The following is a 457,718-nucleotide window of genomic DNA, read 5'->3' on the forward strand; positions in this document are numbered from 1 at the left end:
GAAGACCACCTGTTGGGTGGTCCGGGTTCAGGCCCCACACCCTTGGTGCGGGGCCTGACCTGTTTAACCGGTCCCTCCCTGCGCTGCGTCGTGAGGGGGGTCCCGTTTCGGGAGTCCCGGAGCCCGAAGCAGCTCCGGGAGCGTGTGGGATATTTCCCACCAAGACCGTGGCCAGTACGGGCGGACCGGGAGAACTGCAGGCCGACAGGCAACGGAGTACGTAGGCTGAAGGTATGTCATCTTCCTTGTTTTCCCATGCACCAGACCCCGAGCCGGAGCAGGCCACGGCCGCCGTCGCCGATATCGTCGAAAGCTGCGTTGTTCCCCGTGAAACGGAGGAGGCATTCAGCGGATTTCACGAGTACCTGCACCTGTGGTGGCCGGAAGAGTTCAGCACGTTCGGCGAGGGGATGCATCCGGAGTTCGAGGGCGGCTCCCTGACGGAAACCAGCCTCGACGAGGAGACCGCACTGTGGGCCACTGTCCAGGAAATCAGGCCGGGGGAACTGCTGGCCTTGGACTGGTTCCTGGGACACAGCCCAACCACCGCCACCAGTGTTGAACTGAAGTTCGAACCGCAGCAAGAAGGCACGCTGGTGACGGTGCTGCACTCGGGGTTGGGCCGGCTTCCCGATGGAGAAGAGGTCCGTGAGCGGCTCGCGGGGCAGTGGCGCAACGTAGTGCAACGTTACGCCCGGTTCATGGGCGCCCGGTAGCCTTCTGATATGACCACTGATGTTCTGCATGACCTTACGCTTGCCATCCCCGGCGCTTCCGTAGCGACCGATCCTGCAACCCTGGCAGCGTATGCCAAGGACCACGGTCCGGTGCAGGACCTCATCGATCCACTCGCGGTGGTTTGGGCGGAAAGCGTGGCTGACGTGCAGAACATCCTGCGCTGGGCGTCGCGCACGAACACAGCTGTTGTGCCGCGCGGAGCCGGTACCGGGGTCTCAGGCGGAGCCCACGCCACCAGGAACTGCATTGTCCTCAGCCTCGAGAGGATGAACCGGATCCTGGACATTCGGCCGGGCGACGAGCTCGCCGTCGTCGAACCCGGGGTCATCAATGCGGACCTCAATGAGGCCGTCAAAACGCATGGGCTGATGTACGCACCGGATCCGGCCAGCTACCGGATCTCCACGATAGGCGGCAACGTCGCCACGAACGCCGGTGGCCTGCGCTGCGCGAAGTACGGCGTAACGCGGGACTCCGTCCTGGCACTGGACGTAGTACTGGCAGACGGCACACTGATCCGCACCGGGCATGAGACCTTCAAAGGCGTGGCGGGCTATGACCTGACGGGCCTGTTCACGGGATCGGAAGGCACACTCGGTGTCGTCGTCGGGATCACCGTCCGGCTCCGCTACCTGCCCCGCGACGTGCGGACCGTCGCAGCTTTCTTCCCGGACTTCCGGACGGCTGCGGCCGGTGTGCTCGCCGTCGGCGCGGCACGGGTCCAGCCCGCAATCATGGAACTGCTCGACGGCGCCACGATGGCAGCGCTCGACGGCGCCCACGGCTCGGACCTAGGGACCCGTGGAGGGGCGCTGCTGCTGATCCAGACCGACGGGTTCGGCGCCGAAGCCGAAGCTGACGCGGTACGGAACGTCCTGTCCGGACTCGGCGGAACGGTAAGCTCCGCAGGTTCGGCCGAAGCCGAGCGGCTGGTGGAACTGCGCAGGCACAGCCGCGGGGACGACGTCGACCATGAACTGCGGGTAGGGGAAGACGTGGCCGTGCCTCGCTCCCAGCTGGTGCACTACGTTGCCGAGCTCGAGCGGATGGCCCTTAGCCATGGGGTCCGGCTCAAGGTTGTTGCCCACGCGGGTGACGGCAACCTGCACCCGACATTCTGGGTTAACACCGCGGAAGGCGCTGACGGAGCCGCCCGCCTGGCTGCTGCCCTGGACGAATCCATCACAGTTGCCCTGGGGCTTGGCGGAACCATCACCGGCGAACACGGTGTCGGCCAGTTCAAGCTGCGCTGGCTCGCGCAGGAGCAGCAAGCCGAGGTGCTGGAACTTCAGCGCCGGGTCAAAGCAGTCTTTGACCCGGCCGGAATCCTGAACCCGGGCAAGGCCATCCCCGGCACCTAGCGGCCGGTCTGGCACTGCCGGCCTGGCCTGGTCCCGGCCGGACCAGGAACCGGCTGGACCAGAAACCTAGGCCACCCGCATCCAGACAGTCCGGTTGGGGCGGAGCCGGTTGTGTTCCATGGCGCCCGGGGAGCTTTGGTGCAGGATTTCGAACTCCGGCAGCTCCACGGCTTCGGTGCCCATGTTCATCACCACCAGCACCCCGTTGTTCACGAAGGCCACAACACCCTCGGCGTCGTGCTCCGGCCACCAGGACAGTGAGCCATGGCCCAGGCCGAGTTCCTGGCGCAGCTTCAGGGCCGTTTTGTACATGTGCAGCGTGGAGTCCGGGTTACGTTCCTGGATATCCCGGGAGTGGGTGCCCCAGAGCCCTGGCTGCGGCAGCCAGCTCTTGCCGGTGCTGCTGAAGCCGTACGACGGCGCATCCGCCACCCAGGGCAGCGGCACCCGGGACCCGTCCCGGCCCACGCGGACGCCGTCGGTCCGGTGGAACGTCGGGTCCTGCCGGTAGGAGTGCGGAATCATGGTGTGGTCCGGCAGGCCCAGTTCCTCACCCTGATAGAGGTAGACCCCGCCGGGCAGGCCGAGCATCAGCAGTGTCGCAGCACGGGCCCGGGCCAGTCCGAGCACGTGGTCCGGCTGTGCGTCGCTGGGGCCGATCCCGTCGCCGCTGCGCAGCTGATGCCCCTGCAGGCCGAAGCGGGAGACGTGGCGGACGACGTCGTGGTTGGACAGTACCCACGTGGTGGGGGCACCGACCTTGTCGAAGGCGTTCAGCGAGGTTTCGATCGTGTGCCGCAGATCGGCGGCGTCCCAGGGGTGGTGGAGGTAGGCAAAGTTGAAGGCCTGATGCATCTCGTCCGAACGAACCCAGTCAGTGAGCCGGTCCAGCGGATCGATGGTGGCTTCAGCGCACAGGACGCGGTCGCCGTCGTACTCATCCAGGATCTTGCGCCAGGAACGGAAGATGTCGTGGATCCCCGCCTGGCCGAACATGGGGGCCTCGTGGCCGGGGAAACCGTCAATGGAGGCGCCGTCGGCCCGGCCGCCCCAGTCCGGCAGGCCGGACTTCTTGATCAGGGCGTGGGCGACGTCGACGCGGAAGCCACCGACACCGCGGTCGAGCCAGAAGCGCAGGATGCGCTCGAACTCGTCCTTCACTGCAGGGTTGTCCCAGTTGAAGTCGGGCTGGGTGGAGTCGAAGAGGTGAAGGTACCACTGGCCCGGAGTGCCGTCAGGGTTGGTGACCCTGGTCCAGGCCGGTCCGCCGAAGTGGGACTGCCAGTTGTTCGGCGGGTTTTCGCCGTGCTCACCGGTGCCGTCGCGGAAGATGAACATGTCCCGGGCGGGGGAGTTCTCCGGCGCGGCGAGGGCAGCCTGGAACAGGGCATGCTGGTCGGAACAGTGGTTGGGGACCAGGTCCACGATTACCCGGATGCCGTGCTTCGCGGCGGTGGCAGTGAGGGCGTCAAAATCTTCCAAAGTGCCGAAGATGGGGTCTACGGAACAGTAGTCCGCGACGTCGTAGCCGGCATCTTTCTGCGGCGACTTGTAAAACGGGGAGAGCCAGATCGCGTCGATGTCCAGTTCGGCCAGGGCGGGGATTTCTGCCGTGATGCCGGGCAGGTCGCCAATGCCGTCGCCGCGGAGGTCGCGGAAGGAGCGGGGATAAATCTGGTAAATCACCGAGGAGCGCCACCATTGACGGTCACGTTCAGCGGAAGCCTCGTGGACCGGCACCAGCTGGAGCTCGGTTGAAGGCCTTGAGGTTTCGCGGAGGGCATTGTCCATGGACGGAATCATCCTTTTCACGCTGGTCCGGCTGCTTACGTATTGGTTAACGCCGGCTTCCCGGCACATGTGCCGATGTGTGGTGGTGATTGTTCCCACAGCTGCACGACCGGTTCGCGCAGCTAGGCGCCAAAGCCTGACATCGCACATGGAAAGGGCCGCTGACTTGGGGAAGGACCCTCACAGGCCCAGCCTAGCCGCAATTGCACAGGATAGACTGGCGGCGATCGCCGGAACAGCTGCGGCTGTTCGCCGGCCAGGTACCTAAGAACCAGTGCCCCAGGGGGAGAAGCATGCCAGAGAACCGCAACGACGACGCCGGCCAGCCGGCCGGCGAGCCCAACGGCTTCGCAGCGCCGGGACAGCCGCATGGCGAATCGACGCCGGAAGAGCCGACGGCAGCCGACTGGGCCGGTTCCACCGGACCGGCCCAGCCGACCGACGACAAACCTGTGGCCGGCAACACACCTGCGTCCGCTGACACTCCGCCCAGCGGTGGTGCACCCACCCAGCCGCTCTATGGCGAATACAGCGGGGGCCAAAACAGCGAAGGCCAGTACGGCGGAGGCCAGTACGGCCAGCAGGCTGCTCCGCACGAGCAGCAGTACGGGCAGGGGCAGCAGCAGCCTTATGGCCAGCAGCCGGATCCGGGCCAGCCGGTTCAGGGACAGCCAGCCCCCTACGGCCAGCAGCAGTACGGGCAGCAGCAGGCGCCCTACGGTCAGCAGCAGCCTTACGGGACACCCAACTACGGCTATCCCGGCACCTACCAGGCTCCGGCGCAGAAGCCCGGAAAGGTCATGGGGATTGTCGGCCTGGTCCTGTCCTGCCTGTTCTTCATCCCGTACGCCTCAGTGGCGGGCCTGATCCTAAGCATCATAGGCCTGGTCCAGTCCAGGAAAGCCAAAGAAAGCAACGGCCCTGCCCTGGCCGGCATCATCATCGGAGCCGTCGTGCTGGCAATCACCGTGATTGCCACCATTTTCCTCTTCGCGTTCGCCGCCGGCGCCGTGTTCGACGTGGTGGAAGTCTGCCAGGAATACGGGCCGGGAACCCATTTCGTCGACGGTATGACCTACGAGTGCGGGGTTAATTCCACAGGGTTTGAACAGTCCCTGTAATTTCGCGGAAAACCAGCGGCATATTCGTTGCTGGAAACCAGCAAAGGCCGGGCCCTCGGGCCCGGCCTTTCGCATGCCCAGGGAGTCTCGCGTGCCGGAGACTTTCGCACACCGGGGACGGGCTAGGGCTGCCCCGGTGATCCGCCGCCCTCCAGGATGCGCATGGTCTTGGTATCCGGGTTGAGCAGGATCGCGGCTTCATCCCGGCGGTGCCGCAGCTCCGTGTCCAGGTAGGACTGCACCGCTTCGGCGAGGCCCACGTTCCGGTTCTCTTTTTCGGAGAGGTACCAGCGGTGTTCCAGGACCTCGTGGACCACCTCTGCCTGCTCCAGTTTGCTGCCGAGCTCACGCGGCACGGACTTGACGATAGGTTCGAAGACCTGGGTCACCCAGAGGTGGGCGCTGAGCTCTTCATCCAGGTCAGGATGGTTGTCGGCACGGTAGGAGTCCAGATCGTTCAGGAGCCGGCGGGCCTGGTTCTCCTGGGCATCGAGCCCGGTGAGGCGGAGCAGGCGGCGCTGGTGGTGGCCGGCGTCGACCACCTTGGGCTGCAGCTGCACCTGCGAGCCATCCGGAGTGGTGCGGATGGTGAGTTCGTCGACGTCGAACCCCAACTCGTTCAGGCGGCGGATCCGGGCATTGACGCGCCAGCGTTCGCCGAGTTCGAAGGACTCCTGCTCGGTGAGCTCTGCCCACAGGTTCCGGTAGCTTTCCATGATGCGTTCGCTGGTGGCGAGCGGATCAACGCTTTCCTCGATCAGGCCGCCCTCGGCCAGGTCCATGAGCTCGCCGGCAATGTTCACCCGGGCAATCTCAAGGTCGTACTCGCGCTGCCCGGGGGAGAGCTCCGGGTAAAGCTCCCCCGTTTCGGCGTCGACCAGGTAAGCGGCGAACGCTCCGGCATCACGGCGGAACAGCGTGTTGGAGAGCGAAACGTCACCCCAGTAGAAGCCTGCGAGATGCAGGCGGACCAGCAGCAGTGCCTGGGCGTCGATCAGCCGGGTCAATGTCACCGCTCGCAGCGTTTGTGAAAACACGGCACGGTAGGGCAGGGAGAACCGAAGGTGCCGGGTCACCAGCACGGGAGCGAGTTCCTCCCCGTCCTTGTCCGTGCGGCCGGTAATCACGGCCACGGGAGCAACACACGGGATATTGAGCCGCCGCAGCTTGCGGAGCATCTCGTACTCCCGCAGGGCCACCCGTTCGCTGGTCTCCTTGATCGCGATGAGGGAATCGCCAAGTTTGGCGAACCGTACAACGTGCCTGGAAATGCCGCGGGGGAGCGCCGCGAGGTTCTCTTTGGGCCACTCCTCCAGCGGGATGGACCAGGGGAGATCCAGCAGCGCCGGGTCCATGGAAGCAGCGGTGATATGGAGGGAACCCAGCGGAGCCTGGGACTCATCGGTCTGGTCCCGCGGGGGAGTTCCGGGCTGCTCTCGGTCCGTGGGTTCATCGCGCTGGTTGGCGCGCGCAGCTTCAGTCATGGGCGGCATGCCTTCTGTGGGCTCTGTACTAAACCGGCGGTTTGTTAAACCGGTGCGGTGGCCTTCTCCCAGCAGTCTAGTTCAGGGAAAAGGCCACCGCACTTGTACGGAACCGCCGGGCCTAGGCCTCGTCTGCGAGCCGCTCTCCCGTGCTGGTGTCGAACAGGTGCACGTGGCCCGGCTTCGGCCGGACAAACAGTGTGTCGCCCTTGGCCGGCGGCTTCCGGGCATCCACCCGGGCCGTGATCTCGTGTTCCTGGCCGTCCAGGAACGTGTGGCCGTACACGAAGGCATCCGCCCCGAGTTCCTCAACCACGTCAACTTCCACCTTCAGGCCCTCGCCTTCAGCGGCGATGTCCATGTCTTCGGGCCGCACTCCGAAGGTGACGGTGTTGCCTGCTGCGGCGTCGAGGATGCTCCGCGGAACCGGATAGACCGTGCCGCCGAAGCTGACACCGCCCTCGGTGACCGGCAGCTCGAGCAGATTCATGGCGGGTGAGCCCATAAAACCGGCGACGAACACATTCAGCGGCTTGTCATAGAGGTTGCGCGGGGTATCAACCTGCTGCAGGATCCCGTCCTTGAGGACCGCAACCCGGTCGCCCATGGTCATGGCTTCCACCTGGTCGTGGGTGACGTAGACCGTGGTGACGCCGAGGCGGCGGGTCAGGGACGCAATCTGGGTGCGGGTCTGGACGCGCAGCTTGGCGTCCAGGTTGGAAAGGGGCTCATCCATCAGGAACACCTGCGGATTGCGCACGATGGCCCGTCCCATCGCCACCCGCTGGCGCTGCCCGCCGGAGAGTGCCTTGGGCTTGCGGTCCAGGTAGTCCTCGAGGTCCAGCAGCTTTGCTGCCTCGCGGACGCGGTCAAGCCGTTCTTCCTTGGGGACGCCGGCGATCTTCAGGGCGAAGCCCATGTTGTCCGCGACGGACATGTGCGGATACAGCGCATAGTTCTGGAAAACCATGGCGATGTCGCGGTCTTTGGGAGGAACGTCGGTGACGTCACGGTCACCGATGAGAATGCGCCCGGAATCGACGTCTTCCAAGCCTGCCAGCATGCGCAGGGAGGTGGACTTGCCGCAGCCCGAGGGGCCGACGAGCACCAGGAATTCGCCGTCGGCGATTTCCAGGCTGAGGTTGTCGACTGCGGGGCGGTCAGTGCCCGGATACAGCCTTGTAGCGTGGTCGAACGTTACCGTTGCCATGGTGTTTCCCTTCACGGGCAGGTACGTGCCCGACGATCCGTTGTGAATGGGTGGATATGTATTTTTGAAGCAGCGTGATGGACGCCGTGTGGCGTCCATCACGCTTAGTATGCCACGCCTGTAAAGAGGGCAGAAGGAAACGAGGTGGCCGGGAGGTTAATTTTCGACGGCGGCGCGGCGCAGCTGCAGCAGGTGCTCCAGCACCTCGGCGAAATCCGCGGTCGAGTCCACCCGGAAACCGGCGGCGGTGGCACCCGGTCCCACCTTGATTCCCACGTCACCGCGCTGCAGTGCAGCGAACCCGTGTTCGTCCGTGACGTCGTCGCCGGCGAACAGCACGGCCTCCGCACCGGTCAGCTCACGCAGCGCGCGGATGCCTTCGCCCTTATTGGAGTGCACCACTGATGCCTCGAGCACCCGCTTGCCGTCCGTCACCTGTACGCCGTCGAGCTCGCCCAGCCGGATGCGGGCGGCATCAACCGCCGCGGAGGCGACGTCGTCGGGGGCTCCCCGGGTATGCAGGACGACGCCGGCAGGTTTGTCCTCTAGCCGGCACCCCGGCGAAGCGTCCACCACGGACGCAACGGCCTGCCGGGCACGGGCCAGCAGTTCCGCCTGCTCCGGCGTGAGCTGCAGCGGCTGCGCGTTGGGCCCGGTCCAGGTCTCAGCTCCATGGCTGCCGACCAGCAGTGTTTCCGGCTCGGGGCTGGCAGCGTGGCGCAGGCTTGCCAGTGCCCGCCCGGAAATCAGGGCGGTTGAGGTGTGCGGCATACCCGCCAGTGCGCGGAGCGCGGCGGCTGCTGCCGGCAGCGGCCGGGCATCTTCGGCGCGTTCAACGAGCGGTGCCAGGGTGCCGTCGAAGTCCACGGCGACCAGCAGCTCGTCAGCTGTGGCCAGAGTGGCCAGGGCGGTGCGGAGCTCCATGGGGATCATCGCTGCTCACCTTCCATCCGCAGGGCGCTGAGGAAGTTCTGGGACCAGCGCTCGACGTCGTTCTGCAGGACCTGCCGCCGCATCAGGCGCATCCGGCGCTGGGCCTCGCGGGGCTGCATGCTGATCGCGTTGACGATCGCGTCTTTCAGCCGGTCAATGTCGTGCGGGTTGACCAGCACGGCTTGCCGCAGCTGATCTGCGGCACCGGCGAACTCGCTGAGCACCAGGGCACCGGTGTTCTCAGTGCGGGCCGCCACGTATTCCTTGGCGACCAGGTTCATGCCGTCCCGCAGGGCGGTCACCAGCATGACGTCCGAAGCCAGGTAGAGGGCAACCATTTCCTCCACCGGGTAGGAGTGGTGCAGGTAGCGGATGGCTGTGTTGCTCATCGTGTCGTACGTGCCGTTGATCCGGCCCACGGTGCCTTCGACCTCTTCGCGCAGCAGCCGGTACTGTTCCACGCGCTCGCGGCTGGGGCTGGCGACCTGGATCAGGGCCGCGTCCTCCACGCTGATCCGGCCGTCTTCCAGGAGCTCGCCGTAGGCCTTCAACCGGTGGCTGATGCCCTTGGTGTAGTCCAGGCGGTCCACGCCGAGCAGGATGACTTCGGGATTGCCGAGCTCGCGGCGGATCTGCTTGGAGCGCTCGATGACGTCCTCGCGCTTGGCGAGTTCGGTGATCTGGTGAACATCGATGGAGATCGGGAAGGCCTCGGCACGCGAAACGTAGCTGGAGCCGTCCTCGCCGGTGACGTGCACCTGCTGCTGGCGGACCGAATGCCCGGCGAACCGGCGGACGCAGCGCAGGAAGTTCGCGGTGTCGCTGGGACGCTGGAAACCGATCAGGTCCGCGCCGAGCAGGCCGGCGATGATGTCCTTGCGCCAGGGCAGCTGGGCGAAAATCTCCAGCGGAGGAAACGGAATGTGGTTGAAGAACCCGATCTTCAGGTCCGGCCGGAGGCTGCGCAGCAGCTGCGGCACCAGCTGCAGCTGGTAGTCCTGCACCCAGACAGTGGCACCCTCGGCGGCGACCTCGGCGGCGGCTTCAGCGAAGCGGCGGTTCACCGTGCGGTAGGAATCCCACCAGGTCCGGTGGAACTCCGGCGGGGCGATGACGTCGTGGTAGAGCGGCCAGAGCGTGGCGTTGGAGAAACCCTCGTAGTACAGCTCCACCTCGGAGGCGCTCAGCGGCACCGGACGCAGGTGCATGTTGCCGTGGTCGAAGGGTTCCAGGGATTCGTCCGGCGCTCCATGCCAGCCAACCCACGCGCCGTCGGCCTTTGCCATCACCGGAGCCAGGGCCGTGACCAGCCCGCCGGGGGAGCGGCGCCAGGAGTCTCCGTTGCCGTCTGATACCCGGTCTACGGGCAGCCGGTTGGAGACCACAATGAAGTCGTAATCGCCGTACCCGTCCGTTGAAATCTCTGTTTTCGATTCCGCGGCAACAGCGTTCACTTTTTGCACTCCTAAGTCGACTTGTCTCTTTGCCACTCTATCCAACCGGGGAAACTTTGTACCGCCCCGAAACGTTGTCGATGGGGTGCGGGGATATCGTTGTCCCTGAAGCACTGTGTTGCCCGATGCCGCCGTGAGGGCGGCCGCTTGAGAGACATGAGGAAATATGAGTGACCGGAACCCCAAGCCGACCAAGGCTGACCGTCAAGCTGCAGCGCGCGAAAAGGCCCGTGCCCTGCGTGAGGCGCAGCTGAAGAAGGAACGCCGCAACAAGCTCCTGACACGCTGGGGCATTGTGGTCGGGATCGTCGCGGTCCTCGTGATCATCGCCGTCGTCGTCATCAACAGCGTCCGCGGCGGCATCCCGGATGCAGGTCCGGCACCTGCCAACGGCAACATTAACGGCGGCATTACCCTCACCTCGTCCTCCACATTGGAACCGACGGAGCCGCTGGAAGTGGACGTCAATAACCTGCCCGAGGCAACGACCACCAACGCCGCCGGCGAAACCGTTCCCGCCGGCGTCGAAGCAGCAGCGCCGGGCGAACCCGTCCAGATCGTGGAGTACGTGGACGTCAACTGTGTGCACTGCGCTGACTTCGCCTCCACTTACGGGTCCCAGATCGAATCCTGGCTCGACGCCGGCGAGGTCACGTACGAATACCGCACGGTTGCCTTCCTGGACCGCGGTTCACCCACGAACTACTCCTCGCGCGGCGCCAATGCCGCTGCCTGCGTGGCTGATTCCAGCCCCGAGTCCTACTGGGGCTTTATGAAGGCGATCTTCGCGCAGTACCCGAACGGCGAAATCGACAACGCTGCGATGGTCGATATGGCCGAGGCTGCCGGTGCCACGGACGTCCAGGACTGCATCAGCAATGATGGTTTCCGCACCTACGTGAAGTACGCAGACTCCATGGCCCGCGCGGCCGAGGTAAGCGGCACCCCGACCGTCTACATCAACGGTTCCGAGGGCGACCTGAACACCTTCGTCGAGACGGTCCAGGCCGCGATCGACGCCAATAAGGCAGAGGCCGCTGCCTAGTACCACCTGATTGCCGGGGTGCCCTCCGGAACGGAACAGTGAGTGGTTTCGTTCCGGAGGCTGCTCTGGGCTAATCTTGTCTAGCGCTGTTTAGTCGGTTGGTTGTTGACCGGCGACGACGGCGCGGGGCCGGTTTTCCGGCCATGCCTCCTTAGCTCAGTTGGCCAGAGCACCTGTCTTGTAAACAGGGGGTCGCCGGTTCGAATCCGGCAGGGGGCTCCACTGCTTTTCCAAACCCCTCCTGTTAGGCGTTACGCCCGAACAGGAGGGTTTTTTCATGGGTGCTGCCGGGCGGCGGGCCGGTGTTCGGCGACACGCGTTCCCACTCTATGTAGCCTCCTGTGCCCAGTGGGGTCACACCAGTCACTCCAGTGCACAAACAGTGGGAACCCGTGCGGCAGGCAGCTGGCGAACTGCGACTGCCGTGGCAGCAGTCAGGATGAGCGCCGTGATGCCGCAGAGGATCAGGGCAACTTCCGGTGAGTGCTGATCAATGAGGGCACCGGCAACTGAAGCTGACACCGCTGCGCCTAGGTTCACTGAGGTATTAATCCAGCTCGATGCCTCGGTGCGGGCTGCCGGGGCGGTCACGCTGTCCGCGGCTAAATACCCGGTGATGAGTGATGGGGCCAGGAAAAGGCCGGCTGCTATCAGGACAGCAACCATGGCGGGAGTCGAACTGACGAGGGCCAGGAGGATGGTGCCAAGGGACAGGAGGAAGCATAGGGTGATCAGACGGCTCCGCAGGGACGAGCGCCACTTATGCCTTCCGTAGAGAAGCCCTCCGGCAGCGCTTCCGGCGGCGAAGGCCGAGAGGAGCCAGCCGGCGAGAGCTACCGAGTTCTCCCTGTCGGCGTACGCCGGGACGGCGACTTCGATGGTGCCGAGCACAACGCCGACACCAAGGATCAGAAGCAGGATGGGCAGGAAACCCAGCTGGCGCAGAGGTTTGTCCTGAGGCGGCAGCCGATGAGGGGTCCCGCGCTGCTTTCCAGAGACCGCCCCTGAAGTCATCCCGAATGTTCCGGTTACCACTGCGGCTGCAGATATCACCAGGCCGGCCAGCGGAGAGCTGGCAGCGATGACTGCTGCGACCACCACGGGGCCGGTGGTGAACGTTAGTTCCTCTGCAACCGCGTCCACGCTGTAGGCCCGGGTACGCACCGGCCCGGGTGGTGTCACCGAGGCCCAGAGCACCCGCATGGAAGCTCCAAGGGGCGGAGTGCTAACTCCACAAGCTGCTGCCGCCACAGCCAGGGGAAACACGGACTCCACCCCAAGGGACAGCAGATAGGCCATCAGGCACAGGCTCCCCGCATGGACCAGCGCCAGCAGGTTCAGGACCCGCCGCTGCCCCCAGCGGTCAACGAATCGGGCGCGCCAGGGGGAAGCAACCACATTGGCAAACCCGAATACTCCGGTGAGTAATCCGGCGATGGCAAACGAACCGGTGGCATCCTGGACCGCCAGGAGGAGCGCCAGCCCGACCATAGCCAGCGATAATCTGCCGATAAGGGCGGGAAGGAAAACTCTGACTGCTCCCGGTGTCCGCAGGACCTGCAGGTAGGTAACGCGCTCAGCCACAGTTCAGGCCTCCCTTCATGCTCAGGACGGAAAACCGGTTGCCGGGACGGGCGGTGGATATTGGTGAAGAGACCGGCCATTTGGGTCCAGGCGGACGTTGGCGGGCACAGGGATGCGTACAGAGCAGGTTCATGGAGAGAGTGGTTTTCTGCGAGGGGCACCTTGAATGAAAGTTCAAAATGCCGGATCCGACGGTGGCTTGGAAGGGCCGGGGCACGAAACAGAAGCCGCCCGGGCCGGTGTAGCGAAGTGCTGCGCGGGCGAGACACAGTCCGTCAGATAAAGAAGGGCATAACCACACGCAGAGAGTATCAGAGGCTCCACGTGAGTTCGTCGCCGGGGTGCCAGTGGCAAAGCAGACATCACAGACATCACCGCAGTGCAGACATCACCGCAGTGCAGACATCACGACAGCCGGAGAAAGTTGCGGATGCGGCGCACCTATCTCTCGATAGTCGATCTAAACTGATTGTCAATCGAGAAGGGAAGGCCCTCATGGGAAAGCTGACCATCGTTGTGCTGCGCATCCTGATGGCGGGTGTGCTGGCAGGAACACTGTTCGCCCAGGCCGTTATGGTGCCGCTGCTGGGAACTGACCTCGGCGAAGCCGGACCAGGCATCGCCGCCATCCGTGTGCCGGTGCTCGCTGTGGTGCTGCTGGGGATCATCAGCTTCCAGGTCACGCTCGTCTGTGTCTGGCGGCTGCTGACCATGGTGCGGCGGGGGACAGTGTTCTCCGCCGAAGCCTTCCGCTGGGTGGACACCATCATCGGTGCCGTCGCTGCTGCTGCGGTCCTGACCGTCATTCTTGGTTTCCTCCTGGCCCCCGGGGAAGCCGTGGCCCCCGGAGTGGTCCTGCTGCTTGGCGGGACCGCGGTGACGATCGCCGGCGTCGCACTGGTCGTTGTGGTGATGCGCGCGCTGCTGGCCCAGGCAACGGCCACCGACGCCGCGGCCAGGGACCTGCGCAGCCAGCTCGACGAGGTGATCTGATGCCGATCATCGTGGACATCGATGTGATGCTTGCCCGCCGCAAAATGCCGGTCGGAGTCCTCGCCGAACGGATCGGGATCACGCCAGCCAATCTCGCGGTGCTCAAAAACGGGCGGGCCAAAGCCGTCCGGTTCACCACCCTGGCCGCGCTGTGCGAGGTGCTGGACTGCCAGCCCGGGGATCTGCTCCGCTGGGTCCCGGACGACTGCGGGGATGCCGCTTCCCGCGGTGAAGCGCGCCCGCAGACCGCGGCATTCAGCTTCGATCCGCAAGCGGCCCGCGACCGGGCTTAGGCCCGCCGGGTCACCCGGCTGCGGACTGCCGCCCCGGCACAGACCACAATCACCACCGCTCCGATCCCGTTTGCCAGCGTAAACGCTTCACCGAGCAGGAGCGCCGCCCACGCCAGGGTGAGGAACGGCTGCACCAGCTGGATCTGGGAAATCGCGGAAATGGGCCCAATCCCCAATCCCCGGTACCAGGCGAAGAAGCCCAGGAACATACTGATGACGGCCAGGTATCCGAATGCCAGCCACGCGGCGGGCGAAGCATCAGGGAATCCGGCGGACAGCCCCATGCCGGTGGGAATCAGCATGGCCGGAAGCGCCAGTACCAGCGCCCAGCAGATGGTCTGCCACGCGCCGAGTTCCCTGGCCAGCAGGCCGCCCTCGGCATAGCCAAAAGCTGCCAGCACGACGGCGCCGAGCAGGAGGAGGTCTCCCGCGCCCAGCCCGCTGAAACCTCCCGCATCGAGCAGGACAAATCCCACCGCAGCGCTGGCACCGGCCAGCGAGGCCACCCAGAAGCGCGCGGAGGGGCGTTCGCCGGCGCGCAAAACGGCGGCCACCGCGGTGGCTGCGGGAAGCAAACCAATCACCACCGCCCCGTGGGAGGCAGGAACGGTCTGCAGCGCGAAGGAGGTCAGCAGCGGAAAGCCCGCCACCACCCCGGTGGCCACAATAGCCAGGCGCCACCACTGGGATGTGTTGGGCCGGGGCGCGCGGGCAGCCAGCAGCACGGCCGCCGCGAGGAGCGCTGCTATGACCGCGCGTCCGCCGCCGACGAGCAGCGGATCCAGGTCCTCCACCGCAACACGGGTAAACGGCAGGGTGAAGGAGAAGGCCAGCACTCCCAGGAAACCAAACAGCGGTCCTTGGGGAATACCGGCGCGGCCGCCGGGCCGTGCCTTGCGGTCGGATAACGGTGGCGAAAAAAGAGGAGTAGCGCTATTGTTGGTCTTCACTATTTAGAGTAGCAATGTGGGAGACGGGGTGAAATCCCACACGACGATCTGAAGGCGGTCAGCCAGTGGAACTGGAAGCAGCGCCGGCGTCCCCGACGGGCCTGGAAACCGACCTGCGCCGGTTCACCGCTTCCCACCCCGCGGGAAGCCGGCTGCCCACTACGCGTGAGCTGGTTGCCCGATATTCCGCGAGTCCGGTGACGGTGCAGCGGGTGATCCGCGGACTGGCGTCCGAGGGCCTGGTGGAAACCCGGCCGGGCGCCGGGAACTTCGTGGCCCGCCGCACCGCCGTGCGGCACGCCGATTTCGCCTGGCAGACGACGGCGCTGGGCCCGGCACGCACGCCGCCCAACCCCGTCGGGGCAACCCTTCAGGCGACGCCCGAAGGCAGTATTGCCCTGCACAGCGGTTATCCGATGGAGGATCTGCTGCCGGCCAGGCTTGTCCGCTCAGCCATGGGGCGCGCGGCCCGGGGCGGGGTGGCGGTGGAACGGGCTGATCCAGCAGGCCTGCCCGGGCTCCGGCGCTGGTTTGCCGGCGAGCTGACCCGGTCCCGGGTCGATGCCGCCCCGGTCAGCGCCGAGGATGTGCTCATCACGCCGGGGGGCCAGAGCGCCCTTGCCTCGGTCTTCCGTGCACTGGCGGGCCCGGGCGACGCCGTCGTGATGGAATCACCCACCTACTGGGGCGCCATAGCCGCCGCCCGCCAGGCGGGGCTGCGGATCATTCCGGTCGCTCGGGGTTCCAGGGCGCCGCTGGCCAGCGACCTGGAGGAAGCGCTGGCCACCAGCGGGGCCCGGATCTTCTACGCCCAGCCGCATTTCGCCAACCCCACCGGGACGCTGTGGACTGCGGAAGACCGTGCCGCCGTCATGAACCTCATGCGTGCCCGTGGAACCTATCTGGTCGAAGACGACTGGGCCCGTGACTTCTGCATCGATGCCGATCCAGCCCCGCTGGCTGCGGACGACCCGGACGGGCATGTGGTTTATATCCGTTCGCTGACCAAGAGCGTTTCGCCTGCTGTCCGGATTGCGGCGCTGGTGGCGAGGGGGCCGGCGCGGGCCCGGCTGCAGACCGACCGTACGGTGGATGACCTGTACGTCAGTGGACTGCTCCAGGCCACCGCCGTCGACGTGCTGACTTCGACCGGCTGGGACAGCCACCGTTCCCGGCTGAGGACAGAACTGCGGACCCGGCGCGACGAACTGGCCCGGCAGATTGGCATGCACCTCGGGGCAGACGCCCTCACTCTGCTGCCCAAAGGCGGACTCAACCTCTGGGTCCAGCTTCCCGACGGTACGAACAGTGCGGCGCTCGCTGCCAGGGCCCGCTCGGCGGGCGTCCTGGTCGCGCCGGGTACGGACTGGTTTCCCACGGAATCGGCAGGTTCCTTCCTCCGCCTGAACTATGCCGGTGCCCACCCGCACCAGTTCGGCCCGGCGCTGCGGACGATTGCCTCGGTGTTCGACGCCGGCACTTCGCCAGCCGCTGCCGCAGCTATGCCGTAGTCAGGGTTTTGGCCAAAGCCGCGTGGGCGGTGTGGGCCGCGGTGAAGGCCGCTGCCGCAGCCGGCTCCAGGGCTTGGCCACCTGTTCAGCCTTCACCAATAGTCTCCGCACAGCGTCGAAAAGCTAGCCGGCACCCCGCTGGCTCTCGCGTTCAGCGCTGTCGAGAATTGCCGCCACCCCCGCGTTGAACGCCAGGAGGGAGTCCAGGTTCCCCAGGCCGGAGTGGTGCTTCTCGAGCAGGGGGTAACCGGACAGCCGGGCAAAAACGCCCGGGCTCAACCACGGGTCGTGGCCGCCGGAATCCGGCAGCCGCTGGACCTCCGCCGAGATCCCGGTGCCGAGCGCCAGCGTATAGCTCTCCAGCGCGGCGTAGTAATGCACCACCCGGTCATCCGGCAGCCCGGCGTCAGTGAGGCACTGCAGGACAAACTCGATGGCCTGCAGCTCCCCGGGGCCGTAAGTGTCCGTGGCAAAGGACTCGCTGCCCAGCGCCGGGTGTTCCATAAACGCGTTCAGGAGTTCGCGGCCGTAGACCTCCAGCCGGGTCCGCCAGGGCGCGCCGGTTCCCGCAGTGGCCAGCGTGCGCTGCAGGGACAGTGCAAACAGCCGGTCCAGTGCCGCCCGCACAATGGCGTCCCGGTTTTTGAAGTGCCGGTAGACCGCGGTGGCATCCGCGTCGAGTTCCTGCCCCAGCCGGCGGACGGTCAGGCGCTCGCCGGGTTCCTGCCGGGCCAGGCGCAGGACGGCGTCAACGATGGTTCCGGGGTCCAGCCGGTTGCGGCGGTCCGGTGGAGGGGCAGTTTGTGCCATCTTTTCTGCCGCCTTCCAACGGATCCGGGTTTATCCCCAAGGTACATGATCCAAGGGGGCTGCAGCCTGCGTCAATGTAGATGTCATCATTGATGTCAACACTGTTGACCAAATGTGATCCGCGCCATATCGTGGCTGGCAGGACTCGATATTTGCAACGAAAGGACACCTTGGTGCACGCGGAGACTCTCCTTGAGAACGGCTGGGTATACAGCGGCAACGATGCCGCCCCCGTCCAAGCCAGCCTGGCCATAGCCGGCGGACGCATTCTCGCCGTCGGCACCGGGGACGTCATTGACGTCACCGTGGGACCAGAGACGCAGCGCGTCGACCTGCGGGGGCAGCTGGTGGTCCCCGGATTTCAGGACGGCCACATCCACCCCGTTTTCGCCGGGATCGAGATGCTGCAGTGTGACCTGACGGGAGTTGAATCGGCGGATGAAGCTCTGGCAGTCATCGGACGGTACGCGGAGGAGAACCCGGACGAGCCGTGGATCCTTGGCGCGGGCTGGTCCATGGACCTTTTCCCGGGCGGAACACCGCTGCGGCAGCAGCTCGACGCTGTGGTCCCCGGCCGCCCGGTCTTCCTCCAGAACCGGGACCACCACGGGGCCTGGGCCAACACAGCCGCCTTCGAGGCCGCCGGGATCACCGCCGATACCCCCGATCCGGACGGCGGCCGCTTCGAACGCGAGGCCGACGGCACTCCGGCAGGAACCGTCCATGAGGGAGCGGTGGACCTGTTTAACCACGTCAAGCCCGCGGTGCCTTACGAACTCGCGTACAAAGGCCTGCTGGCCGCGCAGCAGCTCCTGCTGGCACAGGGCATCACCGCTTGGCAGGATGCCTGGGTGCCCATCCCCGAGGGCGAACATGCCGACAACCTCAAGGTCTACATGGACGCCGCCAAGGCAGGGGATTTGCTGGTGCGGGTCACCGCCTGCCAGTGGTGGGACCGGACAGCCGGGTTCGGCCAGCTCGAGGAGATTCTGGAGCGCCGCGATTCGGTCGCCGCTGTCTTCGACCCAAGCCGGCTCAACGCGAATTCGGTCAAGGTCATGGTGGACGGCGTCGCCGAAAACTACACGGCGGCCATGCATCACGTTTATCTGGACCACCACGGGCACCACACGGAGAACCGCGGCATTGAGTTCTTTGACCCGGCCGAGATGAAGGAATTCGTCACCGCGATCGACGCCGCCGGCATGCAGGTCCATTTCCACGCGCTTGGCGACCGGGCCGTTACCGATGCGCTGGACGCTGTGGAGGCGGCCCGGGAGGCTAACGGGCCCAACGACAACCGGCACCATTTGGCCCATCTGCAGGTGGTCCGGTCTGAGGACATCCAGCGTTTTGCGCCGCTGAACGCAGCGGCGAACGCCCAGGCACTGTGGGCCTGCCACGAGGAGCAGATGGACACGCTCACACTGCCGTTCCTGGAGCCAGGCGCCGAGGACCGGCACTATCCGTTCGGTGAGCTTGCAGCCGAAGGCGCCCGCCTGGTGGCGGGCAGCGACTGGCCGGTTTCCACCGCGGATCCCGTGGCCGCCATCCACGTGGCCGTCAACCGGGCAGCTCCGGAATCCGGTCTGCCGCCGCTCGGCCCGGAGTCCCAGAAGCTCAGCCTCAAGCAGATCCTCGATGCGTATACCCAGGGCTCCGCCTGGATTAACCACCTGGATGGACAGACGGGCACCCTGGAGCCGGGGAAGCTGGCGGACCTGGCCGTTCTGGACAGCAATCTTTTCGAGCTGGAAGCCGGGGACCTGCACCGTGCGGCCGTCACCCAGACCTGGATCGGCGGGGAATGCGTGTACCAGCGCCCCGCCGCGGAATCCGCCGCAAACCGTGACGCCGGGGTGCTGCAATGAAGGCAGTGGCGGGCGGTTACCGCAGGAACCGGGCCCGTTACGCCGCGGCCGGAGCCGCCGTCGTCGTCGCCGGTGTTGTCCTCAGCGGCTGTTCCGCGGGCAGCCAGGGCGCGGATGCGAATCCGGACGGGGAGAAGTTCACGCTGAGCGCCTCCAGCCCGGAGCCTGGCACGGAGATAGAGAACGTCAACTGGGGCATGTACGCGGAGCCCTTCTCCCTTGATTACGCCTATGCCTTCGATTACCCGGACAACACCGTGCTCTCGAACGTCTGTGAGTCATTGTTCCGCTGGAACGCTGACCTCACGACCTCCCCGGGGCTGGCGACCGGCTTCGAGAATCCGGATCCGCTGACGTGGGTCTACACCATCCGGGAGGGGGTGAAGTTTCACGACGGCACGGAGATGACAGCCGCAGACGTTGTGGCCTCGATGCTGCGCCACGTATCCCCTGAGGTGGGATCCTTCTGGGCTTCCTCCTACCAGAACGTGGAATCGATCGAACAGACCGGCGACTACGAGGTCACCGTGACGATGCTCCAGCCGGACTACCTGTTCAACGCCTCGCTGGTGGGCGCTCCCGGGGTGGTGGCATCGGCCAAAACACTGGAGGAAGCGGGCCCGGACTACGGCAACTCCAGCACGGGCGTGAACTGCACCGGTCCCTTCCAGTTCGAGAGCTGGGAACCGGGGGAGAGCATCACGCTTGGCCGGTTCGAGGACTACTGGGATCAGGACCTGGCAGCGAAAGCCGGGCAGATCACCTTCCGGATGCTTCCGGACGCCAACGCCCGGACTAATGCGTTCCAGACCGGCGAGCTCGACGGCGGGTTCATGATCCCCTCCAACGCCATCGACATCCTGCGCGCCAATAAAGACGCCGGCGACCTGTACTTCGGCACCGACAGCTCCGTCCAGAGCATGGTCTTCACTGACCTTGAAGGCACGTTCAAGGACGTAAGGGTCCGCCAGGCACTGATGATGGCCATCAACCGTCCCGCCCTGATCGACGCCGCGGAACAGGGCTACGCCACCGAGACCGATGCCCTGACCACACGCAATGTCTGGAATGAAGCTTCGACGGAGGTCGTCGATGAGGCGTTCGGCGCGCTGCCGTCCATGCCGTACGACCTGGAGGAGGCCCGCCGGCTGGTCAAGGAGGCCGGAGCCGAGGGCAGCAAATTCGTCTTCGCGACCGCCTCGCTCAACGCCGCGATGGACATTTCCGTCCGGGCCATCGCATCGGCGGCTAAGGAGATTGGCCTGGACCCCGAGATCCAGACCATGTCCAACGACAAGTACACGACCCTGTTCTCCGACCCGGAGGCCCGGGTGGGCGTGGACCTGCTGATTACCTCCTGGTACCTCTCCGCCAATGAACCGCTGGAAATGTACAGCGTCCTGAGGACAGGGGACTTCAGCAACTACGGCGGCTGGTCCAACCCGGAGTTCGACGGCCTGGTCAACTCCGCCTTCGCGGTCCAGGATCCCGACGAACGGGCACGGATCACCGCAGAGGCGGCCCGGCTCGCCGCGGAAGAAGTCGTCTGGGGTCCGCTCTACGAAACCGTCACCACCATGTGGCTGGGCAACCGCATCACCGGTGCGGACCCGTCCATCAACTACATGTACTTCCCGTGGGCAGCCAAGATAGGGGGTCGCTGAGATGACCACTGCAGTTCAGGCACCATCCGTTGCAGACGCTCCGGGGCCAGCCCCCGCACACAAGGCCAAGGGCCGGGCCAGCAGACCCCTTATCTACATCCTGCAGAAGCTCCTGGTCCTCGCCGTCACGCTGTTCGTAGCCTCGCTGGCCGTGTTCTTCTCCCGCTTCCTGGTCCCGGGCGATCCGGCGCGCTTCCTGCTCAGGGGCCGCAGCCCCAACCCCGATGCCCTGGCGGAGATCACCCGCCAGTACGGATTGGATAAACCCGCGTGGGAACAGTACCTGAACTGGCTAGGCGGTATCTTCCAGGGCGACTGGGGACGCTCCCTGACCTACCGCCAGGACGTCTCTGAAGTCCTCCTGAGCCGGCTGCCCACCACGCTGCAGCTGGTTGCGCTGGCGGCCGTGTTTATTACTGTGCTCGGGCTGCTGGCCGGAATTGTGGCCAGCCTGAACAAGGGTTTTGGAGACCGGTTTATCCTCATCACTCTGACCGCCGCCGGTGCCGTACCGCCGTTCGTGGCAGCCATCGCCCTGGTCGCCCTGTTCTCCGTCGGCCTGGGCTGGTTCCCGTCCTTCGGGAGCGGCGACGCCGGCTGGGACCGGATATGGCATCTAACCTTGCCCGCGCTGGCGCTGGGGATCACCTATATCGCCATGGTGGCAAGGGTGACCCGCTCCTCCATGAATGAGCAGCTGGTCCGCGAGCATGTGGAAGTGGCTACGAGCCGTGGCCTCAGCCGCGGGGCAGTCGTGGGACGGCACGTGCTGCGCAATGCCCTGGGTCCCATCCTGACCGTCAGCGGTGTGCTGGTGGCCGGCCTGCTGGTCTCCAGCGCCATCATTGAGCGGACCTTCGGACTCGCGGGAATCGGTCAGCTGCTGGTGCAGTCGATTGACCGTCTGGACTTCTCCGTTGTCCAGGCGATCGTGATGGTTGTTGTGGCCGCCTTTGTCCTGGTCAACACCCTGGTGGACCTCATTCAGCCCCTTATTGATCCGCGTATCGCGGCCGGAACGGAGACCCGATGACTCTGACGCTCCGCCTGCCACAGCAGGCCGGCCTAAGCCGCTATGGGCAATACCTCTCACCCCTGGGCTGGGCCGCGGCGGTTTTCGCCGCCCTGGTGGTTCTCCTGGCGGTATTCGCTCCCGTCCTGGCACCCTATGACCCGGACTACGTCGACCTGAACAACGTGCTCGCTGGTCCGGGAGCCGGGCACCTGCTCGGCACCGACGCGCTGGGCCGTGACCTTCTGAGCCGTCTCATGCACGGCGGCCGGACTTCCCTGCTGGGACCGGCAATCGTGATGGTGGCCTCCACCGTCCTGGGCCTGCTCCTGGGACTGGCCGCCGGCTGGTCCCGGGGATGGGTGGGCAAGCTGCTCAGCCGGGTCTTCGACCTGCTTTTTGCCTTCCCTGCGCTGCTGCTGGCCATGCTGGCAATTGCCCTGTTCGGCAAGGGACTCACCGCACCGATCATCGCGATGACCATCGCCTATATTCCCTACGTGGCACGCCTGACCCAGTCGCTGGTGACCGCCGAACGCAGCCGGCCCTATGTCCAGGCATACCAGGTGCTCGGGTTCCGGACACCGTGGGTGGTCCTGGGCCGGGTCCTGCCCAACCTCATCCCCACCGTGGGCGCCCAATCCACTCTCAACTTCGGCTACGTGCTGGCTGACCTTGCAGCACTTTCCTTCATCGGGCTGGGAATCCAGCCTCCCACCAGTGACTGGGGCGCCATGATCGAGGAGTCCCGGGGCGCACTGTTGGGCGGACACCTGCTGCCGGCCTTCTGGCCAGCCCTGGTGATCGTCCTGGTGGTAGTGGCCGTAAACATCATCGGCGAGGAACTTTCAGATCGAATCGGAGGAAAACTCGCATGAGCAGGCTTTTGGAGATCCAGGATCTCACCCTCGGCTTCCCGGACAAGGCACCGCTGCTGGAGCGTGTCTCGCTTCATGTGGACGACGGCGAGGCCGTCGCTCTGGTGGGAGAGTCCGGATCCGGTAAATCTTTGACGATCAGGGCAGCGCTGGGACTCCTCCCGGAGCGCGCACAGGTATCCGGCACGGTCTCCGTCCGCGGGCTGGACACCCTGACCGCCGGGAGGCAGCGCCTGATGGACCTGCGCCGCAAAGATGCGTCCATGATCTTCCAGGACCCCCGGGCCGGAATCAACCCGGTCCGCACCGTGGGGGACTTCCTGGGGGAGACGCTGCGGTTTCAGGGGCTCTCGCGCGCTGAGGCAGCGCAGCGGTCGGTCGCCGCGCTCGAACAGGTGGGGCTGCGCCGCGCCAAAGAGCTCACCGGCCAGCACCCGCACCAGCTCTCCGGAGGCATGCTCCAGCGCGTGATGATCGCCGCCGCGCTGCTGAACTCTCCGAAACTGCTGCTCTGCGACGAACCCACCACGGCACTGGACGTGACGACTCAGGCCGGCATCGTGAGCCTGCTGCGCGAACAGCAGCAGGCCCGGGGCATGGGCATGCTTTTTATCACCCACGACCTGAACCTTGCTGCCAGCCTCTGCGAACGCGTCTACGTGCTGCGGAACGGCCGGGTCGTGGAGCAGGGCGCCACCCGGGAAGTCTTCCTGGCCCCGCAGGAGGACTACACCCGCCAGCTGGTCAACGCTACGCCGGTCATCGACCTGGACAAGGTCCCTGCACCGGGCGCTGCGAGCGGCGTCCAGCCCCTGCTTGCGGCCAAAGGCCTGTGCAAACGCTACGAAGTGGCACGCGGAGAAATCCTCACTGCGCTGGACGGTGCCGCTTTCAGCCTGCCGGAAGGCGGTTCCCTCGGCGTCGTCGGAGAGTCGGGATCCGGGAAGTCCACGCTCGCCCGGCTGGTCGTGGCGCTGGAAACGGCCACGGAGGGTGAACTCACGCTCGGCGGGAACCGCAGGCCGCAGCGCCGGCTGGCGGCCGCGGAACGGAAAGTCCTCGCCAAGGATGTCCAGATCGTCTTCCAGGACCCGTACCTTTCGCTGGATCCACGCATCCCGGTAGGCAAGGCCGTAGCGGATGTCTTCCGCCTGCACCAGCATCAGGGGCGCCAAGAGGCCCTGGCCAGTGCGCGGGAACTCTTGGGACGGGTGGGGATCGCCGAAGAACGCTGTGACGCCTTGCCCCGCGCGCTCTCCGGCGGCCAGCGACAGCGTGTTGCCCTTGCCAAAGCGCTCGCCGCACGTCCCCGGCTGCTGGTCCTGGATGAGGCTACCAGCGCCCTGGATGTTTCGGTCCAGGCCCAGGTGCTCGATCTGGTGGAGGAACTCCGCGACCAGTTCGGCTTGACCATTCTGTTCGTCACCCACGACCTGGCAGTTGTTTCCAGGCTCTGCGACAACGTCCTGGTGATGCACCAGGGCCGGATTGTGGAACAGGGGCCAACCGCCCGCATTCTTGAGGATCCCGGCGAAGAGTACACCCGGAACCTCATTGGCTCGCGCCCCCGCCCGCTGTGGGAAGAGCCGGCAACGGCCTGATCCATCCAGGACCAGGCGCTGAGCCACAAACGGCGGCAGCCTTTGCCGCCGAATCATCCGGGCGCGGTTCCCGCCGCACCCCGAAACAGGAGAACACCCGTGAATACCACCGTTTTCGAACGGAACGTCCCCCGGCCCGCCGTCGTCGCCAAGTCGCTGGAAGGTGCCGTGCACCGGCCGTTCTGGATCGATGGACTTCAGGAGAACGCGCCCAGCCACCCCCGGCTTGAGGGCAGCACCCACGCCGACCTGGTGATTGTGGGCGGAGGGTACACCGGGCTCTGGACGGCGCTGCGTGCCAAGGAACGGAATCCGGAGCGCACCGTGATCCTGCTCGAGGCCGAACGGGTGGCGTGGGCGGCTTCCGGCCGCAACGGCGGATTCTGTGAAGCCAGCCTGACCCACGGGTATGAGAACGGGCTGAACCGCTGGCCGGAGGAACTCAGCACGCTGGAACGCCTGGGCCTGGAGAACCTGGACCGCATGCAGGAGGCGGTGCAGAAATACGGCATGGACTGCGACTGGGAACGCACCGGATCACTCAGCGTGGCTGTTGAACCGCACCAGGTGCCCTGGCTCCAGGAGGACGGATCGGAAGGCGGCGTTTTCCTGGACCAGGAGGCCGTCCGGGCCGAAGTGAACTCGCCAACCTATTTGGCGGGGCGCTGGTACAAGGATTCCGTGGCCATGGTCCATCCCTACAAACTGGGGCTGGAACTGGCCAGGACGGTTGCCGGCCTCGGCGTCGAAATCCACGAGAAAACCCGGGTCACGGAGCTGAAGGAGCACGACGGCGGCGTCACCGTAGTGACTGAACACGGCGACGTGCGGGCGGGCCAGGTGGTGCTGGGAACCAACGCCTATCCGTCGCTGCTGAAGCGCAACAAGCTGATGACCGTTGCCGTCTACGACTATGCGCTGATGACGGAGCCACTCACCCCCGTGCAGCTCGAGGCAATCGGCTGGAGCAACCGGCAGGGACTCGCAGACCTGGCGAACCAGTTCCATTACTACCGGCTCAGCAAGGACAACCGGATCCTGTTCGGCGGCTACGACGCCCTTCACTTCGCAGGCGGACGGGTGAACCCCCGGCACGAGGACCGCCCGGAGACCTGGGAAAAACTCGCGTCCCACTTCTTCACCACGTTCCCGCAGCTGGAAGGGCTGAAATTCAGTCACAAGTGGGCAGGTCCCATCGATTCCAGCACACAGTTCTGTGCCTTCTTCGGCACCGCGCGCAAGGGGAAGGTCGCCTATGCCTCCGGCTTCACCGGGCTGGGCGTCGGGGCTACCGCATTTGCCGCCGACGTCCTCCTGGACCTGTTGTCCGGCCAGGATACCGAGCGCACCCGGGTGGAGATGGTGCGGAAGCGTCCGCTGCCGTTCCCGCCCGAACCGCTGGCCTCGGTGGGAATCAACCTCACCAGGTGGTCGATGGACCGGGCCGACCACAATGACGGCAAGCGGAACATCATCCTCAAGACGCTCGACGCCGTGGGGCTGGGCTTTGACTCGTAGGCAAACCAGCGTCGTCTGCGTGGCTGCGGCGGGCAATCCTGCCGCAGCCACCGGCTGGGAACAGCTAATCTGTTGCACATGCGGAATGAACTACATGGGGGAGCGGCGAACGCCGCCGCAGGACTGATCGAAGCAATCCGGGGCATGGAGGCGGCCGGAATACCGCATCCGAAGGTTTATGTCATGACGGTGCTGCAGGCAGCAAAAACGCTGCTGGCAGCCGGTGATACGGAGCAGGGGACAGCCCTGTGCGAGCGGGCCTGGGAGTTCACCGAAGCGGTGCCCGCCCTGAATCACGACCGCGAAGTGGCCGTCCACGTGTATGACGCAGGGTGGGACCACCGCCGTCCTCGGGACCTGTTCTACCTGACCGGGGCGTTTTTCCTGGCGCTCGAGGAATTCGGTCCGGCCAGCGGCTGGGTGCCGCACCTGATGCGGGAACTTCACGGGTATGTCCAGGACCAGGGCGGCTGGCGCGGTTTCGGTTCCCTCCGGGATCCCGGACTGGCTGCACAGGTGAGCCAGGTCGCCGAAGCCGGCCTGCGCGGGTTCCTGCCCGGAACAGCTCCGGAGGAACGCCTGCAGCGAAGCGAGATTGCCGGCTATGCGACCGCCCTGATGTTTTCTGCCGGCGATGAGCGGTGGCAGACTGCCCTGCAGGAATGGTTCTCCGGCCCGGTCAGCGTTTTCGAACCGAGCACCGCCCTGTTCAGCTTCCTCCTTGACCAGCAGGCCTATGGCCCGGCGCGTGACGTGGCGGAGCGTGCACTGCAGGCCGTAGAAGCCAACCCGGCGTCAACTGACGCGCAGCGGGCCGGCGCGGTCCTGGATGCCGCTTTCGGCATTGCCATGGCGCCCGACGACGCCGGGCTGGCGCGGCTGCCGGAACTGGAGGATCGGGCCGGTTCCCTGGCCGGCGGCGTCTTCAACGACCAGGAGGCGCTCCTGCTGCAGGGCAAGCTCTCCCGCTACGTCAACCGGCGAATGGCCGGGGGCGACGCCACGCACCCGGCTCAACAAGCCATGTTCGACCGGCTGCGCTTCACTCCCGCCGCCGCCGGCAGCGACGCCGGGCACTAGGACTGGAGGGGCAGCCCCGGCCTACTCACCCGGGCGGCCCGCGCCGGCGGCGTTTCGTGCCGCCAGAATGTGGGTGCGCATCACAGCCTCGGCCCATTCGCCGTCGCGCGCCCGGGCGGCAGCCACCAGCTCCGCATGGTGGAGCATGCTGCGCCGCAGCGCCTCGGGGCTGTACTTGCCGAACGTATGGGCGACGACGGCGGGGCGCATCAATGTCTGCAGGGCGATGGCGAAATGCCGGTTGCCGCAGCGGTCAACGAAGATGCCGTGGAACTCGTTGTTCAGGGCTCCCAGCGCCGCGAGGTCACCGGCAGCGGCTGCAGCTTCCATGCGTGAATTCAGCTCCGCCAGGTGCTCGACGTCGTCGTCGGTCAACCGGGGAACGGCCAGCAGGGCGGCGTGCGGTTCAAAGCCGGCGCGGACGTCGTAGAGGCCGGCTACGTCCTCAGGCGTGAAGGACACCACCTGCGCGCCCTTGTTGCGGCTGATCTCCACGATCCCTTCCGCCGCGAGCCGGTTCAGCGCCTCCCGGACCGGAGTGCGGCTGACGCCCAGCCGGGCAGCAAGTGCAGCTTCGCGCAGCCGTGCCCCCGGGGCGATGTCCCCGGAGGTAATCAGGGTGCGCAGCCGGGCGTAGGCACTGTCATCCGACGGCTCCATGGTTGCGGGGGAGGGCTCCATGCCCACTACGTTATCCCTTGCCAGCGGCTGAACCGGCGGCGGCAGGCCAGCTGGCAGCGGCCAGTTCCGCGCGGGTGCCGCCACGGGAAACGAACGACGCCGAGGCGCGCCCCGTGAGTGCCGCAATCTGCTCCGAGGCCAGCATGTACGCCGGCAGGTCGATTCCGGTCTTGATGCCAAGCCCGTCGCAGAGATGCACCAGGTCTTCGAACGGGGCGTTGCCCAGGACCGCCGGATCTCCGGGGAACCACAGGTCCCCGCCGAGCCCCGCGAAGGACCCTTCAAGCCAGTCCACGCCGGCCTGCAGCGCTGCCAGCGCATTCGCCGGAGCGAAGCCGTTGCGGTTGTGCAGATGCACCCCCACCTCCAGGTCTGGATAACCGCTTCGGACCTCCGCAACGCCGTCGTAGATTTCCCCCGGTTCCTCCTGCCCGGACGTGCCGCCCAGATACACCCCGGCAGATCCGGCGGCTGCCGCCGCCTCCAGGACCCGGCGCCGCTCGGCTGCGGGCACCGGGCCGCGGGCAGGGGCAAAAAAGGCGCACGCCACGGCGGTTACCAGCCGCAGGCCGGAGGCTTCCGCGAGGTCGCCGATCCTGGCCAGATCCAAGAGCGCCTCGTCGACCGTGAGGTTCTGGTTGCGCCGGCTGACTTCCTCGTCAGCGGAAACCACCACCACCAGTTCATCCAGCCCGCAGTCGACAGCCCGTTCCGCGCCACGGAAGTTGGGGGCCAAACCCCGGTAGCGGACTCCGGGCACCCGCGGTACTGCTGCCATCACCTCCGCGGCATCGGCCAGCTGCGGAAGCACCTTGGGATGCGCGAAGGACACGGCCTCAATTTCGCGGACGCCGGCATCGATCAGGAGCTGGACCAGCTCCAGCTTCCGCGCGGTGGGCAACGGCTCCGGGACGGACTGCAGCCCGTCCCGGAGCCCCACCTCCACCAGCCGGACCGAGGCCGGAAGCCCGGGCAGACTCATGCGACGCCCCGCGCACGGAGGTCCTGCAGCGCCGGCGCATCCACGCCGATCCGCGCCAGCACCTCTGCGGTGTGGGCGCCAAGTTCAGGACCCGGCCAGCGCACGCTCCCGCCGGTGCGGCTCAGGCGGGGGAAAACGTTCTGCATCGACACCGGACCGAGGACCGGATGCTGCACTTCCGTGATCGACTCCCTGGCCTGGAACTGCGGGTCCGTGAACATGTCCACCGGCCGGAAGATTTTTCCGGACGGCACCCCGTGCTCTTCCAGCCGGGCCTCGAGCACCTTCGCGTCCAGGCCGGAGGTGAAGGCAGCGATGAGGTCGTCGAGTTCCGCCTGGCGCTCGCCGCGGGCTCCGTGGGTTGCATAGCGCGGATCGGACGCGAGCTCGGGAGCATCCATGGCCTTGGCCAGCCGGGCGAAAACCGTATCCTGGTTGGCTGCAATCAGCAGCCACTGTCCGTCCCTGGTGGGGTAGACGTTGCTGGGCGCCACGTTGGGAAGGACCGCGCCGGTGCGTTCGCGCTGGTATCCGGTGAGCTGCCATTCGGGGACCAGGGATTCCATTACCCCCAGCACAGCTTCGTATATGGCGGAGTCCACCACCTGGCCCTGCCCGCTGGAGCGGCGTTCCTGCAGGGCCGCCAGGGCTCCGATGGCCGCGAACAGCGCCGCCAGGGTGTCGCCGATGGAAATACCCACCCGGGACGGCGGACTGGCGGGATCGCCGACGACGTAGCGGAGTCCGCCCATCGCTTCGCCGATCGCTCCGTATCCGGCGCGCTGCGAATAGGGTCCGTCCTGACCGAAGCCGGAAACCCGCACCATCACCAGTCCGGGATTGTCCCGGCGCAGATCCTCGAAGCCCAGCCCCCAGCGTTCCATGGTTCCGGGGCGGAAATTCTCCACCACAATGTCGGCCTCCCGGATCAGCTGGCGCGCCAGTTCCTGGCCCTCGGGTTCCCGCAGGTTCAGGGTGACGGAGCGCTTGTTGCGCCCCACGACGGACCACCAGAGCGAGACTCCCTGCGGCAGCTGCCGCCCCCACTGGCGAAGCGGGTCTCCGTGTGCTGGGTCCTCGATCTTCACGACGTCGGCCCCCAGATCGCCAAGGAGCTGCCCGCAAAAGGGCCCGGCCAGCAGCTGGCCCATCTCCACGACCCGCACTCCCTCCAGCGGACCGGTTGCCTGTCCGGCAGGTGTCATGGCTGCTCCTCCCTGAGCTGTGCGCCTGGCTGTACCTCGTTATTAGCATTCTGCATACAACTTGGCAGGCTCATCCGGCACTGTCAAGGGATCGGAAGGGTCGATAACGCGTGGTTGTATGCAATCTCTTGACACGCTGCCGCTGCACACCTAGCCTGATGCCACGAATGTGACGCAGGCAACATATACGGCGAAAGCGCCGGCCCTGAGGCCGGTCAGGACGCTGATCAAGAACGGCGCATTCCCGGCACGGATCCTTCCGCTGCCCGGCGCGCAGGCGCAGGGCAGCACCACCCCAAGGAGAACTGATGGCGTTTCGGTTAGGCGTGGATGTCGGCGGCACATTCACGGACATTCTGCTGGTCAACGAGGACACCGGCCAGACCCACCGGTATAAGACATCGTCCACACCCGAGGATCAATCGGTCGGCGTGCTGCACGGGATCGCCCAGGTCTGTGCCGCAGCCGGCATCGAGCCGGCCGAGGTGAGCGAGGTGCTGCACGGAACCACGGTGGCCACCAACGCCATCCTGGAACAGAAAGGGGCGCGGGTTGGGCTCGTGACGACCAGGGGCTTCCGCCAGGTCCTCCAGATAGCCCGGTCCTTCGTGCCCGGCGGCCTGGCCGGCTGGATCATCTGGCCCAAACCGGAACCGCTGGCGGACCTGGAAGACACCGTGGAAGTGACCGAACGGGTCTCCACGACCGGGGCGGTGCTGACCCCGCTGGACGAGGAAGACGTCCGCAGGCAGCTGGCCAAGCTGCGGACCAACGGAGTGGAAGCGCTGAGCATCTGCCTCATCAACGCCTACGCCAACGGTGCCCACGAAGCCCGGATCGCTGAGATCGCAGCGGAGGAGCTGCCCGGTATTCCAGTCTCCTGCTCCTCCGTGGTGCTCCCGGAGCTCAGGGAATATGAACGGGCGATCACGACGGTTGCCAACGCCTACGTACAGGGCCAGGTTTCCGGTTACGTCCGCAAGCTCGACGCCCAGCTGACCGGTGCCGGTATGGACGCCCAGCTCTCCATCCTGCGCAGCGACGGCGGCCTCGTCTCCGGTGCGGTCGCCGCAGACAACCCGGTTTCGCTGCTGCTCTCCGGCCCGGCCGGCGGCGTTACGGGAGCCGCCTGGGCCGCCGAACAGGCAGGCTTCACTGACTTCCTGACCTTCGATATGGGCGGAACCTCCACGGACGTGGCCCTGGTCCAGAACCTCCAGCCCCGGATCGGACGCGAAACGACAGTGGGGCACCTGACCGTCCGTGCCACGTCCGTGGATGTCCGGACGGTTGGCGCCGGCGGCGGATCCATCGCCCATGTTCCGCCGCTGACCCAGGCCCTGCGTGTGGGGCCGCAGTCCGCCGGTGCGGTCCCCGGACCGGCGTCGTACGGCCGCGGAGGCACCGACCCCACTGTCACCGATGCCAACGTGGTCCTGGGGTACCTGCCCTCCCAGCTCGCCGGCGGTGAAATTGGTCTTGACGCTGAAGCTGCCACTGCCGCAGTGAAGACTATTGCGGACGCGACGGGGCTGAACGACGTCGAACGGGCCGCCGCCGGGATCGTGGACATCGTCAACGAGAACATGTTCGGCGCGCTGAAGCTGGTATCCACCCAACAGGGATTCGATCCGCGCGACTTTGCCCTGGTGGCCTTCGGCGGCGCCGGGCCCCTGCACGCCAACGCCCTGGGGAAACTGACCGGGGCGTGGCCGGTCATCATCCCGCCCTCGCCCGGCGTGCTCTCCGCCTATGGAGACGCCACCACCAGCCTCCGCAATGAAGCGGCCCGCACACTGGTGCGGCCGTTCGGTGACTTCACGGACACCGAACTGGCCGGGCTGCTGGACGAACTTGCTTCCACCGCCCGGGACACCCTGCTGGCCGCAGGCCTGGGGGAGCAGGAGCTTACGGTCAGCTACTCAGCAGACGTCCGCTACCACGGCCAGGGTTTCGAAATCCCGGTGCCGCTGGACTACGCCGCGTTTGCTGCCGGCGACGGCGGCGGGTTCACCGGGCTGCGGGCCGCCTTCGACAAGGAACACGAGCGGCTCTTCTCCTTCCTGCTGGACAACGAACACGAACTGGTGACGGTCCGGTCGACTGTCAACGGCCCGCACCCCGAGGTCACCTCGATCACCCTGGAGACGGGAGGAACGGACCCTTCCGCCGCCGAACGGACCCGGACCAGCATCTTCGTGGACGGAGCCACGGTTGATGCGGGCGTATACGACCGGGACCTCCTGCTCGCCGGAAACGTGGTGCACGGGCCGGCCGTCATCGCCGAGATGGACTCCACCACCCTTGTCCTGCCCGGACATACCGCCACCGTGCACCCGCACGGCAGCCTGCTCATCCGCCCTGCCGCAGACCCGAAGGAGTAGCCCCATGGCCCAGCTAGTGGAGACCGCCACCGAGCCGCTGCGCTCGGTGGACGTCGACGTCGTCACCCTCGACCTGATCGAAAACGCGCTGCGAAGCGCCCGCTATGAAATGGACGAAACCCTGTTCCGCACCGCGCTGAGCCCGGGCATCCGGGAACAGCACGACGAGTTCCCGCTGATCGCCGACCCCGAGGGAAAAATGATCGTGGGGCAGTTCGGGCTCTCCATCCCGGACTTCCTGGCGAACTTCCACGGGACCATCGAAGAGGGCGACGTCCTGATGACCTCCGACCCGTATTCCTGCGGTGCGGCGATCAGCCATGCCAACGACTGGCTGGTGGTGATGCCGATCTTCTACGAGGGGCGGATCGTGGGCTGGGCCTCGCAGTTCGGCCACATGACCGACGTCGGCGGCAAAACCCCCGCCTCAATGCCCACCGACGCGCGCACCATCTTCGAGGAAGGCGTGGTGATCCCGCCGTTCAAGCTCTACCGCCGCGGGGAACGCGACGATACCTCGCTGGGCATCATCCTGAACCAGGTCCGCAAGCCGGACTGGAACCGGGCGGATCTCAACGGACTGGTCGCTGCGTGCAGCACCGCCTCCCGCCGGGTCCAGGAAATGTGCGCACGCTTCGGTGTGGACACCTACACCTCGGCGCTGAATGCCCTGCTGGACCGTAACTACCGGGCCATGAAAACGCTGCTGTCCATGGTGTTCGAGGAAGGCAAACCGCTCTCCTTCACCGACTTCATCGACGACGACGGCCGCGGTTTCGGCCCGTACGAGTTGAAGATGACCATCACCCGCACCGGGGACAAGGTGCTGATCGACCTCACCGGCAGCAGCCCGCAGGCGCAGGGGCCGATCAACTACTACATCAACGAAAACCTGATCCGGATGTTCTTCGGGATCTACATGATCACCGTGGCGGACCCGCAGATCCTCTGGAATGACGGGTTCTACCCGCTGGTCGACGTCGAGATACCGGAAGATACCTTCTGGAAACCGCGTTACCCGGCGGCGCTGAACGGGCGCAACCACGGGATCGGGCGGCTGTTCGATCTCTTCGGCGGGCTGCTGGGCCAGGCCAACCCGGACCTGCTCAACGGTGCCGGATTCTCCTCTTCGCCGCACTTTATGTACTCGGGGAACTACAGCTCCGGGGACCGTAAAGGGGAGTGGTTCCAGCTCTACTCGATCGGCTTCGGCGGGATTCCGGGACGGCCGGTGGGTGACGGTCCGGACGGCCACTCGCTGTGGCCCTCCTTCACGAACATCCCGTGCGAATACCTGGAGTCCTACTATCCGCTGGTGATCGAGAGATGGGAGACCATCGCGGACACCGGCGGTGCGGGCCTGCACCGCGGCGGCAACGGCGTCGACGTCGCGTACCGCTTCCTGGAACCGGGAACCATCGCCATCCACGACGACCGCTGGCTCACCTACCCCTGGGGCGTGCGCGGCGGGGAACCGGGCGCCCGCGGGAAGAAGTGGATCGAGAAGGCGGACGGCACCACCGTTGTCCTGCCCTCCAAGGTCCACGACGTGGCGGTGGCTCCCGGTGACGTCCTGCATTTTGTGACCTGGGGAGGCGGAGGCTGGGGCGATCCGCTGGAGCGGGATCCCGGACTCGTCTGCAAGGAGGTCCGCCGCGGCCTGGTCACGGCGCAGGGCGCGCTTGGGTACGGCGTGGAATGTTCAGCGGACGGGGTGCTCGACGCCGCTGCCACCGCGGAACTTCGGGACCGGCTGCGGGCGGGCAGGGAAGAGCCGCTGCCGTTGTTCAACCGCGGCGGGGAGATGGCGGACCTGCTGGCCAACGCACTGGCCGAGACGGGGCTGCCGGCCCCGGCCCCGCCGGTGGCGCTGCTTTGAGGACGTTCGACGCGGGATTCGACGGCACCCTGGCGCCGGGCATCCGGCCCGCCGTGGTGTCCGTGGATCTGATGCGCGCCTACTTCGATCCGCAGAGCCCGCTGTGCCTGCCGGACAAGGAGTTCCTGGACGCCGCCGCCGAGGTGCTGGGCTCGGCGCGCGGCAACGGGGTGCCGGTTCTGCACACCCGGGTCCGCTTCGGGCCCGGCGGGGCGGACGGCGGCGTCTTTATCCGCAAGGTCCCGGCCCTGCGGCTGCTGATCGGAGAAACGGAGCTGGGCCAGCTGATGCCCGAAGTCTCACCCGTGGAGGGGGAGACGGTGCTGGTGAAGCAGTTCGCCAGCGCCTTCTTCGGCACAGACCTGGCCCAGCTCCTGCATACCCGGGGCGTGGACACCCTGGTGATCGTTGGCACTAGCACCAGCGGCTGCATCCGGGCCACGGCCGTGGACGCGATGCAGCATGGATTTATCCCGATCGTGGTGGGCAACGCGGTGGGGGACCGGGACGCAGCGGTGCACGGCGGCTCACTCTATGACCTGCAGGCAAAGTACGCGGAGATCTGGGACAGCGCCGACGTGCTGGAGTACTTCCGAGGGGACCTGGCCCGGCCCTAGCCCCACCACGGCTGCTTGGCCGCGTCGTACGTGCCGTCATTGGCGGCCAGGTTCAGCCACTGGTTGACGTACTCCTGGAAAACCGTGTCCCCGAGCGGAAGCAGATAGGCCTTCTGGGAGAAGTTGAACGGGTGGTCCGGATCCACTGCGCAGAGTTCCGGGTATTCGTTGGCCACCCACTTCACCTCGGCTGCGTCGGTGGTCATCACGTCCGCCCGGCCGGCGACGATCTCGTCGAAGATGGTGTTGTTATCTTCGAAACGGATGATCTCACCGTTGGGATAGTGCTTGTCCGCGAAGATCTCATTGGTGCCGCCGATCGGGGTGATCGACCGGACCCCCGGCGCATTGATCTCTTCCACGGTGTCGTAGAGCTCTTCCTTGCCGCACAGGGTGATGGGGGTTTTCCCGTCGTCGAGGACGGGATCGCTGAAGAAGGCCTGCTCGGCCCGGGCCAGGGAAATGGACACCCCGCCCACCCCAATGTCGCAGCCGGCGAGGAAGTCCGGCATCAGGTCCTTCCACGAGGTCTGCACGTACTCGACCTCCACCTCCAGCCGGGATGCCAGGTCCTGGACCATGGCGATGTCGATTCCGGAGAACCCGCCGGTCTCCGGGTCCTTGTAGGTGAAGGGCCGGTAGTCGCCAGTGGTGCAGACCGTCAGGGTGCCTCGGGACTCGATGAGGTCCAGCCGCGATTCCGCCGGGGCGCCTGCATCAGCGCTTTCATTGGCGGTTTCGCCGGCAGTGGATGCCGTGCAGCCGGTGGCAAGCAGGGCCGTCACGGCGGTCAGGGCGAGAACGGACAACAGGGATTTAGATGGCACAGCTGAAACTCCTAGGCGGTGGGGGTGCGGAGTGCTTCTCCGTTCCCTCAGTCCTAACAGCCGCAGTTGACGGCGTCTGCCCTAGTCAGAGGGCAGTGGCGGCGTGATGCTGAAACGTTACCAGCGGGAGGTTCTGTCGGCTGGACCTCTACCGGCGGGGAGGTTTTCCGGCGGAGCGCCGGGCCTAGTGCCGTACCGCGAGGGACGTGCCGAAGCCCAGCAGTGCCACGCCGGTCAGCCGGTCGGTCAGCTTTACCGACCGCGGGCTTTGGAGGGATTTGCGCGCCAAATGGGCCGCAGTGAGAATCAGTCCAAACCACACCACACTGAGCAGGACATGGATTCCCGCCAAAACCAGACCCATCAGCAGGGGAGAGACGCCCTCGGGGATGAACTGCGGAATCATGGCGATGTAGAAGACGCCGACCTTGGGATTGAGCAGGTTCGTCCCCAGGCCTTTGGCCCAAGCCGTCACCAGCCGTTCGCCGCTGGCCGGAAGCACACCATCGACTTCCACCGGTGCCTGGCGCCGCCGGAACGACTTCCACAGCAGTGACCCGCCGAGCCAAAGCATGTAGGCGGCCCCCGCGAGTTTCAAGGCCGTATAGGCAGTTTCCGACGCCGTCAGGAGCGCCGAGATCCCCACGGCGGCCGCGGCACCCCACAGAAAGGCGCCGGTGTTGATGCCCAGACCGGTCGCGACGGCGTGCCGCGGGCCTTGGCTGATCGCCGAGCGGAGCACCATGGCTGAGTCCAGCCCCGGCATGATCGTCAGAAGCACGGCAACGGCAGTGAAACCCAGCAGGGCCTGTTCGATGGTCACGCGGGAATTCTATCGGCACGCCGGCTTTTGGGCACCGCGGATCACCTGCGCCTCGCTGGCAGGCGCGGCCATGGCAAGCTGGAGGGGTGCAACCCAGCGATACCGTCCAGCCAATCATCCTGCGCGTCGACAAGGAGGATCCGGCCGCCCACTGCGACGCGGTGGCGGCGGCCGCCACCGCCGGTGTGCTGGCATATGCGAACCGGACCGGGGACGAGGCCTGGGGCGACTGGGTAACCGGCCGTTTCACGAAAACCGTACGGCGTGCGGGACCCAAGCCCTTCGCCAAGCTCAGCGCCCAGGCTCCCTCCGGCGTCGTGCAGATCGGCACAGCGGAGGCAGCCGCGTTTGAGCCGCAGCGTTATGAGGAGATGCCGCGGGCACTGCGCGCTCTGCAGGTATCCGGAACACACCTGCCGGACACGGAACCGGCAGCGGCTGTCCCGGGAACGCCGGTGATCATCCTGAACCGGGATCTGTCCATGTCCACCGGAAAAGCCGCCGCGCAGGCTGCGCACGCACTGCTGGCGTGGTTCCTGGAACTGGACGCCGGCCAACAGCAGGCATGGGCAGCCCGCCCCGGGGCGGCAGCACAGGAGGTCCCGAAGCGCAGCTTCCAGGCCCTGTACAGGAAACCGGGGGCCGGGCCGCTGATTGTCGACGCCGGCCTGACCGAAATCGATCCGGGCACTCCCACGGCGTTCGTGGCCGCGCCCGGCCGCTAGCCGTCCTGGGGGACGGCGCCGCTGGCGGGGAAGTCCGCTTCTGCTGCCTGGAGGATCAGCTGCTCGTCACCGAGGACGTCCACCGGCCGCTTCCCCTTGAGTGACCTGTTGGGCCGGCAAAACCACAGCACCAGCTCCTCATCCGTCCAACCGGCCAGCCTGCCCTGCCGGACAATCTCCTTGACCACCGGCAACATGCGGGCGCTGGCTTCATCGAACTGGAATCCCGGGTACAGGAACGTCCCGCGGTCCGCCACGGCCAGCACCCGGGCCTTGCCGGTGAGCTGCTTGGCCCGGAGGTTCTCCGGTGCACCGAACCGCAGCCGGTCAGCGAGTTCGCTGATCGTGTAGAGGCCGAATTCCCGGCCAATAGACCGCCACCGGTCATCCGCGGGGAGCTGGCGTCCTCCGCGGGGACGGGGTTTTTTCGGTCCCTGTGCAGTCATGGGGGCTACCGTACGCGCCCTGCCCCGGAGAGGGCAGACCCGGAGCGGAGATCACCCCCATCCGGGATCGTCTTTGTCTGTAGACGCGTGGCATAAACTGAGGGGCACCAGCCTCCGGAGACCAGGTAAGGAAGTCCCTCATGCCCAAGGTGATTGACCGCGATCAGCGCCGCCAGGACATTCTCGATGTCACCTGGAACCTCATCGTCAAGGGCGGGCTGGAAGCAGCCACCATGCGGGAAATTGCCAAGGAGGCAGGCTTCGCCAACGGAGCCCTCAAGCGGTATTTCGACAGCAAAGACGTGATTGTGGAGGCCACCTACCAGCGGGCCCTGAAGATCATGGAGTCCCATGTGGCTGCGGCGCTCGGCGACAAGACCGGGCTGGACGCGCTGCGGCAGTTCACGCTGGCAGCCATGCCCCTGGATGAGGAGCGGATCACCGCCGGCCGGGTTCTGCTGGCGTTCTGGGAACTGTCCCTGTCGAAGGAAGCGCTGTTCGAGGTGTACCAGGCGCACCTGATGCGGTGGCGGAATTCCCTGCGTGAGTACATCCGCCAGGGCCGCGAGGACGGCGACATTGTGTCCCCCGAATCCGACGAACAGCTGGTTGACGAACTGGTCCTGCTCAACGCTGGGGCAAACATCATGAGCCTTGTGGGGCCGGACTTTTCCACGGTTGAACTGCAGCACCGGCACCTTGATTCCTTCTTTGACCGCATTACGCGGTCCCCGGCCGCCTAGCCTGCCAAGGCCCTTACAGCCCGCCTTTCACCCCTGCTGAGGGCGGTTTTCTGCTGCCCGTTTTGCCCCTGCCAGCACCCGAAAAACAGTGCTTGATTTTCTAGTCAACAACTGTAGACTTACCCCACAACGAGTCGCAAAGTGATCCACAGCACACGGACACTGCGGCCGTGGGGCCCCGTTCGGACAATGGACCATGCGGGCTGGTCGACGGGCCGGCGTGCAGGCGTCACTCCACTGGCAATGAGAGAAGAACGCATGAAAAAGGCAACGACAGCAGCACTCCTGACTGTCTCAGCACTCGCGCTGTCCGCTTGCTCCAGCGGTGGCGACAACAACGGCAATGCCGAAGCGGCTGGCGGCAACGTACCCCTGAATATCGGCGAGTTCGCCGACGTCACTTCCTGGGACCCGTCCCTCGCCGACATCGGCTTCGACGGCCCGTACCTGTCCGCTGTCTATGATCCCCTGCTGGGCGTGGACACGGACGGAAACCCCACCCCCGCCCTCGCCACTGAATGGGAGGTCTCCGAGGATTTCCTGACCGTCACAATGGAGCTGCGCACGGATGCGGTCTTCAGCGACGGGGAGCCCTTCAACGCAGACGCTGCAGTGGCGAGCCTTGAATACCTCAAAGTAGGTGCGCGCTCCCAGGAGGCATACCTCTCGGTTGATTCGTTCGAAGCCGTCGATGAAGACACCATCGAAATCAACCTCGCCGAGCGGGATGACACCCTGCTGTACTTCATGGGACTTGGCCGCAGCTACATGATGTCTCCCAAAGCCATTGAATCCGGCACACTTGCCGAGGCACCCGTCGGATCCGGCCCCTACACCATGGCATCGTCCAGTGTCGCCGGCGCCGAATACCACTTCGACAAGGTGGCCGATCACTGGGCTGCCGATCAGTTCAAGTTCGAACCGCTGGCGATTTATCCGATCCAGGATGCCACGGCACGCAATAACGCCATGCTTTCCGGGCAGGTTAATCTCAACTACGCCGACCAAGCCGCCCTCGACCAGGCAGAAGCGAACAGCTGGAACGTTGCCAAGAAGGTTTCCGGATGGGTGGGCCTGCAGTTCACTGACCGGGCCGGGGACTCCTTTGAGCCGCTGGGTGACGAGCGGGTCCGCCAGGCCCTGAACTTCGCATTCAACGGCGCTGAAATCCTCGGCACCCTTGGCAGTGGAGCCGGCGAGCCGACCAACCAGGTCTTCCCGTTCGGTATGCCCGGCCACGTCGCGGAGATCGATGAGCAGTACGCCGTGAACCTGGACAAGGCCAAAAAACTGCTGGCCGACGCCGGCTACGCGGACGGCTTCGACATCACCATGCCGATGTCGCAGGTCTTCCAGGTCTGGCAGCCCTCGGTCGATCAGGTCTTCGGCGAGCTGGGTATCAAGGTGACGTGGGAAGACATGCAGTACATGGACTACCAGACCAAGGCCGCCACCTACCCGATGTTCGTCTCCTTCCTGTCGATGGATTCCCACCCCGTGGCCAACGTCCTTCGCCAGATCTCCACCCCGCAGTGGTACAACCCGAACCCGCAGATGGACCAGTTCCCCGAGGTTCAGGCCCAGGTGGAGAAGGTCCTGACGGCGGCGCCGGCGGATCAGCTGGCAGAGGTCGAGACACTCAACCGGCTGGTGACAGACAAGGCCTGGTTCTCGGTCTTCTACCAGGCGAACAACAGCTATGTCAGTGCGGAAAACATTGAGGTGACCCCGGTTACCGGAATGATGTTCCCGACGCTGCGCCAGATCAGCGTCAAGGGCTAGAACCCCTTGGTGGCGGGAGGGCCGCTGCGGCCGCCCTCCCGCCACCGTACTTTGAAGGACACTACATGCTCAGATTTACACTCAAGCGGCTTGCCTCGGGCATCATTCTGCTCGTGGTGGTGGCTACCGGAACCTTCTTCCTGGCCCACCTCGCCATCGGGGACCCGACGGCCGGACTGCTCGGCAACTCGGCCACCCCCGCCCAGCAGGCCGCACTGGCCGAGAAGATCGGCATCGACCGCCCGGTGCTGGTGCAGTTCGCCGACTGGGCCCGGCACGCCGTCGTCGGAGACTTCGGCGACTCCTGGCGCAACTTCCAGCCGGTGACGGCCCAGATCGCCACGAAACTGCCGGTGACCCTGTCCGTAGTTGCCGCCGCGATTCTGCTTTCAGCAGTTTTCGGCGGCCTGCTGGGGGTCCTGGCGGGACTCAACCCCGGAACCATCATCGACAAGCTGGTCAAAGCGGCGGCAGTTGTCCTGTTCGCCCTGCCCGGTTTCTGGGTCAGCCTGGTGCTGGTGATCTGGTTCGGAGTGAACCTGAAGTGGTTCCCCGCAGTCGGCTACGTCCAGCCCACGATGTCAGTCGAGGGGTGGCTGCGGTCGATCACGCTGCCCGCGGTGTCCCTGGCCCTCGGTGCGGTCGTGATGATTGCGGAGCAGCTGCGCAACGCCTTTATCTCAGTCAACGGGCAGGACTTCGTCCGGACGCTGCGCAGCCGGGGGCTCTCCCAGGCACGCGTGGTGGTCCACCTGCTGCGCAACGCGGCGCCGGCGTCGATCACCATCCTGGCCCTGATGTTTGTTGCGCTGCTCAGCGGAGCCATCGTCGTGGAGCAGGTCTTTGCCCTGCCCGGCATCGGTGCCATGACCAATGGTTCCTCCCAGAACGGCGACATTCCCATCCTGCTTGGCATCACCGTTATCTCCGTGGCCTTCGTGGTGATCGTCAACTTCCTGCTCGACGTTGTCCTCGGCTGGATCAACCCGAAAGCGCGCGTGAAATGACAGCTCCCATCGTTAACCCGCTGGACGCCCGCGGACCCCGCCGGGGCTCCCTGTTTGCCCGGTTTATCCGCCGTCCGTCGGGCGCGGCCTCTGCCGCCGTCTTCGCCGTCATCGTCCTGGTCGCGGTTTTTGCCCCCTGGCTGGCACCGCATGATCCCAACTTCGTAGACCTGTCGATCGCCAAGGCGCCGCCGGGTCCGGAACACTGGCTGGGCGGTGACGCCAACGGCCGTGACATTCTCAGCCGGCTGATTTACGGTGCCCGGCTCACGCTCATCGGAGCCGCGATCTCAATCCTGGTCTCCCTGGGCATCGGCGTTCCGGCCGGACTGGCTGCGGGCTACTTCGGCGGGACCTTCGACCGGATTGCCACCTGGATCAGTGACGCGCTGCAGGCAGTGCCCGGCATGATCATCCTGCTCATCGTCGCCGCCGCCACCCGGAACGACTTCAACCTCATCATGGTCACGGTGGGCGTATTTATGGCGCCGGGCTATTTCCGGCTCACCAGATCCACCACGATGACGGTCCGGAACGAGCCGTATATCGACGCCGCACTGGTTGCCGGGCTGTCCAATGGCCGGATCATTGCCCGGCACGTGGTCCAGGCCGTGTATGCACCGATCATCATCCAGACGGCCCTGACGGCCGGGATGGCTATGGGGATGCAGGCCGGCCTGCAGTTCCTGGGCATTGGGGGAGCCAAGGACCCGGGCTGGGGCGCCATGATGAACGAGGGCTTCCGCGTGATGCTGACTGACCCGCTGCTGCTGCTTTGGCCCTCACTCGCCCTGGGCATTTCCATTGCCGCGCTGGCGGTCATGGGCTCGACCCTTGGCGACGTCGTCAGTGTGCGCACTCCGGTGGCAAAGCGCGTCCGGCGTCCGCGCCGAAGCAACGCACCCGCTGCGGAAGCAGCGCCGTCGCCGGCGTCGGCCGCAGCCGCAGTGTCCCTGGAGAACCTCAGGGTGACCTACCCGGGTGCGGAAACCGACATCGAAGTAGTCCACGGGATTTCCGTGCAGGTAGCGCCCGGGGAGGTCCTCGGTATTGTCGGGGAATCCGGTTCCGGAAAGTCCCAGACGGTCTTCTCCATCCTGGACCTGCTGCCGGCCGGCGGCGCCGCCACGATGGACGCACTGTGGATCGGCGGACAGGAAATCAGTTCCAAGAGCCGCAAGGAACGGCACAGGCTGCTGGGCGGTGTGCTGGGCTATATTCCCCAGGAACCAATGACCAATCTGGACCCGTCCTACACCATTGGCTATCAGCTGATGGAACCGCTGCGCACCGTGCACAAGCTCAGCCGCGCGGACGCCCGGCAGCGGGCGGTGCTGATGCTGGAAAAGGTCGGCATCGCGGATCCTGCGCGGGTTATGCGGTCCTACCCCCACCAGCTCTCCGGCGGTATGGCCCAGCGGGTCCTGATCGCGGGCGCCATTGCGGCCAAGCCATCGGTGCTTGTGGCGGACGAGCCGACGACGGCGTTGGACGTCACCGTCCAGGCCGAAGTGCTGGAACTGCTGCGTGAGCTGCAGCAGGAGTACGGGATGGCCCTGATCATCGTCACGCACAACTTTGGGGTTGTTGCGGACATCTGCGACCGCGTTGTGGTGATGAAAGACGGCCGGATCGTGGAAGCGGGAGACGTTTCGACAATCTTCAGTGCCCCGGAAAGCGACTACACCCGCGAACTCATCTCCGCCTCCCTGGACGATGCGGCCACCCGCAGCGAGCTTGATGACGACTACCGCCTGACGGATCCGGCAACCAGGCTGGATCCGGACGGCACCCCTGACCAGCGAAAGGCGGCACGCGCATGACCCCGAAGCCCGAACCAGCGGCGGACCCAGCCGGCCCGCTGCTGTCCGTCGACAACCTGTCGATCGACTATTCCCTGTCCGGGCACAGAAGCTTCCGGGCGCTGGATAACGTTTCACTGGAGATCAAGCCCGGTGAATGCCTTGGCCTGGTGGGTGAATCCGGGTCCGGCAAATCCACACTGGGCAAGGCGATCCTGGGGTTGGTCCCGGTCACGGACGGCCGGATCTCCTTCGACGGACGCGATATCACGCACCTTCGGAGGCCGGAACGGCGCAAGCTGTCCTCAAGCATCCAGGTGGTGTTCCAGGACCCGTATGGTTCCCTTGACCCGGGCATGACGATCGGTCAGATCCTGGCTGAGCCGCTCACGAGTTCCGGGTTGGAGCGCCGCGGCGCGGAAGCCGCGGTGAAGGAGATGCTGGACCGGGTCAAACTGCCCGCCGGCGTGGTCGACCGGTATCCGCGCGAGTTTTCCGGTGGACAGCGCCAGCGCATTGCGATCGCGCGCGCACTGGTCCGGAAACCGCGCCTGATTATTTGTGATGAACCGGTCAGCGCGCTGGACCTGACCACCCAGGCGTCCATACTTGACCTGTTCATCGAACTGCAGCGCGATACCGGTGTCTCCTACCTGTTCATCACCCATGACCTCGGTGTCGTGCGCCGCGTCTGTCACCGGGTCGCGGTGATGTACCGGGGCAAGCTGGTTGAGACCGGCACCGGACACCAGGTCACCACGGATCCGCAGCACCCGTACACACGGCGGCTGCTGATGGCCTCGCCCATCGCCAACCCGGAGGCCCAGCGCCGACGCCGGCAGGAGTGGCTGGCGCTCCGGAAGGAGCCGGAGGCGCTGGCTGTGGCCGGAAACTGAAGGCCAGCGGTCAGCGGGCTGAAAAGCACCGGGAACTTCAGGTTCCCGGTGCTTTTCGGTTTAACGTCCGCTAAAACAACCCGTCCGCTAAGCCAAACGTCCGCTAAGCCAAACGTCCGCTCAGACCATCGTCCGCTGGGGCGGCGGCGGGTCCTGCCCGGGGCGGCCTACCCGGAGACGGAGCTCCGCAGGAGGGGACGAACCCACAGGAACGCCAGCAGAGCCGCGCAGGCAACGGCGCCGGCAATCATCGCACCCATGGCCGCCGCCGTCGCACCGCTGAGCGCGGCAAGCGGCGCTATGACCGGACCCACCACAAAGGATGCCGTCCCAAAGAGCGCAGCGGCCGTACCGGCCCGCTCGCGGTGGCGGTCCATCGCCAGTGTGGTCGTATTCGGCGAAACCATGCCACTGGTCATGAGGTAGCCGGCAAGGAATATCAGCAGGAGACCCGGAGGCGCGGCGAGCACCGCGCCGGTGAACAGGGCGGCGGCCGCCAGCAGGGTGAGCCCGTACCCCAGCAGGTACATTCTGGCCGGACCGAGCCGCGCCACCAGGAACCTGCTGATCTGCGCGCCGGCCATGCTGGACAGCGCATTTGCGCCAAACACGAAGCTGAACAGCTGTGGAGTCAGCCCGAATTCGTTCTGCAGCACAAAGCTGGACATCGACAGGTAGGTGAAGAAGCCGACGCCGCCAGCGGCCGATGTCACAAGCAGCAGGACAAACAACCGGTCATGGAACAGCAGGCCGAACTGCCGCACGGTCACCCGGATCCCTTCGGTGGTGCGCCGGTGTGCGGGGTGTGTCTCCTGCAGCGAGACGGCAGCCAGGAGAAGAATGAGGGCGCCGATCAGCGCCAGGATCCCGAACATTCCGCGCCAGTCCATCACCCGGGCCAGCTGGCCGCCGAGGACGGGAGCGATGATCGGGGCGGAGGAGCCGACGAGGGCGAGCAACGACAGCATCCGGGACAGCTCAATGCCGCTGAACAGGTCACGGGCCACAGCCAGGGCGATGACGACGCCGGCGGCCCCGGCGAGGCCCTGCAGGAACCGGGCCAGCAGGAGCAGCTCGATGGTTGGTGCAAAGGCGCAGGCCAGCGAGAAGACGGCAAACAGCGCGATCCCCGCCAGAAGTGGACGCCGGCGCCCCAACCGGTCACTCAGCGGTCCGGCGATGAGCTGGCCGGCACCCAGCCCGATCATGCATACGGACATGGTGGTTTGGGCCAGGGTGTCGGTCGTCTGCAGTGACTCAGCCAGATGGGGCAGCGCCGGCATGTACAGGTCCATGGAGAGCGGGCCGAAAGCCTCAAGGGTGCCCAGGACCAGGACGATTCGGCGTTTGCTCATGCCATGGGCAGGGGCAGTAGTGATGGAAGGGGAAGACATGGGTTCCTGTTTCTGACGGCCTGGCCGAGGACCCGGACGGGCGGCGGAAGGGGGAGGCTAGGCGGACGGGCCGAGGCGCAGGGTCCGGCAAAGCCAGCTCTCCCGCGCCTCCTGCGCCGCGCGGGACACTCTCGCTGCCGGGGATGAGCCGGAGAAACCGTGATAAGCACCGGACCAGACGTGCAGCTCGGCCGTGCCGCCGGCTGCCCAGAGCCGGGTGGCGTACGCCGTCGCTTCGTCGCGGAAGACCTCAGCTGCTCCGACGTCGATAAACGCCGGCGGCAGGCCCGTCAGGTCCTTCGCCCGCGCCGCGGCGCTGTACGGATGCACGTCCGCAGTGCCCCGCGCCTGGCCGAGAACGGCGGTCCAGGCAGCTTCGTTGTTGCCGCGGTCCCAGATGCCCACCCCGCTGTACTGCCGGCTGGAGACTGTTTCGTTGCGGTCGTCGAGCATTGGGGTGTTCAGCAGCTGCCCGGCCAGCCGCGGACCGCCCCGGTCACGGGCCATCAGCGCCACCGAGGCACTGAGCCCGCCGCCCGCGCTTGCACCCGAGACAATAATCCGTTCCGGATCGACTCCCAGTCCGGGGGCGTGGGCAGCCAGCCAGGCCAACGCCGCGTAGCAGTCCTCAGCCGCGGCCGGGCCGGGATGCTCCGGCGCCAGCCGGTATTCCACCGCCACGCCGACAACACCGTGCCGGTGGGCCAGGTCAATGAGTTCGCCGGTGCCGAAGAACCTGGTGCCCAGCACCATCCCGCCGCCATGAATACCCAGGACCGCCGGTGCCGGCCCGCTTCGGGCGGCCGCCGGACGGATGACTGTCACCTCAACGTCCGGCGCCCCGGCCGGTCCGGGTATCAGCAGGTCCGTCCCGGTCACGGGCAGGGAACCAATCTGCTCTGCCAGCGGTGGGATCAGACCGGCGACGTGCCGGCGGCTGGGGAGGATGGTGTCTGCCCGCAGGGGATAGGGCTCGAACAGGGATTGGAAGGCAGCCAGACCGGCCACCAGCTCCGGATCGTACGGGACCGGGGTTGTAGACACTGCTGCCTCCTTGAAAAGTGGGCCGGTTATCCAGGTCCGCTATTCGGGCTGGGGAAAGAGGAGCCGCTGGAGCCAGGAATCGCGGGAAGCCAGTGCGGCCCGGGTCAGTTCACTCTCCGGCGCGTAGATATCGAAGCCGTGGAATCCGCCTGACCAGACATGCAGCTCAGCTTCCCCTCCGGTGGCCCAGATGCGGGTGGCGTATTCGACGTCCTCGTCGCGGAAGGGTTCTGCGGAGCCGACTTCGATGAATGCCGGGGGCAGTCCGGCCAGATTGGCGGCGCGGGTGGGGGCGGCATAAGCGGGTGCCTCGGGGCTGAACGCCAGGTCCGGGCCGAGGACGCACTCCCAGGCGAGCAGGTTGGCTTCCCGCGTCCAGGTTCCCAATCCGGCGTACTGCCGGCTTGAGATGCTGGTGTTGGTGTTATCGATCATGGGGCAGAGCAGCAGCTGGCCGGCGATGGCCGGGCCGCGGCGGTCGCGGGCCATCAGAGTCAATGCTGCCGAGAACCCGCCGCCGGCGCTGCCGCCCATCACAACGATCCGGTCCGGGTCGATGCCGAGTTCCGCCGCGTTTTCGGACATCCAGACGAGTCCGGCATAGCAGTCTTCGACGCCGGCAGGGTAGGGGTCCTCCGGGGCCAGGCGGTATTCAACGTTGACTGCGACCACACCGTGCTTCTCCACGAGCTCCACGAGGCGGCCGGTCTCCCAGTCCCGGTGTCCTACGACCATTCCGCCGCCATGGATGTTGAACAGGCCGGGAACAGCCTGCCCGCCGGGTGCTGGAGTGCTGGGGCGCAGGACCGTGATCTCGAGGTCGGGAGCACCGGAGGGGCCCGGGATGATGCGTTCAATGGCTTCGACCGGGCGGCTGCCGATGACTTCTGCGGGACTGGGGAACATTCCCTGGCTGCTGCCGCGGGATGCTGCGATGGTTTCCCTGGACATGGGCGGCTGCGGGCTGGCAGCCATGGCTTGGATAACCGGTGCGAGTTCGGGTGCGAACGGGACCGGGGTGATTCCAACGGCAGGGGCCTGCGGCATCGGATCTTGCCTTTCTCTACGTCTTTGTCTTTTCGGAGGACGGCTGGCAGTGGGCGGTGGTGGCTCAGGTGAGCAGCTGGCCGCCGTCGACAGGCAGGCTGATCCCGGTGATGTGCCCGGCGCCGGCCAGGAAGAGGACAGCGGCAGCGACGTCGGAGGTGGATGCCAGTGCGTTTAGGGGGATCCGGGATTCCCAGGCGCGGCGCGCCTCGGATCCTTCCGGCAGGCCGGCGCTCAGCATCGGAGTGAGGACCGGGCCCGGAGCCACCGCATTGACCCGGATGCCGTGGGCGGCCAGTTCGATTGCCGCCCAGCGGGTCAGCGAATCCACGGCGGCCTTGCTGGACTCATATCCGCCCATGCCGGGTGTTGGCTGGCGGGCGCCGATGGAGGAAATGTTGACGATGCTGCCCTGCCGTCCCGCGGCTATCATCTGCCGGGCGACCGTCTGCGTCACCAGGTAGGTTCCCAGGACGTTGACCCGCAGAATCGACTCGTAGTCCGTGACACTGAGTTCAGTCAGGGCCCCGTGGACCGACAGCAGGCCGGCGTTGTTGACGAGGACATCGAAGCCGCCGCAGGCACGGGCCGCTTCATCGAGCGCGGCCGGGGCAGAAACGGTATCCGTGATGTCGACGGCGAGGGCGGTGCCGCCGAGGGACCGCGCCGCTTCGGCGGCTGCATCCCCATCCCGGTCGGCAATGACAACATGGTCGCCCAGGGCAGCGAAGGCTTCGGAAACCGTGCGGCCGATGCCGCCTGCCCCGCCTGTCACGAGGATATTTCGGGCCTTGCTCATCTGTGTCTGTTCCCCCTTCAGCGCGGCCGCGTGCAGCGCATGGGGTTTAGAGTATACGCATGTAGACGGAAAAACCAGCACCTTCAAACGCCCGGCTGGAACTCTGGACATCATGAGTCTACGAACGTAGACTCCTGCCACGGCCGCGCCCGTTTCCGGGCCTTCAGAACCAGGCGGCACCGCATTAACGAAAGGTCTAGGACCCGTGACATCTGCAATCCACCCGGCCGCACGGACGGCCACCCCGGAAGCCATCGTGGACATCGCCATCGGCTTTATGGGAGCGAAACAGCTCTTCGCCGCCAGCCGCATTGGTCTCTTCACCGCAATTGCCGACGGCGCATCAACGGTCGAGGAACTCGCCAGCACAACAGGCGTGCCTCACCGCCAGGTACGCGTCCTGGCCGACAGCATGGCTGCGCAGGGCCTGCTCGGGCGCGCCGGGGGCCGCTACAGCCTGACCCCCGACGCCGCCGCCTACCTCACCGGCGGACACGCCGAGCTGGACCTCGCACCGTTCCTCACGTTCCTGGGTTCCACCAGCTACGACCAGTGGCGGGGCTACGACAAGACTGTTGACACGGATGCCGCCGGAACCCTGGAACTCAACGAGGCCGGCTGGGCTGACTTCATGCATGGTGTGATGACCTACAACGCCCTGCACGCACAGATGCTGGCGCGCCACTTCGACTTCACCGGGTTTGGATCGGCCCTCGATCTGGGCGGCCTGAGCCCGGACTTCGCCATCAAGGCGATGCAGGCCAACCCCGACCTCAAGACCCGCTTTGTGGTGGCACCGGACTTCGCCGACGGTGTCCGCCAGGCAGTCGAAGCAGCCGGCCTGAGCGGACGTGCCGTTGTTGAAGGCGCAGAGACCGAGGACGCCCAGCCCGGCGGCGCGCATGACCTCGTGATGGTCAACCATGTTGCCCACCGCTTCGGTGCCGTGGAGAACGCGCGCATCCTGGCAAATGCACGGGCGGCGGCCGCCCCCGGCGCAACCCTGCTGATGCTCGATTTCTACCTTGACGATGACCCGGTCCAGCGCCGTATCGATGCGCTGCACGCCGGGGAGTACTACAACATCGACGGCACCGTGGTGTATCCCGAATCGGTGGTCCGGGAATGGCTGGAAGCGGCCGGCTGGGCCTTCCGGGAGATGATTTCCCTTCCCGGCAGCCCCCGGGTGATTGTGGCTGATGCAGTTTGATGCCGGCGGATGTTCTCAGCGAAAGGCCAGGCTGTGACTGCTGATTCTCCCGTGGCTTCCTTGCCCTGCCGGGTGCTTACCCCGGAAAACGGAGCCGGCGGGGTTCCGGTGCTGCTGTTGCACACCTTTACCTCCAACGGTGCGGAGGACTGGCCGGATGCCGGGCTTCCGGCGGCGCTGACCGCTGCCGGCCGGCCGGTCTATATCCCGGACCTGCCCGGACACGGCGCAAGCGCGCGGCCCGGGACGGCGGACTCGGTCAGCACCAGCAACCAGACAGCGGCCCTGGCAGCTGTGATCGCCGGTATGCCGGGCGACAGTGTGGACATTGTGGGCTATTCGCTGGGCGCACGGCTCGCGTGGAGCCTGGCCCGGATCAGCCCGCGGCGCGTGGGGCACCTGGTGCTCGGCGGCCTCAGCCCGTTCGAGCCTTTCGGGGCCCTGGACATGGGCAGCCTGACGGCACTGGTCCGTGATGGTGCCGCGCCGCAGGATCCCCTGACCGCGATGATCGGCGGGATGATCACTGCGCCGGGACGCGACCCCGAATCGCTGCTGGCCGTGATCGAAGGGCTTCGGGCCGAGCCGTTCCAGCCGGACGCCTGGGCTCCGGATGCCCCCGTGCTGTTCGTTCGGGGCAGCGGGGATCAGGTCGCTGCGGGTATGGAAACTCTGGCTGAGGCAGTCGAGGGTGCCCGCATGCTGACCGTGCCCGGCGACCATCTGCAGGTGCTCCACGGCAGCGCGTTCCAGCAGGCGGCGCTGGACTTCATCAACAGCTGATGTCCGTTCGCCGGACCGTTCCCTTTTTCAGGGGCGCGGTTCGGCGAACGTCAGCGCCCGCCGTGGATTGTCGACCATAAAAGCCCGCAGGACGGCGTCGTCGATGCCCAGGGCGCCGAGCGCCGGAAGGAAATGCTCGGAGATGTAGCTGTACCCGTGGCCCCCGTAGCGCTTGAGCTGGATCTTGGTGCAGACGTCCTGACCGAGCACGATCTGCCCGGCATATCCATCCTCGACGAGCGCCGCGATGCCCTGCCCCACCTTGTAGTCGGTGGTCGGCCACAGTGTGCCCCAGGGACTTCCGGTGGTTCCGAGGAAATCGAACTCCGCGAACACGCCCCGGCTCAGGAGCCGCCGCGCAAACGGCAGATCTTCCCCCAGAGCTCCGCTGTGGCCCATCACGACCTGGGAGAGGTCAGCTCCTTCGTCTTCCAGGATGTCCAGGACCTGGAATTTCTCTTCCCCGAAACCTCCGAAATGGAAGGTGATGGGTGCGCCCGTCAGCCGGCTGGCCCGCCCGCTGGCCCTGATGCTCTTGAGTTCATTGGGGGAGAGCGGGTTGCCTTCCACTCCCACCTCGCCGATGATTCCTGCCCTGATGCCCGTGCCGCCGGCCCCGCACACGATGTCCCGCACGATGACTTCGGCGAGGTCCTCGACGCTGCGGGAATCCATGTCCACCGGGTGGAAGGCTTCCGTGTACCAGCCCGCACCCATCACGATGTGCAGGCCGCTGGCGAGCGAAACCCGCAGCAGGGATCTGGGGTCCCGGCCCAGGCCGAGGTTGGACACCTCCACCATGCTCCCGCCACCGGCGTACTTGAACGCCAGGATTTCCGCCAGCATCTCATCGAAGTCGCCCAGGAGGTCATTGTCGTTGTTGACGGCGCCCCGCCGGGTTTCAGCAAGGTTGGCCAGGGTCAGGGGCCGCGCTGCCCCGGCGGAGTCTTCGCCGGGGCGCAGGGCATGCCCCGGCCGGCGGATATTGAGGAAGATGTGTTCATGCATCAGCGTTTCGCCCAGGACAGCGGGATCGACCGGACCGGCGACGGTCAGGGCCCTGCCGGCCAGGTTCGGAATGCTCAGGTCATGGAGGCTCATGCCGGCTCCTGGGAAGTGAAGGTAAGGAACCGCTGCGGGTTCCCGGTGGTCAGAAGCCGCAGCTCCGCCTCGCCGGCACCGAGCCCGGCAAGGTAGCCCGTGAACTGCTCCAGGAGAAAGCCGTACCCGTTGCCGCCATACGCCTTAAGTCCGGTTTTGCGTGAGATGGAATGGGATACCAGCAGGCGTTCGGCATACCCGCGGCGGGCCAGTTCAAGGATGGCGGCAGCTACGTCGTGGTCCGCGGTCCGGGTCTGGACCGAGGGGATCCTGCCCAGCTCGTCAAACTGAAGGCAGACACCGTAGGCAAGAACCTGCTCGGCGTCGTTGACGTCCAATGCCAACCCTCCGCAGCGGCCGAGGCCAATGCGCCACGGAGCCACGCCCTCAGCGACCAGGAGCTTGAGTGCGGCGTTCCGCTTCGCGGGATCCGCCGACCGGTCCAGGACCAGAGGTGCGCCGGTCTCACAGGCTGCGGCAGCCGCGGCGAGGAGGAGAACCCGTTCCTCAGGCACGGCAGGATCCAGCGGACCCAGCGGCCCGATCAGTCCTGCCTGTACGCCGTCAACGCCGTCGCTGAGCTCCCTGATGATTTCCGCGGCCAGGCTCCCGGCACTGCGGCCGTGGATTTCCGGGCTCCAATCCGGATGGTGCCAGCCGGCGGCCATCACGATGTTCACGCCGGTGCTTCGGGACAGCTGCGCGAGCGCAGAGGCGTTCCGCCGGTGGGAGCGGGTGGTGGCGTCCACGATGCTGCGGCCCCCCGCCCTGGTGAAACCAAGCAGCTCAGCTTCCGCCACCCCCATGTCGCCGAGGGACTCGTTGTCCCGGTTCGCGGCCCCAAGCGCGGCGGCGCCGAGCATGTCGATGCTCAGCGGGGTCTCGTAGAACCTGCGGTCCGCCGCGGCAACAGGCTGCCGCCGGCCGGCAGCCTGCCAGCCGGCGGGAGTGTCCGACGGCGGTGCGAAGCAGGCGGCGAGGTGTTCGCGGACCAGCGTCTGGCCGAGCGTCCCGGGCTCCACCGGACCCAGGACGGTGACGGCCGAACCGCTGTGGATTAGCGCCACGGGCTACCAGTTACGCGCGGGATCGAAGGCTGCCGGGTGGGATGTCCGGCTGAGCAGCCGCCCGTGGGCACCAAAGGTGAAATGCACCGGCTGGCTGCCGTCCTGGCGAAGCCCGAACAGGCTGCCGTGGGAGCGGAGGGCCGCGGCGTCCCGGTGGTCCGCCACCGTGACTGCCGCACACGGCACCACTTTCTCCCGCCATGCGAAGACGAAGATGCCTGGGCGCAGCTGATAGGTGGTTTGCTGATCGGTGTCCGCTAGGCCGCGCTCCGGCCCGGACAGGCACTGCCAGGTGTACCAGTGCGGGCTCAGATAGAGATGTTCGTAGGCATGTTCAGTGCTGTACTCCCACAGGACGCGGCCTCCGACCAGAGCCGTGGAAGGAGCCGGTTCGGTGCCTTCCACCTCAGCGCCGTCGATGGTTCCGGCGATGAACTGCTGGCCCACGGCCGTTTGGGCCGGGGAGGCTGTGCCGATGGTCGAGATGACGGAGAGAGCGCGGCCGCTGTCCAGATCCAGGAAGAGCGAAACCGCTTCCTCGGGCGACGAGACATGCTGGAACTGTGCGTAAAAGAGCCCCGGGGCAACCTCGAAGGCCTCATAGGGATCTTCGCCGTCCTGCACGGCATGCCCGGGAGGCTGGAAGCTCCAGGCGACGGACTCCGCGCCGAATTTGTGCGCGATCCGTGTTCCGTCGGCCATGGTCAGGTTGATCCAGCGTCCGGCGAGGGTACCGGACAGCGGCGCCTTGTTCGCATCGAATCCCGGGGCCAGGCCGTCCAGAGGCGGCCAGGTCGAGGTATCTGCGGGGTTCTGGGTTGTTGTCATGTTGAAGATCTCCTTAGTGCCGGGCTAGAGCCAGCTGCCGTCTGCCTGTACTTTGTTCCGGTCAACCCACAGGTGCTGAACGGCCTCACGGAGGGCGCTGCCGTGCCGGTGGTAGAGCTCGAGTGCGGCCAGATTGTCTTCCAGCTGTTCGCGGCGGCTTACCCCGAACAGCACATTGGCAACGGCGGGGTTGGCGAGGCAAAAAGCGAGCGCCAGCTGCGGGGCCGAGGTGTTGAAGCTGCCGGCTATCTCCGCCAGCTCTGCTGCTGCCTCCCGGATTTCGCCGCGGATACCACCCGGGTCGGCGCCGATCTTCCGCTGGGGATGCAGCTTTCCGGCCAGAATCCCGCCTTCAAGGATGTCCGAGGCCTGCATAGCGAAGCTGCCGGAGTCGAAGAGCTCCTGGTAAAAGGGCCCCTCGGCCATCGTTCGGCGGACCACGCTGTATTTGAGCTGCGCGAAGCAGGGCGCCGGCAGGCCTTCCGCGCGGGCGAAGTCAATCGCCTGGTGGAGGTCGGCGGCAATCCAGTTGTTGACCCCCCAGGCGTCGAACCGGCCGGCCCGGACCTGCTCGGCAACCTCGGTGACAATGGCCCGGACATCTGGCCGTTCCATGTAGTCGCCGACGACGACGAGGTCCGCCTTGTCAACGCCGACCCGGTCCAGCGACTCGTTGAGCTGGGCCGCAAACCCCGCGGTCGGGTATTCCCAGAGCCAGAGCTTGCCGCAGAGCAGGTAGTCCTCCCGGGCAATGCCGGCTTCCCGGATGGCCTTACCGAAGATCAGATCAGTTGTGGACTGTTCGGCGTGCGGACCCATGTTGTAGTGGGCAACGTCGAAGAAATTGACGCCTGCGTCCACGGAACGCTTCAGGAGGCCGACGGCGTCGTCAAACTCCATCCGGTCCCAGGTATTCCAGGAGCCCAGGCCATAGACCGGGACCAGCGGACCATCCGCTCCAAGTTTTCTTTGGGGCATTTTCGTTTCTGCGGACAAGACAGTTCCTCCTTGGACTACCGGTGAATTTTGAGTCTACGGCCGTATACTAAAAATGCGCAACGGTTTGATCCGGCTCTCCGGCCGCGGACTCCCGGTCATAGACAATGCGGCCGTCGACCACGGTCAGGTCAACCCGGACCCCGGGAAGGTCGCCGGGGGAGACTTCCAGCGGGTTATGCTCCAGGACGCAGAGGTCTGCGGCCTTGCCGGGCTCCAGGGTGCCCTTCCAGGCCTCGGCTTTGTCCTGCCAGGCCGCATGGGAGGTGTAGGACCGCAGGAGTCCGGTCATCAGTTCCCGGTTCCCCATTCCGTGGCCGGTTCCGACCCATTCCCCGGCCGCGGCGATTCCCTGCCGCCAGTCAGGGGACAGGACGGGTGCGTCCGAACTCAGGCAGAGTTTCGCCGGCCCGCCCATGGCGGACAGGATGGGCCAGGCGGAGGCAGCAATCTGGTCGGATAGAACTCCGGCCAGCATGGGGGCGGTGGCCACGGCGATGCCGGGCTGGATGTTGATGCCCATGCCGAGCGAGCCCAGCCGTGCCAGTGCCGCCCCGCTGATCAGGTCTCCGTGGATGACATAGTGCCTGGCTGCCCGGGCGCTTTCCAGGCCGGCGGATTCGACCGCTTCCAGGAAGGTTTCAATGGACCGGTCACCAGTGGCGTGCACACCGATCTGGTGACCGGCGGCGTGGGCACTGAGGATCATCCGGCGAAGATTGCCCTCCCGGGCAGCGGTGTCGGTTCCATCGACCAGGAGATCCCCGGAGGACCCGTCCGGATAGCAGTGGTGCGTCCAGGCGTTGTGCATCGGAGGAATTCCGTCCGCAAAAATCTTGACCCCGGCGAGATGCAGCCATTTCTGGTCCCCCTCGTAGGGCCGGAAGCCGCGAAGTCCGCGCTCGAATGACTCAATGTCGCTTGCTCCGTCCAGCTCGCCGAAGAGGTTCAGGACCGTGACCCGTGCGGTCAGATCGCCGGCGTCGGCCAGTTCCCGGTAGGCGTCGAGGACGCCGCTGCCGAAGCAGCCGGTGGGTCCGTTGTCCTCGCCGGGGCCGAGCCCTGGTTCGGTGTAGCTGGTGATACCCAGGGAGGCCAGCAGCCTGCCGGTGCGCAGGATGGCATTCCGGCGGTCTTCGCCGGTTTCGAGCCTGGCGGCCGGACTCTGGAAGCCGGCCCCGCCGATGATGGTGTCCGGCCAGAGGGCACCGAGCCAGGCCCCGTGCAGGTGCGAATCGTTAATGCCCGGGATAACGGCCCTCCCGTTCAGTTCAATGACCTGGGTATTGTTCCCCGCAAAGCGCATCGCGTCCTGGCTGGAGCCGACGAAGACGATCTCGTTGGCGCTCACGGCTATGGCTTCGGCTTCGGAATTCCTGCCGTCCATCGTGATGACGGATCCACCGCGAAGGATGAGGTCCGCAGGGATTCCGGGTCCGGCCGGGGTCTGGCCCATTTTTGCCTCCAAGGCACTGGTGATTTCAGTCAACGTATGTAGACTAACTTCAAATTACGTGACCCACGCCATACCTTGGAGGAAAAAGGACCATGTCGCTTCCCGCAACAACCCGTGCTGCCGTCCTGACGGCTCACGGTTCCGCCTTGGCGGTTCAGGACATTCCGCTGCCGGACAAACTGGAACCAGGCGCCGCGCTGGTTGAAATTACGTGCACCACGCTGTGCGGCACGGACGTCCATCTTTGGGCCGGGGGAATGACTTTTCCAGGCATGCTGCCCATGGTCCTGGGACACGAGATGGTCGGAACCATCGTGGCTGTGGGTGACGGCGCAGCGGATACCCTGGGTCGTCCATTGTCCGCCGGCGACCGCATTGGCTGGTCGGAGTCCACCTGCGGGAACTGCTTTGGCTGCACGGTACTGCGCGAGCCGGTTGCCTGCAGCGACCGCGGTTATGGCTTTCGCCAGCGGGCAGATACCTGGCCGTACGCCACCGGCGGCCTGCTTGAGCACTGCTATGTCACGCCCGGCGCGGCCAAGCTTCTCCTGCCCGACGACGTCAAGGACACCTGGGCGGCGATGGCCGGCTGCGCCGCCAAGACGGTGCTGCGGGCCTTTGACCGGGTCGGCGGGATCCGGCCGGCCTCAACGGTAGTGGTGCAGGGTGCCGGAGCACTCGGCATCTTCGCCACCGCAGTCGCCCGGATCGCCGGGGCGGGAAAGGTCATCACCGTTGGGGCCCCCGATGAGCGGCTGAGGATGGCCGGGCAGTTTGGAGCCGACGCCACCGTAAGTGTTTCCCTCGGCTCTGACGGTTGTGTCCAGGAAGTCCTGCGGCTGACGGACGGGAAGGGAGCAGACCATGTCTTCGACTTCGCCGGCGCACCCTCCGTGGGCAAGGAAGCCATCGCCATGGCAGCCCAGCGCGGCACGGTTGCGGTGGTGGGCAGCACCGGACCGACCGACAACGAGGTGCCCCTGGGCATGGTGATGGGGAAGGAACTGAGCGTGGTTGGTTCGCTGAACGGCGATATTTCCGACTACTACCGGGCCATCCAGTTCTTCTCCACCTTCGCCGGCCGTATGCCCTGGGACGAGCTTTTCAGCGAACCGGTGGGCCTGCAGGGCGCCTCGGCAGCCCTGGCAGCTATGTCGGAGCTCAATCAGATCAAGGCCGTCGTCGATCCGCGGCTGCCCTAGCGAGTGAGGAAACAACAATGACCATTTCATCTTCAACAACCCTCCTGCCAAAACGCCGGATCGGCACGAAGGGGCCGATGGCCTCAGTGCTTTCACTGGGCTCCTGGCACATTTACGACCGCATGGATTTTTCCGATTCGGTCGCCATGGTCCGCGAAGCCGCAGACCACGGCCTGAACATGTTCGACGTCGGTGTCTACGGCTTTCCGGGACACCAGCCGCCGGTCTTTACCGACGTCCTCTTTTCAGCCATCATCCGGGCGGCAGGTGTGGAGCGGGACCAGTACCTGCTCTCCTCCAAGCTTTGGCTGGAGGGATACCCGGAGCAGAGCCTGCGGGCGCAGCTGGAGAATGCCCTGTTCCGTGCCGGCACGGACCATGCGGACATCGCTGTGCTGGGGGACCTGCGGAAGGAAGGCATTGACCTGCGCCGGCTGGTCCTGGATCTCGCGGAGCTTGAGGAATCCGGCCTGCTGGGGTGCTGGGGGGTTAACAACTGGTCCGCCGGCAACATCCAGGCGCTTTTGGACATCGCTGCGGAGGAAGGTGTCAGTGGTCCCCAGATGGCGCAGCTGAAGTACAGTCTTTCTCGCCGTTCCATCGCCGATGGCGAACCGTTTGCGGCGCTCTTCCGGCAGGGCCTGACCATGCAGGCTTCCGATGTGATGGAGGGCGGCATCCTGGCGGGCAAGCTGAACCCGGGGCGGGAAGTCGGCAGGGACCCGGGCAGCATCCGGGATCGGATTATTGACAGCTTTCCCGGCATCAAGGAGCTCAGCGGTGACCTCGGCACCACCCCGGCCCAGCTGTGCATCGCCTTCACCCTGACCCACCCCGCCAACGCCACCACCCTGTTCGGTGCGAGCAGCGTTGAACAGCTGCGCTCCAACCTTGCCGCAGTAGAGCTGGTGGAGCGGGTAGGTTCAGATGAACTGCGCCGCCTCGCCGAACCGTTCTGGGCAGACAAAGGCGTGGTTTCGCCCGACGGTCCCTGACCCGGCCGGCGAAACCCGAACCGTTGAGGAATGCAAAGGGGAAGACACATGGTTTCACAGCAGGCTGATCTGTTATTGGTCAACGGCGTCATCGACACCCTTGACGCCCGCATGCCACGGACACATGCCCTGGCTGTCAGTGAGGGCAAGGTCCTGGCGGCAGGGGAGGAGGCCCTGGGCTCCCGGGGGCCCTCCACGGCGGTGCTGGACCTGGCAGGCGGATATGTGATGCCGGGTCTCCTGGATGTGCACAACCATCACCTGCTGGCCGGCCAGATGGACCTTTTCGAGCTTGATGTTCCTCCGACACTGGATCTGGAGTCACTGCTGGCTGCCGTTGCGGAGTACGCGGCCGGTTTGGGTCCGGACGAGTGGCTGCTCGGCGGCAGCTGGGGTGCTGGGCTGATGCAGGCCATCAGCACTCCCGAGGCCCTTGCCCGGTTTGATGCGGCAACGGGCGGACGTCCGGCGCTGCTGAAGGATGACAGCAAACACAACCGGTGGGCCAACTCGCCGGCACTGAAGCTGGCCGGAATTGATGCCCACACCCCGGACCCGGACGGCGGGCAGATCCTGCGCAGCGCGGACGGACGGGCCACCGGGGTGCTGGTCGAAGCCGCCGGCGTTCTCGCGGAAAAGACGCTGGCGCGGCTGCAGCCCGTCTCCACCGGGGACCTGGCCCGGGCTGCGGCCCGCGGCATTGAGATCCTGCATTCCTACGGCATCACCGGATTCCAGGACGCGGCCACCTCCCTGCAGCTGATGCAGGCGCTCAAGGAACTTGATGACGCCGGCACCCTGCAGGCCTGGGTGGTGACGTCCATGCAGGCGAATGATTTCATTTTCGGAACAGAACCCCTGGGCGAGGGGATCATTGCTCACCGCGGGGAACTGCGCAGCCTCCACCACCGGCCGGATTTCATCAAGATCTTCCTTGACGGTGTTCCGCCGGCCGGAACGGCTGCCTTCATTGAGCCCTACCTGCCGTCCGCTGGTTTCCCCGCCTGCCACTGCGGGGAAACCACACTCGACGCGGACGCCCTTGAAGTCTGGCTGCTGGGAACCGCTGCGCGCGGCATATCAGCGAAAATCCACTGCACCGGAGATGCCTCCGTGCGGTTGGTACTGGATACCGTCGCGAAGGTCCGGGCCGCGGGCTGGGACAAACCGAAGTACCACATCGCCCATGGCCAGTTCGTGCATCCGGAGGATATCGCCCGCTTTGCCGAGCTCAACGTCACGGCCGATATCTCGCCGTCGTTGTGGTTCCCCGGGGTGATTTCCGAAGCCATCGCCACAGTGCTGCCAGCCGAACGGGCTTCGCGGATGCAGCCCAACCGTTCGCTGCTGGACGCCGGCGCCCGGATCGCCGGCGGATCCGACTGGCCGGTGAGCGTTTCCCCGAACGTCTGGGAGGGTGTCTACGGGCTGGTCACCCGGCAGAATCCCCTGGGCGGGTTCCCCGGTGCCTTGTGGCCCGAACAGGCGATCACGCTCGAAGAAGCCATCCGTGTCTACACCACAGCCTGCGCCGAGGCGATGGGGATCGAGGATGTGGCCGGATCACTGGCGCCGGGTAAATCGGCCGACTTCGTCCTGCTGTCCGCGGACCCGCATTCCATCCCCATCGACGAGGTCCGGAACATCACCGCGCAGCAAACCTGGTTCGCCGGCAGCCTCGTCTTCGACGCGGCAGCAAAGACAGCGAGGCAGCCCGCCTGAGAACCGGCCCGCCTGAGAACCGGCCGCGCGGGGTTTCCGGCCGCGGCTGGTTCAGGAATGGACGGGAGCAGCGCCCAGCACCCGCGCCCGGCGGGCATGGGCTTCAAGATCGGCTGCTGCCGGGGCGGGCAGGTCGATGATCCCGCGCAGCGATCCGCGCAGGCTGCGGTAGGCGCCGTCGACCTCCGACGGCGAAGCCGCGCCGTCGAGGATAAGGTTCAGGGCCGTCCGGGCGGTCGCGAGCCTGCTCCGTTCCTGGTCTGTCAGCTTGGACTGGCCGCAGCGGCGGGCATAGTTCTCCGCCGTCCGCAGCGCTACCTCGAAGCGGTCCACGGCCAGGTGCAGGCGGGCCGGATCGGAACCGCGCTCGGCTTCGCGGATACCCTGCATGGCCACGAGGACCTCCCGGATCACCGGATCGGAGTAGTCGGTCATCACCGGATAATCGATCAGCAGGGCAACATCGGTTTCGTACCGGGACCAGGCCACCAGTGAGGCATCCCGCCGGCGGCAGGCCGCGTCCCAGGAACCGGTCCGGGCCTGGGCCTCAACGCGGGTTCTGCGCCGGCGCCCGAGGGCCTTGGACGTTTTTTGGGCCGCAATCACCAGCCCGGTGAGCGCACCGATCCCCAGCGGGGGCACAGCAAACGCGAGGGCGAACGTATAGGCCGGTGGCACGGCGCCCCAGATGGCCCAGGCTGCGAAACTGATCAGCGCATAGACCCCGAGGACCACCATCCCCGCCGTAAACGCGAAAAGAACCAGCGCAGCGGCAGCCACTTTCCGGGCAATTCTCTTCAGCATCCCCACAGGATAGCGGCCCAAGCTGGATCACGGCAGGGAGTTTCCTCTACTGGCGGGGAGGATGGCGGCGAGGATACTGTTCCGTCCCGGAAGTTTCGGGGATTCCAGAAAAGGACACGCCGCGATTTGTGCCAAGATTGCGGATTTCCACAGCGAACCTTGAGCAGCGCGTAGCTATGGTCAGGTGCATGGGGACATATAACGTACTTTCACGGAAGACCCGGACAGTGGACTCTCTCGTTTCACCGTCCGGGATGGTCACCTCCGGAAGCCGGTGGCTGCCGGCCTGCGAACCGCAGCCGCGGCCGGTGCTGCCGCCGCTTGAACCGGGACAGGTGTACATCACCCGGCGCGGCACCGCGTACCACCCCGGCTGGTGCCAGGTGGTGCAGCGGACCTGGGAATTCAACAAGCCCGCCCTGCAGATCTGCGCCGGCAGGGACGTCGGCGGCCGGCGGCTGTGCAGGTCCTGCGAGGGAGACTCGAGGCAGCCCTGAACCAGGGGGGCAGGCGGCGCGGGGCTCAGAGAGTTTCCGGGCGGGTCGCGTTGAGTGCGCGGATGAGCGCGGCGGCGTCGTAAGGGCCGCGGTGCCGGACGCCGTTCACGAAGAACGTAGGGGTCGAATGCAGGTCCATGGCCTCTGCATCCAGGGCATCGTCCCGCACCCGGTTTACGACGTCGGCTGACCGCAGATCCGACTCGAACCGGTCCGGATCCAGCCCAAGGTTCTCCGCCAGGGACAGCAGGTCCGCCGGCTCCAGATGGTCCTGGTCCTCGAAGAGCCCGGACGCAAAGGGTCCGAAGCGGCCCTGCAGGGAGGCGGCTTCCGCCGCCTCCGCGGCCTGCACGGCATGGGGATGGACCCTGGTGAGGGGCAGATGCCGCCACACCCAGCGAAGCTCCCCGCCGAAGTGCTCGCGGACCTCATCAACGACGCCGGTGGCCCGGCTGCAGAACGGGCACTCGAAGTCTCCGTACTCCACCAGGGTCAGGGGAGCATCGGGATTGCCGAAAACGTGATCCCGGCCGGGGTCCACCGGCCTGGCCAGGTGCTTGCCAACCGGCTCGAGCGGGGCCCTCGCCTCCAGCACCTTGAAGATCACCGTGCCCAGCCCAAAGGCCAGCACCGACCCGGTCAGTACGCCGACGCGTGCCTCGTTCTGGGCGGCGTCATCGTTGATGGCCAGGCTGATGATGAACAGCGAGATGGTGAACCCGATGCCGGACAGGGCGGCGCCGCCGGCGATCCGGCCCAGCGTCAGGCCGGGCCCGAACTCGCCCAGCCCCAGCCGCCGGAGCAGTGCGGATACACCGAAGATGCCGGTGAACTTGCCCAGGGCCAGGCCGACTGCCACACCCCACGTGAGCGGGGATCTGGCTGCCGCTGACAGGGTGGCGCCGTCGAGCTCCACTCCGGCGTTGGCCAGCGCGAACAGCGGCAGGATCAGGTAGGAAACCCAGGGACTGAGTGCGCTCTGGAGCCGCTCGTTGATGGAAATGGATTCCCGCAGGCTGCCGGCCGCTGCCCGCGCGTACTCCGAGTTGGGCGATTGCCGGAACGTCTGCGCCAGTTCCAGCGCCCGCTCTACCTCGTGCCGGCGCGGAGCGAAAACGGGAACAAAGAGGGCGACGGCGACTCCCGCCAGGGTGGGGTGGACCCCGGCGTAATAGAACGCCAGCCACGTCGCGGCCGCGAGCACGGCGTAGGCGGCACCCCGGCCGCGCGGCAGGTACCGGGAGGCAGCCACCGCGGCCAGCCCGGCGAACCCCGCCAGGAGCGGCATAAGCTGCAGATGATCGGTGTAGACCAGGGCAATAATGCTCAGCGCAGCGACGTCATCCACCACGGCGAGGGTCAGCAGGAAGATCCGCAGCCGTCCGGGAAACCTTGGTCCCACGATTGCCAGCGCTCCGAGCAGGAAGGCGGTGTCCGTGGAGATCACAACACCCCAGGCATGGGCGTATTCCGTCCGCCCGGCAATCAGCAGGAAAACCAGGGCGGGCAGGGCGATTCCCGCTGCCGCGCCGGCCACCGGCACAACGGCACGGGAGCGGTTGGTCAGCTCCCCGAGGGCAAACTCGCGCCGCACTTCCAGGCCGACGGTAAAGAAAAAGACTGCCATCAGGAGGTCATTAACCACCTCCTGCAAGGTCAGCTCCAGGTCCCAGCTGCCGATCCGCAGCTCGACCGTGGTTTCCCAGAACTCTGCGTAACTGAGGGACACGGCGGAATTGGCCCAGAGCAGTGCCAGCACGGTAAAGAGCAGGAGCAGGGACGCAGCCCGTTTTTCCTGGCCCAAGGCACCCAAGCGGCTGAGCAGCCCGGAAGCGCCTTGGCTGCTTGGCATGGGCTTGGTCCTTCCTCCGGGCCGGATCCTGCGTCAGAGACTAGCGCTCACGCCGGAGGCGTTCCATCTCCCTGCGGTCTTTCTTGGTCGGGCGCCCGGTGCCGCGGTCCCGCTGCGGCAGGCCAAGAGCCGGGGCCGGGGGACGCTCCGGGGTGTGGTCGGTGAAGCAGTGGGAGGCGGCTTCGGCACCAACACGCTTGGAGATGAGGGCCCGGACCTCCAGGATCCGTTCGAACCCGGGCTGCCGGACGCGGATGCTGTCCCCGGGCTGCACCGGCTGCGCCGCTTTCGCCGCGTGGCCATTGAGTTTGACATGCCCGGCACGGCACGCGGCGGTGGCCGCGGAACGGGTTTTGTAGGCACGGATGGCCCAAAGCCAGGCGTCGATCCGCACGCTTTTCGGGGTGCTCGTTGGAATGCTCATGATGGTCCCGAGTTTAGTCCGGGCGCGGCGTCCGGACTCCGAGCAGCCGGGCCGCGTCCTTCTGGGCCTGTACTGCCTCCGGGGAGAGGATCATGCCGTCCACAGCAGCCGAGGGAACCTGATGGTGCTGCGCTTCGATCAGCCGGCGGAGCTCCGCGGGGGTGTAGGGATTGGGGGTGCCGGCATGCGCCATGGCATGGCAGTTGGGGCACAGGGGAACGAGGTCGGTTGCCGGATCCAGTTCGTAGTCCTCCAGCACCAGCTGCGGCGGCACAACGTGATGGACCTGCATAAGGTCCCCACCCTCACGGCCAAAAACGGCAGCAAAATCGAAGCCGCAGGCCGAACACGCCGGACCATGGTGGACCAGGCAGATCCGGACAGCGTCGGGGTCGTTCTCGTAGCGGCTCGCCAGGGACCAGCGCAGTGCCTGCTGGGGCAGTGTTCCCGGCACAGGGGAGATGGCCGGCCCTGGCACGCCGGCCACCTGCCGGGCCCACGCGGCGCGCAGCGCACTCCCGGCGCCGCGGTCCAGCACGGTGACGCCGCCGTCGTTGCCGAAGTCCGCCGTGGTCAAGCCGGGTACCAGCTCGGCCAGGGGCACCTGTTCTCCGAGCGGCAGCAGCAGGTCAATATCAACGTCAGCGACGGTGAAGAGGGTGCCTTCGTCCGGGTCTGCGAGCTGGTAGGGGTAGGAGACGACGACGCCGTGGCCCGCCACTGCGGCTATGTCACCGGGGAGCACGAACCAGGCGTCAGAGCCGGGTTCAACGCCGGGGGTCCCCGAAATGTCCCAGACAGCCCGGAAAAAACCGGCATCCTCCGCGCCACCTGCTGCCTCGGAATAGTCCGGCTGCCAGGCTTCCGGCCATACTGGATCCCAGCCCAGCAGAACAGCGGTCACCGGCAGTTCCGGTAAGAGTGTGGTCTCAAGGGTGTCTCAGCGACGTCTCAACGCGGCTGGTAGGTGAGACAGTCGGCGAGTTCAGCCCCCGGGCCGACGCGCACATCATGCGCATCGCACATCAGATGGTCGTTGAAACGGCATTCACCCCGCTGGCAGGCACCGACGGTCGCAAGGACCTTAGGAAGCCCGCCGGTGGCGGAAGTGTCGATGAACGTCGCGCAGCTGGCGTGTTCCGGAGCGCCGCCGACGGTAATCGCATATGCCGTGCAGCCGTCGTGGTTGAAGTCGCAGTTGTGGACAGAGCAGTCGGAAACGGGTGCAACGTGGTCAGTCATGGTTCCTCCTGTGCGGGTTGCCGGAGTGCTTCTTGCCTGAAGTCCGAACGTACCACCGTTGGCAGCGAATAATTAGCACGAATTTTCGGGCCCTAATTCAGGCCGGACCCCGGTGAATTACCGGCGCAGGAGCGACACCGTGGCCAGCACCACCATGACGGTGAGCACCAGGCGCAGCAGGAACGAGGCTTCCGGGAAACCGGGCCGCAGCATGGCTGGCAGCCGTCCGTTACGGGCCGGCCAGGAGCGGGCGTCGCAGCGGATCACCGTGATGGTAAAGATGATGGCACCGCCAACCCCGCAGACTGTGGTCAGCATGCCCACCAGCTGGCTTTCGGCTGTGAACCCGCCGGAGACCAGCACGCCCACGGCCAAGCCGAGGGCACTTCCCCGGCCCACGAAGTCCAGGTAGCGGCCCATGGCCGGGAGGAAGACTCCCAGGAACCGGCGGGCTGCGGGACCGCGCAGCAGTTCAGCGGCGGCCCTGGAACGCAGCGGCCGCACGGCGGCCAGGTCGGCGAGGGTGTCCGCGTCCCGGACCGCGGATTCCAGGCCCGCCAGGGCCCGGCTGACCAGTGCCTCCTGCCCGGGAACCAGATCGGGGCGTTTGAGCAGTGCCGCCAGAGACTCGGCGGCCTGGCGGCGCTGCACGGGGCCGGGCCGTGACTGCCGTGACTGCTCAACCCGGCGGAGCCAGCCGCTGCTGTCCGTTCTCCGCAGAATCAGCCGCGGATCGGCCACCGAGCGGACCACCTGCCGGGCATAGGAGGCGGCGTCCTGCCGGCCGGCGGGATCCCCGCTGCGCAGTTCCGCGGCGCGTGCCGAGACCAGTTCAAGGTAGCGGTCCTGCAGTGCCGGCAGCCCCGTGTTGTCCCAGCAGGCCCTGGCTACCGTGAACACGCCAAAAACGGCGGACACCAGTGCCGTTGCCTGGGCAACCGTCCAAAAATCCAGGCCTTCGAATAACGCCGGCACCCTGCCCCCAAGCTCGTAGTACGTTCGCTGGAAATCTTGCCACAGCGGCGCATTTGGACCCGCCCCGGCGGCTGGGTATAACCGGTATATGACCTTTGTGCAGCAGGACCACACCACGGCGGAGCTGGTCCGGGAGGCAGCGGCACAGGGGCTGGAACTCGACGCCGGGCAGCTGGCCGTGCTGCCGGCGCTCGCGCGCGCGGCGGAGGCCGCGCGCCAGCAGGCGGTGGGAGCGGCAGGCGGCGGTTCGGTGTATCTGTGGGGTCCGCCGGGACGCGGAAAGACCTGGCTCCTGGACACATTTTTCCGGTCGGTGCCGATCCGGCAGAAACGCCGCCTGCACTTCCACGATTTCTTCCGCGAACTCCACGCCCGTACCTTCGCGGGGTACGGCACGAAGGGTTTCCGCCAGCAATCGGCCTTCGCCGACGGCCTGGATTCGCTCCTGGGGGATGCCCGGCTGCTCTGCTTCGACGAGTTCCATGTGAACGGGCCGGCAGACGCTGCTTTTGTCACCCGTTTCCTGGAGCAGGTCCTGGACCGCGGGATCGTCCTGGTGGCAACCTCCAACTACGCACCCCAGGAACTGCTCCCGGACCCGATGTTCCACCACCTCTTCGAACCCGGCATCGAGCTCATCCGCAGCAATCTGCACGTGGCCGCCCTGGATGGCTCGGTGGACTACCGTTCGCTTCCCGGCGCTCGCCGGCTCCGGTCCGGGTTCGCAGCCGGATACCACCTGCGCCACACCGGGGCGGGCCTGCTGGCAGCTGCCGGCCTGCGCCCTCCGGCACCGGAGGAATCCCGGGTCCTGAAACCCGGGAGCGTACCCCTCACCGCGGACCGGGCCGCCAACGGTGAGATCTGGTTCCGGTTCGCCGAGCTGTGCGAGTCCCGGTCCGCGGCCTCCGACTATCTTGCGCTCGCCGGTGAATACCGGCACTGGGTCATATCCGAGGTCCCCGGAACGGCAGGCCCGGGCCCGAACGCCTGGCAGCGTTTCGGCAACCTGGTGGACGTTCTGTATGACTCCGGCTGCCGCCTCGATGTGATCGGCTTCAGTGACTACGACGGCGCGTTCCCCGGCCTGGCCCACGAGGTTGACCTGGCGCGCGTCCGCAGCCGCTTTGGCATGCTGGCAGTCCTGGAGTAGCTCCCGCCGCCACCTGCCGCTAGGTGCGGACCAGTTCCTGCGGCTCCTGGCTGCCTGCCTTCCGTGACCGGCGGTGGCGCAGGTGCTGGACGCCGGAAACGAGCAGGGCACCGGCAAGGACCAGGTAGAGCGTGACGGTGATCGGGCTGCCGACCAGGATCCCCAGATTCCCTTCCGAGACTGCCAGTGCCCGGCGGAGTTCGGTTTCGGCCATGGGTCCGAGGATGACGGCGATCAGGACCGGTGCCAGCGGGATGCTGTACCGGCGCATCAAGAACCCCAGCAGTCCGATGGCGATCAGCAGCCATAGGTCCAGGACCGAGGAACTGACGGCGTACACACCAAGCATGGAAAACACCGTGATGCCGGCATACAGGTAGTGCCGGGGAATGTTCAGCAGCTTCGCCCACACCGAGGCGAACGGCAGATTGATGATCAGCAGGATCACCAGGCCGATGAACAGGGAGGCCAGCAGGGCCCACACCAGGTCCCCGCTGCGGTCGAAAAGCAGCGGCCCGGGCTGCATACCGTATTGCTGGAAGGCAGCCAGCATGATGGCAGCGGTGGCCGACGTCGGCAGGCCGAGCGCCAGCAGTGCGCCCATGGCGGTTCCCGCCGTCGCATTCGCGGCTGCCTCGGGTGCTGCGAGGCCCTTGATCGAGCCGGTGGTGCCGAACTCCGGGTCCTTCCGGCGGGCAGCGAGTTTCTTTTCGGTGCCGTAGGCCAGGAAGGTGGGAACTTCGGCGCCGCCGGCGGGAATCAGGCCAAAGGGCGCACCGAACGCTGTGCCGCGCAGCCAGGCCGGCAGGGCCCGGCGGATATCCCGCAGATTGATGCGCGCCTTGCCGCTGGTTTTGATCTGCGTCGCTGCCGGATCCCGGTGGATGCGGGAGGCCACATGGAATACTTCGCCGAGGGCCAGGAGTCCAACGGTGATCACGATGATGGAGATACCGTCGAACAGCTGCGGCAGGTCCAGCGTGAAGCGTGCTGTGCCGGACGGGCCGTCAATGCCCACCAGGGCCAGGGCCAGGCCGATGCCCAGCGCCGCGAGGCCGCGGACCACGGATTCAGAGACGACGGCGGAGATGGCGAGGAAGGCGAAGACCGCCAGCGCGAAATACTCCGCCGGACCGAAGACGGTGGCCAGCTTGACCAGTGTGGGCGCGAAGAAGACCACCAATGTGGTGGCTATGAGCCCGCCGATGAAGGCCCCGATCGCCGCCGTCGCCAGTGCCTTGGCAGCGTGGCCGTTTTTTGCCATCCGGTGGCCCTCGAACGTTGAGGCAATGGCCGAGGAGTTGCCGGGAGTGTTGAGCAGGATTCCTGCCGTTGAGTCGCCGAAGAGCCCGCCGAAGTAAATTCCGGCAAACATAATGAATGCCGCCGTCGGCTCCAGCGAGAAGGTCACGGGCAGCAGCAGCGCAACGGCCATGGCGGAGCCCAGTCCGGGCAGGACCCCGACGGCGGTGCCGAGGATAGCGCCGATCAGGACCCAGAGCAGGTTGATTGGTGTCAGGGCGGCTCCGAAGCCGTCCAGGAGAAGGGATAGCTGGTCCATCAGAGAAGTCCTCCCAGGAAACCGGCGGGCAGGTTCAGCCCGAGGCCGGCGTTAAAGGCGAGTTGGATGGCGGAGGCAAACAGCAGGGACACACCGGCGTCGAAACCGGGGCGCTTGCTGCCCAGCGCCCGGCAGATGATCCAGAAGAGGAACGCGGCGCTGAGGATCCAGCCCAGGATGTTCAGGGCGGCGGTGAACACCACTACACCACCCACCACCATTCCCACGGTCTTCCAGTCCGAATAGGTCCGCCAGGATTCCGGTGAGCCCGCCTTGGCCCTCTCTTCGGGGAGCCTGGCCAGGTCCCGGAGCATGTCCGGGGAGAAGTTGCCGCGTCCGTGGTGCTTCCGGGTATCGGGAATGCTCCGGGAGCGCAGGACCTGGATGGTCAGAGCAGTGGCCACGCCGTAGAGCAGTACACACACAAGCACCGGGAAGAACTGCGGCCCCGGAGCCGCGGTGCCCTGGACATTCATGCTGACGGTGCCCACGGTGAGGAACACGGCAAGCGCATAGAGCACGACGGCGGCGAGCAGCTCGCCGCGTCCGGTGCCGAACGAGGGTTTACCCTCCGGCCGCCCGGTGTTTCCGCGTTCGTCCGCGGCAGGTTTGCTTCCGGTGATGCTCATAGTCCAAGGTCCTTTACGATCCCGCGTGCGGTGGAGACTTCCTCGGCGATGAAGGTTTCGAACTCCTCACCGGTGGCAAAACTGTCGGTCCAGCTGTTGCGTGCCAGAGTGTCCTGCCAGTCCTCCGACTCCCGCATCTGCGTGATGATGGCGACGAACTCCTCCCGTGCAGCGTCGGAGATGCCCGGCGCGGCAACCACGCCCCGCCAGTTGGACATGGCGACATCCACACCCTGTTCCCTGAAGGTGGGGACGTCCACACCGTCAAGGCGTTCGTCGGAAGAGATGGCCAGGGCGCGCAGGGCGCCGGCTTCAATCTGGTCCGCTACCTCGTTGTAGCCGGACATACCTGCCGCCGTCGTGTGCGAAAGCAGGGAAGTCAGTGCCTCGCCGCCGCCGGAGTACGCCACATAGTTCACAAGTTTCGGGTCCAGGCCAACCTCTTTGGCCAGCAGACCGCTGAGCAGATGGTCGATGGACCCGAGGGAGCCGCCGCCGATCGAGGTGCCGCCGGGGTTCTGGATCCAGGCGGCCAGGAAATCGTCCAGGGTCTGGAACTCGCTGTCGGCCGGCACCACCAGGGCCGCGTAGTCGTCGGCCAGCCTGGCGATGGGGACCACATCCGCCATGGATTCCGGGTTGTCCGCAAGCTCGATCGCGCCGACCATCACGCCGCCGGTGACCAGCAGCGCATCTTCCCGCCCGGGGGTCTGGACGAACTGGCTCAGGCCGATGGTGCCGCCGGCGCCGGGGACGTTGACCACCTGGGGGTTGTTGACGATGCCGTTGCCGCGCAGGGCCTGCTGGGATTCCCGGGCAAAACCATCCCAGCCGCCTCCGGGGGCGGCGGGGGCGATCAGTGTGAGCTTGCTGCGCGCGGTGGCTGTCCCTCCTGAGGAAGCAGCGTTGACGAACGCGAGCACCGTGACCAGGACTGCAATCAGGGTGAATGCGCCGGAGCGGAAGGTTAGCTTCATGGTTCCTGTTCCAAATACCGTTGTTGTTTCCGGGCCGCCGTCGCCGTTTCCCGGCAGCTTGTACACAATGAAGTACCTGTATATACCGTGATCCAGGTCACTGCAAACTTGCCAACACCCCCTAGCCATATGGGTCACGGGCTGTTATGGAGCGGTGTTCAGTGGATGAAAATTGACGGCCGGACAACCTATGGATTTTTTTGCGGTAGCTTGTATACAGTCGAATACAAAGTCGCGAGAAAGAGTGAACATGGCACAGGAACATCTGGTGGACGCGGACGTTGTGGTTGTTGGCGGGGGTAACGCAGGCTTTTCCGCAGCCCACGCCGCCGCACAGCGTGGCAGGTCAGTCCTGCTGCTGGAGAAGGGCACCCCGGAGCTGTCCGGGGGAAACAGCTTTTACACCGCTGGGGCCACCAGGATCGTCCATGGCGGACTGGGGGACCTGCAGGGACTGATTGAGGACGACGAGCGCCACCCGGTGACCGAGGTGCCCGCCTACACTGCGGAGAACTACGCCTCGGACCTGGCCAAGGTCACAGAGGGACGGAACGACCCAGCCATGACCGAGGTGCTGATCGGCGAAAGCCAGTCGACGCTCCGCTGGCTGCAGGGGCTGGGGCTCAGGTACCGCCTGATGTACGAACGCCAGGCCTACGAGCGCCCGGACGGAAGCTACCTCTTCTGGGGCGGTCTGCATGTCGGAAACGTCGGCGGCGGGGAGGGCATGATGGCCGACCATGCCCGGGTCGCCGCCGAACTGGGCGTCGACGTCCGCTACGGGCATGCTGCCACCGAACTGCTCGTGGAGGAGGGCGCCGTCGTGGGCGTACGTGCCGAGACCCCGGACGGGATCCGCACCTTCTCCGCCCGGTCTGTCATCCTGACCGCAGGGGGCTTCGAATCGGATCCAGCCAAACGGCGCGAGTTCCTGGGCGAGGGCTGGGAAAACGCCAAGGTCCGGGGCACCCCCTGCAACACCGGGGAGATGATCATGGCGGCGCTGGACATCGGGGCGGCCCGGGGCGGGGATTGGAACACCTGCCACAGCGTTCAGTGGGACGCGTTCACCGCGCTCAACGAATCCAACCGGGAACTGACCAACCGGCTGACCCGGCAGAGCTATCCGCTGGGCATCATCGTCAACCGCGACGGCGAACGCTTCCTCGACGAGGGCGCCGACTTCCGCAACTACACGTACGCCAAATACGGCCGTGAAATCCTGCGGCAGCCCGGTTCCGTCGCCTACCAGATCTTCGACGCCGGGCTCCGCCCGCTGCTGCGGCCGGAGGAATATGACATGCCCGGAGTTTCGGTCGAATCAGCCCAGACCATCCCGGAGCTGGCCGCCAAAATCGGCATCGACCCGGAAGCCCTGGACAAGACGGTGACGGAGTTCAACAACTCCATAGACCGTTCGGTGCCGCTGGATCCGAATGTACTGGACGGACGTTCGGCACGCACCGAGCCGGCCAAGAGCAACTGGGCCAGTCCGCTGGAAACAGGTCCGTACTATGCCTTCGGCGTCACCTGCGGGATTACCTTCACTTTCGGGGGAGTCAAGGGGGACACCCATGGGCGGGTGCTTGATGCAGCCGGCAACCATATCCCCGGGTTGTATGCGGCCGGGGAAATGCTCGGGGGCCTGTTCAGCGTGAACTACCCCGGCGGCTCCGGGCTGGCAGCCGGCTGCGTCTTCGGCCGCCGGGCAGGGATGCTCGCGTAAAGTTGCCGTGGAACGAAGACACTTCCACCAACGGCTCTCTTGCAAGGAAATCCAGTGGCGCAACCGGCATCCTCCCGTATGGACGGCGAGTCGATCTTCCTGACCCTGCGGACGGAAATTCTCTCCGGCGTGCATCAGCCCGGAACCCCCATGCGCGAAGTGACGCTGGCTGAACGGTTTGGCGTCTCCCGAACCCCGGTCCGGGAGGCGCTCTCCCGCCTGCAGCAGGAACGCCTGCTGGAGCGGGTTGCGCGCGGACTGCATGTGCCCAAAGTGGACCCGCAGCAGGTGATCCAGGTTTATGACATGCGGATTCTGCTGGAGGAGGAAGCTGCCGGCCAAGCAGCCCGGGCGCGGCAGTTCACGGACCAGATGCGGCTTGAAGCGCTCCTCGAAAGGGACCGCGGCCTGAGCAGCCCTGATGACCAGACCCGGATTAACACGAATCTGGAGTTTCATGCGGCCGTTTGGGCCTGTGCCCACAATCCCGTGCTCCAGGACCTGCTGGAACGGCTCTCAACACATCTGATCCACACGCCACGGTCCACCCTGTCGATCGGGCAGCGATGGGAAGACGCATTGGAAGAACACGCCGGGCTCGTGGCAGCGATCGACAGGCAGGACGCCGAGGCGGCCAGGCAGATTGCCCGGGCCCATATGGAGACTGCCCGCACGCTAAGGCTGCAGCTTCTCCGCGAAGGGGCGCTGCAGGAACAGCGGCGCAGCTATCAGCCCTAACGGCACCACGGAGTCAGCGCAGCTGATCCAGTTTGGTTTCGGACTTTTCCACGGCCCGCCGCGCGGACCGGGCTTCCCGGCGGGCGGAATCGCGGGACCGCTCCAGGGTTCCCCGCTGCCGGTCGACAGCCGTGACCCGGTGTTCAAGCTCGCGGATGCGTTCCCGGAGTTCGTCGATCTCATCCGTCAGCCGGTCACGGGCAGCGGTCTGTTCTTCCAGGTCCGCCAGGATGGCAGTGAGCCGGGATTCTGCCTGGCCGGCTGAGTCCCGCGCCGCTGCCAGCTCCTGTTCGGCGGCGTCCCGGGCCTTGGCCCGGTCAGCCTTCTGCTGACGGGCTGGTTGGCCGTCCCCGGCTTCGGCCGGTTCCGCCGGCCCGCGGGGCTGCCGTTTTTTACTGTTGCCCGCAGCCACCAGCGGGGAGGCCGTATCCGGGTCCGCCACCGCGCCGTCGAGGTCCACCGGTTCCCAGCCGTTGGCTTCCAAGCTGCGGACCAGTCTCCCGGTGGCCAGCGCCTCGGCTGCTTCCGCATCGGTCATCGCGGCCCACAGCGTCTGCTCCAGCTCAGCGGCCACCGCCGGGCTGACCGGGTTCCCTGCTTCCCTGGCCAGATCCTGCGCCTCGCGGACCAGGGTGCGGAGCATCCGGTGCCGTTCGGCATTGAGCCGGCGCAGTTCCTCACGGTCAAGGTCCTGCTGGGCCTCCCGCAGTGAAGCACCTAGGCCCAGGACATCCGCGATGGCACGGTCCCGCTTCCTGACCAGCAGGTTTGCCAGCCAAGCAGCGGCCGATGGTTTCGGCAGGCCCTTCAGCCGTTGGCCCAGGTCCTTGTCCCCGCCGCGGGCAGCCTCCGCCGAGGCAGCGTTGCGGGCCGCAGTGAATCCGGCGGGCAGCAGGCCATAGAGCCCGGTCACGGTCTCTGCCGCACCGTTTCCGGAAGAACTCCTGGCTGCGCTCATGCCGGATAAGGGCCGAACCGGCCGATGGCCACGAAGACGTTCACCAGGCCCAGGATGGCCGGCAGTGCGACCCGGTGACGTTCGCCGCGGCGCAGGTGGACAGCGACGGCCAAGGCCATCATGACTGCCAGGGCGGATGCCGCGATCGGTGTGAGGACAGGCGCAACATCGGTGGCGGCCGGGAGCAGGAGACCTACGGCTCCGAGAATTTCAGCGACGCCGATGAGCTTGACTGCCCAGGCCGGAAAATCGGCGGGCCAGCGCAGCACCCGGACGAGCTTCGGATACGGCTGGACCAGGCGCATCACCCCCAGGCCAAAGTAGAGCAGCGCCATAACGATCTCTGCCACCCATAGAAACACCAGCATCGATGATCCTTCATCCCCCCTGAGTTGCCGGAAGCCCGGCACCGCCATCCTATCCAGCCGGGCTGACGTGCGTAACACTTTCCGCTCCGTTCACCCGGCGTCCATTTGGGATGGGGACACTCGGCCTGTCTACCTCCCCAGCCGGGCACGCCGAGGCGCCGCGCCGGGCTCCAGCGAAAGGCCACACAACGTGTTACCCCAAAGAAAAGCGAGCACCCGGGCTGCAGGATCATCCCGCCACCGCTCCCAGCGATTAGCCGCACGCGCTGCGGGTGCCGCGCTCCTGGCGTCAGTGCTCGGCCTCGGATCCGTCCTGCCGGCCCACTCGGCGCTGCCCCTGCGCTTCGACGTCCAGCCGGGCTCGGACGTGCTGATCAGCGAAGTGGCCAACGGCGGCGCCGGCGCAAACTCCCAGGCCAACCGGGCCGCGGCCAGGAACTTCATTGAGATCACCAACTACGGCAGCGGCCCGATGGACATCTCCGGCTGGAAGATCTTCCGCTGCGGGCAGACCGGCGGCGGTTACGGTCCGCAGGCCGTGGTCCCGGAGGGCACCGTGCTCTCGCCCGGGGACCAGTTCACCGCTGCCAGGGACACCTCCGGGTACGCCGCCGACGCCTTCTACGACACCAGCCTGCACGACTTCGGATTCGGCGCCTTCCTGGAGGACGCCAGCGGCCAGCGCGTGGACGCCGTGGGTTTTTACCACCCCGACGTCGCCACCGACTGCGAACTGGACGGAAAGTGGCTGCAGCGTTCCCTGCAGCACCGCCTCGACGAGTCCCATCAGCGGGTTTCAAACACCGGCGACCTGGAGCAGGACTGGGTCATCGCCACCCGTACCGTGGACGCTCCGAACGCCACGTCCTCCACGGTCAAAAGTGCCGGCAACGGCCTGCGCGTCACGGAGCTGACCAACAGCGGCTCCGCCTCCACTTCTGACCAGTACGTCGAGGTCACCAACCTTGGCGGCACACCCGTGGATATGTCCGGCTACCAGCTATTCCGCTGCGGCGAGAACGGTACGCAGTACCTGCAGATCGGCGCAGTGGCATCCGGGTCCGTTGTCCAGCCCGGGGCGAGCTTCCTCTTTGCGCATGCAGCCGGCGCCTACCGGGACCAGGCGGACGCCACGTATTCCACCGGCATGCACTGGCGGGACTTCGGCGTGATGCTGCTGACCGCCGACGACGAGATCGTGGACGGTGTGGGTGCCTACGACAACCGCAACAGCTCCTGCACCACTGGTGCGCCGTTGGAGCAGAAACTGAATGCCTTCGACAACGAGGTCTACCACCGGGTCTCTGACACCGGAAACAACGCCGTGGACTTTGCCGTCACCACCACGCGGACGCCGGGAACGCATGATTCCGGTGCCGTGCTGGAGACGGCCTCGGCCTCGGCGTACACCGATGTGGCGTTCAGTGAACTGACGGCCGCAGGTCCGCAGGGCGGCAACGACGAATTCGTTGAGATTGCCAACTACGGTTCAGCTCCGGTCAACCTCTCGGGTTTCTCCGCCTACCGCTGCTACGGCACCGGCCAGCCGGGCCTCGGGGCTGAGGCACAGGTGGCGGATCTCGGCGACGTGGTGCTGCACCCGGGCCAGACCTACCTGATGGCACCCGCCAGCGCCCCGGCGGAGCTGCGCGCAGCGGCCCAGGCAACCTACGCCACCGGCTTGAACCAGGCCGAGGGCTACGGCATGTACCTCACCGATCCCGGCGGGGCACGGGTCGACGCCGTCGCCGTCTACGATCTGGGGGTTAACGCCTCCACCCCGTGCCGCCAGGGCGAGGAAGTGCGCAACTACACAAAATTTGAGGAAGGGGAGAGCGTTACCCGCACCCGGCACACCGGGGACAACGAAAACGACTACGCCATGGCTGCCCGAACGCCGGGTGTCCTGCAGGACGCCGTATACGTCGACCCCGCCCTTCCGCTGCCGGGCGAACTGGATCCTGTTTCCCTGCCCGCGAACTCTGTCCCAGGCACCCCCGCGGTTTCAGGCGGTGAGGGAAACAGCCTGGCCGCTGACGTCAGCGTCTTGGACGCCGACGGGGGCCTGCTGGACGTCAGCACCCGGGTGGCTCCGGTCCTCGGCACTGATAAAGCGGTGGTCCGTGCGGGCATCAGCAGCCTTCCCGTTCCGCTCTCCCTCCAGATCGACGGCGAACAGATCGTTCCCGACGCCCGTGGGCTGGAAACCCCCGGCACGGCAACGGGTTTCCCGTTCCAGCGCTTCGAAATCCCAGTGGACGACGCCGCGGCGGAGTTCGTGTGGAGCGGCACCACGGAGCCGCGTAACGAAATTCAGCTGCTCGCCTGGACGGGCACGGCATGGGAGACCCTGGACGCAGCCGTTCCGAGCGCCGACGGGAACATCACCCTGAGCGCCCCGCTGCCGGCTGCGGCCCTGGCCGCCGGAACGGCGGACGTCCTGGTGATCGACGGTCCCCGGACCAACGGGGGCCTCCTCGATGAAGGCGGGGTCACCGACCAGGCCTTCGCCGACCCGAGCCAGTATGACTTCGCCGTGAACCACATGACCGACACCCAGTTCTACTCCGAGGGCTTCCGCGACGTTTTCCGCCGGATGACCAGCTGGGTGGTAGCCAACGCCGATGCCCGCAAGATCGAGTACAACTCGCTCACCGGGGACATCATCGAAAACTGGATCAACGGCAACAACTCCGCCGAACGCGCCAACCGCGAGTTCCAGTCCGCCCAGGACATCATGGGCCTGCTCAACGATGCCAACGTGCCCAACGGTGTGCTGCCGGGAAACCACGACAATATGTGGGGGCACAACAACGACAAGTACAACGAGTACTTCCCGGTCAGTATGTATGAGGGCAAGGACTGGTACGGCGAGGCCTGGGCGGCGGGAGACAACTCTGCCCACACCGACTACTTCTCAGCCGGCGGCGTCGACTTCCTGGTGATCAATCTGCCCTACCGTTCTTCGGACGAGCAGATGGCCTGGGCCGCGCAGCAGGCAGCAGCCCATCCGGACCGCAACGTCATCCTGGCCACGCACGCCTACATCCACACCAGCGCTGTCCGGGACAACGTGGACCTTCGGTATACAGCTACCGGAGAGGAACTCTGGAATACCGTGGTTGCCCCCAACGACAACGTGTTCCTGGTGCTCGGCGGCCACTTCCACGGCACCGTGACCAACTACGCCGATCCGGTGACCGGCGGGCAGGTGGATGCCACCGACCTTGCGAACCAGACCTACGCGATCTCGAACGTTGGTGCCACAGGTCGCACGGTCGTGGAGATGCTGGCCGACTACCAGGGGTACCGCTCAACCCTGCTCCAGGACCCGGCCGCCACCCGCAGCGACCTCCTGGACCGGGACACCGGTTTCCAGCGCCTGCTGCAGTTCGACCTCGACGCCGGGCTGATGGCCGTCAACGCGTACTCACCGACGCTGGATTCCTTCGAGGCCTGGAAGTATGACGAACCTGCCTTCCGGGGGGATGCCGCCCGCTACGACGCTTCGGACGACGAGTTCGTGGCTGCCGTGTCGCTGCTGCGCAGCACCACCCTTTCCACCGGAACCTGGGCGCTCACGGGTGCCGGGTCCGTGCTGGAAACAGTGCAGGTCGAATCCGGCAAGCAGCACTCGGTAAGGTTTGAGCCTGCCGCGGCGGACCGCCTGTGGTTTGCTGAGGCTGCCGACACGAGCGGCAACATGGTCCGCTCAGTTCCCCGGGTGCTGACGGGAACGGGAGATGCCGGTCAGGAACCGGATCCCACGCCAACCCCGGATCCCACGCCGACCCCGGATCCCACGCCGACCCCGGATCCCACCAGGGATCCGGAACCCACGCCGGCCCCGACCGCTCCCACGGTTCCGGGTCCCACCGGACCGGGAGCGGGAGTGATCCTGCCCGGCGCCGCTGTACCCCAGCCGGCGCCGAGCCAGCGCAGCTATCCTGCGTGGCCTGCCGGTACGCTTCTTCCCACCCTCTTGGCACCGGCGGGCGGGGACAGCGGCGAAGAAACCGGGACCGAGGACGAATCTGCCGGGGAGCCCGAGGAGGAGGCACCCGCAGGGACGCCTTCCGCAGCGCCCCGGGACCCGTCCAACGCGGACTCTCGTGCCGGCAGTTTGCGGGCCGGTGAGGCCCAGGCTGATGAGGAGCGGGCCGAGAGTTCCGGCGGGCTGAACCTCGGTGCCCTGGCCCTTGGTGCGGCAGCGGTCGTCCTGCTCGCCGGGGCGGGGCTCCTCATCGCCCGGCGGAGAGGATTCCCCTCCGGACTGTAGCCACCGCGTTGCGGCGGATCTTAACCCGCAGCGTGACTGAACCCGCGGTGTGAACGATCAGCTGCGGCGCCGCCTGGCTTGGCGGGGCCGCAGCTCATCGTGTGCGGGCAGGCAGGAGACCCGCCGGCGAACAACAGCAGGGGCAGCAGCAGGGAAAAGCAGACGGGCGCCGTGGAAAACCCCTGCCTAGAAACCGACGACGTCGTGGGGCACGTAATGCTCCTCCAGCAGCTCCAGGTCCTCGGCGGTGAGTTCCAGGTCCAGGGCACCGGCGTCGTCCTCCAAATGCGTCACGCTGGTGGCGCCGAGGAGCGGCGCGGAAACCACCGGATGGGCCAGCACCCAAGCAAGGGCCACCTGCGCCCGCGAAACGCCGTGGGTCTCGGCGACCTGGCCAACGGCGTCGCAGATCCTGCGGTCGGTGGCTTCCTGCGTCCCGTACAGCGCGTCTCCCAGCGTGTCCTGCACCCGCCGCCGGCTTACCTCGTCCCAGGCCCGCGCCAGCCGCCCCCGGGCCAGCGGGGAGTACGCCAGGACACCGATGCCTTGGTTCAGGCAGAGCGGGTACATTTCCCGTTCCTCTTCGCGGTATATCAGGTTGTAGTGGTCCTGCATGGTGATAAACGGCGCCCAGCCGTTTTCCCGCTGCAGGCAGAGGGCGCGGGCGAACTGCCAGGCATACATGCTGGACGCGCCAAGGTACCGGACTTTCCCGTCCCGGACCAGCTGGTCGAGGGCTGCAAGGGTTTCTTCCAAAGGGGTGGACGTGTCCCAGCGGTGCACCTGGTAGAGGTCGATGTAGTCGGTGCCGAGCCGCCGCAGGCTCTCCTCCACCTGCCACAGGATGTGTTTGCGGGAAAGACCCCAGCCATTGGGGCCGGGGCTCATTTCCCCGTGCACCTTCGAAGCGATCACCACCTCCTCACGGCGGGTGTATTCGCCCAGGGCCTGTCCCAGGATCCGTTCGCTGTCCCCATTGGAGTAGACATTGGCGGTGTCGAAAAAGTTGATGCCCAGCTCGGCGGCCCGGCGGATCAGCAGCCGGGCCTCCTCCTCCCGGAGCGTCCAGCCGTGCGGGCCGCGGTGGGGGTCACCAAAGCTGAGGCATCCGAGGCCGACCGCGGAGATGGATACCCCGGAATGGCCGAGTTTGACGTAGCGCATGGAGTTCATGGACCTTGCCTCCAGGAAGCCTTGGACAGCAGGTGCACCGGCGCCTGCATCGGTACTGCCGATGCTACGGGGACGGCACCGCCGGGTACAGGGTGGACGGCGGGATGCGCCCGACCCCGGGCCGGAGGGCAGGGCAGCGCGGAGGGCTGCCAGCCGGGTATCCCGCAGACCTATACTGAGCCATGGCTTTCCCCGACCTCCCCGCCGCGTACGGGCAGCGGCAGGACGATCCAGCGCCTGCCGCAGGCCTCCGGCGGAGCGGGCCCCGCCTTCGTCCGGCTGGGAGCGTACCGGCCAGGGAACTGCTGCTGGAATACCTGCAGCAACAGCTGGCGGAACTGCTCCGGGAACAGGAACGGGTGCAGGCAGGGGAAGCCGACGCCATTCACAAAATGCGGGTCAGTACCCGCAGGCTGCGGTCCGCCCTGGCCAGCTACCGCAAGCTTCTGACACCTGAACCGGCCCGCTTTCTCCGCACGGAACTGAAGTGGCTGGCCCAGGTGCTGGGGGCGGCCCGCGACGCGCAGGTGATGCGCCGCAGGCTGCAGGACCTGCTGGCTTCCCAGCCGCCGGAGCTTGTCCTGGGCCCCGTCTCGGCTCGGATCGATGAAGAACTGTTGGCAGACTACAACGCGGCGCTGCAGGTCATCGGCAGTGAACTGGCAGGGGAACGCTACCACCGGACGGTCCAAGGACTCAGCGGCCTCGTCGCAGAGCCGGCCTGGGCAGCCGATGCTGCCGGCCGGGACCGCTTTGCCGCGGATCGGATGATCCGCAGGGACCGTGCGCGCCTGCGTTCACGGGTCCGGCTTGCCCGGCGGGAACAGGACCCGGAAGCGCGCGCGGAGATTCTGCACGAAGCACGCAAGGACGCGAAGCGGCTGCGGTATGCGGCGGAAACCTGGAAACCGGCCGGCGGACAAGCCGCAGAGACGATGGTGGAGGCAGCCGAGGGGCTGCAGAAAATCCTGGGCGAGCACCAGGACAGTGTGGTGGCCCGTGCGCTGCTGCGCCGCCTGGGCAGCACCGCAGGTGCCGGCGAAAGCGGCTTCACCTACGGCCGGCTGCACGCCCTTGAGGAAGACCGGGGAGGTGCCGCCGAAAAGCAGTTCCGCCGCCTCTGGAAGGTCTTTCCCAGCGTGCCCTGAATCCACCCGGCCAGGCCGGGAGACGCACAGGCTCTGGACGGCGCGGGCCGGACGGACTTAACCTGCAGGGAGCGGGCACTGGTTCCTCCGGCAAGGATCGGGCGGCGGAGCGCAGCCGCTGACGGAGGGATCCAATGGAATCTCCTTGGGCGCCCCTGCGGAACCGGATGTTCTTCATCCTTTGGGTGGCCCAGCTGGGGTCCAACATCGGCACCTGGATGCAGACGGTCGGGGCCCAGTGGTACTTGGTGGAAACCGGAGCCAACCCTGCCCTGATCTCCCTGGTGCAGACGGCGTCGCTGGCACCGACCCTGCTGCTCGGACTGATCGCCGGTGTCCTGGCAGACGCGTTCAACCGCAGGCGGCTGATCCTGGGGAGCAACCTGTTCGCAGCCGGGGCCGGCATCCTCCTGACGGTCATCGCCGCCGTTGGCCTCCTCACGCCTGACGCCCTGCTGCTCTACACGTTTCTGATCGGGTGCGGAGTCGCACTCAGCGCACCGGCGTGGCAGGCAGTCACCCCGGCGCTGGTGCCGTGGGAACAGATCCGCTCCGCCGCCGCGCTGGGCTCGGTGGCCCAAAATGCGGCCCGCGCCATCGGCCCCGCAGTTGGCGGCCTGCTGGTCTCCCTGGCCGGACCCGCCTTCGTCTTTGGGATCAACGCAGTGTCCTTCCTGGGCACGGCGCTCGCGGTCTTTATCTGGCGCTCGGCTCCGGGCACTCCGGAAGACCGGGAGCGTGTGGGTGAGGCGCTGGCCGCGGGGATCCGGTACATCCGGGCTGCACCCCGGATCCGGAGGATACTGCTCCGCTGCGTAATGTTTATGGTCCCCGCCAGCGCCCTGTACGCGCTGCTGCCGGTGGCGGTCAACGGTCACCTTCAGCTGGGGTCGAGCGGCTACGGCCTGCTCCTGGCCGCGCTGGGAACCGGTGCGATCCTGGGCGTGGTTTTCCTATCCCGGACCCGGAAACTCCTTCATGACAATGCCTTGCTCGGGCTTTCCGCCGGCGTTTTCGCTGCCGGTGTGTTTGCTGCCGGCTATCTGCCGGTGCTGCCGCTGGCCATCCTGCTGGTCCTGTCCGGTGCGGCGTGGATCAATACGTTCTCCACCCTGAACAGCGCCATGCAGCTGACCCTGCCCGAATGGGTCAGGGCCCGGGGCCTCTCCGTATACCTGATGGTGCTCACCGGCACCCAGGCAGTGGGCTCCCTGCTGTGGGGCTCGCTGGCCACCGCCTACGGTTACGCTCCCGTGCTGGCAGCGTCCGCCGTCGTGCTTATTCTGGTGGGGCTCAGCATCCTGGTGCTTCCCCTGCTGCCGCGCACCGGGAAACTGGACCGCAGTGTCCCGGAGCCGGAGCTGGAGCTGGAAGTGGAAACCGAACCCGAGCCCGACGAAGGTCCGGTGACCATCCTGGTGGCCTATGAACTGGACCCGGACGCTGTGCCGGACTTCCTGGAGGCCATGCAGGAAGTCAGGCTCTCCCGGATGCGGACCGGAGCCACCGTGTGGGAACTGGTGCATTCGGTCACCGATGCCCGGGAATTCCGCGAGATTTACGACGTCCCCACCTGGCGGGAGTACATGCGGCAGGAGCACAGCCGGCTCACCGGAGAGGACCGGACCAACATCCAGCGCGCCGCGTCGATGGCGGTGGAGGAACCACGCACCCGGTGGTTCCTCCCCGCCTCGGCCTAGGCCTGCGCTGCCAGCGCTTCGCGGACCCGCGGAGCGACTTCGGTGCCGTACAGCTCGATGGTTTTCATCAGCTTTTCGTGAGGGAGGGTACCCAGGCTGTACTTGAGGTCGAACCGGGAAAGCTCCAGCGTCCGGACCGTGCGCACAATCTTCGCGGCAACGGTTTCCGGGGAACCGATGAACAGGGCGCCGTCGGGACCCGCCGTGGCCTCATACTCCGGACGCGTCACCGGTGGCCAGCCGCGCTCGCGGCCGATCCGGTTCTGCATCCTGGCGTAATGCGGCCAGGCTTCTTCCAGGGCCTGCTCATCCGTCTCGGCGATGTAGCCGGGGGAGTGGGCACCGATAGGCAGCGCGGGCTTGCCGAACTCCTTCAGCGCCCGCTTGTAGAGCGACACAAACGGCGTGAAGCGCGCCGGTTCCCCGCCGATGATGGCCAGCATCAGGGGCAGCCCGTAATGCGCGGCCCGCACGACCGACTGGGGTGTACCGCCGACGGCGATCCAGGCCGGGATGGAACCGCCCTCCGTGGGCGGGTAGACCAGCTGGTTTTCCAGCGGCGGGCGGGTGGAACCCTGCCAGGTCACCGGTTCCTCGCGGAGCAGCCGGGTGAAGAGTTCCAGTTTCTCCTCAAACAGGACCTCATAGTCCGCCAGCTCGAAGCCGAACAGGGGGAAAGATTCCGTGAAGGACCCGCGGCCGAGGATGACCTCGGCCCGGCCGTTCGACACTGCATCCACGGTCGCGAACCGCTCAAAGACCCGAATCGGATCATCGGAGGAGAGCACCGTAACGGCGGAACCCAGCCGGATCCGGCTGGTCTGCCCGGCGATTGCCGCCAGCACCGTTTCCGGTGAGGAGACGGCGAAATCGTCACGGTGGTGCTCACCGATTCCGATGAAATCGATTCCCACCGAATCGGCCAGGACGGCCTCCGCCACCACGTTGCGGATTACCTGCGCCATGGGAAGCTTGTCCCCGGCGGCGTCGAAGGTCACGTCCCCGAAAGTATCCAGTCCAAGTTCAATGTGCTGTGCCACTCACTCCACCAACCCGTCGTCGTATGCTTATGCATCTATTATTGCGGACAACCCTTGCGGCACCTGACCTATTCCCGGCGGCGGCTCTCCGGACCGCGCACGCGGGCGGCCGGCCGGCACCGGACCCGCCGCAGCCTGCCGTACTGGTGCCGGGCGGCCTGCGGATAGACTGGGAAACGGCCCGGAGCCGGAGCTCCGTGCGGGGGCAAAAGGATTGATCCACCAACCGAGGACTAGTTGAGGAACTTTGCGAGACTTTAGTGCACGCCTGGCCACTGCCGAGGAGATAGCGGACTGGGACAGCCACGTACAGGCGAATCCCAACGGCGGCAACGTCCTGCAATCCGCAGCCTACGCCGAGGTTAAATCGCACCACGGCTGGAATCCAGTTTATTTGGTCATCACCTGCCCGGACTACACCTCCTACAATCTGGCGATCGAAAAGAAGGTTCCCGTCCTGGGCAGCCTCTGGTACCTCATTAAGGGCCCCGACGCCGCCGCGGCAGAGGACGTGCCGGCCATGGCCGAGGCAGTGGCCGACTTCATCAAGCGGACCGGGCGCAGGGTCTTTGCCCTCAAGGTGGAGCCCGATGTGGTGGACGGCGAGGACGTGCAGAAGCTCTTCACCGGTGCGGGCCTGGTCAAGACCTTCAACCTCCAGCCCAACGATTCCACCGCCCTGCTGGATACCACTCCGGACACGGAACAGATCCTCAAGAACATCTCCTCCCGCGCGCGCAATGCCGTCCGCCGGGCCATCCGTGAAGGTGCCGATGTGCGCCGGGTGGAGCCCACCGAGGAAAACATGCAGGCGATGTACAAACTCATGAGCCACATCGAGGACCGGTCCTCCGCGCGGATGCGGTCCTATGAGTATTACCGCCGCTTCTGGTCCAACTTCGTGGCCGCGGGCCAGGGCCGCTTCTACTTCGCCTTCGAAGACGGAGAGCCGAGCGTGGGTGCCTTCGTGATTGCCTACGGGAAAAAGGGCACCTACAAGGACGGCGGATCCAAACCCCGGCGCAAGCAGTACGGAGATTCCCACCTGGTGCAGTGGACCGCGCTGACCGAACTCAAGGAGGACTTCGGGATCGAGGAATACGATTTCTGCGGGACTCCGCCGAGCAGTGAATTGAAGAACAAAGAACATCCCCACCACGGCCTGGGACTGTTCAAGACCAGTTTCTCCAAGACCGTCACCGACTTCGCCGGCTGTTATGACCTGGTCCTGGATCCGCTCCGATACCGGATCTGGAACACCATTGGCGAGCGTGTGACGCGCCAGGTCTACTGGCGCCGTCACCACCAGCCGTTCTACTAAACCGCACGCACGAAGGGACCCTTGGGGTGGACACCGTGGATAACGACGACGACCGCCGCAAGCCTGCCTCCAACCCGGAGCCTGTGGCGGGCCTGATTCCGGTCATCAAGGTCCCGGAACGCACAGGCAAGGAGTCCGGGCGCCGGCCCGGGACTGCGCCGGGCGTCCGCCGGGAACGGCCGGAGGAAACCGCTCCGCTTTCCGTGCCGGGGACAGGCGGGCTCCGGAGCACCAAACCCAAGCCGCCGCCGGCCACCACCTCAGTTCCCCGGCTGGCGAAGGCTGCTGCGCGGAAGTCCGCCCTCTCGCAGGCTGCCGGGGCACCAGCCGGTCCGCGGCCCGGAGTACCGGCCCGGCCCGGCAAGCCGCGTGCCCGCAAAACCACTCCGCGCCAGCACAGCCAGAGCGCAGCGCAGCGCGCTGACTCCTCGTCGGCCGCAGCGCGCAGGATGCTGCGCCGGCTGGTCCAGGGCGAGACTCCTCCGACCCAGGCCATGTCGATCGTCGAACGCCTGGCCGGCAGCCCCTACGCGAACCCGCGGGTGCGTTCGGGCGGGCCGGATGCCAGCGCCCGGAAGACACTGGACCTGGCGCTGAGCATGGCGGAAACGATGTTCCGCTACGGTGCGGGTGCCCTTGAGGTGGAGACAGCGATGATTGCTGTCACCGCCGCCTACGGCCTGGACAACATCGAGGTGGACATCACCAACCAGTCCGTCCTGCTTAATTACTCGCCCAAGGACCAGACCCCCATCACGGTGATGCGGGTTGTGCGCTCCTGGACGAACAACTACGCCGGACTCGCCCTGGTCCACCGGCTGGTCACTGACATTGTGGACGGCAACGTGTCCCGCGCCGAAGCCGCGCAGCAGCTGAACACCATAGTTCACCAGCCGAAACCCTTCCCTCGGTGGGCGGTAACGTTCTCCGCCGGACTGTTCGCCGCGGCCATTGTGGCCTTCATCGGCAGCGGGCCGCTGGGCTCCGCCGTGGCATTCTTCAGCACCATCCTGGTCAGTCTGCTGCAGCGGCTGCTGGGCCGCTGGCGCGTGCCGGACTTCTTCACCACGGCTGCCAGCGGATTCCTGGTCACGGCCCTGGCCATGCTGTTCTGGGCGCTGGACGCCACCGATTCCCTGGAGCTGGATATCGCGCCGGGAATTGTGGTGGCCGGCGGTATCCTGCTGCTGCTGCCGACCGGCCGTCTCGTGTCGGCGGTGCAGGATGCGATCAACGGGTTCCCGGTCACAGCAGCCGGGCGTTTCCTGTCCGCTTTCCTGACCTTCGGCGCCATCGTCGCGGGAATCGCCGTCGCCCTGGTGGTGGGGGCGTTGATGGGTATGCCCCGCCTGGAAGTCACCGAAGTTGCATCATCGCCGTACCCCTTCGCGGTGACGGTGCTGCTGCTGGCCGTGGCCCTGGCCACGATCAGCGTCACGGAGCAGTCCCCGGTGAACCTGGTGCTGCCCACGGTGCTCATTGGCCTGGGCGGGTTCCTGGTCGGGAGTCTCTCCGAGGCCGTCGGTGTGGGGCCCAGGCTGACCCCGGCGATTGCTGCCATCGTGATTGGCATGGCCGCGCGCATCGTGGCACTGCGAATGGGTGCCCCGCAGCTGGTGATCGCGGTGCCCGCGGTTCTCTTCCTCTTCCCCGGGCTGAGCATTTTCCGTTCCATGTACGGATTGAGCATCGGACTGGATGATGTGTCGGCCGGCGTTATCGGTCTCTTCAACGCGCTGACCGTGATCCTGGCGATCGCGGGAGGGGTGGTCTTCGGCGACAACCTGGCCCGTCCCCTGACCCGGAACCTGAACGGAAACGACAGGCGCAACCGCCGCCGCTGACCCGGGACTTACGTCCCGGGCCGCCGGTCCGGTGCAGACGCCGGTCCGGCGCTACAGGACCTTTCCGGCCGGGGTCTTCTTTTCGGCCTGGAAAGCGTCCTCGGTTCGTCCCGCCGCCCAGTAACCGGACAGGGACACCTGGCTTCGTTCGAGTCCATGCCGGGTGAAGAATATTTCCCGTAGGACCTTCATCGACTCACGCTCACCGTGTGCGAAGACCTGAACCCTGCCGGCACGCCAGGCCAAAGCGTCGACGGCGTCCGCGAGCGGCGTGCCGGGTGCGGCGTCACCCCGGTGCACCCACGTCACAGTCACGCCGGACGGGGCCGTCAGCGGCAGCTCATCGGCAGGACCGCGCACCTCGATCAGCGCGTGCCCGGTCGCGTCGGCATCCAGTGCCTCCAGTGCTGCTGCCGTGGCGGGCAGGGCTGACTCGTCGGCGGCGAACAGGTACCAATCGGCGTCGGGATCGGGGGAGAAGGCGCCGCCGGGGCCGCCAAAGGTGAGCAGGTCCCCGGGCTGGGCCGATTCAGCCCACGGACCGGCGATGCCCTCGGCGCCGTGCACCACAAAATCCATCGCCAGTTCGCGTTTTACGGTGTCGACCCAGCGCACGGTGTAGGTCCGGGAGACCGGCCAGTTTTCCCGCTCGGTCTGCTCCCGGAGGGCTTCCAGGCTTAGGGAGCCGTCCAGCGGACGGCCATCCGGCCCGAACCAGATTTTGCAGTAAGCGTCGGTGCGTCCGTTCGGTACGAAGGAATCGAAGCCGTCGCCGCCGGCCACGATGCGCACCATGTGCGGGGAAAGCTGCTCACGGCGCAGCACCTCCATGGTGTGGACCGGGCGCGGACGCCTCACCGGGGCCTCGACACGGGTGGCAGGGACATCAGGCATAGCGGGTGTTCTCCTTGGTGGGTTTGCCTCTACCGTACCCCGGGCAGCCGCCAGTCCACCGGGGCTGCGCCCTGGGCCAGTAACATCTCGTTCGCGCGGCTGAAGGGCCGGGAGCCGAAGAACCCCCGGGCTGCCGAAAGCGGGCTGGGGTGAGCCGATTCAATCCGCGGGACACCCTCAAGCAGGGGAGTCAGGGCCTGTGCCTGCCGGCCCCACAGGATGGCGACCAGGGGAAGACGGGTGCCGTCAGGCCGGCGCCGGGCGGCTAGCGCGCGCACCGCGAGGTCGGTGACGGCTTCCCAGCCGAGTCCCCGGTGTGAGTTGGCCGCACCGGCCTCAACCGTCAGTGCCCGGTTGAGCAGCAGCACGCCCTGGTCCGTCCAGGCGCTGAGGTCTCCGTGCGGTGCAGGAGGGATGCCCAGGTCTGCGGCGAGCTCCTTGTAGATGTTCGCCAGGGACCGCGGCAGCGGCCGCACCCCGGGATCGACGGAGAAGGAGAGGCCTACGGCGTGCCCCGGGGTGGGGTACGGATCCTGGCCGGTGATGAGGACCCTGACCTCGGCCATCGGGCGATGGAAGGCACGCAGAATGTTGCCCGGGGCGGGCAGGATGTGGGCTCCCGCGAGGCGCTGCTGTTCCAATGTGCCGCCGAGGGCGTACAGCCGGGACGCCTCAGGCTCCAGTGCCCGGGCCCAGTCCGCGGCCATCACGTCAGTTAGCGGTGTGCCGCTGGTGAACGGGATGGCTGTCTCTGCGGAGTCTGCCCGGCTCGGTCCGGGCTCCCCGCGCCGGCCAGCGGGCTCGGGATCGTAGGAAAAAAGGGCCGGTTCATCGCTGCTGATCACCCTCCCAGTCTTGGCTATTCATGGAAAAGATCCCAGCCGGTGCCGGAGCCAGCTAAATGACAACCCTGTTATTCCGGTTTACGATTGCTGCAGGAAGCAGACTCTTTTCCCTGGACCCCGCGCCATGCGGCCGTGTCCAGGGAACGGAACGGGAAACGGGGACAACGCAGTGGCAGGATCAGCCGACACCGGGGAATTTACGCTGGACGGTGCCATCGACCCTGACAGTCCCCTGAGCGAACGCGAGCAGCAGATGCTCTCTCTGGAGCGGTCCTGGTGGAAGTATGCCGGCGCCAAGGAACAGGCCATCCGGGACCTGTTTGGGTTGTCTGCGACCAGCTATTACCAGATCCTCAACGCACTGATCGATACCGAGGCAGCACTCGCCCACGATCCCATGCTGGTAAAACGGCTGCGTAGACTACGTACTACACGCCAGCGCGCGAGGACCGCCCGCCGTATCGGTACGGACGCCTAGGCCGAGCCACAGACCAAGGACAACAACACAACCATGAGCCAATATCCCAGGGACGAGTTCGATAAGGTCCCGGAGACCTCGACGCGGCAAGGTGTCCACCGTGAACGCCTTATTCCTGCACGCTCCAGCGGCGTTGGACTGATCATCACCGTTGGTGTCCTTGCTCTCCTCGTCGGACTGGCTGCCTACTTCGTGCTGCCCCGGCTGGGGATCGGCGCTGAGGGAAATGCCACCCCTGCCGCGTCCGACACACCTGCCGCGGAGCAGAGCGAATCCCCGTCCGGTTCCCCCAGCGATTCGCCGTCTCCCAGCCCGTCTTCGTCAGCACCGTCCGCCTCGCCGTCAGCGACTCCGTCGCCGACCCCCTCGGAACTGGCCGCCGACCGGACGCAGCCGGTGGTCGTCCTCAACGCCAGCGGTATTTCCGGTCTGGGAGCCGGTATCTCTGCCCGGATCGGTGCGGACGGCTGGGTCACCGCGCAGGTCGGGAACTGGGCGGGAACACCGCTGCAGACGTCGATCATCTTCTACAACGGCGAAGCACAGCGGGCCAACGCGGAGGAACTGTCCGCACTCCTCGGAATCCCCACGCTGAGCGAATCACCCGAGTTCACCAACGTCACCGTCGTGGCGGGACCGGGCTTCCAGTAGGCCGCACAGCCGCTGCCCGGCCATAAGTAAAATCTCGATAACTATCCTCCCGGCCCATGTGTGAAGTTCACGCGTGTGGCTAAAGTAAGGGCCAGCCGCCCGGAAACAGAGACCTGGCCCACGTCGGCCAGGCTCGATCGGGCGGCTGTTCCGGTGGATCATTGGCCGCCGGAACGGAGCCGAAAAAGGGGAGAGAAGCATGGCGCAGGGGATCGTCAAATGGTTCAACGGGGAAAAGGGCTACGGATTCATTACCGTTGACGAGGCCCAGACCGACGTTTTTGTTCACTGGTCAGCGATCCAGTCCGCAGGTTACCGGACGCTGGAAGAGGGTCAGCGGGTGGAATTTGAAATCGGTGAGGGACAGAAGGGTCCGCAGGCTGAAGACGTCAGGACTGTGTAGTCCGATTTCCGGGTGAGATCCCGGTTCAACAGCAGCGCCGGCAGCCGAAAATCGGCCGCCGGCGCTGTTTTGCTGTCTGGTCTGGGCTGTGAGGGCTGCGGGATTATTCGCGCAGCGGTACTCCGCGGGCATCGGTGCGGAACGTCTGTGCGCCTGCCAGGATCATGATGCCTTCCACAAAGCCCCACACCGCGCCGATACCCCAGGTGAACACCGTCACCAGGATCTGGACCACACCAATCGTGGTGTACCCGAGATAGAACCGGTGGACGCCGAAGCCGCCGAGGAAGATCCCCAGCAGTCCGGCGGCCAGCCGGGACTTCGGCGGATCAACCGCGTAGTAGTAACCGGGAGGGTACTGCCCCTGCGGTCCCTGCTGGTAGTACCCGCCGGGCTGACCCTGCGGGTAGGAGGCCTGTGGGTGGGGTGCCTGCGGGAACGGCGGCTGCCCCTGGGCGCCGTAGCCGGGCTGTGCCTGCTGGTTCCAGCCGGCGGGCGGACCCTTCTGCGGGTCCGGTGCACCGTACTCCCCGGGTGCACGGCCGTAGGGCGGTGGGGGAGGAGCAGCACTCGCGCCGTGCGGGGACGGCGCAGGCGATGCGCCGGTGCCATCTCCCCCTTCCTCTGAAGGGCGGTGATTCGGCGGCTGGTTCATGGACATGATCCGTCCTCACGGGGTTCGGGGAAGACCTGCCGGCTTGCGCGGGCGGGCGGGCTCCGGGGAGCTGCTGCAGAACCAATCTACGCCGCCCGGAGGCCAATCGGGTGCGGCGTCAGGCAGAATGTCCGCGCGTGTTCGCCGCGGGATGGGATTAACACTGAAACCCGGGTCACAAGCCTCCGTGACTGCTTGCACTCAAAGGGCGGGAGTGCTAATTATTGACTTAGCACTCTTACGGGTTGACTGCTAAGTCGCCGGTGTTGAGTGAACCAGCAAGCCACTGGGGTGAGGGGCCGGGACGCACGTAAAGAGATCGTGCGCTTCGCCCCGTCCGTCGCGGGCACCTCAGCCAGGAATGCAACATCCAAGCATGACTGTTCCGGAAGGACGATAGCCGTTATGGCCAAGATCATTGCATTTGACGAAGAGGCACGCCGCGGCCTCGAGCGAGGCCTGAACACCCTCGCCGACGCCGTGAAGGTCACCCTCGGCCCGCGTGGCCGCAACGTCGTACTCGAAAAGAAGTGGGGTGCCCCCACGATCACCAACGACGGCGTTTCCATCGCCAAGGAGATCGAGCTGGACGATCCCTACGAGAAGATCGGCGCCGAGCTGGTCAAGGAAGTTGCCAAGAAGACGGACGACGTCGCAGGCGACGGCACCACCACGGCTACCGTCCTTGCCCAGGCCCTCGTGAAGGAAGGCCTGCGCAACGTTGCTGCCGGCGCCGACCCGCTCGGCCTCAAGCGCGGCATCGAAAAGGCAGTCGCAGCCGTTACGGCTGAACTGCTTGCTTCGGCCAAGGAGATCGAAACCAAGGAGCAGATCGCTGCCACGGCTTCCATCTCCGCCGGCGACCAGCAGATCGGCGACCTGATCGCCGAGGCACTGGACAAGGTTGGCAAGGAAGGCGTCATCACCGTCGAAGAATCCAACACCTTCGGCCTGGAGCTTGAGCTCACCGAGGGCATGCGCTTCGACAAGGGCTACATCTCCGGTTACTTCGTCACCGACGCTGAGCGCCAGGAAGCTGTCCTCGAGGACCCGTACATCCTGATCGTCAACTCCAAGATCTCCAACGTCAAGGACCTCGTTGCCGTCCTCGAAAAGGTCATGCAGTCCGGCAAGCCGCTGCTGATCATTGCCGAAGACGTTGAGGGCGAAGCCCTGGCCACCCTGGTTGTCAACAAGATCCGCGGCACCTTCAAGTCCGTTGCCGTCAAGGCTCCGGGCTTCGGTGACCGCCGCAAGGCACAGCTGGCCGACATCGCCATCCTCACCGGTGGCCAGGTCATCGCCGAGGAAGTTGGCCTCAAGCTCGAGAACGCCACGCTGGACCTGCTGGGCAAGGCACGCAAGGTTGTTGTCACCAAGGACGAGACCACCATCGTTGAGGGTGCCGGCGACGCCGACGAAATCGCAGGCCGCGTCAACCAGATCCGTGCCGAGATCGAGAACTCCGATTCCGACTACGACCGCGAGAAGCTGCAGGAGCGCCTGGCCAAGCTGGCCGGCGGCGTTGCAGTCATCAAGGCCGGTGCGGCAACCGAGGTTGAGCTCAAGGAACGCAAGCACCGCATCGAGGACGCTGTGCGCAACGCCAAGGCAGCAGTCGAGGAAGGCATCGTTGCCGGCGGCGGCGTTGCACTGATCCAGGCTGGCCAGAAGGCATTCGCCAACCTGAAGCTCGAAGGCGACGAAGCAACCGGCGCCAACATCGTCAAGGTTGCCATCGACGCTCCGCTGAAGCAGATCGCCTTCAACGCCGGCCTCGAGCCGGGCGTTGTCGCTGACAAGGTCCGCGGCCTTCCCGAAGGTTTCGGCCTGAACGCGGCCACCGGCGAGTACGAAGACCTGCTGGCAGCCGGCGTCAACGACCCGGTCAAGGTAACCCGCTCTGCACTGCAGAACGCGGCTTCCATTGCCGGCCTGTTCCTGACCACCGAAGCCGTTGTAGCCGATAAGCCTGAGAAGGCTGCTCCGGCTATGGGCGGCGGCGACGAAATGGGCGGCATGGGCGGTATGGGCGGCTTCTAGTCCCCACCCCCGCCGGCGAGAGCCGGTGAGCGTCACAAAACGCCGAGAGGGCGCGGTACCCCGTTGGGTACCGCGCCCTTTCGTGTTTGCTAAACAGCCCCTCTGCGGGCCGCTCAGCGCATAAAGAGCGCGGTGTTGGCGGCCTCCGTGTCCGCGTACTGGGCCGAGGCGTACGCCAGTGCCTGGTTGATGCTGGCCAGGGACTCCTCCACCCTTGCCTGCGTCGCACGCCAATCGCTGATCAGCAGTTGGAAGTTTGCCGATGCCTGCCCCTGCCAGGATTCACCCAGTGACTGGAGCCCGGCCTGCATAATGTTGACGTCCGCCTGCAAACGATCGATGGTGCCGCGTACCTCAGCACTCTTGGCCGCCAGGATGTCACTGTCTACGTAAAAACCCGCCATGGAACCCCTCCAGTCCTTTTGGTCCGCCGGGTGCGGTCCTGCCCAGATCCTAGGCCGGGGAGCCCGGCAGCGGAGGCTGCGCGCAGGGCTGTGGATCAGCCGCCGGTATGGGAGCTGTGGAACAGGGTGTGGAGGAGCGAACCTCACGGCCCGGCACGGACTACTGCTGGTGCGGGGGTTCTTCCCCTGCTGCCGGGTTTCGGTTCGCCGAGGCGCCGGGGTCCGGGCTGCGGGGCGCGTCGATGTTCCGGTCAGCGGTGTCTTCCCCGGCGCCGGGCGCGCTGCCCACCTGGCTGTCCGCCGATGTCCCGCCCGTGCCGCCGTCGTCTTCATGGTCCGGAATGTTGTCCGGCGGCTGGTAGGGGAGCCGGATGGACATGGTGGCGCCGCCGCCCTCCGTCTCCGTCAGCCGTACGGTGCCATCGTGCTGGGCCACCAGAGCTGCAACGATGGCCAGGCCGAGTCCGGTCCCGCCCGTTTCCCGGTAACGCGAAGAATCCGCCCGGTAGAAACGCTCGAAAACCCTCGCGGCGTCTTCGTCGGAAATACCCGGACCGTGGTCGCGGACTTCCAGCACGGCGTCCATGCGGTCATGGATCACCGGGGCGACGCCGACGGCCACTTCGATGGGTGAGCCTGCCGGTGTGTAGCGCAGGGCGTTGGTCATCAGATTGGCCACAACCTGCCGGAGCCGGGCTTCATCGCCCATGGTGGGTGCGCTTCGCGGGGAGCTGCCACCCAGCCCGACAACCGTGATCTCCCGGTCCGGCGCACTGGCCCTGGCATCGAGGGCGGCGTCATTGCCCAGGATCATGAGGTCCACGGGACGGTATTCCAGCGGACGCTGTTCATCGACCCGGGCCAGCGTCAGGAGGTCCTCGACGAGCTGGCCCATCCGCTTCGCCTCACTCTCGATCCGGCCCATTGCCGCCTCCACATCCTCGGGTTTCTGCAGCGCCCCGTGCCGGTAGAGCTCGGAGAAACCGCGGATGGTGACGAGGGGGGTGCGGAGTTCATGGGATGCGTCCTGGACGAAGCGGCGCATCTTCTGTTCGGACTGGGTCCGGGCGGCGAAGGCGGTTTCGATGTGCGCCAGCATGGCGTTCAGGGAACGTGAGAGCCGGCCGATCTCAGTGGCGGGATTGCCTACCTCGACGCGCCGGGACAGGTCTCCGGCAGCGATGGCTGCAGCTGTTTTCTCCACCTGGCTGAGGGGGCGGAACTGGCGGGTGACAGCCCAATAGGCAATGCCGGTGGCACCAAGAGTGCCAAGGAGCCCGACGGAGAAGACCAGCGAGGCTGCTTCATCCACCGTCTCGGCCACCGAGTCCAGCGGGACGGCAACGGCCACCGAGCCCGGGAAATTGGCAATGTGGAAGACCTGTACACGCCAGCCTTTGCTGCCTGGGGCGGTGCCGGGGACGTCGAAGCCGCGGCCATTGATCTCGTCAACGGTTCCCGAGTCGATGGTGCCGAGCATTGGGGTGTCGAAGTTGTCCTCGGAATGGGTCTCCGGGCCGTGCTCGCCGTCCTCGTTGAGGTAGAGGCCGTAGAAACGGAAGAGCGAGGTGTCAGCGGCCGGTCCGCCGGAAATGAGGTAGCGGGAGATCGCGGTGGCGTTGTCCTGGATGTCGGCGTCCAGGCGGGTGACGAGGATCTGCCGCAGCACGTAGATGGTGGCCAAGCCTGTGATGGTCACCGTTACGACCATCAGCACGGCCATGATGGCCACCAGCTGTGATCGCAGGGAGGCCGATTTCCAGCGCCGGGTCAACGTTTTAGCGCTTCTCCGTCGTGCGCAGCAGGTAGCCGACGCCGCGCTTGGTCTGGATCAGCGCCGGAGCGTCCGGGCTGCGGTCGATCTTGCGGCGCAGATAGGAGATGTAGGACTCCACGATCGAGGCGTCGCCGTTGAAGTCGTATTCCCACACGTGGTCGAGGATCTGCGCCTTTGAGAGGACGCGGTTGGGATTCAGCATCAGGTAACGCAGCAGCTTGAACTCGGTGGGGGAGAGGTCGATCGTGACACCGCCGCGGCGTACCTCGTGCGCATCGTCGTCGAGCTCCAGATCCTCCACCCGGATCACCGCGTCATCGTCGTCCAGCGGCTGGGTCCGCCGGAGCACCGCCCGGATCCGGGCGACTACCTCGTCGAGGCTGAAGGGCTTGGTCACGTAGTCGTCGCCGCCGACCGTGAGGCCGGTGACCTTGTCCTCCGTGTCATCCCGCGCGGTCAGAAAAACGACCGGGAAGTGGCGTCCGGCAGCACGCAGCCGGCGCGTCAGGGTGAAACCGTCCATGTCAGGCAGCATCACGTCGAGGACGGCCAGGTCCGGGCTGTGCTCATCAACCGCGGCGAGGGCTTCCCTGCCGTTTCCGGCCGCGACGACGTCGAAGCCTGCGAAACGCAGCGACGTTGAGAGCAGCTCGCGGATGTTCGGCTCATCATCGACAACAAGGAGGCGTGCTTCGGGTGCAGACGATTTGTTCACCCGCCTAGTTTCTTACATTTAGCTGGACGTTGTCTGTAGACCAGCTCTAAGGGAGCTGGAAACATCCAATGTGACCGCTGGGGCAGCCGGGCGCCGTCCCGCGGGTACAGGACCAGTGGGGGGGCAGCTGGGGGGGGGGGGGGGGGGGGGGGGGGGGGCGCATCTCCGGAAGGGGGTGGGACTGCCAAGCACCCCAAGTGCGAGCACCCTAAGTGCGAGCACCCCAAGTGCGAGCACCCTAGGTGCCTGCGGGGTGAAGCGCGGCAAGGGGCTGAACGGCGGCCCACGGTGGAACGGCTATGGGCCGGACCCGCTCCCGGAATGGAGGCGGTCGCTTCTAATCTAGACCGGTTTCCCGATGTCCGCCGCGTCCTGGATGGAATACGCGTAACCTTGCTCCGCGAGGAACCGCTGCCGCTTGGCCGCGAAGTCCTGGTCCAGGGTGTCGCGTGCGACGACGGTATAGAAGTGCGCTGCCCGGCCGTCGGCCTTGGGGCGCAGCAGGCGTCCCAGCCGCTGTGCTTCCTCCTGGCGTGAGCCGAAGGACCCGGAGACCTGGATGGCCACGGAGGCTTCGGGCAGGTCGATGGAGAAGTTCGCGACTTTGGAAACCACCAGGGTTTTGAGTTCGCCTTCCCGGAAGGCCGCGAACAGCCGCTGCCGTTCCTTGACCGGAGTCTCGCCCTTGATTACCGGGGCATCGAGCCGTTCGGCGAGTTCATCGAGCTGATCGATGTACTGCCCGATCACCAGGATCTGGTCCCCTTCGTGGCGGTGGACCAGCTGTTCAACCACCTTGGACTTGGTTTCCGAGGTCGAACAAAGCCGGTACTTGTCGCCGTCCTCCGCCATGGCGTAGGCAACCCGCTCGTCCCGGGGCAGGTCTACCCGCACCTCGATGCAGTCGGCGGGTGCAATGTAGCCCTGCGCTTCGATATCCTTCCACGGCGCGTCGTAGCGCTTGGGCCCGATGAGGGAGAAGACCTCGCCCTCGCGTCCGTCCTCGCGCACCAGAGTGGCGGTCAGGCCGAGGCGGCGGCGGGCCTGCAGATCTGCGGTCATCCGGAAAATGGGAGCCGGCAGCAGATGGACCTCGTCATAGATGATCAGGCCCCAGTCGTTGGCGTCCAGCAGCTCCAGGTGCGGGTACAGCCCGCCGCGCTTGAGCGTCAGCACCTGGTACGTGGCGATCGTGACGGGCCGGACTTCCTTGACCGCGCCGGAATACTCACCGATCTCGTCTTCGGTCAGGGATGTCCGCTTGAGCAGCTCGTCCTTCCACTGCCGTGCGGAGACGGTGTTCGTGACCAGGATGAGGGTGGTGGTGGAGCTGGTGGCCATGGCCGCAGCCCCCACCAGGGTTTTCCCGGCCCCGCAGGGCAGGACCACGACGCCGGAGCCGCCGGCCCAGAAGTTCTCCGTGGCCAGCTTCTGGTACGGCCGCAGCGCCCAGCCGTCCTCGTTGAGCAGGATGGGGTGGGGTGTTCCGTCAACGTAGCCGGCGAAGTCCTCAGCGGGCCAGCCAAGCTTGAGCAGCAGCTGCTTCAGCTGGCCACGCATGGCCGACTGCACCACCACGGTTTCACCGTCGATCCGCGGCCCGAGCAGCGGCTGGATCTTCTTGGCGTGCAGCACTTCTTCCAGCACGGGGTAGTCGTTGGTCCGCAGCACCAGTCCGTGCTGCGGGTCCTTCTCCAGGCGCAGGCGGCCGTACCGGGACATCGTGTCCTCGATGTCGATCAGCAGCGAGTGCGGTACCGGGAAGCGGGAGTAGGTCAGCAGCGTGTTCAGCACCTGCTCCGCATCCAGCCCCGCGGCCCGGGCGTTCCACAGGCCCAGCGGTGTCAGCCGGTAGCTGTGGATGTGTTCCGGGGCCCGTTCCAGCTCCGCGAAAGCGGCGATCGCATGGCGCGCTTCCTGGGCTTGTTCGTGGTCCACTTCCAGCAGGATGGTCTTATCACTCTGGACAATCAAAGGTCCGTCAACCATGTGCCGGGCTGCCCTCCACTATTTCCACGTCCATTATCCGATGTATTGACACTACGCGCTCAACGTCGCGCCGCGGATCGAAGACCCGTACCCGGCCCTCGCCCACTGAGAGGGGAACAAAGATCTCCTGCCGCTCATTCCCCTGGCTGTCCACCACGCCCATACGGACTGAACTCTTGGTCCGGATGGCCGTGCGCAGGGTTTCCAGTCCCACAAGCGGCATCGACTCGTCGTGTTTCGGGGCGCCGGCGGGACCGCGGCCGCGCAGGGCGGCGAGCTGCGCGTCGATGTCGGAGCCGCTCAGTTCCCACTGGTTCACCCGGGTGCGGGACGACGACGGCGCCGGCACCGGCGGGCGGGCATGCGAGCCGTTCGCTTCGCGCGCCCGGCCCTCCATCACCGGGGCGTAGCCCAGGTCCCGGATCGCTAAAGCCAGTTCCTGGGGCGTCGCTGCTGAGGAGATCACCGTCGGTGCAAGCCGGGTCAGTCCGAGGGACGCGGAGCGCGGATCGGCCATCAGGGCGTTCAGCCCGGTTTCGTCATCACTGCGCAGGTAGCTCCACGCCGCCCCGATGCGCAGGCGTCCGTGCCGGGCGGCGGTATCTTCCACCAGGTACCGCAGCGGCTGGGGAATTTCCGTGGCGGAATAATGGGCCAGGAACTCCAGGATGGACGCCGCATCCATCTCTGCGTCCAGTGCCCGCCGAATGGAATCGGCAGAGAACCGGTAGATCGCCGCCGGCCCCTGGCCCTCGGGGGTGGAGATCAGCGCCAGCTGACGGGCTACTGACGGCTCCAGGTAGCCGGGTGCAACAGCGGTGAGGTCAGCCTGCAGCAGGAAGGAGCTGAGCGGTTCCGGCAGGGCTTCGCGCAGCCGGCTGGTGGCCCGCTCGAAATCCGACGCAGCAACTGCCTCACCGAGTTCGGTCAGGGCTCCGGAACCGATCAGCCCGAGCTGGGCGGCTTCCTTCAGGATCCCGGGAACCAGGCGGGCGAACCGCCGCTGCAGCCGCGGCTGGTGCCAGGTGAGGGCGCTGAGCAGATCTTCGACGTCGAAGGCACCGGAGTGCGCTTCCTGGCTGTCGCCGCCGTCCGCGGTGAGCACCGCGAGCATTTCCAGTGTCCGACGCCGCACCAGCGGCGCGTCGGGGCGGGAGAGTTCTCCGGCGAGGGCATTCAGGGATCCTCCGCCGGGCAGCGGTCCGCCCACGAGCGAAGGCGCCCGTTCCGCTTCCAGCCAGGACTCCACCAGACGGCGCCACTGCTGTTCCCGGTCCAGTGTCAGCCAGTCATTCTCGGCCGTTCCCCACCGGGCGGTGGCTGCGTCGAGGACCAGGAGCCCGGAGAGCGCCGCCAGCTCCAGCAGCCAGGCGGTGGCCCCGATGTCCAGCCGCAGGGCTTCCGAGACCCGGCGGACCTCCCGAACCCCGACCCCGCCGGACCGCAGGGTGCCAACCGGAGAAGTGCTGGCCAGGGCCAGCAGCTCGGTGACCAGGCGGAGGGTTTCCGCTACAGCGCCAAACGCTGCATTGTCCCGCAGCGTGTGCGGCACGGGCCGGGGTGTGGGCGCCACGGGTTCCAGCTGGAAATCCGAGACGATTACGTGTCCGCGCGATGCCTGGCCGACCGGCCGGGGAAGTTCAACGTGCAGTGCGTCCAGGGGAACCAGCAGGCCGTGCGCCACGAGCCATTCCACCGGTGTGGGGGAGGGGTTGTCCAGGACGGCCCGGCTGATCGCGGCCTTCTTGGGGATCGTCCCGACCGGGGAGTACTTGAAGCGCCGGAGCAGGTCTTCGGTCTGCGGCGGAGCGTCAGCGATCAGAGCTTCCCAGCCGGCCGGGTCGGAGACCAGATGATGCAGGGAGTGGGCGGCAGTTGCCGGAGTATCGGCCTTCTCCAGGGGGAGTCCGCGCTCGCGCAGCCCCTCGACGATCCCCACCAGGCGCTGGCCAAACTCCGGCTGCTGGGCCGCCAGGGTGGAATAAGGCCGCCCGAGTCCGGCCGGATAAGCACCCAGCGCGTCCCCCAGAACGGAGACGGGCAGATAAAAGCGGCGTCCGGCGTCGGCCTTTGGGGCGCCCGGATGCGGGGTGGCCCGGCGCAGGAGGGCGAGGCTGTGCAGATAGCTCAGGATCGAGTCCAGGGCCTTGATGGTGGAACCGGCGATGGAGGCCTTGAGCCAGGACGCCGTGGTGCTCAGGTGGGAATCTTCGTTGGTGGTCAGATCCAGTGCTTCCAGGACCTGCAGCTGCGGAGCGGTGAGTTTTTCCAGGGCACGTTGTACGCTGATGCGCGTTGACGCACGGGCCGCCAGGGCCTGGAAATCCGGTACCGGAGGCAGGGCCAGATCCGGCCGGGCGGTCAGGAGCTCACGCAGCTGTTCGTCACTGCGCGCTGCAAGGTCTTCAGCCAAGGCTCGGATCGCGGACATCGTCCAATACGTTACCCGAGTGGGACCAAAAACAAACGGGTTAGCCGCGCCGCCGGTGCACGATTGAGTCAATTACCAGCCCGGCCATCAGGAGAAACGCGACGGGCAGGGCGTAGAAAGCTCCGGCAGCGAACCCGGGCCAGATCTCCGCTCCTCGAAGCGCTTCGAGGAGGAGGAGGCCCAGGCTGGCGACGCCGGCCACGGCCAGGACAGCGGCTACAACAGTCAAAACCAGCCGCAGCGGGGACCGGTGGGACCGGGGCGGGGTGTCCGCGCCGGCATCAGTGTTTCCAGGCGCGGAATCGGCGGTGCGGCCGGTTGATTTCCCGGAATCGGGCGTGCGGGGTTCCATGGTCTTAAACGCTAGCAGCTAAAATTCCACGCCCACAAAGCTGTGTCCGGGGGCAGAAACCGGGGCAGGGGATATTCTAAAGGGAACAGACTTCACCGTAGTATCTCTGGAGGTGCCCGGCCATTACCGGCGGGGTACAGCAGGTTGCCGCAGGCGGGCCTGTGCAGTAATCGGGACGTGCCGTATTAATGTAACCAGTACCGGTGCGGCACGGAGGCACCCCAGATGCAGTACGGCAAGCAGTAACAACGTGCGGGCGAGCGCGCCGCACCCATTACACAAGAACGAGGTAAGCGAAGTGCCCATCGGCAAGGTCAAGTGGTTCGACACTGGCAAAGGATTCGGTTTCCTGGCCACTGACGACGGCCAGGAAGTTTTCCTGCACGCCTCAGCGCTTCCCTCCGGTGTGACCGAGGTGAAGCCCGGCACACGCATGGAATTTGGCGTGGCAGACGGCCGCCGCGGCCCGCAGGCGCTCTCCGCCCGGATCCTGGAGGCGCCGCCGTCGGTGGTTAAGGCCACCCGCAAGCCTGCGGATGACATGGCAGTGATTACGGAAGACCTGATTAAACTGCTGGATGGTATTTCCAATGGCCTGCGCCGCGGCAGGTACCCGGAGAAGAAGCACGCAACGAAGGTCGCCGCGGTTCTGCGGGCCGTAGCCGACGACCTTGACGCCTAGGGGCAGAACCTCCGAGTGAACACCAACGATACGAGCGCTCCAGAAGAACAGCCCGCCAAGTCCACTGTCCGGAAGGCACCCCGCCGTCCGACGAAGCCGGATGCCGTGCTGGCTGCCGCCATCGAAACGGCACGGGCCGGCCTGCTCGAGGTTGTTCCCGAAGCCCAGATCGGCGACCATATTGGTGCCGTGCCGGAAGCTGACCGGCTGGTAACCCACCGGTTCCAGGCGAACCGTCCCGGCTACCGTGGTTGGCAGTGGTACGCCACTCTGGCCCGCGTTCCCCGCGGGAAGGTGGCCACTGTCTGTGAGGTGGGGCTGCTGCCCTCGGCAGACTCAGTGCTGGCACCGGAATGGGTTCCCTGGTCCGAACGGATCAGGCCCGAGGACGTCGCCGCTGAGGCCGCCCAGGCCGCAGCTGAGGCTGCCGCCGCCCAGGCCACTGCGGACGCAGCCGCTGAACGTGAGCAGAAAACGGCAGACGGGGAACCTGAACAGGCTGCCGAACCCCAGGCTTCAGTGATGGAGGACGAATAACCGGTGAGTGTTTGGAACACGGTTCATCATCCCGATAGGGAGGAGTGAACCCATATGTTCCGTTCGCTTCGCATCTTCAACTACCGCATCTGGTTCCTGGGGGCACTGGTCTCCAATATTGGTACCTGGATGCAGCGCACTGCCCAGGACTGGCTGGTCTACGACATCCTGACCAATCAGGATGCGGCAGCCATGGGCATTGTGATGGCCCTGCAGCTCGGCCCCCAGCTGCTGCTGGCGCCGTGGGCCGGACTCATTGCGGATACCTACGACCGCCGCAGGGTCCTCCTGATCACACAGGTGGCCATGGCCGCCCTCGGAGCGGGGCTTGGCCTGCTGGTGCTTTCCGGCCATGCACATCTCTGGCATGTCTACGCGTTCGCGCTGGCTCTCGGGATTGTTTCCGCCATCGACGCCCCGGCACGCCAGAGCTTCGTCTCCGAAGTGGTCAGCGAAGAGAACCTGCCCAACGCCGTCGCGCTTAACAGTGCCTCCTTTAACGGTGCGCGGATGATCGGTCCGGCCGTGGCCGGCCTGCTGACCGTTGCGGTTGGTCCCGGCTGGGTGTTCCTGATCAACACCGTGACATTCGCTGCCATGGTCCTGGCGCTGCTGAAAATGCGGTCCGGAGAACTGCGGATCCTGCCCAAGGCTCCGGCCGGGAAGGGACGGATCCGTGCCGGACTGAAATATGTGCGGTACCGGCCGGACCTGATCATGGTCTTGGTGGCCATTTTCATTGTGGGGACCTTCGGGTTGAACTTCGCCGTGTACATCGCAGCGATGGCCCGCACCGAGTTCGGACAGGACGCCGGGATCTTTGGACTGCTCAACTCGATCATGGCCATTGGTTCGGTCGCCGGAGCACTGCTGTCCGCACGCAGGGACAAACCAAGGCTTCGGTTTATCTTCGGGGCCGCCGGCGCGTTTGGCCTCTCCTGTGCCGTGGCAGCAGTCTCGCCAACGCTGTGGATCTTCGCGCTTTCCCTCATCCCCACCGGGCTTTTTGCCCTCACCCTGATGACCAGCGCGAACGCGTACGTGCAGACGACGACGGCGCCGGTGATGCGCGGACGGGTCATGGCCCTGTACTTCGCCATCTTTATGGGCGGCACCCCGCTGGGCGCCCCAATTGTCGGCTGGGTTTCCAATTCCTTCGGGCCGCGGTGGAGCCTGGGGGTCGCCGCGGCATCCGGACTGATCACCGCCGTGATCGGCCTGGTCTGGGCCTGGCGGTCCCACCACCTGCGGCTGCACTATGACCGCACGGTGCGCCGCCGGCTGGTGGTCACGAGCCGGGAAACAGAACAGGACCCCAAAGCGCAGTAGCGCGTGGGGTCCTGTCCCGGGACGTGACCGGTCGGTTCTGCCCGGTGCTTAGCCTGTTTTGAGGCCTAGGAGTGCTCGATCACGTAGTCGATGCAGTTCAGCAGGGCGCTGACATCATCCGGCTCGATCGCCACAAACGTGGCAATGCGCAGCTGGTTGCGGCCGAGCTTGCGGTACGGCTCAACATCAACGACGCCGTTGGCGCGCAGCGTCTTGGCGATTGCCGCGGCGTCGATCGAATCATCAAAGTCGATCGTGGCGATGACATTGGACCGGTCCTGAGGCCGGGTTACGAACGGGGACGCTACCGGCGAGGCCTCGGCCCAGGAGTAGATCCGGCCCGCTGAATCCGCCGTGCGGCCCGCGGCAAAGGACAGACCACCATTTGCATTGAGCCACTGGACCTGGTCATTGAGGGTCACCAGGGTGGCCAGCGCCGGCGTGTTGTACGTCTGGTTGAGACGAGAATTATCGATCGCCGTCTGCAGGTTCAGGAAATCGGGAATCCAGCGGCCGGAGGCATTGATCCGGCCAGCGCGCTCAACCGCGGCGGGGGAGAACATCCCAAGCCACAGGCCGCCGTCGGAGGCAAAGTTCTTCTGCGGCGCGAAGTAATAGACATCCGACTCGGCGAGGTCCACGTCGAGGCCGCCCGCAGCGGAGGTGGCATCAATCAGGACGAGGGAACCGTCATCGGCGCCGGCAACGCGGCGCACCGGTGCGGCAACGCCGGTGGAGGTCTCATTCTGGGGCCAGGCATAGACATCCACGCCGGCTTCGGCGCGGGCTTCGGGCCGGGTCCCCGGCTCCGCCTTGATGATGCTGGATTCGGCCAGGAAGGGAGCCTTGTTGGTGGCGGCGGCGAACTTGGAGCCGAATTCACCGAAGGACAGGTGCTGCGCCTTGTTCTCCACCAGGCCGAAAGAGGCGATGTCCCAGAACGCTGTTGAACCACCCACGCCCAGGACTACTTCATATCCTTCAGGCGCGGAGAACAGGTTGCTGAGCCCTTCGCGGATGGAGCCAACCAGGTTCCGGACCGGTGCCTGGCGGTGGGAGGTACCCAGGAGCTTGGCGCCGGCCGAGGACAGTGCCTCGATCTGCTGGGGGCGCACCTTGGAAGGACCAGCACCGAAACGCCCGTCCTTGGGAAGAAGTTCTGCGGGGATCGTAAGCGTGGCGGTTTCGCCCATTTTTGTTTGCTCCAAGCGGATTGGCAGGGTGCTGTAGATACTTCTCTATTCTGCACCTCCGCCCCCTGCCGCCGGTATTTATGAACGGGAGTTGGCATCGGGCCGTGAAAGTGGATAATTGCCCCCGAATTGGTGGCATGGGCTAACGTGGAAACGAACCTGCGGCGCAGTCTGTGCCACCTTGGTTTTCAACCCTTTCTTCCGCACGAATTCTAGGAGCGGCTGGTCATGACGGACCTCATCGACACAACTGAGATGTATCTTCGAACCATCCTTGAGCTCGAAGAGGAGAACATCGTGGCCCTGCGCGCCCGGATTGCCGAGCGCCTGCGCCATTCCGGCCCCACAGTCTCGCAGACCATCGGGCGGATGGAACGGGACGGGCTGGTTGTGGTGTCGGGAACCCGGCAGCTGGAACTGACCGAACTGGGCCGCCGGCGCGCCACGGAGGTAATGCGCAAACACCGCCTTGCCGAGCGGCTGCTGGCTGACGTGATTGGGCTGGACTGGGCGTACGTCCACGATGAAGCGTGCCGCTGGGAGCATGTGATGAGTGAGCGCGTCGAGCGCCGGCTCTATGACCTGCTGGGGCAGCCCACGGAGTCGCCGTACGGCAACCCCATCCCGGGCCTGGAAGCGCTGGGTGGAACCACCGCCCTGGCCCCGGCCGCCGGCTACACGGACCTGGTCTCCGCAGTCAGTGCAGCCACCCCCGGGGCGCAGATGAACCTGCTGCGTCTCGCCGAACCGATCCAGGTTGACCCGGAGCTGCTGGCACAGCTGGATGAGGCCGGGCTGCGGCCCGGTGCCACGATCACCGCCGAGGTGGTCGGAGGCTACATTTCCGTCCGTGTTCCCGGGATTGAAGGTGCGCTGGAGCTGCCCACCGAAGTCGCGGCGCACGTTTTTGTCACCGGACCGGCCTAGCCGGTCCACTGCCGCCGGAACCCGCAGCCATTCACCGGCAGCGGCCAGCGCCGGCTGCGCCGGCGCCTGGCCGTCGGTAACGGAATGGTATCTTTTAGCATTTTTCCCCTATAGTGACATCTGACTACAGCAACAACACCGTTCACCGGTCCGACAGCCTAACCCTGCCACTGGACCGCAGGTGCAACCGTTCGCAGGCAGGGGCGGAGGACCCATCAACCGGCAGTGGCAGCACTGCCTTGGGGTGAAGCCTCCGAGCAGCGCAGGAGTATCCGCACAGCAGATACCCCTGTGCGTCGTGGGCCGAGTTCTCTACTCGAATCCGACAGCTAACTTCGCAGGCTTTGTAGAGAGGGAACCACTTGTCGAAGCACACTGCTTCGGGCAGGCGCAGGGCCGAAACCTCGGCCGCTCCACTGCGTCAACGCGCTGCCGCCGGGTCCACGGGCCGGCGCCGCGCTGAACCTGTCCGCCGCCCGCTGGGGGGATCAGCCCAGAAATTTGCCATCACCGCTGCCGCCTCCGGGCTGGTGCTGACCGTTGCGCTTCCGACGACCGCGGCGGCCGTGGATCCTCTGCCGGCACAGGAGCCCGCCGCGGCTCCGGCCCCGGTTTCGGCTGATCCCAACGCCACCGTGGAGTTTGACCGGGCCGCACTGACCAGCAAGTTCGATCCGGATGCGAAACTGCAGGGACTCACTGTCGCCGGCACGGACGTCACGCCGGGAGCCGCGCAGGGCACTCTCGCCACTCCGCTGGACTCCGAACTGGTGCAGACCTCTTCCTTCGGGTACCGGGTCAGCCCGATCACCGGAGCAGCAGGCGAGCTGCACACCGGGCAGGACTTCGCCGCGGCCTGCGGCACGGAAGTCAGCGCCGCCGCCAGCGGCAAGGTCAAGTCTGCCGGCTGGCATGCCTACGGCGGAGGGAACCGTGTGGTGGTGGACCACGGCAACGGTGTGGAAACCACCTACAACCACCTGTCGGCCATCAGCGTCTCTGTGGGCGACGAAGTCCAGCGCGGGGACCTGGTGGGAGCCAGCGGCACCACGGGCGCCTCCACGGGCTGTCACCTGCATTTTGAGGTACTCGTAAACGGCACGCCTGTCGACCCTCTCGGCTGGTTGTGACCGCTCCAACACCCTTTCGTGACCTGAGCGTGACATTTCCTTGATGTTGTTATATTCTCGTCACCGTGCCTGATTGGCCAAAGATCAGGCACTCTCAAACAGATCGCCGAGCTCTGCCACCGTTTGAGATCCGTTCGCAAAATCGCATGGCAGAGGCGGGGGAACCAATTTCGGGTTTCGCAAGAAGCCCTAGGGGTTAAGTTGCCGGACTTAGCGGTCCAGCAACCGGGTGACTCCCATCCGAATCCGACAGCTCACCTCGTAGGCATTGGGAGAGGCAAAAACTGTGTCATCAATCAATTCCGGCCGCCATCGTGCTGCCTCGGTTCAATCCAGCCCGCTTACGGCTTTCTCCAAGGCCGTAACCGCCAACGCAGGTACCGTCGGCCGCCAGGCCGCCGTCGTCGTCGCAGCTTCCGGCCTTGTTCTGGCCGCTGGCCTGCCGGCACAGGCCGCACCGGTTTCCACCGACCGCCAGGCCCTTGAATCAACTCCCCTCAACGTTGTGACCTCCAACGGGACCGTGACGGTCTCCGAGCAGGCACCCTTCGACCTTCCGGTAGCTCCCCTTGCGGGATCGCTCTCCGGGGCCGAAACCCGCGCACAGATTGCAGCAGCCGAGCTTGCCGCGGCAGAAGAAGCCGCTGCTGCTGTTGCCGCCCAGCAGGAGGCATACGCCGCCCAGCAGGCCGCAGCCGCACCGGCACCGGCCGCTTCCGGCGTCACCACCGCCTCCTCCGCACCGGCAGCAGCTGCTCCCGAAGTCAGCGCCAGCGGCGTTGCTGCAGGCCTGGTTGCCTCCGCTTACTCACAGATCGGCGTGGCGCAGGACTGCACCGCAATGGTCGAAAAGGCCCTGCGCTCCGTCGGCAAGTCCGTTGGTGACCTCGCCCCGAGCCAGTTCTACGCCTTCGGCTCCGTAGTTGGCACCCCGCAGGCCGGAGACCTGGTTATCACCGGTGGGCACGTCGCGATCTACGTCGGCAACGGCCAGGTCATCAGCGGTGGCCTCAACGGCATGAACACCGGCCTCCACTCCCTGTCCGACCTTCCCGGCGCAAGCTTCGTCCGCGTCAGCTGACGCTGCCAGATAAACGGAGCACACCGTCATGACCTCGACAACTGAGCGCGCCCGTCACCGTGCGCCCGTCCAGCGCACCAGCTCGCTGACTGCACTGGCCGACGCCGTCACTTCCAATGCGGGAACGGTGGGCCGCCAGGCCGCCGTTATCGCCGCCGCCTCCGGGCTGGTGCTGAGCACCGGCGTCGCCGCAAATGCTGCGGCACCGGAACTGTCCCGCGATGTGCAGACCAGCAAGCTGGATCTGTCCTCCATTCCGCTGCAGGTTCCCGCAGATGCCGTAGGCCCTGAGCTCAAGTTCGCTCCGGTCCCGGGCGTTATTGTGGCCGAAGCGCCTGTAGCCGAGACCGTGACCGTGCAGTCGCAGGAAATCAACACCCCTGCAGCCGATGCTCCGGCCCAGGCGGCAACGGCCCAGGCAGCGGCCGCTCCGGCGGCTTCCGCTGCCCCGGCTGCCTCCTCCGGGACCGCCGCCACCATCGCAGCAGCTGCCTACGCCCAGCTCGGCGTGATGCAGGACTGCACCATGCTCGCGACAAACGCGCTGGCAGCAGCTGGGATCAACTTCCACGGATGGCCGGCGGGTTACCTCTCCCTCGGCCGCACCCTGAGTGCCGCTGAAGCAATTCCCGGCGACCTGATCTACTACGCAGACGGCGGCATGGGCATGGCCCACATTGCTGTCTACGTGGGCAACGGACAGGCCGTCCACGGTGGCTTCTTCGGCAACCAGACGGTTGTTGCTCCGGCCGAGCTTGGCTCCGGCGGCGTATACATCCGCGTAGGCGGCTAGCAGCAAACCCAGAACCTGACACAGTTCGCCAAAGGACCCTCCCCTGTGGGAGGGTCCTTTGTTGTTTCCTGCTGCTTCCGGCACACAGGGGTGCAGCGCATCCGGAGTTTCGCGGCCGATAAATAGCGGGAATCCCCGGTCCCGGCTTACCCTTGCAATGAAGATTCGAAGTACCGCAGTGTGCCGGTGAACTTTTTCTCTCGCCGGGCCCGCGGGCAGGCGAAGAGGAACGTGCATGCGAACGCTGGTTCTGAATGCGGGCTACGAACCGCTGGCAGTTGTCACCTTCCGGCGCGCGCTGGTCCTGGTGTTGACCGGGAAAGCGAGCGTGCTGGCCGAGAGCGGCGTGCCGGTGGTCAGCCCGGCCGATGTTTTTGGACGGCCCTCGGTCATCCTGCTAAACCGCTACGTCAACATTCCCTACCGTGCGGAGACCGTTGCCACCCGCAGGGGGGTCCTGCGGCGCGACGGTCATTCCTGCGCCTACTGCGGCAAACAGGCATCGACCGTGGACCACGTAGTGGCCAAATCCCGGGGTGGTGAAGACAGCTGGGAGAACCTGGTCGCGTGCTGCCTGCGCTGCAACAACAACAAGGGGGACAAAACATTGAACCAGCTCGGCTGGAAGCTGCGGTTTACGCCACGGCCGCCGATCGGTGCCCGCTGGCAGATCCGTGAACTCGAACAGCCGGCGGCGCAATGGAGTCCTTTCCTCGGCGATACGGCTGCCTGATGGCGCCTGCCGCCGCCCAGCCACCCGCCTTCAACGCCATCATCCTTGCCGGCGGGAGGTCCTCGCGGCTGGGTGGAGTGCCCAAGGCCGAACTCCGGATTGACGGACAAACCCTGCTCGAACGCACGCTGGGCACTGTCCGCCAGGCCCGCAGCGTCGCCATCGCCGGGCCCGCACAGCTGGAAGCTGCCCTGCACGCCGTACCCCCGCACTGCTTCTTTGTCCGCGAGGAGCCGGCCTTCGCGGGTCCCGCTGCCGCCGTCGGGGCTGCCGTGACCGCCCTCTACGGCACCGATACCGCCGGGAGCGCTGAGCCTGTCCCCGGTGCCGGCGATCCGGCGCCGCCCTGGACCCTGGTGCTGGCATGCGACATGCCCGACGCCGGCGGCGCTGTCCGGGCGCTTCTTGCCGAGGCCGCCGGTGAAGCAGGCCAGTCCATCATGGCGAAGGACAGCAGCGGTTCACTGCAGCCCCTGGCAGCCCTGTACCGGACCGGCGACTTGCGCACTGCCGTGGGCGGACAGCCCGGCAGCCTGGAGAATCTATCAATGTTCCGCCTCCTTGCTAGGGTGCAGTGGAGAGTGGTTGCCGTGCCGGAGGGAAGCACCGCTGATGTGGACACCTGGGCTGATGCCGGAAAGTGGGGGATCAGGCCGGGCAACCGCACTGCCTGAGACCCTGCCGGTTCCGCAGCGACGCCCAGGAACAAAAGGAGCCATGATGGGAAGCCAGCAGGAAACGCTTGAGGCCTGGACGCAGCAGCTGCTGCGGTCCCTGGAGCTTGAGGGAACAGCAGTCGACATTGACGCCGTCCTGGACCTCGCGGCGGCAGCAGCCCATAACGTTGTCCGTCCAGCGGCGCCGCTGACGACGTTCATCGCGGGCCTCGCCGCCGGCCTGGCCGCGGGCAGCGGACAAGCCGACGAGAACCTCGCCATGCGCGCGGCTATCCGCGCGGCCCAACGGGAATGCGACGCCGCCGCTCCGGAGGCAGGCAAGTGAACGGGCCGGTGCCGGTAATCCTTCCGCTGCAGCCCAACACCTCCTGGGACCAGGCCCGCAAAGCGGCCTACGCAGCGGCCCGTCCGCTGCCGTTTGAGACCGTCCCGCTCGCGGAGGCACTGGGGCTGACCCTGGCGGTGGATGCCCCCGCTCTCCAGCCGGTTCCGCACTATGCCTCCTCGGCCATGGACGGCTGGGCCGTGGCCGGCCCGCCGCCCTGGAAAATCGTCAGCTCCGAGGAACCCGAGCACGAACGCTGGCAGATCCACAAAGAGTCGGGCCGCCGGCCGCTGCAGCCCGGCGAAGCGGTACCCATCCTTACCGGCGGACTGGTTCCTGCGGGAGGAGAAGCCGTCCTGCGTTCAGAACACGGCCAGCTGAGCACGGAGGAACCCGCAACACTGGTTCCGGGGCCCTCGGCCCGGAGCGACGAGCCACGCCCGGGAGAGCACATCCGGCCGGCAGGAGAAGAAGCAGCAGCGGGGGAGACCGTCATTCCTGCCGGGACAGTCCTGAACCCGGCGCATATTGCCTTGGCCGCTGTCTGCGGTCACGACACCCTGCCAGTGCTGCGTGCTCCGCGCGTGTCCCTGCTGCTGACCGGTGATGAAGTGATCGAAGCCGGGCTGCCGGACTCGGGCCAGGTCCGGGACACTTTCGGGCCGCAGATGCCGCAGCTGATCGGCATGCTGGGAGGCCGGGTCGACGCCGTTTGCCGCCTCGCCGACCGGCTGGACGACGTTATTGCCGCGCTCAGCACCGACGCCGTCGACGAAGCATCGCTGGCCATGTCCTCCGGGGACGTGCTGGTGACCACCGGCGGCACGGGGACCTCCGCTGCAGACCATCTGCGGCGTGCGCTCAGCGAAGTTGATGCTGAACTGCTGATCGACGGGATCGCGATGCGTCCCGGCCATCCCACCCTGCTGGCCCGCCTGCCGGACGGACGGTTCGTTGTGGCGCTGCCCGGGAACCCCCTCGCTGCCATGATGGCAGTGTTCACCGTGCTGCAGCCGCTGCTGGCCGGGCTGCGGGGTGAGGAGTTCCCCAGGGAGCGCCACGTCCTGGCCGGCGTCGACATCGATCCGCTGCCCGGCCGGACCCGGCTGGTTCCGAGCCGGATCCAGGACGGACGCTCCGTGCCGTCGCAGTATTACCGTTCCGGGATGCTCCGCGGCCTGGCGGACGCCGACGCCGTAATGGTGATCCCCGAAGCCGGCTGCACCGCGGATGAGACAGTTACCGCGCTTCCCCTGCCATGGCAGGTGCGGCAGGCTCCAGCCGGATAATCACCGACTTGGAGGTGGGGGTGCCGCTGACATCGGCGACGGAGTCCAGCGGCACCAGCACGTTCGCCTCCGGGTAGTAGGCGGCAGCACAGCCGACGGGCGTGCTGTAGGCGACGGCCCGGAAACCCTCTGCCCTGCGCTCCACGCCGTCCTCGTACTCCGAGACCATGTCGACCAGGTCTCCGTCCTGAAGGCCGGCCGCAGCCAGGTCCTCGGCGTTGACGAACACAACGCGGCGCCCGCCGTAGATGCCGCGGTAACGGTCGTCCTTGGCGTAGATCGTGGTGTTGTACTGGTCATGTGCACGCAGTGTCTGCAGGATGAGCCTGCCTTCGGGAACCTTCGGGTACTGCAGCTCATTTGCCGTGAAACGGGCCTTACCGGTGGCCGTGGCGAACTTGCGGCCGTCCCGCGGGCCGTTGGGGAGCACGAATCCTCCGCCGCCGCGCTTGAGCTTGCCTTCGAATCCTTCAAAGCCCGGGATCACGTTTTCGATGTGGCGGCGGATCACCGAGTAGTCAGCCCGGGCGGCGATCCAGTCCAGCTTCGGGGCGTTCGAGCGGAACGGAGCCCGGGTCCCGGTGAAAAGCCGCTCGGAGAGCTCGCACACGATGGCGACCTCCGACCGTACCTGCGGCCCGGGCGGGTCCAGCCTGCCCTGGGAGGCGTGGACCGCGCTCATGGAGTCCTCCACGGTGACCCGCTGGTCGCCGCCGGCCTGGGCATCCCTGTCCGTGCGGCCAAGTGCCGGCAGGATCAGCGCCCGCCGCCCGTGAACCAGGTGTGACTTGTTCAGCTTCGTCGATACCTGCACGGTCAGTGCGGTGTTGCGCAGGGCCTCTTCCGTGACGTCGGAGTCCGGCGTGGCCCGGATGAAGTTCCCGCCCATGGCCATAAATACGCGGACCTTGGAATCCCGCATGGCGCGGATCGCGTTGACGGTGTCAAAACCGTGCCTGCGCGGGGACGCAAAGCCGAACTCGCCGTCAAGCCGGTCATGGAAGGCCTCGGGCATCCGCTCGAAGATGCCCATGGTCCGGTCACCCTGGACATTGGAGTGGCCACGGACCGGGCAGACACCGGCCCCGGGACGTCCCATGTTGCCCTGAAGCAGCAGGACGTTGACGACGTCGCGGAGCATGGGCACGGAGTGCTTGTGCTGGGTCAGGCCCATGGCCCAGCAGACCACGGTGGACTTCGCGGCAATCATGCGCGCTCCGGCCGACTCGATCTGGGTACGGGTCAGGCCGCTGGCCTTGCAGATTTCTTCCCAGGACACATGGCGGATGGCCGCAAGGTACCCGTCCAGTCCGTCGGTGTAGGAGTTGATGAACTGGTGGTCGAAGACGTTGCCGTGCTCTTCCTCCTGCTCCAGCAGGTACTTGCCCAGGCCCTGGAACAGTGCCTGGTCCCCACCGAGGCGGATCTGCAGGAAGTCGTCAGCGAGCTGGGTGCCGCCGCCGAACCTGGTGCCCAGGAGGCCCGATGCCTTCTGCGGGTTGTCGAACCGGAGCAGCCCGGCCTCGGGCAGCGGGTTCACCGCGATGATGGTGGCCCCGTTCTTCTTCGCGCGTTCCAGGGCCGTGAGCATCCGCGGATGGTTTGTGCCGGGATTCTGTCCGGCCACGATGATGAGTTCCGAGCTCTGGACGTCGTCCAGGCTGACGGTGCCCTTGCCGATGCCCAGGGTCTCGGTGAGGGCCGAACCGGAGGACTCGTGGCACATGTTGGAGCAGTCCGGCAGGTTGTTGGTGCCGATTCCCCGGACCATCAGCTGGTAGAGGAACGCTGCCTCGTTGGAGGTGCGCCCGGAGGTGTAGAACACGGCCTGGTCGGGAGAGTCCATGGCCGCGAGCTCTTCGACGATGATGTCGTAGGCATCGTCCCAGGTGACCGGGCGGTAATGCGCAGCGCCGGCGTCGAGCAGCATGGGGTGGGTGAGACGGCCCTGCTGGCCCAGCCAGTAGTCGTCCTTCGCCAGCATGTCCGCTACCGAATGCCGGGCGAAGAACTCCGGCGGAACCCGGCGCTTGGTGGCTTCCTCCGCGACGGCCTTGGCGCCGTTTTCACAGAATTCCGCGGCATGCCGCTTGTCTCCCTCAGGCCAGGCGCACCCGGGGCAGTCAAAGCCCTTCTTCTGGTTAACCTGCAGCAGCGTCTGTGCACTGCGCAGCGGCCCCATCTGGTCGAAGGAGAGGCGGAGGGAATTGATGACGGCCGGCAGACCGACAGCATGGGTTTTCGGTTCACCGATCCGCAGCTGGGATTCGTCGATTCCATCTTTCGGAGCCTTGCTTGGCACAGCCACCACGTCCTTGTGTAGGAAATCACCTAGTCTGTTGCTAGGGCCAGTCTAGGACTTATCAAGGAGCTATGGCATGGGACGGGTTTCACGGCGTGGCCGCGTCACGCGCTTCCGCACGGATGGCACGATCAGCCGGCGCGATGACGTATTAGCAGGTGAGGAACCACTGGAGATCCGTTTCGAGGGACGGTCCTTCACAGTGACCATGCGGACCCCCGGCGACGATTTCGACCTGGTGGCAGGTTTCCTGGTCTCTGAGGGAGTCATCTGGGAGGCCGGGCAGCTCATCAGCCTGCGCTACTGCGCCGGGGTGGACGAGGAAGGGCAGCAGACGTTCAACGTCGTCGACGTCCAGCTGCGCCCCGGGACCCCGCTTCCGGACACCGGCATGGAACGGCACGTCTACACATCGAGTTCCTGCGGCATCTGCGGAACGGCGTCCATTGAGGCAGTCCGCAAGTCTTCGCATTTCGACGTCGCCAACGACGGCGTCCGGGTTCCGCTCGAGGTGCTGGCCTCGTTGCCGGACAAGCTCCGTGACCACCAGGCACTCTTTGAGAAGACCGGCGGCGTGCATGCCGCGGGATTGTTCAGCGCCGAAGGCGAGCTGCTGTGCCTGCGGGAAGATGTCGGCCGGCACAATGCGGTGGACAAAGTGGTGGGGTGGGCGCTGCGCGCGGGACTTCTGCCGCTGCGTGGGACCGTGCTTCAGGTATCGGGCAGGGCGTCTTTTGAACTTGTTCAAAAAGCGCAGCTGGCGGGTATTCCCGTCCTCGCAGCCGTCTCGGCGCCCTCTGCACTGTCCGTGGACCTGGCCCGGGATGCCGGGATGACACTCGTGGGCTTCAGTCGCGGGACATCCTTGAACTGCTACGCCTTCCCGGAGCGCATTGAGGCGAAGTCTTCAGTGACCGCCGGCGCCGGGGCGGACGCCTAGCCGCTGGGCAGCAGTACTTCTACGCAGGTGCCCTCGCCCACGGCGGACTTCAGCGTGATCCGCCCGCCGTGCTGGTGGATCATGTCCTGGACGATTGCCAGGCCCAGCCCGGTGCCGGGGATAGCCGCAGCCGTCGCGTTGGAAGCCCGGAAGAACCGGCTGAACAGCTTGGGCTGGTCCTCCGCCGGAATACCGATGCCCGTATCCTGGACCCGGACACGCACCATTGCCGGTGCACCGTCCGTGCCCGGAACCAGGTCCGCAAGCAGCCGGACCGAGCCGTTGACCGGGGTGAATTTCACCGCGTTGGAGGCCAGGTTCGTGAAGACCCGTTCCAGCTGTTCCCTGTCCCCGTCCAGCCGAAGCCCTTCGTCCTCACAAGCCAGCGAGAGGTCGATGCTGCGGCTCGCTGCAGCAGGTGTCAGAGAAGCGATGACCTGTTCCAGCAGATCCTGCAGGACAATTTCCTCCACGTCCAGCCGGACTTCTTCGGCGTCGCTGCGCGAGATGGTGAGCAGATCACCGATGAGGTGGTTGAGCCGGTTGGCGTTACGGCCCACGATTTCCAGCATCTGTGCGGTCTCGGGGGAGATCCCGCCGCCGGAGCCATCCAGGATCAGATCCAGGTAACCGGTGATCGAGGTCAGCGGGGTCCGGAGCTCGTGGTTGATAGTTGCCACGAAGTCCGTTTTCTCCCGGTCAAGCTCCCGCTGCCGGGTCAGGACGGTCCGCTGCGCAGTAATCAGGTGCCCCTGGACCAAACCGTGGGCCAGGTTGCCGCTGACGTGCTGGATCAGAGCGAGCTCGGTGGGCGTCCAGATGCGGGCCGCGTTCTCTCCCGCCAGCCAGATAATGCCGAAGGGACGGTCACCGTGGCCCAGCGGAACGATCACGGACGTGCGCAGCCCCGCAGCCAGGGGTGCCGGATGGAGAATGGGATGGGTGTCACACTCCGGGTCACGGTGGTCCCGCGCTGCAAGCATTTTGCCGCTGTCCCACAAAAGATCGGCAACGGCGGCTGCCTGCTCGGGATCCGGAGCAGGAATGGAGGCTTCCGCACCCGGACGGCTCCAGGTGTTCTTCAGCTCCGGCACCCGCTCATCCGGGAAAATGGTCAGCAGAACGTGGTCCGCCCCAAAGGCATCGCCCAGGCCGGAGACCACAGCCTCAGCCATGATGTCCGGGTCGTTCGTGGCGCGCACTGCAGCCGAGATCACCCGTGTTTTTCCGCGCAGGAGGTTGTTGGCTTCCCGGCGCCGGCGCAGGGCCAGCGACTCCGCACGGATCAGGGCGGCCCGATACGCGAGTTCATTGCCCGTGAGGGGGCTGAGCACAAAATCGGTGATCCCGCGCCGGACCATGTCCTCGACGTCGAGCAGTTCACCGGGCGTGATCAGGATGACCGGGGGCCCGGACCCCTCGGCAGACGGAAGCAGCCACCTGCGTAGATCCGGTCCGGCGGCTTCCACGGCTGCGGTGTCAACGACGGCGAGGACGGGAAACGTGGAATCCGGCCCGCTGCCGGCGGACACCGGACGCAGCTGAGCCAGCGAGAGTGCTTCCTCAACCGCCGCCCGAAGGCCGGAGTCACTGACCGCCACCAGCGCCGGGAGGTCATCGCTGCGGCTGTCCGTGAAGGAGCCCTGGGAGGTCGGCGCCGTAGGCATAGGTGCCTTTCGTTCTGTGTGTCCGGCCGGTTGCGGACCGTTTGCAGTGTATCCCAGCAGAAGCCCGGTTTCCCGTGGTAGTGGACACAGATGACGCGCGTGTCTGCGCCTGGGAATTCGCCGCTGGACCAGGCCGTTATGCCCCGCAGTGGATGGACTGCGCCAGCGCCTAAGCTGGAGGGTGCCGTTACGTAAGGAAACCGTCATATGAGTATGGAAGGCGCGGCCTGGAGTTCCCTCTACAAGATCTCCACCGCCAAAGGATCAGACAACAAGATTTCCCGGGAAACGCTGAAACGGATCCTCGCGTTCGCGTCTCCCTACCGGCGGCAGCTCATCGGGTTCCTGCTGCTCTCCACCGGCGGGGCGTTCCTGGCCGTCGCAACGCCGGTCCTGGCCGGCGAAGTAGTTAATGCGATTGTCGCGGGAACGGCCGTGGACAGGGTGCTGTGGCTGGCGGGCCTGATCGCCGTGGTGGCCGTTGCTGACGCCGGCGTTTCACTGGCCACCCGGTGGTTCTCCTCCCGGATCGGCGAGCAGGTGATCCTGGACCTGCGGACCGCCGTCTTCGACCACGTGCAGCGGATGCCGATCGCCTTTTTCACCCGCACCCGCACCGGTGCGCTGGTCAGCCGGCTGAATAACGATGTGATTGGCGCGCAGCAGGCGTTCAGCGGCACCCTCTCCGGGGTGGTCAGCAACGTTGTGGCGCTGGTGCTGACCCTGATCGTGATGCTCACGACCTCCTGGCAGGTGACGGTGCTGGCGATGCTCCTGCTGCCTGTTTTCCTCATTCCGGCACGCCGGATGGGCGGCAGGCTGGCTGCGCTCCGCCGGGAAGCGGCAAACCACAACGCCTCCATGGGGTCCCAGATGACCGAGCGGTTCTCCGCTCCGGGAGCCACCCTGGTGAAGCTGTTCGGCCGGCCGGACCAGGAATCCACCGAGTTCGCAGTGCGCGCCGCCCGGGTGCGGGACATCGGCGTGAAGACAGCGATGATGCAGTCCATTTTCGTGACGGCACTGACCCTGGTCTCTGCCCTCGCGCTGGCCCTGGTCTATGGGCTGGGCGGCTACCTGGCCATGACCGGGACGCTGAATGCGGGCGACGTCGTGACCCTGGCGCTGCTGCTGACCCGTCTGTACGCCCCGTTGACCTCGCTGGCCAATGCCCGGGTGGAGATCATGAGCGCGGTTGTCAGCTTTGAGCGGGTCTTTGAAATCCTCGACCTCAAGCCGCTGATCCGAGAGAAGGAACAGCCGGCCCCGGTGCCGGCCGGGCCGCTGGGTGTGGAGTTCAGCGAGGTGAGCTTTGCCTACCCGACGGCGGACAAGGTTTCCCTCGCATCCCTGGAGGACGTGGCGGTCCTGGACACCCGGGGCGGGGAAGATGTGCTGCACGGAGTCTCATTCCGGGTGGAACCCGGCCAGACGGTTGCCCTGGTGGGCAGTTCCGGAGCCGGGAAGTCGACGATTGCCCAGCTGCTCTCCCGGCTTTACGACGTCGACGCCGGTGCCGTCACGTTCTCCGGGACGGACGTCCGGGACCTCAGCTTCGCGGGCATGCGTTCCGCCCTGGGCATGGTCACGCAGGACGGGCACCTTTTCCACGAGAGCATCCGCTCCAACCTGCTGCTCGCCAATCCGGAGGCCAGCGAACAGGACATCTGGGATGCCCTCCGCCGGGCGCGGCTTGAGCCGCTCATCCGGTCGCTTCCGGATGGGCTGGAAACCATGGTGGGGGAGCGCGGATACCGCCTCTCAGGCGGAGAACGCCAGCGTATGACCATTGCCCGCCTGCTTCTGGCCCAGCCGCGCATCGTGGTCCTCGATGAAGCGACTGCTGCGCTGGATTCCACGTCGGAGGCGGCCGTCCAGGCCGCCCTGACCGAAGCGCTTCAGGGGCGTACCGCCGTCGTTATTGCGCACCGGCTCTCCACGATCCGCAACGCGGACCGGATCCTGGTGATCGAGGACGGACGCATCGCCGAACAGGGCACACACACGCAGCTGCTGGCGCAGGACGGCCGGTATGCGGAGCTGTACCGGACCCAGTTCGCGGAGTCTGACACTACCGCCGACGCCGGTGGCGGCGTTCCGGGTACCGGTACCTCGTCAAATGCCTCGTCAGGGGCCACGGCCTAAGAGCGGCCGGAGCCTCCGGGGACTTCTGCCCGGGGATTCTGGAAGTCCCCGGGCAGAGGCTGGCCGCTGGCTATTTGCATGATTCGCATAGATTTTTTATAAATATTTGTAGCGTCGGACCAATAGGTGATTCACCTTGCCGCGGTGGTCTCTGACCCGGGCCCAGGGCCCGGGCGGCCCGGCCGGCAGTTCCGGCGTGGTCGGAGTTTGTCTGCGCGCTCCTGAAGTGAGCGCCCTTTCGAACACGGAGTGACTACATGCCTTCTACCGATATCCGCAATACCAGCAACAAGCGCAATGTCCGTAAGACCGCTGCAGCCGCCCTCGCCGTCGTCGGTGCAGCGGGGCTGTCCCTTGCCGCCGCTGCTCAGCTGAACCTCGGCACCGGGAGCCTTGGCGCCGGGACGACCGTCGTCGCCAGCTGCCAGGATGAGGGGACTCCGATCGGCGTCAACTTCGAGAGCAGCTTCGTTCCGGGGGCAGATGCCGGCTATCAGGCCTCCAGCCTGAACCTTTCCTCCATCTCGCCGGGATGCGAAGGCCTCAAGTACAAGGTCACGCTGTCCGATGCCGACGGTGCCACGCTCGGCGCAGAGGCAACCGGGACCGTCTCCGGTTCCTCTGTCACGGTTCCGCTCAGCGGTGTGCCGGCCAATGAGGTCTCCAACGTTGCGGTTGTCATCCACTCCTAACCGCAGTGTTAAGGCCGGGCCTGCCTCCGGTCGCCGGACGGCCGCCGGCGTGCCCCGAGCACGCCGGCTCCGGTCATTTGCCACCGGCGCCGTCCTGGTGGCCTTCATCGCCGGCCTGGCCTACTTTCTTTGGCCGTCCTCGCTCGGCGGGTGCAGCACCTTGACGATCGTCTCGGGGCAGTCCATGGAGCCCACCTACTCCACCGGCGACCTCGTGTGGTCCCGCTGTGGAGAGCCTTCCGTCGGTGACGTCGTTGTGTACAGCCCGGCGGACACAGGCGGTGCACAGGTGATCCACCGGATTGTCGGCGGGGACAGTGGGGCAGGGTGGACCCTGCAGGGGGACAACAATGACTTCCTCGACCCGTGGAACCCGGACAATTCACAAATCGCCGGTATCGCCACGGTGCACATCCCGCAGCTGGGGAGCATCCTTTACAGCTTGGGGAACCCATACATCTGGGGATCGCTGATCATTCTTGCCGCAGCATTCTTTCTGTGGCCAGGTCCAGGCCCAGGCCCAGGCCCACGCACTGAGCCGCTGCCCGCGCAAAAGGAAGGAGTTCTGTACTGAACCGTCACGGGTACCTGCGTGCGGCGTCACGCCGCGGACCGCTGGCTGCGGCGGCGCTCCTCGCCGCTCTCGTGATATTGATGGTTTTCGCCGTGCATCCGGGGGCAGCCGCACAGCTGCCCCTCCTCCAGGGGAATGTCACGAGCGCCTCTGTCGCCGAGCGGTGTACTCCCGCTGTCACCGTAACCAACGGCACGGCCGCTGCTGGGAAGGCATCCACCGTGACGGTGGCCGGCCTGGGCGCTGCATGTGAAGGCCGTGAGCTCGATCTGACACTGTTCGACAAGAACGGCGCCGCTGTGGCTGCCGGTAACACCACGCTGGCGGCGGATTCCAGCGGCACGGCAACGGTGGCGGTGTCCACCTATACCCCCGCCGATGTCGCCGGTGCAGCTCTCACCATCGGCACCTGGGGTATCCCCGGAATCTGGACGTACGTGCCGCCTGCTGCTGCCCCCATGGTGAGCTGCACTGTCCTGAACGATCCGACAGGCACCAAAACCTGCGAAGTGACGGACGTGCGGGTCGATGCCTGGGGCTATCCCGAACTCAACTCCTATAACTTCTACGCCACCATCAAGAGCCCGTCAGAGTCCGAGGACACCGAATGGCAGCTCGCGCTCAACCTCGCGGATTCCGGCTTCAAGGTGAACGCCAACCTTGCAGACAGCAATAACGGCGTCACATTGGCTCCCGGCTGGTCCTGCTCAGATTTGCCGATGCTGGAGCTGCGTGGCCAGGAGGACGTGAGCACAAAGTACGTGGGGGGCGGTAAGACCGTGACGGTTTGGATGCAGGGCAAGGCCGCCCCCGGCCCCACTTCCGGCGGGAGTCTGTTCAACTGCTCCTGAGGCGCCGACCGGGCCGCCCGGACAGACCGAACCCGGCCGGAGTCCGGAAACAAAAAAGTGCCCCCGGCCGGAATCGAACCGACGACCTGCCCTTTAGGAGAGGGCCGCTCTATCCTACTGAGCTACGGAGGCGTGGCTGCCGTTGGCTGGCAGCGATAAACAGCTTACCTGTTTTCATCCGCGGGTGCCGTTCAGGCCGCGGCGCGTCCGGAGGGCAGCCGCAGTGGCAGCAGGGGCGGGGGTTCGTGGCCGGGCCTAGCTCCGGGACTGCTCTTCCAGAGCGTGCAAATGCTTGGTGTAGGCCTCGCGCATGCCGGTGAGGAAGCCATGAATTGCCTGCAGCTCGGGCTCGGTGTACCTGTCCATGACCTCGCTGGCCAGTGCGCCGAGCGGGCCGAAGTAGGCTCCCGCGAGCTGACGGGCCAGCGCTTCGAAATGCAGCGTGACCTTCCGCCGGTCCTGTTCGGAACGGGACCGGTGGATGTGGCCGATGCGCTCCAGCCGGTCAATCACCGCCGTCGTCGCGCCGGTGGAGGTTCCCAGCAGGCTGCTCAGCCGGCCCGCGGTCAGCGGTTCGCCGCGGGTTTCCGCCTCCATGATGAGGGTCAGGGCGCGCATATCGGTGGAGTTCAGCCCATGGCTGTGCGCGAAAGCGTCCGCCACCTGCTGGCCGTCCAGGCCAAGGCCCCGTACGGCGTTGACGATCTCCCGCCTCAACTCGTTTCTGTCCACGGTCCCCATAGTAGCTTCACCTTGAAGTATCTCTATTTGAGAGATACTTTGTTCTCTAGTTACTTTTTCCAAGCCCCACAGGAGACAGCAGATGCACGCAGGGATAGTTCGCTCGGCCAGGGCAGCGTGGGTCACGCTGCTGATTGGCCTCGCGGTGATAGTGGGGCTCTTCTCGCTCCCCGTGCAGGAAAACGAGGCTTCCACCGTAGGCGGCCTCAGTGATAAGTACCAGACCACCCAGGTGCAGGAACTGCTGGAGGAATTCCCCGACGCCCAGCAGTCGACCGCCCTGATCGTGGTATCCCGCACCGACGGCACCGCCATGAACGACGCCGACCGCGCGGCTCTCGCGGACATCAGCGCCGCAGCTGCACAGGCCGGGGTATCGACGCCGCCGGCACAGGTTCCGCCGATCGTTTCGGACAACGGGCTGGTGGCGCTGGTACCGGTCACGCTCCAGGCAGCGAGCGACGACGGCGACGCCGTGGGCGCCGAAGTGGAAAGCCTGCGCGAAGCGATTTCCGCAGCGGCTCCCGATGGTCTTAGCGCGGAGCTGACCGGCGGAGCGGCCTTCACCGCCGACCTCGCCGGAGTCTTCTCCGGAGCCAACTTCACCCTGCTGACCGTGACGGCCGCCGTAGTGGCACTGCTGCTCCTGATCACCTACCGCTCGCCGTGGCTCTGGATGGTGCCGCTGGTGATCGTGGCAGCCGTGGAGCAGCTCGCGCTGCGGATGGTGGACTTCCTGGCCCCGGTGTCCGGAATCGAGGTGGACCCCTCCGCCGTCGGCATCACCAGTGTGCTGGTGTTCGGTGCGGCAACCAACTATGCGCTGCTGCTGATTGCCCGCTACCGCGAAGAACTGCGTGTGTATGAGAGCGTCTTTGAAGCCATGGGTGTGGCCCTGCGCCGCACCCGCGAGGCCATCATTGCCTCCGGCGGCACCGTCATCCTGGCCCTGCTGACCCTGCTCTTCACGGACACCCTGAGCTACCGCGGACTCGGCTTCTCCGCGGCCGTCGGAATCGTGTTCGCCATCCTGAGCGCACTGTTCCTGCTGCCGGTGGCCCTGGTGCTGCTGGGCAGGAAGCTCTTCTGGCCCTTCGTCCCGAAGGTCGGCGACGCTGCCCGCGAGGGCAAGTTCTGGGGCCGCCTGGGCGAAGCGACGGCCCGCCGGCCGAAGACCATCGCCGGGATCGCCGTCGTCGTCCTGCTGGTGATGGCCTCCGGCCTCTTCAGCGCCAAGATCGGTCTGAGCGAGAACGAGCAGTTCACTGAAAAGCCGCAGGCTGTCACGGCGGCCGAAACCCTGGCCACCGGGTTCCCCGCCGGCTCCACCTCGCCGGTGACCGTGCTGGTGAATTCGGACAGCGCTGACGCGGCTGCCGCGGAACTCGGCGGACTGGACGGCGTTGAAACCGCCACGGTGGCCTCGGAACACAACGGCCTGACCCGGATCGACCTGGTGAGCAGCTACGAAGCCGGCAGTGCGGAGGCCAACGCCTTCATTGAGGAGCTGCGTACCGATCTGGGCGAGCATCCGGAATATGAGGGAATTGTCGGCGGCGAGGCGGCTGAGCGGGTTGATCAGCTGGCGGCCAACACCCACGACATCATCCTGGTGGTCTCCCTGGTGATCGTCCTGGTCTTCCTGGTGCTGCTGATCCTGCTGCGCTCCCTGGTTGCCCCGGTGCTGCTGGTGGCGTCGGTGCTGCTGACCTTCTTCGCCTCCACCGGCGTGAGCTGGCTGCTGTTCGTGAACGTCCTCGGGTTCCCCGCCCTGGACACCCTGACGCTGCTCTACAGCTTCCTGTTCCTGGTCGCACTCGGCGTTGATTACAACATCTTCCTGGTCACCCGTGCCCGGGAGAACGCAGCCACGCTGGGCACCCGGAAGGGCATGCTCGCGGCGCTGCGGTCCACCGGCGGCGTGATCACCAGCGCCGGCATCCTGCTGGCCGCCGTGTTCGCCGTCCTTGGTGTCCTGCCGCTGGTCACCCTGACCCAGGTGGGCGTCACCGTGGCGATCGGTGTCCTGCTGGACACCCTGGTGGTGCGGACCGTCGTGGTGCCGGCCCTAGCCTTTGTCCTGGGTGACAAGTTTTGGTGGCCGGGCCGTCCGGGAGCTGAAAACCGCAACCACGGACGCCACGAGGCTCAGCCCGAGCAGGACCCAGCGGGCGACCGTGAGCACGCTGGCCAGTCCGGCATCACCGGCTGACAGCTCGGCGGCGCCAAGGACATTGTCAATGGCGACGTTCTCCCAGAGATCCACGATCGCGAAGAGGATCGGCGCGGTCCACAGCACCCAGCGCAGTGCCTTGCGCTGGGTGTTGAGGCCGATGATGAGCAGCCAGGCGAAGCCGAAAATCAGGGGAAACAGCGTCCCCGCCGTTTTATGGACATAGCTGAGCTGGCCGAGGGCATCAGCGTCCAGGGCCGAGCGCAGCGCCGCCAAATGATCCATCCCGTACCCGCCGATCAGCGAGTCAGGCATGGCCAGGCCTCCTGACAGCTGGGTCATCTGATCCAGCACCAGCAGGTGGTAGTACCAGAACATAAACAGTGCGGTCGCCGCTGCGGCAATCAGGAGCAGATTGGCGTTGTTCTTGGCCTGCTGCGGCGTCCGTTGCGTGGTTTCGTTGGCGGAGGGCTGTGTGGCGGCAGGGTTGACGGCGTTATCGCCGTGCTTAGCTGCGCGCTGTGCCGGAGTTTTTCCCATAACAACAGTATGGCGGAGAGTCGATACTGCCTCCCCGGCCCCTTGCGGAGCCGGATAGGGTTGGCAGCATGAGCGCGCCTGCCACAGAATCTGACTTTGTCCTGGCCGCCGGCCTCGTCCGCGAGGCCGGTGAACTGGCCTACCGGATGCGGCAGGAAGGGGTAACCGGCACGCAGAAAACCTCTGTGTCCGATGTCGTCACGGCGGCGGACCACGCTGCCGAAAAACTCGTCGTGGACACGCTGCGCCGGCTGCGTCCCGAGGACGGGATCATCGGTGAGGAAGGCGCCAGCCATGCAGGCACCTCCGGCCGGACCTGGGTTATTGATCCGGTGGACGGCACCTATAACTTCCTGTCCGGGTCCACCTACTGGTGCTCCGCGCTTGCCCTTCGCGCCGACACTGCCGAGTTACCCGACCCTGCTCCGGACGTGCTGCTGGGCGCCATTTACCAGCCGCAGGAGGACAAGCTGTGGCTTGGCGGGCCGGGCCGGGCTGCCACCTTGAATGGAGAGCCGCTGCCCGCGCTCACCGACGCCGGACTGGGGCGGCTCAGCGCCGGCACGTATCTGCACCCCACCTGGCTGCAGCGCGGGGAAGTCGCCGGCCCCTGGATTCAGGCGGCGAAGGAAGCGGCCACGATCAGGATGCTCGGCTCCGGTTCCTGCGATCTTGGCTCGGTGGCAACCGGGGCGCTGGGGGCCTGGTTCCAGCACAGCTGCCCGGAGTGGGACTGGCTGCCCGGCAAGGCCATCGTCGAAGCTGCCGGGGGCGCCACCGCCATTCAGGAGGTCCACGGTTTCCGCTGGCACATTGCCGGTCCGGCGACCGCTGTTCGGGAAATCCAGCAGCTTCTGGCCGGGAACTAGGCGCCCGTACCGGGCGCATTCGCGCACCCGGAGCGCTCTCCGGGAAAATGTCCGGGGCAGCACCTAGACTTAAACGCACCATGGACTATCTCTTTGATCCGTACTTCTCCACGCCCGGCAAGTCCAAGACCGCCCCTGGGGCCGCCAAGGAGGACACCGCCCACGGCGGCGGCGCCGCCGTTCCCGAAGCCGTCACGCCTGAACCGCCGGCCCACGGCGGCCACGGCACCACCCACGCTGGGCGGTCTCCGCGCGTCGACGATGCGCGGGCAGCGGACCTGCTGCGCGGCCTGAACCCGCAGCAGGAGGAAGCGGTCAAGCACGCCGGTTCGCCGCTGCTGATCGTGGCCGGCGCCGGCTCCGGCAAGACCCGGGTACTCAGCCACCGCATTGCCTACCTGATGGCGACCGGCCGGTCCAACCCCGGACAGATCCTGGCCATCACGTTCACCAACAAGGCCGCCGCAGAGATGCGCGAACGCATCGAGTCCCTGGTGGGCGGCGTCGCGAAAACCATGTGGATCTCCACCTTCCACTCCTCCTGCGTGCGGACCCTGCGCCGCGAGGCAAAAGCCGTGGGGATGAACTCCAACTTCTCCATCTACGACTCCGCGGACACTCTGCGGCTGATCACCCTGGTGGCGAAGGGGCTGGACCTGGATCCCAAGCGGTTTGCGCCCAAGGCCATCGCGAACAAGATCTCCGGACTCAAGAATGAACTGATCGATGACGAGTCCTACGCCTCGAGCGCCAACTACTCGGATCCCTTCGAACAGGCAGTCGCCCAGGTCTACACCGGCTACACCCAGCGCATGCGCCAGGCCAACGCCATGGACTTCGACGACCTCATTGCCCAGACCGTCTATATGTTCCGGGCCTTCCCCGGCGTAGCTGAGTATTACCGGCGCCGCTTCCGCCACATCCTGGTCGACGAGTACCAGGACACCAACCATGCCCAGTACGCCCTGGTGCGCGAACTCGTTGGCGTGCCGGGGGAGGGGCAGCTGGATATTCCGCCGGCCGAACTCACCGTGGTGGGCGATTCCGATCAGTCCATCTATGCCTTCCGCGGCGCGGACGTGCGCAACATTGTGGATTTCGAGAAGGACTACCCCTCCGCCCGTACCATCCTGCTGGAGCAGAACTACCGCTCCACCCAGACCATCCTCACCGCCGCCAACGCGGTGATCTCCCGCAACCCGAACCGGCCGGAGAAAAAGCTCTGGACCGCGGAGGGCGACGGCGCCAAGATTGTTGGCTACGTCGGTGAGAATGAACACGAAGAAGCCAGGTTCATCGCGGAGGAGATCGACCGGCTGCAGGACGAGGAGAACCTGCGTCCGGGCGACGTTGCCATCTTCTACCGCACCAATGCCCAGTCCCGTTCGCTCGAAGATGTGCTGGTGCGGGTAGGCCTGCCGTACAAGGTTGTCGGCGGCACCCGGTTCTACGAACGCAAGGAAATCAAGGACGCGCTGGCCTACCTGCGGGTGCTGGCGAACCAGGACGACGTCGTGAACCTGCGCCGCATCCTCAACGAACCCAAGCGCGGGATCGGCGACCGCGCCGAGTACTCCGTGGCCGCCCTCGCTGAACGCGAGCGGATCAGCTTTATGGAAGCGCTGCGCCGGGCCGAAGAAGCGCCCGGCCTGGCCACCCGCTCGCTGAACTCCGTCAACGGCTTCGTCAAGCTGATCGACGACCTCGCTGAAGTAGCATCCGGCTCCGGTGCCTCCGCGGCCCTGGAAGCCGTGCTGGAACAAACCGGCTACCTCGCCCAGCTGCGCTCCAGCGCCGATCCGCAGGACGAGTCCCGGGTGGAAAATCTCGCGGAACTCGTCGCCGTGGTCCGGGAATTTGAACGCGACAACCCCGAAGGAACCCTGTCCGAATTCCTGGAACAGGTGTCCCTGGTGGCCGATGCCGACCAGATTCCGGACGCCCCGGAAGGATCCGCGGAGGAGGTCGCCGCTGCGGTGGAAGAGTCCCGGCGCCAGGGCGTTGTCACCCTGATGACGCTGCATACCGCCAAGGGGCTGGAGTTCCCGGTGGTGTTCCTGACCGGCATGGAGCAGGGCATCTTCCCGCACCAGCGCTCCGCCACCGACCCGGCCGAGCTGGCCGAGGAACGCCGCCTGGCGTACGTCGGGCTCACCCGGGCCCGCGAACGGCTCTACGTGACCCGCTCGGAAGTGCGCAGCATGTGGGGGCAGAGCCAGTACAACCCGGCCAGCCAGTTCCTGGGCGAGGTTCCCCCGGAGCTGATCGAGTGGAAGCGCGAAGGCATGGAACGGCCGGCCTGGGGCGGCGGAGGCAGTATCACCTCCAGCCGTTACAGCGGTTCGCACTGGGGTGCCGGGGCGCCGTCCTCCATGGGAGGCGGTACCGGCGGCAACATTTCAGCCGCACCGGTGGCTAAGGCAATGGGCCGTGTGCAGCCGCAGAAGGAAGTTATCTCCGTGGTGGTGGGGGATAATGTCAACCACACTTCGTTCGGCCACGGCACTGTGCTCTCGGTGGAAGGAACCGGGGATAAAACGGTGGCGAAGGTGAAGTTCGACGTCGGCGAAAAGCGCCTGCTGCTGCGCTATGCGCCGCTCACCAAGGAAGGGTGACGGGCCCTTTTGGCCATCTGCCGCCATAGCGGAAGGACGCCTTTTTCTACAAACCATAGAACTGTGCGCTTCATCACTAAAGCGGTACTCTGTGAGGGGCCTCCGGCGCCAAGGGACTAAAGTTCCTTTGGAGCAGCCCGGCTTCACGCATCTGCTCCCCGATCAGCTGATCGACTGTAAACCTACTTCGACGTAGAAGGACACTAGCCCGTGGACCTGTTTGAATATCAGGCGCGCGATCTGTTTGAGGCGCACGGTGTACCCGTGCTTGCCGGAATCGTGGCGCACACTCCTGAAGAAGCCAAAGCTGCTGCCGAGAAGATCGGCGGCGTTGTAGTCGTTAAGGCTCAGGTTAAGGTCGGAGGCCGCGGCAAGGCCGGCGGCGTCAAGGTAGCCAAGACCGCTGACGAAGCCTTCGAGCACGCCAGCAACATCCTCGGAATGGACATCAAGGGCCACACCGTCAACAAGGTGATGATTGCCCAGGGTGCCGACATCGCCGAGGAATACTACTTCTCGGTCCTGCTGGACCGCGCAAACCGCAACTACCTGGCCATGTGCTCGGTTGAAGGCGGCATGGAGATCGAGCAGCTGGCAGTGGAGCGTCCCGACGCCCTGGCCCGCGTCGCTGTGGACCCGGCCGTCGGCATCGACCAGGCCAAGGCCGAAGAAATCGTCGACGCAGCAGGCTTCGCACCGGAACTCCGCGAAGGCGTCATCAACGCGATCATCAAGCTCTGGGACGTCTTCGTCAAGGAAGACGCCACCCTGGTTGAGGTCAACCCGCTGGTCAAGACCGGCGCCGGCGACATCGTCGCCCTGGACGGCAAGGTCTCCCTGGACGAGAACGCCGACTTCCGCCAGCCCGGCCATGCCGAGCTCGAGGACAAGGACGCCGCGGACCCGCTGGAAGCCAAGGCCAAGGAAAACGACCTTAACTACGTCAAGCTGGACGGCGAAGTGGGCATCATCGGCAACGGTGCAGGCCTGGTTATGTCCACCCTGGATGTTGTGGCCTACGCCGGCGAAAAGCACGGCAACGTCAAGCCCGCCAACTTCCTGGACATCGGCGGCGGCGCCTCGGCTTCCGTGATGGCAGCCGGACTGGACGTCATCCTGAACGATTCGCAGGTCAAGTCCGTGTTCGTGAACGTCTTCGGTGGCATCACCGCCTGTGACGCCGTGGCCAACGGCATCGTCAAGGCGCTGGAGATCCTCGGCGACGAGGCCAACAAGCCGCTGGTTGTCCGCCTGGACGGCAACAACGTCGAAGAAGGCCGCCGCATCCTGGCCGAGGCCAACCACCCGCTGGTTACCCTCGCCACCACCATGGACAACGGCGCCGACAAGGCTGCCGAGCTCGCCAACGCAGCTCGCTGACCGAGCCGACCCCCAGAAAGAGAATTCACATATGTCTATCTACTTGAACAAGGACTCCAAGGTCATCGTTCAGGGCATCACCGGCGGCGAAGGCACCAAGCACACCGCCCTGATGCTCAAGGCCGGAACCCAGGTTGTCGGTGGCGTGAACGCCCGCAAGGCCGGCACGACCGTGACCCACGGCGACGTCGAACTGCCCGTTTTCGGCACTGTTGCCGAAGCCATCGACAAGACCGAAGCCGATGTTTCGATCGTCTTCGTTCCGCCGGCCTTCACCAAGGACGCGGTGATTGAAGCCATCGACGCCGGCATCGGCCTCGTTGTGGTCATCACCGAAGGTGTTCCGGTCCAGGACTCCGCCGAATTCTGGGCACACGCCCAGTCCAAGGTGGACGCCGACGGCAACCAGGTGACCCGCATCATCGGCCCGAACTGCCCCGGCATCATCACCCCCGGCGAAGCCCTGGTGGGCATCACCCCCGCCAACATCACCGGCAAGGGCCCGATCGGCCTCGTCTCCAAGTCAGGCACCCTGACCTACCAGATGATGTACGAACTCCGGGACCTCGGCTTCTCCACTGCCATCGGCATTGGCGGAGACCCGGTCATCGGCACCACGCACATCGATGCCCTCGCGGCGTTTGAAGCTGACCCCGAGACCAAGGCGATCGTGATGATCGGCGAAATCGGCGGCGACGCAGAAGAGCGTGCCGCAGAGTTCATCAAGGCCAACGTCACCAAGCCGGTTGTTGGCTACGTCGCAGGCTTTACGGCTCCCGAAGGCAAGACCATGGGCCACGCCGGCGCCATTGTCTCCGGTTCCGCTGGAACCGCCCAGGCCAAGAAGGAAGCCCTCGAGGCTGCTGGCGTGAAGGTCGGCAAGACCCCGTCTGAGACCGCTGACCTGCTGCGCGAGGTTTTCGCAGCTCTGTAGGCTCCCTCAAGCACAACCCCCGTGTCCGGATAACTCCGGTGCACGGGGGTTTTGTGCGTCTCACTGTACGAAAGAACACCATGCACCGAACTCCCACCGTCTCCTCCGTACCTGCGGCCGGTCACCGGAATGCGCTCCGCCGGGCAACCTGGATTGCCACCCTGGGCGGCTTCCTCTTCGGCTATGACACCGGGGTGATCAATGGTGCCCTGCCGTACATGCAGGACGATCTCGGTCTGACCCCATTCACCGAAGGCCTGATCACCTCCAGCCTGCTGTTCGGCGCAGCCTTCGGCGCGCTGGGCGCCGGACAGCTCGCCGACCGGCTCGGCCGGAGGCGGCTGCTGATCATCCTGGCCGGGGTTTTCCTGCTGGGAGCGGTGGGCACCGCTGCGGCTCCCGGTGTGGGGCTGATGGTCCTGGCCCGTGTGGTCCTCGGCCTGGCCGTGGGTGGCGCCTCCGCCGTCGTCCCGATGTTCCTGGCGGAGCTGGCGCCGGCAGCGCGCCGCGGCCAGGTGGTGACCCGGGACCAGCTGATGATCGTCAGCGGGCAGCTGGCGGCGTTCGTCTGTAACGCCGTCATCGGCAACCTCTGGGGCGAGGAAGGCAACGTCTGGCGCTGGATGCTGCTGGTTGCGACCCTGCCGGCCATCGCACTGTGGGTCGGGATGAACTTCGTGCCGGAAAGCCCCCGCTGGCTCGGTTCCAAGGGCCGTTATGCGCAGATGCTTACCGAGCTGCAGCGGATCCGCAGCGCCGAAGACGCGCAGGCGGAGTATGAGGAGGCCAAGGCACTGGCGGGCGGCCTGCCTACACGCACCGGCCGCTTGAAGGATTTCGCTGAACCCTGGCTGTTGCGGGTCCTGCTAATCGGGATGGGACTCTCCATCGTTCAGCAGATCACCGGCGTCAACGCGATTATCTACTACGGCACGCAGATCCTGGCCGATGCCGGCTTCGGCACCGAAGCTGCGCTGACCGCCAACATTGCCAACGGTGTGGTCTCCGTCGGTGCGGCCCTCCTTGGCATCTGGCTGCTCGGCAAGGTGGGGCGCCGGCCCATGCTGCTGACCGGTCTCATCGGCACCTCCAGCACGCTCGCCATCATCGGCGTCGCATCGATCCTGCTGCCGGAGGGCCCGGTCCGCGGTTTCACCGTTCTGTCCATGACCGTGCTGTTCCTGGCATTCCAGCAGGGTGCCGTTTCCCCGGTGACCTGGCTGATGCTCTCCGAGATTTTCCCGCTGCGGGTCAGGGGGCTGGGCGTGGGGATCTCGGTGTTTGTGCAGTGGATGGCGAATTTTGCCGTCGGCTTCTCCTTCCCCATGCTGATGTCGGCGCTGGGGATCTCCAGCACGTTCTTCATCTTTGTTGGCTTGGGCCTTTGTGCGGCGCTTTTTGTGAAGCGGTACCTGCCGGAGACCCGCGGGCTTTCACTGGAGGAAGTCGAGCTTCAGCTGCGTAAGGCCTAGCCCCGAGGAGCATTGGCTGCTGATTTCCAGCAGCTGCCGGTACTCGTTGGCCGAGTACCGCACAGTGCTTCCGGCATAGGCACCGAGGAAGGTGAAGTCCGTTTCCGGCGGGGCGCCGGGGCCGGGGATCAGCGCCGAGAGCATTTCGGCTCCGGCTGCCCTGAGTGCCTGCTGGGCCTGGTCTCGGGCGCGTTCCGGAGCAGGAGGGGCCGGTCCGCTGAACTCCGTCGTGAGTTTGTGCCGGCTGGGACCGGTCCCCTCAGCCGGGCAGGGAACGGCGCGGGGGACCGGAGTAGCGGCGTACTGCGTTCCATCCAGGTACGTCCACCCCGGGTCCCCAAGACTCTCCAGCAGGGCCTTCGCCAGCTCCTGCTGTCCCCGGCCGACTTCTGTTGCTGAAAGCTCGGCGCCGCCGGCTGGGGGACCGGCGGCGGGGGCGGCAGGCGGCGGGATTCCGCCCGATCCTGCTGCCAGCACGATCCCGGCGGCAAGTACACACAGGGAACGCGGATCCAGCCTTCTCATCTGCGGCATTCTGCAGGGGTGAAGGCGTTGTGTCGAGGGTAGGGGGTTACACCGGCCGGACGCAGGGCCGAACCCGGCTCCAGTTACGCCGGCAGAGCGTCCTGGGCAGTCGTTCCTTCGGAACCAGCCGGACGGATGTCCCCTTGCAGTGCCTCAGCATTTTTCACCTATACGTCCTTGCCAGCGCTCCGGTGTCCGGCCGTAAAGTCCGGCATCTCACCGGGGGAGCGGTGGCGTTGTTTCGAATGTCATCCCCATCAGCAACGCTAAGCCGGATTCTGGAATCTGCACATGGGGAGAACTACCCATGTGATTCGTGTGGCTTCTTGCACGTATGCAATTTTGCAGTTGTGAAAAATTCCTCCGGATGACAAAGTAGTTCGGTGAGTCAACAACTTTCCCTCCGTGATCGTAAACGCGCCGAAACCTGGGCGGCGCTGCATGCAGCTGCCGCACGCCGGGCGATCAAGGACGGATTGGAATGTGTGAATGTTGACGTGGTGGCGGAGGAAGCAGGCGTCTCAACGCGCACGTTCTTCAACTACTTCGCCTGCAAGGAAGACGCCGTCCTTGGTCTCCAGGAACCAACGGTGGAACAGGCCGCCCTCGGCAGCTTCGATATTGAAGGGGACCTGCTCACGGAAGTGAGCCGGCTCATGCTGGCGGTACTGCGCACCATGCAAGGCGGCGATGACTCCAATGAACTGCGCAGCCAGATTTACCAGGTCTATCCGCACCTGCGGCACCGGCGGTATCAGTACATTCTCAAGGTCGAGCAGCTGGTCCTTGATACCGTTCGCGCCCAGCTGGCGGAGTCGCGCCGGTGGAACGAACAGGCGCCGGACTCCGCGTGGCAGGGGCACAGCGTCGACGACGTCGCCTTCACCATCGTTCTCGCCGCCAGTACCCGCATGCGCCACGTCATGCAGAAAACCTGGTCCAATCCCACCCACACTCTTCAGTTCGAGGCCCTCGAGGAGGGCCTTGAACTTCTTCGACACGTTTTCAAGGAAATCCTATGACGCGAACAGCTGCAGCCGCAGCCCCCAAGAACACGGGTAAACAACCCAGCCTCGTGCTCGTTTTCACCGCACTGGTTCTGGCCATGCTCCTCTCGGCTCTGAACCAGACCATCCTGGGCACCGCGCTTCCGACGATTGTCGGCGAGCTCAACGGGGCGAACCTCATGCTCTGGGTGATTACCGCCTTCATCCTGGCCTCCACCGTGATGATGCCCATCTACGGCAAGCTGGGCGACCTGATCGGCCGCAAATACCTGCTGGTGGCTGCGATCCTGATCTTCCTGGCTGGTTCCGTGGTCGGCGCCCTGTCTCCGGACATGACCTGGCTGATCGTCGCCCGGGTCATCCAGGGCCTCGGCGCCGGCGGCCTGATGATCCTCTCCCAGGCGATCATTGCCGACGTCGTTCCGGCGCGCGAGCGCGGCAAGTACATGGGCTGGATGGGCGGAGTATTCGCTTTTTCCTCGGTGGTGGGGCCGCTGATCGGCGGCTGGCTGACCGAGGGGCCGGGCTGGCGCTGGGCGTTCTGGTTCAATATCCCGGTGGGCATCCTGGCCCTGCTTGGCGCCTTGTTCTTCCTCAAGCCGCGGGCCGTCAGGTCCCGTCCCCGGATCGATCTCTGGGGCATGGTGTTTATTGCCCTCGCCACGACCGGCCTGGTGCTGGTCAGCAGCTGGGGCGGCAGCACCTATGCCTGGAACGATCCGATCATCCTCGGCCTGATTGCCGGCACAGTGATTGCCTCCGTGATCTTTGTGATGGTGGAGCGCCGCACCGCGGAGCCGATCATCCCGATGGAGCTCTTCCACGACCGCAACTTCAACCTCGCCACGGCCTCCGGCCTGCTCACCTCCGTCGCCATGTTCGGGGCCATCGGCTACCTCCCGACCTACCTCCAGATGGCTACCGGCGCCAGCGCCACGGAAGCCGGAATGCTGATGATCCCCATGATGGGAGCACTGCTCTTCACCTCTGTGCTCTCCGGCTCCCTGGTCTCCAAGACCGGCCGCTATAAATGGATGCCGATTACCGGCTCCGCCATCATGGTGGTGGCACTGTTCCTGATGGGCACCATCAGCGCTGATTCCCCGGTCTGGCAGCTGTGCGCCTACATCGGCATCCTGGGCCTGGGCCTTGGCCTGAACATGCAGATCCTGGTCCTGGTGGTGCAGAACTCGTTCCCGCTGCGGCAGGTGGGTACCGCCACGGCCGCGAACAACTACTTCCGCCAGATCGGCGCAACCCTCGGCTCTGCCGTGGTGGGCAGCCTGTTCGCCCACCGCCTGACGGACCTGCTGGGCGAGCGGCTTCCTGCCGACGCCGCATCCGCGACCGGGGGCGGGAACTCGCTGACGCCCAAACTGGTCCACGATCTGCCGGAGGCGGTCCAGGACATCATTATCAGGTCCTACAACGAGGCACTGATCCCGCTGTTCCTGTTTATGGTGCCGCTTGCAGTCGTAGCCACAATCCTGTGCCTGTTCATCAAGGAGAAGGCACTGGCCACCAGGCTGGAGCCCGAGGTGATGCCGGAGGCGATTGGTGAAGGCAACGTCCTGATCAGCACCGAGGACGAAGGCAACGGCCCCAGCACCACGGAACTGCGCCAGGTCGGGACAGCTTCCGCCGGGCCCAAAGCGTAGAACCTGATTTCAGCAGCAGGTCCTGTCAGGCGGCTCCGGTCCCAAACAGCAGTCCGAGCGCATAGGTCACGGCGGCAGCGCCAAGGCCGATGGCCAGCTGGCGCAGCCCGCGGCGCACGGGAGACGCGCCGGAGAGCAAACCAACCACGCTGCCGGTCACCAGCAATGCCAGACCGACAAGGGCGCAGGACAGCGCAACGGCGGCCAGTCCTTCCATACCGAAGATGTAGGGCAGCACCGGAATGATTGCGCCTGAGGAAAAGAAGCAAAAGCTCGAGAGTGCGGCGCCAAGGCCGGTCCCCACAGTCTCATGCTCTTCGCCTGACTCCTCCTGCTTTTCCGGCTGCAGCGACAAGGATGGATCGCAATCGCAGCTGTACAGACCCAGGCGTTCCGCAGCACGGTGTTCCGCCGCCTCCTGGGACATGCCCCGGGCGCGGTACACCAGGACGAGTTCGTTGGCATCGATGTCCAGTGACTTGGCCGCGGCAAGGGTGATTTGGGTTGGCCGGGAAGCTTCAAGCAGTTCCCGCTGCGAACGCACCGAGACATATTCGCCCGCGCCCATCGACAGCGCACCCGCCAGCAGTCCGGCAAATCCACTGAAAAGCACGAAGGTGCTGGAAACTCCGGTGGCACCGATCGCCATCACGAGCGCAAGGTTGGACACCAGTCCGTCATTGGCCCCGAAAACGGCGGCCCGGAAGTTTCCGGAGAGACGGATGCGTCCGCGCGTCGCCAGCCCCCGGACCACTTCCTCATGGATCTGCTCATCAGCGGCCATGGCACTGGTGGCACTGGGCTCGCTGCTGTACGGCGAGCGGCCCTCGGCCCGCTGGGCCAGGGCCAGGACAAAGACGGAGCCGAAGCGGCGGGCCAGGAGCCCCAGGACCCGGTTGCGCAGGGAGGGCCGGACAGGTTTGTCCGCCTCCGGGCCGAGGAGTTTGCGCCAGTGCTCTTCGTGGCGGCCTTCGGCCTCGGCCAGGGCGAGCAGGATCTCCCGTTCCTCCCCGTCACGGCGTTCTGCGAGATAGCGGTAGGTAGCCGCCTCAGCCTGTTCATCGGCGAGGTACTGCCGCCAGCGGCGGCGGTCGGCGGGGCTGGGCCGGGGTTGGCCAGGGGGCAAAGGCCCTGGCACCGGTGGGGTAGTCACTTACGCTCCTGGTCATGGCCGGAGCGGCAGGGGGCTCCGGCCAGCTGTTGGGATACTGGCCGAAGGTCTCGCTCGCCGGGCGCGCTGCACCGCGGTGGACTGCCGGGCTGCTGCTGCAGCCAGTATGTCGACAGGCCTCGGAATCACTGCCAGTTTCAGTACGGCCTGAGCCGTCACTAAAATTGGAATAAGACCGGAGCTACTCCCCTTCAAATTCCCAGTGTAGCGGAGAACCTCCACGCGATTCCCGAGGAGGGCGAACGAACGTTGAGGCGTCTACCTGCCACCCGCGTGCCTGAGCCTGGCCCTGCAACCGATAGAGTCAATGCCGTGAGTAAAGCTGCCAAAGCACTCTTCGACCACCGCCCCTGGACGCGCCACTACGCCGAGGGCGTGCCGGCGGACCTCTCGCTGCCCGAGGGCTCCCTCGTGGACATGGTTGAGGCCTCAGTCAGCCGCTACGGGTCCAAGCCGGCCCTCCAGTTCTTCGGTGCCACCACGTCCTACCGGGACCTGGGCGAACAGATCCGCCGCGCGGCCGCCGGCCTCAAACGGCTCGGCGTCCGGCAAGGGGACCGGGTTGCCCTGGTGCTGCCCAACTCCCCGCAGCACGTCGTCGCGTTTTACGCTGTGCTTCGCCTGGGCGCGGTGGTGGTGGAACACAATCCCCTCTACACCGACCGGGAACTGCGCCACCAGTTTGAGGATCACGGCGCCACCGTGGCGATCGCCTGGGACAAGGCCGTGGACCGGATCCAGTCGCTTCCCGCGGATATCCCGGTCCGCACAATCGTGTCCGTTGACCTGATCAGCGCGATGCCGACGGTGGCCCAGCTGGCGCTGAAGCTCCCTCTGCCGGCCGCCCGCAAAAGCCGGAAGGCCCTCGCGGCGGAGAAAAAGCCGCGCAGCGCCGGACGCCGGGTCCTGACCTGGAAGAAGCTGCTGGAGCACAGGCCGCTGCCGCGGCGGTACCCCAAGCCCAAGGCCGAGGATCTCGCCGCGATCCAGTACACGTCCGGAACGACGGCGGATCCCAAGGGTGCCATGCTCACCCACGGAAACCTGATGGCTAACGCCGCCCAGGGGCGGGCCTGGATTCCCGGGGTGCGCCCCGGCAAGGAGACCGTCTACGGCGTCCTGCCGATGTTCCATGCTTACGGCCTGACCCTCAGCCTCACCTTCGCCATGAGCATTGGTGCGCGCCTGGTCCTGTTCCCGAAGTTCGACGTCGACCTGGTCCTGAAAGCTGCCCGCAAGACTCCGCCCACCTTCCTGCCGGCGGTCCCGCCGATCTATGACCGGATAGTGGCTGGCGCGGAGAAATCCGGAGTCTCCCTGAAGGGAGTCCGCTTCGCCATTTCGGGTGCCATGAACCTTCCGGCGGCAACGGTCGAAGCGTGGGAGAACGCGACCGGCGGATACCTGATCGAGGGGTATGGCCTGACGGAAACCTCGCCTGTGGCGCTGGGCAACCCCATGGGTCCGAGCCGCAAACCCGGAACTGTGGGAGTGCCGTTCCCGCTCACCGACATCAAAGTGGTCGATCCTGAGGATCCCACCAAGGAGCGGCAGCGGGGAGAGACAGGGGAGCTGCTGATCCGCGGCCCCCAGGTGTTCCAGGGCTATTGGAATAAGCCGGCGGAAACCCGGGCGGCGCTGCTCGACGGCGGCTGGTTCCGGACCGGAGATATCGTCTCGGTTGACGACGACGATTTTGTCACCATCCGGGACCGCATCAAGGAACTGATTATCACGGGCGGATTCAACGTCTCCCCCTCAGAGGTGGAGGAAGCGCTGAAGCGTCACCCCGCCGTTGCAGAAGCAGCGGTGGTGGGCCTCACCCGCACGGGCGGCGGCGAGGAAGTGGTTGCCGCCGTCGTAGCGAAGCCGGATGCTGTCTTTGACCCTGACGAGCTGCGGTCCTTCGTGCGCAACGAACTGGCCGCCTACAAGGTCCCTCGCCGGATCGTGCAGATTCCGGACCTGCCCCGCTCACTGATCGGCAAGGTCCTCCGGCGCCACGTGCGCGAATCGCTGCAGGGCACAGACCCAGATAAGAAGCCCGACAAGGACACCGGCCCTGAGGCCGGATCCGCATCCTAGAACCGGCACCGCAAAACCCGCCTACAAACCCAATGGGGGAAACACACACGATGGACAGCCAGCCTGATTCCGGGCCCAACCTAACCCAGCCGCGCCGCTACTGGGAGGACGGTCTGGGTCATGCCGCGCTGCGGTCAGCCCAGGTGCTGCTGGTGCTGATCCTGGTCAGCCTCGGCGTGTTCGCCCTGACCCGGCTGAGCCTGGTTGTTATTCCCGTGCTGCTGGCCCTGATCCTCGCTGCGGCCATCGCTCCGTTCGTGAACTGGCTGCGGCGCAAGGGCTGGCCCGGGGCACTGGCAACCGGAGTGTCCTTCCTGCTCCTGCTGGGCGTCTTCGGCGGGCTGATCACGGGAATCGTCTTCGCCATCCGCAGCGAATGGTCCACCCTGGTGGACCAGGCAGCTGCCGGCTTCAACCAGCTCTACGAACTCATCCAGAACGGCCCGTTCACCATCGATGCCTCAGCGATCGAGGACGCCCGGGACGCCGTCCTGGACTTCGCAACCTCCAGCGCGGCAGGCAGCGGAGCCATCGCCGGCCTGAGCGCCGCCGGCTCTTTCGCTACAGGGTTTCTGCTGATGGCTGTGGTCCTCTTCTACTTCCTCAAGGACGGGGACCGGATCTGGGCCTTTATGCTGCGCTGGTTCCGCGGCGAACGGCTGGAAAAGGCCAGACTGTCCGGTGCCAGGACCATGGAGGTGCTCGGCAGCTATGTGCGGGGAACCGCGATTGTCGCGGCCGTGGACGCGGTCTGCATTGGTGCTGCACTGTTCATCCTGGGCGTGCCGCTGGCACTGCCGCTCTCCGTGATCGTTTTTGTTGGTTCCTTCATTCCGCTGGTCGGCGCGACGGCAGCCGGAATCCTGGCGGCGCTCATTGCGCTGGTCGCCAACGGTCCGGTTGTGGCACTGATCGTGGTCGTAGTGATTATTGCCGTCAACCAGCTTGAGGGGAACTTCCTCCAGCCGGTGGTGATGGGCAAGACCCTCAGCATTCACGCCCTGGTCATCCTGCTTGCGCTGACTGCCGGTACCATTCTGGCCGGCATCATCGGCGCGATCCTTTCCGTCCCGATCGCCGCCGTCACCTGGGCTGTCATCAAGGTCTGGACCGGGGAGGACACCGGCGATCCCGCCGAACCCGCCGAGGTGGCTGAGACAGCCGACGCCGACGCTTCCCAGTAGAAAAAAGCACCGGGCCCGGACGGGCAGGGGATGATCCGTCCGGACCCGATGCAGCCAGGGGGCCGGGCAGCCGGCGTTTGCTGTAGGGAAACGATTGTTTACCCGTACGCTAGTTGTGTCTGACAGGGATCGTCAAAAGCTGTGAAACACAGCAGCGAACCTGCGACTTGTCCACTGCGCGGGCGACATCTTGGTTACCGGAAATTCTTCCGCGGAGTAGTCCCGGGTATGCTCGCGGAACGGTGAGGAAAGGAGCCCCCAGCCAATGAAGGCACTCTCCGTCGAGCCCAGCAACGCTCCGCTGGCGATCGGATCCCGGATCCGCACGGCACGCCAGGCCCGCCACCTCACCATCGAGCAGGTAGCCGATTCCACCGGCTTGACCAAGGGATTCCTTAGCCGGGTGGAGCGCGACCTCACTTCTCCCTCCGTCGCCTCGCTGGTGACCCTGTGCCAGGTCCTCTCCATCTCGATCGGCGACCTTTTTGTCCCGCCCGAAACCACGCTGGTCCGCTGGCCCGAGGCACCCGGGATCAACCTCGGCGGCGACGGCATCAACGAACGGCTGGTCACACCGCGCACCGAACACCGGGTTCAGGTCATCCGCTCCGAGATAGTGCCCGGCGGTTCGGGGGAGTCGGACCTGTACTCCGTGGACTGCGACGTCGAAGTGCTGCATGTGGCCGAGGGGCGACTGGACCTGGTTTTCACCACCGAAACCATGGCCCTGTCCGCCGGGGACACCGTCACGTTCCCGGGGAAGGAACCGCATTCCTGGCGGAACCCGGATGACAGTTCCCCCGCCGTCGTCATCTGGACACTGGTGAGCCCCGGCACCGCCTAGCCCTCTTCCCTTTCGGCTTTCCGAACGCGCACAGTGGGGCGCATGCACCAGGACCGAGAGCTGACCGAGCGCCGTATCGCCCGCTTCCTGGCCCAGCGCCTGACCCCGTGGATCTGGGCCTCGCCCGTTCCCCTCCAGGCCGAGGCCTGGGTGTGCCCTGGGGAACCCGTTCCGTTCACGACGGCGGCGGCCCAGGAATACCGTCCGTTTCCGCCGGGGAGCCCCTGGGGCCAGCCCTGGCAGACCATCTGGCTCCGGCTCAGCGGCACCGTCCCCGAGGCCCCTCCCGGCTTCGCTGCGGAGGCCGTTATTGATCTGGGATTCAGCACAGACATGCCTGGGTTCCAGGCGGAAGGACTTGTCTACACCGCTGACGGGACCGTGCTCAAGGCGCTGGAATCCACCAATATGGCAGTTGGGCTGCCATTCCCGGCCGGCAGTCCGCTGCAGCTTTACGTGGAGGCCTCCGCGATGCCCAATGTGATCGGGGATTTCAGCTTTCTGCCCACGCCGCTGGGGGATCCGGGGACGGCAGGAACCGAACCGCTGTATGTGTTCCGCCGGGCAGATACGGCGCTCCTGGACGAACAGGTGTGGAACCTGGCGCAGGATTTCACCGTGCTGTGGGGTCTGATGCATGAGCTGCCGCTGGACTCACCCCGCCGGGCCAACCTGCTCCGGGCCATGGAACGCGCAGCCGCTGCCGTTTCCGTCGACGACGTTCCGGGCACTGCGGCCCGGGCCCGGGCGGAGCTGGCCCCGGCGCTCGGCGCACCGGCCGCCGCCAGTGCCCACCTGGTCCACGCCGTCGGCCACGCGCACATCGACAGCGCCTGGCTGTGGCCGGTTCGGGAGACCCGGCGCAAGGTGGCCCGGACCTTCGCCAATGTGCTGGCCCTGATGGACCAGGACCCGGACTTTGTGTTTGCTGCGTCCTCGGCCCAGCAGTACGCCTGGCTGAAGGAAGACCATCCACGGCTTTTTGCCCGGGTAGCCGAACGGGTGGCCGAGGGCCGCTTTGTGCCTGCGGGCGGGATGTGGGTGGAAACGGACACCAATCTCCCGTCGGGGGAATCGCTGGTCCGCCAGTTCACCTTCGGCAAGCGTTTCTTCCTGGAGAACTTCGGCGTCGAGCCGCTTGACGTCTGGCTGCCGGATTCCTTCGGCTACTCCGGGGCGCTGCCGCAGATCGTGCGGGCGGCGGGGTCGAGGTGGTTCCTGACCCAGAAACTCAGCTGGAACGAGTCCGATGTGATGCCGCACCATACCTTCCTCTGGGAAGGGATCGACGGAACCCGGGTGTTCACGCATTTCCCGCCGGTGGATACCTACAACTCCGCTCTGACCGGGCAGGAGCTGGCCCGCGCAGAGCGGCAGTTCCGGGAGAAGGGCGCCACCAACCTGTCCCTGGTGCCCTTCGGCTGGGGCGACGGCGGCGGCGGACCAACCCGCGAAATGCTGGCTGCCGCCCGGCGCACCGCGTCATTGGAAGGATCGCCCCGGGTCCAGCTCTCCAGCCCACAGCGTTTCTTCGAGGCCGCGGAACAGGATTACGCCGCGCCGCCGGTCTGGTCCGGGGAGATGTACCTGCAGTTCCACCGCGGCACCTACACCTCGCAGGCGCGCACCAAACGGGGCAACCGGCGCAGCGAGTCGCTGCTGCATGAGGCGGAGCTGTGGGCGGCCGCCGCTGCCGTCCAGCGGGGAGAGCCCTACCCCTATGCGGAGCTCGAGGCTGCCTGGCACACCGTGCTGCTGGGCCAGTTCCATGACATCCTGCCCGGGTCTTCCATCGCCTGGGTCTACCAGGATGCCGAGCGGGCCTACGCCGAGGTGGCCGGCGTCCTGGAGCCGATGATCAGCAGGTCCCAGCAGGTGCTGGCCGGAGCGGGAAACGCCACCCTGGTCTTCAACGCCGCACCCGTGCCGCTGGAAGGGACCGCTCCACTGGCTGCCGCGGTGCCCGTATCAGGGCCGGGATCGGGTACGGAGAACGCGGGCCTGAGCGAAACCGGCGGCGGCTGGGAACTGTCCTCGCCGTACCTGAAACTGCTGGTGGCTCCCTCCGGTCTGATGACGTCGCTGCGCGGTCCCAGCGGGCGCGAGATGCTGGTGCCGGGCCAGCCCGCGAACCTGTTCCAGCTTTTCCGGGACACCCCCAGCCAATGGGACGCCTGGGACGTTGATGCCGCCGACCGGTCAGGCGTTCTGGCACTGGATCAGGCTGCCTCCGTGCACGCCGAAGGGAACCGCCTCCTGATCCGCCATGAATTCGGGTCTTCCACGATCCAGGAGAGCGTGTCCCTGAGCCCGGACGGACGGGCGGTGGACCTGGAGGTGCGCGTGGACTGGCAGGAACGGCAGAAACTGCTCAAGCTGGGTTTTCCGGCAGCGGTGCTGGCCGACCGGGCTGCATCGGAGATCCAGTTCGGCCACCTCCAGCGCCCTACCCACAGCAATACCTCCTGGGACCACGCCCGCTTCGAAACCCCGGCACACCGCTGGGTGCATGCGGGGGAAAACGGGATCGGCCTGGCCCTGGCCAACGATTCAACCTACGGCTACGACATCACCCGGATAGGGGACCGCGACGCCGGCACGGGCACGCTGCTGCGGGCCTCCCTGCTGCGGGCACCGCTTTTTCCGGATCCGGGGGCGGACCGCGGGGAGCATGTCCTGCGGTTCGCCCTGCGGCCGGACGCCACAGTGGCGGACGCGGTTGCCGAGGGCTACCGGCTGAACCTGCCGCTGCGGACGGTTTCCGGCGCAGACCCTGCGGGTGTTCCCGCACCGGCCGTGCTCACGCCGTCGAGCGTGCTGGTGGAGACGGTGAAACTGGCCGATGACCGCAGCGGCGACGTGATCCTGCGTCTGTACGAATCACTGGGCGGACACGCGGAGCTATCCTTGACGCCCGGCTTTACCGTCCAGCGGGCAGTGCTGACCGATCTATTGGAACGGCCGGCTGTCCCCTCCCTGGATCTGACGGCTGAAGGCGGCAGCTACCCGCTGCATTTCAGGCCGTTTGAAGTGAAGACCGTTCGCCTGCACCGGTGAGCCGCTCCAGATGACCGGGAGTGGCTAGAGGTACTGTGCGACGGTATTTCCGAAGTCCCGCCCGAGTCCTTTTGCTTCACCGACGGCGCTGATGCCCACCGAAATCGCAATGGGAGGAAGCATATCGTGCAAGGGGGTGACAGCCAGGCCGGACCCCTGTCCAAGCTGATGTCCTGCCGTTGTGCCGGCGGGAACAATAGTAATACATTCACCTAGACGAATCATGGTCAACATGGTGCGGTAATCGTCCACAATATGAAAACGGACAATGCCGTATGCATCGATAATACGGGTTGTGAGTGCCGCATGGTGGGTGAGGACCGGATTATCGAAGAGAACAAAGCGGTAGCCTGCCAGGAATTCTGTAAGCCGAACATGACTGGCCTCCGGCAGATATGTTCCCTCAGGGTGAATCAGAACCATTTCCTCGGTCCCGATGAATTGAGTTGTGAATGGGTATTCCGGTTCCGCTGAATAAAAGAGCGCAAGATGTAACTGATTAAGGTCGAGCAAATCGATGATTGTGGTAGCGGGACGGACCGTCACTTTGAGATCGTCTATTTGGAAGCGTGTCCTCGCCGCTCGGACCACGGCTTGTACGGAACGTTCGGGCAGCCAGCTGTCGACCCCAATGAGTACTTTGCTGGGATGCTGCACAACTTCGGCGAAACTCCTTGGATGCAGCATGGCCCCGGAATTAAGGACTTTTGAGGCATCTGCAAGGTCCCGCACTAACTGAGCTGCGTAGGGAAGGAAATATGTTCCCTGCCGGGTGAGGATGGTCCCCGTCCAATCGCGTTCCAGTAGCGGGAACCCGAGATTATCTTCCAGCCGTCTTAGGCGCTGGCTCATCGCCGGCTGAGTGAGATAAAGGCTGGCGGCCGCTTTTGAGATGCTCCTGTGCTTGGCTACAGCCAAGAACGACCGGATGGTCTCGATGTCCATTCATGCCCTTCCACACACGCCAGCGGCCGGTTCACGAACGAGTCATCAGTCTCTGCCGCGAACCGGCCGGTGTTCCGACAAAGGTCTCACACTTGAGGTTACAACGTGGGATTCAGCTCGGCACCGGCGAATTTCGCGAGGCGGTTGGGTGCCGTTTCTCGCAGGAAAACGGAGGCGACGGCGCACAGCAAGAGCCCTCCGAGCGCGAGATACAGCGAGTATTCGATGCCATAGTTCTGGGCCAGGAATCCCGCCACCGAGGGTGCTACACCACCACCGAAGATTTCTCCGACTCCCATCACCGTTCCGGCTGCCACGGCCATCAGAGTGGCCGGCACGGACTCCACGGTGATAGTGCTGGAAATCAGAGCCAGGCATCCGTTTGCGCCGAATGCAACGAAGAACAAAAGGAGGAAGAGGGCAGGGACATTTGGACCTTGGAAAATGAAGAGGAGCAGCATGATCATGGCCAAGGATAGGGCAGCAACAACCACCGGTTTCCGGCCGAATCGATCAGAAAGTCCTGGAATTGCCAGTTGGCCGGCGAACGCGCCGAAACCGATACCGGAAGCGATGATGCCCATCTGGGTGGTTCCGATGTTGTGGAAGTCCGTGAGGTAACTGGGGACCATGGCGCTGAGGACAAAGATGCACGTCATGGCGCCGCAGAGGGCCAGAATGGCTAGACGAATGTTGTGGTACCGGAACACATCCAGCCAACGGACCCGTTCTGTGGTGACTACAGCCGACTCGAAAGCTGGCAGGTCCCGTGGCTCACGAATGGTGCGGAGCAGGAAGAATGCGATCACCAGTCCGGGAATGATCATTATGCCGAAGACCCAGTGCCAGCTGGGTAACACCAGCAGCAGCTGCGTGGCGATGATGGGCCCTAAGCCGACGCCGAACAAGGCGAAGGTGCTTTGTTGCATTCCCATGTTCAGTCCTCTGCGGTGCGGGCGCGAGGCTTCAGCGGTCGAGGCGACTGCCGTCGGGCTAAAAGCACCCTCTGTAATCCCCATAATTACCCGGATGATGATCAGGCTCATCAATCCACCTGACAGGCCGGTCAAAAGGGAACACAGGGAAAACGCGATGATTGAACCAACCAGCACCCTTCGGCGGCCAAGTTTGTCAGAGAGACCACCCATGACCAGGGCGGAGACCCCCCACGCCAGTCCCAGGGCGCCGATAATGTTTCCCAGATCTTGGTAGTTCAGCCCCAGATCCTTCATCATCGAGGGAAAGAGCGGGCTGATGATCCAGCGGTCAAGGCCGACCAGACCGAAACCCAGGGACAGCAGCAGGACCGTGCGCCGCTCGTAGCCGACGTCGTATTGTTTCTGGCTCACGCTGCGTTCTCCTCATCGGAAGAGCCGATCTCGCAGGCAAGCTCCTCTGCAGTCAGGACACGACCGAAGAAAGTCGCGATGCTGCGCTCCGTGGCTTGTTGCGCTTCTTCGGAGAGGGCCCCGGTTGCATCGCTGACGAAGGCAACTTTGTAATCCCGCATGTAGGCGCTGCGAGCTGTTGACTCGCAGCAGACTTCGGTGAGCGTACCGATAATTATGACGGTATCTACCTGGTGCAGTCCCCGGATTGTCTTGAGGAGCGTGTCCAAAGGAGTGTTGTGGAAAGCATCATAGCGATGCTTCTGGATGATGACATCGCCGTCGTGCGGACGCAGGGCATCGATGACTCTGACGCCATCGGTTCCCTTGCGCATCCCACGGTCCAGAAGTGTTGGATTATATGCGCTTTCCAAAGGGGAAACATTAAACTCGTCGAAGAGGACGTGTTCGGTGTAAATGATCGGAATTTCAGCAGATCTGCAGGCTTGGATAACCACATTCATCTGGGGAACCTTTTGCCTGGCCATCGCCACTTCCATGGGGCGGCCCTCTAGGACAAAGTCATTTTGCATATCTATTACCAGCAGGGCAGTCTTGCTGGAATTGAGGCGCCAAGGTGCCGCCATGGATTAGCTCCTTTGAACACGGTACATATCTGGGATAGAGCGATGCTGATCTGGTCAGCTGAACGTTCTAGAGCCTAGTTCTGAATCGTGTGATCCCAGTCATAGGAGTTTGTTATGGCCCGTCCCCGGACTGAGGGCTGAAGGCGGCAGCTACCCGCTGCATTTCAGGCCGTTTGAAGTGAAGACCGTTCGCCTGCACCGGTGAGCCGCTCCAGATAGCCAACCGCGCCATTAATGTCGGTGCCGGAGGAACGGTACCCGATGTAACCGTCGGGCCGGATGACGATGATTTCCGGACGGCGGACCGATAGGCCAAGCCGCTCAAATGCCAAACCGCTGGTGTCCTGGATAATCCCCGGGCCCCCGGGCATAAGTCGGCTGCCCACGACCAGGCGCTGCACGCTCAGCAGGCCGCCCAGGGCGGACAAGGCGGAATGCAGCTGCTGCGGCGTGTCCTCCGGCCAGCCCGGACCCGTGAGCAGGACATGGAAACCGGGGGCTGCGACCAGGTCCTGGAGCCGGCGTTCGTGGTCCTGGTAATGCACGACCGCGTCCGGAAGCCGGTCGCCGGGCCGCGGGCCGGACGAGAGGAGGGCAGGAAGCCGGTTGGGTCCGGTTTCCGACACGCTGCTGCCGCGGTAGTGGATGCCCAGCTGGGACATCGTGCGGAAGGCACGGCTGCGCAGGCGTTCGCTGGCCGCGACGACAGGTGCCAACGCGGGAAGGAGCTTGGTCCGGGGCAGTTTCTTCAAGGCATTGCGGCTGGTGGCCAGCTTGAAGAGCCCGTCGGTGAAGGCCACGATACCGCGGGCAACCGGACGGCGCTCCGCCGCGTAGCTGTCGATCAATTCTTCCGACGCCAGGCCACGGGCGCCGAGGGCCAGCTTCCAGCCCAGGTTCAGGGAATCCTGGATGCCGGTATTCATGCCCTGTCCGCCCACGGGGGAGTGCACATGAGCCGCGTCGCCGGCCAGGAAGACGGACCCCCACTGGAAGTACTCGGCCATCTGGTGGGACAGCTTGAAGCTGCTGATCCACTTCGGGTCCCGCAGGGTGAGGGCTCCGCCGGAGAACCGGTCGGCGGTTTCCTGCAGCGTCTCCAAGGTGGTGCGGCGGTCGTCGCCGCGGTCCTTGAGGCTGATCATCCGCCAGCTGGCGGGGTGCCCGAGCGGGAAGAGCACCATAAAGCCATCCTCTGTGGGGTAGGCATGCACGGCAGCGGGTTCGGCTCCGTCGATCTCCAGGTCCGCCAGCACAAAGGTGTCCGTGTACCCGGAGCCGCGGAAGTCCATCCCGGCGCGGCGCCGCACTGTGCTGTCCACGCCGTCGGCCCCCACAACGTACCGGGCCCGGATGCGGTCGATGCCACGGTCCTGGCGCTGCACGCGGGCTTCCATTCCGGCGAACGGGTCCTCGGGGTCAAGCTGTTCGAGGTCCAGGAGCTCCGCGCCGCGTTCCACGCGCACTCCGCGGCTGGCCAGGTAGGAGGAGAGGATGCGTTCGGTATCCGCCTGCGGGAGGAAGAGCAGCTGCTGGTGGGCGGAATCTTCGATACCGGTGTCGAAAAGTCCGATCGAGACTGTTTCGTCGCGGGGCAGGTGGAGATGGAGTTGGTGGGCAGGATTGCCGCTGCGCGCCATGGCGTCGCTGATGCCGAAGGGGCGCAGTGCTTCGAGGGTGCGTGGCTGCACGGCCAGGGCCCGGGACTGGGGGGAAGGCGCCTGCCTGCGGTCGATGATCCGGAAGCTGGTGCCGTAGCCGGAGAGCTGGGCGGCCAGGGCCAGCCCAGTCGGTCCCGCACCCACTATCAGGACGTCGACGTCGTAGTTCATTCCATCATTGTTCGCAAAGCTCACCCGGTCCGCCATAGACACAGCCTAGTCTTGACGCCAAGCGGTCTTCCACTTTAGCGTGGCGATAAACATTTGATGCCTATTGGATAACTTTTGAGGGCTGGCCGGATAGCATCTAAGCAGATGCCACCACGGCACCTTCAGAATCAAACAGGAGTGATACTCAGTGGAAAAGAACCAGCCGCGCATCAACGTCAACGGCAAGGTGGGCCCGATCGACGCAGCGCAGATTCCGCGCTACGCAGGGGCAGCCACCTACGCCCGCCTTCCGCGGCTGGACCAGGTAGAGCATGCCGATGTCGCCGTGGTCGGCGTTCCCTTCGACACGGGAGTCTCCTACCGCCCCGGTGCCCGGTTCGGCGGCAACCACATCCGCGAAGCCTCCCGCCTGCTGCGCCCCTACAACCCGGCGCAGGACACCTCTCCGTTCGAGAACCTGCAGGTCGCGGACGCCGGTGACCTTGCCGTGAACCCGTTCAACATCAACGAGGCCATCGAAACGATCCAGGCCGGCGCGCTGGAGCTGACCGAAGGCGGCACCAAGCTGGTGACCCTCGGCGGCGACCACACCATTGCGCTGCCGCTGCTGCGTGCCGCTGCCGAGCGGGCCGGGGAACCGGTCGCCATGCTGCACTTCGATGCGCACCTGGATACCTGGGACACCTACTTCGGTGCCGAGTACACCCACGGCACCCCGTTCCGCCGGGCGGTGGAGGAAGGGATCCTGGACACCGAGGCCATCTCCCACGTCGGCACCCGCGGGCCGCTCTACGGCAAGAAGGACCTGGAAGACGATAAGCGCTTCGGCTTCGGCATCGTGACCTCCTCTGACGTCTTCCGCCAGGGTGTGGATGAAGTCGTGGCCAAGCTGCGGGACCGGATCGGCAACCGGCCGCTCTACATCTCGGTGGATATCGATGTGCTGGACCCGGCCCACGCTCCGGGCACCGGAACCCCGGAGGCCGGCGGCATCACCAGCCGGGAACTGCTGGAAATCCTGCGCGGCATGCGCGGCATGAACCTCGTGGGGGCGGACGTGGTGGAAGTTGCGCCGGCCTACGACCACGCGGACATCACCGCTGTGGCCGCGTCCCACGTCGCGTATGACCTGATCACCCTGATGGGGCTCTCCGCATGAGCCAGGTGGCGCCCGGTGCCGCGGTACGCAACGGTGGAGACCTCGTCGTCGAAACCCTGGAAGCGCTGGGCGCCACCACGGTCTTCGGCATCCCGGGCCAGCATGCGCTCGGGCTGTTTGATGCCTTGTCCCGTTCCTCCCTGGAGTTTGTTTCCTCCCGGGTGGAAAACAATGCCGCCTTCGCCGCTGACGGGTTTTCCCGGGCCACCGGCGAAGTCGGCGTCCTCTTCCTTTCCACCGGGCCGGGGGCACTGACGTCGCTGGCCGGGCTGCAGGAGGCCTACGCGACCGGCGTGCCCATGGTTGTGGTGGCGAGCCAGATCCCGATCGAGGGACTCGGCGCCCGCCGCCGCGGCATGCTCCACCAGCTGGATGACCAGAAGGCCTCCGCCGCAAATGTCACCAAGAGCCAGCGCCTGATCCAGCACGCTTCCGGCATCCCCTCGGCCATCCAGGACGCCTGGACGGAAGCGATCTCCTCACCCATGGGACCCGTATGGGTGGAGGTGCCGCAGAACGTGCTGCTCGCGCCCATCGTGGTGCCGGCCGTGGAGGACGCCCTGGCCGAACCGTTCGACAATCCACCGCGCCGCGAACTGGTCACCGAAGCGGTGAAGTGGCTCAGCACGGCCCGCCGCCCGGCGATCATTGCCGGCGGCGGCACCCGCCGCGGCCGCGGCGAGGCACATCTGCTCTCCCTCGCGGAGAAACTCCGGGCACCGGTCATCTGCACCCCCGGCGGCAAGGGCGCCTTCCCTTGGAACCATCCGCTCTCGCTGCAGTCCTGGGTGGAGGACCGGTGGGCCACCGAGCTGCTGGAAGACGCCGACGTCCTGCTGGTCATCGGGTCTTCCCTCGGGGAAGTCACGTCCAACTACTTCACCTTCGCGCCGCGCGGGCGGATCATCCAGATTGACGCCGAACCCCGGGTGCTGGAATCCAATGGTCCGGCCCTGGGCATCCGGGCCGACGCCGGCCAGGCGCTCGCCGCCCTCGACGCCGCGCTCCCGGCCCCGGCCCAGGCGCCGGACTGGCATGGACAGGCGCCTGAAGAGCTGACCGCTGACACACTGGCGCGCATCGCGGCCCGCCTCGATGCCCAGGATCTCAGCCACGAGCGCACGTTTATGGCGGACATCCGGGCGGCCGTGCCTGCCGGCATGCAGACCTTCTGGGACATGACAATCGCCGCCTACTGGGCCTGGAGCTGCTGGGACTCGAAGTCCGGCGGCTTCCACTCCGCCCAGGGAGCCGGCGGCCTGGGCTTCGGCTATCCGGGGGCGATCGGCGCGGCCGTTGGCCTTGGTGAACGGGTGCTCGCTGTTTCCGGTGACGGCTCAGCCATGTACTCCATCGCCGAACTGGCGACCGCGCGGCAGCATAATGCCCCGGTTACCTGGCTGATTGTGGACGACGGCGGCTACGGCGTGCTGCGTGAATATATGGTGGATGCGTTCGGTAAGGCCACGGCCACGGAACTGGCCGGCCCCGACTTTGTCCAGCTGGCCGAGTCCTTTGGGATTCCTGCCCGCCGTGCGGAACCGGGGAACGTCCGTCAGGTGCTGGAGGAATCCTTCGCGCAGGAAGGGCCGAACGTCGTCGTGGTGGAAACCCTGCTGCGGCTGTTCGCACCAACGCACCTGGCTCCGTAGGTTTTCGGAGACCTCTCAGCCAGCTGCGATAAAGTTGACTCAGGCAACTACTTGGGAGGTCTGCGGTGAACCAAAACCCGGCTAGGCGGCGCTCAACTGCCCGGAAAGGGCTCCAAGCGTGGAATTCCTGATCCTGCTGGTGGGCCTGCTCTTTGGAACCGTGCTGGTGGTGGGCATCGGTGAGCGGATCCGGCTGCCCTACCCGGTGCTGATGCTCATCTTCTCGGCCCTGTTCGCCTTCCTGCCGGTGCTGCCGGAGATTCACATCGACCCGGAACTGATCCTGCCCCTGTTCCTGCCGCCGCTGCTGTATGCGGCCGCACAGCGCAGCTCCTGGTCCGTGTTCCGGCTCCGCTGGCGCTCGCTCGTGCTGCTGGCCGTGGCACTGGTCGCCGTGACCGTGATCGTAGTGGCAGGTATCTCCTGGGCGCTGGTGCCCGCCATCGGCCTGCCCGCAGCGATTGCCCTGGGCGCCATCGTGGCCCCGCCCGATCCGGTGGCTGTCGAGGCCGTTGCCGGCAAGGTCAACATGCCCCGCCGCCTGGTGACAGTACTGCAGACCGAGGGGCTGTTCAACGACGCGATCGCGATTGTGATTTTCCAGGCCGCCGTGGCGGCTGCTGTCAGCGGCGGGGAAGTCGGCTGGAGCATCATTCCCAGCTTCCTCATCGGCGCGGCCGGTGCCGTGGTGCTGGGCCTGGCGATGGGCTGGCTCGTGGGGGCGCTCAACCGGTTTGTACCGAATCTCGTGGCCCGCTCTGCCGTGACCCTGGTGGCGCCCTACGCCGTCTACATCCTGGCCGAGGAAGTGCACTTTTCCGGGGTTGTCGCCGTCGTCGTCACCGCCCTGGAACTTGGCCGCCGGGCCAGGCCGCAGGACTCCCAGGAGCGCCTGACCCGCACGGCCTTCTGGGACGTGGTGGAGCTGCTGACCACCGGGGTGGCCTTTGGCCTGGTGGGGATCGAAATGCGCTACGTCATTGAGGATGAAGGCAGCGAAATCTTCAGCTTCATTCCCGGCGTCGCTGCGGTCTGCGCCGCCGTGGTGCTGGTGCGTTTCCTGTGGATGTTCGGAATCTACCGGTTCGGTGGAACGGAAAAGCGCAGCAGCGTGCCTGGATCGCTCAAGGAAGTCCTGGTCCTGACCTGGTGCGGCATGCGGGGCCTGGCCACGCTGGCGCTCGCGCTGGCCCTGCCCGCCACCAACCTCGCCGGCGAGGAGCTGCCGGGCCGGAACTTCATGATCGTGGCGGCCGGGGCCGTACTGCTGGTCACGCTGGTGCTGCCGGGCCTGACCCTGCCGTGGCTGATGCGCAAACTGAAGCTTCCCAGCGACCACAAGGCGATTGAGCGGCAGGAGCATGAGCTGGCCCGCCGCGCGGAACGCACTGCCCTGGAGACCATGAGGCGCTCGACGGCGGCGGATAAGCTGCCGCCCGAACGCCGTGCCGCGCTGGCCCGGCGGATGTCTTCGCTGCACTCCATCCTGGGCGCGGATTCCGAGGACGACCCGCAGAAAATGCTGCAGCTGAAAGCCACCCTGGAAGTGATGGACGCCGTCCAGCGCGAAGCTCTCGCCGCGGCGCGTAAGGAAGTGCTGGCCGCCCGCCGGCAGACCGGTGTGGATCCCGAAGCCGTGGACCGCGTCCTGCGGCGACTGGACCTGCGGACCGTCACCCTGGACCACGGCCCCCGCTAAGCCGCCCTGGTCCTGCCCGCCGCCTGCCCGCTGCCGCTATTGCATGGTGAAGCGGCGGGCCACCAGATCGCCCAGCGGCCTGGCCCGGAAAAGGGCTGCCAGAGCGGCATTGCGGGCCCGCATGACCTGCCGGGGAAGCGGCCGTCCCAGGGCCATATTCAGCCGGGCCTGTGCCGACGCAATCACGGCGGCGCGCCGGCGCCGGCGGTCGAAGCCCGCCAGCTGCGCGTCGATGTCCCCACCGCGGACCCCGGCGGCCAGGACTGGCGCGAGCTCTGCGGCGTCGATCCAGCCCAGAGTCAGGCCCTGCCCACCGATCGGGCTGACCTCATGGGCGGCATCGCCGGCCAGGACCGTGCGGCCATGGACCAGCCGTCGAGGCAGAGCCGTGCGGACGGAAAACGCGCTCAGCATCGAGTTCCCGGCCGCGCTTAGCTGCTGGCCGGTGCGTTCCCGGACGATCCTGGCCAGCAGCTTGGCATCGGCGTCCGTCAGCAGGGTGCGGGTATGCGCGACCCAGCGCCGGGTACCTGCGGGCAGGGGGAAGGACTCCACAATTCCTTCCGGCTCCAGATACAGCACACCAGTTGGTCCGTCGCCGGTGTTGTCGGGAAAGTCGCCCATCAGATAGTGGTCCCGCAGGGTCCGTTCGGTGACGGCGGCACCCAGCATGCTGCGTACGGGGGAGCGGGCGCCGTCCGCCGCCACCGCAAACGCTGCATGGACGGCAAAACCCGGCTCCTCGCCGTCCTCCCCATTCCCGCTGCTGCCCGGGCCGCTGCCCCCGCTGCCCGCGCCGCTGCCGGTGCCGGCGAGGAGGACGGAGGAGCCGGTATCCACCAGGGCCGTTACGGTCCGTCCGCGCTGCAGCGCGGTGGGATCCAGGGAATGCAGGCGCTCTTCGAGGATCGTTTCGGTGCGCTCCTGCGGCAGGGCCAGCACATAGGGGTAGGCGGTGGAAGTACGGGTGAACCGGATCGAAACCAGGCCCCGGTCCCGGGTGCGGGCGGCACCCTGGCGGATCTGGACGCCTTCCGCAGTGAGCTGTCCGGTCACTCCGGTGCCTTCCAGGGCCGCCAGCCCGGGCGGATGAATTCCGATGGCCCGGGAATGGCTGCTGCGTTCGGTCCGCCGCTCCAGGACCGTGACCCGCACACCCTCCTGCACCAGAAGGATTGCCAGGGCCAGGCCCACCGGGCCGCCCCCGACGATGGCGACGTCAACCCTGAGGACCTGCCCGGATTTACCAGCCTCCGCGCCGCTCATCGGCCGGCCCGGTACAGGAGCAGGTTCTGCCACGGCCGCTGCCGCCGGGTTTCCCACCCCGCAGGCACCGCGGCCGCCAACTCGGCGGCCGTGTAACTGCGCCGGATCGAGGTCAGGCCGTCAGCCCGGATGTAGGAGCCGTGGAAGAAGGGCAGGGTGCCGGCGGAGAACAGGCCGTACGCCCACGGATTCCGTTCGATGTCGCTGTGCAGCACCAGGCCGCGGGCCAGCGCCTGCGAATCTGTCAGCAGGCCCCGGAAAGCCTCCGCATCCAGGTGATGCAGCACATGGTTGGAGAGCACAACGTCGAACTGCTGCCCCTCGGCGACCAGCTGCGAGCTGAACGCGGCGCGGAACGTCAGCCCAGGAACGGTTGGGCGGGACGCGGCGTAGGCATGGGCCCGTGGATCCGGATCAATTCCGGTGACCTCCACGGCGAGGCCGTCCTGCCGCGTCCAGCGCGCCAGCGCGCGGGCCAGGTCCCCGCCGCCGGAACCGATATCCAGGACCCTGCCGCCGCCTTGACTGGAAAGGACCGGACGCACGTACCGGCGGTAGTTCCGCCGCCACCCGGAGACGACGGCGTTGATCAGCGGGAACTGCGCATACGTGCGTTCCAGCCGGACCGGATCACAGTCCGGCCGGTCCATTTCCTCCACTGCCTCCACCGCCCGGCGGCTCAGGTCCGGCGGGAAAAACGGCGGCGCACCGGCGGCCAACAGCGGCACGGGCCTAGCCCACGGCCGCCGGGACCGGCTCAGCAGCCGCCGCGTCCTGCTGCCCAGCGGCGGGCGCGGTCCCGGGGATCCGGGTGAAGAGCCCGGTTTCCACCGTCAGGCCGGGACCGAAAGCCATGGAGCAGATGCGCTCGTTGCCTCCGGTGAAGGGCTGTTCCAGGATGTGCTTGAGCACGAACATCACCGTCGCCGAGCTCATGTTGCCGTAGTTCCGCAGGGTCTCCCGGGCCGGTACCAGCTGCTCCGGGGTGAGCTCCAGTTTGGCTTCCACCTTGTCCAGAATGCTGCGCCCGCCTGGATGGATGGCCCAGTGGCCGATTTCGTTGTAGTCCAGCCCCGCCAGGGAAGGGTCCCGGGCGAGCAGCGGTTCCAGCGCGCCGACAATATGGTCGTCGATAATGTGGGGCACATACGTGCCCAGGACCATCTCGAAGCCGTAGTCGCCGATGTTCCACGCCATCGATTCCTCCCCGACCGGGGTGAGGACGGTTTCGAAATGGTCCAGGACGATCGCGGGGCTCTCGCCGGGCAGGTCCCGGGCCGTAATCACGGCCGCAGCGGCGCCGTCGGCAAACAGCGAGGAACCCATGATGCTGTCCGGATCATTGGAGGAGCGCACGTGCAGTGAGCACAGCTCGGCACTGACCACCAGGACGACGGCGTCCGGATCGGCGTCGCAGAAGGACTTGGCAGCGCGCATGGCCGGGAAAGCGGCATAGCAGCCCATAAAACCGAGGTGATAGCGCTGCACCGACGGATTCAGGCCCAGGGCACGGACCAGTTTGTAATCGGGTCCGGGGTTATAGAATCCCGTGCAGGAAACGGTCACCACATGGGTCACATCCGACGGAGCTATGCCCGGGCAGTTCTCCACCGCCCTGCGCCCGGCTTCAATAAACAGCTTGGTGGCTTCGACGGCGAAGATGTCATTGCGGGTCTTGGTACTGGGGATCAGCAGCAGCCCAGTCGCCGGATCATAGAACTGTGGATCCTCGACTGCAGAGTTGAGGGTCAGCTCTTCCAGGGCCGTCCGCCGGGTATCGATGGCTGCTGAGTTGAAGCAGGTGTTCACCAGGCGGGTGCCGAGCCGGGTCAGGCCTGGCTGCGCAGCGAAGACATCACGGACCTGGTCCTGGATGAGGACAGTCGGAGGGACAGCAGTTTCGAGGGATCTGAGCGTAACTGGCATCCTCCATTCTGAGGGGAAGGTGCAGCAGGACACAATGGTCTGGTCCGCCCGGTTCCGGAGGGACCCGCAGGAGCCGCCCCGAAGTGGGACGTGTGCATTTGTGCAGATGCACCTTGCGGTTTTGGCAGTTGAGCAGCTTCAGTGCAGGCACCATACTCTTCCTTACTCCGCCCGGCGGGCCTGTGGCCGGCGGCGGCCGAACGGCCGAGTGTCAATGTGGACACCAAAGGAGAATGTGGATGAGCACTAATATTCCCAAGCAGCGCGGCGGTGCCAAGGCACCGATCCCGGAGGGTCTTCGCAAAGTCGTGGTGGCATCCATGGCCGGGACGGTCGTGGAATGGTACGAATTTTTCCTCTATGCAGCGGCGTCGACCCTGGTCTTCGCCCATCTGTTCTTCCCCAATGCGGACACCGAGCTCGACGGCATCATCGCCGCCTTCGTGACTTACGCCGTCGGCTTCGTGGCGCGGCCGATCGGCGGCATCGTTTTTGGTCACTTTGGCGACAAGTTCGGCCGCAAAAAACTCCTGCAGCTGAGCATCATCCTGGTGGGCATCTCCACCTTCCTGATGGGCTGCCTGCCCGGCTTCGACCAGATCGGCTACTGGGCACCGGCCATGCTGGTGGCGCTGCGGTTCATCCAGGGGTTTGCCGTCGGCGGCGAATGGGGCGGCGCGGTCCTGCTGGTGGCCGAACACAGTCCGGACAAATCCCGTGGTTTCTGGGCCAGCTGGCCGCAGTCCGCGGTGCCGATGGGGAATCTGCTCGCGACCGGGGTTCTGTTCCTGCTCTCATCCACGCTGTCCAACGAGGCATTCCTCGGCTGGGGCTGGCGGGTGGCGTTCTGGCTCTCCGCCGTGATTGTGCTGGTGGGCTACTACATCCGGACCAAGGTTTCGGATGCGCCGATCTTCCTGGAAGCGCAGAAGGAAGTGGAAACCGAAGCCAAGGGCTACGGAGTCCTGGAAGTCTTCCGCCGCTACCCGCGTGGCGTCTTCACCGCCATGGGCCTGCGCTTCGCCGAGAACATCCTCTACTACCTGGTGGTGACGTTCTCCATCACCTATCTGAAGACCGTCGTTGAGACGGACACCTCACGCATCCTGCTCCTGCTGCTGGTCGCGCACTTCATCCATTTCTGTGCGGTGCCGCTGGCCGGGCGGATGTCCGATTCCCTGGGCCGCCGTCCGGTTTACCTGGCAGGCGCGGTGCTCGGTGCCACCTGGGGGTTCTTCGCCTTCCCGATGATGGATACCGGGGATGACCTGGTGATCCTTGCGGCGGTGACGATCGGCCTGCTGTTCCACGCCCTGATGTACGCCGGGCAGCCGGCGATCATGGCGGAAATGTTCCCCACCCGGATGCGGTACTCCGGTGTGTCACTTGGGTACCAGGTCACCTCGATTGTGGCCGGGTCGCTGGCCCCGATCATCGCCACGTCCCTGCTGGCCCGCTATGACTCGTCCGTGCCCGTGGCGCTGTACCTGCTGGGAGCCTGCATTGTGACGGCGATTTCGGTGCTGGTGCTGCGGGAGACCAACGGGATTTCGCTGCACGACGTCGATGCCGCGGACGCCCAGGGAACCGCCGACCTGCTGGCCGCAGCCAAGTCCAGCGGCAAAATTCGCACGCAGGAGACTGCCGGTAATTAACTCAACGGGCATTCAGGCCGCCGCCCGTCAGGACGCCAGAAGGTCCTGCCGGGCAGCGGCCTCCGCCTGGATCGCGGCGACCACGGCCTGGACCCGGGCGGAGCGCAGGGCTTCGGGCCGGGCCACCGCCCAGATGGGGAGCCGGCGTTCAAAACCGGCGGGCAGCACCGGAACAAAACCGTCCCGGCCGGCCACCATGAAGTTCGGCAGGAGCCCAACGCCGGCATCCAGGCGGACCGCCTCCACCTGGGCGAAAATGCTGGTGGCCTGGAAACTGGTGCGCGGGACGGGCAGGCCGGTGGACCGGTGCCCAAGCTCCTCCACCAGCAGCGCGGACTCCACATAGGAAACGAAGCAGTGGCTGGCCAGGTCCTCCGGAACCTGCGGCGTTCCATGCCGTTCCAGATAACCCGGCCCGGCATAAAGCCGCAGCACATAGTGGCCCAGCAGGATGGTCTGGGCGGTGCGGACATCGGTGTTCCCCACCACGACTTCCAAATCCACGCCCGAACGGTTTTGGCTGACCTTGCGGGTGGCGGAGAACATTTCCACGCTGATCTTCGGGTGCCTCGCCTGCAGCCCCACCAGCGCCGGTGTCACGATTTCCGCACCGAATCCGTCCACGGTGCTGATCCGCACCACACCAGCCAGGGGATCCGCGTCCCGGGCCAGGACACACTGCAGGCTCCCCAGGCTCTCCTCGATGGCTTCAGCGGCCCGCACCGCCTCCACGCCGAGGCTGGTCAGTTCCCAGCCCCGGGGCGTGCGGGACAGAGTGCGGCCGCCGAGCTGTTTTTCCAAGGCAATGATGCGCCGGGAAATAGTGGTGTGTGTGGTTCCGAGGGTTTCGGCGACGGCGTTGAAGCGGCCCAGCCGGGCCACGGTCAGCAGGATCAGCAGGTCATCCGGGCTGGGCAGACGGCGTTCGGCGTCCATGGCCGGTCACCTCCTCCGGATCTGGGACACGGCCATCCGATCTTCCGGCCCGCACCGCGGCCCAGCCTGATGGACCGCCGCGCTGCTGTGCACGGATGCACATGGTGTCTGTGGATTCTGGTCTTGAACGCACCCTAACAGGGTGCAAGTCTGGTTCCGCGGGGACGCGCAGCACAATCCAAGCAGCAGCACTCTAAGCAAAGGAGCTTAGCCATGGCGGAAGTCGGATGGATCGGACTGGGAAACATGGGCGCGCCCATGGCTGCGAACCTGGTCAAGGCCGGGCACAACGTGCGGGGTTTCGACCTCAGCCCCCGGGCGGTGGCCACTGCGGAAGCGGCCGGGGTGCAGGCTGTCGGCAGCATCGCCGAAGCCGTGACCGGTGCGGATGTGGTCTTCACGATGCTGCCCAAGGGTGAGCATTCCCGTGCCGTGTACCTGGAACCGGACGGGATCCTTGCCAACGCCGGAACGGACACGCTGCTCATCGACTCCTCGACCATCGACGTCGAATCCGCGCAGGCCCTGCACGATGCTGCCGCGGCTGGCGGATTCCGGTTTGTGGATGCTCCGGTGTCCGGCGGGATGAGCGGTGCCCAAGCCGGCACCCTGACCTTTATGGTCGGCGGCCGGGATGACGCCGCCGCGGAGGCCGCGGTGTTCATCGAACCAATGGCCGGCAACGTGATTCCCACCGGTGGCCCCACCACCGGGCAGGCCGCGAAAATCTGCAACAACCTGATGCTGTTCATCAACCTGGCTGCCACCGCAGAGGGGGCCGTGCTGGCCGAGCGGCTCGGCCTGGATAAACAGGTCTTTTGGGATATCGCGTCGGTGTCCTCCGGCGACAGCTGGGCGCTGCGCACCTGGTACCCGGTGCCCGGTGTGGTGGAGACCGCGGCGTCGAACAACAATTTTGAACCGACGTTCACCGCCGAACTGGCCAACAAGGACATCAACCTTGCCCTCGCCGCGGCCCGGGACACGGGCACCCCGCTGGAGATCGGCGAACACGTACAGCAGCTCTTCGGCCGGCTCATTGACGCCGGCCAGTCCGGCAAGGACTGCTCCATGATCGTCAAACTGGTGGACGGCTCGCTCGCCGGGACACCGGACCAGATTCCCGCGCCGTAGCGGCGCCCAACTGAATCGAGACCCCATGCAGCGCATCCCGCACGTCATCAACGGCAAGCAGGTTTCCGAGGCCGAACGCTACGGGCCGGTGTTCAACCCGGCCACCGGTGTCCAGGAGAAGGAAGTGGCCCTGGCCTCGGCGGCCCGGGTGGAGGAAGCCATCCAGGCGGCCCGCGAAGCCCTGCCCGGCTGGCGGGCCACGTCCCTGGCCCGCCGCACCGGCATCTTCTTCAAGGTCCGTGAACTGCTCACCGCACGGAAGGCCGAACTGGCCGCCATCCTTACCAGCGAACACGGCAAGGTCCTCTCCGATGCGGAAGGCGAGATCACCCGAGGGCTGGAGAACATCGAGTTCGCTTCTGCCCTGGCGCTGACGCTGAAGGGTGAGCGCGCGGAGCAGGTGGCCGCCGGCGTCGATGTTCATTCCATCCGGCAGCCGGTGGGTGTGGTCGCCTGCATCACCCCGTTCAATTTTCCGGCCATGGTGCCGCTGTGGATGATCGGCAGTGCCCTGGCCTGCGGCAATACTGTGCTGCTGAAGCCGAGCGAAAAGGACCCGTCCGCTGCGGTGTTCATCGCCGAGCTGTTTGCTGAGGCCGGGCTGCCCGCCGGGGTGTTGAATGTGGTGCACGGGGATAAGGAAGCCGTGGACGTGCTGCTGGATCACCCGGAGGTGAAAGCGGTGAGCTTTGTCGGTTCGACGCCGGTGGCGCGGAGCATCTACCGCCGGGCTGCGGAACACGGCAAGCGGGTCCAGGCTCTGGGCGGAGCGAAGAACCACATGGTGGTCCTGCCCGACGCCGACCTGGACATGGCAGCCGACGCCGCCGTCTCCGCAGCGTACGGCTCCGCGGGGGAGCGGTGCATGGCTGTGAGCGTCCTGGTGGCGGTGGGGTCAATTGCCGATGACCTGGTGGAGGCTGTGCGCTCGCGGATGGTGGAGCTGCAGATCGGACCCGGGACCGATCCGGCGTCACAGATGGGCCCGCTGATTACCGCGGAGCACCGGGAGAAGGTGGCCTCCTATGTGGCCGGCGCCGCGGAGGAAGGAGCCACCGTGGTGGTGGACGGCCGGGAAGCGTCCTTCGACGGAGACGGCTTCTTCCTGGGCGTGAGCCTGCTGGACCACGTCAAACCGGGTATGAAGGCCTATGACGACGAGATTTTTGGTCCGGTGCTCTCCGTGGTCCGGGTCCCCACCTATGCGGACGCCGTGCAGCTGGTGAATGAGAACCAGTACGGCAACGGCACCGCGATCTTCACGCGCGACGGCGGTGCCGCCCGGGCATTCGAGTTCGACGTCGAAGCGGGCATGGTGGGGGTTAACGTGCCGATTCCGGTGCCGGTGGGATCCTTCTCCTTTGGCGGCTGGAAGGATTCGCTGTTCGGGGACACCCACATGTACGGGCCTGATTCCATCCGTTTCTATACGCGCGGAAAGGTGGTAACCACTCGCTGGCCGGACCCGGCGACGTCGGAAATCGACCTCGGCTTCCCGCAGGTGCTGTAGGCAAGGCCCGCGTCAGGTTCCGCGGGGCTGCGGCAGCTGCCGGCCAAGGGCCCGCTGCCGCAGGAGGAGCAGCGCGAGCACGGCCTGGACCGCCGCCCCCCAACCCAGCAGCACGAGGGCGCCGGCGGTGCCGGAAGCCACTCCGGCCGGCGGGAACACCAGCAACCCGGCGGCGAGGGCGGCGTGTGCCGCGGCCGCCGCCAGCAGGGCAGCAGCCCGCTGCCGGAAGCTGTGCGGTACGGGCGCGGCGCCCAGCACAGCGGCGGTGAACAGGCAGCCGGTTCCGGCCAGATACCCGGTAACCAGCCAGTGCACCGGCATGGATTCCTGCATGGCCGTCAACAGGCCGGTGTGGAACATCGTCCACATCCCGGCGACCACCAGCACCGTGGCGGTGCCGGGATGGGAGAGGAACCGGGCGGGCCCGCTGGCCAGGACCCGGCCCAGCCGCCGCGCCGGAAACACGTCCAGGGTCCGCAGCGCCAGCGCCGCGGGCCGGGACGTCACCAGCAGGAGCGGTCCCACCATGCCGGCCAGCACATGGGAGAAGGCCAGCGCAGTGAAGTCCCGGTGGGCCCAGCCGGCCAGGGGTTCCAGGAGGGGCACCAAGATGGCCAGGACACCGGCGATGAAGCACACCAGCCGCCAGGCCGGCCAGCGGCCGGATTTCGCCGAGGCCAGCCCGGCCCAGTAGGCGGCAACCGCGGCGACTGCGGGAATCAGGAACAGGGATTCCGCTGCAAACGCGCCGTGGTTATGCATCGGGGGTCAGGAAACGCGCGGTGGGTGACGGCGTCATACGTGCGAACTTAGCACCGCTGCCGCCGGCCATGTACCCCGTGCCGGTAACCCATGGGTCCCGCACAGGATTGCGCTGTTGACACCTGCCGGCGGATGGCAAGGATGGAAAACATGTGGACGGGGAGCCTGGAATTCGATCTGCTGCTGGATGACATCCACTCGCTCAAAGAAAAACGTTCGGTGGTCCGCCCGCTGGTCGCGGAACTGCACCGCCGGTTTGCCGTGTCTGCCGCCGAGTCCGGGCATCTGGACCTGCACCGCCGTGCCGCCGTCGGTATTGCGGTGGTCGCCGCTGACCGGGCGCACGTGGTGGAAGTCCTGGACGCTGCTGAGCGGCTGGTGGCCGGCCGTCCCGAAGTCCAGCTCCTGAGCACCCGCCGCCGTATCCTGGCGGGCGACGACGACTAGGTCACCGCACCCAGTGGGCAGCCGCACAGACCCGCCTGGCAACCGCCCTCGCGGGTATATGCTGTCCGGACGACAGTAAATAATGATCTGAGAAAAGAGCTTTTCCATGCTTTTTGAGAACCAAACAGCACTTGTCACCGCCGCCGGAGCCGGTATTGGCCGGGCCATCGCCCTGCGCCTGGCCGCCGAAGGCGCCTCGGTCGTCGTCTCCGACGTCAACGATGAGGCCGGAGCTGAAACCGTTTCGCTGATTGAAGCCGCCAACGGCCGTGCCGTCTACAAGCACGCCAACGTGGCCGATGCCGACGAAGTCAACGCGCTGGTCCCGTTCGCGGTCGAGTCTTTCGGGCGGCTGGACCTGGCAGTGAACAATGCGGGGGTTGGGGCCATGCCCAAGCCCGTGCAGGACATCACCGCTGCTGACTGGGACCGCACCATCAACGTGACCCTGCGGGGCACCTTCCTGGCTCTGCAGTCCCAGGTCGCCCACTTCGTGGAGCAGGGGAGCGGGTCAATCGTGAACATCGCTTCCCTGGCCGGCATCAGCGCCACCCCCAACCTGACCCCGTACGGTGCAGCCAAGCACGGCGTGGTGTCCCTGACCCGCAGCGTGGCCAAGGAAAACGCTGAACTGGGGATCCGCATCAACGCGGTGGCACCGGGCGCCATCGAAACCGCTGCGCTGGCGTCGCTGCCGGCCGAAGCGAAGGCCGGCTACGCCGCAGAAATCCCCATGAAGCGCCTGGGCCAGCCGGAAGATATTGCCAACGCCACCGCTTTCCTGCTCTCCGACCAGGCCGCCTTTATTACCGGCGTCGTGCTGCGGGTTGATGGCGGAACCGAAGCCTAACCATGGCCGCAGCGGATCAGAATGCTGTGCTGATTGAAGTCCTGAACGGGCTTCTGGCGCAATGGACGGCGCCCGGGTTCACCACCGCAGTGGCCGCCCGTGAGGGGGTGGACCTGGATCCGGCGGCGCTGACCCTGCTGTCCATCCTGAACAATGCGGGCGCCCAGCGGCCGTCGGCGCTGAGCGAGCGGATGGTCACCGGAGCGTCCAACATCTCCAAGATCACCGCCCGCCTCGAACAGGCCGGGCTGGTCCACCGCACCCAGGACCCGCTGGATTCGCGGGCCTCGCTGATCGCCTTGACCGAGGAAGGACAGCAGGCCGGAAAGGCCCTGCGGCGTTCGGGGAGCTCACTCGTTGACCAGCTCCTGGACGGCTGGGATACCCAGGACCGCAGCGACCTGGTGCGGCTGCTGGTCCGGTTCGAGGCCGAAACCCAACGGGTGGCCGCAGACCTGCGGGAACCGCCCGGCCCGGAACCCCGGGGTCTGTAACCGGCTCCGCTCCGGCCGGCGGTTTCCGCCGGCCGGAGCATCAGCCAGGGCCTAATAGGCCTTGACCCGCTGCTCCACGACCAGGTGGATCAGGGCAAACGTCTTGTCCTCATCAATCGCCTTCAGCGCCGCTTGGAGCGCGGCCGGCACATCGGCGTCGTGCTCCACCTTCACGCCAAAGCCGCCGAAGGCCTGCGCCATCAGCGCGAACTCCGGGTTCTTCAGCTGCGTGCCGGACACCCGGTCCGGGTAGTGGCGTTCCTGGTGCGTGCGTATGGTGCCGTACTCCTGGTTATCCATCACGATCACCAGGGGAGTGGCGCCATACTGCGCGGCCGTGGCCAGCTCCTGTCCATTCATCAGGAACTCGCCGTCACCGGCGATCGTCACGACGCGGCGGCCCGGAGCTGCCAGCGAGGCGGCGATGGCGGAGGGCACCGAGTATCCCATGGACCCGTTGCGGGCGCTCAGCATGGACGCGTAGCGCCGGGTGGGGAAGTAGCGGTGCGCCCAGTTGGTATGCTCGCCGGCGCCGAGGGTGATCACGGCGTCCTCCGGCAGCGTCGGCACCAGATGCGCCATCAGCGTGTCCATCCGGGCCTGCCCGCTGGCCGGCTCAGCCGGCGGCAGTGCGGCGAACTTCTCCTGTTCCTGCCGCATCCGTGAGGTCCAGGCCTTCCACTCTTCCTTGACCGGCAGGTCCATCAGCACCAGGTCCCGGATAAACACGTCCGGCTTCGCGACGATCTGGTAGGAGACCGGGCCGGAACGGCCGCGCATGGAGGGGTCGATGGTGACCAGGAAGTTCTTCTTGTCCCAGTCCTGCCGCACCACAAAACCGTCGGTGATCACGTCACCGGGAACGGTGCCCACAAAAACCAGGAGGTCGGTTTCCTCCAGCAGGTCGTAGGTCGGTTTGGGCCGGCCGTAGCCGATCGGGCCCACGTAGGACGGGGAATCGAAGGAAATGGTTCCTTCGCAGCGCCATTCGGCCGCGGCGGGAAGGTGGTGCTCTTCCAGCCAGCGGGTCAGGGTATCCGCGCCCTCCTGGGTCCAGTCGTTGCCGCCGGTGACGAACAGCGGCTTGTCCGCTTCCTTCAGCGCAGTCTGCAGCGCCTTCCAGTCCGTGACGGTCATACCGCCTGGCGCCACCGGAATCGGCGGGTGCAGCGTGGCGTTGATTTCCTTCCGGATCACATCTTCCGGGAGGCCGACGACGACGGGGCCCGGGCGGCCGCTCATGGCGGCGAAGAACGCTTCGGCCACGATTTCGGACGCGCGTTCGGGATGGTCCAGCACCATCACACGCTTGGCTCCGGTATCAAACCAGGCCTTGATATCGAATTCCTGGAACGCTTCACGGTCCCGGTGCTCGAAGGGGATCAGTCCGACGAAGAGCACCATCGGAGTGGAGTCCTGCCACGCCGTGTGCAGCCCAACATGTGCGTTCGCGGCCCCCGGTCCACGGGTGACCATGGCGATTCCGGGCAGCTGGTTCATTTTTCCGTCCGCCTCGGCCATGTAGGCGGCTCCGCCCTCATGGCGGCAGACAACGGTTTCGACCTGGCTTTCATGCAGTCCGTCCAGGACATCGAGGAAGCTCTCACCAGGAACCACGTACGTGCGCTTCACACCGTGCGCAATGAGGGAATCGACAATGACATGGCCGGCGGTCTTCACCTCCGCCCGTGCTGCAGCGGGGGCTGGTACCGGGGCAATCTGAGTCATCTTCGACCTTTCTCCATTGAAACGTGTCTACTCCGTCCCGGCACCGCGGCGCGGCCGGTCGGCGCATCCCTATGTTCTACCCCATGGCCGGCCCGGTTCCGCAGATCGTGAGCCAATGTGTCAATGACCTCCCAATAATCTGGATTCGTCTTCTCCCGGGTTTGGCCGCATCCGGCGCTGATGAGGAACAATTGGGCGGGTGAGTCTCACCGCCGCCCCGCAGCCAGCATCCCAACAGCCCGATCCGGCCTCTCCGGTGCCCATCCGCACCGAGACGGCCGAGCAGCTCCATGCGCAGATCGCCCTCGAACTCGGCGTCGCGCCGTGGCAGGTGCGGGCCGCCGTCGAACTCCTGGACAGCGGGTCAACCGTTCCCTTTATTGCCCGCTACCGCAAGGAAGTGACCGGCACCCTGGACGACGCGCAGCTCCGTGAACTCGATGAGCGGCTCCGGTACCTGCGCGAACTGGCCGAACGCCGCCGGGCCATCCTTGAAGCCATCGATGCGCAGGGCAAGCTCACTGCGCAGCTGCGCGCGGCGGTCGAGGCCGCGGACACCAAATCGCGGCTTGAGGACATCTACCTGCCGTACAAAACCAAGCGCCGCACCAAGGCGCAGATTGCCAGGGAAGCCGGGCTGGAACCGCTGGCCGAGGCCCTGCTGGCTAACCCCGCCCTGGACCCGGAGACCGAAGCCGGCCGGTTCCTGGGTGAAGCCGTCCCCGATGCCGCGGAAGCGCTCGCCGGCGCCCGCGCCATTCTCGTCGAACGCGCCGGCCAGGACGCCGACCTGCTGACCGTGGCCCGGGAAAAGCTGTGGAAGCAGGGACGGTTCCGGTCCTCAGTCCGTCCGGGCAAGGAAACCGAGGGGCAGAAGTACGCCGACTACTTCGACTATTCCCAGGCGCCCTCGGGGATGCCGTCGCACCGGGTGCTGGCCCTGCTGCGCGCGGAGAAGGAAGGCATTCTGGAACTGGGGCTGGCCGAGGCGGACCCGGCCGACACCGAAGCCCTGGCTGCTGCCCGGCAGCGGTTTGAGAACTCGGTGGCCGCGCGCCTCGGAGTGGCGGCCAAGGGCGGTGCCGCGGACGCGTGGCTGCGCCAGACCGTGCAGCTGGCCTGGCGCCGGATCCAGGCAAAGCTCTCCATCGACCTGCGGGTGCGGCTGTTCCAGGATGCCGAAGCGGAGGCCGTACGGGTCTTCGCGGCCAATCTCCGGGACGTCCTGCTCGCCGCGCCGGCCGGCAACCGTGCCACCCTGGGGCTGGACCCGGGCCTGCGGACCGGGGTTAAGGTCGCCGTGGTGGACGGCACCGGCCAGGTGGTTGCCACGGACACGGTTTATCCGCATGCCCCCGCCCGCAAATGGGATGACGCCCTGGTCCAGCTGGCGAACCTGGTGAAAAAGCACGGGGTGGAGCTGGTGGCAGTAGGTAACGGCACCGCGTCCCGGGAAACCGACAAACTGGCGGGTGAACTGATGCGGCTGGTGCCGGAGGCGAACCTGCAGAAACTGGTGGTTTCCGAGGCCGGGGCCTCCGTCTACTCCGCGTCCGCGCTGGCTTCGGCGGAACTGCCGGGCATGGACGTCTCCCTGCGCGGCGCCGTCTCCATCGCCAGGCGGCTGCAGGACCCACTCGCCGAACTCGTGAAAATCGATCCCAAGTCCATTGGCGTCGGCCAGTACCAGCACGACGTCACGGCGGCGAAGCTGGACCGGTCGCTGGATGCGGTGGTCGAGGACTGTGTCAACGCTGTCGGCGTGGACGTCAACACCGCCTCTCCGGCGCTGCTGAGCCGGGTGGCCGGCGTCGGGCCGCTGCTCAGCGAGAACATTGTGGCGCACCGCAATGCCAACGGACCCTTCGCCCGGCGGGCGGACCTGATGAAGGTTCCCCGTCTGGGCGCGAAAGCCTTTGAACAGTGCGCGGGCTTCCTGCGGATCACCGGCGGAACGGAGCCCCTGGATGCCTCCAGCGTGCACCCGGAGTCCTATAAGATCGCGCGCCGGATCCTGGCCGAGGCGAAGGCGGAGATGAGTCCTGCCGGAGCGGAGCTGGCGGGACTGGATCCCTCCGCGTTCGTTGACGAGTCCACCGGGCTGCCGACGGTCCTGGACATCATGTCCGAGCTGCGCAAGCCCGGCCGTGATCCGCGTCCGGCCTTCAAAACAGCCACGTTCTCCGACGGCATCGAAAAGATCGCCGACCTGCGGCCGGGCATGGTGCTCGACGGCGTTGTCACCAATGTGGCCGCCTTCGGTGCGTTCGTGGATATCGGCGTCCACCAGGACGGGCTCGTCCATATCTCCGCGATGTCCGCCTCCTTCGTCTCCGACCCGCACGACGTGGTGAAGTCCGGGCAGGTCGTCAAGGTCAAGGTCATGGAGGCAGACCCGGAGCGGCACCGGATATCCCTCAGCCTGCGGCTCGACGACGACGCTCCGGCCGCCGGCTCCGGCAACGGATCCGGCAGCAGCTCCGGCAACGGCAGAGGAAACGGCGCTAACGACCGCCGCGGGCCCAAGCCGCCGGCCCGGAATACCCAAACCAAGGGGAACAGCCAGGCCGGCCGGGCTCGGCAAGGCATTAAGCCGAAGGATGCCAAGGCCGGAGCAGCCGCCCGGAAGGGGCCGGCTGCTCCCGCTCCGGATGGAGCGATGGCCGAGGCGCTGCGCCGCGCGGGGTTGGTCTAGGGGCCTTTTGTCCTGCCGGGGTCAGTCGTCTTCAGCTTCTTTAGCGTCGGCTGCGTCCGGTTCGTTGAGGGCGTCTTCCGGGCGCCGGCCGTTCTGCCCGGATCCGCCGAGATAGGCAGCGGGAACAGTTCCGGCTGCATGGGTGCCCTGCTCCTCGCGGATGTTCTCGGCGTTGTGCGTGGGTTCGGTGGTCATTGCGGTCCTTTCGAAGGGGGAGGGGCTAGCGGGCGGCCAGTTGGCCCAGCAGGCTGTCGTCGAAGTGCTCCAGCAGGTCCCGGGGACCGGCAAACACCTCTTTGGCGCCGGCGTCGCGCAGTTCCGCCTCGCTGGTGCCGCCGCAGGTCAGGGCCACGGTGGGGATGCCCAATTTCGCGGCGGACTTGATGTCCCACACGGAATCGCCCACGAAAACGGCGTCCTCGGCCGCCATTCCGGCCGCGTCCAGGGCTGCCTGCAGGATGTCCGGCGCCGGTTTGCTCTCGGCGGCGTCGGAGGAACTGGTGGCTTTGGTGATGGCATCATCGGCGTCGATCGCTGTACGCAGGGCGTCGAGGTCCGGTGCCGAAGCGGAGGAAGCCAGGACGACGGCGAGCCCCCGGCCGGACGTCGCGCGCAGCAGGTCCGCGGCGCCGTCGAACGCCCGGAGCGAGGGCCAGAAGGTGGAGAAGACCGCCCCGTGCGAGGCATCAATCTCTTCTTCCTGCTCCGGGTCAATACCTTCGGCAAGGTGGCCGATGAGTTTGTCCCCGCCCATGCCGATCGCCCGGTGGATGTCTGCCATCGGAATGTCATAGTCCAAGCGGCGGAAAGCCTGCCACCAGGCCACGGTGTGGAGGTAGTTGGAATCGACCAGGGTGCCGTCGACGTCGAAAAGCACGCCTCGAATCTCAGTCATGCAGGTCCCCTCTGTTTCGGTGCTGTGGGTTCCTTGAGTCTAGCGAGGCCGCCGAAGCCGTGCCCGGTGGGCCGAGGAAAGCGGCCAGCTCGGCCTCGAGCAGACTGGTATTGCGCAGCTCGCACTCCCAGACCACCAAGGATGTCCAGCCGGCGGCGGCCAGTGCCTGCAGTGCCGCGGCATCCCGGGCGACGGTCCGTGCGCGCTTAGCCGCCCAGAACTCCCGGTTGGTGGCCGGTGCGCGGTTTCCGGCCCGGCAGGAATGTGTGTGCCAGAAGCAGCCGTTGACAAAAATGACCTTCCGGCGGCCGGCAAAAACCAGGTCCGGCTTGCCGGGAAGGCTGCCGCCGCGGGCAGCCCCGTGGAGCCGGAACCGGTAACCGGTCCGGTGCAGCATCCGCCTGATCAGCAGCTCCGGTTTGGTGTTCTTGGCCCGGATGCGGGACATGTTCCGGCTGCGCTGCTCCGGAGTGACCGTATCTGCCATGCCGCCAGTCTAGGACCTGCAACGGGTTGCCTGCCGGGGGCCGCGTGAATGCCGGAAGTCCTAGCCATGGTGCAGCAGGCAGGCTTATGTTGGCTGTGGTGACGCCGGTGAGAGGACAGGGGTTCAATGGCCCACATCAGGATTATGGCGACCGGCGGGACCATTGCGTCCCGCACGGGTAAGGACGGCGCAACCTCAGCCGAGCGGGCCGAGGAAGTTGCGGCAGGGCTCTCCGGACGGCACGGCTACTCGGTGCAGGACCTCACCAACGTCAACAGTTTCCAGTTGCGGTTCTCCGATGTCCGGGCAATCGCTGAGGCCGTCCATGACGCCGTGGCAGATGAAGGCGTGGACGGCGTTGTCATCACGCACGGTACTGACACCATGGAGGAGACAGCCTTCCTGCTGGATCTGGTTCATGAGTCGCCCAAACCGGTTGTTTTCACCGGTGCGCAGCGAACTGCGGACAGTGCGGCTGCGGACGGCCCGGCCAATCTTGAGGAAGCCGTCGCCGCGGCGGCAGCGAGCCAGCTGCGCGGAGCAGGCGTCCTGATCTCCTTCGCCGGGCAGGTCCTGGCAGCCCGCGGAACCCGCAAAACACACACCATGGCGGCCAACCCGTTCTCCGGCGGTGTTCCGGTGGGCCACTTCATTGCCGGCACACTCCACGTCACGGCGATCCCCGTCCGTCCAGCCGCACTGCCGCTGCCCGGTGAGGACTTCGACAACGCCCAGGTGGAGATCATCCACTGTGCCTTGGGGACGACTCCGGATCTGTTCACCTACGCTGTCAGGTCCGGGGCCAACGCCATCGTGCTGGCGGGCACGGGAACAGGGAACGCCGGTGCGGGTTTCGCTGAAGCCGTCCAGGACGCGGTGCGCGGCGGCTGCCCGGTGATCCTGTGCTCCCGGGTTCAGTCCGGGCCGGTGGTCCCCGTCTATGGTGCCGGCGGCGGAGTGGACCTGGTCCGTGCCGGAGCCATTCCCGGGGGAGATCTTGGCCCGGCTCAGGCACGGATGCTTGCAGCCCTGCTGACCTCGTTGCCGGCCACTCAGGATGAGATTCTGCAGGCGCTCACCTCCGGGACGTCCCGCAGCGGCTGAGCCCCGGTGCCAAGGTATCGATCAGGCAACTTCACGGGCAGTTCCCCAACAGGGGGTCCAAAAACTCATCAGTCGGCTTACGATTAATGGCACTGAAGGTACCCCTTACAAGGAGGTAAGTGATGTCGGGCTACTTTAAGCTGGTTGACGCCCACGACGGCGCATTCCGGATCAAGCTCATTTCCGGCGACGGTGCGCTCATGGCTGTTTCGGCCATGTTCCCGACCAAGGCAGCAGCCGCGGCCGGAATCGAGCAGCTGCGCGAAATCGCGGGGACTGGCCCCGTGGTGGACCACAGCAAGGACGCCGACGTGGTAGCGGACGCCAGCAGAAATCCCGGCCGGGCCAAGGCTTCCTAGCGCCAACGCCGCATCCTAGGAGCAGGGCCTTCTGCCCCCGGAACCGTTGCAGGAACCGGGAGCAGGAGGCCTTTGCTATGCCTGGTCCTCGTCGCCCTCGGCGGCCTCCTGGGAATGCTCGCGGCTGGAGTCCGGCTGGGTGGCCTGGTCGCCTTCCGCAGGGCTTTCGTTGTGGCTGCGGTCTTCATCATGCGGAGTGGTGCTCATGAGTACCTCCCGTGGGGTTGGTCCGTGCCTGGGTTGCAGCCGGCCGGTGCCGGCTCGTTCGCGGAACGGCCCTTGTTGTCCCAGTTTAGGAAGCACGGCTGCCCGTGGACAGGGGCTCAGGACAGCAGCTTACGTCCCTGGAAGGGTCTAGGCAGGAGCAAGCCGCGGCCGGTAGCGTGTGCCGGATGCAGCCAATTGACGCAGATGTCATTGTGGTCGGCGCCGGCCTTTCCGGGCTGGCAGCGACCGCTGAACTTATCGACGCCGGGCGCTCCGTCATCCTGGTGGAACAGGAAAGCGAACAGAGCCTGGGTGGCCAGGCCTGGTGGTCCTTCGGCGGATTGTTCTTCGTGGATTCACCCGAACAGCGCCGCCTCCGGGTCAAGGACTCGGTGGAGCTGGCTTGGCAGGACTGGCTGGGAACAGCAGGGTTTGACCGGGAGGAAGACTACTGGCCACGCCGCTGGGCAGAAGCCTACGTAAACTTTGCCGCCGGCGAGAAACGCTCCTGGCTGCACCAGATGGGGCATCGCTCCTTTCCGGTGGTTGGCTGGGCTGAACGCGGCGGCTACGGTGCCACCGGTCCGGGAAACTCGGTCCCGCGGTTCCACATCACCTGGGGCACCGGACCCGGGATCACCGCACCGTTTGAAGCCAAGCTCCGCGACGGAATGGACCGCGGCCTGGTGCGCCTGGCCTGCAACCACCGGATGGAGGCGCTCGTGACCAGCGGCGGAGCGGTCACCGGGGTGCGCGGCACCATCCTGGAACGGACGACGACGCCGCGCGGCCGCCCAGCCGTGCGCGGCGCGGAGGGGGAATTCGAATTCTCGGCCGGCGCCGTCGTCGTCACCAGCGGAGGCATCGGCGGCGACCACAGCCTGGTCCGCTCTGCCTGGCCGAAGCGACTGGGCACACCGCCGGAACGGATGCTCAGCGGAGTCCCCGGACACGTGGACGGCCGCGGCCTGAAAGCGGCGCAGGCCGCCGGCGGCCGGATTATCAACCCTGACCGCATGTGGCACTACGTTGAGGGCGTCCGTAACTGGGACCCGGTCTGGCCCAATCACGGGATCCGGATCCTTCCGGGCCCCTCCTCACTGTGGGTGGACGCTGCCGGCAACCGGCTGCCGGGCCCGCTGTTCCCCGGGTTCGATACGCTCGGGACGCTGGAGCACCTGCGTGGCACCGGATATGACTACAGCTGGTTCATTCTCAATAAGGCGATTATCCGGAAGGAATTTGCCCTCTCCGGATCTGAACAGAATCCGGACCTGACCGGGAAGTCCGTCCGGGACGTGCTCGGCCGGGCAAGCGCCGGGGTGCCCGGACCGGTGCAGAAGTTCCTGGATCATGGGGAGGACTTCCTCACCGCGGGCACTGTGGAAGAGCTGGTGGCAGCCATGAACTCGCTCGCCAAGTCCTCCACGGAGGGTAACGCGCCAGTGATTTCCGCTGAGTCGGTGCTGGAGCAGCTGCAGGCCAGGGACCGGGAGATGGCGAACCGGTTTACCAAGGACGCCCAAATCACGGCCATCCGCGGTGCCCGCTCCTATCTGGGGGACCGGCTGATCCGCACCGCTGTACCGCGGCCGATCCTGGAACCTAAGGACGGCCCGCTGATCGCCGTCCGGCTTTCCGTGCTGACCCGTAAGACGCTGGGCGGACTGGAGACGGATCTCGACTCCCGGGTGCTCAGCAGCGATGGTTCCCCGGTTCCGGGGCTATTCGCTGCGGGGGAGGCGACCGGGTTCGGAGGCGGTGGGATGCACGGTTACCGGTCGCTGGAAGGCACGTTCCTGGGCGGATGCCTTTTCAGCGGACGCGCCGCCGGCCGGGCAGCCGCCCACTGAAACGGGGTTAAACGACACCGGGGCCGGTACCGAAATTCGGTACCGGCCCCGGTGTGCCCAGGCTAGGCGCCCGGGTTGAAGTTCTTGTACTGGCGGTAGGCCTTGGCGGCTTTGAAGTAGTCCGTGGACGGCTTCAGCCACAGCAGGACAACTGCCGTCACGGGGAGCAGGACACCGAGACCGGTGGTGAGAGCCATCAATCCACCGGCAGCCAGACCGGTGAGGTTGAACAGGGACAAGGCGGCGAACACGGTCGCCACAATCCGAGCCCAGTTGTGGCCCTTACGGATAAACAGGGCGACGAGCACCGAGATGGCCACACTGATAACGGCGAAGAACAGCGTAGTTACCACGGTGGCGGCAATCAGGGCGTCCAGCTGGTCCGCGGAGATGCCGGCAGCAGTCATCGATTCCTGGTAGCCGGTGGAGTTCAGCCAGGCCATGCCGACCGGGATGCTGATGACGCTCAGGACGGCGGCTGCGATCAGCAGCCAGAAACCCAGATCAACCTGCTGCGGCCGGACCGGAGCCGGCGGTGCAGCCGGAGCCTGGTTGCTCGAGTAGGCGTTGTAGCTGTAGTTATTTGCCGGAGGCACTTGCTCGGACATGGTTCCCCTCAGAGTGTCTGCGATGCGGGTACGTGCCGGCGGTTGCAGGGGCCGCCGACGCATGACGAAAGCCAGCTTAGTGAACTATGGTCACTTTGACCTCCCCTGCAAGGCGGATATTCCGGTCTTTTTTTGAGCCGGCTGGGCAGCTTTCGGCCATCCGCCTGCCTCGTACGGACTATGCCAGGGTCCGAAGGGCAGGTCAGCTCTCCAGCTCGGTCAGTTCAACTCGGTGGCAGCCACCACCGGGAAGGTGGGGGTCGTGGATCCGCCGGCCGGCTCCACCGTCAGGGCTACTGCCCCGGCCCGTTCCAGGTCCCCTTCCAGCCAGATGCGGACTTCTCCGCCGGAAAAGTGCACGTCCGGGATCGGGGTGCCATCCTCGAGCAGCCACAGCTGGTATTCGCGGCCCTCACCGGGTGCTGGCAGGTCGCCGGCGATGAACAGGGCGGTGTCCTGCTCTTCGGAAAGGACCAGTGCGGCGGGCTGACCGCTGACATCGATGGGCCGGACGCTGACATCGGCGGCAGACAACAGCCGGTTCTCCCGGCTCTGTTCCTGGGCAGCGGATTGCTCCTGCGCCCGCTGTTCCGATTGCACACCCAGATTCCATCCGGTCAGGGCGATCACGGGGACGAGGACAGCCGCGGCTGCGACGGACAGCAGGCGCCGCCGTCGCTGCCGCCGGTCTGCCAGCGAGACAACAGTTCCGGAACCAGTCCGGCCTGGCTCCTCTTCTTGGTTGGATGGCGGCTCCTGCCGGGTTCCGTGAACGGCAGCGAGCACTGAAGCGCGCAAGGCCGGGGGCGGGTCTTGGGCCGTTTCGGCAGCCAGCTGCGTAACAGCGTCCTGGTAACCGGCGGTTTCTGCCTGGCACGCGGGACAATCGGCGAGATGCTGCTCGAACTCTGCCCGTTCTGCTGGTTCCAGCGCATCTACGGCGTACAGGGGTGCAAGTTCGTGCGGCGTGTCTGCGGGGTGCTGCTGCTGGTTGTTCACGGCTGTCCCCCCAAAGCTGACCTAAGGTTCTTCAACCCGTCGCGAATCCGGGCTTTCGCGGTCCCCACCGGAATTTCCAGGTGCAGCGCGACCTCCTGGTAGGTGCATCCCTTGTAATAGGCCAGGGCGACGGCTTCACGCTGAAGCGGAGTGAGTGTGCCAAGACCGGCACGCACCTCTTGGACGTCCATTGTCTGCTCCACCTCCTGCCACGTGTGGTCTGACGGCGATGCCGTCCGTCGATTCTCGTACAACTGTTCCCGGTCCCGTTCACGCGCAACTTGGCGGACCCGGTCCACGGCCCGCCGGTGTGCCATGGTGCATAACCATCCCAGCACTGTTCCACGTGAGGGGATGAAACGCGCCGCCTGTTCCCAGGCCATCAGGTAGACCTCCTGGACCACTTCGGCCGCGAGCTCCGGCGAGCGCGTGACCCGCACTGCCAATCCGTACACCTTGGACGACGTGGCATCGTAGAGCGCAGCAAAAGCGGCTTCGTCGCCCTGTTCACTGCGCCGGACCAAATCCGCGAGGTCGTTCCCCAGCGTATCGGAGGGTGAACCGTGTGGTTCCCCCTGTCCTGTCACCGGGTCAGTCATGCGCTCCCACTGCTTATCCCTTCGGCATTTCCACCCCGCACCGGATCACTGGCCGGGCGGCTGTGCTGTGAACTCTGCCATATTCCTGCTGCTCTCACAGTCACTATTCGCCACCGGCGGTGCTGTGGATGGGAGTGACCCGGAATCTTTTTCTGCTGCCCACCCATCCGCAGGACGTTCGCCTCCGAACTGTGGTTGTACACACACCGATGTGCACCCGCCACAACGAAGGAAACCGATCATGAATACGAAGATGCGACTGCTCGCCGTTCCCACGTTGGCCCTGGGTGCCCTGGCACTCTCTGCAGCGCCGGGGATGGCCCACGGGCCGGACTCCTGGTCCGGACAGGCCACCCTCAATACCATGAACAACTCGGGCACCAGCGGCCAGGCCATGGTCGAGGTCCACGGCACCGAAGCAAAAGTCACCGTGAATGTCGCCGGTGCGGCCGAGACGTTTATGGATGGGCCCTTCCCCCATGCCCAGCACATCCACATCGCTGCCCAGGGAGTCTGCCCCGGCCCTGATGCGGACACGGATGGCGACGGCGTCGTCAACACCACCGAAGGCCACCCGTTTTACGGGCACATCGGCACCTCCCTCACCACGGAGGGTGACACCAGCGCGGATTCCGGATTGGCTGTGGAACGGTTCCCTGGCGGTTCCGCCTACTCCTATGAGCGGACGTTCGAGCTGAATCCCGAGACAGCCGCGTCCCTCGAAAGCGGTAAAGCGGTGATCGTGGTCCACGGTGTGGATCCCACGTTGATGCCTGAAGCTGCGGCGGCGAAGATGTCCGACCTGGATCCGTCGCTGCCGGCGGCAGCCACCCTGCCGGCTGCCTGCGGCACGGTCAGCACCTCGCAGATGGGGGCGATGCCCAGCGGCGGGGCCGACACTGGGGCAGAGGTCGGAACCGGAAGCAATGCTGCCACCGGCATGAGTATTGCTGCTGCAGGCGTGGGCGTTGGCGGACTGGCCCTCACCGGCCTGCTGGTGGCCCGCCGCCGGGCCCGCGGCTGAAACGTCGTTGGCTGATTTCGGCTGATCTGAGGCCCAGGTTCCCATGACGGCATCCCAGCACGGTCGCCGCGCAGGTCTGATCACCTGTGCGGCGGCCGCCCTCCTGCTCCTGGTCGGTGGGTGCTCCGGTGCCGGCGACGGCGCCGGCAGCGCCCCGCCACCTTCGGCAGTTTCGAGCCAGGCTGCCCCGCAGCTGCCCGCTCCCGCTGCCACCGGGACCGGAGAAGTCCCTCCGGTGTCGGCACCGGTGTCCCTGACCATTCCGTCAACCGGGACCAGCAGCGAGTTGCTGCGCCTTGGGCTCCGCGGGGACGGAACCCTGGAGGTCCCGCCGGACGGACCCGGGGCTCCAGCGGGCTGGTACACCGGATCTCCGGCCCCTGGGCAGCTGGGACCGGCTGTCCTGCTGGGGCATGTCAACGCCACCGACGGCGGGCCGGGTGTCTTCGCGGACCTGAGGTCCCTGAAGCAGGGGGATCTGATCGAGATTGCCCGGGAAGACGGGTCCAGCGGGACCTTCGTTGTCGACCGCGGGGAACAATACGGAAAGGATTCCTTCCCCACCCTCGAGGTCTACGGCAACACCAACGCGGCAGAACTGCGGCTCATCACCTGCGACGGGTACGATCCGGCGACGGGCAACTTCGACGACAACTACGTTGTTTTCGCTACGCTGCAGGGCTAGGAAACGTCCAGGCGATGCCGCAGGCCCAGGCGGACCGAGGACCATTCGCCCTCCAGGATCGAGAAAACGACGACGTCGCGGCGGGAACCGTCAACCCACAGTTCGTTGCTGCGCAGCACCCCGTCCTGCTTGGCGCCCAGCCGTGCAATGGCCGCCCGTGAGGCGTGGTTATGCCAATGCGTGCGGAACTCCACGGCAATGCAGTTCAGGTCCTCGAACGCGCGGGTCAGCAGCAGATATTTGGCTTCGGCGTTCACCGCGGTCCGCTGGGCACCCGCCGCCAGCCAGGTGGATCCGATTTCCACCCGCCGGTGTTCGGCCTTGATGTTCATGTAGGTGGTCATGCCGCACACCAGTCCGGTATCCAGCCGGCGGATCGCCCAGGGTGCCATGCTCCCGGCCACCTGCTGGGCGAGCCGGGAATCCACCTCCGCCACCATGCCCTCGGGCGTGGGGATGCGGGTGTACCAAAGGTTCCACAACTCTCCGTCCTTCACGGCATCGATGAGTTCCGGCACATGTTCACGGCTCAGCGGTTCCAGCCGGACTGTGCTGCCTTGCAAGGGGACGGGGGTGGAGTAATCCTGGCGGCAAGCGGTCATAGGCCCATCCTAGGGCGGGAATAACCGGCTGCCCCGCAGGGTTCCCCAAGTAGATGCAATAACATCTACAGTTTGGAATCTAAGAAAGGGGCCGTCATGGCCGAACGCAGGATCGTAGCTCTCTCAGCCGGATTGGGTACACCTTCCTCAAGCCGCATGCTGGCTGACCAACTGAGCACCGCAGCCCGGCAGAGCCTGCAGGATTCGGGGCACCAGGCTTCCGTGACCACCTACGAGCTGCGCGAGTATGCCGTTGAGATAGCCAACGCCATGGTGTCCGGTTTCGCCCCGCCCAACCTGGAAGCGCTCATCAACGAGGTGATCGACGCCGATGCGCTGATCGCGGTGACTCCGGTGTTTACCGCGTCGATGAGCGGCCTCTTCAAGTCCTTCTTTGACGTGATCGACAAGGACGCCCTGGACGGCAAGCCCGTGATGGTGGGTGCCACTGGCGGCAGTGCCCGGCATTCCATGGTCCTGGACTTCGCCCTGCGGCCAATGTTCAGCTACCTGCGCGCCCGCATCACACCCACCGCCGTCTTCGCCGCGCCGGAAGACTGGGGCGCCGGAACCGATGGGTCGGGCAGCCTGGACAGCCGGGTCCGGCGTGCCGGCTCCGAGCTCGTCGCGCTGCTCGGCGACGCACCTGCACCGGCACCCCGGCAGGACCCGAACGAATCGCTGCCCTTCGAGCAGCTGCTCGCCCAGATCCAGGCGCGCCCGGTGTAGGTGAACTGGCCCGGGAGAGGGTTCCGCTAGGCGCCGGAGCGTTCCACCAGCGCAAGCACGCGCGCCGGGCTGGCCGTCCCGCCCACGATTTTCAGGGGCGACACGAGAATCAGGGCACCTGTCGGAGGCAGCTGCACCAGGTTCTGGAGGAGCGTCACCCCGTACTTGTTGTTGCCCAGCAGGTAGTAGTGCACCGGGAACGGGGGATCGAACGCACCGGCGTTTCCGGCGTCGATTCCCACCGTTTCCACACCGAGTCCGGCGATCGGAGTTTCCTCCGCCAGCCACTTCGCGCAGGCTGCGGAGAGCCCCGGGGTGTGGGAGCCGGCGTCGTCAGTATTAAGGAACGCGTCCGGGTCATCGAAGAACTTGTCCCAGCCCGTGCGCAGCAGCAGCCAGCCGCCGTCCGGCAGCGCCCCGTGCTGGGCCTCCCAGGCCTGGATGTGCTCCACCTCGACCAGGAAATCCGGATCTGCTGCCGCTTCGGCGCTGAAGTCCAGGACGACGGCGGGACCTACCAGCCGCTGGACCGGGATCTGTGAGACGTCGTCCCCGTCGCGGCCGGTGACCCAGTGCGACGGCGCATCCACGTGCGTGCCGATGTGCTCACCGGTGTGGATGTTGTTGTGTTTCCAGAATGGTCCGGGCTCGTTGAACGCGCTGACCTCTTCCAGCTGAAAGTCGATCAGGTTCACGAACGGGGCCGGGAGCTTCAGGGTGGGAATCCCGGCGCTCAGCGGTGCGGTGAGGTCGATGATTTCCAGTGACCCGCCGTCGAGCGCGGCGAGCAGGGCCGGGAGGACACCGGGTTCGGTGCTGTGGAGACTCATGGGTGCTGGTCCTGTCCAGGGTGGAGGATCGTTTGCCTGAGGATACCGTTCGGGCGCTGCGGGGAAGGTAAAGCGAAGTCACACGAGCCGGTTATGACGGCGGTCCGTTGGAGGGTCCTGCCCGCGGGGTCCTAGAGTTCTTGCTGGAACAGCAATGAAGAACCAGGGCAGGAGCCGCACCGGATGGAGACCATGGATATCGCCGCGCTGGTAGGCCGCACCTTGGCACAGCTGGGGGTAGGACACGCCTTCGGCGTGGTGGGCAGCGGGAACTTCCATGTCACGAATGCCCTGAGGGACCACGGTGTGCCGTTTACAGCGGCCCGGCATGAGGGTGGAGCCGCCACGATGGCGGACGCCTATTCCCGTATGTCGGGGCAGGTCAGTGTGCTCACCACCCACCAGGGCTGCGGACTCAGCAACGCCGCGACCGGCATCGGCGAAGCCGCGAAGTCCCGTACCCCGATGATCGTGCTGACCGCGGACACGGCCGGCGCTGCCGTCCGCTCCAATTTCCGGATCGACCAGGATGCCTTCGCCCGCAGTCTCGGTGCCGTCCCGGAGCGGGTGCACTCGGCGCAAAGCGCCCTGGCGGACACCGTCCGCGCCTTCCGTACGGCGCTCAACGAACGCCGCACCGTTGTCCTCAGCCTGCCGCTCGATGTGCAGGCCCAGCCTGCCCCGGAGGGCGTGCCGGAGTTTATCCCGCCGGTGGCCCCGGCGGGACGTATCCGCCCGGATTCCATCCTGGTCCGCGGGATGGCCGACGTGCTGGCCCACGCGCAGCGCCCGGTCTTCGTCGCCGGCCGGGGCGCGCGGCAGGCAGGCGCCGAAATCGCGGCGCTCGCCGCCCAGTCCGGAGCGCTGCTGGCCACCTCCGCCGTCGCCAACGGACTCTTCAACGGCGAGGAGTTCAACCTGGGCATCGCCGGAGGATTCTCGACGCCGGAAACCGCCGCGCTGATCAGCGGCGCCGACCTGATTGTGGGCTGGGGCTGCACCCTGAACATGTGGACCATGCGGCACGGGTCCCTGATCAATCCGGAAGCCGCCGTCGTCCAGGTGGACATCGACGGCGCCGCGCTGGGCGCCAACCGGGAAGTCCACCTGGGCGTCACCGGCGACTGCGCTGCAACGGCCGAAGACGTCCTGGCCGAACTGCAGGCCACCGTGCCGGAAGCCGCGGAGAAGTACCGGACGCGCGCTACGGCGGCGCGGATTGCGGCCGGTTCACGCTGGCGCGACGTCCCCGTCCAGGATCTCTCCACCGCCACACAAATTGATCCGCGGGTGCTGAGCCTGGAACTCGATGCCCTGCTCCCGGCGGAGCGGCTGGTGTCGGTGGACTCCGGTAACTTCATGGGTTACCCCTCCACCCATCTTGAGGTGCCGGATGAGTTTGGCTTCTGTTTCACCCAGGCGTTCCAGTCCGTGGGGCTGGGGCTGGCTACGGCGGTCGGGGCGGCCCTGGCGCGCCCCGACCGCCTGCCCGTGCTGGGCACCGGCGACGGCGGTTTCCTGATGGGAATAGCCGAACTGGAAACTGCCGTCCGGCTGCGCCTGCCGTTGGTCGCCATTGTTTACAACGACGCCGCGTACGGCGCCGAGGTGCACCATTTCGGTGCGGGGGAGGCGCCGGCGGACCTGGGCACGGTGACTTTCCCGGATACCGACATTGCGGCGATCGCCCGCGGCTACGGTGCCTCCGGAGTTACGGTCCGCAGCCGGGAGGATCTGACTGCGGTCGAGGCGTGGCTGGCCGGCCCCCGGGACGCGCCGCTGGTGATCGACGCGAAGATTGCGTCCGACGGCGGTGCCTGGTGGCTGGCGGAGGCCTTTAAGGGCCATTAGCCGTTCAGCCCACGGTGCGCACCACGGCCTCGACAACGTCCGGCACCTTGGAGCGCACGGCTGCAGCGGTGGGTTCGTCCGCGATTGCGGCGGCGGCATCCTGGGCCTCGCAGCGGGCGCGGTACGCCCGCACCTCGGCGTCGCGGCGGGCCTGGTCCCAGCCCAGCGCTTCGGCGGCCAGATCGGCAATCTCCTCGACGGCGTCCAGGCCGTGGTTCGGGGCCTCCCAGGTGAGGCGGGTGCGCACGTCGAACAGATCTTCCAGATGCAGGGCGCCCTCATGGGTGCAGCCATGCATGATCTCCGCACGCAGATAGGCCGGGGCACCCTGCAGCGGGGTGGCCAGCTCGGGCCGCTCGTCCACGAGTTCGGTGATCTCGGAGATGGCCGAGCCGTAGCGGTCCAGCATTCGAATCACCTGCTGTTCGGTCCAGCCGTACTTCGCACCCAGTGAGGCGGCCTGGCGGGTCAGCGGCAGATAGCCGTCGGCACCGAGCAGCGGGGTCTTGGCCGTGACGGAGGGAAGCTCCTTGGCGCGCGCGCCCAGGGCCAGGTCCACTGCGTCCTCGGCCATGACCCGGTAGGTGGTGAGCTTGCCGCCGGCGATCGCGACCAGACCAGGCAGGACCTCGGTGACGGTGTGCTCGCGGGAGATCTTGGTGGACTGTTCGTCGCCCTTAGTGCCCGGCTGCAGCAGCGGTCGCAGGCCGGCATACGTGCCAATCACATCGTCGCGGGTCAGCGGCTTGTCCAGCACCACATTGGCGTGCTCGATGACGTAGTCGATGTCCGCGCTCGTGGCCACCGGCGTCGACAGTTCCTGGTGGTACGGAGTGTCGGTGGTGCCGATAATCCAGTAGCGCTCCCACGGAATCACAAACAGCACAGACTTCTCGGTCTGCAGGATCAGACCTGATTCCCCGGAGATCCGCTCGCGCGGCACAATGATGTGGATGCCCTTGGACGCAAGTACCTTCAGTCCGCCGTCGGCGCCGGCCAGGTCCTGGGTTTTTTCGGTCCAGACGCCGGTCGCGGTGATCACGGTCTTGGCACGGATGGTGCGGTCGCGGCCGGTCTCCAGGTCGCGGACGACGGCGCCGGACACCCGGCCGGAGGCATCCTGCGGGAAGGAGATTGCCTTGGCACGGGTGATCGCCTTGGCGCCCAGACGCGCGGCGGTGCGTACCAGGGTCAGGACCAGGCGGGCGTCGTCAACCTTGCCGTCCCAGTACTTGATGGCACCGACCATAGTGCCTTCCTTGATATCGGGAAAGGCCTCTTTGACACCCTTCATACCAAGGTGACGCTGGATAGGCATGGTGGCGTGCTTGGCGCCGACGTGCGCCAGGGTGTCGTAGAGGCCGATGCCGGCGGCGACGTAGGGGCGTTCCCAGCCGCGGTGGGTGATGGGGTAAAGGAAAGGCACGGGCTTGACCAGGTGCGGGGCCAGCGAATCGAGCAGCAGCTCACGCTCGCGCAGCGCCTCCGCTACCAGCTTGAAGTCCAGCTGCTGCAGGTAGCGCAGTCCGCCGTGGACCAGCTTGGAAGACCACTGGGAGGTGCCGCCGGCCCAGTCCTGGGCTTCGATGATGGCGGTGCGCAGGCCGCGGGAGACGGCATCCAGGGCGATGCCGGCGCCCGTCACCCCGCCTCCAACGACGAGGACATCGAGTTCGGGACCGTCGGCGAGCTCGTCCAGGACGGCGTCGCGGTTCCCGGTGGAGGGCAGTCGGGTTGTCATGTGGCGGCCTTTCGCTTGCGGGCCGGACCTGTGGGCCCGGAGTCTTCGTCGAACATTAGGCCCCAGCTGGGAGTACGATCAACGTAGATGAACGGACGTGCACAGTCGAGGGAGAAGCCATGCACGAAGATTCTGATCTGTACCGGGCAGCAGAGCTTTACTACATCCAGGGCGCCACGATGGAGGCGGTCGCGGAACGGTTCAACGTCTCCCGCTCCACCGTCTCGCGGATGCTGCAGGCAGCGCGGGAGCGGGGCATCGTCCGGATCACCCTCTCGGCGCCGGTGGACACCCGCAGCGAGCTGGTGCGAAGTCTGCTGAAGTCCTTTGGCGTGACCGCCTATCTGGCTGCGGCACCGGCTACGGCGTCCAACGCCAAACGGCTTGAGGCCGCTGCCCGGCACGCAGCGGTGCTGATCCACGACTGGTTCACCGACGGGATGACCATGGCGGTGGCCTGGGGCACGACGACGTCGGCTGTCGCGGCTGCGCTCCAGCCGAAGCTGACCCGGGACGCGACCGTGGTGCAGATGAACGGGGCGGTGAGCGCCCGGTCGGCACAGCTGAACGCCTCGCCCGGACTGTTGCCGCGGATGGCGGCCTCCTTTGACGCCGCGCTGATCCAGTTTCCCGCACCTGCCTTTTTCGACGACGAACGGACGAGGGAGCTGATGTGGCAGGAATCCACGGTGCGGCGGGTGCTGGCGGTGCGGGCCGAGGCGGATCTGGCGGTGTTCAGCGTGGGCGCATTCCAAGGGCCCTCGCCCTCGGAGGTGTACAGCGGCGGCTACCTCACGGAGGACGCGTTCCGCGAGTTCGCCACGCATCGGGTGGTGGGCGATGTGTGTACGGTGTTCCTGCGCGAGGACGGCAGCTATGCGGACATCGGCCTGAACCGCCGAGCGTCCGGGCCCACCCCGCAGGAGCTGAAGCAAATTCCCCGCCGGCTCTGCGTAGTCTCGGGAGATCACAAGGTGCCGGGACTGCTCGCAGCGCTGCGGGCCGGCGTGATCACGGACCTGGTGCTCGACGACGGCACGGCCCGCACGCTGACGCGTCACCTGTCCCGGGGCATTAGTCCCGCAGCTCCTCCCGGAGGGGCTTGAGCCCTGCTGGTACCTCAGCGCCGGTGACAGGTATGAAGCTACAGGTGAACTCGCCGCGGTAACCGAAGAGGAAGCCGAACAGGGGGTTCCGCACCTGCAGCTGGATCGTGTAGACCTGCCGCTCGTCGTCGTAGGCTTCGTAAAGGTCCGCTGATCCGGTGAGGAACCGGGGAACGGTGAACTGGACCGGCCCCTCGTAGAAGCGCAGCGCGGTGGAGCGCAGATGCAGCGAACCGTCTTCCCGGACGGCAAGCTGCAGGTCCGTGGCCAGGTGCTGGTGGCTGCCGAGGTAGTCCACCACGGTGCCGCGGGTTTCACTGAAGACCATGGTCGCGTCGAAACGGCGCGGTTTGCCCGGGCGCACCTCCAGGGTGCGGGTAAAGGTGACGGTGGGCCGCCCGACCCCGTCTGTGTAGGGATAGTTCTCGATGGTGAAGGGCACGTCCGTGCCGCGTTCGGGGAAGAGGATGTTCCGGTACGCACCAAACTTCAGGAACGGCACCGTCCACCAGGCACCGCGCCGCACCTCAGCGAACACACCGCTGCCCACGCAGGCGTACCCGGCCGCCGGATCCATTCCGAAGCGCCGCTGCAGCATCGGGTGCAGCCGGTCGAAGTCGGCTTCCAGGGCCCGGGCGAACATGGACCGGGCCGCAGCGGAACCGCCGTCCGGAATCATGCCGGTTCCGCCAAGGACGCAAGAGCTGACGGCGCCTGGCCAGCGCTTCGCTCGGGTGGCCGGCGCAGGCAGCGGGCTGCCCGAGGAATACTCCGATGCCGGGGTGCCAGGCCTGCAGCGGCGGCAGCGGTCAGGGCGGCCAGCACGGTTGCCGGCGTCGGCTTCCGAAACACCAGCGTGATGCCCGCGGCCACCGCGCCCAGGCGGACGCCGCCGTCGAGCAGCCAGCGGTTCCGGGTGCGCCGCGGATCCAGCCCTTCTTCGGCCCACAGCCGCAGCCGGTCGAAGCTCCACGCCGTGGCCCAGCCCAGTCCCGGGCGGATGAGCGGCTTATCCAGCCAGCTGCCCAGCCGGCCCCAGCCCGGCGCAAAGTCATAGCCCGTGATGAACCGGGTGCCGCCGTCGGCGCCGGAAAGGTAACGCCAGTAACCGGCGCCCGGACCAATCGGCGACAGCGGATCCTTCGTACTGAACTTCAGGACCGAGGTGGCGGCACCGCCTGCCCCGGTCCGGCCGCCGAGGGAAACTCCGGTCCCGTGAATGGTGCGGAACGGAAGCCGGAATTCGTAGCGGAACTCCTGCGGCGGTCCGTCCGCGACGGGCACGATGGAACTGAACCGAAGGTCCCACCGGGAGTGGAGATCGACCTGCTGCGTCAGCGTCCAGACGGTGTCCAGCGGCGCACGGACAGGTATCTCCACGTAGATCTGCTTCCCCATAGGGGGGAGCCTACCGGGGCCGGGCTGCTTTTAGAGGACGGGGTTTTTAAAGTCCAGGTGTGTCTGCGTCCATCGTGCCGCGGGGTTCACTCCAGCCGAGGTTGCCGGCCATCCGCTGCAGCACGCCGACCAGGGCGTCGTATTCCTCCTCGGACACTTCGGAGGTCAGCTGCTCCCGGATGCGTTCGACGGCGCCGCGCAGATTTTCCAGGCTGCGCGACCCCAGATCGGTCAGAGCATACTCACCGTCCTGCACCGCGACCCAGCCGCTCTCGGCAAGCTCGTCGATCAGTTCCTTGGAGGTGCCTGCCTCAACCGGCGGGAAGAAGGGACGGAGCTGGTCCGAGAGTTCCTTTTCCGTGGCAGGCCCGTTGGTGAGCATGTTCATCATCTGCCACTGCCGGCGGGTGACGCCGTGTTCCTCGAAGCTCGCACCGTACTGTTCGTCGACCAGCTGATCCACCAGTTTGAGCCAAAAGCCTATGGGACGTTCCTGGGTAGCCATCCCCCCACTGTACAAACCGAACCGGATGCTGGGAATGGCCGGAGCCTCCGGGCGCTGGGGGTTACTGCAGCAGCGAGTGAATGTCCTCGGCGGTCAGCGCGGAACTGAAGACGGCGTCGTCGTCCATGACCGAGGAGAACAGGGCGGCTTTCTGTTCTTTGAGCGCCATGACCTTTTCCTCGATGGTCCCGCGGGCCACCATCCGGTAGACCATCACGGAGCGGGTCTGCCCAATCCGGTGGGTGCGGTCCACGGCCTGCGCTTCCGTGGCCGGGTTCCACCAGGGGTCCAGCAGGAAAACGTAGTCGGCCTCGGTCAGGTTCAGGCCAAAGCCGCCGGCCTTGAGGCTGATCAGGAAGACCGGAGCTTCGCCGTCCTTGAACCCGGAAATCACGTCGGCCCGGTTCCGGGTGGACCCGTCCAGGTACGCGTAGGGGATGCCGGCGGCTTCGAGCCGCTGGGCCGCGAGTTTGAGGAAGGACGTGAACTGGCTGAAAACCAGGGCGCGGTGCCCCTCCGCCGTCACGTCTTCCAGCTGCTCCAGCAGCGCGTCGAGTTTGGCGGAGGGAACCCCCTGGTTCTCCGCGTTCACCAGTGAAGCATCGAGGCTCAGCATACGCAGCAGCGTCAGGGAGCGGAACACGATCATCCGGTTCCGGTCCATGTCCTGGAGCAGGCCCATCAGCTTCTGGCGTTCGCGCTGCAGGTGCGTTTCGTAGATTTTCCGGTGCTTGGGGCTCAGCTCCACTTCCAGGACCTGCTCCTGCTTGGCCGGCAGGTCGGAAGCCACGGCTTCCTTGGTGCGGCGCAGCATCAGCGGTTTGATCCGGCGCCGGAGCCGGCCCAGCAGTTCCATGTCCTGGGACTTTTCGATCCGGCGCTGGTACTCGTCGGCGAATTTCCTGGCGGATGGGAACAGTCCCGGTGCCACGATGGCGAACATGGACCACAGTTCCATGAGGTTGTTTTCCATCGGGGTGCCGGTGATCGCGAGCTTGAACGGTGCGGGAAGGTCCCGGGCGCACTGGTTGGCCCGGGTGGTGCGGTTCTTCACGAACTGCGCCTCATCCAGGATCAGCCCGTCCCAGTCCTGTGCCCGGTAGGCGGCGAAGTCGAGCCGGAAGATGGCGTAGGACGTCACGACGATGTCTGCGCCCTCAATCAGGTGGCCCAGTTTCCGGCGCGACTTGGTGCTGGTATCCGTCACCGCCACGGCCTTCAAACCCGGGGTGAAGCGGGCCGCTTCGGAGATCCAGTTCGGGACCACCGACGTCGGGGCGACGACGAGGAAGGGACGGCGCGGAGGAGCCGGCTCGGCGGCAGCCTGGCGTTCCTGTGCCTGGTTCTCCCGGGCACGGGCGATCAGGGCGAGGGTCTGCAGCGTCTTGCCCAAGCCCATGTCATCTGCCAGGACACCGCCCAGCCCGTGATCCCAGAGGAAGGCGAGCCAGTTATAGCCCTGCACCTGGTACGGGCGCAGCTCGGCGTTCAGACCCGCCGGGAGCGGGACCGGCGCCACGGAATCGAGCTCCAACAGGCCGCTGACCGAGGACTTCCAGGCGGCGGCCTGTTCAGTCTCTTCCGCCAGCTCCTCGAGCTCCGCCCAGAGACCGGCCTGGTACCGGCTGATCGACAGGGCCCCGGTGTCCCATTCCTGCAGGGACTGTGCCTCTTCGATCAGGGCATAAAGCTGCTCGAACTCCGGCCGGTCCAGTGACAGGTAGGTGTTATCCACCAGTTTGATTTTGGTTTTTCCCTTGGCGATGGCTTTGAAAACGTCTGCGAAGGCCACCTGCCTGCCGTCCACGGTGATCATCACCGCAAGGTCGAACCAGTCCCGGCGCTCGGTCTCCACAGTGGTGATCTTCAGCTTCGGCGCTGAGGTCAGTTCGCGGTAGTCGGGCCGCTCGCCCAGGATGTCCACCCGGATGCCGTCGGTTTTCTGCAGCTTCGGAAGGGTGTATTCGCTGAATTCAGCGGTGTCGATCTCCTGCAGCACGGTGTTCCGCGGGGCAGCGCCGAGCACCCGGGTGGCGGTGGCCAGCAGCTCGGCTTCGGCACTGACGTCCCGGGCCGCCGGTCCGTTGCCGGCCGGGTGCGCCTCCATGGCAATCCGGTGGGCATTGGTGCCCTGCCGGTACTCGTATTCCCAAGCCAGAGCGAGGTGATCGTCCGGCTGGAAGGCGGCCGTGAGGACGAGCAGCGGAGGTTCGACCTCCGGGAACTGCACCGATTCGTCGCTGCTGGTCACCGGCAGCACCTGGCGGAGTTTGGGATAGAACTTTTCCAGGAACAGGGCTGTGTCGGCCTGGGGGATGGTCACCGGCGCGTTGCCGGCCAGCAGCGCGCGGTCCTGTTCGGTCAGGGCCCGCGGGCTCGGGGCCAGCAGGATCGTGCCGTTGGCTGAGCGGACGTACAGGCCGTGGCTTCCAATAATCCCGGCCGTGTCCAGCGGATAGTGCTGGGCATCGATTTCCAGGCTGGGGAGCAGCTGCAGCGGGGCCGATTCCCCGGCGGCGGTGGCGCGCACATCAAGGGCCAGGATCGCCTCGGAGCCCAGCTGCACCGTGATGTCCTTCTTGGTGCCCACGAATTCCACGCCCAGGCGCTGTGCTTCTTCCAGCAGCTGCCAGAGCAGGGGATTGGCGAAGTCGTCCAGATAGAGCCACGAATCGTTCTGGCCGAAGTAGGTTACGCCGTTGGACCGGTGCAGGGCCGGGAACTGGGAAAACCAGCGGTGCTGCTCCGGGTCGAGTTTCAGCCCGTACGTCTGATAGGCCAGGTTGGTCCAGGCCAGGTTGTTTTTGACCCAGGCGCCCCGGGCATTGCGCACCACGGGCCGGACTCCCAGCCGCCAGGCCGGTGCCCGGGTGCCGCGCCGCGAAGGCGGCGGACCCCAGACACCGCTGGCGCCGCCGTCGCGCCGGCGCAGTTCGAACTGCAGGCCCAGGGGAGTGTTGCGCCGCGGCTCGCTGCTTGCCGTGCCTTCGAGCAGATGCTGGAGTGTCTCCTGCCAGGCCGGAACCGCGGGAGCCGCCGGGGGGCTGCGCAGTTCCTGCCGGCTGATCAGGTGTTCGGTGTTGCTCTGCAGCGCTGCTGCGGCGACGTGCTTGCAGTCATAACCCACCGGGCAGCTGCAGTGATTGTCCGCCAGACGGAAGTCACCCTGCCGTTTGGGTTCCAGCACCAGCATGGTGCGGTAGGGCGCATCGGCATGGCCGCGCACCCGGGCACGCAGCACGTTGCCGGGTGCATCCCAGTCCAGGGATTCGACGGCGCCGCCCTTGGCATAGCTTTGCCCCCGCTGGAAAGCGGTGCCGCCGACCACGCGGATGATGTCGGTGACATCGACGAGGGGCATGGTCGCAGGCATGAAATTATCGTCTCACGCAGCGCCGACGCCGCTTCACGAAGACCCAACACCGCAGGTCAGAGAGGTGTGCGTGTCACCGTTTAGCCTTCCGCGACCGGGACAGGTACCATCGCCTGTAACGCGGATCACAATGGCGTGATTCGCGTGCAAGCTATTGAACAAGTTATTGAGTGCAGGCGGAGCGGACGAACTCGTACACCCCGGCAGTAAATTCCCGCGGCGGTTCCAGCCGCACCTGTCCGCGGTAGGGTCCGGCACTGATCTCCAGCGGCAGGCGTGTGCCGACCTTGTCCTCGGCCAATGCATGGGCATCGCAGCGCATGGGAACAATGTTCAGCTCCAGTACCGACGGCGCGTCGCTGCCGGAAATGACCACCTGCCGCGGCCACGGTTCCCCGGGAGCCTCGGTGATCAGGGTGGTGGTGCCGATTGCCTCCAGGGTCAGGGTTCCGTCCCCGCCGGCTGGGCTGACAGCTATCGAGACAGCTGCGCTCCGGCCGTCTTCGGCGACGCTGAGGTCAGCGGGCAAGGCAAGGACCGCCACTGAGTCCACCGACTGCTGCAGGCAGTCCTGGCCGTGGACCCCCGCCAAGGAGGAGTAAGGGTCGGGGGCCGGCAGGGTGTGGGTGCTGCCGTCACTGAGGGTGAGCCGCACTGTGGCTGCGGTATCGCCGGAGCTGTCCTTCCCGTCGCCGCAGACTGCTGCCGGCAGCGCGGCCGGCAGGGCAACCCTGCCGCCTGGCCGCACCGTGGTCCCGTCGCCGTCCGCGGACAGCCAGTGTGCCGGAGTGGTGTACCAGGGGGAGTGCAGGGCGGCGGAAGCGATTTCCAGGTCTTCAATCGTGTTGTTCGTGATGACCAGGTTGACGCTGCGCTCGCCGATGCTGAGCCGGCTTACGGTGAGGCTGGCACTGATTTCCGGAGCCTGCGCCTCCGGTGCAGGAGCCGCATCCTGCCGCAGGAGTGCCGGAAGGGTCTGCAGCAGGACTCCCAGGGCGACAGCGAAAATGATCGCTGCGAATACCCGGGTGACCACGGCGTCGTTGAGCCGGTTCGCGGCACGCGCCGCTGCGAGCGACGCGGCCATGGCTGCGGCGGCGAAGCTGAGCGTCAGCGTCCAGTCAATCGACAAACCCTCCAGATGGGCTGCGAAACCGGAGGCCGAGTTGATGCAGATGATGACCAGCGAGGTGCCGACGGCCCGGGACATCGGCACCCGCAGCAGCAGGGTCAGCGCGGGGATGATCAGGAAACCGCCGCCGACACCCAGCAGTCCGGTCAGGAAGCCGACTGAGAGGCCCACCGGAATGCCGCGGAGCAGCAGTGCGCTCCAGCTCCGGCGTTCCGTGGAGGTGCCGCTGGCGGTGGCGGCTGAGCCCGCGAGCATGCGGATTCCCGCGAGGATCATGACGCCGGCGAAGATGAGCATCAGCCAGTCCCCGTCCAGCAGGGAGCCAGCAGCAGCTCCGGCCCAGGAAGCGGGGATGCCGGCCAGGCCGATGATCAGGACCAGCGGCCAGCTGACGTCCCTGCGGAGGCGGGGAAGAGCTCCGGCAGCGGAGGCCAGGCCGACGACGATGAGCGACGTCGGCACGGCGTCTTCCGGGCTGAGTCCGACGACGTAGACCAGGGCCGGAACCGCGATGATCGCGCCGCCGGCTCCCACCAGGCCCACCACTGCACCAACCACCAGGCCGGCGGCCAGTCCGATCAGCACCATCTCCATGGGGAAACATTCCCAGAACCGCGGCGTGCGGAGAAGATGCGCGGCCAAATATACCCCCGGGGGTGTTTTGCATACCCCCATGGGTATATGGGACGGTGGAGCTTCCCCCATTTTGACTCCGAAAGGATCCACCATGACCGCCCATGACCCAGCGGCCGTAACCTCCATCGACGCCCGGACGCTCCGCGCCTGGCTGCAGGACCCTGACGACCTGATCGTCATTGACGTCCGGTTCGCCGCCGAGTTTGAAACCCTCCATATCCGCGGCTCCTACAACGTTCCCCTGCCGCTGCTGGCCGAACACACGGACGACGTCGCGGAGCGGCTCGGCAAGCGGGTTGTGCTCGTCTGCCAGTCGGGAACGCGAGCTGAACAGGCCCGCGTCCGGCTCGGCTCGGCGGGCATCAGCTCTGCCCATGTCCTGACCGGCGGTGTACCGGCCTTCGCTGCCGCCGGCGGCGACGTTGTCCGCGGCAGACAGCGCTGGGACCTCGAACGGCAGGTCCGGCTGGTAGCGGGATCCGCCGTCGTACTGGGCCTGGCCGGTGGCCGCCTGGTCTCACCTAAACTGCGGGTGCTCGCGGGCGGTATCGGTGCCGGCCTCACTTTCTCCGCTGCCACCAACTCCTGCGCTATGGGTGCGGCGCTGGCCAAGATGCCGTGGAACAAGGCCGGCACTGAGCCGACCCGTGAGTCCGCCATTCAGTCACTGCCCAATCAGGGCGGACCTGCAGCCTCATGACGCCCACCCTGGTGCTGGTGCTCAGCCTGTCGCTGCTGATCGGACTTTCGCTTGGCCTGCTGGGCGGCGGTGGTTCGATCCTTACGGTGCCGATCCTGGTCTACGTGGCCGGGTTTGGTGCCAAGGAAGCCATCGCGTCCTCACTGTTCGTGGTGGGCGTGACCTCCGCTGTCAGCGTGATCGGCCATGCCCGCAGCGGCCGCGTGCGCTGGAAGACCGGACTGATCTTCGGTGCCGCAGGCATGGCCGGAGCGTTTGCCGGCGGCCTCCTGGGCAGCCGGATCCCTTCCGTGGTGCTGATGATCGCGTTCGCGCTCATGATGATCGCGACCTCGATCGCGATGCTCCGCGGCCGGCGCAAGACCGGCCCGGATAAGGCCTACTCCGACCTGCCGATCCTGCGCATCCTTGCTGACGGTGCCGTCGTCGGCCTGGTAACCGGCCTGGTTGGCGCCGGCGGCGGCTTCCTGGTGGTGCCTGCCCTGGCCCTGCTGGGCGGCATGCCGATGGCGATGGCTGTGGGCACCTCGCTGGTGGTGATCGCGATGAAGTCCTTCGCCGGGCTGGCCGGATACCTGACCACCGTGCAGATGGACTGGGGCACGACCCTGGCCGTCACAGCCATGGCCATTGTCGGTTCCCTCATCGGAGCCCGGCTGGTCGGCAGGATTCCGGAAGCCGCCCTGCGGAAGGCCTTTGGCTGGTTCGTTTTGGCCATGGGAGCGTTCGTCCTGGTCCAGGAGATCCTGGGCATCTAACCCTCGAACCACAAAAACCCCGGCCCGCTGAACGCGGACCGGGGTTTTTCTGGCTGTGGCGTTCCCGCTACGAAGCGTGCGCGGCAGCCCAGGCGGGGTAGGCACCCTCGAGTTCGACGACGTCGTACCCGGCGTTGCGCAGGGCGTTGCCGACGATGGAGCTGCGCATGCCGCTGGCACAGTACGCCACGATTTTCCCTTCCGTGGGCAGCTGCTCCAGGTTCCAGAGGGCGCGTCCGCCGTGCAGCTGGTGTGAGCCGGGGATGTTGCCGGCCGCGTACTCGGTCCGGGCGCGGACATCCAGGATCATTGCTGCGTCGAACGAATCCAGCTCCGTAGCGGAGACAGTGGCGGGAGCGGCCTGGGGGAGTCCTTCCAGGCTGGTAACGAAGCCGGCGACGTCGTCAATTCCCACCCGGACCAAGGCATCGCGGACCTGCTGGGCCTGCCCCTGGTCCGCCGCGAGCAGGAGCAGCGGCCGGGTATCCCCGGAATCCGGGTTCACGGCCCAGGCGCCGAAACTGGCAGTCTTACCGCCCGCCGGAATGTGCAGGGCGCCGGGAACGGTGCCCGAGTGAACCTCCGGGACGCTGCGGGTGTCCACGAAGGTGGCGGAGCGGGATTCAAGACGGGCAGCGGCGTCCGCGGCCGTGAGTTCGGCGAGCGGTTCGCGCGGGCCGAGCACTGCCGGGCCCTGCCGGTTCTGGTGCTTCATCCGGGCGAAGTAGGCGTGGGCCTCGGGCTGGCCGTCCAGGAGTTCGTTGATGAAGCCCTGCTCGTCATTTGCTGCGAGGTAGGGGCCCCACCAGGCATAGAGCCGCTCGTAGCCCACGGTGGAGGAGGGGATGGCGCCCAGTGCCTTGCCGCAGGCGCTGCCCGCGCCGTGGCCGGGGTGGACCTGCACGTAGTCCGGCAGGGTCAGGAACTTGTCCCGCAGGCTGGCGAACATCTGCTTGGCGCCCTCGAAGCGGGTGTCGACGCCGCCGGCGGCTTCGTCCAGGAGGTCCGGCCGGCCCAGGTCGCCGGCGAAGACGAAGTCGCCGGAGAGCAGGTACCCGGCCTGATCGGTGAACGCGCCGTCGGTCACCAGATAGGAGAGGTGCTCCGGGGTGTGCCCCGGGGTGTGCAGCGCCTTGATGGTGAGATTGCCGATCCTGATGGCATCGCCGTCGAACAGGCGCTCGCCGTCAAAGCCGTACTGCCAGTCGGTTCCGCCTTCACCGGAGACGTAGATCTGCGCGCCGGTGGCCGCAGCCAGTTCACGCGTGCCGGAGAGGTAGTCGGCGTGGATGTGGGTTTCCGTGACGGCGGTGATTTTCATGCCGTTTGCGGCTGCGAGAGAAAGGTAAGGGGCGATGTCCCGCCGGGGGTCAACGACGATCGCCTCGCCGCGGCGCTGGCAGCCGATGAAGTAGCTCGCCTGGGCCAGGTCCGCGTCATAGATGCGTTCGATAAGCATGGGATGTCCTCCGTGGGGGTTGGGGATGTCCCTCCACGGTAATACCCCCTGGGGTATAGAATCAAATACCCCAGGGGGTACCCTCATGCTTCAGCTGGACCGCAGCCCTACCGCAGCGGATCGAAAGGCCGGATGGCGGCCGGAGTGGAGCCCGTGACAATCTGCTCCGCGAGGAGCTTGCCGGTGGCGGGTCCCAGTACTATTCCCCACATGCCGTGGCCTCCGGCCACGTAAACACCCGGTGCCTTGGTGGCGCCGATCAGCGGCAGCCCGTCCGGGGTGACCGGGCGCGGTCCCACCCAGATGTCCTGCAGCTCAGTAAGGTCCATGTTCTGGAACAGCGGGCGCACCGAAGCGAGGATGGCGTCGATCCGGCCGGTTTGCAGCGGCTCGTCCGGGCCGCGGAATTCCATGGTCCCGGCGATGCGCAGCCTGCCCTGGTAAGGGGTGCAGGCAACGCGGCGGGCCGGGAAGTAGATGGGGAATTCCGCCGGCTGATCCGTGGCCACGCTGAAGGAATAACCGCGGCCGGCCTGCACCAGGGTCTTCACGCCCAGCGGGCGGGCGAGCTTGGGCAGCCACGCTCCGGTGGCGAGGACAACGACGTCGGCCGCAATGGGTTCCTGTGCATAGGTTTCGACGGCGATGCCGGAGGGTCCGTGGCGCAGCGACTGCACCTCGGAGCCGGTGATGATGCGTCCGCCGCGTTCCCGGACCGCTTCGGCGAGGGCTTCGACAAAGGGGCCCGGTTCCAGGAACCGCTGGCCCTCCATGGCGAACACCGATTCCACGTTGGCGGAAAGCTGCGGAACCTTCAGCTGGGCATCCTCGAGCCGCTCCAGCGGAACCTGCTGCCCGGCGGCCTCCACATGGTGGATTTCCTCGACGAACGGCACCGACTGGGCTTCCTTCTCGAAGCCGATGATGAACGGACCCTTGCGGGTCTGCGCCTGGACGCCGGCGCCGGTGAGCTCGTCAAAGCACTCCAGGGCCATCTGGTCGATCGGTGTCAGTGCCGCCATCGCCTTGGCCCAGGCGCCCGGGGTGGCGTGAGCGGCGAAGCGCAGCAGGAAGGACCACAGCTGCGGATCCAGCCGGGCGGGAATGTGCAGCGGGGCTGCGGGGTCCAGCAGTGCCTTCGCCCCGTAGCTCCACAGGGACGGGTCGGAGAGCGGCATCGCCATGCCCGGGGTCAGCCAGCCGGCGTTGCCCCAGGATGCACCGGCGCCCACTCCGGAACGGTCCAGGACCGTGACCTGGACGCCCTGTTCCTGGAGGTGCCAGGCGGTGGAAAGCCCCACCATTCCCGCTCCTACGACGACGGCGGTGCGCGGGGCTGTGGCACGGGGATACATGGCGGCTCCTTTTGGATTGGTCTCAGTGATTGAGTTAAGCGCAATCGTCGAATAATCCACATCACAATGGCAATGGTTTTGCAGAAGATTCTCTGTAGGCTCGCGTGCATGACAAATGATTCGACTGCGGCAGAGTTTTCCAGCGCTGGACCGAAGGATCGGCGGGAGCTGGACGCGCTGGACCGAAGGATTCTCGAACTCCTCCAGGCGGATGCCCGGATGCCGAACAATGCCATCGCGGCCGCCGTCGGGATTGCGCCTTCCACCTGCCACGGGCGGATTCGCACCCTGCAGGAAAACGGTGTGATCCGCGGTTTTCATGCGGACGTGGATCCGGCGGCGACCGGCAGGGGACTGCAGGCAATGATTGCCATTCGGCTTCATGCCCACGCCCGGTCCAATCTGGCGACCTTCAAGGACTATCTGGCGCAACTGCCGGGTGTGGAGAGCATTTTCTTTGTGACCGGGGACCGGGATTTCCTGATTCATGTGGCGTTGTCCGATTCGGAAGCCCTGCGGGATCTGGTGGCCCACAACATCAGTGTTCATTCGGAGGTTGCCGGAACCAATACCAGCGTGATCTTCGAGTACGTCTCCGTGCGGCAGCCTGCGGGCTGAGGTCTTTCCCTGTGCTATCTTGGACCTGATAAATCTGATTTATTACTGGCTCAGCCACAACCAAATCAGATGTAATGGAGCGTCTGAGGAGTTTTGCCATGCCGTTGGCGGACAAGCCGTATACCCCACTGGTGGTTATGGGAGTGCAGGGTTGTGGCAAGTCCACAGCGGGCCAGGCTGTTGCCGCCCGCCTGGGACTGCCCTTCCTGGATGGAGATGACCTTCATTCGGTCAGCAACAAACAGAAAATGGCCTCCGGGCATCCCCTCACCGACGCCGACCGCGAACCGTGGCTGCGCGCCATCGGCCGTGAGCTGGCAGCCGGACTGCAGCGGGGAACCGCCACGGTGATCGCCTGCTCCTCCCTGAAGCGCCAGTACCGCGACCTGATCCGCTCCTACGCACCGGAAACCCAGTTCATCCACCTGGATGGATCCCGGGAACTGATCGCGGAGCGGCTTACCCAGCGGGACCACGAATACATGCCCCCCACGCTGCTGGATTCCCAGTTTGCGACCCTTGAACCCCTCGGTGAGGACGAAGCCGGTATCCGGCTGGACATCTCGCTGAGCCTTGACGAAATCGCGGCCGCCGCAGCGGAAGCCTTCGACCCCGCCGGGCGCTGAGCCCGGTTTACTCTCTCCACCCTGATAGGACAACGATGACCGATCTTGAGCTCAACTGGACGCTGGGTACTCCCGGCCTCCTGTTGGTCGCCGTGGCAGCCATTGCGCTGCTGCTGGTGCTGATTATGAAGTTCCGCATCCATGCGTTCCTGGCACTGATCACGGTCTCCGTGCTCACCGCCATCGCTACCGGCGTTGGGGCTGCCGACCTGGTCCCGACGCTGCTGAGCGGCTTCTCCTCCACCCTGGGCAGCGTCGCGCTGCTGGTCGGTCTCGGCGCCATGCTGGGCCGCATGCTGGAAGTTTCCGGCGGTGCCGAGGTTCTGACCAACGCCCTGATTAACAAATTCGGCCAGAAGCGGGCCTCGCTGGCCCTCTCCGTGGCCTCGCTGCTGTTCGGCTTCCCGATCTTCTTCGACGCAGGCCTTGTGGTTATGCTGCCGATCATCTTCACCGTTGCCCGCCGGATGGGCGGCTCCCTGCTGACCTACGCCTTCCCCGCCGCGGCCGCATTCTCCGTGATGCATATCTTTGTTCCGCCGCACCCGGGTCCGGTGGCCGCCACCGGCCTCCTGGGCGCCGACGTCGGACTGGTCCTGATCTTCGGCCTGCTCGTCGCGATCCCCACCTGGTACCTGACCGGCTACCTCTTCGGCCACTTCCTGGGCCGCAAGTTCAACATCCCGGTTCCGACCATCCTGGACGCTCCGAAGGGTTCCGCCGAGTCGGAGTTCCGCTCCAGCCCCAGCCTGGGCACCATCATCACCCTGCTGGTCCTGCCGTTCATCCTGATCTTCCTGAACACCGGCCTGAACATGGCTGCTGCAGCAGAGCTCGTATCCCTCGAGGACGGCTGGGTGCAGGTGCTTCGTACGCTCGGTGAAACCCCGATCGCCCTGCTGATCACCGTTTTCCTGGCCATGTGGCTGCTGGGCCGCCGCCAGGGCAAAAAGGGCACCCTCATTGAGACTGTCGTGGACAGCGCCCTCGGCCCGGTATGTTCCATCATCCTCATCACCGGTGCCGGCGGAATGTTCGGTGGCGTCCTGCGTGCCAGCGGTATCGGCAACGCCATCGCCGACTCGCTCGACGCAATCGGCCTGCCGGTCATCGTTGCCGGCTTCGTCATCGCTGCCATCGTCCGGATGGCCCAGGGTTCGGCTACTGTCGCCCTGACCACTGCGGCCGCCCTGGTGCAGCCCGTTGTCCTGGACAACCCGGACTTCAACGCCGTGCAGACCGTCGCGATCGTCCTGGCCCTGGCTGCCGGCTCGGTGTTCGCTGGCCACGTGAACGACTCCGGCTTCTGGCTGGTGAGCCGCTTCTTCCAGATGGACACCAAGACCACGCTGAAGACGTGGACCGTAGGTCAGGCGCTGATCGGCGCCGTCGGCTTCATCCTGGCCCTTGCGATCTACCTGGTCGCATCGAGCGTTTAGCAATGTAGTACGGCCGGGGGCGGCAGCAGCTGCCTCCGGCCGCTTTGGCACCACCGCCCTTTTGGGGCTGGCGGTGCAGGAAAGGAATGCAGCACATGGCTGAGAACATGTTCGATATTTCCGGGCGGATCGCCCTGGTCACCGGCTCGAGCCGGGGGATCGGCAACGCAATTGCCCGCGGCCTCGCCCGCGCCGGCGCGGTTGTGGTCCTCAACGGCCTCGACGCCGAGCGGCTGGAAAACGCCCGCGCGGCAATGGCAGCCGAGTTCGGTGAAGACAGAATCCTCGCCCGCCAGTTCGACGTCACCGATGCGCAAGCAGCGGCCGACGGCGTGGCCTGGGTGGAGCGGGAAGTTGGTCCGCTGTCGATCCTGGTCAACAACGCCGGCGTGCAGCACCGCGTGCCGATGCTGGACCTCGACGTCGCCGATTGGGAGCGCGTGATGCGCACCAATCTGACCAGCGCGTTCCTGGTGGGCCGGGAAGCAGCCCGGCACATGATTCCGCGCGGCGCCGGGAAGATCATCAACATTGCTTCGGTGCAGACCGACCTGGCACGTCCCACCATTGCCCCGTACACCGCCTCCAAGGGTGGAATCCGGAACCTCACCCGTGCGATGACCGCAGAGTGGGCAGGTGAAGGCCTGCAGATCAACGCAATCGCTCCGGGGTACATCCACACGGAAATGACCCAGAACCTGGTCGATGACGAGGCGTTCAACTCGTGGATCCTGGGACGCACGCCGGCTCATCGGTGGGGGACCGTGGAGGACATTGTTGGTCCGGCAATCTGGCTGGCCTCGGATGCTTCCAACTTCATCAACGGTCAGGTCGTCTTTATTGACGGCGGCATGACCACAGTGGTCTGAAAGGCGTAATCATGATTCCGGAAACTGTTCTTGGCGTCGTCGCCCATGGCGCGGGTGACCTGCGGGTCGAGCCGGTTGCTCTGGCTGCCCCGGCGGCCGACGAGGCCGTGGTCGAGGTGGCTTACGGCGGCGTCTGCGGGTCCGACCTGCACTACTGGCAGCACGGCGCCGCGGGTGAGTCCATCCTGAAGGCTCCGATGCTCCTCGGCCACGAGGTGGTGGGCCGGGTGGCCCAGGCTGCGTCCGATGGAACCGGCCCGGCTGTAGGGACCGCCGTGGCCGTGCATCCGGCGACCCCGGGTCCCGGCGACGGCACACGCTATCCCGAGGACCGGCCGAACCTTTCGCCCGGGTGCACCTACCTCGGCAGCGCAGCGCGGTTCCCCCACACCGAAGGTGCCTTTGCCCGGTACGTCAATCTGCCGACGCGGATGCTCCGTGTGCTTCCGGCCGAGCTGCCGATGCGCCGTGCGGCCCTGGTGGAGCCCGCTGCCGTTGCCTGGCACGCTGTTTCCCGGGCCGGCGATGTGCGCGGCAAGCGGGTGCTGGTTATCGGCTCCGGGCCCATTGGTGCGCTGATCACGGCAGTGCTGAAGGCCCGCGGCGCCGATGAGATCATCACGACCGACATGCACGAACAGCCCCTGGCCACCGCCCGTAAAGTGGGTGCGGACCGCTCCATTCTCGCAACGGATGCCGAAGCTATCGCCGCCGTGGATGCGGACATCTGCTTCGAGTCCTCCGGCAGTTACCGCGGCCTGATGTCCGCCGTCCAGGGGGCTACCCGTGGCGGCCGGGTGGTCATGGTTGGGCTGCTGCCGTCCGGCGAGCAGCCGGCGCTGATCTCCTTGGCCATCACCCGGGAGCTGGAACTGGTTGGCTCCTTCCGCTTCAACGATGAGATCGACGAGGTGATTGCTGCCCTGGCGGACGGGACCCTGCAGATCGATCCCGTCATCACACACGAATTCGCCGCAGACGATGCCCTGGAAGCATTCGGGGTAGCCCGGGACGCATCCGTGAGCAGCAAGGTTCTGCTGCGGTTCGGCGAGGCGGAGTAGCTTCGGCGTCGTCCTTGGAACAGGCGCACCTGGCCAATGGCTGGGTGCGCCTGTTTCTGTTTGTGCTGTGCCGTGCTGCGCGGGGCTCAGTTGCCATCATTGAGACCGGATCCTACGAAGTCATTGAGAGGTTTCCCGTCCGATTCGACAGGCAACCGCGTTGGTCAGATGAATCACGAACCCGGTCAAACCAGGACTGGGAGAAGCGGCGCGGTTCTCAGCGGAAGCGCTGTCCTAGTCCAACGGCGCTCCAGGCAGGGGCGGTGCGGTGGAGAGGTACGTGTGGCCGGTGGGTGTGACGGTCCGGACTGTGCGGCGTTGGCCCTGGGCGGCTGCTGTCCCAGCGGTCCAGCCGGGTGCTTCTTTGGCGTGGTTGCAGGCTTCACAGAGTCCTTGTCCGTTGGTGTAGTTGGTTGGTCCGCCGGCGGAGTGGGGGCGGATGTGGTCGATATGCCGGATGGGTGCATCGCACCACGGCGTGCGGCAGGTTCGGTCCCGGGTGCGGATAAGGCGGGCCAATCCCGGCGGGAAGTACCGGGCGCGGGAATCCATGGCGATCAGTTCACCGGTGGCGGAGTCCAGATAGAGCCGGCGCAGGGTCACACGGACTAGATCGGAGGCATGTTCGCGGGCGTGGCCGCGGATCTGTTCCCGAAGCGGAACCTCGGGTGGGTGCAGGTCCGGGTTGTTTCCATTGATTGGTGTTCCGGGTCGGCCGGACTGGCCGGGTTGGCCGGGCTGGCCGGGTTGGCCGGGCTGGCCGGGTTGGCCGGGCGAGCTGGGTTGTTCGGATGCGGTGTGGTGTTGGGGCGGGCTATGCCGAGGATGCGGGATACGTTCTTCGGGCGGGATTTTCTCGGCTTCCGGGTCCGGATCCAGCCCGTGAAGGGCGTCGGTGATGAGGTCCCTGGCCCATTGGCCGGGAACGGTCCCGTAACCGGGGAAGTACCCCGACTCGTCCTGCGGTGGTGTCGATAATTTCTCGTCTCTCGTGGCCAGGACTGACTCGGAAGCAGCCGATGCGGCTGATTCCGGAACGGTCGCTGCTTCCGGAACGGGCGCTGCTTCCGGAACGGGCGCTGGGGCCGGATCGGGCGGCAGAGCCGAAGCATGTTCAGGAGCTCGGAAGATCTGGTGTTCGGACACTGGGTCACCGGTTCCGCCGGGAACTGCCATCTCGGACCAGAAGCCGTTGGTGAAGCATGTCTGGTCGAAGAGTGTCCGGTCGGTCATTACGAGCTGGACCTCGACCGGAACCTGGGCTGCGGTGGCCTGCCCGGTGATTCGCTCGACGAGGGTGTCGGCCATGATCTGGCCCCGGCCTCGTTCGTCCCCGGAGGAGCGCAAGCTATCAGCGGTCCGGGACAGGGCGGTGAACACGGCTACGCCCTGGGCGACGGGCAGCAGCCCGGTCAGATAGGACATGGTGTCCGGTGCCGGGCGGCAGGACACGTATCTGTCTGCGACGGCTCTGGCGTGCCGGCGCACCTGCGAGGCGGGATCGATGGCCTGGGTGAGGGACCGGATCCTGGCTATGAGTTTGCGGTCTCCGACCCCTTCTAATGCGGCCGGGTTCCCGCAGATCAGGGCATCGATCCGGCGGCGGTCTTCCACCTCGAGGCAGGCGGTTTCCCGGACCAGGAGGGTGGCGCGCCATTCGCTGAGGAGCCCGGTGGATAAGGCACGGAGAGTGTGGGGCATCTCGTGAACAAGGGCCTTGCCAAGGCCGAGGTGCCGGCCCCCACGGTGGGGTGAGTCCCTCCGGGCCAACGCGATCTGCGCTCCAACACCGCGCCCAAGCTGGGCGGCGGGCAGCCCGGCCCTGGCCTGGGCCAGCCGCTGAGAGGCATCAAACGCAGCCGCTGTGCGTGCCTGCGCTGCCGCTGCCGCAGACTTCAACTCTTCCAAGACCCGAGTCAGGTCAATTAGATCGGAATCGTTCAGAAGAACAGCGTCCGAGTCACTATCCTCCAAACGGCCAATCCATTCACGGACTTCGACGACTCGGGCGTGGCCTGCACGTTTGAGGGACGGGTGGGTGGCTTTCTGGTCAGAGAACGGATTCGCATCTGCGTGTTCCGAGAGAACGTCCGTGGATTCAGGGAGAACACCCTTCGACTCAGGGAGAAATGGACGGATCGCCGGCATATGGCGTTTCGGGCGTGGCATGGGCATCTCGGAACCCGCCCAATGAGTTCCGCCGCGTAGTGCCGCTTCCATCTCCAACATGGTCAAAGACTAGAAATCAGTAGCCGACCCCGGGACAGTGGAGGGTCCAACTGTGGATAAGAATTCTTGCCTCCGGTGGGGACCGGCACCTGTGGAGGAGAAGAATCGGGGCCGCGTTGCCGGCTACTGCTTCGGTGTTGCCAGGCTCCGCCGCCGCCCGCTCCGCCCCGGTCGGCTCCGCTCCGCCGTCGCCCGTTCCGCCCCGGTCGGCTCCGCGCCTCCGCCCCGGTCGGCTCCGGCTCCGCCCCGGTCGGCTCCGCGCCTCCGCTCCGGTCGGCTCCGGCTCCGCGCCCGCCGCTGCCACGGTCGCTGTTTGTCCCTCTCCGCGCCGCCCGCTCCGCTCCGCCGTCGCCCGTTCCGCCCGCGCCGCTCTGCGCCGCCCGCTCCCGCGCCGCTCTGCGCCGCCCGCCGCGCCTCCGCTCCGCGCCCGCGCCGCGCCCGCTCCCGCGCCCGCGCCGCCCGCCGCGCCGCCCGCCGCGCCTCCGCCCCGCTCCGCGCCTCCGCTCCGCGCCCGCCTCCGCCCGCTCCCGCGTCTCCCGCTCCGTACCGCCGCCCCCGCCACGGCCAACACGACTACTACCCTTCCAAAACCTTCGGCTGCGTGAAGATCCTCGGTTCGTCTTTCCAGACGCCCCCAACTTCAGACTCTGTCCGCCGCATGATTTTGTTCATCGCGTCGCGGGCTGCTTCCGGCCGACCCGCCTGGATGGCGTTGGCGACGTCGACATGCCACTGCAGTGCCTCTTCGTGCGGATGGGTGGGCATAAGTCCGTAGTCGGTCCGTCCGCGAAGGACCTCGGCGATCATCGACTGCATCTGGCTGAACATTTCGTTGCCCGAGGCGGCCAGAACCAGTGCGTGGTAATGGATGTCCAGCTCCAGGAACTGCTGCAGATCCCCGGCACGGCCCACGGCACGCATCTTCGCGGCAACCGCCATCAGCTCGGCGGCCATGTCTTCCGGCGCGTGCTGCGCCGCGAGCTCAGCGGCAGCAGGCTCGACGGCGGAACGCAGCTCGGTCAGGGACCTCAACTGGGCGCCCTTACCTGACTTGGCTGCGAGCCGCCACCGCACAATATAAGGATCGAAGACGTTCCAGGACGTTTCCGGAAGCACCCGGATCCCCACCCGCTTAACCGTTTCCACCAGGCCAAGGGACTGCAGCACACGGACCGCCTCCCGGGCAACGGAACGGGAAACGTTCAGCTCCGACTCCAGCTGTTCGGAGAGCATGGTGTCGCCGGGGGCGAGCTCACAGGAGACAATTCTCCGCCCGAGCGATTCGATCACCAGGCTGTGCAGGCGCGAACTCATGGGAGTCTTCGGGTAGCAGTCACCCAGTCATCATATGCAACACTGACCGCGTCAGTTCTGCGGTTTGACCACGGGAAACATTCCGCCGGGCTCTTCGCCCTCCTCGTAGTGGCTGGCTGCCGGACCCACGATCAGCTGGTCCGGTGCGTGCGCCACGCTCAGGTCCTTGTTCGGGTAGTCCACTCCGTGCAGGACAAAACGCATCGCCTCAAGCCGGGCACGCTTCTTGTCGTTGGATTTCACCACCGTCCACGGCGCATCGCCCGTGTCCGTGTAGAAGAACATGGCTTCCTTGGCCTCGGTATAGTCATCCCATTTGTCCAGGCTGGCCAGGTCGGTGGGGGAGAGCTTCCACTGTTTGACCGGATCCGTTTCACGCGCCGCAAACCTCGCCAGCTGTTCGGCCCGCCCCACCGAGAACCACAGCTTGCGCAGCAGGACACCGGAGTTCACCAGCATCCGTTCCAGCTCGGGCACTTCGCGCATGAACTCCAGATACTGGGCCGGGGTGCAGTAATTCATGACGCGCTCGACGCCGGCACGGTTGTACCAGGAACGGTCCATCATCACGATCTCCCCGCCGCTGGGAAGCCGGGAGACGTACCGCTGGAAGTACCATTGCGTGCGTTCCTGATCGGTCGGCTTTTCCAATGCCACAACTCGGGCGCCACGAGGATTCAGATGTTCGTTGAAGCGCTTGATCGCGCCGCCTTTTCCGGCGGCATCGCGGCCTTCGAAGATGATCAGCATCTTCTGCCCGGTTTCCTTGACCCACAGCTGCATCTTCAGCAGCTCGATCTGCAGCTGGCGCTTCTGCAGGTTATAGGAACGGCGGGAGAGCTTCTTGTCATACGGATAGTTGTGCGTCCAGGCGGCGTCGTCGCCCTTTTCCGGCCTAACCGCCGTCGTGGAGTCCAGCTCCTCCAGCTCATCGAGCTCCGCAGCATAGTCCTCCGCAACCGACATCCGTGGGTCTGCACCGTCGGATGCGGCAGACCGTTTCCCTTCGGGATTCGCCTGCTTGGGGCCGGTGGGGATGGTGTTCTTGCCGGTGGCCATGGGTTCTCCTCGTGAGGGGTTGCACCACCGAATTTACGCGGCCGTACGGGCCAGCGAAAGGGCGCGCCGTGAGCCTCCCCGGCTTTCCGGTGAAGGACGCCGATAATTGATGCCAAATGAAATACCTGCGCTCCACTCTGCTGTCCTTGTCCGTCCTTTCGTTCCTCCTCTTCGGAACCGCCTGCGTCCCCCAGGAATCCGGGCCCGCAGCCGCCGCGCCACCCACGCAGCAGGCCCAGGCCGGAACCGCACTAGAGCAGCTTGCCGGGATCACCATCAAGGGACGGGCACCGAAAACCGGTTACGACCGGGAAGAATTTGGGCCGGCCTGGGCCGACGTCGACCGCAACGGCTGCGACACCCGCAACGACATCCTGGCCCGGGACCTGGTGAACCTGGCCTTCCGGGAGGGCACCAAGGACTGCGTGATTACCTCCGGCACCTTCCTTGACCCGTACACCGGAACCTCCATCAGCTTCGTCCGCGGCAACACCACCAGCACAGCGGTGCAGATTGATCATGTGGTGGCGCTGTCCGACGCGTGGCAGAAGGGTGCCCAGCAGCTGAGCGCGGACCAACGCCGCCAGCTCGCCAATGATCCGCTGAACCTCCTCGCCGCCGATGGCCCCGCCAACGGGGCAAAGTCAGACTCCGACGCCGCCACCTGGCTGCCGCCGAACAAGGGCTTCCGCTGCGAATACGTCGCGCGGCAGACCGCGGTGAAGGCGGAGTACGGGCTCTGGATGACCCAGGCTGAGCACGATGCGATCGCCACGGTCCTCTCCGGCTGCCCGGATGAGCCGGTTCCGGCCCGGGAAGGAACAGCCGCCCGGGCGGCGGGCGGCCCAGCCAGCGGTACAACCGGAGGGACTGCGACGCCGGTCTATGCGAATTGCTCGGCTGTCAAGGCTGCGGGTGCCGCACCGATCCGTCCCGGCGATCCGGGCTGGGATCCAAAGTTCGACGGCGACGGCGACGGAGTCGGCTGCACCTCCTAGCCATAGGGTCGGCTAGGCATGGGGTGGGCCAGGGCGAGTCTTGGAACCGGGGAAAAAGACCCGTCGGATGCGGACCGTACCTGTCCTGAACTGCGTCGTCCGCTGCTGTGCATGCTCATAGCCTTAGTCCCAGATGCGGCGCTGGTTCCCGATGCAGCGTTGTTCCAGGTGCAGCGCTGATTCCAGGCCCAGCACTTGGCACGATGCGGGAGACGGAACTTGGCGGCGAGAACCGGCAGGGCAAGGAGAGGGAAGCACATGGGGCTGATGGAGATTGAGCTGGCAAAACTGGACTACCGGGAACGAGTGGCCGAGGCAGCGCGCGCAAACACAGCCCGGGCAAACAGAGAGCGCCGCCGGAGAGCCGGGCGGACAATCGGGCGAAGCGTGGAACAGAGAGTCGGGCGGAGCGTGGAACAGAGAGTCGGGCGGAGCGTGGAACAGAGAGTCGAGAACAGCCGGAGCGGCGGCCTAGCTAACCAGGTTGCCGGCCACGGGGATCGCCGGACTGCTGGCGTGGGCAAGGGTGCCGGACCAGAGCCGGAACAGGATGCCTCACAGGCAGTCCACAGCCATCGGGAAGCCAAGATTGATTCCCCGGTGCTCTCCATCCGGCTGGGAAGATTCCGTTACCGGCTGTGGTTCACCCGGTACGTTGCCGTCTAGGACTGCTGACTGCGCCGCAGGCCTTACCCGGCGTCCATACGTTCCAGAACAAACACCGGGATTTCCCGGTCCGTTTTCGCCTGGTAATCGGCGTACGGCGGATAGGCCTCGACGGCACGTTCCCACCACAGGGCCTTCTCCTCACCGGTGACTTCGCGGGCCTGCATGTCCCACTTCTGCGGGCCGTCCTGCAGCTCCACATGCGGATGGGCCTTGACGTTGAAGTACCAGACCGGATGCCGGGGAGCGCCTCCGAGCGAGGCAACCACCGCATAAACGCCGTCGTGCTCCACGCGCATCAGCGGGGTCTTGCGCAGCTTGCCGGTCCTGGCGCCCTTGGTGGTCAGCAGGATGACGGGGCGTCCATTGAGCGTGGTGCCGCGGGTGCCGCCGGAGGACTCAATTTCCTCGGCCTGCTTCGCTGACCAGTTGCTGGGACTTGGGACATATTCACCGGTGAGGGGCATGCCACCAGTGAACACCTCAGCGGCAGGACCTGGCCACCCCCCTGAACCCGGCAATGCGCCGCCGCCCGGCCCGGGCACGGATAGCCCAGGCACCGGCCAGCTTAAAGTCCCGGCGGTTCAAAGACCCACGGATGCAGCGGCAGCTGGGCAGGGTCAAACGCAGCCAAGGCCTCCGGCAGGGTACCCGGCAGGCCCAGCGAACCGAGGATCATCGCCGTCGCCTCCTGGGCTGAGATGCCCAGCTCCGCCAAACCGCCCAGCGTCACGGCGCCGTCGCGCTTGGCCAGCCGCTTGCCGGAAGGCCCCAGCACCAGCTGGACATGGACGTAGTCCACCGGAGGCAGCCCCAGCAGCGACGCGAGGTACGCCTGCCGGGGGGTGGAGGACAAGAGGTCGTCACCGCGGACCACCTGGTTGATGCCCTGGGCTGCATCGTCGACGACGACGGCAAGGTTGTAGGGCGGGACGCCGTCGTTGCGCAGCAGCACCAGGTCATCAACCATGCCGGTGTACTCGCCGTGCAGGACATCGTGGACGGTGTACTCGGTGACCTCGGACCGAAGCCGGAGGGCCGGCGGACGTTCGCGCCGGCGTCGTTCACGTTCCTGCTCCGACAGGTTGCGGCAGGTCCCCGGATAGGATCCGGGCGGGGAGTGCGGGGCACGGGGTGCGTCGGAGATCTCGCTGCGTGTGCAGAAGCACTCGTAGACCCTGCCCTCTTCCTGCAGCCGTTGAATCGCTTCGAGGTAGACCGTAGTGCGGTCAGACTGGCGGAGGATCCCGGCGTCCCAGTCCAGCCCGACGGCGGCCAGGTCACGCAGCTGCGCAGCTTCCGCCCCGGCACGGGCCTGGTCCAGATCCTCCACCCGGAGGAAGAAGTCCCGGCCGGTGCTGCGGGCGAATAGCCAGGCCAGCAGGGCGGTCCGGAGGTTGCCGACGTGCAGCTCACCTGAGGGGCTGGGAGCAAAACGTCCTGCCCCGGCCGTGGAAACACTGGCGGGGGCGGCGGGAATCTCAAGGGGCACGTCTTCCAGCCTACAAACCCGGTTGCCCGGATGCCGCACCGGAGGACTAGGCTGGGCCACCACGCACCCCAGACGCCAGGAGTCCACGATGCCTGATTACGGCCGCGACCTGCTGTTCGGAGCCTTCATCACGCCGTCGGCCTCCCCGCCGCAGCGCGCTGTGGAGCTGGCGCAAACCGCTGAAACAGCTGGACTGGACCTGGCCGCGTTCCAGGACCACCCGTACCAGCCGCGGTTCCTGGACACCTGGACGCTGCTCTCCTACGTGGCTGCGCGGACCACCAGGATCCGCCTGGCCACCGATGTGTTGAACCTGCCGCTGCGGCAGCCGGCCGTCGTCGCCCGGAGCGCGGCCAGCCTCGATCTGCTCAGCGGTGGCCGCTTCGAGCTCGGACTCGGCGCCGGAGCCTTCTGGGACGCGATTGCGGCCGCCGGCGGAGACCGGCTCAGCCCGGGTGAGGCGGTCACCGGATTGGAAGAGGCCATCCGGATTATCCGCGGGATCTGGGATGTCTCCGCGGGCACCCCGCTGCGGGTGGAGGGCAGCATCCACAGGGTCGACGGCGCCAAACGCGGTCCGGCACCGGCGCACGGCGTCGGCACCTGGCTCGGTGCCTACAAACCACGCATGCTCCGGCTCACCGGAGAACTGGCAGACGGCTGGTTCGCCTCACTGGGCTACCTGCCGGGAGGACCGGGGGAGCTGGCCGGACTGAACGCACGGATCGACGACGCCGCTGCCGGTGCCGGGCGCAGCCCGTCCGCTGTCCGTCGGCTGCTGAATATCAGCGGGTCTGTCACCTCCGCCGGGCTGCTGGCGGAACTGGCACTGGACTACGGGATCTCGGGCTTCATCCTGGCCAGCGACGATGCCACCGACCTGGCCCGCTTCGGGGCTGAGGTGGCTCCGGCCGTGCGGGACATCGTGGCGGAGGCACGGGACGCCGTTGATCTACCGCATGCCCCCGGAGCCTGAAGTTCGCAAGGCCCTTCCCTGCCGGGGGCTGCGGCTCCTACTGTGGGGCCATGACATCGGAGTTGTTGCTGCCCGCCCTGAACGCCGCCCGGAAGGGCCTGGCTGAAGGCGGTATTCCCATTGGGTCGGCTCTGTACGTTGAAGGCGCGATTGTGGCGACGGGGCGCAACCGCAGACAGCAGCTCGGCAGCGTGATCCGGCACGCGGAAATGGACTGTCTGGAGCAGGCCGGCCGGCTGCCCGCCGGTTCCTACCGGCGGGCCACTCTGGTCACCACACTTTCGCCCTGTGACATGTGCGCGGGTGCGGTGCTGCTCTACGGAATTCCCCGCGTGATTATCGGTGAAAACCGGAACTACACGGGTGCGGAGGACCTGCTGCGGAGCAGGGGAGTGCAGCTTGAGATCCTGGACGATGAAGCCTGCGCCCTGCTCGTGGAGGAATTCATGACCGAATACCCGTCACTGTGGAATGAGGACATCGGCGCGAGCTGAAGCCCCTGTGCGCGGCTCCAACCGGCTTAAGCCTTCGCCCGCACCTCGGCTGCCAGTCCGGCAACCGGCCCGTTCCACGGAGCCCCATGGCCGGGCAGAACCCAGTCGACCTGCTGCAGGCCGGTGACGCGCGCGAGCACTTCCAGTGCCTGTGCCGGATCGTCGGTGAACGGGGCCGGCTGCGGACCACGCTGTCCGGTCAGGACATGGCGGGTGGTCAGGGCGTCGCCGACAAAGAGCGCACCGGCGGCCGGCACATACACGGCCACGCTCCCGGGCGAATGCCCCGGCAGGCCAATGATCTGCGGGGAGCCGGGCAGGTCCAGCACGTCGCCGTCCTCCACGGGAACGACGTCGGTCAGGTATTTGGTGCGCCAGCCGCCCTTCCGGATGGAGTAGGCAAGGAAACCCAGGGTCGGCCCCAGCCGCATCCGGCCCGCGGACGCTTTGGGCTTCTCCCCGCCCTTGGCCCGGGCGGCGTCCGCGCTGTGCACGTAGACGGGAATGCCTGACGTGAGGCGCAGCCGCTCGGCAAACCCGAGGTGGTCGGTGTCCCCATGGGTCAGCACGATTCCGCGCACGTCGGAGAGGGGACGCCCGACGGCGGCGAGCTCGCGCTGCAGGTCCCGCCAGTGCCCGGCGAGTCCGGCGTCGATGACGGTGATGCCCTCATCGGTGAGGACGAGATAGGCGGCAACGATGTCGTTGCCGATCCGGTGCAGGTGCGGTCCAAGCTTCACTGTTTCCTCCTTCACCGGCCAGGGCGTGTCCCGGCGATATAGCTACGGTAATTAGCTATGATGGCTAATGTCAATAGCTTACGTTTCCGGGTCAGGAGTTTGGTATGCCCACACCGCAGCGCACATCGCTCGCAGAAATCGTGGCCGCGGGCCGTGAAGTCCTGGAGTCAGGCGGCCCCGGCCGGGTGACCATGCAGGCGGTCGCTGAGCGCGTGGGGGTCCGGCCGCCGTCGCTCTACAAGCGGGTGCGGGACCGGGAAGCGCTGCTGACGCTGATCGCCGCGGCCACGCTGCAGGAACTTCAGGAACGGCTCGCAGCGCAGGACTCTCTGGCCGGGATGGCCTATGCCTACCGGAATTTCGCCCATGAACGGCCGGAGGGTTTCCGGCTGCTCAGTACCCGCAGCGCTTCGGCCGAGGACCTGGCCCGGGCCAGCGCGCCGGTTCTGGCGGCCGCGCGGGCCGCCGTCGGCGAGGCGGATGCCCTGGAAGCCGCACGGTTTATGACTGCCTGGCTGACCGGCTTCATTTCCATGGAACTCGCCGGCGCCTTCCGGCTGGGCGGAGACCTGGACCGGGCCTTCGCCTACGGCATCGACCGGGTGAACGCTGCGCTCGCGGGCTAAGCCTGTGGCCGGCTCCCTTCCCCTTCCCTGGTGCCGGTCAACCAAAACTGCCGGCCCAGGCTAGCGGAGGTCGTCCAGCTCCTGGAACAGGGTCAGCTGCAGCCCGGCTGGACCGTTGAGCCGGGAGTTCAGCGACCGCCAGGGCGTCTCGCGGGGTTCGGCAACCAGCTCCGCACCGCCGTCCACCGCCTGCCGGGTCGCGGCGGCGGCGTCGTCCACCTCGAAGGCGACACGCAGCTTGAGGCTGGGGCGGCCATCGGCCTCGACGCGGTCGATCATCCGGACCTGGGCCGGATTGGACAGCTCCAGTGTGGCGCGGCCGGCGTCCAGGATAGTCACCCGGGCATCGTCTTCGCCCTGGTAGGCCTCCTGTTCGGGCAGGCCGAGGACATCACGGTAGAAGGTGAGGGCGGCGTCGTAATCTTCTGCTTCGACCACCAGCCGCAGCTGGCGGACGGGATTAGGGGTCTCCATGCCAGCACCAACCCCGCGCGCGGCCGCCGCATTCCCTGGCCCTGAAAACCCAGCGCTGCTCCCTGCAAGACACGACGCTGCTCCTGACAAAAAACGACGACGGCGGCAGCTGCCTTTCCTCGAAAAGGCAGCTGCCGCCGTCGTACTGTTGGGACGCCTGGGCGGGTCAGCCGGCCGGCGCGGCTTCGGGACCGCGGGGAATCAGCGGCTTCTCCGCGCGTGCCTTGATCTGCTGCACCACCCAGCTGTTGCCGTCCGGGTCCTCGAAACCGAACATCGTTCCACCGTCGCGCTCGTCGAGGACCATGATTCCGCCGGCCTCAACCCCGCGGGAGAGAAGTTCCTCCCGCGCCGCCGCGGCATCGGAAACCACCAGCTGCAGGCCCTTGAGGGAGCCCGGCTCCATCTCCGCCTGTCCGGGAAGGTTGCCGATCACGATCGAGCAGCCGGAACCCCGCGGCGTCAGCTGGGCGAACTGCATCTGCTCAGTGACGGTGTGGTGATCGAGCTTAAAACCCACCCGGTCGGCGTAGAAAGCGATGCTGCGGTCCAGGTCGCGGACCGGGAGCACGACGACTTCCAGAGTCCAGTCCATGGTTCCTCCACACGTTGTCTCCGGCAGGGTGTCAGGCGGTGGCGAAGGCCAGCAGCTGCTCGAGCTTGTCGTAGCCGGCGGCCATTCCGGATTCCATGCCTGAGGAGACGAAGTTATCCCGGGTTTCCACCGAGGGATAGAGCGAATGGCCGATAAGCCTGGAACGTCCGTCCGGCAGGTCCTCGAAGTGCATGTAGTCCAGGCTCGCCTCGTCCGGATAACCCTCATACTCGAAGGTCTGCAGAATGAACTCGTCCGGGCGGACACTGTGGAAAACGCCGCGGAAAGCGAATTCGCCCTCGCCGTCGGTCTGTACAAATCGGTAGCTGCCGCCCGAGGTCGGTTCGAACCCGTCGATCCGGGTCTCCAGTGCGTCGGGTCCAATCCACTGACGGTAGGATTCCGGATCCACATGGGCGCGGAACACCTCCCGTGCGGGGTAGTCGAACTCGCGGACGTAATCGATATACGGAACGCCGTCCGGAACCGTGACTTCCAGTGCGTTGGTCATGATGCCTCCTGCGGGGTCTTTTCGCTGAGCGTGCCCAGCAGTTCTTCGAGCCGGTCGTAGCCTTCGCCGAGGCCCTCCTCCATGCCGGAGGCAGCCATTCCGTCGCGCGCTTCCATGCTGGGGTAGACGGCGTGCGCGGTGAGCCGGGTCCTGCCGTCACCCAGGTCCTCGAACGTCTGGGATTCGATGCTGACGACGTCGGGGTAGCCGGAGAACTCGAAGGTCTGGATCGCGAACTCGTTCTCCCGGACGGTGTGGAAGATGCCGGAGAAATCGTACGGAACGCCATCGGGTCCGGTGTGGGTGTACTTGTAGGAGCCGCCGGTGGTGAAATCGTAATGGTCGATTTCCATCTTCAGGCCCCTCGGCCCCAGCCACTGAACGATCAGCTCCGGATCCCGGTGCGCCTGGAACACCGCAGCGACCGGGAAATCGAGCTCGCGGGAGAAATTGATAAAAGGAACGCCCTCGGGGACGGAGACTTGCAGTGCGTTGGTCATGATGGATCCTTTGCCTGCGGGCCGCTGCGCGCGGCCTGTTCGAAGAGCACGGCGTCCAGGCTGCGGAACTGCTCCTCGCGGACCAGCCGATACCGGTCGATCCACGCAGTGAGCGCCTCCAGCCGTGCGGGGTTCAGGTGCACGGGCCGGCGCTGGGCGTCACGGGTTCGGGTGACTAGCTGCGCCTGCTCGAGGACCTGGATGTGCTTCGAGACCGCCTGCTTGCTGATCGCGAAGGGTTCCGCCAGTTCGTTGACCGTTGCCGGGCCCCGGGAGAGCCTGGCGATGATGCGGCGGCGGGCCGGATCGGCAAGGGCCAGGAAGGCCTTGTCGAGGAGGGCGTCGTCACGGGTTTCGTTCATGTGTGGGCCAACGTTTCGTGTGCTGTAACCAAAAAAGTGTGCTGCAAACCAATAAAACTGTGCTGCAACCGAAAAACTATGCTGCCAACCGGCAAGCGTATTCAAGGTTGCGGTTTATCAACCAAATCATTGATTACGAACCAAAGTACCCCCGGTGCGGGATGCCGGCAAGGGGGGAAGCAGGAGTTTTTTGACGTTTCCTAGCCGCTGCCGCGAACCACCAATTCGGGGGCCAGCCGCACGCTGTCCACAACACTTCCGTCCATCATCCCGCGGAGTGCCAGCAGTCCTTGCCGGCCTATCTCATGCATGGGGGAGCGGACCGTGGTGAGATTGACGCCGCCGGCCAGAGGGGTGTCATTAAAGCCCCCGACTGCGACGTCGCCGGGGACATTAAGGCCAGCTTCACGCAGCACGCCGATAGCCCCGATTGCCGCGAAGTCGTTGACCGCGAAGATGGCCTCGGGGGCGCCGCCGGCGGCCAGGATCCGGGCGGCGGCCTCCTGTCCGGAGTGTGCGTCGAACCCGCCGTGGATGAGCCACTGTTCAGGTACGGTGTGCCCGGCATCAGCGAGCACATCCAGGAACCCGGCGCTGCGGTCGCGCGAGGTCGAGGTTGTCGGGGTGCCCGCGATGAGACCGAAACTGGTTCGGCCTGCCGCAAGGAAATGTTCGGCCATCAGCCGTCCGCCGGCATAGTCGTCGCACGTGACGCTGACGTGCCCCGCGGACGTCCGGCTGACCAGCACCAGCGGAATACCCCGGGTACGCAGTTCATCCAGGTAAGGCTCCTGGAGGTGCGCATCTCCGAAGATCAGTCCGTCAGCACGCCGGTTCAGCAGGCGTTCTGCCTTCACCCGCTGAGCGGAGGCGTCATCCAGGGAGTTGGCCACCAATGCCAGCAGGCCGTGTTCGGTTGCCGCCTCGTCAATGCCTTCGTAAATGGTGGCCAGGACAAAGTCCTGCAGCCGGGGAACTATCACTCCGACAGTGTCGGAGCGCGAGGTCCGCAGAGATGCGGCATGCGGATTCCGGCTGTAGCCAAGATCCTTGGACAGGGCAAGGATCCGCTCAGTGGTGGCCGGTGCAGCCCACTTGGAATTTGCTCCGGCCGGGTCGTTGAGGACACGGGACACGGTGGAGACGTTGAGGCCGAGTTCCTTCGCCAGGTACTTCAGGGTGACTTGTCCGGGGGCGCCCATGTTTCCGTTTCATGTCAGATGCGGACTGAATGTAAAAAATGCGTGAACGTGTTGCGCTTCACACTCCTAGGCCCATAGTATCGCTTCCAACGCTTACACAAACGTTTGCGGCAAACGTTTGGTAACGGATGCAACAGGAACTTGAGGAGTAACCGGGCAGTGGCTCAGATTCATGTACTAGGAACCGGCGGCACCATTGCCTCCCGGGCACAGGGTGCCGGCGGAGCAGTGGCGTCCGACGGTGCGGAGTCGCTGACCTCGGCTCTGGAGAGCCGGCACACCCTCGTCTCCCGCGACATCCTCACCACGGGGAGCTACCGTCTGGCCCTTGCCGACCTCCGCCTCATCGCTGAGACTGTTCGGGAGGTCCTGGACCGGGATGAGGTGGATGGCGTGGTCGTCACGCACGGAACCGACACCATGGAGGAGACCGCCTTCCTGCTGGACCTGGTCCACGATTCGGCGAAGCCCGTGGTGTTTACCGGTGCGCAGCAGACCGCAGACAGTTCCTGCCCCGATGGGCCGGGTAACCTGGCCGAAGCTATTGCCGCCGCTGCGGAACCCGGGCTGCGGGGCGCAGGGGTGATGATCTCCTTCGCCGGTGAAATCCGCTCCGCCCGCGGTGCGCGCAAATCCCACACCACAGCCGCGAGCGCCTTCGCCGGCGGGACGCAGGTGGCGCACCTGGCCGGAGACGACGTCGTAGTTTCCGCCCTGCCAGCCCGCCGTGCTCCGCTGGCCATGCCGGAAGCCCGGTTCGACGCGGTCCGGGCCGACATCATTACGGCCTATGCCGGAGCCACACCGGAACTGCTCCTCCACGCGGCGCGGGACGGGGCGCACGCCCTGATCCTGGCTGGAACCGGCATCGGCAACGCCGGACCCGGTTTCGCTGAGGCCGTCGCGGAGGTGAGCGCGGCCGGAGTGCCGGTGGTCCTCAGCAGCCGCACTCCATGGGGTCCGGTGGTTCCGACCTATGGAAACGGCGGCGGCAAGGACCTGGTCCGCGCCGGCGCCATCCCGTCCCGGGACCTCAATCCCTTCCAAGCCCGCATCCTGGCCGCCCTGCTGCTGGCCGGGAACACCGATCCGGCGAGCTTCGCCGTACGGTTCTCCGCATACACCTAGCCCATCTGATCGAACTACCGCCGCCACGCAACCAGGAGGAAACACATGTCCAAGAAAATCTATGTTTCAGTCGGAATCGACGTTGACGCCGTTGGCGGCTGGCTCGGCTCCTACGGCGGAGAAGACTCCCCGGGCGACATTTCCCGCGGCATCTTCGCCGGCGAAGTGGGCGTACCCCGCCTGCTCAAATTGGCGCAGGACCGGGAAATGCCGGTGACCTGGTTCTGGCCGGGCCACTCGATCGAGACGTTCCCGGAGCAGTTCGACGCGACCGTCGCCGCCGGCCACGAAGTCGGCGTGCACGGCTACAGCCACGAGAACCCCATCGCCATGACCCGCGCGCAGGAAACCGAAGTTCTGGATTACTGCATCGACCTGTTTACCGAACGCACGGGCAAAAAGCCCGTGGGCTACGTGGCGCCGTGGTGGGAGTTCTCCAACGTCACCAACGAAATCCTGCTCGAGCGTGGATTCCTCTACGACCATTCCCTGATGCACAACGACTTCACGCCGTACTACGTCCGCGTCGGCGACTCCTGGACCAAGATCAACTACGACGCCGCTTCCGCGCGCGAATGGATGAAGCCGCTGGTCCGCGGCGAAGAAACCGACCTGATCGAGATCCCCGCCAACTGGTACCTGGATGACCTGCCGCCCATGATGTTCATCAAGGGCAGCGCCAACAGCCACGGCTTCGTCTCGCCGCGGGACATCGAGCAGATGTGGAAGGACCAGTTCGACTGGGTCTACCGGGAAATGGAATACGGCGTCTTCCCGCTGACCATCCACCCCGACGTATCCGGCCGTCCGCAGAACCTGCTGATGCTCGAGCGCCTGTTCGACCACATCGCCGGGCACGACGGCGTTGAGTTCGCCACCATGGAAACCATCGCCCGCGACTTCGCCGAACGCCACCCCCGCAGCGCCGGCTGACCCAGCGCGCTCCCGGCGCACCCCGGATACTCCCACTCCACCCTTTTAGAAGGACCCCAACATGAGTACTACTGCCGCGCCCAAAAAGCGCCCGCCCACCACTGCCGTTGCCCCCTGGGATGTGCAGATCACCCCCAAGATTGTCCGCAAGGTCTCCCTGGTCTGCTTCATCGCCTGGGTGGTCTCGGTCTACGACTTCACCCTCTTCGGCACCCTGCTGCCGGTCATCGCCGAGGACTTCGGCTGGACCGCTGCCCAGTCCACTGCGGTGAACACCATCGCCCATGTCGGCATCTTCATCGTGGCGCTGGCCGTCGGAACGATCATTGACCGGCTGGGCCGCAAAAACGCCTTGATCGTGCTGATGCTCGGCGGCGCTGCCGCGGCCGGATTCACCGGTATGGCGGCCGGCGCGGTCAGCCTGATCATCATCCGTTCCTTCTCCGGATTCTCCATGTCCGAGGAAGTCGTCAACGCCGTCTATCTGAACGAGATCTACAAGAACGTCAAGAACCGCGGCCTGATGTACTCGATCGTCCAGGGCGGCTGGCCCGTCGGGGCACTGCTGTCGGCTGGGCTCTCCGCCCTGCTGCTGCCGGTCATCGGCTGGCGCTGGAGCTTTGCGGTGGCCGCAGTGATGGCACTGGGCGTCGCCTGGATGGCCTCCCGGCTGCCGGAATCACCCACGTTCGCCGCCATCAAGGAAGTCCAGCGACGCCAGGCGGACGGCGACGTCGAGGGTGCAAAGGCACTCGCAGCCCAGCACGATCTCGAAGAAGGCAGCCAGCACAAGACCGGTTTCAAGGATGTCTTCACCCCGGAGCTGCGCCGCCACACCACCCTGCTGTCCCTTGCCTGGCTGTTCAACTGGGCTGCCATCCAGGTGTTCTCCGTCCTCGGCACCACGGTGCTGGTGGAGGCTAAGGGCGTTTCGTTCGAGAACGCGCTGCTGATCCTGGTCCTGGCGAACGCCGTCGGTTTTGCCGGCTACGTTTTCCACGGCTGGCTCGGTGACCGCATCGGCCGGCAGAAGACCGTCATCATCGGCTGGTTCGGCGGCGGCGCCGCGAGCCTGGTCATGCTGCTGGGGCCGAGCAGCGAAGTCTTCATCATCGTGCTGTACGCGCTGACCCTGTTTTTCCTTAGCGGCCCCTACGCCGCACTGCTCTACTACATGGGTGAGTCCTACCCGGCGCACGTGCGCGGCATGGGCACCAACGTGGCGCACGTCATGGCACCGCTCGGCGGCATCGCGGGATCCGGGCTGCTCAGCCTGATGCTGTTCATGGGCATGGAAATGCAGTGGGCAGCCATCCTCACCGGCACCGGCGGCCTGATCATTTCCGCGCTGTGCATGCTCGGCACCCGCAAGGTTGTGCAGGAGAGCACCAAGACCCCCAAGGAGGCGGCAGCATGAGGCGCGACGACGGGCTCGAAGGAAAAGCCGCCGTCATCTCCGGCGGCGCCAGCGGGATCGGACAGGCGCTGGCAGTGGCCTACGCCCGCGCCGGCGCGCACTCAGTGATCGGCTACCTGCCCAACGACCCGCACGACGCCGGTGAAACGGTGGCCCTGGTCGAAGCCGAGGGTGCCCGCTGCGTGCCGGTGCCCGTTGATGTCCGCCGGTATGAGGACACCGAGGCGCTGGCCCAGGCCGCCCTCGACAGCTTCGGCAGGCTGGACATTGCCGTCGCCGCGGCAGGCATCCTGCGCCGTGCCTCGCTGGCGGAGATGACCGATGAAGCATGGGATGGCATGATGTCCGTCGATCTTTCCGGTGTGATGCGCACCTTCCGCTCCTGCGCGGCCCGGATGGAGCACGACGGCGCCATGGTAGCCACCTCGTCGATTGCGGGCGGTGTCTACGGCTGGGAAGAACACAGCCACTACGCCGCGGCGAAGGCGGGCCTGCTGGGCATGTGCCGTTCCCTCGCCGTCGAACTGGCACCCCGCGGCATCCGCGTGAACGCTGTCATCCCGGGCCTGATCGAAAGCCCGCAGTCCCTCGACGGGGTCAACTCCCTGGGGAAGTCCGGCCTTGAAGCCGCGGGCAGCATCATCCCGCGCGGCCGGGTGGGTACCGTGGACGAAGCCGCACGCGTCATCCGCTTTCTGACCAGTGACGACTCTGCGTACGTCACCGGACAGCAGATCATTGTCGACGGGGGCCTGACCGTCCGCTGGCCCAGCTGACCGCTCCACCGCCACAGCGAAACGAAAGAAACCATGACACAGCAGCTCAGCGGACAAACCGCAGTCATCACCGGTGCCGGCAGCGGAATCGGAGCCGCCATCGCCCGGCTTTATGCACAGGAGGGTGCCAACCTGGCGCTCCTGGACCTGGACGAGGCGCAATGCCGGGAAACAGCCGCGGCCTGTATCGAGCTGGGTGCGGAAGCGACTGCCCGGAGGACCGATGTTGCCGACAGCGACGACGTCAAAGCAGCCATGGACGCAGCTGCCCAGGACTTCGGCGGGATCGACATCCTGGTCAGCTCGGCGGGCATCCTGGATGAGCGGCCGTTCCTGGAGCTCAGCCCGGAAGCGTTCGACCTGACCATCAACGTTGACCTGCGCGGCGTTTTCCTGGCGGCCCGCTGGGCGGCCCCGCACATGGTGGCAGGAGCACGCGGCGGGCGGATCATCAACATCTCCTCCCAGCTTGGAATCAAAGGGGGAACCGGCCTGGCACACTACTGCGCCGCGAAGGCCGGAGTGATTGGCCTGACCAAGGCCCTGGCGCTGGAACTGGCGCCGCACTCGATCCTGGTCAACGCAATCGCCCCGGGCCCGGTCTTCACGCCGCTGATCGACGGGCTGTCAGAGGAATGGAAGGCAGCGAAGCAGGCGGAACTGCCGGTGGGACGGTTCGGCACGGCGGAAGAGATTGCTCCGACGGCACTGCTGCTGGCCTCCTCTCCGGGCGGTAACCTCTATACCGGCCAGACCCTGGGCCCCAACAGCGGCGACGTGATGCCGTAGGAGGTCTTCGATGTGTGGAGCGTGTCCCGGCGGTGCTTCCGTCTCCCGGATTTCCGCCTACGCGGCGCTGGCGGGAATTAAGCAGGAAGTGGCCGGCCTCCTCCAAAGAGCTGCCGGCCCGCGCTTGACCATTCGGGCGTTTGGCAACGGCTGGACCGTCCGGGACCGGCTGGGCCGTCAACGCGTGCTGCCAGGTCTGGAGGAGGTTGCCGCCGCAGTAGCTGCCGGGCCGCTGGACTGGGCAGCGGTATCTGCGCTCACCGGGCAGACGATCACGGGAAGAGCTCCGCGGCTCACCTGCGAGGCGGCCACGGAACTGGGACGCGTTGCCGCACGACCGCTTGCGGGGCCGGCGACGTCGGCGGGGTCGGCAGGTCAGGGACAGCCGGTGCCTCTCACCGCCGGTGGATTTACGGCCGCCTTGCTGATCCGGGCGGCCAACGCCCGTGCAGAAACCGACGACTCTGCCGGGACGGTTGCCTAGCACTTTGAGGTGGCCAGATCGACCGCCCCCAGGGACACACCCAATCGGATCGTTACGCAGGACACACCTTTCCTCCACAGCTGCTGCTAGCGTGTTGGCCGATGCGTTCGCATCCACGTCTGCACCTATTCCTGGGGGAATCCATGTTTGTTCTGCCTCTTCAACGCCCTGTGCCCATTAACCGTGCGGCACGTCCTGCCCGTCCCCGGGCAGTCACTGTCACTGTCGGTGCGATGGTGCTTGCCGTCGTCACTCTTTCCGGTTGCGGGGGAAGTTCAGAGCCAGCGGCTGCAGGGACACCGGCTCCCTCCACAACGAGCGCCTCGCCTTCTCCAACGCAGACGCCGCTCGCGAACCAGGCCTGCAAAACAGCCAGTGCCACTCAGACGCAGACCGCGAAGGCCAGTCCGAGTGCAAGCCAGAGCAGCAGCTCCAGCGCGAAGGCATCCTCGAAGACCTCACCCTCCGCCACGGAAACTTCGCCGTCTGCGACGCCGACCTCCGGAAGCACGGTCTACGTCTGCACGGAGAATGAGAACGGCAGGCTTGTCTGGCTGGACAAGGACAGCTCGGAGAAGCTGGTTGCCGCGCGTCAGGCCGAAGCGGACAAGAAGGCCGCCGAGGACGCAGCGGCAGCGGCCGAGGCCCAGCGGCTCGCTGATGAAGCCGCGGCAGCCCAGGCAGCTGAGACCCAGCGGCTTGCCGATGAAGCTGCGGCGGCAGCCGCAGCAGCCGCAGCGGCCGAGGCACAGCGCCTCGCTGAGGAACAGGCTCGCCAGCAGTACGTAGCTCCCGCGCCGCCCGCGCCGGCTCCTGCGCCCGCCAACGTCTACTATGCGAACTGCTCGGCTGCCAGAGCAGCCGGAGCGGCCCCGGTCTACATCGGCAGCCCCGGTTACGGCAAGCACCTGGACCGTGACGGCGACGGAATCGGCTGCGAATAATCGGCCAAAGCTCCAGGCCCTGAAAAGGCGCCCTGGTTCCACCCACGGGTGGGTACCGGGGCGCCTTTCCTGTTGACAGCTACCTCTCAGCCCGCACCCGGCGACGCGGAGGGGGAACAGGCGTACCGTGTTTCTTCCGGCCGAGCCGCCAGGCGGGGCCCTCGGCAGCAGGAGGGGACGGACCATGAGCTCAATGGATCACAGACACGGGGCCACGCCTGCCCGCCACGGGACGGGTCTCCACTGGCCAAGTTTTGCCCTGGGCATCGTTTTTATGCTGCTGGTCCTGGCACAGGGGGAGGACAACGGCGCCCCCGGGTTTGTCGGGATGGCCGGCCTGATCCTGTTGGTCACGGGCCTGTACTCCGCGGCCACCGGGCGGAAGTCCTGGCTCCGGCTGACCACCCGGGCCGCAGCGTTTATTGTGGCCGCCGCCGGGGCAGTGTTGATGCTGGTGGCCCTGGGACTGCGGCTGGCCGATTTGTGACGCGCCCGGCTGCAGGATGGTCCTTGGCGGCCGTTACGCTGGGCGGATGCTCACCGATGAACGAATTGATCCGCCGGACGCCGGCGACGAACGCGACACCCTGAACGGATTCCTGGATTTTCTGCGGGCCAGCGCCGTCTACAAGGCCCAAGGGCTCAGCGACGCCGACGCCGCCCGGCAGGTGCTGCCTTCGCTCACCACGGTCTCCGGTCTGCTCCGGCACCTGGCCGACGTCGAGCGGTCCTGGTTCCGCGAACGGATGGACGGACAGGCCGGCGTTCCCACCCGCTGGAGCGATGCTGATCCCGACGGCGAATTCCGGGTGACCGAAAACGACAGCTTGGCCGAGATCATCGCCGACTACGAGGCAGCATGCGCCGAATCGCGTGAGGTGGCCGCCCGGTACCAGCTCGAGGACCTGGGCAAGGCAGAGGGTATGACCCATAACCTGCGCTGGGTCCTGGTCCACATGGTCGAGGAAACCGGGCGGCACTGCGGGCACCTGGACGTCGTCCGCGAACTGCTGGACGGAACAACGGGGGAGTAACAGCGGGGGAGCAGGGGCCTAGCCGGAAACCGGCAGCCAGAGAACGGCAATAATCCCCACGGCGCCCAGGATAACGACGGCGAGGGACAGGGCCAGCGCCGCCTCGGTATTCGGCTGGCCGGCTTCACCTGAAATGCCGGTGGACGCCTGCCCGTAGCGGCGCTTTTGCGTGAGCTGAATGCCCGCGGCGGTGACCAGGGTGACGGCGACGAGGACTCCGGCAAACCAACCGTGCTGCGGCATCCAGCGCAGGAAGATGGCCCCGGCAACCACCAGGGCCAGGGCCGTGCGGCCCCAGGCCAGCGCCGTCCGCTCAGGCTGCAGGCCCGGATCCTGGTGCACGGACTGCGGTGCAGCCATCTAGGCCGGCCGCAGGACGACGAACACCACCAGGACAGCAGCGGTGATCCCGCCGCCAATGGCGAGGAGCGGGGCGAGCAGCGGCAGCGGCAGCGGGGTCTTATTCCGCATCGCCCGTTCCACGCCCAGCCAGCGGAAGAACGCCCCGCCGCCGATGGCCATGGCAAGGAGCAGCAGCAGCAGGGCCACGGCTTTCCGGATCTCGGGAACGAACAGATCCGCGGTGAAGGCCTCCACCGCAATCCCTCCGGCCAGGAGGGCCAGCGAGGTGCGGATCCAGGCCAGGAAGGTGCGCTCATTGGCCAGCGTGAACCGGGGATCGGGTTCCTCTCCACCCCGGAGCAACCGCGCAGAAAGTCGACCGCGCCCAGCGGGTGAACTTAGCGTTTTGGGGGACGGCACGTCAGCCTTCCTTCGAACTTTCGGGAAACACTCTCCTTTGGATGGTAACGCCGAGCGGTTCCAGGGACCGTACCGCGGTGTCCCCGTGACGCGAGTGAACCCCGGCCCGCGGGAAAACGAAATCTTAACCACGCGGGTGCCCGGGATCGCCGGGCACCCCGCGGTTTCTGGAGGACCCCGGGGTTACCGGGACGCGAGGAGGCCGGACTGGGCTCCAGCCTCAGCAGCGGCTTCGGCCCAGCTCTTCGGGCCGTTGGTGAAGGCGCCGCGGTAGGCAGCGGCCGGATGCCGGTCGTTGAGCAGCGGTGCGCCGAAGAGCTTCTGCCGCAGCGGGCCTTCCGCATATTCGGACTGCGCCAGTCCGCGTTCGCGCAGCACCGGCAGGACCTTGTCCGCGAACTCCTCGAAGGAACCGGGAATCACCCAGTTCATCACGTTGATCCCGTCGACACCGGCTGCCTGCCAGATGCCCAGGGCGTCCGCGATCTGTTCCGGGGTGCCAACAATCCGGCTGGCGCGGGTCTGTCGGCTGGCAATATCGCCAACCACCGGAACCCGGTCGGTGATCGACTTGGTGATCCACTCCACGAAACCCTTGCTGGTGTTGGAGTCCACCTCGGACAGCGGGGTATCGGCCGGGTAGACGCGGCCGCTCTTGTCCACGATCGCCGCGTGTGCCGCGTAGCCGTCCACGCTGGCATAGCGGTCGTACTCCTCGGCCTTTTCGATGGCTTCGGCTTCGGTGTCCCCGATGACGAAGGACAGACCCTGGAAGAACTTGATATCGCTGCCGCGCCGCCCGAATTCCTCAGCCAGCCGGCGGGTGTCCGCGATCTGCGCCGCCACGGTATCCGGCGTCGGGGCGCCCAGAAACACGGCTTCGGCGTTGCGGGCGGCAAACGCCCGGCCGGACGCGGAGGAACCGGCCTGGAACAGCAGTGGGGTCCGCTGCGGGGACGGTGAGGGCAGGTGCGGGCCCTCCACCCGGTAGCGCGGGCCCTGGTGATAGATCTTGTGGACCTTGCCTGTATCGGAGAACCGCCCGCCCACCTTGTCCTTGAGCAGCGCGCCGTCGTCCCAGGAACCTTCCCAGAGCTTGTACGCAACGTCGACGTATTCCTGCGCCCACCGGTACCGCTCCGTGTGGTCCACCAGCTGCGGCAGGCCGAAGTTCCGTGACCCGTTGTCCCCGATCCCGGTCACGACGTTCCAGGCGATCCGGCCCTGCGAAATATGGTCCAGTGTGGAGACCTGGCGGGCGAAGTTGAACGGGTGGTTCTGCATCACGTTGGACGTGAGTGCCAGTCCCAGATGCCGGGTCTTCACGGCCAGCGCTCCGAGCAGGACCGTGGGGTCGTTGCTGGGAATCTGCAGGCCCTCGCGCAGGTACACATCGAAGTCCGCGTCGGCGTCGCCGTAGAGGCCGTGGACGTCGGCGAAGAACATGGCGTCGAACTTCGCGGCTTCCAGCGTCTGCGCCAGATTGATCCACGTGTCGACGTCGTTGAACTCGTCCTGGCGGGCATCCGGCCGGCGCCACTGCCCATGGTGGATGTGGGAGGCGGTGTTCATTACGAAGGCGTTAAAGTGCAGCGGCGTGCTCATGCGAAATCCTTTGTCTGCGGCCGGAATCGGCGGGTCTGCTGCCGGCTGGGTCCCGCGCCGGTACGGCACGGCTGGCGTCCCCCGATGCTGGCAGGGACGCCGCCAAATCCGGGAGCTGCATGACGCGGTGCACCGGCGGAAGGCGCTTTGGGTCGAAACATTGCGTCCTTTCCGCAACGCAGTGAAGCGCTGGGTCACATCCTTGGCGGCCCGCGGGGGACTGGGCTGAACTGTCCCCAGTTCGTCCCGCCGGAGCACCGGCCTATCCAAGGAGTAACCCATGGCTTCCACTTCCCACCGCGCCTGGCTGGCCGCCGGGTCCGCCACCGCTGCCGCCCTGCTCCTGGCAGGCTGCGGCTCCGCGGGCGCCGCCGAATCCGGCACCGGTGAGCGGGTCGACGGCGGCACCATCCGCTACGCGCACCTGCAGGAAACGCCGTGCATCTACGGCGGCTGGGTGCAGCAGGCCTACCTGTCCCGGCAGGTGCTTGATTCCCTGGTCTCGCAGACCGAAGACGGCAGCATCGTGCCCTGGCTCGCCGAGGAATGGAGCGTCAGCGAGGACAAGCTGATCTGGACGTTCCAGCTCAAGGACGGAGTTCAGTTCACCGACGGCACCCCCGTGGACGCAGCCGCCGTCGCCGCCAACTTCGATTACTGGGTGGCCGGCGGCAACGGCACCGTGGCCGCGTACATCGGCAACTACTATGAATCGGCGTCGGCCGTTGATGCCGGGACGCTCGAGGTGCGGCTCTCCGCCCCCTACGCGCCGCTGCTCTCCGCGCTGAGCCAGGGCTACTTCGGAATCCAGTCCGCCACCGCCCTGGCCGAACGCAGTGAGCAGGAAAACTGCGAAGCCCCCATCGGCTCCGGGCCGTTCACCGTGGGGGAGTGGAAACGCGGTGAGTCCGTAACCTTCCACAAAAACCCCGGCTACGACTCTGCCCCGGCAAATGCGCAGCATCAGGGCCCGGCGTACGTTGACAGCATCGTGTGGTCCTTCATCCAGGACAACACCTCGCGCTTCGGCTCCCTGGCCGGCGGCGAAACCGACGCGATCGGCGAGGTGCCCACCGTGGATTTCGAAACCGCCAAGGCCGCCTTCGGGGTGCAGCAGTACATCACTCCGGGCCGTCCCGTGACGCTGTCGCTGAACACCGTGCAGGGGCCGTTTACTGACAAGGCCGTCCGCCAGGCGTTCGCTTACAGTGCCGACCGGCGCGCCGTCGTCGACTCCGCCTTCCTGGGCGTGGTGCCCTTCGAAGGCAACGGCACGGTCAGCCAGAGCACCCCCGGCTACAACGCCGACGTGGTGGATGACTACCCCTTCGACCAGGACAAGGCCAATGCCCTGCTCGACGGCGCGGGCTGGCAGGAACGGAACGCCGAGGGTGTGCGGGTCAAGGACGGGCAGGAACTGCAGGTCGACATTGTGTTCGGCCTGAACTCGATCGTTACCCCGGAGGGCGCTACGGCCCTGCAGAACCTGCAGGAACAGGTCAAACCGGTGGGCTTCAAAGTCAACCTGGTGCCGGCCACGCAGGCAGAACTCTTCGGCGGCACCTACTCGGGGCCGGAAAGCTACGACGCGCAGCTGGGCTACTGGACCAGCCCGACGGCGGGGATCCTGCACATCAACTTCCGGCAGAACCTGCCCGACAGCCCGAACTACTCCAACACCACGTTCTACAACAGTCCGGAAATCGAGGACCTGATCCTGCAGGCCAACTCCGCGGACACCACGGAGGAAGCCAACGCGCTCTACGCGCAGTCCCAGCAGCGGCTCAGCGACGAGGCCGTGGCGGTGGGCCTCTACACGCAGACCGCCTCGATTGCCACGGCGCCGAACCTGCAGGGCGTCTGGCTGGAGGCCTCGCAGGGTGAACCGGTCTTCTCCGACGCGTACTTCACCAAATGAGCATCCTCGGCACGGGCACGGGCACGGGCACGGGCACGGGCACAGGCACCGCCGCGCCTGGGGCCCCAGCAGCCCCGGCAGCTCCGGCAGCTCCGGCAGCCTCGCCGGCGGCAGCGGCCGCAGCGGACCGGCGTACGCTGGCTCGGCTCCCGCTCATGCCGCGGCGGCCGCGCTCCCTGGCCGGCCCCGGCAGGGCCCTGCGCCGGCTGCTTGGGGCCGTGGGGGTGCTTTGGGCCGCGGCGTCCTTCACCTTCCTGATCCAGGCACTGCTGCCGGGTGACCGGGCCACGCTGCTGCTGAACCAGCTCACCGGTCAGATCCAGGAACGCACGGCCGACGAACTGGCACCGATCAACGCGAAATACGGGTTCGATGACCCGCTGATCCTCCAGTACCTGGACTTCCTCAAGGGACTGCTCACCGGGGACCTGGGCGTCTCTTATCAGCTGCACAAGCCGGTCACCGAGGTGATCCTGGACCAGGTGGGGCCCACCATCGTGCTGACTTTCGCGTCGCTGCTGGTCGCGTGGGTGCTGGCGCTGGTGATGATCGTCGGAACGGCCCGGCGCAGCCGGTTCCTGTCCTCGGTGGCTTCCGGACTGGAAGCAGTGGCCGCGGGCCTGCCGCAGTACTGGCTCGGGGTCATCCTGCTGGTGGTCCTGGCCCTGAACCTGGGGCTCTTCCCGGTGGTCGGCGGCACCGGGCTGATCGGCCTGGTTCTCCCTGCCCTCACGCTCGGTATTCCGCTGGCCGGCTTCCTGGGGCAGGTCACCCGGACTGAGTTCGAGAAATCGCTGGACCAGCCGTTTGTGCTCTCGGCCCGGATGCGCGGCATGGGGGATACCGGGGTCCGGCTGCGCCACGCGCTGCGCCACTCGGTGCTGCCCGGGGTCACGCTCTCCGGCTGGGCGCTGGGCGCCCTGTTCTCCGGTGCAGTGATCGCGGAGAACATCTTCACCCGTCCGGGCCTGGGCAAAGTCCTGGTTACCGCGGTGAACTCCCGGGACCTGCCGGTGGTCTGCGGGATCGTCATCCTGATCGCCGGCATCTATGTGCTGGCCAACCTGCTGGTGGACATCGCCTACACCCTGATCGATCCGAGGTTGAAGAACTCATGACAATAACAACCCTTCCCCGCCGGCAGGGCCGGCAGGGCCGGCAGATAAGCCTGAAGATTCCGCCCGGCCCTGCGCTCGCCGCCGCCGTCCTGCTCTTCTTCATCGTGGCCGCCATCCTCCCGCAGCTGCTGGCTCCCGCCGATCCGTTTGCGATCGATCTGAACGCCGTGCTGCAGCCGCCAAGCTGGCAGCACCCGTTCGGCACGGACCAGTCCGGCCGCGACCTCTACACCCGGGTGGTGCACGGCACGCGGGAATCCCTGCTGATCGGGCTGGGCGCCACCGCCCTGGCGATGGCTGTCGCCGTTGTGCTGGGCGTGAGTTCGGGACTGGGCGGCCGGGTCCTGGACGGGCTGATCAGCCGCGGCCTGGAAGTGCTGTTCGCGTTCCCCGTGCTGCTGCTGGCCATGCTGTTCGTGACTGTTTACGGTCCCAGCGTCACCACCCAGGTGATCGCCGTGGGGCTGGGCACCGCTCCGGGATATGCCCGGATGATCAGGGGCCAGGTCCTGGCCGTCCGGACCTCGGGGTATGTGGAGGCCGCGCACGCCCTGGGCCACTCCCGCTGGGAAGTGCTGCGCCGCCACGTGTTCCCGAACGCGATGCGGCCGCTGGTCGCGGTGGTGACCCTCGGCGTCGGGCAGTCCATTGTCTGGGCATCCGGGCTGGCGTTCCTGGGGCTGGGGGTGGCGCCGCCGTCGCCGGAGTGGGGTGCCCTGCTGGACGCCGGCCGGATGTTCATCACCCGCGCCTGGTGGCTGGAGGTGATGCCCGGCCTGGCCATCGTTGCCGTGGCACTGGCCGCCACCTCGCTCGGAAACCACCTGCAGAAAAAACTCGAAGGAGCATCCGCATGAGCACCCTAGTTGCCGAGCAGTCCGCTGCCGCCGTGACCGTGGAGCCGCCCGCCCCGCTGCTGGACGTCCGCGGACTCAACGTGTCCTTTTCCACCGGTTCCCGCCGGTCGGAGCGGGTGCACCACGTGGTCAAGGACGTGTCCCTGACGCTGCAGCCCGGGCAGTGCCTGGCGATCGTGGGTGAATCAGGGTCCGGAAAATCCGTGACCGCCCGGACCCTCGCCGGGCTGCCCGGCGGCGCCGCGCGGGTCGAGGCGGAGCGGCTCACGGTGGCCGGGCACGACGCCGGTACGCTGTCCGAGCGTGCCTGGCGGCAGATCCGGGGTAGGGACCTGGGCTTCATCCTGCAGGATGCCCTGGTGTCCCTGGACCCGCTGCGGCCGGTGGGCCGGGAGATTGAGGAGGCGCTGCGGCTGCACGGCTGGGGCAACCGGCGGACCCGGGCGGCGAAGGCCGTGGAGCTCCTGGCAAGCGTGGGCGTTCCGCAGCCGGAACTCCGCGCCCGGCAGCGCCCGGACGAGCTCTCCGGCGGGCTGCGCCAGCGGGCGCTGATTGCTTCGGCGATCGCGCTGGACCCCCGGCTGGTTATTGCCGATGAGCCCACCACGGCGCTGGACGTCACGGTGCAGGCCCAGGTCCTGGCGCTGTTGGGCGAAATGAAGGACCGCGGGACCGGGATTATCCTGATCAGCCATGACCTCTCCGTCGTGGCGACGCTGGCGGACCACGTTGCCGTGATGCAGGGTGGGGCGATCGTGGAACAGGGACCCGTGGCGCAGGTGCTCTACGAGCCGCGGCACGCGTACACCAGGGCCCTGCTCGCGGCGATCCCCTCCGAACACACCAGGGGAACGCCGCTGGCACCGGCGGCACGCGAACGGACGACGGCGGCAGCGGGCCGGCGGGTGCGGCCGGGCCGGGGAGCGGGGACAGAGGCGCCCGGTGAGGCGGCTGCGCCCGGGCCCGTGCTCTCCGCCCGGAACCTGCGCAAGGCCTACCGGGGACCGGACGGGGTGCTGCGCGCCGTCGTCGACGATGTCTCCTTTGAGCTGGCCCGCGGGGAAACCCTCGGGATTGTGGGGGAATCGGGGTCCGGCAAGTCGACGACCGCCCGCATGGCACTGGCGCTGCTGGAACCCGACGCCGGTGAGGTGCTGCTGAACGGCGAGGCCTGGACCGGGCTGGGCACGGCGGCCCGGCGGCCGCGCCGCCGGTTGGTTACAGCGGTGTACCAGGACCCGCTGAGCTCCTTCGATCCGCGCTGGAACGCCGAGCGGATCCTGCTCGATGCCCTCTCACCGGTTGACTTCCCGTCGCCTGCGGACCGCCTGGCACGGGCCGCCGAACTGGCGGCCCAGGCCGGGCTCCAGCGCGAGCACCTGGCCAAGCATCCGCTGCAGCTCTCCGGCGGGCAGCGCCAGCGCCTGGCCATCGCGCGGGCACTGGCCCCGGAGCCCGACGTCGTCGTCCTGGATGAAGCCGTGTCCGCGCTGGACGTTTCGGTTCAGGCGCAGGTGCTGGATCTGCTCACCGACCTGCAGGCAGAACTGGGGCTGAGCTACCTGTTCATCTCGCACGATCTGGGGGTGATCCACCACATGAGCGATCACGTGCTGGTGATGAAGGACGGGCGGGCGGTGGAGAGCGGGCCCGCCGAGGAGATCTTCGCTAACCCGCGGGAGGCGTATACCCAGGAGCTGCTCGCCTCGCTGCCGTCGCTGGGACTGGGCCGGGGCGCCGAAACTGCGGTTGGAGCAGCGGGTGCCGGAACTGCCGCTGGAACGGCTGCTGTTGCCGCTAAGGACGGTGTGCTGTGAATGCTGTGAATGCGGTGACTTCCGGCGTGAGCGGTACAGCGACCGAGGCCGTGACCGACGCCTGGCTGCTGGCCGCGTTCGGGCCGGTCTTTGACCGGATCCGGGACGGTGCGCTGGACCGTGAAGCCGGGCGGCAGCTGCCGCATGAGGAGCTCGGCTGGCTGCGCGACGCCGGTTTCGGGAAGCTGCGGCTGCCGGTGGAAGACGGCGGATACGGCGCCAGCGTGGAGCAGCTGGTGCTGCTGCTGATCCGGCTGGGGGCGGCGGACTCCAACCTGGTGCAGGCTCTGCGCGGACATATCGGGTTCACGGAGTCCGTCCTGGCCCGGCCGGACGACGCGTACCGGAAGTTCTGGCTGGCGGAGCTCGCCACGGGAGCCCTGGTGGGCAACGCCGAAAGCGAGCAGACCGGCAGCTTCGCTGAACAAGCCACCCGCGTGCGCCGGACCGCTGCCGGAGAGCTGGTCCTCGACGGCACCAAGTTCTACACCACCGGGTCCATGTTCGCCGACTGGATCCTGGTCAGCACCGGCCTGGAACTGGGCGGGCTCGGCACGGTGCTGGTCCGGGCCGACGCCCCGGGTGTGGAGATCCGGGACGACTGGGACGGGTTTGGCCAGCGGCTGACAGGCTCCGGCACCACCGTTTTCAAGGAGGTGCCGGTCGATGACCGGTTCCTGCTGGAACGCACCAGCGAACCAACGGTGCTGCACGCCGTTTATCAGCTGGTGCACCTTGCCGCGCTCGCCGGGATCGGTGCAGCCGCTCTGGAGGAAATCACCGGTTTTGTCCGCGGCCGGAAACGGAACCTGTTTAATCCATCCGTTCCGGCGGCGCAGGACCCGGTTGCGCTGCAGGTAGTGGGCGAAACTTTCGGAACGGCGCGCACGGTGGAAGCAACAGTGCTGGCTGCGGCGCGGTCGGTGGATGCGGCTTATGCCGCCGGAGCGGACAACGCCGCGGAGATTGCCGCCGCCGATGCCCACGTGTTCGGCGTACAGTCGAGCGTGATCAGCCTGGTGCTGGGTCTGGTGTCCCGGATTTTCGAGGTCGGCGGTGCCTCGGCGACGTCAACCAGCCGGCAGCTGGACCGTCTCTGGCGCAACGCCCGGACCATCTCCTCGCACAACCCGGCGCTCTACCGGCAGCAGTTCGTGGGCGGTTATGTTCTTCACGGGACCCCGCCGGGGCAGGCCCTGCTGCAGCTGCTGACGGAGGGCTGAACGGCTCCCCAGCCTCAGCCAGGGAGTCGTTCCAAGGCCCGGCCATCGAACCTACTGGTCCCGGCCATGTGGACCTGACGGCCCTCCACGGAGGGAGGACCTAGTTGGGATTCTCTGCAGCAAACCTCAACCTCCTTCCAGTAGAGCACCACCACACGCGGAGGGAACCCCGCACCCCGAATTTCTTTGGCTCGGAGCCTCCAGCCAGCATCACCGCAGGTCAGCGTCCCAACAAAGGGAGAAAGACGTGATAGACACGAACCATGGCAACCACAGCATTTAAAGAGAACCCTGTCCGTACCTCCGGTGAGCTTCCCGCCGTCGGCACCTCCGCTCCGGCCTTCGAACTGGTCGGCACCGACCTCGCCGCCGTGACCCTGTCCGGGTTCGCCGGCCGCCGCGTGGTCCTGAACATCTTCCCGAGCGTGGACACCGGTGTGTGCGCGCAGAGCGTCCGCCGCTTCAACGAAGTGGCCGCCGGGCTGGAGAACACCGCCGTGGTGTGTGTTTCCAAGGATCTTCCCTTCGCGCTCGGCCGCTTCTGCGGTGCAGAGGGCATCGAGAACGTGGTGGCGGCGTCCGCCTTCCGCAGCAGCTTCGGCGAAGACTTTGGACTCACCCAGGCTGACGGTCCGCTGGCCGGCCTGCTGGCCCGCGCCGTCGTCGTCCTGGATGCCGAGGGCACCGTGCTGTACACGCAGCTGATTCCGGAGATCACCACCGAACCGGATTACGACGACGTCGTCGCGGCTCTCGCATAGTCTTCAGTACGCGTTTGAGGCCCGTTCCGCCGTAGCGGGACGGGCCTCGTTCTTTTGGGAAAAGCCGCAGGTCAGGGGCCTAGAATGGACCCGGGGCCACCGGCAGGACGGCCGTGCCCCGCACTTTTTGCACGCAGGTCTCAATGCTTGGGGGAACAGATGAATAAGGAACAGGGCCAACCTGGGCTCGGCGGCGACCAGGGACCGAACGAGGCAGAGCAGCCTGAAGCGGTCCGGGAAGCTGGGGGAGCAACACCGGGCGGGCCGGTGCCGGCTGAGCCAGCCGCAGGAGAATCGGCCGGCCGGGCAGCCGGGTTTGAGGACGCCGGTACCGGGCCGAGGGCGGACGACAGCTCGCGGCTCGCACCGCCCAGCGGATTCGCTTCGCCGGGCGGGTCCTTTGCGGCTCCCAGCGCTGGTCCGGCAGGCTCTGACGGCGCTCCGGACCGCAAACCGGGCAACACTCCGGGCAACCACGCCGATGCCCGCGCCCAGAATCCGGGTGGATCCGGCGGTCCGTACGTTGTTGCCGGGTACCCGGCGTCTGCCCGCCCTTTGACCTCTTACGACCGGCCCAGCGGAAATCCCTACGCCGGGATTCCGGCAGCCGGCAACACCCCGCCCGGTGGTTCCGCACCACTGCCGCACTACCCGCCGGCGGGCGCTCCCGCCGGGTCAGCTGGCCAGCCGGGAGCCGGAGGTGCCGGAGCCGGACTTTCTGCGGGTGAAGTTCCCGGGGGCGTCGGCCCGGGTGCTGCTGATCCAGGCCCGGCTGATCCAAGCTCCGCCGATCCGGCTGCCGGCGCGCCGGAATACGTCAGACCGACCTATGGCATGCCGGAGCAGCCCCCGCAGCAGTACACAATGCCGGGCCAGGCCCCCCAGCAATATTCCTCGCCGGGCCAGGCCCCGCAGCAGTACGCGATGCCGGGCCAGGGGACGCCGGGAGGTTACGGTTCCGGACCCGGATACCCGGGCTACCCCGGATCCCAGGGCCCGGGCTACCCCGGATACCAGGGCTACCCGGGAGCCCAGCCGGCCCGGACACCGGGGAAGGCGTTGGGTATCGCTGCGCTGAGCGTCGCCGGCGCAGGGCTGATCATTTCCTGGCTGCCGTTCTTCAACGTGTTTACCTTCGTGCTTGGCGTAGTGGCCCTGGGCCTGGGTATCCCGGCGCTGATCAAGGGTTTCCGTGCCCGCAATGTGGCCCGGGTGCTCTCCATCGTTGCCCTGGCCGTCGCTGTGCTGTCGATGATCATTGCCGGCAGCGTCACTGCCCTCATCGTGGATTCGTTCCGGCAGTCGAGTATGGGCCAGTATGACGCCGAGTCGGATCCGCAGCCTGCCCGGCCGCTGCCGAACGCTTCCGGATCGCCGGATGCGCTCGCATCCCCGGACGAGTACACCTTCGAAATCAGCGACTCGTTCATGGCAAAGGTACTCTCCGCGCCGGCGGTTTCGGCGGGCGACGAGGTCCAGGTGGGCGACTACACCGTCACCCTGGAATCAGTGGACGGCAATGCGTCCGCCGAGGTGCAGGAGCGGGACCCTTCCGCGGGTGCACCGGACCACAACTACGTGATGTTTGAGTTCAACACGGTCTACAACGGCGACGGTGAAGGACGGCTGTGGCTGGACCTCGCCCCCGAGTTCATCGGTGCGGACAACCGCTCCTACAGCGTGCTGGACTGCTCCATGGATCTCGGAGTGAACGCCTTCGACCAGCCGAACCTCAAAAAGGGAGACACCCGCACCTACGAGTTCTGCATGGACCTCCCCGACGAGGCGATCGGCGAGGACAGCAGGATCAGCCTGCGGATGATCCTCGCCGACAACAACGAACCGGTGTACTGGCGCCTGCCATAACCCCGAGACTCCGATGAATCTGCAGCAACCGTAGAACCGCAAAACCTGCGAAATCCGCCAACACAGTGACGACGCCGGCACCCGACTGGGTGCCGGCGTCGTCCGTTTTTGGGTGCCCGGAGTCCGTCCTGACGGGTCTTCGGCCCCGACCTCAGGCTGGCTGCGCCTCAGTAGCGGGGAAGGCTCTGCCGGCCGGGACGCGCATTAGGCTTACCGGTCGAGCTGGGCCTGGATTTCTTCCCATGAGAGCTCCGCCGCGCCGCGGTTCCAGGGCAGGTAGGAAAGTGCCTTGCCCATGGCGCAGGTGTTGGACAGCGAGGAGAAAACCAGACCGCCGCTGATTCCTCCGGCCAGGACCCGGAACTTCGGGGAAGCGGTGCGTCCGGCCAGCAGACCGATGCCCACCAGGCTGCCGGCTACGAACCGGACCTGGCGTTCCATATCCCAGACCTGCTTTCCGCGCACCACGGTGCCGCCGGCCTTTTCGAAGTCTGCGACGCTGCCGGAGAGCACCGAGCCACCCTGCAGGCCAGCCGCGGCAAGGCGGCCGTGAGCCTGTTTGGCCCGCACGCCGGACTGGCACAGGATCACGGTGTCCTCACCCAGCCGTGCGGCCAGCTCGGCCGTGTGCGCGGACAGCAGCGGCAGCGGAATGTTGTGCGAGCCGGGGATGTGCGCGGATTCGAATTCGGCGGGATTCCGGACGTCGATCAGCATCAGGGCAGGGTTCGCCTGGACCAGGGATGCGAGTGTCCGCGGGTCGATCGATGTTGGGCCGGTGGGGGTGGCGGTGGTGTCTGTAGGGGTGGCAGCGGCAGTGGTGGTGCTCATGCGGGTTCCTTCGGTAGTGGTGGCCGGAGCGAAGTCACCACCGTAGGACCCGAATCTGGGAGATGTCCCGGGATATTACGCAGTGTGGCCTTGGATGGCCCACGAAAGCGTCAAGTAAGCTCGCCGCCATGGGGAATCACACAGACTCGGACGACTACCGGCTCTACGCGCGGCCACAGGATGGTCAGGCTCAGGACTCGGCGCAAATTGTCGACGACGGCGGTCCAGCCCCGTCTGCGGGACGGGCCGGCGGGGCCAGGACCGGCGGGGGCAGAGGGGACAGCGCCGCCGGTGCTGACGGGGATGGCGGGGACGGGGACAGGACCGCCGCGAACATTGCGGCCGCCCGCCGGTCATCCGGTGGGAGCGGCAGCGGGAACGGTACTTCCGGCCGGCAGGCTGACTCTGCGCGGGCTGACGGGTTCGTCTGGGCTGAAGACACGGGGGATCCGACCGGCGCCGACGGTGTGCAGCGTCCGGAGGCTCCCGGTGGTTTCGCTGCATCCGATGGATTCCGCCGGTTCAACCCCTACCTCTGCGCGGCGTGGGCGCTGGTAGCCATAATGCTGGCAGCTGGCCTGTCCTGGCTGACGGGAGCCCTCGAGCCGCCCACATATGTCTCGGTTGACCCGTCCACGGGTCAGGGGATGGAGGGCAGACCGGGCGTCATCGCTTCCAACCTGTACAGCATGGGTCCCTTTGTGCTGTTGTTCGGTCTCTTGGGTGCGCTGACGCTGCTCACCGTGCAGGCTGCGGCGTTCCGGCGGAGGTACGGGCGCTAGCCGGGCTCAGTGCCCTGTTCGACTTAAGGCACGACGCGTCTGATATCCCCGTATTCCTCCGGATTGGGGCTTCCCTGCGTTTGGTAACCCGTTTTGCTCCGGTTTGGGATATCCCTCCGTTTGGTAACTCGTTTTGCTCCGGATTGGGGCTTGCTTCCCGTTTGGTGGCCCCGTTTTGCTCCGGTTTGGGATTTCCCTCCGTTTGGTGGCCCCGTTTTGCTCCGGATTGGGGCTTCCCTCCCATTTGGTAGCCCCATTTGCCTCCGGTTTGGGATATCCCTGCCGGTTTGGGATTTCCCTCCCCTGCGCAGAGGCAGGGAAATCCCAAACCGGTCGATTTCACCCCGAACGGAGGGTTTTGACCCCGTCCTTCACTGCCCCGCCCTGGCTGCACAGCCCCCGGTACGGCTGGGGCCTGTGTTAACCCAGCCGTGTTTGTCACCTCAAAGGACCCGGGCTGTGAGTGGAGAGGGATGCGCGCGGTTTCCCTGTGCCTGTTGAAGGGGTTGCCTGGTGTGACCTCAGGGGTAACTCCTGTAACGAAGAGTGGGAAACTGCGGCGCGTCTGAGGTTCTGGGCGACCTGAGTGCCCGGCTTCTGGGCTGGTTGGAGTCTGGGTGGCCCGGGTTCGGGGGCTGTAGGTGCTGCTGCCAACCGGGGTGGCCCAAGCAGCCGGCAGCACGGGGAGGCCCGGGCCCTCGGCAGTATGGGGTGGGTGGCCTAATCGGCCGGCAGCACGGGGAGCGGTCATCTGGCCCACTCTCTCGCCAGCTCGGGGCGGACTTGCCCCAGCCCTCGGCAGATCGGGGCGGCCTGGTCCAAGCAGCCGGCAGCGCAGGGTGGCTGGCCCGAACCGTCGGTTGGCCCACCTCCTCGCCAGCACGGGGAGCGGTCATCTGGCCAACCCCATCGGCAGCACGCTGTCGGCTGGCCCGAACCGTAGGCAGCACGGGCCGGTCCGCCCAGGCCCGAGACAGCCCGGGACGCCTGGCCGTCTCGGGCCGCAAAATACCGCTGGCCGCCGCGTTCGGGCCTCCAGGGCGGGGGAGGGGCGCCCGGGAGGCCAAAGTGTTCGTGCACGGTTGGCCTGGCCGCCCGTGCCTGTTCACCACTGATTAACCTTCGCTGGATGAACTCGGAGAGCCCCCAACCGAGCACGACCCAGAGGTTCCATGAATACCGAGCTCTCCTCTAATCCGCAGGCTCCTGCAGACGTTCCGCCCGCAGTCGGCGGATTGTTCAATTTCCGTGACGCAGCAGCAGGAACCGGAACTCCGGGACTGCGCCGGGGACTGCTCTTCCGGTCCGGAGCCCTGAACGATCTTGACGCCGCCGGTCTCGCTGAACTGACGGCAGCACGGATCGCCACGGTGGTGGACCTGCGCGAGCCGGTGGAGGTTGCCTCGGCTCCGGATAATGTCCCGGCGGGTACACGGGTGCTGAACGTTCCGCTCTACCGCGGAAGCATCCCAGTCTCCGAACCGATCGAGGCCGTCTACCAACATCTGCTGCAGGACTGTGCCCGGGCTCTGACCAGCGCCGTTGGCGACGTGATCCGGAACCTTGACGGCGGAGTTCTGGTTCACTGTGCTGCAGGGAAAGACCGCACCGGGCTGGTCATTGCACTGGTGCTGGAAGCCGCCGGGGCCTCCCGCAGTGCCATTGTGGAGGACTACTCGCGCACCGAAGCCGCCCTTCCGCAGTCTTTCCGTCAGGCTGTGCTGGCCCGGCTTGGCGGCCGGATCGTCGAATCCGCCGAAATGGCCACCGCTGTCCGCCTGCACCTGGCCAGCCCGCCCGAGGTTATGGACGGCGCACTGCAGATCCTGGCGGGGGAGTCTTTCGAAGGTGAGACCGGTGCCGCTGCCTACCTGCTGCGGCATGGTCTGGACCGGGGAGTGCTGGACCGGGCCCGCGTGCTGCTGCACGGCACCGGAATCCCCGCGGCATGAACGGGCCCGGGTACACCCTGATCCATCTCACGGACACTCATCTGCATCAGCCGGGTGAGCTGCTGTTTGGTGCCCTGGACACGTGGGAACGCACCGCCGAGGCCCTGCGCAGTGCGGCCCGCTACCGGCCCGACGCCGTCGTCATTACCGGTGATATCGCCGATTCCGGCGGCGATATCTACGCTGCCGCCTCTGGACTTTTCGCCCGGGCCGGACGGGAGCTGGACTGCCCGGTCATCGTGCTGCCCGGCAACCATGACCTTCCCGGCACCCGGGCGTGGGCGGCCGAAGCGTTCACGGGTTCGCGCACCGACACTGGCCCCGGCCCGGGTAACGACGTCCATTTCGTCGGGGGACTGCGCCTCATCACGTTGGATTCGGACGACTCAGGCCAGCCCGCAGGCCGGCTAACGGGAGAGCAGCTCCACTGGCTGGACACCGTGCTGGCTGAGCCTGCCCCCGACGGCACCGTGCTGGCCCTGCATCATCCGCCCGTTGATTCGCTGCTGCCCCAGCTGGCCGGCCGCGGCCTGGCCCGGCCTGCAGAACTTGCCGGCGTGCTGGCCGGCACGGACGTGCGCGCCATCCTGTGCGGTCACTATCACCATGCGGTGTCCGGCCGGTTGGGCGCGGTGCCGGTTTGGGCCGGCCCGGCGGTGTCCTACAGCCAGGATCTTTTCGCGCCGCCGGAGACGGTGCAGGGCCTGGACAGCAGCTGGCTCTCCGTCATCCGGCTGGGCGAAAAGAACAGCTTCAGCGCCGTGCCGGTGCCGCTGCGGCCCGCCGGAACCCGGTGGGCTACGGGGACCTTGCGGCCCACCGGCGCCGTGGTGTTCACCAAGACCGCTGTGCCCCTCAAGGCCGCAGCGAACCCCAGTACTGCACCGAACCCCAAGACCGCCACGCCACCCGGGGCCGTTCCCGCCACGGGCACCCGTTCCACCCGTCCCATCCCGGTGCCCGCACGGACCCCGGGCCACCCTCACCCGCAGCAGCCGTTGCTGCCGGTTTCCCAAGGAGAACCCATTGCTGCACCGCTCTAAGTACCCCGCCCTCGCCGCCGTCTCAGTTGCATCACTGGCGTCGCTTGCCCTCCTGACCGCCTGCAGCGGCAGTGCCGACGGCGCCGAAAACTCCCCGGCAGCCGCATCTTCCAGCGCTCCGGCCGGCGCCACCGGCACCCTCACGGTGTACACCTCGGAGCCGCAGGCCAAGATCGATGAACTGGTCGCCGCCTATAACGAGGTCAATCCGGAGGTCAGCGTTGAGGTCTTCCGCGCCGGCACCGGCGAGCTGAAGACCCGGATCGCGACCGAGAAGGAGACCGGCGGCATCCAGGCCGACGTGATCCTCGCCGCCGACGTCCCCACGTTCGAGGCGTACGCCGCTGAGGGCGACCTGCAGGTTCTGGACATCGACAACGCCGGTGAACTGAGCCCTGACCTTATTGACGAACTTGTCGATGCCGAGGGCTACTACGTGGGCACCCGCATCATTCCCACCGTCATCGCGTACAACACCACGCTGGTGGACAACGCCCCCGAATCCTGGGCCGAACTGACCAACGAGGAATACAAGGGCATGATCGCCATGCCGAACCCGGACGTCTCCGGTGCCGCTGCCTTCAACACCACCGTCTGGCTCGAGACCCCGGCCCTGGGCGAGAACTGGCTGAAGAACCTGATCAGCAACGAACCGACCGTGCTGGAAAGCAACGGCCCGGTGGGCCAGGCCGTGGCCGCCGGCACCTCGGGCATCGGGATCGTGGTGGACTACGTGGCCCGCGAACTGGCCGCGAAGGGCTCGCCCATCAGCCTGAACTACCCGACCGACGGCGTTCCCTACGTCTCCCAGCCGGCCGGCGTCTTCACCGACTCGAAGAACCCGGACGCCGCCAACGAGTTCGTGGAATTCCTGGTCTCGAAGGAAGGCCAGGAACTGGCGGTGGCGCAGTCCTACCTCCCGGTCCGCGACGACGCCGGTGTCCCCGAGGGCGCTCCCTCCCTCGCCGACCTTGAGCTGCTGAACCCGGACCTCGCGGTGATTGCCGAGAAGCAGGCAAGCGCCGTCGCGAAGTTCAATGACCTTCTCAAGTAATTCCGTTTCCTTGGCGGCGGGGCAGCTCAGCCCGGCCGCCCTGGGAACTGCAGGCCGGGTCCGGGGCAACGGGCCCCGGGGCGACGGACTGCACTGGCTCCGGCTGGCGGTCTGGGCCGTGCTGGCCCTGCTGGTGCTCCTGCCGCTCGGCGTCATTGTGTTCCGCGGGGCCCAGCCGTCCAACGCCGATGTGCTCACGGACCCCGATGTCCTGGCTGCAGCGTGGAACTCCGTTTCCTCCGCCGCCGGATCAGCGGCGCTGGCCACCGCGTTCGGTGCGCTGCTCGCCGTCGTCCTGGACCGGACCGATCTGCCGGGCCGGACCGTGCTGCGCTGGATCTTCCTGCTGCCGTTCCTCATTCCGCCGTTCATTGGGGCGATGTCCTGGATGGCGCTGCTCTCTCCGTCCGGCACCGTGAACCAGGCCCTGATGGCGCTGACCGGATCCGCGCGTCCGGTGCTGGATATCTACGGCGGCGGCGGTGTGGTGTTCCTGCTCGCCGTGCACTCCTATCCGCTGGCCTACCTGGTCATCAGTGCAGCGCTGCGCAGGGTCCCGGGCAGCCTGGAGGAAGCGGCCCGGATCAGCGGTGCCGGCGGGCTGCGCACGTTCTGCCAGGTGACCCTGCCGCTGGTACGCCCGGCCGTGGTGGCAGCATTTGTGCTTACGCTCGTCGCCAACCTCTCCGACTTCGGCATTCCCGCGCTGATCGGCCTGCCCGAGCGGTACACCACACTCACCACCCTGGTGTACCGCTACCTCGCCTCCGGCACCGTCACCAATCCGCTGCCCGCCGTGGCCGCGATCGGCGTGGTGCTGCTGATCCTGGGCCTGGCCGCCGTGCTGCTGCAGCGCCGGCTGCCCGGGGGCAGCGAACTGGGCGGCGCCGGAGCAGCTGCGCTGCCGCTGCAGCTGGGCTCCGCCCGCTGGGCGGTGACGGCCCTGCTCTGGTGCACCGCCGCCGTCGTCTGCGTCCTGCCGCTGCTGGCGCTGACCGAGCAGGCACTGCTGCCCGCTCCCGGCGTGCCGCTGACCTGGGAGAACCTGACCCTGGCAAACATCGCCCGGGCCGTAACCAGCGGCGGAGCGCTCACCGGCATCGCCAACTCGGTGCTGCTTGCCCTCGGCGCAGCGGTGGCCTGCGGCGTGCTGGGACTCGGTGTTGGTGCGCTCCTGACCCGGACCAAACACCGCTCCAACGCCGCACTGGACGTCACCGCCATGCTGCCGCAGGCACTGCCGGGCCTGGTCCTGGCCGTCGCCTGGCTGCTGATTGCCCCGGCGCTGGGCATCTTCAACACACCCTGGGTGATCCTCGGCGCCTACGTCATGGCGTTCCTGGCCCTGGTGGTCCAATCCGTGCGGGCACCGCTGGAATCCGTGCCGGTGTCCCTGGACGAGGCCGCACGGATCTCCGGTGCCGGCCCGCTGCGGGCACTGGGCGACGTCGCGCTGCGGCTGAGCGTACCCGCGGCGGTGAGCGGCGCCGTCGTCGTCGCCTTGACCGCCGTGCGCGAACTGACCATTTCCATCCTCCTGGTGGCGCCCGGCTCCCAGACGCTGGGTGTGGTCATCTTCAACCTCCAGCAGGCCGGGGACTATAACTCGGCTTCCGCCCTGGCGCTGCTGGTCACGATCGTCGGCGTCGCGGGGCTCTCCGCGACCGCCGCCCTGGGTGCCCGCCGCACAGCGCGCACCCGCTTCCGGAAGGGAAAGTAAATGTCTTCGATCAGTCTTCAGGGCCTGCGCCACGTCTACGCCAACGGCCATGTTGGCCTCTCGGACGTGGACCTGGACGTGCACGACGGCGAGTTCCTGGCCTTGCTGGGTCCGTCGGGTTCCGGCAAAACCACGCTGCTGCGCAGCATTGCCGGGTTTGTTCAGCCGGAGGGCGGCACCCTGTGCCTCGGCGGCCAGCCGGTGGCGGGGCCGGGTGCCTGGGTGCCGCCGGAGAAGCGGAACCTGGGCATGGTCTTCCAAGACCATGCGATCTGGCCGCACTGGTCCGTGGCCCGGAACGTGGGGTATCCGCTGCGCCTGGCGGGTGTGCCGCGCAAAGCTGCGGAGGCCCGGGTTCGCAGTGTGCTGGGGCTGGTCGGGTTGGAAGGGCTGGGGGAGCGGGCACCGGCTGCCCTTTCCGGCGGGCAGCGCCAGCGCGTGGCCCTGGCGAGGGCGATCGTCGGCGCTCCGCAGGCCCTGCTCCTGGACGAAGCGCTGTCCTCCCTGGATGAACCGCTGCGGGCCAGGTTGCGTCTGGACCTGAAGGCGCTGACGAGTGAGCAGGGACTGACGTCGGTCCACGTCACGCACGACCGCGCGGAGGCCCTGGCCCTGGCGGACCGGGTGGCGGTGCTGTGGGCTGGGCGGATTGAGCAGGTCGGTACTCCGGAGGAGCTGGTGCGGACACCGGCGTCGGCGTTTGTGGCGTCCTTTGTCAGCGATGCCGTGCTGCTGGACGGGACCTGGGCGGAGGGCCGGCTTGAAGTTGCGGAGGGCATCAGCATTCCCGGCGAACGGCTCGAAGCCGGACCGTGTGTGGGCACGGGCGGTCTGGGACACAGTGCGCTGGCGGTTACCGCCGCGGTGTCCCCGCTGGACCTGGTGCTGCACCCGATGCCCCCTACCCTCGTCGGCGGTTCCGGCTGGGATACCGGCCGGGCACGGACCGGTGTGGTGACCTCCGCGCTCTACGGGCCGCACGGGTTCGATGTGTCCGTGGACTGGCAGGGCAGGACGCTGCGGGCGCATGTCACCGGATGGGTGCCCAAACCGGGGGACCGGGTGCTGCCGGAGGTGCTCCGGGCCCATGTTTTCGCGGCGGATGCGTCGGGTTCCGCGGGTTCCGCGGCGGGGGAGGCTGCGGCTGGCCGCCGGACGCTGGTGACGGCGTGAGAGACGACGCCGTGAGTGATGCCGTAACGCCGCCGGAACGGCTGGTCCTGGTGCGGCACGGCGAAACGGACTGGAACCAGGAGCGCCGGCTGCAGGGCCGAACCGATAACCCGTTGAACGGTGTGGGCCGCGCCCAGGCATGCAAGGCCGGACGGCTGTTGGCCGCTGAGCCGTGGCACGTGGTGGTTTCTTCGCCGCTGCTGCGTGCCGTGCAGACGGCTCACCTCATTGCCGACGCGGCCGGACTGCAGCCGGCCGGCACCATCCCGGAGCTGATCGAGCGGGACTACGGACCGGCCGAAGGGCTGCACCTGAACGGGCTGACCGAACCACAGCTCACATCTGCACTTGGTATCGGCGAACCGGAGCAAGCGGTGGCAGATCGCGGTCTCGCCGCTCTGCGCGGGCTGGCCGCACAGTATCCCGGCCAGCGGATCATCGCCGTGGCGCACGGCACCCTGATCAGGCTCACCCTCTCGGAACTTACCGGCCAGCGGTATCCCCGTGTGCTGAACGGCGAGGTGATGGAGGTTCCGCTGGCTGCACTGCTCGACTCTTCTCCGGTGTGAGGATCCATCCCGCCGCCGGGGTGCCGGGTCGATCGGGCTGCCGGCACGGTCCTTCCAGGCCGCCGGGCGGCCTGATTTCGGGCTCGCGGGGTGCCGGGTCGAACGGGCTGCCGGCGGCTGGCTGAACGCGGGGTCAAGTAGGCTCACCGCCATGGGGAATTCAACGCCTGGCTCCAACGAGGAGTACCAGCTGCACACACGATCAACAGTCCGGCGATGGTTCAACCCTTATCTCTGTGCTGCATGGGTATTGGTAGCAGTTCTGCTGGTGGCCGGCCTCGTCTGGTTGACCGGCAGCCTCGAGCCGCGGCGTTATGCCTCCTACCTCTATGAAGCGTCCAGTGACCAGGGGAGCGGCCGTCCCAGAGGACCTTTTGCGCTGAACCTGTCCAGCTTGGGCCCCATTCCGCTGCTGCTTGGAGTCATGGGCGCCTTCACGCTGCTCACCGTCCAGGCTGCTGGCTTCCGGCGGGCGCGCGGACACTAGTCGTACGCAGTGCCTTTTCTCCCTGAAGGTGTGGCGAGTCGTGAGCGTCTGAGAGGAGGGCCGGACTGAAACGGGTGGCAGCTGCCGTGTCCTGACTATTTCCGCCGTTGCGGGAATCCCAGCCGTTGGATGGCACCGTTTTCCTCCGGTTTGGGACGTCCCTGCATTCTGTAGCGCCGTTCTCCTCCGGTTTGGGATTTCCCTCCGAATTGGGGGCTTCCCTCCTGTTTAGTAGCCCCGTTTTCCTCCGGTTTGGGATTTCCCTCCGTTTGGTAACCCGTTTTGCTCCGGATTGGGGCTTCCCTCCCGTTTGGTAGCCCCGATTTCCTCCGGTTTGGGATATCACTGCCATTTTGGGATTTCCCTCCCCTGCGCAGTGGCAGGGAAATCCCATAACGGTCGATTTCACCCAGAACGGAGGGTTTTGACCGCATCCGCCGCTGTCCCGGCCTGGCTGCCCAGCCCCCGAACTGGCAGGGGCCTTGTGTTGTTCTGACGGCTGCAATCCCGGCCCCGGCCACCCCGACCGATGTTCCTTTAGCCCTCACCACGGCATTTAGCGCCATATTTCACTCAACTCCGCCAGCGTCGCTGTAGGATTGTAGACAAGTTCTCCGCACCCAGCGGACACCAACAACGGCCCGGACTCAGCGCCCGGTGCCCCGAGCGGAATGTGGTTCCCGATGGCGATATTTGATCCCCTGGAGCGCGAGTCAACGCCGTCGATCATCGCCGGGAAACTGCGCACCGCCATCGGCCGGGGCCAGATCGCCCCGGGTAGCCAGCTGGTCGAAACGGAACTGGCCAAGGAGCTGGGTGTGAGCCGCGGCCCGTTGCGGGAGGCCATGCAGCGCCTTACCCAGGAGGGCCTGCTGATCAGCATCCGGAACCGCGGGCTGTTCGTCATCACCATGACCGACGCGGAGGTGCGGGACATGTACGTGGCGCGCACCGCCGTCGAGCGGGCTGCCTCCGAACTCATCCTTCAGCGTGGCGGCAAAGACGTTGCGGCCCGGCTGCTGCAGACAGTGCAGTCCATGAAGCAGGCTGCGGACAGGGGCGACCTGGACGCGATGTCCGAAGCCGACATGGAGTACCACTCCACACTGGTCGCTGCCGCGGCAAGTCCCCGCCTCACACGCATGCACAACACCCTGCTCACCGAGACCCGGATGTGCCTCACCGCGCTGGAACGCCGGTATCCGGATCCGCACGCCCGGGTGGGGGAGCACCAGGCCATTGCCGAAGCACTGGCGGCGGGGGATCCGGACCTCGTCGGCCGGCTCCTGATCACCCACATGGACGACGCCCTGGACCGGCTCACCAGCGGCGGAACTCCGGAAGCCGCGACGGCATAGACACTGGTTGGTCCGGCCCCGGCCGTCAGCCGGAGACGTCGATCCAGAAGCGGATTTCTCCCTCCTGGTTGATGCCGTCGGCGATGCCCCCGCTGCGCTCAACCACAAGGATCGAGGCGGCATTACCGGGCTCGACAGTGAGCAGCACCCGATCGATTCCCTGGGCTTTGGCCTTGGCCAGCCCTTGCCGCAGCATTGCAGTGGCATGCCCCTGCCGCTGCCAGGGGTAGACGACGTGGTAACCGATATGCCCGCCGCCTTCGTCCTCCGTCAGCTGATGGCGCAGGACCAGTGAGCCGAGGTAGAAAGCTCCGGAGGTAAACCAGAACACCTCGGAGGGGACACCCCACCGGTCTTTGATCCCGACGCGGTCGGCAACAAAACCGTCGAAGTCCTGACTGGCTGCTGACAGCCAGGAGGTGTCCGAGCGGCGGTGGATCATGTCGGCTTGCTCGCCCACCAGGTATGACGTCCGCACATCGACCGACGGTACCGACAGCCCTGGTGCGTCTTCGAGATGAATCATGGACTTCAAGCTAGCAGCCGAATCCGGGCCGGGTTCAGCCTGCAGTGCTCAGCCAGCCGGGTTCGGCGGGATGTGTCGGGGCCACGTGCCGCAGACACATCAGCGCATAAGCCCGCGACGCCGCGAGCAGCTCGGCGATACTGACCGACTCGTTGACCTGGTGTGCCTGATCGTTGAGCCCGCCCGGGCCCATCACGATCACCGGGATACCGAACTCCCGGTTGATGAACCCGCCATCGCAGGCCGCAGTCCAGCCACTCACGGCACTGGCCACGCCGACGTCGGCCAGCGCGGTCACGGCGTTCGCTACCAGAGGGTCCGACGCCGGTGTCCGGAACCCGGGCATGTCCATGGTCACGGCGGCCTCCACCGAGATCCCGTCGGCATCGATGCCGGCTTCACGGATCCGGGTCAGCAGAGTCTCGAGGATTCGCTGGGGGTCCTCATCTGGCATCAGCCGCCGGTCCAGCGACACCGTGCACTCCGAGGCCACCATGGAAATGCCGGTACCGCCGCGGATAAGCCCGATGTTCCAGGTGCCGGAACCCAGCAGCGGATCGGCATCGGCCTGCAGACGGGCGTGGTCCGCACGGACCAGATCCAGGACCTTCGCCGCAGCGTCGATGGCGTTGCGGCCGTCCGCCGGCCGGCCGGAGTGCGCCGACTTCCCGGTGACTTTCAGCTCGAGGTAACTGTCCCCGCGGCAGGCGATAACCGTCTCCAGATCGGTGGGCTCGGCAACCACGCAGGCGGAATACGGAAAGGCTGGGGTAGCCGAGGTGAGCGGGGAATCCGGGGAAGCTGCCATCGCAGCAGCCTTGACCGCGGCGGTGTAGGCACGGATCCCGATGCCCAGATCCTCCTCATCCACCGTGCAGGCCAGGGCGGCGGTGCCCGGCAGCTCGACGCCGGCGACCTTCAGCGCCTGAAACGCGATCAGCACCGCAGCCAGTCCGCCCTTCATATCCGTGGAACCCCGGCCAAAAAGCCGCCCGTCCCGGACAAAGGGCTCGAACGGCGGACGGTCCCAGCCGGAGCCGGCGGGCACGACGTCGGAGTGCCCCAGGAAGAGCAGGCCCGGCTGGGTTCCGCTCTTTTGGGTTCCATCGGGGTGCTTCTGCCCGGGCAGGACGGCGGTGAAATTCGGCCGGCCCGGAGCCACCAGGTCCGTGGAGACCTCCAGACCGGCGCCGCGGCAGAAGTTCGCCAGGACCTCGACGGTGGCTTCCTCGGTCCCGCCGGGATTCTCCCCGCCCGCGGCGACCAGTGCGGAGGTCAGCTCGATGAGGTCCGCCTCGCGGATCAGGCCCAGGACCTTCTCCTCGAGGACCCTGTCCTCCACCTCTTGGCTGGCTGTCATCCGTGACTGCCCCTCTACCGGTGACTGCCCCGCGAGCGGTGACGGTGACTGCCCCGACAGATCAGGCTGGGCAGTCACGGCGCTCCGCCGTCGCGCATTCCGCCGCCGCCCAGCCCAGCCTCACCCAGCGACGCCAGCTCCCGGTCCATCGCCCGGCGGAGCCGGATAATGCCTTCCTCCGCCCGCTCCGGAGTGGTGGAGGCGAAGCAGAGCCGCAGGGCGTCGTCGAACTTTCCGCTCGCCGACAGCGCCGGCCCGGGGATGAAAGCGACGCCCTCGGCAAGAGCAGTCTCGAACAGTTTCTGCGTGGAGATCTGGGCGTCCTCGCCCTGCAGGGTGAGCCAGAGAAAGAAGCCGCCCTCCGGATCGGTAGTGGTGATCCGGTTGCCGAGGTGGCGGTGCAGGTTCTCCTGCATGGCGTCCTTGCGGCGCTTGTACTCCACGCGCAGCCCGGCGAGGTGGTTGTCCAGGCCGCCGCGGCGGATGAACTCGGCCACCACGTGCTGGGCTGGGACGTTGGTGCAGGTGTCCATGGCCTGCTTGGCGTTGATGACCAGCTGGCGGACCGCGGGATCGGTATCCACCCAGCCCACGCGCAGGCCCGGGGCCAGGATCTTGGAGAAGGTGCGGACGGAGAAGAGCAGCGGGTCGCCGGGGCTCAGCGCCTGCAGCGACGGCAGATCCTCGCCCTGGAAACGCAGCAGCCCGTACGGATCGTCGTCGATGATGACGGCGTTCCACTCGTGCGCGAGCTCGAGCAGCCGCTGCCGGCGCGGCAGGGACAGGGTCACGCCGGAAGGGTTCTGGAAGTTGGGAATGGTGTAGATGGCTTTGGGAGTGCGGCCGGCGGCGGCCACGAGCTCCGGCAGTGCCTCCACGATCAGGCCGTCCTGGTCCACGGGAACTTCCAGCAGCTCGGCGCCGTAGCTCAGGGCGGTGGCGCTGCCGTTGGTGTAGGTGGGGCTTTCCACGATCACGAGGTCGCCGGGGTTGATGAAGATCTTGCAGGCCAGGTCCAGGCCCTGCATGCCGCCGGCGGTGATGGTGATCCGTTCGGGGTCCACAGGATCCGAGGTGCCGGCCAGGTAATCCACCAGGGCGTTGAGCAGTACCGGTTCGCCCTCGGTGGCGCCGTAGGTCAGGGAGCTGTGGTCCAGGACCTGCGCGTTGATGTCGCGGAATTCCTCCAGCGGCACCGCCTCATCCGCGGGTGAGCCCATGGCGAAGCGGACAATGTCATGGGTCTGCGAGGCCAGCAGCGAGGTGCTGGAATCGATCACGGAACCGACCAGTCCCGCGGCGCGGTCCGCCAGCGGCAGGGCGGGCCGGGCGCTGGTGGCCCGGGCGTCGCCGGCCCGGGCGCTGGTGGTGGAGGAAGCGGCAAAGGAGTTCAGGGTCATGGGCTAGCTGCCTTTCTGGAGCAGTTCCCGCGGGAAGCTGGTGAGGGGTTCCACGCCGTCGGAGCTGACGCGGATTGATTCGGAGAGTTCGTAGCCGTAGTTATCCATCCACATACCGCCGATCAGATGGAAGGTCATGTTTTCCGCCAGGACGGTCTCGTCCTCGGAGCGGAGCGAGATGGTGCGTTCGCCCCAGTCCGGCGGGTAGCCGATGCCGATCGAATAGCCGATCCGGGACGGCTTTTCCAGGCCGTATTTGGCCAGCGTCCGGTTCCAGGTCCGGGCGAGCTCGTGCACAGGGACGCCGGGCTGGACTTCGGTGAGGACGGCGTCCAGTCCGTCGGCGACGGCGTCGGCCAGTTTTGCGAGCCGGTCCGACGGCGGCCCCAGCACCACGGTGCGGGCCAGCGGCGCGTGATAGCGGTGGTAGGCACCGGCGAGTTCCACCACCACGGCCTGTCCGGCCTCGAACCTCTCCTCGCTCCAGGTCAGGTGCGGGGTGTCCGCCGCCTCGCCGGTGGGCAGCATCGGCACGATCGCGGGGTAGTCCCCGCCGGTGCCGTCCACCCCGGCAATCTGTGCCGAGCTGATGGCGGCAGCGGCGTCGCACTGGCGGACGCCGACGGCGATGCTCTCGACGGCCGCTTCCATGGCACCGTTGCAGATCCGGGCGGCCTTGCGTATCAGCTCAAGCTCGGCAGGGGACTTGACCGCGCGGACCCAGTTCACCAGTTCGAAGCAGTCCACCAGCGTCCATTCCGGCACGGCGTTGACCAGGGAACGGTAGGCCTTGGGGGAGAAGAAGTGCGAGTCCATTTCCAGGCCCACGCAGCCCGCGGCCGCCGGGGCGATCAGGTGGCGCTCGCGGAGGGCGAAGGCTACCCAGTCAAAGGGGTGCAGGTGCGGGCGGTGCACATACCGCTCCGGGTAGCCCACAATGTTCTCCGGCGGCAGCCAGCTGGTGCGGGTCGCGCCGCCGGCGTCCATTTCGCGGGTGAACAGCAGCATGGGCCCGTCCGCGGGCACGAAGAGCACCTGCGGTGTGTAGAAGGACCAGGCGTTGTATCCGGTGAGGTAGTAGAGATTGGCCGGGTCGGTCACCAGCAGGGCGGAAAGCCCCTGCCGCGCCATCCGCGCGCGGACCCCGGCGAGCCGGGCATCGTATTCCTCTTGGCTGAACAGCAAGCGGGCACCTCCACATAGTTGTTGGTTTGACCTCGACGACGGTGGCGAGGCTGGAGCTGAGTCGGACCTTAGAGACTTAGAAAACTGAGTATGCGCTTATCTGCTGCTCACGTAGCCGCGCTGCTTGTCCACCACATTGGCCAAGTCCCCGCCGGCTGTCCAGCGTTCCAGGTTGTCCTGGAACTGCCGGGCGAGCGCGTCGCGCCAGCCGACGACGTCGCCGCACATGTGAGCGGACAGGTGGACGTTCTCAAGGCCCCAGAAGGGATGGGACACCGGCAGCGGCTCTTCGCGGAACACGTCCAGCGACGCGGCGGCGATCTGCCCCCGGCGCAGCGCCTGGAGCAGTGCGTCTTCGTCCACCAGGGCACCGCGGCCGACGTTAATAAGGTGCGCGCTGGGCTGCATGGCGGCCAGGACGACGTCGTCCACCAGATCGCGGGTCTGTTCGGTGAGCGGGGCGGCCAGGACCACGTGGTCTGCCCAGCCCGCGTGCTCGGCGAGATCCGAGCTGGCCACGACCGTGCCGAAGTCCGGATCCTGCTCCCGCGGGGTCCGTCCCACACCGCGCACCTCCAGGCCCACGGCCCGCAGGAGCCGGGCCGTGGCACGGCCGATTCCGCCGGTGCCGACCACCAGCGCCCGCGATCCTGCGGTGCGGGTCAGCTCGCGGTGCTTCCAGACCGAGTCCTGCTGCAGCCGCTTGCTCAGGTGCAGCTGCTTGTTGTGCGCCAGGATTGAGGCCAGCACGAACTCGGCGATCGGCTGGTCGAACGTGCCGTGCGCGTTGGTGACCACTACATCGGAGGACCGCAGCTCCTCGAACAGCATGGCGTCCACCCCGGCCGCGGCCACATGCACCCACTTCAGCGCGTCGGCGTGTGGCCAGGCGTCGCGGAGCGCGGAGGAGAAGAAGTCCCAGAGGAACAGGATGTCGGCGCCAGCAACGGCCCGGGGAAGGCCCCCGGCGTCGGTCACGGTCACGTCCGCCAAGGCCTCGAGGGCGTCCAGATTGAAGGGAAGGGCCACGCCCTGGGCGGAAAGTAGAACCACCCGCGGTCTGCTCACAGTGTTACTCACGCCACAACCGTATCCCTATTGCAGGATTGTTGACAATAGACAGATGTGACCTGCATCATAACGGCATGACTTCCCTCAGCCCCGCCCTCAAGCAAGCAACCCCGGTGATCGTGGACCATGCCCTTGGCAGCTGGATCCATGGGACCGATGGCAAGGCCTACCTGGACTTCACCACGGGAATCGGCGTCACCAGCACCGGGCACTGCCACCCGAAGGTGGTGGCCGCCGCCCGCGAGCAGGTCGGCAAGATCATCCACGCGCAGTACACCACCGTGATGCACAAACCGCTGCTCGAGCTGACCGAGAAACTCGGCGAGGTCCTCCCCGCCGGCCTGGACTCCGTCTTCTACGCCAACTCAGGCTCCGAAGCCGTGGAAGCCGCGGTCCGGCTGGCCCGCATGGCCACCGGCCGGCCCAACATCGTGGTCTTCCAGGGCGGGTTCCACGGCCGCACCGTTGCTGCCGCCTCCCTGACGACGGCGGGCACCAAGTTCTCCGCCGGCTTCGCCCCGCTGATGGCCGGCGTCCACATGTCCGCCTTCCCCTACGCCTACCGCTACGGCTGGGAAGAAGACGTGGCCGTGGAATTTGCGCTGCAGGAACTCGACTACCTGATGCAGACCCGCACCGATCCGAAGGACACCGCGGCGTTCCTCATCGAGCCCGCGCTCGGCGATGGCGGCTACCTGCCCACCCCGCCCGCGTTTATGGAGGGACTGCGGGAGCGGGCGGACAAATTCGGCATCCAGCTGATCTTCGACGAGGTCCAGGCCGGGGTGGGCCGCACCGGAAAGTTCTGGGGCCACCAGTACTCCAGTGCCACGCCCGACATTCTCATCACGGCCAAGGGCATCGCCTCCGGCTTCCCGATTTCCGCCATCGCCGCGTCCACCGAGACCATGTCCAAGGCCTGGCCCGGTTCGCAGGGCGGAACCTACGGCGGCAACGCCGTGTCCGCTGCCGCCGGCGTCGCCACCCTGGAAGTGGTGCAGGAGGAAGGCCTGGTGGAAAACTCGCGGGTCCGCGGCGAACAGCTGCAGGCCGGGCTGCGGGAGATTCAGGAACGTTTCCCGGTCATCGGTGACGTCCGCGGGCGCGGGCTGATGCAGGGGATCGAGTTCACCGCCGACGACGGCGCCCCGGACGCCGCGACCGCCGCCGCGGTGCAGCAGGCCACCACGGACCAGGGCCTGCTGACGCTGACCTGCGGCCCGGCCGGCAACGTGGTCCGGCTGATCCCGGCGCTGGTGGTCACCGCCGAGGAAATCGGCCTGGGCTTGGAACGCTTCGAAGCCGCTGTCGCAGCCGTGGTTGGTGCTGTTCCGGCCGCTGCCACGACTGCAACCACGGCCGCAACCACGGCAGCAACCACGGAGCGCCGATGACAAAAACCGGCATCGCAGCCCCGTCCGCAGCTCCGGCTGGCGGACCAGACAGCGGGGGGCTGCTGGCGGCGCTGGCCTCGGCAGGCGTCCCGGTCGATTCGTCACCTCGGCGGCTGGCCGAGTACTCCTACGACGCGTCCAACTACCGGGTCCCGCCGCTGGCCGTGGTGTTCCCGCGGTCGGTGGACGACGTCGTCGCGGTCCTGGCCGTGTGCCGGGAGACTGGCACGCCGCTGGTTCCCCGGGGCGGCGGCACCTCCATGGCCGGCAACGCCATCGGGCCCGGGGTTGTCCTGGACTTTTCCCGGCACCTGAACCGCATCCACGCCATCGACGAGGCCGCGGGCACCGTCGCCGTGGACCCCGGCGTGGTGCTGGCGGTCCTATCCCTCGAGGTGGAGCAGGCCACCGGCAACCGCTTCACGTTCGCGCCCGATCCGTCGTCGAAGAACCGCGCCACCGTGGGCGGAGCGCTGGGCAACGACGCCTGCGGCAACCACTCCGTGCGCTACGGCCGCACCTCGGACCATGTGGCGGAGATCGACGTCGTTACGGCCGACGGCGCCCGGCTCACCGCCACTGCCGCTGGACTGCAGGCGACCGACCCGGCGGACAGTTTTTCTGAACGGCGTGCTGCGGCGCTGGCCGCGGGACTGCGGGAACTGGCGCACGCCAACCTGGCGGACTTCCGGGTGGAACTCGGCCGGATCCAGCGCCAGGTATCCGGTTATCACCTGGCCAACCTGCTGCCGGAACACGGCTTCAACGTGGCCCGGGCGCTGGTGGGTTCCGAGGGGACCTGCGCGGTGATTGTCGGCGCGCGGATGAAGCTGGTGCCCAAACCGGCCAGCGCACTGCTGGTCTGCCTCGGCTACGCGGACGTGGTGGAGGCCGCCCGGGACATTGAAACCATCCTGGAATTTTCCCCGGCGGCGGTGGAGGGGATCGACGAAGCCATTGTGGACACGATGCGCTTCCGCCGCGGTGCCGGTTCGGTGACCGGCCTGCCCGCGGGCAAGGCCTGGCTGTATGTGGACCTCGACGGCGACGATCCCGCCTCCGTGCAGGCCGCGGCGGACCGGCTGCTGGCCAGGCTGCAGGAAAACGGCCGGCTGATCGAGGGCCGGCCGGTGCCCGACGCCGTGGAGCGGGCCTCGCTCTGGCGTGTCCGGGAAGACGGCGCCGGGCTGTCCTCCCGGCTGTCCACCGGCGGTGAGTCCTGGCCCGGGTGGGAGGATTCCGCCGTCGCACCGGAAAAACTTGCCGATTACCTGGCCGACTTCCGAAACCTGCTGGATCAGTACGGGCTGCAGGGCGTGATGTACGGGCACTTCGGGGCCGGCTGTATGCACATCCGGATCACCTACGATCTGCGCACCGCGGCCGGACGGGACGTGTTCCGGGCGTTCTCCGCCGACGCCGCCCGGCTGGTCGTGCAGCACGGCGGCTCGCTCTCCGGAGAACACGGCGACGGGCGGGCCCGGTCCGCACTGCTGCCGCTGATGTACTCGCCGCGCCTGCTTACGGCCTTCGCTGCCTACCGCCGGCTGTGGGACCCGGCCGGGATCCTGAATCCCGGATCGCTGACCGATCCGGATCCGATCGACGCGCACCTGGCGCTGGGCGGGGTGCCCGCACGGGAATGGCGCACCAGCTTCGACCTGCGCCCGCTGCATTCCGGGGGTGGGTCGAGTGTGGAGACTGATGATCCTGCTGCCGGGGCCAGTGGTGCTGCCGCAAGCGGCGGGGGAAACAATATTGATCCGTTTGTCCATGCGGTGCAGAGCTGTATCGGCGTGGGCCGCTGCCGCACCGATGCCGGCGGCGTGATGTGCCCCAGTTACCGGGCCACCCGGGATGAGAAGGATTCCACCCGGGGCCGGGCTCGCGTGCTGCAGGACATGGTCCGCGGCGCCCGCACTGTGCAGGAGGGCTGGAAATCCGAGGAGGTCCGCGAGGCCCTGGACCTTTGCCTGTCCTGCAAGGCCTGCTCCAGTGACTGTCCCACCGGTGTGGACATGGCGACGTACAAGTCGGAGTTCTTTGACCACTATTACCGTGGCCGGCTCCGTCCGCTCTCGCACTTCTCGCTCGGCTGGCTGCCGCGCTGGCTGAAACTCACGGGCCGGGTGGCACCGCTGGTCAACGCCGTACTCGCGACGCCGCTGGGCAAGCTCGCCGCGAAGCTGGGCGGACTCACCACCGAACGCTCCCTGCCCCGGTTCGCCGGAGCGGGGGAGTGGCGGGCTGGGGTCGCGGCTGCCGGGGTGGAGATGCCCCGGCGGGCCGGTGGACGAGCCCGGAGCCGGGCTGGCGGACGGGCTGGTCGGCCGGCAGATGCCGGTGCAGCACCCGGCCAGACGACCCCGAACCTTGGCGACGGCATCGTCCTCTTCGTGGACACCTTCACCCGCGGTTTCCGCCCCGAGGTCGCCGGTGCCGCGGCCCGTGTGCTGGCCGGCGCGGGGGAACGGACGGAATGCTCCGCGGACGCCTGCTGCGGCCTGACCTGGATCTCCACCGGCCAGCTCGACACAGCCAAGAAGCTCCTGGCCAACGCCGCGCAGGTGCTGGATGACGGCACCGACCGGCCCATCGTCGTCGTCGAGCCCAGCTGTGCCGCCGCGCTCCGGAAGGACCTGCCGGAGCTGGTCCCCACCGACCAGGCCCGCCGGGTCGCCGCCCGGGTCCGCAGCTTCGCAGCGCACGTGGGAGAGCTGTCCGCGGCTGGCTGGACGCCGTCGCCCGCGCAGCCCCTCCCGGAACAGGTGGTGCTGCAGACGCACTGCCACGAATACTCCGTTTTTGGTGCCGGAAGGCAGAAAACCGCGCTGGCCGCCGTCGGGGTTCCCACCGTGGTGGACGCGACCGGCTGCTGCGGCGTTGCCGGGAACTTCGGCTTCGAAAAGGAGCACTTCGACGTGAGCATGCAGGTGGCCGAGCAGGCCCTCGCCCCGGCGATGCGGGACACCGGCGCGGACACCGTAATCCTCACCGACGGCTTCTCCTGCGCCATGCAGGTCAACCAGCTCGACGCCGCTCGGCCCGCAACCCATCTGGCCCAGCTCCTCGATCCGGGGCCAGCCACAGACAGAACTTCCACAGACAGAGAAAGAGAAACCGCATGACAACCCAAACCAACACCCGCACCTCGCAGCAGGCCCTCGACGCGATCGCCAAGGTTTCCACCGGCCTGTTCATCGACGGGCAGTGGGCCGACGCCGCCTCCGGTGCCCGGTTCGACGTCGTGAATCCCGCTACTGAGGAGGTCATCGCCACGGTGGCCGACGGCGGTCCGGAGGACGCCCAGCGTGCGATCGAAACTGCCGGCCGGGTGCAGAAGGAATGGGCTGCCACCGCTCCCCGGGAGCGCAGCGAGATCCTGCGCCGCGCCTATGACCTGATCATGGCCCGGCAGGACGAGCTGGCGCTGATCATGACCACCGAAATGGGCAAGCCGCTCGCCGAAGCCAAGGGGGAAGTGGCGTACGCGGCCGAGTTCTTCCGCTGGTTCTCCGAGGAAGCTGTGCGCATCGGCGGGGACCTCACCACCACCGGCGACGGCAAGAACCGGATCCTGGTCTCGAAGGAACCCGTGGGACCGTGTGTGCTGGTCACGCCGTGGAACTTCCCGCTGGCCATGGGCACCCGCAAGATCGGCCCGGCCATCGCTGCCGGCTGCACCATGGTGTTCAAACCTGCCAACCTGACTCCGCTGTCCTCGCTGGCGCTGGTGGACATCCTGGTCGAGGCCGGGCTGCCCGCCGGGGTGCTGAACGTGGTGCCCACGTCAAAGGCCTCCGCGGTGGTGTCGCCGTGGATGTCCAGCGGGATCGCCCGGAAGGTCAGTTTCACCGGGTCCACCGGCGTTGGGGTCCGGCTGCTGGAGCAGGCAGCGCAGCATGTGATGCGCTCCTCGATGGAGCTGGGCGGGAACGCGCCTTTCATCGTGTTCGAGGACGCAGATCTGGACCGCGCGGTGGACGGTGCCGTGGCCGCGAAGATGCGCAACATGGGCGAGGCCTGCACCGCGGCCAACCGGATGTTTGTGCAGCGGCCAGTGGCGGATGAGTTCGCCCGCCGGCTCGCCGCCCGCCTGAGCGCACTATCGGTGGGCAACGGCGCGGAGCCGGGCACCGACGTCGGGCCCCTGGTGGAGGAGAAGGCACTCACCAAGGTGCAGGAACTGGTGGACGACGCCGTCGCCAAGGGCGCCGAAGTGGTCTGCGGCGGGTCGCGGCCGGAGGGGCCCGGCTACTTCTACACCCCGACGGTCCTCTCCGGAGTCAGCCCCGACTCGGACCTGATGAGCGAGGAAATTTTCGGGCCGGTGGCGCCCGTGGTCCCGTTCGACACCGAGGAGGAAGTCACCCGGCTGGCCAACGACACCCCGTGGGGGCTGGTCGGCTACCTGTTCACGCAGGACGTGGACCGCGGGTTCCGGATGGGCGATGCGCTGGAGGTCGGCATGGTGGGGCTCAACACCGGGATCGTCTCCAATCCGGCGGCACCGTTCGGCGGGATCAAGGCCTCCGGCCTGGGCCGTGAAGGCGGGCGCGTGGGGATCGAGGAGTTCCTTGAGACCAAGTACCTGGCCGTACCCCGGTAAGCCCGGCTGCCCGGGCTGCTGTTGCGGGACTGATTTTGAGCGTGATGGGGAGCGGCACACCGGCCGGATTCCCGAACTTGGCACCACCCTTGCTAGCCAAACCACTCACTAAAGGACAAACCCATGACCACCAGTTCACAGCCCACGCAAGGCAGGCACCCGGAACCGCAGGCGGTGCCGGGCTCCGAGCCCAGCACCGCTGAAGGTAAACGTTCGCTCCATCGGTCCATCCTGGGCGCGGCGCTTGGCAACGCCGTCGAGTGGTTCGACTACGGCGTCTACGGCTACCTGACCATTTATATGGCGGTGAACTTCTTCGGTTCCACGGAGGGCGACGGCGGCCTGGGGGTCACGCTGACACTCGCCACCCTGGCGCTGTCCTTCCTGGTCCGGCCGCTGGGCGGGCTGATCCTCGGCCCGCTGGGGGACAAGGTGGGCCGGCAGAAGGTCATGGTGCTCACCGTGACCATGATGACGCTGGCCACCGGCGCGATCGGGCTGCTGCCGACGCTGGAGACCGTGGGCCTGCTGGCTCCGGTGCTGCTGCTGATCTGCCGCCTGGTGCAGGGTTTCTCCGCCGGCGGTGAGTACGGCGGGGCTGCAGTGTACATGGCGGAGTCTGCGCCGGATAAGCGCCGCGGGTTCTTCGGCTCCTTCCTGGAGTTCGGCACCACGGTGGGCTTCATCATGGCCGCGATTGTCTGCACCACGCTGATCGCGCTTGTGGGGGACTCGGGCATGGAGGCCGGCTGGTGGCGGCTGCCGTTCCTGCTGACCATCCCGCTGGGCCTGACCGCCCTCTGGATCCGGACCCGGCTGACCGAGGCTGCTGTCTACACTGAGGCGTCGGAGCACGAGGAAACCACCAAGTCGCCGCTGCGGACCGTGCTGCGGAACAACTGGCGGCAGCTGCTGATTGTGGCCGGGTTTGTGGTGCTGCTGAATGTGGCGTTCTACCTGATCCTCGGCTACATGCCGACCTACCTGAGCGGGCAGCTGGGGCACAGTACCGCGCAGGGCAACTGGATGCTGGTGGCGGTGATGGCGTTGATGCTGGTGGCGATTCCGCCGGTGGGTGCGTTGTCGGACCGGATTGGCCGCAAGCCGCTGCTGCTCGCGGCCGCTGTCGGGTACACGGTGTTGTCCGTGCCGGCGATTGCGCTGCTGGGCATGGAGAACCTGGTGCTGCAGTTCATCGGCCTGGGTGTGCTGGGCTTCCTGCTGGTGATCCTGGTGTCTTCGGTGTCCTCCACGCTTCCGGCACTGTTCCCGACCGCGGTCCGTTATACGGGCTTCGCTATCGCCTACAACTTCTCCACCGCGTTCTTCGCCGGTCCGTCGCAGACCATCGCTAACCAGCTGATCGAAACCACCGGCAACCAGCTGGTCCCCGGCTGGTACATGGCGATTGCCGGCGTCATCGGCCTGATCAGCATCCTCTGCATGCGGGAAACCGCCCAGGCCACGCTGCGCGGCGAGGAGCTTCCCGGCGTTCCGGAGTCTGTGGGGCTGCCGAAGCGCGAGTACGTGGAGCTGAACCGGGCGGATGCTGAGGAGCGGCGGGTTTCGGCCTAGGGGGGTTAGGCGGAAGTCGAGGTACGTGATCCTGCGCATCGCCAGCCACGACAGGTAACCCACGGTTGCCCCGCCTGAGCCACTGAGACGGGCAGGGCACCGATGGTCGCAGGTTGATCCACGACAACCAGGACCTTCCCATGGCCGGCGAGCTTGGAGAGGACGTCCCTGATCATGGTTTCCTCCTGCGGGAGGGCCTTGTCGTAGAGCTTCTTCCCGGCCCGGTTCAGCACTACCGTTTGATGGCGAGTCTTGCCGACGTCCAGGCCAAGGGAAACGCGATACTCTCTTACTCCAAGACATGGTTGCCCCCGGTAGCTCGTGCCGAGACTGACGTGTCTGCTGGTCAGGGCGTCAGGAAGTCGCATCCACGTTACTGAGGACCCAACGTCTTGCCCCCGTTAGCGGTCAACCCGCCGCTAAGCCGGTTCCCGTCGCAACACCGCCAGATCATGGATGACTGGGGCAAAAACCATGCCGGAACCGACCGGCCAACACACCCATACCTTGCATCAGGAACGGGCTACGAAAAAGGTAACGGGGGATTGCCGGCGAACATGGTCGGCCTTTGCCGTAGCTGCCACGCCTACGAGTCCAGAATCGAAGACAAAAGTCGGGGAATTCCCAGCGGAATGATGTGGTTGAGATCCGATCCGGCGACGGGGAGCGGATGCACGCGGTCGAAGCTGACCTGTTGCCATCGGAGCGGAGGGGCCTTACAAGGCGACATCGTGACCCCATGTCGGCCCGGGGTTCTTTGCCAGCTCGCCGACTCACTGTTGGCCGGCGTCCGACGCAACCTCGATGTCCTAGCCTGGACCCCGGACCGATCTTTGATCCTCTGACGCCCTGCAGGCGTTGGAATCTTGGTCGGCCCCACTACATTGGGCGAGACAGGCAGTGCCGGCCCCAACGCTCACTGGGGGTTTTATGCGGTGCGCCTATGGCGCGCCCGACAGCCCGGAATCGACTGCGATTGATAGGCTGTGTCAGATCCAAATGACTAATCGACCCCAAGGAACCACTCTATGACCGGCCAGACCTACCGCATGGGCGAGTTGTTCAGTGGCCCTGGTGGCATGGCACTCGGTGCCCGACTCGCTGCCCAAGCCGTCCCAGGCATTGAGCTCCAGCACGCGTGGGCTAACGACTACGATTTGGATACCTGTAAGACCTACCGGCGAAACGTCCTCGTGCCGGAGTATGGCGACGACGCCAAAGTCGTTGAGTCTTCGGCAGACCTCCCAGTGGCAGGCGGGGGCGTCGTCCACCAGAATGTTCACCAGCTCGATATTGACGGGCTCGGTGAGGTCGACGGGTTTGCCTTTGGATTCCCTTGCAACGACTACAGTCTGGTCGGCGAATGGAAAGGCCTGAGCGGCGAGTACGGCCCGCTGTACACGTATGGAGTGCGGGTCCTCGCATCAAAGCAACCCAAGTGGTTCGTTGCAGAGAATGTGTCTGGACTCCGTGGCGCGAACGAGGGTAACGCCTTCAAGCAGATTCTTGAACATCTTCAGGCACCCGACGACGGTCCGCGCTACCGTATCGTCCCCCATCTATATTCATTCGATGAGTACGGAGTTCCGCAACGGCGGCAACGCATCGTCATCGTTGGAATTCGCGAAGATCTTGATGTGGAGTTCCGAGTACCCTCGCCTGAGATTTACAACGGCGTCGACGTTACCGCGAAGTCTGCCCTTACTATCCCGCCGATTGCGTTGGATGCCCCCAACCATGAGTTCGCGCGTCAATCCAAGCAGGTTGCCGAGCGTCTTAGTTACTTGGAGCCGGGCGAGAATGCGTTCTCCCCTCGAGCTCTCCAAGTGATGCCTGAGCGGCTCCACATCAACACGCGCACGACAATTAGTACGACCTACAAACGGTTGGAGCCGGACAAGCCTTCGTACACGGTGACGGGTGCCGGTGGCGGCGGATCGTACGTGTACCACTGGACACTCAACCGTGCCTTGACCAACCGCGAGAAGGCGCGTCTCCAATCCTTCCCTGACGACTTCGTCTTCGAGGGTCTCAAAGACAGTGTGCGCAAGCAGATTGGTATGGCAGTTCCGGTAAAGGGTGCTGAAGCAATCTTCACCGCACTCTTCAAGTCTTTCGCTGGGATTCCGTATCCATCAATCGAGCCGAATATCGAGGTTGCAAAAGTTCTTTCGATGGGACCGATGACCGCGGCCTAGTCGAAACGTCGGTGTCATCTCGTATATGAGGCGGCCGAACAGCCAGGGGGGGCGAAATGGAGTCAGAGCTAATAACGCCGAGCGTAAACCTGCTCGAATCCATGCGTTCAGTTGGCTACTCGACTGAGGCCGCTGTAGCTGATCTCATCGACAACTGCATCACCGCAGAAGCGCGTCACATCGTCGTCGACGCCGACGTCGTTCATGGTAACTTTCTGGCAGTCCTCGACGACGGTCGTGGCATGACCGCGGAGGTGGCCCGCGAAGCACTAAGGCTAGCCGGCTCGCCCGGTGATCGCGAAGAAACGGATCTCGGGCGTTTCGGCCTCGGGCTCAAGACCGCTTCGCTGTCGCAGGCACGGTGCCTTACGGTCGTTACGAAATGTGCCGGCATGGTTACGGCATTACGATGGGACATCGACTTCGTTCGCGATTCGGGTCAGTGGCTCCTCATTGTGCTGGATGAAAGAGACCTTGCTGATCTCCCGCTCTGGGAGGACTTCGACGCGCAGCCAGCCGGAACTCTTGTGGTGTGGAACGAACTGGACCTATTACTCGGTGACACGAGTGAACCTGGAGTCTTTCTAGCGGAGCGCCTGAGTGGCGTCCGCTCCCATCTCGCCCTCGTCTTCCATCGGTTCCTATCCGACAGACGTAAACGGCTCAGCATTATGGTCAATGGAATCGCTCTCAGGCCAATCGACCCGTTTCTATCGGACAACCCGAAGACCCAACGAACCAACCCCGAGACTATTCAAATCGGAAGCTCCGCGGTGCGTGTTGAAGCCTTTACCATGCCACATCCGTCGGGTCTTAGCGCAAAGGAAAAGCTGCGATCAGACTTCGGTGACGGCATGCGGGAAGCCCAGGGGTTCTACGTCTATCGAAACCGCCGACTCATTTCGCACGGGCATTGGTATGGCCTGGCACGAATGAACGAGTTGTCGAAGCAGACCCGCGTTCAGGTAGACGTCCCAACGTCGCTCGATGCACTTTGGCAACTCGACATCAAGAAGTCTCGGGCTGAGCCCCCACAGTCGTTCAAGTTGCGACTCCGACAACTCATTGAGCCGATCCTCAACCGGGGGCATAGAGTCCATACCTTTCGAGGGAGGCGAGCGAACACTGAGGTCGAGCACGTCTGGACGAAACTGAAGACACGCGACGGCTTCGGCTATGAGGTGAACCTCGAAAGTCCGCTCGTAGAGTCCGTCCTGTCTCGACTTCAGGCCGACGACGCCGAACGGGTAGTCGGCCTGCTGCAGACCATCGCGAGCACCTTCCCGGTCATGGACGCCTATGTCGAGGTGGCCACAAATGTCCCCTCAGTCACCAAGAAGCCCGAGCGTGAGGCCATCATCGCGAGTCTTCGGGACATCCGACGATCAGAGCTGTTCAGCACGGACCCCGATATTGCCGTGACGCAACTCGCCGGTGTCGAGCCATTCAACAGCCTCGACGACCTGAGCACCCTCATCAATCTCGTCTGGAAGGACGCCGATGTCGCTGAATAACCGTCAAACCGATTTCAAGGGGTACCTCAAGGAGCAGTTATTCAATAGGGTCCGTCCGCTGACATTCGATGAACTGGAGTTGAAAGCTTCAGGGTTCGCCTCCTTGCTGTTCGAAGATCTCAGCGCGATCGAGATCGGCGAAGTCCTCCAGGAGTTGACCTTGGAGAACGCCGTCGAGATGGCCCTAGGTGACTCAATCGTCGACCCGAAGACCTTCAAAACCTGGATAGCCCAGCGCCGGGATGAAGTCGAGACACCGCGTTGGAACGCTTACAAGAAACTGCTTATCAGCCGCGACTGGGAGGCGAACGTCATCAACACGCTCGACTCGCAGACCGACGACGTAGTCGAACTGCTGGGCGATCCGACGCAGGGCGACGGTACATGGCCCCGACGCGGCCTTCTTATGGGTGAGGTGCAGTCCGGAAAGACCGCGACCTACCTCGGCATCCTCAACAAGGCGCTCGACTACGGCTACCGCGTTATCGTCGTCATCGGCGGACACACCGAGAGCTTGCGGCAGCAGACACAGACGAGATTCGACACCGACCTGCTTGGGATTGACTCCGAAACGTGGGAAGACGGCATCAGCAACGCCGCCATCCGGTATGTCGGCGTCGGTGAGACTTCCGGTCTCCGCGCCCACTTGATGACGACGGTTCGACACGACTTCTCCAAGTCAAAGCGCGGTTCCAGCATCACCTGGGTTGACGGCGGACTCCCGACGGTATTCATCACCAAGAAGACCCCCTCACTCCTGGAAAACATTCGGACCTATATCAAGAGCCAGGCGCCAGGCGGCCGGCTGGACATCCCCCTCATCGTCGTGGACGACGAATCCGACTGGGGAAGCCCGAACACGCGCGACAAGGCAGACCCGACGAGCGTCAACAAGGCCATCCGCGCACTCCTAGACGTCTCGACACGGAGTTCGTACCTGGCAATTACGGCCACCCCATTTGCCAACATCTTCATCGATGACAGGGCAGCGTTCGAGTTCGTCGAGAAGCCGAGGCATGGAGAGCCGGTAGCCGACGGGCCCGGGACCGTGCTCAACGACCTGTTCCCGAGCGACTACATCCGGGTCATGTTCCCGCCGACCACGTACCGCGGAATCGGGACGTACTTCCCTGAAGGCGGCCACACGGCGATAAATACAGAGGTCAACGACTGTCTCGCAATCATTCCGATCAAGCACAAGAATCACCACCCCGTCACCGCGCTCCCCGCGTCGATGGAGACCGCCATGACCGAGTTCCTTCTGGGGACGGCCGTGCGCCGCATCCGCGACCAGAGGGTCAAGGCCGCGTCGATGCTCATCAACGTTTCTAGGTTCAAGAGCGTGGAGCGCGAGGTTTCGAAACTGGCAGAAGAGTTTGTCCGGCGGACAGTCGACCTGATCCTCGGCGAGTTTGCCCGGCAGGCCACGGCCAGAAGCGTCGGAGCCAAGACGATCGAGGACGTGTGGAATGTGCGATTCGCCAACGTGACTGACGTTGCGTGGGATCAAGTGGCGGAGAAACTTGTCGAAATCGCCCCGGAGTTCAGGATAGACCTCATCAACGGGGACACCGCGAAGGAGCGCGCGACGCGCCGGAAACTCATGACCGTCGCCGAGCGGGAAGCCGACGACCTCGTTCCGAAGATCGTGGTCGGCGGCGACATCCTCTCGCGCGGTCTCACCCTTGACGGCCTCCAGGTGAGTTATTTCGTCCGGGAACCCCGCACCATGGACACGCTCATGCAGATGGGGCGCTGGTTCGGTTACCGCCCCCACTTCGATGACCTCGTGCGCATCTGGATGCCGGAGGGGACCCGCGCGGATTTTGAACATTCCGCCGAAGTCACCGACGAACTGCGAGAAACGCTCATCGATATGAGGGCCCGTGAGCTTACGCCGAGGGACTTCGGGTTGCGGGTGCTAACCCATCCCGACAGTGTCGATATTGTCGCGGCTAACAAGGGACGCGACACCCAGTTCGTCGAGATTGGACCGACCGTCTGGCAGGACAAACTCGCGGAGTCCTACGACCTCACCGGCGACCCCGATGTTGACCAGACCAATCAAGCAGCCGTCGAAGAACTGATCGCCCGGCTCGGCATTACCGAATCGGTGAAAACTAACAAGGAGTTCGATTCCTGGCAGAACGTTCCCCTCGACGCAGTGCAGGAATTTTTCCGAGCCTTTCAGGGCGACCGCCGTAGCCAGTGGTTCGGTCGGGGCGCCGACGGGACACTATCAATCACGGATGCCTTCAAAATTGCGCCCGGAAGCGACTGCTGGAGTGTCGTGCTGGTGAATAGCGGCGAAGGAGAGCCTCATCAGTTCGGCAAGGACTTCGAAGTCAAAATGAGCGTCCGAAACAAGATGGGGCGTAGCCGCTTGGACGGGCACATCCGGGTCGACCGTCGGCGCGTATCCTCCGCTGGCGACCTCATCGGTTCGCTCCTCAAATCGGAGCGAGAAGCGATGGAGGCACAGCCGCGCATCACGAGGGACGGGCGACAAATGTCATCGCAGGCGTGGACACTCTCTTGGATCAGCCACCCGATCCTGATGATCTACGCCGTCACTGCGGAAAAACCGACGGCCCCTGAGGACTCCTCCGATCTCGCGCAGGTTGAAACAGGTCTGACGCGGATCGCGGTGGCGATTGCATTCCCTAAGATGACCCAGGAAGAGATCGAGGACGCGACGCGCGACTCGAAGACCTACCAAGTCAACCAGGTCTACTGGCGTGCCTACAACGGCTTCGTTGAAGACCAAGGTGACGACGAAGTCGACGAGGACGATCTCTTATGAAGACGCCTCTCATGGAGCCGATCTTCGAGCAGGTGCTCGCTGCTGCGAGCGGTCGCATGATCGTCATCAGCCAGGCACCTTTCCTGTTCGCTGCGGTCAATGACAATGGCCGGGCCGCCCTATTCGTCCGCGTCTCGCTCACCCCGTCACAGGTCGTCAGCGACGGCCAGGGTTTCTCAGTGAAGACCACACGTAGCGGAAACAACGACTATGTCCAGATCACGGCCGCTGACCGGGGCCTACCACCCCTATTTCTGAAACTGGTCGAGTACGTCCTCGATCGAGTGTCCGCGTCGACGTCGGTCGAGGAGGGCGCCGAGGTGCTGATCCGCTCGATCGAGGAGTATCGGCGCTTCGTCGGTCAGCGGCGCGGTCGCCTTTCTGAAGCCCTAGTGCGCGGCACCTTCGCGGAACTTCTGTTCCTGCGGGCAATCATCACCGCGGGCATGAGCGTCGAGAATGCCGTGACGGCCTGGCGGGGGCCCTGGGCCAAGGCGGGACTAGGCGTGCATGACTTTACGTTCGCCAATGGGCGGGGGATCGAGGTGAAGTCGACTCACCAGCCGCCCGACACAATACGCGTGTCGTCCCCAAGCCAACTCGTACCCTCAGGTCAACCGCTCGATCTCCTCGTGCTGCCAGTAGAAGAAGCGCCGGATGGCTCCGCCGCGGCGATTCCTTTCCGCGCGTACGTGCAAGAAACCGGCGAAGTCGTCGCGGCTTCAGGCCCGGGTGCCGCGGACAAGTGGGATAAAGCATTGGAAGCTTTAGCTCTTGACCTCTCCGACGAGTGGTACGACAAGTACCGTTTCCTTCCCGGTGAATGGCGACGGTTTGAAGTGAAGCAGGGATTCCCGCACCTCGACATCCCATCCCTTCCCGCCGGGATGATCGATGTCCACTACTCCCTCGAGCTGCTGAGGCTGACTCCCTTCGCGGCCCCGTTCAGCGAACTTCTCAGGGAGATGGAATTGCCGTGAGCATCGAAGTCGATGACCTTCGCAACGAGATTAAGGTCGAGGCCGTCGCCGGCGACGGTGCCTTCCAGATCGAGGCGTTCGCCGCGGTATTCGCCCGAAGGCTGGAAGATGCGGAAGCCACCGCGAACCTCAATGTCGAGCCCCTTCGCTGCAACGGACCGCGAAGGAAGCGTCTCGAACTGCTTGGATACGCAGAGAGTCCAATCGAGCAGTCCCTCGTAATTCTTGCCGGACGGTACTTCGGCAGGGACGCGGCGCTCACCATGACCGATGCCAAGGACGCTATCGGACGCGCGACCGGATTCATCGAGGCCGCGGTCGACGGCTGGCTGACCACGAACCTGGAGATGTCGTCGCGCGAATGGGAGTACGCCGATTACTTCTCGAAGCAGATCGCTAGCGACAAGATCGCCAGGATCCGGGTCATCCTCATCACCGATGGCGTGATGAGTGATCGGATTCGCACGATTGAGAGTGGCACTGTAGCTGGCCTGAAGACAACCTACGAGATCTGGGACCAGCGGCGAATCGTGGACGCCGCTCTTCCCGAGCGAGGCAGCGAAGACATCCATGTTGACTTCACGAAGTGGCTGTCCGATGGCCTTCCCTGCCTGGTCGCGCCCAGCAGCGACGAGGCTACCCGGACCTACCTTGCGGTCATCCCGGCGCGGGTCCTTGCGGACGTTTTCGAAGAATATGGCAGCCTGCTCCTGGAATCGAATGTCCGAACTTTCTTGAGCGCACGGGGCCAGGTGAACCGCGGCATCCAGAGCACCCTGGCGCAGGAGCCAGCACGATTCTTGTCGTACAACAACGGGCTGACAACGACAGCGACGGAGGTGGAACTCGGTCGCTCGCCGGATGGGACGACGATCCGCAGCCTCGACCGCTGGCAGATCGTGAACGGCGGCCAAACGACCGCCTCGATCGCACACTTCCTGCGAAACAACAAGAACAAAGACATCGATGAGGTTTCTATCCAGATGAAACTCGTCACGGTCAGCGAATCCGACTCGGCAACAGTGGTGCAGGCAGTCGCTAAGTACGCGAACAGCCAGAACAGGGTTAGCGCAGCCGACCTATTCTCCACGCATGAGTTCCACATCCGCATGGAACAAATCAGCCGGCGCCTCAAGGCACCAGCCAGAGAGGGGCAGCAGTACCAGAGCGGTTGGTTCTATGAACGCGCGCGAGGGCAGTGGGAGAACGCACGTACTGCGCGCGGATCGGCTAGCGAACAGGCGAAATTCGAGTTGGAGTACCCGAAACCGCAGCGGATCACGAAGACCGACTGGGCGAAGTACGATTACTGCTGGAATCAGCATCCTGAGCTCGTCAGCAAGGGTGCCCAGTCAGTCTTCGCCGACTATGCGACGAAGGTCGATGCGCAGTGGACCAAGGACGGTGGCAAGGGTGCGGATGTTTATGGAGACGGCTACTTCTGCACAAGCATCGGCAAGGCGATCATGTACGAGACACTACGTTCCGCGGTGCTCAAGCAGGACTGGTACAGGGCGGCTCCGGGCTATCTTGCGAACATAGTTGCTTATGCAATCTCTCGCTTCGCCTTACAGATCGGAGTCCAGTTTGGCGGGGCCAGATATGATTTCGGCCGAGTATGGCACCGCCAGGCAATCAGCGACTCAACACTTGCGGCGCTCATCGAGATCGCGTACGCGGCCCAGCAACACCTCACCGATCCGAATCGCCTCCAGGCGAACGTGACCCAGTGGGCGAAGCAGCAGGCGTGTTGGGAAGGATTCAAGAAGGTCGGCATTCGACTCGAAGGTGGCGTGGGGAACGACCTAGTCACCGCCGACGAAGCACGGGGGCAAGCCATCGACGACCGCAAGCAACGCGCGATGGACACTGGCTTGGAGGCCGTCCAGCGGGTCCTCTCTGTTAAGGCGGACGTGTGGGAGACGGTGTACAGCTCAACGACCCAGGTGCCGATCTCTCCCACTGAAAAGAGCCTTGTGCAGATGTTCGGCCTGCGGAGCGGCAAGGTGCCCTCAGATCGTCAGGCAGCAGTCCTCTTGCGGCTACTGCATCGCATGGCCGAGAACGGGGTCTTCAGTCGTGACGCATACTAACGGCTTGTAGCTCTCAGATATGCCATTGAGGCGGTGGTCATCGTTTAGGGTGTACCGGACAAACCGAGTTGCGCTGGCAGAAGCCCGTCATAGTCATTCACTATCGTCATTCCCACTGTCGTCCTGGACTACCGTTAGTCTCTGGTGTCGAGGGCGGCCAGTACCTGTCTGGTCTCGTCCTGGTGATTGGCATTTCCAGGCTAGTAATTTTATTCGAGTTTGCAGGATTGAGCATGGGGCAGGGGGCCGACTATGAAACGGTTTGCACTCATGGGGACACTCTGAGCTGTGCGGAGGGCTCCGCTTGCCCCGAATGGACACAACTGATAAAGGGGTCCTTGTTGCGACCTAGAAATTCCCCGTCCCACCCTGCGCTATGCCTCATATCAGCTGGGCCTCGGACAACGCATACGGCCCAGAACCGGGATCGGAACTGGAGATTGTTATCCCGTTCGGTGACGGACGTCTGTAATTAGCACGGGAATGGACTGAGCTGGGAATCCTTGCACTATTTGAGGAGCTCGCCCGGTCTGGGGCACAAAGGGTGCCCGCAAGGCCCGAACTGCAGGAACCGCCGTGCATTTCGGGAGGGTACCCAGACGGGCTGCAACGCCTAGAGCAGCTTGTTGTCTGGGGTGACGCCGGGGTCACGCGGCAGGAGTGACTGCAGGGCGGACAACAGACGCTGGGCGTTGACAGGTGAACTCAGCAAGTAACCTGTCTTAACCAGCGCCTCGTACTCGTCCTTCGACACCAATACCGCGGACCCTCGCTCGGAAACGCTCTCCACCTTGGACCGTTCAAGGTTGACCCGCTCTATGAGGAACTCAAGGTCCCGCGGTGCTGCGGTAACCGTGATGGCCACGCGTGCTTCTTTCTAGGCAGAAAAACTGTGCCTTCACCCCGCTGGATACTTTTGTTGCCCCGCTACCGTAACTGGAGACTACGCCCGGAACCCAGTTCAAGCACCGAGAGTGCCGAGCACCCTGGAGGGTCAGAGGCGCAAACTGGGATAGGTTGGGAGCAAAATGTCCCTCCGCGAGTTCGAAGACGTATCTCCACTCGCTCTGTCAGGCCATGTGGATGAGTTGGCGGGAATGGAAGCGTGTTCAGCAGGCATTTCTCCTGGGGCTGGGTTTGCTCGTTTGGCGTCCTGTTCATCGCCGAAGGTTTTCAAAGGTCACATCCGCGAACCTTGAAGCACACATCGTAATGTCGGTTATGGTGGGGATGTTCAACGAGGCGAGTTCGCCCCCAGCCCTCAATCGGCGATTCGTTGCAACGAAGCATTCGGCAAGCGCCATCAGCGCAACTGTGCCATCCCACTGTGGCGGCCGTCGGTTAGCTTCCCACGCTGAAGCAGCACCAACCCACGTAACTTTGTCTGGTGTAACGAGCTGAATACGAGCATATTCGAGCCCACACTTGCATCCATCAGGTTGTCAGACGACCGCAATCGGAGCGTTGCCGGAATTGTGCGAACTCCTTCCAACCCTGATGACCTTGCCGTCCTGAGAGACCTCGTGCAGTCTGCCACGGTGCCAATGTAACCACTGCGTCATGGAAACTAACATTCATGACGAAACTTCAATGGCTGCGTCAGCCGACGACATCGCGTGGCTTATCGCAGCCCTGCTGAACGAGCGTTCCGTGATTCTCCGAGTTGCATGGGCTACAAAGCTACGGATCGCGCATTATCAGCGTCAGCAGCCGAACCTTCTTCAAAAGGGTCGCCCGTTTTAACGATTCTCTCCTGGGGGCTGAGAGGTTTTGGGGTCTCTTCGTCCACCCGAAAGGTTTCCGGTTGTTCAACGTACTTAGGACCAGTGAGCAGCTTATTGAAGCCTGAGAAGTCCGGCCCCTGGCCGCCTATATTGACCCGGCGGGTGCGGAACGTCTGCGCGAGAGTAATCTTTTCAGCGACATCCACAGCCACCACGGTTATCTTGATTCGTTTGAAACCCCCGAGAGGTTCACCAGTGTCGGGATCTTTGATCCCGACACTGCTGGTGTCAAGAATGTTGAAGTACATGCCCTTGCGTACCCCATGTGAGGACCCTCGGTTTAGGATGACCTCACGGTCACTGATGACTTCAGCAACCTTTCCGGTAATCGGATCGTCTTCCTTGCTCATCGTTCAGTTCCTTCCGCAAGTTCCTTAAATCTCCGTTGAGCTGCCTGGCGTTTCTGAACCACTCTGTCAACGACCCCGGGTGATATCGCGTCCCAGTCATCGACCGATCTCGCGAATCGCTCGTCCTGTTGGACCATGGCTTGCTGGGCAGCGATGAGGCGAAAGCTAGCCTCGACATCCTTGACCGACGGCACGGCGGTCGTCACTTCATTCTGTGCACGCTCAAACTCACTCTTCATATCAAGCAGCAGTTCGACGGCCGTGTCGGCGGTCTTAGAATAATTCACAGCCTTGGGCTCGGGTGCAAAGAGCAAACCGATGCCGGCACCCGCTAGCGTGGAGCCCACCCCGAATAGCCAGGAAGGCCATGAGCATAGCTGCTCGAGCCATCCCAAGAGAGCGATGGCGGCTACGAGACCTATGCCCCATACGAATTTTGCCCCAAATGGAATTCTGCTCTTTTTGAAGTAGATCCCAGGTTTATCATCCGAGGTTCCCGATTCCGCCATCTGCGTATCATCTCATATACGAATATCTATCCCTGGCTCTCGCACTGTCACGTACTCGGACAGCATGGTTACGTCTGGGGCATCGCTGACCGCGTCTAACAAAATCTGGCCGCTCACTCTCTGTGGGCACGGCCTGATTTACGGCAGCAGGAACCTTCGATGGTTATCGTCAACATCCTGCGCCCAGAAAGCCTACATGGTCTGCCAGCGGAGATCCGTCGGTGGGCATCGTAGAGCGGGTAGGTGGTTAGCACCGTGGGGCGCTTCGGATTCAGACTCGACCCCGGGCAAACGTTGGATAGGACCCCATGCCCGCCACCAGGTCCGAAGCCTGTCAACTGCATCTATCCGATCAATCTTTTGTCGCGGCGTTGGGCCGCTGACTTTCGCCAAGGACGCCGAAAGCTCACTAACAGCTTTAGAAACCGCCTCGATTCTAAGGCGCGCACCCACTGGAATTTCTTCGATGGATTGATTCACGGCTAGCTCGACTAATGCTACTCGTTTAGAAAACAACTCCAAATTCGCCGCATCCCAGTGCGCCGGAGTGCTGTCCAATGCGTCCAGGAGTTCGTCTGTTGCTATCCAAGCAATGGACCGTACTGCAGTGGACATGTCTTCTGCCACACGGCGCGCACTGAAGTTTGCTGGGAGGAACGTGCTCAGAGGATTCACCGTAAAAGAGATTAGTGATAGATGCCAAACTGGATACGTCCGCGACAGTGCACTTGCACTTACCGAGATAACAGGAGGGCTGGCAATGGGTGTGTATATCTCGAAGTGAGTAACGTCTGGGAGTAGGACGTGACCAGCAACCAGAGCTTGAAGGCAGGGATTGATTTGATGGACCTTGACCGACTCAAATGTGGTCGTCGCAACTTTGGCATTGAAGTCACTCTTGATAACTTTCAGTCCATTCGTTCCAAATAATGCTTCAACCCGGCGCCATGATGCAAGGCGGCCTACATCGTTAGGTTTAGGTCCCCCGAGCCCAGGAATGATACTCAAAGCGTTGTAGCAGGCGATTGCCGCTCCGCTTCCCCTGTCGAAGGCATCGACACGAATGGTCGCTTCAAAGACATCTTCGAAAGAAACAGAACCGCCTTCTGTAGTGAACGAATCATTCATACCATCCCACACGAGACCTTCGTGCGCCTCACCATTTCTTACGTCGGTTAGGAGAGCTCTTGTTGCGAACCAAGATATCCAACCTTCATCCGAGATCAAGACATCGCGCAGCTGCGAGAGCATCGGTGGCGGTTTCCACTCTCCAGTTCCGAGGCAATGGTAGATCCATCCATACTGGCGGGCCGGTCCCTCAACCAGTCTCTTGTAGGCCTCAGCGACACGGAGGGCCGTCATCTCCCGGCCGTGGGCACGTGAAGTGATGTCTGCGATGGCCAGGTTCACCCTTGCTCGACCTTGGCGCAGTGCTGGGTCTCTCGCCTTGATGTGCTGCAACGCTGCGTCTCGCACCTCACTATCCGCCGCGGTCAGCCGCCGGAAAAGGGCGTCTAGAGCGCAGTAAGCGGCGATCTCATCCTCAGCGCTTTGGATCATTCCGACCATGTATATCATTACGAGCGGATCGGTTACAGGTGGCATTCCAAGGGACGCCATGTGAATTACTAGCTTTTTGGTCAGTTCAGCATTGTTCAAATAGTACGCAGAGAACACCCGTGAAGGACTGAATTCTCCGTCTTGGTTTCGGCAGTCATCGGAACCTACTCCGAAGGTGCGTGCCAGAGGTTCCCCGGAAGTGGCCTGCAGGTCCTGCGACAGCCAATTCACCCCAGGCAAAAGTCAAATAATCCGGAAATTCTGGTACGGGGTGTCGTTCATCAATGCTGGCCGCCAGCGTACGGAGAAACCGGTCAACTGTTAGTGCTAGAAGCTGAGCGCAAGATTTATCGAAATACTCGAATGGGCGCAACGCATAGAGAACAGATATTATTCTCGCGCGGGCCTCGACCAAATCCACCATCCAGATGCGTATCGCAGCGAAATCGTCGACCCCTTGGGGGTAGCTTCGTACCAGATCTTGAAAATCAGAAACAATTTGCGTAAGGTTGCGTCTATATCTGTTCCAAGTTTTCTCGCGCACAGGCAATGTATGGCAGTCCCGGAAATTAAGGGGGACCCGCATTGTATCTCGAAGTATCTCGCTCAGTGTCCGACGAGCGGACTCGGGCAGGTTCTTGGCTAGAACCACATCTGTGAGCACGCTCTTCCTTTTGCAGTAAACGATATGCGGACACACCAGGGTACACGTTGATTCATCGCATGTTGCCAATGTCCGCTCGACTTGGGTGCCTGTTTGGCAGAGTCGCGAGAGCGTAGAGCTGAAGATCGTAAGGACATTAACCTGGAGGCTTCCCCACCTATCGGTGCTGAGCTCGGAAAGTGGCCCTCGGCAGACCAGCAAACCATGCGTTTGAACGTTTGGTTTGTATCTTAGGACCATGACAGTGGAACAAATTCTCCTATCATTCGTATCGATACTTACGGGAGCCTTCGCCCTGGGGGGAACCTGGCTGGGGTCTCGTCTTGGGAGAACGAACGAGCACAAGCAATGGTTGCGGAACCAAAGGCAGGCTGCCTACTCCGAGATGATGGGAGCGTTTGAGACTCTCTACTTAGAGACAGGGAAGCCAACAATTGACAGCAGATCCCTCCAAGAGAACCTGTTCGATCTAGCGGTAAAGCAGGGCCGGATCTCCATAATCGGCCGGGCCGAGATTACCGAGATGAGCGAGCAGCTAGTTGATGAGACGTGGGTCATGGTTCAGGCGGCGCGAGACGTTGGCCCTGATGCAGACGCACGGTACGTCCTCCGAGACAAAGCTAAAGGTACCGCTCGTGAGCTGGTAGCCGCTCTTCGCAACGACATAAAAACTGCCTAAGTAACGCTTGTGTCTCAAGGGTTCTAACAACTTCTTCCTAGACCGAGACGTAGGGGTCGCGGCGGCTGTCAGCACACCACAGAAGAGATTCGCCAATTCTTTGCCAATGACGTCGGCTTGGACAAAGCAAAAGGCCGCGGTCCCCCTTGATCAACAAGGGAACCGGGGCCTTCTCATTTGGCGGTAACAGTGGGATTTGAGCCCCTCGTACTTTCCTGGTGGAGTTGCCACACCACCAGGCGGCCCCTTTTTCCATCGAGCGGAATATCGCCGTCCTTCCTGTTATTTGGATGTCTGGAGTCTTGTATCCCTGAGATATATCTGTAGCATCTCTGTCATGCAGGTCACACAATGACGCCCGCCGACAACGTCCTCCCGCTGCCCACGGGCTCCGAGCCGGGCAGCCCCGCGGCCGGCAGCACCAAGGACACCACCCCGTCCCAGCCCGAACGGATCCGCAGCATGATCCGGAGGCAGATCATCCGCGCCGAACTACGGCCGGGGCAGATCTTCACCGAGCCGGACCTCGCCCGCGAATACGGCGTCTCCAAGACGCCAGTCCGCGAGGCATTGCAGATGCTCACCGTCGAAGGCCTGGTTAACGTCCTGCCGCGCAAGGGCTACATGGTGCGCAGCCTCAGCTTCCATGATGTTCGCGAAGTCATGGACCTGCGCCTGATCCTTGAACCCCCGCTGGCCGCCGCGGCAGCCCGCAACGTCACCGCTGACCTGGTCACGGACCTGCGCAGGCTTGTCGAAGACCAGTTCCGCGACGGCAACACCCTCGAAGACCGGCTCGCCGCCGCGCGCGACTTCCATGTGACCTGCTCCCAGGCCTCCCGCAACACCAGGGCCGCAGCGGTGGACCGCAGCCTGACCGACGAAGTCATGCGGTTCTACCACCTCATGCCGACCGCCCGCGACCACTTCGCCTCCGCCGAAGAACAAGCCGCCCACGAAGCCATCTTCGACGCCGTCGCCACCGGCAACGCCGAAGCCGCGCAGGAACTCATGCACAACCACCTGCTCGAATCCAACGCCGCCATGATCCGCACCTTCTACAACGCCGGACCGCTCTAACGGCTCCAAAACAGCACACCGACCCGAAAGGCAACGCAATGAAGCGTCCACTCAAAACCCTCGGTACCGCCACGCTGCTCACCTCCGCCCTGTTCCTAGCCGGCTGCGGCGGCGAAGGAACAGTAAACGACGGCGCCGCCGGGGGAGAGGGGCCGGTCAAGGTCGGCATCTCCCAGCTCATGGACATCGACGCCCTCAACGCCACCCGCGAAGGCTTCATCAAGGGCATGACCGAAAACGGCTACGTCGAAGGCGAGGACATCGAGTACGACTACCAGAACGCGCAGGGCGACCAGGCCACCGCCACCCAGATCGCCGCTGGCTTCGCGACGTCGGACTACGACCTCGTCTTCGCCATCGCGACCCCGGCCGCCCAGACCGTGGCCCAGGCGGTCGGCAACATTCCCGTGGTGTTCTCCGCCGTCACCGAACCCGTGGAAGCCGGCATCGTGGAGTCCTGGGACGCCCCCGGCGCCAACGTCACCGGCACCAGCAACCTCGGCCCGGTGGAGGAGCAGATCGGGCTGATCAAGGAACTTGCCCCCGACGCCAAGACCATCGGCGTCGTCTACTCCTCCGGCGAGGTCAACTCCCAGGTGCAGGTGGACCTGGCCCGCGAGGCGGCGAAGAAGCTCGGCATGGAACTCAAGGAAGCCTCCGTCGCGAGCACCGCCGAGGTCCAGCAGGCCGCCCAGTCCCTCGACGTCGACGCGTTCTACGTCCCCACCGACTCGCACGTGGTCTCCGCGATCGACAGCGTGGTGGAAGCCGCCGAAACCCAGCAGGTGCCACTCGTCGTCGGCGACAGCGCCACGGTGAAAGCCGGCGGGGCCGCCACCTACGGCCTGGACTACGAACAGCTCGGCTACCAGACCGCGCTGATGGCGATCAAGATCCTCGAGGGCGAAGACCCCGCCACCATGCCGGTGGAAAAGCAGACCGAATCGCTGCTGGTGATCAGCAAGGGCGCCGCGGAACGGATGGGCGTCACCATCCCGCAGGAACTGCTCGACACCGCCGACACGGTTATTGAATAAACGCAGCTTGAAGACCCCACAGCACCAACCAGGAAAGCAGTTATGAAGCGCCGAATTCCCCAGTACTCCGAACTCCGCGAACTTGTGCAGTTCAAAGCCTTCGATCCCGACCGGCGGCGCGCCCGGCTGGCCAAGGCCAACACCGTCTGGGACCTGCGGGACATCGCTAAACGGCGGATCCCGACGGCGGCCTTCGAGTATGTGGACGGCGGCAGCTTTTTCGAGCACTCGCTGCGGCGGAACCGGGCGGCGTTCGACGACGTCGAATTCAACCCCCGCGTCCTCCGCGACGTCTCCGCGGTGGACCTGCGCGCCAAGATCGCCGGCGTGGACGCGGCCCTGCCGGTGGGCATCGCGCCCACCGGCCTGACCCGGCTGATGCACTCCGAGGGCGAGGTGGCCGGCGCGCAGGCCGCCGGCGCGTTCGGTATTCCGTTCTCCCTCTCCACCATGGGCACGGTGTCCATCGAGGAGGTCGCCCGGGAAGCGCCCGACGCCGATAAATGGTTCCAGCTGTACCTCTGGAAGGATCGTCCCCGGTCCCTGGACCTGATCCGCCGGGCGGCCGACGCCGGTTTCGGTGCGCTGATCGTCACGGTCGACACCCCGGTCTCCGGCGCCCGGCACCGCGATACCCGCAACGGGATGACCCTGCCGCCCACCCTGACCGCGAAAACCATCCTCGACGCCTCCTACCGGCCGGAATGGTGGTTCAACTTCCTGACCACGAAACCGCTGGGCTTCGCGAACTTCGAGGCGGACCGGATGTCCGTGGCGGAGAGCGTGAACACCATGTTCGACCCGTCGCTGAACCTGGACGACCTGGCCTGGCTGCGGGAGAACTGGTCCGGCAAACTAATCGTGAAGGGCATCCAATCCGCGGCCGACGCCGTCGACGTCCTGGCCCGCGGCGCGGACACCCTGGTGGTCTCGAACCACGGCGGCCGGCAGCTGGACCGCGCTCCGGTGCCGCTGAAGGTCCTGCCCGAAATCCGTGCGACGGTGGGTCCGGAGGCGGAGATCATCCTGGACTCCGGGATCATGTCCGGCGGGGACATCGTCGCGGCCATCGCTGCCGGGGCGGATTTCACTCTGATCGGCCGGGTCTACCTGTACGGGATGATGGCCGGCGGCAGGCAGGGCGTCGAGCGTGCGCTGGAGATCCTGCGCACCGAGATGACCCTCGTGATGCAGTTGATCGGGGTTACCAGCCTGTCGGAGCTGGAACCGGCGCTTTTGCGTCGTAGCGCTCACGACTAACTTCAACATTTGCTAGTTTTGGGCGTCAGTGGTGGCAGGGCCTGGATTTGGGTCTGTGCCAACAATGTCACCATATGGGGAATGTCAATGAAGGGTCTCATGGAATTTTCTACGGCAGGGCTGCAGGCATTTGGTTTCTCACGGCCAGTATCATTTGAAAAGGTCCAGCGATCCCAGGTCTTAGGGTCTTTCGGTTCCGCAGATTTCGGAGGAATTTACGCCGTAAGTATGCCACATGCGCTTTTGGTCGACTCAAGTGAAGTTGTATACATCGGCAAGGGGTCCCTTGGGCGCCCGAGCGCTCGAGGCAAGCGGCGAGGAGCTTGGCACCGGATTCGACAATATCGAAATTCCGTGTATCGGAACGGGGCTAGTCATGAGGGTGGCAAAGACTTAAGGGAAATGTCCAACAAGTCCCGTTTGTTAATTCAAAGCATAGAGGTGACCGAAGGCCATGTTGGCTGTATGGAATATTCTTTGGTGCAGGAGTTTGTCGACATATATGGGAGGCTGCCCTTAGCTAACCTGTCTTTTCCTCCACGGCTACTTGGCTGCTGCGAGAATCTGGGGCAGGCTTCGAACCATCGAGTTAGACCCTCCTATCCATCCTAGATACGTACACCGGATGCCATGGGTTGCCCGTTGAATTGGAGAATCCTTTTAGGCTTAGGGCTCCATACCGCTGGGAGCCTGGAATCCTGATAGAAGTACTTTGGACGCATATCCTCGTTACTCTAGAAAAACGTGAAGGATCAAGCCGTGTTCGGCACTCCCTTCGCCCCCCTCCATCATGGGCAAAAATCCATCGAGGGGGAGCTGACTCCGGAGCATTTACGGGGAAAGTAAATCGAAGTGCCGTCACCTGGTTTCCCAGTAAAGGCATGAAATCGAGGGTCCCTCGTGCTGCGGTCAGTCGAAGTGAGGCCGGTGGTAGCAGGGTGGGTGCAGCGGTCACCCTGGAGCGCCGACGGATTCCCAGCGCCCTTTTAGGCCATGACTTTAATTGGAGTCTGGTCGTACTGATCCGGCGCTGAGTACGACCCAGGTGAAGTTGGATGGACGGAAACTCAACCGGTGGTGGTGCACGTCGAAGCGCTAACGCATGACAACGCGCCGCCGACAGTTGTTTGCATGGGGGACAAACGGATTAACTGGACACGAGACGAGATTATCCTGGCCTGTGACCTGGTGTGGGCAAATGACTGGCGGGCTTTGGACGCTACACGAGCAGAGGTGGTTGAGCTGGCTCACGTACTGAGGCTAAGCCCGTTGCACTCGTTAGAGGGCCGCCCACCCACGTTCAGAAACCCCGCAGGTGTCGGCCGCAAAACTTCGGATATTGCAACGCGGCATCCTGATTACAAAGGCAAGCCGACCAATGGCAACCGACTCGATTTGGAAGTCCTACAGGACTTCTTAGCACGTCCAGCGGAAATGCATCAGGTTGCGGTCAACATCAGGAGTCTCATAAACAATGGAGTGCTGGATCATTCGGACCTGAGTACGTTTGAGACACTTCTTGAAGATGAAATTGAGGCGCCGGAGGGAAGGTTGCTCCGGAGCTGGGTGGTAAAGAGGGAGCGAGATCGGAAGCTCCGCCAGCGAAAGATCCAGCAGGTGAAACAGCGGGGAGATGCGGTCACTTGCAGCGTGTGTTCATTCGACTTTTTGGAGACTTATGGAGAGCGAGGACGTGATTACATCGAGGTACATCATGTGATCCCCCTTCATATCAGTGGACAGACGATCACACGACTAGATGACCTTGGCCTGCTCTGCTCAAACTGCCATCGCATGATTCACAGAGGTGTATGGCTCACTCCCGAGCAACTGAAGAATCTTCGCGGCAAACCGACAGAATTGGCTGTTTTTTAGCCCCGCCCCAGCCACCCCGGGAACCGCAGCGTCGGACCCCCTTCGTTAGCCCGAATTGCAGCGGACCCCGCGAGTTAGCACCTCACCCCACCCGCCCCAAACTCGACGCCCGCGGCATCAGCACCGGAGGCAGCAGCACGGATTCGACCTCGCGGCCGGCAATCCGGGCCAGCAGCAGGTTCAGGCTGAGCCGGCCCATCTGGTCCAGATCGGAGCGGACAGAGGCCAGGGGCACCGGGAGGTCGGCAGCCAGGTCAATGTCGTTGTAGCCCACCAGAGCAATGTCCGAGCCGACGGTGCGGCCGGCGTCGCGCAGGGAGCCCATCACGCCGATCGCGGTGAGGTCATCCACGGCGAACACTGCGGTGAGCCGCGGCTGGGCGGCAGCCAGAATGACCCCGGCCCGGCGCCCGGCAGCCACCCCGAACCCGGACGCCACCACAGCACTGTCCGGCACCGGAAAACCGGCCGCGGCGTACACCTCGCGGAACCCCGCGCTCCGATCGCGGCCGGTGCTGGCCAGCGGATCCGCGGAAGCGATCCCGGCGACCCGGTGCCCCTGCGCCAGCAGGTGACGCGCGGCCAACCGGCCGCCCTCGACGTCGTCAGTGCTGACGGAAACATGTCCGGGACGGGTGCGCATGGCCAGCACATACGGAAAACCGTTGGCCGCCAGGTCGTCGGCCAGCGTATCGTCCCGGCGCGCGTCGGCCAGGATCACGCCGTCGATCCGCCGGGCCAGCAGGGCATCGAGCCGGTCCCGGCGCACCTGTGCGTCATCCAGGCCGTTGGACACCACCGCGCCGTACCCGTGGGCCGCGGCAGCCGCATCAATGCCGCCGTACATCGTGGCCAGCACAATGTCCGTCAGCCGGGGGACCAGCACCCCGATCAGCCGGGAGCTGCCCGTACGCAGCGTGGCAGCCGCACTGTCCCGCCGGTAGCCCAGGGACCGTGCCGCTTCCCGTACCCGGGCCACGGTGGCGGAACTGATCCGGACCGGCTGGTCCACAAGTGACCTTGACGCCGTGGACGGATGTACCCCGGCCAGGCGGGCAACATCCTCCAGGGTGGCAGGGCGCGGCGGAACATGGCTGTCAGCGCTGATGGGTGGACCCTGCCTTCCAAACGAATACCGCGCGGCCGGGAGAGATTGCTGCGTCGGGCAAGTGTAAGCCACAACCCGCGGGAACGAACGAATTTAATCGAGTCGAATTGCGGAATTTACATTCATTGGCGATATCGAAAAATATTCCTTCCAATTCGGTCCCACCCCTAGACGGGCCTCGATCCGGCGTGTGAAAGTGGTCCCCAAGCCCGATCTGGAGCGCCACAAGGGAAACCTGGCGACCGATGGGCTTTCTTTAGACGAGGTTGTGCAATCGATTGCATTTAGAGGAGAGACGAGTGCCGGAAACCCTTACCGCCGCGGCCGGAACCACCGGCTGGCTGGACACGGCGCTGGCCGAACTGGCCGCGTTCGCCAGCCCCGGCCGCCCGGGCTGGACCCGCGAGGTGTTCAGCACCCCGTACCGCGAATCCCGCCGCTGGGTCCGCGACCAGATGCGGCTGGCCGGGCTGGAAGTGCACCAGGACGCCGCCGGGAACCTGATCGGCCGGCTGCCCGGAATCCTGCCCTCCATTCCGCCGCTGGTCACCGGTTCCCACACCGACACGGTGGACGGCGGCGGCCGGTTCGACGGCGTCGTCGGGGTCCTGGGCGCGCTGGCGGCCGTGCGGCTGCTGCGTGAATCCGGCACCCGGCTGGCCCGGGACCTGCTGGTGGTCGACTTCCTGGGCGAGGAATCCAATCCCTTCGGCCTCAGCTGCCTGGGCAGCCGCGCGCTGGCCGGTGAGCTCACGCGGGAGGATCTGGCCCGCACCGACTACCAGGGCCGCAACCTCGCCGTCGCCTACACGGACTTCGGCCTGGACCCGTCCGCACTGCTGTCCGGGGCGGCCTGGACCGGCGCCAGGCGCCCGCACGCCTACGTGGAACTGCACGTCGAACAGGGACCGGTGCTCGAAGCCCGCGGCATTCCGGTGGGAATCGTCACCGCCATCACCGGGATCGAACGGCTGGTGGCCAGCTTCACCGGCACCCCGGACCACGCCGGCACCCGCCCGATGGATGACCGCCGCGACGCCATGGTGGCCGCCGCGGAAGCCGTGCTGGCTATCCGGGCCGAGGGCTGCGGCGCCCCGGAGCACGGCGTCGCCACGGTCACCCGGTTGGAGAACGCCTCCGCCTCACCGAACGTTGTCCCCGCCCTGGTCCGCCTGTACGGCGAGGTCCGCAGCGTGGACGAGACCTGGCTGCAGGGAACCCGCCGCCGGCTGGCCGAGGAGATCGCTGCCAAGGCTGCGGAGCACGACGTCGAGGTGGAGCTGGGCTGGTCCACGGACAACACGGTGGTCCGGGCCGCCACCGGCGTGCAGGACCTGGCCGCGGCGGCGGCCGATGCCGCCGGCGTTCCCTGGCTGCCGATTCCCAGCGGTGCCACGCACGACGCCGTGCACATGGCTTCGCTGGCCCCGATGGGCATGATCTTCATTCCCTCCGTCAACGGCAAAAGCCACTGCCCGGAGGAATTCACCGCCACCGAACACATCACCACAGGGGTGCAGGTCCTGGCGGACACCCTCCTGCGGCTCGATTCGCATTCCTTCTCTGCCCGCCCCCACTCCACCCGAAGGAACCATCCATGATGCTTTCCCCGCCCCGTGACGGCAGCTCCACCGACATTGCGCAGGTGGCGAACATTCCCATCCTGTGGGTCTTCGCGCTGGCCGTGTTCGCCGTCGTCATCATCCAGAGCGTGATCTACATGCGGGCCGCCACGAAAGCCGGGCCCGCCGCGGAGATCTCCCCGGCCGAGCTGAAGACCTCCTTCCGCGCCGGTGCCGTAGCCGCCATCGGCCCATCGCTGGCCGTGGTCCTGGTCAGCATTGCCCTGCTCTCCCTCTTCGGCACGCCCGCCGTGCTGATCCGGATCGGGCTGGTGGGCTCTGCCGCCACCGAAACCGCCTCAGCGTCCATCGCCGCCGGCACCATGGACGCCGTCCTGGGCGGCGACGGCTACACCCAGACCGTGTACGCCGTCGCGTTCACCGCCATGAGCCTCTCCGGTGCCATGTGGATGGTCTGCTGCCTGATCTTCACCCCGCTGCTCAAGCGCGGGGACAGCAAGCTGCGGGACGTGAACCCGGCCCTGATGGCCATCATTCCCACCGCCGCCCTGCTGGGCGCGTTCGCCAGCCTGGGCGCCGCGGAGCTGCCCAAGAGCGGGGTGCATGTGCTGACCGTGGTGGTCTCCGCCGCCGTGATGGGCATGTGCCTGTTCCTGGCCAAGAAGCTCCAGGCGCCCTGGCTGCGCGAATGGGGCCTGGGGATTTCCATTGTCCTGGGCCTGGTCATCGCCTACATTGCCCACACTTCCGGCACAGCAGCCTAAGCCCCGAACCCAGGAGACCCTGATGTCAACAACTGCACTCGACGCCGGCGCCCAAGCCTCCCTCAAGGAGTTCGACCGGACCACCTCGCGGTGGGGTCAGCTCACCATGCTCGCCGCCCTGCTGCTGTCCCTGGCCGGCCCCTTCTACCTGCTCTTCTTCGCCGACCTCGGCGTCACCGGCACCATGGTGTGGACCGCGGCCCTGGCCGTCGGTGCCGCGTTCTTTGTGCTCTGGTTCGTGGAGCCGATTACCTACTACCCGGTGCTGGGCCCGGCCGCCATGTACCAGGCCTTTATGATCGGCAACATCGCCAACAAGCTGCTGCCCTCCGCCATGGTGGCGCAGGCGACCATCGGCGCGAAGCCTGGCACCAAAAAGGCCGACTTCTCCGCCCTGATGGCCATCTGCGGCGCCGCCATGGTCCACGTGGTCTCCATGCTGGTGTTTGTGGGCCTGCTGGGCACCTGGCTGCTGACCCTCATCCCGGTCGAAGTGATGGACGTGGCCCGGCTCTACATCTTCCCGTCCATCATCGGTGCCGTCCTGGTGCAGCTGGTGGTCTCGGCCAAGCAGCCGCGGGTCACGATCATCGCCGTCGGCGTGGCCATGCTGGTGGTTTTTGTCCTGGTGCCGATGTTCCCGGCGATCGCCAAGCTCGCCACCGGGATTACCGTGGTGGCGACGGCGGCCCTCGCCTGGTTCGCCCGCAACCGTACGGCCACTGACCAGACGGCCGAGCTGGTCAACTAGAAGCTCCACCCGGATTTCCCTGCTTTTCCCGCACCACCTGTTTCCCGCACTACCTGTTTCCCGCATGACGAAAGGTTCACCCATGACTGTCACCACTGAAGGCACCACCGGCAGCGCCGCCGGTTTCCTTGCCGCCGCTTTCCTCACTGACCTCGGCTACACGGCCGACGACCAGCAGAAGCTGCACGACACCTACCGCTACCTGCACACCCATCCCGAACTCTCCATGCAGGAACACGACACCGCGGCCTACCTGCTGGCCCGGCTGCAGGAGCTGGGACTGGAGGCCTTTCCCTGCGGCGGGACCGGCGTCGTCGGCGTCCTGCGCAACGGCGACGGGCCGGTGGTGGGCTTCCGCGCGGACACCGACGGCCTGCCGATCGGCGAGAACACCGGGCTGGACTACGCCAGCACCGCCACTGGCACCCTGGAGGACGGCACCGCCGTGCCGGTGATGCACGGCTGCGGGCACGACACCCACATGGCCGTGGCCCTGTCCACCGCCGAGCTGCTGGCCCGCGGCGCCGACCGCTGGGCCGGCACCGTGGTGTTCATTTTCCAGCCCGGTGAGGAAACCGCGGCCGGTGCCCGGGCCATGGTCGCCGACGGGCTCTGGGACAAGGCGCCCCGCCCCGAAGTCATTTACGGGCAGCACGTCTGGCCCGGGGTGGCCGGGGAACTGGAAATCAGCAGCGGCACCGCCATGGCCATGGCCGACTCCTGGCGGATCACCGTGCTGGGCCGGCAGGCGCACGGCTCGCAGCCGGAGAAGTCGATCGACCCGATTGTGCTCGGCGCCCACATGGTGGTGCGGATCCAGACCATCCTCTCCCGCGAGGTGCCGGCCCGGGACTCCGCCGTTATTACGGTGGGCACCTTCCACGGCGGCCTGAAGGAGAACATCATCCCCGGCAGCGCCGAGTTCACGGTCAACGTGCGCACCTTCGAACCTGAGGTGCGGGAGCACGTGCTGGGTGCGCTGCGCCGGATTATCGCCGCCGAGGCCGCTGCCTCCGGCGCCCCGGAACCGCTGATCGAGGAGATCTCCAGCTTCCCGCGCTGCTACAACGATCCGGAGACCACCGCCGGGCTGCTTCCCGGCCTGCGCGCGGCCCTGGGCGAGGAGAACGTGAAGGAGGTTCCGCCGGTGATGGGCAGCGAGGACTTCGGTCTGCTGGCCGACGCAATCGGAGTGCCCTCGGTGTACTGGATGTTCGGCTCCACTAAACGCGAAAGGGTCGACGCCGGCGAGCTGGTTGCCGGGAACCACTCACCGGAGTTCGCTCCCGAACTCGAGCCCACGCTGGGCACCGGGCTGGCTGCCGCGCTGGCGGCCCTGACCGGCCGGCTGGGTACGGGAACGCAGGCCTGAGCATGGCGAATTCCGGGGCAGCAGCGGGCGGCGCGTCGCGGGCGACAGGGCAGGCGGCGGTCGGGCAGGCGCAGGCCGGAAGCCAGCCCGCGCCGTCGCCGGCCGGGAGCCAGCCCGCGCCGTCGTCGTCCACCGCCGAGATCCAGGCGATGTCCGCCGCCGCACTGTCCTCCGCCCTGCGCTCCCGCGCCATCTCGGCGCGGGAGGCGCTGGCCGCGCACCTGGCACAGATCGAGGCGGTGAATCCGCAGATCAATGCGGTTATCACCCTGGATCCGGAGGGCGCACTGGCGCTTGCCGCGGCCGCCGACCAGCGGGCCGCGGCGGCCGGACGGCAGGGGGAGGAGCTGCCGTTGCTGCACGGGCTGCCGATGACGCACAAGGACACCCACAACACCAAGGGCCTGCGCACCACGCAGGGGTCGGTGCTGTTTCAGGACTTTGTGCCAGACGCCGACGATTTGATCATTGCCCGGCTGAAGGCCGCCGGGGTTGTGACCACGGGCAAGAGCAACGTGCCGGAGTTCGCCGCCGGGTCGCACACCTTCAACGAGGTCTTCGGCACCACCACCAACCCGTACGCCCCGGACCGCAGCGCGGGCGGGAGCAGCGGTGGCGCGGCGGCCGCTCTGGCGGCCCGGATCCAGCCGATCAGCGACGGCAGTGACATGGGCGGGTCACTGCGGATTCCGGCGTCGTTCTGCAACGTGGTGGGCTTCCGGCCCTCCGCCGGAACGGTGCCGGCCTGGCCGGCGAAGGACCTGTGGAGCTGGCTGGGCCGCAGCGGACCGATGGCCCGCGAGGTGGCGGACATCGCGCTGATGCTGCAGGCCATCGCCGGGCCGGTGCCCGGATCCTTGACGGGTTCCGGCGGCAGGCTTGGTTTCCGGGCGGGGTATCCGTCGATCGGCCCGGAGGTGTTCGCTCAGCCGCTGGAGCGGGACCTGACCGGGCTGCGCGTGGCCTGGACCCCGGACTTCGGGCTGGGGATTCCGGTGGAGAAGGAAGTGCTGCGCGTCCTGGAAGCCCAGCTGGCGGTCTTCGCGGAGCTGGGCGCGGACGTCACCCAGGCCTGTCCGGACCTCCGGGACGCGGACCTGGTGTTCCGGAACACGCGGGCGCTGGAATTCGTGCAGAACCTCGGCGATCTGGTCCGGGAGCATCCGGAGTCGATCAAGCCCGAGGTCCGCTGGAATGTGGAGCAGGGCTGGGCGCTGACCGGGCAGGACGTTGCCGATACGGCAGTCGCCCGCACCCGGCTGGAGCTGAAAGTGCAGGAGTTCTTCACCGGATACGATGTGCTGCTGGCCCCGGCCGCGCAGGTGCTGCCCTTCGATGCCGCGCAGCGTTACCCAGCCAGCATCAACGGCGAGGAACTCCCTACCTATCTGGACTGGATGCGGTCGGCCTGCCTTATTTCCGCGACCGGGCTGCCGGCGCTGTCCATGCCGGCCGGGTTCAGCGCATCAGGGCTGCCGGTGGGACTGCAGATGGTGATGAATCACGGCGAGGATTTTGCGCTGCTGCAGGTGGCGCACGCGTTCGAGCAGGCCACCGGGTATGCGCGCCGGGTTCCGGACCTGGCGCAGTTGTAGCCTGACCCCAGCCCCCGACCCACCCCGTGACGCGAAAGGGCCGCCCGGATCACCACCGGGCGGCCCTTTCCGCTGTTAGATCAGGTGTCAGTCCGGATTAGCCGAACAGTTCCTTCTCCAGCGCATCAATCTCCGCCGTCATGGACGCCTTCAGCGCAGCCTTCTCCGCGTCGGGCAGCCAGCAGGCGTCAGCGCCGGCCAGCGCCGATTTCCGCAGCCAGGCGCGGTCCAGACCGAGATCGTCGACGGCGATCCGGTACTCGTTGGCCAGGTTGGTGGGGAACATCCCCGGATCGTCCGAGGCGAGGATGACGTTCAAGCCGGCGTCGACCATGGCCTTGATCGAGGCGCGCCGCCACGGCCGCCAGGACCGGCGGGAGGTGGTGAAGATGCCGGTGAACGGGGTCTGGTCCTCGCGCACCCGGGCGATCACGGCGTCGTCCTCCATCACGAAGTAACCGTGGTCGATCCGGTCGCAGCCCAGCAGGTCCAGGCAGGTGATCGTATTGATGGCCACCGGAGCATGCTCCGAGGAGTGCGCGGTGCGCTTCAGCCCGCCCTTGCCGGCCAGCTGGTACGCAGCTTCGAACCGCTCGGGCGGACCGGCCGTTTCCAGGTTGTCCAGACCGATGCCCACCACGTACTCGTGCGGAGCGTTCAGGATCTGCTGGACGCGGCGCACGGCGTAGGCGCCGTCCTTGCTGCGGTCGATGCCGACGATCAGCCGGCCGCTCATCCCGAAGTCGCGCTCCGCCATCCGGATGCCCTCCGCATACGCTTCCACGCATCCGGCGTAGCCGAGCTCGGTGAGGTTCGGCGGAACGTCGTCGATGAACAATTCCAGGTGGCGGGTATTGCTGGTGCGGTGCGCGGCCTCGAACGCCTCATACGTGATGCGTGTGAGGTCAGCAGCTTCGGTCAGGGACTGCATGACCCAGTCGGAGGCCTGGAACAGTGAGTACCGGTCGCCGTCGGGGTCCAGGGAGTAGTCCTCCACAATCGGAATCCGGGCATTCTCGTACGGGGTGAAGTCCCGCATCACGGAAGAGATGTTCGCGAAGATCGTCTCCGGATCCTCCGGCAGCTCCAGGCCCGCCTTGGCGGCCAGCTCGGCGAAGGTGGTGGCCCGGACCGTGCCGATGAGGTGGCAGTGCAGATCGGTCTTCGGCAGCCGGGCAGCGAACTGCTGCAGGGCCGACGTTTCCGGGGTGGCCTCAGGCTGGACTGCCTCCGGCGGGAGGGGAGCGGTGATGGTCATGCGTCCTGACTTTCGGTGCGGGTTCAGTGCGGGTTAATGCGTTCAGTACGGGTTGGTGCGTTTGGTGCGGTCAATGCAGGCGAACAGGGTGCGGGCCGTTTCCGGCCCGCACCGGGGGAATTGCTGGGACCGGGAAAATCCCGGACCGGAGTTACTTGGAGGAGGCCTCACGGGCAAAGCGGTCTACCCAGGAGTCGTAGTTCGCCACGATGGTGGGGAAGTCCAGGGTGGAGAAGCCGGCCGCGATCGGGTCATTGGCAATATCGCCGACGACGGCGGTCAGGGAATCCGGAACGGTCGCGTCCGGGTTCACAGGCAGGTCGCCGACCAGCTCAGCGGAAGCGGTCTGGGCTTCAGCGGAGAGCAGGTAGTCGATGAATTCGTGGGCGGCGTCGACGTTCTCGGCGCCGGACGGGATCAGCACCCGGTTGGTGGCCATGTAGCGGCCGGTATCGGTGGCGGTCCAGGCGATCGGCTCGCCGGATTCGATCAGATCGGTGGCGAAACCGTTCAGGGTGGGGGAGGCAACGATCTCGCCCTGCACCAGCAGGTTGGTGATTTCGGTGGAGGAGGAGACGAACTTCAGGATGTTCGGAGCCCAGCCGCCGATCTTCCCCAGGGCGGCATCGATGTCGTACGGGTCGGAGCCGTAGGTGGCGGCCGCTGCGGTCACCGAGAGCTGGCCGCCGGTGGTGGAGATGTCCGGGAAGGCCAGCCGGCCGGCGTACAAGTCGTCACCGTAGAGGTCCCAGCTGGCGGCTTCCTCGGCGCTCACGTCGCCGGTGCGGTACATCACGCCGTTGAGCTGGTAGCTGTAGGACGGACCGGAGAAGTCATCCGAGATAGCGAAGTCCGCGATGTTGTCCAGGTTCGGGACCTTCGCCGCGTCGACGGCCTGGAACAGGCCCTTTTCCTCGCCCATGGCGGCGTAGAAATCGGACATCAGCATCACGTCGATGCCGGCATCACCGCCGGCGAGGTCCAGGGAGGAGAGCCGGTCCGCGTTGGAGCCGGTTTCGATCTCCACGTTGATGCCGGTCTTCGCTTCGAAGGGCTTCACCACGGCTTCCTCAAACGCTTCCACACCGAACGGGAAAGCGCTCAGGACCAGGGTCTTGGACTCCCCGGCAGCGTCGCTGGAAGCGCCGCAGCCGGACAGGACGAGGGCGGCGGTGACGGCCACCGAGGCGGCAGCAGCGAGCTTGGCTGCGCGGTTGCGGGGGAGTGACATGGTGTTTCGTTTCCTTTCGGTGGTACCCGGCGCGGGTGCGCCGCGTAGGTTCAGGGCAAGCGGAAATCTGGCAAATCTCTGGAAAAACCGGGACGACGACGGCGGCAGGTGCCGCCGTCGCGGTGAGTCACCGTCCCGCTAGGCGGCGGGCGACGGAGCGGTTGAAGAAGCAGTAACGGGGGAGGGGACGACGTCGTCGGGCAGGGACACGATGTCCCCGGCAGCCGCCGAAATGGTGACCGGGTCACCCGGGCGCAGCGCCGGAAGCGACGCGCTCTGCGAGTTGCGGTGCACTGCCACCTTCAGATCGTTGCCGCCGGCAGCGGCGGTGACAATTTCGTCGGTGCCGCGGTAGGCCACCGAGGTGACGACGGCGTCCAGCAGCACACCGCCGTCGGCCGCCGGCTGATCCGGAGCCACCAGGCGCAGGTGTTCGGGCCGGACAGTGACCAGGCCGCGGGCGGGCAGTTCCAGGAAGTTTTCGTAACCGAGGAAGTCGGCAACGAACCGGTTGCCGGGCCGGGTGAAGATCTCGGACGGGGAACCGGTCTGCTCGATCTTCCCGGCGCGCATCAGCACCATGGAGTCGGACATTTCCAGCGCTTCGTCCTGGTCGTGGGTGACCAGCACAACGGTCAGCCCGGTCTCGGACTGGATCCGGCGGATCTCGGCGCGCATCTGCACCCGCAGCCGGGCGTCGAGGTTGGAAAGGGGCTCATCGAGGAGCAGCAGCCGGGGCCGGATGGCGATCGCGCGCGCCAGCGCCACACGCTGCTGCTGGCCGCCGGAAAGGGCCTTGGGCTTGCGCTCGGCCAGGTGTCCCAGGCCCACCATGTCCAGGCATTCGGCGATCCGGGCCTTGCGCTCCGCGGCAGGCACCTTGCGCAGCTTCAGGCCGTAGCCGACGTTGTCCGCGATGGTCAGGTGCGGGAAGAGGGCGTAGGACTGGAAGACCATGCCCAGGTTCCGCTTCTCCGGCGGAAGCTTCGTGGCGTCCGAGCCGCCGATGATGATCTGCCCGGCAGTGGGCTGCAGGTAGCCGGCCAGCATGCGCAGGCTGGTGGTTTTGCCACAGCCGCTGGGACCGAGCAGGGTGGTCAGCTTCCCCTCCTCGATCTGCAGGTTGATGGAATCCACGGCCAGCGAACCGCCGTAGTTCTGGCTCACGTTCACGAATTCTGCTGCGGGCGTGCTCACGAGTTGATACCTCCGAAGATTTTGGCGAAGCCCACGGTCCGCTCGGCGATGATGGCGATGATTACCGTGCCGGCCATGATCAGCGTGGACATGGCGGCGATCATGGGGTCGTAGGACTGCTGGACGTAATCCAGCATGGTGATCGGGAAGGTGCTGAAATCCCGGCTTTGCAGCAGCAGGGATAGCGGGACGTTGTTGAACGAAGTGATAAAGCTCAGCAGCGCGGCGGAAATCAGGCCCGGCCGCATCAGCGGCAGCGTGACCGTCCGGAACGTGTGCAGCGGTGTGGCACCCAGGCCGCGGGCGGCGTCTTCAATGCTGAGGTCGCTGAGCACCAGCGTGGAGCCGGTGACCCTGACGGTGTAAGGCATCAGGATGACCACATGGCCGATCAGCAGCACCCAGAAGGTATCCGCGCGCAGGGTGATGACCAGCTGCTGGTACAGCGCCAGCCCGATCACCAGCTCCGGCACGATCAGCGGAGAGGCAAAGAAGGTCTGGATGGCGGACTTGCCGGCCAGCTTGCTGCGCGCAATGGCCAGGGCCACCGGAACGCCAAGCAGCAGCGCCAGGACGGTGGACACCACGGCCAGCAGCAGCGAGGAGGTCAGGGACTCCATAAACGGACCGTAGGAGAGGGCCTTTTCGAACCACTGCAGCGAGAATCCGGTGGGCGGGAACGCCAGCGTGCGTCCAGCGGTGAAGGACGTCATCACCACGAACAGGATCGGAACGATCATCACGACGTAGCCGATGACGGCAAGGGCTAGCAGGACGGGACGGGTTTTCATGCTGCGGGTTTTCATACGGTGGGTTTTCAATCGACCCTGCCCTTTCGCGAGCCGAGCACAGCGGAGAGTCCGGAGACCAGGAACACCAGCACCGTCATAATCAGCGCGGTGGCCGAGGCCGCCTGCCAGTCAACGGTCACCGAGGAGTAGGTGAAGAGCTGGGTGGAGAGCACCCGCTGGCCGGTTCCGCCGAGCAGGTATGGCGTGGTGTAGGCGGTGGCCGCACCCGCGAACACCAGTGTGGCGGCGACGACGATGCCGGGCAGGGACAGCGGAACGACAATGCTCCACAGCGTGCGGGTACGGGTGGCACCCAGGCCGCGGGCGGCGTCGTCCAGGTTGCGGTCCACCTGCGCGATGGCCGAGTAAATGGTGATGATCGCCAGCGGCAGGAACAGCTGCAGCATGCCCAGGATCACGGCCAGCGGCGTGTAGAGCAGCTGCGGGCCGCGTTCGCTGAGGCCCAGGGCGACAATCAGCTGGCCGACGGCGCCGTTGCTGCCCAGGATGACCAGCCAGCCGAAGGTGCGGACCACGTTGCTCAGCAGCAGCGGGAAGATCGCCAGGGCCAGCCAGACGCCGGCGAACCGGGAGTTGGAGCGGGCCAGCAGGAACGCGATCGGGAAGCCCAGGACGATGCACAGGCCGGTGACGGTCAGCCCGTAGAGCAGGGTCCGGCCGATGATCGCCAGGTCATACGGGTCGCCGAGCATCTGCCAGAGCCGGCTGAGGACCTCGGCCGGGCCGGAGCCGGGCGGGCTGAAGATCATGATCAGCGCGGGGATGGCGAATCCCAGCACCAGCACAACGGCTCCCGGCGCAATCAGGAGCTTGGGTCTGCGCAGCATACGGCGTTATCCCCGAATCAATATGGGCGGACCGGTTCGGCCAGGCAGACGAATCGATCAAACGGACAAACGATCAAAACGGTTATCAACCGCGTGAATGAAACCGGTTGTGGAACCGATTGCACCTTACCCTAGTAGGATCGTGTTTCCGGTTTGTTAACCGGCTTCACATGCGGCACACGCCACCCACCCGGCGGTAGAGTTACGCGCTAGGGAAATAGGGGGAACCATGGCAACACTGGACGACGTCGCCGCGCTGGCAGGCGTGTCCAAGGCGACCGCTTCCCGCGCCCTGGGCCGGCCGGAACTGGTGGCCCGCGAGACCATCGAACGGGTCCGGGCCGCTTCCGACTCCCTTGGCTTCCAGCCCAGCCGCATCGCCCGCGCCCTGGCCCGGGGCCGCACCGGGCTGCTGGCCCTGGTGGTCCCGAGCCTGCAGAACACCTTCTTCGCTCCGATCATCGAGGGCGCGCAGGCAGCGGCGGAGGAATCCGGCAACCACCTCACCATCGCCGTCAGCGGTTTGGCCTCCCCGGCAGACCAGCGCGGCATCGACCGGCTCGCCGGGCAGGTGGACGGGCTGATCCTCAACGCCTCCCAGGCCAGCCAGGACATGGTGCGCCACGCCGAGTCCCTGGCCCCCACCGTGCTGATCGAGCGCGAAGTTCCCGGCATGCCCTCCGTCGTGGCAGACACTGCGGAAGCGTTCGGCCGGCTGGCCGGGGAACTCGCGGACCGCGGCCACACCCGGATCGCCTACGTCGGCGGGCCCGGGGGTTCCTGGCCGGACAGCATGCGCACCCGTGCCATCACGCAGGCGCTGGCCGGCAGAGCGGAGCTGACCGTGCTGGGTCCGCTGCCGCCGCTCGCGGAAAGCGGCATCCGGCTGGTCGACGACGTCCTTGCCTCCGGAGCCACCGCCGTCCTGGTATATGCCTCCCCGATCGCCCTGGGCCTCATGTATGCCCTGCGGCTGCGCGGATTCGCCGTGCCGCAGGACCTGGTGGTCAGCGGTGATTCCCGGATCGCCCGTGCCCTGGGCTCCGCCGGCGTCCCCTCCGTGGACGTGGACGGCATCCAGATCGGCCGGCAGGCTGTGGAGATGCTGCTGCACCTGCTGGAGCAGCGCGGTCTGCAGGACCGCGGGCTTGAGGTTCCCGGGCTGGCGAGCCCGGAGCAGCGCCGGCTTGCGGTGCCGATTCACTGGTCCTAGTTTCCGGGGCGCCCGCACACCCAATCACGCCCCAAAACCCCGCCGCCGGGCAACCTCGGTTGACCGGTTCGGGACCCACTCATACCGTCCTTCCTGCACCCGCCGATCAGCATGAGGGATCGGAGGGAGCCGCGGTGGGAACACCCAAGCTGGGGGAAGGCCAATGCCTGTCAGAAGCCGAGGTGCCCCCGCCGTGCATCACCCGCACAGGTCACACTGCGGAGTCCGAGCGGTAGCCGCCGCGCCCAGGGGGTGAACGCGGCCCGTATGAGGGAACCACCATGCAGCGAAAAAGCAGAGTCAGCACTCCACCCTTGCATCGCATCCAAACCAGCCGCATCCCCCGACGACGAAACCCCAGACATCGAATACTCACCAAGGGGATCGCCGTTTTGGCGGGAACCCTGCTCGCCACCACAAGTTTCCTGCCGCCGGCCGGTGCTGTCGGACTTCCGGATTCGGAGTCCGCGGCGGAGGACCAAGCTGCGGCGGCCCAGATTCCCGCCGATGCCCCGGCCCCGGCCCAGGACCAGCCGTGGCTGGACCCCAGCCTGCCGCCGGAGGAACGCGCGGACCTTCTGATCGCGGTGATGACGCTGGAGCAGAAAGTCACGCTGCTGATCCAAAGCGGCGGGCCCGGGCTGCCGGAACTGGGCATCCCGCCGATCCGCAGCAAGGACGGCTGCTGCGGGCTGGCGCTGGAATCGACCCCGACGACGGCGCTTCCGGTCGGTGTCGGACTGGCCTCCACCTTTAATCCCAAGCTGGCCCAGGCCTACGGGCACGTCTCCGGCGAAGAGGCCCGGACCACCGGCTACAACGCGATTGCCGGGCCGACCATGGACCTGGTCCGCACCCCGTATAACGGGCGGATGTGGGAAGACCTGGGGGAGGATCCGCTGCTGAGCGGGGACACCGCCACCAACCAGGTGATCGGTGAACAGGATGCCCAGGTGTCCGCCCTGGTGAAGCACTACAACCTGAACAACTTCGAAACCCGGCGCGGCCACGTGGACGTGCAGGTGGACGAACGCACCCTGCAGGAGACCTACACCCGGCCCTGGGCCAGCGTGATCCAGGACGGCAACGCCGGAGCGGTGATGTGCTCCTTTAATAAGGTCAACGGCGAATATGCCTGCGGCAATGACACCCTGCTGAACCAGGTCCTCAAGAGCCAGCTCGGCTTCCAGGGCTTCGTCTCCTCCGACTTCAACGCCGCCCACAGCTTCGCCGACTACGCCGCCGGGCTGGACGTATCCGGCCCGGGCGACGAATTCTCCGGCGACAACCTGCTGCAGGCGGTCCTGGACGGGACCGTACCGGAGGACCGGATTACCGACGCCGCCCGCCGGGTCGCGCTGACCATGTTCCAGTTCGGAATCGTGGACAACCCGCCGCCGGGATCCTTCGAGAACCCGCAGCCGGCCGAACCGCCCATTCCGGACACGATGCTGGACCAGCATGCCGGGGTCGCCGAGCAGGTCGCCGCACAGGCGGCGGTGCTGCTGAAGAACGACGGCGCCCTGCCGCTGGATGACGCGGTGCCGAGCGTCGGGCTGATCGGCGCGGACGTCGACTGGTACATCGACGGCGGCGGCAGCGGTGCCATTCCCAACCCGGCCCGGCTGACCACCATCCTGGACGGCATCACCGCCCGGGCAGGCGGCACCGTGACGACAGCAGCCGGGACAGATCCGGTGTCCCTGGCGGACACGATTCCGGGCCCTCCGCCGGTTCCCAGCGGAGTGCTCACCAACGTCAACGCCGAATACCGGCTGGGGCTGAACAACTTCGAAGGCGAGCCGGAATTGGCCCGCACCGAGGAACAGGTCAACCTGCGGACCGGCATCTCCAACGACACCATCAACACCTCCCAGGTCCCCGGCATCGGCCCGGTCCTGGCCTCCCAGCCGATCTCCGCGCGCTGGACCGGCTCGATCGTGGCCCCGGCCACGGCGCCGTACACCTTCTCGCTGACCAACCTGGGTGCCGCGCAGCTGTTCCTGGATGACCAGCAGGTCATCACCAACCCGGCGCCGACCCTGACCACCCAGGAAATCACGGTGGACCTCACTGCGGGCCAAACCCTGGCCGTGCGCATCGACTACACCACCGATGCGCCCAACCAGTTCAACGGCGGCCTGAACGACCAGCCCGGAGCGATGATCCGTTTCGGCTGGACTCCGCAGGAGGACGTGGTTGCTCCGGCCTTCGCCGAGGCGGTGGAGCTGGCCGCCAGCTCCAGCGTCGCCGTCGTGGTGGCCCGGGACTACACCGGTGAGGCCGCGGACCGCGGTTCGCTGACCCTGCCGCAGGACCAGGATCGGCTGATCAGCGCCGTCGCCGCCGTGAACCCGAACACCATTGTGGTGCTCGCGACCAGCGGCCCGGTGACCATGCCGTGGATCGACCAGGTGCCGGCGGTGCTGGAAACCTGGTACCCGGGCCAGAGCCAGGGCATTACGGTGGCAGGGCTGCTGTTCGGAGACATCAACCCCTCCGGCAAACTCCCCGTGACCTTCCCGGTCAGCGACGAGCAGGCCGTCACGGTCGGCCCGCCGAACCCGTTCGATCTGATCTCGATCGTGGATCCGGTGGTGCCTTACACCGAAGGGGTGTTCGTGGGCTACAAGGCGTATCTGGCCCAGGGGGCGGTGCCGCTGTTCCCCTTCGGCCACGGCCTGTCCTACACCGAGTTCGACTACGGCCGGCTGGACACCGGCCGCCGGGTGGATCCCGACGCCGAGGAGCCGAAGGCCTCCGTCTCGCTGAAGGTCCGGAACACCGGGCAGACCACGGGCCGGGAAACGGTGCAGGTGTACGTGGGCACCCTGCCCACCGAGGTGCCGACACCGCCCAAGCAGCTCGCCGGGTACGGCAGCATCACCCTCGCGCCGGGGGAGCGGGGCCGGCTGGAGATCCAGCTCGATCCGCGCTCGCTGCAGTACTGGGACGTGGAAACTGACGGCTGGGTCACTCCCACCGGCAGGGTCCCGATCTACGTTGGCAGTTCCGTCGAGGACATCCGGCTGGAAGGCTACATCACCATCGGCTGCGACCGGCCGGGCCATGGCAAGCACGAACACAGCCACGGCCATGGGCACGGCAAGGGCCACGGTGAACGGGCTGACTGGGACCGCGGACACTGGGGCCACCAGGGTAACCGGGGGCACCAGGCCAACTGGGGACGGGGCGACGACGGCGGACGCCAGCACTGGGCCTCCTACCGGGGCAACTCCCGCCGCTAGGGGCTATGACCAGCTAGCAGCTGCCAGTTGGTCATAGCCGCCGGCTGGCAGCACGAAAGGAGGGACCCGGCGTCACATCGATGGCGCCGGGTCCCTCCCTTCAGTGCGAGGAAGTCAGCGGGAGGAGAAGGCAGCGTCGAAGGCAGCCTGCGGCGGATCGAGGGCCAGGGACCGCACGAACGCCAGGGCCTCCGGCGCTCCCACCAGGCGGTCCATGCCGGCGTCCTCCCATTCCACGGACACCGGCCCCTCGTAGCCGATGCTGTTGAGCATCCGGAACGCGTCCTCCCAGGGCACGTCGCCGTGACCGGTGGAGACGAAGTCCCAGCCGCGCCGCGGGTCGGCCCAGGGCAGGTGGGAGCCGAGCCGGCCGTTGCGCCCGTTGCCCATGCGCTTCTTCGTGTCCTTGCAGTCCACGTGGTAAATCCGGTCCTGGAAGTCCCAGAGGAAGCTGACCGGATCCAGGTCCTGCCAGACGAAGTGGCTGGGATCCCAGTTCAGCCCGAACGCCGGCCGGTGGCCGATCGCTTCCAGGGCCCGCTGGGTGGTCCAGTAGTCGTAGGCGATTTCGCTGGGATGGACCTCATGCGCGAACCGCACGCCCACCTCGTCGAAGACATCCAGGATGGGGTTCCAGCGGTCGGCGAAGTCCTGGTAGCCGGCGTCGATGGCCGCCGCGGACACCGGCGGGAACATCGCCACGTATTTCCAGATGGAGGAACCGGTGAACCCGATGACCGTCTTCACGTCCAGGGCCGCGGCCAGCCGGGCGGTGTGCTTCATTTCCTCCGCGGCCCGCTGCCGGACCCCTTCGGGTTCACCGTCGCCCCAGACCCGGTCCGGGAGGATGTCCCGGTGGCGCTGGTCGATCGGATCGTCGCAGACGGCCTGGCCTTTGAGGTGGTTGGAAATCGCGTACACGCTGAGGTTGTACTTTTCCAGGATCGCCAACCGGCCCTGGAGGTAGGACTCGTCATCCCAGCGCCAGGGATCCAGATGGTCTCCCCAGCAGGCGATTTCCAGGCCGTCGTAGCCCCAGCCGGACGCGAGCCGGGCCACTTCCTCCAGGGGCAGGTCGGCCCACTGGCCGGTGAACAGGGTGACTGGGCGGGACATAAGAACTCCTTGCGTAAGCGGGAAGGGGCTACTGCACCGGGGTCCAGACGCTGGACTTGCCGGAACTGCGGGAAACGGCGTCGAGCACCTGCTGGACCTGGAACCCGTCAGCGAACGACGGCGCGGGCTGGGTTCCAGCGGCAATGGCCTCCACGAAGTCCTTGGCCTGGTGGACAAAACCGTGCTCATAGCCCAGGGAATGGCCGGCCGGCCACCACGCGGAGACATACGGATGCACGGGTTCGGTGACCATGATCCGCGTGAAGCCCTGCCTCGCGGGCGGGGCGGTGTAGTCGTAGAAGTCCAGGAAATTCAGGTCCTCCAGGTCAAAGCTCACGGCGCCCAGGCTGCCCGAGACCTCCAGCCGCAGGGAATTCTTGCGGCCGGTGGCCATCCGGCTGGCCTCGAAGGAGCCGAGCACGCCGTCTCCGAAGCGGCCGCTGAAGTAGGCGGCATCATCCACCGTGACCGGTCCGCGCTCGCCGGTGCCTGCGGCCGCGCCCAGGCCCGTGCTTCCGGGAACGGCGGCGCCGGCCGGCAGCGGGCGGGTAGCCACCAGGGTTTCGAGGGTTCCACTGACTTCGGTGAGCTGCTGGCCGGTCACGTACTGGGCCAGGTCCACGGCGTGGGCGCCAAGGTCACCGAGGACACCGGAGCCGGCCTGCTCCCGGTCCAGCCGCCAGGTCAGCGGCGCCTCGGCGTCCACCAGCCAGTCCTGCAGATAAGCGGCCCGCACCTGCCGTACGGTGCCGATGGCGCCGGCTGCCACCAGGTCCCGGGCGTGTGCTGCGGCCGGGAGCCGGCGGTAAGTGAACCCCACCATCGCCCGGGTGCCGTGGGCAGCTGCCCGGGCGGCGGCGTCGGCCATTTCCTGCGCTTCCTGGACCGTGTTGGCCAGCGGTTTCTCACACAGCACGTGCTTGCCCGCCTGCAGTGCGGCGATGGCGATCTGCGCGTGGGAGGCGCCCGGCGTGACGATGTCGACGACGTCGATGTCCTCCCGCTGCACGGCTTCCTCCCAGTCCGTGGAGGTTTGCTCCCAGCCCCATTTCCGGGCGGAGGCTTCCGTGCGGGCGGCATCCCTGCCCACCAGCAGCGTCATCCGGGGCTGGCGCGGGAGATCGAAGAACCTTCCAGCAACCCGCCACGCCTGGGAATGGGCTGCGCCCATAAATCCGTGGCCTATCAGCGCCACCCGCAGTGGCTTTTCGACGTCCATCTTTTCTCCTTGCTTCCGCGGACTTCCCGCTGTTGTTCTCCGGGGGCGTGGGTTGGGCCGGGAGGGCGCCCCGGGTCAGGGCGCCCTCCCGGCCGGGACCTACGACTCGAACGCGGTGGGAAGGTACTTCTCCACGTTCTCGCTGGTGACCACGGGTGCGTTCAGGACAATCCGGTTGGGGACCTCGATCTCCACCAGATCACTCATGGCCTTGTCCTGAACCACCAGCCGGGCCAGCCGGATGCCGTCCGCGGCCTGGGTGGAGGGATAGATGATCGTTGCCTTGAGCACGCCGTCGCCGGCCTGGATTTCCCGCATCGCGTTGGCGGAGCCTGCCCCGCCGACCATGATGAACTCGTCCCGCCCGGCGGCGTCAATGGCGGCCAGGACACCGATGCCCTGATCGTCGTCGTGGTTCCAGAGCGCATCAATCTCCGGGGCGGCCGCGAGCAATTGTGAAGTAGCAGCCTCCCCGCCCTGGACAGTGAAGTCGGCTGCGACCCGGTTGGTGACCTCCAGTCCGCAGCCCTCCAGCGCGTCCTTGAACCCGGCGCTGCGGTCCTGGGTGAGTGGCAGCGAGTCGATGCCGGCGATTTCCGCCACCACGGCGTCGGGCTGGTCGCCCAGCTGCTCGCAGATATACGTTCCGGCGCTGACACCCATGCCGTAGTTGTCGCCGAGGACGGTGGCGCGCGCGGCGAAGGGGCTGGAGAACTCCCGGTCCACGTTGATCACCGGAATGCCGGCTTCCATAGCCCGGGTGGCGACGTCGGTCAGTGCGGCGCCGTCGGTGGGCAGCAGGACAATGGCGTCCACGCCCTCGTTGATGAACTGCTCCACCTGGCTGATCTGGAGATTGGCGTCGTTGGTGCCCTCCGCCACCCGCAGTTCAACGTCCGGGAGCTTCTCCGCTTCGGCGAGGGCCGCGGAGTTGATGGCTCCGAGCCAGCCGTGGTCGGCAGCCGGACCGGAGAAACCGATAACAACGGTGTCGCCCTCGGCCTGGTTGCCTTCCACTGAATTGTTGGTCGGGTCGCTGCTGGTCTCTTCGCCGCTGGAACATCCGGTGAGGACGAGCCCGCCGACGGCGATGAACACCGCGGTGGTTACGAGCTGCCTCCGGCCCGACATGCGTGCTGCCTGCATGGTTTTCTCCTCCGTTGATGGGGTCTTGCACGTCCAGAAGAGGCAAGCAGGCACTGTTCCGCACCCCGCACCTCATCGTGATGGCCGTCACACTAACAGAAGTCCGCCGAAAAAACTGCAAGATACTACTGGTCATCGACATAAGTGTGTATGCTCCCTTCCATGTCGACGGCCAGCGCTGCCCCAACACCCGTAAAGCCGCTGCTTGTTGTGCGGAATCTCAGCAAGAGCTTCGCTGGAGTCCGGGCGCTGCAGGGGGTTGATCTGGAGGTGCTCCCGGGGGAGGTGCACTGCGTGCTGGGCCAGAACGGCGCCGGAAAGTCCACGCTGATCAAAGCGCTTTCCGGTGTGCACCAGCCCGACGGCGGGGAGATCCGCTGGGAGGGCGAGCCCGTGGACCTGGCCTCGCCCACGGCGGCGCTGGACCTGGGGATTGCCACCATGTACCAGGAGCTGGACGTGGTGGGCGGGCTGAACGTTACGGAGAACATCTTCCTGGGCCACGAAAATGCCCGCGGGGGAGTGCTGCGGGTCAGGGATGCCCGGCAGGAGACCCGCACCCTGCTGCAGCGGCTGGGCCACCAGGAGCTTTCGCCGGGCACGGAAGTGGGCAGCCTCTCCGCCGCCGGCAAGCAGATTGTCAGCCTGGCCCGGGCGCTGTCCCGCAATGCCCGCCTGATCATCATGGACGAGCCAAGCGCCATCCTGGACTCCGGGGAAGTCTCGAACCTGTTCCGGGTGATCCGACAGCTCACCGCCCAAGGCATCGCGATCGTCTACATTTCGCACCGGCTGGAGGAGATTGACCAGATCGGCAGCCGGATCACCGTGATCAAGGACGGCCGCAGCACCGCCTCCTCGCTGCCGGTGAAATCAGTGTCCCGCGGTGACCTGGTCCGGCTGATGACCGGACGCGAAACCACCAACGTGTATCCGCCCCGGGAACCGGTGCCGGCTGAGGCGCCGGTGCTGCTCCAGGTACAGGATCTGGGCCTGTCCGGGTCTTTCCAGGACATCAGCTTTTCCGTCCGGGCCGGGGAGATTCTGGGCCTGGCCGGACTGGTGGGGTCGGGCCGCTCGGAAATCCTGGAAACCATCTACGGTGCCCGCAAAGCCAGCACCGGCAGCGTATCGGTCCAGGGCAGGCAGCTGCGGCCAGGCTCAGTGCGGGCCGCCACCAACGCGGGCATGGGATTGTCCCCGGAAGAACGGAAAAGCCAGGGCCTGCTCCTGGAAGAACCGATCTACAAGAACGCCACGCTCTCCACCTTCGCCCGGTTTGCCCGCCGCGGGCTGCTGAACGAACGGGCCGAGAAACAGGCGGCCCGGGAACAGGCCACGGCCCTTCATCTGACGCCGGCGGATCCGGACCGCCCGGCCAGGACCCTCTCGGGCGGCAACCAGCAAAAGGTGCTGCTGGCCCGCTGGCTGATCCACGGGACCCGGATCCTGCTGCTGGACGAGCCCACCCGCGGCGTGGACGTGGGCGCCAAAGCCGAAATCTACTCACTGATCCGCAAACTCGCAGCTGAAGGCGTGGCCATCGTGGTGGTCTCCAGCGAGATTGAGGAGGTCATCGGCCTGGCCGACCGGGTGCTGGTCCTCGACGCCGGCCGGAGCCTGGCACTGAGAGACGCCGCCGACATTGATGAGCACGGTGTGCTCGACCTCGTCCTGAAAGGAAACGCCTCGTGAGCGAGAACAACACAACAACGCTGGAACCGCCTCCCAGCGGGGAGGACGCACCGGCGGAGGCCAGCCGCGGGGGATGGCGCCGGATACTGGGTGGGTCGGGCGCCCGGAGCCTGGGCCTGGTCATCGCGCTGGCCCTGCTGGTGGCGGTTGGTGCGGCCACCAGCGGCTCCCAATTCATGAGCGTCAACAACATGCTGACCATCCTGAGCTACGGCTCCATCCTTGGGGTCATCTGCATCGGCATGACCTTTGTGATCACCGCCGGCGGCATCGACCTCTCGGTCGGCTCGGTCATGGGACTGACCACGGTGGTGGCGACCCTGACCTCCGTCCAGCTGGCTGCGGAGAACAGCAGCTGGCTGCTGATGGTCGTAGTGGCCCTCGCCGTCGGCGCCCTGGCAGGACTGGTCAACGGCACCATCATCGCCTACGGCAACGTCGTGGCTTTTATCGCCACCCTGGCCATGCTGGTCGCCGCGCGGGGCCTCGCGGAACTGATCTCCGGCCGGAGGACGCAGATTGTCACCGAACGGGACTTCCTGGCGGTGCTGCGCTCCAATGTGCTGGGTGTTCCGCTGCTGATCTGGATCTTCGCGGTTGTGGCCGCCATCGGCTGGTTCCTGCTCAACCGCACCACCTTCGGCCGCCGGACGGTGGCGATCGGCGGGAACCTGGAAGCCGCCCGGCTCGCAGGCATCAAGGTCAAACGGCACATCGTCTGGCTGTATATCCTCTCCGGCCTCACTGCCGGCATTGCCGGAATCATGATGATGGCGCGCACCACCGCAGGCACCTCAACACACGGCCTCTACTACGAACTCGACGCCATCGCCGCGGTGGTGGTGGGCGGCACGCTGCTGGTCGGCGGCCGGGGAACCATCGTGGGCACGGTCCTGGGGGTGCTGCTCTTCAGCACCCTCACCAATGTGTTTACCCAGAACAACCTGGACACCTCGGTGCAGGCCGTCACCAAGGGGGCGATCATTGTGCTGGCCGTGCTGCTGCAGCAAAAGTTCGCGGTCCGGGGAACCCGGCGCAAGGGCGCGCTATGACACTCCGGCGGACACGGTGCGGCCGTTGGCGGCGGAGTTCCGCCGATCCCTATGCTTCAATTGCCCAGTGGTCGATCTAAGGAAGAACACGCCCTCCTCCGGCGTCAGCGAACTGTTCCAGCTGCTGCGTGACGGCCAGCCCCGCACCCGCAGTGAACTGGCCGAGCTGGTGGGAGCGGCCCGGTCCACCATCGCGCTGCGCGTTGATTCGCTGATCGATCTGGGACTGGTAGCTCCGGTGGAGGACGCCGCCTCAACCGGCGGACGCCCGTCAGCCCAGATTGCGATGCAGGCCGGCAAACTGGTGGTCCTGGGCGTCGACGTCGGCGCGTCCCACCTGCGGGTGGGGGTGGCTGATCTTTCCGGCACCGCCCTCGCGGACGCCACCCGCGGGCTGCTGGTCAGCGAAGGCCCGGAAACTGTCCTGGACACGGTGGTGGAACTGGGCAGCGCCCTGCTCCAGCAGCTGGGGCGTTCCGGCCGTGATCTCCTGGCTGTCGGCGTCGGGCTGCCCGGACCCGTGGAATACAGTACGGGCCGGCCGATCAATCCGCCCATCATGCCCGGCTGGCACGGTTTTGACGTTGCCGCCTATCTGGGGGACCACTTCGGTGTGCCGGTACTGGTGGACAACGATGTGAACGTGATGTCGATGGGGGAGCGGGAGGCCGCCTGGCCCGACGTCGAGAACCTGATTTTCGTCAAAGTCGCCACCGGCATCGGCGCGGGAATCATCTGCAACGGCGCACTGCTCCGCGGCGCGGACGGGGTGGCCGGGGACATTGGCCATATCCGGGTGCCCAACGGAGCCGATCTGCTGTGCCGGTGCGGGAACTTCGGCTGCTTGGAAGCGCTCGCATCCGGGCCGGCGGTGGCACGGAAACTGCGGGACGCGGGCCTGCCCGCGGAGGACGGCCCGGACGTCGTCGCGCTGGTGGCCCAGGGCGAACGGGAGGCAGTGCACGCCGTCCGGCAGGCCGGGCGCGACGTCGGTGCGGTCCTGTCCGCGTGCCTGAGCATGATGAACCCGTCAGTGATCGTCATCGGCGGCTCGATGGCACTCACCGGAGAGCACTTTATTGCCGGGGTGCGGGAGGTCATTTACTCCCGGACTATGCCCCTGGCCACGCAGCACCTGCAGATTGTGCAGTCCGCCTCCGGGCTCGACGCCGGGATGCTGGGCGCCAGCATGCTCGCCATCCACCACGCGCTCTCGCCGCAGAGCATCGACGGGATGCTGGCCGCGCGGGTCTGAGCAGCCTGGCCCTGTGGGACTGGAGCGCCTGACGGCGTAACGGATGCACGGATCGGCGCCGGAATCACCTAGCCTGAGCGCATGCCCAAACCTGTCCTCACCATCCTTGCCGGGTCCCGCCCGGTCACCGGACTTGAGCAGATCGAAGCGCTCGCAGACGTCCGCCTGGTCTCCGGTTCCGCGGAGCTCGCCGCAGCGCTGTCCGGCACCGAAATCCTGTACCTGTGGGACTACTTTGCCGACGGACTGCGGGAGAACTGGTCCCGTGCGGACTCGCTGAAGTGGATCCATGTTCCGGCCGCCGGCGTGGACAGGCTGCTCTTCCCGGAACTGGCTGCCTCGGAGGTCACCGTGACCAACGCCCGCGGTATTTTCGATGCGGCGATGGCCGAGTACGCCCTCGCCGGCATCCTCCACTTCGCCAAGAACTTCCCGCAGGCTTCCCGAAACCAGCGGGACCGCCGCTGGCAGTACTTTCCCACCGCCAATCTGGCCGGCAGCCGGGCCTTGATCGCCGGCACGGGCAGCATCGGGCGGACCACCGCACGGCTGCTGCGCGCCGTCGGAATCGAAGCCGACGGGCTGGGCCGGACCGCCCGGGCCGGGGATGCCGACTTCGCGGCGATCCACGCCAGCCCGGACTTTGCCTCCGTGGCCGGGAACTACGACTTCGTGGTCCTCGCCGCGCCGCTCACCCCGGACACCCGGCAGATGCTGAACCGGGAGGTGCTTATGGCCATGCGTCCGACGGCGGTGCTCGTGAACATGGGCCGCGGCGAACTGGCGGACCAGGAGGCCCTGACACGGGCGCTGGAGGCCAAGGACATCGCCGGGGCGGTGCTGGACGTGACCGATCCCGAACCACTGCCCGCCTCGGACCCGCTCTGGGGCCTGGACAACGTGCTGATCACCCCGCACCTCTCCGGCGATTCCCAAACCCATCTGCCCGCCCTCGCCGCCCAGTTCGAAGCCAACCTCACCGCGTACCTCCAGGGCCGCGCTCCGGCGAACGTGGTGGATAAGGGCCTGGGCTTCGTGGCCTCGGGGGCTTAGGGCCCAGCCCGCCCAGCCCGCTCAGTCCAGGCCAGCCCGTCCAGGCCAGCCCGTCCAGCCAGCCCAGCCAGCCCAGGCCCTCCGCCCGTCGCCTAATACGCCAGCCGCGGCGTCCGGGGCGGTTCGGTGCGGCGGCTGTGGGCCCCGCTGGTCCCGAGCCCTCCAGCCCCGAGCCCGGTGCCTTCGAAGCCGGTCGCTTCGAAAGCCGCAGCCAGCCGGAGCAGCGCCGTATCGTCCCAGCCCCGCCCGGCGAAGGTGAGCCCTGCCGGCATCCCGGTGTCCGCCATTGTTCCCATCGGCACGGTGACGGTGGGGATGCCCAGATGCCGGGGCACCAGGTTGCCGTTGGCGACCCAGACGCCGTTGCGCCAGGCCAGATCCGCTGAGCCGGGATTAACGTCAGCATCGGCCGGTCCTACATCGGCCATTGCCGGGAACACCACCGCGTCCAGGCCCAGGCCGTCCATCCACTCCTCGAGATCGATCCGGCGTGTCTCTTCCAACCCGCGCACCCCGTCAGCGAGGTGCGGAATCTCGGTAAAGGTGTTCACCGGGTGACTCCGCACCTGCTCCGGATATTCGGCGATGTCATCGTCGAACCCGGTGTACCGGTCCGGCAACGCGCCCTCCGGATGCGGGAAAATCCTGGTGCCGTCGACGTCGGCCAGCCGGTTCAGCGCCGGGTCACCGTTGGCGGCCAGGAAGTCGTCCCAGGCCCAGGCCGAGAGGTCCACGATCTCGCTGCGCAGGAACTCCGGGCTCACCAGGCCGCGCGTGGCGAGGACCGGTGCACCGGGGCGGTCGCCCTCGTAGTTGGTCACCACCGGAAAATCCACCTCTATGACTTCGGCGCCCGCGGCCTCCAGATCCCGCCGGGCGGCGTTCCACAGCTCCAGGACCGAATCCCGGGTCTGGATGCGCTGCCCCGTGGGCCCGCCGATGCCGGCTGCCCTGCCTCCGGCGGCTGCGGTGCCTGCGTCCGGATCGGCATTGATGTACATTTTCGGCACCCCGAACCGCCGGCCCGCCAGGACGCCGCGCGCGGCGCTGGGTCCGGGCTCGGCCAGGTCGAGGTACGACGCCGGCCGCACCTCGGAGGCTGCCGGCACCTTCACCCACGGCTGGGCCCGCCAGAAATCGCCGCGCGTCTCGGCGTCGTCCGCGACGATCACGTCGAGGACCTCCAGCAGGTCCGCCATGGTGCGGGTATGCGGAACCACAACGTCCATGGTTGGCACCAGCGGCCAGTTTCCGCGCACCGAGATCACACCGCGGGACGGGGTGTAGGCGCACAGCGCGTTGCAGGACGCCGGTGCCCGGCCCGAGGACCAGGTCTCTTCACCGAGGCCGAACGCCGCGAAGCTGGCCGCCGTCGCCGTCCCGGACCCGTTGGAGGAGCCGGATGCGAACGCGGAGGTGAGGAAGTCGGCGCTGTACGGGCTTTCCGCCCGGCCATAGACTCCGCGCTGCATCCCGCCGTTGGCCATCGGCGGCATGTTGGTCAGCCCGATCAGCACCGCCCCGGCGTCGCGCAGCCGTTCGATGGTGAAGGCGTCCTGCCCGGCCACCAGGTCGGCGAACGCCGGGGAACCGGCGGCCACGGTGAGCCCGCGCACCTTGAAGCTGTTCTTGGCGGTGTACGGGATGCCGTCCAGCGGCCCGAGCACGGCACCGCGGGCACGGCGCTCGTCCGCGGCCCGGGCTTCGGCCAGCGCGTCCGGGTTGGACACAACGACGGAGTTCAGCCGCGGTCCCTGCCGGTCGTAGGCCTCGATCCGGGCCAGGTACGCCTGGAGAAGTTCCTCGCTGGTCGCCTTGCCTGACTCCAGCGCCTCCCGGAGATCGGCGACGCCCGCTTCAACGACGTCGAACATTATGCTCCCGCCGCGGATTCTTTTATGGCTTCAGCATCGGTTTCGCGGGGCGCCGGCTGCTGCTGGGTGATGCAGTGGATGCCGCCGCCGAAGGCAAAGATGTCCCGTGCATCCACCAGTTCGATGACGCGGCCGGGGTAGGCGCGGCCCAGGATGTCAGCTGCTGCGGCATCGTTCGCGTCGCCGAAGGCACAGAGCACCACCACGCCGTTGCCAACATAGTGGTTGATGTAGGACCAGTCCACGAAGCCGTCCCCGGCGTCGAGCACGGTGGGCGCCGGGACGTCGATGATCTGCAGTTTCCGGCCGCGGGCGTCCACGGCGTCTTCCAGGACGGCGCGGAGCTGCTGCATCACCTCACGGTCGGGATGCCGGGCGTCGTCCTGCCGGTGCAGCAGCACCGTGCCGGGGCCGGCGAAGGACGCCACGATGTCCACGTGCCCGCGGGTGCCAAACTCGTCGTAGTCCCGGGTGAGTCCGCGCGGCAGCCAGATCGCTTTGGAGGTGCCCAGCCGGGCATGGATCTCCGCTTCCACCTCGTCCCGGCTTCTGCCGGGGTTGCGTCCCGGATCGAGCTGGACTGTCTCGGTGAGCAGGACGGTGCCTTCGCCGTCGACGTGGAACCCGCCGCCTTCATTAACCAGCGTGCTGGAGGCTGCCGGAACGCCGGCTTCCGCTGCCACGAAGCTGCCCAGGTGCTGGTCCTTGTCCCAGGCGGCCCACTCCTGCGCTCCCCACCCGTTGAACACCCAGTTCACGGCGGCAACGCTGCCGTCTGCGGCATGTGTGAAGGTGGGGCCGGAATCCCGCAGCCAGGCGTCGTCCAGCTCAACGGACACCAGATTGATCCCGTCGCCGAGGAAGTCCTTGGCCGCGCTCAGATCCCCGGGATTCACCAGCATGGTGACCGGCTCGTAGCGGGCAATGGTGCGGGCGACGGCGGACCAGGCAGTGCGGGCACGGTCCAGGGTGCTGCTGCCGGCCTCACCGAACGTGTCATTGGGCGTGGGGAAGGCCATCCAGGTTTTGCTGTGGGGAGCCCATTCTGCGGGCATGGCCGGGGGTGTGAATGACATGGTGCGGGGGTTCCTTCGGTTGGTTAGCTCAGGGTAGCGGCAGCGTTGTCGAAGACCGTTTCGCCTCCGGTAACGGTCAGTAATACGGTGTTGGCCAGCAGGCTCTCTGGCTCGGCAGTGAGCGGGTCGGTGGCCAGGACGGTGAAATCAGCCAGCTGTCCGGGGATGATCCGGCCCAGGCTGTCCTCGGCGCGGCAGGAGTAAGCGGCGTCGCGGGTGGCATGGCAGATGGCGTCGGCCAGCTCCAGCGCGTACTGCGGCAGGTTGGCCGGCAGCCCGGGATCCAGTGCCGACTTCCGGGTCGCCGCCACATACAGGTTGGGCAGCGCCTGGTACGGGGCCGTGGGCGCGTCCGTGCTGATCGCCAGCCTGGCACCCGCGCCGGTGAATTCGGTCCAGGGATAAGCCCGCCCCACCCGCTGGTCGCCGACCACCGCCTGCCAGTTCTCCTGGATCGCCGGGTCCGCATGGACCGGCTGGACGGAAGCGACGACGCCGAGGTCCGCCAGCCGCTGCACATTGGCTTCAGTGACGGTTTCCAGGTGCTCGATCCGGTGCCGGCGCGCACTGTGGCCGGGCTGCGCGGGCCCGTTCACCCGCACGGCCTCTTCCAGGGCATCCAGGGCGATGTCGGAGGCTTCGTCGCCGATGGCGTGCAGGGCAACCTGCAGACCGGCGGCGTCGGCGGCAACCACCACGGGGTAGAGCGAATCCCGGTCCCAGATCGGTTCGGCGCTGCTTCCGTCGGCGTAGGGCTCTTTCATTGACGCGGTGCAGCTGTCGATCACACCGTCGATGATGATCTTGATCCCGCACAGCTGCAGCCACTGACCCGTTCCGGCTTCGGCGAGTTCGGCGGCCAGCTCGGCCACCTGGGCCACCTGCGCCAGGTTCGCTTCGGTGTTCTCCCTGCGGTGGATCAGCCAGTGGCACTTGACCCGCAGCGGGAGTGTTCCGCCATGGCGGGCAAGCGCGCGCCGGAAGGCGGCAACGTCGTCGTCCTGCACTGCCATGTCCACCGCTCCGGTGACGCCGGCGGCAGCGTAATGCCGGAAGACCGATTCGAGCCAGGCATCACGGTCTTCATCGCGGGCAGCGTTCGCCAGCGCCGGCCAGACGATCTGCACCGCCGCCGTCTCATACAGCAGGCCGTCTGCGGCCCCGGATGCGTCCCGGCCGATCCGCCCGCCGAGGGGATCCGGGGTGCTGTCCCCGATGCCGAGCTCGGCCAGTGCCGCACTGTTGACCCAGACCGAGTGCAGGTCATTGGCGCCAAGATAGACCGGCCGGTCCGGGACGGCAGCATCGAGCAGCTGGCGGGTGGGTTCGGCGCCGTCCAGGGCGCTGTACAGCCAGCCGCTGCCGAGCACGCGCGGCGCATCCGGAGTGTCGCGGACCGCCTGGCGCAGGCGTTCCTGCAGGTCGGCAAGGCTCACGGCGTCGCGCAGCTGCACTTTGCCCAGTGCCTGGCCGGTCATCAGCAGGTGGGTGTGTGCGTCGATGACCCCCGGCAGCACGAAGGCTCCGCCGAGGTCCACCGTGGCCGCGCCGGCACCGGCCGCAGCCGCCGCGGAGGCGGCGTCTCCGACATAGCTGAACCGGCCGCCGTCGACCACAAAGGCCTCGGCGCGGGAGGGATCCGCGGGCGCGGCGGCGGTGAAGACGCTGCAGTTGGTGTAGAGCATGCGCATCAGGACACCGCCGCTGCGGGCTGAGCCGGAACCGTTGCCGCGGCCTTTTCGGCCCGCACCGAGAAGCGCGAAATCAGCAGGAAAGGAATCAGCAGGAGGAGGGTCATCACGGCCAGGACCACACCGAGGACCTGGTAGCCGGCGGATGTGGCGATCACGGTGCCGAGGAACGGTGCGAACGAGGAGCCGATCAGGTAGACACCAAGAGCCGGAGCGGACCACTTGCCGGTGGCGTCCAGGGCCGCTGCGATCGCGATGATGTAGACGAAGGCGATCAGGTACAGGGTGTTCCACGCAATGATGACGGCCATGTAAAGGCCGGAATCCTCCACCATGCCGGAGACGAACTTCATGCCGGCCCCGGCGATGAGGACAACGGCCAGCGGAATGGTGCGGCCGAGCCGGCGTCCGGCCAGTCCCACCAGCGCGGAGCCGAGCAGGCCGCCCAGGGTGGAGAGGCTGAGTACCAGGCCCATTCCGGTTTCGTCGAGTCCGGCCTGGTCAGCGCCCATGGTGGCGGCAACCGCCCAGAGCGAATCCTCGCTGAGTGCCCAGAGCGCGAAGCAGGCGAGCAGGCCGAAGCCGGCGATCGTGGCCGTGCGCGAGGATGTGCCCGGGGCCGCATTGGAGGTGGTGACCGGGGTGGCGGCTGCAGCCTCCAGGGCTCCGGCGGCGGCGGTGGGCTCCGCCGTCGGGCGGTCAGGAAGCCAGCCCGTGACCAGCAGGGCCGCCAGGGCGAGCCCGGCAAGCAGCCCGAACGCACTGCCCATGCCGGCGCCCAGAACGGGAATCACAAAAAGCACCACGGAAACGATGGCACGGTTGGCGAAGCCGGAGATGCCCGACGCGCGGTCCGGGTTGCGCAGCGCGCCCAGGGCGGCACCGCCGGAGGACACCGCCCCGCCGGCGCCCAGGCCGCCGAGGATAATGCCGGCAATCACTGCCGGCTCGGACGGGATGAACGCGGCCGCGCCAAACCCCGCCGCGGTCAGGGCCAGCCCGGTGCGGGCAATGAGGTAGCGGCCGGAGGCAGCGGCCCAGCGGGAGGTCAGCAGGCAGGAGAGCGCACAGGCGAGCAGCGACGCGGTCATCAGCGTTCCGGCCGCCGTGGCGGTTAAGCCCAGATCCCCGGTGAGGGCGACGACCATGATCGGCACCAGGTTGGCGGTCATAAAGCCGACGACGCTGATGCCGAACACTGAAACAGCGCGTTTAGCCGTGAGCGGTACTCGTCCCTCAGCGGTAATGGGCGGGGCCATGGGGTCTCCCTCAGTGAGTGCGGTGAACAGTAAGTGAATGGGTTTCATTTACTCTCCGGCACCCGGCCCGTCTGCGCAATAGAAAACGAAAGGCTTTCAGTTAAGTTTGTGTAAACTCCTGTGCCCGGAGGCCGTCGATGAGGACCTCCAGTCCCAGTTCGAATGCCGCTTCGGCCCGGCCCTCAACCGTGTGCGGTGCCTCCAGTGCCCGCTCCAGTGCGGGAAAGGCGCCGGCGGGAGGGGCCCAGACGACGGCGGGGGCGGTGAGCTCCAGCGCCGATCCGAGCACCAGGTTATCGATCAGGAACAGTGCGGAAACGATGCGCTGCGGCGGCAGCCCGGCCTGTTCCAGGGCAAGCGCCATGGATTCGTACGCGCCCAGCGCGCCGGTGTCCTGGACCGTCTGGGCCAGGATCAGCGGAACCAGCCGCGGATGAGCGGCGATGCAGGCCCGGTAGGCACGCACCACCGTGCGCAGCGCCTCATCCCACGGCAGGTCAGTGACCGGATTGCTCAACCGTCCGGCGAACACCTGGGCGCGGATCAGCTCGATGATGTGTTCGCGGTTCTGGATGTGGTTGTAGAGCGAAGACTGGCTGACCTCCAGCCGACGCGCGATCCGGGGAAAACTGAAGTTCCCGGTTTCGTCGATCATGTCCAATGCTGCGGTGACGATGGCCTCGGCCGACAGCAGCGGCGAGCGGGGGCGGGGCATGCAGGACACTCCTTGATTGGTGGTGTTCAACAATCTACCTACTGCCCGGGCAATAGAGGGGACCGGGCTATCGGCGGGCGGGGGCCTGGGGGTGGGGCCGGCGGGGCCGGGCTGGACCGGGGAGCGGCAGAGTTGGCCGGCAACCGGCCACCCTGGGTTTTGCGGCTGGTGTTCCGCGGAAACGGCCAGGCTATCCCGTTGCTTTGTGGACTACGGCTAGGCTCCGGGCATGGACTGGGGAGATTTCTGGGATCAAGCGGCGGTGTGGGCCATCACCTGGATACCGGTGCTCGGTCCGCTGGGCATCCTGACGACGGCGGTGGTCGCCTACATTGCTTATCGGCAGAAGCTCGAAGCGGACCGCCGGGCGCAGTGGTGGGTCCGGACCCAGTGGGCACTGGAGGCATCACTCAGCGCCAACCCGCGGCGCTCGCTTGCCGGACTCGCTGTGCTGAATGACCTGAAAACCAGTTCCCTGGCCACCCGCGAGGATCGGGCTCTGTTTCGGCTGATTGCGCTGACGGTGCAGGACGAGATGCTGGGGGAGGAAGCAGTCCGGGGGCTCCTCCCGGTGCCGGACACCGGTGCAGAGACGGAGCCGAGCGCTGAATCGGGCGCTGGGCCGGGCACTGAGCCGAGTGCTGGGGCGGGCACTGAGCCGGGCATTGGCCGGGGCGTTGAATCGGATTCTGGCCAAGACGCTGAGAAAGGTGCTCCGGCGGGGCGGGGGATGGTGTGGGGTGCCGGTGCGCCGGAGACATCTGGTGAGCCGGCAAGCGTTTCCCGGCCGCTGAAGATGCGGATTCTTGAACAGGTCCGCGAACTGATGGCGCCGGACCCCCGCGACCTGATCGGGCGGTGAAGTCAGGCACTTCTGCGCAAAGATCTTTTCGTAGAAGGAGCTGGCCAACGGCAGAGGGTGATTCGAAGGAGTAAGCCGTTGGCGTGGGCGCTGGGAATACCTGGACGGGCCATCCGCTCTCCGCCGAGAGGTGCTGGGCGTCCCTGGTGCGCAGCACTGGCGGCCTGATTCCGCTCCTGCCCGCCTTATCTGCGCACCGGAGTTCCCTTCTGCCTCACCTCCACCAGTTCACCGCCATGCCAGTCTCCGGAACTCCTTGCCGCGCCCCTCGGGCGCTCCTACCGTTGAAGGACCCTGAAAAATCGACCCCGCCGCTGGGACGGGCCAGAATCCGGGACCTGACACCCTGCGGCGCCCGGACCCTGCGAGGCGATCATGGGAACTCAGCCAAACGACCCGATGTACAACTATGGCCAGGCGTACCCGCCGCAGGGGCCTCCCTCCAACCAGGGCCGCGGCATGGCGCTCGCCGGGCTGATTTTGGGAATCGTGGGGCTGGTCCTGTGTTGGGTGCCGTTCCTCAACGTGATGGCCCTGATCATCGCGCTGGTGGGGCTGGGACTCTCGATCGCAGCACTGGTCATCGCCACGCGGCGGCGGACGTCCGCGAAGGGCCTGTCCATCGCCGGAACCGTCGTCTCCGGGCTGGCGGTGATTGCGTCCATCGTTGCTATTGCCCTGCTGTCAGCGTTCTTCACGGCATTCAATAACTCGATGGACAACGTTGTCCCCTACGGCGGCGGCCAGACAACCAGCTCTGCATCGGCTGGCTCGGGGTCGGCCACAGCCGTGCCGGAAGCCAGTCTCCTGCCCATTGGAACCGCGGCAGAGATCGGGGACTATTCCGTGACGGTCTCCAGCGTCCAGCTTGATGCCACTGACGAGGTCCTGAGCTTCAATCCGGTCAATCAGGCGCCGTCCGGACAATATGTCCTGATCACATTGAATGTGGTTTACAACGGTGCCGCAGAAGGAGACCCCTGGCTGGAATTGAGCACCAACTTTGTCGGATCGGACAACCGTCAGTACGACGAGTCCTCCTGCGCCGCGCTCCTGGAGCAGGGTGGAGCATCCGTGCCGACGCTGGAAAACGGCGGGCAGGCCGACTATCAGGTGTGCATGGATGTGCCGGCAGCAGCTGTTCCCGGCGAACGCGTGCTGGTTGAAGAGACCCTGGCCTTCGACGGGCCAAGCGAGGCCAGCTGGAAGACCCAGTAGCCGGCAGCGGGCACCTTTCTGGGGTGGCCCTCCGTGCGCTGGTGAAGTGAACCAGTGAAGTGAACCAGTGAAGTGAACCAGCGAAAAAGTAGATGCATTTGCATAAAGTTTGGCTTCTCCCTAAGCTTTGATAAGGCAGGAACCGGCCCTTGCCCATCACGCAGATGGCCGGCAGCTAAGCGGGAGGAGCAGGATGAGCCACGTCCGGAACAACCAGGCCCAGCCTCATCAGACAGAGCCTGATCAGACAGAACCTGAGCAGGCACAGCCAGCCCAGGCACACTCAAACTTGGCAGAAATGAGCCAGGCACCGGCAGGCCAGCCGCAGACCATCGGTGTCCTTGGCGCCGGCCGGGTGGGAACCGCCGTCGCGCGCCAGGCACTCAAAGCGGGCTACGAGGTGAAGATCGCCACTTCCAAGCCCGCCACGGAAAATGCCCTGCTGGTGGAAATCATCACCCCGGGTGCTGCCGCCGTGGATGTGGCTGAAGCTGTACAGGCAGACCTTGTGGTGGTTGCCGTTCCGCTGCACCGCTACCGCACGCTGTCGCCGGAGGCCCTGGCCGGGAAAACCGTGATCGACGCGATGAACTACTGGGCTCCGATCGATGGCACGATCACCGATTTCGAGGACGGCGTGCGCGGCAGCAGCGAAGTCGTCCAGGAATTCCTCGCCGATTCCAATGTGGTCAAGACCCTCAACCACATTGGCTATCACGACCTGGAGGCCGACGGCGCCGAGTCAGGTACGCCGGGCCGGCGCGCGCTGGCGGTGGCCGGGGACGATCCGGAAGCGCGGACACGCGTGGCGGAGTTCCTGGACAGGCTTGGGTACGACGCCGTCGATGCCGGTCCGCTGGCGGCCGGCCGTATGTTCCAGCCCGGCACCGCGGTTTTCAACGGTCCGCACACTGCGGCCGCGGTCCGGGGCTTGCTGAACGAGTTCCATAGCAACGCGCCAGGCAACGCACTGGACAACGCGCCAGGCAACACACTGGACAACGCACCGGCCGCCGCGGCGGCCTAACCCTCCCCCGCAGCCGCCTCAACCCCGCAGCCGCCTCACCCCCCTCACGCAGGCATTACAGGAGACACCATGGAAATCGGCGCCTACAGCTTCGGCGACACCCAACTGAACCCGGATGGGACGCCACGGCCTACGGGCGAAGCGATCCGCAACCTCTTCGACGCCATCGTCCTCGCTGACCAGGCCGGCTTGGACTACTTCGGCATCGGCGAACACCACACCGTGAGCATGCCCGCCTCCTCACCCGGGGCACTGATCGCCGCCGCTGCGGCCGCCACCCGCCGGATCAAGCTCGGCAGTGCCGCCAGCATTATCGGCACGGACGATCCGGTACGGGTTTTCCAGCAGTTCACGACGGCGGACGCGGTCTCCGGCGGCGGCCGGATCGAAATCACGGCAGGCCGGGGATCCTCGGTGGAGACTTTCCCGCTGTTCGGCTTCGAGCTGAACGACTACGACGAACTGTTCTCGCAGAAACTGGACCTGCTGCTGACGCTCAACAACAGCAAGACCGAGAACATCACCTGGAGCGGGACCGTCCGGCCCGCCCTGTCCGACTTCGCCGTCGTACCCCGTCCTGTCCTTGGCCGGCTGCCCATCTGGCTAGCCACCGGCGGCAGCGCGCCGTCGTCGGCCCGCGCCGGAAGGATGGGGCTGCCCGTCTCCTACGGCATCATCGGCGGCGCACCGCACCGGTTCGCTCCGCTGGCCCAGCTGTACCGCCAGTCCGCGGCCCAGGCAGGCCATACCGGCGAGAACATCAAGGTTTCCGTTGCCGCCATGGGACTGATCGCACCGACCAAGAAGGAAGCCCTGGAGCGGTTCTACCCGGGCTGGTACAACCTCAACGTCGAAATGGGCCGTCTGCGCGGTTGGCCGGCACCGGAAAAGCGGGACTACCTGGCCCAGGCTGAAGCCCCAGGCGCCTACTACATCGGCGATCCGGACGAGGTCGCCGAACGCATCGTCCACCTCCACGGCTACATGAGCCATATGCGCCACTTCCTGCAGATGGACCTCGGCGGTACCCCGCACGAGCACTTCCTCGAATCGGTCAACCTGCTGGCCACCGAGGTGAAGCCCCGCGTCGAGCGGCTGCTGGCCAAGGAGCGTTAGGGCGGAACCGGTAGGGCCCGGCAGAACCGGCAGGGCCGCAGCGGCAGGCCGCAGCCTGCAGCTGCGGGGAGGAAACACGGGACGGCCGATCGGGCGTCGGAAGGGCCCTCACCGGGCGCGGTCCTGTCCGTTTGCCGGGACGACCGCGTAACCTGAGCAAACCCGCGGAGACAGCCCTCCGCTCCGGCCGGCCAGGGATGGCACCATGTCTGATACCGCAAATGACGGCGTCCTTGCGCAGAACCGTGTCCGGACCCTGGCGGCCCTCACCCTGCCGGCCATCCTGATCGGTGTGGTTTCTGCACTGATCCTCTTTGGGCTGGACGAAGCGGCCGCCCTGCTGCAGCACCTGCTCTGGGACGACCTCCCCGGAGCCGTCGGTGTGAATCCAGACAGCGGCTGGTGGATCTTCGGCATTCTGACGCTCACGGGGGCCGCCGTCGGGCTGATCACCCGGTTTGTGCCCGGCCATGGCGGACCGGACTCCGCGGAATCCGAGCTGGCGGAATCTGCGCTGCCCATCGGTGTTATTCCCAGCCTGGCCGCGGCGGCGGTCCTCGGGCTGGCCGGCGGGGTCAGCCTCGGTCCGGAGAATCCGATCATCGCCATCAATGCCGCCGTGCTCACCGTCCTGGTCGGCCGCTTTTTTCCGCGGGTGCCGGGCAAGCTGATCGTGGGTATGACGATTGCCGGCACGGTGGGCGCCCTCTTTGGCACGCCCGTGGCCGCAGCGCTGCTGTTCACCGGCATTGTTGGATCAACGGCCGGGGCCGGCGCGCTTTTCGACAAGCTCTTCCTTCCCCTGGTGGCTGCCGGTGCAGGCGCAGTAGTCATGAACCTCCTCGGGGGCACGCTCCTGGACATCAGTGTTCCGGCCGCAGACAGCGTCAACGGGTGGGACATCCTCGCGGCCATGATCATTGCGCCGCTGGCCGCGGGCTTCGGACTGCTGGGGGTCTTCGCCTTCCGCTGGGCGCACCGGGTGTTCCACCGGCTTTCGAATCCGGTCCTTTTCACTACTCTCGGCGGTGCGCTGCTGGGCCTGCTCGGTGTGATCGGCGGACCCATCACGCTGTTCAAGGGCGCTGAGGAATCCGGCGAACTTCTCGCCACCCCGGGGCAGCCCTTCGGGACGCTCCTGCTGCTGGCGGTCATTAAGCTGTGTGCGCTGGTGATTGCCGCGGCAGCAGGGTTCCGCGGCGGCCGGATCTTTCCCTCAGTCTTTATCGGCGTCGCCTTCGGGCTGGCCGCCGGGGCCCTGGTTCCCGACGTCCCGGTCAGTGTTGTGGTTTCAGCCGCAGTGCTGGGACTGGTGCTCGCCGTCGCCCGTGACGGCTGGATGGCCCTGTTTATCGCCGTCGTGATCACCGGTGATGTGGCGGTCACCGCACTGCTGTGCCTGGCCGTCCTGCCGGCCTGGCTGGTGGTGACGAACGCTCCGCACATGCTGGCGGCCGACGACGGCGGCGGCCACGGCCACGGCCACGGCGGCGGGTCCGGCAGCCCGGCCGGCGGCCCGGAGCCGCGGCCCGGCACGGGTTGACGCGGTGTTCGGAATCCCCGGCGGCTAACCTATTGGCCGGGCTCTGCCAGGTTCAGCCGGTACGACGCCGGATCGGCCAGCAGCGGGGCGAAGGCGAGTTCCGCTGCCCCCACCAGCAGCAGGTCAGCTCCCAGGGCAGCCCGGCGGATCTCCACCGTCCGGCCCAGTCCGCCGATGGCACCCTGGGCGACGACGGTCCGCAGCCGCTCCGGATCAAACGTCCACAGCGCGCCCAGGAAACCGCCGAGCAGGATGGTCCGGGGATTAAAGATGTTCACCAGATTCACGACCGCCTCGCCCAGCAGGTCCAGCTGACGGCCGGCAGTTTGCCGGAACCCCGGGGAGTTCTGGGTTCGCATGGCGGCTTCCAGCTCGTCCAGGTCTGCGGACTTCAGGCCGAGCGCCTTGAGCAGGCCTGGAAGGTTGACCTCGGTTTCCAGGCAGCCGCGGCGCCCGCAGTGGCAGGGCAGTCCGTCGGTGCGGACCAGGGTATGGCCGAGTTCCCCGGCATATCCATCCGCCCCGCTCAGCGGAACACCGCCCACCACGGCACCTCCGCCGATGCCGCTGGCGCTTCCGTTCAGGTACACCACGTTCTTCTGCGCTACGCCCGCGCCAAAGGTGCTCTCGGCCAGGGCGCCCAGCGCGGCGTCATTTCCGGCGCGGGCAGGCAGGCCCAGGGCTGTGCCGAGCGCGGCGGCCAGAGGTTCGTTTTCCCAGCCCAGATGCGGGGCGAGACGGACCGACCCGTCGGAGCTGTCCACCAGTCCCGGGACGGCAGCGCCGACACCAATCACCCGGTCCATTGCTGCGAGGGCCGGGGCCATGCCGCCCACGGCTGCCCGCGCAATCTCCACCGTCTCCGGGACACTCGGACAGGCGGCGGTGCAACGAACCTTCCGATGCACCTTGCCGCCCAACCCCACCAGACCGACAGTGACGGCGTCGACGTCGGGGTGGACGGCCAGGACAGCGACGCTCTCGTTGGGATGCACCCGGGGGCTTGGACGTCCGGCCCGGCCGGCAGCGGCCGGTTCGGTTTCGTAGGCCAGTCCGAGCCGCGCCAGCTCGGCGGTGAGGGCGCCGACCGTTGAACGGTTGAAACCGGTGAGCCGGGTGAGGTCGGCGCGGGAAAGCGGTCCGCGGTGATGCAGCAGTGTCAGGACACGGGAGAGGTTCTGCACCCGGATGCCTTCACTGCCCGGCTTGGTCGGCATGCGCTGGATCCTTCGAGCAAGTGGCAGGGATGTTCGATTGTTGCATGGAACAACAATCGAACGGGGTCAGTGAAGCGAATGGCCGGCCGCTCTAGAGGCCGGGCGCGCTAATGGGAGAACCATTGACACCCCGATCGACCGTGGATATGTTGTGTCGCACAACATATCCGTTCAAGGCCCGATCCAGGAGCAGTGCACATGCCAAAGACGCCAACACCTGCCGACCGTTTCACCTTCGGACTCTGGACGGTGGGGTGGACCGGGAACGATCCGTTTGGCACCCCCACAAGGACTGACCTTGATCCGGTCGAGGCGGTGCAGAAGCTCGCCGATCTGGGAGCCTACGGTGTCACCTTCCATGACGACGACCTCATTCCGTTCGGCTCCTCGAACCAGGACCGCGGGCTGATCCTGAAGCGGTTCAACAGCGTGATCCAGGAGACCGGGCTGAAGGTTCCCATGATCACCACGAACCTCTTCAGCCATCCGGTGTTCAAGGACGGCGGTTTCACCTCCAACGACCGTTCCGTGCGCCGCTTCGCGCTGCGCAAGGTGCTGCGCAACCTGGACCTTGCCGCGGAACTGGGGGCCGAAACCTTCGTGATGTGGGGAGGCAGGGAAGGCGCGGAGTACGACGGTTCCAAGGACTTCGCAGCAGCTTTCGACCGGATGAAGGAAGGCGTGGACACTGCCGCCGGCTATATCAAGGACCAGGGCTACAAGCTCCGCATCGCGCTCGAGCCCAAGCCCAATGAACCGCGGGGGGACATCTTCCTGCCCACGGTTGGGCACGCACTGGCCTTCATTGCCGAACTCGAGCACGGGGACATCGTGGGCCTGAACCCGGAGACCGGGCATGAGCAGATGGCCGGGCTGAACTACACCCACGGCCTGGCGCAGGCGCTGTGGGCCGGCAAGCTCTTCCACATCGACCTCAACGGGCAGAAGTCCATCAAGTACGACCAGGACCTGGTTTTCGGCCACGGGGACCTGACCAGCGCCTTCTTCACCGTGGACCTGCTGGAGAATGGCTTCCCGGGCGGCGGGCCGGTTTACGACGGTCCCCGGCACTTTGACTACAAGCCATCCCGCACCGAGGGATACGACGGCGTCTGGGACTCGGCAGCCGCGAACATGTCCATGTATCTTCTGCTCAAGGAACGGGCCCAGGCTTTCCGCGCAGATCCCGAAGTCCGTGCAGCCCTGGAGGCCTCCGGCGTTTATGAGCTGGGCCTGCCCACCCTGGCAGCCGGGGAAACGGCTGCCGCGCTGATCGCGGACCGTGCGTCGTTCGAGGAGTTCGACGCCGATGCCGCGGCCCAGCGCTCCTTCGCCTTTGTCCGGCTGAACCAGCTGGCGCTGGAACATCTGCTCGGCGCCCGCTGAGCTGGGCGCGCAGCTCCGGCGGGGTAATTTCTGGCGAAGCCGCGGTATCTGCGCACCCAGCGCCTGCGGGAGGGCAGGCTATGGCCCCGCGGCCACCAGCGGGCATACTCTTCCAGCTATGACCCAGGATCCCGTTGAGTCCAATCCCCGGAACTACAGTGTGGTCTTCGAAAACAACCGTGTGCGGGTCCTTGAGTACCGGGATGCACCCGGGACGAAAACAACGATCCACCGCCACCCCGACAGCGTGATGATCACCGCCAGCGCCTTTCGCCGCAGACTGACTACCCCGCAGCGCGAAATGGACGTGCAGCTGCCGGCCGGTGCAGCGCAATGGCTGCCGGCGCAGGAACACATCGGGGAGAACACCGGAGACACGGAGACCCACGTGTTCTTCGTTGAGCTCAAGGAACCGCCGCCCTCGGCTGCACCTGGAGCACCGGGCCTAGGACCCAGATAGCCGGAAACCTGGCCCTAGGCCTGCCCGGCTTCGGCGGTGCTGTCCTCCCCGGCGCTCAGGCGCCGGTGGCCGCGCCGGTTGCCGCGGCGGTAGGCCGGCGTCGTCGCAAGGACCAGGACCATGGCCACTGCACAGCCGATGATCACGCCGGCCATGGAGAGGGCGCTGCCGCCGAAGACCCCGACCAGCGGGCTGATCAGCCCGGCCAGGCCAACCTGCAGGCAGCCCAGCAGAGCGGCCGCCGTTCCGGCCATCCGTCCGTAGCCGTCCAGCGCCAGCGAGGTGGCGTTGGCGAAAATGAAACCCTGCATCCCCAGCACCAGCCACAGCCCGGCCACCAGCCCAAACACGCCGCCAACCCCGGTGATGATGATGACCGGCAGTGCCAGCGCTAGGACCAGGAGGATCGGCGCTGCGATCCGCAGGATGCCCGACGACGACGCGCGGCTCAGCAGCGAGGCGTTGATCTGGGAGGAAATCACCATGGCGACGCCGTTGACGGCGAAGATCAGCGCGAACTGGCCGGGGGTGAGGCCGTACTCTTCCTGCATCACGAAGGGGGAACCCACCACGTAGCTCATGATGACGCCCATCGCGAGGCCGGGAATGACCGCATAGGCCAGGAACCGGCGGTCGCGCAGCAGGATCCGGTAGCCGCCGGGCTCGCCGGTTTTCGGGCTGCCCTTCTTGGCGCGGCTGAGGCGGCGTTCCGGCGGCAGGGTTTCCGGCATCCAGCGCCAGACGATGATAACGAGGATGACGCCGATCAGCGCCAGGGCGTAGAACACGGCCCGCCAGGCCCAGATGCCGGCAACCGCCTGGCCGAGGGTGGGCGCCAGCAGGGGAGCCAGCCCGATCATCAGCATCAGCCGGGAGAGGAGCTTGGCTGCGTCCGAACCGGTGAACCGGTCGCGGATGACGGCGATTGCCACCACCGACGCGGCGGCGTTGAAGAAGCCCTGCAGCACCCGCAGGCCGATCAGCAGGCCGATGTTGGGAGCAATTGCGCACAGCAGGGACGTCACAATGTGCATGGAAATGCCGATGAGCAGCGGCAGCCGGCGTCCGAACCGGTCTGACAGCGGACCGATCACCAGCTGTCCAACGGCGGTGCCCAGCAGGGTGCCGGAGAGCGTGAACTGGGCCGCCGTCGTCGTCGTCGCCAGATCAGCGGCGACCTCCGGCAGCGCCGGAAGGTACATGTCCGTGGTGACAGCGGGCAGCGCGGCGAGGGCGCCGAGCATCAGGATGTACTTCAGGCTCCGGGAACGGGAGGTGGCTCGCTTCGGGGAAGAACTGGTCACCGGGGAAGGCTCCTAGAGAGGGGGTTGGGGCACAGGGGCCTCAGCGCTCGAACTGCAGCCTGGGCTCGGGCAGGACTGTCTCGTCTGCCCGGAGGATCAGCTGTAATTATAGGTACCCGGACCGCGGCCTGTCCCAGTGATGTTCCCCACCTGCCTGCCGCCGGGTTGGGGGAGGCTGGCGTTGACCGGTCCAGGCGCCCGACCCACACTTGAGGGATATTCTTTTCCGCCCGTGTACGTTCCCCGCAGCAGCCACAGATCTGAGGCGATACCCATGGAAAAACGGATCCTGGACTACACCGAATGGCAGGACACCGCCGACACCCTGCACCTCTTCCTGCAGATGGCGGGCAAGGTCAAGATCGAGCGCTCCGACAAGCGGCCGGGCTGGGCGCACGTCCGGATGCCGCTGACCATCGATGGGATCGGCACCGGCATCATCCCCGGCGACGCGAGCAGTTTTGAGATCTACTTCAACCTGCGCCAGCACCACGTGGATGTGCAGAACACCAACGGCAGCAAGTCCCGGATTCCCCTGCAGGACGGGCTCAGCGTCGCGGACTTCTACGCCCAGCTGATGGGGGCCCTGGACTACATCGGTGCGCCGACCCGGATCAACACCACACCGCAGGAGTTCCACGACAACACACCGTTTGACCAGGACACCAAACACCATTCGTGGGACCGGCAGGCCGTGGCCCTTTACCTGGACCACCTGCACTTTGCCTACCGCTGCCTCTCCCGCTTCCTCGCTCCGTTCCGCGGCAAGGTCTTCACCCCGCAGTACTGGTTTGGCACCATGGACCTCTCCGGGTCCGTTTTCGCCGGGCAGGCAGCTCCGTACAGCGGCACGGATGTGATCGGAGTGAACTGTTTCGACGAGAAATTCGTGGAGTACGGGTTCTGGCCCGGTGACGTGGCAATGAGCAAACCGGCGTTCTACGGAATGCCGTACCCGTTTATGGCCGGCATCGACAGCTATGCGACCCTGCTGAAACCGGACAAAGCCGTGTTCCAGCCGCAGATGAATGAGTTCATCCTGACCCTGGAGGACGCCTTCGCCGCACCCGATCCGGAGCAGGCCGTCGTCGACATGTGCCGGAGCAGTTTCGAGATCGTCCAGCGGATTGACCGGTGGGACGGCCTCGACTGGATTACCGAGCCGATGACCTACCCCGCGGCGTCATCGCCGGGCTAGCCGGGAGTATTTCCTCCGCCCGGACGCGGCAGCGCAGCCAGGTACGCCAGCGCCGCAGCGAGCCCGGCCTCAAACGCTTCATCCGACCTGCGCTCCAGCGATTCCCCGCAGCCGTCCAGAGCCCGGTGCAGCACCGGCTGTGTCTCCGGTGCGGTCCGCCAGGCGACCGCAGGCCCGGCGGTGTCCACGGAGGAACCAAGGCAGAAAATGTCCAGCACGGAGATGCCGAGAACAACCTGTGCATCGTCGAAACCCGCGCCGGCGAGTACCGAGGCCAGGCGCTCGTAGACCTCCAGCGTCGGGGCATCGGTCACCGCCTCGCCAACCAGCAGCGGCACAGCCTTGGCATGTTCGCTCAGGACCCGGCGGTAATTCCGGGTCCAGGCGGCTGCCTGTTCCTGCCACGTCCCGGGCCCCGGCGGGAAGTCCGCGGAGGCCAGTGCCTGGGCACCGATGATGGAGCGCATGCCGTTGATGATCTGCGGCCGGCCCTGCACATGGTGGTAAAGCGAGGAAGGGCTCACCCCCAGCCGGTGGGCGAGCTGGGGGATCGTAAAATCCCCCAGCTCATCGACCAGTGCCAGGGCACCGCCGTGGATCTTCTCCGAGGAGAGCAGTGGGGTGCGGGGCCTGGCCATGTCTCTCCTCGGATCGGATGGTTATTTAGTCGAACACAATGACGCTGCGGGCACGTTCCCCGCGGCGCATGGCGTCAAACGCCTCGTTGACGTCGTCCAGCTTAATCCTGTCAGAGATCAGCCGGTCGACCGGGAGTTTGCCGGCCAGGTACAGCTCCGCCAGGCGGGGGAAGTCCCGGCCAGGCACAGTGGAGCCGTAGTTCGAGCCGATCAGCGACTTCCCGGTCTCCGCCAGTGCCAGCGCGTCGATCGATACCGGGGCGTCCTGCGGGGGCAGGCCCACCAGGACAGCCTTGCCGCCTGCAGTGATGAGCCCGGGGAGGGATTCGATGGTTTCCACCCGCCCGATCGCCTCGAAAGCGAAGTCCGCGCCGGTGCCGGTGATTTCCTGGACCCGGGCGGCGAGGTCCTCGCCCGGCTGCAGCGTGTGGGTGGCACCGAATTCGCGGGCGGCGGCCAGCTTCTCTTCGCTCAGGTCCACGGCGATGATCGGGTTCGCGCCCACCAGGTTCAGCGCCATGATGATGGACAGGCCCACACCGCCGGTGCCCACGACGACGGCGGACTGCCCCGCCTGGACGCCGGCGTCGTTCACGACCGAGCCATAGCCTGTGGCGATGGAGCAGCCGATCAGGCTGGCGACGTCGAACGGTACCTCGGCGGGGACCTTGATCGCTGCGGATTCGGGCACCACGGTGTATTCGCTCATCGAGCCGACGGAGAGATACGGGAACAGCTGCGCGCCGTCCTCACTCAGTGCGGTGGTGCCGTCCGGCAGCAGGCACTCCTCGGAGCGGCTGCCCGTGCAGACGAAAGAGCGGCCCGAAAGGCACGCGGTGCAGCGCCGGCACGGGTAGAACCAGGACAGGATTACGTGATCGCCCACGGCAACGTCCTCGACACCTTCGCCGATGGCTTCCACGGTGCCCGCACCCTCGTGGCCCATCACGGTGGGGGAGGGCAGCTGCCAATCGCCGTCGAGCACGTGGCGGTCGGAGCCGCAGACACCGGAGGCGCCGAGGCGGACCAGGACCGTTCCCGGACCGGGCGGGGCTACCTCAATGGTGCGGATGTCCAGGCCCGTGGAGGTGCCGTCGTGGATGGCGGCGCGGGCTTTGCGGGGTGCGGGGTTCATGCGGGATCCTTTACTGCGGTTTTTGCTGCGGTGGTGGCTTGGGAAGCAGATGCCTCCGGTACGTCCCGGAAACCGCCCATGTTCCGCCACTTATAGGCCAGCGAAGCGAGCAGGTAGTAGACGGCGCCGGCGAGCAGAGCCGCAGGCAGGGACGCGGTGGTGTAGCTGAAGACCGGAAGGGTCTCCAGCGTGACCGGGTTGTAGATGCTGAGGTAGAACGCGGCACCGGCGGCGACGGCGGCCAGGCCGGCCCAGTTCAGCCCGCCGGAGAAGTGGTAGCGGCTCGCGGCGCCGGGCTTGAAGATGTCCGGCAGGTTGATGTGCTGCCGGCGCAGGATGAAGTAGTCGGCGATGATCGCCCCGCACATGGCGGAGAGGAACGCGCCGCTGATGGTCACGAAGACCATGAACTGGTCGTACATAAAGCCGGGGAAGAAGGCCAGGATCGCCGGAAGGACGAAGAACCCGGCGCAGAGCAGCGGCCACGGAGCTTTGGCCAGCAGGCTGCCGCTGGCCTGGCGGAGCGCCAGCACGGTTGAGTAGACGATTGACGAGGTGCTGGTGATGTTCGCGAAGGCGATGAACAGCAGAATCGCCGCGCCCAGGATCGGCCCGCCGAAGGGCAGCATCCACACCGTCGGATCGGAGTCGCCTAGGGTCAGGGCGGCGCCCATCCCCACGGCCTGGGCAATGATCGTGGCGACGAACAGGCCGCCGAAGGCCGGCCAGAGAGCGGCTTTGGGCGACTTGGTCAGCCGTGCCAGGGAGCCCATGACCGGGTACCAGGAAACCCCCACGCCGGCGTTGAATTCCACGGCCAGCATGAAGTTCAGCCGGTCGTCCTCGAAGGGTGCCAGGGGTGAGGCGGTCAGCAGCGAGTCCCAGGAGGTGTTCAGGATCAGGAAGACCATTAGGCCCGCCGTGATGACCACCAGACCGGGGGCGATGAACTTATTGAACCGGCCGATCATGACCGGACCGCGGGAGAGGATCCACCAGGCGGCGGCGATCGCGAGAAGCGCCACAACCGTGACCATGACCGATTCCGGACCGAAGTCCGTGCCGAACGCTTCGTTGGAGACCTGCGTGACCGCCCGGCCCACCATGATGGAAAGCAGCGAGGACCAGCCCATCTCGGTCACCAGGATGACGGTGAACACCAGGATGCCCACGCCAACCAGCCCGAACACGGGCCGCAGCATGGTGTACTGCTCGCCGCCGTGGCGCTGGCTCGACACGACGGAGGCCAGCACCATAAAGGACAGGCCGATCGCGTTGCCGATGACCATCGCGGCCAGGCCTTGCTGGAAACCGACCAGCAGCGCCGTGGAACCACCGACCAGGAAGGCCCAGGTGGCGATGGCCAGCGAGACGTTCACCCAGGTGAACTCGGCCCCGCTCCAGATGCGTTCGCCCTTGAGGAGGGGGAAAGACCCAAGGGAAGCACTTCGGGATTCAGCGGGCGCAGCCGTGCGCTTGCCGCCGCTCACAGCACCATCACCAGCAGTCCGACGAGGCAGAGCGCGACGGCGGTGCCCACGTAGGCGGCAAGTTCGCGGGTGGTCAGGGCCCGGCGGGACGGGTCCTGATGTTCATCTTCAGCTATTGTGCGCAGGCGGTCGGCCAGCTCGTCACCGCGCGTCGTTCTCGGGTCCACATGTCTCCTCAGTTCTGAAAAACCAATAACCGAATCACATTCGGTTTGGAGATCATGCTTATGCCTATCATGTGAAGAGTCAACGGTTTTTGTGATTGTGACCACCACATGACGTGGCGGCGCATCCGCTGGACAGGAGTGGAAATGGTCCGCATAGCAGTGCTGCAGGCAGGCGCGGAGTTGAATGACCCGGCCGCGAACCTGGCGCTGATCAGGCGCTTTACGAACCAGGCGGCGGAGGCCGGGGCGCACCTGATTCTGACGCCGGAACTCTTTGCCACCGGTTATGCCCCCGCCCGGGCCCGCCAGTCCGACGGAGCCGCGATCCGGACGGAGCTGGCGCGGGTCGCACGCGGGGCGGGCATCGGCGTCGTCGCTTCCACCGTGGAGGACGACGGCGGCACCGGGTACATTTCCGCCTCGCTGTTCGATGGCTCCGGCACGGAACTGCTCCGTTACCGCAAGGCCCACCTGTTCGGGGACGAGGAACGCGGTTCCTTCGCTCCGGGCGATGGCGTGCCGCAGGTGGCGGAGTTCCAGGGCCTGCGGATTGCCCTGGGAATCTGTTACGACATCGAGTTTCCGGAGTATGCCCGCTCCGCTGCCCGGGCGGGTGCTGACCTGCTGTGCATTCCCACCGCCGTGCCGGCCACCGGCGACGTCGGGGGGACGCAGCCGCTGCTCACGTACAACGCGGAACGGATCTCCACACTGCTGGTTCCGGCCCGCGCGCTGGAGAACGGCGTCTACATCGCCTACGCCAACCACACTGCACCGGACTTCACCGGCGCCAGCGTGATCGCCTCGCCGTACGGCACGCTGCTGGCAGCCGCCGGTGCGGAGGAGGACCTTCTGTTCGCCGACATCGAGGCCGGCGAGGTGCAGCGGGCCCGGGAAATCAACACCTACGAACACGATGCCCGGCCGGGGCTCTACCGGTAGAGCTGGTGCCGGGGCCGGGGCTGGCTGGAGCTAGGGCCGGGAGGTGGCTGGGGCTGGGGCCGAGCCTGCGGAAACTGGGCCGGGGGCGGAGCCGGGGCTTGGGAAGCCGGTGCACGGTTGGAGCCCGGGCCACGGTTGGAGCCTGAACTGGAGCCGTGGGCGGAGCCCAGATCGATAGCTGGGCCGGGGTGGAGCTGGAGCCGGGCCCGAAACTGGGCCGGCAGCCGGAGCCGTGGCCGGAGACCAGATCGAAAGCTGGGCCCGATCCGGCCGAAGCCGGTGCCCGGTCGGAGCTGGGGCCGGGCCCCGGTTGGAGGTGGAGCTGCAGCTGGAGCCGTGGGCGGAGCCCAGATCGAAAGCTGGGCCGGGTTGGAACTGGAACCGTGTCGCTGCGCCGGGACCCCGAGCTAGAGCAGGGCGGCCCGGAACCGGAGCCCTGTCGCCCCGTCGGGACCCGGGGCTGGGCGGTCGCTGTCCGGGCCGGAAGCGGAACCGTCTCGCGGCGTCGGGGGGTCCGGGGTCAGGGCGCGGGTGGCGTGATGGCCGTTTCTAGGGCTGTTGCTCCGATTTGGGAAAAACCCGCCGGGTTGTGATTGAGTTCCCTCCGCTTTGGGATAAACCTGCCGGTTTGTGATTGATTTCGCTCCGCTTCGGGAAAATCCTGCCGAATCGTGACGTGATTTCGCTCCGATTTGGGAAAATCCCGCCGGTTGGGGAAATCCCTCCGCTGCGCCGGGGAAGGGAATTCTCAAACTGGTCGATTTCACCCAATACGGAGGGTTTCGGCAGGGCTGGCCAGGCCCGAATCCCGCAGTTAGCTCCGAAGCCGAACCCCCGAAATCCCGAAGCCTGGAATCTAGACCCCCGGGGCCCGGAATCTGAATCTGGCCCTCCGGGGCCCGGAGCCCGAACCCCCGAAATCCCGAAGCCTGGAATCTAGACCCCCGGGGCCCGGAATCTGGCCCTCCGGGGCCCGGAGCCCGAACCCCCGAAATCCCGAAGCCTGGAATCTAGACCCCCGGGGCCTGGAATCTAGACCCCCGGGGCCCGGAATCTGGCCCTCCGGGGCCCGGAGCTCGAAGCCCGGCGGGCGAGGCAGCAGCCGTGCAGGAAGGCGCCGAGTTGAGCCCTCACGGCCCATCCTGACATACTGTTGGCAAACCCCCGAGGGAAGGCTCCACACCCAGATGCAACCCCGTACCCTGTTCCGCGCCCTGGCTTTCGCGGAGGCCGTAACCTGGACACTGCTGATCGCGGCGATGGTGATGAAGTACGGCTTCGGGCAGGACGCCCTGATGGGCCCGGCCGGCGGCACCCACGGCTTTATCTTCCTGTCCTATGCTGCCAGCACCGTCTTTGTCGGCGTGAATCAGAAGTGGAAGTTCGGCACGATCGTGCTGGGCCTCGTCACCGCCGTCATTCCCTACGCCACCATTCCGTTCGAGAAGTCCATGGACAAGCAGGGCAAGCTCGACGGCGGCTGGCGCCTGGCTCCCGGCGGCGACCAGCCCGCCGGCTTCGTGGAGCAGGTGCAGGCCTTCACCCTCCGCCGCCCGGTGGTCTCTGTGGTGGGTGTGCTGATCGCGATCGTGGCAGTCTTCTCCGTACTGCTCTACCTGGGCCCGCCCGTCGACTTCAGCTAAGTTCCACGCGGGTGCATCCTCCAACATGGTTCTCGGCCCGGACTAGTCCCGCCGACGCCTCGGATGAACGGTTCCGGGACTGGAGCCGGATCATCGGCCATGCCTTCGGCACACAGCAGGCGCTGCCGTTGAAGGACCCGGAAGGATTCTACGGGCACTTCCGCCACGCCAGCCTTGGTTCCTACGCATTGTCCACGGTGGTTTCCGGGCCGGAGGAAGTGTTCCACTCCGCCGGCAACGCGCCGGAAAGCGAACCGTACTTCCATCTCAACTTTCTCGCTGTGGGCAGCGGCGGGCGGGTACGGCAGGGCGGAACACAAAGCGCCCTCGAGCCTGGCTCATTCGTGCTGACGGATGCCAACCAGGACTACTCCTTCCGGTTCGAAGGCCCCATGAAGCTGGTGGTTTTGCATCTGCCTCCGGCCCGGCTCAGGTCTGCCCTTACCGATCCCGGCCAGGCAACCGCCGTCGCCGCCGCGGGGGATACCCCGGAATCGGCCCCGCTGCGCGCACTGCTGGACAGCCTGGCCGCCTCCCCAGCCGGAGGAAACGCCTCAACACAGTTCCTCGCCGGCGCCGCCGTGGACACAGCCCTGGCCGGGCTGATCCGGGTCCTGGGAACAGAAACAGCAGCAGAAACAACGCGCGAAGCCCACGTGAGCCGCATTAAGGCGCACATTGAGGGCAACCTGTCCGACCCTGCGATGACCCCGTCCTCCGTCGCCAAGGCCGTCCACCTGTCCCTCCGGCAGCTCCACAGCGTCTTTGCACCGGAGGGAACCACCGTGGCCAAATACGTCCTGCAGCGCCGGCTGGACCAGGCTGTGCTGCTCCTGGGTGAGCCGCGGCTGCGCAACGTCAGCATCAGGGACATTGGCACCCGGGTGGGATTCGTGGACGCCTCCCACTTCGGCCGGGCCTTCCGCCGCCAATTCGACACGGCTCCCGGTTCCTTCCGCGCCGGCCAGGAGCCCCTGACCCCGGACCCCGGCACAAACCGCACTTAGGGGCCAGACGGACCGCACTGAATGCACACCGGGATGAGCCGCCGGTCACTAGGATTTCAGCAGGATCGATGCCGGAGCTGTTACCGGGCCTGGACCGGACTGGATTGGAACAGCCGGCGTCGATGCCTGCCCCCAACACCGGGGGATAAGGACCGGAAAGAGAATGGCTTATGAAAAACGGCTTCAGCACCCCCTCCATCTCCGCGGCGCGGACGGCCATCGACGCCGGTGAAACGTCAGCGGAGGAGTATGCGGACAAGGTCCTCTCAGTCATCGCCGGCGCCAACCGCGGCGCGCTGGTAGCGGTCCGGGATGCGGCCGCTCCGCTGGCCGTCCAGCCGGACCATGAGCCCGGTCCGCTGCAGGGCATTCCGATTGTCGTCAAAGACAACATCCACGTGGCGCACCTGCCCAATACCGCGTGCACGCCTGCCCTGGCTGGATTTGTTCCCGACGCCGATGCCCCGGTTGCCGCGCGCCTGCGGTCCGCGGGAGCCGGCCTTGTTGCCAAAGCCGGCATGCATGAACTCTCGCTGGGTGTGACCGGCATCGGGCACGGATTCGGTACGGTGCGCAATGCGGTTGATCCCGCTTTGATGGCGGGCGGCAGCAGCTCGGGCGTCGCCGTCGCGGTGGCACTGGGCGCCCCCGCCGGCCTCGGGACCGACACCGGTGGCTCGGTCCGGATTCCTGCCTCACTGAACGGTGTGGTGGGCTTCCGCCCCAGCACCGGCCGCTATCCCAGCGGTGGCATCACCCCGCTCTCGGACACCCGCGACACCCCGGGGCCCATCACCCACAGCGTGGCCGATGCTGCCTTCCTGGATGCTGTTCTGAGCGGTACGGCTCTGCCCGGAACCGAAACGGAACCGCAGCCGGACGCCGCCGCGCTGGTCCTCGGCATTCCGGCGGACCTGGGGCCATTGGACCCCCGCACTGAAGCTGCCTTTGAGCTCGCCGTCCAGGTCCTGGAGACTGCCGGGGCCCGGCTGGTTGCCATCCCCTCCGGACAGCGCGTAGGTGCGGAGGCAACCTTCGGCGGCACTATCCTGATTCCGGAAATCCACCGGCTGCTCACCGCGTACCTGGAACAGTATCGGCCCGGCCTTTCCCTGGCGGAACTGGCAGCGCAGATCCAGAACCCGCTGGTGCGCGGACTGATGCAGGACCATGTGGTTCCCGAACCCGGCGCTGAGGCCCTGGCAGCACGGCTGGATATGCTGGCGGAAGTCTCGGTCCTGCGGGCGCGGGAGGCGGAACTGTTCCGGGAACACCGGCTGGATGCGGTCATTTTCCCCACCACCCCGGCACCGGCAGCTCCGATTGACCCCGCCGAGAGGGTGGAGATTGGCGGCACCATGGTGTCCAGCTTCGACACCTACACCCGGTTCACCGCCTACGGCACCTTCCTGGGCAACCCCGGACTGACGATTCCCATTCCGGTCGGAGCCGGCAAGCTGCCGGTGGGCCTGGGACTCGACGGTCTCCCCGGAGCGGATGCTCAGCTGCTCGCCGTCGGTGCCGCCGTTGAACGGCTTTTCCAGGCCTAGGCCACCGGGCCGGTGCGGGCGCCGGCGCTGTCCGGCACCCTAGGGGTGCCGGACGCCGTCGCCGGCCAGGATGGCCCGGTATCCCTCACGGAAGGTCGGGTAGCTGAACTCGAATCCGGTGCTGCGGAGCCGGGCATTGGAAAGCCGCCGGTTGCCGCCGCGGCTGGCCCGGCGTTCCCCGTGGTCTTCCGGTGCGGGACCCAGCGGTACGTGCAGTTCCCCGGCCAGGAATTCCAGCACTTCCGCCAGTTCCACAGGCTGGTTGTCCACACCGAGGTACAGCGGTGCCGGATCGGAAACCGCCGTTGTCAGGTGCACGATCGCGGCCGCGGCGTCGTCGCGGTGGATCCGGTTGGTGAGCTGTCCCTGTCCCGGATCTGTGGTTCCGCTCCGCACCTGGTCGATCAGCCGGGTCCGGCCCGGTCCATAGATGCCGGCCAGCCGGAGCACGATGGCATCGGGACGGCGGGAATGCAGCAGTTCCTCCGCTTCGCGGATCACTGCCCCGGTTACCGACGCCGGCGCGGTGGGGGAGTCCTCGTGCAGCCAGCCGCCGCCGGCGTCCCCGTACACAGCGGTGGAGGAGACGAACAGGATGCGCCCCGGCCGCACGCCGTCGCGCTCCAGGGCATCAAGCACATTCGCCGTGCCGTCCACATAGGCTGCCCGGTAGGCCGCTTCGGTGCGTTCACCCGCGGCCACAGCGATGACGACGACGCCGGTGTCCGCCGGAACGAGGGGGAGGGCGCCGGACAGATCGGCAGCCTGGGCATGGAGAGGAGCGGGGATCTTTTCCGGGGAACGGCGCCAGCCCAGCACGGGCATGCCGGCCGCGGCGAACCGCAGGCCGGCTTCCGTACCAAGGTCGCCGCAGCCGGCAATCAGGACAGTCATAGTCCCAGTCTGCCAGCCCGCCGCGGTCCGCATTCAGTCTGGTGACGTCCGCACCCGGCTGCCCGACGTCCGAACGGCGAGGGGAAGGTCCGGCAGCTTAGTCCCGCCCCCGGACGAGCCCGGCAGCCCAAGCCCGCCCCCGGAATAGTCCGGCAACCCAGGCCCCCTAACCCGGACTAACCCGAACTAACCCGGCAGGGAAGCCAGGACCTGCCGGGCCACGTCCACACTCGACTGTGGGTTCTGGCCGGAAATGAGGTTTCCGTCCGTCACGACGAAGCTCTCCCAGGCCGGGCCCGCCTCCACGATGGCGCCCTTGTTCCGCAGGGCGTCGGCAACAAACCACGGCGTGTTGTCTCCCGTGCCGCCGCCCAGCTCCTCCTCATTGGTGAACACCGCCAGCCGGCGGCCGGAGAACGCGAACCCGCCTTCGGTGGTTTCGGCGCTGAGCAGCGCCGCAGGCCCATGGCAGAACGGTGCGATCAGCAAACCGGCGTCGTTGGCCGCAATCAGGATCCGGCCCATGTCCCAGTCGGTGGCCAGATCCGCCATGGGGCCGTGGCCGCCCGGGATCACGACGGCGTCGTACTCCAGGGGAACCACATCGGCCAGCGGCAGCGGCGCGTCCAGTTCCGGACGCAGCTCCTCCAAGTAAGCCCGCAGCCTCTCAGCCTTTTCTTCGCCTCCGGCCTGCTCCGGTACCAGGCTGACCTGGTCAACCGTGGGTGCCTTGCCGCCGGGCGTGGCGAAGGTGATCCGGTGGCCGGCTTCGAGCAGGGTGCGGTGGGCTTCCACGAGTTCCTCGGCCCAGAACCCGGTGGGGTGTTTCGAGCCGTCCTTCATGGTCAGCGAATCGGCGGCGGAAACAATCATCAGGATGTTGTTCATGGGTAATCCTTCCGGGGGCGTGCGTGTGTGGGAGTGGGGGATGTGGAGGTGGGGGATCAGCGATGGGGTCTCAGGAATCGTCGCGGGAGGCGATCCTAAGCGGCGGCGGCGTCGATCTCCGCGAAGGTCCCGGCATCCAGGGTCAGGTTGCCGGCACCCAGGTTCTCCTCCAGATGGGCTACGGAACCGGTGCCGGGGATCGGCATCATCACCGGCGAACGCTGCAGCAGCCACGCCAGGGCAACCTGGGATGTGGTGGCACCCAGCTTCTTCGCAGCGGCATCAAGGACGCCGCCTGGCTGGGCGAGTTCCCCCGCGGAAATCGGTGCCCACGGGATAAATCCAATGCCGTTGGCCGTCGCGTAGTCAAGGACGTCCTCAGAGGAACGGTCGGTGAGGTTGTAGCGGTTCTGCACGGTGGAGACGGTGAAGTATTTCTCCGCCGTCTTCAGCTGCTCCACACTGACCTGGGAGAGGCCCAGGGCCTTCACCTTGCCCTCCTGCTGGAGGTCCCGCAGCACCGCGAACTGTTCCTCGGCGTCGACAGTGGGATCGATGCGGTGCAGCTGGAACAGATCCAGGGAATCCACCTTGAGCCTGCGCAGGCTCAGCTCCGCCTGCTGGCGGAGGTATTCGGGGCGGCCCAGGGGAATCCACTCATCCGGCCCGGTGCGCACAAACCCGGCCTTCGTGGCGATCCGCACCCCGTCAGGGTAGGGATAGAGGGCTTCGGCAATGATCTCTTCGCTGATGTTCGGGCCGTACGAATCAGCCGTGTCAATGAAGTCAACGCCCAGTTCGACGGCGCGGCGGACCACCTCGACGGCGGTTCCGCGGCTTTCCGGCTCACCCCAGACACCGGGGCCGACGATGCGCATGGCTCCGAATCCAAGCCTGCGGACGGTGCCGAGGTCCTTGAGATCGAGGGTGGCCGGCAGGAGTTGTTCGGTCATTTCGGCTGGTTCAGTCTGCTCAGTCATACCCGGCGCAACCAAATGATCAGCAGGCTTATTCCTGACCGGTGCTGCGAATCCCCTTTTGCGGACCGAACCTGACCGCAGACCGCTTGGAGGGCGCCGCAGCCGGGCCTACGATCGCTCGCATGGACTGGAAAATCGAACTTGTACCCGTGCCGGTGTCCGACGTCGACGCCGCCAAGAACTTCTACGTCAACCAGGTGGGCTTCGCTGACGACTTCGACCAGCGGGTGAATGACAACCTGCGGTTCGTCCAGCTGACGCCTCCCGGGTCTGCCTGCTCCGTGGTGATTGGGGAAGGCACAACCGACATGGTGCCGGGCAGCCAGCGCATCCAGATCGTGGTGCCCAGCGCGGCTGACGCCCGCCAGCAGCTGCTGAACGCGGGCGTCGAAACCAGCGAAGTCACACCGCTGGACTGGGGTACCTTCGTGTACTTCAGCGATCCGGACGGCAACCAGTGGTCGCTGCAGGAGCTGCCGGCAGTCAGCAGCTAGGAGCGGCCGGCGGTCACCAGCTAGGAGCGGCCGGCGGTCACCAGCTAGAGACTGCCGGGCCCGGGTTCGCCCGCGTCCCGTCTCATCAGCAGCCGCGGGCCGGCGCCTTCGACGGACAGGACATCCCTGGAGTTGTAGAGCGAGCAGGATGTGAGGGACAGGCAGCCGCAGCCAATGCAGCCGTCGAGTTGATCGCGCAGCCGCAGCATGCCCTCGATCCGGTCCTCCAGGACCTGGCGCCACCCGGCGGAGAGCCGTGCCCAGTCCTGGCGGGTAGGCGCACGGTCCGGCGGCAGAGTGTCCAGTGCGGTGCGGATATCCCGCAGCGGAATGCCGAGCTGGGACGAAACCCTGATGAAGGCGACCCGGCGGAGTGTGTGGCGCGCGTAGCGGCGTTGGTTCCCCGCGGTGCGCCGGCTGCTGATCAGGCCTTCAGCCTCGTAATAATGGAGGGCGGAAACGGCCACACCGCTCCGGGAGGAGAGCTGGGCAGGGGTCAGTTCCTGGACGGCTGGAGGCACAGATCCGCCGGGCTGGCGTGTCCGCACGGGATCCGGCATGTGTCCTGCCTCTCAATCGTTTGACCTCGAGCTTACTTGAGGTTGTTGGCTGGAGTTGCTGTCCCCACCGGCGGCGCGTCACGTTTCATGCCGCTGGGCCCCCGGGCTGAACCCCCTTGGGGACCATCCCGCTGATACACCCGCAACTCTCTGAACCACCTCTCTGAATTACCCCACTGAATTACCCCACTGAAACACCCGCACTCAAGGAGCTCCGTGCCCGAGCCAGCCAACACCTCCATACCGCCGCAGCCGCCGCCCGCGGCGCCCGCCGCCGAACCGGCCATTACCCAGCCGGGCAGCACCCCGGCCGAGACCCAGCCGGTAAGCACCCAGTGGGGGAGCACCCCGGCCAACAACTCCACAGAAACCCCCACCACGGCAGCAGGCAGCCGGCCACCCGCGGGAGTTTTCTCGCGCACCTACCGGACGACGTCGGTAGGACTGTTTTCGCTGGCCTTCCTGTTCGCGTTCGAGGCCCTGGCCGTGGCGACCGTGATGCCGGTGGTGGCCCGGGACCTGGACGGACTGGCCATCTACGCGCTGGCGTTCGGTGCGCCGATGGCGCTGTCAGTGGTGTCCATTGGCCTGGGCGGAGGCTGGAGCGATGCGCGCGGTCCGGCCCCCGCGCTCCGCCTGGGCGTGCTGCTCTTCGCCGCCGGGCTGGTGGTCGCCGCCCTTGCTCCGACGATGGGAGTGCTGCTTCTGGGGCGCGGGCTGCAGGGCTTCGGCTCGGGGCTGGCCGGAGTGGCGATGTACGTGGTGGTGGCGCGGGCTTTTCCTGCCGCGCTGCGGCCGCAGGCCTTCACCATCCTGACCAGCGGCTGGGTACTGCCGGGCATTATCGGACCGGTTTTGGCCGGGCTGATTAACGCTGCCCTGGGCTGGCGCTGGGTGTTCGGCCTGGCGCCGGTCCTCGCCGTGCTGGCCTACCTCGCACTGGAACCGGTGCTGCGACGGATCGGTTCGAACGGGAGCTGGCGGACAAGCCCCGCCAAGCTCCTCTGGTCCCTCGCTGCGGCCGGCGGAATCCTGGGCCTGGGGAGCATCGGCAGCCTGGGTGCTGACGGTCCGGGGCCGGCGGGCTGGATCCTGCTGCTCGCCGCTGTCTCCACTGCGGCCGTGCTGACCGGCGGGCCGCGGCTGCTTCCACGCGGCACCTGGACCGTGCGGCGCGGACTTCCCGCGGTGATTGCCTCCCGCGGGTTCGTCGGGGCGGCCTTCGTTGGGGCCGAAACCTACCTGCCGCTGGCCCTGGTTGAGCAGCGCGGCTTCAGCCCCACCCAGGCCGGAGCGCTGCTGAGCGTTTCAGCGCTGAGCTGGTTTGCCGGCTCCTGGCTGGCCGCTAACCTGCGGATGCTCAGCAGCAAGGTGCTGCGGGCCCGGCTGGGTGCGCTGCTGCTGGCCGCCGGGGTGGCGCCGGTCCTGGCCGCCGTCCATCCCCAGCTGCCTGTCAGTATTGTGGTGGCCGGTTGGGCGGTCGCCGGGCTGGGCATCGGAATGGGGTTTTCCACGCTCTCCGTGCTGCTGCTGGACTTCTCCCGCACCGGTGAGGAGGGCGTCAACTCCTCGGCCCTGCAGATCAATGACAACCTGGTGCAGTCGCTTTGGCTGGCCGTCAGCGGCATCGGATTCTCGGCCCTGCTGGCCGTATCCCACGTTCACGCGTTTACGGCGGTGTTCTGCGGTGCCCTGGGGCTGGCCCTCGCAGCGGTCGCCGCTACCGGAAGGCTCCAGCCACCGCCTGGCCGTTGAGCAGGTCCGGGGAAAGCCCGGAACCGGCGCCGTCGGCCAGCAGGATGGTCACGTCGGGGTGCAGCTGGAGGATGGACGCGGGAACCTGCTCCGTCACCGGTCCCTGCAGTGCTGCGGCCAGGGCTTCGGCCTTGGCCGCACCGCTGGCCAGCAGTACCAGCGAACGCGCCGCACGGATGGTCCCCAGCCCCTGGGTCAGTGCCTGGGTGGGAACATCCTCCAAAGAGGAGAAGAACCGGGCGTTGGCCTGGCGGGTGCTCTCATCGAGCTGGACAACCCGGGTGCGGGAGTCCAAGGGCGAGCCGGGTTCGTTGAAGGCGAGATGCCCGTTGTTTCCGATCCCCAGGATCTGCACGTCCACTCCGCCGGCGGCGGAAATCGCGGCCTCGTAGTCAGCGGCAGCCTGCTCCGGATCGGCAGCCGATCCATCCGGCACTGCCACCTGGCCGGCGTCGAGCCCCAGGGGCTCAACGACCTCCCGGCGGACCACTTCCGCATAGCTTTCGGGATGTCCCGGCGGCAGGCCCAGGTACTCGTCCAGGGCGAAGGCGCGCAGCGGCGGAAGTTCGTCCCGGCGCTGGGCCAGTGCCCGGTACAGGGACAGGGGAGAGGACCCGGTTGCCACTCCCAGCACCGGAACGGCCCCCTGAAGGTGCGCTTTCCGAAGCCGGGACAGCACGGCGTCGGCAGCTGCCCCGCCCAGTTCGTCCAGGGTGGCAGCCAGATGAATCCGCAGGGTCACGCCGTTCTCTCCTTCTCCAGAATGCCATTGTTGAGGGCACCGTTGTTCAGGATACCCAGCGCACGGGCCAGCTCAGGATCGGCCGGGCTCCAGCCGGCAATATCCAGCAGCGCGGCAGCGTTGGCGCCGAAGATTTTCTGCACGTCCACGGGCGGCATACCCATCTCCCAGCAGATCCTCAGTTGGTCCACCAGGTACCGCCGCGCGTAGCCGCGGGGGAACCAGGAGGAATCCGTGCCGAAAATGATCCGGTCCGGGCCATGGGTTTCGTAGAACCGCCGGAAGACGTCCTCCAGCGTCAGCTTCTGCGCCATAAACCGCACCCACTGGTTGGAACCGGAAGTGTCCACCAGGACGTTCGGGCAGGCCCACATCAGGAACAACACCTGCTGGACGTGCTGGATTCCGAAGTGGGGAATCACAAAAGTCACATCGGGATGCCGTTTGGCCACCGTTTCCAGCCAGGCCGGCTCGATCATGGCGTTGTGCGCTATTCCGCCGGCAGATCCGCAGTGGCCGAAGTGGATGAGGACCGGCACCTGGTGCTTGGCGGCGACCCGCCACACCGGATCGGCCCCCGGATCATCGATGCGGGCGGACATCAGCGGAGCGAACAGCTTCAGTCCGCGCAGCCCGTGTTCCGTGCCCGCCCGGTCGAAATCTGCTGCAGCGCCGGGCCCAAAGGGGTCAGCCATGGCGGCCATGCCCAGGAAACGCCCGTTACCCCGGGCGGTCAGCCGGCCCATCGCCTCATCGCCGCCGGCGGTGACGAAGGCTGCGTACTCAACGTGGTGATGGTCCAGCTCGTCCTGCCAGCGGTCTGCCTCCGCTTCCCAGCCCTGATCCGCCTCATCCGGTTCCGGATCGGCGAAGTCCCAGCTGCGCCGCCACGCGGCGGACATTCCGGCCACTTTGGCGGCCCGCCGGGCTGCTGCCGGGGAGGCGGCTTCACACGCGAACTGCCCGCCGGACAAGGCACGGGTCAGCGGGTCCTGGGGCATCCGGAAATGCAGGTGAAAGTCGACAATGGAGATGCCCTGGACAACGGGACGGTTCCCGATCCTGGAAACGTGCATAACTACCTTCCTAGAGCGGCAAAGCCTCGGCCAGCTGCACTGCGGAACGGTGTTCCGGTGCGGTGGCAACGAGTTCGGTGGCGTAGCGGACAGCGGTCCCGAGTGCATCCACAGGGGCCGCACCCCGTGCCAGGCAGGTCAGGAACGCGGCGTTGAAACCGTCCCCGGCTCCGGTGCTGTCCACGGGCTCCACCGGCTGGGCCGGTGAATGGCTCCATTCCCCGCTGGGCAGGGCGAGTCCGGCACCGTCCGGCCCGAGTTTCGCCACCACCAGGGTGCCGGTGGCGGCGGCCAGGTCCAGGGCCGCTGCCCGCGGGTCCTCGATTCCCGTCAGCCCGGTGAGTTCGTCCGAGTTGGGCAGGAACACGTCCACGCTGTGCAGCACCCCGCGGACCTCGGCCTGGACGTCAGGGGTCCAGCCCTCGGTGGGCCAGCCGGTGTCCAGCACCGTCAGCGCTCCGGCTGCACGGGCGCGGGTGAACAGGCCTTCCAACGCGGCGCCGCGGAGCTTGGGCAGCAGGAAGTAGCCGGCGAGCACCACGCAGCGGGCCGCCACGGCCTCCTCCGGAACATCGCCGGCGCCGAGCACCGACATGGCGCCGAGGGAGGAGATGAACGCCCGGTCCCGTCCGGGTGCCTCGACGGCGACAGTCACACCGCTGGGCAGCTGCGGATCCGTGACCAGCAGCGCCCGCAGGTGCGGCAGATCCAGCTCGGACCGGACCAGGGCGGTGGAGGCATCATTGCCGACCCGGCTGACCAGCGTGGTCGGCTGGCCCAGCCCGGCGCACCGCAGGGCGAGGTTTCCGGCGGAACCTCCCAGCCGGATACGGATGTCCGGCACCAGCGCTTCCGTGCCGGGCTCCGGCAGGGCCGTGACGCCGGAAACCATGATGTCCAGGTTGGTATTGCCGACGACCGTCAAATCGTCCCGGACTGCGCTCACGCCGTGCCCGCCAACTGCCGGGCACGGTCCAGCAGAAGCGCCCGGGCGGCGTCCAGCCCGGTGCGCAGCTCCGCGAACCGGGTGGCCAGCTCCTGCGCGGCCGCCAGCGCGCCGTCGGCCGTCACCTCGACGGCCTTGGTTCCCGGACTGCCTGCCTGAGTGCGGTCCAGGACACGTTCCGGCTCCCGGCCGGCAGCGAGCGTCAGGTCTGCCAGCTCGGCACGGATCCCGGCGGCAGCCAGCGCCGCCAGGACCTGTTCCCGGGTCCAGGAGGTCGGGTCGCCGGTCTTGAAGAGGCGGCCGACGACGTCGTGCGCGCCGCGCCAGGGCACGCCGGCTACCGCCAGGGCCTCCGCGACCGACGTCGTCGTGGCACCGGAGCGGACAATCTCCGCCAGCTCCGGCAGCCGCTGGACCTCGAACTCGGTGAGCAGGCCGTCGAGCATCCGCACGAACCGCACCACCCGGTCTCCGGCACGCCACAGATGCTTCTGCACATCGGTGGTCGCGTTGTTGGAGTCCTCGTACCAGCCTGAGTTGATATTGGCGTAGGTCGCGGACATGTCCGCGGCGGCGGCACCGGCCATGGAGACCATATGCTCCAGGACCACCGGGTTCTTCTTCTGCGGCATGATCGAGGAGCCCTGGGTGTAGGCGTCGGGGGTGCGTACCCAGCCGAATGTCATCCATTCCAGCAGGACGCGGGAGAACCGGGCGCCGGTGGCACAGATCCGGGCCTGCGCCGCGGCCAGGCGCATAAAGTGCTCGGCGCCGGCCACGGCTTCGTAGCTGGAGGTAAAGGCAGAGTCGAAACCGAGCAGTTCCCGCAGCGTCTCCGGGTTGATCGGCACATCGGTTCCGGCGAACGCCGCGGAGCCCAGCGGGGAGACATTCAGTTCCGCGTAGATGTCCAGGAGTTCGCGCCCCTGGCTGAGCAGCGCTTCGGAGAGGCCGCTGAGGACGTGGCCGATGGTGGTGGGCTGGGCGGGCCGCCGGTGGGTGAAACCGATGATCAGCTTGTCTGCATGTTCCTTCGCCAGGGCAGCGGCGTCGGCGGCTGCCTGGACCACCAGATCAGCCTGGTCCAGCAGCTGGCGCCGGAGCACCATCCGGAACGCACCGGCGTCGAGGTCGTTGCGGCTGCGGGCCAGCTGGACGTCCAGCTCCGAGGTGGAAATGCCGCAGGCCGCGGCCAGCTGCTGTTCCATGAAGTAGTACGGGTCCTCCACGGAACCGTCAAAGACATACTCCTGCTTGCCGTCGCTGATCCGCTCCCAGAGCGTGAGCAGTCCCTTTTCCAGCCGGGCGGAGCGTTCGCGCGGGAGGATGCCTTCGTCGTCGAGCATCCAGACGTGGGCCAGGGACGCCTCCACCATGGGCGGGTAGATGAAGGACGCGGCTTCCTCGAAGGCATCCCGCAGGTGGTTGTCCCAGTACACGGACAGTTCGGGCCGGTCCTGAAGGGCGGGGCGGGGGATGGCGGTCATAACTATTTCACCGGCTTCAAATCGGGGTTTACGGTTGCTGGTCGGGTGTCGGGAAGCGGCAGCGGGACTGCCGCGGAAGGGATGGGGCCCACCAGCGGTGTTTCCACAGTGAGACGACGGCGGCGGCGCAGCATCGCGGCGATGCCGCCGCTGCCGGGGTTCTCGAGGCGCTGGGAAATGATCAGCACTATCAGGATCAGCCCCATCTGCAGGGTGCCGTAGGCCGCGGCGGTGCCGAACTCGTTGGAGTAGATCCGGTTGTAGATCTCCACGGACAGGGGTGCGAAGCGGGCGGGGTAAACAACCACTGAAGCCACGTATTCACCGAAGCCCTGGATGAACGCCATCAGCGCGCCGGCCAGGATGCCGCGGTACATCAGCGGAACGGTCACGGTGCGCAGCACGCGCCACGGTCCGGCGCCCAGGTTCCGGGCCGCTTCCTCGACGGACGGATCGATCTGGGCCAGGGCAGCGTTGGCTGACCGGAAGACCAGCGGCAGGAACCGGACAAAATAGGCCACGGGAAGGATCCACAGCGAACCGATCAGCACCTGGCCCAGGTTGAACGGCGTGGGGCTGGCGAACGCGGTGACCAGGTTGACGCCCACCACGGTGCCGGGCAGGGCCCACGGAATCATGACCATCACGTCCAGCAGTCCCTTGCCGGGGCCTTTCCACCGGGTGACGACCCAGGAGGCGAGCACGCCGACGACGGTGCAGGCAATCATGGCGATGAACGCCATCTGGGAGCTGACCAGGATCGGGCGGAGGGTTGAGGGGTCGGTGAAGATGCGGGCGAAGTTTCCCAGCGTGTACTGGTTCGGGAGGATCTGCACCGTCCAGGAACCGTCCACGGTGAAGGCCAGCAGCACAATCACGGCGGCGGGCGCCATGAGGATCAGCACCAGCAGAGTGGAGCCGAGGCCGGCGCCGAGCCGGGGGAGCGTGCCGTGGATGACTTTGACGGCCTGCGGGGTGCCCTTCGAGGCGCTGCGGTGCACGCGCCGGTTCTGGTACCAGCGCATGGCAAGCAGGAAGAGGATGGAGACGATGGAGAGCACTGTGGACTGGGCCGCCGCCAGCTCGTACGCGCCGGAGGTCCGCGAGGCGACGATCTGCATGGTCAGGGTCTGCACGTTGTAGAACTGCGGGGCGGTGAAGGAGGCCATGGAGACCATAAAGGTCAGCAGCGCGCCGGAGACCAGGGCCGGGGTCAGCATGGGAAGCAGCACGGTGCGCCACATGGTGAACCGGCTGGCGCCGAGGTTCAGGGCTGCTTCTTCCATCGACGCATCGGATCCGGCGAGGCCGGAGGAGACGGCCAGATAGAAGTACGGGTACATGGTCATGGTGTGGACCAGCAGCACGCCGATGACGCCGTTCGCGGAGACCGCACCGGGATCTGCACCGAAGTACTGGGCCAGGAACCGGGGGAGGATGCCGCTTTCCGCGTACAGGAAATAGAAGGACACCGCGCCGATCAGCGGCGGCAGGGCCATGGGCAGCATCGCAAAGAGCCGCAGCACGTTCCGGCCGGGGAAATCGAAGCGGGTCAGGAGCACTGCCAGCGCGGTGCCGATGACGCCGGTGGTGATCACCGAGATAACGGAGATGCCGACGGACAGGCCCAGGGCCCGGCCGGAGTTCCCGCCGAAGAAACCGCTGTAGTTGTCCAGGCCGCCGTCAACACTGGTGCGGGCCGTGGCGAACATTGGAATAACGATGTACATCAGCAGGATCAGGACCAGCGGAATGGCCAGCCAGTAGATGAACCGGTCGGAGGACGTGGTTCCGCTGCGCATCCGCAGCTTCTGCGCGAGGCCGGTCACGGTGCCACCAGCCAGACCCGGTCCGGGTGCGGTGCCAGGACCACCGGGTCGCCGGGCTGGACCCGGTCCTCGGAATCCGGCACAGAGACCACCAGGTTGTTGCCGTTCCAGTCCACTTCATACACGTTGACCGCGCCGGTGAACTCCGCGGTGCGGACCGTGCCCTTCAGCTCACCGGCACTGTTGGAGGCGGCCGCGGTGCCGGCGTCCCGGAGTACGGCAAAGGACTCCGGCCGCAGGCTGACTGCTGCCGTGTCCCCGCGGGAAACATCAGCCGACGGAGTGCCGGAAACGCGGGGTGCGCGCAGGACGGTGCCGTCCTCCAGCTGAACCTGGACGCTGTCTCCACCGGCTTCCAAAATTGTGCAGGCCAGGACGTTGGAGCGGCCGATGAAACGGGCCACGAAGGAGGTAGCCGGGCGGTGGTAGACCTCCCGGGGCGGTGCCACCTGGTGCAGCCGCCCGGATTCAAGGATCGCCACGCGGTCGCTCATGGCCATGGCCTCTGCCTGGTCGTGGGTGACGTAAATGCTGGTGATGCCCGCGGCTTTCTGGGTGCCGCGGATTTCGGCACGGGTCTCTTCGCGGAGTTTGGCGTCCAGGTTGGAGAGCGGCTCATCGAGCAGCAGCACCGAGGGCTGGATCACCAGGGCGCGGGCCAGGGCGACGCGCTGCTGCTGGCCGCCGGAGAGCATGTCGATCCGCCGGTCGGCGTATCCGTTCAGGCCAACCTGCTCCAGGGCGCGGTCCACGCGCTTGGTTTTTTCGGCACGCGAGGTGCGCCGCACGGAGAGTCCATAGCCGACGTTGGCGCGCACGCTCATGTGCGGGAACAGTGCGTAGTTCTGGAACACCATGCCGGTGTCACGGCGGTTCGGTGCCATGTTCGTGACGTCCTTGTCATCGAACAGGATGCGCCCGCGGGTGGGCTGGATGAAGCCGGCAACCATGCGCAAAGTCGTGGATTTACCGCATCCGGACGGGCCCAGGAGGGTGAAGAACTCGCCGTCTTCAATGGTGAGGTCGAGGTCCGCGACCGATGGGGCTGCGCCCGGATAGCGCTTTTCGATTGATTCGAGAAGGACTCGTGTCATGGCTGCTCTCCGCAGAGGTAGGGGATGAATAGAGAGGGGAGGGCGGGCGGCGTTTCGCCGCCCGCCCCGGGAGGCGTCTTAGCCCTTGCCCTTGATGTTCTCGGCCCAGTAGCCGATCCATTCGGTTTCGTTCGTGCCGATCCGGTCCCAGTCGACGTCCATTTCCTTCAGGTCGAGCTCGGCCAGCCAGGCGGGCTGCTCGGTCATCGCGATGGAGGGGATCTGGTAGTACGTCTCGGACAGTTCCTTCTGGGTTTCTTCGCTCAGCAGGAATTCCAGGAACGCGTCAGCCGCGTCGGAGGACGGGCCGTTCTTGATTTTGGCGACGCCGTCAACCAGCATCGGTGCGCCGGACTCCGGGACCACCGGGGTGTAGGGGGCGTTCTGGCCGTCGATCTGCAGCATGACATCCTGCAGGTTCCACGCGCTGGCGGCGGCTTCCTGCCGGGTGACGCGCAGGTACAGGTCCGTCGGGTTCGCGGCGTAGACCTTGGTGTTGGCGTCCAGCTGTCGCAGCCACTCGTAGCCGGCTTCCGGGGAGCCGGACTCGTCGTACTTGCGATCGATCATGGCCGAGTAGATGCTGCGCATGGTGCCGGAGGCCTCCACATCGCGGATGGCGATCTTGTCTGCCATTTCCGGTGCAATCAGGTCGTCCCAGTCGGTGGGTGCCTGGTCGGCGGTGAGCATGTCGTGGTTGTAGAAGATCACCTCGGCCAGCTGCATTTCACCCACCCAGAGTCCGGCCGGATCGCGGAGGTCTTCCGGCACGGCGTCGACGACGGCGTCGGGGGCCGGTGCCAGGATGTCGTCTCCGGCGGCCTGCTTCATCTGCTGGCCGGTGCCGCCCCACCAGATGTCACCCTGCGGGTTGGCCTTCTCTGCGCGGATACGTTCCAGTGCTTCCTGCGCGCCGAGGGTCAGGATTTCGACCTTGCCGGCGTACTCCGGGTTCGCTGCCTCGAAGTCGGCTACGACTGCTTCGGCCAATCCCTTGTCACGGGCGGTGTAGATGGTGAGGGTTCCGCCTTCGGAACCTTCAGCGCCGCCCGACGGCGATTCGTCCAGTCCACAGGACGAGAGCGCAAGCGCCAGGGCGAGTCCGCCGGCAACGGTGACGAGCGGGCCGCGGATTTTGCGGTTCAGAGCCATGTACTTCTCCTTGGTTGTGTAGTGCTGGTGGGTTGTGTAGTGCTGGTGCGGTGGAAAACGGGTGGGATCACCCGGCGGGGGTGATCAGGCTGGCGGGGTCCTCCAGGACGCGGGCGACGGCGCCGAAAAGGACGGCTTCGACGCCCAGGGAAGCGAAGGTGACCTCCGGTGCGGCCGGCGCTGCGGACCGGATCCGGTCCGCCAGCCCGGTGCGGGCGGCCTCGTCCAGGCCGATGGCATCACCGGAGAACAGGACCAGTGCCGGGTTCAGGACGCACGCGCAGACGACGGCGGCCCAGGCCCAGGCATCCAGCACCTCGGTCAGCAGTGCGGCGGCGGCGGGTTCGCTGCAGAGCCGGGGGATCACGTTGGCCTCGCTGACATCCAGGCCGGCGGTCCGTGCTGCGGCGGCAATGGCCGGGGTGCTCCAGCGTTCCTCGAAGCTGCCGCGGTTTCCGTGAGGCAGCGGTGTGAGGCCGATGGGGAGGAATCCGACTTCGCCCGCGGAGCGGGTGGAGCCGTGCAGCAGGCGGCCGCCGCTGAGGATGGTGGCGCCGATTCCCTCCGCGATGTGGATCAGGACCAGATCATCGACGCCGGCCGCGGCTCCGGCGCTGCGCTCGCCGAGGGCGATGAGGTTTACGTCGTTCTCCACGGTGACCGGCAGTCCGGTCCGCCGGGCCAGGGCCTGGGCCAGCTGGGGATCTCCGGCGGCTGCGAAGGCGGGGGCCAGGCTCACGGTGCCGTCTGCGGCGACCACACCGGGCAGCGCGAGGATCAGCCGCGAGGGACGGTGGCCGGTAGGTTCACCGAGACCGGCTACGGCTACGGCAGTGGCGCTGACCGGATCTGCCGGATCGAAGGGGGCGTCCTGGGTGGCCAGCACCCGGGCGTCGAGGTCAATGAGGCTGGCCCGGATGCGGCCGCCGCTGACTTCGGCCACGATCAGCGCGATGGCCGTGCGGTCGAGTTCGACCAGCGTGCGGCGCCGTCCGCCGGTTGATTCCCGGTGTCCGACCTCGTGGAGGTAGCCCATGCCCTGGAGTTCCTGGACGATGCCGGTGACGGTGGAAGGGCTGTAGCCGGTCACGGCCGCGAGGTCCGTCCGGGAGATCGGGCCGCTGCTGAGCAGGGCTCCCATCACGGATTCCACCCGGATCCGGCGCAGTTCGCTGCGTCCGGTGGGCGCACTGTTCTGAGCTGCACTGCTCTGGGCTGCGCCGTACTGAGCAGCACTGCTCTGTGAGGTGGATGACATTCTTACTTTATACGGTGAAGAAAGTAAGAATGCAAGGAAAAGTTTTTGCCGGGCGGTCAGGTGTGGGTGCGGGAGGGGCCGTTATGGCAGGGCCGGTCCGCGCTGATCCGCGCTGATCCACGGTGATTCACGGTGATACGGCGGCGGCGACGGGCGGTCCTGATCCAGGCCGGTCCCGGGTTCACGCCGGGTTCATGCCTGGAACAGGCGGGGAAACGGCGGAAGGGAGGAGCCGGGCGGCCCCTCCCTTCGGAATAATCCTGCTTCGGTGCGGTTGGCTACCGCGTAGCTTCGGCCAGGTACTCCAGGATGTGTCGGTAGGACTGTCCGGTGGCCTTGCTCATGCCGATCTCGCAGGTACGGTTCAGGGACGCGTAGCCGTCGAACGTGCGGGCGTTGATCTCAGCGGCCTGAGTGTCCGTCGCGGAGGCGGTGAGTTCCGGATGCAGCAGGCCGCGGTCGCCGGCGAAGGCGCAGCAGCCCCAGCTCGGCGGCACAAAGACCTCGGTGCTGACCGCCGAGGCGATCACATGAAGGGCATCGTTGGCGCCCAGCTGGGTGGATGAGCAGGTCGGATGCAGCGCCAGGGAGCCCAGCTTCACCGTAACCTCCAGCCGGGGCAGCACCGTTTCACTGACAAAGTCCACCGCATCAACGAACCGCAGCCCGGGGTAGACGGGGCTGGATCCGGCCAGCCGCTTCATCGTCTCCAGGCCTTCGGTGCAGGACGCAGCGTCACAGACCACGGGCAGCTCCCCGCCGCCGCTGGCCACCCACAGGTTCGCCAGAACCTTCTCCGTCATGGCTTCGTAGCCGGCGGTGAATCCCTTGGACTTCCACGGCGTTCCGCAGCACAGGTCGCCGATCCCGTTGGGCACCCGGACGCCCACCCCGGCGCGTTCGCACAGTTCCAGGAACGCGGTGCTGGCACCTTCGCCGCCCTCGGCGGGGCCGAACATGGTGCCGATGCAGGCCGGGAAGAACACGGCGACCGGATCCGGGTCCTCCCGCGGGGTGCGGCGGGTGCCGCCGGCCGGCAGCACTGTTTCATAGGACTGGACATTGTCCGCGCCCAACAGTGCCCGTCCCACCGTGGTTGCCAGCTTGGGCAGGGGCGCCGGCACAGCCTTGGCCAGGCTCAGGGCCTTGCCGCCCAGGGTGGTCACGGTTCCCCAGTGCCCGGCGGCGGTTTTCCAGCCGGCCCCGGCCACCGGATTGGCGTTTTCGGCGCGCAGCCTGCGGACCAGGTCCCCGGTGTTGATCAAAACCGGACACGCCGTGACACACATACCGTCAGCGGCACAGGTCTGCACGCCGTCGTAGTCGTAGTCGATGCGCAGCTCTGCAGCCAGGGCGGCGTCCCCGCGGGCCTCGGCCGCCGCGATTTCCCGCCGCAGCACAATCCGCTGGCGGGGTGTGGTGGTCAGGTCCTTGCTGGGGCAGACCGGCTCGCAGTAGCCGCATTCGACGCAGCGGTCCACTTCCTCCTCGACGGTGGGTGCGACCTTCAGGTTCTCGATGTAGGCGCGGGGATCGTCGTTGATGAGGACACCGGGGTTGAGCAGGTTCCGTGGATCGATCAGGGCCTTGACCTCGCACATGATCCCGTAGAGTTCGTCGCCGTACTGGCGGCGGACATAGGGCGCCATGATCCGGCCGGTGCCGTGTTCGGCCTTCAGCGAGCCGCCTTCACCCAGCACCAGGTCCACCATCTCCTCGGTGAACGCCTCATAGCGGGCCAGTTCTGCCGGGTCGGAGAAGTTCTCATTGAGCATGAAGTGGATGTTGCCGTCCTTGGCATGCCCAAAGATCACCGAGTCCCGGTAGTGGTGCTCGGTGAAGAGCCGGGCCAGTTCGCCGCAGGTGCGGGCCAGTGACGGCACGGGAACCACAATGTCTTCCAGCAGGGCGTTGGTGCCGGAGGGACGGGCACCGGCGACCGTGGTGTAGAGGCCCTTGCGCAGGTGCCACATCGCTGCCCGGTCCGCCGCCTTGGACGTCATGGCAAACGGAGCGGCCAGGTGCAGGGAATCGAAAAGCGGGTGGGAGGCTTCGCGTTTGGCGTCCAGTTCCTCCGCAGTGGCTGCCTGATGTTCCACCAGCAGGGCCGCGTGCGCCTGGACGTCCAGGTTCCGCAGTTCCTGGGGAGCATCGGCCGCGAGCTGCGCCACCCGCAGGGACGTGGCGTCCATCAGTTCGATCGTGGCCAGCCCGGAAGCGGTGAGTTCCGGCAGTGCGGTGGCCGCGGCGTCCAGGGTGTCGAAGAACATCAGGCCGGTGGCGACCTTCGGCAGTGCGGGGATGGTGCGGAACGTTGCCTGCGCCACGAACCCCAGGGTGCCCTCGCTGCCGATCATCAGGTGGGCCAGGATGTCCACCGGGCTCTCGAAGTCCAGGAAGGAATTGAGTCCGTAGCCCATGGTGTTTTTCATGGAGAACAGCCGGGTGATGGTGGCAACCGAGTGCGGGTTGGCGACGATCCGTCCGCGGAGCCGCAGCAGGCCGTCGAACAGCTCCGGCTCCAGGGCGCGCAGCCGCTGCTCGGCGTCCGGTGCCGCGGTGTCCAGTATGGTTCCGCCGGCGAGGACCAGCACCATGGACTCCAGCGTCCGGTAGGTATTGAACTCCGTGCCGCAGGCCATGCCGGAGGAGTTGTTGGCGACCACGCCGCCAATCGTGCAGGCGATCTCGCTGGCCGGGTCCGGCCCGAGCTTGCGGCCGAACGCCGCGAGGCGGGAATTGACTGCCCGCACCGTGGCGCCGGGTGCCACCCGGACCCGGGTGCCGCCGTCGAGCACCTCGATTTCCCGGAAGTGGTGCCGGGTGTCAATGAGCAGGCTGTCACTCAGTGCCTGGCCGGAGAGGGAGGTTCCGCCGGACCGGAAGGTGGCGGGGATGCCGAGCTCCCGGCTGCGCCGCAGCAGGTCAGCCACCTCAGCGGTGTTCGTGGGTGTGGCCACTGCCTGGGGGATCAGCAGATAGTGGGAAGCATCATGCGCCATTTTGCGGCGGTCGATTTCCCTGGTGCTGATTCCCTCGCTGCCAAGGGCACTGATTGCTGGGGCTGAAGATTCTGCTGTGACTGACATACGATCCTGATCCGAGACATCGACGGGGCTTTGGCCCCGGTTCAAATCTAGGCCCGGGACCCGCCTTCAGTGAAATGGTCAGGCCACACGGGAGGCGCAGCCTGCAGATACTGCAGCACGGCCAGGACCCGCCGGTGGTCCCCGGCCGCTGGATGGAGGTTCAGCTTGCCGAATATTGAGGTGATGTTCTTCTCCACTGCTCCGGCGGAGAGGAACAGTTCAGCACAGATACCGGCATTTGTCCGTCCCTGGGCCATGAGCGCCAGCACCTCGCGTTCGCGCGGGGTCAGGGATTCCAGCCCCGCGTGGCGTCCGGCGCCCATCAGCTGCCGCACCACCTCCGGGTCAAGCACCGTTTCGCCCGCACGGATGCGTTCCAAAGCCTGGAGGAAATCAGCGACATCCGCCACCCGGTCCTTGAGCAGATAGCCGGTTCCGCGGGGCTGGCCGGCGAAAAGCTGGGCGGCGTAGCGGGTTTCAACATACTGGGAGAGCAGCAGGACGCCGATCTCCGGGCGGGTGTCCCGCAGCTGCAGGGCAGCGCGGATCCCTTCATGGGTATGGGTTGGCGGCATCCGGTTGTCCAGGATGACGACGTCGGGCTCGACGGTTTCCAGCGCTCTGAACAGTTCTTCGGCGTCGCCGGCGGCCGCGAGCACCTGGTGCCCGCGGCCGTCCAGCAGTTCGACCAGCCCGGCGCGGAGCAGGGCGGAGTCCTCCGCGATGACGATCTTCATTCAAGTAGCTTGCCCCACCGGTGCGGCACTTCCGAAACCGGTCAGGACACAGTTCAGGAAAGCGGCAGGAAGACCGTCACCACGGTTGGCCCTCCGGCCGGAGAGGAAATCCGCATCGTGCCGTCCACCGTCCGGACCCGTTCCGCCAGACCTGCCAAGCCTGTTCCGGCCCCGGTTCCTGTGCCTTCACGTCCCGCGCCTGCTGCGCCTGCTGCGCCACCGGTGCCGTCGTCCTTGACGCTGAGCACCATGTCAGCTCCCTCCTCGACCACCAGGATACTGACGCGTGAGCCCCCTGAGTGCTTGACGGCGTTGGTCACCAGTTCGGCTACCACGTAGTAGGCAATGGCTTCCACCGCGGGCGACGGACGAACCTGCAGCCGGTAGGAAAGGTCAACGGGCAGCGGGGCTGTGGCAGCCAGCGATTCCAGCGCGGTGTCCAGACCGTCGTTGAGCACGGCCGGTCGGATGCCGCGGGCGAGGCCGCGCAGGTCTTCCAAGGCTTCCTTGGCCGTGCCGTGGGCGCTGTCCAGCAGATGCTGCAGTTCCGCGGATACTTCGGTGCCGGCCGCCCGGTCCCTGGCGTCGCCGAGCTTCATGGCGATGGCGACCAGCTGCGCCTGGGTCCCGTCATGCAGGTCCCGTTCAATCCGGGCCAGCCTGGCGTCAGCGGTAGTCACGGAGCTGCTCCGGCTGGCTTCCAGATCCCGGACACGGTACTGGCCGCCGGTGGGGCCCAGCAGCGCCGCGGCGAGCGATGCCTGCAGGCGGGCCATACCGTTGTTGAGCGCTGGCCAGAGCAGGAAGGTGAAGAGGACACCTACCGCGAAGTAGGCGGCCTGCCACCAGAAACTGTCAGCGAAGACCCCCGGGAGGATCTGGCTGCCACGGTGCCAGGTTCCGTCGGCCGCCTGCTGCGGGGGCAGCCAGCGGGACCAGAACCAATGCGTCATGCTGCCCAACCCGGCGACCAGGAAACTGATGCTCAGGCAGGCCGCGGTCACCGACGTTACGAAGCTGACGCCCATATGGGCCAAGGCCCTCCAGCCCGCCGTGTCACTGAGTCCGGAGCGGAGGAAGCCGAAGAATCCCGGCCGCGGGGTGAACGGCGGGGGTGCGTCGATCGGACGGCCAAGCAGCGTTGCCGCGAGGGACCGGTTGATGGTTCCCCAGTACCGGGCGGCCGCCACCATGGCCGCCGGGACGATCAGGCCCACAAAAGTGACCAGGAATGAGGCTCCCAGCGATACGGTGCTTACGGCGTAGGCCAGCGCGAAGGGCGCCAGCAGCAGCGACAGGCCGTGGTAGCCGAACGCCCGCCACGTACTGCTGCGGAAAAACGCCGGGCGGCGTCCTGCTGCCGGCCGGGGTGCCTGGGCACGCTGGGAATGCGGAGCACGCTCGGAATGCGGAATGTGCCGCGGGTGCCGCGGGTGCGGGGTGTGCTGAGGGTTCTGCATTGGCCCAGTATTTTCGGACTCAGTGTTCCCGGACTCAGCTTTTTCGATGGGCTGGGTCTGCTGGGTGGTGTGCGTGAACTGGGTGGCTTGAGCGACCTGGACGGACTGAGTGTACTGAGCGGCCTGCGTGTCCTGCGCGGACTGCTTGTCCTGGCCGGATTGTGTGTACTGAGCGGGCTGCGCCGGGTGGGCGGCGGCAGGCACACCGGACGAGGCGCCGGGATCGGAGGCTTGGGTGGGTGTCATGGTTCCATCATTCTCCGCGCTCAAGGCCGTTGACTATGGGGTTTTCCCCCGACCTGGCCGGGGGAGTGCCCTCGGGGCCGGGCACGTGCGCTCAGGCCGGGGACTGCGTTTTTTCGGACCGGGCGGTTGGGGAGGGCGCCGCCTGGTGGGACGGGATCTGGGCGTAGAACCATTCGATATGGCCGCGGAGCAGGCGGGCAGCGAGGGCACCGTCACCCGCCTCGACGGCGTCGTAAATCCCGTGGTGCTGTTCACGCAGCACAGCCAGGATGGCGGGCCAGTCTTCGAAATTGTCCATCGCCTCCTTGACGTAGCCGCGGATGGCGCCGCTGAGGGAATCCATCATGGTTTCGATTACGGCGTTGCCGGCCAGCGAGCTGAGCTCCACGTGGAACCGCGCATCAAGGGTGTGGAAGGCATCCCGGTCCAGGTCGGGGCGGTCCATGGCCTCCAGCAGTCCGTGGGCCCGGCCCAGGGCCGCCGCCGTTTCGTCGGTGCGCGGTGCGTTAGCGGCAGCCTCGGCAGCCCAGGTTTCCAGCAGCACGCGGGTCTGCACAATGTCCGCCACCGGCAGCCGGCTGCTGGCCATATGCAGGCGCAGCGCCGAGGACAGCCCGGCGGACGGTTCGGAGACTATGATGGCGCCGGACTTCGGGCCGGAACCGGAGGAGGAGCGCAGCACGCCCATGGCGTCCAGGATCCGGATGCCTTCCCGGACAGAAGCGCGGGAGATGCCGTAGGTTTCCGCCAGGGAGCGCTCGCCGGGGAGCTGATCGCCGAGCTTGATCTCGCCGGACCGCAGGCCCGCTTCGATGTTCTCCAGCAGGAGGTCATAGCTGCGGCGCGGCGGCAGGGGCGCGGAATCCGTAAGAGTCACTGCAACATCCTTACACGGCAGGCTGGGGGATTCCCCGGCGTCCGCAACAAAAGGCGTTCCGCGTCCGTCATGCAGAAAAGGCCGGCTGCCGGCACGCTCAAAACACCGCCGCCGCCCACCGTAAGTCCGGCGTCGTTCCACCTGTAAGTTCCACCTGGAAACGGGAAAAGCACTCCAAAAAAACGGAGCGGCAGGGCCTGTATTCCCCCCAAGGAACACACCCCCTGCCGCTCCGGCCCAGCGCCGGTGGCGCCGGGAGAACGGGACCGGCCGCTACGGGAGCATCCAGCCAAGGATCGGCGTGGACTGCAGGTAAACCAGCGTGCAGAGGATCAGCAGCAGGGCCACGCTCCAGCCGACCACCTTGCGCAGCAGGACGGATTCCTGCCCGTCCAGCTTCACAGCGGTCACCGCGATGGCCAGGTTCTGCGGGCTGATCAGCTTGCCAACGACGCCGCCGGTGGTGTTGGCGGCCACCAGCAGGTTCGGGTCGATGCCCGCTTCGAGGCCAGCGGTCTGCTGCAGGCGGGCGAAGAGCGCGTTGGCCGAGGTGTCGGAGCCGGTCACGGCTGTGCCGATCCAGCCCAGGACAGGGGAGAGGAACGCGAAGAAAGCTCCGGTTCCGGCCAGCCAGGTGCCGATGGCCACGGTCTGGCCGGAGAAGTTCATAACGTAGGCCAGGGAGAGGACGGAGAGGATGGTCAGGCCGGCCCAGCGCATGTTCCACATGGTGCGGCCGATCTCCGCCACACCGTTGCCCACGCTCATGCGGTAACGGCCGCCGTCGTCGAACTTGGAGTAGACCAAGGAAACAATCAGGCCAGTGATCAGCAGCAGCGTGCCCGGGGTGGAGAGCCAGTTGAACGTGTAGATGGTGGAGGAAACGGCGTTTCCGGCCTCGTCCACCAGGCGCTCGTGCAGGATCGGCCAGGGAATCTTGATATCGGTGGAGGCCAGGAAGGCCGGGATATCCACACCCAGCTTCCAGAGCTTCGCGATGCCGAAGATCACGATGACCAGGAAATACGGGAACAGCGCCAGCCAGGTGCGGGACGGCGTCAGGGAGTCCTCGTCGCGCACGGCGGTGGCGGTGGAACCGCTGCCGGTGCCCGGGCGGTCAGCGCCGGCGGCGACGAGGGCGGTGAGGCCCATGCGCTCACGGGCGGCGTCGAGGCCGCGGGGCTGCCAGAAACGCAGGAAGACGACGGCGGCACCCAGGCCGGCGAGGGCGGCAACAATGTCCGTCAGTTCGTAGGAGAAGAAGGTGGAGCACAGGACCTGTGCCACGGAGAAGGCAACGCCGGTGACGACGGCGGCGGGCCAGGTGTCCTTGACGCCCTTGAACCCGTCGAGGATGAACACCAGGATCAGCGGCACAATAACGGCCAGCAGGGGGGCCTGGCGTCCCACGACGGCACCGATGTGGTCAGCGTCCAGGCCGGTGAGGTTGGCGGCCGTGGTGATCGGAATGGCCATTGCCCCAAAGGCGACCGGTGCGGTGTTCGCCACCAGCACGGCGGCTGCTGCCTTCATGGGCTTCAGGCCCAGGGCAACCAGCATGGTGGCCGTAATGGCCACCGGAGCGCCGAATCCGGCGAGGGCTTCGAGCAGCCCGCCGAAGCAGAACGCCACGAGGATCGCCTGAATGCGGACGTCCCCGCCGCCGATCACGTCGAAGACGCGGCGCAGGTCCTCGAACCGGCCGCTGACCACGGTGATCTGGTACAGCCAGATCGCCATAATCACGATCCAGACCACCGGGAAGGCACCGAAGACCGCGCCCTGGGTGGCGGAGAGCAGGGCCAGGCCAGCCGGCATCTTGAATGCCCAGATGGCGACGGCGATGGCCACCACCAGGGAAAGCGCACCCGCAACGTGGGCCTTCACCTTCACGAACGCCAGGAGGATGAAGAACGTGAGCAGGGGTACGAGAGCCACGATGGCTGACGCGGCGACGCTGCCGGACACCGGATCGGTGCTGGCGGTGAAGTGATCCACAGGGGACCTCCGGAAAGAGAAGAACTGGCGGGGGGAAGTTGGTCAGACCACAATGGTCAGGCCATGGAAGTCTAGCGCACCATTGACAAGCGTGTGATCATGGCCACCAGCCGCAGGCCCCCTTGGTGTGTTGCGAATAACGTGCCTAGTATTGGTCTGACCACATCGGCCCCGGGGATAAACCCGCTGAGAGGCAGCCATGAGAATTGCACTATTCGCCACCTGCATCGTGGATGCGATGTATCCACGGACAGCACGTGCCACGGTATCCATCCTGGAGCGGCTGGGACACGAGGTCGTGTTCCCGTCCGGCCAGGCCTGCTGCGGCCAGATGCACGTGAACTCGGGGTACTTCCCTGAAGCGGTCCCCGTAGTCCGCAACCACGTCGAGGCATTCGACCCCGCCGGCTACGACGTCGCCGTCGCGCCGTCAGGTTCCTGCGTTGGTTCGGTCAAGCACCAGCACCCGATGATCGCCCGGTCCTGCGGCGACACCGTGCTGGAGGCCCAGGCCGAAGCCGTCGGCGCCAAGACCTACGAACTCTCGGAACTCCTGACCGACGTCCTGGGCATCACCAACGCCGCAGAACAGCTGGGCTCCTGGTTCCCGCACAAGGTCACCTACCACCCCAGCTGCCACGGCATGCGCCTGCTGCGGCTGGGCGACCGGCAGCTGAACCTGCTCTCCTCCGTGGGCGGGATCGAAATGGCGGATCTGCCGGAAGCCGACCAGTGCTGCGGCTTCGGCGGAACCTTCTCGATGAAGAACGCGGATGTTTCCTCCGCCATGCTGGCGGACAAAACCGCCAACATCACCTCCACCGGCGCCTCGCTGTGTTCCGGCGGGGACGCCTCCTGCCTGCTGCACATCGGCGGCGGACTCTCCCGCGAAGGCGCCAGCGCCACCACCCTGCACTTCGCCGAAATCCTGGCCAGCACCAAGGAAAACCCGGTCTCCGTCACCGGAGAGATCCTCGTCAGCGGAAAGGCCGGGCGATGAGCACCTACCTGGGCATGCCCACCCTGCCGGTCTTCGGGCGCGGCAACCTCAACGCCGTCGAATCCTTCCCATCTGCAGCCAAGCGGGAACTGGGCAACGCCCAGCTCCGCGCCAACCTCGGGCACGCTACCCACACCATCCGCGACAAGCGGCTGCGCGTGGTCGGCGAGCTGCCCGACTGGGAAGACCTGCGCAATTCAGGCAGCGCCGTGAAGGAATCCGTCATGGCCCGGCTGCCGGAACTGCTGGAGCAGTTCGAAGCCAACTTCACCGCCCGAGGTGGCATCATCCACTGGGCCCGCGACGCCGACGAAGCCAACGAAATTGTCCGCGACCTGATCCGCGCCGAAGGCGTGGACGAGGTGGTGAAGGTCAAGTCCATGGCCACCCAGGAAATCGGCTTGAATGAGTACCTCGAAGAGGAGGGCATCGCCGCCTACGAGACCGACCTCGCCGAGCTGATTGTCCAGCTGGACCATGACAAGCCCAGCCATATCCTGGTTCCGGCCATCCACAAAAACCGGACCCAGGTCCGCGAGATCTTCCTGCGCGAAATGCCCGGCGTGGATCCGGAGCTCACCGATGACCCGGCCAAACTGGCCGAGGCCGCCCGCTCCCACCTGCGCCGCAAGTTCCTCTCCGCCAAGGTCGCCGTCTCCGGTGCCAACTTCGCGATCGCCGACGCCGGGACCCTCGCCGTCGTCGAATCCGAAGGCAACGGCCGCATGTGCCTGACCCTTCCCGAAACCCTGATCACCGTGATGGGCGTGGAAAAGCTGCTGCCGACCTGGCAGGACCTCGAAGTCTTTATGCAGCTGCTCCCGCGCTCTTCCACCGGCGAGCGGATGAACCCCTACACCTCACTGTGGACCGGCGTCACCGAAGGCGACGGCCCGCAGAACGTGCACCTGGTGCTGCTGGACAACGGCCGCAGCGCCGCCCTGGCGGACGAAATGGGCCGCTCCGCCCTGCACTGCATCCGCTGCAGCGCCTGCATGAACGTCTGCCCGGTGTACGAGCGCACCGGCGGCCACGCCTACGGTTCCACCTACCCGGGACCGATCGGTGCGATTCTCTCACCGATGATGACCGGCATTAAGTCGGAGGAAAACAGCTCGCTGCCGTACGCGTCCTCGCTGTGCGGTGCCTGCTACGACGCCTGCCCCGTGAAGATCAACATCCCGGAAATCCTGGTGCACCTGCGCGCCGAGGACGTGGACTCCAAGCGCGGCACCAAAAAGCTGCCCACCCAGATGGATTTGATGATGAAGGGCGCCTCCTGGGCGTTCTCCCGCGGCCGGAACCTGGGCCTGCTGGAGAAGGGCCTGCCGCTCGGGCGGCTGGCCGCCGGACGGAAGAAGAAAATCACCAAGCTGCCCGGCATCGCCGCCGGCTGGACGCAGAGCCGGGACATCCCCGCACCGCCCGCGCAGTCCTTCCGGGACTGGTGGGCCAAGGAACATCAGGCGGCGCCGGAACACCAGGGCGGCGCGGCAACGCAGGGGGAGACGAAGGCATGAGCGCACGCGAAGAGATCCTGGGCCGGCTGCGGGACGCGCTGCGCGATTCACCGGAGGTCCCGGAGATTCCCCGGGACTACCGCAGCGCCGTTGAGGTCCCGGAAACTGAGCGGATCGCCATGCTCGTGGACAGGCTCGAGGACTACAAGGCCGGAGTCACGGTGCTGGACGAAGCCGGGATCGGCACCCGGATCGCGGAACTGCTCGACGCCGCAGCCAGCTATGTGGTGCCCGAGGGTATAGACGGCGCCTGGCTGGCGGCTGCCGACGCCGCCGTCCCTGGCCGGCGCCGGACCGACTCGAGCACAGCGCCGCTGAGCGTCGCCGAACTGGACGCAACAGCCGCCGTCGTTACCGGCAGTGCCGTCTCCGTCGCCGAAACCGGCACGATCATCCTGGACGGCAGCCCCAACCAGGGCCGCCGCGCAATTTCCCTGGTCCCTGACCACCACATCTGCGTGGTCCGGGCCGCGGACATCACGACCATCCTGCCCGAGGGGCTGCGCCGGCTGGACGGGACCCGGCCACTGACCTGGATCAGCGGTCCGAGTGCCACCAGCGACATCGAACTCGAACGCGTCGAGGGAGTGCATGGTCCGCGGACGCTGGACGTGATTATCGTCCGGAGCTAGCCGGAGCTAGCCGGAGCTGGCCGGAGCTAGCCGGAGCTAGCCGGAGCTAGCCGGAGCTAGCCGGAGCTGGCCGGAGCTTAGGCTCCGGTGTACCCGGTGCGCCAGCCTCCCTTGTAGTCCTTGCGCACTGTCTCGGAGTAGGGAATTGGGCTGACCACGGCCCGGACCTCGAGCTGCTGATGCGGTTCCACGGTGGTTTTCGCCGTGCCGCCGCCGGGCTCGCCCCAGACCACGCGCAGTTCGGTGCCCTCGGGGACGTCCGGATCAACCGTGGCCAGGGACAGGCCGCGCCGTTCATTGGCGGAGTAGCCGGTGAACATGGACAGGCCCACGGTGTTGCCGCCGGCGTCGACCACCGCGTCGTAGTTCGAGGAGCCGTAGTTGGCCAGCGGCAGGTCGAAATATTTGTACGGCGTTCCGCTGGTGTCCAGCTGCGAGGTGAGGATCCGGCCCAGGTCTTCCTCGTTCCAGGCCAGGGTGACCTTGCGGCGCTGCGCCGCGGGATCCATGGCTTCCAGCGCCTCGCGGCCGATGAAGTCGTGGTCGAATTTCACGAAAGAGCCGTAGCCCAGCTCCCACGGCGTCAGGTAGTAGTCCTCGATGTTTGCCGAAACGAAGCTGCCTGCGACGGCGTTTGTTGCCTCGTAGCTGTCCGCGCCGAGCCATTCGCGGTACGGACGCAGCCGCTCATCGGTGTAGATGGCGGGCAGCGGCGAAGGGATCCAGCCTGACTCCAGGGTGTTGGAGGGGTAGGCCCGGGACCCGACGGCGGCCATGCCAAACTCCGTGCCCGCCGCCAGGATGGCATCCCGCACCTTGTCGTAGGAGCCGTAGTCTCCCCAGATTTCCAGGCCCGGTGCGCCGGCCATACCGTGCCGCAGTGTGCGCACGCGTTCCCCGGCGATGGTCATGGTGTCCATATTGAAGAACTTCAGCTGTTCCAGCGTGCCGCCGTTGAGGCTCTCGATGATGATCTGCCAGGCGTTGGGGCCCTGGATCTGGAACCGCCAGTAGCGCCGGCTGACCGGCTGCCCCATGGGACGCGACGGCGACCGCCGGTCCACCTCGATCTCCAGGTCATAACCGCCGGTCTCGGCGTTGAACAGCAGCCAGTTGGCCGCCGGTGCCCGCCCGACGTACACGTATTCGTCCTGTTCCTGGTGGAAGAGGATGCCGTCGCCGATCACATGGCCGGACGGCGTCGTCGGGACGTACTGCTTGGCTTTGTTGACCGGAAAGTTCGCAACGCTGTTCACCGCGGTGTCCGAGATGAGCTTCAGGGCGTCGGGGCCCTTGATGAAGACGTTGTCCATGTGATGGGACTGGTCAAAAAGGACGGCGGTCTCCCGCCAGGCCCGCTGTTCGCTGCGCCAGTTGGTGAATTCCGGAGCGACGACCGGATAGATATACGCCCCGATCTGCGAATTGCGGAGCAGATCGACCGTTCGCTGGGACGCATCCAGGACTTCCTGCAGATTCTTTGGTGCCACGATGAACCTCTGTTTCTGTCGGACGTTTCTTCTGTCGGACGGGGAGCCGGGCAAAGCCGGTGCGCCGACCATATATCTATGTCCATAGGCATGTCGAGGGTCCGGGTCCTCGGTTAAGGGCCCCTAGTCAATATCTATCTTGGTAGATAGTGTGTGTGATGCAGAACACATACTAAGCCGCGGCTCTGCCGCGACGAAACGAGGAGACACCCATGAGGAAACTGGTTGCAGCAGCGGCAACGGCGGCGCTGCTTGGCCTGACGGCATGCGGATCGGGGTCGCTGTCGTCCTCAGAGGAGACGACGGCGCCGGCTTCGGCAGCGGCGGCGGAAGGGCTGACGGCCATCGAGGTGGGGGTGATTCCCATCATCGACGTTGCACCGATTTACCTGGGCGTCGAAGAAGGGCTCTTCGAAGCGGAGGGCCTGGACGTCACCCTCACTTTGGCCCAGGGCGGGGCCGCCATTGTGCCGGCAGTGACTTCCGGTCAGATGGACTTCGGCTTCTCCAACATCACGTCCATGATCGTAGGACGTTCCAAGGGCCTGCCGGTCCAGATGGTCGCACCGGGCGGCAGCTCCACCGGCGATCCCGATGCGGACTTTGCCGCCGTGATGACCAAACCGGACAGCGGCATTGAAACCACCAAGGATCTTGAAGGCAAGAAGATCGGCGTTAACACGCTGAACAATATTTCCGACTCCACCATCTCAGAGGCAGTGAAGCAGGCCGGAGGGGATTACGAGAGCATCGAGTTCGTCGAGATTCCGTTCCCGGACTTGTCTGCCCAGCTGGCTGCCGGGACCGTGGACGCGATTGCCGCCGTCGAACCCTTTGTGACCATTGCCAAGGCAGACGGCGCGGTTCCGGTGTTCTCCAACTATGCGGAACCGGTGGATGATCTGACGGTGGCGGTCTACTTCGCCTCGGACCAGTACGTCCAGGAGAACCCTGAAACCGTGGAGAAGTTTGTCCGCGCGATCAAGGCCTCGCAGGAATTCGCCGAGCAGAACCCGGACAAGGTCCGTGCCGTACTGCCCAGCTACACCTCCCTGAAGCCCGAGATCATCGAGCAGCTGACCCTGCCCAGGTACAGCACCGAGGTGAACAGCGCCTCCGTCGAGGAGGTTGCCCGGATCTCGCTGGACCGCGGGCTGGTCGAGGAGATTCCGGATATGAAAGCACTGCTTCCGGCGTACTAAACCGGCAAGTGCTGAACCAACCCGGGTGGGGCCTGCTCGGTCCGGGTTGGTTCGGGGACGTTCCGTGGGTCCGGGATTTGCGGGAGCCTAGTGCTCCTGGAAATCCCGGACCCATTCCGCTGTGGCCCGCAGTCCGCCGAACGTGTAGAAGTGCAGCTGGACCGTGCCGTGGCGGCCGGGATCGTGGGCTGCCGCGAGGTCCCGGAGAAAGCGGTCCGGGCCGGCCGTGCCGAGGAGATTCGTCAGCGAGAACCCGTACTTCTGTGCGATCCCTGCTGAGGAGCTGACTCCGAACCGGCGGGCGTAGCCGAGCAGCCGCTTGATGCCCGCCGGTCCGGGGACGCCAATCCGGACCGGGATAGCGACCCCGCGCCCGCGCAGTTCTTCCAGCCAGGCCAGGACCGGCGCGGTGTCGAAGCCGAACTGGGTAATGATGGACGCTTCGAGACCCTGCTCCTGGAGGGCATCGGCTTTGGCCAGCAGGGCAGTCCAAAGGGTCCCGCCGCTGATGTCCGGATGCCCCTCCGGGTATCCGGCGATGCTGATGTGCCGGGCACCGTACGCCGCGGGCAGCCCGGAACGGATGAGGGCGAGCGAGTCTTCATAGGGCCCCATCGGTTCCGACGGGTCACCGCCCACCACGAACAGGTCCTCCACGGCACCGGCATCGGCCAGGGTGCCGAGGAACTTCTCAAGTTCAGCGGTGGACCCCAGCCTGCGGGCGGAGATGTGCGGCACCGGCACCAGTCCTGCGGATTTCACGGCCGACGCCGCCGCCAAGCGCATCGGCAGGTCTTCGTTGCCCAGGAAGGTTACGTTCACGCGGGTTCCTGCAGGCAGCACATCCTGCGCCGCCTGTAGCGCCTCAACATCCTTGCCGGTCATTTCGAGGGAAAAACCGGACAGCAGGCTGCCGCCTTCGGGCGTGTGTGGGCTCATGCCTGCCACCCTAGCCAGCCTGGCCGGGGGTGTCCACGAACGGTGTCCATGAAACAGTGTCCAGGAAACGTGGCCCTGAATGGCCGTGAACGGTGGCCGCCTGCCGTGTCCACGTCCCGTGCCCACGAAACGGCATCCAGGTAAACCCGGCGAGCAGCCGCCGTCCGCCGGCCCGGGCGGTGGACTCGCCCCGCTAAAAGCGCGAGGAGCTGCCCGATCCGCTGAAGCTCCCGCCGCCGGCACCGTAGCCGCTGGAGGCGCCGGAGGAACTCGACGCGGCACTGCGGGCACTGTCGATGCTGCTGTTGCCGGAATGGACACCGGCGCTGAACGCGCTGACCGTCCAGATGTAGTCCGGGTAGGCAGTATCCAGGATGCTGGGCCGGTATCCGTCCCGGTAGGTGCGGCGGTGGTTCCGGGTTTCCTCCAGCGCCTTGCGCATCAGGTCGCGTTCCGCCTGATCCTTGGCTGCCAGGGCGATCACGGTCTCCGAATGGTCCTTGAGCAGTCCGGCCAGTTCCCCGCCAATGTCCCGGAGCAGGTCCAGGGCAGCTTCCGGCGTGGTGGTGCCGTCCGCGAGGCCAGCGGCCGCCGCCTGGATCCGCTGCCGGCACCCGGTCCGGAAGGCGAGCAGTGCTGAGGCAGTGGCAGAGTCCTTTCCGGTTTTGCCGGCTTCAAAAACGCCCTCGAGTTTGTCCAGTTCGGCCTGCAGGGGTGCTGCCTGCCGGTCCCATGCGGCCGGCCAGCCGGGTGCCAGGTTAAGCAGCGTGTTGGTGTCCGCGATGACGTCGTCAATGCCGTCCAGCGCGGCGGCCAGTTCAGCGAATTCCTCGATGGGCTTCGTGCTGCGCCGCCGCCGGAGGTCCTTGTCCGTGAATATCCGGACCTGGTTTCCCAGTTCTGTCGCGCGGTTGTACCGCGTCCGGAAGGTCCGGTGCTCTTCCAGCACCTTCGCACCGTAGGAGGAACCTTCGGGAATGGTCCGGGCATTGAGTTCCGTGGCGTCCAGGTCCAGGCTGACGCTGGCATAGGAGCGTTCCGCGGCCGCGATCAGCTCCCGGTTCTTCCGCAGCCGGCTCCGGCGCACCAGGATCACTGCGATCCAGACGCCGGCGGCGGCAGCCAGGACCAGCACGCCCAGGAAGATCACCGCAGGATTGAGGTACCAGGGCCGGTTGATGAGTTTCGCAGCCTCTGCGACGGCGGCAATGGTTCCATCGGTCCACTGCGCGTCGACGAAGTAGCTGGCTGCCTCATCGCGGATGTCCTGGGCGTACTCCCGGTCCAGGTTCCGGTCTTCGCCGAAGTAGGTGCCGATCCAGCGCCCCTCCGGATCCAGGGTGAAGATGAACATACCGTCGGCCCATTTCTGGCCGTCGGGGCTGATCCATTCGGGATGTTCAGCGCGGGCGAAGCGGAGCGTCTCCGCATTCGTGACCGTATCGCCGTCGGAATACTCGGCACCCGGGTCGCCGCGGTAGGTGTAAACAGCCACGGTGGTGGGTTCACGGAACTTGATGTCCGCCAGCGCCGGAAGCAGCGTGTTCTGGTCGAGCACGCCAGCGGTGTCTTCGACGATGATCTCTTCCGGCCCGACGGCGGCTGCCGGCAGGGCGGGCAGCGCCACCCCTAAGAACACGGTTATGAGAAGCAGTAGAACACGGCGCATATTTCGGATCCCCTGGGGTGGTCGGCGGCTACGAAGCCGGAGCTGGCGGGACGGTCGGATGTTGGGCGGCTTCCTCCACGCCTGTGTCCGCGGCGAACACATCCGTGAGGAACTTCTGCGTCTCTTCGAGCACCTCGAAGGCTTCGGGCCGCGGGAACTGGAACTGCGCTTCATGCGGCAGGGCAGGGGAGTGCCCGGCGGGCCAGAACCTGCGGGTCACGGGAACACCCAGGGCTTCCAAACGGTCGGCGAACGGCTCGGACTGCTGAGCGGTGAGGCCATCGCCGTTGCCGCCGCAGATGAACGCCGGCGGGAAACCTGATGTGGCAGCGGTGAGGACGGACATCTGTTTGGCTGCTTCTGTCTCGGCGAAGCGCCGGGCTCCGGTGTAGCTCCACAGCGCTGTCCGGAACCCCCAGCCCAGAATCCCGGTCAGCCCGGACAGCGCAGCGAGGTCATAGACACCGCAGTTCAGCACCACACCGCGGAGCCGTTCCGGCGGGAGGGAGGGTGTCAGCCCCAGCGCTGCAGCGTACGCCGGCGACGTCACCGCCGCCGCGAACTGGGCCGCGAGCTGGGCGCCGGCTGAGTCTCCGGCCAGGACTATCCGGCCGGCGTCGAGGCCGTACCGGTCGGCGTTGTGCTGCAGGTACCGCAGGGCCGCACTGAGCTGGTGCAGCGCTCCCGGATACCGGGTGCCCGGTGCCACGGAGTAATCGACGCCGACGGCGGCAAACCCCTGCGCTGCCAGCATCCGCAGGTACGGCGCAACGTCCCGGCGCGAGCCCGAGATCCAGGCACCGCCGTGAATCCAGAAGACCACGGGCACCGGCCCGGAGCGTTCCGGCGGGAGATAGATATCCAGGCGCCGGGTGCCGCCGTCGTCCTGGTATTTCAGTCCTCGGTGTCCGGTGACCTCCGGTGCCTCAAGGGTCATCCGGGCTGCGAGCTGCCGTGCGCCGCGGTAAAAAACACCGCGGATGAGCAGAGCCGCAGGCCAGGGGCTGGCAACGCAGGCCATGCCAAGGCCTGCGGCTCCGGCCGCGGCACAGGCGGCAATCATGGTTGTCCGCACTCTGCGGCCGGGGGAGGGAGGCACGTCCTCAGCCTAGTGGAGCAGGGCCCGGGCCTTCGGTTGCCGTAGAAATGTGTCGTGAATCATATACAATCCTGTTTTAGCCGTTATGGAGCGGACCAGCGTTTCCCCGGAAAGTGGTGCAGTTAGGTGCTCGAGAAGCAGACCATTGAAAAGATTGCCGATGAACTGGTGGCGGCGGGCGCTAACCGCATCCCGGTTCAGCGGCTGACATCCCGGTACCCGGAGATGACGGTGGAGGACTCCTACGCCGTGCAGAACGTGTGGAGCCAGCGGATGCAGGACAGCGGGCGGAAGCTGGTGGGCCGCAAGATCGGCCTGACGTCCAAGGCGATGCAGGCCGCTACCGGAATCACCGAGCCGGACTACGGGGTCATCTTCGACAATATGGTGCTGGAGAACGGCTGCACCGTGCAGTGGGATGCGTATACCCACCCGCGGATCGAGGTGGAGCTCGCGTTTGTGCTGGGCAAGCCGCTCTCGGGCCCGAACTGCAGCATCTTCGACGTCCTGGACGCCACCGAATATGTGGTTCCCGCCCTGGAAATCCTGGACTCCCGCATCGAGATGGAAGGCCGCACCATTGTGGACACCATCTCCGACAACGCGGCCATGGGCGCCATGGTGGTGGGCGGGCGCCCGGTCAAGGTGTCCGACGTCGACCTCCGCTGGGTCGCGGCGCTGCTGTACAAGAACCAGACCATTGAGGAAACCGGTGTCGCGGCCGGAGTCCTGAACCATCCGGCCGCCGGGGTCTACTGGCTGGCCAACAAGCTGGCCGCCCATGGCACCACGCTGGGCGCCGGCGAAATTATCCTGGCGGGATCCTTCACCCGGCCCATGTGGGTGCACAAGGGAGATACTGTCCACGCAGACTACGGACAGCTGGGATCAGTGACATGCCGTTTCGAGTAGACCCGCACACACCGTTCAAAGCCGATCTGGTCCCTGGCAACCGTGCCCGGGTGGGGATGTGGGCGTGCACCGGTAATCCGCTGGTCACCGAGATCTGCGCCGGTTCCGGCCTGGACTGGCTGCTGATCGACGGCGAGCACAGCATCAACAGCCTGGAATCGATCAGCGTGCAGCTGCAGGTGGCAGCCGGGTATCCGATCCAGCCCGTGGTCCGGCTGCCGGTCAATGACCAGGTGCTGATCAAGCAGTACCTCGACCTCGGCGCGCAGAACCTGCTGGTCCCCATGGTGGACACTGCGGAGCAGGCTGCTGCCGCGGTTGCCGCCGTCCGCTACCCGCCGCACGGTATCCGCGGGGTGGGCAGTGCACTGGCCCGGGCCTCGCGCTGGAACCGGATCGACAACTACCTGGGGCGGGCCGGCGAAACGGTGACCCTGCTGGTGCAGGTCGAAACCGCAGCGGCCGCGGCCAACATGGCGGAGATCGCCGCAACGGATGGAGTGGACGGGGTTTTCATCGGCCCGTCGGACCTGGCGGCGTCGATGGGTCACCTCGGCCAGCAGGATCATCCCGAGGTGGTTGCCGCCGTCGAGCAGTGCATCCGCACGGCCAAGGAGCTGGGGGTTCCGGTAGGCGTCAACGCATTCGCTGAGGCCACCGCGCGGCGTTACCTGGAAGCCGGTGTGGACTTCATCCTGGTGGGCGCGGACGTTGCTCTGCTGGCCCGCGCGTCTGAGGCGCTCGCGGCCAGGTATCTGCCGCAGGCGGCTGCCGAAGAAGAGCGCGCCAGCTACTAAGCCAAGCCGCTGGATGATCCCCGGCCTAGCTGGGGATCATCCAGCTCAGCACGGGCGTGGACTGCAGGAAGACGATCACGCACAGGGCCAGCAGGAGGGCGACACTCCAGCCAAAGACCTTGCGGAACAGGACGGATTCCTGCCCGCTCATATTCACTGCGGCTGCGGCGATGGCGAGGTTCTGCGGCGAAATCAGCTTGCCCATCACACCTCCGCCGGTGTTGGCAGCAACCATCAGCTTGGGATCCAGCCCTGCTGCCTGGCCTGCGGTCTCCTGCAGCTTGGCGAACAGGGCGTTTGCGGAGGTGTCGGATCCGGTGACGGCCGTTCCGATCCACCCGAGCACCGGGGAAAGGAACGCGAAGAACGCTCCCGTTGCTGCCAGCCAGGTGCCGATGGAGATGGTCTGGCCCGAAAAGTTCATCACGTACGCCAGCGCCAGGACGCCCAGGATGGTCAGCGTGGCGGACTTCATCCGCTTGGCAGTGAGCCACATTTCCTGCATGGTGCCGCCCATGGTCAGGGGATAGCGGCCGTGGTCGTCAAACCGCGAGTAGACCAGCGCCACAATCAGCCCGCTGATGAGCAGCAGGGTGCCGGGGCTGACCAGCCACTCGAAGCTGTAGATCGTGGAGGACTGGGTCTGGCCGTTGGCATCCAGCAGGGCCTCATGCAGCCAGGGCCAGGGAATCTCGATGGTGGTTTTGGCGAGGGCTTCGGGGATGTCCACACCGAGGGTCCAGAGGTTGGCGATGCCGAAGATGACGATCACCAGGACGTAGGGGAACAGGGCCATCCAACCGCGCGACGGCGTGAGCCGGTCCGCGGACTGGCCGTCCAGTCCGCCGGTGCCGGCGGTCTTCCCGGTTTCCCGGTCCGCGGCGTGTCCGGCTGCGTGCGCTCCGCGCTGGCCGCCGACATAGTCCGGCGGCCCCGCGGACTCCCGGCTGCCGGGCCCTCCGCTGCCGGGTGCTCCGGTTTGTCCTGGACTGCCGACCTGGCCTGGACTGCCGGGCTGTCCTGGATTGCCGCGCTGTCCTGAACTGTCGGGCGCTGCCGACTGGCCGCCGTCGTGCCCGGAAGCGTGGTTCGGGGAGTACCCTTCCTGCCCGGTCCCGCCGCTTCCCTTGGCGCCCGCGGGCGTCCAGCCGGCGGCGCGGGCTGCTTCCAGCTCGCCGTGCATCCGGTCCGAAGCCTGCGTGCCGCCGCGCGGCTGCCAGAACCGCAGGAATGCCACGGCAGCAGCCATCGCGACCAGGGACGCGACGATGTCTGTGAGCTCGTAGGAGAAGTAGTTGGAGCACAGGAACTGGAAAATGGAGAAGACGACGCCGGTGAACAGGGCTACCGGCCAGCACTCCCTCAACCCGCGCCTGCCGTCGAGGATAAACAGCAGGATCAGGGGAACGACGAAGGCCAGGAGCGGGGTCTGCCGTCCGACGACGGCGCCGATTTCATCGCCGGTGTAGCTGGTGAGGTTCGCCGCCGTCGTGATGGGGATGGCCAGTGCGCCGAACGCGACGGGAGCCGTGTTGGCGACCAGCACGGCTGTTGCGGCGCGGATCGGGGCGATGCCGATGGCCAGCAGCATGGTGACAGTGATCGCGACAGGAGCGCCGAATCCGGCCAGGGCCTCCAGCAGGCCGCCGAAACAGAAGGCCACCAGGAGGGCCTGGATGCGGAGATCTCCGCCTCCGACGGTGTCGAACACCCGGCGGAGATCCTCGAACCGTCCGCTGCGCACCGTGACCTGGTAGAGCCAGACCGCCATCACAATGATCCACACGACGGGGAACAGACCGAAGGCAGCGCCCTGGGTTGCGGAAAGCAGCGCCAGCCCGACTGGCATGCCAAAGCCCAGGACAGCGATGACCAGGGCTGCCACGAGTGCGCAGGCACCGGCTATGTAGGCTTTGGTTTTCGCGAAGGCCAGCAGCAGGAAGAACACCAGCAGCGGGACCAGGGCCAGAAGTGCGGAGAGGGTAATGCTCCCGCCGACTGGGTCTGTTGTTGGGGTAAAGCTCTCCATAAAACCCTCCATGCCGGTTCCAGCGAGAGGCTGTGCCGAAGACCAGCGAAGGGCTGGTTTTGGCGGGCCGGTGCCTGACCGTGGGAGTGGGTGGGAAAAGCGGTATCTTCAGTCTTTACAGGGTAAGCCGAACGGCCCCCACGGTGGATCCCTGCACGGGATTTGCGGGTGTGGACGGGCTGGAACGTTTTGGGTTAGGCCGGGTGGGGCGTTCTTACCAGCCTTTGGCCAGATAGATGTCCAGGTAGGTGCCGCGGTCGACGTCGAGGTCCTCGCGGCGTTCCAGGCCCGCGGCCAGAGCTGTCCGCTGGGAGCCGAGGTTGTCCACGGAGGTGTAAGCGACGACGGGCAGCCCTGGAAGAAGTTCTTCGGACAGACGCACAGCCTCCAGGGCACCTTCCGTTGCCAACCCCTGACCCCAGTATTCAGGGGAGTATCGGTAGTACAGGTTCAGGGCCGGCCTGCCGCGGATGATCCGGTGGGAGACTCCCGTGAAGCCGATGAGGGTCTGGGGATCGTCCGGGTCGACGACGGTCCAGACTCCGAATCCGTGGCGGTACCAGTGCTGCCGGATCTCGTGAAACGTCCGTGCGGATGAGGCCCGCGTGATGTCCGTGCGGATGAGGCCCGCGTGATGGTTGACGGGGCGGGGTGGTGGACGTTGGTCCGGGGATCGGTATGGAGGTCGATTGCTGCGCTTTCGTCCCTGGCGAGCGGCCGGCGCAGCAGCAGGCGATCTGTACTGACTGGCGACCAGTCTCTGGCATTCTGCTCCAGCATGGGACCACTCTATCCATGTCCTCTTCTAAGATGTCCTCATTTGAACAGAACGAAATTCTGGGGAGGGAGGGGGGGGGGGGGCAGCTTTGGCGGCGGGTGGCTGGCTTGGCACGCTTGCCGTGCCCTGTAGTGTCGTGCCCTTCGTCAAGCTGTGACCCGGGCGATGGCGTGGTCTCCGGGGACCCAACCCCACTCGCTTGAGTCTCTTGCCTGAACCCCTTGTCTGGGTCCTTCGCCTGACTCCTTCGCCTGAGTCCTTCGCCTGACGCCTTCGCCTGACTCCTTCGCCTGACTCCTTCGCCTGGCTCCCTTGCCTGAGCCCCTTCCTGGGCTTCCCGCCTGAGCGTCTCGTCTGAACCTCTCGCCTAGAACGGCGGCGGATCTGCGGACGCCTCCGGGCGGGAAAGAGTATCGCCCCACAGAGCGCTGATTGGTCGCGGAGGGTAGCTGCCCGTCCGAGGTTCGTCTGGTGTGAGCGGGAAGCCGGAGCCGGGCGGACCGTTCAGTTCGAGTAAGGGTTGGGTGGTGTAGCTTCGTCCGGAAGGGGAGGTCCAGCCGAGTGTGCCGGGCTCGGGCTGGCGAGCTCTCCAGTAGCCGAGGGTCTTGAACCGGTGGTGCTTGGGGCAGAGATGTTCCAGGTTTGAGTGTTCGGTGGGACCACCCCGGGACCAGGGCCTGGTGTGGTCGATCTCAGAACGGGTGACGTTCACAGCGCAGCCGGGGAACCGGCAGGTCCCGTCCCTGGCTTGGAGCCAGCGTTTCAGGCCGGCGGGGATCCGCCGTCTCCTTCCCACGGCTAGGATTTCGCCGGAAGCCGGATCCTGCAGCAGCGGTGTCCAGCTCAGGGCCTGCAGGATCATGGTCCGTCCGGCTTCAGCGCTGATCGGTCCGTATCCGTTCAGCTCTGCGGGTGCCTGGTCCACACCTGCGAGGGTGTCAGCATTGATCAGCACCATCACCTCTGTCTTTATGTGTGTCCGGGACGGGGGCCGCTGGCGGGAACGGGACTGTTCTGTCCGGTTGGCATCCCTTTTCGCACGGGGAGATGGCTCCGGAACCGCGTCACTGCGTGCAGGTTCTGTGCCGCGGGGCCGCGGGGAGTTACCCGCCTGTGGACCGCCGTCGAGCAGGACCGAGGCCAGAGTATCGGAGCGCAACTGGTCTATGGTCCGGGGGTCGCCGGCGGTCTTCCCTGCGCGCGCTGCGCCGGACAGCGCCGTGAAGATGGCCTGGCCCTGCTCCGCTGCCAGGAACGCGGTCAAACAGGACATCCCGTCCGGCAGCGCCTCGAAACATACCCTCCGTTTCTCCACCGCATCCCGGTGCCGGGCCGGAACCGTCTGCGGGAAAAGGGATTCCCGCAGACGGCGGGCCTTCTTACCGAAACCTGCCGCCGTCCGGCCTTCCGCCGAGCTGAGCAGATCTGCCTCGAACCGCTGCCTCACACTGCCGCGGGGCGGATCCATGCCGGCCGGACTGCCGTCTGTCATCACCCCGGTATGCCCGGAACCCGGGTCATCCGGGCTCAGCAGATTCCGGTCCAATAAAGCCGACTGCGTGTCCCCTTCGGCGCCGGACTCGGTTCCACCGGGAGGCTGACGGTCATCGCTGGATCCTCCGTCCTCATCGGTGCCCGCGCCAGTGACTACAAGGAAAGAGGAGTCTGAGCCTGATCCCGTTCTCAAACCTGTGTCCTGATCGGGGACGTCGGGCAGGTGCTGGGTCTCGTCAAGGATGATCCGTGCGTGCTGGTACGCGATCCGTCCCTCCGCCAGCCGGGCCAGGGTCTGGGGATGCTCCCGGTTCAACCGGGACGACTCGCTGACCAAACGCATCGCACTCATGTGCGGCAGGTTCAACGCGGCACCTGCCTCGGCGGCCGCGAGGGACAGCGCCAAGGACGGATCTTCCCGACCGGCGGCCCGGGCTATGTCACGGGCGAAGAGCTCCTCCAACCTGGCAGCGACTCTGGCCTGCTGGGCCTGCGCCCAGCAAATCAATACTCCGAACCGCTCCAGGGCACCAACCGTCTCTGCAAAGCCGAGGGCTTCCACCGACCGGAGCGATAACCGCCCATCAAAACCTTCCGGAACCCCCGCCGCCGAGGAAACCGCCGCCTGCGGATCAGCGCAAAACACCGCAGCCTTGGAACTGTCTAATGCCCCGGAGACATCCTCGTTTTCCCGGCTCGACGGCCGGGAATACGGTGTGCTTGGCGAGCTGTTCATACCCCAACACTTTCAGCTGCCACCGACAATCCAGGCCCAAAGAAGGCCCTTTTTTGCCCCTGCCATTACTGGTATTCCAGCCACAAATACTCGTCTTTCGTGAGATGTCTTTGGGAACAGAAAGGAAGCGCCGCAGGCGGCGCTTCCGGTTAAACTGCCACCGGATTCCGCTGGTCGCCGGCAAAATGCGCGACGGCGGTTGGCCCGGTGATGGGCAGCCTCGCCCGCACGCTCTCGCTGCAGCCGATAACACCACTTCGGCGCACGTGCATGAACGTGCCGTCCGGCTGTCCGGTCCCCGGCTGCACGATCGGCTGCCGTCGTCCCACGGGCCCCGGCCCCGTCCACCGCCCGACTATCTGTCCGGCCGCTCCGCACGTCCGCCCGCCTGCGCCCCGCCGCGTTGCCCTGCCGGTCCGCACGTCCGCCCGCCTGCGCCCCGCCGCTCTGCTCGGCTGCGCCCGCCGCCGCTCCGCCCGGCCGCGCGCCGCCGCTCCGCCCGGCCGCCCGGCCGCGCGCCGCCGCTCCGCCCGGCCGCGCGCCCCGCCCCACCGGCCCAGACCCGGCCCAGACCCGGCCCCGCCCCACCGGCCCAGACCCGGCCCAGGCCCCACCGGCCCAGACCCTGGCCCGGCCCCGACCTACACCCCCACGGCCCGGCGGTCCCGGTGATGCCGGACGGATCCTAGAACGGCCACAGTCGCGGAGATCAGCGCCGAAACCGTAAATCCGAGCCACAACCCCACGTTCAGCAGGGCAGCACCAGCAACCGCACCCATCAGAATGAGCGAGATAGCCAAAACCCGCCTGGCCCAAAAGTGGCCGTTTCCGCCGGCCAAACGGGAATCCGATGCTAAGCCGGTGATGGTGGACGTGACGACAACCGTGGAGATCTCCGCGACTTTGAGGTGCCTGGCCGTCGCGGCCTGGATCCCCATCGCGGCTGCCATGGACGACGTCGTGACGCTGCCAAGAACGTCAACCGTCTGCACATCAACCAGCGCCGTAAACACGGCCAGCAGCGCGATCCAGCCGGCCACAACCCCCAGTGATACGGACACCTGCGCGGACCAACCCTCGGCTCCGCGCCGCAGGACCCGGCCCGCCAGGGCCGCACCGAGCATAAAACACACCAAAGCCAGCGCCGGCCGAAGTGTTGGGAGGTCTGCCCCGCCGGCAAACGCCATCCCCAGAAGCAGCACGTTGCCGGTCATGTTCCCGGTAAAGACCTGATCCAGCCCCAGATAGCCCAAGGCATCAATCACGCCCGTGGAAAACGTCGACGCCAGCATCAACCAAAGATGGAAACGTTCCGTGGGTACGGCATTAAGGCGTCGCATGCGGATTCCCTCCGTCGGCATGGTGGCCCAATGTATCTGAGGCAGGCCCGATGAAGGGGAAGGGGACCAGGATTTGGGACGCGCCGGCCCCGATGCGTGAAAGGCGCTCCACCGCCCGTTTTCGCTCCTGCGGATGGCGCCCGCCGCTGCCCCGTTCCCTCGCTGCCGGGCCCGCCCTATAGTGCCTTAAGGGGAACCCTCCAAGGATGAGCGAGGCTCACAGTCATGGCCAACATCACCACCAGACCAGTCACTAAACTCGGAATCGTCGGAGCAGGAAGTGTGGGGACCGCGTTGGCCTACGCCGCCCTCATCCGGGAGGCCGCCCGGGAAATCGTCATTTACGACATCGATGCCGTGCGGGCGGAAGCCGAAGCGCTGGACCTCTCCCACGGCACCCAATTCACCGGCGCCAACACGGTCACCGGCGGCGGGCAGATTGAGGCGATGGCCGGAGCCGACGTCATAGTGATCACGGCTGGTGCGCGGCAGAAGCCCGGCCAAACCCGGCTGGACCTGGCAGCAGCCAATGTCCGGATCATGGAATCGCTGATGCCACTGCTAATGGAACAGGCGCCCGAAGCCGTCTATATCCTGGTGACGAATCCCTGCGACGTCCTGACCGTGGCCGCCCAGAAAATCACCGGCCTGCCGTCAAACCGGATCTTCTCCTCCGGAACCGTGCTGGACACCTCCCGCCTCCGCCTGCTGGTGGCCCGGTCCGCGCACGTCCTGATGACCAGCGTGCACGCAACGATCATCGGCGAACATGGTGACAGCGAATTTCCGGTCTGGTCCAGTGCGACCATTGGGCCCGTGCCCATCCGCGAGTGGCAGATCAGCGGCCGCCAGGTCTTCACCGACGAGCTGCTGGCAGCCATCACTGACGACGTCGTGAACGCGGCTTACAAGGTCATCGAAGGCAAAGGTGCCACGAACTACGCGATCGGGCTCGCCGGCGTGAGGATCGTGGAGGCCGTCTTCCAGGCCCAAAACGCAGTCCTTCCGGTCTCGGCGCTCCTGCGGGGACAGCACGGCATCTCCGGGGTGGCACTGTCGCTGCCCAGCATCGTTGGCTCCGGCGGCGTCTATAAGATGCTGGAAATGCCGCTCGACGACGGCGAGACACAGGCCCTGCAGGACTCTGCCGAAACTCTGCGCAACAGCCTGCACACCCTCGGAATCTAGGTACGGACGACACTGCGCCACCCGAAGCCCAAGGACTACCCGCGCGTGTAGGCGTATCCCGACGGCAGCCCGGCGGGCCCGGCCGGCACCCCGGCAGGTCCGTCAGGTGCAGCTGCCGGCCCCGGCCCCACCGAGCCCGGCACCAGCCCCGACGGCACCTCACCCCGCACCGGCACGGGCACCCCACCCGGCACCCCAGCGGCCGGCTCAACCAGCGCACCATAGGTATCCGGGCGCCGGGTATCGAGGAACGGGAAGAGCGTGCGCCAATGGGCACACTGGTCCAGATCGAGGTCGGCAATCAGCACCGCCGATTCGTCCCGCGGAGCCTGCACCAGGACCCGGCCGTACGGATCGCAGATAAACGAGGACCCGTAGAACGTGACGTTGCCTTCGTTGCCCCACCGGTTCGGGACCACCATAAATAGCCCGTTGGCAACGGCATTGCCCAGGATCACCTTCTGCCAGATCGGCTGCGTATCGAAGTCCGGGAAATCCGGTTCCGATCCAATCGCCGTCGGATACACCAGTACCTCCGCCCCGCCCAGTGCATACAGCCGGGCCAGCTCAGGAAACCACTGGTCCCAGCAGCTGGGCAGGCCCAGCTTCGCGCCGTCGAGCTCCGCAGGGGCATGGACCCGGTAGGCATCCGCGGCTGCCGGGCCGGGCCGAAAATACCTTTCCTCGTAGTACCCGGTGGCAGTCGGTATGTGCAGTTTGTGCGTGCGGGCCAGCAGGCCGCCGTCCGGTGACACCAGAATCGCCGTGTTGAGCCCGCGTCCGTCCGGCCCGTCGGCCCGTTCGTACAGCGAGGCCTGCACACAGACGTCGTGGCGCCGCGCGGCCGCCGCAGCGAAAGCGAAGGTTGGGCCGGCGGTGAGGTCCTCGGCAAGGTCCGCCGGACAGTCATCGGGCAGGGTGTCCGCCGGGTAACGGGACAGCGTGAGCTCGGGCAGAAAAACGACGGCGGCTCCCTGGTCAGCGGCCCGGGCTATTCCGTCGTTCAGCTCGGCTTTCACAGCTTCCGGATCCGGCTGCCAGCGGTGCTGGACCACCCCCACCCGCAGTGCCGGCCGGGTACTGGGACCGGTTGCCGCGGGGGAGCGCAGGGCGCCGGTGCGGGTGACCTCGATCATGCAAAACCTCCAGAAGGTGAAGCAGCGGGTGGGGGAGGGCCGGATTTACCGGGCCCGGAAGACCGTGTCCTGCCAGTCCTTGTGGGCGGCAGCATCGCGGCTCATCATCACGTGCTTGACGTTGGTGTATTCCTCGAAGGAGTACATGGACATGTCCTTGCCGAAGCCGGAGGCCTTGTAACCGCCGTGCGGCATTTCGGAGACGATCGGAATGTGGTCGTTGACCCAGACGCAGCCAGCCGCGATTTCTTCGCTGGCCCGCAGGGAGCGGGAGAGGTCCCGGGTCCAGGCGGAGGCCGCCAGGCCGTAGGGGGTGTCATTGGCCAGGGCGATGCCTTCCGCATCCGGGCCGAAGGGCAGGGCGGTCAGCACCGGGCCGAAGATTTCCTCCTGCACAATCTCCGAACTCTGGGCGGCGCCGGCGACCAGGGTGGGCCGGTAGAACGCTCCGGCTGCCTGCTCCCCGCCCGGGGCCTCCCCGCCGGCCAGGATCTGTGCCCCGGATTCCCGGGCACGGTTCACAAAGCCGGCAACCTTGTCCCGGTGCGCGTGGCTGATCAGGGAACCGAGGTCCGTGTCCGGGTCGGTGGGATCTCCCACCACAACGGCGTCCATCAGTTCCGCGACCCGTGCGGTGAAGGCCTCGAACAGCGGGGCCTGGATGTAGGCGCGGGTCGCTGCGGTGCAGTCCTGGCCGCCGTTGATGATGGATCCGGCAACCGCGCCGTGCGCGGCGGCCTCGAGGTCGGCGTCGTCGAAGACCACAAACGGAGCCTTGCCGCCGAGTTCCAGATGCACCCGCTTCGCCGTGCGGGCTGCCATGGCCATAATGTGGCGGCCGACGGCGGTGGATCCGGTGAAGGAGGTCATTGCCACATCCGGGTGGGTCACCAGGGCCTCACCGGCCACGGGACCGGACCCGGTAACAATGTTGATCACGCCGTCGGGAATACCAGCTGCGGCCGCGGCTTCAGCGAAGATCAGGGACGTACCGGGTGTCAGCTCCGAGGGCTTGAGCACGATCGTGTTGCCGGCGGCGATGGCGGGGAGGATCTTCCAGCCCGCCATCTGCAGCGGGTAGTTCCACGGGGAGATGGAGCCGATGACGCCGATCGGCTCCCGCCGGACCATGGAGGTTCCGCCGGCACCGTACTCGCCTGCAGCCAGGCCGTGCAGCTGCCGGGCTGCTCCCGCGAAGAAGGATGCGTTGTCCACCGTTCCCGGCACATCGAATTCCGTGGACATCCGGATGGACTTGCCGGTCTGGGCGGTCTCCAGTTCGGCCAGCACCCCGGCCCGGGCATCGAGTTCGGCGGCCAGCTTCAGCAGCGCCTCGGCACGTTCGCCGGGGGTCCGCTTGGACCATCCTGCGTACGCCTGCTTGGCGGCGGCGACGGCGTCGTTAACGTCTGCGGTGTCCGCGTAGCGCATGGTCTCGGCAACCGCGCCGGTGGCCGGGTTGATGCGTTTGGCCTCCTCGCCGCTTCCCTGCTGGTAGCGGCCGTTGATGAACTGGTGGCCTTCGGTGAACTGCTGCATGGTTTCTTACTCCGTGGATCGTGGGGATTCTGGGGTGAAGGTAAACGCTGCCTGGGAGGGCAGGGTGTTTAGGACGGCAGGGTCAGGTAAACCTTGCGGAGGGTGCTGGTGACGGTCCAGCGGGTGCGGCTCCCGGCGGCGAACCGCATCAATGTGTGGGGAGCGAGGTTATGGGTTGAAGCCACGGACCCGTCCGCATCGAGGAACTCCACGGTGGCCGTACCGGAGAGCACCACGAAGACTTCTTCGGCTTCGGTGTCATACATCCCGCCCTCGGACATCTCCCAGACGCCCAGCTCCACGCCGCCGAACAGGCCAAGTTCCTGCAGCCCGGTGGTTGGTGTTCCGGACGCGGTGGCGGAGGCAGCCACCGGTTCGTGGACCAGGCCAAAGCTGTCCGGGTGGAGAGGGAGGCCAGCCGGAAGAACCGCAGCGGACGCAGAAACTGCGCCGGCGGCATCCCCGATCTCGGCAAGCCCGGTCTCTGCAGGCTTCAGGGGAGCGGGGACAGGGGAAGTGTTATGCATGTGAAGCTGGGTCCGTTCGGTTGGAAGGGTTGATAACGGGTGGGCCTGGCCGGGCCGGAAGCGCCAGACCAGGAGGCACCAGGCTAACGAGCCTCATACGCTGGTCCTTTGCAGCCGGGAAGCAGCGGCGCCGCTGCGGATGTAAACGGGTTCCCCGGCCACCATAGCCAGGTCCACTCCAACGGCGGCCAGCTCCGGGGCGGGCAGGTCGAAGGGGTTGGCTGAATGGATGGCCAGGTCCGCCGGAGCGCCGGAAACCACGGACCCGCCTGGTGCCCGGTTCAGCCAGGCCGAACCGCCGGTGTAGGCGGAAAGGGCACTTTGCAGTGTCAGCGCTTGTTCCGGCTGCAGTGCCGGAGCTCCGGGATGGTCCGGGTGGGTCCGGTTGACCGCCACATGAATGGCCTGCCAGGGATCCGGACTGGAAACCGGCCAGTCAGAGCCCATGGCCAGCCGGGCTCCGGCGGCCTCCAGGCCAGCGAAGGGATACTGCCAGGCTGCCCGTTCGGCGCCGAGCAATGGACCGGTCAGGTCCCGCATCTGGTCGTCGTTGCAGGCCCAGAGCGCCTGGGCGTTTACGGTAACGTCCAGTGCGGCAAAACGGGCGACGTCGCCGGGATGGATGATCTGAAGGTGCGCCATGTGATGCCGGTTATCAGCCGGATGCCGGTTGTCCTTCTGCTGCCTTCCTGCCCCGGAATTTCCGCCGGGGGAATCCGGCCGGGCGGCGCGGGCCGCGGCGATGGCGTCGAGCCCGGTCCGGACCGCGCGGTCGCCGATCACATGCAGATGCAGGTCGAAGCCGGCAGCGTCCAGCGCCACCGCGGCGGCCTGCAGCACTTCGGGGGACAGATACAGCAATCCGCGCCCGCCGGTGGGCTCCGGCCCGGCGCAGGCGCACGGCTTCAGGTAGGGGTCCAGCATGGCCGCGGTCTGGTTCTCCGGCACACCGTCGACCATGATCTTGGCGCTGACAGTGCGGAAACCGGCGTCGGCGTTCTCCGCCCGGCGGTCCCGGAAGGAGTCCACCAGCTCCGGGACCGAAGCCATGGACGTGTCCCGCGGAACCCACAGCGCGCCGGTGGCCCGGGCCTTCAGTTTTCCGGACCTGCTCAGGGAACGGTAGGCAGCGGACGCGTCCGGGTAGCCGCCGTAGCTGCCCAGGATGGCTTCCTGCCAGCCGGTGACGCCCAGGGAGAGCAGGTGCTCCTGCGCGTCCAGGATGCCGGCTTCGAGCAGCTCGTCCGTCACGGGCGGCAGGAGATGCGCTACCAGGTCCATCGCACCTTCGTGCAGGATGCCGCTGGGCTGCCCGCCGGCGCCGCGTTCTATGCGTCCGTCCGCGGGATCGGGGGTGGAAGCGTTTATGCCGGCCAGCTCAAGGGCACGCGAATTGACCCAGGCGCTGTGGTGGTCGCGGTTGAGCAGGTACACGGGGCGGTGAGGGACGACGGCGTCCAGCACGGTGCGGCTCGGGTAACCGCCGGGAAAATCGCCTTTGTACCAGCCGCCTCCGGTGATCCACCCGGCGTCGTTCCCGGCAGTGGGAGGCAGGGCGGCATATTCGGCGATCCGGTCCAGGCAGGCCCGTGCGCCGCTGAGCTCCGCCAGGTCGCAGCCCAGCCGCTCCACGCCGGCGTAGGCGGCGTGCACATGCGCATCGGTGAAACCGGGGGAGATGAGCCGGCCGCCGAGGTCGACGGTCTGGGTGGCCGGTCCGGCCAGCTCCCGGATTCCCGAATCGGTGCCCACTGCGGAAATCCGGCCGCCGGAGACCGCCACGGAGCTGGCCCCGCGGACCAACCTCCGGCCGTCGAAGACTGCTCCGGAATGGAAAATCCATTCTGCATGTGGCACAGGTACCTCGTATTTCACTCTGGGGGGTCTATTCCGGTTCGGCCCAGCGCCTTTTCCGGTCCATTTGTGCAGCCAGCGGCACAAAATGAATGGCAATCAAAGGATCGGTAAATAATGAATGGCATTCATGCGGTCAGACTGCTCCTATAAAACGGGAGCTAAGTGACCTTGTCAACGGTGCTGACCAAGTTGCCGGATTGTTTACATCCGGGAAACGCAAGGTGGCAGGAAGCCGCCGGATCACTGTCAGCTGCATCCAGTCAGGCGCGTGCCGGAGAGCGGGAAGCAGAACCTGCTCCCCGCTCTCCGGTCCGCCGGGAATCCGCGCAGCTGGTGCGCAGCCCGGACGGAAGGGCTACTCCTCGGTGTGGCCGTCCGCGATGTCCAGGACCTCATCCAGGATGGCCAGACCGGTCCGGGCTTCCTCGTCGGTGACGTTCAGCGGCGGAACCACATGGATCCGGTTGAAGTTGGCGAACGGCAGCAGCCCGCGTTCCTTGCAGGCGGCGATCAGCTCGTTCATGGCCGGGCTGGAGCCACCGTAGGGGGCCAGCGGTTCGCGGGTTCCGCGGTTCTTCACCAGTTCGATGGCCCAGAAGGCTCCGGTGCCGCGGACCTCGCCCACACTGGGGTGCTTCTCCGCCAGCTGCGCGAGCCCAGGACCAAAAACATCCGAGCCCAACCGTGCGGCGTTCTCCACCATGCCTTCGTCCCGCATGGCACCGATGGTTGCCACGGCGGCCGCGCAGGCCAGCGGGTGGCCGGAGTAGGTCAGGCCGCCCGGATAGGCGCGGTCGGCAAACCCCGCGGCGATTTCGTCGGAAATCGCCACACCGCCCAGCGGTACGTACCCCGAGTTGACGCCCTTGGCGAAGGTGATCAGATCAGGTTCAACACCTTCGGCATGCTCGATCGCGAACCACTTGCCGGACCGACCGAAACCGGCCATCACCTCGTCGGCGATGAACATGATGCCGTATTTACGGGTCAGTTCGCGGACTCCGGCCAAGTACCCGGGCGGCGGAACCATGATCCCGGCGGTACCGGGAATGGATTCCAGGACGACGGCGGCAAAGGCCGCCGGGCCCTCAAGCAGGATCAGCTGCTCCAGGTGTTCCAGCGCCCGCTGGCATTCCTCTTCCTCGGTGGTGGAGTGGAACTGGGTGCGGTAAAGGAACGGTGCGTGGAAATGCACGGTTCCGGCGTTGCCGTAATCGTTGGCCAGGCGGCGGGGATCCCCGGTGACGTTGATCGCCAGGGCGGTTCCGCCGTGATACGAGCGGTAGGCAGAGAGCACCTTGTAGCGCCCGGTGTGCAGCCGGGCCATCCGGACGGCATGCTCAATGGCGTCAGCGCCGCCGTTGGTGAAGAAGATCGTGTCCAGATTCCCCGGAGTCAGCTCGGAGACCAGCCGGGCTGCCTCTGAACGTGCGTCATTCACATACTGCGGAGCGATGGTGCACAGCTTTCCTGCCTGCTCCTGGATAGCGGCAACCACCTTGGGGTGCTGGTGGCCGATGTTGGTATTGACCAGCTGGGAGGAGAAGTCCAGCAGCTTCCGGCCCCCGCCGTCCCAGACGTAGGAGCCTTCGGCCTTGGTGACCGTCATGGGGTTGATCTGCTTCTGCGCGGACCAGGAATGGAAGACGTGCCTGCGGTCCAGCTCATAGGCCCGGCGCCCGGCGGCGAGTTCCTCTTCCGTAACCGTGGTTTCGGTGGTGGTGCTCATAGTCGGTACTCCTTCGTGTCCTAGGCGTTCTGCGGGAATCCGAGGTTCAGGCCGCCGTGGCTCGGGTCGAGCCAGCGGCTGGTGACCACTTTGCCACGGGTGAAGAAGTGCACACCCTCGGTGCCGTGGGCGTGCGAGTCGCCGAAGAGCGAGTTCTTCCAGCCGCCGAAGGAGTAGTACGCCATGGGCACCGGGATCGGCACGTTGATGCCGACCATCCCCACTTCCACCTCGTTCTCGAAGCGCCGGGCTGCACCGCCGTCGTTGGTGAAGATCGCCGTGCCGTTGCCATACTGGTTGGCGTTGATCAGCGCCAGGGCATCGTCGTAGCTGTCGGCGCGGACCACGGAGAGCACCGGGCCGAAGATCTCATCGGTGTAGATGGACATGTCCGGGGTGACGTTGTCGAAGAGGGTCGGGCCGAGGAAGAAGCCTTCGCCTTCGGCGTCCGGCTCCACCTGGCGGCCGTCCAGCACCACGGTGGCACCGGCCGCAACGCCGGCGTCGATGTAGCCTGCCACCTTGTCACGGTGGGCTGCGGTCACCAGCGGACCCATGTCCGTGCCGCGCAGGCCGTCACCGATGCGCAGGGTGCGGGTGCGTTCGGCGATCTTGGCGACCAGCTCGTCGGCGATGGGCTCGACGGCGACCAGGGCGGAAATGGCCATGCAGCGCTCGCCTGCCGAGCCGAAGCCCGCGTTGACGGCGGCGTCGGCCGCCAGATCCAGATCGGCGTCGGGCAGGACGATCATGTGGTTCTTGGCGCCGCCCAGGGCCTGGACCCGCTTGCCGGCGGCAGTGCCTTCGCGGTAAACGTACTGCGCGATCGGGGTCGAGCCCACAAAGGAGATGGACTTGATGTCCGGGTGCTGCAGCAGGGTGTCCACAGCCACCTTGTCGCCGTGGAGCACGTTGAACACACCGTCCGGCAGGCCGGCTTCCTTCCACAGTTCGGCCATCCAGTTGGCGGCCGTGGGGTCCTTCTCGCTCGGCTTGATAACGACGGTGTTTCCGGCGGCGATGGCTACGGGGAAGAACCACATGGGAACCATGGCGGGGAAGTTGAACGGGCTGATGATCGCAGCGGGTCCCACCGGCTGGCGGAGGGAGTGCACGTCCACCTTGGTGGAGGCATTTTCGGTGTAGCCGCCCTTGAGCAGGTGCGGGATGCCGCAGGCGAACTCCACGACTTCCTGGCCGCGGCTGATTTCGCCGAGGGCGTCGTCGAGGACCTTGCCGTGTTCAGCGGTGATGATGGCGGCCAGCTCGGGCTTGCGTGCGTTCAGCAGTTCGCGGAAGGCAAAGAGGATCTGAACCCGGCGGGCCAGCGACGTGTCGCGCCAGAGCGGGAAGGCAGCGGTGGCGGCGGCGACCGCGTCATTCACCGTTTCAGCCGAGGCCAGTGCCACCTGGGAGGTGACCTTGCCCGTGGCCGGGTTGGTGACGTCGGCGAGGCGGGTGTCCGATGGGGCGGTGAAAGCGCCGTTGATCCAGTGCTGTGTGGTCTGCACGAAGTGCTCCTTGGGATGCGGGTATGGGGTGTCGCGGTTCTGGCTCCATCCTGCCCAATGGTGTGACCCGAGGAACATTGGCAATCTGACAGGAAATACTAGGAAATCTTTACGATGTGTAAGACGCAGCGGCTGGGGGAGGCCTAGACTCGCGGCATGAGCCTGACCCTGGAAGACGTGCTGCAGCTGGAGGTGGTCGCGGCCGGAGCGCCGGAGGTGCTCTCCGGACAGGAGCTTCTGGGCGCTCCCGTGCGCTGGGTGCACGTGGCCGAACTACGCAGCCTGGCAGACCTGCTCGAAGGCGGTGAGCTGGTCCTGACCACCGGCCTGGCGTTCGGAAGTTCAGCCGGCGAAGCCCGGGACTATCTGGCCGGGCTGCGGGCTGCCGGAGCTGCCGGTGTCATTGTGGAGATCCCTGCCGGCCGTCCGGCGGACGCCGAAGCCCTGGCCGCTGCCGCCGGGGAAACGGACCTGCCCGTGGTCCGGCTGCACCGCCGGATCAGATTCGTGGAAGTCACCGAAGTGGTGCACCGGCGCATCGTCGCCCGGCAGCTGGAGCAGGTGGAGAAGGCCAGGGAAGTACACGAGGTCTTTACGATGCTGAGCCTCCAGAGCGCCGGGGTGCAGGAGATCGTTGACCGCGCCGGGCAGCTGCTGGCGTCCCCGGTGGTGCTGGAGGACAGTTCCCATCTGGTGGTGGCGTTTGCCCCCGGCCCGGTTCCGCCGCAGGAGCTCCTGCAGGACTGGCAGCGCCGGTCCCGGGCGGTGCACCGCAGCGGCGAAACCGCCCAGGCGGGGGACGGGAACTGGCTGCAGACCCCGGTGGGCCTCGGCAGCCAGTACTGGGGAAGGCTGGTGGTGCCTCAGGCCCCGCATGCTCCGGAGGCCGCAGCGGAAGCGTCGATGGTCCTGGAACGGGCCGGTCAGGCTCTGTCCATCAACCGGCTTGCCGAGCGGGATCAGGCTGGCCTGGCCCAGCAGGCCCAGGCCGGCCTGATCCACGAGCTGCGTTCGCCCCGGGGGCCGGAGGACAGTGAGGCCCTGACCCGTGCTGCCGCGCTGGGGCTGCAGCCTTCTCCCGTGTACCTGCCGCTGGTCCTGCAGCTGGACGCCGGTGCCGGCAAGGACCCGATGTCGATGCAGCGCAAGGAACGAGCCCTGCTGGAAATCCTGGACGGTGTGCTCGCCTCTACCCGCAATTCCGCCCTGGCGGCGGCCCTGCAGACCGGTCAGGTGGCGGTGCTGCTGGCCCTGCCGGCCCGGATGCTGGAAGACAGTGTGCTGGAACGACTCTGCGGAGACCTGGCTGAGCGCTCTGCTGCCGCCGCGGAACCGCTGCGGTGGACGGCGGGAGTGGGCCGGGCGCGGTCCGCACTGGCGGATGCAGCCGCCGGGCTGGATGAAGCGGCCCATGTGGCGCAGACCGCCGGAACCATGCCCGGCAGCGGAAAACGGTATTTCCGTTCCACCGATGTGCGGCTGCGCGGTTTGCTGGCCCTGCTGCGCGAAGATTCCCGGGCCGTGTCCTTCGCCGCGGCGGAGCTGCATGGAATCCTGGCGGAGGGCGCGGAGGAGGACCTGGCGCTGCTGCAGCGCTTCCTGGAGTGCGGCGGCAACAAAACAGAGCTGGCCCGCAGCGGCTTCCTGAGCCGGCCCACGCTTTACTCCCGGCTGGAAAGGCTGGAGGCGAAGCTGGGGGTGTCCCTGAACGATCCGGAGTCCCGGACCTCGCTGCACGTCGCCCTCCTGCTGCGCCAGCTGCAGTCGCTGCCGGCGGCGGGATGAAGGTGGAAGGTTCGCAGCGCTTCAGCCCGAGCTAGCGGCCCGAGATGAGGTCCGCTGCCTTGGCGATGGGCGACGTCGTCCGCCGTCCGCGGTTCTCGGCCCGGTCCGCCGCGTAATACGCCGCGTACATGGTTTTCACCCCAAGCCAGCGTAGCGGCTCAGGCTCCCAGCGGCGGACCTTCCGGTTGACCCACGGCATCCGGGTCAGTTCACTGCCGGGGTCCAGGATCAGGTCGCGCAGGGTGCGGGCTGCCAGATTCGTGGCCGCGACGCCGGTGCCCACGTAGCCGCCGGCCCAGCCCAGTCCGGTCGCGGAATCCAGGCCAACGGTGGCCTTCCAATCGCGGGGAACTCCCAGCACACCGGCCCAGGCATGTTCGATCCGGGCCTCCGCCGCTGCCGGGAACATATCCCGGAGGAGATTGGTGAGGTTGGTGATGGTCTCCGGCTGGGTGGCGCCGTCGGTGTCGGTGCGGGAGCCGAACCGGTAGGGCACACCGCGTCCGCCCAAGGCGATCCGGCCATCGGCGGTGCGCTGGGCGTACATGTACGCGTGCGCCATGTCTGCCACGGTGTCCATGGAGTTCCAGCCGATGTCATCCCACACCGCTGCGGGCAGTGGCTCGGTGGCGATCATGGAGGAGTTCATCGGCAGCCATTCGCGGTGGTGGCCCCGCAGATTGGCGGTGAACCCTTCGGTGGCGCGCAGGATGTACTTCGCGCTGACGGTGCCGCGCGGAGTGACGGCGCGTCCGGGCAGGATCCCGGTGACGGTTGTGTTCTCGAAAATGGGCACGCCAAGGGCCTCGACGGCGCGGGCCAGGCCCCGGACCAGGCGCGCCGGATGGATCCGGGCACAGTGCGGGTGGTGGATGCTGCCCAGTGCGCCGGACACGTTGAGCCGCTGTGCGGTTTCACCGGCGTCGAGCAGCCGGGCTCCCGCCTCCGGCCACTGGGATTCCCCGGCGGCAAAGGCCTGAAGCCGGCCGAGCTGCGCCTGGTTGCGGGCAACGTTCAGTTCCCCGCCCTTGGCGATGCCGGCGTCGATCCCTTCAGCAGCTGCCACCCGGATGACCTCATCCACGGTGTCATTGAGCAGTTCCTGGAACCTGCCGACCAGGGCACGGCCGTGGGACTTGACGTATTGTCCGCGGCCGCCGGTGATGGAGTTGGTGAGCCAGCCGCCGTTGCGCCCGGATGCCCCGAACCCGGCGAACCGGGATTCCAGGACCACCACGGACAGGTCCGGGCGGGCCTGTTTCAGGTAATAGGCGCTCCACAGCCCCGTGTAACCGGCACCGACGACGGCGACGTCCGCTTCCAGATCCCCGCCCAGGCCGGGACGCGGATCCGGAAGGCCGGTTTCGGCAAACCAGAAGGAGACGTTGCCGTTCACGGGAGCTGTGGAGAGAGCCATATCAGAGGTGGTTCAGGCCTTCCGTGAGTACCGAACGCAGGATCGATTCGATCTGGTCGAACTCCGGCTGGCCGATGGTCAGCGGCGGTGCGAGCTGGATGACGGGGTCTCCCCGGTCATCGGCACGGCAGTAGAGGCCGGCGTCGTAGAGCGCGGTGGAAATGTAGCCGCGCAGCAGCCGCTCGGACTCGTCGTCGGAGAAGGTCTCCTTGGTGGTTTTGTCCTTAACCAGTTCAATGCCGTAGAAATAGCCCTCGCCGCGCACATCGCCGACGATCGGAAGATCCTTCAGCTTCTCCAGCGTGGCACGGAAGGCAGGAGCATTTGTCTTCACACGGTTGTTGAGGTCTTCGCTGTCGAAGAGGTCCAGGTTGGCCATGGCGACGGCGGCGGAGACCGGGTGCCCGCCGAAGGTGTAGCCGTGGTAGAAGGTGGTGTCGCCCTTGGAGAACGGCTCGAACAGGCGGTCCGAGGCGATCATGGCACCGAGCGGGGCATAGCCGCTGGTGATGCCCTTGGCACAGGTGATGATGTCCGGCACGTAATCAAAGTCGGTCGAGGCGAACATCGAACCAATCCGGCCGAAGGCGCAGATGGTTTCATCGGAGACCAGCAGGACGTCGTACTGGTCGCAGATTTCCCGGACCCGCTTGAAGTAGCCCGGGGGCGGCGGGAAGCAGCCGCCGGAGTTCTGCACCGGCTCCAGGAAAACGGCCGCCACGGTGTCCGGGCCCTCGAACTCGATGGCCTCACCGATCCGGTCCGCAGCCCAGCGGCCGAAGGCCTCCGGGTCCTCCAGGCCGGCGGGGGCCCGGTACTGATTGGTGTTCGGCACCCGGAACGCTCCGGGAACCAGCGGCTCGAACGGGGCTTTCATATCCGGAATGCCCGTGATGGAAAGGGCGCCCTGTGGAGTGCCGTGGTAGGCGACCGCACGGGAGATCACCTTGTGCTTGGTGGGCTTGCCCGTGAGCTTGAAGAACTGCTTGGCCAGTTTCCACGCGGACTCGACGGCGTCACCGCCGCCGGTGGTGAAGAAGACCCGGTTCAGGTCACCGGGCGCTCCGGCTGCGAGGCGTTCGGCCAGGTCGATGGCCGGGGGATGGGCGTAGGACCACAGGGGCATAAAGCTCAGTTCGCGGGACTGCCGGGCGGCTGCCTCGGCCAGTTCTTCGCGGCCGTGGCCCACCTGCACGGTGAACAGTCCGGCCAGGCCGTCAATCAGTTCGTGGCCCCGGTCGTCGTAGATCAGGTGGCCCTTGCCGCGGGTGATGATGGGAACGTTGCCGCCGGATACCGGCCCCGAATGGCGGGCCATGTGCATCCACAGGTGGTCGCGGGCCGCCTGCTGGCGGTCCGTTCCGCGCGGGGTTGTTGACGAAGCTGTCGACGGCGAGAGGGAGGATGGCTGGACTGTTGTTTCGGTCATCTGGTGCCCCAGTTGTAGGCCTGCTTCCGCAGGGAGAGGTACATAAAGGTTTCAGTGCTGGAAACGCCGGGAATGCTGCGGAACCGGTTTACCAGCAGCAGCAGATCCTGGTCGTTTTCGCACACGACTTCGGCCAGCAGGTCGAACGAGCCGGCGGTGACGACGCAATAGTCCACCTGGTCAATGGCTGACACCAGGTCGGCCACCACCAGAACATCTCCGTGGACCTTGATGCCCAGCATCGCCTGCCGTGGGAAACCCAGCTGCAGGGGATCCGTCACGGCCACAATCTGCATCACGCCGCTGTCTGTCAGTTTCTGGACCCGCTGCCGAACCGCGGCTTCGGAGAGGCCCACGGCCTTCCCGATCGCGGCATAGGACCGGCGTCCGTCTTCCTGCAGCTGCTCGATGATCGCCTTGGAGATGTCGTCGACAGAATGGCTTCCGGCTGCGGATTCCATGGCGTTCTTCACCTCCAGGTGCGGATTCACGAGCTCGCGGCGTGCGAGTGGTTGCAATTCAATCTTTTATTTCGTTCGAAATCAAGGCTTTTCGGAACTGAAAACGTGGCTTCAGTGAGGATATTTTTAGGAAACCGTGGTGTAACAAAACTTTTACAACGAAAAGCTTGAAGGTGCGGAATTCCGTCTGGCACTATCGATCAACAACACCCGTCCGCAGTGAAGTTGTGCCAGCAAGGAGCCCCTATGTCTAAGCGTCCCGTGACAGATCCAATGCTCAGGAGCATCATCAACTCCCAGCTGTCCCGCCGCAGGCTCCTGATGGGGGCGGGAGGACTTTCTGTCGCAGGCATGCTGGCCGCCTGCGGGACCGGGGGAGGAACAGGCGATTCGTCGTCGAAGCCCAGCCCGGCTGCGGACGTCTCCGATTCCGAGAAGACGGTGAGCTGGGCCAACTGGACGCTGTACCTGGACTACGACGACTCCACCCAGAAGTACCCCTCGCTGGAAGCCTTCTCGGCGGCCAGCGGCATCAAGGCCAGCTATTCCGAGGATGTGGACGGCAACGATACCTACTTCGGCAAGGTCCAGGGCCAGCTTGCGGCCGGCCAGGACATCGGCCAGGACATCGTGACCCTCACGGACTGGATGGCTGCCCGCCTGATCCGCCTCGGCTACACGCAGGAACTGGACCTGGCGAACATCCCCAACTCCAAGAACCTGCTCGCCACCCTGCAGAACGTGGACTTCGACCCGGGCCGCAAACACTCCCTGACCTGGCAGTCCGGTTTCGCCGGAATCGCCTGGAACAAGGAGGCCTTCCCCAAGGGACTGGAGAGCGTTTCCGACCTCTGGGCTCCGGAGCTCAAAGGCCGGGTGGAGGTCCTGGACGAAATGCGGGACACCATGGGACTGCTGATGCTGGAGAACGGAGTGGACATCACCGGCGACTGGGGAGACGAGGAATTCGATAACGCCCTCGATGTCCTCTCCAAGCAGATCTCGGACGGACAAATCCGCCAGGTGAAGGGCAACTCCTATAAGGAGGACCTCATTTCCGGTGATGCCCTGGCCGTCATCGGCTGGTCCGGCGATATAACCCAGCTGAATTTCGAAGAAGGCGACAAATGGGAGTTTGCCATCCCCGACGCCGGCGGAACCCTCTGGTCCGACAACCTGCTGGTGCCGATCGGCGCCACGCACAAGGCCAACGCCGAAAAGCTCATGGACTACTACTTTGACCCGGTGAACGCAGCCACGGTGGCTGCCTACGTCAACTTCATCTGCCCCGTGGAAGGCGCACGGGAGGCCATGGAGGCCATCGATCCGGAACTGGTCGAGAACCCGCTGATCTTCCCCACGGACGACTTCCTGGCCAATGCCCATGTCGTGCGCACGCTGACCGCCGATGAAGAGACTGACTACAGCGGCCGCTTCCAGACCGCGATCGGAAACTAACGGCGATGAGCACCACAGAACTCTCCCGGGAATCCGGGGCGGCGGACAAGGGCAGCGGCGCGGACCTGGTCCTGTCCGGGATCACCAAACGCTTCAGCGACTTCACCGCCGTCGACAACCTGGACCTGGTGATCCCCTCCGGTTCCTTCTTCGCCCTGCTGGGCCCCTCCGGCTGCGGAAAAACGACGACGCTGCGTATGGTCGCCGGGCTGGAACAGCCCACCGCCGGCAGCATCAGCCTCGGCGGCAAGGACATTACGGGCACCAGTTCGTACCAGCGCCCGGTCAACACCGTCTTCCAGAACTACGCGCTCTTTCCGCACATGAGCGTGCTGGACAATGTGGCCTTCGGGCTCAAGCGCCGCAAGGTCCGCGACGCCGATGCCCAGGCCAAGGCCGCCCTTGATCTGGTGGAGCTCAGCCACCTGGCAACGCGGCGTCCGGCCCAGCTTTCCGGCGGGCAGCAGCAGCGGGTCGCACTGGCCCGCGCCGTCGTGAACCAGCCGGCGGTCCTGCTCCTGGACGAACCGCTCGGGGCACTGGACATGAAGCTGCGCCGCCAGATGCAGGTGGAACTGAAGAAGATCCAGACCGAGGTCGGCCTGACCTTCGTCCATGTCACCCACGACCAGGAAGAGGCCATGACCATGGCCGACACCGTGGCCGTGATGAACCACGGCCAGGTTGAGCAGATGGGCCCGCCGCAGGAACTGTACGACCTTCCGCGAACAGCATTTGTCGCGAACTTCCTGGGCAAGTCCAACCTCATGCCGGCCACGGTGACCGGAGAAGCCGGTGAGTTCCTCCAGCTGGATGTGGCGGGCAATGCCCTGACCCTGCTGAAGGACCGGGCCACAGACCACAGCGGCCGGATCCTGGTTGGGATCCGGCCGGAGAAACTGCGGATGGAAGCGGATCTGGCTACCTCGGCGCAGGGAGCCATCCGGGGCGTGGTCCTGGATGCTTCCTTCACCGGAGCCAGCACGGAGTACCTGGTCGAGGCAGAGGGGATCGGCACGGTTGGCGTTTTTGCGCAGAACCACGGCGGTGCCCTGTTCGCTGACGGGGACCGGGTCCGCCTGGCCTGGGATCCCACGCACGCCTTCGGGCTCAGCGGAAGCGAGGACCGGGAGGCCGGAGCCGGAGAGGACGGCCTCTGATGGCGCTGCTGACCGCGGGGAAAGCCACCGGTCCCAGTGCTGCCGAGGAGGAAGCGAGTAAACGGCGCGGACGGGTCGGTTACCTGCTGATCCTTCCGGGATTCATTTTCCTGCTCCTGTTCTTCGCACTGCCGGTGGTTTCGCTGCTGGCGACCTCGCTCTACGTCAAGCCGGAGGGGGCCGACGTCGGGCAGTTTGTTCCGGCGCTGGAGTTCGGCAACTACCTGGTGGTCCTGCGGGACTACTGGCCGGCGCTGCTGCGATCCTTCGGGTTCGCGCTGATCGCCACCGTGGCCGCCCTGATCATCGGTTACCCCATGGCCTACCTGGTGGCTGTCCGGCTGCGGGAGCGGAAGCTGCTCAAGGGCATCCTGCTGGTGCTGATCATCGCCCCCTTCTTCACCAGCTTCATCCTGCGCACGCAGGCCTGGAAGCAGATCCTGGCGGATGAGGGGCCGGTGGTGTCGGTACTCCGGTCGCTGGCCCTGCTGCCGGAGGACGGGCGTCTCACCGCCACGGCGTTCGCCGTGATCTGCGGCCTGACCTACAACTTCCTGCCGTTTATGACCCTGCCGATCTACGCCAACCTGGAGCGGTTGGATACCCGGCTGATTGAGGCCGGCGGGGATCTGTACGCGAACGGCTTCACCACTTTCCGCAAGGTCACCTTTCCGCTTTCCCTGCCCGGTGTGATGGCCGGGACCCTGCTGACCTTTATTCCGGCCACGGGCGACTACGTGAACGCGGCACTGCTGGGCAACAACCAGAACACCACCATGATCGGCCAGGTCATCGATTCCCGTTTCTTCCGGGTGGTGGACTACCCGGGGGCCTCCGCCCTGTCCTTCCTCCTCATGCTGGCGATCCTGTTCCTGGTGAGCCTGTACGTGCGGCGTTTCGGCACCAAAGAACTGATGTAAGGACAAGCCATGAAACAGAAAATAGGCCGCTGGCTGGTGCCGGTATTCGGGGGACTGGCGTTCCTGTTCCTGCTGGTTCCGATCGCCTACGTGTTCGCCTTCTCCTTTAACGACGCCGGCCGCACCAACCTGACCTGGCGGGGCTTCACGCTGGAGAACTGGAAAAACCCCTGCGGCGCACCGGATGTGTGCCAGGCACTGGGCAACAGCCTCCAGATCGGGTTCATTGCCACGGTCCTGGCCACTACGCTTGGCACGGCCATCGCCATTGGGCTGGTGCGCTACCGGTTCAAGTTCAATGCGACGGCGAACATGCTCATCTTCCTGCCGCTGGCCACCCCGGAAGTGGTCCTGGGTGCTTCCCTGCTGGCACAGTTCCTCAACCTTGGCGCCGAACTGGGAATGGGCACCGTGATCATCGCCCACACCATGTTCTGCATCTCTTTCGTGGTGGTGACGGTCAAGGCCCGGGTGGCGAGCCTGGACCCGAAGCTCGAGGAGGCCGCCGGAGACCTGTATGCCTCGCCGGTCCAGGCGTTCTGGCGGGTCACCTTTCCGCTGCTGCTGCCCGGAATCGTCGCGGCCGCGCTGCTCGCCTTCGCCATGAGCTTCGACGACTTCATCATCACCAACTTCAACTCAGGCAACGTTGATACGTTCCCCAAGTTCATCTACGTCGCCGCAACCCGCGGAATCCCGGCGCAGGCCAATGTGATCGGCTCGGCCATGTTCATCCTCGCCCTGCTGGTGGTGATCGGCGGCCAGGTGCTCTCGCACCGGCGGGCGAAAATGCTCGCCGCCCGCTGACCCGAAATTATCCGATCCTGGACAGCAGTTCCCGAAGGCGCCGCGCGTTATGCACCGCGGCGCCTTCGCCGTCGTTATTGAAATAGGCATAGACATCCCGGCCGGAACCCTGCCATTCCCGGATCCGGTCCGCCCACCAGCGCAGGTCTGACTCAGTATAGGAACCGGCGTACAGGACATTTTGGTCCGGCCCGTGCAGCCGGATGTAGACGAAGTCCGCGGTGGCCTCGAGGAGGCAGGGCAGCCTGGCTCCGCTCATCACGCAGTACGCAGCGTTGTGCTCCGCGAGCAGGGCAAAAACCTCCGGGGCGTTCCAGCTGGCATGCCGGAACTCCACGGACACCCGCATACCGCCCGGCAGGGCGGACAGCACAGCGGCCAGCCGTCCGTCGTCGCGCTCCAAATCCGGCGGAAGCTGCAGCAGCAGCACGCCGGCACGCGGTCCCAGTTCCTGCCAGCAGTGGGAGATCCGCTCTATCCAGGTGCCGGGCCCGCGGAGCTTCCGCGCGTGCGTCAGCCCCCGGGGCGCCTTGACGGAGAACTCGAAGCCGGCCGGCAGCCGGTCCCGGTACCGGGCGAAAGCCTCTTCCCGGGGCCAGCGGTAGAAACTGCCGTTGAATTCCACCGTGTCAAAGCGCTCCGCGTAGTACTCGAGCCATCTGGCGGCCGGCACACCCGATGGATAGAACCGGCCCCGCCAATGCGGGTACGTCCAGCCGGAGGTTCCAATGCGCAGTCTGCTCACGCCAGCCAAGGTACGCCCATGGGCTGAAAACCGGTGGAGCGCCGTGCCTGCTGCCGCCGTCGGACGCACACTTAAAGGGACCACCGAGGTTCTTCGAGGAAGGGCACACCATGGCACAGCCAGCAGAATCCGGTTCCCGCCGGGGAATCTACCTGGAAATGGTGCGGAGCTTCGCTGCCCAGCCGGAGGCCGTTTATAACGCCTGGGCAGACCTGGCCCACGCCACCGACTGGTGGGGTCCTGAAGGCTTCATTGTCCCGGCAGACCGGGTCAGTGTGGATGACCGGGAGGGCGGAAAATACAAGGCCTGCATGGTCAACACCATCACCGGCGACGAGCTGTGGTGGGGCGGCACACTCGAACGGCTGGACCCGCCGGACCATCTTTCGATGACTCAGCAGTGGGAAGATCCGGACGGCAGCCCGGCCAGCAACCTCACCCTGATCACGGTGGACCTGGAACCGCACAACGGCGGAACACAGATGACCTTCCGGCAGGGACCGTTTCCGAAAGCCGAGGACCGCGACGGCCACGAAACCGGCTGGAGCCAGTCCTTCCACCGGCTTTCGAACTTCCTGGCGCGCCACCGGTGACCTGCGGCTGGACGGGGATGGGACCCGGTTGAAATAAGCCGGGCACCTTTGCGGTTGAACCAAGTGTCCCGTCCTGCACCGCCTGCCCCCAGCGGCGCTGCAGCGAAGGGACAGGACAAACACCGCAACGAAAGGCCAGCATTCCATGCCGTACCCGCTCTCCATCCTCGACTTCGCATCCATTGAAGAGGGCGGAACCGCAACGGATTCCTTCCGGGACAGCCTGGCCCTGGCACAGCACGCAGAGAAGCTGGGCTACCGGCGGATCTGGTACGCCGAGCACCACAACATGCCGACCATCGCATCGTCTGCCACCAGCGTGCTCATCTCCTACATCGGTGCCCATACGTCCTCGATCCGGCTCGGCGCCGGCGGCATCATGCTGCCGAACCACGCTCCGCTGACCATCGCTGAGCAGTTCGGCACCCTGGAATCCCTCTACCCCGGACGTATTGACCTGGGTCTTGGCCGGGCACCGGGCAGCGACCAGAAGACCATGAGGGCGCTGCGGCGGGACCCAATGTCCGCTGACAGCTTCCCGCGGGATGTCCAGGAGCTGCAGGGGTACCTGACCGGCAACAGCCTAATCCCGGGCATCGACGCGATCCCCGGCAAGGGGACCAACGTCCCGCTCTACATTCTGGGCTCCTCCTTGTTCGGTGCCCGCCTGGCCGCTGCACTGGGCCTGCCATACTCCTTCGCCTCGCATTTCGCCCCGCAGGCCCTGCAGGACGCCGTCGCCCTGTACCGCCGGGAGTTCCAGCCCTCCGCGCAGCTCGCGGAGCCGTATGTTATTGCCGGCGTGAATGTGCTCGCAGCGGACACCACCGAAGAAGCCGAGGCCATCTTTGCGCAGTCCCAGCGCCGCCGGGTCACCCAGCTGCTCGGCAAGGACCGGACCTACACGGACGAAGAAGCGGACCTGGTGCTCGAGTCACCCGCCGGCCAGCACATCAAGATGATGGGCCACTACTCCGGTGTGGGCACCACCGCCCAGGTACGGGAGTACCTGGACTGGTTCGCTGAGCATGCCCAGGCGGACGAGCTGATCGTCGCCACGCACGCTGCCACGCTGGAGCAGCGGCTGCGGTCCTTCACGCTCCTGGCCCAGGTGATGCAGACCGCCGGAGCGTAGCCGCGGATCCCGGGGCAGCCGCAGGGCTGCTCCGGGCGTAACGCGGCAGCCGCAGCAGGGGTGCAATGCAGCCCTGTGCCAAAATCGGATTCATGACGAATTCTTCCCATGTCATCCGTGTGAACGTGCCCATGCGGTGGTCGGACATGGACGCCTACGGCCACATCAACAACGTGGAGATCCTCCGCATGCTGGAAGAAGCACGCATCCTGGCCTTTGGCCCGCCCGGCGGCACCGGGGCACCGGGCACGGAACCGCCTATCGCACTCTTCAACTCGGTCCCGGCGAACACACAGTCCCTGATTTCCGAGCATCGGGTGAAGTACCTGGCTCCGCTGGAGTACCGCAACATCCCGGCGGACGTCGATATCTGGATCAGCTCGGTGAAAGCAGCGAGCCTGGGCATCTCCTATCTGGTGTCCGACCCGGTGACCGGAGCGCCGTGCGTCAAGGCGGAGACCGTCCTGGCTTTTGTCGATGGCGCATCCGGCCGCCTGCTGAGGGTGAGTGCGGAACAGCGGGAGCTGATCCGTCCCTGGGCCGGGGAATCGGTTTTCGCCTGAGCCGGGACTGACCCGGGACCTGAGGCTGACCCGGGACCTGAGGTGGGAAAGCGGGCGGAAGCGCTGACCGGGACAAGGGCTGCGGGCTAGTCTGGGCTGACGGGGACCAGGCGCATCCGTTAGGAGACCACCGTGTGGCACAGCCTTGGAATTTCGCCTCTTGAAGCGCTCTGGGTCGTTATTTCGGCCCTGGGCATCTATCTCGCCTTTTTCCTGCTGGTCCGGGGTTTTGGACAGCGCGCGCTGGCCAGCTGGTCGACTATGGACAAGGCGATAGTCATTGCCCTGGGTTCTGTCCTGGGCCGGGTGGTGCTCGGCTACACCCCCACGCTGGCGGCAGGCATCATCGGGCTGGCCACGATGTTCGGGATGCTGCGGCTGGAAGCCTACCTGCGGCAGACCAAGCACGGAACGTACCTGAGCAGCAGGCCAATTCTGCTGATGGCCGGAGAACAGGTCCTGGCCCAGGGGCTGAAGCGGGCCCGGATCCAGGAAGACGAGCTGTACTTCAAACTACGGCAGGCAGGGATCAGGAACTTTTCTGAGATCGCCCTGGTGATCCTGGAACCAACCGGGGATGTCAGTGTGCTCCGGCGGGGGCTTCCGATCGACCGGGTCCTGCTTCGGCGGATCGCCGACCGGGGCCGGATTCCGGCGGAATTCCTGCAGCCGGAGTGAGGTCCAGGCACCCTGTGGGGGAGGGATGTAGCACTCTCGGGAAAACTCGTGTATAGTCATTTTCAGTTGTTGTGTTGCGCGTTTTGTATTTCAAGCGGCGAAACCCATACGGGCTAGCCGCTTTTTCTGTAGAAGCGGTAAAAACGGACACCGCGACTGAAACCCCCGAAAGTCGGAGCGGTTTCGAGCAGAAAGAAGTATTAAAAATGGCTACAGGTACCGTGAAGTGGTTCAACTCCGAAAAGGGCTTCGGCTTCATTGAGCCGGACGACGGCAGCGCCGACGTCTTCGCTCACTACTCCGCTATCAACTCCAGCGGCTACAAGTCCCTCGAAGAGAACCAGAAGGTCTCCTTCGACACCGAGCAGGGCCCCAAGGGCCCGCAGGCCACGAACATCCAGGGCCTCTAATTCCAGAAGCCTAGACACCGCCGTAAAGGCTGGTATCTAAAAAGAAGAGCAGGACGGTTGCCCGTCCTGCTCTTCTTGTTTAACTGCTAGTCCTGCACCCGCACTGCCGTTTCACGCAGATACTGCTCCACCCGTGTGTAGGCGTCCTGGGTCAGGGCCCGCCAGAACTGCATGGCCAACCGCGGTTCGTCCGCTTCCATCCGGGCGATCTCCTCGGCCGGGAGCCGCCATACCTGGACCTCGCCGTCGGCCTTGACCGTGGTTTCCTGGCGCTTGTCGTCGCCGAGCGCCATTTCGCCGAAGGTCATGCCGGCGCCCAGCCGGTTCAGCTTCACCCGGTGCCCGTCAGGCCCAGGCATCAGAGTCTGCACATACCCGGAGGAAATAAAATACACGCCGCTGAACCGTTGCCCGATGCGCCGGATCACATCACCGTCGGCGTAGGAGAGTTCCTCCATCCGTCCGGCCAGATCCTCGGCGGCCTCCTGCCCCAGCGGGGCCAGGGCAGGGGAGTCCGCTGGGAGGATCCGCTCCGGCTGGACCAGATCCGCGCCGTAGCGCCCCAGCAGCTCGTCCTCGCACCATTCCACTGCGGCCGAGCGGGTGGCAAACGCGGGCACGGGGTGGCCGTGCTCCGTCAGATCGGCAGCCACGGTGCCGGCGGTATCCACCAGGGCCAGCTGCCTGCCGGAGTCCTTCAGCATCTGCGCCGCCTCACCGAACATCCGAAGGGCCACACCGGAGACTTCGTCCACGCTCCGCAGGTCCAGGACCACCAGTTCGACGTCGTCCTGAAGCGAGGAGAGCTCGCGGACCATCGCCTCGGCCCCGGCAAAAAGCAGATCCCCATTAAGCTCGAGGACGTGCGCGCGGTGCGCGTTGGCGCGGAGCACGGCGGCGGCTTCCTCGCTTCGGCGGATGCCGGACGGCGTGGTCCCGATGTCATAGGCGGCCCGGAGCGCTGAACGTCCGGTCCGTCCGGCCCGGACAAAGTGCAGTTCCAGGTCGTGGGACAGCCGCTGGCTGACCGCGACCCCGCGGACGCTGCTCCCGTGGGCATCCAGCGGCGGAGAATAAACAGCCAGCCCGATCTGGCCGGGCAGCACTGCGATCGTTCCGCCGCCCACACCGGACTTGGCGGGCATCCCGACACTGCTCATCCACGCGCCGGCATCGTCGTACATGCCGCAGGTCGCCATGACCGAAAGCACCCGTTCCACCGAAGCGATGTCCAGCACCTGCTCATTGCTCAGGGGATTGCGGCCGCTGTTGGCCAGCGTTGCAGCCATCATCGCCAGGTCGAGGGCAGTCACCATAACGGAGCACTGCCGGAAGTAGTCCTCGATCACCGGCGTCGGGTCGGATTCGATGATGCCGAAGCTGCGCAGCAGGTAGGCCAGAGCGTGGTTGCGGTGTCCGTGTTTCAACTCGGACTGGTAGATGCGCTCGCTGACGGATAGCTGGCGGCCCGCGAACGCCGAGTAGGTATTCAGGATCCGCTTGAAACGGGAGTTGCCGCCGGAACCACGCACCAGGGAAGTGGCCGTGAGGGCCCCCGCATTGATCATCGCATTGGCCGGCCGCCCCGTCCCTTCGGCGAGGGAGATTTCGTTGAAGGAATCTCCGGAAGGCTCGACGTCGACCTTGGCGTCGACGTCATCCATCCCGCGGTCGGCCAGCGCCAGCCCGTAAGTGAACGGCTTGGAGATCGACTGGATGCTGAATTCCTCGCGGGTGTCACCCACCTCGTAGACGTAGCCGTCGGCGGTGGCGAGGACGATTCCGAAACGGTCTGGATCAACGTTCGCCATGGCCGGAATGGAGCTGTAGGGTTTTCCGTCCTTGAGGTCGGAAATCTCGGCGTGGATGCGCTGCAGGTAGTGCTCGATCGGGGAGTCCATCTTTCCAGCCTAGGGGAGTCAAAAGACCCGTGACGCTGCTCTGGCCGCTGTGTATACTAGCCGCAGTTGTTGTGTTGAGCATTTTGTATCCAAGCGGCCGAAACCCAGATCCAGGGCAAAGCCGCTTTTTTTGTAGAACGCCGTAGACGGCACAGCAACTGGAAGCTCCCCGACGGTCGGGGATGTTTCGCCTCAGAAGGATGATTAAAAATGGCAACTGGCACCGTGAAATGGTTCAACTCTGAAAAGGGCTTCGGCTTCATCGAGCCCGACGACGGCAGCGCCGATGTTTTCGCCCACTACTCCGCCATCAATGCGAGCGGCTACCGCTCCCTCGAAGAGAACCAGAAGGTTAGCTTCGATACCGAACAGGGACCCAAGGGCCCCCAGGCGGTAAACATCCAGGCTGTCTAACTAAGACTTCCGGCCCCTTTCACGGGCCAGCTGGACGCAGATGCAGGACGGATTTCCGTCCTGCATCTGTTGTTTAAAACGGCTTTGCCGGCCCTGCATCCGATTCACCGGGGGTCCAGTGATGGCTGGAGTCATCAGGCGCTGCGGGTCACTGGAACAGCTAGTGAAAGGCACGTGGGCTCCGGCACAGATGACGCGGGCTGTAACGGAACACACATTGGGTCCGGCGTAAGGCTATACTTCCAACAGCTTCAAGAACTGCGGCCGCCAAGCTCCGACTTGGCCGCATACCAACCCCACGCTCGTTGGGTGGTTCGGATGAAGAAGCGGCCTGCACTCGCCCCAAGGGGCAACCGGTGCCAGGCAAGAGCACGCCGAAAGGACCGGCGCACGGCGCCGCACCCATGGACACATTTGTTCCCGCACGACCCTCCCTTCACGCAGTCAGCCTCCAGGAGTATGAAGCCCTGGTCAGCGGGCGGGAAGCCTTTATCAGCTTCCTGCTCGGCGACCCAGCCGCCGCAGCATGAGCGCTCCGGCAGGGCTGCTTCTCGATACGCCGGTGGTCGCGGAGGTGCGCGGTGCTGCCCCGGATCCCGGCGTCGTGGCCTTTCTGCGCAGCCGGAGCCATCTGCGCATTTTTGTCTCCGCCCTGACCCTTGCGGAGCTGGACTCGCAGGAAAGCCCCGACGGATGGCTCGACGAGTTCATTAATCGGTTTTCTGGGAACATCCTTCCGGTCAGCCACCACGTGGCGGTGGCGTGGCGGTCGCTGCCCTCCGTCCCAGCGGCGGAGACCGGAGACACGCGGGAGGCATTCCGCTCCCTCATTGCGGCCACTGCCATAGAGGCAGGTCTGACCGTCGTGACGCATGAAACCGGGGCTTATGAGGCCTATGGTGCACCTGTGGTTAGCCCGTTCAGAAAATTCGGCGCGGCGCAAGGGGTGTGAGAGAATTCATTGTCCCGGGTGAGCCCCGGCACATTGCCGCGGCTGCTGTCCCGCCGTGGCCTCTCGCACGATAGGAATCCCAGGCCGATGGCTGAGAACAACGCCCGCGCGGGTGCCGTCCCGCACTCCGAGCGCGTCGATGACGACGGCGGCGCACCCGCCAAATGGAAGATAGTTGGCCCCGGGCTGGTGGTCGCGGCAACCGGTGTCGGCGCGGCCGACATGGTCGCGACCCTGGTTGCCGGGTCCAGGTACGGCTACGGGCTGCTGTGGGCTGTCATCCTCGGCGTGATCCTGAAGATCATCCTGGTCGAAGGGGCCGGCCGCTTCACCCTGGCCACCGGAAAGACCATCTTCGAAGGCTGGCGTTCCCTCGGACGCTGGACCACCTGGTACTTCGGCCCGTACATCATGATCTGGGGCTTCGTCTACGGAGCGACGGCGATGTCCTCCGCGGCCCTCCCGCTTGCCGCGGTGTTCCCGGTCCTGCCGCTGTGGGCCTGGGCTATCTGCATGGGTCTGGCCGGTTTCGTCATGGTCTGGTTCGGCAAGTACGCCACCTTTGAGAAGATCACCGCAGTCCTGGTGGGCCTGATGTTCGTTTCCGTGGTGGGCCTGGCCATCATCGCCGTGCCGAACATCCCGGAGATGTTCAAGGGCCTCGTCCCGGTCATTCCGGAAGGCGGCGTCGTCTACACCCTGGCGCTTGCCGGCGGTGTCGGCGGCACCATCACTCTGGCCGCCTACGGGTACTGGCTCCGCGAAAAGGGCTGGTACACGCCCAAATGGATGAAGGTCATGCGGATCGACAACTCCATGGCCTACGTCATGACCGGCATCTTTGTGGTCGCCATGCTGATCGTTGGTGCCGAGGTTGTCCGGACCGCAGGCATCTCGCTCAGCGCCGGCGATGAGGGACTGCTGGACCTCTATGACGTGCTGAAGGTGGAGTACGGAGACTTCGTCGGCACCGGTTTCCTCGTGGGATTCTGGGCTGCCTCCTTCTCCTCGATCATCGGCGTGTGGAACGGTGTCTCCCTGATGTTCGCGGACTTCTGGGGCAATATGCGCGGCAAGGAATCCGGACACCCGGATACCCGGGTCGGCGGCAAGTACTTCAAGTTCTACGTGCTTTGGCTGACTTTCCCGCCGATGATCCTGTTCGCGCTGGGACAGCCGATCGGCCTGATCTTGGCCTACGGTGTCCTCGGTTCGCTGTTTATGCCCTTCCTTGCTCTGACCCTGCTGGGCCTGCTCAACGGCAAGCGGATTCCGAAGGCCTACGCCAACCGCCTGCACACAAACATCGCACTGGGAATCACCGCCCTGCTGTTCATCATCCTGGGACTGCAGCAGGCCTGGAAGGCGCTGGCCCCGGTCTTCGGCGGCTAAAGATTCCCTTTCCGCGTCCAGCCGCAGGCCGGGCGGGGGACAGCGGTCCAACTGCCCTGCCGGGGTCAAACGCGGCAGGGCAGTTTAGCGTATTCGACGGACTTCCACGAGGGAAAAACCCGGTTCAAAAATAAGTAGGCGGACCCCATCTACGTGCTGCAAACCACCCGTTACTCTTAAGTGGCGAGAGAAGGTTGCAGCATGGAAATCAGCGCAGCGGGTGGCCTGAATCGTCTGATTGCGGGCCGTTACCGACTCACCGAACCCATAGGCCACGGTGGCATGGCCACCGTCTATCGAGGACAGGATGAAGCTCTCGGCCGCGATATTGCGGTAAAGCTCTTCCGAGCCAGTGCTGTGGACCCCGACGACGTCGAGCGCCAAGACACGGAAATGCACCTGCTGGCCTCCCTCACCCACCCCGGGCTGGTCACCCTGTTTGATGCCGGTAAGGATGATGCCGGCCGCGACGACGGCGCCGCCGGCGAACCGCGTGCCTTCCTGGTCATGGAACTCATTGATGGTCCGGACCTTCGGAAACGACTGCGGGACAAACCCGTGCCGGCTGCCGACGTCGCGTATATCGGAGCCGAACTTGCCGGAGCGCTGGCCTATATCCACGCCCGTGGTGTTGTGCACCGGGACGTAAAGCCTGCCAATATTCTGCTGCCGCCGGCAATCGCGGGAACAGCGCCGCGGGCCAAGCTCACCGATTTCGGTATAGCGCGGATGGTGGATGGTGCCCGCATCACGGCAACCGGTGCGACCCTGGGCACCGCAAACTATCTGAGTCCCGAACAGGCGTCCGGCAGTTCCGCCTGTGCTTCGTCAGACATCTATTCGCTGGGGCTGGTCCTGCTGGAGAGCGTTACCGGACGGATCGAATTCGGGGGCAGCGCTGTGGAAGCGGCCGTCGCACGGCTGAGCCGGGACCCGGAGATTCCCGCAACCTTGGGACCACAGTGGCGGTCGCTGCTGACTGCCATGACAGCACGGACCCCGGAGGACAGGCCCACTGCGGGGGAGGTCTCTGCTTCCCTGCTGGATTTCCGCTGGGCGGGCGCATCCGCAGCGTTCCGTCCTGCAGCTGATGCTGGAGTTCCCGGGCCGGCACAGGACGCCGCCGAATCGATTGTGTCCGGGGCAGTCGCCGGAACGGTGGGAATGAGTGGAACAGCCGGAACAGCTGGGACGGGCGGCACGGGAACAGCGGGGCCGGAACCGGACCAGGAAGCGGCGGCTGTCCAGGGACCCGCGGCGCCTGTCCCCGCTGTGGAACAGGCGGCAGCCGCTTATTTATCGGATGGTGGTGGATCCGGCCATCCGGATGTCCACACACCCGCAGCCCCGCCGACACCCCCCTCGATTGGTCTGTTGCCGGTTTCCGCGCCCGTTGGCCGGCGGAACGGCGGGCGGTGGCGGACCAGCGGGTCACGCAGGATCAGCGGGTCACGCAGTGCCGTCCAGGGGTACGCGGGATCCGTCCGCGTGGCTCCCAGCCGTGCGGTGATTACCGGTCGGGCACTGCTTGCTGTCCTCGCCATGACCGTACTGACCGTCGCCGTCGTACTGGCAGCGGGGCGGGTGGGCGCCGCCGGCCAGGACCGCTACCCGGTTAATCCCGGGCACATCAGTGGAACAACTCCCCAGCCCATCAGCCCGCCGTAGACCTGTTTATGCACGGGACCCGGAGTCTCGCATACTTGTAGAATGACTTTCCCGGTGCTGAACACCTCCGACCGCTGCCCCTGCCTCAGCGGGGATACCTACGGCGGATGCTGCCACCGCTTCCATGCAGGCAGTGTCCCCGCCCCGACGGCGGAAGCACTGATGCGGTCCCGTTACTCCGCCTTCGTGACCGGAGACAGCAACTATCTGCTCCGCACCTGGCATCCGAGTGCGCGTCCCGCCCGGCTGGACCTGGATCCGGCACGCGTCTGGCGGCGGCTGGACATCCTGTCCACCCAGGCCGGCGGCCCCCTGGACTCCACCGGCGTCGTCGCTTTCGCCGCACATTACCGGGAGGATGATGCTCCCGGCGTCCAGAGCGAACGCAGCAGTTTCCTCCGGGAAGCAGGCCGTTGGCTGTATGTGGATGGTGAGTAGCCATTGAACCTTCCGCGGAGTGCGGCTCCGGCCTAAGGTTAGGGGCAGCCCGGCGGAAGGCTGGCGAAACCGGCACGTGCCAGGAAAGCCGGCAGCAGCGCTCAGCCGGGCCTGCCCCAGGCCAGACCGAGCGGACGAGGACACCATGAAAGCACTCGTTTACGAAGGACCCGGACAGAAATCCTGGAAGGATGTGCCGGACCCGCGCATCCAGGAACCGCGTGATGCGATCGTCCGGATTGACACCACCACCATCTGCGGAACAGACCTCCACATCCTGAAGGGTGATGTTCCTGCTGTCACTCCCGGGCGGATATTAGGGCACGAGGGTGTCGGCACCGTCACCGAAACCGGAACCGGGGTGAATTCCTTCAAGGTCGGAGACAAGGTCATTCTCGCCTGCGTGTCAGCCGATGGCTCCTGCACGTTCTGCAAGGAGGGACTCTATTCCCACTGCCTCGGCGATGAGGGGCAATCCGGGATCGGCTGGATTTTCGGGCACCTCATTGACGGCACGCAGGCGGAGTACGTCCGGGTGCCCTACGCGGACACTTCGATGTATCTCCTGCCGGAGGGTGTTTCCGAGGAACACGGTGTCCTGCTCAGCGACATTTTTCCAACCGGCTTCGAAATCGGCGTGCAGTATGGCCGGACCAAACCGGGCGACGTCGTAGCCGTCGTTGGCGCCGGGCCGGTTGGCCTTGCCGTCATTGCGACCGCCGGTCTCTACGGTGCGGCAAAGGTCATCGCCGTTGACCTGGACGCCAACCGGTTGCAGCAGGCGCGGCGCTTTGGTGCCACACACGGCGTTAATTCGGGTGACCGGGACTGGAAGGAACAGATCCTGGCCCAGACCGATGGCCTGGGCGTGGACGTTGCCGTGGAAGCTGTCGGCATCCCCGCCACCTTCGACATGTGCACGCAGATCGTGCGGCCGGGCGGCAACGTGGCAAACGTGGGTGTCCACGGCAAACCGGTCAGCCTGGCCCTGGACCAGCTGTGGATCAGGAATATTGATATCAGCACCGGCCTGGTCAACACGAACACCCTGTCCATGCTGCTGAAGCTGGTCGCAGAGGGAAAGCTGCCGGCCGATCAGTTCATCAGTCACCGGTACCCGCTGCAGGACATCATCACTGCCTATGACACCTTCTCCCGGGCAGCGGAAACCGATGCCCTCAAGGTGATTCTGCAGGCCTGACGGCAGTCGCCGGCTGTTTTGGCGCAAGTGTTACCCGGGCAGATAATGGGGTTCTGCGGCCGCACCCGCAGCCGCAGTTTCCACTGTTATAAGAGGTTTGCAATGTCTAACGGCACTACCCGGACGATGATCGCCGGACGCCTGAATGTCGAAACCGGAAAGTTCTCCATGCAGGAAGTTCCGGTGCCGGACCCGGGCCCCGGTTTCGTCCGTATCAAGGTGGGCGCGGCAGGCGTCTGCCTTTCAGATGTCCACCTGATCCAGGGCCTGCTCCGCCCCAAATTCCTTCAGGGCGATGAAGTCACGCTTGGCCACGAAGTGGCGGGGACGGTGGATCTCGCCGGTCCCGGCGTCACCGCGGTGGCGGCGGGGGACCGTGTAGTGGTCCAGGCGGGCTACGAGCACAATGGCAGGACTCTCACCATGGGAGTGGATTACGACGGCGGCTGGGCTGAGTATCTAGTGGTCCCGGCCGGTGTGCTGGTCCCGCTGGGTGACCAAATACCGTTCGACCAGGCATCGATCATTCCGGACGCCGTCTCCACTCCGTGGGGCGCCATCGCCTCCACCGCAGACGTGCGCGCCGGCGAATCCGTCGGCGTCTGGGGTATCGGCGGGCTGGGCGCCCACGGTGTGCAGCTGCTGCGGCTCATCGGGGCCGCACCGATTATTGCCGTGGACCCGATCCCGGAAGCCCGGGAACGGGCCCTCGCCTTCGGCGCCGACTACGCCCTGGATCCAATGGCAGGGAACTTTGCGGAGGCCATGGCGGCCGCGACCGGTGGGCGGGGCCTGGACGTGGCGCTCGATTTCGCCGGCGTCGACGCGGTCCGGACCCAGGCACTCGACTGCCTGGGACTGCGCGGGCGGCTGGTCCTCGTGGGCCTGAGCGGCAAACCGATGACCATCAGCGACAGCACCGAGTTTTCCTACGCCCGAAAGCAGATCCGCGGGCACTACGGATCCGAGGCGCATCACGTGCCCCAGCTGGTGTCCCTGGCGCGGCTGGGACGTCTGGACTTTGCCAAGTCCGTAAGCGCACGGATTCCGCTCGCCGACGCCGAGCAGGCCGTGAAATCCCTGGACGCCAAGGAAGGTAATCCGATCCGGCTGGTTTTGATCCCCTAACTACACACCAGCCGCAGTACTGAAGGGACCTTCCGCGCCTCCGGAAGGCCCCTTCTGTTATGCGGGTTGCGTTTCATGACGCGGGGGCGACGGATTTGCGGGACTGGCAGGTATAGGAGTTGCCTAATAAGCAACTCTTGATGTTTAGTAGTCACACTCGTGTTGCATTGGTGATGCGACCCACAGCCCTGCCCGCCGTTCCGGGCACAGTAAGGATGTCCGCCATGAATCTGACCCGCGATGAGGTCCAAGCCGCTGCCCAGCGTCTTGTCGCCGCGTTTGCCGCCACCGATACCGAGGCCTACTTCGGTGCCTTCGCCGAAGATGCCACGTTCGTGTTCCACACCGAGCCGGCGCGGCTGGAGTCACGGAGCGAATACCGTACCCTCTGGGAGGGCTGGACCGCCGAGGGCTGGGCCATTGAGTCCTGCACCAGCACGAATGCCCGGATCCAGCTCGCCGGCCCGTCCGCCGTCTTCACCCATGACGTGCACACCGTCGCCGGCACGCCCGGCGCAGCGGAAGAGACCCGGGAACGGGAGACCATTGTGTTCGCGCGCTCCACAGACGGCGCTGTCCTTGCTGTCCATGAACACCTGTCTCCGGCACCCGCGGCCACCGGGAACGAGGCAGCATGAGTACAACAACCGCGCCGGCTGCCCGGGTGGAACAACACGGCATTGAACCGATTCCCGCCCCGGAACGGACGTCCCGGCCCCTGGACCTCTTCCGCCTCTCTTTTGGCGGTGCCAACACCTTTGCCACGGTAGTGCTGGGATCCTTCCCGATTATCTTCGGCCTCTCCTTCCGCGATGCTTTGCTGGCCACGGTCCTGGGCCTGGTGGCCGGGGCCCTGGTCCTGGCGCCGATGGCGGTCTTCGGGCCGACCAACGGCACTAACAACGCTGTCTCCTCCTCGGCGCACCTGGGCGTGCACGGCCGCATCGTCGGCTCCTTCCTGTCCCTGCTGACTGCTTTCGCCTTCTTCTCCATCTCTGTCTGGAGCTCCGGCGACGCGCTGGTGGGCGGGGCCAACCGGCTGGTCGGCCTGCCGAACAACGTTTTCACGCTGAGCGTTGCGTACGCAGTGTTTGCCATCCTGATCCTCACCGTGTGCATCTACGGGTACCGGTTTATGCTGTGGGTCAACAAAATCGCCGTGGTTGCCGCTTCCGCGCTTTTCCTGCTGGGCATCGTCGCCTTCGCGGGTGCGTTCGACCCGTCCTACGCCGGAATTTTCGGGCCCGGTGCAGATGCCGAAACCGCTGCCTTGTACTGGCCTTCGTTTATCGGCGCAGCCCTAATTGTGATGTCCAACCCGGTGTCCTTCGGCGCCTTCCTGGGGGACTGGTCCCGCTACATCCCGGCAGAAACTCCCAAGATCCGGATTCTGGGAGCGGCATTCCTGGCCCAGATGGCCACCATGGTGCCGTTCCTCTTCGGCCTGGTCACCGCCACGATTATCGCCATCCAGGCGCCGGCATTCCTGGAAAGCTCGGATTACGTTGGCGGCCTGCTGGAAATCGCCCCGGCCTGGTACTTCCTGCCGGTGTGCCTGATCGCGCTGATCGGCGGTATGTCCACGGGCACCACCGCCCTCTACGGGACCGGCCTGGACTTCTCCTCTGTTTTCCCCCGGTTCTCCCGGATCCAGGCCACCATCTTCATCGGCACCGTTGCGATCATCTTCATCTTCGTTGGCCGGTTTGCCTTCAATATCGTCCAGAGCATCTCCACCTTCGCCGTGCTGATCATCACCTGCACCGCCCCCTGGATGATCATCATGATGGTCGGTTTCGTTACCCGCCGCGGCTGGTACGACTCCGATTCGCTGCAGGTCTTCAACCGCCGCCAGGTCGGAGGACGCTACTGGTTCAACAACGGCTGGAACTGGCGGGCCATGGGCGTCTGGGGCGTCTCTGCCGTCACGGGCCTGATGTTCGTCAACCTCCCGGGCCAGTTCGTTGGTCCGCTGGGCAACCTCGCGGCGGGTGTGGATCTGAGCATCCCGGTATCGATCGGCCTGGCCGCGCTGCTCTACCCGCTGGTATTGGCACTGTTCCCGGAACCGGCCGACGCCTACGGGCCCGAAGGCCCGCGGTTCGTCCGTGCCGCGGCACCTAAGAACACTCCGATCACCTCGGAGGACGCGGCTGCTGCTGATCCGGTAACCGCCGGCTAGGCCGTTGGCCGAGCACCACTTTTTGCTGTCCCTGCCCGCCTGGAGCTTTGTTCCGGGCGGGCAGGGACAGCGCTGTTTCCGGCCGCGTTAACACGGGGTGACCTCCTGTTTACGTCACCGCAATGCAGGGTTCGTACGATCAGGTTCTGCCCCCGCCGGTTCAACGCCTTGAGGTCCCCATGCAAACTGCGCCCACTCCGTCCACCCCCTCCGTCCGCGGGACCCTGTGGGGCATGGGCCTGGCCATCGGCGCTCTGCATCTGCTCGCCTGGGGCGGGTTCGCACTGCTGGTCCTGCCGCACAGCTACCGGACCGGCGACGGCGGCGCGGTCTTCGGTGCAGGCCTGGCCATTACTGCCTACCTCCTGGGGGTACGGCATGCCTTCGACGCCGACCACATAGCTGCCATCGACAACACCACCCGGCGGCTTGCCGTGGGGTCAGAACGGCCGGTATCCACGGGGTTCTGGTTCGCTCTGGGCCACTCGACGATCGTGGTGGGGGCAGTGGCGCTGCTGGCCGCCGGGGTGGACGCCCTTGCCGGGCAGCTTTCGGACGACGGTTCAGCGCTGAAGCAGGTTTCCGGCATCTGGGGTCCAGCGGTTTCCGGCACGTTCCTGCTGCTGATCGGGACAGTCAACCTGGTTGCCCTCGCCGGTATCGTGCGGGTCTTCCGCCAGCTGCGCTCCGGCAGTTTCCGCGAGGAAGAGCTTGAGGCAGCGCTGGAACAGCGCGGGTTTATCAGCCGGATGCTGGGGCCCGTTGCCCGGCGGGTGGACCGGCCGTGGAAAATGTACCCGCTCGGTTTCCTGTTCGGCCTTGGCCTGGACACCGCGACCACCATCGGCCTGTTTGTGGTCGCCGGCGGCGCCGTGGTTCTGTTGCCCTGGTATGTGGTGATGATCCTGCCGCTGCTCTTCACCTCGGGAATGGTGCTCTTCGACTCCCTGGACGGGGTGCTGATGGCGAGGGTTTACAAGTGGGCCTACGATGCTCCGGCGCGCAAGGTGTTCTACAACCTCGTCATCACCGGCGTTTCAGTAGCCGTGGCGTTCCTGGTCGGCGCGGCGGTGCTGGGCGGCCTGCTCACCGACCTACTGGGTCTCCAGACGGGGCCGGTGGCCTGGCTCGGCGGGCTGGACCTGGAGTACTTCGGGTTCGCCGTCGTCGGGATTTTCCTGGCCGCCTGGGCTGCTGCGGCAGCCTACTGGAAGGCATCGGACGGGCTGACCCGCTGACCCGCTGACCGGGCGGCCGGGCGGCCGGGAGGCCCGGGGGCAGCTTCCCCGTCTACCGGGGCCTCCCGGCGGACGCCTTGCCGGAGCCGGACGGCAGTACCAAGGCGCGGGGTTCAGCTATCGCACGGTTCAGCTATTCCGTAACGGGGTTCCGCTATTCCGTAAGCTGATCCTTCCAGCGCACGTACTCCGGCTGGACCAGGCGGTCGGCCTGATGGGCCGAATCAGTCAGGGCGCGCAGGACAGCGCCGTCGGCGGCCAGCTCAAACAGGTGTGCCGCGGGGGCGGGGTTTCCCGGGCCGGTGTTTTGGCCCGGACAGGCGCTCGGGTCCAAGCCGGTCCCCGCCCCCGGCCTGTGCCCCGGCCCTTGCACCGGTGCTGGACGCCAGCCGGCCGCCGTCGCGCTGGAGAGGACCTTTGAGGTGCCCAGCACGCCGATGGCCTGCCGCCGGACGCCGGTAAGGTCCAGATCCTCGTACAGGAAGTCACCGCCGGGACCGGTCAGCCGGGTAACGCTGCGCAGTGCGCCACCGGCTTCGCCCGAGCGTCCCAGCACCAGGGTCTCCCGGATCAGCACCCGGGCTCCGGCGCCCATCCGCACACGGGTCTGCCGGAAGACATCCGCTCCGCCGGCAATCACAAACGGTGCACCGTCCCAGACCAGTGCCGAATCCTCACCCAGGACGGCGTCCAGCGACCAGCGCGAGGCAACCCCTTCGGCGTCGTAGGCCACCATCCCGGCCGGTTCGATCACCTCCAGCGTGACCCCGGGACCAACGTTGAGCTCGATCCGGATGTCGTCCCCGCCCAGCAGCATCATGTGGATCCCAATCAGGGCAACGCGCAGATGCGGGGTCCCTCCGTCCGGCGCGCGCAGCGGGGCACTGACCGGCCGCGGCGCCAGATAGAGTCCCTGGTCCAGCACGGAGAACCGGGCTCCGTCCCCCGAACGTTCCACGGCAATCCGAGTGGGCCGGGAGCCGGTAGCCACGGCGCCGCAGACAGGATCAGTGACGGTGGACAGCACCGGGCTCCTCGTCGTGGCTGTGGATAAACCCTCCGTCCTCATCGGCGTGGAAGTGCGGGGCCATGGGCCCAGGGTCCTGCGGGATGTGTGAACCGGCGCGGTGCCGGGCGACCATCCAGCGCACCCAGGCACTGAGCTGGTCGATTGTTTCCAGGCGTTTGCGGGACAGCGCCAGGACCGGTCCGCCCTCGCGCGCTGCGGTGGCGTCAGCAACCATCTGGTCCACATCCACGTCCACGTGCGGGGCCAGATCGATCTTGTTAATCACCAGGAGGTCCGCGCGGGCTATGCCGGGTCCGCCCTTGCGCGCGACGTCGCCGCCGCCCGCGACGTCGAGCACGAAGATCTGGGCGTCCACCAGGGCAGGGGAGAAGGTCGCGGTGAGGTTGTCGCCGCCGCTTTCCACGAGGACCAGGTCCAGGGGAGCGAAGTCCGCTTCGAGGTCCTCGACGGCCAGCAGATTGGTCGTGACGTCGTCGCGGATGGCGGTGTGCGGGCAGGCCCCGGTTTCAACTGCCCGGATCCGCTCAGCGGGCAGGACACCGGCCGAGCGAAGGAACCGGGCATCCTCATCCGTATAGATATCGTTGGTGATCACCCCGATGTTCAGTTCATCGGACATCGCCCGGCAGACCGTGGCGATCAGTGAGCTTTTACCGGTCCCCACGGGTCCGGCGACTCCGAGGCGCAGGGAACGGGTGGACGGGGGTGTGGCGGACGGGTGCATGGTGTTTTCAGGCAACGAACAGTCTCCTTGTTCTGGTGGTGTGGTCTTCGGCCCAGTGCTCCATCCACGGGGCGCTGAGGGCGGGCAGGTCTTCGAGGCCGCGGGCGGCCACGGCGGATTCTGCGACGCCGTTGATCTCGCCCTCAGCGGCAAGGATCCAGCCTGCCGCGGTCATGGGATCGATCGGCAGCAGCTTCAGGGCAGCGGACACGACGGATTGGGCATCGTCGTAGCAGCAGAGCCGGGCCAGCGGACCCTCCGTCATACCGAGTGCGGCTGCGGTCACCCCGAGGGCGACCGGCCGGGTGGGTTTCGGCACGGTCTGTTTCAGGAGCACGACGGCGGGATCAGCGGCTTTCAGGGTGCCGGCCAGGCGCAGCATGCCGCGGCCGAGACGGCGGGATGCGTCGCGCTGGGCGGCGGACGGCGTGCGGGCGTCGAGTGCGGCTTCCAGTTCCACAAAGCCGGGAGGGGCCGTTTCCTGTCCGGTACCCCGGCGCGGTTCAGAACCCGTTACCGAACCGGGTTGCGGAACCGGGCCGGCGGTGCGGACCGCCTGTGCTGCCCGGAAGGCCAGCACAGCGGCGCATGCCTCCATCCGCACCACGGTGGAAAGCCGCGCCAGCAAGTAGGGGTACACACCCTCGACGCCCAGCCCGGCGAGCACCGCGGGTTCCATGCCCGCGGAGTGTGAATAGGCGCCGGACGGCAGCCGGGAATCGGCGAGCAGGAACCCTGCCAGGGCAGAGCCGGTGTCAGACATGGTGCACCGGCCTAGAAGAGGGTGTAGCGCTGGGCCAGCGGGAGCTCGGAAACCGGTGCCGGTTCAATGACCTGGCCGTCGATGCTGACCAGGAATGTTTCCGGATTCACCTGGATGTCCGGCAGCGCAGTGTTGTTCGGCAGGGACGCCTTAGTGACGTTGCGGGTGGAGGCGATTGCGGTCAGGGAGCGGGTGAGTCCCAGCTTTTCCGCCAGGCCATCCTCCAGCGCGGCCGGGGCAACGAACGACGTCGAGAGGTGTGGTGCCGAGGACGCGCGGCCGGCGAGGGCCTCGCGCATCCAGACCGGCTGCGGAGTGGGCAGGGAAGCGTTCGGGTCGCCCATTTGCCCGGCCACGATTGCCCCGCCCTTGATCACGATTGAGGGACGGATGCCGAAGAACGCCGGATTCCACAGCACCAGGTCGGCCATTTTGCCGACCTCGATGGACCCGACCTCCCCGTCAATGCCGTGGGCCACCGCGGGACAGATCGTGTACTTGGCGATGTAACGCCGGACCCGTTCGTTGTCCGCGGGCAGGGAGGATTCCGTGGTGCCCATGTAGCCCTTCATCACGTGTGCCACTTGCCAGGTGCGGGTGATGGTTTCGCCGATCCGGCCCATGGCCTGGGCATCCGAAGAAGTGATGGACATGGCGCCGAGGTCTTGGAGGACGTCCTCTGCCATCATGGTGTTGGCCCGGATCCGGGATTCGGCGAAGGCCAGGTCCTCCGGGATCCGCGGGTTGAGGTGATGGCAGACCATCAGCATGTCCAGGTGCTCGGCCACCGTGTTTACGGTGAAAGGCAGGGTGGGATTGGTCGACGCCGGCAGTACGTTGGCGGCCGCCGCCACGGTAATGATGTCCGGGGCATGGCCGCCGCCGGCACCTTCGGCATGGAACACATGGATACCGCGGCCTTTGATGGCGGCCAGGGTGTCCTGAACGTAGCCGGCCTCGTTCAGCGAGTCCGCGTGCAGGGCCACCTGGACGCCCCAGCTCTCCGCCGCCGTGAGCGCAGCGTCGATGGCTGCGGGAGTGGAGCCCCAGTCCTCGTGCACCTTGTAGCCGGCGGCGCCGGCAAGGGCCTGCTCTTCGAGGGCGGGCTGGCTGACCGTGTTGCCCTTGCCGTAGAGCAGGAAGTTCATCGGCAGCGTATCGAGGGCCCGGTGCATGACCTGAAGGTTCCAGGCTCCCGGGGTCGCAGTGGTGGCCTTGGATCCCTCGGCCGGCCCGGTGCCGCCGCCTCCCACCGTGGTGATCCCGGAGGCGAGGGCTTCGCGCAGGGCGTCAGTGCCGAGCAGGTGCACGTGCGTATCGATTCCGCCGGCGGTGAGGATCCTGCCCTCACCGGCGACCACCTCGGTTCCCGGCCCGATTACCAGCGCCGGGTCGATTCCGTCCATGATGTCCGGATTGCCGGACTTGCCGATTCCGGCGATCCGGCCGTTTTTCACCCCGACGTCGGCGCGGACGATTCCCCAATGGTCCAGGATCACCACGTTCGTGATGATCAGGTCAGGTGCGCCTTCGGCTGAGGTCCGGGTGGCCTGGGCCATGGACTCACGGATGTTCTTCCCGCCGCCGAAAACCGATTCGTCCCCTCCGAAGGTGTAGTCCCTTTCCGGGGAAATCCAGAGGTCCGTGTCCGCGAGCCGGATCTGGTCCCCGACGGTGGGTCCGTACAAATGGGCGTAGTCGTGCCGGCTGACCTGCATGCCTAGGCTCCTTCGGGGGAGGTGCGAATCTGGAGTCCGGGCACAGTCCCGCTTCCGGCGAACCTCACCAGCAGCACTTCGCGGGAGGCCCCGGGCTCAAAGCGCACGGCGGTTCCGGCCGGAACTCCCAGCCGGAAGCCGGCTGCTGCGGCCCGGTCGAAGGAGAGGGCTGAGTTCACGTCCGCGAAGTGGAAGTGCGAACCCACCTGGATGGGCCGGTCGCCGTCGTTCATCACCACCAGCGTCCGGGACCCGCGGCCCGCATTGATGTCCAGAAAGCCCGAGGCGGTCCGGATTTCACCGGGAATCAGGGGCCCGCTCATGAGATGGGATCCGTGATGGTGACGAGTTTGCGCCCATCCGGGAAGGTGGCTTCGATCTGCAGGTCCGGGATCATCTCCGGAACGCCCTCCATGACGTCAGCGCGGGAGAGCACACTGCGTCCTTCACTCATCAGATCGGCCACCAGGCCGCCTTCGCGGGCGCGTTCCATCACCCAGCAGGAGAGCAGGGCAACGGCTTCGGGGTAGTTGAGCCTTAGCCCGCGTGTCCGACGGTCGCGCGCGACCATCCCGGCAACACTGAGCAGCAGCTTGTCCGTATCGGCAGGCGTAAGAAACATGGGGGAAGTCTTCCACCGGCATGTTTCAGGTTGTCGCCACTGTGTTTCCGGGACGTTGCGGACTTACGGGAAGGCTTTCTCCCGGGGCCAGGAGCTACTTGCTCTTGCCCTTGCCCTTATGCGAGTGGGCGTGCGCATCCTTGGCGTCCTTAGCAGCCTTCACGGCGGCGGCCGCTGCTGCCGTCTTCACCGGGGTGGGAACCTTAACGACCTTGACCTTTTTCTTGTTCTTGGTATCCAGAATCAGTGCCGCAGCGATCCCCGCCAGCCAGATGTCCTTCGCGAACGGCACACCGGCGTTGCTCGGCCGGAAGCCGTCGTCCTCCGTAAATTCCGGAGTCTTCAGGTACATGGTGACCATTCCACCGGAAAACGCGCCCAGCGCCAGACCGGCCAGCTTACTGGGCACAAACGGTGTCAGGAGGAACAGCCCAAGCGTGATTTCCGCGGCACAGAGGAGTTTGCCGAACCGCACTGGTTCCAGGTCCAGGACCTGGGGGAAGGCATTTCCGGCCAGATGCTGCAGCCCGGCCGCTGATTCGGCGTCCAGGTTGCGCTTGTTCAGGCCGGAATTGAGGATGTAGGCGCCGGTGGTGAGCCGCAGCGGAATATGGCTGAGTTTCATAGTGGTTCCTTACGGGGGTCGGCGGTTTCACGCACGAGCCTACGGCCGGGCAGGGGCCGGCACCAGAGCGGGCAACAAAAACCGGGCTGGCCGGCGGGTTCCGGACCGGCACTTCATGAACGCCGGATGGCTTGCAGGTGCACATCGGGTGCCGGGGCCAACACACGGCCGTAAAGTTACCCCGATCATCTTATTTCTGCTTTGATTAAGCCGGTACCGAGCTTCCGAATCCCCGACGACACTAGACGACACCGGACGACACTAGAAGGTCAACAATGGATTACCTCCCGGCCGAACATCCCCGGCCGCGACACTTCATCCTTCATCTGAGCGACACCCATCTGCTGGCCGGCCCCGGCCCGCTCTACGGGACGGTGGACAGCCGGGCGAAGCTGCTCTCCCTCTTTGCGCGGCTGGAGGCGGCGGAGCGCCGGCCCGAAGCGATAGTTTTCACCGGAGACCTCGCAGACAAAGGCGAGGCGGCAGCCTACGACTCCCTTCGGGCAATCGTGGAACCTGCAGCGCAGCGGATGGGCGCCCGGGTGATCTGGGTTATGGGCAACCACGACCGGCGGGACACATTCAAGGAACGTCTGCTGGATGAGGCGCCGGACATGGCACCGATGGACCGGGTCTATGAGGTCAACGGCCTGCGCATCATCACCCTGGACTCCACGGTTCCCGGCTACCACCACGGCGAGCTCAGCGGAGCCCAACTGGTGTGGCTGCGCTCCGTCCTGGCGGCTCCGGCACCGGACGGGACAATACTGGCCCTGCACCATCCGCCGGTTCCCAGCGTCCAGGACCTCAGTGTCCTGGTGGAACTTCGGGATCAGCGTGCCCTGGCGTCTGCCCTGGAGGGAACGGATGTCCGGGCCATCATTGCCGGCCATCTGCACTATTCCACCTTTGCCACCTTCGCCGGCATCCCAGTGTCCGTTGCCTCGGCCACCTGTTACACGCAGGACCTTGCGACGCCGGGAACCCGGGGGCAGGACGCCGGGCAGGGCTTCAACATGATCCATGTCTATGAGGACTCCGTGGTCCACTCGGTCGTGCCCTTGGAGGAGCAGGAAACCGTGGGGGAGCGGGTCGATGAGACAGAGACCCGGCGCCGGCTTGAAGCCGCCGGAATCCGAATCCTCGAGGCCCGGAGCATGAGCCACGCCTGAGGACATGAGCCGTGCCTGAGAGCATGATCCACGCCTGAGGAGCGGAGATTTACTGCCGGGCCATTTGGCCCCGGTCAGTCCTGCCCGGGTTCCGGACCGAGGCTGAAGAACCGCCCTGAGATACTCGTGGGCGTCAGCTCAACATAGCGGTGTTTTTCAGTTCGGACCCACGGCCGCAGGGGGAGCTCCTCGGCAGCCTCGATCTCAGCAGCGCGCTCGAGTTCCCGGGTGGTTCCATGGATGACGACGGACCAGGCTTCGTCGCTGTAGATACCATCCACCTCGAAGGCGACCTGGGAGTTCACTGTCAGCTCCGCCAGTTTTGTGCCGGGCGCAGTCCGGAAGAGGATCACGCCGTCGTGCGCGTAATAATTCACCGGGAAGATGTCCGGCCGGTTGCCGACGCTCAGTGCCAGCCGGCCGTGGAAGGTTTTTTCGACGAACTTCCAGGATTCTTCGGCCGTGAGTTCGACAACGGGCGGCTTCTCATCGCTAGTCATGCCCCAAGTGTGCCAAGCGGACAGCGTGGCCGCCACCGCCGGGGCGGCAGCGGGGTCTTGACCCGGGCCGAAGAGGTTAGAAGAGTGGCAGGGGAACCTTTGAATTTTTCCCGGAATACCTCAGCCAACGCTAGGGGAAGACGATGACGGATGATGAGAAGTCCTATGAAGCCCAGGCGCCGCTGACCACGCGGCAGGGTCACCCGGTCTACGACAACCAGAACTCGCGCACTGTCGGCCCCCGCGGGCCTGCGACGCTGGAAAATTACCACTTTCTGGAGAAGATCAGCCATTTTGACCGGGAACGGATACCCGAGCGGGTGGTCCACGCCCGGGGTTTTGTAGCCTTTGGCGAATTTGAAGCCACCGGCAAATGGGGCGGGGAACCGATCGAGGCTTATACCCGGGCAGCGCCCTTCGCAGCCCCGGGTAAAAAGACCGACGTCGCCATCCGTTTCTCCACCGTGATCGGCGGGCGGGATTCATCCGAAGCGGCGAGGGACCCGCGCGGCTTCGCGGTGAAGTTCTATACCGAGGAGGGTAACTGGGACCTGGTAGGCAACAACCTGGGTGTTTTCTTTATCCGGGACGCCATCAAGTTCCCGGACGTGATCCATTCGCTGAAACCCGATCCGCTGACGTTCCGGCAGGACCCGGCCCGGATTTTCGACTTCATGTCCCAGTCCCCGGAGTCCATGCACATGCTGGTAAACCTGTTCAGTCCCCGCGGCATCCCTGCGGACTACCGCCACATGCAGGGTTTTGGGGTGAACACCTACAAATGGGTGAACGAGGAGGGTGAGACCAAGCTGGTGAAATACCACTGGCTGCCCAGGCAGGGGGTGAAGTCACTGACCGAAGCCGATGCAGCCAACATCCAGTCGGGAGACCTCGGCCATGCGTCGAAAGACCTGTACGAAGCGATCGAGTCGGGCGACTATCCGCAGTGGGATCTCTTCGTGCAGATGATGGAGGACAACGATCATCCGGAACTGGACTTCGACCCGCTTGATGACACCAAGACCTGGCCGGAGCAGGACTTTGTACCCCGGTTGGTGGGCACCATGACGCTGAATCGCAACGTCTCCGACCATCACGAGGAAAACGAGCAGATCGCGTTCGGAACCGGCGTGCTGGTGGATGGCCTGGACTTCTCCGATGACAAGATGCTGGTGGGCCGGACCTTCAGCTACTCGGATACCCAGCGGCACCGTGTTGGGCCGAACTACCTGCAGCTGCCGGTGAACTCGCCTAAGCATTCCCGCCATGCAACCAACCAGCGCGGCGGGCAGATGTCCTATGGCGTGGACCTGGCGCCTGGCCAGAACCCGCATGTGAACTACGAGCCGAATATTACCGGCGGACTGCAGGAGGCGCCCAAGCCCGCCCACGAGGAACAGGGGCCGGATCTTACGGGCAAGCTGACCCGCAAGCGTATCCCGCGCACCAATGATTATCTGCAGGCCGGGCAACGCTACCAGCTGCTGGAGCAATGGGAGCAGGATGACCTGGTGAAGAACCTTTCCGACAACATTTCCGAAGCCAGCCGCCCGGTGCAGGAACGCATGCTCTGGCACTTCTACATGTGCGACGACGAACTGGGCTCCCGGGTCGGCGAGGGCCTCGGTATTGGCCTGGACGAGGTCAGGGACCTGGGCCCGCTCGCCACGCAGACCCTGAACGGCGAGGAAACCGCGCGGATGCAGAACCTGGGAAGCAACGGTCCGCGCAACGTCGAAGGGCTGACCATGACCCACTGTGTCCCGGACGAACACGTGGTCATCGGCCGCTGAGTCCTGCTTGACCCAACGGCGGCGGCCGGGCACCTGCCCGGCCGCCGCCGTCGTTCTGGTTTAGCTTTCCCAGCTTCTAGCTTTCCCTGGTTTAGATTTCCCAGGGTGCTTTGATCGGGAAGTACTTTTCCAGGAAGCCGGTCACCCGGGCGGTGCGTTCTTCGGTGGGGACCTCGGGGAAGGAACCGTCATTGAGGCAGAACAGGTCCTTGTTGCGCTTCTCCAGGAGCCGGTCCATGGACTTGAGCCCACGGTAGGACGTGGTGTCCACGTACTTCACCTTGGCGGTTTCCTGGGTGACAGCGCGCCCGGTCAGCAGGGCGTAGTAGTGGTAGAGCGAGTTGGTGACAGAGATGTTGTCCTTCGCCCGGAACCTGCTGGCCGCCGTGGCAGCGAATTCCTCCGGGAATACGGCTTCCATCTCCACCAGGACACTCTTGCGCAGCGGTGCGGCAGTGTGTTCCAGGTGCCGGGTGGTGATGCGGCCGAAACGCTCCCACAGGAGGTGCCGGTTGACCCGGGCGGCGTTCTCGAAGCCGCTGCGCTCGGGATCGTTGGCGCCCAGCCCGATCCGCGTGCTGGCCTCAATGAATTTCGTGATCCCGCCGGGGGAGAAAAACAGATCCGGACCTACGGGACGGCCAAAGAACATGTCGTCATTGGAATAGAGGAAGTGTTCGGACAAACCCGGAATGTGCTGGAGCTGGGATTCCACGGCCTGCGAGTTGAACGTCGGCAGCACCGACGGGTCGCGGAAATGTTCCACGGCCGGCACGAAGGTCACCGAGGGATGGTCGGCCAGCCAATCCGGGCGTGGGGAATCCGAGGCGATGAAGATGCGCCGGATCCAGGGCGCGAACATATAGACGGAACGCAGCGCGTATTTCAGTTCGTTAATCTGCCGGTAGCGGGCTTCGTGGTCGTCACCTTCGCCGACGACGGCGTCCTGCATCAGGGCAGCACGGCGGGCGCGGTATTCCGGCGAACTGCCGTCCACCCAGGAGAAAACGAGGTCCACGTCGAAGCGGATGTCCGTGGCGTGGTCAGCGAACATGTTCTCGATGGTCGGCCAGGTCAGGCCATGCTTATCCACACTGCCGCGGACCACCTCAGAAGCGGGAAGGGTGCGGCGGGTCAGGGAGTTCTCCACCGGGAGGGTGATTTCGGTGTCGCCGAGGTCCCAGAGCTCCACCTGGACACCCGCTGAGGGGCCGAAGACCAGGTTGGTGCCGCTGGTCCCGCGGGGCCGGAACAGCCGGATGATGCGGGTTTTTTCGTGTGGGGAGAGCTCGCCGTCGGCAATCAGCAGGGTGCGGGACTTCTCGGTGTCCACGCTGCGGGAGTAGAACGGCTCGTCCCGGCAGGCGTCAACCAGGGCACTGCGCAGCTGTTCACGCAGCCGGATGTCGATCGCGATGACCGGACGTTCGTCGTTTCCGCGGACCAGCAGGTAGTCGATGCCCGCGCCGTCCAGCACGCGCCGGACGAAGAGCAGGTCCTCCACCATCGCCTGGTGCGGGGTGAGGCCGGTGTCCATCAGGGTCAGGCGGCCCTTGATTTTTTGGACGTTGGGGCGGTGCTCCACCCGTTGGATAACGGCCAGGGAGGCGGTCTGCAGATCTTCGGGCTCGCTCCCGTCTTCGGGAGTTCCAAAGTAAACGTCGTGTTCGGCGGAGATATCGGTAATGGGAGCCTCCAAAAGGGGTCGGGCGCAAGGCAGATGGTTGTGGAAATGTGCGACGCTGCACTGGTACTGGACTCCCGCAGGCGCACCGGGGCCGGTTTGGCCGAACGGGTGCGTGGAACTGCGGAAGCTATGGGTGGCACGGCGGGGGCTGCGTAGCATGGTTGCTGAGCACGCGGAAACCTCCGGGAGCCGATGTGAGATACCGTAACACCCTGATTGCGGCGGGAATAATGGGCGGCCTCTGCCTGCCGTCCTGTGCGGTGTCTCCGGCGCCGGATGCCGCACCGGAGAGTGCTTCTCCCGGCTGGGCAACCTATGCCGTTGAGCGCTCTGACCTGGAGTTTGAGTACCGTACCGACTGGTCGGTGGAGGAAGTGGCGGCCCTGGCAAACGATCCGGCCGGCGGGGTGTCGCTGCGCGTGCACGACGCCGGCGGAAGAGTGATTGCCTGGCTGGACACGGGGATCATCACCGACCAGATCTGCACGCCGTTGCCGGAGCCGGTGGCGTACACCGAATACGATGCTGCGCCTATGCCGGGGCTGATATCTGCCCAGGGCACGGTGCAGCGGTTTGTCTACCGGTCAGTCGTGCCGGCCGGTGGAGGAGAAGCTCAGGTGACCTACGCCGTCGTCAGCGCTCCGACTCCGTCCGCAGAGGAGGCTGCCTGTGGGCTTTTCGATTTCTTTACACTGACGGAGTCCAGCGGCGGGCGGTTCGCCGGGGCGGTTCCTGCGGACGGTGGGGCTGAGGCTGGGGCTGGGGCTGGGGCTGGGGCTGGGGCTGAGGGTGAGGCTGGGCCGGGGCCTGGGCCGGGGCCTGGGCCGGGGGATCATCTGGAGAAGGCAGCGGCGTTTGAGGAATCTCAGGAGTTCCGTGATGTGAAGCGGATGCTGGTTTCCCTGCACAATGCGGGTTGACGGGTTGACGGGTTGACGGGTTGCTGGTGGCGGAATTTCTGCTTTTTGGAACGCTATTTCGGTGGCGCCCTGTGGATAAGTCAGTATGCTTTGCGGCAGTTTGAGTAGCATCTACCGCACTGGTCCTGATGGCTGAACCCGGGGGTCTTACATGTTTAGTCTCTTTGAGCGTCGCCGTGCTGCTGCTGCTGGTGTTTCCGGCGCCGGTGCCGGTGCAGGATTCACGGCTGGCGGGTGGCTTGCTGTTGCAGTCGCGGGGGCTTTGGTGCTGTCGGGGTGTTCCGGTTCGGGGGACCGGGGTGCGGATGCTGCCGAGACTCCAAGCGTGAGCTCCTCTCCGAGTTCTCCGGAAGCTCCGAGCCCATCTCCGTCTCCCTCTGCTGTGTATAAGCCGGCGTCGGCTGAGGGCCCTGCGGAGAACGTGCCTCTGCCGGTGATGCCGGAAGAGGCGAAAGTCGAATCCAAGGAGGGGCTGATCGCTTTCGCAAGGCATTGGTATGACCTAGCGAACTATGGATATGAAACCGGGGATGTTGAGCCGTTGAAGGCCATCAGTGGGCCGGCCTGTTTTGCCTGCGGGAATTACTACAGTTCTGTGGAAGTCGGCTTTCAAGGTGAGGAATGGATCGCAGGAGCGAAAATCCTCATTCAGGGAACGGACACTACGTACGCGAGGACTGAAGGAAACCGGGTACAGGTTCTTGTCCAGTTCGTCCAGGAACCACTTGAGTTCTATGGAGCATCTGGACTCATGGCCACAGAGCCTGGAAATGAATCGCCTTCGGTTCAAATGATTGAAGCTGTATTTGAAACGGGGAGTTGGAGAGCTGTTGACGTGGTGACCATCCATGAATCGCGCTAGCCTCCACCGATATGGAATTGCCTTAGCACTGACGACCCTCGCTCTAGCACTCGTTGTAGTCGGCCATGGAAGGGCATATAGCGATACGAATGGCACGGGGGGAATGTCAGAAAGTGGAGTCACTGGCGAATCATCCTTTTCCTATGACCCCGATAACAAAGTTTGGACCACAAGACCGGTTGGCTTCGCTGATGACCCTCTGGGCTATCGTTTCGAACCAGTGTGCTTCGAGGATCAGAACGCGGGGGATCTCGACTGTCTGGTCCAGGCGGCCAGTTGTTCTGCCGGTCCTGACGGACGGTTGGTCTGGTGGTTTAGTGGGCTACGGTCCGTAGACCCGTCAACTTGGGCGCGAATCAGCAGCAGTCCGTCCTGCATCTACTCCGAAGACCCCGCAGCTTTTGAAGAGCGGCTCCGCGCAGCGGTGCTCTCCGCGTTCCAGGAAAGTCCGATTGCGCCCGGTCAATTGTCAGTACAGCCGAGTCCGCACACGCTTATCGGAGCGCACACGAATGTGTATGTCGAAGCCGGTGAGCAGGTGTTCGAGATGAATCTGCTCGGCCAGTCGATCCGGATTGTTGCCAGTCCCACGGAATATACCTTCGATTATGGTGACGGAACGTCTTACGGCCCGGCTCGGGTTCCCGGCGGGCCGCTTCCTGAATCCCGCTGGGGTGAACAGACCGCAACGAGTCATGCCTATGAGGCCACCGGAGATTTCCCGGTGACCGTGACGACGTTCTTTTCCGGCGAGTATTCGGTCAACGGGGGCCCGATGGTTCCGATCGATGGCCGGGCCCAGGTGACCTCGCCGGCTCAGCTGCTCAGCGTGTGGCGTTCAGAATCCCGAAACGTGGCGGATGACTGTCTGGTCAACCCGGCGGGTGTTGGCTGCTGATCCGGCTGGGGCACCCGCGGATCCACTTCAGCCCTCCGGGACGGGCACTGCGAACAGCGTCCGGGGATCCTGCAGGAGCGCTGGATAGGTGAAGGAAGCCCGGTTCAAGACCTCGCCGGTCAGCGACACCCGCCGCCGGGCCGTGTCATTCGTCAACGTGACCGGTCCAACCTCTCCCAGTTCCAGCCGGGAACGGTCAGATCCGAGCAGCGCGACGGGATCGCCGTCGTTCATTACCTCCAGGAAACGATCCAGCTGGCGGCCTTTCTTGCCGGTGATCGGAGTCCCGCGGGCAGAGAGCATGGGCAGCTCAATGACCGGCCCGTCCGGGTCCCGGACCGGGCGGGCGATCCACAGCCACCGGTCAGCGGGTTCGGTGGGAGCTGTCGGGACGGCCGGTTCCGGCCAGATGTAGGGCAGGCCGGCGGGTGTCCCGGGGAACAGCTCTGCATAGAATTCCGGGTCCTTCACCAGAAGATTGGACCGGTGTCCCTCATGAAACGCCTCGCCGCCCAGCCATGGCGGGCGGGCGACGACGTCGGACCCGGCCTCCGGTGCGAACTCCAGCAGCTGCTCCCGGACCGTGTCGGCAAATCCGCGGGCTACCCACTCATCCGTCATTGCCAGTCCGTAGGAGGTCAGTGCGGGAACGTACCCCATCCACATGCGGGTCGCGGGATGGCTCTGCCATCCGTAGTCCGGGACCACAAGGGCGCGCAGGATCTGCAGGGTCTCAACCCGCTGCTTGCCCAGCCGGGGTGAATCCAGGACCCGGGCGCTGCGTGCAAAACTCTCGTAAGGGAGGAAGGTCTGCACGGATCAGCCCGCGGATGTGAGAGGCCGGGCAAACACAAGATCGTCGAAAACGTGAGGTCCCAACGGGAATTGCTTGCGGCCGACGACAGAGAATCCCGACTTTCGGTAGAAGGCCTGCGCCCGCAGGTTTATGTTGTTCACCCCGAGCCACACCGTGTCCACCTCCGCCTGCTCCGCAGTTTCGAGGACCGCAGCCATCAGCCCGGACGCTACGCCCCGCCCGTGGGCGGCCGGATGCGTGTAGAACTTGGAGAGCTCCGCCGTCAGACCGGGGAAACCCGCCAGAGCAGCTAAGATCTGCGGATCGATGGGCGGTTCCAGAACCAGCAAGGCGTAGCCCACCAAGCCAGAATCAGCCCGTGCCACGATGACCCGGCGGGCAGGATCGGCGGCGTAACCCGCAAAGGCGTCCTCCGACAGTGCCTGTGCAGCAAATTCAGCCGCCTCCTCCGCCGTGACAGCGGGCGGGCAGGCAAGCGGGAAGGTCAGGGCGGCCAGCGAAGCCAGTGCGGCAGTGTCCGTATCCCGCGCCGGACCGACGGCAAATTCCACGCGGTCAGTATTCGGCATACAGTTCACCCGCCATCAATGGGACATCCAGCCGGTTGTCCGGTCCGGGCAGCGGGCAGGCCCAAGCCTCGTCATAGGCACACGAGGGATTGTAGAGGAAGTTGAAATCCAGGACGAGCGAATCACCGCCGCCGGTGCCGAGATGCGCACCCTTGATGGTGTCGAGCAGGTAGCGGCCTCCGCCGTAGGTGCCGCCGTCCTTGCCGGCGAGGGCATCGCGCACCGGCAGGAAGATCCCGCCGCCGTACGTGGCCAGCCGCCACAGTGCCAGCTCGCCGACGCCGGGAATGCGCACGGTCCCCAGCCGCTCGAAATACACCGTCCCGTCCGTTCCGGTGGCGGTCTCGAAACGCTGCCCGGCGCCGTCGTCGTCAATCACCGCCTCGAAACGCAATGCAGGATCATAGGGCGCGACGGCGAGACCGGTGAAACGCGCTTTCGCTGCCTCATCCAGGGGCGAGGCCTCATGGGTGCCGAACATTAAGTTCCGTTCGCGGCGCCACAGATCGTGGGCGGACGACGGCGATTCGTCCGCAGCTGCGCGTCGAACCTGGGCATATACATCGAACATGCGTCTGCGCCAGTCAGCCGTCCGGAGTGCCGAAGCAGGAGAAACCATAGGCCCAGCGTAGTGTGTTTGGCGTGACTACCGGACTTCTCATTGTGGTGTTGACCTCGATCTTTATCGGCGCGGTCGCCCAGCGAATCGCCGGTCTCGGCTTCGCGCTGCTCATTTCCCCCTTCCTGGTCATCATCCTTGGAGCCCACGGCGGCGTCCTGATGGTGAATGTCTGCGGATTGATTTCCTCCCTCCTGATTATGTTCCGCGTCTGGAAAGAAGTGGATTGGAGTATGTACCGCTGGTTGTCGATACCGGCGGTCATCGGCAGCATTCCTGCTTCGATTGCGGCCGTATACCTGCCGGCCGCGCCCATGGCCGTCATTGTGGGCGGGATTGTGCTTGTTGCCTTGGGGGCCTCGCTGGTGCTGGCACGGAACTCGGTGGTGGTGACCGGCAACAAGGCGAAGGCAATTGCAGGGTTCGCGTCCGGCGTCACGAATGCCGTGGCCGGCGTTGGAGGTCCTGCCGTCAGCGCTTATGCCGTGATGGCGCGGTGGCCGCAACGGCCGTTCGCAGCCACCCTGCAGCCGTTTTTCGTGACCATTGCGATCGTCACCCTGAGCGTGAAGCTCACGATGGACCCGGGGCAGATGCCTCCGTTCAGCGCGCTGGTGTGGATCCTGGTCGGGGTCCTGATTGTGGCCGGCATCTACGCTGGCGAGCAGCTCCAGAAGCACATCAGTGACGAACACGTACGGTTCGGCGTTATTGTCATAGCTTTCCTTGGTGCTGCGGCAGCAATGGCCAAGGGATTGTTCGACCTTTACGCGTAACCTCGGCCGCTACGCGTGATCCGGTCCTGGCTGGGACCGGAACTGGAGCGCTGCACGCCGTCCGCGAGGCAGCGGACTCGGCCCGCCCGAAACCGTGGGAAATAAGCAGGTAGAAGGGGCTGAAAGTCCCGTAACTGCTGGACGCGTGATCCGTCGATTTAGGGCCTCAAATGTCGGTGGCAGCTGAAAGTGTTGGGGTATGAAGAGCTCCCCGAACACACCGTTTTTCCGGTCCGCGGACCGGAAGATGGGGGTGTGCCGGGGGGCTTCCGATGGCGGACGGTGCAAAGATTCTGCCGGTTCCGGGGCCGGGGCTGGGGCTGGTCCAAATACCGGCGCTTCGGGTGCCGGTATGAGGCGGGACACTGGCGCCGCTAGCGGCTACCCTGAGACCGCCGATTCAGGTTCAGCCCCGGGAGGCATCCGTGGATCTGTGGCTGTATTTTGTGCTGACCCGGCGGCTGACCCGGCGGAGGACATCGCGGGGATCCCGGAGGGTTTCGACGGGAGGCTGTCCCTGCGTTCGGCGGAGTTGCTGGGATTCGCGGAAACCGTAGAGGCATTGGAGCGGCTGGGTGTGCTGATCTGCTGGGCCCAGGCGCAGCAGGCCAGGACCGCGGCGCGGCTGGAGGAGCTTTTCGCGCGGGACATTGCCCGGGCTGCCGGCCGGGAGGATCCGGGATTGGCACTGTCCCTCGCGGCAGCTGAGGCTGGTGCGGTGCTGAATCTGCCACATATGAGCGCGATGCGGTTGGTGAGTGAGTCCTCACGGCTGAACCGGGAATACGCTCAGACACTCGCGAGGCTGGCCGAGGGCCGGATCGGGTACCAGCACGCACGGATCATCCTGGACGAAACCCAGTTCGTCCCCGACGGACCGGACCCGGATGCCAGCACAGACCGCGACGCCGGTCCGGCTGGCGGTACAGGCAACGGAACAGACAGCCGAGACCCAGGGGAAGACACCCAACCCGAGTTGGATCTGCTGGGCACAGCAGGTTCTGGCGACGATGGGAGTAATCCGGAATCTGTGAATGCGGAGCCGGTGAGCGCGCGGCAGCGTTTCGAAGCGGACCTCCTGAGTAACGCTGAGGGCCGGACAGCGGCGGGATTCGGGAAGAAGGCCCGCCGGCTCCGGGAGTCCCGGTTTCCAGAGACGATCCCGGTCCGGCACCGGGACGCGTTTGAGAAGCGGCGCGTGTGTTTCGACGCGCTGCCCGATGGAATGTCCTGTCTGACGGCGTTCCTGGCTGCGGAGCAGGGGCAGGCTATCTACGCAGCCCTGTCGGGTGCGGCCCGGGCCGGAAAAGCCGCCGGTGACCCTCGAACAATGGACCAGCTGCGCGCTGACACCTTGGCCACGGTAATGCTCGACGGCGGCAGGCCGGCGGACGCGGCCCCAACGGCCGTGCTGCGGGAGGAAGGAACCCGGTCTCCGGGCCCGGCGTTCCCGGCTCCTGCAGCCCCGGTACCTCCTGCAGACCCGGAAACTCCCGCAGCACCGGCAACGTCTGTGGCTCCCGCGGGTCCAGTAACTCCGTGGGCGCCTGGTGCCCACGGGGCTTCGGCAAGGCCCGTGGCTCCGGTAACTCCGGCAACGTCTGTGGCTCCCGAGGTTCCAGTAACCCCGTCAGCGCCTGCTGTTCCCGATGGCCCTGCGGTTCTCCCCTCTCCCGAGGATGCGGTGGGGAGACCGGCACCTGCAGATCGAAAGGGGAGCGGCGCGCCGAAACGGGTTGGTCGGCGGGCGGAGCGGCACCGGAATCAAACCCGGACGAAGACTGAGGTGATGGTACTGATCAACGTTGACACCCTCGCGGGTTTGGACGATGCCCCAGCCGAATTGAACGGATACGGTCCGATCAGTCCTGAGGCAGGTCGGCGAATGGTTCTGCAGGCCCTGAGCTGGACACCACTGTTACAGGACCCAACGACGGGAGAGATTCTCGGGGTGGGACGAAGGCGGCGGATACCTGCCGGTCTGAAACGTTGGCTCCAAGCACGGGACGGAACCTGCCGATTCCCAGGCTGCGCCGTTAGCGTGACCCGCTCCGAAATCGACCACACCACTCCCTGGGCCCGGGGCGGCCCCACAGAGCATGCGAATCTGGAGCACCTCTGCCCCAAACACCACCGGTTCAAAACTCTCGGCCTTTGGAAGGCACGCCAACCCGAACCCGGCAGCATCGAGTGGACCTCACCAACAGGACGGGCTTACCGCACCGAAGCCGCTCTCGACTACCTTGGCCATCTACCCCCGGGCTTGGGCATGGGCATGGGAATGGGCCGGGGCATGGACCCTGGCATGGACCCGGACACAGACGCGTATGCGGATGTGGATGCGGATACAAATACGGATACCGGGAGGGGAGCCGGGACTGTCTCCCGCCGGGGGAACGGCAACCGTGAACCCGGGGCACCTGCTGCTGCGGATACAGCTCCCATGGCGCCTGTGAGACCCGACCTGCAGCAGGAAAACGAAGCGCCACCCTTCTAAGGACAGCTGGCGTCGCTAGGAACGGCTGGCTTTGTTGATTCATCCCCGCCCGGCCCTGGCCACGTTTATCCCGTCGATCCCCGCGCCGTCCGGGTCATGTTAATCCCCTCGTACCCCGCCCCGCCCGGGGGTCACGCTAAATCCCGTCGCACCCCGTCCTACCCCGTCCTGGGTGGCCCTGATCCCTCCGTCCACAGCGCCGGCCCTGCCCCCCCTGCCGCCGGCCCCGCAGCGCCCAGGAGAATGCCGCGAACCCCGACACTATGCCCCGACTCACACCCGGTACCTGAAGGGCGCGCAGGGTCCCCAATGGCACGATAGAAAGCGATGAAACTCTTTAAACGCCCGAAGAAACCGGGTGTGGTGCCCATGCCGCTGTGGCTGCAGGGAATGTTCGAACTGGGGCAGGCAGCAGTGCTGTCGGCGCTGGTAGTCATCCTGCCGCTGACCGGTGTCTGGGCCGCGAACGGGTTCTCGGACCGCGACTACGCCTCCCTTGCCCGGCTGAGCGGTCAGGCCTGGCTGCTCCTCCACGGAGTGCCGCTGTCCCTGACGTTCCCGGCGGGCACGGTTGGGCCGGAAGAGACGGGAGGGCTCCTCTCCCTCATCCCACTTGGCCTGACCCTCATCCCGTTCTTCCTCGCCTGGCGTGCAGGCCGCCGCCTGGCCCGGGCCTCGTACACGGACCAGCTGTGGCAGGCCCTGCTGGGCGCGGTTGGAATCTATGCCCTGGTTGGAACGGCGGCAGCTTACTTTTCGGCGAACGACGACGTTCGAATCTCACTCGTCGCAGGTGGGCTGGTGCCCCTTATCCCGGCAGGCCTGGGCCTCATCATCGGTGCCCGCAGGGAAGCCGGTTCCTGGGTGCGGCTCATCGGCGTGGACCTCACCGACTGGATCGCTCGAACCAGCCAGCATTCCCGCTGGGCGGGTTCCTACCTGTGGGCCGCGGTACGCGCCGGGGTTGTGGGAATCAGCGCGGCGCTGGGGCTTTCGGCACTGCTTCTGGTCGTGGCGCTGGCACTGAACTGGGCACAGATGGTAGCCATCTACGAGCGGCTCGACGCCGGAATTATCGGCGGGGTGGTGCTCACCGTGGCTCAGTTGGGACTGATCCCCAACTTCGTCGGCTGGACCCTGTCCTGGGCCTCGGGTGCGGGGTTCGCGCTTGGCGCCGGCAGCACGATCAGCCCGCTGGAAACAACGGTCGGACCTCTGCCGGCCCTGCCCGTGCTGGCTGCGCTCCCCAGCGGGCACATGGACTTCGCCTACGCGGCGCTGCTGATCCCGGTTGCGGCCGGGGTCCTCGCCGGCTGGTGGTTCCTGCGCGAAGGAGAGAACCATTTCGACGAGTGGCTGGCCATCAAGATCCATGCCCGCTGGTTCACCGCCCCGGTTTCGACCATCGCGCTGGGCGCAATCATCGGAATTGTCTCCGGACTGTTCGCAATGGCGGCTGCCTGGATATCCAGGGGCTCCCTTGGCATCGGACGCTTCACGGAGATCGGCCCGGATCCTCTGTGGACCGGCATCTGGATAGCAGCGGAAGTCGCCGTCGGCGCCGTCATCGGCTATGCGGCCGGTCCTTGGCTGGAACACGAAAAGCGGCGCCGTCCGGCTGTTTCGGAAGAGGTTCTGGACAACGCTTAGGCGCGCCAGAACTGGCCTGGCGCCGGCGTCGGCCCGCCGACGCCGGCCCCGCTGGCTACGGTTCGGGGATCATTCCGCCGAAGGTCATGTAGTCCTGCACACAGTTCTCCGTCGCCTGAACCGTCAAGGCCGACTGCATGCAGGTCTCGTACTTGGCCGTCAGCGGCCACAATGCCACCATCGCGGCGAGCCCCAGAGTCATAAACGCGGTAGCGGCCAGGCCCATGGAAACGATGACCCGGAGCATCCGGTGCATGCCGAAACGGATGATCTTGACCATTGCCATGATGCCAACCACCAGGGCGGCAACGCCCAGCGCCAGCGGCAGCAGCTTCCACGGCAGGGCCAGTTCGGAGCTGATCAGCATACCGGCGAGCAAAGCGATAAACACCCAGAGGAAGGACCGGGCTTCTTTGGTCTGCGCCTCGGTCGGCTCGGGCTTGCGGGTAGCCGGAGGAAACGGCGGTCGCGCATTCAGTGGAGGGCCGTCGTTGTTCATGGATTAAGCCTAGGCGACGCTTGGACTTAAGGTTGACACATGCGAATTGTTGTTCTGGTCTCCGGCACCGGCTCTAACCTCCAGGCCGTCATCGACGCCGTAGCCGTGGGGGATCTGAAGCTCGAGATCGCCGCGGTGGGGGCCGACCGCCCAGGCACCTACGGCGTCGAACGGGCTGCAGCGGCGGGATATGAAACGTTCCTGGTGAATTTCCGGGACTACGCCGTCCGCGCCGACTGGAACCGCGCGCTGACGGAGAAGGTCGCATCCTATGCGCCCGACGTCGTTCTGTCCTCGGGTTTTATGCGGATTGTGGATGAGCACTTCATCGACAGTTTTGTCGGCCGCTACATCAACACCCACCCGGCGCTGCTGCCCTCTTTCCCCGGTGCGCACGGCGTGCGCGATGCCCTCGCCTACGGGGTGAAGATCACCGGCTGCACGGTTCATATTGCCGACGCCGGTGTGGACACCGGCCCGATCCTCGCGCAGGCGGCAGTGGAGGTGCTCGACGGCGACACCGAGGAATCGCTGCACGAACGCATCAAGGTCCAGGAACGCCGGCTGCTGATTGAAACGCTGCGGCAGCTGAGCACCATGGGTGTTCCCTCGCTTCCCCAGCGCTGACCGCCGGCGCTGACCTGAGGCAGTGCGGGACCGGCCGGAAACCTGCATCCTCCCAGCCGATCCCGCAAAACTGCTAGTCCAGTGCCGTGCCCCGGGTCTCCGGTGAGAAGCGGGCCATCCACAGCACTGCGGCCAGAACCAGTACACCGGCAACCGCGAAGGACAGCGGCAGGCCCAGATACGGCCACAGCACGGAGACAAACAGCAGCGGGCCAAACCCGGCCCCCACCCGCGACGCCGTTGACGCCCACCCGAAACCGCTGGCACGCAGCCTGGTCGGATACAACTCGGAGACATAGGTGTACAGCACGGGGATGGCCACCTGCACCACGAACCCGTAGATCAGCAGCCAGGTGGTTGCCGCAGCCGGAACATCCACTACCAGTGCGACCACGACCAACGACGCTGCGGCAGCGGGCCCGGTGACCGCGAGCAGCCACTTGCGGCCCACACGTTCGACGAGCAGGGCAGCTGCCACCACACCCAAGAGGCCGACGGCGGCCATGCCGGACGTTGTCAGGAAGGCCTTGTATTCGGCGAAGCCGGCGTCAACCAGGATTTTCGGCATCCACTGCAGGGCCAGGTAGTAGACCAGCAGGATCGTCACGAACAGGGACCACGCGGTGACGGTCGATTTCGGGTTGGAACGCCAGACTTCCGTCAGCTGGCTGCCCATGGTCTTCAGCGTGAACTTCGGTGCCGGCTCGGGTTCGGGCAGCCGCCATTCGGTCTGCGTCCCGCCGGTGCGGGCAATGAGGTCATTGATCACGGCCTTGGCTTCTTCGGTGCGCCCCTTACGGACCAGGAAGAGGGGCGATTCCGGAACTGAGCGGCGCACCCAGAACACCAGCAGGGCCGGCGCCACCATGATCAGCATGGTCCAGCGCCAATCCGCGACGGTTGCCATAATCACCGCGGAGGTGACGCCGCACAGGGCAGCGCCCACCGGCCACCAGCCGTCCATGGCCGTGAGTACCCGGCCGCGCTGCTTGCGCGGAGTGAACTCTCCGACCAGTGCGTAGTCCACCGGCACACAACCGCCAAGCCCGATTCCCGCGAAGAACCTGAAGACGCAGAACCAAGCGATGTCAGGCGCGAACGCACCGAGAACAGTGAAGATCGAGAAGATCAGCAGGGTGGCGGTGAAAGCCCGCTTGCGGCCGATCGCATCGGCGATGGACCCCCACACGAAGGCGCCGATCGCCATACCGAGCAGGTTGGCGGTGCCAATCCAGGCTGCCTGGGCGGGGACCAGGCCCCACTCCTTGGAGAGCAGCGGAATCAGGACGCCGTTCAGCGTGACGTCCCAGGCATCGAACATAAAACCGAGCCCGCCGATGAGGAAAATCCTGCCTTGGACCCGCCAGCGCCAAGGCAGGTTTTGGACTACCTCGTCACCCGCCGGGAGGGTGTGGGTTGTGGTCATGAGTGGCCTTCCGGGGGAGTTATGGTCAAATTCGTCGAAACTCGTAAAACTGTACAACGAATTTTCCGGAACCGCTCCCGACGGCGGAATACGATGACTTTTTCGGCTCACCGCCAGGTTTGTCCCAGCCCAGCCCAGTGCCCGGTGCCCAGCCCGGCCCAGCCCAGCCCGGCCCAGCCCAGCCCGGCCCAGCCCAGCCCGGCCCAGCCCCCGGCCCAGCCCAGCCCAGCCCAGCCCAGCCCAGCCCGGCCCAGCCCAGCCAGCTCCTTGCCCGGCCCCGGCCCCGAGCCCAGCCAGTGCCCAATGCCCAGTGTCCAGCCCACTGTCCGGCGGAGCCTGTGAAGTTGTTCGGAGAGCTGCTTGTAAAGCTGTTGAGGGAGCTTCTGAAATGGACGGGATGGGGAGAGGGGGAACAGGGTGTGAGGAATGGGCGCCGGCGAGGGCGAACGATGCCGTTTGGGTGGGGGAGGATCTCTGGGCTCCGCCGGCCCAGCGGGGGTCGGGTATGCCAGCCCGCCATCAGCGCCAGCCCGGCACACGTCGGCGCAGGACTCTAGATCTCCCGGCCCGCCATTGACCCCGGTCCGTCATCGCCGTCAGCCATGGCCGTACTGCTGGTTCCTGGCAGGTGCGTCAGTAGTCGACCCGGCGCCCAAAGCCTGGCGGAACCGAAGCTGACCGGCAGCTCAGACGGTTCCGGACACGCAGGAAAATATGGGGTTGAAGTGCCAGCCGCTCGGCAAATTGCTCAACAGACACATATGGCCGGCCCTGCCGAAGACTCACCGCACGGGCCGCCAGATCGGCGTCGAAACCAGGCAGGGCGGCAAATTCCTGGAGGGAAGCGCCATTGACTTCCACAGTGTCCACTCCCGCATCTACACCGGCCTTCCGCGGGCCGCGACGGGGCGCAGGACCGGCCGTAGGGCCAGCATTAGGACCTGGACCTGGACCTGGACCTGGACCTGCACCAGGACCAGGGACCGGGGTCGGGACAGCTGCCGGGATCCGGCCTCCGCTGCCCGGACTGCTGACGCCGCGAGTACGAGCTGCCCGCTGCGGCTCGGCGGCTTCAACTCGGACGCTGCCAGCCCCCTGCTTCGCGCCCCGTTTGGGTGCGGCCGGCGTGCCGGCGCGGTTTGCCCGCTCAGCGCCGCCCCTGGCACGCCGGGCCTGCGCTGACGCAGGAAAAGCGGCGTCGACTCCCTTCCGCGCAGCCCATTTGATCCGCAGGTACTCACGGTTGGCTCCTGCAGCGAAGCTGCTGCCGCCCAGCCAGACGGCCATCAGCAGCCAGTCCGCTGTCTCACGCTGCCAGATGGCAGCTCCGGACAGCCAGACCATGGACGTAATTGACGCAGCGCCCAGCAGGGCGCCGAGCCCCATCCATGCCGGGCGCCGGGAAGCGATACCCACATAGAGGATGATCCAGGGTGCTGCCAGCCCAAAAGTGCCCACACACATAAACACCCAAAGACTGTTCCGGATCTTCCAAGCCGTTGTGGGCTGCTCCGAACCGCGCGTCCTCGCAGCGCTCATCAATAGTCCACCTTTCGTCCAAACCCGTTCCCAGTGGACCTGCTGGGTGGTCCGTTACCGAAGCTCACCCGGCCGCGCAGCCGTTCGGTTCCCTGGGGCCCCAGGCTGAGCCGCCGCCCATAGTCCTCCAGCGACGAAAAAAGTCCCTCTTCCCGGCGCAGACGGACCGTCTGGGCGGCACGCTGCTGCCCGATCCCCGGCAATTGCCGCAGGTCCCGTTCCGAGGCGGCATTCACGTTCAGCAGCAGTGCGCCAACCGCAGCACCCGGGAGCGGCGCCCCGGCCGTTTGCGCCCCGGCCGTTTGCCCTCCGGCAACACGGCTCCCGGAAGCGCCGCCCGACGGGTTAGCACCACCCGAGGGAATAGCACCGCCGGACGTGTCTGCGTAGTACTCCGCTGCCTGGGCCAGGGGGTCGGACAGCAGACGATCCGCTGGGCTCCAGGCGGTCACGGTCACGGCGGCGGTCACGGTGGACGCAGGTGCGGGACCCGGCTCCTCGGCCGGAACACCGGCCGCAGCAGCCCGGGGCTTTCGGGGCGGGCCCGCGGGAGCGTCCCGCCAGCGCACACGCAGCCAGGCCGGTGTGATGATCAGGCAGTGAATGGTCCCAAGGATCCAGATGAGTGTCCGCAGGATCGGGCCGGCGTCCTCGTTCATCAGGAACGAAATGACGCTGGCCCCGGCGTAGACGGCACCGGGCCAGAGGAAGTTTGAGGCCCTGGCCCGCCATCCGAGCAGCAGCAGGACCGGTCCCGTGAGCAGGCCCAGGGAGAGGACGGGCAGCAGGATCCAGAGACTGCGGCGAAGCATCCAGCCGTAGCCGGGGTAGGCAGCACTGGAATCCGCCGGTGCTGCAGACATGGCCGGTGCTGCAGCCATGTCAGGCTCGGACGTTCAGGACCAGGGTGACAGTGCGGTCTTCCTCCACTGTCTCGGACTGCAGTTGAAGATTGGCGCCGCCGGCCCGTTCCTTCAGGCGCTGGACCACAGCCGCCTGCACCCGGCGGGCGTAGGCCGCATCGAGCGACTGAAGGATCGTTGCGGCCTGGTCGTGGCTCGCTCCGGGGCCGTCGAAGTGCACAGCCCAGACTCCATCGGCGCCGCGGGAGAACACGGCATCGGCCTCCTGCCAGACAGCCGTGATCCGTCCGGCGCCGGCCTTCCGGACCGTTCCGCCGGTGTCGGCTATGGCAAGCTGCAGCAGGCCAAGGTCCTTCATCCGCGTCTGCACAAGGAATTGCACAGCCTCATCCGCGGGGTTCAAGGCCTTCTCCACGGCTGTGGCAGCAGCGGACAATGCCGCCGGCAGGGCGGCCATGGCCGCTGGAATCAGCAACAGGGAAACGCTCATCACGCCTCTTTCAACGGGCGCCCGAAGGCATGGTGGGGGATGTTTCGGTCCTGCGGGCCGGGGCCGGCCGGCTAAGCCCCTCAAGGAGGTGCTCCAGTGCCGCCGTTTCGGCCCAGCCGTTGACGGTTACTGTTCCGTCCGGAGCGACCCGGACTTCCAACCGGTCCCCGCCGTCGGACCCGGGCTGCGGCGATCCCGGGACGGGTCCCAGACCGGGAATCCGGCCGCGGTACCGCTCCGTGAGGGCCCGGAGCCCCTGGTTGGTGGAGCCGACCCAGGGGCGGATCCGGTCCGGCCGGTCGGCCAGGTAGGGCCCGTCCGCGAGCAGATCGGTGGCTTCCAGCAGGGCGGCGATGTCGGCGCGGTCCTGTGCCCAGCGCTGCAGATCCGGGTAGGTGTAGCCGGTAAAAGTCATCACGCCCAGGCCCGCGCTGCGGAACGTGGAGGCGACGACGGCGGCAGCGGCAGCCTGTTCGAACGGTTCACCGCCCAGCAGGGTCAGGCCCCGGGAACCCGCCTGAAGCGCTTGTTCCACCAATAACAGGGCTTCCGTAGCGGTCGGCGTTTCCTGGCCTCCGCGGGTGCTCCACAGATGGGGATTGAAACAGCCGGGGCAGCGGATGGAACAGCCCTGCAGCCAGAGCGCGGCCCGCCGGCCCGGGCCTTCCACGTCCGTGGCGGCGAGGAAGCGGGCATAACGGAGGCTGCCTGCGGGGACGGACCGGGGAGCTGGGGGATTCAGGAACCTCCGCGGAATCAGATCTTGTGGCGCGTCCTGAGCGGCCAGGGGAGTGCGCGTCGCAGCGCTCGCGGTCGGCGGGGGTGTGTGCGGCGCAGCGGCATCCCCGACCGCTCCGTTGGCGGAGGCAGCAGGAGTCACGGGTTTGGCGGAACCCGAGGCAGCAGCCCGGGACGCCGTGCTCCCGGGAAGAGTGTTGCGGGCTCCGGACCCAACGACCGGATCAGGAAGCCGATTGCTCATTGCGTGCCTCCACGGCGGCGTCGACGGCCGTGCGGGTGTGGTCCTCCGTGTAGCTGCTGGACTCCGTGGTGGCGTCGAGCAGGTCCTCGAGGACGGTGATGTAGTTAAGGCATTCGTCGCCGAAGATATTGCGGGTGTCAGCGACGACGCTGCCGTCGGGGCGGACGCTGACAATCAGCTGTTTGTGGTCCATCGGTGGCTCCTTACATCCTGAAAAACCGAAACATCCTGAAACCCAAATATCCGGCAAATGGCCGGGATCTACCGGGAACTTGCCGGCTGGGGGACCGGGGTGCCCGCGCCGAAAGCCGCGGCAGGCAGGTCACCTAGAAATCCACGGTCCTTCCGCCCCGGTCCGGCACCGGTTGTCCCTGAATGGCCGCGGGAACCGGAGGGGACGCTCCGGCTGCGGCAGCGTCATCGAGATCTGCGCTCGCCGTGGCGCCGACGGCACGAAGCCGTGCCCAGGAACGGATGCGGCTGATTTCCTCCGCCTGGGTCACTGACAGCGGGATCATGTTCAGGACTGCACGCTCAAGGTCCGGGACCGTGACGCGGCGGTGCTCGGCGAACGCATCGTAGAGTGCGGCGACCACCGCCTGTTCGATTTCGGCACCGGAGTAGCTCTGGCTGGCTGTGATCAGGGGTCCAAGGGTGCCAGGGTTCGCTGCCAGGGCGGCCAAGCCATTGGCGGGCGTCGCGCGGCCCTGAAGCTGGAGCTGCCAGATAGCCCCCCGTTCCGCCTCAGTGGGCAGATCGACGAAGAAGATTTCGTCGAACCGGCCCTTTCGCAGGAATTCCGGTGGAAGGCGGTCGATGTTGTTGGCCGTGGCCACCACGAAGACCGGGTGGTTTTTCTCCTGCATCCAGGTGAGGAAGGAGGCGAAGACTCGTGCGGCGGTTCCGGAGTCACCGTCGGAGGAGGTTCCGGCGAAACCCTTTTCAATTTCGTCAATCCACAGCACACAGGGGGAAATCGCCTCGGCTGTGGCGAGGGCGCTGCGCATGTTCTGCTCGCTGGAGCCCACCAGCCCGGCGAAAACCCGGCCAATATCGAAGCGGAGCAGCGGCAGTCCCCAGGAAGCCGCGGTCGCCTTGGCGGTCAGGGACTTGCCGCAGCCGGGGACGCCGGTGATGAGGGCGCCGCGCGGCGAGGGCAAACCGAAGGCCGCCGCTTCCTCCAGCCAGGAGCCGCGGCGCCGGGAGAGCCAGCTCTTGAGGTTGTTGAGTCCGCCGACCTTGTCCAGGTCTATGCCGGCGTCGACATAGTCCAGGACACCGGACTTGCGCACCGCCTGCCGCTTTTCCTCCAGGACGGTCTTGATGTCAGCGGCGCAGAGCCTGCCGTCGTTGACCATGGCCCGGGCGAAGGCGTTTTCCGCCTCGGCCATCGTCAGACCGAGGGCGGCCTGGACAATGCCCACGTGGTCCTCCGGAGTGAGGTCGACCGTGATGGGGCCGCCGTTCTGCGCGATCATGGCGTCCAGCATGGCCGCGAGTTCGGCCCGTCCCGGCAGCGGGAAATCAACGATCGTGAGTGTTTTTTCCAGTTCCGGCGGGATCCGCAGCACCGGCCCGGTGACCACTAGGACACGGGGATTTTCACCGGTCCGGAAGCCGGCGGCGACGTCGCGGACCCGCCGGACCACCTCTGCGTCGGCCGGGCGCTGGTCGGTGCCGAAGAATGCGTGCAGGTCGCAGAAGAGGTAAATGGCGGCGTCTTGGGTGCCAAGGGCTTCGTCCAATGCGCGGGCGGGGGCGGATGTTCCGCCGCGGCTGCTGCCGTCCGGCCGGGTGAGCCCGGTTGCGGCGTTCCAGGTCCAGACCGTGCGTGGGGTGCGCTGTGCTTCGGCGATCCGCAGGACCTCCGCCCGCAGCCTGTGTTCCTCGTGCGTCTGTACGTAAATCACAGGAACACGGGCCTTCAGAGCCTGCTCAAAATTCTCACTAAAAGTCATTTATCCCCCTACATCACTACTGTAGCCCGGGACCCGCCGGGCTCCGGTGACCCGAACCCGGCGGTGATGAACCGGGGCTCCGGTGAGGTGGGACCCGCCGGGCAGCGATGAACCCGGGCAGCGCTGAATCCGGGCTCCGCTGAACCCCGGTGCGCCGGTGACCCCTCCGGTGCACCCACCACCCGCCAGCAGCCAGCAGCCGTCAGGCAGCCGGCGGATCCGCCTGGAACGTCCAGGGCCCGGTGGAGAAGACCTCAAACCAGACGGTGCCCTCCGCGTCCCACTCCAGCCGCCCTTCGTCGTCGGGCATACCCAGGAAATCGCTCCCGGCTCCATGGTGCGCAATGACGTACAGCAGGGGGTCGCTGCCGTCGGCCGTGCCGAACCGCCCGGAGGAAGCATCGCCAACGTAGCGGAAGATCCCGGGTTCGCTGCCTTGGGCTGCGCCGTCCGCCGTCGGCAGGGCCGGGATTTCAGCCTCCACCGACCACTGGCCGTTTGCCTCAACGTAAAGCCGGTTATCCCGGACGTCCAGCAGCACGAAGGAGGGGGCAGGCCCACCGGCCGGTGCCTCACCGCCGGCCGGTTCCTCAGCGCTGAGAATGGTGCCGGGGTACTCGGTTCCGGACCCGGCCTCCAGTATCCGGACGAGCCGCATCAGGCCGTCGGAGGTTCCGCGAAGCAGCACCGGCAGCGGTTCGCCGTTCCCGGCCTGGGCCAGCAGGTCCTCCGGAAGCTCCAGCTGTGCGCTGTCCGACCCCGACCACCGGTACCTGCCGTCCGCCGCCTCCGGGAACACCAGGGGGTCATTGGTTCCGGGTTCCCACGGCCGCGGCTGCAAAGCCAGCGGAGATGTCTGCCAGCCCAGGATCGAGGCCGCAGTGGAGAAGGCGGTATGCGGGGCGGGCAGGAAGAGCACGCCAAGCAGCGTCAGAGCGGCCAGCCACGAGAGCATCGAGAAGTTCCGGATGCGCCGCTTCATTTCTGCCCCTGATGTCTGCACCGATGTCGATTTCGGAAGGCCGGTCCGCGTTTGTCGGGAGTGTGGCCCGGCGCAGCCTGGATGGTTTCAAGGAAGGATATCGGTTCGAATGAGTCCGCAGGCCCCGGCTCTGTTACCCGCAGTCGGTAAAGCTCGGTACGCCGGGCATAAACTGGTCCCGGGCCCGCCCGGCCGCAATCCGCGGCGGTCGCGGCTCGATCTGCCGAAACCACGTCACCTGGAGTGCCTTCCGTGAAACACACCCCCCTCGACCGTGTCCCCATCCGCCGGGCCTTGATCTCGGTTTATGACAAGACCGGACTGACGGAACTGGCCCAGGGCCTCTCCGCTGCCGGCGTCAGCATCGTCTCCACCGGCTCGACCGCCAAGCAGATCGCTGCGGCCGGCGTGCCGGTCACCGAGGTTGCCGAAGTCACCGGCTTCGCCGAATGCCTAGACGGCCGGGTGAAAACGCTGCACCCGCGCGTACACGCCGGTATCCTCGCTGACCGCCGCCGCCAGGACCACAGGGACCAGCTGGAGGAACTTGGCATCGAGGCCTTCGACCTGGTGGTCGTTAACCTGTACCCGTTCGTCGAAACGGTGAAGTCGGGCGCGGCCCAGGACGACGTTGTGGAGCAGATCGACATCGGCGGACCCTCCATGGTCCGCGCCGCGGCGAAGAACCACCCGTCGGTCGCCGTCGTCGTTGACCCGGCAAAGTACAGCGCCGTCACCACTGCTGCCGCTGAAGGCGGCTTTGACCTCAACGAACGACGCCGGCTGGCCGCCGAGGCGTTCGCGCACACCGCTGCGTACGACACTGCTGTGGCAACCTGGACCGCCCAGCAGTTCGGCGACGGCACCGAAGCCGGCGCCGCCTGGCCCGCATACACCGGCATGGCGCTGGAACGCTCCGAGGTGCTGCGCTACGGCGAAAACCCTCACCAGGCCGCCGCGCTTTACGCTGATCAGGAGGCGCTGCCCGGCGTCGCCCAGGCTGACCAGCTGCACGGCAAGGCGATGTCGTACAACAACTACGTCGACGCCGATGCCGCCCTGCGCGCCGCCTTCGACTTCGACGAACCGGCAGTCGCCGTCGTCAAGCACGCCAACCCCTGCGGTGTGGCTGTGGCCTCTCCAAGTGCCGCGGACCCGATCGCCAACGCCCACCTGAAGGCGCACGCCTGCGATCCGGTCTCCGCCTACGGTGGAGTCATCGCGGCGAACCGGACCGTTACCGCGGGCATGGCCGAAACCGTCAAGGACATCTTCACCGAAGTTGTCATCGCTCCGGACTTCGAGCCCGAGGCCGTGGAAATCCTGACCCGCAAGAAGAACATCCGCCTGCTGACCCTGCCCGACGGCTACGGCCGCAACCCGGTGGAGTTCCGCCAGGTCTCCGGCGGTGTGCTGATGCAGCAGCCGGACACCGTGCAGGCTGAAGGGGACGACCCCGCTAACTGGACGCTGGCCGCCGGCGAAGCCGCGGATGAAAAGACGCTGGCTGACCTGGTCTTCGCGTGGACCGCGGTCCGCGCCGCCAAGTCCAACGCGATCCTGCTGGCCCGCGACGGAGCTTCCGTCGGCGTCGGCATGGGCCAGGTCAACCGGGTGGACTCCTGCAAGCTCGCCGTGGAACGCGCCAACACCCTCGCCGGCGACGACGACGAGCGCGCCCGCGGCGCGGTGGCCGCCTCCGACGCGTTCTTCCCGTTTGCCGACGGCCTGGAGATCCTGCTGAACGCCGGTGTCCGCGCCGTCGTCCAGCCCGGCGGTTCAGTCCGTGATGAAGAGGTGATTGCAGCAGCCAATGCTGCCGGCGTCACCATGTACTTCACCGGCGCCCGCCACTTCTTCCACTAGGAAGCGTCCTCCGGCCTCCGGTCTGCAGGCTGCGCGTGTGACGAATGCGCGCAGCCTGCAGTTTATGGAGCGCAAGGGCGCTGTGGCATAGTTGGACTCAGATACCAGACCCAAAAAGCCGGGTCCCTGCATGTCAAAAGCCATGTCCGGACCCCCATCACACTAGGAGACCGTGTGGCTGACAAAATCAAGGTTGTGGGCTCTGTCGTAGAGCTCGACGGCGACGAGATGACACGGATCATCTGGCAGTTCATCAAGGACCGCCTGATCAATCCGTATCTGGACGTTGACCTCAAGTACTACGACCTGTCGATCCAGAACCGCGACGCCACGGATGACCAGGTCACCATCGACGCCGCCAACGCCATCAAGGAACACGGTGTGGGCGTCAAGTGCGCCACCATCACTCCGGACGAGGCCCGCGTCGAAGAATTCGGCCTGAAGAAGATGTGGGTTTCCCCCAACGGGACCATCCGTAACATCCTCGGCGGCGTCGTCTTCCGCGAACCGATCATCATCTCCAACATCCCGCGCCTGGTCCCGGGCTGGAACAAGCCGATCATCATCGGCCGCCACGCCCACGGCGACCAGTACAAGGCCACCAACTTCAAGGTGCCCGGTGCCGGTACCCTGACGCTGACCTACACCCCCAAGGACGGCGGGGAAGAAATCAAGACCCAGGTTGTCACCTACGGTGACGACGGCGGCGTGGCCATGGGTATGTACAACTTCAACGACTCCATCCGCGACTTCGCCCGGGCATCCTTCGCCTACGGCCTGCAGCGGAACTACCCGGTGTACCTCTCCACGAAGAACACGATCCTGAAGGCCTACGACGGCCAGTTCAAGGACCTCTTCCAGGAAGTCTTCGACGCCGAGTTCAAGGACCAGTTCGAAGCAGCCGGCCTCACCTACGAGCACCGCCTGATCGATGACATGGTTGCCTCCGCGATGAAGTGGGAAGGCGGCTACGTCTGGGCCTGCAAGAACTACGACGGCGACGTCCAGTCCGACACCGTGGCACAGGGCTTTGGCTCGCTGGGCCTGATGACCTCCGTGCTGATGACCCCGGACGGTAAGACCGTCGAGGCCGAGGCTGCACACGGTACCGTCACCCGGCACTACCGCCAGCACCAGCAGGGCAAGCCCACCTCCACAAACCCGATCGCCTCGATCTTCGCGTGGACCCGTGGCCTGATGCACCGCGGCAAGCTGGACAACACCCCCGAGGTCATCAACTTCGCCGAGACCCTTGAAGACGTAGTCGTCAAGACGGTCGAATCCGGCAAGATGACCAAGGACCTTGCAGCTCTGGTCGGACCCGACCAGGCCTACCTGACCACCGAAGAGTTCCTCGCCGCACTGGACGAGAACCTGAAGGTGCGCCTGGGCTAAAACCCGGCATCCAGTACTAAAACTGCAGCCAGCCCCGGTCCGATTGGACCGGGGCTGGCTGCGTTATCCCGGAAAGCGGTTAGGCGCGGATCAGACCGAGCGCCCTTCTGGTTTTACGGAGAACTCCAGTTCCTGAATGAGCTCCGGCCGCACCGGGGTGATGCTTAGCGAACAGTGCAAATCTGCATACCGGCCTGGGACGCGCCAGCTGATCTTCGAGGAGCTCTCCGGGACAGCTGGCGTTGCCCATGCCGGGCTGAGGCCACCTGTCTCCTTCATGAGTCTGGCCAGTTCCGCCCGGCGGTGCTCCATTGGAAGATCCTTCACCATATTGTCAGCGAAAACCGCGCATGCGTGTGCGTCCTCCCATTGGGTCAGCAGCGCGTTGATCCGCTCTCGGGCGTGGAGGGCTGAGGCCCAAGGCTCCGGCCGCGGCGGTACGGGGCAGAGAAGCGCGGTTTCCCGTGCGCCCCGGCCATGGACCGGCGGCGCGGTGTCCTCCAACAGTCGGGCAAAAACCCGCCTGACCGGGACCGCCGCCTCAGCATAGGTGGCGTTCTCCACCCCGATGCCGAAGAGCCCGGTTTCAGGACTCCAGCGCATATGTGAGCTGAAACCCGGATAGCCGCCGGAGTGGGAAACCACGGTTCCGTAACCGGGCACCTCCTCAATAAAGAGGCCGAAGCCGTAGGCACGCGGCAGCTCCGTCACCTGCCCGTTCTGAGCGGGCATAAGCAGGCGCTGTCTCTGCTGCATCTCGCGTCGGGACGCAGAGGCCAGGACATCCGGCCGTTCCGGTTCCGGGGCAAAAGCCGAAGCGAGCCATCCGGCCCATCTGGCCATATCCGCTGCCGAGCTGAAGAGACCTCCGATCGGTGAAAATGCCCCGGGGCTGGTGAAGGGCTCAACTTGCCAGGCGCCGTCCAGACGGCGGAAACCCGGGGCCGGGGGAGCGTTGAGGGCTCCGGCAGAGAACGCAGTTTCGGTCAGGCCAAGCGGCTGCAGCAGCCGTTCGGCGATCAGGTCCGTATACGGTGTGCCCGTAATTTCCTCCACGATGCGGCCCAGAATGGCGTAGCTCAGATTGGAGTAGGCGAACCCGGTCCCCGGATCGGCAGCGAGAGGCAGCCCAAGGGCCAGCAGCCGGTCCAGTGCGGCTGCCGGCATTGACTCCTGGCGGTCGGCCCAGTGGTTGTCTGTCGCCAGGCCCGCGGACATGGTCAGGAGCATTTCAGCAGTCGGATGGATACGTCCGTGGAAGGCACTGCGGAGCACTGGAAGGTAGTCTTCCGCCGGACGGCTCAGATCCAGCAGCCCTTCGTCGCGGAGGATAAGGACCAGTGCAGCAGTGAAGCTCTTGGTACAGGAGGCGACCCGGTATGGCGTGTGTGTATCCGGAGTGTTGCCTCCTCCCGGGTCCACACTGCCGTAACCACCCGAGGCAATCACCTTTCCGTGCCGGCCGAAGGTATATGCACCCCCTGGCACGATTCCGGCCAGGACACGCGTGGAAAACTCCTCCGCAGTGGAACCGGGCAGTCCTGGATCACACATGAATGAGGAAATCGCCCAGTACAGCAGCGCCGGACCGAACGGATGCCACGGGAACCCGCTCATCGACGCCGTGTACCCCGGCAACGGTGCGGCCGTCCGGGTCTGCACCCAACGGGGAGAACCCATAGCAGTTGATGCCGAGCGCGCTGAACGCCTTTGCATCGGTGCCGCCGCCCATGCAGACAGGAACCACCACGCCTTCCGGATCGTGCCGCACAAGCGCTGCCCTCATAGCTTCGAACCAGGATGAATCCACCGGAGAGGACACTGCCGGCTGGTTGGAAAGGAACTCGCGGCTGACCTGGGGGCCCAGCATGGCGTCTATCGTGGCAAGGACGTCGTCCTCCGTTCCCGGCAGACACCGCACGTCCACCTCGGCCTCGGCCAGGCCGGGAATAACATTGACTTTGTAACCCGCCCGCAGGACTGTCGTTGTCGCTGAACACCGAATCGTAGCCCGTGCCACATCGCCGGCATCACCGAGTGTGTCAATGGCCGCCAGGATCCCCTCGTCGCTGCAAAGATCGGGTTCGTAACCCAAGGCCCTTGAGACACCGTCGATATAGCTGCGGACCGTCTCGGTCAGGACGATCGGCCACGTATGGTGGTTGATCCTGTGGACCGCGTCAAGCAAAGCGGTGACGGCACTGTCCGGGACCGGCCGGGACCCGTGGCCTGACGTTCCGGTTGCACTCAAGCGAAGGTGCAGCGTGCCGCGCTCCGCCGCTGCCACCGGATACACCGTCACCGTGGAGCCGTCGGCGGCCAGCAGCGGAGTCGCGTTGCCGCCGGATTCTCCGATCGCGGCTTCCACACCTGCGAAAAGCCCAGGGTGCTCGCGGACCAGCCACAAAGCGCCGTACTCGCCCTTGTCTTCCTCGTCGGCTACAAAAACGACAACGATGTCCCGGCGCGGCTGAAGACCACGTTTAGCCCAGTGCAGCAGCGTGGCCAGAGTCATCGCGGCCATGTCCTTCATGTCGCTGGCGCCGCGGCCGTAGATGTAGCCGTCCTGGATAATCCCGGCAAACGGATCAAAGCTCCACTGCTCCGGTTCGGCCGGGACCACATCGATGTGGGCATGAACCAGCAGCCCCGGAAGATCCCTGTCCTTCCCGGGGACCCGCACGACCACGGATGCGCGGTCGGGGGAGGGGCCCAGTATCTGGGCGTCATAGTGGGCCGCCTTAAGTAAATTCTGGATAAATTCTGCGCACTCTTTCTCGCCTTTCCCGTACCCGTTGCCGAGGTTGGTGGTGTCAAAACGGATCAGATCGGCGCAGAGTGCCGCGGGGTCAGTCGTGCTCAAAGAAGCTCTCCTAGGCGTAGTACAACACAGGTTCCGTGGGAAGTGGAGCGTTTCGGGAATGTTTCAAACTGGTGGATTTTGACAACTATAGGACAGTTGCGGGATTAGTTTGCCGTTCTATATGTTGTACTCAATCGTTCGTGATTTGGGTTTTATTGCGGGTAAATGTGCATCGAAAACGATGTATCTACATGCAATGTGCGTCTTCAGCATTATCAGTTTCACAACAGAAAAGAGCCTCCACATGGTGTTCCAACGCTGGTCCATACGCTCGAAGTCTCTCCCGGAACCCGGTACAGGGGAGGTCCGGCGGCACCGCGGCCGCACGGCGGCGGCGGTTCTGGGGGCCGGGGCCATCGTTGTCTCTCCGCTGGCCTTGGCCGTACCGGCACAGGGAACCGCATCCACAGCTCCGGTGCTCAAGGCGGCGCTGATCGGTGACATCGATACTCTCAATCCGTTCCTTTCGGTCCTGGCTACCGGGTCGGACATCCTGACGTTCCAGTACGAGAACCTGGTTCAGTTCGGGGCGGAAAACAATGAAATCGTGCCCGGGATCGCGGATAGCTGGGAGACGTCGGAGGACGGTACGGTCTGGACCTACACGCTTCCGGGCGATGCACTGTGGTCCGATGGCGAACCGCTGACGGCCGAGGACGTGGCCTGGACGTACAACGCCATCATGGAGATCGACGAGCTTAAACAGGCCAACGGCTCGCTGGTGGAGAACTTCGTGTCGGTTGAGGCACCTGATGACACAACCGTCGAAATCACACTCTCCGAAGCCCAGGCACCCAATCCGGGTGCTGACATCCCGGTTGTGCCGGAACATATCTGGGGGGCGCTTGAGGACCCGGCCACCTTCGAAAATGCAGCTGACACCGTTGGAAGCGGCCCGTTTGTCATCACCAGCTATGACCAGGCAGCCGGTGTGCAGCTCGCTTCCAATCCGAACTACCGTCACGGGGAGGCCAAGGTCAGCGGCCTCACCTACGTTCCGTACAAGAACACCGATGCAGCTGTCCAGGCGCTAAAGACCGGTGAAGTGGACATTGTCAGCGGCCTGACCCCGGCCCAGTTCCAGGCGCTGGAATCCGAACCCACCATCACAGTCAACGAAGGGACAGGCCGCCGCTATACTGCACTGGCCGTCAACCCCGGTGCCTTGGACTCGGACGGTAAACCGCTGGGCAACGGAAACCCTGCCCTGCAGGACCAGGTGCTCCGCCAGGCCATTGCACGTGCTGTCGACAACGCAACCCTGCTGTCCAAGGTTCGCCAGGGGCTTGGAATTCTCGGTACCGGAGAGGTGCCCACCACCTATCCGCTGTATCACTGGGATGCGGCACCCGAGGAGCTCGTGCTGTCCTTTGATCCGGAGGCCGCCAACAAAATGCTGGACGACGCCGGATATACCGCCGGCCCCGACGGCATCCGTGCGGACAAATCGGGAAATCCGCTCTCCCTGCGCCTGATGGGGCGCAGCACGGACCCAACCCACCAGCAGATGGCTGACTACATCAAACCCTGGCTGCGGGACATCGGGATCGACGTCACCACAGAGATGAAAGCTCCAGCCCAGGTAAATGACGATTCCACGGTAGGCAACTACGACATGTACTTCACCGGATGGGGCATGGGTCCGGATCCGGACTTCCAGCTCTCCATCAACCAGTGCTCCTCGAGGCCTAACGCGGACGGCACCGGAGCCACCAGCGAATCGAACTGGTGCTCCCCGGAATTCGACGAACTTTACCTTGCGCAGCACACGGAACTCGACCAGGAAAAGCGCAGTGAACTTGTTATTCAGGCGCAGAAGGAAATCTACAACGCTGCCGTAAACAACGTAATCTATTACGGCAGTGCGCTGGAAGCGTATCGTTCGGACCGCTTTACCGGATTCGTGACGCAACCATCCGAATCAGGTGTTATTTCCTCGCAGAACGGTCCGTGGGGGCTCTATAGCGCAACGCCGGTATCCGCCATAGACACCGCATCTGAAACCTCGCCGTCACCGGCACCGTGGATTGTCGGCGGTGCAGTTGTCCTGGTGCTCGTCGGAGGGGCGGTCGTCCTCCTTCGGCGCCGGGCCGCTACTGCCGACGACCGGGAGTAACCCCGCCATGTCCGGAGTGCTGAGCTCCGAAATTGAAGCAGTAACCGACCATGACGAACCAGCAAGAGGGATGTCCTGGCTCCGGTACGCCGGCAGGAAAGCAGGCGGAGCCGGGATCTCCCTGATTATGGTCGTCATCCTGGGGTTCTTCGCCTTCCGGATCCTGCCCGGTGATCCTGTCAGGTCCATGTCGGACGGGCGGCGGGTCAGCGCGGAGCAGATGGAAATCCTGCGCAGTCAACTGGGACTGGACCAGCCGCTGCTGGTCCAGTTCTGGACTTACCTCACGAACCTCCTGACCGGAGACCTGGGGTACTCCTACACCTACAATCAGCCGGTGGTTCAGCTGATCGGAGACCGGATGGGAGCCACCCTGCTCCTCACTGGATCCGCAGCGGTCATCTCCGTCCTGCTTGGACTATGGCTCGGGCAGAAGGCGGCCTGGCGGCGGAATTCACTGTTCGACAAGCTGCAGACCGGACTGGCGCTGGTGTTCTGGTCCGTGCCGACGTTCTGGCTCGGTTTGCTCCTGTTGCTCCTGTTTGGAGGAACTCTGCGCTGGTTCCCTACCGGCGGCATGGTCACGGCCGGAAGCTCGCTGACCGGGCCTGCGTACATCTGGGATGTTGCCATGCATATGGTGCTGCCTGTACTGACTATGGTCGCCGTGGTTTACGCACAGTACCTGCTGGTCATGCGTGCGTCTTTGCTGGAGGAAATGACGTCCGACTACCTGACCACCGCCCGCGCCAAGGGCCTGAAGGAGGATCTGGTCCGGCGCCGGCACGCGGTGCCCAACGCCCTGCTGCCCACCGTAACGCTGATCTTCCTCACGCTGGGCGGCCTGGTCGGCGGCGCGGTCACGGTCGAAACAGTTTTCTCCTGGCCCGGGCTGGGGTACCTGACCTTCCAGGCACTCAGCGCGCCTGACTTTCCTGTTCTCCAGGGCACATTCGTGGTGTTCTCCTCCATTGTGATCCTGATGAATTTCCTGGCGGACCTGCTGTACCGGGTCCTCGATCCAAGGCTGCGTACGTCATGACCAATCAATCGACCCGTAAACCGGGAGACACCGCACCACCCGCCGGCCAGAACGGCCGCAGCAGCGTCGCCGCCCAGCGCCGCCGGCAGCGCGTGGCAGAGGTGTGGCGCGAATTCCGTTCCAGCGGAACCGGTATGACGGGGCTCGTGTTCCTGCTGGCGGTCATCGCATTGGCTGTACTCGCGCCCGTCCTGGTCCCGGCGGAAACGCTCGACGTCACCCGCATCGACACACCCCAGAACCAGCCGCCCACCCTCGCCAACCCGCTGGGTACCGATCCGGCTGGCAGATCCATCCTGGGTATGCTGTTGTGGGGGGCCCGGATCTCGCTCCTCGTCGGCTTCGCCGCCACGATTGTCTCCGTGGTTATCGGAACCGTGATGGGCATGGCTGCGGGACACTTTAAGGGGATGACCCAGGGAGTCCTCATGCGCATCATCGACTTCTTCCTGGTGGTCCCGTCCCTGGTCCTGGCCATTGTGCTTTCATCGGTCATCGGCCCCGGAGTACTCACGATCATCGTGGCCATTGGGGTGACTTCCTGGGCCAGTACGGCCCGTCTGGTCCGGTCCCAGACCCTCACTGTCGAATCCCGTCCGTACATTGAACGGTCCTGGGCGCTGGGTGCTTCCGACAGCCACGTCATTTCCCGGCATGTACTCCCCGCAGTGATGCCCCTCGTGATGGCCAACACCACGCTCACCGTTGGATCCGCCATCATCGCGGAGTCAACGCTGGCCTTCCTTGGCCTGGGTGACCCCAGCACCATTTCCTGGGGATCGATGCTGAAAATGGCGATGGACACGGGGGCTGCGACTGGCGGCTACTGGTGGTACGTCCTGCCCCCTGGCATCGCGATCGTCGTCGTCGTGCTTGCCTTTACACTGGTAGGCCGGGCGTTCGAAGCGGTCATCAACCCCACTTTGCGAGGTCGCTAAATGCCCAAGCTTGAATTCAAAGACGTCCGGATTTCCTATGAGACTCCTGCACAAAGCGGACGCGGCACGGTGTCCGCCGTCAACGGGGTGGACCTGATCATCGAGGCTGGATCATCGGTGGGGCTGGCCGGGGAATCGGGCTGCGGAAAGTCCACCCTGGCCATGTCCGTCCTGCGGCTGTTGCCCGCCAACGCGAGGATCTCAGGGAGCATCCTGCTGGGAGATGAGGACATCTCCACCTTGAGCTGGGGAAGGCTGCGCGCCGTGCGCTGGAGCGAAGCAGCCATTGTTTTCCAAGGAGCAATGCACTCCCTGAATCCCGTTCAACGGATTAGGGATCAGATCGGTGAGGCCCTGTCGATCCACGCCACGGGGGAGCAGGCGAAATACAAATCCGAGCAGGAACGCAGCAGGCGTGTCAGCGAACTCCTGGCACAGGTAGATATCCCGGTCAGCAAGGCGGGCAGCTATCCGCATGAGCTTTCAGGCGGCCAGAAGCAGCGGGTTATGATCGCCATGGCCCTGGCGTGTGAGCCGGAAGTCATTATTGCGGACGAACCCACCACGGCCCTGGATGTTATTGTCCAATCCCAGGTTCTTGAACTGCTGACGGAACTGGTCCGCAGCCGCGGTATCACGCTGGTGATGATCAGCCACGATCTTTCCGTCCTGGCAGCCACCTGCTCACGGATCGTGGTGATGCAGGGCGGAGAGATTGTCGAGGACGGTCCTTCGGCTCAGGTGATGCGCAGCCCGCAGCACCCCCACACTCAGGCACTGGCTGCAGCCTTCCCGACCATCGGGGATCCGGCCTCCCGGCTCAGTCTGCCCAAATACACCGCTCCGAATGCACCGTCGGTCCCGGGCGCGGAGGCCAAGCCGCAGGACGGGGTACGTCCGGAACCACTCATCCGGGCGGAGGACATCACGGTTCGTTTCGGCGGGGGGAACGGGCGGGGGACGACGGCGGTCGACTCCGTGTCGCTGGCCTGTGGGCGGGGTGAAATTGTGGCACTTGTGGGACAGTCCGGTTCAGGGAAAACAACCCTGGCACGGACGATCCTGGGACTGCAGGCACCTTCTTCGGGGCAGATTACCTTCGACGGCAAACCGCTTGGCCGCGGCCGGGCCGCCCTCAAGGAATACCGGCGCCAGGTGCAGTTTGTCCTGCAGGACCCATCCGCGGCGCTCAACCCCAAGCACTCGGTCTACGAGGCAGTCGCGGAGGGACCGCGTCTGCACCAGCTGCAGCAGGCCGAGCAGGACACCGTTATCCAGGCACTGGTCTCAGCGGAGCTGACCCCGCCGGAGCGGTTCCTTTCGGCAATTCCCCAGGAGCTATCCGGTGGGCAGCGCCAGCGGGTGGTTATCGCCGGAGCGCTGGCCCTCGATCCCGCGTTTATTGTGGCGGACGAACCGGTGGCAAGCCTGGATGCGTCAGTCCGCGCGGAAATCCTGGCCTTGCTGCTCAGGCTTAAATGCGAACTCGGTCTTGGCGCTCTGGTCATCACGCACGACCTTGGACTGGCGTGGAACATAGCTGACCGCGTGGCTGTGATGTACAGGGGAAGGATCGTGGAAGAAGGCCGGACCGAGGACGTGCTGCTCAGGCCTCGGCATGAGTACACGAAGAAGCTCCTGGCAGTCGTCCCGGCGAACAACACGCTGGACGACGCCGGCGGCGATGACCGCAGCGAGGCGCTGCTGTGACGGGCCGATCCGTGCCGGCCCCGCTGCAGCCCGGCGACCGAGTAGGAATTGTGTGCCCGTCAGGGCCGGCCTCCGCGGAACGGCTCAGACAGGCGATGGAGCTGCTGCAAAGCTGGGATCTGGTGCCTGTACCCGGTCCCAACGCCGGGGCCGTTCATCCACGGGCCGGCTACCTGGCCGGTACCGACGCCGAACGCGCCGCCGACCTGCAGGACGCCTGGTGCGATGACACGCTCAAGGCGGTCTTCTGTGCCCGGGGCGGGTACGGCGCGGTGCGGATCCTGGATTTACTGGACACGGACAAGCTGCGGGCGGCTGCGCCCAAGGCGCTCTTCGGCTCCTCCGATGTCACAGCCCTGCACGAGTTCTGGTCTGAGCAACTGGGATTGGCTACCTGGTTCAGCCCCATGATCGGAACCGATGCCGTCCTCGGGGATGACATCGCGGCTGAAGACCTGCACAGCGCGGTTTTCGGGACCCACCCGGGTGTGTACCAAGCCGGTCCCGGGGCCCGAACCATGGTCGCTGGCAGGGCCACGGGAGAACTCACCGGCGGAAACCTCAGCCTTCTTGCCATGACCACCGGTACGCGTGGACGAACGCGGAAGCGGGCCGAGGGAAAAATCGTCCTCCTCGAAGACGTCACCGAGGAGCCATACCGGATTGATGCCCTGCTCCACATCCTGCTCCGTTCCGGGTATTTCGAGGGTGCAGCCGGAATCGTACTGGGAACCTGGGTTGAATGCGGCGAACTTACGGCTGTCCTCGATCTCCTGGACGAAGTACTCTCGCCCCTCGGTATCCCCCTGGCCTCCGGATTTCCCCTTGGGCACGGTCCACAGGCCCGCAGCATCCCGCTGGGAGTGCGGGCTGAACTGCACGCGGGTCAGGAAGCTGTATTGACCCTGCAGGGATCCCGCGGATGAGCGTGGTCTCCGCTTACAGCGACGGTAAGCCGTTCATCTCCTGCTGCCTGCGGGATCCAGCCGGGAAAATTCTCCTGGGGCTCCGGGAAGATGAACCTGTCTATTCCGCCAGCACGATAAAGGTGGGTGTGCTCCTGGCGGCAATGGAACAAGTCGCCGCCGGACGGCTGGACCTTTCCCAGCCGCTAACCGCCACCCGGACGTTTTCCAGCCGCATCAGGGGTGCCGGAACCTATGACTTCGATCCTGAAGAAGTCGACGAAGCGATGGTCCCGGGCACCCTCATGTGCCTGGACGATGTGTTGCGCCGGATGATCGAGGTCTCCTCCAACGAAGCGACCAATATGGCAGCAGCCCTTGTCGGCCTGGACACAGTTGACGCCGCCATAGGCAGGTCCGGGGCCTCCAACTCCGGAATGGGCCGGTTATTCGGAGACTATGCTGCCTTGGCCGCCGGATTTACGAACGTAACCACCGCCTCGGACCTCACCCTGCTGATGCGCGCGGCGGCGACGAGGGAGGGCCCCACCGGGGAAGCCATGCGTGACTACCTGCGTGGGCAACGGCACCTTGTCATCGCGGCGGAGCTACTGGCGGTCCAGGGGGCTGGGGGCATGAAGCTGGACTGGGGGAGCAAGTCAGGCAGCGTGACGGGGATCGAGCACGACGTTGCCTTCTTCCGTCCCAACGGAGGCGGCCTCCAGGACGTTTACACCCTGGCCGTATGTACCAGGGGCTACGCACCGGAGCACGCGCAGGAGATTATTCGTGCCGTAACAGCCTCGGCCCTGCTGCCGGCAGGGCTCATTGCCAGCGTGCCAGCGGGGTCAGGAGACAAACCATGAACGGGCCCCGGATAGGATTCTGCCTCACGGACACAACCGGCAGGGTCCTGGCCTCCCGCGGTGATCATGCTTCGTTTTACGGGGCAAGCACGGTGAAGCTTGGTGTACTCCTCGCCTTGGCGGAACGGATTGACACCGGTTTGCTGGCCTGGGACCTGAATTTGCCAAGCCGTCACCGGTTCTCCAGCCGGATTGCGGGCGCCGGCGAGTTCGGCTTCGTCCCTGGTGAAGTCGACCACGGTATGCCATCAGTGGGCACACCCGTGACTCTCCGGGATCTTGCCGGGCGGATGATCGCCTTCTCCTCAAACGAGGCAACCAACATCCTGGCTGAGCTCCTGGGCCTGGATACGGTTAACGCCGCCTTCGCCCGGGTGGGAGCGGAAGACGCCGGTATGGACCGTTTGATCGGCGACTATCCCGCCCGGGCGGCCGGCTTCTCCCACGACGTCTCGCCGCGCGCGCTCGCCATCACCATGGCCGCCGTCGTTTCGGGGCGGGCCGCCAGCCCGGAGACGACGGCGGTGCTGCTCGGTATGCTGCGGGACCAGCAGTATCCGGTCATTGCGGATGTGCTCGGTCCTGGCCGGGACTGGGGCAGTAAATCAGGCTGGGTGGACGGGATCGAACACGATGTATCCTTTGTGGGCCCCGCGGAATCCGGCGGGGAGACCTTGTGCCTGGCGGTGTGCACGGAGGGCTATGCCCCCGATCCTGCGAAGGAAGCCATCCGGGCGCTCGCCGCGGTGTTGTTGAACTGAACCAAACGGTTTCTTTCGGCCGGTATCCCGGGCTGGGCCCAGAAGTGTGCGCTACGTACAAGCAGCACAGAGCCCGGTCCGAGTGGACCGGGCTCTGTGCTGTCAGGTCCAGTCAGCTAAATGCCGGCGCCGTCTGAATATCCCTGCTGGGACGAACCGGTTCCGGAACCTGAAGACGTGCCTGCTCCCGTACCTGAGCCGCCGGAGGAGCCAGCACCAGCGGAGGAACCGACCGAGGCGGAGGAAGTTTCCCCCTGGATGACGTTTCCGCTGTCCTTGTAGGAGGCCGAGACTTCAATCTTCCGGGGCTTAGCCCGCTCGCTGACGGGGATAAAGACGCTCAGCACGCCGTTTTCGTACTTGGCGGAAATACCGTCGATATCAATGCCCTGGCCAAGATTCAGCTGCCGCAGGAAACTTCCGGACTCACGCTCCCGGGTCAGCCAGGTGGCGCCTTCCGGGGCCTGGATGGTGCGCTCAGCACGGATGGTCAGAAGCTGGCCGTCCACATCCACATCAACGGATCCAGGATCGATTCCCGGCAGGTCCGCGTTCATGATGTAGTGGTCGCCCTCGCGGTACAGGTCGATCGGCATCAGCCGCAGCCTCTGCCGCGGATCCAGGAGAGCGCCTGCTACCCGGTCCAGTTCGCGGAAGGGATCGAATTTCATCGCCATTCTCATCAACTCCTTTTCACCGTCCCGCCGGGGCGGTGAGCTGTGTTCGTCACTGATAGAAATCAAACAACCAGAAATGAATAAACGAAGGGTCGACAACTTGAGCCGACTGCGCTCAAGTGTGGAATTAGATTAGCACTCTCATATGGAGAGTGCCAGTGATCACAAGGTAACTCCCGCCGGCTACTTCCAGTGTTGGCCACCCGCCGCGCTCCTGCCTAGACCGGATGCCGCTGGTTAGTCCAGCGGCCACAAATGCACCGGCTCGTTGCTGTGCATGTGGTGCCAGTACCGCCGGGTCATTTCGGACAAGGCCGCGGTCCGGCCGAAACCTGCAGCCTCGAGCTTCCCCAGCACCGCGATCTGCCAGGAGGCACCGTTCTGCTCGCTGCGCGCCCGTTCCCCAATAACGCCGAGGTAGCGTGCGATGCAGGCTTCGTCCACGCCAAGTTCCCGCAGCCCGTCCGCGGCCATGGGGACGAGGTGCCGCACCACGAGTTCCGCCACGGGAATGTCACCAATGCCCGGCCAGTAGACCGAGGCGTCCAGCCCCAGGCGGGAGCACGCCAGGAAATTGTCCGTGGCTGTCTTGAACGCCATTCTGGTCCAGAGCGGACGGTCGGCTGTCCGCAGCGTATGGACAAGACCGTAGAAAAACGCCGCGTTGGCGGTAACATCCAGGACCGTGGGCCCGGCCGGCAGGGCACGGTTTTCCAGCCGCAGGTTGGGTGTCTCGGTGCCGGGATCATAGATCGGCCGGTTCCACCGGTAGACGGTGCCGTTGTGCAGGCGCAGTTCCGGCAGCAGCGGGGCGCCGGACTGGGTGGAACCCGAACCCGCAGCGGACACCTCGGGCAGCAGAGCCGGAAAATAACGGACGTTCTCCTCGAAGAGGTCGAACATCGAGGTGATCCACCGTTCACCGAACCAGACCCTGGGCCTGACCCCCTGGTTCCGCATTTCCGGCGGACGGGTGTCGATGGCCTGTTTGAAGAGTTCGATGCGCGTTTCCTGCCACAGGATGCGTTCCATAAACACGGGGGAGTTGGCGGCCAGGGCCACCTGAGGTCCGGCGATCAGCTGGGCTGCGTTCCACGCGGGGGCAAAATCGGAAGGGCTGACTTCCAGGTGCAGCTGCAGGGAGGTGCAGGCAGCCTCCGGAGCAATGTTCGCAGCATACCGGGACAGCGTTTCCACCCCGGTGAGCGACAGGTACACGTCCTCACCGCGCGCCTGGAGGACGGAAGTGTTCAGGGCCGCATACCGGGCCCCGGAACTGATCCAGGCATCTCCGTCGAGAACGGCCGGGGTGAGTGTTGGAAGAATGCCCACCATGAGGATGTTTGCTTCGGCCTTGGCTGCCAGCTCGTCTGCCCGGTTGAGCTGGCGCCGAAGGCTCGCTTCCAGTTCCTGCAGGCCCGCGCCCCGGATCGAGAGCGCCGGATGATTCATCTCGATGTTGAAGGCGCCCATCTCGGTCTGGAACGCCGGATCGGCAATTTGTTCCAGCACGGACGCATTGCGCAGGGCTGGTGTGAAGTCGTCATTGGTCAGGTTGAGTTCAAGCTCGACGCCGATGCTTGCCGAGTCGGCGAATTCAGCGGTGCCCAGGAAACCGGCAAACCTGTCCAGGTTTTCCAGCAGGCGGGCACGGTAACGGGTCCGCTGCTCGCGGCTGAAGGACTTGGAGGAGACTTCTGCGCCCATGGATGAAGGTAACCACGGCTGCGGGATGTTGTATAGCGTGCCGGCGGGCTTGGCTGGAAAGCTCCGGGGGCCTGTTGTGCCGGGCCTGCCTGTGCCTAGGCTCGTTGAAGGGGAACCAGAAACGGGCGCGCCGCAGGCCCACCCGCAAGCCCAGGTAAGGAGACAGAAATGCAGATCGGAAAGCAGCAGATTATCGATTTCCTGAAGAGCAAGGGCAGCAGCGACCAGGCGGACCAGGCGGAATCTGAGTTGCCGGACCAGGTGGATACTGACAAGGATTCGGGCCTGCTCAGCAAGCTGGGTGTTAATCCGCAGGATCTGATCGGTAAGTTCTCCGGCGGCCTGGGTGGCCTGGGCGGGTAGCCCGGAATCCCTGGCCGGCGCTTGGGCACCCGGCAATTAGATACTGGCACTTAGGAACCCAGAGCTTAGGCACCCGGCGATTAGATACCGGCGATTAGATACCGGCGCTAGGAACCGCCGCTTAGTAACCAAGGGCAGGGGCACCCGATCGGGGTGCCCCTGCCCTTGGTTGGCAGCGGTTACTCTTCGACGATCTGGCCTTTGAGCAGCCGCAGCCGGCGGTCGGTTTTCCGGGCCAGGGCCTGGTCGTGGGTGACCACCAGAATGGTGGTGTTCTCCCGCCGGCAGAGGTTCCGCAGGAGCTCGATGATCAGCTCACCGGTTTCCTCATCCAGGTTGCCGGTGGGCTCATCCGCCAGGATCAGCTGCGGCCGGTTCGCCAGGGCACGGGCTATGGAAACCCGCTGCTGCTGCCCGCCGGAGAGCCGGTTGGCCTTACGCCCGTGCAGTTCCTCCGTCAGCTCGACGCCGTTCAGCAGTTCACGGGCCCGGGCGATCCGGCCGGATTTCGGGACGCCGGCGAACTCCATGGGCAGCATAACGTTCTCCAGCGCCGTCAGGTTCGGAATCAGGTTGTACTGCTGGAACACAAAACCGATGTCATTGCGCCGGTAGTCCGTCAGTTTCCCGTCCGGCAGGGCAGAGATGTTGACGCCGTTGACGATCACGTCTCCGCTGGTGGCTTTGTCCAGGGCGCCCAGGATAGAGAGCAGGGTGGATTTCCCGCTGCCGCTTTTGCCCAGGATCGCAGCAAAGGTGCCCTGCGGAAGGGCGAACGAGACGCCGTTAACCGGCTTGATCCTGCTGTCACCGGTCTTGAATTCCTTGACGACATTCTTTACTTCAAGCATGGTTATTCTCCTCGCAGGACTTCGATCGGCCGGATGCGTGCTGTCAGCAGGGCCGGAACCAGGGCACCCAGAACCGCGATGAACAGGATGCCCGCCGCACCCAGTCCGATGGTGGCCGGACCCACGGATGTGGTGACGGTTCCGATCAGGTCTGCGGTCTCGCCAAAGGGGCCTCCACGCATGGAGCCGCCGCCCGGTCCGCCGGAGCCGGCGTCGGGTGAAGTGCCCATGGCCTGGCCGCCGGATTCCGGTGGAGCCTGCAGCTGTCCGCCGCCGGCCTGCCCGCCTCCGGGAACCGCAGCGGCGGCAGCGGTGGTGCCGGTATCGGTGCTGCTGTCCACCAGTGCCCCGGCGATTGGCCCGCTTGCTCCCATGGCGATGGCCGATCCAACCACGGCCCCGAGCACCACCAGGACAACGGCTTCGAGGACGAACTGCAGTCCGATGGTCTTGTTCGAAGCGCCGATGGCCTTCAGTACACCGATCTCCCGGCGGCGCTCACGGACCACCATGATCATGATCAGCAGGACGATCAGAGCGGCGGTAACCAGGGCGGCGACGAAGCCGATGAGTGAAATCGCCTGCACGCTGGCGAGGGAATCGACAGCTTCCGACAGACCGGTGGAGCCGGCAGTGACATCCACCCGGTCGGAACCGAGTTCTTCGAGGAGGGCGGCCTGGACCGGCTCGACGTTTTCCATGCTGTCGACTGTCACCGAAATAGTGCTCAGTTCCCCGGCCTGGCCGCTCAGCTCCTGCGCTGCGGCGAGCGGCAGGTAGAGGGTGTTGTTGTCGAACTCCGTGCCGGCGTCGAACACTCCCGTGACGGTGAACGTGCGGCCCAGGGCTTCGAAGGTGGAACCCGCGGACAGCCCGTTCTTCTCTGCCAACGCGGTTCCCAGCAGGGCCTCCGTGGAGCCGGCCGAGTAATCAGCGATGGCGGAGCCATCGGTCAGGGTCAGGGTGTCGCCGCCGGTGTCCGTGGCGCTGCTGATCCCGGTGGCTGTGATGGGGAGAGAGAACGCGGGCATGGCCTGCGGGCTGTCCGAGGAGCTCCCCCCGTTATTCCGCTGACCCAGGGTGCCGGCTTCGACAGCGGATTCCAGGCTGGTGGAGCCCGCGGTGGACATCCTGCCTCCGGGTCCGCCCATTTGGTTCTGGCTGGCTCCGGTATCCGCGGCATCGGTGCTGTCCGTGGAATCGCCTACCGTGGACAGGCGCAGGGCCAGGGTGCCTGACGCGGCAGAAATGTGGTCTGCACCTTGGACGGTGGCCAGGTCTTGGTCGGTGAGCGGTTCGCCTCCGCCTTCAAAGCCCCGCGATCCCGCCGGATTGACGGTGAGTTCCGTGCCGATTTGGCTCTTGAGGTCCGAGACCTTCGCGGCAACCGCCTGATGGGCGACCAGCATGGAAAGGGCTAGGCCGATGGCCACCGCAAGAATGACGATGACGGCGCCGCTCCGCACTCGGTTGCGAAAGGCGTTGCCCATACTGCGGGCGAGAATGTTCATTTTTCCTCCGGGGACGCTGGTTCTGCCACAGCATTCAAGCTGCGGCTAAACCAGCGTCCCCGGAGTTGCTGTGCCTGCCGCTGGGTTGGGCTGTGGCAGGACTATGCGGACCCTGGGAGTTTACTCAGCGTGTGCAGTGAGTGCCTCGGAGCGTCGTCGTTGGGGTAGCGGACCCCAAGCTGCGCCCGGACCTCGTCAAAGAGCTGCATGGTGCGAAGGGAATCGGACCACGGCATGGTGGGGCTTTCGAGCAGCCCTTCCTGGATGCAGCGGGTGACTTCCCGGACTTCGTAGGTGTAGCCGTTACCTACCTGCTGGAAGCGCTCAACCCGTGCCTCGCCCAGGTGCTGCTGGATATGCAGTTCCACGGGATTGTGCAGCGGCGCCCCGGTGCGGACCCAGCCCTCACTCCCGGAGATCGTGGCCGTGCGGGGACCGGAAGAAAGCAGGGAGGACGTCAGCTGCGCCAGCGCCCCGGAATCGTAGCCCAGGGTGAGGGCATTCTGGGTGTCCACACCGTCCTTGTTCAGCGATCCTGTGGCCTGCACACGCTCCGGGAAGCCGAGGGCCCCGACGGCGAGGGTCAGGGGATAAACCGCGAGGTCCAGGAGCGCACCGCCGCCGGCCGCAGGATCCCACAGCCGGTTTGCCGGGTTATAGGGTGCCGGGAAGCCAAGGTCGGCCTGCACCCAGTTGATGGTGCCCAGCTCGCCGCTGGCCAGGATTTCCCACAGCCGGTTGATGCAGGGGAGGAACCGGGTCCAGACGGCTTCCATCAGGAAGACCTCACGGCGGGCGGCAACCTCCATCAGGTCCGCCATCTCGGCGGCGTTGATGGTGATCGACTTTTCGCACAGCACGTGCTTGCCGGCTTCGAGCGCTTCGCGGGCCAGCTCATAGTGCTGGGCGTGGGGAGAGGCGATGTAGACAACGTCGACGTCCGGATCGTCAAAGAGCTGCCGGTAGCCTTTCCCCCGGGCCTCGTCGTCGTAATAGCTGGCAGCGAACCCGAACCGGTCCGCAAAGTCCACTGCCGTGGACTGGGACCGGGAGCTCACGGCCTGCAGGACAGCGTCTTCCAGACGTGCGATGTCTTCGGTGACCCGGCCCGCGATGTGTCCGGTGGCCACGACGCCCCACCTCAGGATGCGGCCGGTGGCCTGGACCGGGCTGGGCGCCCCTTGAAGGACACACGGCGGTGTGTGAATGTACTGCGGGGCGCTCATAGTCCTCGGCTCTCGGTAAGTGGCTTGGCCAGCTAGTGTCTCGGGAATAGAACTACCTTATGGTCCGGGGTGGCTGCTGCCCAGTCCCGGATGGCTACACTGCCGGGTCTGCCGCCGCCTGCGGAGCGTCCGGATCCGACGGCGCGGGCCGGCGGCGGGCGAGCAGGGGCAGGAGTGCCGCCAGGCACATCACCGATGCAGCGATGGTTAGGGCCCGGTAGTCGACGATGGAAATCAGCACCGCTGCCAGCGCGGAGGAGGCTACCTGGGGAAGATTGATCATCACATGCGTGGCGGCGGCGGTGCGGCCCTGGAGCGAGGAAGGGGTTTCAGACTGGCGCAGCGTGTTGAAGGAGACCACGGCCAGGGAGACGCCGGTACCGGCGAGGGCAACCGCCAGGAAAAACAGCGGAACCGAGGCAGTGGCCAGCAGCGGAATGCCAACCGCGAAAACCGCGATGCCGATCCACAGGCATCCGGAAAGGCCGGTCCGGCGGATAACTGCCGCTGCGGACAGCCCGCCAATGATCGCAAACACCCCCTGGACGCTGGCGAGCACGCTGATGAATTCCGGCGGCAGCCCGGCACCCTGGTCCACGGCAGCGAATTCAGTGACGTTCAGCGCTCCGGCGCCGCAGACCAGGATCACGATCGCCAGCGTGGCGGTGCGCAGCACCCGGTGACGGGCCAGGAACACCGCACCGGCCATCGACTCCGTCCAGAACCCGGGCCGGCTTTCCGGGGCAGCCTGGACAGCAGGGGCCGGAAGCCCCGCGAGGACAAGCGCGGACACCGCGAAACAGCAGACGGTCAGCACAACGATCGGCGCCATGCCCCACAGTGCAAACAGCCCGGCACCCAGCAGCGGGGACACGATCCGCAGGCCCTGGTCGATGCTGGTCAGCAGCCCGTTGCCGGGAGCCAGCAGGCGTGGTTCCAGCAAGTCCTTGAGCAGTCCCGACTGCGCGGCGGCGGTGAGATAGGAGCCGGTGCCGTACAGGAACATCACCGGATAGATCAGCCAGGCCAGGGTGGCATCGCTGATCAGCAGCAGGGGCAGGACGACGGCGGCAGAGCCGGCGTTGGCTGCGACGAGCAGTCCGCGCCGGGGGAGATGGTCGGCGAGCCAGCCGGTCACCGGAGCAAGGAGGGCGGGCAGGCCCAGGCAGGCAAACACCAGTCCGGCCGCGGCATCACTGCCGGTCAGGTGTTTCATCCACACAGCGGCCGTGAGGTACAGGGCAGAGTCGGCGAAATTGGAGAAGACCCACGCCGCGGACAGGCGCCGGAACGCCGGCACGGCCAGGGCCTGGCGGTTGGTGCCGGCCCCGGCTGTGTCCGCCAGGCCCGTCATGGCGCGTCCGGGGAGGGGGCGGGCTCGAAGTTGGTCACGCTGAAGTAGTGGACTTCGCGGCTTCCGGGCGGCCGCAGCGCCGGGTTGGTGCGGCGGGGAGCCAGCTGGTCCAGGAGGTCCATGATGTCTTCGCGGAGAGCTTTCAGCTCAGCCGGCGTTGCGTAGAACGTGCTCTTGAGGATCGACGCTGCGTCGACGTCTTCGGAGGCCAAGTCGCTGGAGGTCCGTACCCAGTTCATGATCCGCTCCGACTCCCGGGTGACCAGGAGGCCGGACAGTGCGGCCAGGGCGTGCTGTGAGCCGGGGACCGCGGGGTCAACCGAATGGGTGCGGCTCTGCTGCGGAGACCGCCAGGGTTTTTCCCGTCCCGGCTGCTGGACCTGCTCGATGTAGCCGTGTTTCGCGAGGATCCGGAGATGGTAGGAGCAGCTGGCCACGGACGCGCCGGTCGCAGCAGCACACTGGGTGGCTGTGCCTTCCGGGACCTTATCCAGATAGTCCAGCAGGGCCAGGCGGAGCGGATGGGCCAGGGCCCGGATGCGGACCGGATCGGAGATCTCAGCGGAGCGTCCGGAGCCGGACGGGCGGGGTTCGGGCGAATCTGTCTCCGGAGCCATGCGCCCATCCTGCTTGCTAAAGACTCCTTTAGCAAGGTTTCTTTAGAATTAATTTCCCGGACCGGGGAAAACCGGGAAATTGCCAGCCCAGACAGGGAAAAGCCCGGGCTGCCTTCGATGAGGCGGCCCGGGCAGTGTCCCGAGAGACCCTTACTTGACCAGTGCGGCCAGCGTGGGATCGTTGGCGTACGCCTCGGCGGCGTTTTCCTTGGTAACGATCACCGGTTCCAGCAGGTAGGCCGGAACAATCTTGACGCCGTTTTCGTAGGACTCGTCGTCGTTGATTTCCAGCTCTTCCCCGGCCCCGAGCCCCTTCACCATTTCAATGGTGTGGTCCACCAGGGCGCGGGTGTCCTTGTTGATGGTGGAGTACTGGACGCCGTCCATGATGGACTTCACCGACTCAACCTCGGAGTCCTGCCCGGTGACAACCGGAACCGGCTTGCCGGCCGCGGAGACGGAGGTCAGGATGGCACGGGCCAGCGTGTCGTTGGGGGAGAGGACACCGTCCAGCTCCTCGGCGGAGTAGGAACCGGAGAGCAGGGTGTCCATGCGCTTCTGTGCGTTCTCGGCCTTCCAGCCCTGCGTGACAGCCTGGTTGAAGTCGGCCTGGCCGGAGACAACGTTCAGGTTCCCG

General features: G+C 66.2%; 398 protein-coding genes, 2 tRNA genes, 2 pseudogenes and 3 riboswitches (1 of these 405 running past the window's edge). Of the genes and pseudogenes, 209 read left to right on the forward strand and 193 right to left on the reverse strand.

The annotated features are described in order from the left end of the window. Positions 1 to 233: 233 nt before the first annotated feature. On the forward strand, positions 234 to 716 hold the full coding sequence (locus ArtHe_RS00005) for an SRPBCC domain-containing protein (protein WP_248318185.1): 483 nt from the start codon (positions 234 to 236) through the stop codon (positions 714 to 716). A gap of 9 nt (positions 717 to 725) precedes the next feature. Further along, positions 726 to 2,099, forward strand: coding sequence for an FAD-binding oxidoreductase (locus tag ArtHe_RS00010; protein ID WP_248318186.1), 1,374 nt, complete (start codon positions 726 to 728; stop codon positions 2,097 to 2,099). Between the two features lie 66 nt (positions 2,100 to 2,165). Here the strand turns inward: ArtHe_RS00010 and ArtHe_RS00015 are convergent, their stop codons facing one another. Further along, the gene (locus ArtHe_RS00015; RefSeq protein WP_248318187.1) at positions 2,166 to 3,890 is read right to left on the reverse strand and encodes a glycoside hydrolase family 13 protein; all 1,725 of its coding nucleotides are present in this window, start codon (positions 3,888 to 3,890) and stop codon (positions 2,166 to 2,168) included. A gap of 293 nt (positions 3,891 to 4,183) precedes the next feature. Between ArtHe_RS00015 and ArtHe_RS00020 the strand changes: the two genes are divergently transcribed. Continuing rightward, positions 4,184 to 5,011, forward strand: a complete 828-nt coding sequence (locus ArtHe_RS00020) for a DUF4190 domain-containing protein (protein ID WP_248318188.1) — start codon at positions 4,184 to 4,186, stop codon at positions 5,009 to 5,011. A 122-nt stretch (positions 5,012 to 5,133) separates the two neighbouring features. Here ArtHe_RS00020 and ArtHe_RS00025 read toward each other — a convergent pair whose 3' ends face one another. From ArtHe_RS00025 to ArtHe_RS00040, 4 genes are all read right to left on the reverse strand, one after another. Continuing rightward, complete coding sequence (locus ArtHe_RS00025; protein ID WP_248318189.1) at positions 5,134 to 6,495, reverse strand: DUF4032 domain-containing protein; 1,362 nt, start codon at positions 6,493 to 6,495, stop codon at positions 5,134 to 5,136. Between the two features lie 121 nt (positions 6,496 to 6,616). After that, entirely contained in the window at positions 6,617 to 7,705 is a 1,089-nt protein-coding gene (gene ugpC / locus ArtHe_RS00030) for a sn-glycerol-3-phosphate ABC transporter ATP-binding protein UgpC (protein ID WP_066301972.1), read from the reverse strand. 156 nt (positions 7,706 to 7,861) lie between these two features. Next, a complete protein-coding gene (gene otsB / locus ArtHe_RS00035; RefSeq protein ID WP_248318190.1) occupies positions 7,862 to 8,638 on the reverse strand; it encodes a trehalose-phosphatase in 777 nt (258 codons plus the stop codon). After that, the gene (locus ArtHe_RS00040) at positions 8,635 to 10,092 is read right to left on the reverse strand and encodes a trehalose-6-phosphate synthase (protein WP_066301968.1); all 1,458 of its coding nucleotides are present in this window, start codon (positions 10,090 to 10,092) and stop codon (positions 8,635 to 8,637) included. The genes otsB and ArtHe_RS00040 overlap by 4 nt, the downstream gene beginning before the upstream one ends. Before the next feature lie 166 nt (positions 10,093 to 10,258). On the opposite strand from ArtHe_RS00040, the gene ArtHe_RS00045 reads away from it, so the two are divergent. Further along, on the forward strand, positions 10,259 to 11,137 hold the full coding sequence (locus tag ArtHe_RS00045) for a thioredoxin domain-containing protein (protein WP_248318191.1): 879 nt from the start codon (positions 10,259 to 10,261) through the stop codon (positions 11,135 to 11,137). A gap of 145 nt (positions 11,138 to 11,282) precedes the next feature. Next, positions 11,283 to 11,359: transfer RNA gene (locus tag ArtHe_RS00050), tRNA-Thr, on the forward strand. Positions 11,360 to 11,500: 141 nt separating this feature from the next. Here the strand turns inward: ArtHe_RS00050 and ArtHe_RS00055 are convergent. Further along, a complete protein-coding gene (locus ArtHe_RS00055) occupies positions 11,501 to 12,721 on the reverse strand; it encodes an MFS transporter (protein ID WP_248318192.1) in 1,221 nt (406 codons plus the stop codon). A gap of 495 nt (positions 12,722 to 13,216) precedes the next feature. On the opposite strand from ArtHe_RS00055, the gene ArtHe_RS00060 reads away from it, so the two are divergent. Together ArtHe_RS00060 and ArtHe_RS00065 are read left to right on the forward strand one after the other, a co-directional pair. Further along, positions 13,217 to 13,714 (forward strand): DUF2975 domain-containing protein, encoded by a 498-nt coding sequence (locus ArtHe_RS00060; RefSeq protein WP_248318193.1) that lies wholly within the window; start codon positions 13,217 to 13,219, stop codon positions 13,712 to 13,714. Further along, positions 13,714 to 14,007: a helix-turn-helix transcriptional regulator gene (locus ArtHe_RS00065; protein WP_248318194.1), complete on the forward strand. Its 294-nt coding sequence runs from the start codon at positions 13,714 to 13,716 to the stop codon at positions 14,005 to 14,007. Before ArtHe_RS00060 ends, ArtHe_RS00065 begins: the two co-directional genes overlap by 1 nt. Here ArtHe_RS00065 and ArtHe_RS00070 read toward each other — a convergent pair. After that, a complete protein-coding gene (locus ArtHe_RS00070; RefSeq protein WP_248318196.1) occupies positions 14,004 to 14,957 on the reverse strand; it encodes a DMT family transporter in 954 nt (317 codons plus the stop codon). The genes ArtHe_RS00065 and ArtHe_RS00070 overlap by 4 nt on opposite strands. Positions 14,958 to 15,022: 65 nt before the next feature. Here ArtHe_RS00070 and ArtHe_RS00075 point away from each other — a divergent pair, with 65 nt between their 5' ends. Further along, positions 15,023 to 16,468, forward strand: a complete 1,446-nt coding sequence (locus ArtHe_RS00075; protein ID WP_248318197.1) for a PLP-dependent aminotransferase family protein — start codon at positions 15,023 to 15,025, stop codon at positions 16,466 to 16,468. A 123-nt stretch (positions 16,469 to 16,591) separates the two neighbouring features. Here ArtHe_RS00075 and ArtHe_RS00080 read toward each other — a convergent pair whose 3' ends face one another. Beyond that, a complete protein-coding gene (locus ArtHe_RS00080) occupies positions 16,592 to 17,278 on the reverse strand; it encodes a TetR/AcrR family transcriptional regulator (protein ID WP_248318198.1) in 687 nt (228 codons plus the stop codon). Positions 17,279 to 17,451: 173 nt separating this feature from the next. Here ArtHe_RS00080 and ArtHe_RS00085 point away from each other — a divergent pair, with 173 nt between their 5' ends. From ArtHe_RS00085 to ArtHe_RS00115, 7 genes are all read left to right on the forward strand, one after another. Continuing rightward, positions 17,452 to 19,149 carry an amidohydrolase gene (locus tag ArtHe_RS00085; protein ID WP_248318199.1) on the forward strand — a complete coding sequence of 566 codons (1,698 nt, stop codon included), beginning with the start codon at positions 17,452 to 17,454 and terminating at the stop codon, positions 19,147 to 19,149. Then, positions 19,146 to 20,813 (forward strand): ABC transporter substrate-binding protein, encoded by a 1,668-nt coding sequence (locus ArtHe_RS00090; RefSeq protein WP_248318200.1) that lies wholly within the window; start codon positions 19,146 to 19,148, stop codon positions 20,811 to 20,813. The genes ArtHe_RS00085 and ArtHe_RS00090 overlap by 4 nt, the downstream gene beginning before the upstream one ends. Position 20,814: 1 nt before the next feature. After that, positions 20,815 to 21,846 (forward strand): ABC transporter permease, encoded by a 1,032-nt coding sequence (locus ArtHe_RS00095; protein WP_248318201.1) that lies wholly within the window; start codon positions 20,815 to 20,817, stop codon positions 21,844 to 21,846. Next, a complete protein-coding gene (locus ArtHe_RS00100) occupies positions 21,843 to 22,703 on the forward strand; it encodes an ABC transporter permease (RefSeq protein WP_248318202.1) in 861 nt (286 codons plus the stop codon). The genes ArtHe_RS00095 and ArtHe_RS00100 overlap by 4 nt, the downstream gene beginning before the upstream one ends. Continuing rightward, positions 22,700 to 24,304 carry an ABC transporter ATP-binding protein gene (locus tag ArtHe_RS00105; RefSeq protein WP_248318203.1) on the forward strand — a complete coding sequence of 535 codons (1,605 nt, stop codon included), beginning with the start codon at positions 22,700 to 22,702 and terminating at the stop codon, positions 24,302 to 24,304. The genes ArtHe_RS00100 and ArtHe_RS00105 overlap by 4 nt, the downstream gene beginning before the upstream one ends. A 99-nt stretch (positions 24,305 to 24,403) precedes the next feature. Then, positions 24,404 to 25,822, forward strand: coding sequence for an FAD-binding oxidoreductase (locus ArtHe_RS00110; RefSeq protein ID WP_248318204.1), 1,419 nt, complete (start codon positions 24,404 to 24,406; stop codon positions 25,820 to 25,822). Positions 25,823 to 25,900: 78 nt separating this feature from the next. Continuing rightward, complete coding sequence (locus ArtHe_RS00115) at positions 25,901 to 26,902, forward strand: hypothetical protein (RefSeq protein ID WP_248318206.1); 1,002 nt, start codon at positions 25,901 to 25,903, stop codon at positions 26,900 to 26,902. Between the two features lie 21 nt (positions 26,903 to 26,923). On the opposite strand, the gene ArtHe_RS00120 is transcribed toward ArtHe_RS00115, so the two are convergent. From ArtHe_RS00120 to ArtHe_RS00130, 3 genes are read right to left on the reverse strand one after another with little or no spacing between them, the layout of a single operon-like run. Beyond that, positions 26,924 to 27,583, reverse strand: coding sequence for a GntR family transcriptional regulator (locus ArtHe_RS00120; RefSeq protein ID WP_248319843.1), 660 nt, complete (start codon positions 27,581 to 27,583; stop codon positions 26,924 to 26,926). A 10-nt stretch (positions 27,584 to 27,593) separates the two neighbouring features. Further along, positions 27,594 to 28,565: a hydroxymethylglutaryl-CoA lyase gene (locus ArtHe_RS00125; RefSeq protein WP_248318207.1), complete on the reverse strand. Its 972-nt coding sequence runs from the start codon at positions 28,563 to 28,565 to the stop codon at positions 27,594 to 27,596. Then, positions 28,562 to 29,770, reverse strand: coding sequence for a CoA transferase (locus tag ArtHe_RS00130; protein WP_248318208.1), 1,209 nt, complete (start codon positions 29,768 to 29,770; stop codon positions 28,562 to 28,564). The genes ArtHe_RS00125 and ArtHe_RS00130 overlap by 4 nt, the downstream gene beginning before the upstream one ends. A 308-nt stretch (positions 29,771 to 30,078) precedes the next feature. Between ArtHe_RS00130 and ArtHe_RS00135 the strand changes: the two genes are divergently transcribed. The 3 genes from ArtHe_RS00135 to ArtHe_RS00145 are packed head-to-tail and all read left to right on the forward strand — an operon-like array spanning position 30,079 to position 34,650. Further along, positions 30,079 to 32,154 carry a hydantoinase/oxoprolinase family protein gene (locus ArtHe_RS00135; protein WP_248318209.1) on the forward strand — a complete coding sequence of 692 codons (2,076 nt, stop codon included), beginning with the start codon at positions 30,079 to 30,081 and terminating at the stop codon, positions 32,152 to 32,154. A 4-nt stretch (positions 32,155 to 32,158) separates the two neighbouring features. Continuing rightward, the gene (locus tag ArtHe_RS00140; protein ID WP_248318210.1) at positions 32,159 to 34,033 is read left to right on the forward strand and encodes a hydantoinase B/oxoprolinase family protein; all 1,875 of its coding nucleotides are present in this window, start codon (positions 32,159 to 32,161) and stop codon (positions 34,031 to 34,033) included. Next, the gene (locus tag ArtHe_RS00145) at positions 34,030 to 34,650 is read left to right on the forward strand and encodes an isochorismatase family protein (RefSeq protein ID WP_248318211.1); all 621 of its coding nucleotides are present in this window, start codon (positions 34,030 to 34,032) and stop codon (positions 34,648 to 34,650) included. The genes ArtHe_RS00140 and ArtHe_RS00145 overlap by 4 nt, the downstream gene beginning before the upstream one ends. Here ArtHe_RS00145 and ArtHe_RS00150 read toward each other — a convergent pair. Both ArtHe_RS00150 and ArtHe_RS00155 read right to left on the reverse strand, forming a co-directional pair. Further along, positions 34,647 to 35,477, reverse strand: coding sequence for a transporter substrate-binding domain-containing protein (locus tag ArtHe_RS00150; RefSeq protein ID WP_248318212.1), 831 nt, complete (start codon positions 35,475 to 35,477; stop codon positions 34,647 to 34,649). The two genes, ArtHe_RS00145 and ArtHe_RS00150, sit on opposite strands and share 4 nt — an antisense overlap. Before the next feature lie 184 nt (positions 35,478 to 35,661). Then, positions 35,662 to 36,300 (reverse strand): LysE family translocator, encoded by a 639-nt coding sequence (locus ArtHe_RS00155; RefSeq protein WP_066301916.1) that lies wholly within the window; start codon positions 36,298 to 36,300, stop codon positions 35,662 to 35,664. An 86-nt stretch (positions 36,301 to 36,386) separates the two neighbouring features. Here ArtHe_RS00155 and ArtHe_RS00160 point away from each other — a divergent pair, with 86 nt between their 5' ends. Continuing rightward, a complete protein-coding gene (locus ArtHe_RS00160; RefSeq protein ID WP_248318213.1) occupies positions 36,387 to 37,025 on the forward strand; it encodes a peptidyl-tRNA hydrolase in 639 nt (212 codons plus the stop codon). On the opposite strand, the gene ArtHe_RS00165 is transcribed toward ArtHe_RS00160, so the two are convergent. Beyond that, complete coding sequence (locus ArtHe_RS00165) at positions 37,022 to 37,471, reverse strand: hypothetical protein (RefSeq protein ID WP_248318214.1); 450 nt, start codon at positions 37,469 to 37,471, stop codon at positions 37,022 to 37,024. The genes ArtHe_RS00160 and ArtHe_RS00165 overlap by 4 nt on opposite strands. Positions 37,472 to 37,611: 140 nt before the next feature. On the opposite strand from ArtHe_RS00165, the gene ArtHe_RS00170 reads away from it, so the two are divergent. From ArtHe_RS00170 to ArtHe_RS00190, 5 genes are all read left to right on the forward strand, one after another. Further along, positions 37,612 to 38,214, forward strand: coding sequence for a TetR/AcrR family transcriptional regulator (locus ArtHe_RS00170; protein ID WP_066301910.1), 603 nt, complete (start codon positions 37,612 to 37,614; stop codon positions 38,212 to 38,214). 258 nt (positions 38,215 to 38,472) lie between these two features. Further along, the gene (locus tag ArtHe_RS00175) at positions 38,473 to 39,996 is read left to right on the forward strand and encodes an ABC transporter substrate-binding protein (RefSeq protein WP_248318215.1); all 1,524 of its coding nucleotides are present in this window, start codon (positions 38,473 to 38,475) and stop codon (positions 39,994 to 39,996) included. A gap of 65 nt (positions 39,997 to 40,061) precedes the next feature. Further along, positions 40,062 to 41,003 (forward strand): ABC transporter permease, encoded by a 942-nt coding sequence (locus tag ArtHe_RS00180; protein WP_248318217.1) that lies wholly within the window; start codon positions 40,062 to 40,064, stop codon positions 41,001 to 41,003. Beyond that, entirely contained in the window at positions 41,000 to 42,826 is a 1,827-nt protein-coding gene (locus ArtHe_RS00185) for a dipeptide/oligopeptide/nickel ABC transporter permease/ATP-binding protein (RefSeq protein ID WP_248318219.1), read from the forward strand. The genes ArtHe_RS00180 and ArtHe_RS00185 overlap by 4 nt, the downstream gene beginning before the upstream one ends. After that, positions 42,823 to 43,701: an ATP-binding cassette domain-containing protein gene (locus ArtHe_RS00190; protein WP_248318221.1), complete on the forward strand. Its 879-nt coding sequence runs from the start codon at positions 42,823 to 42,825 to the stop codon at positions 43,699 to 43,701. The genes ArtHe_RS00185 and ArtHe_RS00190 overlap by 4 nt, the downstream gene beginning before the upstream one ends. Before the next feature lie 167 nt (positions 43,702 to 43,868). On the opposite strand, the gene ArtHe_RS00195 is transcribed toward ArtHe_RS00190, so the two are convergent. The 4 genes from ArtHe_RS00195 to ArtHe_RS00210 form a co-directional block, all read right to left on the reverse strand. Continuing rightward, entirely contained in the window at positions 43,869 to 45,095 is a 1,227-nt protein-coding gene (locus ArtHe_RS00195; protein WP_248318223.1) for a multidrug effflux MFS transporter, read from the reverse strand. Between the two features lie 57 nt (positions 45,096 to 45,152). After that, positions 45,153 to 46,139 carry an alpha/beta hydrolase gene (locus ArtHe_RS00200; RefSeq protein ID WP_248318225.1) on the reverse strand — a complete coding sequence of 329 codons (987 nt, stop codon included), beginning with the start codon at positions 46,137 to 46,139 and terminating at the stop codon, positions 45,153 to 45,155. 39 nt (positions 46,140 to 46,178) lie between these two features. Next, positions 46,179 to 47,186 carry an alpha/beta hydrolase gene (locus ArtHe_RS00205; protein WP_248318226.1) on the reverse strand — a complete coding sequence of 336 codons (1,008 nt, stop codon included), beginning with the start codon at positions 47,184 to 47,186 and terminating at the stop codon, positions 46,179 to 46,181. Positions 47,187 to 47,250: 64 nt separating this feature from the next. Beyond that, positions 47,251 to 47,985: an SDR family NAD(P)-dependent oxidoreductase gene (locus ArtHe_RS00210; protein ID WP_248318227.1), complete on the reverse strand. Its 735-nt coding sequence runs from the start codon at positions 47,983 to 47,985 to the stop codon at positions 47,251 to 47,253. A 205-nt stretch (positions 47,986 to 48,190) separates the two neighbouring features. Between ArtHe_RS00210 and ArtHe_RS00215 the strand changes: the two genes are divergently transcribed. Both ArtHe_RS00215 and ArtHe_RS00220 read left to right on the forward strand, forming a co-directional pair. After that, entirely contained in the window at positions 48,191 to 49,195 is a 1,005-nt protein-coding gene (locus tag ArtHe_RS00215; RefSeq protein WP_248318228.1) for a methyltransferase dimerization domain-containing protein, read from the forward strand. Positions 49,196 to 49,228: 33 nt separating this feature from the next. Further along, entirely contained in the window at positions 49,229 to 49,978 is a 750-nt protein-coding gene (locus tag ArtHe_RS00220; RefSeq protein ID WP_248318229.1) for an alpha/beta hydrolase, read from the forward strand. A gap of 27 nt (positions 49,979 to 50,005) precedes the next feature. Here ArtHe_RS00220 and ArtHe_RS00225 read toward each other — a convergent pair whose 3' ends face one another. The 5 genes from ArtHe_RS00225 to ArtHe_RS00245 all read right to left on the reverse strand — a co-directional run bounded on the left by ArtHe_RS00225 (position 50,006) and on the right by ArtHe_RS00245 (position 55,426). Further along, a complete protein-coding gene (locus ArtHe_RS00225) occupies positions 50,006 to 51,079 on the reverse strand; it encodes an aryldialkylphosphatase (protein ID WP_248318230.1) in 1,074 nt (357 codons plus the stop codon). Beyond that, complete coding sequence (locus ArtHe_RS00230) at positions 51,076 to 52,146, reverse strand: hypothetical protein (protein WP_248318231.1); 1,071 nt, start codon at positions 52,144 to 52,146, stop codon at positions 51,076 to 51,078. Before ArtHe_RS00230 ends, ArtHe_RS00225 begins: the two co-directional genes overlap by 4 nt. Before the next feature lie 3 nt (positions 52,147 to 52,149). Next, on the reverse strand, positions 52,150 to 52,974 hold the full coding sequence (locus tag ArtHe_RS00235) for a molybdenum cofactor biosynthesis F family protein (protein ID WP_248318232.1): 825 nt from the start codon (positions 52,972 to 52,974) through the stop codon (positions 52,150 to 52,152). 24 nt (positions 52,975 to 52,998) lie between these two features. Continuing rightward, complete coding sequence (locus tag ArtHe_RS00240; protein WP_248318233.1) at positions 52,999 to 53,952, reverse strand: aldo/keto reductase; 954 nt, start codon at positions 53,950 to 53,952, stop codon at positions 52,999 to 53,001. A gap of 67 nt (positions 53,953 to 54,019) precedes the next feature. Then, positions 54,020 to 55,426, reverse strand: coding sequence for an amidohydrolase family protein (locus ArtHe_RS00245; RefSeq protein ID WP_248318235.1), 1,407 nt, complete (start codon positions 55,424 to 55,426; stop codon positions 54,020 to 54,022). Positions 55,427 to 55,518: 92 nt separating this feature from the next. Here ArtHe_RS00245 and ArtHe_RS00250 point away from each other — a divergent pair, with 92 nt between their 5' ends. From ArtHe_RS00250 to ArtHe_RS00260, 3 genes are read left to right on the forward strand one after another with little or no spacing between them, the layout of a single operon-like run. Further along, the gene (locus ArtHe_RS00250; protein WP_248318236.1) at positions 55,519 to 56,628 is read left to right on the forward strand and encodes a zinc-binding dehydrogenase; all 1,110 of its coding nucleotides are present in this window, start codon (positions 55,519 to 55,521) and stop codon (positions 56,626 to 56,628) included. Positions 56,629 to 56,645: 17 nt separating this feature from the next. After that, positions 56,646 to 57,623 carry an aldo/keto reductase gene (locus ArtHe_RS00255; RefSeq protein WP_248318237.1) on the forward strand — a complete coding sequence of 326 codons (978 nt, stop codon included), beginning with the start codon at positions 56,646 to 56,648 and terminating at the stop codon, positions 57,621 to 57,623. Between the two features lie 48 nt (positions 57,624 to 57,671). Next, on the forward strand, positions 57,672 to 59,345 hold the full coding sequence (locus ArtHe_RS00260) for an amidohydrolase (RefSeq protein ID WP_248318238.1): 1,674 nt from the start codon (positions 57,672 to 57,674) through the stop codon (positions 59,343 to 59,345). Positions 59,346 to 59,396: 51 nt separating this feature from the next. Here ArtHe_RS00260 and ArtHe_RS00265 read toward each other — a convergent pair whose 3' ends face one another. Beyond that, complete coding sequence (locus tag ArtHe_RS00265) at positions 59,397 to 60,125, reverse strand: hypothetical protein (protein ID WP_248318239.1); 729 nt, start codon at positions 60,123 to 60,125, stop codon at positions 59,397 to 59,399. Between the two features lie 251 nt (positions 60,126 to 60,376). Between ArtHe_RS00265 and ArtHe_RS00270 the strand changes: the two genes are divergently transcribed. Then, positions 60,377 to 60,646: a hypothetical protein gene (locus tag ArtHe_RS00270; RefSeq protein ID WP_248318240.1), complete on the forward strand. Its 270-nt coding sequence runs from the start codon at positions 60,377 to 60,379 to the stop codon at positions 60,644 to 60,646. A gap of 25 nt (positions 60,647 to 60,671) precedes the next feature. Here the strand turns inward: ArtHe_RS00270 and nhaA are convergent, their stop codons facing one another. From nhaA to ArtHe_RS00295, 5 genes are all read right to left on the reverse strand, one after another. Then, on the reverse strand, positions 60,672 to 62,498 hold the full coding sequence (gene nhaA / locus ArtHe_RS00275; RefSeq protein WP_248318241.1) for a Na+/H+ antiporter NhaA: 1,827 nt from the start codon (positions 62,496 to 62,498) through the stop codon (positions 60,672 to 60,674). A 40-nt stretch (positions 62,499 to 62,538) separates the two neighbouring features. Continuing rightward, entirely contained in the window at positions 62,539 to 62,922 is a 384-nt protein-coding gene (locus ArtHe_RS00280; RefSeq protein ID WP_248318242.1) for an RNA-binding S4 domain-containing protein, read from the reverse strand. A gap of 13 nt (positions 62,923 to 62,935) precedes the next feature. Beyond that, on the reverse strand, positions 62,936 to 63,826 hold the full coding sequence (locus ArtHe_RS00285) for an HNH endonuclease (protein WP_248318243.1): 891 nt from the start codon (positions 63,824 to 63,826) through the stop codon (positions 62,936 to 62,938). Positions 63,827 to 63,873: 47 nt separating this feature from the next. Then, positions 63,874 to 64,164: a DUF1540 domain-containing protein gene (locus ArtHe_RS00290; RefSeq protein WP_248318244.1), complete on the reverse strand. Its 291-nt coding sequence runs from the start codon at positions 64,162 to 64,164 to the stop codon at positions 63,874 to 63,876. Positions 64,165 to 64,281: 117 nt separating this feature from the next. Beyond that, a complete protein-coding gene (locus ArtHe_RS00295) occupies positions 64,282 to 65,139 on the reverse strand; it encodes a hypothetical protein (RefSeq protein ID WP_248318245.1) in 858 nt (285 codons plus the stop codon). Between the two features lie 88 nt (positions 65,140 to 65,227). Here ArtHe_RS00295 and zapE point away from each other — a divergent pair, with 88 nt between their 5' ends. Further along, positions 65,228 to 66,292, forward strand: a complete 1,065-nt coding sequence (gene zapE / locus ArtHe_RS00300; protein ID WP_248318246.1) for a cell division protein ZapE — start codon at positions 65,228 to 65,230, stop codon at positions 66,290 to 66,292. Between the two features lie 19 nt (positions 66,293 to 66,311). Here zapE and ArtHe_RS00305 read toward each other — a convergent pair whose 3' ends face one another. Genes ArtHe_RS00305 through ArtHe_RS00315 form a run of 3 tightly spaced genes read right to left on the reverse strand, consistent with a single transcriptional unit; the run spans position 66,312 to position 69,459 of the window. Continuing rightward, positions 66,312 to 67,853 carry a tripartite tricarboxylate transporter permease gene (locus ArtHe_RS00305; RefSeq protein ID WP_248318247.1) on the reverse strand — a complete coding sequence of 514 codons (1,542 nt, stop codon included), beginning with the start codon at positions 67,851 to 67,853 and terminating at the stop codon, positions 66,312 to 66,314. Continuing rightward, positions 67,853 to 68,482: a tripartite tricarboxylate transporter TctB family protein gene (locus ArtHe_RS00310; protein ID WP_248318248.1), complete on the reverse strand. Its 630-nt coding sequence runs from the start codon at positions 68,480 to 68,482 to the stop codon at positions 67,853 to 67,855. The genes ArtHe_RS00305 and ArtHe_RS00310 overlap by 1 nt, the downstream gene beginning before the upstream one ends. Next, entirely contained in the window at positions 68,479 to 69,459 is a 981-nt protein-coding gene (locus ArtHe_RS00315) for a tripartite tricarboxylate transporter substrate binding protein (protein ID WP_248318249.1), read from the reverse strand. The genes ArtHe_RS00310 and ArtHe_RS00315 overlap by 4 nt, the downstream gene beginning before the upstream one ends. A 250-nt stretch (positions 69,460 to 69,709) precedes the next feature. Here ArtHe_RS00315 and tcuA point away from each other — a divergent pair, with 250 nt between their 5' ends. Next, positions 69,710 to 71,185 (forward strand): FAD-dependent tricarballylate dehydrogenase TcuA, encoded by a 1,476-nt coding sequence (gene tcuA, locus ArtHe_RS00320; RefSeq protein WP_248318250.1) that lies wholly within the window; start codon positions 69,710 to 69,712, stop codon positions 71,183 to 71,185. Positions 71,186 to 71,239: 54 nt separating this feature from the next. Beyond that, on the forward strand, positions 71,240 to 71,923 hold the full coding sequence (locus ArtHe_RS00325) for a GntR family transcriptional regulator (protein ID WP_248318251.1): 684 nt from the start codon (positions 71,240 to 71,242) through the stop codon (positions 71,921 to 71,923). Between the two features lie 13 nt (positions 71,924 to 71,936). Here ArtHe_RS00325 and ArtHe_RS00330 read toward each other — a convergent pair whose 3' ends face one another. Both ArtHe_RS00330 and ArtHe_RS00335 read right to left on the reverse strand, forming a co-directional pair. Continuing rightward, positions 71,937 to 72,881, reverse strand: coding sequence for a hypothetical protein (locus ArtHe_RS00330; RefSeq protein ID WP_151724046.1), 945 nt, complete (start codon positions 72,879 to 72,881; stop codon positions 71,937 to 71,939). After that, positions 72,878 to 73,249 carry a DoxX family protein gene (locus tag ArtHe_RS00335; RefSeq protein ID WP_066301838.1) on the reverse strand — a complete coding sequence of 124 codons (372 nt, stop codon included), beginning with the start codon at positions 73,247 to 73,249 and terminating at the stop codon, positions 72,878 to 72,880. The genes ArtHe_RS00330 and ArtHe_RS00335 overlap by 4 nt, the downstream gene beginning before the upstream one ends. A gap of 292 nt (positions 73,250 to 73,541) precedes the next feature. On the opposite strand from ArtHe_RS00335, the gene ArtHe_RS00340 reads away from it, so the two are divergent. Beyond that, positions 73,542 to 77,528 (forward strand): lamin tail domain-containing protein, encoded by a 3,987-nt coding sequence (locus tag ArtHe_RS00340; protein WP_248318252.1) that lies wholly within the window; start codon positions 73,542 to 73,544, stop codon positions 77,526 to 77,528. A gap of 186 nt (positions 77,529 to 77,714) precedes the next feature. On the opposite strand, the gene ArtHe_RS00345 is transcribed toward ArtHe_RS00340, so the two are convergent. Continuing rightward, positions 77,715 to 78,692, reverse strand: a complete 978-nt coding sequence (locus ArtHe_RS00345) for an aldo/keto reductase (protein WP_248319844.1) — start codon at positions 78,690 to 78,692, stop codon at positions 77,715 to 77,717. Between the two features lie 191 nt (positions 78,693 to 78,883). On the opposite strand from ArtHe_RS00345, the gene ArtHe_RS00350 reads away from it, so the two are divergent. Continuing rightward, the gene (locus tag ArtHe_RS00350) at positions 78,884 to 79,849 is read left to right on the forward strand and encodes a CHAD domain-containing protein (RefSeq protein WP_248318253.1); all 966 of its coding nucleotides are present in this window, start codon (positions 78,884 to 78,886) and stop codon (positions 79,847 to 79,849) included. Positions 79,850 to 79,983: 134 nt separating this feature from the next. Further along, positions 79,984 to 81,549, forward strand: coding sequence for an MFS transporter (locus ArtHe_RS00355; protein WP_248318254.1), 1,566 nt, complete (start codon positions 79,984 to 79,986; stop codon positions 81,547 to 81,549). Here the strand turns inward: ArtHe_RS00355 and ArtHe_RS00360 are convergent. Beyond that, positions 81,546 to 82,589 (reverse strand): LLM class flavin-dependent oxidoreductase, encoded by a 1,044-nt coding sequence (locus ArtHe_RS00360; RefSeq protein ID WP_248318255.1) that lies wholly within the window; start codon positions 82,587 to 82,589, stop codon positions 81,546 to 81,548. The genes ArtHe_RS00355 and ArtHe_RS00360 overlap by 4 nt on opposite strands. Positions 82,590 to 82,836: 247 nt before the next feature. Here ArtHe_RS00360 and ArtHe_RS00365 point away from each other — a divergent pair, with 247 nt between their 5' ends. Next, positions 82,837 to 83,910, forward strand: a complete 1,074-nt coding sequence (locus ArtHe_RS00365; protein ID WP_248318256.1) for a peptidoglycan bridge formation glycyltransferase FemA/FemB family protein — start codon at positions 82,837 to 82,839, stop codon at positions 83,908 to 83,910. A gap of 26 nt (positions 83,911 to 83,936) precedes the next feature. Then, positions 83,937 to 85,754, forward strand: a complete 1,818-nt coding sequence (locus tag ArtHe_RS00370; RefSeq protein ID WP_248318257.1) for a threonine/serine exporter family protein — start codon at positions 83,937 to 83,939, stop codon at positions 85,752 to 85,754. Positions 85,755 to 85,805: 51 nt separating this feature from the next. On the opposite strand, the gene ArtHe_RS00375 is transcribed toward ArtHe_RS00370, so the two are convergent. Then, positions 85,806 to 86,648 (reverse strand): siderophore-interacting protein, encoded by an 843-nt coding sequence (locus tag ArtHe_RS00375; protein WP_248318258.1) that lies wholly within the window; start codon positions 86,646 to 86,648, stop codon positions 85,806 to 85,808. 29 nt (positions 86,649 to 86,677) lie between these two features. Continuing rightward, complete coding sequence (locus ArtHe_RS00380; RefSeq protein WP_282568732.1) at positions 86,678 to 87,391, reverse strand: uracil-DNA glycosylase; 714 nt, start codon at positions 87,389 to 87,391, stop codon at positions 86,678 to 86,680. Positions 87,392 to 87,662: 271 nt separating this feature from the next. On the opposite strand from ArtHe_RS00380, the gene ArtHe_RS00385 reads away from it, so the two are divergent. From ArtHe_RS00385 to ArtHe_RS00395, 3 genes are all read left to right on the forward strand, one after another. Further along, on the forward strand, positions 87,663 to 87,971 hold the full coding sequence (locus ArtHe_RS00385; RefSeq protein ID WP_248318259.1) for a DUF3263 domain-containing protein: 309 nt from the start codon (positions 87,663 to 87,665) through the stop codon (positions 87,969 to 87,971). Positions 87,972 to 88,004: 33 nt separating this feature from the next. Further along, a complete protein-coding gene (locus tag ArtHe_RS00390; RefSeq protein ID WP_248318260.1) occupies positions 88,005 to 88,622 on the forward strand; it encodes a LytR C-terminal domain-containing protein in 618 nt (205 codons plus the stop codon). A 199-nt stretch (positions 88,623 to 88,821) separates the two neighbouring features. Continuing rightward, positions 88,822 to 89,025, forward strand: a complete 204-nt coding sequence (locus ArtHe_RS00395; RefSeq protein ID WP_066301805.1) for a cold-shock protein — start codon at positions 88,822 to 88,824, stop codon at positions 89,023 to 89,025. A gap of 103 nt (positions 89,026 to 89,128) precedes the next feature. Here ArtHe_RS00395 and ArtHe_RS00400 read toward each other — a convergent pair whose 3' ends face one another. After that, positions 89,129 to 89,686, reverse strand: coding sequence for a TM2 domain-containing protein (locus tag ArtHe_RS00400; protein WP_248318261.1), 558 nt, complete (start codon positions 89,684 to 89,686; stop codon positions 89,129 to 89,131). Positions 89,687 to 90,085: 399 nt separating this feature from the next. Here ArtHe_RS00400 and groL point away from each other — a divergent pair, with 399 nt between their 5' ends. Then, on the forward strand, positions 90,086 to 91,723 hold the full coding sequence (gene groL, locus ArtHe_RS00405; protein WP_066301801.1) for a chaperonin GroEL: 1,638 nt from the start codon (positions 90,086 to 90,088) through the stop codon (positions 91,721 to 91,723). Positions 91,724 to 91,836: 113 nt separating this feature from the next. Here the strand turns inward: groL and ArtHe_RS00410 are convergent, their stop codons facing one another. The 6 genes from ArtHe_RS00410 to ArtHe_RS00435 all read right to left on the reverse strand — a co-directional run bounded on the left by ArtHe_RS00410 (position 91,837) and on the right by ArtHe_RS00435 (position 99,391). Continuing rightward, positions 91,837 to 92,127, reverse strand: coding sequence for a WXG100 family type VII secretion target (locus ArtHe_RS00410; RefSeq protein WP_066301800.1), 291 nt, complete (start codon positions 92,125 to 92,127; stop codon positions 91,837 to 91,839). A 160-nt stretch (positions 92,128 to 92,287) separates the two neighbouring features. Beyond that, positions 92,288 to 93,901, reverse strand: coding sequence for a HAMP domain-containing sensor histidine kinase (locus ArtHe_RS00415; RefSeq protein WP_248318262.1), 1,614 nt, complete (start codon positions 93,899 to 93,901; stop codon positions 92,288 to 92,290). Between the two features lie 4 nt (positions 93,902 to 93,905). Continuing rightward, positions 93,906 to 94,619, reverse strand: a complete 714-nt coding sequence (locus tag ArtHe_RS00420; RefSeq protein WP_066301796.1) for a response regulator transcription factor — start codon at positions 94,617 to 94,619, stop codon at positions 93,906 to 93,908. A 342-nt stretch (positions 94,620 to 94,961) separates the two neighbouring features. Continuing rightward, positions 94,962 to 96,608 carry a DNA repair helicase XPB gene (locus tag ArtHe_RS00425; protein WP_066301788.1) on the reverse strand — a complete coding sequence of 549 codons (1,647 nt, stop codon included), beginning with the start codon at positions 96,606 to 96,608 and terminating at the stop codon, positions 94,962 to 94,964. Then, the gene (locus tag ArtHe_RS00430) at positions 96,601 to 99,039 is read right to left on the reverse strand and encodes a helicase-associated domain-containing protein (RefSeq protein ID WP_248318263.1); all 2,439 of its coding nucleotides are present in this window, start codon (positions 99,037 to 99,039) and stop codon (positions 96,601 to 96,603) included. Before ArtHe_RS00430 ends, ArtHe_RS00425 begins: the two co-directional genes overlap by 8 nt. Positions 99,040 to 99,079: 40 nt before the next feature. Continuing rightward, entirely contained in the window at positions 99,080 to 99,391 is a 312-nt protein-coding gene (locus ArtHe_RS00435; RefSeq protein WP_248318264.1) for a hypothetical protein, read from the reverse strand. A 298-nt stretch (positions 99,392 to 99,689) separates the two neighbouring features. Between ArtHe_RS00435 and ArtHe_RS00440 the strand changes: the two genes are divergently transcribed. From ArtHe_RS00440 to ArtHe_RS00450, 3 genes are read left to right on the forward strand one after another with little or no spacing between them, the layout of a single operon-like run. Continuing rightward, positions 99,690 to 100,073, forward strand: a complete 384-nt coding sequence (locus ArtHe_RS00440; protein ID WP_066301780.1) for a cold shock domain-containing protein — start codon at positions 99,690 to 99,692, stop codon at positions 100,071 to 100,073. 15 nt (positions 100,074 to 100,088) lie between these two features. Beyond that, positions 100,089 to 100,610 carry a DUF3027 domain-containing protein gene (locus ArtHe_RS00445; RefSeq protein WP_248318265.1) on the forward strand — a complete coding sequence of 174 codons (522 nt, stop codon included), beginning with the start codon at positions 100,089 to 100,091 and terminating at the stop codon, positions 100,608 to 100,610. Positions 100,611 to 100,664: 54 nt separating this feature from the next. Continuing rightward, entirely contained in the window at positions 100,665 to 101,939 is a 1,275-nt protein-coding gene (locus tag ArtHe_RS00450; protein ID WP_248318266.1) for an MFS transporter, read from the forward strand. A 65-nt stretch (positions 101,940 to 102,004) separates the two neighbouring features. Here ArtHe_RS00450 and serC read toward each other — a convergent pair whose 3' ends face one another. Next, a complete protein-coding gene (gene serC / locus ArtHe_RS00455) occupies positions 102,005 to 103,132 on the reverse strand; it encodes a phosphoserine transaminase (RefSeq protein WP_248318267.1) in 1,128 nt (375 codons plus the stop codon). A gap of 228 nt (positions 103,133 to 103,360) precedes the next feature. Here serC and ArtHe_RS00460 point away from each other — a divergent pair, with 228 nt between their 5' ends. The 8 genes from ArtHe_RS00460 to ArtHe_RS00495 all read left to right on the forward strand — a co-directional run bounded on the left by ArtHe_RS00460 (position 103,361) and on the right by ArtHe_RS00495 (position 110,087). Further along, positions 103,361 to 104,059 (forward strand): metal-dependent transcriptional regulator, encoded by a 699-nt coding sequence (locus ArtHe_RS00460; protein ID WP_066301764.1) that lies wholly within the window; start codon positions 103,361 to 103,363, stop codon positions 104,057 to 104,059. A 145-nt stretch (positions 104,060 to 104,204) separates the two neighbouring features. Continuing rightward, a riboswitch (cyclic di-AMP (ydaO/yuaA leader) is annotated at positions 104,205 to 104,418 on the forward strand. Between the two features lie 3 nt (positions 104,419 to 104,421). Continuing rightward, complete coding sequence (locus ArtHe_RS00465) at positions 104,422 to 105,189, forward strand: M23 family metallopeptidase (protein ID WP_248318268.1); 768 nt, start codon at positions 104,422 to 104,424, stop codon at positions 105,187 to 105,189. A gap of 94 nt (positions 105,190 to 105,283) precedes the next feature. Next, a riboswitch (cyclic di-AMP (ydaO/yuaA leader) is annotated at positions 105,284 to 105,471 on the forward strand. Between the two features lie 4 nt (positions 105,472 to 105,475). Beyond that, complete coding sequence (locus ArtHe_RS00470; RefSeq protein ID WP_066301761.1) at positions 105,476 to 106,270, forward strand: NlpC/P60 family protein; 795 nt, start codon at positions 105,476 to 105,478, stop codon at positions 106,268 to 106,270. Positions 106,271 to 106,298: 28 nt separating this feature from the next. Then, positions 106,299 to 107,063, forward strand: coding sequence for an NlpC/P60 family protein (locus tag ArtHe_RS00475; protein WP_248318269.1), 765 nt, complete (start codon positions 106,299 to 106,301; stop codon positions 107,061 to 107,063). Between the two features lie 235 nt (positions 107,064 to 107,298). Continuing rightward, positions 107,299 to 107,796: an HNH endonuclease gene (locus ArtHe_RS00480; protein ID WP_248318270.1), complete on the forward strand. Its 498-nt coding sequence runs from the start codon at positions 107,299 to 107,301 to the stop codon at positions 107,794 to 107,796. After that, a complete protein-coding gene (locus tag ArtHe_RS00485; RefSeq protein ID WP_248318271.1) occupies positions 107,796 to 108,470 on the forward strand; it encodes an NTP transferase domain-containing protein in 675 nt (224 codons plus the stop codon). The genes ArtHe_RS00480 and ArtHe_RS00485 overlap by 1 nt, the downstream gene beginning before the upstream one ends. A gap of 43 nt (positions 108,471 to 108,513) precedes the next feature. Further along, entirely contained in the window at positions 108,514 to 108,798 is a 285-nt protein-coding gene (locus ArtHe_RS00490) for a DUF6457 domain-containing protein (protein WP_246168688.1), read from the forward strand. Between the two features lie 8 nt (positions 108,799 to 108,806). Then, positions 108,807 to 110,087 (forward strand): molybdopterin molybdotransferase MoeA, encoded by a 1,281-nt coding sequence (locus tag ArtHe_RS00495; RefSeq protein ID WP_248318272.1) that lies wholly within the window; start codon positions 108,807 to 108,809, stop codon positions 110,085 to 110,087. On the opposite strand, the gene ArtHe_RS00500 is transcribed toward ArtHe_RS00495, so the two are convergent. Continuing rightward, positions 110,038 to 112,389, reverse strand: coding sequence for an FdhF/YdeP family oxidoreductase (locus ArtHe_RS00500; RefSeq protein ID WP_248318273.1), 2,352 nt, complete (start codon positions 112,387 to 112,389; stop codon positions 110,038 to 110,040). The two genes, ArtHe_RS00495 and ArtHe_RS00500, sit on opposite strands and share 50 nt — an antisense overlap. Positions 112,390 to 112,465: 76 nt before the next feature. On the opposite strand from ArtHe_RS00500, the gene fdhD reads away from it, so the two are divergent. Further along, positions 112,466 to 113,329, forward strand: a complete 864-nt coding sequence (fdhD, locus tag ArtHe_RS00505) for a formate dehydrogenase accessory sulfurtransferase FdhD (RefSeq protein WP_248318274.1) — start codon at positions 112,466 to 112,468, stop codon at positions 113,327 to 113,329. On the opposite strand, the gene ArtHe_RS00510 is transcribed toward fdhD, so the two are convergent. Continuing rightward, the gene (locus ArtHe_RS00510) at positions 113,326 to 114,996 is read right to left on the reverse strand and encodes a GAF domain-containing sensor histidine kinase (protein ID WP_248318275.1); all 1,671 of its coding nucleotides are present in this window, start codon (positions 114,994 to 114,996) and stop codon (positions 113,326 to 113,328) included. The two genes, fdhD and ArtHe_RS00510, sit on opposite strands and share 4 nt — an antisense overlap. A gap of 207 nt (positions 114,997 to 115,203) precedes the next feature. Here ArtHe_RS00510 and ArtHe_RS00515 point away from each other — a divergent pair, with 207 nt between their 5' ends. The 4 genes from ArtHe_RS00515 to ArtHe_RS00530 all read left to right on the forward strand — a co-directional run bounded on the left by ArtHe_RS00515 (position 115,204) and on the right by ArtHe_RS00530 (position 119,258). Continuing rightward, complete coding sequence (locus ArtHe_RS00515) at positions 115,204 to 117,141, forward strand: ABC transporter ATP-binding protein (RefSeq protein ID WP_248318276.1); 1,938 nt, start codon at positions 115,204 to 115,206, stop codon at positions 117,139 to 117,141. Between the two features lie 257 nt (positions 117,142 to 117,398). Next, positions 117,399 to 117,833: a hypothetical protein gene (locus ArtHe_RS00520; protein WP_248318277.1), complete on the forward strand. Its 435-nt coding sequence runs from the start codon at positions 117,399 to 117,401 to the stop codon at positions 117,831 to 117,833. Positions 117,834 to 117,882: 49 nt separating this feature from the next. Continuing rightward, on the forward strand, positions 117,883 to 118,407 hold the full coding sequence (locus ArtHe_RS00525; protein ID WP_248318278.1) for a S24/S26 family peptidase: 525 nt from the start codon (positions 117,883 to 117,885) through the stop codon (positions 118,405 to 118,407). Between the two features lie 221 nt (positions 118,408 to 118,628). After that, positions 118,629 to 119,258, forward strand: a complete 630-nt coding sequence (locus tag ArtHe_RS00530; protein WP_248318279.1) for a hypothetical protein — start codon at positions 118,629 to 118,631, stop codon at positions 119,256 to 119,258. A 58-nt stretch (positions 119,259 to 119,316) separates the two neighbouring features. Here ArtHe_RS00530 and ArtHe_RS00535 read toward each other — a convergent pair. Then, positions 119,317 to 119,390 (reverse strand) — tRNA-Arg (locus tag ArtHe_RS00535). Positions 119,391 to 119,513: 123 nt separating this feature from the next. Next, complete coding sequence (locus tag ArtHe_RS00540; RefSeq protein WP_248318280.1) at positions 119,514 to 119,999, reverse strand: MarR family transcriptional regulator; 486 nt, start codon at positions 119,997 to 119,999, stop codon at positions 119,514 to 119,516. Between the two features lie 82 nt (positions 120,000 to 120,081). Between ArtHe_RS00540 and ArtHe_RS00545 the strand changes: the two are divergent. Next, positions 120,082 to 122,043 (forward strand): annotated as a pseudogene (locus ArtHe_RS00545) (MMPL family transporter); the annotation flags it as partial. 24 nt (positions 122,044 to 122,067) lie between these two features. Here the strand turns inward: ArtHe_RS00545 and ArtHe_RS00550 are convergent. After that, positions 122,068 to 122,712: a hypothetical protein gene (locus ArtHe_RS00550; RefSeq protein ID WP_248318281.1), complete on the reverse strand. Its 645-nt coding sequence runs from the start codon at positions 122,710 to 122,712 to the stop codon at positions 122,068 to 122,070. Positions 122,713 to 122,780: 68 nt separating this feature from the next. On the opposite strand from ArtHe_RS00550, the gene ArtHe_RS00555 reads away from it, so the two are divergent. The 5 genes from ArtHe_RS00555 (at position 122,781) to ArtHe_RS00575 (ending at position 129,982) form a co-directional block, all read left to right on the forward strand. Next, positions 122,781 to 123,581, forward strand: coding sequence for an inositol monophosphatase family protein (locus tag ArtHe_RS00555; protein WP_248318282.1), 801 nt, complete (start codon positions 122,781 to 122,783; stop codon positions 123,579 to 123,581). Between the two features lie 80 nt (positions 123,582 to 123,661). Beyond that, on the forward strand, positions 123,662 to 126,196 hold the full coding sequence (pcrA, locus tag ArtHe_RS00560; protein ID WP_248318283.1) for a DNA helicase PcrA: 2,535 nt from the start codon (positions 123,662 to 123,664) through the stop codon (positions 126,194 to 126,196). A gap of 210 nt (positions 126,197 to 126,406) precedes the next feature. Then, positions 126,407 to 127,576, forward strand: coding sequence for an ADP-forming succinate--CoA ligase subunit beta (gene sucC, locus ArtHe_RS00565; RefSeq protein WP_066301721.1), 1,170 nt, complete (start codon positions 126,407 to 126,409; stop codon positions 127,574 to 127,576). 31 nt (positions 127,577 to 127,607) lie between these two features. Then, positions 127,608 to 128,510, forward strand: coding sequence for a succinate--CoA ligase subunit alpha (gene sucD, locus ArtHe_RS00570; RefSeq protein WP_066301718.1), 903 nt, complete (start codon positions 127,608 to 127,610; stop codon positions 128,508 to 128,510). An 80-nt stretch (positions 128,511 to 128,590) separates the two neighbouring features. Next, positions 128,591 to 129,982 (forward strand): sugar porter family MFS transporter, encoded by a 1,392-nt coding sequence (locus tag ArtHe_RS00575; RefSeq protein WP_248318284.1) that lies wholly within the window; start codon positions 128,591 to 128,593, stop codon positions 129,980 to 129,982. On the opposite strand, the gene ArtHe_RS00580 is transcribed toward ArtHe_RS00575, so the two are convergent. Then, positions 129,944 to 130,507, reverse strand: a complete 564-nt coding sequence (locus ArtHe_RS00580; RefSeq protein ID WP_248318285.1) for a hypothetical protein — start codon at positions 130,505 to 130,507, stop codon at positions 129,944 to 129,946. The genes ArtHe_RS00575 and ArtHe_RS00580 overlap by 39 nt on opposite strands. 383 nt (positions 130,508 to 130,890) lie before the next feature. Here ArtHe_RS00580 and ArtHe_RS00585 point away from each other — a divergent pair, with 383 nt between their 5' ends. Together ArtHe_RS00585 and ArtHe_RS00590 are read left to right on the forward strand one after the other, a co-directional pair. Further along, on the forward strand, positions 130,891 to 131,529 hold the full coding sequence (locus ArtHe_RS00585; RefSeq protein WP_248318286.1) for a TetR family transcriptional regulator: 639 nt from the start codon (positions 130,891 to 130,893) through the stop codon (positions 131,527 to 131,529). After that, the gene (locus tag ArtHe_RS00590) at positions 131,526 to 133,172 is read left to right on the forward strand and encodes an MDR family MFS transporter (RefSeq protein WP_248318287.1); all 1,647 of its coding nucleotides are present in this window, start codon (positions 131,526 to 131,528) and stop codon (positions 133,170 to 133,172) included. Before ArtHe_RS00585 ends, ArtHe_RS00590 begins: the two co-directional genes overlap by 4 nt. A gap of 25 nt (positions 133,173 to 133,197) precedes the next feature. On the opposite strand, the gene ArtHe_RS00595 is transcribed toward ArtHe_RS00590, so the two are convergent. Then, complete coding sequence (locus ArtHe_RS00595; protein WP_248318288.1) at positions 133,198 to 134,325, reverse strand: VIT1/CCC1 transporter family protein; 1,128 nt, start codon at positions 134,323 to 134,325, stop codon at positions 133,198 to 133,200. A 330-nt stretch (positions 134,326 to 134,655) separates the two neighbouring features. Here ArtHe_RS00595 and ArtHe_RS00600 point away from each other — a divergent pair, with 330 nt between their 5' ends. From ArtHe_RS00600 to ArtHe_RS00615, 4 genes are all read left to right on the forward strand, one after another. Next, positions 134,656 to 136,428, forward strand: a complete 1,773-nt coding sequence (locus ArtHe_RS00600; RefSeq protein ID WP_066301699.1) for a long-chain-fatty-acid--CoA ligase — start codon at positions 134,656 to 134,658, stop codon at positions 136,426 to 136,428. A 50-nt stretch (positions 136,429 to 136,478) separates the two neighbouring features. Further along, positions 136,479 to 137,612, forward strand: a complete 1,134-nt coding sequence (locus tag ArtHe_RS00605) for an AI-2E family transporter (RefSeq protein ID WP_066301697.1) — start codon at positions 136,479 to 136,481, stop codon at positions 137,610 to 137,612. A 265-nt stretch (positions 137,613 to 137,877) separates the two neighbouring features. Then, positions 137,878 to 138,456, forward strand: coding sequence for a helix-turn-helix domain-containing protein (locus ArtHe_RS00610; RefSeq protein ID WP_066301696.1), 579 nt, complete (start codon positions 137,878 to 137,880; stop codon positions 138,454 to 138,456). Between the two features lie 42 nt (positions 138,457 to 138,498). Further along, positions 138,499 to 141,513, forward strand: a complete 3,015-nt coding sequence (locus ArtHe_RS00615; RefSeq protein WP_248318289.1) for a glycoside hydrolase family 38 C-terminal domain-containing protein — start codon at positions 138,499 to 138,501, stop codon at positions 141,511 to 141,513. A 24-nt stretch (positions 141,514 to 141,537) separates the two neighbouring features. Here ArtHe_RS00615 and ArtHe_RS00620 read toward each other — a convergent pair whose 3' ends face one another. The 4 genes from ArtHe_RS00620 to ArtHe_RS00635 form a co-directional block, all read right to left on the reverse strand. Next, positions 141,538 to 142,458 carry a LysR family transcriptional regulator gene (locus ArtHe_RS00620; RefSeq protein WP_248318290.1) on the reverse strand — a complete coding sequence of 307 codons (921 nt, stop codon included), beginning with the start codon at positions 142,456 to 142,458 and terminating at the stop codon, positions 141,538 to 141,540. A 98-nt stretch (positions 142,459 to 142,556) separates the two neighbouring features. Then, entirely contained in the window at positions 142,557 to 143,807 is a 1,251-nt protein-coding gene (locus tag ArtHe_RS00625; protein ID WP_248318291.1) for an MFS transporter, read from the reverse strand. After that, on the reverse strand, positions 143,804 to 144,433 hold the full coding sequence (locus tag ArtHe_RS00630) for a cysteine hydrolase (RefSeq protein ID WP_248318292.1): 630 nt from the start codon (positions 144,431 to 144,433) through the stop codon (positions 143,804 to 143,806). The genes ArtHe_RS00625 and ArtHe_RS00630 overlap by 4 nt, the downstream gene beginning before the upstream one ends. 164 nt (positions 144,434 to 144,597) lie before the next feature. Continuing rightward, complete coding sequence (locus ArtHe_RS00635) at positions 144,598 to 146,301, reverse strand: FAD-dependent monooxygenase (RefSeq protein ID WP_248319620.1); 1,704 nt, start codon at positions 146,299 to 146,301, stop codon at positions 144,598 to 144,600. A 151-nt stretch (positions 146,302 to 146,452) separates the two neighbouring features. Here ArtHe_RS00635 and speB point away from each other — a divergent pair, with 151 nt between their 5' ends. From speB to ArtHe_RS00650, 3 genes are all read left to right on the forward strand, one after another. Then, positions 146,453 to 147,424, forward strand: a complete 972-nt coding sequence (gene speB / locus ArtHe_RS00640; RefSeq protein ID WP_248318293.1) for an agmatinase — start codon at positions 146,453 to 146,455, stop codon at positions 147,422 to 147,424. Next, positions 147,421 to 149,076 (forward strand): thiamine pyrophosphate-binding protein, encoded by a 1,656-nt coding sequence (locus tag ArtHe_RS00645; protein WP_248318294.1) that lies wholly within the window; start codon positions 147,421 to 147,423, stop codon positions 149,074 to 149,076. The genes speB and ArtHe_RS00645 overlap by 4 nt, the downstream gene beginning before the upstream one ends. 118 nt (positions 149,077 to 149,194) lie before the next feature. Continuing rightward, positions 149,195 to 150,775: a Na+/H+ antiporter gene (locus tag ArtHe_RS00650; RefSeq protein ID WP_248318295.1), complete on the forward strand. Its 1,581-nt coding sequence runs from the start codon at positions 149,195 to 149,197 to the stop codon at positions 150,773 to 150,775. A 36-nt stretch (positions 150,776 to 150,811) separates the two neighbouring features. On the opposite strand, the gene ArtHe_RS00655 is transcribed toward ArtHe_RS00650, so the two are convergent. Genes ArtHe_RS00655 through ArtHe_RS00665 form a run of 3 tightly spaced genes read right to left on the reverse strand, consistent with a single transcriptional unit; the run spans position 150,812 to position 153,967 of the window. Beyond that, positions 150,812 to 152,041, reverse strand: a complete 1,230-nt coding sequence (locus ArtHe_RS00655; RefSeq protein ID WP_248318296.1) for an NAD(P)/FAD-dependent oxidoreductase — start codon at positions 152,039 to 152,041, stop codon at positions 150,812 to 150,814. Then, a complete protein-coding gene (locus tag ArtHe_RS00660) occupies positions 152,038 to 152,769 on the reverse strand; it encodes a class I SAM-dependent methyltransferase (protein ID WP_248318297.1) in 732 nt (243 codons plus the stop codon). Before ArtHe_RS00660 ends, ArtHe_RS00655 begins: the two co-directional genes overlap by 4 nt. Before the next feature lie 4 nt (positions 152,770 to 152,773). Beyond that, positions 152,774 to 153,967, reverse strand: a complete 1,194-nt coding sequence (locus ArtHe_RS00665) for a type III polyketide synthase (RefSeq protein WP_248318298.1) — start codon at positions 153,965 to 153,967, stop codon at positions 152,774 to 152,776. A gap of 239 nt (positions 153,968 to 154,206) precedes the next feature. Here ArtHe_RS00665 and ArtHe_RS00670 point away from each other — a divergent pair, with 239 nt between their 5' ends. Next, the gene (locus ArtHe_RS00670; RefSeq protein ID WP_282568698.1) at positions 154,207 to 155,622 is read left to right on the forward strand and encodes an MFS transporter; all 1,416 of its coding nucleotides are present in this window, start codon (positions 154,207 to 154,209) and stop codon (positions 155,620 to 155,622) included. 27 nt (positions 155,623 to 155,649) lie between these two features. On the opposite strand, the gene ArtHe_RS00675 is transcribed toward ArtHe_RS00670, so the two are convergent. Next, positions 155,650 to 156,558 (reverse strand): LysR family transcriptional regulator, encoded by a 909-nt coding sequence (locus tag ArtHe_RS00675; protein ID WP_066301678.1) that lies wholly within the window; start codon positions 156,556 to 156,558, stop codon positions 155,650 to 155,652. A gap of 213 nt (positions 156,559 to 156,771) precedes the next feature. On the opposite strand from ArtHe_RS00675, the gene mmsB reads away from it, so the two are divergent. Together mmsB and ArtHe_RS00685 are read left to right on the forward strand one after the other, a co-directional pair. Then, on the forward strand, positions 156,772 to 157,692 hold the full coding sequence (gene mmsB, locus ArtHe_RS00680) for a 3-hydroxyisobutyrate dehydrogenase (protein WP_248318299.1): 921 nt from the start codon (positions 156,772 to 156,774) through the stop codon (positions 157,690 to 157,692). 25 nt (positions 157,693 to 157,717) lie between these two features. Then, positions 157,718 to 159,202, forward strand: coding sequence for a CoA-acylating methylmalonate-semialdehyde dehydrogenase (locus ArtHe_RS00685; protein ID WP_248318300.1), 1,485 nt, complete (start codon positions 157,718 to 157,720; stop codon positions 159,200 to 159,202). 12 nt (positions 159,203 to 159,214) lie between these two features. Here ArtHe_RS00685 and ArtHe_RS00690 read toward each other — a convergent pair whose 3' ends face one another. Then, positions 159,215 to 159,964 carry a cytochrome c oxidase assembly protein gene (locus ArtHe_RS00690; RefSeq protein ID WP_248318301.1) on the reverse strand — a complete coding sequence of 250 codons (750 nt, stop codon included), beginning with the start codon at positions 159,962 to 159,964 and terminating at the stop codon, positions 159,215 to 159,217. Between the two features lie 150 nt (positions 159,965 to 160,114). On the opposite strand from ArtHe_RS00690, the gene ArtHe_RS00695 reads away from it, so the two are divergent. From ArtHe_RS00695 to ArtHe_RS00705, 3 genes are all read left to right on the forward strand, one after another. Then, a complete protein-coding gene (locus ArtHe_RS00695) occupies positions 160,115 to 160,411 on the forward strand; it encodes a DUF503 domain-containing protein (RefSeq protein WP_248318302.1) in 297 nt (98 codons plus the stop codon). A 106-nt stretch (positions 160,412 to 160,517) separates the two neighbouring features. Then, positions 160,518 to 161,261 (forward strand): SDR family NAD(P)-dependent oxidoreductase, encoded by a 744-nt coding sequence (locus tag ArtHe_RS00700; protein WP_248318303.1) that lies wholly within the window; start codon positions 160,518 to 160,520, stop codon positions 161,259 to 161,261. Positions 161,262 to 161,263: 2 nt separating this feature from the next. Further along, complete coding sequence (locus ArtHe_RS00705; protein ID WP_248318304.1) at positions 161,264 to 161,755, forward strand: MarR family transcriptional regulator; 492 nt, start codon at positions 161,264 to 161,266, stop codon at positions 161,753 to 161,755. Between the two features lie 51 nt (positions 161,756 to 161,806). Here ArtHe_RS00705 and ArtHe_RS00710 read toward each other — a convergent pair whose 3' ends face one another. Continuing rightward, positions 161,807 to 163,483, reverse strand: coding sequence for a thiamine pyrophosphate-dependent enzyme (locus ArtHe_RS00710; RefSeq protein ID WP_248318305.1), 1,677 nt, complete (start codon positions 163,481 to 163,483; stop codon positions 161,807 to 161,809). 256 nt (positions 163,484 to 163,739) lie between these two features. Between ArtHe_RS00710 and ArtHe_RS00715 the strand changes: the two genes are divergently transcribed. Beyond that, positions 163,740 to 166,178, forward strand: a complete 2,439-nt coding sequence (locus tag ArtHe_RS00715; RefSeq protein ID WP_248319622.1) for a Tex family protein — start codon at positions 163,740 to 163,742, stop codon at positions 166,176 to 166,178. A 21-nt stretch (positions 166,179 to 166,199) separates the two neighbouring features. Here the strand turns inward: ArtHe_RS00715 and ArtHe_RS00720 are convergent, their stop codons facing one another. Genes ArtHe_RS00720 through ArtHe_RS00730 form a run of 3 tightly spaced genes read right to left on the reverse strand, consistent with a single transcriptional unit; the run spans position 166,200 to position 167,560 of the window. Then, a complete protein-coding gene (locus tag ArtHe_RS00720) occupies positions 166,200 to 166,373 on the reverse strand; it encodes a hypothetical protein (RefSeq protein WP_248318306.1) in 174 nt (57 codons plus the stop codon). A gap of 25 nt (positions 166,374 to 166,398) precedes the next feature. Further along, positions 166,399 to 167,073 (reverse strand): HAD family hydrolase, encoded by a 675-nt coding sequence (locus tag ArtHe_RS00725; RefSeq protein ID WP_248318307.1) that lies wholly within the window; start codon positions 167,071 to 167,073, stop codon positions 166,399 to 166,401. Next, entirely contained in the window at positions 167,066 to 167,560 is a 495-nt protein-coding gene (locus ArtHe_RS00730) for a very short patch repair endonuclease (protein ID WP_248318308.1), read from the reverse strand. Before ArtHe_RS00730 ends, ArtHe_RS00725 begins: the two co-directional genes overlap by 8 nt. Positions 167,561 to 167,686: 126 nt before the next feature. Between ArtHe_RS00730 and ArtHe_RS00735 the strand changes: the two genes are divergently transcribed. Both ArtHe_RS00735 and ArtHe_RS00740 read left to right on the forward strand, forming a co-directional pair. Further along, positions 167,687 to 168,664, forward strand: coding sequence for an asparaginase (locus tag ArtHe_RS00735; RefSeq protein WP_248318309.1), 978 nt, complete (start codon positions 167,687 to 167,689; stop codon positions 168,662 to 168,664). A 122-nt stretch (positions 168,665 to 168,786) separates the two neighbouring features. Then, a complete protein-coding gene (locus ArtHe_RS00740; protein WP_066301638.1) occupies positions 168,787 to 169,023 on the forward strand; it encodes a YegP family protein in 237 nt (78 codons plus the stop codon). Between the two features lie 75 nt (positions 169,024 to 169,098). Here ArtHe_RS00740 and ArtHe_RS17845 read toward each other — a convergent pair whose 3' ends face one another. Then, entirely contained in the window at positions 169,099 to 169,230 is a 132-nt protein-coding gene (locus tag ArtHe_RS17845) for a hypothetical protein (RefSeq protein WP_282568699.1), read from the reverse strand. Positions 169,231 to 169,415: 185 nt separating this feature from the next. Here ArtHe_RS17845 and ArtHe_RS00745 point away from each other — a divergent pair, with 185 nt between their 5' ends. Next, on the forward strand, positions 169,416 to 171,083 hold the full coding sequence (locus ArtHe_RS00745; RefSeq protein WP_248318310.1) for an FAD-binding dehydrogenase: 1,668 nt from the start codon (positions 169,416 to 169,418) through the stop codon (positions 171,081 to 171,083). Positions 171,084 to 171,145: 62 nt separating this feature from the next. Here ArtHe_RS00745 and ArtHe_RS00750 read toward each other — a convergent pair whose 3' ends face one another. The 3 genes from ArtHe_RS00750 to ArtHe_RS00760 form a co-directional block, all read right to left on the reverse strand. Next, on the reverse strand, positions 171,146 to 171,691 hold the full coding sequence (locus ArtHe_RS00750) for a hypothetical protein (RefSeq protein ID WP_066301628.1): 546 nt from the start codon (positions 171,689 to 171,691) through the stop codon (positions 171,146 to 171,148). Between the two features lie 219 nt (positions 171,692 to 171,910). After that, positions 171,911 to 172,690 carry an anti-sigma factor gene (locus tag ArtHe_RS00755; protein WP_248318311.1) on the reverse strand — a complete coding sequence of 260 codons (780 nt, stop codon included), beginning with the start codon at positions 172,688 to 172,690 and terminating at the stop codon, positions 171,911 to 171,913. Then, a complete protein-coding gene (locus ArtHe_RS00760) occupies positions 172,687 to 173,289 on the reverse strand; it encodes a sigma-70 family RNA polymerase sigma factor (protein ID WP_083521721.1) in 603 nt (200 codons plus the stop codon). The genes ArtHe_RS00755 and ArtHe_RS00760 overlap by 4 nt, the downstream gene beginning before the upstream one ends. A gap of 241 nt (positions 173,290 to 173,530) precedes the next feature. Here ArtHe_RS00760 and ArtHe_RS00765 point away from each other — a divergent pair, with 241 nt between their 5' ends. Beyond that, positions 173,531 to 174,313: a hypothetical protein gene (locus ArtHe_RS00765; RefSeq protein WP_248318312.1), complete on the forward strand. Its 783-nt coding sequence runs from the start codon at positions 173,531 to 173,533 to the stop codon at positions 174,311 to 174,313. A gap of 43 nt (positions 174,314 to 174,356) precedes the next feature. Further along, positions 174,357 to 174,998: a class F sortase gene (locus ArtHe_RS00770; RefSeq protein WP_248318313.1), complete on the forward strand. Its 642-nt coding sequence runs from the start codon at positions 174,357 to 174,359 to the stop codon at positions 174,996 to 174,998. Here the strand turns inward: ArtHe_RS00770 and ArtHe_RS00775 are convergent. Continuing rightward, on the reverse strand, positions 174,995 to 175,600 hold the full coding sequence (locus ArtHe_RS00775) for a GNAT family protein (RefSeq protein WP_248318314.1): 606 nt from the start codon (positions 175,598 to 175,600) through the stop codon (positions 174,995 to 174,997). The two genes, ArtHe_RS00770 and ArtHe_RS00775, sit on opposite strands and share 4 nt — an antisense overlap. A 96-nt stretch (positions 175,601 to 175,696) precedes the next feature. Here ArtHe_RS00775 and ArtHe_RS00780 point away from each other — a divergent pair, with 96 nt between their 5' ends. Further along, positions 175,697 to 176,329, forward strand: coding sequence for an FMN reductase (locus ArtHe_RS00780; protein ID WP_248318315.1), 633 nt, complete (start codon positions 175,697 to 175,699; stop codon positions 176,327 to 176,329). 26 nt (positions 176,330 to 176,355) lie between these two features. Here the strand turns inward: ArtHe_RS00780 and ArtHe_RS00785 are convergent, their stop codons facing one another. Next, positions 176,356 to 177,159 carry a cyclase family protein gene (locus tag ArtHe_RS00785; protein WP_248318316.1) on the reverse strand — a complete coding sequence of 268 codons (804 nt, stop codon included), beginning with the start codon at positions 177,157 to 177,159 and terminating at the stop codon, positions 176,356 to 176,358. Positions 177,160 to 177,351: 192 nt separating this feature from the next. On the opposite strand from ArtHe_RS00785, the gene ArtHe_RS00790 reads away from it, so the two are divergent. After that, positions 177,352 to 179,010 (forward strand): thiamine pyrophosphate-binding protein, encoded by a 1,659-nt coding sequence (locus ArtHe_RS00790; RefSeq protein ID WP_248319623.1) that lies wholly within the window; start codon positions 177,352 to 177,354, stop codon positions 179,008 to 179,010. A gap of 4 nt (positions 179,011 to 179,014) precedes the next feature. Here the strand turns inward: ArtHe_RS00790 and ArtHe_RS00795 are convergent, their stop codons facing one another. Beyond that, a complete protein-coding gene (locus ArtHe_RS00795) occupies positions 179,015 to 180,751 on the reverse strand; it encodes a glycerol-3-phosphate dehydrogenase/oxidase (RefSeq protein ID WP_248318317.1) in 1,737 nt (578 codons plus the stop codon). Positions 180,752 to 180,870: 119 nt separating this feature from the next. Here ArtHe_RS00795 and ArtHe_RS00800 point away from each other — a divergent pair, with 119 nt between their 5' ends. After that, the gene (locus ArtHe_RS00800) at positions 180,871 to 181,857 is read left to right on the forward strand and encodes a sugar-binding domain-containing protein (protein ID WP_248318318.1); all 987 of its coding nucleotides are present in this window, start codon (positions 180,871 to 180,873) and stop codon (positions 181,855 to 181,857) included. On the opposite strand, the gene ArtHe_RS00805 is transcribed toward ArtHe_RS00800, so the two are convergent. The 5 genes from ArtHe_RS00805 to ArtHe_RS00825 all read right to left on the reverse strand — a co-directional run bounded on the left by ArtHe_RS00805 (position 181,826) and on the right by ArtHe_RS00825 (position 188,859). Beyond that, on the reverse strand, positions 181,826 to 182,536 hold the full coding sequence (locus tag ArtHe_RS00805) for a DUF4166 domain-containing protein (protein ID WP_248318319.1): 711 nt from the start codon (positions 182,534 to 182,536) through the stop codon (positions 181,826 to 181,828). The genes ArtHe_RS00800 and ArtHe_RS00805 overlap by 32 nt on opposite strands. Further along, a complete protein-coding gene (locus tag ArtHe_RS00810) occupies positions 182,533 to 183,255 on the reverse strand; it encodes an SRPBCC family protein (protein WP_248318320.1) in 723 nt (240 codons plus the stop codon). Before ArtHe_RS00810 ends, ArtHe_RS00805 begins: the two co-directional genes overlap by 4 nt. A 46-nt stretch (positions 183,256 to 183,301) precedes the next feature. Further along, entirely contained in the window at positions 183,302 to 183,760 is a 459-nt protein-coding gene (locus ArtHe_RS00815; protein WP_066301588.1) for a hypothetical protein, read from the reverse strand. A gap of 61 nt (positions 183,761 to 183,821) precedes the next feature. Beyond that, positions 183,822 to 187,133, reverse strand: coding sequence for a DEAD/DEAH box helicase (locus tag ArtHe_RS00820; RefSeq protein ID WP_248318321.1), 3,312 nt, complete (start codon positions 187,131 to 187,133; stop codon positions 183,822 to 183,824). A 163-nt stretch (positions 187,134 to 187,296) separates the two neighbouring features. After that, positions 187,297 to 188,859 carry a sulfite exporter TauE/SafE family protein gene (locus ArtHe_RS00825; protein ID WP_248318322.1) on the reverse strand — a complete coding sequence of 521 codons (1,563 nt, stop codon included), beginning with the start codon at positions 188,857 to 188,859 and terminating at the stop codon, positions 187,297 to 187,299. Positions 188,860 to 188,992: 133 nt separating this feature from the next. Between ArtHe_RS00825 and ArtHe_RS00830 the strand changes: the two genes are divergently transcribed. Further along, complete coding sequence (locus tag ArtHe_RS00830; protein WP_248318323.1) at positions 188,993 to 189,601, forward strand: rhodanese-like domain-containing protein; 609 nt, start codon at positions 188,993 to 188,995, stop codon at positions 189,599 to 189,601. After that, the gene (locus tag ArtHe_RS00835) at positions 189,598 to 190,359 is read left to right on the forward strand and encodes a sulfite exporter TauE/SafE family protein (protein ID WP_248318324.1); all 762 of its coding nucleotides are present in this window, start codon (positions 189,598 to 189,600) and stop codon (positions 190,357 to 190,359) included. Before ArtHe_RS00830 ends, ArtHe_RS00835 begins: the two co-directional genes overlap by 4 nt. A gap of 67 nt (positions 190,360 to 190,426) precedes the next feature. On the opposite strand, the gene ArtHe_RS00840 is transcribed toward ArtHe_RS00835, so the two are convergent. Both ArtHe_RS00840 and ArtHe_RS00845 read right to left on the reverse strand, forming a co-directional pair. Next, a complete protein-coding gene (locus ArtHe_RS00840) occupies positions 190,427 to 191,818 on the reverse strand; it encodes an MBL fold metallo-hydrolase (protein ID WP_248318325.1) in 1,392 nt (463 codons plus the stop codon). 107 nt (positions 191,819 to 191,925) lie between these two features. After that, positions 191,926 to 193,173, reverse strand: a complete 1,248-nt coding sequence (locus ArtHe_RS00845; protein ID WP_248318326.1) for an FAD-binding oxidoreductase — start codon at positions 193,171 to 193,173, stop codon at positions 191,926 to 191,928. A gap of 78 nt (positions 193,174 to 193,251) precedes the next feature. Between ArtHe_RS00845 and ArtHe_RS00850 the strand changes: the two genes are divergently transcribed. From ArtHe_RS00850 to ArtHe_RS00870, 5 genes are all read left to right on the forward strand, one after another. Then, positions 193,252 to 193,791 (forward strand): Lrp/AsnC family transcriptional regulator, encoded by a 540-nt coding sequence (locus tag ArtHe_RS00850; protein ID WP_248318327.1) that lies wholly within the window; start codon positions 193,252 to 193,254, stop codon positions 193,789 to 193,791. A 98-nt stretch (positions 193,792 to 193,889) separates the two neighbouring features. Then, positions 193,890 to 194,417, forward strand: a complete 528-nt coding sequence (locus tag ArtHe_RS00855) for a gluconokinase (RefSeq protein ID WP_248318328.1) — start codon at positions 193,890 to 193,892, stop codon at positions 194,415 to 194,417. A gap of 35 nt (positions 194,418 to 194,452) precedes the next feature. Next, a complete protein-coding gene (locus tag ArtHe_RS00860; RefSeq protein WP_248318329.1) occupies positions 194,453 to 195,856 on the forward strand; it encodes a GntP family permease in 1,404 nt (467 codons plus the stop codon). A gap of 95 nt (positions 195,857 to 195,951) precedes the next feature. After that, on the forward strand, positions 195,952 to 196,725 hold the full coding sequence (locus tag ArtHe_RS00865) for an SDR family oxidoreductase (protein WP_248318330.1): 774 nt from the start codon (positions 195,952 to 195,954) through the stop codon (positions 196,723 to 196,725). A gap of 11 nt (positions 196,726 to 196,736) precedes the next feature. Then, the gene (locus ArtHe_RS00870; RefSeq protein WP_248318331.1) at positions 196,737 to 197,786 is read left to right on the forward strand and encodes an L-idonate 5-dehydrogenase; all 1,050 of its coding nucleotides are present in this window, start codon (positions 196,737 to 196,739) and stop codon (positions 197,784 to 197,786) included. Between the two features lie 234 nt (positions 197,787 to 198,020). On the opposite strand, the gene ArtHe_RS00875 is transcribed toward ArtHe_RS00870, so the two are convergent. From ArtHe_RS00875 to ppk2, 3 genes are all read right to left on the reverse strand, one after another. Next, positions 198,021 to 199,760, reverse strand: coding sequence for an HNH endonuclease signature motif containing protein (locus tag ArtHe_RS00875; protein ID WP_248318332.1), 1,740 nt, complete (start codon positions 199,758 to 199,760; stop codon positions 198,021 to 198,023). Between the two features lie 831 nt (positions 199,761 to 200,591). Further along, the gene (locus ArtHe_RS00880; RefSeq protein WP_248318333.1) at positions 200,592 to 201,329 is read right to left on the reverse strand and encodes an FCD domain-containing protein; all 738 of its coding nucleotides are present in this window, start codon (positions 201,327 to 201,329) and stop codon (positions 200,592 to 200,594) included. 51 nt (positions 201,330 to 201,380) lie between these two features. Beyond that, positions 201,381 to 202,295: a polyphosphate kinase 2 gene (ppk2, locus tag ArtHe_RS00885; RefSeq protein ID WP_248319624.1), complete on the reverse strand. Its 915-nt coding sequence runs from the start codon at positions 202,293 to 202,295 to the stop codon at positions 201,381 to 201,383. 209 nt (positions 202,296 to 202,504) lie between these two features. Between ppk2 and ArtHe_RS00890 the strand changes: the two genes are divergently transcribed. After that, entirely contained in the window at positions 202,505 to 203,386 is an 882-nt protein-coding gene (locus ArtHe_RS00890; RefSeq protein ID WP_248318334.1) for a DUF1524 domain-containing protein, read from the forward strand. A 689-nt stretch (positions 203,387 to 204,075) separates the two neighbouring features. Here ArtHe_RS00890 and ArtHe_RS00895 read toward each other — a convergent pair. Together ArtHe_RS00895 and gluQRS are read right to left on the reverse strand one after the other, a co-directional pair. Beyond that, a complete protein-coding gene (locus ArtHe_RS00895; protein WP_248318335.1) occupies positions 204,076 to 204,519 on the reverse strand; it encodes a nitroreductase family deazaflavin-dependent oxidoreductase in 444 nt (147 codons plus the stop codon). A gap of 101 nt (positions 204,520 to 204,620) precedes the next feature. After that, positions 204,621 to 205,544 carry a tRNA glutamyl-Q(34) synthetase GluQRS gene (gluQRS, locus tag ArtHe_RS00900; RefSeq protein WP_248318336.1) on the reverse strand — a complete coding sequence of 308 codons (924 nt, stop codon included), beginning with the start codon at positions 205,542 to 205,544 and terminating at the stop codon, positions 204,621 to 204,623. 88 nt (positions 205,545 to 205,632) lie between these two features. Between gluQRS and ArtHe_RS00905 the strand changes: the two genes are divergently transcribed. After that, entirely contained in the window at positions 205,633 to 206,520 is an 888-nt protein-coding gene (locus tag ArtHe_RS00905) for an LLM class flavin-dependent oxidoreductase (protein WP_349238371.1), read from the forward strand. 50 nt (positions 206,521 to 206,570) lie between these two features. Then, positions 206,571 to 207,014 carry a nucleoside deaminase gene (locus tag ArtHe_RS00910; RefSeq protein WP_066302329.1) on the forward strand — a complete coding sequence of 148 codons (444 nt, stop codon included), beginning with the start codon at positions 206,571 to 206,573 and terminating at the stop codon, positions 207,012 to 207,014. 26 nt (positions 207,015 to 207,040) lie between these two features. On the opposite strand, the gene ArtHe_RS00915 is transcribed toward ArtHe_RS00910, so the two are convergent. Next, positions 207,041 to 207,754 carry an MBL fold metallo-hydrolase gene (locus tag ArtHe_RS00915; protein WP_248318337.1) on the reverse strand — a complete coding sequence of 238 codons (714 nt, stop codon included), beginning with the start codon at positions 207,752 to 207,754 and terminating at the stop codon, positions 207,041 to 207,043. 104 nt (positions 207,755 to 207,858) lie between these two features. On the opposite strand from ArtHe_RS00915, the gene ArtHe_RS00920 reads away from it, so the two are divergent. After that, entirely contained in the window at positions 207,859 to 208,380 is a 522-nt protein-coding gene (locus ArtHe_RS00920) for a TetR/AcrR family transcriptional regulator (RefSeq protein ID WP_248318338.1), read from the forward strand. 60 nt (positions 208,381 to 208,440) lie between these two features. Here ArtHe_RS00920 and ArtHe_RS00925 read toward each other — a convergent pair whose 3' ends face one another. The 6 genes from ArtHe_RS00925 to ArtHe_RS00950 all read right to left on the reverse strand — a co-directional run bounded on the left by ArtHe_RS00925 (position 208,441) and on the right by ArtHe_RS00950 (position 212,024). Continuing rightward, positions 208,441 to 208,854: a VOC family protein gene (locus ArtHe_RS00925; protein ID WP_066302335.1), complete on the reverse strand. Its 414-nt coding sequence runs from the start codon at positions 208,852 to 208,854 to the stop codon at positions 208,441 to 208,443. A gap of 166 nt (positions 208,855 to 209,020) precedes the next feature. Beyond that, on the reverse strand, positions 209,021 to 209,449 hold the full coding sequence (locus ArtHe_RS00930; RefSeq protein ID WP_066302338.1) for a VOC family protein: 429 nt from the start codon (positions 209,447 to 209,449) through the stop codon (positions 209,021 to 209,023). Between the two features lie 31 nt (positions 209,450 to 209,480). Further along, positions 209,481 to 209,960 carry an SRPBCC family protein gene (locus ArtHe_RS00935; protein WP_066302340.1) on the reverse strand — a complete coding sequence of 160 codons (480 nt, stop codon included), beginning with the start codon at positions 209,958 to 209,960 and terminating at the stop codon, positions 209,481 to 209,483. Beyond that, positions 209,957 to 210,460, reverse strand: coding sequence for an SRPBCC family protein (locus ArtHe_RS00940; protein WP_066302342.1), 504 nt, complete (start codon positions 210,458 to 210,460; stop codon positions 209,957 to 209,959). The genes ArtHe_RS00935 and ArtHe_RS00940 overlap by 4 nt, the downstream gene beginning before the upstream one ends. Beyond that, positions 210,457 to 210,822, reverse strand: a complete 366-nt coding sequence (locus tag ArtHe_RS00945) for a metalloregulator ArsR/SmtB family transcription factor (RefSeq protein WP_066302346.1) — start codon at positions 210,820 to 210,822, stop codon at positions 210,457 to 210,459. Before ArtHe_RS00945 ends, ArtHe_RS00940 begins: the two co-directional genes overlap by 4 nt. Before the next feature lie 200 nt (positions 210,823 to 211,022). After that, positions 211,023 to 212,024, reverse strand: coding sequence for a LacI family DNA-binding transcriptional regulator (locus ArtHe_RS00950; protein WP_248318339.1), 1,002 nt, complete (start codon positions 212,022 to 212,024; stop codon positions 211,023 to 211,025). 159 nt (positions 212,025 to 212,183) lie between these two features. Between ArtHe_RS00950 and ArtHe_RS00955 the strand changes: the two genes are divergently transcribed. The 9 genes from ArtHe_RS00955 (at position 212,184) to ArtHe_RS00995 (ending at position 219,529) form a co-directional block, all read left to right on the forward strand. Further along, entirely contained in the window at positions 212,184 to 213,152 is a 969-nt protein-coding gene (locus ArtHe_RS00955) for an asparaginase (protein ID WP_248318340.1), read from the forward strand. A gap of 45 nt (positions 213,153 to 213,197) precedes the next feature. After that, positions 213,198 to 214,085 carry a polysaccharide deacetylase gene (locus ArtHe_RS00960; RefSeq protein WP_248318341.1) on the forward strand — a complete coding sequence of 296 codons (888 nt, stop codon included), beginning with the start codon at positions 213,198 to 213,200 and terminating at the stop codon, positions 214,083 to 214,085. Between the two features lie 61 nt (positions 214,086 to 214,146). Beyond that, entirely contained in the window at positions 214,147 to 215,502 is a 1,356-nt protein-coding gene (locus ArtHe_RS00965) for an MFS transporter (RefSeq protein WP_248318342.1), read from the forward strand. Next, on the forward strand, positions 215,499 to 216,278 hold the full coding sequence (locus ArtHe_RS00970) for an SDR family oxidoreductase (RefSeq protein ID WP_066302359.1): 780 nt from the start codon (positions 215,499 to 215,501) through the stop codon (positions 216,276 to 216,278). Before ArtHe_RS00965 ends, ArtHe_RS00970 begins: the two co-directional genes overlap by 4 nt. A 33-nt stretch (positions 216,279 to 216,311) precedes the next feature. After that, complete coding sequence (locus ArtHe_RS00975; RefSeq protein WP_248318343.1) at positions 216,312 to 217,067, forward strand: SDR family NAD(P)-dependent oxidoreductase; 756 nt, start codon at positions 216,312 to 216,314, stop codon at positions 217,065 to 217,067. A 124-nt stretch (positions 217,068 to 217,191) separates the two neighbouring features. After that, positions 217,192 to 217,551: a hypothetical protein gene (locus tag ArtHe_RS00980; RefSeq protein WP_248318344.1), complete on the forward strand. Its 360-nt coding sequence runs from the start codon at positions 217,192 to 217,194 to the stop codon at positions 217,549 to 217,551. Positions 217,552 to 217,721: 170 nt separating this feature from the next. Continuing rightward, a complete protein-coding gene (locus tag ArtHe_RS00985; RefSeq protein ID WP_248318345.1) occupies positions 217,722 to 218,495 on the forward strand; it encodes an excalibur calcium-binding domain-containing protein in 774 nt (257 codons plus the stop codon). Between the two features lie 184 nt (positions 218,496 to 218,679). Further along, positions 218,680 to 218,982, forward strand: a complete 303-nt coding sequence (locus ArtHe_RS00990; protein WP_151724068.1) for a hypothetical protein — start codon at positions 218,680 to 218,682, stop codon at positions 218,980 to 218,982. Positions 218,983 to 219,028: 46 nt separating this feature from the next. Continuing rightward, the gene (locus tag ArtHe_RS00995; RefSeq protein WP_248318346.1) at positions 219,029 to 219,529 is read left to right on the forward strand and encodes a DinB family protein; all 501 of its coding nucleotides are present in this window, start codon (positions 219,029 to 219,031) and stop codon (positions 219,527 to 219,529) included. Between the two features lie 18 nt (positions 219,530 to 219,547). On the opposite strand, the gene ArtHe_RS01000 is transcribed toward ArtHe_RS00995, so the two are convergent. From ArtHe_RS01000 to ArtHe_RS01010, 3 genes are all read right to left on the reverse strand, one after another. Next, positions 219,548 to 219,889: a DUF202 domain-containing protein gene (locus tag ArtHe_RS01000; protein ID WP_248318347.1), complete on the reverse strand. Its 342-nt coding sequence runs from the start codon at positions 219,887 to 219,889 to the stop codon at positions 219,548 to 219,550. Next, entirely contained in the window at positions 219,890 to 220,291 is a 402-nt protein-coding gene (locus ArtHe_RS01005) for a DUF202 domain-containing protein (RefSeq protein WP_066302373.1), read from the reverse strand. A gap of 183 nt (positions 220,292 to 220,474) precedes the next feature. Next, positions 220,475 to 221,896 carry an NtaA/DmoA family FMN-dependent monooxygenase gene (locus ArtHe_RS01010; protein WP_248318348.1) on the reverse strand — a complete coding sequence of 474 codons (1,422 nt, stop codon included), beginning with the start codon at positions 221,894 to 221,896 and terminating at the stop codon, positions 220,475 to 220,477. A gap of 280 nt (positions 221,897 to 222,176) precedes the next feature. Between ArtHe_RS01010 and ArtHe_RS01015 the strand changes: the two genes are divergently transcribed. From ArtHe_RS01015 to ArtHe_RS01045, 7 genes are all read left to right on the forward strand, one after another. Next, on the forward strand, positions 222,177 to 223,814 hold the full coding sequence (locus ArtHe_RS01015; RefSeq protein ID WP_248318349.1) for an ABC transporter substrate-binding protein: 1,638 nt from the start codon (positions 222,177 to 222,179) through the stop codon (positions 223,812 to 223,814). Further along, positions 223,811 to 224,932: an ABC transporter permease gene (locus ArtHe_RS01020; protein WP_248318350.1), complete on the forward strand. Its 1,122-nt coding sequence runs from the start codon at positions 223,811 to 223,813 to the stop codon at positions 224,930 to 224,932. The genes ArtHe_RS01015 and ArtHe_RS01020 overlap by 4 nt, the downstream gene beginning before the upstream one ends. Next, a complete protein-coding gene (locus ArtHe_RS01025) occupies positions 224,929 to 225,789 on the forward strand; it encodes an ABC transporter permease (protein ID WP_248318351.1) in 861 nt (286 codons plus the stop codon). The genes ArtHe_RS01020 and ArtHe_RS01025 overlap by 4 nt, the downstream gene beginning before the upstream one ends. Beyond that, positions 225,786 to 227,606 (forward strand): ABC transporter ATP-binding protein, encoded by a 1,821-nt coding sequence (locus ArtHe_RS01030; protein WP_248318352.1) that lies wholly within the window; start codon positions 225,786 to 225,788, stop codon positions 227,604 to 227,606. Before ArtHe_RS01025 ends, ArtHe_RS01030 begins: the two co-directional genes overlap by 4 nt. Beyond that, the gene (locus tag ArtHe_RS01035; protein ID WP_248318353.1) at positions 227,603 to 228,829 is read left to right on the forward strand and encodes an acyl-CoA dehydrogenase family protein; all 1,227 of its coding nucleotides are present in this window, start codon (positions 227,603 to 227,605) and stop codon (positions 228,827 to 228,829) included. The genes ArtHe_RS01030 and ArtHe_RS01035 overlap by 4 nt, the downstream gene beginning before the upstream one ends. Positions 228,830 to 229,092: 263 nt before the next feature. After that, positions 229,093 to 229,590, forward strand: coding sequence for a thiol peroxidase (tpx, locus tag ArtHe_RS01040; RefSeq protein ID WP_248318354.1), 498 nt, complete (start codon positions 229,093 to 229,095; stop codon positions 229,588 to 229,590). A 159-nt stretch (positions 229,591 to 229,749) separates the two neighbouring features. Beyond that, entirely contained in the window at positions 229,750 to 231,456 is a 1,707-nt protein-coding gene (locus tag ArtHe_RS01045; RefSeq protein ID WP_248318355.1) for a hypothetical protein, read from the forward strand. A 210-nt stretch (positions 231,457 to 231,666) separates the two neighbouring features. Here ArtHe_RS01045 and ArtHe_RS01050 read toward each other — a convergent pair whose 3' ends face one another. Beyond that, on the reverse strand, positions 231,667 to 232,287 hold the full coding sequence (locus ArtHe_RS01050) for a rhodanese-like domain-containing protein (RefSeq protein ID WP_248318356.1): 621 nt from the start codon (positions 232,285 to 232,287) through the stop codon (positions 231,667 to 231,669). A 128-nt stretch (positions 232,288 to 232,415) separates the two neighbouring features. Between ArtHe_RS01050 and ArtHe_RS01055 the strand changes: the two genes are divergently transcribed. The 9 genes from ArtHe_RS01055 (at position 232,416) to ArtHe_RS01095 (ending at position 242,425) form a co-directional block, all read left to right on the forward strand. Next, entirely contained in the window at positions 232,416 to 233,069 is a 654-nt protein-coding gene (locus ArtHe_RS01055) for a hypothetical protein (protein WP_248318357.1), read from the forward strand. A gap of 1,172 nt (positions 233,070 to 234,241) precedes the next feature. Beyond that, positions 234,242 to 235,021, forward strand: a complete 780-nt coding sequence (locus ArtHe_RS01060) for a tyrosine-protein phosphatase (RefSeq protein WP_248318358.1) — start codon at positions 234,242 to 234,244, stop codon at positions 235,019 to 235,021. Next, complete coding sequence (locus ArtHe_RS01065) at positions 235,018 to 236,064, forward strand: metallophosphoesterase (protein ID WP_248318359.1); 1,047 nt, start codon at positions 235,018 to 235,020, stop codon at positions 236,062 to 236,064. The genes ArtHe_RS01060 and ArtHe_RS01065 overlap by 4 nt, the downstream gene beginning before the upstream one ends. Further along, on the forward strand, positions 236,048 to 237,118 hold the full coding sequence (locus tag ArtHe_RS01070; protein WP_248318360.1) for an ABC transporter substrate-binding protein: 1,071 nt from the start codon (positions 236,048 to 236,050) through the stop codon (positions 237,116 to 237,118). Before ArtHe_RS01065 ends, ArtHe_RS01070 begins: the two co-directional genes overlap by 17 nt. Then, complete coding sequence (locus ArtHe_RS01075) at positions 237,102 to 238,838, forward strand: iron ABC transporter permease (RefSeq protein WP_248318361.1); 1,737 nt, start codon at positions 237,102 to 237,104, stop codon at positions 238,836 to 238,838. Before ArtHe_RS01070 ends, ArtHe_RS01075 begins: the two co-directional genes overlap by 17 nt. Beyond that, positions 238,839 to 240,011, forward strand: coding sequence for an ABC transporter ATP-binding protein (locus ArtHe_RS01080; protein ID WP_248318362.1), 1,173 nt, complete (start codon positions 238,839 to 238,841; stop codon positions 240,009 to 240,011). Positions 240,012 to 240,022: 11 nt separating this feature from the next. Next, on the forward strand, positions 240,023 to 240,580 hold the full coding sequence (locus ArtHe_RS01085; protein WP_248318363.1) for a histidine phosphatase family protein: 558 nt from the start codon (positions 240,023 to 240,025) through the stop codon (positions 240,578 to 240,580). 250 nt (positions 240,581 to 240,830) lie between these two features. Continuing rightward, positions 240,831 to 241,067, forward strand: coding sequence for a hypothetical protein (locus tag ArtHe_RS01090; protein ID WP_248318364.1), 237 nt, complete (start codon positions 240,831 to 240,833; stop codon positions 241,065 to 241,067). Between the two features lie 683 nt (positions 241,068 to 241,750). Then, positions 241,751 to 242,425 carry a GntR family transcriptional regulator gene (locus ArtHe_RS01095; RefSeq protein WP_248318365.1) on the forward strand — a complete coding sequence of 225 codons (675 nt, stop codon included), beginning with the start codon at positions 241,751 to 241,753 and terminating at the stop codon, positions 242,423 to 242,425. 25 nt (positions 242,426 to 242,450) lie between these two features. Here the strand turns inward: ArtHe_RS01095 and ArtHe_RS01100 are convergent, their stop codons facing one another. The 5 genes from ArtHe_RS01100 to ArtHe_RS01120 all read right to left on the reverse strand — a co-directional run bounded on the left by ArtHe_RS01100 (position 242,451) and on the right by ArtHe_RS01120 (position 247,949). After that, entirely contained in the window at positions 242,451 to 242,951 is a 501-nt protein-coding gene (locus ArtHe_RS01100) for a GNAT family N-acetyltransferase (RefSeq protein ID WP_248318366.1), read from the reverse strand. A gap of 34 nt (positions 242,952 to 242,985) precedes the next feature. Beyond that, positions 242,986 to 244,311: a M20 family metallopeptidase gene (locus ArtHe_RS01105; RefSeq protein ID WP_248318367.1), complete on the reverse strand. Its 1,326-nt coding sequence runs from the start codon at positions 244,309 to 244,311 to the stop codon at positions 242,986 to 242,988. A gap of 74 nt (positions 244,312 to 244,385) precedes the next feature. Beyond that, complete coding sequence (locus ArtHe_RS01110; RefSeq protein ID WP_248318368.1) at positions 244,386 to 245,711, reverse strand: PLP-dependent aminotransferase family protein; 1,326 nt, start codon at positions 245,709 to 245,711, stop codon at positions 244,386 to 244,388. A 3-nt stretch (positions 245,712 to 245,714) separates the two neighbouring features. Continuing rightward, complete coding sequence (locus tag ArtHe_RS01115; protein WP_248318369.1) at positions 245,715 to 246,896, reverse strand: M24 family metallopeptidase; 1,182 nt, start codon at positions 246,894 to 246,896, stop codon at positions 245,715 to 245,717. A gap of 96 nt (positions 246,897 to 246,992) precedes the next feature. Beyond that, positions 246,993 to 247,949: a D-2-hydroxyacid dehydrogenase gene (locus tag ArtHe_RS01120; RefSeq protein WP_248318370.1), complete on the reverse strand. Its 957-nt coding sequence runs from the start codon at positions 247,947 to 247,949 to the stop codon at positions 246,993 to 246,995. A 92-nt stretch (positions 247,950 to 248,041) separates the two neighbouring features. Here ArtHe_RS01120 and ArtHe_RS01125 point away from each other — a divergent pair, with 92 nt between their 5' ends. The 4 genes from ArtHe_RS01125 to ArtHe_RS01140 all read left to right on the forward strand — a co-directional run bounded on the left by ArtHe_RS01125 (position 248,042) and on the right by ArtHe_RS01140 (position 255,545). After that, positions 248,042 to 249,361 (forward strand): aminotransferase class III-fold pyridoxal phosphate-dependent enzyme, encoded by a 1,320-nt coding sequence (locus ArtHe_RS01125; RefSeq protein ID WP_248318371.1) that lies wholly within the window; start codon positions 248,042 to 248,044, stop codon positions 249,359 to 249,361. After that, the gene (locus tag ArtHe_RS01130) at positions 249,358 to 252,489 is read left to right on the forward strand and encodes an FAD-binding and (Fe-S)-binding domain-containing protein (protein WP_248318372.1); all 3,132 of its coding nucleotides are present in this window, start codon (positions 249,358 to 249,360) and stop codon (positions 252,487 to 252,489) included. The genes ArtHe_RS01125 and ArtHe_RS01130 overlap by 4 nt, the downstream gene beginning before the upstream one ends. Continuing rightward, a complete protein-coding gene (locus ArtHe_RS01135; protein WP_248318373.1) occupies positions 252,486 to 253,970 on the forward strand; it encodes an NAD-dependent succinate-semialdehyde dehydrogenase in 1,485 nt (494 codons plus the stop codon). The genes ArtHe_RS01130 and ArtHe_RS01135 overlap by 4 nt, the downstream gene beginning before the upstream one ends. A 123-nt stretch (positions 253,971 to 254,093) precedes the next feature. Next, complete coding sequence (locus ArtHe_RS01140; protein ID WP_248318374.1) at positions 254,094 to 255,545, forward strand: MFS transporter; 1,452 nt, start codon at positions 254,094 to 254,096, stop codon at positions 255,543 to 255,545. 27 nt (positions 255,546 to 255,572) lie between these two features. On the opposite strand, the pseudogene ArtHe_RS01145 reads toward ArtHe_RS01140, so the two are convergent. Further along, positions 255,573 to 255,811, reverse strand: a pseudogene (locus tag ArtHe_RS01145) (transposase); the annotation flags it as partial. Between the two features lie 762 nt (positions 255,812 to 256,573). On the opposite strand from ArtHe_RS01145, the gene dcm reads away from it, so the two are divergent. From dcm to ArtHe_RS01170, 5 genes are read left to right on the forward strand one after another with little or no spacing between them, the layout of a single operon-like run. Then, positions 256,574 to 257,743 (forward strand): DNA (cytosine-5-)-methyltransferase, encoded by a 1,170-nt coding sequence (gene dcm / locus ArtHe_RS01150; RefSeq protein WP_248318375.1) that lies wholly within the window; start codon positions 256,574 to 256,576, stop codon positions 257,741 to 257,743. Between the two features lie 56 nt (positions 257,744 to 257,799). Then, positions 257,800 to 259,257 carry an ATP-binding protein gene (locus tag ArtHe_RS01155; protein ID WP_248318376.1) on the forward strand — a complete coding sequence of 486 codons (1,458 nt, stop codon included), beginning with the start codon at positions 257,800 to 257,802 and terminating at the stop codon, positions 259,255 to 259,257. Then, positions 259,244 to 262,060 (forward strand): Z1 domain-containing protein, encoded by a 2,817-nt coding sequence (locus ArtHe_RS01160; RefSeq protein WP_248318377.1) that lies wholly within the window; start codon positions 259,244 to 259,246, stop codon positions 262,058 to 262,060. Before ArtHe_RS01155 ends, ArtHe_RS01160 begins: the two co-directional genes overlap by 14 nt. An 11-nt stretch (positions 262,061 to 262,071) precedes the next feature. Further along, complete coding sequence (locus ArtHe_RS01165; protein WP_248318378.1) at positions 262,072 to 263,040, forward strand: PD-(D/E)XK motif protein; 969 nt, start codon at positions 262,072 to 262,074, stop codon at positions 263,038 to 263,040. Beyond that, positions 263,037 to 265,133, forward strand: coding sequence for an AIPR family protein (locus ArtHe_RS01170; protein ID WP_248318379.1), 2,097 nt, complete (start codon positions 263,037 to 263,039; stop codon positions 265,131 to 265,133). Before ArtHe_RS01165 ends, ArtHe_RS01170 begins: the two co-directional genes overlap by 4 nt. A 613-nt stretch (positions 265,134 to 265,746) precedes the next feature. Here ArtHe_RS01170 and ArtHe_RS01175 read toward each other — a convergent pair. The 4 genes from ArtHe_RS01175 to ArtHe_RS01190 form a co-directional block, all read right to left on the reverse strand. Next, entirely contained in the window at positions 265,747 to 265,998 is a 252-nt protein-coding gene (locus ArtHe_RS01175) for a type II toxin-antitoxin system prevent-host-death family antitoxin (RefSeq protein WP_248318380.1), read from the reverse strand. An 807-nt stretch (positions 265,999 to 266,805) separates the two neighbouring features. Then, the gene (locus tag ArtHe_RS01180; RefSeq protein ID WP_248318381.1) at positions 266,806 to 267,267 is read right to left on the reverse strand and encodes a hypothetical protein; all 462 of its coding nucleotides are present in this window, start codon (positions 267,265 to 267,267) and stop codon (positions 266,806 to 266,808) included. Next, positions 267,264 to 267,776 carry a hypothetical protein gene (locus tag ArtHe_RS01185; protein ID WP_248318382.1) on the reverse strand — a complete coding sequence of 171 codons (513 nt, stop codon included), beginning with the start codon at positions 267,774 to 267,776 and terminating at the stop codon, positions 267,264 to 267,266. Before ArtHe_RS01185 ends, ArtHe_RS01180 begins: the two co-directional genes overlap by 4 nt. Positions 267,777 to 267,968: 192 nt before the next feature. Beyond that, the gene (locus tag ArtHe_RS01190; RefSeq protein ID WP_248318383.1) at positions 267,969 to 269,027 is read right to left on the reverse strand and encodes a hypothetical protein; all 1,059 of its coding nucleotides are present in this window, start codon (positions 269,025 to 269,027) and stop codon (positions 267,969 to 267,971) included. Between the two features lie 1,217 nt (positions 269,028 to 270,244). On the opposite strand from ArtHe_RS01190, the gene ArtHe_RS01195 reads away from it, so the two are divergent. The 5 genes from ArtHe_RS01195 to ArtHe_RS01215 all read left to right on the forward strand — a co-directional run bounded on the left by ArtHe_RS01195 (position 270,245) and on the right by ArtHe_RS01215 (position 275,931). Continuing rightward, positions 270,245 to 270,679 (forward strand): hypothetical protein, encoded by a 435-nt coding sequence (locus ArtHe_RS01195; RefSeq protein WP_248318384.1) that lies wholly within the window; start codon positions 270,245 to 270,247, stop codon positions 270,677 to 270,679. Positions 270,680 to 271,030: 351 nt separating this feature from the next. Next, positions 271,031 to 271,759: a GntR family transcriptional regulator gene (locus ArtHe_RS01200; protein ID WP_248318385.1), complete on the forward strand. Its 729-nt coding sequence runs from the start codon at positions 271,031 to 271,033 to the stop codon at positions 271,757 to 271,759. A 38-nt stretch (positions 271,760 to 271,797) separates the two neighbouring features. Continuing rightward, positions 271,798 to 272,796, forward strand: a complete 999-nt coding sequence (locus ArtHe_RS01205; RefSeq protein WP_248318386.1) for an ABC transporter substrate-binding protein — start codon at positions 271,798 to 271,800, stop codon at positions 272,794 to 272,796. A 42-nt stretch (positions 272,797 to 272,838) separates the two neighbouring features. Continuing rightward, positions 272,839 to 274,056, forward strand: a complete 1,218-nt coding sequence (locus ArtHe_RS01210; RefSeq protein WP_248318387.1) for an alpha-hydroxy acid oxidase — start codon at positions 272,839 to 272,841, stop codon at positions 274,054 to 274,056. A 1,074-nt stretch (positions 274,057 to 275,130) separates the two neighbouring features. Beyond that, positions 275,131 to 275,931: an HNH endonuclease gene (locus tag ArtHe_RS01215; protein WP_248318388.1), complete on the forward strand. Its 801-nt coding sequence runs from the start codon at positions 275,131 to 275,133 to the stop codon at positions 275,929 to 275,931. An 82-nt stretch (positions 275,932 to 276,013) separates the two neighbouring features. Here the strand turns inward: ArtHe_RS01215 and ArtHe_RS01220 are convergent, their stop codons facing one another. Then, a complete protein-coding gene (locus tag ArtHe_RS01220) occupies positions 276,014 to 277,111 on the reverse strand; it encodes a LacI family DNA-binding transcriptional regulator (protein ID WP_282568700.1) in 1,098 nt (365 codons plus the stop codon). A 227-nt stretch (positions 277,112 to 277,338) separates the two neighbouring features. Between ArtHe_RS01220 and ArtHe_RS01225 the strand changes: the two genes are divergently transcribed. The 5 genes from ArtHe_RS01225 (at position 277,339) to ArtHe_RS01245 (ending at position 283,104) form a co-directional block, all read left to right on the forward strand. Next, positions 277,339 to 278,640, forward strand: coding sequence for a M20 family metallo-hydrolase (locus tag ArtHe_RS01225; RefSeq protein ID WP_248318390.1), 1,302 nt, complete (start codon positions 277,339 to 277,341; stop codon positions 278,638 to 278,640). Beyond that, on the forward strand, positions 278,640 to 279,386 hold the full coding sequence (locus ArtHe_RS01230; RefSeq protein WP_066302495.1) for a DUF5058 family protein: 747 nt from the start codon (positions 278,640 to 278,642) through the stop codon (positions 279,384 to 279,386). Before ArtHe_RS01225 ends, ArtHe_RS01230 begins: the two co-directional genes overlap by 1 nt. 22 nt (positions 279,387 to 279,408) lie before the next feature. Then, positions 279,409 to 280,137 carry a hypothetical protein gene (locus ArtHe_RS01235; protein ID WP_248318391.1) on the forward strand — a complete coding sequence of 243 codons (729 nt, stop codon included), beginning with the start codon at positions 279,409 to 279,411 and terminating at the stop codon, positions 280,135 to 280,137. A gap of 82 nt (positions 280,138 to 280,219) precedes the next feature. Next, a complete protein-coding gene (locus ArtHe_RS01240) occupies positions 280,220 to 281,509 on the forward strand; it encodes an amidohydrolase (protein ID WP_248318392.1) in 1,290 nt (429 codons plus the stop codon). Between the two features lie 2 nt (positions 281,510 to 281,511). Continuing rightward, a complete protein-coding gene (locus tag ArtHe_RS01245; protein ID WP_282568701.1) occupies positions 281,512 to 283,104 on the forward strand; it encodes an amidase in 1,593 nt (530 codons plus the stop codon). 97 nt (positions 283,105 to 283,201) lie between these two features. Here ArtHe_RS01245 and ArtHe_RS01250 read toward each other — a convergent pair whose 3' ends face one another. The 5 genes from ArtHe_RS01250 to ArtHe_RS01270 form a co-directional block, all read right to left on the reverse strand. Beyond that, positions 283,202 to 284,362, reverse strand: a complete 1,161-nt coding sequence (locus ArtHe_RS01250; protein ID WP_248318393.1) for a hypothetical protein — start codon at positions 284,360 to 284,362, stop codon at positions 283,202 to 283,204. A 151-nt stretch (positions 284,363 to 284,513) separates the two neighbouring features. Further along, the gene (locus ArtHe_RS01255; RefSeq protein ID WP_248318394.1) at positions 284,514 to 285,593 is read right to left on the reverse strand and encodes an extracellular solute-binding protein; all 1,080 of its coding nucleotides are present in this window, start codon (positions 285,591 to 285,593) and stop codon (positions 284,514 to 284,516) included. A 138-nt stretch (positions 285,594 to 285,731) separates the two neighbouring features. After that, entirely contained in the window at positions 285,732 to 286,790 is a 1,059-nt protein-coding gene (locus ArtHe_RS01260; RefSeq protein WP_248318395.1) for an ABC transporter ATP-binding protein, read from the reverse strand. Continuing rightward, on the reverse strand, positions 286,787 to 287,581 hold the full coding sequence (locus tag ArtHe_RS01265) for an ABC transporter permease (RefSeq protein ID WP_066302503.1): 795 nt from the start codon (positions 287,579 to 287,581) through the stop codon (positions 286,787 to 286,789). Before ArtHe_RS01265 ends, ArtHe_RS01260 begins: the two co-directional genes overlap by 4 nt. 26 nt (positions 287,582 to 287,607) lie before the next feature. Further along, entirely contained in the window at positions 287,608 to 288,429 is an 822-nt protein-coding gene (locus ArtHe_RS01270; protein WP_248318396.1) for an ABC transporter permease, read from the reverse strand. A gap of 229 nt (positions 288,430 to 288,658) precedes the next feature. Here ArtHe_RS01270 and ArtHe_RS01275 point away from each other — a divergent pair, with 229 nt between their 5' ends. Together ArtHe_RS01275 and ArtHe_RS01280 are read left to right on the forward strand one after the other, a co-directional pair. Beyond that, complete coding sequence (locus ArtHe_RS01275; protein WP_248318397.1) at positions 288,659 to 289,642, forward strand: LacI family DNA-binding transcriptional regulator; 984 nt, start codon at positions 288,659 to 288,661, stop codon at positions 289,640 to 289,642. 392 nt (positions 289,643 to 290,034) lie between these two features. After that, complete coding sequence (locus ArtHe_RS01280; protein ID WP_248318398.1) at positions 290,035 to 292,890, forward strand: glycoside hydrolase family 3 C-terminal domain-containing protein; 2,856 nt, start codon at positions 290,035 to 290,037, stop codon at positions 292,888 to 292,890. Between the two features lie 114 nt (positions 292,891 to 293,004). On the opposite strand, the gene ArtHe_RS01285 is transcribed toward ArtHe_RS01280, so the two are convergent. The 3 genes from ArtHe_RS01285 to ArtHe_RS01295 form a co-directional block, all read right to left on the reverse strand. After that, positions 293,005 to 294,006, reverse strand: coding sequence for a sugar phosphate isomerase/epimerase family protein (locus ArtHe_RS01285; protein ID WP_248318399.1), 1,002 nt, complete (start codon positions 294,004 to 294,006; stop codon positions 293,005 to 293,007). A gap of 28 nt (positions 294,007 to 294,034) precedes the next feature. Then, on the reverse strand, positions 294,035 to 295,225 hold the full coding sequence (locus ArtHe_RS01290; RefSeq protein ID WP_248318400.1) for a Gfo/Idh/MocA family oxidoreductase: 1,191 nt from the start codon (positions 295,223 to 295,225) through the stop codon (positions 294,035 to 294,037). A gap of 99 nt (positions 295,226 to 295,324) precedes the next feature. Beyond that, entirely contained in the window at positions 295,325 to 296,371 is a 1,047-nt protein-coding gene (locus tag ArtHe_RS01295; protein WP_248318401.1) for a substrate-binding domain-containing protein, read from the reverse strand. Between the two features lie 162 nt (positions 296,372 to 296,533). Between ArtHe_RS01295 and ArtHe_RS01300 the strand changes: the two genes are divergently transcribed. The 4 genes from ArtHe_RS01300 to ArtHe_RS01315 all read left to right on the forward strand — a co-directional run bounded on the left by ArtHe_RS01300 (position 296,534) and on the right by ArtHe_RS01315 (position 301,426). Then, the gene (locus ArtHe_RS01300) at positions 296,534 to 298,066 is read left to right on the forward strand and encodes a sugar ABC transporter ATP-binding protein (RefSeq protein ID WP_248318402.1); all 1,533 of its coding nucleotides are present in this window, start codon (positions 296,534 to 296,536) and stop codon (positions 298,064 to 298,066) included. A gap of 83 nt (positions 298,067 to 298,149) precedes the next feature. Continuing rightward, complete coding sequence (locus ArtHe_RS01305) at positions 298,150 to 299,118, forward strand: ABC transporter permease (RefSeq protein WP_248319626.1); 969 nt, start codon at positions 298,150 to 298,152, stop codon at positions 299,116 to 299,118. Positions 299,119 to 299,185: 67 nt separating this feature from the next. Then, a complete protein-coding gene (locus ArtHe_RS01310; RefSeq protein WP_248318403.1) occupies positions 299,186 to 300,373 on the forward strand; it encodes an ROK family transcriptional regulator in 1,188 nt (395 codons plus the stop codon). An 81-nt stretch (positions 300,374 to 300,454) separates the two neighbouring features. Next, positions 300,455 to 301,426: a D-2-hydroxyacid dehydrogenase gene (locus ArtHe_RS01315; protein WP_248318404.1), complete on the forward strand. Its 972-nt coding sequence runs from the start codon at positions 300,455 to 300,457 to the stop codon at positions 301,424 to 301,426. 92 nt (positions 301,427 to 301,518) lie between these two features. Here ArtHe_RS01315 and ArtHe_RS01320 read toward each other — a convergent pair whose 3' ends face one another. From ArtHe_RS01320 to ArtHe_RS01340, 5 genes are all read right to left on the reverse strand, one after another. Next, complete coding sequence (locus ArtHe_RS01320) at positions 301,519 to 303,300, reverse strand: amidase (RefSeq protein ID WP_248318405.1); 1,782 nt, start codon at positions 303,298 to 303,300, stop codon at positions 301,519 to 301,521. Then, complete coding sequence (locus ArtHe_RS01325) at positions 303,300 to 304,376, reverse strand: agmatine deiminase family protein (RefSeq protein WP_248318406.1); 1,077 nt, start codon at positions 304,374 to 304,376, stop codon at positions 303,300 to 303,302. The genes ArtHe_RS01320 and ArtHe_RS01325 overlap by 1 nt, the downstream gene beginning before the upstream one ends. Positions 304,377 to 304,399: 23 nt before the next feature. Then, the gene (locus ArtHe_RS01330; protein WP_248318407.1) at positions 304,400 to 306,067 is read right to left on the reverse strand and encodes an amidohydrolase; all 1,668 of its coding nucleotides are present in this window, start codon (positions 306,065 to 306,067) and stop codon (positions 304,400 to 304,402) included. Further along, complete coding sequence (locus ArtHe_RS01335; protein ID WP_248318408.1) at positions 306,067 to 307,326, reverse strand: MFS transporter; 1,260 nt, start codon at positions 307,324 to 307,326, stop codon at positions 306,067 to 306,069. The genes ArtHe_RS01330 and ArtHe_RS01335 overlap by 1 nt, the downstream gene beginning before the upstream one ends. A 100-nt stretch (positions 307,327 to 307,426) precedes the next feature. After that, the gene (locus tag ArtHe_RS01340; protein WP_248318409.1) at positions 307,427 to 308,041 is read right to left on the reverse strand and encodes a TetR/AcrR family transcriptional regulator C-terminal domain-containing protein; all 615 of its coding nucleotides are present in this window, start codon (positions 308,039 to 308,041) and stop codon (positions 307,427 to 307,429) included. A 229-nt stretch (positions 308,042 to 308,270) separates the two neighbouring features. Between ArtHe_RS01340 and ArtHe_RS01345 the strand changes: the two genes are divergently transcribed. The 5 genes from ArtHe_RS01345 to ArtHe_RS01365 all read left to right on the forward strand — a co-directional run bounded on the left by ArtHe_RS01345 (position 308,271) and on the right by ArtHe_RS01365 (position 313,807). Further along, the gene (locus ArtHe_RS01345) at positions 308,271 to 308,903 is read left to right on the forward strand and encodes a hypothetical protein (RefSeq protein ID WP_248318410.1); all 633 of its coding nucleotides are present in this window, start codon (positions 308,271 to 308,273) and stop codon (positions 308,901 to 308,903) included. 375 nt (positions 308,904 to 309,278) lie between these two features. Further along, the gene (locus ArtHe_RS01350) at positions 309,279 to 310,121 is read left to right on the forward strand and encodes a DUF4190 domain-containing protein (protein ID WP_248318411.1); all 843 of its coding nucleotides are present in this window, start codon (positions 309,279 to 309,281) and stop codon (positions 310,119 to 310,121) included. A gap of 298 nt (positions 310,122 to 310,419) precedes the next feature. Beyond that, entirely contained in the window at positions 310,420 to 311,148 is a 729-nt protein-coding gene (locus ArtHe_RS01355) for an NAD(P)-binding domain-containing protein (RefSeq protein ID WP_248318412.1), read from the forward strand. A 69-nt stretch (positions 311,149 to 311,217) separates the two neighbouring features. Continuing rightward, positions 311,218 to 312,264, forward strand: a complete 1,047-nt coding sequence (locus tag ArtHe_RS01360) for an LLM class flavin-dependent oxidoreductase (RefSeq protein ID WP_248318413.1) — start codon at positions 311,218 to 311,220, stop codon at positions 312,262 to 312,264. 205 nt (positions 312,265 to 312,469) lie between these two features. Then, positions 312,470 to 313,807, forward strand: a complete 1,338-nt coding sequence (locus ArtHe_RS01365; RefSeq protein ID WP_248318414.1) for an ion channel protein — start codon at positions 312,470 to 312,472, stop codon at positions 313,805 to 313,807. Between the two features lie 29 nt (positions 313,808 to 313,836). Here the strand turns inward: ArtHe_RS01365 and ArtHe_RS01370 are convergent, their stop codons facing one another. After that, on the reverse strand, positions 313,837 to 315,024 hold the full coding sequence (locus tag ArtHe_RS01370; RefSeq protein ID WP_248318415.1) for an ROK family transcriptional regulator: 1,188 nt from the start codon (positions 315,022 to 315,024) through the stop codon (positions 313,837 to 313,839). A 198-nt stretch (positions 315,025 to 315,222) separates the two neighbouring features. Between ArtHe_RS01370 and xylA the strand changes: the two genes are divergently transcribed. After that, positions 315,223 to 316,410, forward strand: a complete 1,188-nt coding sequence (gene xylA, locus ArtHe_RS01375; RefSeq protein ID WP_248318416.1) for a xylose isomerase — start codon at positions 315,223 to 315,225, stop codon at positions 316,408 to 316,410. Positions 316,411 to 316,528: 118 nt separating this feature from the next. Further along, entirely contained in the window at positions 316,529 to 316,870 is a 342-nt protein-coding gene (locus ArtHe_RS01380) for a cytoplasmic protein (protein WP_248318417.1), read from the forward strand. A 14-nt stretch (positions 316,871 to 316,884) separates the two neighbouring features. On the opposite strand, the gene ArtHe_RS01385 is transcribed toward ArtHe_RS01380, so the two are convergent. After that, positions 316,885 to 318,174 (reverse strand): multidrug effflux MFS transporter, encoded by a 1,290-nt coding sequence (locus ArtHe_RS01385; RefSeq protein ID WP_248318418.1) that lies wholly within the window; start codon positions 318,172 to 318,174, stop codon positions 316,885 to 316,887. A gap of 274 nt (positions 318,175 to 318,448) precedes the next feature. Between ArtHe_RS01385 and ArtHe_RS01390 the strand changes: the two genes are divergently transcribed. Further along, positions 318,449 to 319,372, forward strand: a complete 924-nt coding sequence (locus ArtHe_RS01390; protein ID WP_248318419.1) for a DUF5996 family protein — start codon at positions 318,449 to 318,451, stop codon at positions 319,370 to 319,372. Here ArtHe_RS01390 and ArtHe_RS01395 read toward each other — a convergent pair. From ArtHe_RS01395 to ArtHe_RS01410, 4 genes are read right to left on the reverse strand one after another with little or no spacing between them, the layout of a single operon-like run. Beyond that, positions 319,369 to 320,010 (reverse strand): TetR/AcrR family transcriptional regulator, encoded by a 642-nt coding sequence (locus tag ArtHe_RS01395; RefSeq protein ID WP_248318420.1) that lies wholly within the window; start codon positions 320,008 to 320,010, stop codon positions 319,369 to 319,371. The two genes, ArtHe_RS01390 and ArtHe_RS01395, sit on opposite strands and share 4 nt — an antisense overlap. Before the next feature lie 25 nt (positions 320,011 to 320,035). Beyond that, the gene (locus ArtHe_RS01400) at positions 320,036 to 321,145 is read right to left on the reverse strand and encodes a Zn-dependent alcohol dehydrogenase (RefSeq protein WP_248318421.1); all 1,110 of its coding nucleotides are present in this window, start codon (positions 321,143 to 321,145) and stop codon (positions 320,036 to 320,038) included. Next, a complete protein-coding gene (locus tag ArtHe_RS01405; RefSeq protein ID WP_248318422.1) occupies positions 321,142 to 322,635 on the reverse strand; it encodes a cytosine permease in 1,494 nt (497 codons plus the stop codon). Before ArtHe_RS01405 ends, ArtHe_RS01400 begins: the two co-directional genes overlap by 4 nt. Next, the gene (locus tag ArtHe_RS01410; RefSeq protein ID WP_157075244.1) at positions 322,632 to 322,802 is read right to left on the reverse strand and encodes a hypothetical protein; all 171 of its coding nucleotides are present in this window, start codon (positions 322,800 to 322,802) and stop codon (positions 322,632 to 322,634) included. Before ArtHe_RS01410 ends, ArtHe_RS01405 begins: the two co-directional genes overlap by 4 nt. A gap of 144 nt (positions 322,803 to 322,946) precedes the next feature. Between ArtHe_RS01410 and ArtHe_RS01415 the strand changes: the two genes are divergently transcribed. From ArtHe_RS01415 to ArtHe_RS01430, 4 genes are all read left to right on the forward strand, one after another. After that, on the forward strand, positions 322,947 to 323,744 hold the full coding sequence (locus ArtHe_RS01415) for a nitrilase-related carbon-nitrogen hydrolase (protein WP_248318423.1): 798 nt from the start codon (positions 322,947 to 322,949) through the stop codon (positions 323,742 to 323,744). 1,187 nt (positions 323,745 to 324,931) lie between these two features. Continuing rightward, entirely contained in the window at positions 324,932 to 325,387 is a 456-nt protein-coding gene (locus tag ArtHe_RS01420) for a DUF3817 domain-containing protein (RefSeq protein ID WP_248318424.1), read from the forward strand. 11 nt (positions 325,388 to 325,398) lie between these two features. Then, positions 325,399 to 326,394 carry a helix-turn-helix domain-containing protein gene (locus tag ArtHe_RS01425; RefSeq protein ID WP_248318425.1) on the forward strand — a complete coding sequence of 332 codons (996 nt, stop codon included), beginning with the start codon at positions 325,399 to 325,401 and terminating at the stop codon, positions 326,392 to 326,394. A 170-nt stretch (positions 326,395 to 326,564) separates the two neighbouring features. Continuing rightward, positions 326,565 to 327,944: an amidase family protein gene (locus ArtHe_RS01430; RefSeq protein ID WP_248318426.1), complete on the forward strand. Its 1,380-nt coding sequence runs from the start codon at positions 326,565 to 326,567 to the stop codon at positions 327,942 to 327,944. A 39-nt stretch (positions 327,945 to 327,983) separates the two neighbouring features. Here ArtHe_RS01430 and ArtHe_RS01435 read toward each other — a convergent pair whose 3' ends face one another. The 3 genes from ArtHe_RS01435 to ArtHe_RS01445 form a co-directional block, all read right to left on the reverse strand. Next, complete coding sequence (locus ArtHe_RS01435) at positions 327,984 to 328,838, reverse strand: NAD-dependent epimerase/dehydratase family protein (RefSeq protein ID WP_248318427.1); 855 nt, start codon at positions 328,836 to 328,838, stop codon at positions 327,984 to 327,986. 186 nt (positions 328,839 to 329,024) lie between these two features. Further along, positions 329,025 to 329,726 carry a type 1 glutamine amidotransferase domain-containing protein gene (locus tag ArtHe_RS01440; RefSeq protein ID WP_248318428.1) on the reverse strand — a complete coding sequence of 234 codons (702 nt, stop codon included), beginning with the start codon at positions 329,724 to 329,726 and terminating at the stop codon, positions 329,025 to 329,027. 95 nt (positions 329,727 to 329,821) lie between these two features. Then, a complete protein-coding gene (locus ArtHe_RS01445; RefSeq protein ID WP_248318429.1) occupies positions 329,822 to 330,706 on the reverse strand; it encodes an aldo/keto reductase in 885 nt (294 codons plus the stop codon). A 122-nt stretch (positions 330,707 to 330,828) separates the two neighbouring features. Between ArtHe_RS01445 and ArtHe_RS01450 the strand changes: the two genes are divergently transcribed. Next, positions 330,829 to 331,200 (forward strand): VOC family protein, encoded by a 372-nt coding sequence (locus ArtHe_RS01450; protein ID WP_248318430.1) that lies wholly within the window; start codon positions 330,829 to 330,831, stop codon positions 331,198 to 331,200. Positions 331,201 to 331,244: 44 nt separating this feature from the next. Here ArtHe_RS01450 and soxR read toward each other — a convergent pair whose 3' ends face one another. Beyond that, positions 331,245 to 331,760 (reverse strand): redox-sensitive transcriptional activator SoxR, encoded by a 516-nt coding sequence (gene soxR / locus ArtHe_RS01455; RefSeq protein ID WP_248318431.1) that lies wholly within the window; start codon positions 331,758 to 331,760, stop codon positions 331,245 to 331,247. 216 nt (positions 331,761 to 331,976) lie between these two features. On the opposite strand from soxR, the gene ArtHe_RS01460 reads away from it, so the two are divergent. Next, entirely contained in the window at positions 331,977 to 333,515 is a 1,539-nt protein-coding gene (locus ArtHe_RS01460; RefSeq protein ID WP_248318432.1) for an MFS transporter, read from the forward strand. On the opposite strand, the gene ArtHe_RS01465 is transcribed toward ArtHe_RS01460, so the two are convergent. The 13 genes from ArtHe_RS01465 to ArtHe_RS01525 all read right to left on the reverse strand — a co-directional run bounded on the left by ArtHe_RS01465 (position 333,481) and on the right by ArtHe_RS01525 (position 351,506). Further along, the gene (locus ArtHe_RS01465) at positions 333,481 to 334,257 is read right to left on the reverse strand and encodes a glucosamine-6-phosphate deaminase (protein WP_282568702.1); all 777 of its coding nucleotides are present in this window, start codon (positions 334,255 to 334,257) and stop codon (positions 333,481 to 333,483) included. The genes ArtHe_RS01460 and ArtHe_RS01465 overlap by 35 nt on opposite strands. Beyond that, complete coding sequence (locus ArtHe_RS01470; protein ID WP_248318433.1) at positions 334,254 to 335,333, reverse strand: amidohydrolase family protein; 1,080 nt, start codon at positions 335,331 to 335,333, stop codon at positions 334,254 to 334,256. Before ArtHe_RS01470 ends, ArtHe_RS01465 begins: the two co-directional genes overlap by 4 nt. A 10-nt stretch (positions 335,334 to 335,343) precedes the next feature. Next, the gene (locus ArtHe_RS01475) at positions 335,344 to 336,279 is read right to left on the reverse strand and encodes a carbohydrate kinase family protein (protein WP_248318434.1); all 936 of its coding nucleotides are present in this window, start codon (positions 336,277 to 336,279) and stop codon (positions 335,344 to 335,346) included. Then, on the reverse strand, positions 336,276 to 337,766 hold the full coding sequence (locus tag ArtHe_RS01480; protein WP_248318435.1) for a lyase family protein: 1,491 nt from the start codon (positions 337,764 to 337,766) through the stop codon (positions 336,276 to 336,278). The genes ArtHe_RS01475 and ArtHe_RS01480 overlap by 4 nt, the downstream gene beginning before the upstream one ends. 2 nt (positions 337,767 to 337,768) lie before the next feature. Then, positions 337,769 to 339,595, reverse strand: coding sequence for an iron ABC transporter permease (locus ArtHe_RS01485; protein ID WP_248318436.1), 1,827 nt, complete (start codon positions 339,593 to 339,595; stop codon positions 337,769 to 337,771). Continuing rightward, positions 339,592 to 340,689: an ABC transporter ATP-binding protein gene (locus ArtHe_RS01490; protein WP_248318437.1), complete on the reverse strand. Its 1,098-nt coding sequence runs from the start codon at positions 340,687 to 340,689 to the stop codon at positions 339,592 to 339,594. The genes ArtHe_RS01485 and ArtHe_RS01490 overlap by 4 nt, the downstream gene beginning before the upstream one ends. A 78-nt stretch (positions 340,690 to 340,767) precedes the next feature. Further along, on the reverse strand, positions 340,768 to 341,841 hold the full coding sequence (locus ArtHe_RS01495) for an extracellular solute-binding protein (RefSeq protein ID WP_248318438.1): 1,074 nt from the start codon (positions 341,839 to 341,841) through the stop codon (positions 340,768 to 340,770). 67 nt (positions 341,842 to 341,908) lie between these two features. Then, positions 341,909 to 343,099, reverse strand: coding sequence for an ROK family transcriptional regulator (locus ArtHe_RS01500; protein ID WP_248318439.1), 1,191 nt, complete (start codon positions 343,097 to 343,099; stop codon positions 341,909 to 341,911). A gap of 278 nt (positions 343,100 to 343,377) precedes the next feature. Next, positions 343,378 to 346,188, reverse strand: a complete 2,811-nt coding sequence (locus tag ArtHe_RS01505) for an FAD-binding and (Fe-S)-binding domain-containing protein (RefSeq protein WP_248318440.1) — start codon at positions 346,186 to 346,188, stop codon at positions 343,378 to 343,380. A gap of 47 nt (positions 346,189 to 346,235) precedes the next feature. Beyond that, entirely contained in the window at positions 346,236 to 346,925 is a 690-nt protein-coding gene (locus ArtHe_RS01510; protein ID WP_248318441.1) for a response regulator transcription factor, read from the reverse strand. Positions 346,926 to 346,978: 53 nt separating this feature from the next. Further along, a complete protein-coding gene (locus ArtHe_RS01515) occupies positions 346,979 to 348,631 on the reverse strand; it encodes a sensor histidine kinase (protein WP_248318442.1) in 1,653 nt (550 codons plus the stop codon). Between the two features lie 91 nt (positions 348,632 to 348,722). Continuing rightward, positions 348,723 to 349,508, reverse strand: coding sequence for an FCD domain-containing protein (locus ArtHe_RS01520; protein ID WP_248318443.1), 786 nt, complete (start codon positions 349,506 to 349,508; stop codon positions 348,723 to 348,725). A 273-nt stretch (positions 349,509 to 349,781) separates the two neighbouring features. Next, entirely contained in the window at positions 349,782 to 351,506 is a 1,725-nt protein-coding gene (locus ArtHe_RS01525; protein WP_248318444.1) for an L-lactate permease, read from the reverse strand. Between the two features lie 199 nt (positions 351,507 to 351,705). Between ArtHe_RS01525 and ArtHe_RS01530 the strand changes: the two genes are divergently transcribed. The 3 genes from ArtHe_RS01530 to ArtHe_RS01540 are packed head-to-tail and all read left to right on the forward strand — an operon-like array spanning position 351,706 to position 354,658. Then, positions 351,706 to 352,506 (forward strand): (Fe-S)-binding protein, encoded by an 801-nt coding sequence (locus ArtHe_RS01530; RefSeq protein WP_248318445.1) that lies wholly within the window; start codon positions 351,706 to 351,708, stop codon positions 352,504 to 352,506. Next, the gene (locus tag ArtHe_RS01535; RefSeq protein WP_248318446.1) at positions 352,503 to 354,026 is read left to right on the forward strand and encodes a LutB/LldF family L-lactate oxidation iron-sulfur protein; all 1,524 of its coding nucleotides are present in this window, start codon (positions 352,503 to 352,505) and stop codon (positions 354,024 to 354,026) included. The genes ArtHe_RS01530 and ArtHe_RS01535 overlap by 4 nt, the downstream gene beginning before the upstream one ends. Continuing rightward, positions 354,023 to 354,658, forward strand: a complete 636-nt coding sequence (locus tag ArtHe_RS01540) for an LUD domain-containing protein (protein WP_248318447.1) — start codon at positions 354,023 to 354,025, stop codon at positions 354,656 to 354,658. Before ArtHe_RS01535 ends, ArtHe_RS01540 begins: the two co-directional genes overlap by 4 nt. Before the next feature lie 77 nt (positions 354,659 to 354,735). Here ArtHe_RS01540 and ArtHe_RS01545 read toward each other — a convergent pair whose 3' ends face one another. Continuing rightward, entirely contained in the window at positions 354,736 to 356,148 is a 1,413-nt protein-coding gene (locus tag ArtHe_RS01545; protein WP_248318448.1) for an aminomethyl transferase family protein, read from the reverse strand. A gap of 212 nt (positions 356,149 to 356,360) precedes the next feature. Between ArtHe_RS01545 and ArtHe_RS01550 the strand changes: the two genes are divergently transcribed. Beyond that, positions 356,361 to 357,350 (forward strand): ABC transporter substrate-binding protein, encoded by a 990-nt coding sequence (locus tag ArtHe_RS01550; protein ID WP_248318449.1) that lies wholly within the window; start codon positions 356,361 to 356,363, stop codon positions 357,348 to 357,350. 87 nt (positions 357,351 to 357,437) lie between these two features. On the opposite strand, the gene ArtHe_RS01555 is transcribed toward ArtHe_RS01550, so the two are convergent. The 3 genes from ArtHe_RS01555 to ArtHe_RS01565 form a co-directional block, all read right to left on the reverse strand. Then, positions 357,438 to 358,289 (reverse strand): methylenetetrahydrofolate reductase, encoded by an 852-nt coding sequence (locus tag ArtHe_RS01555; protein ID WP_248318450.1) that lies wholly within the window; start codon positions 358,287 to 358,289, stop codon positions 357,438 to 357,440. A gap of 193 nt (positions 358,290 to 358,482) precedes the next feature. Then, positions 358,483 to 359,916 carry a DUF5129 domain-containing protein gene (locus ArtHe_RS01560; protein WP_248318451.1) on the reverse strand — a complete coding sequence of 478 codons (1,434 nt, stop codon included), beginning with the start codon at positions 359,914 to 359,916 and terminating at the stop codon, positions 358,483 to 358,485. A 70-nt stretch (positions 359,917 to 359,986) separates the two neighbouring features. Further along, complete coding sequence (locus ArtHe_RS01565) at positions 359,987 to 361,057, reverse strand: alpha/beta hydrolase (protein ID WP_248318452.1); 1,071 nt, start codon at positions 361,055 to 361,057, stop codon at positions 359,987 to 359,989. A gap of 126 nt (positions 361,058 to 361,183) precedes the next feature. On the opposite strand from ArtHe_RS01565, the gene hpaH reads away from it, so the two are divergent. Both hpaH and ArtHe_RS01575 read left to right on the forward strand, forming a co-directional pair. Beyond that, positions 361,184 to 361,969 (forward strand): 2-oxo-hept-4-ene-1,7-dioate hydratase, encoded by a 786-nt coding sequence (gene hpaH, locus ArtHe_RS01570; protein ID WP_066298570.1) that lies wholly within the window; start codon positions 361,184 to 361,186, stop codon positions 361,967 to 361,969. After that, positions 361,954 to 362,766 carry an aldolase/citrate lyase family protein gene (locus ArtHe_RS01575; RefSeq protein WP_248318453.1) on the forward strand — a complete coding sequence of 271 codons (813 nt, stop codon included), beginning with the start codon at positions 361,954 to 361,956 and terminating at the stop codon, positions 362,764 to 362,766. Before hpaH ends, ArtHe_RS01575 begins: the two co-directional genes overlap by 16 nt. Positions 362,767 to 362,791: 25 nt before the next feature. Here ArtHe_RS01575 and ArtHe_RS01580 read toward each other — a convergent pair whose 3' ends face one another. The 4 genes from ArtHe_RS01580 to ArtHe_RS01595 form a co-directional block, all read right to left on the reverse strand. After that, positions 362,792 to 364,795 carry an L-lactate permease gene (locus ArtHe_RS01580; protein WP_248318454.1) on the reverse strand — a complete coding sequence of 668 codons (2,004 nt, stop codon included), beginning with the start codon at positions 364,793 to 364,795 and terminating at the stop codon, positions 362,792 to 362,794. A gap of 214 nt (positions 364,796 to 365,009) precedes the next feature. Further along, complete coding sequence (locus ArtHe_RS01585) at positions 365,010 to 365,588, reverse strand: GNAT family N-acetyltransferase (RefSeq protein WP_349238397.1); 579 nt, start codon at positions 365,586 to 365,588, stop codon at positions 365,010 to 365,012. Between the two features lie 352 nt (positions 365,589 to 365,940). Next, positions 365,941 to 367,803 (reverse strand): HNH endonuclease signature motif containing protein, encoded by a 1,863-nt coding sequence (locus ArtHe_RS01590; RefSeq protein ID WP_248318455.1) that lies wholly within the window; start codon positions 367,801 to 367,803, stop codon positions 365,941 to 365,943. A gap of 641 nt (positions 367,804 to 368,444) precedes the next feature. Continuing rightward, positions 368,445 to 369,143, reverse strand: coding sequence for a YoaK family protein (locus tag ArtHe_RS01595; RefSeq protein ID WP_248318456.1), 699 nt, complete (start codon positions 369,141 to 369,143; stop codon positions 368,445 to 368,447). Positions 369,144 to 369,368: 225 nt separating this feature from the next. On the opposite strand from ArtHe_RS01595, the gene ArtHe_RS01600 reads away from it, so the two are divergent. Then, positions 369,369 to 370,331: an L-lactate dehydrogenase gene (locus ArtHe_RS01600; RefSeq protein ID WP_248318457.1), complete on the forward strand. Its 963-nt coding sequence runs from the start codon at positions 369,369 to 369,371 to the stop codon at positions 370,329 to 370,331. Between the two features lie 35 nt (positions 370,332 to 370,366). Here the strand turns inward: ArtHe_RS01600 and ArtHe_RS01605 are convergent, their stop codons facing one another. The 6 genes from ArtHe_RS01605 to ArtHe_RS01630 form a co-directional block, all read right to left on the reverse strand. After that, entirely contained in the window at positions 370,367 to 371,467 is a 1,101-nt protein-coding gene (locus tag ArtHe_RS01605; RefSeq protein ID WP_248318458.1) for a nitrilase-related carbon-nitrogen hydrolase, read from the reverse strand. A 45-nt stretch (positions 371,468 to 371,512) separates the two neighbouring features. Further along, on the reverse strand, positions 371,513 to 373,006 hold the full coding sequence (locus ArtHe_RS01610) for a gamma-aminobutyraldehyde dehydrogenase (RefSeq protein ID WP_248318459.1): 1,494 nt from the start codon (positions 373,004 to 373,006) through the stop codon (positions 371,513 to 371,515). 68 nt (positions 373,007 to 373,074) lie between these two features. Beyond that, entirely contained in the window at positions 373,075 to 373,533 is a 459-nt protein-coding gene (locus tag ArtHe_RS01615; RefSeq protein WP_248318460.1) for a cupin domain-containing protein, read from the reverse strand. Between the two features lie 93 nt (positions 373,534 to 373,626). Continuing rightward, positions 373,627 to 375,390: an amidohydrolase gene (locus ArtHe_RS01620; RefSeq protein WP_248318461.1), complete on the reverse strand. Its 1,764-nt coding sequence runs from the start codon at positions 375,388 to 375,390 to the stop codon at positions 373,627 to 373,629. A gap of 355 nt (positions 375,391 to 375,745) precedes the next feature. Further along, complete coding sequence (locus ArtHe_RS01625; protein WP_248318462.1) at positions 375,746 to 377,119, reverse strand: aspartate aminotransferase family protein; 1,374 nt, start codon at positions 377,117 to 377,119, stop codon at positions 375,746 to 375,748. A gap of 20 nt (positions 377,120 to 377,139) precedes the next feature. Then, a complete protein-coding gene (locus tag ArtHe_RS01630) occupies positions 377,140 to 378,630 on the reverse strand; it encodes a CoA-acylating methylmalonate-semialdehyde dehydrogenase (RefSeq protein WP_248318463.1) in 1,491 nt (496 codons plus the stop codon). Positions 378,631 to 378,786: 156 nt separating this feature from the next. Between ArtHe_RS01630 and ArtHe_RS01635 the strand changes: the two genes are divergently transcribed. Next, positions 378,787 to 380,415: a PucR family transcriptional regulator ligand-binding domain-containing protein gene (locus tag ArtHe_RS01635; RefSeq protein ID WP_248318464.1), complete on the forward strand. Its 1,629-nt coding sequence runs from the start codon at positions 378,787 to 378,789 to the stop codon at positions 380,413 to 380,415. A gap of 31 nt (positions 380,416 to 380,446) precedes the next feature. Here the strand turns inward: ArtHe_RS01635 and ArtHe_RS01640 are convergent, their stop codons facing one another. The 3 genes from ArtHe_RS01640 to ArtHe_RS01650 are packed head-to-tail and all read right to left on the reverse strand — an operon-like array spanning position 380,447 to position 383,722. After that, positions 380,447 to 381,832, reverse strand: a complete 1,386-nt coding sequence (locus tag ArtHe_RS01640) for an FAD-dependent oxidoreductase (RefSeq protein WP_248318465.1) — start codon at positions 381,830 to 381,832, stop codon at positions 380,447 to 380,449. 1 nt (position 381,833) lies between these two features. After that, positions 381,834 to 383,261: an aspartate aminotransferase family protein gene (locus ArtHe_RS01645; RefSeq protein ID WP_248318466.1), complete on the reverse strand. Its 1,428-nt coding sequence runs from the start codon at positions 383,259 to 383,261 to the stop codon at positions 381,834 to 381,836. After that, complete coding sequence (locus ArtHe_RS01650) at positions 383,258 to 383,722, reverse strand: Lrp/AsnC family transcriptional regulator (RefSeq protein WP_248319629.1); 465 nt, start codon at positions 383,720 to 383,722, stop codon at positions 383,258 to 383,260. The genes ArtHe_RS01645 and ArtHe_RS01650 overlap by 4 nt, the downstream gene beginning before the upstream one ends. A 246-nt stretch (positions 383,723 to 383,968) precedes the next feature. On the opposite strand from ArtHe_RS01650, the gene ArtHe_RS01655 reads away from it, so the two are divergent. From ArtHe_RS01655 to ArtHe_RS01670, 4 genes are read left to right on the forward strand one after another with little or no spacing between them, the layout of a single operon-like run. Then, positions 383,969 to 385,180: a spermidine/putrescine ABC transporter substrate-binding protein gene (locus ArtHe_RS01655; protein ID WP_248318467.1), complete on the forward strand. Its 1,212-nt coding sequence runs from the start codon at positions 383,969 to 383,971 to the stop codon at positions 385,178 to 385,180. A 5-nt stretch (positions 385,181 to 385,185) separates the two neighbouring features. Further along, the gene (locus tag ArtHe_RS01660; RefSeq protein WP_248318468.1) at positions 385,186 to 386,340 is read left to right on the forward strand and encodes an ABC transporter ATP-binding protein; all 1,155 of its coding nucleotides are present in this window, start codon (positions 385,186 to 385,188) and stop codon (positions 386,338 to 386,340) included. Continuing rightward, positions 386,340 to 387,260, forward strand: a complete 921-nt coding sequence (locus tag ArtHe_RS01665) for an ABC transporter permease (protein ID WP_248318469.1) — start codon at positions 386,340 to 386,342, stop codon at positions 387,258 to 387,260. Before ArtHe_RS01660 ends, ArtHe_RS01665 begins: the two co-directional genes overlap by 1 nt. Before the next feature lie 9 nt (positions 387,261 to 387,269). After that, positions 387,270 to 388,067 carry an ABC transporter permease gene (locus ArtHe_RS01670; protein ID WP_066298609.1) on the forward strand — a complete coding sequence of 266 codons (798 nt, stop codon included), beginning with the start codon at positions 387,270 to 387,272 and terminating at the stop codon, positions 388,065 to 388,067. A gap of 7 nt (positions 388,068 to 388,074) precedes the next feature. Here ArtHe_RS01670 and ArtHe_RS01675 read toward each other — a convergent pair whose 3' ends face one another. Beyond that, a complete protein-coding gene (locus ArtHe_RS01675) occupies positions 388,075 to 388,812 on the reverse strand; it encodes a DUF72 domain-containing protein (protein WP_248318470.1) in 738 nt (245 codons plus the stop codon). Positions 388,813 to 388,922: 110 nt separating this feature from the next. Here ArtHe_RS01675 and ArtHe_RS01680 point away from each other — a divergent pair, with 110 nt between their 5' ends. From ArtHe_RS01680 to ArtHe_RS01700, 5 genes are all read left to right on the forward strand, one after another. Then, entirely contained in the window at positions 388,923 to 389,405 is a 483-nt protein-coding gene (locus tag ArtHe_RS01680) for an SRPBCC domain-containing protein (protein ID WP_248318471.1), read from the forward strand. 145 nt (positions 389,406 to 389,550) lie between these two features. Continuing rightward, positions 389,551 to 390,540, forward strand: coding sequence for an LLM class flavin-dependent oxidoreductase (locus ArtHe_RS01685; protein WP_248318472.1), 990 nt, complete (start codon positions 389,551 to 389,553; stop codon positions 390,538 to 390,540). Between the two features lie 92 nt (positions 390,541 to 390,632). Further along, on the forward strand, positions 390,633 to 391,103 hold the full coding sequence (locus ArtHe_RS01690) for a thioesterase family protein (RefSeq protein ID WP_246168657.1): 471 nt from the start codon (positions 390,633 to 390,635) through the stop codon (positions 391,101 to 391,103). Between the two features lie 132 nt (positions 391,104 to 391,235). Beyond that, positions 391,236 to 391,781, forward strand: coding sequence for a YetF domain-containing protein (locus ArtHe_RS01695; RefSeq protein WP_248318473.1), 546 nt, complete (start codon positions 391,236 to 391,238; stop codon positions 391,779 to 391,781). Positions 391,782 to 391,987: 206 nt separating this feature from the next. Continuing rightward, complete coding sequence (locus tag ArtHe_RS01700; RefSeq protein WP_055240158.1) at positions 391,988 to 392,191, forward strand: cold-shock protein; 204 nt, start codon at positions 391,988 to 391,990, stop codon at positions 392,189 to 392,191. Positions 392,192 to 392,277: 86 nt separating this feature from the next. Here the strand turns inward: ArtHe_RS01700 and glsA are convergent, their stop codons facing one another. Beyond that, the gene (gene glsA, locus ArtHe_RS01705; RefSeq protein WP_248318474.1) at positions 392,278 to 394,092 is read right to left on the reverse strand and encodes a glutaminase A; all 1,815 of its coding nucleotides are present in this window, start codon (positions 394,090 to 394,092) and stop codon (positions 392,278 to 392,280) included. A gap of 210 nt (positions 394,093 to 394,302) precedes the next feature. On the opposite strand from glsA, the gene ArtHe_RS01710 reads away from it, so the two are divergent. The 11 genes from ArtHe_RS01710 (at position 394,303) to ArtHe_RS01760 (ending at position 404,705) form a co-directional block, all read left to right on the forward strand. Then, positions 394,303 to 394,506 carry a cold-shock protein gene (locus ArtHe_RS01710; RefSeq protein WP_066298618.1) on the forward strand — a complete coding sequence of 68 codons (204 nt, stop codon included), beginning with the start codon at positions 394,303 to 394,305 and terminating at the stop codon, positions 394,504 to 394,506. A 249-nt stretch (positions 394,507 to 394,755) separates the two neighbouring features. After that, positions 394,756 to 394,882: riboswitch (SAM riboswitch) on the forward strand. Further along, positions 394,863 to 395,036 (forward strand): hypothetical protein, encoded by a 174-nt coding sequence (locus ArtHe_RS01715; RefSeq protein ID WP_248318475.1) that lies wholly within the window; start codon positions 394,863 to 394,865, stop codon positions 395,034 to 395,036. Its footprint overlaps the riboswitch before it by 20 nt. Further along, positions 395,033 to 395,458 carry a hypothetical protein gene (locus ArtHe_RS01720; RefSeq protein WP_248318476.1) on the forward strand — a complete coding sequence of 142 codons (426 nt, stop codon included), beginning with the start codon at positions 395,033 to 395,035 and terminating at the stop codon, positions 395,456 to 395,458. The genes ArtHe_RS01715 and ArtHe_RS01720 overlap by 4 nt, the downstream gene beginning before the upstream one ends. An 87-nt stretch (positions 395,459 to 395,545) precedes the next feature. Then, positions 395,546 to 396,850 carry an Nramp family divalent metal transporter gene (locus ArtHe_RS01725; protein ID WP_066298623.1) on the forward strand — a complete coding sequence of 435 codons (1,305 nt, stop codon included), beginning with the start codon at positions 395,546 to 395,548 and terminating at the stop codon, positions 396,848 to 396,850. Between the two features lie 201 nt (positions 396,851 to 397,051). After that, a complete protein-coding gene (locus ArtHe_RS01730) occupies positions 397,052 to 398,518 on the forward strand; it encodes a serine/threonine-protein kinase (protein ID WP_248318477.1) in 1,467 nt (488 codons plus the stop codon). Positions 398,519 to 398,560: 42 nt separating this feature from the next. Beyond that, positions 398,561 to 398,956 carry a YchJ family protein gene (locus ArtHe_RS01735; protein WP_066298628.1) on the forward strand — a complete coding sequence of 132 codons (396 nt, stop codon included), beginning with the start codon at positions 398,561 to 398,563 and terminating at the stop codon, positions 398,954 to 398,956. A 145-nt stretch (positions 398,957 to 399,101) separates the two neighbouring features. Beyond that, a complete protein-coding gene (locus ArtHe_RS01740; protein ID WP_248318478.1) occupies positions 399,102 to 400,157 on the forward strand; it encodes a zinc-dependent alcohol dehydrogenase family protein in 1,056 nt (351 codons plus the stop codon). A 102-nt stretch (positions 400,158 to 400,259) separates the two neighbouring features. Then, complete coding sequence (locus tag ArtHe_RS01745) at positions 400,260 to 401,285, forward strand: zinc-binding dehydrogenase (protein WP_248318479.1); 1,026 nt, start codon at positions 400,260 to 400,262, stop codon at positions 401,283 to 401,285. A gap of 224 nt (positions 401,286 to 401,509) precedes the next feature. Then, entirely contained in the window at positions 401,510 to 401,923 is a 414-nt protein-coding gene (locus ArtHe_RS01750; protein ID WP_248318480.1) for a nuclear transport factor 2 family protein, read from the forward strand. Further along, positions 401,920 to 403,467: a cytosine permease gene (locus ArtHe_RS01755; RefSeq protein WP_248318481.1), complete on the forward strand. Its 1,548-nt coding sequence runs from the start codon at positions 401,920 to 401,922 to the stop codon at positions 403,465 to 403,467. The genes ArtHe_RS01750 and ArtHe_RS01755 overlap by 4 nt, the downstream gene beginning before the upstream one ends. A gap of 179 nt (positions 403,468 to 403,646) precedes the next feature. Beyond that, on the forward strand, positions 403,647 to 404,705 hold the full coding sequence (locus ArtHe_RS01760) for a HoxN/HupN/NixA family nickel/cobalt transporter (RefSeq protein WP_248318482.1): 1,059 nt from the start codon (positions 403,647 to 403,649) through the stop codon (positions 404,703 to 404,705). Positions 404,706 to 404,859: 154 nt separating this feature from the next. Here ArtHe_RS01760 and ArtHe_RS01765 read toward each other — a convergent pair whose 3' ends face one another. The 7 genes from ArtHe_RS01765 to ArtHe_RS01795 form a co-directional block, all read right to left on the reverse strand. Beyond that, the gene (locus ArtHe_RS01765; protein ID WP_248318483.1) at positions 404,860 to 405,732 is read right to left on the reverse strand and encodes an urease accessory protein UreD; all 873 of its coding nucleotides are present in this window, start codon (positions 405,730 to 405,732) and stop codon (positions 404,860 to 404,862) included. Further along, positions 405,713 to 406,459 carry an urease accessory protein UreG gene (gene ureG, locus ArtHe_RS01770; protein WP_248319630.1) on the reverse strand — a complete coding sequence of 249 codons (747 nt, stop codon included), beginning with the start codon at positions 406,457 to 406,459 and terminating at the stop codon, positions 405,713 to 405,715. The genes ArtHe_RS01765 and ureG overlap by 20 nt, the downstream gene beginning before the upstream one ends. Before the next feature lie 7 nt (positions 406,460 to 406,466). Next, positions 406,467 to 407,222, reverse strand: coding sequence for an urease accessory UreF family protein (locus ArtHe_RS01775; protein WP_248318484.1), 756 nt, complete (start codon positions 407,220 to 407,222; stop codon positions 406,467 to 406,469). 11 nt (positions 407,223 to 407,233) lie between these two features. Beyond that, a complete protein-coding gene (locus tag ArtHe_RS01780; RefSeq protein WP_248318485.1) occupies positions 407,234 to 408,940 on the reverse strand; it encodes an urease subunit alpha in 1,707 nt (568 codons plus the stop codon). A gap of 2 nt (positions 408,941 to 408,942) precedes the next feature. Continuing rightward, the gene (locus ArtHe_RS01785) at positions 408,943 to 409,251 is read right to left on the reverse strand and encodes an urease subunit beta (protein ID WP_248319631.1); all 309 of its coding nucleotides are present in this window, start codon (positions 409,249 to 409,251) and stop codon (positions 408,943 to 408,945) included. An 8-nt stretch (positions 409,252 to 409,259) separates the two neighbouring features. After that, on the reverse strand, positions 409,260 to 409,562 hold the full coding sequence (locus ArtHe_RS01790; protein WP_248318486.1) for an urease subunit gamma: 303 nt from the start codon (positions 409,560 to 409,562) through the stop codon (positions 409,260 to 409,262). Positions 409,563 to 409,656: 94 nt separating this feature from the next. Beyond that, the gene (locus ArtHe_RS01795) at positions 409,657 to 410,187 is read right to left on the reverse strand and encodes a hypothetical protein (RefSeq protein ID WP_349238374.1); all 531 of its coding nucleotides are present in this window, start codon (positions 410,185 to 410,187) and stop codon (positions 409,657 to 409,659) included. A 275-nt stretch (positions 410,188 to 410,462) separates the two neighbouring features. Here ArtHe_RS01795 and ArtHe_RS01800 point away from each other — a divergent pair, with 275 nt between their 5' ends. Beyond that, positions 410,463 to 411,359: a phosphodiesterase gene (locus ArtHe_RS01800; protein ID WP_248318487.1), complete on the forward strand. Its 897-nt coding sequence runs from the start codon at positions 410,463 to 410,465 to the stop codon at positions 411,357 to 411,359. 74 nt (positions 411,360 to 411,433) lie between these two features. On the opposite strand, the gene ArtHe_RS01805 is transcribed toward ArtHe_RS01800, so the two are convergent. Beyond that, on the reverse strand, positions 411,434 to 411,859 hold the full coding sequence (locus ArtHe_RS01805; RefSeq protein WP_248318488.1) for a pyridoxamine 5'-phosphate oxidase family protein: 426 nt from the start codon (positions 411,857 to 411,859) through the stop codon (positions 411,434 to 411,436). A 143-nt stretch (positions 411,860 to 412,002) separates the two neighbouring features. Between ArtHe_RS01805 and ArtHe_RS01810 the strand changes: the two genes are divergently transcribed. Then, positions 412,003 to 413,652, forward strand: coding sequence for a catalase (locus ArtHe_RS01810; protein WP_248318489.1), 1,650 nt, complete (start codon positions 412,003 to 412,005; stop codon positions 413,650 to 413,652). A 91-nt stretch (positions 413,653 to 413,743) separates the two neighbouring features. On the opposite strand, the gene ArtHe_RS01815 is transcribed toward ArtHe_RS01810, so the two are convergent. Then, a complete protein-coding gene (locus tag ArtHe_RS01815) occupies positions 413,744 to 415,270 on the reverse strand; it encodes a stealth family protein (RefSeq protein WP_248319632.1) in 1,527 nt (508 codons plus the stop codon). 263 nt (positions 415,271 to 415,533) lie between these two features. Between ArtHe_RS01815 and ArtHe_RS01820 the strand changes: the two genes are divergently transcribed. The 3 genes from ArtHe_RS01820 to ArtHe_RS01830 all read left to right on the forward strand — a co-directional run bounded on the left by ArtHe_RS01820 (position 415,534) and on the right by ArtHe_RS01830 (position 418,019). Then, positions 415,534 to 416,259, forward strand: coding sequence for a hypothetical protein (locus ArtHe_RS01820; RefSeq protein ID WP_248318490.1), 726 nt, complete (start codon positions 415,534 to 415,536; stop codon positions 416,257 to 416,259). A gap of 151 nt (positions 416,260 to 416,410) precedes the next feature. Then, a complete protein-coding gene (locus ArtHe_RS17850; protein WP_282568704.1) occupies positions 416,411 to 417,121 on the forward strand; it encodes a DUF6318 family protein in 711 nt (236 codons plus the stop codon). Between the two features lie 103 nt (positions 417,122 to 417,224). Then, positions 417,225 to 418,019 (forward strand): hypothetical protein, encoded by a 795-nt coding sequence (locus tag ArtHe_RS01830; RefSeq protein WP_248318492.1) that lies wholly within the window; start codon positions 417,225 to 417,227, stop codon positions 418,017 to 418,019. Positions 418,020 to 418,046: 27 nt separating this feature from the next. On the opposite strand, the gene ArtHe_RS01835 is transcribed toward ArtHe_RS01830, so the two are convergent. Genes ArtHe_RS01835 through ArtHe_RS01845 form a run of 3 tightly spaced genes read right to left on the reverse strand, consistent with a single transcriptional unit; the run spans position 418,047 to position 419,976 of the window. After that, the gene (locus ArtHe_RS01835) at positions 418,047 to 418,835 is read right to left on the reverse strand and encodes an MSMEG_6728 family protein (RefSeq protein ID WP_248318493.1); all 789 of its coding nucleotides are present in this window, start codon (positions 418,833 to 418,835) and stop codon (positions 418,047 to 418,049) included. Between the two features lie 3 nt (positions 418,836 to 418,838). Beyond that, complete coding sequence (locus tag ArtHe_RS01840; protein WP_248318494.1) at positions 418,839 to 419,405, reverse strand: GNAT family N-acetyltransferase; 567 nt, start codon at positions 419,403 to 419,405, stop codon at positions 418,839 to 418,841. Next, positions 419,392 to 419,976: a DUF1684 domain-containing protein gene (locus tag ArtHe_RS01845; RefSeq protein ID WP_248318495.1), complete on the reverse strand. Its 585-nt coding sequence runs from the start codon at positions 419,974 to 419,976 to the stop codon at positions 419,392 to 419,394. The genes ArtHe_RS01840 and ArtHe_RS01845 overlap by 14 nt, the downstream gene beginning before the upstream one ends. A 71-nt stretch (positions 419,977 to 420,047) precedes the next feature. On the opposite strand from ArtHe_RS01845, the gene ArtHe_RS01850 reads away from it, so the two are divergent. Both ArtHe_RS01850 and ArtHe_RS01855 read left to right on the forward strand, forming a co-directional pair. Further along, entirely contained in the window at positions 420,048 to 420,800 is a 753-nt protein-coding gene (locus tag ArtHe_RS01850; protein WP_248318496.1) for a sulfite exporter TauE/SafE family protein, read from the forward strand. Between the two features lie 2,824 nt (positions 420,801 to 423,624). Further along, positions 423,625 to 424,947, forward strand: a complete 1,323-nt coding sequence (locus ArtHe_RS01855; protein ID WP_248318497.1) for a DUF6350 family protein — start codon at positions 423,625 to 423,627, stop codon at positions 424,945 to 424,947. A 55-nt stretch (positions 424,948 to 425,002) separates the two neighbouring features. Here ArtHe_RS01855 and ArtHe_RS01860 read toward each other — a convergent pair whose 3' ends face one another. Beyond that, a complete protein-coding gene (locus ArtHe_RS01860; RefSeq protein ID WP_066298702.1) occupies positions 425,003 to 425,446 on the reverse strand; it encodes a hypothetical protein in 444 nt (147 codons plus the stop codon). Positions 425,447 to 425,485: 39 nt separating this feature from the next. Here ArtHe_RS01860 and purN point away from each other — a divergent pair, with 39 nt between their 5' ends. Continuing rightward, entirely contained in the window at positions 425,486 to 426,073 is a 588-nt protein-coding gene (gene purN / locus ArtHe_RS01865; RefSeq protein WP_248318498.1) for a phosphoribosylglycinamide formyltransferase, read from the forward strand. Positions 426,074 to 426,146: 73 nt separating this feature from the next. Here the strand turns inward: purN and ArtHe_RS01870 are convergent, their stop codons facing one another. The 8 genes from ArtHe_RS01870 to ArtHe_RS01905 all read right to left on the reverse strand — a co-directional run bounded on the left by ArtHe_RS01870 (position 426,147) and on the right by ArtHe_RS01905 (position 434,313). Beyond that, a complete protein-coding gene (locus ArtHe_RS01870) occupies positions 426,147 to 427,499 on the reverse strand; it encodes an MFS transporter (protein WP_248318499.1) in 1,353 nt (450 codons plus the stop codon). Positions 427,500 to 427,606: 107 nt separating this feature from the next. Further along, positions 427,607 to 427,822 carry a hypothetical protein gene (locus ArtHe_RS01875; RefSeq protein ID WP_248318500.1) on the reverse strand — a complete coding sequence of 72 codons (216 nt, stop codon included), beginning with the start codon at positions 427,820 to 427,822 and terminating at the stop codon, positions 427,607 to 427,609. 1,215 nt (positions 427,823 to 429,037) lie between these two features. Further along, positions 429,038 to 429,901 (reverse strand): helix-hairpin-helix domain-containing protein, encoded by an 864-nt coding sequence (locus tag ArtHe_RS01880; protein WP_248318501.1) that lies wholly within the window; start codon positions 429,899 to 429,901, stop codon positions 429,038 to 429,040. A 19-nt stretch (positions 429,902 to 429,920) separates the two neighbouring features. Then, positions 429,921 to 430,391 carry a hypothetical protein gene (locus ArtHe_RS01885; protein WP_248318502.1) on the reverse strand — a complete coding sequence of 157 codons (471 nt, stop codon included), beginning with the start codon at positions 430,389 to 430,391 and terminating at the stop codon, positions 429,921 to 429,923. A gap of 10 nt (positions 430,392 to 430,401) precedes the next feature. Next, positions 430,402 to 431,373 carry a 4Fe-4S single cluster domain-containing protein gene (locus tag ArtHe_RS01890; protein WP_248318503.1) on the reverse strand — a complete coding sequence of 324 codons (972 nt, stop codon included), beginning with the start codon at positions 431,371 to 431,373 and terminating at the stop codon, positions 430,402 to 430,404. Then, positions 431,354 to 431,566, reverse strand: a complete 213-nt coding sequence (locus tag ArtHe_RS01895) for a DUF2997 domain-containing protein (RefSeq protein ID WP_248318504.1) — start codon at positions 431,564 to 431,566, stop codon at positions 431,354 to 431,356. The genes ArtHe_RS01890 and ArtHe_RS01895 overlap by 20 nt, the downstream gene beginning before the upstream one ends. Positions 431,567 to 431,699: 133 nt before the next feature. After that, on the reverse strand, positions 431,700 to 433,283 hold the full coding sequence (locus ArtHe_RS01900; protein ID WP_248318505.1) for an AAA family ATPase: 1,584 nt from the start codon (positions 433,281 to 433,283) through the stop codon (positions 431,700 to 431,702). Between the two features lie 250 nt (positions 433,284 to 433,533). Continuing rightward, a complete protein-coding gene (locus ArtHe_RS01905) occupies positions 433,534 to 434,313 on the reverse strand; it encodes a hypothetical protein (protein WP_248318506.1) in 780 nt (259 codons plus the stop codon). Between the two features lie 252 nt (positions 434,314 to 434,565). On the opposite strand from ArtHe_RS01905, the gene purH reads away from it, so the two are divergent. Continuing rightward, a complete protein-coding gene (gene purH / locus ArtHe_RS01910; RefSeq protein WP_248318507.1) occupies positions 434,566 to 436,179 on the forward strand; it encodes a bifunctional phosphoribosylaminoimidazolecarboxamide formyltransferase/IMP cyclohydrolase in 1,614 nt (537 codons plus the stop codon). Positions 436,180 to 436,353: 174 nt separating this feature from the next. Further along, the gene (locus tag ArtHe_RS01915) at positions 436,354 to 437,574 is read left to right on the forward strand and encodes an NADP-dependent isocitrate dehydrogenase (RefSeq protein ID WP_282568705.1); all 1,221 of its coding nucleotides are present in this window, start codon (positions 436,354 to 436,356) and stop codon (positions 437,572 to 437,574) included. A 90-nt stretch (positions 437,575 to 437,664) separates the two neighbouring features. Here the strand turns inward: ArtHe_RS01915 and ArtHe_RS01920 are convergent, their stop codons facing one another. Next, positions 437,665 to 439,128, reverse strand: coding sequence for a serine hydrolase domain-containing protein (locus tag ArtHe_RS01920; RefSeq protein WP_248318508.1), 1,464 nt, complete (start codon positions 439,126 to 439,128; stop codon positions 437,665 to 437,667). Then, the gene (locus tag ArtHe_RS01925; protein ID WP_248318509.1) at positions 439,121 to 440,437 is read right to left on the reverse strand and encodes a M20/M25/M40 family metallo-hydrolase; all 1,317 of its coding nucleotides are present in this window, start codon (positions 440,435 to 440,437) and stop codon (positions 439,121 to 439,123) included. Before ArtHe_RS01925 ends, ArtHe_RS01920 begins: the two co-directional genes overlap by 8 nt. Before the next feature lie 244 nt (positions 440,438 to 440,681). On the opposite strand from ArtHe_RS01925, the gene ArtHe_RS01930 reads away from it, so the two are divergent. The 7 genes from ArtHe_RS01930 to ArtHe_RS01960 are packed head-to-tail and all read left to right on the forward strand — an operon-like array spanning position 440,682 to position 448,775. Further along, positions 440,682 to 442,553: an ABC transporter substrate-binding protein gene (locus ArtHe_RS01930; protein WP_248318510.1), complete on the forward strand. Its 1,872-nt coding sequence runs from the start codon at positions 440,682 to 440,684 to the stop codon at positions 442,551 to 442,553. Positions 442,554 to 442,560: 7 nt separating this feature from the next. Further along, positions 442,561 to 443,595 carry an ABC transporter permease gene (locus tag ArtHe_RS01935; RefSeq protein ID WP_066298723.1) on the forward strand — a complete coding sequence of 345 codons (1,035 nt, stop codon included), beginning with the start codon at positions 442,561 to 442,563 and terminating at the stop codon, positions 443,593 to 443,595. Next, positions 443,592 to 444,533, forward strand: a complete 942-nt coding sequence (locus ArtHe_RS01940; RefSeq protein WP_248318511.1) for an ABC transporter permease — start codon at positions 443,592 to 443,594, stop codon at positions 444,531 to 444,533. Before ArtHe_RS01935 ends, ArtHe_RS01940 begins: the two co-directional genes overlap by 4 nt. Continuing rightward, positions 444,534 to 446,243: an ABC transporter ATP-binding protein gene (locus ArtHe_RS01945; RefSeq protein WP_248318512.1), complete on the forward strand. Its 1,710-nt coding sequence runs from the start codon at positions 444,534 to 444,536 to the stop codon at positions 446,241 to 446,243. 50 nt (positions 446,244 to 446,293) lie between these two features. Further along, on the forward strand, positions 446,294 to 447,169 hold the full coding sequence (locus ArtHe_RS01950) for an LD-carboxypeptidase (RefSeq protein WP_282568706.1): 876 nt from the start codon (positions 446,294 to 446,296) through the stop codon (positions 447,167 to 447,169). Beyond that, entirely contained in the window at positions 447,166 to 448,014 is an 849-nt protein-coding gene (locus tag ArtHe_RS01955) for a serine hydrolase (RefSeq protein ID WP_248318514.1), read from the forward strand. The genes ArtHe_RS01950 and ArtHe_RS01955 overlap by 4 nt, the downstream gene beginning before the upstream one ends. Beyond that, the gene (locus ArtHe_RS01960; protein ID WP_248318515.1) at positions 448,011 to 448,775 is read left to right on the forward strand and encodes a serine hydrolase; all 765 of its coding nucleotides are present in this window, start codon (positions 448,011 to 448,013) and stop codon (positions 448,773 to 448,775) included. The genes ArtHe_RS01955 and ArtHe_RS01960 overlap by 4 nt, the downstream gene beginning before the upstream one ends. Positions 448,776 to 448,891: 116 nt before the next feature. Here ArtHe_RS01960 and ArtHe_RS01965 read toward each other — a convergent pair whose 3' ends face one another. Together ArtHe_RS01965 and ArtHe_RS01970 are read right to left on the reverse strand one after the other, a co-directional pair. Continuing rightward, positions 448,892 to 449,452: an Hsp20/alpha crystallin family protein gene (locus ArtHe_RS01965; protein ID WP_248318516.1), complete on the reverse strand. Its 561-nt coding sequence runs from the start codon at positions 449,450 to 449,452 to the stop codon at positions 448,892 to 448,894. 237 nt (positions 449,453 to 449,689) lie between these two features. Beyond that, a complete protein-coding gene (locus tag ArtHe_RS01970) occupies positions 449,690 to 451,159 on the reverse strand; it encodes a glutamate--cysteine ligase (RefSeq protein WP_248318517.1) in 1,470 nt (489 codons plus the stop codon). Positions 451,160 to 451,327: 168 nt separating this feature from the next. Between ArtHe_RS01970 and ArtHe_RS01975 the strand changes: the two genes are divergently transcribed. Then, positions 451,328 to 451,522, forward strand: a complete 195-nt coding sequence (locus tag ArtHe_RS01975) for a hypothetical protein (protein WP_066298736.1) — start codon at positions 451,328 to 451,330, stop codon at positions 451,520 to 451,522. A 179-nt stretch (positions 451,523 to 451,701) separates the two neighbouring features. Here the strand turns inward: ArtHe_RS01975 and ArtHe_RS01980 are convergent, their stop codons facing one another. From ArtHe_RS01980 to ArtHe_RS02005, 6 genes are all read right to left on the reverse strand, one after another. Then, positions 451,702 to 452,373 carry an ABC transporter ATP-binding protein gene (locus ArtHe_RS01980; protein ID WP_248318518.1) on the reverse strand — a complete coding sequence of 224 codons (672 nt, stop codon included), beginning with the start codon at positions 452,371 to 452,373 and terminating at the stop codon, positions 451,702 to 451,704. Positions 452,374 to 452,375: 2 nt separating this feature from the next. Next, positions 452,376 to 453,884 carry an FtsX-like permease family protein gene (locus ArtHe_RS01985; RefSeq protein WP_248318519.1) on the reverse strand — a complete coding sequence of 503 codons (1,509 nt, stop codon included), beginning with the start codon at positions 453,882 to 453,884 and terminating at the stop codon, positions 452,376 to 452,378. Between the two features lie 101 nt (positions 453,885 to 453,985). Continuing rightward, positions 453,986 to 455,110: a Gfo/Idh/MocA family oxidoreductase gene (locus tag ArtHe_RS01990; RefSeq protein ID WP_248318520.1), complete on the reverse strand. Its 1,125-nt coding sequence runs from the start codon at positions 455,108 to 455,110 to the stop codon at positions 453,986 to 453,988. A 94-nt stretch (positions 455,111 to 455,204) separates the two neighbouring features. Then, the gene (locus tag ArtHe_RS01995) at positions 455,205 to 456,464 is read right to left on the reverse strand and encodes an MFS transporter (RefSeq protein ID WP_248318521.1); all 1,260 of its coding nucleotides are present in this window, start codon (positions 456,462 to 456,464) and stop codon (positions 455,205 to 455,207) included. Further along, positions 456,461 to 457,081: a helix-turn-helix domain-containing protein gene (locus tag ArtHe_RS02000; RefSeq protein ID WP_248318522.1), complete on the reverse strand. Its 621-nt coding sequence runs from the start codon at positions 457,079 to 457,081 to the stop codon at positions 456,461 to 456,463. Before ArtHe_RS02000 ends, ArtHe_RS01995 begins: the two co-directional genes overlap by 4 nt. 150 nt (positions 457,082 to 457,231) lie before the next feature. Next, positions 457,232 to 457,718: the final stretch of a sugar-binding protein gene (locus ArtHe_RS02005; RefSeq protein WP_248318523.1), read on the reverse strand. 596 nt of this gene lie beyond the right edge of the window; the window shows 487 of its 1,083 coding nt (coding positions 597-1,083); its start codon lies beyond the right edge, outside the window — the gene reads right to left on this strand; it ends in the stop codon at positions 457,232 to 457,234.

The sequence above is a fragment of the Arthrobacter sp. Helios genome (assembly GCF_023167125.1).
Taxonomy (GTDB): domain Bacteria; phylum Actinomycetota; class Actinomycetes; order Actinomycetales; family Micrococcaceae; genus Arthrobacter_B; species Arthrobacter_B luteolus.

Coding starts and splice junctions, on each gene's coding strand:
- ArtHe_RS00390 (WP_248318260.1), top strand. CDS start 88,005: ATGAGCCAATATCCCAGGGACGAGTTCGATAAGGTCCCGGAGACCTCG.
- ArtHe_RS01010 (WP_248318348.1), bottom strand. CDS start 221,896: ATGAGCACGCCGCTGCACTTTAACGCCTTCGTAATGAACACCGCCTCC.
- ArtHe_RS00490 (WP_246168688.1), top strand. CDS start 108,514: ATGATGGGAAGCCAGCAGGAAACGCTTGAGGCCTGGACGCAGCAGCTG.
- ArtHe_RS01240 (WP_248318392.1), top strand. CDS start 280,220: ATGACTGTCACCACTGAAGGCACCACCGGCAGCGCCGCCGGTTTCCTT.
- ArtHe_RS00880 (WP_248318333.1), bottom strand. CDS start 201,329: ATGAGTTCGCGCCTGCACAGCCTGGTGATCGAATCGCTCGGGCGGAGA.
- ArtHe_RS01935 (WP_066298723.1), top strand. CDS start 442,561: ATGTCCGGAGTGCTGAGCTCCGAAATTGAAGCAGTAACCGACCATGAC.
- ArtHe_RS00910 (WP_066302329.1), top strand. CDS start 206,571: ATGACATCGGAGTTGTTGCTGCCCGCCCTGAACGCCGCCCGGAAGGGC.
- ArtHe_RS00800 (WP_248318318.1), top strand. CDS start 180,871: ATGCACGAAGATTCTGATCTGTACCGGGCAGCAGAGCTTTACTACATC.
- ArtHe_RS01845 (WP_248318495.1), bottom strand. CDS start 419,976: ATGTTCGATGTATATGCCCAGGTTCGACGCGCAGCTGCGGACGAATCG.
- ArtHe_RS01355 (WP_248318412.1), top strand. CDS start 310,420: ATGAGCCAGGCACCGGCAGGCCAGCCGCAGACCATCGGTGTCCTTGGC.
- ArtHe_RS01740 (WP_248318478.1), top strand. CDS start 399,102: ATGAAAGCACTCGTTTACGAAGGACCCGGACAGAAATCCTGGAAGGAT.
- ArtHe_RS00190 (WP_248318221.1), top strand. CDS start 42,823: ATGACCCCGAAGCCCGAACCAGCGGCGGACCCAGCCGGCCCGCTGCTG.
- ArtHe_RS00400 (WP_248318261.1), bottom strand. CDS start 89,686: ATGTCCATGAACCAGCCGCCGAATCACCGCCCTTCAGAGGAAGGGGGA.
- ArtHe_RS00750 (WP_066301628.1), bottom strand. CDS start 171,691: ATGTCCGAGCAAGTGCCTCCGGCAAATAACTACAGCTACAACGCCTAC.
- ArtHe_RS01860 (WP_066298702.1), bottom strand. CDS start 425,446: ATGAACAACGACGGCCCTCCACTGAATGCGCGACCGCCGTTTCCTCCG.
- ArtHe_RS00135 (WP_248318209.1), top strand. CDS start 30,079: ATGGCGTTTCGGTTAGGCGTGGATGTCGGCGGCACATTCACGGACATT.
- otsB (WP_248318190.1), bottom strand. CDS start 8,638: ATGATCCCCATGGAGCTCCGCACCGCCCTGGCCACTCTGGCCACAGCT.
- ureG (WP_248319630.1), bottom strand. CDS start 406,459: ATGCACCCGTCCGCCACACCCCCGTCCACCCGTTCCCTGCGCCTCGGA.
- ArtHe_RS01895 (WP_248318504.1), bottom strand. CDS start 431,566: ATGGACCACAAACAGCTGATTGTCAGCGTCCGCCCCGACGGCAGCGTC.
- ArtHe_RS01795 (WP_349238374.1), bottom strand. CDS start 410,187: ATGAAACTCAGCCATATTCCGCTGCGGCTCACCACCGGCGCCTACATC.
- ArtHe_RS01720 (WP_248318476.1), top strand. CDS start 395,033: ATGAGCGCTCCGGCAGGGCTGCTTCTCGATACGCCGGTGGTCGCGGAG.
- ArtHe_RS00780 (WP_248318315.1), top strand. CDS start 175,697: ATGGCCGAACGCAGGATCGTAGCTCTCTCAGCCGGATTGGGTACACCT.
- ArtHe_RS00025 (WP_248318189.1), bottom strand. CDS start 6,495: ATGACTGAAGCTGCGCGCGCCAACCAGCGCGATGAACCCACGGACCGA.
- ArtHe_RS01945 (WP_248318512.1), top strand. CDS start 444,534: ATGCCCAAGCTTGAATTCAAAGACGTCCGGATTTCCTATGAGACTCCT.
- ArtHe_RS01735 (WP_066298628.1), top strand. CDS start 398,561: ATGACTTTCCCGGTGCTGAACACCTCCGACCGCTGCCCCTGCCTCAGC.
- ArtHe_RS00095 (WP_248318201.1), top strand. CDS start 20,815: ATGACCACTGCAGTTCAGGCACCATCCGTTGCAGACGCTCCGGGGCCA.
- ArtHe_RS00255 (WP_248318237.1), top strand. CDS start 56,646: ATGACCATTTCATCTTCAACAACCCTCCTGCCAAAACGCCGGATCGGC.
- ArtHe_RS17845 (WP_282568699.1), bottom strand. CDS start 169,230: ATGAGCACCACTCCGCATGATGAAGACCGCAGCCACAACGAAAGCCCT.
- ArtHe_RS00965 (WP_248318342.1), top strand. CDS start 214,147: ATGAGTACTACTGCCGCGCCCAAAAAGCGCCCGCCCACCACTGCCGTT.
- ArtHe_RS00485 (WP_248318271.1), top strand. CDS start 107,796: ATGGCGCCTGCCGCCGCCCAGCCACCCGCCTTCAACGCCATCATCCTT.
- ArtHe_RS01480 (WP_248318435.1), bottom strand. CDS start 337,766: ATGACCGCCATCCCCCGCCCCGCCCTTCAGGACCGGCCCGAACTGTCC.
- ArtHe_RS00015 (WP_248318187.1), bottom strand. CDS start 3,890: ATGGACAATGCCCTCCGCGAAACCTCAAGGCCTTCAACCGAGCTCCAG.
- ArtHe_RS01440 (WP_248318428.1), bottom strand. CDS start 329,726: ATGAACAACATCCTGATGATTGTTTCCGCCGCCGATTCGCTGACCATG.
- ArtHe_RS00790 (WP_248319623.1), top strand. CDS start 177,352: ATGGATATCGCCGCGCTGGTAGGCCGCACCTTGGCACAGCTGGGGGTA.
- ArtHe_RS01750 (WP_248318480.1), top strand. CDS start 401,510: ATGAATCTGACCCGCGATGAGGTCCAAGCCGCTGCCCAGCGTCTTGTC.
- ArtHe_RS00945 (WP_066302346.1), bottom strand. CDS start 210,822: ATGAACGAAACCCGTGACGACGCCCTCCTCGACAAGGCCTTCCTGGCC.
- ArtHe_RS01885 (WP_248318502.1), bottom strand. CDS start 430,391: ATGAGCGTTTCCCTGTTGCTGATTCCAGCGGCCATGGCCGCCCTGCCG.
- ArtHe_RS00140 (WP_248318210.1), top strand. CDS start 32,159: ATGGCCCAGCTAGTGGAGACCGCCACCGAGCCGCTGCGCTCGGTGGAC.
- ArtHe_RS01015 (WP_248318349.1), top strand. CDS start 222,177: ATGGCTTCCACTTCCCACCGCGCCTGGCTGGCCGCCGGGTCCGCCACC.
- ArtHe_RS01235 (WP_248318391.1), top strand. CDS start 279,409: ATGTCAACAACTGCACTCGACGCCGGCGCCCAAGCCTCCCTCAAGGAG.
- ArtHe_RS01625 (WP_248318462.1), bottom strand. CDS start 377,119: ATGAGCACCACCACCGAAACCACGGTTACGGAAGAGGAACTCGCCGCC.
- ArtHe_RS01155 (WP_248318376.1), top strand. CDS start 257,800: ATGGAGTCAGAGCTAATAACGCCGAGCGTAAACCTGCTCGAATCCATG.
- ArtHe_RS00395 (WP_066301805.1), top strand. CDS start 88,822: ATGGCGCAGGGGATCGTCAAATGGTTCAACGGGGAAAAGGGCTACGGA.
- ArtHe_RS01020 (WP_248318350.1), top strand. CDS start 223,811: ATGAGCATCCTCGGCACGGGCACGGGCACGGGCACGGGCACGGGCACA.
- ArtHe_RS01960 (WP_248318515.1), top strand. CDS start 448,011: ATGAACGGGCCCCGGATAGGATTCTGCCTCACGGACACAACCGGCAGG.
- ArtHe_RS01365 (WP_248318414.1), top strand. CDS start 312,470: ATGTCTGATACCGCAAATGACGGCGTCCTTGCGCAGAACCGTGTCCGG.
- ArtHe_RS01650 (WP_248319629.1), bottom strand. CDS start 383,722: ATGGAATCCGCAGCCGGAAGCCATTCTGTCGACGACATCTCCAAGGCG.
- ArtHe_RS00795 (WP_248318317.1), bottom strand. CDS start 180,751: ATGACAACCCGACTGCCCTCCACCGGGAACCGCGACGCCGTCCTGGAC.
- ArtHe_RS00840 (WP_248318325.1), bottom strand. CDS start 191,818: ATGCTTATCGAACGCATCTATGACGCGGACCTGGCCCAGGCGAGCTAC.
- ArtHe_RS00475 (WP_248318269.1), top strand. CDS start 106,299: ATGACCTCGACAACTGAGCGCGCCCGTCACCGTGCGCCCGTCCAGCGC.
- ArtHe_RS00520 (WP_248318277.1), top strand. CDS start 117,399: ATGCCTTCTACCGATATCCGCAATACCAGCAACAAGCGCAATGTCCGT.
- ArtHe_RS00355 (WP_248318254.1), top strand. CDS start 79,984: ATGGAATCTCCTTGGGCGCCCCTGCGGAACCGGATGTTCTTCATCCTT.
- ArtHe_RS01230 (WP_066302495.1), top strand. CDS start 278,640: ATGCTTTCCCCGCCCCGTGACGGCAGCTCCACCGACATTGCGCAGGTG.
- ArtHe_RS01605 (WP_248318458.1), bottom strand. CDS start 371,467: ATGATCGAGGTCACCCGCACCGGCGCCCTGCGCTCCCCCGCGGCAACC.
- ArtHe_RS00310 (WP_248318248.1), bottom strand. CDS start 68,482: ATGAGCATCACCGGAAGCAAACCTGCCGCGGACGAACGCGGAAACACC.
- ArtHe_RS00250 (WP_248318236.1), top strand. CDS start 55,519: ATGTCGCTTCCCGCAACAACCCGTGCTGCCGTCCTGACGGCTCACGGT.
- ArtHe_RS01050 (WP_248318356.1), bottom strand. CDS start 232,287: ATGAGCACCACCACTGCCGCTGCCACCCCTACAGACACCACCGCCACC.
- ArtHe_RS00895 (WP_248318335.1), bottom strand. CDS start 204,519: ATGCCCCTCACCGGTGAATATGTCCCAAGTCCCAGCAACTGGTCAGCG.
- ArtHe_RS00205 (WP_248318226.1), bottom strand. CDS start 47,186: ATGCCGCAGGCCCCTGCCGTTGGAATCACCCCGGTCCCGTTCGCACCC.
- ArtHe_RS00920 (WP_248318338.1), top strand. CDS start 207,859: ATGCCCACACCGCAGCGCACATCGCTCGCAGAAATCGTGGCCGCGGGC.
- ArtHe_RS00635 (WP_248319620.1), bottom strand. CDS start 146,301: ATGGCGGACCGGGTGAGCTTTGCGAACAATGATGGAATGAACTACGAC.
- ArtHe_RS00460 (WP_066301764.1), top strand. CDS start 103,361: ATGACGGACCTCATCGACACAACTGAGATGTATCTTCGAACCATCCTT.
- ArtHe_RS01920 (WP_248318508.1), bottom strand. CDS start 439,128: ATGTGTGATCCAGGACTGCCCGGTTCCACTGCGGAGGAGTTTTCCACG.
- ArtHe_RS00765 (WP_248318312.1), top strand. CDS start 173,531: ATGAATACGAAGATGCGACTGCTCGCCGTTCCCACGTTGGCCCTGGGT.
- ArtHe_RS01680 (WP_248318471.1), top strand. CDS start 388,923: ATGGCACAGCCAGCAGAATCCGGTTCCCGCCGGGGAATCTACCTGGAA.
- ArtHe_RS00235 (WP_248318232.1), bottom strand. CDS start 52,974: ATGACAACAACCCAGAACCCCGCAGATACCTCGACCTGGCCGCCTCTG.
- ArtHe_RS01335 (WP_248318408.1), bottom strand. CDS start 307,326: ATGGCCCCGCCCATTACCGCTGAGGGACGAGTACCGCTCACGGCTAAA.
- ArtHe_RS00820 (WP_248318321.1), bottom strand. CDS start 187,133: ATGCCTGCGACCATGCCCCTCGTCGATGTCACCGACATCATCCGCGTG.
- ArtHe_RS00060 (WP_248318193.1), top strand. CDS start 13,217: ATGGGAAAGCTGACCATCGTTGTGCTGCGCATCCTGATGGCGGGTGTG.
- ArtHe_RS00020 (WP_248318188.1), top strand. CDS start 4,184: ATGCCAGAGAACCGCAACGACGACGCCGGCCAGCCGGCCGGCGAGCCC.
- ArtHe_RS00615 (WP_248318289.1), top strand. CDS start 138,499: ATGCACCAGGACCGAGAGCTGACCGAGCGCCGTATCGCCCGCTTCCTG.
- ArtHe_RS00620 (WP_248318290.1), bottom strand. CDS start 142,458: ATGGACATCGAGACCATCCGGTCGTTCTTGGCTGTAGCCAAGCACAGG.
- ArtHe_RS00675 (WP_066301678.1), bottom strand. CDS start 156,558: ATGGACGCCGAACGCCGTCTGCCCAGCCCGGATGACCTGCTGATCCTG.
- ArtHe_RS01185 (WP_248318382.1), bottom strand. CDS start 267,776: ATGGCGGAATCGGGAACCTCGGATGATAAACCTGGGATCTACTTCAAA.
- ArtHe_RS00540 (WP_248318280.1), bottom strand. CDS start 119,999: ATGGGGACCGTGGACAGAAACGAGTTGAGGCGGGAGATCGTCAACGCC.
- ArtHe_RS01890 (WP_248318503.1), bottom strand. CDS start 431,373: ATGAGCAATCGGCTTCCTGATCCGGTCGTTGGGTCCGGAGCCCGCAAC.
- ArtHe_RS00290 (WP_248318244.1), bottom strand. CDS start 64,164: ATGACTGACCACGTTGCACCCGTTTCCGACTGCTCTGTCCACAACTGC.
- ArtHe_RS00770 (WP_248318313.1), top strand. CDS start 174,357: ATGACGGCATCCCAGCACGGTCGCCGCGCAGGTCTGATCACCTGTGCG.
- ArtHe_RS00970 (WP_066302359.1), top strand. CDS start 215,499: ATGAGGCGCGACGACGGGCTCGAAGGAAAAGCCGCCGTCATCTCCGGC.
- pcrA (WP_248318283.1), top strand. CDS start 123,662: ATGGACTATCTCTTTGATCCGTACTTCTCCACGCCCGGCAAGTCCAAG.
- dcm (WP_248318375.1), top strand. CDS start 256,574: ATGACCGGCCAGACCTACCGCATGGGCGAGTTGTTCAGTGGCCCTGGT.
- ArtHe_RS01210 (WP_248318387.1), top strand. CDS start 272,839: ATGAAGCGCCGAATTCCCCAGTACTCCGAACTCCGCGAACTTGTGCAG.
- ArtHe_RS01575 (WP_248318453.1), top strand. CDS start 361,954: ATGCCGTTTCGAGTAGACCCGCACACACCGTTCAAAGCCGATCTGGTC.
- ArtHe_RS00245 (WP_248318235.1), bottom strand. CDS start 55,426: ATGGGCCAGACCCCGGCCGGACCCGGAATCCCTGCGGACCTCATCCTT.
- ArtHe_RS00930 (WP_066302338.1), bottom strand. CDS start 209,449: ATGGACTGGACTCTGGAAGTCGTCGTGCTCCCGGTCCGCGACCTGGAC.
- glsA (WP_248318474.1), bottom strand. CDS start 394,092: ATGGACTCCCCGATCGAGCACTACCTGCAGCGCATCCACGCCGAGATT.
- ArtHe_RS00115 (WP_248318206.1), top strand. CDS start 25,901: ATGCGGAATGAACTACATGGGGGAGCGGCGAACGCCGCCGCAGGACTG.
- ArtHe_RS01160 (WP_248318377.1), top strand. CDS start 259,244: ATGTCGCTGAATAACCGTCAAACCGATTTCAAGGGGTACCTCAAGGAG.
- ArtHe_RS01645 (WP_248318466.1), bottom strand. CDS start 383,261: ATGACCGAAACAACAGTCCAGCCATCCTCCCTCTCGCCGTCGACAGCT.
- ArtHe_RS00845 (WP_248318326.1), bottom strand. CDS start 193,173: ATGTATCCCCGTGCCACAGCCCCGCGCACCGCCGTCGTCGTAGGAGCG.
- ArtHe_RS00045 (WP_248318191.1), top strand. CDS start 10,259: ATGAGTGACCGGAACCCCAAGCCGACCAAGGCTGACCGTCAAGCTGCA.
- ArtHe_RS01165 (WP_248318378.1), top strand. CDS start 262,072: ATGGAGCCGATCTTCGAGCAGGTGCTCGCTGCTGCGAGCGGTCGCATG.
- ArtHe_RS01535 (WP_248318446.1), top strand. CDS start 352,503: ATGAGCACCTACCTGGGCATGCCCACCCTGCCGGTCTTCGGGCGCGGC.
- ArtHe_RS00775 (WP_248318314.1), bottom strand. CDS start 175,600: ATGACCGCTTGCCGCCAGGATTACTCCACCCCCGTCCCCTTGCAAGGC.
- ArtHe_RS00855 (WP_248318328.1), top strand. CDS start 193,890: ATGCCGTTGGCGGACAAGCCGTATACCCCACTGGTGGTTATGGGAGTG.
- ArtHe_RS00425 (WP_066301788.1), bottom strand. CDS start 96,608: ATGGTTGACGGACCTTTGATTGTCCAGAGTGATAAGACCATCCTGCTG.
- ArtHe_RS01325 (WP_248318406.1), bottom strand. CDS start 304,376: ATGTCATTCACACCCCCGGCCATGCCCGCAGAATGGGCTCCCCACAGC.
- ArtHe_RS00575 (WP_248318284.1), top strand. CDS start 128,591: ATGCACCGAACTCCCACCGTCTCCTCCGTACCTGCGGCCGGTCACCGG.
- ArtHe_RS00835 (WP_248318324.1), top strand. CDS start 189,598: ATGACGCCCACCCTGGTGCTGGTGCTCAGCCTGTCGCTGCTGATCGGA.
- ArtHe_RS00975 (WP_248318343.1), top strand. CDS start 216,312: ATGACACAGCAGCTCAGCGGACAAACCGCAGTCATCACCGGTGCCGGC.
- serC (WP_248318267.1), bottom strand. CDS start 103,132: ATGGGCGAAACCGCCACGCTTACGATCCCCGCAGAACTTCTTCCCAAG.
- ArtHe_RS00510 (WP_248318275.1), bottom strand. CDS start 114,996: ATGCCTACGGCGCCGACCTCCCAGGGCTCCTTCACGGACAGCCGCAGC.
- ArtHe_RS00240 (WP_248318233.1), bottom strand. CDS start 53,952: ATGCCCCAAAGAAAACTTGGAGCGGATGGTCCGCTGGTCCCGGTCTAT.
- ArtHe_RS00580 (WP_248318285.1), bottom strand. CDS start 130,507: ATGAGAAGGCTGGATCCGCGTTCCCTGTGTGTACTTGCCGCCGGGATC.
- ArtHe_RS00170 (WP_066301910.1), top strand. CDS start 37,612: ATGCCCAAGGTGATTGACCGCGATCAGCGCCGCCAGGACATTCTCGAT.
- ArtHe_RS01550 (WP_248318449.1), top strand. CDS start 356,361: ATGAGGAAACTGGTTGCAGCAGCGGCAACGGCGGCGCTGCTTGGCCTG.
- ArtHe_RS01805 (WP_248318488.1), bottom strand. CDS start 411,859: ATGACTAGCGATGAGAAGCCGCCCGTTGTCGAACTCACGGCCGAAGAA.
- ArtHe_RS01685 (WP_248318472.1), top strand. CDS start 389,551: ATGCCGTACCCGCTCTCCATCCTCGACTTCGCATCCATTGAAGAGGGC.
- ArtHe_RS01180 (WP_248318381.1), bottom strand. CDS start 267,267: ATGAGCAAGGAAGACGATCCGATTACCGGAAAGGTTGCTGAAGTCATC.
- ArtHe_RS01985 (WP_248318519.1), bottom strand. CDS start 453,884: ATGAACATTCTCGCCCGCAGTATGGGCAACGCCTTTCGCAACCGAGTG.
- ArtHe_RS00555 (WP_248318282.1), top strand. CDS start 122,781: ATGAGCGCGCCTGCCACAGAATCTGACTTTGTCCTGGCCGCCGGCCTC.
- ArtHe_RS00995 (WP_248318346.1), top strand. CDS start 219,029: ATGCTCACCGATGAACGAATTGATCCGCCGGACGCCGGCGACGAACGC.
- ArtHe_RS01505 (WP_248318440.1), bottom strand. CDS start 346,188: ATGTCAGTCACAGCAGAATCTTCAGCCCCAGCAATCAGTGCCCTTGGC.
- ArtHe_RS01980 (WP_248318518.1), bottom strand. CDS start 452,373: ATGCTTGAAGTAAAGAATGTCGTCAAGGAATTCAAGACCGGTGACAGC.
- ArtHe_RS00515 (WP_248318276.1), top strand. CDS start 115,204: ATGAGTATGGAAGGCGCGGCCTGGAGTTCCCTCTACAAGATCTCCACC.
- ArtHe_RS01110 (WP_248318368.1), bottom strand. CDS start 245,711: ATGACCCTGAACTCCTTTGCCGCTTCCTCCACCACCAGCGCCCGGGCC.
- ArtHe_RS00940 (WP_066302342.1), bottom strand. CDS start 210,460: ATGACCAACGCACTGCAAGTCTCCGTCCCCGAGGGCGTTCCTTTTATC.
- ArtHe_RS01530 (WP_248318445.1), top strand. CDS start 351,706: ATGAGAATTGCACTATTCGCCACCTGCATCGTGGATGCGATGTATCCA.
- ArtHe_RS00120 (WP_248319843.1), bottom strand. CDS start 27,583: ATGGAGCCCTCCCCCGCAACCATGGAGCCGTCGGATGACAGTGCCTAC.
- ArtHe_RS01350 (WP_248318411.1), top strand. CDS start 309,279: ATGGGAACTCAGCCAAACGACCCGATGTACAACTATGGCCAGGCGTAC.
- ArtHe_RS00375 (WP_248318258.1), bottom strand. CDS start 86,648: ATGCCTGATGTCCCTGCCACCCGTGTCGAGGCCCCGGTGAGGCGTCCG.
- ArtHe_RS01190 (WP_248318383.1), bottom strand. CDS start 269,027: ATGCTCTCGCAGCTGCGCGATGTCTTGATCTCGGATGAAGGTTGGATA.
- ArtHe_RS01660 (WP_248318468.1), top strand. CDS start 385,186: ATGAGCACCACAGAACTCTCCCGGGAATCCGGGGCGGCGGACAAGGGC.
- ArtHe_RS01130 (WP_248318372.1), top strand. CDS start 249,358: ATGACAAAAACCGGCATCGCAGCCCCGTCCGCAGCTCCGGCTGGCGGA.
- soxR (WP_248318431.1), bottom strand. CDS start 331,760: ATGCCGGATCCCGTGCGGACACGCCAGCCCGGCGGATCTGTGCCTCCA.
- ArtHe_RS00590 (WP_248318287.1), top strand. CDS start 131,526: ATGACGCGAACAGCTGCAGCCGCAGCCCCCAAGAACACGGGTAAACAA.
- ArtHe_RS01330 (WP_248318407.1), bottom strand. CDS start 306,067: ATGCGCATGCTCTACACCAACTGCAGCGTCTTCACCGCCGCCGCGCCC.
- ArtHe_RS00815 (WP_066301588.1), bottom strand. CDS start 183,760: ATGGCTACCCAGGAACGTCCCATAGGCTTTTGGCTCAAACTGGTGGAT.
- ArtHe_RS01670 (WP_066298609.1), top strand. CDS start 387,270: ATGAAACAGAAAATAGGCCGCTGGCTGGTGCCGGTATTCGGGGGACTG.
- ArtHe_RS01255 (WP_248318394.1), bottom strand. CDS start 285,593: ATGTCACTCCCCCGCAACCGCGCAGCCAAGCTCGCTGCTGCCGCCTCG.
- ArtHe_RS01965 (WP_248318516.1), bottom strand. CDS start 449,452: ATGGCGATGAAATTCGATCCCTTCCGCGAACTGGACCGGGTAGCAGGC.
- ArtHe_RS01100 (WP_248318366.1), bottom strand. CDS start 242,951: ATGATTCATCTCGAAGACGCACCAGGGCTGTCGGTACCGTCGGTCGAT.
- ArtHe_RS00345 (WP_248319844.1), bottom strand. CDS start 78,692: ATGCGCTACGTCAAACTCGGCCATTCCGGGGTATCCATCTCCGCGGTC.
- ArtHe_RS01730 (WP_248318477.1), top strand. CDS start 397,052: ATGGAAATCAGCGCAGCGGGTGGCCTGAATCGTCTGATTGCGGGCCGT.
- ArtHe_RS00950 (WP_248318339.1), bottom strand. CDS start 212,024: ATGGGCGCCCCCGGACAAGTCACCCTGAAGTACCTGGCGAAGGAACTC.
- ArtHe_RS01450 (WP_248318430.1), top strand. CDS start 330,829: ATGGACTGGAAAATCGAACTTGTACCCGTGCCGGTGTCCGACGTCGAC.
- ArtHe_RS01580 (WP_248318454.1), bottom strand. CDS start 364,795: ATGGAGAGCTTTACCCCAACAACAGACCCAGTCGGCGGGAGCATTACC.
- ArtHe_RS01095 (WP_248318365.1), top strand. CDS start 241,751: ATGGCGATATTTGATCCCCTGGAGCGCGAGTCAACGCCGTCGATCATC.
- ArtHe_RS01500 (WP_248318439.1), bottom strand. CDS start 343,099: ATGTCATCCACCTCACAGAGCAGTGCTGCTCAGTACGGCGCAGCCCAG.
- ArtHe_RS00605 (WP_066301697.1), top strand. CDS start 136,479: ATGGACAGCCAGCCTGATTCCGGGCCCAACCTAACCCAGCCGCGCCGC.
- ArtHe_RS01245 (WP_282568701.1), top strand. CDS start 281,512: ATGGCGAATTCCGGGGCAGCAGCGGGCGGCGCGTCGCGGGCGACAGGG.
- ArtHe_RS01075 (WP_248318361.1), top strand. CDS start 237,102: ATGACCTTCTCAAGTAATTCCGTTTCCTTGGCGGCGGGGCAGCTCAGC.
- ArtHe_RS02000 (WP_248318522.1), bottom strand. CDS start 457,081: ATGGCTCCGGAGACAGATTCGCCCGAACCCCGCCCGTCCGGCTCCGGA.
- ArtHe_RS01300 (WP_248318402.1), top strand. CDS start 296,534: ATGTCGACGGCCAGCGCTGCCCCAACACCCGTAAAGCCGCTGCTTGTT.
- ArtHe_RS01970 (WP_248318517.1), bottom strand. CDS start 451,159: ATGGGCGCAGAAGTCTCCTCCAAGTCCTTCAGCCGCGAGCAGCGGACC.
- nhaA (WP_248318241.1), bottom strand. CDS start 62,498: ATGCCAAGCAGCCAAGGCGCTTCCGGGCTGCTCAGCCGCTTGGGTGCC.
- ArtHe_RS00810 (WP_248318320.1), bottom strand. CDS start 183,255: ATGGGGAAGCAGATCTACGTGGAGATACCTGTCCGTGCGCCGCTGGAC.
- ArtHe_RS01940 (WP_248318511.1), top strand. CDS start 443,592: ATGACCAATCAATCGACCCGTAAACCGGGAGACACCGCACCACCCGCC.
- ArtHe_RS00435 (WP_248318264.1), bottom strand. CDS start 99,391: ATGGAACCCCGCACGCCCGATTCCGGGAAATCAACCGGCCGCACCGCC.
- ArtHe_RS00305 (WP_248318247.1), bottom strand. CDS start 67,853: ATGGACCAGCTATCCCTTCTCCTGGACGGCTTCGGAGCCGCCCTGACA.
- ArtHe_RS00735 (WP_248318309.1), top strand. CDS start 167,687: ATGGCCCACATCAGGATTATGGCGACCGGCGGGACCATTGCGTCCCGC.
- ArtHe_RS00730 (WP_248318308.1), bottom strand. CDS start 167,560: ATGGCAGATACGGTCACTCCGGAGCAGCGCAGCCGGAACATGTCCCGC.
- ArtHe_RS00610 (WP_066301696.1), top strand. CDS start 137,878: ATGAAGGCACTCTCCGTCGAGCCCAGCAACGCTCCGCTGGCGATCGGA.
- ArtHe_RS01435 (WP_248318427.1), bottom strand. CDS start 328,838: ATGACTGTCCTGATTGCCGGCTGCGGCGACCTTGGTACGGAAGCCGGC.
- ArtHe_RS00335 (WP_066301838.1), bottom strand. CDS start 73,249: ATGCTGGTGTTTCTATGGGTGGCAGAGATCGTTATGGCGCTGCTCTAC.
- ArtHe_RS00450 (WP_248318266.1), top strand. CDS start 100,665: ATGTTCCGTTCGCTTCGCATCTTCAACTACCGCATCTGGTTCCTGGGG.
- ArtHe_RS01515 (WP_248318442.1), bottom strand. CDS start 348,631: ATGACACCCACCCAAGCCTCCGATCCCGGCGCCTCGTCCGGTGTGCCT.
- ArtHe_RS01975 (WP_066298736.1), top strand. CDS start 451,328: ATGCAGATCGGAAAGCAGCAGATTATCGATTTCCTGAAGAGCAAGGGC.
- ArtHe_RS01380 (WP_248318417.1), top strand. CDS start 316,529: ATGACCCAGGATCCCGTTGAGTCCAATCCCCGGAACTACAGTGTGGTC.
- ArtHe_RS00410 (WP_066301800.1), bottom strand. CDS start 92,127: ATGGCGGGTTTTTACGTAGACAGTGACATCCTGGCGGCCAAGAGTGCT.
- ArtHe_RS01555 (WP_248318450.1), bottom strand. CDS start 358,289: ATGAGCCCACACACGCCCGAAGGCGGCAGCCTGCTGTCCGGTTTTTCC.
- ArtHe_RS00090 (WP_248318200.1), top strand. CDS start 19,146: ATGAAGGCAGTGGCGGGCGGTTACCGCAGGAACCGGGCCCGTTACGCC.
- ArtHe_RS01295 (WP_248318401.1), bottom strand. CDS start 296,371: ATGCAGGCAGCACGCATGTCGGGCCGGAGGCAGCTCGTAACCACCGCG.
- ArtHe_RS00830 (WP_248318323.1), top strand. CDS start 188,993: ATGACCGCCCATGACCCAGCGGCCGTAACCTCCATCGACGCCCGGACG.
- ArtHe_RS01470 (WP_248318433.1), bottom strand. CDS start 335,333: ATGCACGTTTCCAGGATCGGGAACCGTCCCGTTGTCCAGGGCATCTCC.
- ArtHe_RS00005 (WP_248318185.1), top strand. CDS start 234: ATGTCATCTTCCTTGTTTTCCCATGCACCAGACCCCGAGCCGGAGCAG.
- ArtHe_RS01275 (WP_248318397.1), top strand. CDS start 288,659: ATGGCAACACTGGACGACGTCGCCGCGCTGGCAGGCGTGTCCAAGGCG.
- ArtHe_RS01800 (WP_248318487.1), top strand. CDS start 410,463: ATGGATTACCTCCCGGCCGAACATCCCCGGCCGCGACACTTCATCCTT.
- ArtHe_RS01810 (WP_248318489.1), top strand. CDS start 412,003: ATGACGGATGATGAGAAGTCCTATGAAGCCCAGGCGCCGCTGACCACG.
- xylA (WP_248318416.1), top strand. CDS start 315,223: ATGCCAAAGACGCCAACACCTGCCGACCGTTTCACCTTCGGACTCTGG.
- ArtHe_RS01000 (WP_248318347.1), bottom strand. CDS start 219,889: ATGGCTGCACCGCAGTCCGTGCACCAGGATCCGGGCCTGCAGCCTGAG.
- ArtHe_RS00225 (WP_248318230.1), bottom strand. CDS start 51,079: ATGAGCCTCCATGACCTGAGCATTCCGAACCTGGCCGGCAGGGCCCTG.
- ArtHe_RS00670 (WP_282568698.1), top strand. CDS start 154,207: ATGAGCACTAATATTCCCAAGCAGCGCGGCGGTGCCAAGGCACCGATC.
- ArtHe_RS00865 (WP_248318330.1), top strand. CDS start 195,952: ATGGCTGAGAACATGTTCGATATTTCCGGGCGGATCGCCCTGGTCACC.
- ArtHe_RS01590 (WP_248318455.1), bottom strand. CDS start 367,803: ATGAACAGCTCGCCAAGCACACCGTATTCCCGGCCGTCGAGCCGGGAA.
- ArtHe_RS01285 (WP_248318399.1), bottom strand. CDS start 294,006: ATGTCCCGCCCAGTCACCCTGTTCACCGGCCAGTGGGCCGACCTGCCC.
- ArtHe_RS01510 (WP_248318441.1), bottom strand. CDS start 346,925: ATGAAGATCGTCATCGCGGAGGACTCCGCCCTGCTCCGCGCCGGGCTG.
- ArtHe_RS01320 (WP_248318405.1), bottom strand. CDS start 303,300: ATGTTCGACGTCGTTGAAGCGGGCGTCGCCGATCTCCGGGAGGCGCTG.
- ArtHe_RS00890 (WP_248318334.1), top strand. CDS start 202,505: ATGAAATACCTGCGCTCCACTCTGCTGTCCTTGTCCGTCCTTTCGTTC.
- ArtHe_RS00695 (WP_248318302.1), top strand. CDS start 160,115: ATGTGGACGGGGAGCCTGGAATTCGATCTGCTGCTGGATGACATCCAC.
- ArtHe_RS00175 (WP_248318215.1), top strand. CDS start 38,473: ATGAAAAAGGCAACGACAGCAGCACTCCTGACTGTCTCAGCACTCGCG.
- ArtHe_RS01930 (WP_248318510.1), top strand. CDS start 440,682: ATGGTGTTCCAACGCTGGTCCATACGCTCGAAGTCTCTCCCGGAACCC.
- ArtHe_RS00010 (WP_248318186.1), top strand. CDS start 726: ATGACCACTGATGTTCTGCATGACCTTACGCTTGCCATCCCCGGCGCT.
- ArtHe_RS00100 (WP_248318202.1), top strand. CDS start 21,843: ATGACTCTGACGCTCCGCCTGCCACAGCAGGCCGGCCTAAGCCGCTAT.
- ArtHe_RS01360 (WP_248318413.1), top strand. CDS start 311,218: ATGGAAATCGGCGCCTACAGCTTCGGCGACACCCAACTGAACCCGGAT.
- ArtHe_RS00315 (WP_248318249.1), bottom strand. CDS start 69,459: ATGAAGCTAACCTTCCGCTCCGGCGCATTCACCCTGATTGCAGTCCTG.
- ArtHe_RS01640 (WP_248318465.1), bottom strand. CDS start 381,832: ATGGCTCTCTCCACAGCTCCCGTGAACGGCAACGTCTCCTTCTGGTTT.
- ArtHe_RS00125 (WP_248318207.1), bottom strand. CDS start 28,565: ATGAGTCTGCCCGGGCTTCCGGCCTCGGTCCGGCTGGTGGAGGTGGGG.
- ArtHe_RS01655 (WP_248318467.1), top strand. CDS start 383,969: ATGTCTAAGCGTCCCGTGACAGATCCAATGCTCAGGAGCATCATCAAC.
- ArtHe_RS00260 (WP_248318238.1), top strand. CDS start 57,672: ATGGTTTCACAGCAGGCTGATCTGTTATTGGTCAACGGCGTCATCGAC.
- ArtHe_RS01665 (WP_248318469.1), top strand. CDS start 386,340: ATGGCGCTGCTGACCGCGGGGAAAGCCACCGGTCCCAGTGCTGCCGAG.
- ArtHe_RS01990 (WP_248318520.1), bottom strand. CDS start 455,110: ATGAGCGCCCCGCAGTACATTCACACACCGCCGTGTGTCCTTCAAGGG.
- ArtHe_RS00685 (WP_248318300.1), top strand. CDS start 157,718: ATGCAGCGCATCCCGCACGTCATCAACGGCAAGCAGGTTTCCGAGGCC.
- ppk2 (WP_248319624.1), bottom strand. CDS start 202,295: ATGTCGGTTGCGGAGGACTATGCTGCGGAGCTCGATGAGCTGGAGGAG.
- ArtHe_RS00185 (WP_248318219.1), top strand. CDS start 41,000: ATGACAGCTCCCATCGTTAACCCGCTGGACGCCCGCGGACCCCGCCGG.
- ArtHe_RS01055 (WP_248318357.1), top strand. CDS start 232,416: ATGGGGAATCACACAGACTCGGACGACTACCGGCTCTACGCGCGGCCA.
- ArtHe_RS00130 (WP_248318208.1), bottom strand. CDS start 29,770: ATGACACCTGCCGGACAGGCAACCGGTCCGCTGGAGGGAGTGCGGGTC.
- ArtHe_RS01600 (WP_248318457.1), top strand. CDS start 369,369: ATGGCCAACATCACCACCAGACCAGTCACTAAACTCGGAATCGTCGGA.
- ArtHe_RS01540 (WP_248318447.1), top strand. CDS start 354,023: ATGAGCGCACGCGAAGAGATCCTGGGCCGGCTGCGGGACGCGCTGCGC.
- ArtHe_RS00655 (WP_248318296.1), bottom strand. CDS start 152,041: ATGAGCGGCGCGGAGGCTGGTAAATCCGGGCAGGTCCTCAGGGTTGAC.
- ugpC (WP_066301972.1), bottom strand. CDS start 7,705: ATGGCAACGGTAACGTTCGACCACGCTACAAGGCTGTATCCGGGCACT.
- ArtHe_RS01415 (WP_248318423.1), top strand. CDS start 322,947: ATGGTCCGCATAGCAGTGCTGCAGGCAGGCGCGGAGTTGAATGACCCG.
- ArtHe_RS01880 (WP_248318501.1), bottom strand. CDS start 429,901: ATGTCTGCAGCACCGGCGGATTCCAGTGCTGCCTACCCCGGCTACGGC.
- ArtHe_RS01710 (WP_066298618.1), top strand. CDS start 394,303: ATGGCAACTGGCACCGTGAAATGGTTCAACTCTGAAAAGGGCTTCGGC.
- ArtHe_RS00740 (WP_066301638.1), top strand. CDS start 168,787: ATGTCGGGCTACTTTAAGCTGGTTGACGCCCACGACGGCGCATTCCGG.
- ArtHe_RS01595 (WP_248318456.1), bottom strand. CDS start 369,143: ATGCGACGCCTTAATGCCGTACCCACGGAACGTTTCCATCTTTGGTTG.
- ArtHe_RS01760 (WP_248318482.1), top strand. CDS start 403,647: ATGCAAACTGCGCCCACTCCGTCCACCCCCTCCGTCCGCGGGACCCTG.
- ArtHe_RS00630 (WP_248318292.1), bottom strand. CDS start 144,433: ATGGCGGCACCTTGGCGCCTCAATTCCAGCAAGACTGCCCTGCTGGTA.
- ArtHe_RS00745 (WP_248318310.1), top strand. CDS start 169,416: ATGCAGCCAATTGACGCAGATGTCATTGTGGTCGGCGCCGGCCTTTCC.
- ArtHe_RS00990 (WP_151724068.1), top strand. CDS start 218,680: ATGAGCTCAATGGATCACAGACACGGGGCCACGCCTGCCCGCCACGGG.
- ArtHe_RS00180 (WP_248318217.1), top strand. CDS start 40,062: ATGCTCAGATTTACACTCAAGCGGCTTGCCTCGGGCATCATTCTGCTC.
- ArtHe_RS01955 (WP_248318514.1), top strand. CDS start 447,166: ATGAGCGTGGTCTCCGCTTACAGCGACGGTAAGCCGTTCATCTCCTGC.
- ArtHe_RS01370 (WP_248318415.1), bottom strand. CDS start 315,024: ATGCCGACCAAGCCGGGCAGTGAAGGCATCCGGGTGCAGAACCTCTCC.
- ArtHe_RS00825 (WP_248318322.1), bottom strand. CDS start 188,859: ATGGAGATGGTGCTGATCGGACTGGCCGCCGGCCTGGTGGTTGGTGCA.
- ArtHe_RS01045 (WP_248318355.1), top strand. CDS start 229,750: ATGAATAAGGAACAGGGCCAACCTGGGCTCGGCGGCGACCAGGGACCG.
- ArtHe_RS00720 (WP_248318306.1), bottom strand. CDS start 166,373: ATGACCACCGAACCCACGCACAACGCCGAGAACATCCGCGAGGAGCAG.
- ArtHe_RS00925 (WP_066302335.1), bottom strand. CDS start 208,854: ATGGAGACCCCTAATCCCGTCCGCCAGCTGCGGCTGGTGGTCGAAGCA.
- ArtHe_RS01700 (WP_055240158.1), top strand. CDS start 391,988: ATGGCTACAGGTACCGTGAAGTGGTTCAACTCCGAAAAGGGCTTCGGC.
- ArtHe_RS01395 (WP_248318420.1), bottom strand. CDS start 320,010: ATGGCCAGGCCCCGCACCCCACTGCTCTCCTCGGAGAAGATCCACGGC.
- ArtHe_RS00785 (WP_248318316.1), bottom strand. CDS start 177,159: ATGAGTCTCCACAGCACCGAACCCGGTGTCCTCCCGGCCCTGCTCGCC.
- ArtHe_RS00080 (WP_248318198.1), bottom strand. CDS start 17,278: ATGGCACAAACTGCCCCTCCACCGGACCGCCGCAACCGGCTGGACCCC.
- sucD (WP_066301718.1), top strand. CDS start 127,608: ATGTCTATCTACTTGAACAAGGACTCCAAGGTCATCGTTCAGGGCATC.
- ArtHe_RS00960 (WP_248318341.1), top strand. CDS start 213,198: ATGTCCAAGAAAATCTATGTTTCAGTCGGAATCGACGTTGACGCCGTT.
- ArtHe_RS00870 (WP_248318331.1), top strand. CDS start 196,737: ATGATTCCGGAAACTGTTCTTGGCGTCGTCGCCCATGGCGCGGGTGAC.
- ArtHe_RS00935 (WP_066302340.1), bottom strand. CDS start 209,960: ATGACCAACGCACTGGAAGTCACGGTTCCGGACGGCGTTCCGTATATC.
- ArtHe_RS01490 (WP_248318437.1), bottom strand. CDS start 340,689: ATGACACGAGTCCTTCTCGAATCAATCGAAAAGCGCTATCCGGGCGCA.
- ArtHe_RS17850 (WP_282568704.1), top strand. CDS start 416,411: ATGTTTAGTCTCTTTGAGCGTCGCCGTGCTGCTGCTGCTGGTGTTTCC.
- ArtHe_RS00700 (WP_248318303.1), top strand. CDS start 160,518: ATGCTTTTTGAGAACCAAACAGCACTTGTCACCGCCGCCGGAGCCGGT.
- ArtHe_RS01205 (WP_248318386.1), top strand. CDS start 271,798: ATGAAGCGTCCACTCAAAACCCTCGGTACCGCCACGCTGCTCACCTCC.
- ArtHe_RS01775 (WP_248318484.1), bottom strand. CDS start 407,222: ATGTCTGACACCGGCTCTGCCCTGGCAGGGTTCCTGCTCGCCGATTCC.
- fdhD (WP_248318274.1), top strand. CDS start 112,466: ATGGGACGGGTTTCACGGCGTGGCCGCGTCACGCGCTTCCGCACGGAT.
- ArtHe_RS01745 (WP_248318479.1), top strand. CDS start 400,260: ATGTCTAACGGCACTACCCGGACGATGATCGCCGGACGCCTGAATGTC.
- ArtHe_RS01830 (WP_248318492.1), top strand. CDS start 417,225: ATGTCAGAAAGTGGAGTCACTGGCGAATCATCCTTTTCCTATGACCCC.
- ArtHe_RS00690 (WP_248318301.1), bottom strand. CDS start 159,964: ATGCATAACCACGGCGCGTTTGCAGCGGAATCCCTGTTCCTGATTCCC.
- ArtHe_RS00705 (WP_248318304.1), top strand. CDS start 161,264: ATGGCCGCAGCGGATCAGAATGCTGTGCTGATTGAAGTCCTGAACGGG.
- ArtHe_RS00860 (WP_248318329.1), top strand. CDS start 194,453: ATGACCGATCTTGAGCTCAACTGGACGCTGGGTACTCCCGGCCTCCTG.
- ArtHe_RS01030 (WP_248318352.1), top strand. CDS start 225,786: ATGAGCACCCTAGTTGCCGAGCAGTCCGCTGCCGCCGTGACCGTGGAG.
- ArtHe_RS01315 (WP_248318404.1), top strand. CDS start 300,455: ATGCCCAAACCTGTCCTCACCATCCTTGCCGGGTCCCGCCCGGTCACC.
- ArtHe_RS00760 (WP_083521721.1), bottom strand. CDS start 173,289: ATGACTGACCCGGTGACAGGACAGGGGGAACCACACGGTTCACCCTCC.
- ArtHe_RS01725 (WP_066298623.1), top strand. CDS start 395,546: ATGGCTGAGAACAACGCCCGCGCGGGTGCCGTCCCGCACTCCGAGCGC.
- zapE (WP_248318246.1), top strand. CDS start 65,228: ATGACCTTTGTGCAGCAGGACCACACCACGGCGGAGCTGGTCCGGGAG.
- ArtHe_RS01755 (WP_248318481.1), top strand. CDS start 401,920: ATGAGTACAACAACCGCGCCGGCTGCCCGGGTGGAACAACACGGCATT.
- ArtHe_RS01420 (WP_248318424.1), top strand. CDS start 324,932: ATGCAACCCCGTACCCTGTTCCGCGCCCTGGCTTTCGCGGAGGCCGTA.
- ArtHe_RS01200 (WP_248318385.1), top strand. CDS start 271,031: ATGACGCCCGCCGACAACGTCCTCCCGCTGCCCACGGGCTCCGAGCCG.
- ArtHe_RS00165 (WP_248318214.1), bottom strand. CDS start 37,471: ATGACTGCACAGGGACCGAAAAAACCCCGTCCCCGCGGAGGACGCCAG.
- ArtHe_RS01105 (WP_248318367.1), bottom strand. CDS start 244,311: ATGACAGCCAGCCAAGAGGTGGAGGACAGGGTCCTCGAGGAGAAGGTC.
- ArtHe_RS00710 (WP_248318305.1), bottom strand. CDS start 163,483: ATGACTCAGATTGCCCCGGTACCAGCCCCCGCTGCAGCACGGGCGGAG.
- ArtHe_RS01995 (WP_248318521.1), bottom strand. CDS start 456,464: ATGACGGGCCTGGCGGACACAGCCGGGGCCGGCACCAACCGCCAGGCC.
- ArtHe_RS01635 (WP_248318464.1), top strand. CDS start 378,787: ATGAGCCTGACCCTGGAAGACGTGCTGCAGCTGGAGGTGGTCGCGGCC.
- ArtHe_RS01840 (WP_248318494.1), bottom strand. CDS start 419,405: ATGCCGAATACTGACCGCGTGGAATTTGCCGTCGGTCCGGCGCGGGAT.
- ArtHe_RS01140 (WP_248318374.1), top strand. CDS start 254,094: ATGACCACCAGTTCACAGCCCACGCAAGGCAGGCACCCGGAACCGCAG.
- ArtHe_RS01060 (WP_248318358.1), top strand. CDS start 234,242: ATGAATACCGAGCTCTCCTCTAATCCGCAGGCTCCTGCAGACGTTCCG.
- ArtHe_RS01870 (WP_248318499.1), bottom strand. CDS start 427,499: ATGACCACAACCCACACCCTCCCGGCGGGTGACGAGGTAGTCCAAAAC.
- ArtHe_RS01345 (WP_248318410.1), top strand. CDS start 308,271: ATGGACTGGGGAGATTTCTGGGATCAAGCGGCGGTGTGGGCCATCACC.
- ArtHe_RS00065 (WP_248318194.1), top strand. CDS start 13,714: ATGCCGATCATCGTGGACATCGATGTGATGCTTGCCCGCCGCAAAATG.
- ArtHe_RS01065 (WP_248318359.1), top strand. CDS start 235,018: ATGAACGGGCCCGGGTACACCCTGATCCATCTCACGGACACTCATCTG.
- mmsB (WP_248318299.1), top strand. CDS start 156,772: ATGGCGGAAGTCGGATGGATCGGACTGGGAAACATGGGCGCGCCCATG.
- ArtHe_RS01790 (WP_248318486.1), bottom strand. CDS start 409,562: ATGTTTCTTACGCCTGCCGATACGGACAAGCTGCTGCTCAGTGTTGCC.
- ArtHe_RS01855 (WP_248318497.1), top strand. CDS start 423,625: ATGAAACTCTTTAAACGCCCGAAGAAACCGGGTGTGGTGCCCATGCCG.
- purN (WP_248318498.1), top strand. CDS start 425,486: ATGCGAATTGTTGTTCTGGTCTCCGGCACCGGCTCTAACCTCCAGGCC.
- ArtHe_RS00905 (WP_349238371.1), top strand. CDS start 205,633: ATGCCTGATTACGGCCGCGACCTGCTGTTCGGAGCCTTCATCACGCCG.
- ArtHe_RS01390 (WP_248318419.1), top strand. CDS start 318,449: ATGGAAAAACGGATCCTGGACTACACCGAATGGCAGGACACCGCCGAC.
- ArtHe_RS00350 (WP_248318253.1), top strand. CDS start 78,884: ATGGCTTTCCCCGACCTCCCCGCCGCGTACGGGCAGCGGCAGGACGAT.
- ArtHe_RS01135 (WP_248318373.1), top strand. CDS start 252,486: ATGACAACCCAAACCAACACCCGCACCTCGCAGCAGGCCCTCGACGCG.
- ArtHe_RS01905 (WP_248318506.1), bottom strand. CDS start 434,313: ATGAAGCGGCGCATCCGGAACTTCTCGATGCTCTCGTGGCTGGCCGCT.
- ArtHe_RS01265 (WP_066302503.1), bottom strand. CDS start 287,581: ATGAAAACCCGTCCCGTCCTGCTAGCCCTTGCCGTCATCGGCTACGTC.
- ArtHe_RS01290 (WP_248318400.1), bottom strand. CDS start 295,225: ATGGACGTCGAAAAGCCACTGCGGGTGGCGCTGATAGGCCACGGATTT.
- tpx (WP_248318354.1), top strand. CDS start 229,093: ATGGCAACCACAGCATTTAAAGAGAACCCTGTCCGTACCTCCGGTGAG.
- ArtHe_RS00280 (WP_248318242.1), bottom strand. CDS start 62,922: ATGAGCATTCCAACGAGCACCCCGAAAAGCGTGCGGATCGACGCCTGG.
- ArtHe_RS01400 (WP_248318421.1), bottom strand. CDS start 321,145: ATGAACCCCGCACCCCGCAAAGCCCGCGCCGCCATCCACGACGGCACC.
- ArtHe_RS01025 (WP_248318351.1), top strand. CDS start 224,929: ATGACAATAACAACCCTTCCCCGCCGGCAGGGCCGGCAGGGCCGGCAG.
- ArtHe_RS01780 (WP_248318485.1), bottom strand. CDS start 408,940: ATGCAGGTCAGCCGGCACGACTACGCCCATTTGTACGGACCCACCGTC.
- ArtHe_RS01690 (WP_246168657.1), top strand. CDS start 390,633: ATGACGAATTCTTCCCATGTCATCCGTGTGAACGTGCCCATGCGGTGG.
- ArtHe_RS00430 (WP_248318263.1), bottom strand. CDS start 99,039: ATGTCCGCGATCCGAGCCTTGGCTGAAGACCTTGCAGCGCGCAGTGAC.
- ArtHe_RS01340 (WP_248318409.1), bottom strand. CDS start 308,041: ATGCCCCGCCCCCGCTCGCCGCTGCTGTCGGCCGAGGCCATCGTCACC.
- ArtHe_RS01125 (WP_248318371.1), top strand. CDS start 248,042: ATGACTTCCCTCAGCCCCGCCCTCAAGCAAGCAACCCCGGTGATCGTG.
- ArtHe_RS01610 (WP_248318459.1), bottom strand. CDS start 373,006: ATGCAGCAGTTCACCGAAGGCCACCAGTTCATCAACGGCCGCTACCAG.
- ArtHe_RS00105 (WP_248318203.1), top strand. CDS start 22,700: ATGAGCAGGCTTTTGGAGATCCAGGATCTCACCCTCGGCTTCCCGGAC.
- ArtHe_RS00725 (WP_248318307.1), bottom strand. CDS start 167,073: ATGACTGAGATTCGAGGCGTGCTTTTCGACGTCGACGGCACCCTGGTC.
- ArtHe_RS00480 (WP_248318270.1), top strand. CDS start 107,299: ATGCGAACGCTGGTTCTGAATGCGGGCTACGAACCGCTGGCAGTTGTC.
- ArtHe_RS01495 (WP_248318438.1), bottom strand. CDS start 341,841: ATGGCTCTGAACCGCAAAATCCGCGGCCCGCTCGTCACCGTTGCCGGC.
- ArtHe_RS00805 (WP_248318319.1), bottom strand. CDS start 182,536: ATGATTCCGGACGGCGGTTCCGCTGCGGCCCGGTCCATGTTCGCCCGG.
- ArtHe_RS00550 (WP_248318281.1), bottom strand. CDS start 122,712: ATGGGAAAAACTCCGGCACAGCGCGCAGCTAAGCACGGCGATAACGCC.
- ArtHe_RS01080 (WP_248318362.1), top strand. CDS start 238,839: ATGTCTTCGATCAGTCTTCAGGGCCTGCGCCACGTCTACGCCAACGGC.
- ArtHe_RS01615 (WP_248318460.1), bottom strand. CDS start 373,533: ATGCATAACACTTCCCCTGTCCCCGCTCCCCTGAAGCCTGCAGAGACC.
- ArtHe_RS01250 (WP_248318393.1), bottom strand. CDS start 284,362: ATGACCATCACCGCTCCCCTCCCGCCGGAGGCAGTCCAGCCTGAGGCC.
- ArtHe_RS01445 (WP_248318429.1), bottom strand. CDS start 330,706: ATGACTGAGCAGACTGAACCAGCCGAAATGACCGAACAACTCCTGCCG.
- ArtHe_RS01430 (WP_248318426.1), top strand. CDS start 326,565: ATGAAAAACGGCTTCAGCACCCCCTCCATCTCCGCGGCGCGGACGGCC.
- ArtHe_RS00665 (WP_248318298.1), bottom strand. CDS start 153,967: ATGCCAGTTACGCTCAGATCCCTCGAAACTGCTGTCCCTCCGACTGTC.
- ArtHe_RS00195 (WP_248318223.1), bottom strand. CDS start 45,095: ATGTCTTCCCCTTCCATCACTACTGCCCCTGCCCATGGCATGAGCAAA.
- groL (WP_066301801.1), top strand. CDS start 90,086: ATGGCCAAGATCATTGCATTTGACGAAGAGGCACGCCGCGGCCTCGAG.
- ArtHe_RS00645 (WP_248318294.1), top strand. CDS start 147,421: ATGAGCCAGGTGGCGCCCGGTGCCGCGGTACGCAACGGTGGAGACCTC.
- ArtHe_RS00330 (WP_151724046.1), bottom strand. CDS start 72,881: ATGAGCGCAGCCAGGAGTTCTTCCGGAAACGGTGCGGCAGAGACCGTG.
- ArtHe_RS01270 (WP_248318396.1), bottom strand. CDS start 288,429: ATGCTGCGCAGACCCAAGCTCCTGATTGCGCCGGGAGCCGTTGTGCTG.
- tcuA (WP_248318250.1), top strand. CDS start 69,710: ATGGCACAGGAACATCTGGTGGACGCGGACGTTGTGGTTGTTGGCGGG.
- ArtHe_RS00210 (WP_248318227.1), bottom strand. CDS start 47,985: ATGAGCAAGGCCCGAAATATCCTCGTGACAGGCGGGGCAGGCGGCATC.